Annotated in this window: 356 protein-coding genes, 1 tRNA gene, 3 pseudogenes and 1 riboswitch; of the genes and pseudogenes, 222 read left to right on the top strand and 138 right to left on the bottom strand. The window is 70.8% G+C overall.

What is annotated here, in order from left to right; translation table 11 throughout:
- Positions 1-192: 192 nt before the first annotated feature.
- The 3 genes from HFP15_RS08355 to HFP15_RS08345 all read right to left on the bottom strand — a co-directional run bounded on the left by HFP15_RS08355 (position 193) and on the right by HFP15_RS08345 (position 1,957).
- Positions 193-789 carry a CBS domain-containing protein gene (locus HFP15_RS08355; protein WP_168513177.1) on the bottom strand — a complete coding sequence of 199 codons (597 nt, stop codon included), beginning with the start codon at positions 787-789 and terminating at the stop codon, positions 193-195.
- A gap of 19 nt (positions 790-808) precedes the next feature.
- Entirely contained in the window at positions 809-1,438 is a 630-nt protein-coding gene (locus HFP15_RS08350) for a response regulator (RefSeq protein WP_168513175.1), read from the bottom strand.
- A gap of 249 nt (positions 1,439-1,687) precedes the next feature.
- Complete coding sequence (locus HFP15_RS08345; RefSeq protein ID WP_168513173.1) at positions 1,688-1,957, bottom strand: hypothetical protein; 270 nt, start codon at positions 1,955-1,957, stop codon at positions 1,688-1,690.
- A gap of 356 nt (positions 1,958-2,313) precedes the next feature.
- Here HFP15_RS08345 and HFP15_RS08340 point away from each other — a divergent pair, with 356 nt between their 5' ends.
- Both HFP15_RS08340 and HFP15_RS08335 read left to right on the top strand, forming a co-directional pair.
- Entirely contained in the window at positions 2,314-3,084 is a 771-nt protein-coding gene (locus HFP15_RS08340; RefSeq protein ID WP_168513171.1) for a GAF and ANTAR domain-containing protein, read from the top strand.
- Between the two features lie 73 nt (positions 3,085-3,157).
- Positions 3,158-4,768, top strand: a complete 1,611-nt coding sequence (locus tag HFP15_RS08335) for a PAS domain-containing protein (RefSeq protein WP_168513169.1) — start codon at positions 3,158-3,160, stop codon at positions 4,766-4,768.
- On the opposite strand, the gene cydD is transcribed toward HFP15_RS08335, so the two are convergent.
- From cydD to HFP15_RS08320, 3 genes are read right to left on the bottom strand one after another with little or no spacing between them, the layout of a single operon-like run.
- Entirely contained in the window at positions 4,731-8,051 is a 3,321-nt protein-coding gene (cydD, locus tag HFP15_RS08330) for a thiol reductant ABC exporter subunit CydD (protein ID WP_168513167.1), read from the bottom strand. The two genes, HFP15_RS08335 and cydD, sit on opposite strands and share 38 nt — an antisense overlap.
- Positions 8,048-9,061, bottom strand: a complete 1,014-nt coding sequence (cydB, locus tag HFP15_RS08325) for a cytochrome d ubiquinol oxidase subunit II (protein WP_168513165.1) — start codon at positions 9,059-9,061, stop codon at positions 8,048-8,050. The genes cydD and cydB overlap by 4 nt, the downstream gene beginning before the upstream one ends.
- Positions 9,062-9,071: 10 nt before the next feature.
- Positions 9,072-10,469 carry a cytochrome ubiquinol oxidase subunit I gene (locus HFP15_RS08320; RefSeq protein WP_168513162.1) on the bottom strand — a complete coding sequence of 466 codons (1,398 nt, stop codon included), beginning with the start codon at positions 10,467-10,469 and terminating at the stop codon, positions 9,072-9,074.
- Between the two features lie 190 nt (positions 10,470-10,659).
- Between HFP15_RS08320 and HFP15_RS08315 the strand changes: the two genes are divergently transcribed.
- Together HFP15_RS08315 and HFP15_RS08310 are read left to right on the top strand one after the other, a co-directional pair.
- Positions 10,660-11,481, top strand: a complete 822-nt coding sequence (locus HFP15_RS08315; RefSeq protein WP_168513160.1) for an SDR family oxidoreductase — start codon at positions 10,660-10,662, stop codon at positions 11,479-11,481.
- Between the two features lie 66 nt (positions 11,482-11,547).
- Positions 11,548-14,100, top strand: coding sequence for a cation-translocating P-type ATPase (locus HFP15_RS08310; RefSeq protein WP_168513158.1), 2,553 nt, complete (start codon positions 11,548-11,550; stop codon positions 14,098-14,100).
- Between the two features lie 19 nt (positions 14,101-14,119).
- Here the strand turns inward: HFP15_RS08310 and HFP15_RS08305 are convergent, their stop codons facing one another.
- Positions 14,120-14,860: a CPBP family intramembrane glutamic endopeptidase gene (locus HFP15_RS08305; RefSeq protein ID WP_168513156.1), complete on the bottom strand. Its 741-nt coding sequence runs from the start codon at positions 14,858-14,860 to the stop codon at positions 14,120-14,122.
- A 37-nt stretch (positions 14,861-14,897) separates the two neighbouring features.
- Between HFP15_RS08305 and HFP15_RS08300 the strand changes: the two genes are divergently transcribed.
- Entirely contained in the window at positions 14,898-16,019 is a 1,122-nt protein-coding gene (locus HFP15_RS08300) for an acyltransferase family protein (RefSeq protein WP_168513154.1), read from the top strand.
- Positions 16,020-16,091: 72 nt separating this feature from the next.
- Positions 16,092-17,621 carry a multicopper oxidase family protein gene (locus HFP15_RS08295; RefSeq protein ID WP_246271497.1) on the top strand — a complete coding sequence of 510 codons (1,530 nt, stop codon included), beginning with the start codon at positions 16,092-16,094 and terminating at the stop codon, positions 17,619-17,621.
- On the opposite strand, the gene HFP15_RS08290 is transcribed toward HFP15_RS08295, so the two are convergent.
- The 5 genes from HFP15_RS08290 to HFP15_RS08270 all read right to left on the bottom strand — a co-directional run bounded on the left by HFP15_RS08290 (position 17,609) and on the right by HFP15_RS08270 (position 24,105).
- Complete coding sequence (locus HFP15_RS08290) at positions 17,609-19,951, bottom strand: heavy metal translocating P-type ATPase (RefSeq protein WP_168513152.1); 2,343 nt, start codon at positions 19,949-19,951, stop codon at positions 17,609-17,611. The genes HFP15_RS08295 and HFP15_RS08290 overlap by 13 nt on opposite strands.
- Before the next feature lie 129 nt (positions 19,952-20,080).
- Entirely contained in the window at positions 20,081-21,025 is a 945-nt protein-coding gene (locus HFP15_RS08285) for a M56 family metallopeptidase (RefSeq protein ID WP_168513150.1), read from the bottom strand.
- Complete coding sequence (locus tag HFP15_RS08280; RefSeq protein WP_168513148.1) at positions 21,022-21,384, bottom strand: BlaI/MecI/CopY family transcriptional regulator; 363 nt, start codon at positions 21,382-21,384, stop codon at positions 21,022-21,024. The genes HFP15_RS08285 and HFP15_RS08280 overlap by 4 nt, the downstream gene beginning before the upstream one ends.
- A gap of 100 nt (positions 21,385-21,484) precedes the next feature.
- On the bottom strand, positions 21,485-22,750 hold the full coding sequence (locus HFP15_RS08275; protein ID WP_168513146.1) for an MFS transporter: 1,266 nt from the start codon (positions 22,748-22,750) through the stop codon (positions 21,485-21,487).
- Positions 22,747-24,105, bottom strand: a complete 1,359-nt coding sequence (locus tag HFP15_RS08270; protein ID WP_168513143.1) for an MBL fold metallo-hydrolase — start codon at positions 24,103-24,105, stop codon at positions 22,747-22,749. The genes HFP15_RS08275 and HFP15_RS08270 overlap by 4 nt, the downstream gene beginning before the upstream one ends.
- A 58-nt stretch (positions 24,106-24,163) precedes the next feature.
- Here HFP15_RS08270 and HFP15_RS08265 point away from each other — a divergent pair, with 58 nt between their 5' ends.
- Positions 24,164-24,817, top strand: a complete 654-nt coding sequence (locus HFP15_RS08265; protein WP_168513141.1) for an ArsR/SmtB family transcription factor — start codon at positions 24,164-24,166, stop codon at positions 24,815-24,817.
- 28 nt (positions 24,818-24,845) lie between these two features.
- Here the strand turns inward: HFP15_RS08265 and HFP15_RS08260 are convergent, their stop codons facing one another.
- Together HFP15_RS08260 and HFP15_RS08255 are read right to left on the bottom strand one after the other, a co-directional pair.
- Entirely contained in the window at positions 24,846-25,169 is a 324-nt protein-coding gene (locus HFP15_RS08260) for a J domain-containing protein (RefSeq protein WP_168513139.1), read from the bottom strand.
- A 161-nt stretch (positions 25,170-25,330) separates the two neighbouring features.
- Positions 25,331-25,762, bottom strand: coding sequence for an Hsp20/alpha crystallin family protein (locus tag HFP15_RS08255; protein WP_168513277.1), 432 nt, complete (start codon positions 25,760-25,762; stop codon positions 25,331-25,333).
- Between the two features lie 471 nt (positions 25,763-26,233).
- Here HFP15_RS08255 and HFP15_RS08250 point away from each other — a divergent pair, with 471 nt between their 5' ends.
- Together HFP15_RS08250 and HFP15_RS08245 are read left to right on the top strand one after the other, a co-directional pair.
- On the top strand, positions 26,234-26,587 hold the full coding sequence (locus HFP15_RS08250; protein ID WP_312871513.1) for a helix-turn-helix domain-containing protein: 354 nt from the start codon (positions 26,234-26,236) through the stop codon (positions 26,585-26,587).
- Between the two features lie 50 nt (positions 26,588-26,637).
- Positions 26,638-27,621: an isopenicillin N synthase family dioxygenase gene (locus tag HFP15_RS08245; protein ID WP_168513137.1), complete on the top strand. Its 984-nt coding sequence runs from the start codon at positions 26,638-26,640 to the stop codon at positions 27,619-27,621.
- Between the two features lie 38 nt (positions 27,622-27,659).
- Here the strand turns inward: HFP15_RS08245 and HFP15_RS08240 are convergent, their stop codons facing one another.
- The gene (locus tag HFP15_RS08240) at positions 27,660-28,697 is read right to left on the bottom strand and encodes a YncE family protein (RefSeq protein WP_168513135.1); all 1,038 of its coding nucleotides are present in this window, start codon (positions 28,695-28,697) and stop codon (positions 27,660-27,662) included.
- A 123-nt stretch (positions 28,698-28,820) separates the two neighbouring features.
- Here HFP15_RS08240 and phoU point away from each other — a divergent pair, with 123 nt between their 5' ends.
- Positions 28,821-29,474 (top strand): phosphate signaling complex protein PhoU, encoded by a 654-nt coding sequence (gene phoU, locus HFP15_RS08235; RefSeq protein WP_168513133.1) that lies wholly within the window; start codon positions 28,821-28,823, stop codon positions 29,472-29,474.
- 64 nt (positions 29,475-29,538) lie between these two features.
- On the opposite strand, the gene HFP15_RS08230 is transcribed toward phoU, so the two are convergent.
- Entirely contained in the window at positions 29,539-29,985 is a 447-nt protein-coding gene (locus tag HFP15_RS08230; RefSeq protein WP_168513130.1) for a MarR family winged helix-turn-helix transcriptional regulator, read from the bottom strand.
- Between the two features lie 89 nt (positions 29,986-30,074).
- Here HFP15_RS08230 and HFP15_RS08225 point away from each other — a divergent pair, with 89 nt between their 5' ends.
- The gene (locus tag HFP15_RS08225; protein ID WP_376768862.1) at positions 30,075-30,722 is read left to right on the top strand and encodes an NADPH-dependent F420 reductase; all 648 of its coding nucleotides are present in this window, start codon (positions 30,075-30,077) and stop codon (positions 30,720-30,722) included.
- On the top strand, positions 30,683-31,876 hold the full coding sequence (locus tag HFP15_RS08220) for a luciferase domain-containing protein (RefSeq protein WP_312871512.1): 1,194 nt from the start codon (positions 30,683-30,685) through the stop codon (positions 31,874-31,876). The genes HFP15_RS08225 and HFP15_RS08220 overlap by 40 nt, the downstream gene beginning before the upstream one ends.
- Before the next feature lie 25 nt (positions 31,877-31,901).
- Here the strand turns inward: HFP15_RS08220 and HFP15_RS08215 are convergent, their stop codons facing one another.
- Both HFP15_RS08215 and HFP15_RS08210 read right to left on the bottom strand, forming a co-directional pair.
- Complete coding sequence (locus HFP15_RS08215; RefSeq protein ID WP_168513126.1) at positions 31,902-32,078, bottom strand: hypothetical protein; 177 nt, start codon at positions 32,076-32,078, stop codon at positions 31,902-31,904.
- On the bottom strand, positions 32,075-32,668 hold the full coding sequence (locus HFP15_RS08210) for a M15 family metallopeptidase (protein WP_168513124.1): 594 nt from the start codon (positions 32,666-32,668) through the stop codon (positions 32,075-32,077). The genes HFP15_RS08215 and HFP15_RS08210 overlap by 4 nt, the downstream gene beginning before the upstream one ends.
- Positions 32,669-32,756: 88 nt before the next feature.
- Here HFP15_RS08210 and vanR-Sc point away from each other — a divergent pair, with 88 nt between their 5' ends.
- Both vanR-Sc and HFP15_RS08200 read left to right on the top strand, forming a co-directional pair.
- Entirely contained in the window at positions 32,757-33,428 is a 672-nt protein-coding gene (gene vanR-Sc / locus HFP15_RS08205) for a VanSc-type vancomycin resistance response regulator transcription factor VanR (protein ID WP_168513122.1), read from the top strand.
- Between the two features lie 11 nt (positions 33,429-33,439).
- Positions 33,440-34,528, top strand: coding sequence for a sensor histidine kinase (locus HFP15_RS08200; RefSeq protein ID WP_168513120.1), 1,089 nt, complete (start codon positions 33,440-33,442; stop codon positions 34,526-34,528).
- A 23-nt stretch (positions 34,529-34,551) separates the two neighbouring features.
- Here HFP15_RS08200 and HFP15_RS08195 read toward each other — a convergent pair whose 3' ends face one another.
- From HFP15_RS08195 to HFP15_RS08175, 5 genes are all read right to left on the bottom strand, one after another.
- Entirely contained in the window at positions 34,552-36,102 is a 1,551-nt protein-coding gene (locus HFP15_RS08195) for a N,N-dimethylformamidase beta subunit family domain-containing protein (protein WP_168513118.1), read from the bottom strand.
- Positions 36,103-36,183: 81 nt separating this feature from the next.
- Complete coding sequence (locus tag HFP15_RS08190; protein ID WP_168513115.1) at positions 36,184-38,523, bottom strand: hypothetical protein; 2,340 nt, start codon at positions 38,521-38,523, stop codon at positions 36,184-36,186.
- Between the two features lie 13 nt (positions 38,524-38,536).
- Complete coding sequence (locus tag HFP15_RS08185) at positions 38,537-40,501, bottom strand: hypothetical protein (RefSeq protein ID WP_168513113.1); 1,965 nt, start codon at positions 40,499-40,501, stop codon at positions 38,537-38,539.
- Complete coding sequence (locus HFP15_RS08180; protein WP_168513111.1) at positions 40,501-40,701, bottom strand: hypothetical protein; 201 nt, start codon at positions 40,699-40,701, stop codon at positions 40,501-40,503. The genes HFP15_RS08185 and HFP15_RS08180 overlap by 1 nt, the downstream gene beginning before the upstream one ends.
- A 78-nt stretch (positions 40,702-40,779) precedes the next feature.
- Positions 40,780-43,395 (bottom strand): helix-turn-helix transcriptional regulator, encoded by a 2,616-nt coding sequence (locus HFP15_RS08175; RefSeq protein ID WP_168513109.1) that lies wholly within the window; start codon positions 43,393-43,395, stop codon positions 40,780-40,782.
- Positions 43,396-43,491: 96 nt separating this feature from the next.
- Between HFP15_RS08175 and HFP15_RS42615 the strand changes: the two genes are divergently transcribed.
- From HFP15_RS42615 to HFP15_RS08115, 13 genes are all read left to right on the top strand, one after another.
- Positions 43,492-44,040: a DMT family transporter gene (locus HFP15_RS42615; RefSeq protein ID WP_246271496.1), complete on the top strand. Its 549-nt coding sequence runs from the start codon at positions 43,492-43,494 to the stop codon at positions 44,038-44,040.
- Entirely contained in the window at positions 44,031-44,327 is a 297-nt protein-coding gene (locus tag HFP15_RS42610; RefSeq protein WP_246271495.1) for a DMT family protein, read from the top strand. The genes HFP15_RS42615 and HFP15_RS42610 overlap by 10 nt, the downstream gene beginning before the upstream one ends.
- Positions 44,328-44,499: 172 nt before the next feature.
- Positions 44,500-45,279: an IclR family transcriptional regulator gene (locus tag HFP15_RS08165; protein WP_168513107.1), complete on the top strand. Its 780-nt coding sequence runs from the start codon at positions 44,500-44,502 to the stop codon at positions 45,277-45,279.
- Positions 45,276-46,172 (top strand): isocitrate lyase/PEP mutase family protein, encoded by an 897-nt coding sequence (locus tag HFP15_RS08160; RefSeq protein ID WP_210716838.1) that lies wholly within the window; start codon positions 45,276-45,278, stop codon positions 46,170-46,172. The genes HFP15_RS08165 and HFP15_RS08160 overlap by 4 nt, the downstream gene beginning before the upstream one ends.
- Positions 46,165-47,424 carry a 3-isopropylmalate dehydratase large subunit gene (locus HFP15_RS08155; RefSeq protein ID WP_168513105.1) on the top strand — a complete coding sequence of 420 codons (1,260 nt, stop codon included), beginning with the start codon at positions 46,165-46,167 and terminating at the stop codon, positions 47,422-47,424. The genes HFP15_RS08160 and HFP15_RS08155 overlap by 8 nt, the downstream gene beginning before the upstream one ends.
- Positions 47,421-47,936, top strand: a complete 516-nt coding sequence (locus tag HFP15_RS08150) for a LeuD/DmdB family oxidoreductase small subunit (protein WP_168513103.1) — start codon at positions 47,421-47,423, stop codon at positions 47,934-47,936. The genes HFP15_RS08155 and HFP15_RS08150 overlap by 4 nt, the downstream gene beginning before the upstream one ends.
- A 2-nt stretch (positions 47,937-47,938) precedes the next feature.
- Positions 47,939-49,102, top strand: coding sequence for a 2-methylaconitate cis-trans isomerase PrpF family protein (locus HFP15_RS08145; RefSeq protein ID WP_312871511.1), 1,164 nt, complete (start codon positions 47,939-47,941; stop codon positions 49,100-49,102).
- 40 nt (positions 49,103-49,142) lie between these two features.
- On the top strand, positions 49,143-50,504 hold the full coding sequence (locus HFP15_RS08140) for an MFS transporter (protein ID WP_246271494.1): 1,362 nt from the start codon (positions 49,143-49,145) through the stop codon (positions 50,502-50,504).
- A gap of 8 nt (positions 50,505-50,512) precedes the next feature.
- Positions 50,513-51,871, top strand: coding sequence for an MmgE/PrpD family protein (locus tag HFP15_RS08135; protein WP_168513101.1), 1,359 nt, complete (start codon positions 50,513-50,515; stop codon positions 51,869-51,871).
- A gap of 84 nt (positions 51,872-51,955) precedes the next feature.
- Positions 51,956-53,101, top strand: coding sequence for a cation:proton antiporter (locus HFP15_RS08130; RefSeq protein ID WP_168513099.1), 1,146 nt, complete (start codon positions 51,956-51,958; stop codon positions 53,099-53,101).
- 19 nt (positions 53,102-53,120) lie between these two features.
- On the top strand, positions 53,121-53,498 hold the full coding sequence (locus tag HFP15_RS08125) for a hypothetical protein (RefSeq protein WP_168513097.1): 378 nt from the start codon (positions 53,121-53,123) through the stop codon (positions 53,496-53,498).
- A gap of 112 nt (positions 53,499-53,610) precedes the next feature.
- Positions 53,611-54,417, top strand: coding sequence for a tyrosinase family protein (locus tag HFP15_RS08120; protein WP_168513095.1), 807 nt, complete (start codon positions 53,611-53,613; stop codon positions 54,415-54,417).
- On the top strand, positions 54,417-54,875 hold the full coding sequence (locus tag HFP15_RS08115; protein ID WP_168513092.1) for a hypothetical protein: 459 nt from the start codon (positions 54,417-54,419) through the stop codon (positions 54,873-54,875). The genes HFP15_RS08120 and HFP15_RS08115 overlap by 1 nt, the downstream gene beginning before the upstream one ends.
- Before the next feature lie 74 nt (positions 54,876-54,949).
- Here the strand turns inward: HFP15_RS08115 and HFP15_RS08110 are convergent, their stop codons facing one another.
- The 11 genes from HFP15_RS08110 to HFP15_RS08060 form a co-directional block, all read right to left on the bottom strand.
- On the bottom strand, positions 54,950-55,552 hold the full coding sequence (locus HFP15_RS08110) for a hypothetical protein (RefSeq protein ID WP_168513090.1): 603 nt from the start codon (positions 55,550-55,552) through the stop codon (positions 54,950-54,952).
- A gap of 161 nt (positions 55,553-55,713) precedes the next feature.
- The gene (locus HFP15_RS08105) at positions 55,714-55,989 is read right to left on the bottom strand and encodes a gas vesicle protein K (RefSeq protein WP_168513088.1); all 276 of its coding nucleotides are present in this window, start codon (positions 55,987-55,989) and stop codon (positions 55,714-55,716) included.
- On the bottom strand, positions 55,982-56,176 hold the full coding sequence (locus HFP15_RS08100) for a gas vesicle protein (RefSeq protein ID WP_168513086.1): 195 nt from the start codon (positions 56,174-56,176) through the stop codon (positions 55,982-55,984). The genes HFP15_RS08105 and HFP15_RS08100 overlap by 8 nt, the downstream gene beginning before the upstream one ends.
- A complete protein-coding gene (locus HFP15_RS08095) occupies positions 56,173-56,934 on the bottom strand; it encodes a GvpL/GvpF family gas vesicle protein (RefSeq protein ID WP_168513084.1) in 762 nt (253 codons plus the stop codon). Before HFP15_RS08095 ends, HFP15_RS08100 begins: the two co-directional genes overlap by 4 nt.
- Complete coding sequence (locus tag HFP15_RS08090; protein ID WP_168513082.1) at positions 56,927-57,268, bottom strand: gas vesicle protein; 342 nt, start codon at positions 57,266-57,268, stop codon at positions 56,927-56,929. Before HFP15_RS08090 ends, HFP15_RS08095 begins: the two co-directional genes overlap by 8 nt.
- A complete protein-coding gene (locus HFP15_RS08085; protein ID WP_168513080.1) occupies positions 57,268-57,600 on the bottom strand; it encodes a gas vesicle protein GvpO in 333 nt (110 codons plus the stop codon). Before HFP15_RS08085 ends, HFP15_RS08090 begins: the two co-directional genes overlap by 1 nt.
- A 9-nt stretch (positions 57,601-57,609) precedes the next feature.
- A complete protein-coding gene (locus tag HFP15_RS08080; RefSeq protein WP_168513078.1) occupies positions 57,610-57,855 on the bottom strand; it encodes a gas vesicle protein GvpG in 246 nt (81 codons plus the stop codon).
- A gap of 3 nt (positions 57,856-57,858) precedes the next feature.
- Positions 57,859-58,623: a GvpL/GvpF family gas vesicle protein gene (locus HFP15_RS08075; protein ID WP_168513076.1), complete on the bottom strand. Its 765-nt coding sequence runs from the start codon at positions 58,621-58,623 to the stop codon at positions 57,859-57,861.
- A gap of 1 nt (position 58,624) precedes the next feature.
- The gene (gvpJ, locus tag HFP15_RS08070; protein WP_168513074.1) at positions 58,625-59,002 is read right to left on the bottom strand and encodes a gas vesicle protein GvpJ; all 378 of its coding nucleotides are present in this window, start codon (positions 59,000-59,002) and stop codon (positions 58,625-58,627) included.
- An 11-nt stretch (positions 59,003-59,013) separates the two neighbouring features.
- Positions 59,014-59,949, bottom strand: coding sequence for an SRPBCC family protein (locus tag HFP15_RS08065; RefSeq protein ID WP_168513072.1), 936 nt, complete (start codon positions 59,947-59,949; stop codon positions 59,014-59,016).
- Positions 59,950-59,954: 5 nt separating this feature from the next.
- A complete protein-coding gene (locus HFP15_RS08060) occupies positions 59,955-60,578 on the bottom strand; it encodes a hypothetical protein (RefSeq protein WP_246271493.1) in 624 nt (207 codons plus the stop codon).
- Between the two features lie 430 nt (positions 60,579-61,008).
- Between HFP15_RS08060 and HFP15_RS08055 the strand changes: the two genes are divergently transcribed.
- The 5 genes from HFP15_RS08055 to HFP15_RS08035 all read left to right on the top strand — a co-directional run bounded on the left by HFP15_RS08055 (position 61,009) and on the right by HFP15_RS08035 (position 64,737).
- Positions 61,009-61,203, top strand: coding sequence for a MerR family transcriptional regulator (locus tag HFP15_RS08055; protein WP_168513068.1), 195 nt, complete (start codon positions 61,009-61,011; stop codon positions 61,201-61,203).
- An 88-nt stretch (positions 61,204-61,291) separates the two neighbouring features.
- Positions 61,292-62,692 (top strand): fatty acid desaturase, encoded by a 1,401-nt coding sequence (locus HFP15_RS08050; protein ID WP_168513066.1) that lies wholly within the window; start codon positions 61,292-61,294, stop codon positions 62,690-62,692.
- Positions 62,692-62,883, top strand: coding sequence for a ferredoxin (locus tag HFP15_RS08045; RefSeq protein ID WP_168513064.1), 192 nt, complete (start codon positions 62,692-62,694; stop codon positions 62,881-62,883). Before HFP15_RS08050 ends, HFP15_RS08045 begins: the two co-directional genes overlap by 1 nt.
- Positions 62,884-62,885: 2 nt before the next feature.
- Complete coding sequence (locus HFP15_RS08040) at positions 62,886-64,100, top strand: NAD(P)/FAD-dependent oxidoreductase (protein WP_168513062.1); 1,215 nt, start codon at positions 62,886-62,888, stop codon at positions 64,098-64,100.
- Between the two features lies 1 nt (position 64,101).
- Positions 64,102-64,737, top strand: a complete 636-nt coding sequence (locus HFP15_RS08035) for a TetR/AcrR family transcriptional regulator (protein WP_168513060.1) — start codon at positions 64,102-64,104, stop codon at positions 64,735-64,737.
- 40 nt (positions 64,738-64,777) lie between these two features.
- Here HFP15_RS08035 and HFP15_RS08030 read toward each other — a convergent pair whose 3' ends face one another.
- Positions 64,778-66,238, bottom strand: a complete 1,461-nt coding sequence (locus HFP15_RS08030) for an NAD-dependent succinate-semialdehyde dehydrogenase (protein ID WP_168513058.1) — start codon at positions 66,236-66,238, stop codon at positions 64,778-64,780.
- A gap of 83 nt (positions 66,239-66,321) precedes the next feature.
- Between HFP15_RS08030 and HFP15_RS08025 the strand changes: the two genes are divergently transcribed.
- The gene (locus HFP15_RS08025; protein ID WP_168513056.1) at positions 66,322-67,221 is read left to right on the top strand and encodes a LysR family transcriptional regulator; all 900 of its coding nucleotides are present in this window, start codon (positions 66,322-66,324) and stop codon (positions 67,219-67,221) included.
- 8 nt (positions 67,222-67,229) lie between these two features.
- On the opposite strand, the gene HFP15_RS08020 is transcribed toward HFP15_RS08025, so the two are convergent.
- The 5 genes from HFP15_RS08020 to HFP15_RS08000 form a co-directional block, all read right to left on the bottom strand.
- Positions 67,230-67,643 (bottom strand): CBS domain-containing protein, encoded by a 414-nt coding sequence (locus HFP15_RS08020; RefSeq protein ID WP_168513054.1) that lies wholly within the window; start codon positions 67,641-67,643, stop codon positions 67,230-67,232.
- Complete coding sequence (narI, locus tag HFP15_RS08015; RefSeq protein ID WP_168513052.1) at positions 67,636-68,382, bottom strand: respiratory nitrate reductase subunit gamma; 747 nt, start codon at positions 68,380-68,382, stop codon at positions 67,636-67,638. Before narI ends, HFP15_RS08020 begins: the two co-directional genes overlap by 8 nt.
- Positions 68,379-69,071, bottom strand: coding sequence for a nitrate reductase molybdenum cofactor assembly chaperone (narJ, locus tag HFP15_RS08010; protein WP_168513050.1), 693 nt, complete (start codon positions 69,069-69,071; stop codon positions 68,379-68,381). The genes narI and narJ overlap by 4 nt, the downstream gene beginning before the upstream one ends.
- Positions 69,068-70,687 (bottom strand): nitrate reductase subunit beta, encoded by a 1,620-nt coding sequence (gene narH / locus HFP15_RS08005; RefSeq protein WP_168513048.1) that lies wholly within the window; start codon positions 70,685-70,687, stop codon positions 69,068-69,070. The genes narJ and narH overlap by 4 nt, the downstream gene beginning before the upstream one ends.
- A 132-nt stretch (positions 70,688-70,819) precedes the next feature.
- On the bottom strand, positions 70,820-74,506 hold the full coding sequence (locus tag HFP15_RS08000) for a nitrate reductase subunit alpha (RefSeq protein ID WP_168513266.1): 3,687 nt from the start codon (positions 74,504-74,506) through the stop codon (positions 70,820-70,822).
- 282 nt (positions 74,507-74,788) lie between these two features.
- On the opposite strand from HFP15_RS08000, the gene HFP15_RS07995 reads away from it, so the two are divergent.
- Together HFP15_RS07995 and HFP15_RS07990 are read left to right on the top strand one after the other, a co-directional pair.
- Complete coding sequence (locus HFP15_RS07995; protein WP_210716836.1) at positions 74,789-75,994, top strand: MFS transporter; 1,206 nt, start codon at positions 74,789-74,791, stop codon at positions 75,992-75,994.
- A 70-nt stretch (positions 75,995-76,064) separates the two neighbouring features.
- Complete coding sequence (locus HFP15_RS07990; RefSeq protein WP_168513046.1) at positions 76,065-76,865, top strand: methyltransferase domain-containing protein; 801 nt, start codon at positions 76,065-76,067, stop codon at positions 76,863-76,865.
- A 5-nt stretch (positions 76,866-76,870) separates the two neighbouring features.
- Here the strand turns inward: HFP15_RS07990 and HFP15_RS07985 are convergent, their stop codons facing one another.
- Both HFP15_RS07985 and HFP15_RS07980 read right to left on the bottom strand, forming a co-directional pair.
- Positions 76,871-77,386, bottom strand: coding sequence for a gamma carbonic anhydrase family protein (locus HFP15_RS07985; RefSeq protein ID WP_168513044.1), 516 nt, complete (start codon positions 77,384-77,386; stop codon positions 76,871-76,873).
- Positions 77,387-77,472: 86 nt separating this feature from the next.
- Positions 77,473-78,354 carry a Rossmann-fold NAD(P)-binding domain-containing protein gene (locus HFP15_RS07980; RefSeq protein WP_168513042.1) on the bottom strand — a complete coding sequence of 294 codons (882 nt, stop codon included), beginning with the start codon at positions 78,352-78,354 and terminating at the stop codon, positions 77,473-77,475.
- 194 nt (positions 78,355-78,548) lie between these two features.
- Between HFP15_RS07980 and HFP15_RS07975 the strand changes: the two genes are divergently transcribed.
- The 10 genes from HFP15_RS07975 (at position 78,549) to HFP15_RS07930 (ending at position 90,472) form a co-directional block, all read left to right on the top strand.
- A complete protein-coding gene (locus tag HFP15_RS07975; RefSeq protein ID WP_312871510.1) occupies positions 78,549-79,373 on the top strand; it encodes an IclR family transcriptional regulator in 825 nt (274 codons plus the stop codon).
- A 509-nt stretch (positions 79,374-79,882) separates the two neighbouring features.
- Complete coding sequence (locus HFP15_RS07970) at positions 79,883-81,415, top strand: sugar transferase (RefSeq protein ID WP_168513040.1); 1,533 nt, start codon at positions 79,883-79,885, stop codon at positions 81,413-81,415.
- A gap of 247 nt (positions 81,416-81,662) precedes the next feature.
- Complete coding sequence (locus HFP15_RS07965; protein ID WP_168513038.1) at positions 81,663-82,502, top strand: glycosyltransferase family protein; 840 nt, start codon at positions 81,663-81,665, stop codon at positions 82,500-82,502.
- On the top strand, positions 82,499-83,524 hold the full coding sequence (locus HFP15_RS07960; protein WP_168513036.1) for an NAD-dependent epimerase/dehydratase family protein: 1,026 nt from the start codon (positions 82,499-82,501) through the stop codon (positions 83,522-83,524). Before HFP15_RS07965 ends, HFP15_RS07960 begins: the two co-directional genes overlap by 4 nt.
- 71 nt (positions 83,525-83,595) lie before the next feature.
- Positions 83,596-84,477 (top strand): glycosyltransferase family 2 protein, encoded by an 882-nt coding sequence (locus HFP15_RS07955; RefSeq protein ID WP_312871509.1) that lies wholly within the window; start codon positions 83,596-83,598, stop codon positions 84,475-84,477.
- On the top strand, positions 84,474-86,618 hold the full coding sequence (locus HFP15_RS07950) for a glycosyltransferase (RefSeq protein WP_168513034.1): 2,145 nt from the start codon (positions 84,474-84,476) through the stop codon (positions 86,616-86,618). Before HFP15_RS07955 ends, HFP15_RS07950 begins: the two co-directional genes overlap by 4 nt.
- Before the next feature lie 30 nt (positions 86,619-86,648).
- Positions 86,649-87,014 (top strand): hypothetical protein, encoded by a 366-nt coding sequence (locus HFP15_RS07945; RefSeq protein ID WP_168513032.1) that lies wholly within the window; start codon positions 86,649-86,651, stop codon positions 87,012-87,014.
- A complete protein-coding gene (locus HFP15_RS07940; RefSeq protein WP_312871508.1) occupies positions 87,011-88,255 on the top strand; it encodes a lipopolysaccharide biosynthesis protein in 1,245 nt (414 codons plus the stop codon). The genes HFP15_RS07945 and HFP15_RS07940 overlap by 4 nt, the downstream gene beginning before the upstream one ends.
- On the top strand, positions 88,252-90,234 hold the full coding sequence (locus HFP15_RS07935) for a hypothetical protein (RefSeq protein WP_246271492.1): 1,983 nt from the start codon (positions 88,252-88,254) through the stop codon (positions 90,232-90,234). The genes HFP15_RS07940 and HFP15_RS07935 overlap by 4 nt, the downstream gene beginning before the upstream one ends.
- A 4-nt stretch (positions 90,235-90,238) precedes the next feature.
- Positions 90,239-90,472: a hypothetical protein gene (locus HFP15_RS07930; protein WP_168513030.1), complete on the top strand. Its 234-nt coding sequence runs from the start codon at positions 90,239-90,241 to the stop codon at positions 90,470-90,472.
- Here HFP15_RS07930 and HFP15_RS07925 read toward each other — a convergent pair whose 3' ends face one another.
- The gene (locus HFP15_RS07925; protein WP_168513028.1) at positions 90,473-91,627 is read right to left on the bottom strand and encodes a GH39 family glycosyl hydrolase; all 1,155 of its coding nucleotides are present in this window, start codon (positions 91,625-91,627) and stop codon (positions 90,473-90,475) included.
- A gap of 41 nt (positions 91,628-91,668) precedes the next feature.
- Here HFP15_RS07925 and HFP15_RS07920 point away from each other — a divergent pair, with 41 nt between their 5' ends.
- From HFP15_RS07920 to HFP15_RS07900, 5 genes are all read left to right on the top strand, one after another.
- Entirely contained in the window at positions 91,669-92,547 is an 879-nt protein-coding gene (locus HFP15_RS07920) for a glycosyltransferase family 2 protein (protein WP_168513026.1), read from the top strand.
- A 10-nt stretch (positions 92,548-92,557) separates the two neighbouring features.
- A complete protein-coding gene (locus HFP15_RS07915; protein ID WP_168513024.1) occupies positions 92,558-93,370 on the top strand; it encodes a glycoside hydrolase family 16 protein in 813 nt (270 codons plus the stop codon).
- Between the two features lie 87 nt (positions 93,371-93,457).
- A complete protein-coding gene (locus HFP15_RS07910; RefSeq protein WP_168513022.1) occupies positions 93,458-94,072 on the top strand; it encodes a malonic semialdehyde reductase in 615 nt (204 codons plus the stop codon).
- 73 nt (positions 94,073-94,145) lie between these two features.
- Entirely contained in the window at positions 94,146-96,206 is a 2,061-nt protein-coding gene (gene thrS / locus HFP15_RS07905; protein ID WP_168513020.1) for a threonine--tRNA ligase, read from the top strand.
- Positions 96,203-96,745 (top strand): HIT family protein, encoded by a 543-nt coding sequence (locus tag HFP15_RS07900; protein ID WP_168513018.1) that lies wholly within the window; start codon positions 96,203-96,205, stop codon positions 96,743-96,745. The genes thrS and HFP15_RS07900 overlap by 4 nt, the downstream gene beginning before the upstream one ends.
- Positions 96,746-96,799: 54 nt before the next feature.
- On the opposite strand, the gene HFP15_RS07895 is transcribed toward HFP15_RS07900, so the two are convergent.
- Complete coding sequence (locus HFP15_RS07895) at positions 96,800-97,348, bottom strand: YceI family protein (protein ID WP_168513016.1); 549 nt, start codon at positions 97,346-97,348, stop codon at positions 96,800-96,802.
- A gap of 97 nt (positions 97,349-97,445) precedes the next feature.
- Here HFP15_RS07895 and HFP15_RS07890 point away from each other — a divergent pair, with 97 nt between their 5' ends.
- The 6 genes from HFP15_RS07890 (at position 97,446) to HFP15_RS07865 (ending at position 101,746) form a co-directional block, all read left to right on the top strand.
- The gene (locus HFP15_RS07890) at positions 97,446-97,955 is read left to right on the top strand and encodes a MarR family winged helix-turn-helix transcriptional regulator (protein WP_168513014.1); all 510 of its coding nucleotides are present in this window, start codon (positions 97,446-97,448) and stop codon (positions 97,953-97,955) included.
- Positions 97,956-98,093: 138 nt separating this feature from the next.
- A complete protein-coding gene (gene pgsA, locus HFP15_RS07885) occupies positions 98,094-98,711 on the top strand; it encodes a phosphatidylinositol phosphate synthase (protein ID WP_168513012.1) in 618 nt (205 codons plus the stop codon).
- A complete protein-coding gene (locus HFP15_RS07880) occupies positions 98,708-99,634 on the top strand; it encodes a phosphatidylinositol mannoside acyltransferase (RefSeq protein ID WP_168513010.1) in 927 nt (308 codons plus the stop codon). The genes pgsA and HFP15_RS07880 overlap by 4 nt, the downstream gene beginning before the upstream one ends.
- Positions 99,631-100,770, top strand: a complete 1,140-nt coding sequence (locus tag HFP15_RS07875; protein WP_168513008.1) for a glycosyltransferase family 4 protein — start codon at positions 99,631-99,633, stop codon at positions 100,768-100,770. Before HFP15_RS07880 ends, HFP15_RS07875 begins: the two co-directional genes overlap by 4 nt.
- Complete coding sequence (locus tag HFP15_RS07870) at positions 100,767-101,261, top strand: LemA family protein (RefSeq protein ID WP_168513006.1); 495 nt, start codon at positions 100,767-100,769, stop codon at positions 101,259-101,261. Before HFP15_RS07875 ends, HFP15_RS07870 begins: the two co-directional genes overlap by 4 nt.
- 17 nt (positions 101,262-101,278) lie before the next feature.
- On the top strand, positions 101,279-101,746 hold the full coding sequence (locus HFP15_RS07865) for an XdhC family protein (RefSeq protein WP_168513004.1): 468 nt from the start codon (positions 101,279-101,281) through the stop codon (positions 101,744-101,746).
- 27 nt (positions 101,747-101,773) lie between these two features.
- Here the strand turns inward: HFP15_RS07865 and HFP15_RS07860 are convergent, their stop codons facing one another.
- On the bottom strand, positions 101,774-103,894 hold the full coding sequence (locus HFP15_RS07860; protein ID WP_168513003.1) for an elongation factor G-like protein EF-G2: 2,121 nt from the start codon (positions 103,892-103,894) through the stop codon (positions 101,774-101,776).
- Positions 103,895-104,107: 213 nt separating this feature from the next.
- Between HFP15_RS07860 and pdxS the strand changes: the two genes are divergently transcribed.
- Positions 104,108-105,022, top strand: a complete 915-nt coding sequence (pdxS, locus tag HFP15_RS07855) for a pyridoxal 5'-phosphate synthase lyase subunit PdxS (RefSeq protein WP_168513001.1) — start codon at positions 104,108-104,110, stop codon at positions 105,020-105,022.
- A gap of 1 nt (position 105,023) precedes the next feature.
- Here pdxS and HFP15_RS07850 read toward each other — a convergent pair whose 3' ends face one another.
- Together HFP15_RS07850 and HFP15_RS07845 are read right to left on the bottom strand one after the other, a co-directional pair.
- Positions 105,024-105,431, bottom strand: a complete 408-nt coding sequence (locus HFP15_RS07850; RefSeq protein WP_168512999.1) for a type II toxin-antitoxin system VapC family toxin — start codon at positions 105,429-105,431, stop codon at positions 105,024-105,026.
- On the bottom strand, positions 105,424-105,624 hold the full coding sequence (locus tag HFP15_RS07845) for a hypothetical protein (RefSeq protein WP_168512997.1): 201 nt from the start codon (positions 105,622-105,624) through the stop codon (positions 105,424-105,426). Before HFP15_RS07845 ends, HFP15_RS07850 begins: the two co-directional genes overlap by 8 nt.
- A gap of 81 nt (positions 105,625-105,705) precedes the next feature.
- Between HFP15_RS07845 and pdxT the strand changes: the two genes are divergently transcribed.
- From pdxT to HFP15_RS07785, 12 genes are all read left to right on the top strand, one after another.
- On the top strand, positions 105,706-106,326 hold the full coding sequence (gene pdxT / locus HFP15_RS07840; protein ID WP_168512995.1) for a pyridoxal 5'-phosphate synthase glutaminase subunit PdxT: 621 nt from the start codon (positions 105,706-105,708) through the stop codon (positions 106,324-106,326).
- A 10-nt stretch (positions 106,327-106,336) separates the two neighbouring features.
- The gene (locus HFP15_RS07835) at positions 106,337-107,083 is read left to right on the top strand and encodes a YebC/PmpR family DNA-binding transcriptional regulator (RefSeq protein WP_168512993.1); all 747 of its coding nucleotides are present in this window, start codon (positions 106,337-106,339) and stop codon (positions 107,081-107,083) included.
- Positions 107,084-107,272: 189 nt separating this feature from the next.
- Entirely contained in the window at positions 107,273-107,806 is a 534-nt protein-coding gene (locus tag HFP15_RS07830) for a DUF4262 domain-containing protein (RefSeq protein ID WP_168512991.1), read from the top strand.
- A gap of 91 nt (positions 107,807-107,897) precedes the next feature.
- A complete protein-coding gene (ruvC, locus tag HFP15_RS07825; RefSeq protein ID WP_168513256.1) occupies positions 107,898-108,476 on the top strand; it encodes a crossover junction endodeoxyribonuclease RuvC in 579 nt (192 codons plus the stop codon).
- Positions 108,473-109,069, top strand: coding sequence for a Holliday junction branch migration protein RuvA (gene ruvA / locus HFP15_RS07820; RefSeq protein ID WP_168512989.1), 597 nt, complete (start codon positions 108,473-108,475; stop codon positions 109,067-109,069). Before ruvC ends, ruvA begins: the two co-directional genes overlap by 4 nt.
- Before the next feature lie 9 nt (positions 109,070-109,078).
- Positions 109,079-110,149, top strand: a complete 1,071-nt coding sequence (gene ruvB, locus HFP15_RS07815; protein ID WP_168512987.1) for a Holliday junction branch migration DNA helicase RuvB — start codon at positions 109,079-109,081, stop codon at positions 110,147-110,149.
- A 95-nt stretch (positions 110,150-110,244) separates the two neighbouring features.
- Positions 110,245-110,640: a preprotein translocase subunit YajC gene (yajC, locus tag HFP15_RS07810; RefSeq protein ID WP_168512985.1), complete on the top strand. Its 396-nt coding sequence runs from the start codon at positions 110,245-110,247 to the stop codon at positions 110,638-110,640.
- Positions 110,641-110,825: 185 nt separating this feature from the next.
- A complete protein-coding gene (secD, locus tag HFP15_RS07805) occupies positions 110,826-112,400 on the top strand; it encodes a protein translocase subunit SecD (protein WP_168512983.1) in 1,575 nt (524 codons plus the stop codon).
- Position 112,401: 1 nt separating this feature from the next.
- The gene (gene secF / locus HFP15_RS07800) at positions 112,402-113,625 is read left to right on the top strand and encodes a protein translocase subunit SecF (RefSeq protein WP_168512981.1); all 1,224 of its coding nucleotides are present in this window, start codon (positions 112,402-112,404) and stop codon (positions 113,623-113,625) included.
- Positions 113,626-113,628: 3 nt separating this feature from the next.
- Positions 113,629-114,147 carry an adenine phosphoribosyltransferase gene (locus tag HFP15_RS07795; protein ID WP_168512979.1) on the top strand — a complete coding sequence of 173 codons (519 nt, stop codon included), beginning with the start codon at positions 113,629-113,631 and terminating at the stop codon, positions 114,145-114,147.
- Between the two features lie 85 nt (positions 114,148-114,232).
- Positions 114,233-116,548 (top strand): RelA/SpoT family protein, encoded by a 2,316-nt coding sequence (locus HFP15_RS07790; RefSeq protein ID WP_168512977.1) that lies wholly within the window; start codon positions 114,233-114,235, stop codon positions 116,546-116,548.
- 22 nt (positions 116,549-116,570) lie between these two features.
- Complete coding sequence (locus HFP15_RS07785) at positions 116,571-117,350, top strand: enoyl-CoA hydratase/isomerase family protein (protein WP_168512975.1); 780 nt, start codon at positions 116,571-116,573, stop codon at positions 117,348-117,350.
- A gap of 19 nt (positions 117,351-117,369) precedes the next feature.
- Here the strand turns inward: HFP15_RS07785 and HFP15_RS07780 are convergent, their stop codons facing one another.
- On the bottom strand, positions 117,370-118,230 hold the full coding sequence (locus tag HFP15_RS07780; protein WP_168513254.1) for a peptidylprolyl isomerase: 861 nt from the start codon (positions 118,228-118,230) through the stop codon (positions 117,370-117,372).
- A 122-nt stretch (positions 118,231-118,352) separates the two neighbouring features.
- On the opposite strand from HFP15_RS07780, the gene HFP15_RS07775 reads away from it, so the two are divergent.
- The gene (locus HFP15_RS07775) at positions 118,353-118,940 is read left to right on the top strand and encodes an MBL fold metallo-hydrolase (RefSeq protein WP_168513252.1); all 588 of its coding nucleotides are present in this window, start codon (positions 118,353-118,355) and stop codon (positions 118,938-118,940) included.
- Positions 118,937-119,593 carry a hypothetical protein gene (locus tag HFP15_RS07770; protein WP_168512973.1) on the top strand — a complete coding sequence of 219 codons (657 nt, stop codon included), beginning with the start codon at positions 118,937-118,939 and terminating at the stop codon, positions 119,591-119,593. Before HFP15_RS07775 ends, HFP15_RS07770 begins: the two co-directional genes overlap by 4 nt.
- Here HFP15_RS07770 and HFP15_RS07765 read toward each other — a convergent pair.
- Positions 119,550-119,843 (bottom strand): hypothetical protein, encoded by a 294-nt coding sequence (locus tag HFP15_RS07765; RefSeq protein WP_168512971.1) that lies wholly within the window; start codon positions 119,841-119,843, stop codon positions 119,550-119,552. The genes HFP15_RS07770 and HFP15_RS07765 overlap by 44 nt on opposite strands.
- A gap of 86 nt (positions 119,844-119,929) precedes the next feature.
- Positions 119,930-121,432, bottom strand: a complete 1,503-nt coding sequence (locus tag HFP15_RS07760; RefSeq protein ID WP_376768860.1) for a YibE/F family protein — start codon at positions 121,430-121,432, stop codon at positions 119,930-119,932.
- 134 nt (positions 121,433-121,566) lie between these two features.
- On the opposite strand from HFP15_RS07760, the gene HFP15_RS07755 reads away from it, so the two are divergent.
- Both HFP15_RS07755 and HFP15_RS07750 read left to right on the top strand, forming a co-directional pair.
- Complete coding sequence (locus tag HFP15_RS07755; RefSeq protein WP_168512969.1) at positions 121,567-121,971, top strand: SsgA family sporulation/cell division regulator; 405 nt, start codon at positions 121,567-121,569, stop codon at positions 121,969-121,971.
- 77 nt (positions 121,972-122,048) lie between these two features.
- Positions 122,049-123,215: a phosphodiester glycosidase family protein gene (locus tag HFP15_RS07750; RefSeq protein WP_168512967.1), complete on the top strand. Its 1,167-nt coding sequence runs from the start codon at positions 122,049-122,051 to the stop codon at positions 123,213-123,215.
- A 99-nt stretch (positions 123,216-123,314) separates the two neighbouring features.
- On the opposite strand, the gene HFP15_RS07745 is transcribed toward HFP15_RS07750, so the two are convergent.
- Positions 123,315-125,408, bottom strand: coding sequence for a transglycosylase domain-containing protein (locus HFP15_RS07745; RefSeq protein ID WP_168512965.1), 2,094 nt, complete (start codon positions 125,406-125,408; stop codon positions 123,315-123,317).
- Between the two features lie 67 nt (positions 125,409-125,475).
- On the opposite strand from HFP15_RS07745, the gene sthA reads away from it, so the two are divergent.
- Positions 125,476-126,936, top strand: coding sequence for a Si-specific NAD(P)(+) transhydrogenase (gene sthA, locus HFP15_RS07740; RefSeq protein ID WP_168512963.1), 1,461 nt, complete (start codon positions 125,476-125,478; stop codon positions 126,934-126,936).
- Here sthA and HFP15_RS07735 read toward each other — a convergent pair.
- The 5 genes from HFP15_RS07735 to HFP15_RS07715 are packed head-to-tail and all read right to left on the bottom strand — an operon-like array spanning position 126,923 to position 130,622.
- The gene (locus HFP15_RS07735; RefSeq protein WP_168512961.1) at positions 126,923-127,069 is read right to left on the bottom strand and encodes a hypothetical protein; all 147 of its coding nucleotides are present in this window, start codon (positions 127,067-127,069) and stop codon (positions 126,923-126,925) included. The genes sthA and HFP15_RS07735 overlap by 14 nt on opposite strands.
- Positions 127,066-128,115 carry a DNA polymerase III subunit beta family protein gene (locus tag HFP15_RS07730; protein WP_168512959.1) on the bottom strand — a complete coding sequence of 350 codons (1,050 nt, stop codon included), beginning with the start codon at positions 128,113-128,115 and terminating at the stop codon, positions 127,066-127,068. Before HFP15_RS07730 ends, HFP15_RS07735 begins: the two co-directional genes overlap by 4 nt.
- Positions 128,116-128,132: 17 nt before the next feature.
- A complete protein-coding gene (locus HFP15_RS07725) occupies positions 128,133-128,852 on the bottom strand; it encodes a WbqC family protein (RefSeq protein ID WP_168512957.1) in 720 nt (239 codons plus the stop codon).
- A gap of 13 nt (positions 128,853-128,865) precedes the next feature.
- A complete protein-coding gene (locus HFP15_RS07720) occupies positions 128,866-129,519 on the bottom strand; it encodes a YdcF family protein (protein ID WP_168512955.1) in 654 nt (217 codons plus the stop codon).
- Between the two features lie 11 nt (positions 129,520-129,530).
- Positions 129,531-130,622 carry a helix-turn-helix domain-containing protein gene (locus HFP15_RS07715; RefSeq protein WP_168512953.1) on the bottom strand — a complete coding sequence of 364 codons (1,092 nt, stop codon included), beginning with the start codon at positions 130,620-130,622 and terminating at the stop codon, positions 129,531-129,533.
- A gap of 402 nt (positions 130,623-131,024) precedes the next feature.
- Between HFP15_RS07715 and HFP15_RS07710 the strand changes: the two genes are divergently transcribed.
- The 4 genes from HFP15_RS07710 to HFP15_RS07695 all read left to right on the top strand — a co-directional run bounded on the left by HFP15_RS07710 (position 131,025) and on the right by HFP15_RS07695 (position 134,573).
- Positions 131,025-131,951, top strand: a complete 927-nt coding sequence (locus HFP15_RS07710; protein WP_168512951.1) for a dihydrodipicolinate synthase family protein — start codon at positions 131,025-131,027, stop codon at positions 131,949-131,951.
- Between the two features lie 170 nt (positions 131,952-132,121).
- Positions 132,122-132,757 carry a TetR/AcrR family transcriptional regulator gene (locus HFP15_RS07705; protein WP_312871506.1) on the top strand — a complete coding sequence of 212 codons (636 nt, stop codon included), beginning with the start codon at positions 132,122-132,124 and terminating at the stop codon, positions 132,755-132,757.
- On the top strand, positions 132,754-133,599 hold the full coding sequence (gene mmuM / locus HFP15_RS07700; protein ID WP_168512947.1) for a homocysteine S-methyltransferase: 846 nt from the start codon (positions 132,754-132,756) through the stop codon (positions 133,597-133,599). Before HFP15_RS07705 ends, mmuM begins: the two co-directional genes overlap by 4 nt.
- 167 nt (positions 133,600-133,766) lie before the next feature.
- Positions 133,767-134,573 (top strand): SAM-dependent methyltransferase, encoded by an 807-nt coding sequence (locus HFP15_RS07695; RefSeq protein ID WP_312871505.1) that lies wholly within the window; start codon positions 133,767-133,769, stop codon positions 134,571-134,573.
- On the opposite strand, the gene HFP15_RS07690 is transcribed toward HFP15_RS07695, so the two are convergent.
- The 3 genes from HFP15_RS07690 to HFP15_RS07680 all read right to left on the bottom strand — a co-directional run bounded on the left by HFP15_RS07690 (position 134,570) and on the right by HFP15_RS07680 (position 138,272).
- Positions 134,570-135,385, bottom strand: coding sequence for a UbiA family prenyltransferase (locus tag HFP15_RS07690; protein ID WP_168512945.1), 816 nt, complete (start codon positions 135,383-135,385; stop codon positions 134,570-134,572). The two genes, HFP15_RS07695 and HFP15_RS07690, sit on opposite strands and share 4 nt — an antisense overlap.
- 89 nt (positions 135,386-135,474) lie before the next feature.
- Entirely contained in the window at positions 135,475-136,713 is a 1,239-nt protein-coding gene (locus tag HFP15_RS07685) for a cytochrome P450 (protein WP_168512943.1), read from the bottom strand.
- Positions 136,713-138,272: a prenyltransferase/squalene oxidase repeat-containing protein gene (locus HFP15_RS07680; RefSeq protein WP_168512941.1), complete on the bottom strand. Its 1,560-nt coding sequence runs from the start codon at positions 138,270-138,272 to the stop codon at positions 136,713-136,715. The genes HFP15_RS07685 and HFP15_RS07680 overlap by 1 nt, the downstream gene beginning before the upstream one ends.
- 231 nt (positions 138,273-138,503) lie before the next feature.
- On the opposite strand from HFP15_RS07680, the gene HFP15_RS07675 reads away from it, so the two are divergent.
- Both HFP15_RS07675 and HFP15_RS07670 read left to right on the top strand, forming a co-directional pair.
- A complete protein-coding gene (locus HFP15_RS07675) occupies positions 138,504-139,409 on the top strand; it encodes a proteasome assembly chaperone family protein (protein ID WP_168512939.1) in 906 nt (301 codons plus the stop codon).
- Positions 139,410-139,522: 113 nt separating this feature from the next.
- Positions 139,523-139,633 (top strand): annotated as a pseudogene (locus HFP15_RS07670) (zinc-binding dehydrogenase); the annotation flags it as partial.
- On the opposite strand, the gene HFP15_RS07665 reads toward HFP15_RS07670, so the two are convergent.
- Positions 139,630-140,718, bottom strand: coding sequence for a glycoside hydrolase family 3 N-terminal domain-containing protein (locus HFP15_RS07665; protein ID WP_168512937.1), 1,089 nt, complete (start codon positions 140,716-140,718; stop codon positions 139,630-139,632). The pseudogene HFP15_RS07670 and the gene HFP15_RS07665 sit on opposite strands and share 4 nt — an antisense overlap.
- Before the next feature lie 45 nt (positions 140,719-140,763).
- Positions 140,764-142,104 carry a carboxylesterase/lipase family protein gene (locus HFP15_RS43425; protein WP_168512935.1) on the bottom strand — a complete coding sequence of 447 codons (1,341 nt, stop codon included), beginning with the start codon at positions 142,102-142,104 and terminating at the stop codon, positions 140,764-140,766.
- 93 nt (positions 142,105-142,197) lie between these two features.
- On the opposite strand from HFP15_RS43425, the gene hmgA reads away from it, so the two are divergent.
- A complete protein-coding gene (gene hmgA, locus HFP15_RS07655) occupies positions 142,198-143,517 on the top strand; it encodes a homogentisate 1,2-dioxygenase (RefSeq protein WP_168512933.1) in 1,320 nt (439 codons plus the stop codon).
- 6 nt (positions 143,518-143,523) lie between these two features.
- Here the strand turns inward: hmgA and HFP15_RS07650 are convergent, their stop codons facing one another.
- A complete protein-coding gene (locus tag HFP15_RS07650) occupies positions 143,524-144,153 on the bottom strand; it encodes a hypothetical protein (RefSeq protein WP_168512931.1) in 630 nt (209 codons plus the stop codon).
- 326 nt (positions 144,154-144,479) lie between these two features.
- Between HFP15_RS07650 and HFP15_RS07645 the strand changes: the two genes are divergently transcribed.
- Positions 144,480-144,965, top strand: coding sequence for a sigma factor-like helix-turn-helix DNA-binding protein (locus tag HFP15_RS07645; RefSeq protein ID WP_168512929.1), 486 nt, complete (start codon positions 144,480-144,482; stop codon positions 144,963-144,965).
- Here HFP15_RS07645 and HFP15_RS07640 read toward each other — a convergent pair.
- Together HFP15_RS07640 and HFP15_RS07635 are read right to left on the bottom strand one after the other, a co-directional pair.
- Positions 144,962-145,723, bottom strand: coding sequence for an SDR family NAD(P)-dependent oxidoreductase (locus HFP15_RS07640; protein ID WP_168512927.1), 762 nt, complete (start codon positions 145,721-145,723; stop codon positions 144,962-144,964). The two genes, HFP15_RS07645 and HFP15_RS07640, sit on opposite strands and share 4 nt — an antisense overlap.
- A gap of 12 nt (positions 145,724-145,735) precedes the next feature.
- Positions 145,736-146,734 (bottom strand): acetamidase/formamidase family protein, encoded by a 999-nt coding sequence (locus HFP15_RS07635; RefSeq protein ID WP_168512925.1) that lies wholly within the window; start codon positions 146,732-146,734, stop codon positions 145,736-145,738.
- Positions 146,735-146,786: 52 nt separating this feature from the next.
- Between HFP15_RS07635 and HFP15_RS07630 the strand changes: the two genes are divergently transcribed.
- From HFP15_RS07630 to HFP15_RS07555, 16 genes are all read left to right on the top strand, one after another.
- Positions 146,787-147,515 (top strand): IclR family transcriptional regulator, encoded by a 729-nt coding sequence (locus HFP15_RS07630; protein WP_376768859.1) that lies wholly within the window; start codon positions 146,787-146,789, stop codon positions 147,513-147,515.
- A 71-nt stretch (positions 147,516-147,586) separates the two neighbouring features.
- The gene (locus tag HFP15_RS07625) at positions 147,587-148,504 is read left to right on the top strand and encodes a PDR/VanB family oxidoreductase (protein WP_446680240.1); all 918 of its coding nucleotides are present in this window, start codon (positions 147,587-147,589) and stop codon (positions 148,502-148,504) included.
- A gap of 11 nt (positions 148,505-148,515) precedes the next feature.
- Complete coding sequence (locus HFP15_RS07620) at positions 148,516-149,685, top strand: cytochrome P450 (RefSeq protein ID WP_168512923.1); 1,170 nt, start codon at positions 148,516-148,518, stop codon at positions 149,683-149,685.
- Between the two features lie 47 nt (positions 149,686-149,732).
- A complete protein-coding gene (locus HFP15_RS07615) occupies positions 149,733-150,458 on the top strand; it encodes a (Fe-S)-binding protein (protein ID WP_168512921.1) in 726 nt (241 codons plus the stop codon).
- Positions 150,440-151,867, top strand: a complete 1,428-nt coding sequence (locus HFP15_RS07610; protein WP_168512920.1) for a LutB/LldF family L-lactate oxidation iron-sulfur protein — start codon at positions 150,440-150,442, stop codon at positions 151,865-151,867. Before HFP15_RS07615 ends, HFP15_RS07610 begins: the two co-directional genes overlap by 19 nt.
- Positions 151,860-152,474: a LutC/YkgG family protein gene (locus HFP15_RS07605; RefSeq protein WP_168512918.1), complete on the top strand. Its 615-nt coding sequence runs from the start codon at positions 151,860-151,862 to the stop codon at positions 152,472-152,474. The genes HFP15_RS07610 and HFP15_RS07605 overlap by 8 nt, the downstream gene beginning before the upstream one ends.
- A 142-nt stretch (positions 152,475-152,616) precedes the next feature.
- Positions 152,617-153,969 carry a GlnX family signal transduction membrane protein gene (locus HFP15_RS07600; protein ID WP_168512916.1) on the top strand — a complete coding sequence of 451 codons (1,353 nt, stop codon included), beginning with the start codon at positions 152,617-152,619 and terminating at the stop codon, positions 153,967-153,969.
- Positions 153,966-154,940, top strand: a complete 975-nt coding sequence (locus tag HFP15_RS07595; protein ID WP_168512914.1) for a glutamate ABC transporter substrate-binding protein — start codon at positions 153,966-153,968, stop codon at positions 154,938-154,940. Before HFP15_RS07600 ends, HFP15_RS07595 begins: the two co-directional genes overlap by 4 nt.
- Positions 154,877-156,133, top strand: a complete 1,257-nt coding sequence (locus HFP15_RS07590; RefSeq protein ID WP_168512912.1) for a hypothetical protein — start codon at positions 154,877-154,879, stop codon at positions 156,131-156,133. Before HFP15_RS07595 ends, HFP15_RS07590 begins: the two co-directional genes overlap by 64 nt.
- On the top strand, positions 156,130-158,334 hold the full coding sequence (locus HFP15_RS43815; RefSeq protein WP_168512910.1) for a serine/threonine-protein kinase: 2,205 nt from the start codon (positions 156,130-156,132) through the stop codon (positions 158,332-158,334). The genes HFP15_RS07590 and HFP15_RS43815 overlap by 4 nt, the downstream gene beginning before the upstream one ends.
- Complete coding sequence (locus HFP15_RS07580) at positions 158,334-159,320, top strand: PP2C family protein-serine/threonine phosphatase (protein WP_168512908.1); 987 nt, start codon at positions 158,334-158,336, stop codon at positions 159,318-159,320. Before HFP15_RS43815 ends, HFP15_RS07580 begins: the two co-directional genes overlap by 1 nt.
- A 2-nt stretch (positions 159,321-159,322) precedes the next feature.
- Positions 159,323-160,612, top strand: a complete 1,290-nt coding sequence (locus tag HFP15_RS07575; protein WP_246271488.1) for a vWA domain-containing protein — start codon at positions 159,323-159,325, stop codon at positions 160,610-160,612.
- Positions 160,612-161,274, top strand: a complete 663-nt coding sequence (locus HFP15_RS07570) for an FHA domain-containing protein (protein WP_168512904.1) — start codon at positions 160,612-160,614, stop codon at positions 161,272-161,274. Before HFP15_RS07575 ends, HFP15_RS07570 begins: the two co-directional genes overlap by 1 nt.
- A 233-nt stretch (positions 161,275-161,507) precedes the next feature.
- Complete coding sequence (locus HFP15_RS07565) at positions 161,508-162,728, top strand: quaternary amine ABC transporter ATP-binding protein (RefSeq protein ID WP_168512902.1); 1,221 nt, start codon at positions 161,508-161,510, stop codon at positions 162,726-162,728.
- The gene (locus HFP15_RS07560) at positions 162,721-163,614 is read left to right on the top strand and encodes an ABC transporter permease (RefSeq protein ID WP_168512900.1); all 894 of its coding nucleotides are present in this window, start codon (positions 162,721-162,723) and stop codon (positions 163,612-163,614) included. The genes HFP15_RS07565 and HFP15_RS07560 overlap by 8 nt, the downstream gene beginning before the upstream one ends.
- Before the next feature lie 41 nt (positions 163,615-163,655).
- Entirely contained in the window at positions 163,656-164,561 is a 906-nt protein-coding gene (locus HFP15_RS07555) for a glycine betaine ABC transporter substrate-binding protein (RefSeq protein WP_168512898.1), read from the top strand.
- A gap of 58 nt (positions 164,562-164,619) precedes the next feature.
- Here the strand turns inward: HFP15_RS07555 and HFP15_RS07550 are convergent, their stop codons facing one another.
- Positions 164,620-165,525, bottom strand: coding sequence for a LysR family transcriptional regulator (locus HFP15_RS07550; protein ID WP_312871504.1), 906 nt, complete (start codon positions 165,523-165,525; stop codon positions 164,620-164,622).
- A 79-nt stretch (positions 165,526-165,604) separates the two neighbouring features.
- Between HFP15_RS07550 and HFP15_RS07545 the strand changes: the two genes are divergently transcribed.
- The 3 genes from HFP15_RS07545 to HFP15_RS07535 all read left to right on the top strand — a co-directional run bounded on the left by HFP15_RS07545 (position 165,605) and on the right by HFP15_RS07535 (position 168,508).
- Positions 165,605-166,798, top strand: a complete 1,194-nt coding sequence (locus HFP15_RS07545; protein WP_210716833.1) for an MFS transporter — start codon at positions 165,605-165,607, stop codon at positions 166,796-166,798.
- Positions 166,799-166,868: 70 nt separating this feature from the next.
- Positions 166,869-168,173 carry an ammonium transporter gene (locus HFP15_RS07540; protein ID WP_168512896.1) on the top strand — a complete coding sequence of 435 codons (1,305 nt, stop codon included), beginning with the start codon at positions 166,869-166,871 and terminating at the stop codon, positions 168,171-168,173.
- Positions 168,170-168,508, top strand: a complete 339-nt coding sequence (locus tag HFP15_RS07535; RefSeq protein WP_168512894.1) for a P-II family nitrogen regulator — start codon at positions 168,170-168,172, stop codon at positions 168,506-168,508. Before HFP15_RS07540 ends, HFP15_RS07535 begins: the two co-directional genes overlap by 4 nt.
- Before the next feature lie 10 nt (positions 168,509-168,518).
- Here the strand turns inward: HFP15_RS07535 and HFP15_RS07530 are convergent, their stop codons facing one another.
- Positions 168,519-169,463 (bottom strand): LysR family transcriptional regulator, encoded by a 945-nt coding sequence (locus tag HFP15_RS07530; protein ID WP_168512892.1) that lies wholly within the window; start codon positions 169,461-169,463, stop codon positions 168,519-168,521.
- A gap of 80 nt (positions 169,464-169,543) precedes the next feature.
- On the opposite strand from HFP15_RS07530, the gene HFP15_RS07525 reads away from it, so the two are divergent.
- The 3 genes from HFP15_RS07525 to HFP15_RS07515 all read left to right on the top strand — a co-directional run bounded on the left by HFP15_RS07525 (position 169,544) and on the right by HFP15_RS07515 (position 173,504).
- Positions 169,544-170,548, top strand: coding sequence for a PrpF domain-containing protein (locus HFP15_RS07525; protein WP_168512890.1), 1,005 nt, complete (start codon positions 169,544-169,546; stop codon positions 170,546-170,548).
- 15 nt (positions 170,549-170,563) lie between these two features.
- A complete protein-coding gene (gene tcuA / locus HFP15_RS07520) occupies positions 170,564-172,045 on the top strand; it encodes an FAD-dependent tricarballylate dehydrogenase TcuA (RefSeq protein ID WP_168512888.1) in 1,482 nt (493 codons plus the stop codon).
- 91 nt (positions 172,046-172,136) lie between these two features.
- Positions 172,137-173,504, top strand: coding sequence for an MFS transporter (locus HFP15_RS07515; protein ID WP_168512886.1), 1,368 nt, complete (start codon positions 172,137-172,139; stop codon positions 173,502-173,504).
- Here the strand turns inward: HFP15_RS07515 and HFP15_RS07510 are convergent.
- Complete coding sequence (locus HFP15_RS07510) at positions 173,493-174,248, bottom strand: IclR family transcriptional regulator (RefSeq protein WP_312871503.1); 756 nt, start codon at positions 174,246-174,248, stop codon at positions 173,493-173,495. The genes HFP15_RS07515 and HFP15_RS07510 overlap by 12 nt on opposite strands.
- A complete protein-coding gene (locus HFP15_RS07505; RefSeq protein ID WP_246271487.1) occupies positions 174,245-175,618 on the bottom strand; it encodes an APC family permease in 1,374 nt (457 codons plus the stop codon). Before HFP15_RS07505 ends, HFP15_RS07510 begins: the two co-directional genes overlap by 4 nt.
- 267 nt (positions 175,619-175,885) lie before the next feature.
- Between HFP15_RS07505 and HFP15_RS07500 the strand changes: the two genes are divergently transcribed.
- Together HFP15_RS07500 and HFP15_RS07495 are read left to right on the top strand one after the other, a co-directional pair.
- Positions 175,886-177,301, top strand: coding sequence for an APC family permease (locus HFP15_RS07500; RefSeq protein ID WP_168512882.1), 1,416 nt, complete (start codon positions 175,886-175,888; stop codon positions 177,299-177,301).
- Positions 177,302-177,317: 16 nt separating this feature from the next.
- On the top strand, positions 177,318-179,228 hold the full coding sequence (locus tag HFP15_RS07495) for a primary-amine oxidase (protein ID WP_168512880.1): 1,911 nt from the start codon (positions 177,318-177,320) through the stop codon (positions 179,226-179,228).
- A 39-nt stretch (positions 179,229-179,267) separates the two neighbouring features.
- On the opposite strand, the gene HFP15_RS07490 is transcribed toward HFP15_RS07495, so the two are convergent.
- Positions 179,268-179,867, bottom strand: coding sequence for a TetR/AcrR family transcriptional regulator (locus tag HFP15_RS07490; RefSeq protein ID WP_168512878.1), 600 nt, complete (start codon positions 179,865-179,867; stop codon positions 179,268-179,270).
- 87 nt (positions 179,868-179,954) lie between these two features.
- On the opposite strand from HFP15_RS07490, the gene HFP15_RS07485 reads away from it, so the two are divergent.
- A complete protein-coding gene (locus tag HFP15_RS07485) occupies positions 179,955-181,643 on the top strand; it encodes an AMP-dependent synthetase/ligase (RefSeq protein ID WP_168512876.1) in 1,689 nt (562 codons plus the stop codon).
- A gap of 67 nt (positions 181,644-181,710) precedes the next feature.
- On the opposite strand, the gene HFP15_RS07480 is transcribed toward HFP15_RS07485, so the two are convergent.
- Positions 181,711-182,607, bottom strand: a complete 897-nt coding sequence (locus tag HFP15_RS07480; protein WP_168512874.1) for an oxygenase MpaB family protein — start codon at positions 182,605-182,607, stop codon at positions 181,711-181,713.
- 182 nt (positions 182,608-182,789) lie between these two features.
- Here HFP15_RS07480 and HFP15_RS07475 point away from each other — a divergent pair, with 182 nt between their 5' ends.
- The 10 genes from HFP15_RS07475 to HFP15_RS07430 all read left to right on the top strand — a co-directional run bounded on the left by HFP15_RS07475 (position 182,790) and on the right by HFP15_RS07430 (position 192,629).
- Positions 182,790-183,953 (top strand): TetR/AcrR family transcriptional regulator, encoded by a 1,164-nt coding sequence (locus HFP15_RS07475; protein ID WP_168512872.1) that lies wholly within the window; start codon positions 182,790-182,792, stop codon positions 183,951-183,953.
- 62 nt (positions 183,954-184,015) lie between these two features.
- The gene (locus HFP15_RS07470) at positions 184,016-184,834 is read left to right on the top strand and encodes an MlaE family ABC transporter permease (protein ID WP_210716832.1); all 819 of its coding nucleotides are present in this window, start codon (positions 184,016-184,018) and stop codon (positions 184,832-184,834) included.
- Positions 184,831-185,670: an MlaE family ABC transporter permease gene (locus tag HFP15_RS07465; protein ID WP_168512870.1), complete on the top strand. Its 840-nt coding sequence runs from the start codon at positions 184,831-184,833 to the stop codon at positions 185,668-185,670. The genes HFP15_RS07470 and HFP15_RS07465 overlap by 4 nt, the downstream gene beginning before the upstream one ends.
- Entirely contained in the window at positions 185,667-186,821 is a 1,155-nt protein-coding gene (locus HFP15_RS07460; RefSeq protein ID WP_168512868.1) for an MCE family protein, read from the top strand. Before HFP15_RS07465 ends, HFP15_RS07460 begins: the two co-directional genes overlap by 4 nt.
- Positions 186,818-187,819 (top strand): MCE family protein, encoded by a 1,002-nt coding sequence (locus HFP15_RS07455; protein WP_168512866.1) that lies wholly within the window; start codon positions 186,818-186,820, stop codon positions 187,817-187,819. The genes HFP15_RS07460 and HFP15_RS07455 overlap by 4 nt, the downstream gene beginning before the upstream one ends.
- Positions 187,816-188,805, top strand: a complete 990-nt coding sequence (locus HFP15_RS07450; protein ID WP_210716831.1) for an MCE family protein — start codon at positions 187,816-187,818, stop codon at positions 188,803-188,805. The genes HFP15_RS07455 and HFP15_RS07450 overlap by 4 nt, the downstream gene beginning before the upstream one ends.
- A complete protein-coding gene (locus HFP15_RS07445; protein WP_168512862.1) occupies positions 188,802-189,860 on the top strand; it encodes an MCE family protein in 1,059 nt (352 codons plus the stop codon). The genes HFP15_RS07450 and HFP15_RS07445 overlap by 4 nt, the downstream gene beginning before the upstream one ends.
- Positions 189,857-190,882 (top strand): MCE family protein, encoded by a 1,026-nt coding sequence (locus HFP15_RS07440; RefSeq protein WP_168512860.1) that lies wholly within the window; start codon positions 189,857-189,859, stop codon positions 190,880-190,882. The genes HFP15_RS07445 and HFP15_RS07440 overlap by 4 nt, the downstream gene beginning before the upstream one ends.
- Complete coding sequence (locus HFP15_RS07435; RefSeq protein WP_168512858.1) at positions 190,882-192,060, top strand: MCE family protein; 1,179 nt, start codon at positions 190,882-190,884, stop codon at positions 192,058-192,060. Before HFP15_RS07440 ends, HFP15_RS07435 begins: the two co-directional genes overlap by 1 nt.
- Positions 192,060-192,629 (top strand): Rv1363c family protein, encoded by a 570-nt coding sequence (locus HFP15_RS07430; protein ID WP_168512856.1) that lies wholly within the window; start codon positions 192,060-192,062, stop codon positions 192,627-192,629. The genes HFP15_RS07435 and HFP15_RS07430 overlap by 1 nt, the downstream gene beginning before the upstream one ends.
- 47 nt (positions 192,630-192,676) lie before the next feature.
- Here HFP15_RS07430 and HFP15_RS07425 read toward each other — a convergent pair whose 3' ends face one another.
- The 6 genes from HFP15_RS07425 to HFP15_RS07400 all read right to left on the bottom strand — a co-directional run bounded on the left by HFP15_RS07425 (position 192,677) and on the right by HFP15_RS07400 (position 199,808).
- A complete protein-coding gene (locus tag HFP15_RS07425) occupies positions 192,677-193,504 on the bottom strand; it encodes an oxygenase MpaB family protein (RefSeq protein WP_376768858.1) in 828 nt (275 codons plus the stop codon).
- Positions 193,501-194,973, bottom strand: a complete 1,473-nt coding sequence (locus tag HFP15_RS07420; protein WP_168512852.1) for a CoA transferase — start codon at positions 194,971-194,973, stop codon at positions 193,501-193,503. The genes HFP15_RS07425 and HFP15_RS07420 overlap by 4 nt, the downstream gene beginning before the upstream one ends.
- On the bottom strand, positions 194,960-196,732 hold the full coding sequence (locus tag HFP15_RS07415; protein WP_168512850.1) for an acyclic terpene utilization AtuA family protein: 1,773 nt from the start codon (positions 196,730-196,732) through the stop codon (positions 194,960-194,962). Before HFP15_RS07415 ends, HFP15_RS07420 begins: the two co-directional genes overlap by 14 nt.
- Before the next feature lie 10 nt (positions 196,733-196,742).
- On the bottom strand, positions 196,743-197,339 hold the full coding sequence (locus HFP15_RS07410; RefSeq protein WP_168512848.1) for a TetR/AcrR family transcriptional regulator: 597 nt from the start codon (positions 197,337-197,339) through the stop codon (positions 196,743-196,745).
- On the bottom strand, positions 197,339-198,067 hold the full coding sequence (locus HFP15_RS07405; RefSeq protein WP_168512846.1) for an SDR family NAD(P)-dependent oxidoreductase: 729 nt from the start codon (positions 198,065-198,067) through the stop codon (positions 197,339-197,341). The genes HFP15_RS07410 and HFP15_RS07405 overlap by 1 nt, the downstream gene beginning before the upstream one ends.
- Before the next feature lie 142 nt (positions 198,068-198,209).
- The gene (locus HFP15_RS07400) at positions 198,210-199,808 is read right to left on the bottom strand and encodes a long-chain-fatty-acid--CoA ligase (RefSeq protein ID WP_168512844.1); all 1,599 of its coding nucleotides are present in this window, start codon (positions 199,806-199,808) and stop codon (positions 198,210-198,212) included.
- Positions 199,809-199,963: 155 nt separating this feature from the next.
- On the opposite strand from HFP15_RS07400, the gene HFP15_RS07395 reads away from it, so the two are divergent.
- Genes HFP15_RS07395 through HFP15_RS07370 form a run of 6 tightly spaced genes read left to right on the top strand, consistent with a single transcriptional unit; the run spans position 199,964 to position 206,766 of the window.
- Positions 199,964-201,508, top strand: coding sequence for an acyl-CoA synthetase (locus HFP15_RS07395; RefSeq protein WP_168512842.1), 1,545 nt, complete (start codon positions 199,964-199,966; stop codon positions 201,506-201,508).
- Positions 201,505-202,710 (top strand): acyl-CoA dehydrogenase family protein, encoded by a 1,206-nt coding sequence (locus HFP15_RS07390; protein ID WP_312871502.1) that lies wholly within the window; start codon positions 201,505-201,507, stop codon positions 202,708-202,710. Before HFP15_RS07395 ends, HFP15_RS07390 begins: the two co-directional genes overlap by 4 nt.
- 13 nt (positions 202,711-202,723) lie before the next feature.
- Positions 202,724-203,776 carry an acyl-CoA dehydrogenase family protein gene (locus HFP15_RS07385; RefSeq protein WP_168512840.1) on the top strand — a complete coding sequence of 351 codons (1,053 nt, stop codon included), beginning with the start codon at positions 202,724-202,726 and terminating at the stop codon, positions 203,774-203,776.
- Positions 203,777-203,787: 11 nt separating this feature from the next.
- Positions 203,788-204,573, top strand: a complete 786-nt coding sequence (locus HFP15_RS42605) for an enoyl-CoA hydratase/isomerase family protein (protein ID WP_312871501.1) — start codon at positions 203,788-203,790, stop codon at positions 204,571-204,573.
- Positions 204,570-205,445: a crotonase/enoyl-CoA hydratase family protein gene (locus tag HFP15_RS07375; RefSeq protein WP_168512836.1), complete on the top strand. Its 876-nt coding sequence runs from the start codon at positions 204,570-204,572 to the stop codon at positions 205,443-205,445. The genes HFP15_RS42605 and HFP15_RS07375 overlap by 4 nt, the downstream gene beginning before the upstream one ends.
- Entirely contained in the window at positions 205,435-206,766 is a 1,332-nt protein-coding gene (locus HFP15_RS07370) for a phosphotransferase family protein (RefSeq protein ID WP_168512834.1), read from the top strand. The genes HFP15_RS07375 and HFP15_RS07370 overlap by 11 nt, the downstream gene beginning before the upstream one ends.
- A 31-nt stretch (positions 206,767-206,797) precedes the next feature.
- Here HFP15_RS07370 and HFP15_RS07365 read toward each other — a convergent pair whose 3' ends face one another.
- Positions 206,798-207,967 (bottom strand): MFS transporter, encoded by a 1,170-nt coding sequence (locus HFP15_RS07365; RefSeq protein ID WP_168512832.1) that lies wholly within the window; start codon positions 207,965-207,967, stop codon positions 206,798-206,800.
- 10 nt (positions 207,968-207,977) lie between these two features.
- The gene (locus HFP15_RS07360) at positions 207,978-208,520 is read right to left on the bottom strand and encodes a Chromate resistance protein ChrB (RefSeq protein WP_168512830.1); all 543 of its coding nucleotides are present in this window, start codon (positions 208,518-208,520) and stop codon (positions 207,978-207,980) included.
- Between the two features lie 116 nt (positions 208,521-208,636).
- On the opposite strand from HFP15_RS07360, the gene HFP15_RS07355 reads away from it, so the two are divergent.
- On the top strand, positions 208,637-208,885 hold the full coding sequence (locus HFP15_RS07355) for an SHOCT domain-containing protein (protein ID WP_168512828.1): 249 nt from the start codon (positions 208,637-208,639) through the stop codon (positions 208,883-208,885).
- On the opposite strand, the gene HFP15_RS07350 is transcribed toward HFP15_RS07355, so the two are convergent.
- Positions 208,875-209,219 (bottom strand): ArsR/SmtB family transcription factor, encoded by a 345-nt coding sequence (locus tag HFP15_RS07350; protein ID WP_168512827.1) that lies wholly within the window; start codon positions 209,217-209,219, stop codon positions 208,875-208,877. The genes HFP15_RS07355 and HFP15_RS07350 overlap by 11 nt on opposite strands.
- Before the next feature lie 41 nt (positions 209,220-209,260).
- Here HFP15_RS07350 and HFP15_RS07345 point away from each other — a divergent pair, with 41 nt between their 5' ends.
- Positions 209,261-210,286, top strand: coding sequence for a cation diffusion facilitator family transporter (locus HFP15_RS07345; protein ID WP_168512824.1), 1,026 nt, complete (start codon positions 209,261-209,263; stop codon positions 210,284-210,286).
- On the opposite strand, the gene HFP15_RS07340 is transcribed toward HFP15_RS07345, so the two are convergent.
- Positions 210,283-211,020, bottom strand: a complete 738-nt coding sequence (locus tag HFP15_RS07340) for an IclR family transcriptional regulator (protein ID WP_168512822.1) — start codon at positions 211,018-211,020, stop codon at positions 210,283-210,285. The genes HFP15_RS07345 and HFP15_RS07340 overlap by 4 nt on opposite strands.
- A 48-nt stretch (positions 211,021-211,068) precedes the next feature.
- Here HFP15_RS07340 and HFP15_RS07335 point away from each other — a divergent pair, with 48 nt between their 5' ends.
- The 5 genes from HFP15_RS07335 to HFP15_RS07315 all read left to right on the top strand — a co-directional run bounded on the left by HFP15_RS07335 (position 211,069) and on the right by HFP15_RS07315 (position 215,228).
- Positions 211,069-212,181 carry a cupin domain-containing protein gene (locus HFP15_RS07335; protein ID WP_168512821.1) on the top strand — a complete coding sequence of 371 codons (1,113 nt, stop codon included), beginning with the start codon at positions 211,069-211,071 and terminating at the stop codon, positions 212,179-212,181.
- On the top strand, positions 212,178-212,999 hold the full coding sequence (locus HFP15_RS07330) for a fumarylacetoacetate hydrolase family protein (protein WP_168512819.1): 822 nt from the start codon (positions 212,178-212,180) through the stop codon (positions 212,997-212,999). Before HFP15_RS07335 ends, HFP15_RS07330 begins: the two co-directional genes overlap by 4 nt.
- 288 nt (positions 213,000-213,287) lie before the next feature.
- Complete coding sequence (locus tag HFP15_RS07325; protein WP_168512817.1) at positions 213,288-213,440, top strand: hypothetical protein; 153 nt, start codon at positions 213,288-213,290, stop codon at positions 213,438-213,440.
- 59 nt (positions 213,441-213,499) lie between these two features.
- On the top strand, positions 213,500-214,069 hold the full coding sequence (locus HFP15_RS07320; RefSeq protein ID WP_168512814.1) for a TetR/AcrR family transcriptional regulator: 570 nt from the start codon (positions 213,500-213,502) through the stop codon (positions 214,067-214,069).
- A gap of 13 nt (positions 214,070-214,082) precedes the next feature.
- Positions 214,083-215,228 carry an SGNH/GDSL hydrolase family protein gene (locus HFP15_RS07315; RefSeq protein ID WP_168512812.1) on the top strand — a complete coding sequence of 382 codons (1,146 nt, stop codon included), beginning with the start codon at positions 214,083-214,085 and terminating at the stop codon, positions 215,226-215,228.
- A 38-nt stretch (positions 215,229-215,266) separates the two neighbouring features.
- Here HFP15_RS07315 and HFP15_RS07310 read toward each other — a convergent pair whose 3' ends face one another.
- The 7 genes from HFP15_RS07310 to uxaC all read right to left on the bottom strand — a co-directional run bounded on the left by HFP15_RS07310 (position 215,267) and on the right by uxaC (position 221,224).
- Positions 215,267-215,461, bottom strand: coding sequence for a ferredoxin (locus HFP15_RS07310; RefSeq protein ID WP_168512810.1), 195 nt, complete (start codon positions 215,459-215,461; stop codon positions 215,267-215,269).
- Positions 215,462-215,472: 11 nt separating this feature from the next.
- Positions 215,473-216,687, bottom strand: a complete 1,215-nt coding sequence (locus HFP15_RS07305) for a cytochrome P450 (protein WP_168512808.1) — start codon at positions 216,685-216,687, stop codon at positions 215,473-215,475.
- A gap of 20 nt (positions 216,688-216,707) precedes the next feature.
- Positions 216,708-216,914, bottom strand: coding sequence for a ferredoxin (locus tag HFP15_RS07300; protein ID WP_168512806.1), 207 nt, complete (start codon positions 216,912-216,914; stop codon positions 216,708-216,710).
- Between the two features lie 16 nt (positions 216,915-216,930).
- Entirely contained in the window at positions 216,931-217,068 is a 138-nt protein-coding gene (locus HFP15_RS07295; protein ID WP_168512804.1) for a TetR family transcriptional regulator, read from the bottom strand.
- Positions 217,062-218,282: a cytochrome P450 gene (locus tag HFP15_RS07290; protein ID WP_168512802.1), complete on the bottom strand. Its 1,221-nt coding sequence runs from the start codon at positions 218,280-218,282 to the stop codon at positions 217,062-217,064. Before HFP15_RS07290 ends, HFP15_RS07295 begins: the two co-directional genes overlap by 7 nt.
- Before the next feature lie 240 nt (positions 218,283-218,522).
- The gene (locus tag HFP15_RS07285; RefSeq protein ID WP_168512800.1) at positions 218,523-219,815 is read right to left on the bottom strand and encodes a mannitol dehydrogenase family protein; all 1,293 of its coding nucleotides are present in this window, start codon (positions 219,813-219,815) and stop codon (positions 218,523-218,525) included.
- Positions 219,812-221,224, bottom strand: a complete 1,413-nt coding sequence (gene uxaC / locus HFP15_RS07280; protein ID WP_168512798.1) for a glucuronate isomerase — start codon at positions 221,222-221,224, stop codon at positions 219,812-219,814. The genes HFP15_RS07285 and uxaC overlap by 4 nt, the downstream gene beginning before the upstream one ends.
- Before the next feature lie 99 nt (positions 221,225-221,323).
- On the opposite strand from uxaC, the gene HFP15_RS42600 reads away from it, so the two are divergent.
- Positions 221,324-222,577 (top strand): lactate racemase domain-containing protein, encoded by a 1,254-nt coding sequence (locus HFP15_RS42600; protein WP_246271486.1) that lies wholly within the window; start codon positions 221,324-221,326, stop codon positions 222,575-222,577.
- A gap of 35 nt (positions 222,578-222,612) precedes the next feature.
- Here HFP15_RS42600 and HFP15_RS07270 read toward each other — a convergent pair.
- A pseudogene (locus HFP15_RS07270) lies at positions 222,613-223,536 on the bottom strand (LacI family DNA-binding transcriptional regulator); the annotation flags it as partial.
- A gap of 99 nt (positions 223,537-223,635) precedes the next feature.
- On the opposite strand from HFP15_RS07270, the gene larE reads away from it, so the two are divergent.
- Together larE and larB are read left to right on the top strand one after the other, a co-directional pair.
- Positions 223,636-224,481, top strand: a complete 846-nt coding sequence (larE, locus tag HFP15_RS07265) for an ATP-dependent sacrificial sulfur transferase LarE (protein WP_168512794.1) — start codon at positions 223,636-223,638, stop codon at positions 224,479-224,481.
- Entirely contained in the window at positions 224,474-225,142 is a 669-nt protein-coding gene (gene larB / locus HFP15_RS07260; RefSeq protein ID WP_168512792.1) for a nickel pincer cofactor biosynthesis protein LarB, read from the top strand. Before larE ends, larB begins: the two co-directional genes overlap by 8 nt.
- A 193-nt stretch (positions 225,143-225,335) precedes the next feature.
- Here the strand turns inward: larB and larC are convergent, their stop codons facing one another.
- Together larC and HFP15_RS07250 are read right to left on the bottom strand one after the other, a co-directional pair.
- Positions 225,336-226,520, bottom strand: coding sequence for a nickel pincer cofactor biosynthesis protein LarC (larC, locus tag HFP15_RS07255; RefSeq protein WP_168512790.1), 1,185 nt, complete (start codon positions 226,518-226,520; stop codon positions 225,336-225,338).
- 27 nt (positions 226,521-226,547) lie between these two features.
- On the bottom strand, positions 226,548-227,213 hold the full coding sequence (locus HFP15_RS07250) for a TetR/AcrR family transcriptional regulator (RefSeq protein ID WP_210716830.1): 666 nt from the start codon (positions 227,211-227,213) through the stop codon (positions 226,548-226,550).
- Positions 227,214-227,440: 227 nt separating this feature from the next.
- On the opposite strand from HFP15_RS07250, the gene HFP15_RS07245 reads away from it, so the two are divergent.
- Positions 227,441-229,633 carry an MFS transporter gene (locus HFP15_RS07245; RefSeq protein ID WP_168512786.1) on the top strand — a complete coding sequence of 731 codons (2,193 nt, stop codon included), beginning with the start codon at positions 227,441-227,443 and terminating at the stop codon, positions 229,631-229,633.
- On the opposite strand, the gene HFP15_RS07240 is transcribed toward HFP15_RS07245, so the two are convergent.
- Together HFP15_RS07240 and HFP15_RS07235 are read right to left on the bottom strand one after the other, a co-directional pair.
- Entirely contained in the window at positions 229,634-229,864 is a 231-nt protein-coding gene (locus HFP15_RS07240) for a PspA/IM30 family protein (protein ID WP_168512784.1), read from the bottom strand.
- A 37-nt stretch (positions 229,865-229,901) separates the two neighbouring features.
- A complete protein-coding gene (locus tag HFP15_RS07235; protein WP_168512782.1) occupies positions 229,902-230,753 on the bottom strand; it encodes an SGNH/GDSL hydrolase family protein in 852 nt (283 codons plus the stop codon).
- Positions 230,754-230,905: 152 nt separating this feature from the next.
- Between HFP15_RS07235 and HFP15_RS07230 the strand changes: the two genes are divergently transcribed.
- Positions 230,906-232,663, top strand: a complete 1,758-nt coding sequence (locus HFP15_RS07230) for a hypothetical protein (RefSeq protein ID WP_168512780.1) — start codon at positions 230,906-230,908, stop codon at positions 232,661-232,663.
- On the opposite strand, the gene HFP15_RS07225 is transcribed toward HFP15_RS07230, so the two are convergent.
- The gene (locus tag HFP15_RS07225) at positions 232,586-233,509 is read right to left on the bottom strand and encodes a LysR family transcriptional regulator (protein WP_168512778.1); all 924 of its coding nucleotides are present in this window, start codon (positions 233,507-233,509) and stop codon (positions 232,586-232,588) included. The genes HFP15_RS07230 and HFP15_RS07225 overlap by 78 nt on opposite strands.
- A gap of 199 nt (positions 233,510-233,708) precedes the next feature.
- Between HFP15_RS07225 and HFP15_RS07220 the strand changes: the two genes are divergently transcribed.
- The 3 genes from HFP15_RS07220 (at position 233,709) to HFP15_RS07210 (ending at position 237,028) form a co-directional block, all read left to right on the top strand.
- A complete protein-coding gene (locus HFP15_RS07220) occupies positions 233,709-234,944 on the top strand; it encodes a Glu/Leu/Phe/Val dehydrogenase dimerization domain-containing protein (RefSeq protein WP_312871500.1) in 1,236 nt (411 codons plus the stop codon).
- Between the two features lie 144 nt (positions 234,945-235,088).
- The gene (locus HFP15_RS07215; RefSeq protein ID WP_168512776.1) at positions 235,089-235,844 is read left to right on the top strand and encodes a polysaccharide deacetylase family protein; all 756 of its coding nucleotides are present in this window, start codon (positions 235,089-235,091) and stop codon (positions 235,842-235,844) included.
- An 11-nt stretch (positions 235,845-235,855) separates the two neighbouring features.
- Entirely contained in the window at positions 235,856-237,028 is a 1,173-nt protein-coding gene (locus HFP15_RS07210; RefSeq protein ID WP_312871499.1) for a YVTN family beta-propeller repeat protein, read from the top strand.
- On the opposite strand, the gene HFP15_RS07205 is transcribed toward HFP15_RS07210, so the two are convergent.
- Entirely contained in the window at positions 237,018-237,467 is a 450-nt protein-coding gene (locus tag HFP15_RS07205; RefSeq protein ID WP_168512774.1) for a DUF1707 SHOCT-like domain-containing protein, read from the bottom strand. The two genes, HFP15_RS07210 and HFP15_RS07205, sit on opposite strands and share 11 nt — an antisense overlap.
- 76 nt (positions 237,468-237,543) lie before the next feature.
- The gene (locus HFP15_RS07200) at positions 237,544-239,157 is read right to left on the bottom strand and encodes an alkaline phosphatase family protein (RefSeq protein WP_376768857.1); all 1,614 of its coding nucleotides are present in this window, start codon (positions 239,155-239,157) and stop codon (positions 237,544-237,546) included.
- A 248-nt stretch (positions 239,158-239,405) separates the two neighbouring features.
- Between HFP15_RS07200 and HFP15_RS07195 the strand changes: the two genes are divergently transcribed.
- Positions 239,406-239,546 (top strand): hypothetical protein, encoded by a 141-nt coding sequence (locus tag HFP15_RS07195; RefSeq protein ID WP_168512769.1) that lies wholly within the window; start codon positions 239,406-239,408, stop codon positions 239,544-239,546.
- 5 nt (positions 239,547-239,551) lie between these two features.
- On the opposite strand, the gene HFP15_RS07190 is transcribed toward HFP15_RS07195, so the two are convergent.
- Positions 239,552-240,364, bottom strand: a complete 813-nt coding sequence (locus HFP15_RS07190; RefSeq protein WP_168512767.1) for a polysaccharide deacetylase family protein — start codon at positions 240,362-240,364, stop codon at positions 239,552-239,554.
- Between the two features lie 133 nt (positions 240,365-240,497).
- On the opposite strand from HFP15_RS07190, the gene HFP15_RS07185 reads away from it, so the two are divergent.
- Positions 240,498-241,928 (top strand): FtsW/RodA/SpoVE family cell cycle protein, encoded by a 1,431-nt coding sequence (locus tag HFP15_RS07185; protein WP_312871498.1) that lies wholly within the window; start codon positions 240,498-240,500, stop codon positions 241,926-241,928.
- Here HFP15_RS07185 and HFP15_RS07180 read toward each other — a convergent pair.
- Positions 241,921-242,751 (bottom strand): hypothetical protein, encoded by an 831-nt coding sequence (locus tag HFP15_RS07180; protein WP_210716828.1) that lies wholly within the window; start codon positions 242,749-242,751, stop codon positions 241,921-241,923. The genes HFP15_RS07185 and HFP15_RS07180 overlap by 8 nt on opposite strands.
- Positions 242,752-242,815: 64 nt before the next feature.
- On the opposite strand from HFP15_RS07180, the gene HFP15_RS07175 reads away from it, so the two are divergent.
- On the top strand, positions 242,816-243,688 hold the full coding sequence (locus HFP15_RS07175) for a LysR family transcriptional regulator (RefSeq protein ID WP_168512763.1): 873 nt from the start codon (positions 242,816-242,818) through the stop codon (positions 243,686-243,688).
- Here the strand turns inward: HFP15_RS07175 and gntH are convergent.
- Together gntH and HFP15_RS07165 are read right to left on the bottom strand one after the other, a co-directional pair.
- On the bottom strand, positions 243,674-244,855 hold the full coding sequence (gene gntH, locus HFP15_RS07170; protein ID WP_210716827.1) for a guanitoxin biosynthesis MBL fold metallo-hydrolase GntH: 1,182 nt from the start codon (positions 244,853-244,855) through the stop codon (positions 243,674-243,676). The genes HFP15_RS07175 and gntH overlap by 15 nt on opposite strands.
- A gap of 514 nt (positions 244,856-245,369) precedes the next feature.
- Positions 245,370-246,065: a gamma carbonic anhydrase family protein gene (locus tag HFP15_RS07165; RefSeq protein ID WP_168512761.1), complete on the bottom strand. Its 696-nt coding sequence runs from the start codon at positions 246,063-246,065 to the stop codon at positions 245,370-245,372.
- Between the two features lie 391 nt (positions 246,066-246,456).
- Here HFP15_RS07165 and HFP15_RS07160 point away from each other — a divergent pair.
- Positions 246,457-246,810: pseudogene (locus HFP15_RS07160) on the top strand (tyrosine-type recombinase/integrase); the annotation flags it as partial.
- A 158-nt stretch (positions 246,811-246,968) separates the two neighbouring features.
- Here the strand turns inward: HFP15_RS07160 and HFP15_RS07155 are convergent.
- A tRNA-Leu gene (locus HFP15_RS07155) sits at positions 246,969-247,042 on the bottom strand.
- 195 nt (positions 247,043-247,237) lie between these two features.
- Here HFP15_RS07155 and HFP15_RS07150 point away from each other — a divergent pair.
- The 6 genes from HFP15_RS07150 to HFP15_RS07125 all read left to right on the top strand — a co-directional run bounded on the left by HFP15_RS07150 (position 247,238) and on the right by HFP15_RS07125 (position 253,139).
- Positions 247,238-247,858, top strand: coding sequence for an ANTAR domain-containing response regulator (locus HFP15_RS07150; RefSeq protein ID WP_168512757.1), 621 nt, complete (start codon positions 247,238-247,240; stop codon positions 247,856-247,858).
- Positions 247,859-248,104: 246 nt separating this feature from the next.
- Positions 248,105-249,301 (top strand): branched-chain amino acid ABC transporter substrate-binding protein, encoded by a 1,197-nt coding sequence (locus tag HFP15_RS07145; protein WP_312871497.1) that lies wholly within the window; start codon positions 248,105-248,107, stop codon positions 249,299-249,301.
- A gap of 86 nt (positions 249,302-249,387) precedes the next feature.
- Entirely contained in the window at positions 249,388-250,386 is a 999-nt protein-coding gene (locus HFP15_RS07140) for a branched-chain amino acid ABC transporter permease (protein WP_168512755.1), read from the top strand.
- Positions 250,383-251,528, top strand: coding sequence for a branched-chain amino acid ABC transporter permease (locus tag HFP15_RS07135; RefSeq protein WP_168512753.1), 1,146 nt, complete (start codon positions 250,383-250,385; stop codon positions 251,526-251,528). The genes HFP15_RS07140 and HFP15_RS07135 overlap by 4 nt, the downstream gene beginning before the upstream one ends.
- Positions 251,525-252,439, top strand: a complete 915-nt coding sequence (locus HFP15_RS07130; protein WP_168512751.1) for an ABC transporter ATP-binding protein — start codon at positions 251,525-251,527, stop codon at positions 252,437-252,439. The genes HFP15_RS07135 and HFP15_RS07130 overlap by 4 nt, the downstream gene beginning before the upstream one ends.
- Positions 252,426-253,139: an ABC transporter ATP-binding protein gene (locus tag HFP15_RS07125; protein WP_168512749.1), complete on the top strand. Its 714-nt coding sequence runs from the start codon at positions 252,426-252,428 to the stop codon at positions 253,137-253,139. Before HFP15_RS07130 ends, HFP15_RS07125 begins: the two co-directional genes overlap by 14 nt.
- Before the next feature lie 40 nt (positions 253,140-253,179).
- Here HFP15_RS07125 and HFP15_RS07120 read toward each other — a convergent pair whose 3' ends face one another.
- Positions 253,180-253,617, bottom strand: a complete 438-nt coding sequence (locus tag HFP15_RS07120) for a hotdog fold thioesterase (RefSeq protein WP_168512747.1) — start codon at positions 253,615-253,617, stop codon at positions 253,180-253,182.
- Positions 253,618-253,679: 62 nt separating this feature from the next.
- Between HFP15_RS07120 and polA the strand changes: the two genes are divergently transcribed.
- The 4 genes from polA to HFP15_RS07100 all read left to right on the top strand — a co-directional run bounded on the left by polA (position 253,680) and on the right by HFP15_RS07100 (position 257,997).
- On the top strand, positions 253,680-256,412 hold the full coding sequence (gene polA / locus HFP15_RS07115) for a DNA polymerase I (protein ID WP_168512745.1): 2,733 nt from the start codon (positions 253,680-253,682) through the stop codon (positions 256,410-256,412).
- A gap of 3 nt (positions 256,413-256,415) precedes the next feature.
- Complete coding sequence (locus HFP15_RS07110; protein WP_168512743.1) at positions 256,416-256,799, top strand: helix-turn-helix domain-containing protein; 384 nt, start codon at positions 256,416-256,418, stop codon at positions 256,797-256,799.
- Between the two features lie 56 nt (positions 256,800-256,855).
- Positions 256,856-257,287: a VOC family protein gene (locus HFP15_RS07105; protein ID WP_168512741.1), complete on the top strand. Its 432-nt coding sequence runs from the start codon at positions 256,856-256,858 to the stop codon at positions 257,285-257,287.
- 104 nt (positions 257,288-257,391) lie between these two features.
- Positions 257,392-257,997, top strand: coding sequence for a Rossmann-fold NAD(P)-binding domain-containing protein (locus tag HFP15_RS07100; protein WP_246271485.1), 606 nt, complete (start codon positions 257,392-257,394; stop codon positions 257,995-257,997).
- Between the two features lie 9 nt (positions 257,998-258,006).
- On the opposite strand, the gene HFP15_RS07095 is transcribed toward HFP15_RS07100, so the two are convergent.
- The 5 genes from HFP15_RS07095 to HFP15_RS07075 all read right to left on the bottom strand — a co-directional run bounded on the left by HFP15_RS07095 (position 258,007) and on the right by HFP15_RS07075 (position 262,918).
- Positions 258,007-258,576 (bottom strand): TetR/AcrR family transcriptional regulator, encoded by a 570-nt coding sequence (locus tag HFP15_RS07095; protein ID WP_168512739.1) that lies wholly within the window; start codon positions 258,574-258,576, stop codon positions 258,007-258,009.
- Entirely contained in the window at positions 258,573-260,453 is a 1,881-nt protein-coding gene (locus tag HFP15_RS07090; RefSeq protein WP_168512737.1) for a YhgE/Pip family protein, read from the bottom strand. The genes HFP15_RS07095 and HFP15_RS07090 overlap by 4 nt, the downstream gene beginning before the upstream one ends.
- Positions 260,450-261,067 (bottom strand): ABC transporter ATP-binding protein, encoded by a 618-nt coding sequence (locus HFP15_RS07085; RefSeq protein ID WP_168512735.1) that lies wholly within the window; start codon positions 261,065-261,067, stop codon positions 260,450-260,452. The genes HFP15_RS07090 and HFP15_RS07085 overlap by 4 nt, the downstream gene beginning before the upstream one ends.
- 85 nt (positions 261,068-261,152) lie before the next feature.
- On the bottom strand, positions 261,153-262,079 hold the full coding sequence (locus HFP15_RS07080) for a GNAT family N-acetyltransferase (RefSeq protein WP_376768856.1): 927 nt from the start codon (positions 262,077-262,079) through the stop codon (positions 261,153-261,155).
- Positions 262,079-262,918, bottom strand: coding sequence for a class I SAM-dependent methyltransferase (locus tag HFP15_RS07075; RefSeq protein ID WP_168512731.1), 840 nt, complete (start codon positions 262,916-262,918; stop codon positions 262,079-262,081). The genes HFP15_RS07080 and HFP15_RS07075 overlap by 1 nt, the downstream gene beginning before the upstream one ends.
- A 272-nt stretch (positions 262,919-263,190) precedes the next feature.
- Here HFP15_RS07075 and rpsA point away from each other — a divergent pair, with 272 nt between their 5' ends.
- Entirely contained in the window at positions 263,191-264,690 is a 1,500-nt protein-coding gene (gene rpsA, locus HFP15_RS07070) for a 30S ribosomal protein S1 (protein ID WP_168512729.1), read from the top strand.
- A 98-nt stretch (positions 264,691-264,788) separates the two neighbouring features.
- On the opposite strand, the gene HFP15_RS07065 is transcribed toward rpsA, so the two are convergent.
- On the bottom strand, positions 264,789-265,415 hold the full coding sequence (locus tag HFP15_RS07065) for a TetR/AcrR family transcriptional regulator (RefSeq protein WP_168512727.1): 627 nt from the start codon (positions 265,413-265,415) through the stop codon (positions 264,789-264,791).
- Positions 265,416-265,563: 148 nt separating this feature from the next.
- Between HFP15_RS07065 and folP the strand changes: the two genes are divergently transcribed.
- Positions 265,564-266,376 carry a dihydropteroate synthase gene (gene folP / locus HFP15_RS07060; protein WP_168513219.1) on the top strand — a complete coding sequence of 271 codons (813 nt, stop codon included), beginning with the start codon at positions 265,564-265,566 and terminating at the stop codon, positions 266,374-266,376.
- Between the two features lie 3 nt (positions 266,377-266,379).
- On the opposite strand, the gene HFP15_RS07055 is transcribed toward folP, so the two are convergent.
- On the bottom strand, positions 266,380-266,898 hold the full coding sequence (locus tag HFP15_RS07055) for a hypothetical protein (RefSeq protein ID WP_168512725.1): 519 nt from the start codon (positions 266,896-266,898) through the stop codon (positions 266,380-266,382).
- Positions 266,899-266,952: 54 nt separating this feature from the next.
- The gene (locus HFP15_RS07050) at positions 266,953-267,702 is read right to left on the bottom strand and encodes an IclR family transcriptional regulator (protein WP_168512723.1); all 750 of its coding nucleotides are present in this window, start codon (positions 267,700-267,702) and stop codon (positions 266,953-266,955) included.
- A gap of 39 nt (positions 267,703-267,741) precedes the next feature.
- Between HFP15_RS07050 and HFP15_RS07045 the strand changes: the two genes are divergently transcribed.
- Both HFP15_RS07045 and dmpG read left to right on the top strand, forming a co-directional pair.
- Positions 267,742-268,674 (top strand): acetaldehyde dehydrogenase (acetylating), encoded by a 933-nt coding sequence (locus HFP15_RS07045; RefSeq protein WP_168512721.1) that lies wholly within the window; start codon positions 267,742-267,744, stop codon positions 268,672-268,674.
- Positions 268,674-269,708, top strand: a complete 1,035-nt coding sequence (dmpG, locus tag HFP15_RS07040; RefSeq protein ID WP_168512719.1) for a 4-hydroxy-2-oxovalerate aldolase — start codon at positions 268,674-268,676, stop codon at positions 269,706-269,708. The genes HFP15_RS07045 and dmpG overlap by 1 nt, the downstream gene beginning before the upstream one ends.
- On the opposite strand, the gene HFP15_RS07035 is transcribed toward dmpG, so the two are convergent.
- Positions 269,705-270,292: a TetR/AcrR family transcriptional regulator gene (locus HFP15_RS07035; RefSeq protein WP_168512717.1), complete on the bottom strand. Its 588-nt coding sequence runs from the start codon at positions 270,290-270,292 to the stop codon at positions 269,705-269,707. The two genes, dmpG and HFP15_RS07035, sit on opposite strands and share 4 nt — an antisense overlap.
- A gap of 50 nt (positions 270,293-270,342) precedes the next feature.
- On the opposite strand from HFP15_RS07035, the gene HFP15_RS07030 reads away from it, so the two are divergent.
- The 6 genes from HFP15_RS07030 (at position 270,343) to cobA (ending at position 278,586) form a co-directional block, all read left to right on the top strand.
- Complete coding sequence (locus HFP15_RS07030) at positions 270,343-271,257, top strand: oxygenase MpaB family protein (RefSeq protein ID WP_168512715.1); 915 nt, start codon at positions 270,343-270,345, stop codon at positions 271,255-271,257.
- Entirely contained in the window at positions 271,254-272,279 is a 1,026-nt protein-coding gene (locus HFP15_RS07025; RefSeq protein WP_168512713.1) for an LLM class F420-dependent oxidoreductase, read from the top strand. Before HFP15_RS07030 ends, HFP15_RS07025 begins: the two co-directional genes overlap by 4 nt.
- 62 nt (positions 272,280-272,341) lie before the next feature.
- A complete protein-coding gene (locus HFP15_RS07020) occupies positions 272,342-274,381 on the top strand; it encodes a neutral/alkaline ceramidase (RefSeq protein ID WP_210716826.1) in 2,040 nt (679 codons plus the stop codon).
- Positions 274,382-274,476: 95 nt separating this feature from the next.
- Entirely contained in the window at positions 274,477-275,772 is a 1,296-nt protein-coding gene (locus HFP15_RS07015; RefSeq protein ID WP_168512711.1) for an MFS transporter, read from the top strand.
- Positions 275,769-277,175, top strand: coding sequence for a pyridoxal phosphate-dependent decarboxylase family protein (locus HFP15_RS07010; protein ID WP_168512709.1), 1,407 nt, complete (start codon positions 275,769-275,771; stop codon positions 277,173-277,175). The genes HFP15_RS07015 and HFP15_RS07010 overlap by 4 nt, the downstream gene beginning before the upstream one ends.
- 187 nt (positions 277,176-277,362) lie before the next feature.
- Positions 277,363-278,586: a uroporphyrinogen-III C-methyltransferase gene (cobA, locus tag HFP15_RS07005; protein ID WP_168512707.1), complete on the top strand. Its 1,224-nt coding sequence runs from the start codon at positions 277,363-277,365 to the stop codon at positions 278,584-278,586.
- Here cobA and HFP15_RS07000 read toward each other — a convergent pair.
- The gene (locus HFP15_RS07000; protein WP_168512705.1) at positions 278,574-279,392 is read right to left on the bottom strand and encodes an alpha/beta fold hydrolase; all 819 of its coding nucleotides are present in this window, start codon (positions 279,390-279,392) and stop codon (positions 278,574-278,576) included. The genes cobA and HFP15_RS07000 overlap by 13 nt on opposite strands.
- A gap of 109 nt (positions 279,393-279,501) precedes the next feature.
- On the opposite strand from HFP15_RS07000, the gene HFP15_RS06995 reads away from it, so the two are divergent.
- Positions 279,502-280,341 carry a crotonase/enoyl-CoA hydratase family protein gene (locus tag HFP15_RS06995; RefSeq protein ID WP_376768855.1) on the top strand — a complete coding sequence of 280 codons (840 nt, stop codon included), beginning with the start codon at positions 279,502-279,504 and terminating at the stop codon, positions 280,339-280,341.
- A gap of 1 nt (position 280,342) precedes the next feature.
- Positions 280,343-282,031, top strand: a complete 1,689-nt coding sequence (locus tag HFP15_RS06990) for an AMP-binding protein (protein ID WP_168512701.1) — start codon at positions 280,343-280,345, stop codon at positions 282,029-282,031.
- 49 nt (positions 282,032-282,080) lie between these two features.
- Here HFP15_RS06990 and HFP15_RS06985 read toward each other — a convergent pair whose 3' ends face one another.
- Together HFP15_RS06985 and HFP15_RS42595 are read right to left on the bottom strand one after the other, a co-directional pair.
- Positions 282,081-282,458, bottom strand: coding sequence for a hypothetical protein (locus tag HFP15_RS06985; protein WP_168512699.1), 378 nt, complete (start codon positions 282,456-282,458; stop codon positions 282,081-282,083).
- 26 nt (positions 282,459-282,484) lie between these two features.
- Positions 282,485-282,985 (bottom strand): hypothetical protein, encoded by a 501-nt coding sequence (locus HFP15_RS42595; RefSeq protein WP_246271484.1) that lies wholly within the window; start codon positions 282,983-282,985, stop codon positions 282,485-282,487.
- 205 nt (positions 282,986-283,190) lie between these two features.
- On the opposite strand from HFP15_RS42595, the gene HFP15_RS06975 reads away from it, so the two are divergent.
- The 6 genes from HFP15_RS06975 (at position 283,191) to HFP15_RS06950 (ending at position 286,559) form a co-directional block, all read left to right on the top strand.
- Complete coding sequence (locus HFP15_RS06975; protein ID WP_168512568.1) at positions 283,191-283,424, top strand: hypothetical protein; 234 nt, start codon at positions 283,191-283,193, stop codon at positions 283,422-283,424.
- Positions 283,425-283,491: 67 nt separating this feature from the next.
- Positions 283,492-284,115 carry a cardiolipin synthase ClsA gene (clsA, locus tag HFP15_RS06970; RefSeq protein ID WP_312871496.1) on the top strand — a complete coding sequence of 208 codons (624 nt, stop codon included), beginning with the start codon at positions 283,492-283,494 and terminating at the stop codon, positions 284,113-284,115.
- Between the two features lie 47 nt (positions 284,116-284,162).
- Positions 284,163-284,543 (top strand): glycine cleavage system protein GcvH, encoded by a 381-nt coding sequence (gene gcvH, locus HFP15_RS06965; protein WP_168512697.1) that lies wholly within the window; start codon positions 284,163-284,165, stop codon positions 284,541-284,543.
- A gap of 106 nt (positions 284,544-284,649) precedes the next feature.
- Entirely contained in the window at positions 284,650-285,114 is a 465-nt protein-coding gene (garA, locus tag HFP15_RS06960; RefSeq protein WP_168512695.1) for a glycogen accumulation regulator GarA, read from the top strand.
- Entirely contained in the window at positions 285,111-285,848 is a 738-nt protein-coding gene (ftsR, locus tag HFP15_RS06955; protein ID WP_168512693.1) for a transcriptional regulator FtsR, read from the top strand. The genes garA and ftsR overlap by 4 nt, the downstream gene beginning before the upstream one ends.
- A 237-nt stretch (positions 285,849-286,085) precedes the next feature.
- Positions 286,086-286,559 (top strand): bifunctional nuclease family protein, encoded by a 474-nt coding sequence (locus HFP15_RS06950; protein WP_168512691.1) that lies wholly within the window; start codon positions 286,086-286,088, stop codon positions 286,557-286,559.
- Positions 286,560-286,711: 152 nt separating this feature from the next.
- On the opposite strand, the gene HFP15_RS06945 is transcribed toward HFP15_RS06950, so the two are convergent.
- Complete coding sequence (locus tag HFP15_RS06945; protein WP_168512689.1) at positions 286,712-287,326, bottom strand: TetR/AcrR family transcriptional regulator; 615 nt, start codon at positions 287,324-287,326, stop codon at positions 286,712-286,714.
- Between the two features lie 149 nt (positions 287,327-287,475).
- On the opposite strand from HFP15_RS06945, the gene HFP15_RS06940 reads away from it, so the two are divergent.
- Positions 287,476-288,042 (top strand): MerR family transcriptional regulator, encoded by a 567-nt coding sequence (locus tag HFP15_RS06940; protein WP_168512687.1) that lies wholly within the window; start codon positions 287,476-287,478, stop codon positions 288,040-288,042.
- Between the two features lie 34 nt (positions 288,043-288,076).
- A riboswitch (glycine riboswitch) is annotated at positions 288,077-288,175 on the top strand.
- 160 nt (positions 288,176-288,335) lie between these two features.
- Here HFP15_RS06940 and HFP15_RS06935 read toward each other — a convergent pair.
- Positions 288,336-288,698, bottom strand: coding sequence for a nuclear transport factor 2 family protein (locus tag HFP15_RS06935; RefSeq protein ID WP_168512685.1), 363 nt, complete (start codon positions 288,696-288,698; stop codon positions 288,336-288,338).
- Positions 288,699-288,804: 106 nt separating this feature from the next.
- On the opposite strand from HFP15_RS06935, the gene HFP15_RS06930 reads away from it, so the two are divergent.
- Together HFP15_RS06930 and HFP15_RS06925 are read left to right on the top strand one after the other, a co-directional pair.
- The gene (locus HFP15_RS06930; protein WP_168512683.1) at positions 288,805-289,623 is read left to right on the top strand and encodes a helix-turn-helix domain-containing protein; all 819 of its coding nucleotides are present in this window, start codon (positions 288,805-288,807) and stop codon (positions 289,621-289,623) included.
- A 12-nt stretch (positions 289,624-289,635) separates the two neighbouring features.
- On the top strand, positions 289,636-290,460 hold the full coding sequence (locus HFP15_RS06925; RefSeq protein WP_168512681.1) for an aldo/keto reductase: 825 nt from the start codon (positions 289,636-289,638) through the stop codon (positions 290,458-290,460).
- Between the two features lie 4 nt (positions 290,461-290,464).
- On the opposite strand, the gene HFP15_RS06920 is transcribed toward HFP15_RS06925, so the two are convergent.
- From HFP15_RS06920 to HFP15_RS06905, 4 genes are all read right to left on the bottom strand, one after another.
- A complete protein-coding gene (locus HFP15_RS06920) occupies positions 290,465-291,814 on the bottom strand; it encodes a hypothetical protein (protein ID WP_376768854.1) in 1,350 nt (449 codons plus the stop codon).
- A gap of 229 nt (positions 291,815-292,043) precedes the next feature.
- Entirely contained in the window at positions 292,044-292,946 is a 903-nt protein-coding gene (locus HFP15_RS06915) for a 3-methyladenine DNA glycosylase (protein ID WP_376768853.1), read from the bottom strand.
- Positions 292,933-293,976: a hemolysin family protein gene (locus tag HFP15_RS06910; RefSeq protein WP_168512679.1), complete on the bottom strand. Its 1,044-nt coding sequence runs from the start codon at positions 293,974-293,976 to the stop codon at positions 292,933-292,935. Before HFP15_RS06910 ends, HFP15_RS06915 begins: the two co-directional genes overlap by 14 nt.
- Positions 293,973-295,313: a hemolysin family protein gene (locus HFP15_RS06905; RefSeq protein WP_168512677.1), complete on the bottom strand. Its 1,341-nt coding sequence runs from the start codon at positions 295,311-295,313 to the stop codon at positions 293,973-293,975. Before HFP15_RS06905 ends, HFP15_RS06910 begins: the two co-directional genes overlap by 4 nt.
- Positions 295,314-295,527: 214 nt before the next feature.
- On the opposite strand from HFP15_RS06905, the gene HFP15_RS06900 reads away from it, so the two are divergent.
- Positions 295,528-296,097 (top strand): TetR/AcrR family transcriptional regulator, encoded by a 570-nt coding sequence (locus HFP15_RS06900; RefSeq protein WP_168512675.1) that lies wholly within the window; start codon positions 295,528-295,530, stop codon positions 296,095-296,097.
- A 9-nt stretch (positions 296,098-296,106) separates the two neighbouring features.
- On the opposite strand, the gene HFP15_RS06895 is transcribed toward HFP15_RS06900, so the two are convergent.
- Together HFP15_RS06895 and HFP15_RS06890 are read right to left on the bottom strand one after the other, a co-directional pair.
- Complete coding sequence (locus HFP15_RS06895; protein WP_168512673.1) at positions 296,107-296,682, bottom strand: TIGR03086 family metal-binding protein; 576 nt, start codon at positions 296,680-296,682, stop codon at positions 296,107-296,109.
- Complete coding sequence (locus HFP15_RS06890) at positions 296,679-297,272, bottom strand: TetR/AcrR family transcriptional regulator (RefSeq protein ID WP_168512671.1); 594 nt, start codon at positions 297,270-297,272, stop codon at positions 296,679-296,681. The genes HFP15_RS06895 and HFP15_RS06890 overlap by 4 nt, the downstream gene beginning before the upstream one ends.
- Positions 297,273-297,408: 136 nt before the next feature.
- Here HFP15_RS06890 and HFP15_RS06885 point away from each other — a divergent pair, with 136 nt between their 5' ends.
- From HFP15_RS06885 to HFP15_RS06845, 9 genes are all read left to right on the top strand, one after another.
- Positions 297,409-298,671: a glutamate-cysteine ligase family protein gene (locus tag HFP15_RS06885; RefSeq protein ID WP_168512669.1), complete on the top strand. Its 1,263-nt coding sequence runs from the start codon at positions 297,409-297,411 to the stop codon at positions 298,669-298,671.
- 44 nt (positions 298,672-298,715) lie between these two features.
- Positions 298,716-300,020, top strand: a complete 1,305-nt coding sequence (gene egtB, locus HFP15_RS06880; RefSeq protein WP_168513207.1) for an ergothioneine biosynthesis protein EgtB — start codon at positions 298,716-298,718, stop codon at positions 300,018-300,020.
- On the top strand, positions 300,013-300,774 hold the full coding sequence (gene egtC, locus HFP15_RS06875; RefSeq protein ID WP_168512667.1) for an ergothioneine biosynthesis protein EgtC: 762 nt from the start codon (positions 300,013-300,015) through the stop codon (positions 300,772-300,774). The genes egtB and egtC overlap by 8 nt, the downstream gene beginning before the upstream one ends.
- On the top strand, positions 300,771-301,745 hold the full coding sequence (egtD, locus tag HFP15_RS06870) for an L-histidine N(alpha)-methyltransferase (protein ID WP_168512665.1): 975 nt from the start codon (positions 300,771-300,773) through the stop codon (positions 301,743-301,745). Before egtC ends, egtD begins: the two co-directional genes overlap by 4 nt.
- A 71-nt stretch (positions 301,746-301,816) precedes the next feature.
- Positions 301,817-302,236, top strand: a complete 420-nt coding sequence (locus HFP15_RS06865; RefSeq protein WP_168513205.1) for a nitroreductase family deazaflavin-dependent oxidoreductase — start codon at positions 301,817-301,819, stop codon at positions 302,234-302,236.
- Between the two features lie 168 nt (positions 302,237-302,404).
- Entirely contained in the window at positions 302,405-303,571 is a 1,167-nt protein-coding gene (locus HFP15_RS06860; RefSeq protein WP_312871495.1) for an EfeM/EfeO family lipoprotein, read from the top strand.
- The gene (efeB, locus tag HFP15_RS06855; RefSeq protein ID WP_168512663.1) at positions 303,568-304,779 is read left to right on the top strand and encodes an iron uptake transporter deferrochelatase/peroxidase subunit; all 1,212 of its coding nucleotides are present in this window, start codon (positions 303,568-303,570) and stop codon (positions 304,777-304,779) included. Before HFP15_RS06860 ends, efeB begins: the two co-directional genes overlap by 4 nt.
- 35 nt (positions 304,780-304,814) lie before the next feature.
- Complete coding sequence (locus tag HFP15_RS06850) at positions 304,815-306,437, top strand: phospholipase C (RefSeq protein WP_168512661.1); 1,623 nt, start codon at positions 304,815-304,817, stop codon at positions 306,435-306,437.
- Positions 306,438-306,513: 76 nt separating this feature from the next.
- Positions 306,514-306,723 (top strand): hypothetical protein, encoded by a 210-nt coding sequence (locus HFP15_RS06845; protein WP_168512660.1) that lies wholly within the window; start codon positions 306,514-306,516, stop codon positions 306,721-306,723.
- Between the two features lie 284 nt (positions 306,724-307,007).
- On the opposite strand, the gene acnA is transcribed toward HFP15_RS06845, so the two are convergent.
- On the bottom strand, positions 307,008-309,830 hold the full coding sequence (gene acnA, locus HFP15_RS06840; protein ID WP_210716823.1) for an aconitate hydratase AcnA: 2,823 nt from the start codon (positions 309,828-309,830) through the stop codon (positions 307,008-307,010).
- Between the two features lie 356 nt (positions 309,831-310,186).
- Here acnA and HFP15_RS06835 point away from each other — a divergent pair, with 356 nt between their 5' ends.
- From HFP15_RS06835 to HFP15_RS06815, 5 genes are all read left to right on the top strand, one after another.
- Complete coding sequence (locus HFP15_RS06835) at positions 310,187-311,515, top strand: NlpC/P60 family protein (RefSeq protein ID WP_168513201.1); 1,329 nt, start codon at positions 310,187-310,189, stop codon at positions 311,513-311,515.
- Positions 311,516-311,600: 85 nt separating this feature from the next.
- Entirely contained in the window at positions 311,601-312,173 is a 573-nt protein-coding gene (gene mobA, locus HFP15_RS06830) for a molybdenum cofactor guanylyltransferase (protein ID WP_168512656.1), read from the top strand.
- A 55-nt stretch (positions 312,174-312,228) separates the two neighbouring features.
- A complete protein-coding gene (locus HFP15_RS06825) occupies positions 312,229-313,296 on the top strand; it encodes an AAA family ATPase (protein WP_168512654.1) in 1,068 nt (355 codons plus the stop codon).
- Complete coding sequence (locus HFP15_RS06820; RefSeq protein WP_168512652.1) at positions 313,296-314,234, top strand: DUF58 domain-containing protein; 939 nt, start codon at positions 313,296-313,298, stop codon at positions 314,232-314,234. Before HFP15_RS06825 ends, HFP15_RS06820 begins: the two co-directional genes overlap by 1 nt.
- Positions 314,231-315,214, top strand: a complete 984-nt coding sequence (locus HFP15_RS06815; protein WP_168512650.1) for a VWA domain-containing protein — start codon at positions 314,231-314,233, stop codon at positions 315,212-315,214. Before HFP15_RS06820 ends, HFP15_RS06815 begins: the two co-directional genes overlap by 4 nt.
- Here HFP15_RS06815 and HFP15_RS06810 read toward each other — a convergent pair.
- Positions 315,211-315,675, bottom strand: a complete 465-nt coding sequence (locus HFP15_RS06810; protein ID WP_168512647.1) for a tRNA (cytidine(34)-2'-O)-methyltransferase — start codon at positions 315,673-315,675, stop codon at positions 315,211-315,213. The genes HFP15_RS06815 and HFP15_RS06810 overlap by 4 nt on opposite strands.
- 112 nt (positions 315,676-315,787) lie before the next feature.
- Here HFP15_RS06810 and HFP15_RS06805 point away from each other — a divergent pair, with 112 nt between their 5' ends.
- Positions 315,788-317,383, top strand: coding sequence for an alkaline phosphatase D family protein (locus HFP15_RS06805; protein WP_168512645.1), 1,596 nt, complete (start codon positions 315,788-315,790; stop codon positions 317,381-317,383).
- Here the strand turns inward: HFP15_RS06805 and HFP15_RS06800 are convergent.
- On the bottom strand, positions 317,380-317,787 hold the full coding sequence (locus HFP15_RS06800) for an acyl-CoA thioesterase (RefSeq protein WP_168512643.1): 408 nt from the start codon (positions 317,785-317,787) through the stop codon (positions 317,380-317,382). The two genes, HFP15_RS06805 and HFP15_RS06800, sit on opposite strands and share 4 nt — an antisense overlap.
- Positions 317,788-317,900: 113 nt before the next feature.
- On the opposite strand from HFP15_RS06800, the gene HFP15_RS06795 reads away from it, so the two are divergent.
- The 3 genes from HFP15_RS06795 to HFP15_RS06785 all read left to right on the top strand — a co-directional run bounded on the left by HFP15_RS06795 (position 317,901) and on the right by HFP15_RS06785 (position 320,569).
- Positions 317,901-318,605 (top strand): beta-ketoacyl-ACP reductase, encoded by a 705-nt coding sequence (locus HFP15_RS06795; protein ID WP_168512641.1) that lies wholly within the window; start codon positions 317,901-317,903, stop codon positions 318,603-318,605.
- A 35-nt stretch (positions 318,606-318,640) separates the two neighbouring features.
- Entirely contained in the window at positions 318,641-319,408 is a 768-nt protein-coding gene (fabI, locus tag HFP15_RS06790; RefSeq protein ID WP_168512639.1) for an enoyl-ACP reductase FabI, read from the top strand.
- A gap of 105 nt (positions 319,409-319,513) precedes the next feature.
- Positions 319,514-320,569 (top strand): ferrochelatase, encoded by a 1,056-nt coding sequence (locus tag HFP15_RS06785; protein ID WP_168512637.1) that lies wholly within the window; start codon positions 319,514-319,516, stop codon positions 320,567-320,569.
- Here the strand turns inward: HFP15_RS06785 and HFP15_RS06780 are convergent.
- A complete protein-coding gene (locus HFP15_RS06780) occupies positions 320,541-321,338 on the bottom strand; it encodes an Rv1486c family protein (protein WP_168513199.1) in 798 nt (265 codons plus the stop codon). The genes HFP15_RS06785 and HFP15_RS06780 overlap by 29 nt on opposite strands.
- Before the next feature lie 99 nt (positions 321,339-321,437).
- On the opposite strand from HFP15_RS06780, the gene HFP15_RS06775 reads away from it, so the two are divergent.
- Both HFP15_RS06775 and HFP15_RS06770 read left to right on the top strand, forming a co-directional pair.
- Positions 321,438-322,832, top strand: coding sequence for a sigma 54-interacting transcriptional regulator (locus HFP15_RS06775; protein WP_168512635.1), 1,395 nt, complete (start codon positions 321,438-321,440; stop codon positions 322,830-322,832).
- Positions 322,829-324,784 carry a vWA domain-containing protein gene (locus HFP15_RS06770; RefSeq protein ID WP_168512633.1) on the top strand — a complete coding sequence of 652 codons (1,956 nt, stop codon included), beginning with the start codon at positions 322,829-322,831 and terminating at the stop codon, positions 324,782-324,784. The genes HFP15_RS06775 and HFP15_RS06770 overlap by 4 nt, the downstream gene beginning before the upstream one ends.
- A gap of 14 nt (positions 324,785-324,798) precedes the next feature.
- Here the strand turns inward: HFP15_RS06770 and HFP15_RS06765 are convergent, their stop codons facing one another.
- Complete coding sequence (locus HFP15_RS06765) at positions 324,799-325,239, bottom strand: DUF4190 domain-containing protein (RefSeq protein ID WP_168512631.1); 441 nt, start codon at positions 325,237-325,239, stop codon at positions 324,799-324,801.
- A gap of 299 nt (positions 325,240-325,538) precedes the next feature.
- Between HFP15_RS06765 and HFP15_RS06760 the strand changes: the two genes are divergently transcribed.
- The 3 genes from HFP15_RS06760 to HFP15_RS06750 all read left to right on the top strand — a co-directional run bounded on the left by HFP15_RS06760 (position 325,539) and on the right by HFP15_RS06750 (position 328,464).
- The gene (locus HFP15_RS06760; protein WP_312871494.1) at positions 325,539-326,255 is read left to right on the top strand and encodes a GH25 family lysozyme; all 717 of its coding nucleotides are present in this window, start codon (positions 325,539-325,541) and stop codon (positions 326,253-326,255) included.
- A gap of 57 nt (positions 326,256-326,312) precedes the next feature.
- Entirely contained in the window at positions 326,313-327,551 is a 1,239-nt protein-coding gene (gene mshC, locus HFP15_RS06755) for a cysteine--1-D-myo-inosityl 2-amino-2-deoxy-alpha-D-glucopyranoside ligase (RefSeq protein WP_168512629.1), read from the top strand.
- 88 nt (positions 327,552-327,639) lie between these two features.
- Positions 327,640-328,464: a metallophosphoesterase family protein gene (locus HFP15_RS06750; protein WP_168512627.1), complete on the top strand. Its 825-nt coding sequence runs from the start codon at positions 327,640-327,642 to the stop codon at positions 328,462-328,464.
- Here the strand turns inward: HFP15_RS06750 and HFP15_RS06745 are convergent.
- Positions 328,447-329,568 carry an MFS transporter gene (locus tag HFP15_RS06745; RefSeq protein WP_312871493.1) on the bottom strand — a complete coding sequence of 374 codons (1,122 nt, stop codon included), beginning with the start codon at positions 329,566-329,568 and terminating at the stop codon, positions 328,447-328,449. The genes HFP15_RS06750 and HFP15_RS06745 overlap by 18 nt on opposite strands.
- 28 nt (positions 329,569-329,596) lie before the next feature.
- On the bottom strand, positions 329,597-330,499 hold the full coding sequence (locus tag HFP15_RS06740) for a PAC2 family protein (RefSeq protein WP_168512625.1): 903 nt from the start codon (positions 330,497-330,499) through the stop codon (positions 329,597-329,599).
- Positions 330,500-330,550: 51 nt separating this feature from the next.
- Here HFP15_RS06740 and metH point away from each other — a divergent pair, with 51 nt between their 5' ends.
- Positions 330,551-334,087, top strand: coding sequence for a methionine synthase (gene metH, locus HFP15_RS06735; RefSeq protein WP_168512623.1), 3,537 nt, complete (start codon positions 330,551-330,553; stop codon positions 334,085-334,087).
- Positions 334,088-334,100: 13 nt separating this feature from the next.
- Complete coding sequence (locus HFP15_RS06730; RefSeq protein ID WP_281355509.1) at positions 334,101-334,787, top strand: HAD family hydrolase; 687 nt, start codon at positions 334,101-334,103, stop codon at positions 334,785-334,787.
- A gap of 16 nt (positions 334,788-334,803) precedes the next feature.
- On the opposite strand, the gene HFP15_RS06725 is transcribed toward HFP15_RS06730, so the two are convergent.
- Entirely contained in the window at positions 334,804-335,649 is an 846-nt protein-coding gene (locus HFP15_RS06725) for a class I SAM-dependent DNA methyltransferase (RefSeq protein WP_246271482.1), read from the bottom strand.
- Positions 335,650-335,778: 129 nt separating this feature from the next.
- Here HFP15_RS06725 and HFP15_RS06720 point away from each other — a divergent pair, with 129 nt between their 5' ends.
- The 3 genes from HFP15_RS06720 to HFP15_RS06710 are packed head-to-tail and all read left to right on the top strand — an operon-like array spanning position 335,779 to position 337,855.
- Positions 335,779-336,042: a phosphoribosyl-ATP diphosphatase gene (locus HFP15_RS06720; RefSeq protein WP_168512621.1), complete on the top strand. Its 264-nt coding sequence runs from the start codon at positions 335,779-335,781 to the stop codon at positions 336,040-336,042.
- 18 nt (positions 336,043-336,060) lie between these two features.
- On the top strand, positions 336,061-336,903 hold the full coding sequence (hisG, locus tag HFP15_RS06715; protein ID WP_168512619.1) for an ATP phosphoribosyltransferase: 843 nt from the start codon (positions 336,061-336,063) through the stop codon (positions 336,901-336,903).
- Positions 336,904-336,919: 16 nt separating this feature from the next.
- The gene (locus HFP15_RS06710) at positions 336,920-337,855 is read left to right on the top strand and encodes an AEC family transporter (protein ID WP_168512617.1); all 936 of its coding nucleotides are present in this window, start codon (positions 336,920-336,922) and stop codon (positions 337,853-337,855) included.
- On the opposite strand, the gene HFP15_RS06705 is transcribed toward HFP15_RS06710, so the two are convergent.
- The 3 genes from HFP15_RS06705 to HFP15_RS06695 form a co-directional block, all read right to left on the bottom strand.
- On the bottom strand, positions 337,852-338,781 hold the full coding sequence (locus HFP15_RS06705; RefSeq protein WP_168512615.1) for a ParA family protein: 930 nt from the start codon (positions 338,779-338,781) through the stop codon (positions 337,852-337,854). The genes HFP15_RS06710 and HFP15_RS06705 overlap by 4 nt on opposite strands.
- Positions 338,782-338,851: 70 nt before the next feature.
- The gene (locus HFP15_RS06700) at positions 338,852-339,673 is read right to left on the bottom strand and encodes a thioesterase family protein (protein ID WP_168513189.1); all 822 of its coding nucleotides are present in this window, start codon (positions 339,671-339,673) and stop codon (positions 338,852-338,854) included.
- A 29-nt stretch (positions 339,674-339,702) separates the two neighbouring features.
- Positions 339,703-340,590, bottom strand: coding sequence for a RecB family exonuclease (locus HFP15_RS06695; protein ID WP_168512613.1), 888 nt, complete (start codon positions 340,588-340,590; stop codon positions 339,703-339,705).
- A gap of 115 nt (positions 340,591-340,705) precedes the next feature.
- Between HFP15_RS06695 and HFP15_RS06690 the strand changes: the two genes are divergently transcribed.
- Positions 340,706-341,863 (top strand): site-2 protease family protein, encoded by a 1,158-nt coding sequence (locus tag HFP15_RS06690; protein ID WP_168512611.1) that lies wholly within the window; start codon positions 340,706-340,708, stop codon positions 341,861-341,863.
- A gap of 63 nt (positions 341,864-341,926) precedes the next feature.
- Positions 341,927-342,751: a tRNA (adenine-N1)-methyltransferase gene (locus HFP15_RS06685; protein ID WP_168512609.1), complete on the top strand. Its 825-nt coding sequence runs from the start codon at positions 341,927-341,929 to the stop codon at positions 342,749-342,751.
- Between the two features lie 26 nt (positions 342,752-342,777).
- On the opposite strand, the gene HFP15_RS06680 is transcribed toward HFP15_RS06685, so the two are convergent.
- Positions 342,778-343,428, bottom strand: a complete 651-nt coding sequence (locus tag HFP15_RS06680; protein WP_168512607.1) for an Rv0361 family membrane protein — start codon at positions 343,426-343,428, stop codon at positions 342,778-342,780.
- A gap of 418 nt (positions 343,429-343,846) precedes the next feature.
- On the opposite strand from HFP15_RS06680, the gene arc reads away from it, so the two are divergent.
- The 4 genes from arc to HFP15_RS06660 all read left to right on the top strand — a co-directional run bounded on the left by arc (position 343,847) and on the right by HFP15_RS06660 (position 347,779).
- Positions 343,847-345,658: a proteasome ATPase gene (gene arc, locus HFP15_RS06675; protein ID WP_168512605.1), complete on the top strand. Its 1,812-nt coding sequence runs from the start codon at positions 343,847-343,849 to the stop codon at positions 345,656-345,658.
- A 99-nt stretch (positions 345,659-345,757) separates the two neighbouring features.
- Complete coding sequence (locus HFP15_RS06670) at positions 345,758-346,102, top strand: hypothetical protein (RefSeq protein ID WP_168512603.1); 345 nt, start codon at positions 345,758-345,760, stop codon at positions 346,100-346,102.
- A gap of 169 nt (positions 346,103-346,271) precedes the next feature.
- Entirely contained in the window at positions 346,272-347,102 is an 831-nt protein-coding gene (locus HFP15_RS06665) for an aldo/keto reductase (protein WP_246271481.1), read from the top strand.
- Positions 347,103-347,155: 53 nt separating this feature from the next.
- Complete coding sequence (locus HFP15_RS06660; RefSeq protein WP_312871492.1) at positions 347,156-347,779, top strand: hypothetical protein; 624 nt, start codon at positions 347,156-347,158, stop codon at positions 347,777-347,779.
- An 18-nt stretch (positions 347,780-347,797) separates the two neighbouring features.
- On the opposite strand, the gene HFP15_RS06655 is transcribed toward HFP15_RS06660, so the two are convergent.
- Entirely contained in the window at positions 347,798-348,313 is a 516-nt protein-coding gene (locus tag HFP15_RS06655) for an NUDIX hydrolase (protein WP_168512601.1), read from the bottom strand.
- An 88-nt stretch (positions 348,314-348,401) separates the two neighbouring features.
- Here HFP15_RS06655 and dop point away from each other — a divergent pair, with 88 nt between their 5' ends.
- The 5 genes from dop (at position 348,402) to pafA (ending at position 353,422) form a co-directional block, all read left to right on the top strand.
- Positions 348,402-349,904 carry a depupylase/deamidase Dop gene (gene dop / locus HFP15_RS06650; RefSeq protein WP_168512599.1) on the top strand — a complete coding sequence of 501 codons (1,503 nt, stop codon included), beginning with the start codon at positions 348,402-348,404 and terminating at the stop codon, positions 349,902-349,904.
- Between the two features lie 74 nt (positions 349,905-349,978).
- Positions 349,979-350,173, top strand: coding sequence for a ubiquitin-like protein Pup (locus HFP15_RS06645; protein ID WP_168512596.1), 195 nt, complete (start codon positions 349,979-349,981; stop codon positions 350,171-350,173).
- Between the two features lie 80 nt (positions 350,174-350,253).
- Positions 350,254-351,111: a proteasome subunit beta gene (gene prcB, locus HFP15_RS06640; protein ID WP_168512594.1), complete on the top strand. Its 858-nt coding sequence runs from the start codon at positions 350,254-350,256 to the stop codon at positions 351,109-351,111.
- Between the two features lie 50 nt (positions 351,112-351,161).
- Positions 351,162-351,905 carry a proteasome subunit alpha gene (prcA, locus tag HFP15_RS06635; RefSeq protein ID WP_168512592.1) on the top strand — a complete coding sequence of 248 codons (744 nt, stop codon included), beginning with the start codon at positions 351,162-351,164 and terminating at the stop codon, positions 351,903-351,905.
- Positions 351,906-352,063: 158 nt separating this feature from the next.
- Positions 352,064-353,422 (top strand): Pup--protein ligase, encoded by a 1,359-nt coding sequence (gene pafA, locus HFP15_RS06630; RefSeq protein WP_168512590.1) that lies wholly within the window; start codon positions 352,064-352,066, stop codon positions 353,420-353,422.
- A 51-nt stretch (positions 353,423-353,473) separates the two neighbouring features.
- On the opposite strand, the gene HFP15_RS06625 is transcribed toward pafA, so the two are convergent.
- Positions 353,474-355,576, bottom strand: a complete 2,103-nt coding sequence (locus HFP15_RS06625; protein ID WP_168512588.1) for an MMPL family transporter — start codon at positions 355,574-355,576, stop codon at positions 353,474-353,476.
- Positions 355,577-355,671: 95 nt separating this feature from the next.
- Between HFP15_RS06625 and HFP15_RS06620 the strand changes: the two genes are divergently transcribed.
- Positions 355,672-356,379 carry a TetR/AcrR family transcriptional regulator gene (locus HFP15_RS06620; RefSeq protein WP_312871491.1) on the top strand — a complete coding sequence of 236 codons (708 nt, stop codon included), beginning with the start codon at positions 355,672-355,674 and terminating at the stop codon, positions 356,377-356,379.
- On the opposite strand, the gene HFP15_RS06615 is transcribed toward HFP15_RS06620, so the two are convergent.
- Positions 356,345-357,055, bottom strand: a complete 711-nt coding sequence (locus HFP15_RS06615) for an SDR family oxidoreductase (RefSeq protein ID WP_168512584.1) — start codon at positions 357,053-357,055, stop codon at positions 356,345-356,347. The two genes, HFP15_RS06620 and HFP15_RS06615, sit on opposite strands and share 35 nt — an antisense overlap.
- A 72-nt stretch (positions 357,056-357,127) precedes the next feature.
- Here HFP15_RS06615 and HFP15_RS06610 point away from each other — a divergent pair, with 72 nt between their 5' ends.
- The 5 genes from HFP15_RS06610 to tatC are packed head-to-tail and all read left to right on the top strand — an operon-like array spanning position 357,128 to position 360,632.
- Entirely contained in the window at positions 357,128-358,108 is a 981-nt protein-coding gene (locus HFP15_RS06610) for a helix-turn-helix transcriptional regulator (RefSeq protein WP_168512582.1), read from the top strand.
- Between the two features lie 14 nt (positions 358,109-358,122).
- Positions 358,123-359,082, top strand: coding sequence for a helix-turn-helix transcriptional regulator (locus HFP15_RS06605; protein ID WP_168513183.1), 960 nt, complete (start codon positions 358,123-358,125; stop codon positions 359,080-359,082).
- Between the two features lie 9 nt (positions 359,083-359,091).
- A complete protein-coding gene (locus HFP15_RS06600) occupies positions 359,092-359,304 on the top strand; it encodes a bacteriophage holin (RefSeq protein WP_168512580.1) in 213 nt (70 codons plus the stop codon).
- 30 nt (positions 359,305-359,334) lie between these two features.
- Positions 359,335-359,643 carry a Sec-independent protein translocase subunit TatA gene (tatA, locus tag HFP15_RS06595; protein WP_168512578.1) on the top strand — a complete coding sequence of 103 codons (309 nt, stop codon included), beginning with the start codon at positions 359,335-359,337 and terminating at the stop codon, positions 359,641-359,643.
- Between the two features lie 20 nt (positions 359,644-359,663).
- Positions 359,664-360,632, top strand: coding sequence for a twin-arginine translocase subunit TatC (gene tatC / locus HFP15_RS06590; RefSeq protein WP_312871490.1), 969 nt, complete (start codon positions 359,664-359,666; stop codon positions 360,630-360,632).
- Between the two features lie 198 nt (positions 360,633-360,830).
- Here the strand turns inward: tatC and HFP15_RS06585 are convergent, their stop codons facing one another.
- A complete protein-coding gene (locus HFP15_RS06585; RefSeq protein WP_168512576.1) occupies positions 360,831-361,190 on the bottom strand; it encodes a nuclear transport factor 2 family protein in 360 nt (119 codons plus the stop codon).
- Between the two features lie 111 nt (positions 361,191-361,301).
- On the opposite strand from HFP15_RS06585, the gene HFP15_RS06580 reads away from it, so the two are divergent.
- Positions 361,302-362,315 carry an RNA polymerase subunit sigma-70 gene (locus HFP15_RS06580; RefSeq protein WP_312871489.1) on the top strand — a complete coding sequence of 338 codons (1,014 nt, stop codon included), beginning with the start codon at positions 361,302-361,304 and terminating at the stop codon, positions 362,313-362,315.
- A 163-nt stretch (positions 362,316-362,478) separates the two neighbouring features.
- Here HFP15_RS06580 and HFP15_RS06575 read toward each other — a convergent pair whose 3' ends face one another.
- A complete protein-coding gene (locus HFP15_RS06575) occupies positions 362,479-363,249 on the bottom strand; it encodes an IclR family transcriptional regulator (protein WP_168512574.1) in 771 nt (256 codons plus the stop codon).
- 286 nt (positions 363,250-363,535) lie between these two features.
- On the opposite strand from HFP15_RS06575, the gene HFP15_RS06570 reads away from it, so the two are divergent.
- The gene (locus HFP15_RS06570) at positions 363,536-364,537 is read left to right on the top strand and encodes an ABC transporter substrate-binding protein (protein ID WP_168512572.1); all 1,002 of its coding nucleotides are present in this window, start codon (positions 363,536-363,538) and stop codon (positions 364,535-364,537) included.
- 10 nt (positions 364,538-364,547) lie between these two features.
- Positions 364,548-364,870, top strand: a 323-nt coding sequence (locus HFP15_RS06565) for a hypothetical protein (RefSeq protein WP_168512570.1), incomplete at its 3' end; no start/stop codon positions are given.

Raw genomic sequence — 364,870 nt, 5'->3', positions numbered from 1 at the left:
TTCCAGCAGCTGGTCCAGTTGGTCGCGGGACTCGGCCAGCTGCCCGACGCGGTCCTGGACCTCGTGCAGGAGCTCGTTCAGCCGCAACTGCGACAGCGTCTCCCGCATCGGCGGCGTCGGGCGCTCGGACCCCACCCCCACAGCCATACCTCCATGTCGTTGTCGATCAATCGTCCGTTGTGGACTCGTAGGTCAGTGTGCGGACGCCGTTTCCTCGACGCGGACGCCGGTGACGCCGGGCAGGGAACTGGCGATGACGGTGGCGATGTGGCGTTCGGTCTCGTTCGCGCCTTCGCTGGTGAGAGTGGCGACGCCGTCGGTGACGGTGACCTGCCACGGTTGCCTGCCGGCGGCGGCGAGGTGGTGGCGGACGTCGCGGGCGATGATGTCGTCGTCGCGGCCGATGGTACGCAGCAGGTCGCGGCGGCTGACGATGCCGGTGACCTCGTCTCCGTCGAGGACGGGGATGGCGCGCAGGTGCTTGTCGAGCATCAGCCTGCTCAAGGTGGCCACGTGCGTGCCGGGCTGTGCGGTGATCACCTTCGTGGTCATCACGTCCCCCACGAGCGTGCCCGGCAGCGGCGGGCTGGGCGTGCCGCTCCGCGGATCGGGCGGAGTGCGGTGGCCGAGCAGGTCGGCTTCGGTGACCAGCCCGGCCAGGCAGCCTTCGCCGTCGACGACGGGCAGTGCGGTGAAGCCGTGACTGGTGAGGACGTGGGTGGCCTGCCGGAGGTAGGTGTCGGCCGTGACGGTGACGACCGGGCTGGTCATGATGTCTTTGGCTCTCACCGGTGAGCCTCCTCGGTGGTCAGTCGCGCAACTGGGTGGCGAGGACGGCGGCCTGGGTGCGGCGTTGCAGGCCGAGTTTGTGCAGGGTGCGGGAGACGTAGTTCTTCACCGTCTTCTCGGCGAGGTACATGCGCTGGGCGATCTGCCGGTTGGTCAGGCCCTCGCCGATCAACTCGAGCAGCTGCCGCTCCTGTGCGGTGAGATGCGCGAGCGGGCCCTGGGGTTCGGCGGCCTTGCGCAGGCGCTGCATGAGGGCCGCGGCGGCGCGGTTGCCGAGCAGGGAGTGGCCGGAGCCGACCGCATGGACGGCGCGGGCCAGTTCCATGCCCTGCACGTCCTTGACCACGTAGCCGCCGGCACCGGCCAGGATCGCGTCGAGCATGGCTTGTTCGTCGGTGAACGAGGTCAGGATCAGGCAGTTCAGCGTGGGCGTTCGCGAGCGCAGGTCCCGGCACAGCTCGATCCCGTTGCCGTCGGGAAGGCGCAGGTCCAGCACGGCGATGTCGGGCCGCAGTGCGGGGATGCGAGCCAGGGCCTGGGCGGCCGTGGACGCTTCGCCGATCACGGTCAGCTCCGGGTCGCCGTCGAGCAGATCGGCGACGCCCCGGCGCACGACCTCGTGATCGTCAACCAGGAAGACACGGATCATGGCCGGTGAATACCCGTCGGGACGCTGGCTCACACGCCGGATGCCGATCGGTCGGAGAGAGCAGCAATGGGCCCGTCCGAGGGCGGAACTTCCCCGTCTTGCGACGTTAGGTCAATCCAGGTCCGAAGAACCTCGACACTATGATCCAGCACCCCGGACGGGCGGCCGGGCGCCCCGGCGGCATCGAGTATCGCGGGTATCCGCCGCAGGCGTCAGGAGGCGAAAGTCCCTTGTTCAGCTGGCGTTCACCTAGGGAGTGCGGCGATGCCGGCCGTGCCATTCGCTGCTGTTCCTCGTTTTCGGTCGTTGGCCGCTATGGTGCCGGTTCGGCTCGTCCTGTGGCGGAGCGTCTTTGATGATGTTTTTGTCGGCAACGAGAATCGCTTCGCCCGGGGTGGCCGCGTCCTCGATCGGAATCCAGTTGCTGCCATCCACGTCTTGGATGCTCCCGTCGGTGACGGTCCCGATTCTCAGGTGAATGACGCCGGCGGGCCCGCTGGTGCGGTCGATGTAGATCACTCGGCGTCCCGGTGTTATCGCCGGAATCTCGCTCAACTGCGCTCCCCGTGCTCCGATGTCGGTAGGCCGCCGGGGTCCAGAGCGGAGATACGAAAGTCCCTGCCAGGCAAGGAATCCACAACGTACGCGGCATCCGCCTCGATGACCATAGCCCGTTGGAGTGGCGAGGTACGCGACATTTCGGTTGATAGTCGTTCCGGCCGGGAGCGAGGGCTGATCGGGGCGCGCTGCTGTGATAGGTTCAAAGGCCCCGCGGGACTTCGCGACGGTGTCGCGGTGGAGAATTTTTTTCCGGCTCGAGCAGTGGCGTCGGAAATTGTTCATTCATGGCTGTTCAACTCGTGGGGAGGAATGCCATGGAAACAATGGACGCGGGCGCCCAGAAGGTCGCGGACGCGGTCTTCGACCTGGTGTCGAGCGTTGTCCCCGGACGGTCGGGGCGCGAGTTCGTCGGGTTCCTGGACCGGATCGGTGACGCGCATCTGCGAGTCTTCGGCAGTCTGACGACAGCGGTGGTCGGGCTGCTCGATATCGCCGGTGCGGGCGTCATCCTCGGCGACGCCGAGTCGCCGGTCCTGCGGAGCTTCGGTGGCACGCCTGCCGAACTCGGTGTGCTCGACGAGATACAGATCCGGTGGCGTCAGGGGCCGGCGATCGACTGCCTGGCCAGGGGTGAAACCGTCCAGGCGCCGGACTTGGACACGGTGCGGCGGCGCTGGCCGGCGCTCGCGGAACCGGCCGCGCAGGTGGGTATCACGGCCTTGGCGGCGCTGCCGATGCGGGCGCACGACGGCCTGATCGGCAGCATGACGCTGGTGCGTACCCGGCCTGGTTCGCTGGATCCGGTCGGTGAGAACGTCGTGCAGGTTCTGGCCGACGCGGCCGCCATCGCGGCGCTGCGCGACTACAGCCTCGAGCAGGCTGACACGCGTGTCCATCAGTTGCAGACCGCGTTGGACAGTCGCGTCCGTATCGAACAGGCCAAAGGCGTGCTCGCCGCGCGGCTGGACATCACGCCGGACGAGGCGTTCGTGTTGCTGCGTAACACCGCGCGCAGCAGTAACCGCAAACTCACCGACGTATCCGATGATGTCCTCTCCGGGCGCACGAGCGTGAAACAGCGGTAACGGCGCTTATTTCTACGCCGGGATGCCGGAAGTCGGCGTCCCGGAAAGCGCGGTGGGCGGGCAAAATGGTGCGATGGTGTCCGTGGATTACGAGTCGGTTTTTCGCGCCGGTCCGTCGCCGATGGCCGTGTTGTCACCAGATCTGGTGATACTGGCGGTGAACGAGGCGTACGAGCGGGTGTCCGGGCGGACCGATGCGGAGCTGGCGGGCAGGTCGATTCTCGAGGCGTTCCCCGACAATCCCGAAGATCCGCAGGGCGCGCGGGCGTTGCGGGCGTCGCTGGAGCGGGTACTGGCGACGCGGCAGCGGCATGTGATGGCGTTGCAGCGGTATGACGTGGCCGTGCCGGACCAGCCGGGCATGATCGAGCAGCGGTACTGGAGCCCGGTGAACAGCCCCGTGCTCGACGAATCCGGCGCCGTGCGGCTGATCCTGCACCGGGTCGAAGAGGTCACCGATGTCCTGCGGGAGGTCCGCGAGGGCGGCGATGCGGCCGGCGATGCGGCCGGCGCCCGGGCGGAGGTGTATGCGCGGAGCCTGGAACTGCAGGAGGCCAACCAGCGTCTCGCCGCCGCGGCGGACGTGACGACGAGGCTGCTGGCCGACGCCCCGGCGGAGGAGGTGCTCGAACTGATCGCGGCGCGGGCGCGGGAGATCGCCGGTGCGGATCAGGTGGTGGTGCTGGTGCCCAGCGCCGAGCGGGAGCAGCTCGTCGTGGCCACCGCCAGCGGCGCCAGGGCCGAGGCGTTCCGCCAGCTGCGGTTGCCGATGTCGGGGCCCGAGCCGCAGCCGTTGAGCGTGCGGGTGTACCACCGGGGGCAATCGCTGATCACCGAGGACGCGAGCGAGGTCGCGCGGGCGGCCGGGCTGCCCGCCGACCTCGAGGTGGGCGCCGCGGCGCTGGTGCCGCTGGGGCAGGGGGAGCAGGTGCGGGGCGTGCTCGCCGCGATCAACCGTCCCGGCAGCGAGGTCCTGACCAGTGCGGTCGTGCGCGCGCTGGAGCCGTTCGCGGCGCAGGCCGCGCTGGCACTGGAACTGGCCGAACGGCGTCATGACGCGGCGCGGCTGCTGGTGCTCGAGGACCGCGAGCGCATCGCCAAGACACTGCACGAATCCGTGGTCGGCAGGCTCTTCCAGATGGGCATGGACCTGACCGCGATGCTGAAGATCGTGCAGAACGAGATGGTCGCGCGGCGGGTACGCCAGATCGTCACGGACATGGACGAGGCCGCGCGGCAGCTGCAGGCCGCGGTGTTCGGCATGCGGGCCCGTGCCGAGGGCGAGCGAAGCGTCCGGGAGCGGATCCAGGACCTCATCGGCACCGCCGCCGACACGATGGATCTGACCACGGTGTCGCAGCTGGACTCCGGGCTCGACGCGGTGCTCGAGCCGGAGGCCGCCGATCACCTGCTGGCCGTGCTGCGGGAGGCGTTGTCCAACGTGGCCCGCCACTCCGGCGCCACCCAGGTCACGGTCATGGTCGACGTCGAACGCGAACCCCGGCGCCTGGTCGCCACCGTCGAGGACGACGGCGACGGCACGCCGGCGGACGCGCGGGGCGGCGGCCTGGACACCATGATCGAACGTGCCCGCGCGCTGGGCGGCTCGCTCGAGATCGGCGGCGCACCGCGCGGCGGAACGCTGGTCACCTGGCAGATACCACTGCCTGGTCCGGACAACTAGCCGACCGGCCGAGCCGCACGACCGGCAGTGCCGGGAACTCGTCCGGCCGGTGCGTCACCACCACGGCGGGCCGTTCGGCGGTGAGCGCGGCGATCTCGCCGGCCAGCCGCGTCGCGGTCCGGCCGTCGAGGTGCGCGGTGGGCTCGTCGAGCAGCAGGAACGGGCGGTCGGCGAGGATCGCCCGTGCCACCCCGAGACGCTGACGCTCGCCGCCCGAGACCTGCGTGCCGTGTGCGCCGAGAGCCGTGTCGAGCCCGCCGGGCAGGCTCGTGAACCAGTCGCCGAGGCTCGCCCTGTGCAGGCACCGCACGAGGTCCGCGTCGCTGGTGCCCGGCCGGGCCAGCACCAGGTTCTCGCGAAGCGTGCTGTCGAACAGGTGCGTGCCGGCGCCGCACCAGGCGATCTGCTCGCGCACCGCGTCGCCGCCGAACGCGCGGGTATCGGTGCCGTCGAGCCGGACGTGCCCGGCCGACGGGGCGAGGTAGCGCATCATCGCGGCCAGCGTCGTGCTCTTGCCCGAGCCGGAGGGCCCGGCGAGCACCACGCCGCGGTCGGCGACGGTGAGGTTCACGCCGGTCACGGCGTCGGTGGTCGTGCCGGGCCAGCGCACGGCGAGGTCTTCGGCGGCCAGCACGGCGGGTTCGGCGATCGGCAGCGGGTTGTCCGCGTCCGGGCTCGGCGTGATCGTCGCGGCGAGGTCCGCGAGGCGGGCCGCGCTGTGCCGGGCGCTCAGCAGCCGTTGCGCCGCTTCCGGCAGGGCGGCCACGAGTTCGGTGGCGGCCAGCGGAGTGAGCGCGAGCACCGCGAGTTCCGGGCCGGGCAGGCGGCCCGCGCGGAGTGCGGCGACACCGGCGAGCAGGCAGCCGAGCATGGTCGCGCCGATCGAGAACGTGCCCAGCCCGGTGCCCAGACCACGGGCGGCGGCCGACCGGCGCAGGGCGCGGGTCAGCCGCGCGGAGGTCGCACGTAGCGCCTCGTGACGCCGCTGATGCGCGCCGAACGCGATCAGGTCGGGGGAGGCTTCGAGGATCTCGACCGTGCCGGAGGTGACGTCGGCCCGCAGGGTCGTGGTGTCGCGTTCGGCCTTGCGCGCGAGCAACGCCGACAGCGCGGGCGCGACCACACCGGCGCACACCAGCCCGGCGAGCAGGATCAGCCCGGCCGCCGGCAGCAGCAGCCCGATGGCCGCCGCGGTGCCGAGCGCGACGATCGCGGCCGACGCACCGGGCACGATCACCCGCACCAGCATGTCCTGCCGGCTGTCCACATCGGACACCATGCGGTTGAGCAGGTCCCCGCGCCGGATCCGCGCGGTGACGGCGGGACCGATCCGCACGAGCGTGGCCCACACCTTCACCCGCGCTTCGGACACGGAGCGGAGCGCGATGTCGTGGGAGAGCAGCCTTTCCGCGTACCGCAGCACGCCCTTGGCGATACCGAACGCGCGCACCGCGACGATCGCGACGGTCAGTGTCAGGATCGGCGGATGCAGGGCGGCGGTGGAAATCAGCCACGCCGACGTCGCGGTGAGCGCCACGGCGCTGCCCAGCGCCCCCACGCCCGCCGCGATCGCCAGCCACAGCCGCCACCGCCCCGGCTGCCGCTCCGTGACGGACCCCCGCGTGGCGTTGCCGACCGCGAGGGGCTCGCTCACCGCGGGCGCGGCCGCGTGGTGCGGAAGCTCGTAAACGGTGTCGCACAGGGAAAGGACCGCGGTCCGGTGGGTGACGATGACCGCGGTGCGGTCGTCCAGGATCTCTGGAAGGCGGTCCAGGATGGCGGCCTCGGTGCCGGCGTCGACACCTTCGGTCGGCTCGTCGAGCAGGAGCAGCGGCCGGTCCAGCAGCAGGGCACGCGCGAGCGCGACACGCCGCTGCTGCCCGGTGGACAGCCCCGCGCCGAGTTCGCCGACCTCCGCGTCGAGGGGGACGTCGAGTGCGGCGGCCTCGGCCGCGTGCGCGACCTCGCCGGTGGTGGCGTCCGGCCGGCCGAGGCGGATGTTGTCGGCGACGGTGCCCGCCAGCAGCCTCGGCCGCTGCGGCACCCACGCCACGCGCTGTTGCCAGGCGGTCCGGTCCAGCTCCGCCAGATCCACGCCGTCGGCGTACACGCGACCCTCGTCCGGCGAGTACCAGCCCAGCAGCAGGTCGAGCAGCGTGGACTTGCCGGCACCGCTGGCTCCGGTGATCCCGACGACCTCACCCGGCTCGATACGCAGGTTCACCCGGTCCAGCACCGGAGCGGAACGGCCCCGCACGGTCACGCCACACAGCCGCAGCGGCACCCGGGACGGATCGGGTGCGGGCGCGCGGGACGGGCCTTCGCCGGGGGAGCCGTCGAGCAGTTCGAAGATCTCCTCCGCGGCGGCGACGCCTTCCGCGCTGTCGTGGAAGCGCGCCCCGACCGCGCGCAGCGGCAGGTACACCTCCGGCGCGAGGATCAGCACCACGAGCGCGGTGTGCAGGTCGAGGTTCCCCTCCACCAGCCGCAGGCCGATCGACACCGCGATCAGCGCGACCGACAGGGTCGCCAGCAGTTCCAGCGCCAGCGCGGACAGAAACGCCACCCGCAGCGTGCGCATCGTCTGCGTCCGGTAGCGCTCGGTGACCTCACGCAGGCTCCGCAGCTGCGCCTTGGCCCGGCCGAACGCGGTGAGCACCGCGAGCCCGGCGACGAGGTCGAGGAAATGGTTGCCCAGCACGGCCAGCGTGCGCCATTGCCTGCCCACCTCGCGCTGCGTGTACAGCCCGATGAGGATCATGAAGATCGGGATGAGCGGCACCGTGATCCCGACGATCACCGCCGCCACCCAGTCGGCCAGCAGGATCCGCGCGCCGACGACCGCGGGCACGACGGCGGCGATGAGCAGGGTCGGCAAATACCGCGCGAAGTAGCCGTCGAGCCGGTCCACCCCGCGGGTGGCCAGGTTCGCCAGTTCGGCGGGGGAGCGGCCGGCCTCGCGCGCCGGGCCGGTGCGCAGCACGCGGTCGATCACGGCGGTCCGCAGTTGTGCCAGCACGTCGGCGGAGGCCCGGTGGGCCAGCGTCTCCGACAGCCACGACAGCACGGAGCGCCCGGCCACGACCAGCGCGAGCAGGCCCGCCGTGACGGCGAGCGCGCCGAGTCCGTCGCCGTCGAGGAACGCGTGCGAGAGCGCGGACGCGAGCAGGTCGGCCTGCGCCAGCACCAGCAGCGCCGTGAGCACCCCCAGTGCCGCGCAGCCGATGATGAACGGCCGCGCGGCACGGGCGTACCGCAGCAGGCGCGGATCGAGGGGTTTCACGAGGGCAGCCCCTGCGTGGCGGGGATCGAGTCGCGGGTGATCCGCTTGCGGAACACCCAGTACGTCCAGGCCTGGTAGCCGAGCACGATCGGGGTGAACACCACCGCGACCCACGTCATGATCTTGAGCGTGTACGGCGTCGAGGACGCGTTCGTCGTCGTCAGGCTGTTCGCCGCGTCGGTCGTCGAGGGCAGCACGTCCGGGTACAGGGAACCGAACAACGCCACCGTGGTCGCCACGATCGCGGTCGCCGTCAGCAGGAACGCCCAGCCTTCGCGGCCGCGTGCGGTGGCCGCGACCGCGGCGACCAGCGCGACGGCCGCCACGCCCACGGCGATCCACGTCCAGCCCTTGCCGTGCGCGAGCTGCGTCCACAGCAGGAACGCCGCGCCGCAGGCGATCGCGAATCCGCCGACCGACCAGGCCGCCGCGCGCGCCCGGCGTCGCAGATCGCCGGTCGTCTTCAGGCTGAGGAACACCGCCCCGTGCATGGCGAACACACTGAGCGTGGTGAGCCCGCCGAGCAGGGCATAGGGGTTGAGCAGGGTGAGGAACGAGCCGGTGTAGTGGTGCCGTGCGTCGAGGGGAACGCCGCGCACGATGTTGCCGAACGCGACGCCCCACAGCAGCGCGGGCACGAACGACCCGGCCACGATCGCGGTGTCCCAGCCGCGCCGCCAGCGCGCGCTGTCGATCTTGCCACGGAACTCGAACGCGACCCCGCGCACGATCAGCGCCACCAGGATCACCAGCAGGGCGAGGTAGAACCCGGAGAACAGGTTCGCATACCACAGGGGGAACGCGGCGAAGGTCGCGCCGCCGGCGACGAGGAGCCAGACCTCGTTGCCGTCCCACACCGGGCCGATCGTGTTGATCATCACCCGCCGGTCGGTGTTGTCGCGGCCCAGCACCGGAAGCAGCATGCCGACCCCGAAGTCGAATCCCTCGAGGACGAAGTAGCCGGTCCAGAGCACCGCGATGAGCAGGAACCAGATGTCGGTCAAAGGCATTGCAGCGCTCCTAGTAGACGAAGACCGGCGGCGTGGAAGCGTCCACTTCGGACTCCTCGGGCGGGGTGGGCTCGGGCGGCCCGGCCTTGGCGTAGCGGACCATCAGGATCCCGTCGACCACCGCGAGCACGCCGTAGAGCACGGTGAACACGATCAGCGACGTCAGCACCGTGCCGGCCCCGACCGTGGGCGAGACACCGTTGGCGGTCTTGAGCACGCCGAACACGGCCCAGGGCTGGCGGCCCATCTCGGTGAAGATCCAGCCCAGCGAGTTGGCCAGGAACGGCAGCGCGAGTGAGGCGACGGCGGCGTGGTAGAACCAGCGTGAGCGCGGGATCCGGCCCCTGCGGAACAGCCACAACCCGACCAGTGACAGCAGGCCCATCAGGAACCCGAAACCGATCATCAGGCGGAACGTCCAGTAGGTGACGGCCACGTCGGGCGTGTAGTCACCGGGGCCGTGGGCCGCCGTCTCCGCGGCCTGCACGTCGTTGATGCCTTCGACGGTGCCGTCGAAGGAGCCGGTCGCCATGAACGAGAGCACCTTCGGCACCCGGATGCTGAACACCTCGTGTGAGCCGTCCAGCGAGCCGATCGTGAACAGCGAGAACGACGCGGGGGAGACGGTGTCGTAGAGCGCCTCGGCGGCGGCCATCTTCATCGGCTGCTGCTGCGTCATCAGCCGGGCCTGCAGGTCACCGGTGACGGCGACGCCCAGACCGGCGATCAGCACGGTCACCAGCGCAAGCCGCATCGACGGCCGGTACACCTCGGGCGAGCGGCGGCGCTTGAGCTGCCACGCGCTGATCGCGACGACGAAGATGCCCGCGGTGAGGAAGCACGCCGTGATGGTGTGCGCGAACGCGCCGACGGCGGTCGAGTTCGTCAGCACGGCGCCGAAGTCCTTCAGTTCCGCGCGACCGGTGGCCGGGTTGACGGCGTAGCCGACCGGGTGCTGCATCCACGAGTTCGCGGCGAGGATGAAGTACGCCGAGAGCATCGTGCCGATCGCGGCGAGCCAGATGGTGGCCAGGTGCAGCTTCTTCGGCAGCCGGTTCCAGCCGAAGATCCACAGTCCGAGGAAGGTGGATTCCAGGAAGAACGCCAGCAGTCCTTCGATGGCCAGCGGCGCGCCGAAGATGTCGCCGACGAACGTGCTGTAGTCGCTCCAGTTCATGCCGAACTGGAACTCCTGCACGATCCCGGTCACCACGCCCATGGCGAAGTTGATCAGGAACAGCTTTCCCCAGAACTTCGTCATCCGCAGGTAGGCGTCGTTGCCCGTGCGTACCCACGCCGTCTGCATTCCGGCCACGAGCAGGGACAGCCCGATCGTCAGTGGCACGAAGATGAAGTGGTAGACGGTGGTGATCCCGAACTGCCACCGCGCCAGATCCAACGGGCTCATGTGCCCCTCCTGTGCTTTTTTCGAAAGGATCGAGCACAGGGTCGCGAAGGGCCGGCGTCGCGGTGAGGGTCCTTGGTCATCGAACTCGGGGGACCGCGGTCACCACGATCGGGGAAGTACTGCCGCGTCGAACCGGGCCTGACCAGCGGTTTGCTGGATGCCGTCGTGACGGAGCAGAGGAGGACTTCGCGTGCGCAAGGACGTCGTAGTGATCATCGGTGTGGGCGGGATGGGGCTGGCCATCGCGCGCCGGATGGGCAGTGGGCGGGCGGTCCTGCTGGCCGACTTCAACGAGGAGACCCTCACCGGGGCGGCCGGCGCGCTGCTTGCCGAAGGACACGACGTGACGGCGCAACAGGTCGACGTCTCGGCCGCCGAATCCGTCGCGGCGCTGGCCAAGACCGCGGACGGACTCGGCCGCGTCACGGCTCTGGCCCACACCGCCGGCCTGTCCCCGGTGCAGGCGCCCGCCGAGGCGATTCTGCGGGTCGATCTGCTCGGTGCCGCGCTCGTCCTCGACGCGTTCACGCCCGTCGTGGCGCCCGGCGGCGCGGCCGTCGTGATCGCCAGCATGGCGGGCCACCTCGCGGCGGCGCTGCCGCCGGAGCAGGAGCGGGCGCTGGCGAGCACCCCGGCCGCGGAGTTGCTGGCGCTGCCATTCCTCGGCCCCGACGTCGTGCGGGACCCGGGCACGGCCTACGGCGTCGCGAAGCGCGCGAACACCGTGCGGGTCCAGATGGCCGCCGCGACCTGGGGCGAGCGGGGCGCGCGCGTCAACTCGATCAGCCCGGGGATCGTCTCGACCCCCATGGGAGCGCAGGAGCTCGCGGGGCAGTCCGGCGGCTACATCCGCGCCATGACGGAGAAATCCGGCGTGCGTCGGCTGGGTACCCCGGACGACATCGCCGCCGCGGCGCAGTTCCTGCTCAGCGACCAGGCCACCTTCATCACCGGTGCCGATCTGCTGGTGGACGGCGGCGTCGTGGCGGCGGTCCGGTCGGGTCAGCTGTGAACCTGCCACCGCGGACGGTCCGTGGCGGGAGTCGGGCCCCGTGATCGCCGGGAAGGGAGCGTCGAGGTGAGCCCGCGAACCGCCGCCGCGGAGGCTGCCGGCCTGACCGCAGCCGAAGCGGCGGCGCGGTTGCGTGCCGATGGACCGAACACCCTGCCCGCGCCGCGCCGCGAGAATCCGATACTCCTGCTGGCGCGGCAGATGGTGCATTTCTTCGCGATCATGCTGTGGGCGGCGGCCGGTCTCGCGCTGATCGCGGGGCTGCCGCCGCTGGCGATCGCGATCGCGGTCGTCGTCCTGCTCAACGGCGCCTTCTCCTTCGCACAGGAGTACCGGGCCGACCGCGCCGCGGAACGGTTGCGGGACCTGCTGCCGGTGCGGGCGATCGTCCGCCGCGACGGTCACCCACTGGAGGTCGCCGCCGCCGATCTGGTCGTGGGCGACGTGCTCCTGCTGGAGGCGGGGGACCGGGTGTGCGCCGACGCGGAGTTGAGGGCAGGCGGGCGCCTCGCGGTGGACGAGTCGATGCTGACGGGGGAGAGCGAACCTGTCCGGCCCGAGGCGGGCGCCACGATCTACGGGGGAACGTATGTGGTGGAAGGGCACGCCACGGCCGTCGTCACGGCCACGGGCGCGCGTTCCCGCCTGGCCGGTATCGCCGCCGTCACGGCCGCGGCGAAGCGGCCGCGCAGCCCGCTGACGATTCAGCTGAACCGGGTCGTCAAGCTGGTGGCCGTGATCGCGGTCGCGGTCGGCGTCGCGTTCTTCCTGATCTCGCTGGCGCTGAGCGGCGCGGGCGGGCAGAGCGCGCTGTTCGCGATCGGTGTGACGGTGGCGCTCGTGCCCGAAGGGTTGCTGCCGACGGTCACGTTGTCGCTGGCGCGGGCCGCGCAGCGGATGGCCGGGCGTAAGGCGCTGGTCCGCCACCTGGAATCGGTGGAGACGCTGGGCGCCACCACGTTCATCTGCACGGACAAGACCGGAACGCTGACCCGCAACGAGATGTCCGTCGTCGAGGTCTGGACGCCGCACGGGCTGGTGAGCGTGCGGGGCCAGGGATACGACCCCGGCGGGGAACTGGCCGGGGATCCCACGGCGGTGCGCGCGGTCGCCGAACTCGCCGACAGCGCGGCACGCTGCTCGCCGGATTCCCGTGCGGTGCACAAGAACGGGCGCTGGCAACCGGTCGGCGACCCGATGGAGGTCGCGCTGCACGTGCTGGCCGCGCGCGCCGGCGTGGCGAAGCCACCGGCGCCCGTGGTGCGTCACCCCTTCGACCCGCACCGCCGGCGCTCCTCGGTGGGCGACGCCGACGGTCTGCACGTGACCGGCGCGCCGGACAGCGTGCTGTCGCGGTGCACGACGGTGCCGCCCGAAGCCGCGTCGATCGTCGAATCGATGAGCGGGCGTGGCCTGCGCGTGCTCGCCGTGGCGCACCGGGCCTCCTCCACCACGGACGACCCGGACGAGGCCGAGCGTGACCTCGCGCTGCTGGGCCTGGTCGGGCTCGAGGACCCGCCGCGGCCCGACGTCACCGAGGCGATCGCGTCCTGCCGCACCGCGGGAATCCGCCTCGCCATGGTGACGGGCGACCATCCCGGCACGGCCGCCGCGATCGCCGCCGAGGTGGGCCTGCTCGGCCAGGACCGGGTGGTGGTGGCCGGCAAGGACCTGCCCGCCGACGACCGGGAACTGGGCGAACTGCTCGACCGCGACGGGGTCGTCGTGGCGCGCGTCGCCCCGGAGGAGAAACTGCGCATCGCGCGGGTACTGCAAGAACGCGGGCACGTGGTGGCGATGACCGGCGACGGCGTGAACGACGGGCCCGCGCTGCGCACCGCCGACATCGGCGTCGCGATGGGCGCGTCCGGTACGGACGTGGCCCGCGAGGCGGCGGATCTGGTGCTGCTGGACGACCATTTCGGCACGATCGTCGGTGCCGTCGAACTCGGCCGCGCCACGTTCGCCAACATCCGGCGGTTCCTGACCTACCACCTCACCGACAACGTCGCCGAGCTCGCGCCCTTCGTGGTGTGGGCGCTGTTCGGCGGCTGGCTGCCGCTGGCGATCGGGGTACTGCAGGTGCTGGCGCTGGACATCGGCACGGACCTGCTGCCCGCGCTCGCGCTCGGCGCCGAACCGCCCAACCCGCGCACGATGCGGGGTCCGGCGCGCACCGGCGGGCTGCTCGACGGGCGGGTGCTGCGCCGCGCGTTCGGCGTGCTCGGCCCCGCCGAAGCGGGGGTCGCGATGGGCGCGTTCGTCGTGGTGCTGTTCGCCGGCGGCTGGACCTGGGGCGCCACGCCCGGCGCCGCCCTGCTCGCGACCGCGTCGGGGACCACGTTCAGCGCGATCGTGCTGGGCCAGCTGGCCAACGCGTTCGCCTGCCGCAGCGAGTCGCGGTGGATCGGGCGCGTCGGTTTCCGGGGCAACTCGCTGCTTCTGTACGCGATCGGGTTCGAGATCGCGATGCTCGCGGCGTTCCTCATGGTGCCGCCGTTGCCGGGGCTGCTCGGCGGATCGGTGCCGTCGTGGCTGGGCTGGCTTCTCGCGCTGGCGGCGATACCCGCGGTATGGGCGGCGGACAGTGCGCAGAAGGCCTGGCGGGCGCGGCGATGACGCCCGGGGCCCGGCGCGGTCAGTGCGCCATCAAGGCCGCGGCCAGCAGCAGACCGCCGGAGTTGGTGGCCAGGTGCACCAGCATCGACGCGAGCAGACCGTGGCCGGTGTGGCGCCACCAGTACAGGAACACGCCCGCGCCGGCCGCAGCCAGCATCGCCAGCACCGACACGACCGCCAGCGGAAGGCCGCCGAAGGTCGCGTGCACGGCCGCGTTCTGCGTCAGGGCGAGCGAGGGCAGCAGGTGCCACAGCCCGAACAGCGCCGACGCGCCGAGCACGGGGCCCCAGCGCCAGCGTTCGCCCGCGCCCAGCAGCGCGGGCAGCACACCGCGGAACGCGACCTCCTCCAGCAGGACCGTGCCGAACGGGATGCGCACCAGCGCGAGCCACATCAGCTGGCCGAATCCGGGGGAGCCGATCCGGCCGTCGTGGAAGAGCACGCGCAGCGGCGGGATCGCCATCGCGAGACCGAATCCCAGCATCACCACTGCGAAACCCGCGAGCCCGAACAGCAGTGCGCGGCGGGAGTGCCTGCGGCTCAGGCCGATATCGGACCAGCGCAGGCCGGCCAGCCGCGCGAGCAGGACGAGCGCGGTGGCGGCGGCCGCGCCGGAGACGGGGTAGGCCCAGCCGGGCAGCACCCGGTTGGTCAGCACGGTAGCCGTGGCCAGTAGCAGCACGGCGGCGAGAACAGCGAGGGCACGTCGCCGGAAGTTGGTGACTTCCGGCCGTGGCAGGGCGGTGGTGGTGACAGACATCGTGATTCCATTGTGCCTCAGGAAAAGAGCAACGAGCATGAGTACGACCCCGCGAGAGCCTTACGTGGATTACCTGCGTGCGGTCAGCCTGGTGGTCGTCGTGTTGTGGCACTGGGCGTTCACGATCCTGCGCTGGACCCCGGACGGGCCGCAGCCCACCAACCCGCTCGGATTCTTCAGCGGTCTGTGGATCTTCACCTGGCTGTTGCAGGTGCTGCCGTTGTTCTTCTATGTCGGCGGCTACGTGCATCTCGTGTCCTGGCAACATGCGCTCGCGCGCGGAGACCGGATGCGGCATTACGTCTGGAAGCACGTCAAGCAACTGCTGGTGCCCGCCTCCGCGCTGATTCTCACGTGGGCGGTGCTGGGGATCGTGCTCGGGACGGTGTTCGATCTGCACTGGATCCGCGGCGCGGTGATGCTCATCATCAGTCCACTGTGGTTCATCGCGGTCTATCTTGGACTGCTGGTGCTGCTGCCGGTGATGTTGTGGCTGCACGAGCGTTTCGACATCATCGTGCTCGTTTTCTTCGGCGGTATCGCGATGCTCGTGGACATAGCGCGGCTGCGATACGGCTACCAGTGGGCCGGCTGGATCAACATGGCGGCGGTGTGGGGCCTGGCCTATCAGGCCGGGTTCTTCTACCGGCGCATCGTCGAGGCACCCCGGCGGGTGGACCTCGCGTTGATGTGGGCGGGGCTGTTCGCGTTGATGGGGCTGGTGTTCTCCGACCTCTATCCCGGATCGATGGTGGGGGTTCCGGGGCAGCGGCTGTCCAACATGGCACCGCCGACGTTCGTCATCGTCGCGCTGCTGACCTTCCAGATCGGCTTCGCCGAGGCCACCCGCCCCGTGGTCGAGCGCCTGCTGTCGCGGCCGCGCTGGGCACATGTGCTCGGTGTGTTCAATCGGTTCGCGCTGCCGCTGTTTCTGTTCCACACCACGGGGATGGCGCTGGCGCGTGGCGTCGTGTACGCCGTCTACGGCGGGGTGATCTCCGATGACCGCGCGCCCGACTGGGTCTGGTGGGCGGAACGACCGCTGGCCGTGCTCGGCCCACTGCTGTTCACCATCCCGGTGATACTGATCTTCGGGCGGCACTGGATACGGCCACCCGCGCCGCCGGACCTGGCCGGCCGGTCCCGTCACGAGTCGTGACCGCCTCCCGCTCTCGATCTCGGCATGTACTATCCAGCGTAGTAGGTGTGGTCTTCGAGGAGAGGGCGGACGTTGACAATCCCTGCGAACACGCCGCACAGCCTGACGCGGCGGCGATTCCTCGCGCTGGGCGCCGGCGCCGCCGCGGCGGCCGGTCTGGCCGCGTGTTCGACCGGCACGAGCCCGGCCACCAGGATCGGGCCGGCCTCGCCGGCGGTCGCCGGCGCGGAACGGGCCCGCCGGGCCACGGGCGCGCCGGTCCGGCAGGTGTCGCTCAACGCGACGGTGGGCGAGGTCGACCTGGGTGGCACCACGGTCCGCACCTGGACGTTCGACGGCCGGCTGCCGGGCAAGGAGATCCGCCTCAAGCGCGGGGAGGTACTGCAGGCCCGGCTGAGCAACGGGTTGCCGCAGCCCACATCCGTGCACTGGCATGGGATCGCGCTGCGCAACGACATGGACGGGGTGCCCGACCTCACCCAGGCCGCGGTCGCCCCCGGCGGGCAGTTCGGCTACGAGTTCACCGTGCCCGACGCCGGCACGTACTTCTTCCACCCGCACGTCGGCGTCCAGCTGGACCGCGGCCTGTACGCGCCGCTGATCGTCGAGGACCCCGCCGACGGCGCGGACTACGACACCGAACTGGTGGTGGTGCTCGACGACTGGATCGACGGCACCGGAACCGATCCCGACGCGGTGCTGGCCGGTCTGCGGGCCAACGGCATGAGCATGGGCGGCATGGGATCCATGCCCGGCATGGGCGCCGGGGCGATGCAGGGGATGGGCGGCACGCTGCTGGGCGGCGACGCGGGTGACGTCACCTATCCGCACCTGCTGGCCAACGGCCGGGTCGCGGCAGCTCCCACGACCTTCGCCACGCGTGCGGGCCAGCGGGTCCGGGTGCGGCTGATCAACGCCGCCGCGGACACCGCGTTCCGGGTCGGAATCCCCGGTGTGCCGATGCGCGTCACGCACACCGACGGTTTTCCCGTCTCACCTCGCCAGGCGGAGGCCGTGTTGCTGGGCATGGGGGAGCGCATCGACGCGGTGATCACCGTGCCGGACGCCGCGGTGCCGTTGCTGGCCGCGGCCGAGGGCAAGGACGGCTATGCGCAGGTCCTGGTGCAGCCCGGCGACCGGCGAGCCGGGGTGGCCAACGACGCCGCGCTGGCGACCCTGAAGACCCGTCCTGTGCTCACCGTCACCGATTTCGCCGCCGCGGACGCGGTCTCGCTGCCGGAGAAGAACCCGGACGTCATGCACGATCTCGCGCTCGCCGGGCCTTCCGGCAAGTACGTCTGGACGATCAACGGCAAGACCTACGACCCGAAGGAAGGCCTGCCGGTGCACCAAGGGCAGCGGGTGCGCCTGCGGTTCGTCAACATGTCCATGATGTATCACCCGATGCACCTGCACGGCCACACCTTCCAGGTGCGCGGCGCCGGTGGCCGCGGCCCCCGCAAGGACACCACGATCGTGCTTCCCGGCCAGACGGTCGAGGTCGACTTCGACGCCGGCAATCCCGGCCAGTGGCTGGCGCACTGCCACAACGCCTACCACGGCGAGGCCGGGATGATGACCATCGTGTCCTATGTGGAATAGGTTCCGAGCGCCCTGGGGCTGACGGGCTCGGGCCGCGGTGCCGGGACCGGCGCGGCGGGCAGCCGGAGCCGTTTGAGGGCCAGCGCGTTGACCGCGACGATCAGGCTGGAGCCGGACATCGACAGTGCGGCGATCTCGGGACGCAGCATGAGCCCGAAGGCGGGCTCGAAGACACCCGCGGCGATGGGCAGGGCGATGGCGTTGTAGCCGACGGCCCAGCCGAGGTTCTGCCGCATTTTGCGCAGGGTCCCGCGCCCGATGCGCAGTGCGGTGGGCACGTCGAGGGGGTCGGAGCGCATGAGCACGACGTCGGCGGTCTCGATGGCGACGTCGGTGCCGGCGCCGATGGCGATACCGAGGTCGGCTTGGGCCAGCGCGGGCGCGTCGTTGACGCCGTCGCCGACCATCGCGACCTTGCGGCCGCTTCGCTGGAGTCCGGCGATCTTGGCGGCCTTGTCGCCGGGCAGGACCTCGGCGATGACCGTGTCGATGCCCAGCCGGTGCGCGATGCGCTCGGCGGTGGCCTGGTTGTCGCCGGTGAGCATGACGACCTCGACACCGAGCTCGTGCAGCGCGGCGACGGCCGCGGCCGAGCTGTCGCGGGGCGCGTCGGCGATCCCGATGACTCCGGCGGCGAAGCCGTCCACCGCGGCCAGCACCGCAGTGCGGCCCGTCGCGGCGAGTTCGTCCCGCCGGGTGGCCAGCGACCCGAGGGGGATGCCTTGCCGTTCCAGCAGACGCCGGTTGCCGACCACGACCCGGTGACCGTCGATCTCGGCGATCGCGCCATGCCCGGGCACGTTCTCGAACCGCGAGGCCCGGGCACCGTTGGCGCCGCGGGATTCGGCGTGCCGCACGATCGCCTCGGCCAGCGGGTGCTCGGACTCTCGTTCCACTCCCGCGACCAGCCGCAGCAGCGCGTCCTCGTCGCGGCCCTCGGTGAGGACGTCCGTGACCTCGGGTTCGCCCTTGGTCAGCGTCCCGGTCTTGTCCATGACGGCGACTTCGATACGGGCGGAGGTCTCCAGCGCCATGGCGTTCTTGACCAGCACGCCACGCTTGGCACCGAGCCCGGTACCGACCATGATCGCCGTCGGCGTGGCCAGCCCGAGCGCGTCGGGACAGGTGATCACGACGACGGTGATGGCGAACAGGATCGCCGTGGCGAACGGGCTGCCGGTGGCCAGCCACACCGCCAGCGTCGCGGCGCCGCCGAGGAGGGCGACGAGTACGAGCCAGAACGCGGCGCGGTCGGCCAGCCGCTGGCCGGGTGCCTTGGAGTTCTGCGCCTCCTGCACGAGTTTCACGATCTGTGCCAGTGCTGTGTCGGACCCGACCTTGGTGGCGCGGACGCGGAGTGTGCCGTTGGCGTTGATGGTCGCGCCGATCACGTCGGCGCCGGGAGCCTTGTGCACCGGCAGGCTTTCGCCGGTGACCATCGACTCGTCGACCTCGCTCTCGCCGTCCTCGACCACCCCGTCGACGGCGATCTTGGTGCCCGGCCGCACCAGCAGCAGGTCACCTTCGGCGACCTGGGAGGTGGGGATCTCGACCTCCTCGCCGCCGCGCAGCACGACGGCCTTCGGCGGGGCGAGGTCGAGCAGGGCGCGGATCGCGTCGTTGGCGCCGCCGCGGGCGCGCATCTCGAACCAGTGCCCGAGCAGGACGAACGCGGCCAGCACCGTCGCGGCTTCGTAGAACACCTCGCCACCGCCGGTCAGCGTGATCACCAGCGAGTACAGCCAGCCGGCCCCCACCGCGACCGCGACCAGCACCATCATGTCCAGGGTGCGGGCACGCAGGGCGCGGACGGCGCCGCGGAAGAAGATCCAGCACGAGTAGAAGATCACCGGCAGGCTCAGCAGCAGCGACCACACGTCCGCCCGCCGGCCGAACGGCACCGGAAGGTGCAGCCCGAACACGTCGGTGCCGATCGGTGACCACAGCAGGATCGGGATCGAGAACACCAGCGCCACCAGGAACCGGTTGCGCATGTCGGCGACCATGGCCGCCATCGGCATGCCCACGTCCCCGCCGCCGCCCGTCCCCTCGTGCGGCGAGGGCTCCCGCGGCTCGGCCAGCGGATCGCAGATGTGGTGCGGCACGGACTGCCCGGCGCAGTGGTAGCCGCAGTCGATCACCCACTGCCGCAACTGGGACACCGACGTGCGCGACGGGTCGAAGACCACCGTGGCCGTCTGGGCGACCGGGTTCGTCTCGATTTCCACGACTCCCGCCTGCCGGCGCAGCCGCGCGTCGACCACGTTCTGCTCCGACATCCGCAGCAATCCGCTGACGTCGAGGACGACGGTGGTGCGCTCGTCGTGCATCGGTTCCGCCTCCCGGAGTGATGCCCGGGGCTCAGCGTCGATCGGCGCGGGAACGAGGCATAGAGGCGCTCGGCCCCCGCGGCGTGGGCTTAGGTCACCGAGCCGGGACGCGGGGACCGACGCCGGGCTTCAGGGGCAGGCGGCGACCGCGAGGGCGATGACGACGGTGCCCGCGACGGCGAAGGGGACGAGCGCCGCGGCTATCCCGGCCGCGCCGCACGAGGCGACCCGGCGCGCACGGCCCGGGGGGCGGGTGCCGCGATTGAGCCGGGCGAGCCGCAACGGAACCGCGTCGCGGGCCATCGCCAGCGCCCTGCCGGGCGCGCCGCGGCCGGACACGCACAGCAGCGCCGCACGCACGGCGGCCGGGCCGTGCGCGCGTGTGGCCGCGACGTCGGCGGCGATCTCCACGAGTTCCCGCAATGCCGCGGGTGCCTGCTGAAACAGGGGAACCACCGGGAACGCCGTGCGCAACGCGTCGGCGAGAGCGAGCAGCTGGTGATGCCGTCCCCGCAGATGCGCGCGCTCGTGCGCCAGAACGGCGGCCACGCCGTCGCCCGCGAGGTGACGGCGCAGCCCTTCGGTCGCCACGATCACGCCACCCCGGCCACCGAGGCTGAATGCCAGCGGCCGCTCGTGCGCCAGCCACACCGTCGCGGGGGACCCCTCGTCGAAGCGCCCGGCCAGCCGCAGCGCGGCCAGATGCTCCCGGCGTGCCCTGGCGCGCCGCCGGATTCCCCGGAAGCCGACGACGGCCAGCCGGACGGTGAGCGCGGCGAGCACGATCACGCCGACCACGCCGCCGAATTCTTCGCTCGCGGGGGAGGAGCCGTGCTGGATCGAGCGCCAGCAGTGATGAATCGCCACCAGCAAGGCGCCCGCATCGCCGTGACTGGGCACGAGCAGCAACACGACACCGGTCACGACGGCCAGCACGACGCCGAGTATGGACAGCAACCAGGCCACGATCAGGACCGCCGGGTCGTGCCGTCGCAGGTCGGCGGCCCACAGCCGTCGCGGAACGGTCCAGCCGGCCGCGACCGCGCCGACGAGCAGGGCGAACGCGAAGATCATCGCCGGCGTGGCTTCCGGCGCAGGCCCTTGCGCAGGGCCTCGGACTCCTGCTCGGAGGTGGACCGGGCGAAGTGCAGCAGCACGGCCTCGGGGTTCGCCGAGGAATCGAGGATGTCCCGCAGCGCGCGGGCGGCGGCCTCCTCGTGAGCGACCGCGGGCCGGTAGAGGAAGGCCCTGCCGCTGAGCTCGCGCTCGGCCCAGCCCTTGCGGTGCAGGTTGTCCAGCACCGTCATCACGGTCGTGTAGGCCAGCTGCCGGGGGGTGCTGAGGCGTTCCAGCACCTCACGGACCTTCACCGGTTCCGCCGAGTCCCACAGCACACCCATCACCGCGGATTCGAGGTCACCGAGACCGAACATCCCACCTCCCCGTCACCGCGAAGACTCGCTTGCCGAGGGCAGGATATCGCTCCGCTTTCCGCGGCGGCCGCTCGTTCAGGTGTTCGCGCAGGGGATCCGGCTAGTGCCGCTTCGGGTGGGTCTCGTACATGCGGATGGCGACGACGATCCCGGACGCGGCGGTGAGCACGGCGACGACCCAGACCGCGGCACGCACACCCCACAGGTCGGCGACGACGCCCGCGAGCACGGCACCGACCGCGAAGCCGCCGTCGCGCCAGAGCCGGTAGACCCCGACCGCGCGGGCCCGCCAGACCGGGTGCGCGACGTCGCCGATGACCGCGAGCAGCGTCGGGTAGACCAGCGCGGTGCCCGCGCCGAGCAGCACCGCGGCCACCACCCACGCACCGAACGAGCCGGCGAGGGCGACCAGGGCGAGCGCTGCGGCCTGCACGAGCATGCCTGCGGTGATGAGGTGCTTGCGGCCCCACCGGTCGGACAGCGGCCCGGTGATCAACTGGCCCAGCCCCCAGACCGCGGGATAGACCGCGGCAAGGATGCCGATGCGCGACACCGACAGTCCGGCGGTGGCGAACAGGATCGGGAACAGTCCCCAGGCCAGGCCGTCGTTGAGGTTGTTGACCATGCCCGCCTGGCTGGCCGCGGACAGCGCGGGTTCGCGCAGGCTCGTGTGGCCGAAGACCTGCCGGTTGGTCAGCTCGGCGTGCAGGTGGTCGTGCCTGCCGTCGGGGCGGGCGGTGTGCCGGGTCGCTTCGAGCCGGGCGTGGGCGTGGGTTTCGCGCACGGCGAGCCCGGTCAGCCCGAGCCCCATCGCCACGTAGGCCGCCCCGAGCAGGAACGGTGCCGGCCGCAGCCCGAAATGCGCGGCCAGGTAGCCGGTGGCCATCGCGGTCACGGCCACGGCGATGTACCCCGCGGCTTCGTTGAGGCCCATCGCCAGGCCGCGGCGGGCGGGTCCGGCGAGGTCGATCTTCATGATCACGGTGGTCGACCAGGTCAGGCCCTGGTTGACGCCGAGCAGCACGTTGGCGGCCACGACCCAGCCCCACGAGGGGGCCCAGATCAGCATCAGCGGGATCGGGATCGCGACGAGCCAGCCGGCGAGCAGGACGGGTTTGCGGCCGAAGCGGTCCGACCAGCTTCCGGCGAAGTAGTTGGTGGCGGCCTTGGTGACCCCGAAGGCCAGCACGTAGGTCAACAGGAACGTGTAACCGGTCAGGTGGAAGGTCCGCTCGGCCAGCAGCGGCAGCACGGTGCGTTCCTGACCGAGCACGCCGCCGACCAGTCCGTTGACCGCGACGAGCAGGCTGAACTGCGCGAGGTTGGCGCGGATGCCCAGCCTCGGCGCGGTGGCGGTGCGCGTCATGCCCCGGTCTCCACTCGTCCGCCGGTCGTTCTCGCCCAGTCGCCTGGCCCGCCGGTCAGCACGGCGAGGTCGCGGTGCCCGGCTTGTTCGAGCAGGCTCGCCGCCCCCATCGCGCGTTCCCCGTGGCCGCACATCACGACCAGCGGTTCACCCGGCACCTCGCCGGCGCGCCCGGGCAGGTCGCCGAGTTCGACATGCAGGGCTCCGGGCAGGTGCCCGGCGGCGAACTCGGCGCGCTGCCGGATGTCCAGCACCGCGCCCGCCACCTCGCCGGGGTCGACCAGCCGGGTGCTGGTGGTGGAATGCCCGGCCGCGCGCCAGGCGTCGATGCCGCCGGTGAGTTCGCCGGCGAGGTTGCCGTAGCCGATCTTGGTGGCCTGCCAGGCGATCTCGGCCGGATCCTGTCCGGGGTCGCGCACGATGATCAACGGCCGGTCGGGCGGGGCGAGCCAGCCGAGCCAGGACGCGAACACCGGCCGCAGCGGGATGGACAACGCTCCCGGCACGTGCGCGGCGGCGAAGTCCGCGACGGGCCGGGCGTCCACCAGCTGGGCCCCGTCGGCCAGCATCGCCCGCACCGTCGCGACGTCCAGCGCGGCCAGCGACGGGTCGCGCTCCAGCAGTGCCGGCCCGCGGCGGTTGAGCTCGCCCAGCCGCCGGAAGTAGGGCGGGTAGCTGCCCAGCGAGCCGAGCAGCGCGGCGACGAACTCGTCTTCGTCTTCCTTCTGCAGCAACGGATTCGTGGCCTTCTCCCGGCCGATGGTGCTGACGCGCTCGGCGCCGGGCGGTGCCGAGCAGAACGAGCCCGCGCCGTGCGTGGGCCACACGGCGACGTCGTCCGGCAGCCGCGTGAGCCGCCGGAGCGAGGCGTACTGGGCGCGGGTCAGTGCCTCGGTCTGCTCGGGTGCGGCGAGGTCGGTGCGCGCGGCCGAGCCCACCAGCAGCGAACCGCCCGTGAACACCCCGGCCGGCCGGTCACCGTCCAGCAGCAGGAACGACAGATGCTCATGGGTATGGCCCGGCGTGCTCAACGCCCGCAGCCGCAGTCCGCCGAGATCGACCTCGTCGCCGTCGCGCAGACCACTGTGCGAGAACTCGCGGTGCCCTGCGGCCGAGGCCAGCACCCGCGTGCCCTCGGTCGCCGACAGCTGCCGCGCTCCGGACAGGAAGTCGGCGTGCAGATGCGTGTCGGCGGCGAAGGCGAGCGCCAGCCCCCGGCGTCGTGCGGCATCGCAGGCCGCGCGCAGGTCGAGGCTCACGTCGACCACCATCGCCCGGCCGTCGCCGAGATCGACCAGATAGGCGGAGTTGCCCAGTCCTTCGTCGACGAGCGGCACCACATCGATCGTGCTCACCCCGCCACCTCCTTGACTCTCGTTTGTTCTACAGTATTCCACAGAAGATTGGAGAAGCATGGGTGACCGGGACGCGAAAAATGTGTTGTTCGACCTGTTCGCTCAGGTCGGCAAGGCGATGGGCAGCGGAAAGCGCCTGGAGCTGCTCGACCTGCTGGCCCAGGGGGAACGCACGGTCGACGGGCTGGCCCGGGCCGCCGACCTCGGGGTGACCACCGCGTCGGCGCATCTGCAGACCCTCAAGCGGGCCCATCTCGTGGCCACCCGGCGCGAGGGCACCAAGATCTACTACCGGCTCGCCGGTGACGACGTCGCCGCCCTGTACGCGGCGATGCGCACCGTCGCCGGTGCGCACCTCGCGCAAGTGCGGGACGCCCGCGCCGCCTATCTCGGCCCGGACACCGACCAGGTCACCCGGGAGGAGCTGCTGGAACGGGTGGGCTGCGGGCAGGCCACCGTGATCGACGTGCGGCCGAAGGAGGAGTACGACGCCGGGCACATTCCCGGCGCGCTGTCGATCCCGGTCGAGGAACTCGCGGACCGGCTGGCCGAGCTTCCGCTCGACCAGGAGGTCGTCGCCTACTGCCGCGGCGCGTACTGCGTGCTCGCCCACGACGCGGTTCGCCTGCTCACCGCCCACGGACGCCCGGCTCGGCGGCTGGCCGACGGGATGCTCGAATGGCGCCTGGCCGACCTGCCGGTCGCCGGCTGAACGCGAGCCGGGGGCAGCGCCTGCGATCTCAGGTGCGCTCACCGTGGCCGAAGTGCCGGCGGACGGGGCCGGCCCGTAGCCCGGGCGGCGGCGGTGACTCGGCGCGGCGGACGCGCACGGGGACGGGCTCGCCGGAGCATGTGCGCGGCTCGGGCCCGCTCTTCCGTCGCGAGGCGCGGCCGCGAAGCCGGCGATAGGCGGCGATGACGGCGGCGAGCCGGTCCCGGTCGGGATGGGCGGTGTCGGGGTGGCAGTCGCGCACGGCACGCCGGTACGCGGCGGTGATCTCGGCGGGGCCGGCGTCGGCGTCCAGACCGAGCACGGCGAAGGGATCGGGCCAGGCGGAGTTCATCGCGGCCGCCGACTCTCGCGGGGCGCGGCGCCGGCGCGGATCTCACGGGCCGTGGCGTCGTGGCATCGAATGCTGCGCATAGGTCCCTCCGAAAACGAGGGCAGGTTCGCTCTCGGCCCCGCCGGAGACGGGGCCGGAGCCCGCGCGGCCGGGCCGCGGTGTCAGGCGTTGATCTGCTTGGCCTCGCTGCCGCCGGTGATGGCGATCTTGCGGGGTTTGGCCTGTTCGGCGATCGGAATGCGCAGGCTCAGCACGCCCGCGTCATAGTGGGCTTCGATGTGTTCGGTGTCGAGGGTTTCGCCGAGGAACAACTGCCGGGAGAACATCCCGCGTGGCCGTTCGGACACCTGGACTTCGGCGTCGTCGTCGTAGCTGGGGTGGCGTTCGGCCTTGACGGTGAGCACATTGCGCTCCACGTCGAGCTCGATCGAGTCGGCGGCGACACCGGGCAGGTCGAACTCGACCACGTAGTCGTCGCCCGAGCGGTAGGCGTCCATCGGCATCACCGCGGGCCGGGTCACGGTGCCGCTGGCGCCGAAGAACTGCTGAGCCAGCCGGTCCAGATCCCGGAACGGGTCGGTCCGCATCAACATGGCCATGCACTCCTTCCTTGATCGAAAAGTCTGTTGTGGACGGTCCGGCCCCGCCATGGCCGGCGGCGAGGCCGGACCCGTTGCAGAAAGGGAAATCACCAACATGCGCGAGGTGTGAGTCGTTGGCCACGATCCACGCCGGGCCACCGGCACGTCCGGGGCGCCGGCGCACGGGCATCACCTGCCTTCCGCTGGATTCGCGCTACGGTCCGGCACACGGGCGTCGGAGGTGAGCGCTGCCGACGGTGCGATCGGCATGCACCAGCCCAGCGAATCCGCTGGTCACCGCCTCTTCGCGGAGAGCGTCCGGCATCCTCGACCACTTCCCGGCAACGTCATCTCTGTCGACACCAGGTCCTGTACCGCTTCACCTATTTCTATAGCGCGCACTGTAGATTGTGTCAAGTAGGAAGCGTAGGTAACCTGGAGCGGGTAATCGAGATGTCCGCGTGACGGCGAGGGGAGGTGGATGTGGCTGATCTGGACCGCCTCGACGATCAGGACTATCCGGCGTTCACCACGGGGCAGGCCGCGAAGATGCTCGGGGTGCAGGAAGCGTTCTTGCGCAGTCTCGACAACGCCGGCCTCGTGCGCCCGGAGCGCTCCGAAGGCGGGCACCGCCGCTACTCGCGCCGCCAGCTGACGCTCGTGGTGCGGCTGCGGGAACAACTCGACGACGGCCACACCCTCGCCGCCGCCGGCCGCATCATCGGGCTGGAGGACCAGCTCGCCGCCGCCGAAGACCGGTTGGCCGCGGCGGAAACCCAGATCGCCGACCTGCGAACCGAACTCGGCCGCCGCGACCGCGACGACGCGGCCACGTAACCACCGGACGGACCATTGCCCGCGCCGGGATGTGCGCTTACCTTCCCTGCATGATAAGGGAAATACCGCGCGTCGATCTCGCGGACGCGATGGCGCCGGCGGCCCGGCGGCGCGAGTTCAGCGAGACCGTCGAGCGGGGCCTGCGCGAGATCGGTTTCGTGTTCGTACGGACGCCGGGCCTCGCGCGGATGCTGCCCGCCGCGTACGCGGCCTACGCCGAGGTGTTCGCCCGCCCGGCGGAGGAGCTCGAACAGTACCGGCGGCCCGAAATCCACCACATGCGCGGCTACACACCGCTGGGCGTGGAAACGGCCGCGGCGTGCCGCCGTTCCGGGGCGGACGGCGAGCCGCAGCCCGATCAGCGCTCGTGCTGGCTCATCGGCCCCGAATCGATCACCGACACGACGCTCAGAAAGCGCTTTCCCGCCTTCTACGCCGACAATGTGTGGCCGGAGCGGGCACCGGATTTCCAGGCGGGCGCGGTCGCCTTGTTCGACGCCCTCAACGCTGTCGGACTCGCGGTTTTGCGCGCGCTGGAACCGGAACTCGGGTATGCCGACGGCTTCTTCGACGACCTCACCCGCGATGCCAGTACCGCACTGCGGCCGCTGTGCTACCCGCCGGTCACCGCCGAACAGATCGGCCGGGTCGTGTGGGGCTGCCGGCACACCGACGGCAACCTCGTGTCGGTCCTGCCGCCGTCCACGGGCAAGGGGCTCCACGTCAAGCTCCGGGGCGGCGGCTGGATCGACGGCACCGCGCCGGAGGGACATACGATCGTGCAGGTCGGCGACATGCTGCAGTACCTGACCGGCGGCCACCTGCGCTCGGCCGTCCACCGCATCGACGCGCCCGGCGGCCCGACGGGGCGCAGCCGCTATTCCAGCCCGCTGTTCATCTATCCCCGGGCCGAGGTGGATCTGCGGCCGGACGAGCGCTGGCGGGCCAATGAACGGAAGTACCGGTCGATCACCGCGGCGGAGTTCTTCGAAGCCCGGCTGCGGACACTCGGGCTGGGCGCGGCCGCGGCCTGACGACCTCGTCGTGACGACCACAGTGGACGGTCGGCCGGTCAGGGAAGCGGTTGTTGTTCCAGGAGCGCGGGATGGCCGTTCGCGCCCGCGGGCACGGGGTAGAAGCTGTGGTGGGTGGCCGGGTCGACCGCGACGACGTGCGCCCCGCCGGCCAGGTGACCGGAGCCGGTCACGGTCAGCCGGCGGTCGCGGAGGTCGAGCACGGTGACGGTGCCGCTTTCGGCGGCCACGTAGAGCCGGTGCGCGTTCTGGTCGTAGGCCAGCACGTCGGGCTCGTCGCCGACCGGGTCGGTGCCGGGGACCTGCCAGGTGGTCAGGTCGACGGTGTGCAGGGTCGCGTTGCCGTCGCAGGCCACGAACGCCAGCCGGTCGCCGTCGTCCAGCGCCAGGCCGTGGTCGTGATCGCAGCCGGGCACGGCGATCCGCCGCTGCACGGCCAGGCTGTCCGGGTCGATGACGGCGAGGTCGCCGCGTCCTTGCACGGCGACCAGCATCCGGTCGCCGACGGGGTCGTAGGCGACGTTGCCGGCCTCGCCGCCCAGCGGCACGGTGCCGCGCACGGCGGCCGTGGCGGCGTCGATGACGGTCTCCGAGCCGCCGGTTTCGTTGGTCGTCCAGATCGCGTTGCGCCGCGGGTCGTAGGCCAGTCCGTCGGGATAGTCGCCGGTCGGCGCCTGCGCGACGACCGCGCCGGTGTCCTCGTCGAGCGCGACCATCCGGTTCTCGCCGGTCGCGGTCGCGAAGACCCGGTGCAGCGCGGGCACCACGAGCACCCCGTGGACCTGCGGCAGGCCGGGGATCGTGCGCAGCACGCGGTGGGTGCGCACGTCGGCCTCGATGACCTCGCCCGCGCCCAGATGCGCCACGAACAGCAGGCCGCGGCTGGCGTCCAGGCCGGCGTAGTCGAACCGCGAGGAATCGCCCGGCAGCGGCAGCTCGCCGGCGCTCCGCAGCGGTAGCGGCGCCGACGAGGGCTGCCCGCCGCCGCGCAGCACCACCACGAGCACGGCGACCAGCGCGACGACCACGGCCCCGGCCGCCACCAGCAGCCAGCGAGACCGTACGGCCAGCCTCATCGCACTCTGCCTCCCGTCGAAAGGGTCACCGGCTCCGGAGCGGTCCACGCTACAGGCGCGGCGGCGTAAATCGCCTCCCCGCCTGCGTTCGCGCCCGGACGGGCGGCTGTTTACGGTGGAGAGATGCGTACGGCGTTTCACGACCGGCTCGACAAGCTGACCTGCCAGCTCGCGGCGATGTGCGGGATGGTCGCGGTGGCGATGGAGAAGGCCACCCGTGCCCTTCTCGAGGCCGATCTGGGGTTGGCGGAAGAGGTCATCAAGGCCGACACCGAGATCGACGCGCTGCGGCTGCACAGCGAGGAGGCGGCCTACGCGCTGCTGGCACTGCAGGCGCCGGTCGCCGGTGATCTGCGGTCGATCGTGACGCACATCCACGTCAGCGAGAAGGTGGAACGGATGGGTGATCTGGCCCGTCACGTCGCCGAACAGGCGCGCCGGCGTTACCCCGAGCCGGCGATCCCCGCGCAGACACGGGACCGCTTCGCCGAGATGGGCCGGCTGGCGGTCGTGGCCGCCCGGCAGGTTCAGCAGCTGATCGCGACACCCGGCCGGACCGGCTACGCCGAGCTGAACGAGGCCGACGACCTCATCGACGCCCTCGAGCAGAACCTGCTCGCCTCCCTGAGCAGGCAGGACTGGCAGCACGGGGTCCGGGCCGGCATCGACGTCGCGCTGCTGGCCCGCTTCTACGAACGCTTCGCCGATCAGGCCGTCTCGGTCGCCCGGCGCCTGGACTACGCGGCCACCGGCACCCTGCCCGGCGCGCACGGCTGAGCGGCCCGCAGCGGTAAACCGGCTGGGGTGACCGAAGAGCCTGCGCGACGCGGAAGCCCGGGCGTCAAGGGGTGGCGGCCTCCCGGAGGCGGTCCAGCAGGCCGTCCAATGTGGAGAGTTCCGTTTTGGAGAACGGCCCGAACACCTCGCGCAGATTGCGGGCGTGCACCTTCGCGGCACGATCCAGCACCTCGCGGCCCGCGTCGGTGATCGTGGGGAACAGGACGCGGCGGTCGGTGGGGCACGGGCGTCGCTCCACGTAGCCCGCCTCCTGCATCCGGTCGACCAGGCGCGTGACGCCTCCGGTGGTCAGTGCCACCTCGTCGGCGAGCGCGCTCATCGTCAGCTGGCCGCCCTCGGAACGGGCGAGCCGGATCAGCACCTCGAACCAGACGTGCGAGAGCCCGGTTTCCTCCTGGATGGCCGGCCCGAGCCGCCGCTCCAGCCTGCTGTACGCCTCCACCAGCCTGCCGAACGTCGTGATCAGCGGGTCGTCGATCGGGAACGCCATGCTCCACATCCTACCGCAATAGCTGACTAGTCAGATGTTGCATTGGCAGAGAGTTGCCGGTTACCGTGTCAGTGTCTGAGTAGTCAGATATTGAGGAGGCAGAAATCATGAGGATCGCGATCAGCGGCGCCGGCAACGTCGGTTCGGCCTTGAGCAGGGCCGCGACCGGCGCCGGGCACACCGTGACCGTGGCGGCGACCAGCCAGGCGAAGGCCGCCGACGTGGCCGCCGAGACCGGGGCGCGGGCCGCCGAGAACAACGTCGACGCCGTTACGGGCGCCGACGTCGTGGTGCTGGCCGTACCCGGCGACGTGGTCGCCGCGGTCGCCAAGGAGCTGGCCCCGGCGGTGCGGGGCAAGGTCGTCGTCGACGCCACCAACCCGCTGAACGCGTCGTTCACCGACCTGGACATCGAGGAGACGGCCGCCGTGCAGACCCTGCGGCGGCTCCTGCCGGACAGCGCGGTGGTGAAGGCGTTCAACACGGTCTTCGCCGGGCGGCTCGGCTCGCCCCAGGAGGACGGCGCCCGGCTGGACGGCTTCTACGCCGGGGACGACGCCGACGCCAAGAAGGTCGTCGCGGATCTGCTGGCCTCGCTGGGTTTCCGGCCGATCGACGCGGGTGGCCTGCGCATGGCGCGGGCACTGGAGGAGATGGCGTTTCTCAACATCTCCCTCAACGCGGCCAACGAGTGGCCGTGGCAGTCCGGCTGGGCGCTGCTCGGGCCGGCCGCGTGATGGGCGGGTTCGGAGCTCCGGTGGTGATCACGCGGGGCGACGCGGACGGGCCGCTGGTCGTGTTGCTGCACGGCCGCGGCTCCCGCGAGACCGAGATCATCGGGCTGGCCGACACACTGCCCGCCGGACTCGCCTACGCGGCGGTGCGCGCGCCGATCGCCGAGCACGGCGGGTTCGCCTGGTTCGCCAACCGCGGGATCGGCCGCCCGGTCGCGGAATCCCTGCGGGCCACCATGGACTGGTTCCGCGCGTGGCTCGACGAGATCGCGCCGCCGGGGCGTCCGGTGCTGCTGGCCGGGTTCAGCGGGGGAGCGGCGTTCGCCGGCGGGCTCCTGCTGGACGACCCCGGCCGGTTCGCGGGCGCCGCGATCCTCTACGGCACGCTTCCGTTCGACGCGGGTGTTCCGGTCGAACAGGCCCGGCTGGCCGGTGTCCCGGTGTTCGTCGCGCAGGGCGAGTACGACCAGGTCATCCCGCGTGAACTGCTGGACCGGACGTGGCGGTACCTGACCACCGAATCGGGCGCGCCGGCCTTCGCCCGGCGGGATCCCGTCGGTCACGGCATCGCCCACGAGGCACTGGGAACCCTGGCGGGCTGGCTCGCCGAGCGTGCGGGTTTCCTGGCGAGGCAACGAGAATCCGTGCCGGCGCCGTCGGCCTGGCGGGATCTTCCGGACGGTCTTCCGGAGCGAGCCGGGTCGCGGCCGGAGGTCAGCACGACCATTCCGCAGCAGCAGCTCACCGGCAACGCTCCGGCCGAACTGCAGGAAAAGCTGTTCGCCCGGCTCGCCGGATTGTCCGATGTGTACAGCACGCAATCGGCGATTTCGGTGCCCGGCGCACGAGGATTCATGCTGGCCGGTGCCCACGCCGGTCCCGCGGAGGCGTTCCTGGTCCCGCAGGCAGGGGAATTCGCTCATCTGCACCCGTCCGCCGACGGTTCGCTGCACGTCGCGCTGCCCGTGCCGCTGGCCGCGGACGCGATCCGGCAAGGCTGGGCCGTGGCACATCCGCTCGCCGGAATCCGGCTCACGCCGGGCATGGTGCTGGTGTACGGCCCCCGCGACGAAGCCGAACTCGACGTCGTCTCGGCGATCGTCGCCACCAGTCACGCGTGGGCCACCGGCCGGGAGTCGTACCGACCGCTACGGTGAACTGTGTGGCAGCCGATCACGCGGCTCAGCCCGGCACCGTCGCCGCGACTTCCGAGCAGCCGAGCGCGTCGAACGTAGCCAGCGCAACCTTCCGATCCGGCCCGCCCCGGTGTCCACACCGGACGGATTGAGCCAGGCCAGAGTCCGCCGGCGGCAGCAGGACGACGGATCCGGGCCGGGAAACGCCGAGCGTGCCGGTCATCGCTTCATCCTCGGATCGTGCGTGGGGTCGCGGTACATGGGCGGGCAGCCGTGTTCGACGGCTTCGGGGCGCAGTTCGTAGTGCCAGGGTTCGTTGCGGTAGATCTGGCACAGCCCGTACCTGGCGCCGTGCTCGGAGAGCCACGCCGCGGCTTCCGGCGGCCCGACGTCGATCGCGTGCCCGCTCACGTGGGCGGATCGGTCGGCGGCGGCCACCCATCTGGCGGCCTTCTTCTGCGAGCCGTACTTCAAGACCGCCTCGTGGCGCAGCTGTTCCTGGTAACGGGGGGAGCGCCAGCCGCTGTTGACGAAGAACTTCACCCCGGCTTCGGCGGCATCGGCCGCGGCCTGGCGAAGGGCGCCGCGCAGGGCGGGGTCGAGGTTGGCCACGGCCGGAACGTCGTCGTCGAACACCGTCACCCCGTCGGGCACGACACCGTCTTCCGCACCGAGGGCACGCAGGGCGGCCGAGGACGCCCGTAGCTGGTCGAGGCGCACACCGATCAGCGCCGAGCTGACGACTTCGAGGACACCGATGATGCTCGATCGGATACGGCGGGCCGCCGTTCGTGCTGGTTCGCTGTAGGTCATGGCCTCAGTCAAGGCAGCGGGGCGTTGCCGGCGCGTATCCGGTTTTCGATATGCCGACGATATGCTCCGGTCTCGTAGCATCGGTGCCATGCGTGTGTTGATCGTCGAGGACGAGCCCTACCTGGCGGAAGCAGTCCGTGACGGGCTGCGCCTGGAAGCGATCGCCGCCGACATCGCCGGTGACGGCGACACCGCGCTGGAACTGCTGAGCATCAACACCTACGACATCGCCGTGCTCGACCGCGACATCCCGGGCCCCTCGGGCGACGAGATCGCGAAACGCATCGTCGCCTCGGGCAGCGGTATGCCCATTCTCATGCTCACCGCCGCCGACCGGCTCGACGACAAGGCCTCCGGGTTCGAACTCGGCGCCGACGACTACCTCACGAAGCCCTTCGAACTCCGGGAGCTCGTGCTGCGCCTGCGGGCGCTGGACCGCAGGCGCGCCCACAGCAGGCCACCCGTGCGCGAGATCGCGGGCCTGCGCGTGGACCCGTTCCGCCGCGAGGTCTACCGCGACGACCGCTACATCGCGCTGACCCGCAAGCAGTTCGCCGTCCTGGAAGTCCTGGTCGCCGCCGAAGGCGGGGTGGTCAGCGCCGAAGAACTGCTGGAGCGGGCGTGGGACGAGAACGCCGACCCGTTCACCAACGCCGTGCGCATCACGGTCTCGGCGCTGCGCAAACGCCTTGGCGAACCCTGGATCATCGCCACCGTGCCCGGCGTCGGTTACCGCATCGACGCGGCAACCGACGCGTGAGGGAGCAGACCGTGGACCGGCCACCCGGGTTGAGCGTTCGCCTCAAACTCACCCTCAGCTATGCCGCGGTCGTCATGCTCACCGGTGCGTTGCTGTTCGCGGTCGTGTGGGTGTTCCTGCTGCGTTATGTGCCCGACCGCGCCGTCATGACCCCCGGCCCGTTCGTTCCCAACCGGTCCGACCTGCTGCGCGCGTTCGCGCCGCGGGCCGCCGAAGCCATGGCGTTCCTGCTGGTGTTCGGCTTCGTGGGTGGATGGCTTCTCGCCGGCCGCATGCTCGCCCCGCTGACGCGCGTCACCGACGCCACCCGGATGGCCGCGAACGGCTCCCTTTCGCACCGGATCCAGCTGCCGGGCCCCAAGGACGAGTTCCGCGAACTCGCCGACGCCTTCGACACCATGCTCGCGCGGCTGGAAGCACACGTCGCCGAACAGCAGCGGTTCGCGGCCAACGCCTCCCACGAGCTGCGCACCCCGCTGGCGATCACGCAGACACTGCTCGACGTGGCGCGCAACGACCAGACCCGCGACACCGGCGAACTCGTCGAGCGCCTGCGGGTCGTCAACAGCCGGGCGATCGAGCTGACCGAGGCGCTGCTCCTGCTCAGCCGCGCCGACCGGCGGTCGTTCACGCGGGAGCACGTGGACTTGTCCCTCATCGCGGAAGAGGTCGTCGAAACGCTGCTGCCCCTGGCGGAAAAGCGCGGTCTCACCATCGGCGCGTCCGGCGAGGTGGCGCCGACGATCGGCTCACACGCGCTGCTGGCGCAGATGACGACGAACCTGGTGCACAACGGGATCGTCCACAACGTGGGCGAACACGGCGTGGTGTGGGTGACGACCGGCGTCGATCCCGAGGCCGCGGTGCTCATCGTCGAAAACAGCGGGGAAATGCTTGGCCCGCAACTGGTTTCCACGCTCGTCGAGCCGTTTCAGCGCGGCACCGAACGTATCCGCGGCCATCACGCGGGCGTCGGACTCGGCCTGGCCATCGTCAAGAGCATCGCCCAGGCACACGACGGGACGCTCACCCTCACCCCGCGTCCCGCCGGCGGCCTGCGCGTCACGGTGCGGCTACCGAAAGGACCCGCACGAGCGTGATCCTGACCGCGGCGGTGTGCGGGTCAGCGGGCCGCCGAGTCGTCCGGCGGAATCGTCGGGGCGGGGTTCGGTGTCGCGCCCGGGACGCCGAGTGCCGCGAGGTTGTCCCGCGCGGGATGTTGCCTGCCCGCGGGGCCGTCCGCGTAGGCCCGCAGCAGCCGCAGGGTGATGGCGGTGATCGCCTGATGGGCGGTCTGGTCGTCGTGGTCGGCCGCGCAGGTGGTGCCGAGCGCGCAGATCCAGTACTGCGTCCCGGCCGCGAACACGGCGGCACCGCTGGGCGTGGTGTAGTAGCTGGTGTCGGCGAAGTCCGGGTGCCCGCCGCAGGTCAGCGGTGAGTGGAAGAGCACTTCGATGGGCCGCGGCGTCGGCACCGACAGATCGACGCGTTCGTACTCGTTGCCCACCAGGCCGGGCAGGGTCTGTCCATTGCGGACGATCCCGCTGAGCAGCCAGTTGGTGTCCTCGGCCGTGCGCAGGTCCGCGTGAACCGGATTGCAGTGGTAGAAATCGCCGAGCAGCACGCTTTCCGGCCGCCGAAACGGTGGCGACCGCCATTCCGGTGTCGCTTCCAGCGGGTCGCTCACGTGGGCCGGGTCCTGGTCGAAGGACTTGTAGTCGACCTCCAGCCGGTCCGGGCCCAGCGGCGTGGGCTGGAAGCGGATGTGCCGGTAGATCTCGTTGCCGCCGAGGAAGGCGAGGTTGACGCCCTGGTCCCGGGCCGCGGTGGCGTGCTGGCGCATGGCGGTGGACCAGTACTCGTCGTGGCCGAGCGTCACCACGGCGGCGGCGCCGTCGGTCAGGTGCGGGTCGGCGTGCAGGTCGGCGTCGGTCGCGTAGCCCAGCGGCAGCCCCGACCGCTCGGCGAAGGTCAGGAAGGGCAGTTCGAAGAACAGGAAATCGCCCGCCCCCTGCATGTCCTTGGCCTGGTAGGGGCGATCGAACGACACCGCGCGCGACCGTTCCGCCTTACGTCCCGACGGTGAGTCGTAGAGGCTGTAGCCGCCCCAGCTGTTGTACGCCTGCCACGTCGTGACCGCGTTGACGACGATGATCTTGCCCCGGTTGTCGGGGGAGCGCACGGTCAGCGGCACGAACTGCTGGGCACCGTTGTCGCCGTCCAGCCGGAACAGGTAGTCGCCGGGGCGCCAGCCCGCCGTCGGCACGTCGAGCGATGGCTGCCACGGCGCGACCACGGTGCTGGTGGGCGGTTGCACCACGGCCGCGGCCTGGCGGTGACCCGGCTGCGGCGCGGACTGCCACACCTGGTCGGCGTCGGAGCCGCGGTAGCCGCCCATCCGGTACGCGGTCACGGTGTAGTGCGCCGCCGTGGTGCTCACGAACAGGCGCACCTGCTCGCCGGGCAGCGCCGAAACGTGGTCGGCGTAGCCCTCGATGGCGTGGTCCGGCCCGGGGTGCGCCAGGCCCCAGCCCGGCGTTCCCTCCGGCACCGGCGCGGCCGCCGACCCCGGTGCGATGGCCGGCGGGGGAGCGGCCGGCGCGCCCGGGACGGTCGTGCAGCCTGCGGACAGCAGCAGGACCGCACCGAGCACGACAGCAGATCTTCGACGCATGCGCGCAGTCTCGCCCACCGCCCGCCCGGAGTCCACGATCGCCGGGGTACGTCACCGATATCCGTGAGCCCGGGGCCGGGTTCAGGAACGGACTTCGATCAGCGGGAACGCCGGCCAGCCAGTCGCCGCGACCGGCTGGTCGTCGTAGGTGAACTGGCCCACGGCGGTGCACCCCGGGTGGCACGACACGTCGGCGGGCTCGGTCAGCCGGGCGCCCGCCGGTTCGGCAAGCGGGTCGAGTGACCACGCCGCCCCGTCCCAGTGCTCGCCGATGGGGTGGACACCGCTGTCGGCGCCGGTTCCGCCGTAGGAGAACCCCACGGCCTCGCAGTCGGAGCCCGAGGAGCACGAGACTCCGGACAGATTCTCCAAGGCGTCGTAGAGGCCGGGCGGGTTCGGGATCGCGACGGTGGTCCAGGCGTGCCCGTCCCAGTGCTCGGCCAGTGCGGGGTTCGGGTAAGGACGGTCGAACGTGCTGAAGCTGCCCACGGCCCAGCAGTCGGCCGCCGCGGGACACGAAACGCTGCTGAACCCGGCCGAAAGCGACGAGGGGGACGCCGCGGGTGGCGCCGCCGGATCGATCACCCAGGCTGCTCCGTCCCAATGCTCGGCCAGTGCGTAGCTGCGGGTGCCGAATCCGGTCTGGGCGGCCGCGAGGTAGGAGCCGACGGCGACGCAGGAATCGAGGGCAGGGCAGGAGACCCGCCGGAGCACGTCATCGGAGCTGGCGGGCGCGTTGGGCGTTGCTTGAATGCTCCAGGCACCACCGTCCCAGCGCTCGGCCAGGGTGGTGGTTCCGTCGCCGCCCGTCTTCGAACCGACGGCCGTGCACGACGAACTCGACTGGCACGACACGCCCGTGAAGGCCGCCAGGAGCGAACCAGCCGGATCGGCGGGGAACTCCGGAATCCAGTGCTGCCCGTCCCACCGCTGCGCCAGCGGGACCCGCATGCCGTGGCCGGTGTCGTACGACCCCACCGCCAGGCACATGTCCATGCCCGGACAGGAAACCCCGTCGAGAACCACGCCGGAGCCACCCGGCGGTGGCGGCACGGGCTCCAGCCGCCAGCCGCTGCCGTCGAACCATTCGCTCAGCGCGTCCTGCTCACCGGCCGAGGCCGAGTAGGGCCCGGGCGCACGCTCGGCCGACCGGGTGGTGCCGACGGCCATGCAGGCCGTCGCGGCAGGGCAGGACACGCCGTGCAGCTCCGCCACCTGGCTGCCGGACCGGTCCGGGGTGAGGGTCGTGCGCCAGGCCTGGCCGTCCCACTGATCGGCAAGCGTGACCGGTACGCCCGTGGTGCGGGCGGTGGAACCGGCCGCGATGCAGCCGCCCGCGCTCGGGCAGCTGACGCCGGTCAATGCCGCGTTCGCGGTGCTGTCCGGGGACGGGGTGGGTTGCACGGTCCAGGACGTCCCGTCCCACCCCTCGGCGAGCGTGCGATGGCTGTGGTCGGCCGGACCGTAGGAACCGACGGCGACGCAGGTGGAGGCCGCCGGACAGGCGATGCCGGACAACGTGCTGCCGTAGAAGGCGTCCGTGGGGTTCGCGGCACGCAGGTCGGTCCAGCCCGTCCCGTCCCAGCGTTCGGCCAGCGCGGTGGCTCCCGCGACGCCGGAGCGCTTGCTCGCCGAGTTGCCGACGGCCAGACACGAGGTCGCGGCCGCGCAGGTGATGGCGGCGAGCCCGCTCATGTCGGCCCCCGGTGGCGCGGCGGCGAGGTCCACCGTCCAGCTCGTGCCGTCCCAGTGCTCGGCGAACGCGGCGCTCGCCGCGGTGCCGACCGCCGTGCAGGCGGTGGGCGTGGCGCAGGAGACACCCGTGAGCCCGGCGGTGGCGGCCCCGGGCGGCGCGGCGGGAGTGGCGGCCGACCAGGTGGTCCCGTCCCAGTTTTCGGCCAGTGGCCGGACGGTTCCGTCCGTGGCGGTGGCGCTGCCGACCGCGGTACACGATGTGGGGCCGCCGCAGGACACCGAGACCAGCGAGTCGCTCTCGCCCGGCAGGTCGGGCACCTGCTGCACCGACCACCCCTGCCCGTCCCATTCCTCGGCGAGCGCGCGCCGGGCACCCCCGCTGCCGGCGTAATCGCCGACGGCCAGGCACCGGCCGGACGACAGGCAGGTGACGCCGGCGAGTTCGACGCTGGGCGCCCCGGCGGGGCGCACCGGGTCGGCGACGGTCCACCGGTTGCCGTCCCAGGTCATCGCCAGGGCGCGCACCGTCGAATCGGTCGCGGCCCATTCGCCGACGGCCAGGCAGACCCCGGCTTGCCCGCAGGACACCGCCGCCAGCGTGCCCTGGTCCGTCGCCGGAACCGGCGCCGGCGCGCTCGACCATCCGGCCGCCCCCTCGGCGGCCGCTGATCCCGGCCACGCCAGCGCCAGCACGATGGCCATCGCCAAGCTTGTCCGCTTCGTCATCGCTTCCTCCCCGTCATGCCGCTGGTGCCAGCGGATCGACGAACGGGAACGCACGGCCCCGCGCGTTCTGGTCCGCTCGCGGCGCCTCGGGTTCGACCGGGACACCGGCGCGCGCCGCCGCCTCCAGCACCGTCCGGTACGCGCTGTTCGCTTTGCTCACCGACGAGCCGTAGTTCATCGCCTGGTAGTCCTCGAGCGCCGCGGTCGCGGTGTCGTCCGCGGCCGTGACCAGATCGGCGACCTCACTCGCTCGCGGCCCGGCGTCGATGCGGGCGAGCACCGCGTTGGCCTCGTTGACGAACGCGGCGGTGAGGGTGCGGTCGAGCGTGTCGTGGTCGAACTGGCCGAAATCCTTGTCCAGTGCCAGATAACTCATCGGCGAGGCCACCTCGTCCCCGGCGAAGGCGAAGTAGAAAGGCCCGGTCGGGCTGAAGTCCACACCGGACTGCGCGTCGTAGCCGTCGTGCGGATGCGGCAACCCGAGATGGTGGCCCGTCTCGTGTTCCAGCCCGTAACTGGCGCCCACACCGCGTTCGGGATCGTCGCGCACCGCGGGCCAGTTCGCGTCGAACACGTAGGTCTGCCGCCCGCTCCGCCAGTCGTCGTCGGCGAAGCCGGCCAGAATCCCGCCCGCCGGGGTGACCGGGGCGAGGCTGTCGGGAACGTCGTAGAACAGGACCGGTAGGTGGTATCCGGGCTGCCCGGTCAGGAGCTGATTGGTGTGGTCGAGGTAGAAGAAGTACAGGTCTTCGAACGCCGTGCCGTACGGCGAGCGGTTGCCGTAACAGGACTGGCCCGCGCCGGAGGGATCGCGCACCGAGCTGAGGAAGCATTGGTAGGCGGCGCCGCCGGGCCCGGAAAACGGCTGCGGGACGGTGCCGATCGTCATCGTGTTGTAGGGCTCCAGCGTGGCTAGCCGGTCGCGGACCCAGTCCGGTCGCATCAGCGACGCCGGGGCGGGGGCCGGATCTGCCCGGAAGGTGTTGACGTCGACGGCGATCGTGGACGGCAGCGCGGGTGGCGACAGGGCGGGGTCGTAGAGCGGGGAGGCCGCGAACAGTTCGTCCGTGGCGACATAGCGGGTGAGTTTCGCGAGGTCGTCGGTGAGGGAGCTGAACGGCCGGTAACCGCGGGTGCTGCCGTACTCCCACACCGGCGGGATCCGGTAGTCGGGCACCCCGTCGCCGTTGAGATCGGCGTCGTCGACGTTCCAGCTGCCGGTCTTGTTCTCCGGTCCGGCGGAGAGGTCGGAGAACCAGATCCGGCGCACCGCTCCGGTACCCTCTTCCGGATCGGTCGCGGCGGTGCCGCCCCAGCCGGTGAGCTTGAACCGGTCGCCGAGCAGGCCCGCGTCGACTCCCGTGTCGGGGTCGGTTTCCGCGGCGTCGGTGTAGACGTGGAACCGGAAGTCGGGTCGTCCGTACCAGTCGAGCAAGAACACGGTGTCCCGGCTGGGATCGATGCCCAGCATCGATTCGGCGTGGTCGCCCAGCCAGCGCTCGGCCGAGGCGGCGTCGATCCACGCGTTGCCGGTGATCGTCGCCGAGCGGGACCGCTGGGCGTTGTACTGGCGCTCGTACTGGGTGAGCGGGTGCGCGATCGCGATCGAGGACAGGTAGGCGAAGAGCTGGTCGTCGAAGGCCTGCGGCGCGAACACCGGATGGTAGGCAAGCGTGAAGTCGACGTGGGTCGGCTGGACGATGCCGTAGTTGGCCTCGGCCGCACGCACGACGGACCGGGAGGCCGAGGGCAGCTGGCCGGCGAACCTGGTGAGGTCGACCTGTCCCGCCGCGCTGCCCGCGGGGAAGCCGACGAAGACGACGTTGATGTCCAGCTTCTGCTGGAACTCACGGACGGCACCCGGTTGCAGGGTGTGCAGGACGGGATCGGCGTGCGCGGCGGGCGCGGCGACCGCCGCGGTCGCGAACAGGATGGCCGTCGCGAGCAGGCGTGGCAGCCGGCGCCGGTGCGCGCGCATCACAGCCCGTCCTGCTCTTCGTGCGCCGCGGCTTCGGCCCGGCGCAGCTTCGCCGCCGCGACTTCCAGCAGGGGCCCGACGGCTTCGGTGTCGATGCCGAGGCATTCGGCGACCAGTTCGGTGTCGGCCCCGAGAGCCCGCAGCCGCAGCGCGAGCGCGTGCGCGCGGGGCAGCTGGTCGAACATCGCGGACTCGGTCACGCCGCTGACGCTAGGAACACTGGGCCCGAGGCCCCTCAGTACCGGGCTACTGAATTTCCGGCCGCCGCGTGCCGGTGGTCACCGAAGTCCCAGCACGGTGGTGAGTTCGCCGCGGCCGCGCACCCCGAGCTTGCCGTAGGCGGCATAGAGGTGGCTTTCCACGGTGCGGACCGAAAGGTTGAGCCTTTCGGCGATGCGCACGTTGCTCAGTCCGCGCGCCGCGAACGTGGCGACCTCGCGTTCGCGGCGGGTCAGCTGCGCGAGCGAGAGCGGTTCGGTGCCGGTCTCGGACCGCAGTTCGGTGCCGGCGAGGTAGCCGGAACGGGCCGCGGCCGCCGTGGCGGCACGGGCAGGCAGGCCCTGAGCCGCCCACCCGGCCGCGGCGGCGGCCGCGCATCCGGCCGCCGCGACACGCAGGCCGAGGCCGGCGAGACTGCGGGCCGCGGCTTCGAGCGCGCCCGGGTCCCCGCGTCTGAGGCCCCGGGCGTAGGCGGCGATCGCCGCCGGGCCGGGTCCCTCGGCCGCCGCCGCGAGCGCCTCGGCCTGTTCACACACCTCGCGCGCACCCGTTGTCATGGCGTCGAGCAGGGCGAACAGCGCGAACGCCGGCTGGCCGCGGTCCTGCTGGAGTGTGGCCGCCTCGACGAGCCCGGTGATGCCGCGGGTCGTGTCTCCGGTCGCGATCGACACCTGCGCGCGGGCACGCCGGGCATCGCCGTCGAAGGCGGCCAGACCCGTTGACCGGCACGCGGCCGCCTCCGCGGCCTCGGCCGTGGCGACGTCGAGCTGTCCCAGCGCGGCGTGTGCTTCGGCGGCCAGCGACAGGGCCCACGGCAGGCAGGCATTGGGGTCGGTGTGCCGCAGCACGACGGCGGCGTCGGCGAGATGCGCCGCCGCTGTCGCGGGCCTGCCCTGCCTGAGCAGCGCCATGCCGAGTTTCACGCGCGCGTAGGCGAGATCGCCTTCGCCGAGTAGCGGCACCGATTCGGGCGCGAGCCGTTCCGCGAGCAACGCGGCGGCCTCGTCGACCCGGCCGGACATGATCAGCGCGTTGGTCTGCATCTGCCACACCAGCCCGCTCGCGCGCGGCGCCGCGGACGCGAGCCGGTCCGCGACCCCGGCGAGATCCAGGCACAGGGCCAGTACTTCCTCCGCGTGGCCCGCCATCACCAGCGCCGCCCCCGCACCGGGCAGCGCGCGGATCCGCACGGTGTCCGGCACGTCCTTGGCCAGCAGCGGAGCGCCGATCACCGCTGCCTCGGGAAACCGCCCCGCGTAGGTCAGCAGCAGCGTGAGCTCGCCGCGAGCGGCCTGCTGCCCCGTGCGGTCGTCCCCGGGCTCCGCTTCGGCCTGTTCGAGGATCGCCCGCGCCCGGGGCAGCCCGCTGGTGTGGAAGGCGGCCCATGCGCGCTCGCGCGCCAGTGTCTGGCGTGCGCCCGCGTCAGGCTCGGTGCCCGGCAGCGGGTCGAGCACGGCCAGCGCCTCGCGGAACCGGCCGAGGTCACCGAGTGCGCCGCCCAGCACAAGGGCGGCCTCGAACGACGGTCCGGCGGTCAGCGAGGCGCGGGCGAGCCGTTCGGCCAGTTGCGGATCGAACGCGTTCCTGGCCTGTGTCGCCGCTTCCGCGAGCAGCGGCGCGTCCATCTCCGCGCCGGAGTCGAGTTGCCACACCGCCATCCGGAGCACGTCGTTCCGGCCGCGGGTGCCGACGTCGCGCAGGGCACCCGCCAGCTCACCACGCAACTTCCGCCGCAGCAGCGCGGGCATTCCCGCGCGTATCACTTCGGCGAAAAGCGGGTGCGCCAGCCGGATGTCGGCTCGCGGCGGCACCTCCTCGACACTGATCAGCCCTGCCCGCTCTGCTTCGACGAGGTCGGCGTCCGGTACGAGCCGGCCGAGGACCTCCAGTCCCAGTGGTTCGCCGACCGCGAGCACTTCCGCCAGGCGCCGGCGCGGGCCCTGCAGCCTGCCGATCCGGTCGGCAACGAGTTCGGTGAGCCGTGGGCCGAGCCCGCCGCCCGGCTGCCACACCCATCTTTCCGCGATCCGCCGCAGGCGGCCGGCCTCCCTGGCATCGGCCAGCAGTTCGCGCAGGAACAGCACGTTGCCCGCGGTCTGCGACCACAACGCGTGCAACGTCGCGGGATGCACCTCGCCGCCCAGCGCGGCCGCGGCCAGGGTGCCGGCGTCGGTGGCTCCCAGCGGGTGCAGTTCCAGCCGGGGGATCAGCCCGTCCTTGTACAGAGCCACGACCGGCGACGGTGGTTGTTCACCGGTGCGGACGGTCAGCAGTACCGCCGCGGCTGCGGAGCTGGCGGCGTGGTGGACGAACCCCGCGGACAGCTCGTCGAGCAGGTGCGCGTCGTCGACGACGAGGAGGCTGGGGCGTCCCGCGGCTTTGGCGGTCAGGAGTTCGGTGAGCCGGGACAGCAACCCGGTGCGGCCCTCGCGCACCGGGTCGCCGTCCATCAGCCCGAGCGCGGCCACGCCACCGAGTGGCAGCGCGCCGGAAGCCGCTGTGAGCGAGGCCCAGCTGACGTGCCAGCCCGGCAGTTCGGACACCACGGCGCGGGCCAGCCTCGTCTTGCCGATGCCCGCCGCGCCGCCGAGCACGGCACCGCCGCGCTCCCGCACCGCGGTCAGCAGGTACCCGAGTTCCTCGGTCCGGCCGATGAGGGGCAACTCGTCCATCATGGACGAATCATCGCCGATCGGTCCGGCCGGGAGAAGTTCCGCCGGAGGGGGAGCGAACCGCGTTTGCCGGGCCTGCCGCGGGGAAGTCCGACGCACGTGCGCTCTCCTCATCTGGCCGGGGTCGGGGACTTCACCACCGGTACCGCACTCGCGCTGACGGCGGCGGTGCTGTTCGCCGTCGGGTCGGTCCTGCAGCACCAGGCCCTCTCGGGCGGTTCGAACCGGGGCGTCGAGCTGCGCGCGCTGGTGCGGCGACCGGTCTGGCTCGCCGGGCAGGCCACGACGGCGTCGGGGAGTCTGCTGCAGGTGGCGGCGCCGGCCCTGGCGCCGGTGTCGATCGTGCAGCCGCTGCTCGCGGGTGCGCTGGTCATCGCGCTGGGCATCCGCGCCGTGCGGTCGCGGTGTCTGCCCGGCGCCGGTGAAGTGCTCGGCGCGATATGCACCGTGGGCGGGCTGACCGTGTTCCTCGCCGCCGCGCGGCACGAACACGCGGTGGTGCGGTGGGCGCGATGGTCTGCGGGGTGTGCGGCGGTATCGCGGCGGGCTGCGCGGCCGCGCTCATCTCGGCGGCGTTCAAACAGGCGGGACGCGCAGGCCACGGGGGCTTCTGGTTGCTCGTGGTCGCGGCTGCCGCCGTGGCCGTGACCGCGCAGATCGGCAGCCAGCAGGCGTACTCGCGTGGCGCGCTGGCCTGGTCGCTGCCGGCACTGACCGTGGTCGATCCGCTGGCCGCGATCCCCGCCGCGCGTCTGCTGCTCGGGGAGCGGCTCGAGCCGGGACACGCCGCCGTGTGGGCTCCGGCGGCGTTGATCGCCGTCGTGGGCGTCGTGCTGCTGGCTCGCACCGGATCGGGCTGCCGCCGCCCTGTGTTCACGCGACCCCCGCAAACGCGGGCGGCGACTGTCCACAAACAACACTCGGCGAACGGCTAGCGACCTCGCCGGCGGGGCATGTGCCGGTGTTGTCGCTGCGTACCGTGGCGCCCGTCCGGTAGCCGTGTGATCGACACTCCGCGTCCGCATTGACGGATCGTATCGCCCTGGGGCATAGTCGAGTCACAATGTGGCAATGAAAGCCACGATGCGGCAAAGGGAGATCGGTTCGATGACGGCACCAGATCAGCAGCCGGCCGACGGTGGGTCCGTCCAGGTCCTACGGAAGTCGGCCGCGATCCTCGACTGCTTCTCTGCGACGAACCCCCGGCTGCGGGCCGCGGAGATCGCGGCGGCCACCGGGATGCCGACCTCGACTGTCGCGCGGATCCTGCGGACGCTGGTCACGGAAAACCTGCTGCAGCGCCAAGGCGCGGTGTACAGCATTGGGCTGCGGGTGACGTCGTGGTCCGCGGCGGCCAACGCGGGGTCGGACCTGATCGCGACCGCGGGCCCGCTCATCGCGTTGTTGCGGGACCGGTGTGGCGAGAGCTGCGGGATCTACGTGCGCCAGGGCGCGAGCCGGGTTTCCGTGCTGCAGCAGGAATCCACGAAGTCGATCATCTACCGTGGCTACGTCGGGCAGGTCATGCCGCTGCACGCGGGCGCCGCGGGCAAGGTGTTCATGGCCTACGAGCCGGAGGCCCTGCAGGCCGCGCTCGACGAGGGGCTCACCGGCTTCACCGAGCACACCGTCATCGACCCGCACGTGCTCGACAAGCAGCTGGAAGTGGTGCGGGAGAACGGCTGGGCGTTCTCCGAAGAGGAGCGCGAACCGGGGCTGAACTCGCTGGCCGCGCCGGTCTACGGCCCGGGTAACGCGGTGATCGCGTCGGTGGCCGTCGGTGGTCCCTCGTTCCGTGTCACCAGGTCGGCCTCGGAGGCGATGGCTGAGCTGGTCACCGAATGCGCGGCGGCCATCTCGCGGGGACTGCTGGGCAGCGGCGAATGACCATGACGAAAGGGGAATCCGTGGTGAACGACGTGCGCGCCCGGCTGCGGGATCTGCTGGACGAACGGTCCGCGGTGCCCGCGCCCGGGGTGTTCGACGGACTGTCCGCTTCACTGACCGCGCGTGCCGGCTTCCGGGCGGCGTACCTGTCGGGCGCGGCGGTCGCGGCCGTCACGGGCCTGCCGGACATCGGGCTGGCGACCCAGACCGAAATGGTGCGACAACTCGACCTCGTCACCCGGGTGCTGGACGTGCCGGTGATCGCCGACGCGGACACCGGGTTCGGCGACGTCACACACACCTACCGGACCGTGCGGCTGTACGAGCGGGCGGGCGCGGCCGCGATCCAGCTGGAGGATCAGGAGTTTCCCAAGCGCTGCGGGCACCTGGACGAGAAACGAGTGGTGCCCGCCGAAGAGTTCGCCCGCAAGATCGAGGCGGCCGTCGCGGCGCGCCGCGATCCCGGCACCGTGCTGGTCGCCAGGACGGACTGCCGGGCCACCCACGGTTTCGACGAGGCCCTGCGCCGGGTCAACCTCTACGCCGAGGCGGGCGCGGACGTGGTGTTCCTCGAAGCCCCGCAAACCCTCGACGAGGTGCGCCGGATTCCCGCCGCCGTCAACGCACCCGCGCTGTTCAACCTCGTGCCGCGTGGGAAGACCCCGCACGCCGAACTCGCCGAACTGGCCGGACTGGGGTACGCCGTCGTGATCCTGCCGGGCGTGAACCTGGGCAGCGCCAGCGCCGCCATGCGGGAGGCGCTGGCTCGCGTGGCGCGCGGCGACGCCCGCACCGACGGCCAGGATTCGCCGCGCACCCAGTTCGAGGCGGTCGGTCTCGGGCTCTGGGAGAACGTGCGCGCCCGGTTCGACAAGGTGGCCGACCATGCCTGACACGCTCATCCAGAAGGTGCTGCGCCGGGCCTCGCAAGGCCCGGTCGAGATCGGCGACTTCGCGGTCTGCGAGGTCGACCTGACCGCGCTGATCGACATCCAGTTCCGGCACGATCGTATCGGTGACGTGGTTGCCGTGCCCGACCCCGACCGCATCGCGATCGTGTTCGACCACGCGGTGCCCGCCCCCTCCGTGGCAGACGCGGAATGTGGCACGAAGGCACGGGCTTTCGCCGCCGAACACGGGATCAGCAAGATGTTCGACGTCGGCCGCCACGGCATCGTGCACCAGGTGCTGGCCGAAAGCGGGCTCGCGCGGCCCGGAATGGTGATCGCCTGCACCGATTCGCACACCTGCGCGGCGGGTGCCGTGGGCGCCGCCGCTCGTGGGCTCGGCCCGGCGGAGGTGCTGCAGATCGTGTGCACCGGGCGGACCTGGTACCAGGTACCGCCTACGCTGCGTTACGTACTGACCGGGCGGAAACACCCGTGGGTCAACGGAAAGGACATCTTCCTGCACATCGCCGGAACCTACGGCGACGCCACCGGGCACGCGGTGGAGTTCGGCGGGCCCGGCCTCGCCGGAGTGGCGATGGCCGACCGCCGCACCATCGCCACACAGGGCGCGGAGATTGGCGCGGACTTCACGATCTTCCCCGCAGACCGGCAGTGCCTGGAACACGTCGCCGCTGCCGCGCCCGGTGCCGAGCTCACCGCCGTGCTGCCGGACGAGGGCGCGACCTACGCTGCCGTCCGCGAGGTGGACCTCGGTGTCGTGGCGCCCATGGTCGCGCTGCCGGGCACGGTGATCGACAACGCCGGGCCGGTCGGCGATGTCGCGGGAACCCGGATCGACCAGGCCTTCATCGGCTCGTGTGCCAACGGTCAGCTCGCCGATCTCGAGGTCGCGGCCCGGGTGCTCAAAGGCCGCCAGGTGGCGCCGTCGACGAGGCTGATCGTCACGCCGGCGAGTCAGGCGGTGTACCTCGAAGCCTCCCGCCGCGGCTACCTCGCCGACCTCGTGGAAGCGGGTGCGACGGTCACGAACCCGACCTGCGGCGCGTGTTTCGGCTACCACATGGGCACGCTGGCCGCGGGCGAGGTGTGCCTCACCGCGAGCACCCGCAACTTCCGCGGCCGTATGGGCAGCCCGGACGCCTCGGTTTACATGGCCTCGCCCGCCACCGTCGCGGCGTCGGCGATCCGCGGCGCGATCAGTGACGTGCGGGAACTCGAAGGAACGGGCGCATGACGGGGCGACTGCGGATCACGGGCCGCGCGTGGGTGCTCGGCGACGGTGTCAACACCGACGAGATGTATCCGGGTTTCGCGATGCGGCTGCCGGTCGCCGAGGCCGCGCGGCACATGTTCCGCGCCACCCGCCCCGGCTGGACCGAGTTGGTGCGGCCCGGCGACATCGTGGTCGGCGGCCGCAACTTCGGGCTCGGCTCCAGCAGGCCGGTGCCGTTGCTGTTCGCCGAACTCGGCGTCGCCGCGTTGGTCGCCGAGCAGTTCAACAGCCTGTTCTTCCGCAACTGCGTCAACTACGGCCTGCCCGCGGCCACCCTTGCCGGAGCCACGAACCTGATCTCCGAAGGTGATCTCCTCGATATCGACTTCGAGGCAGGCCGGCTCACCGCGTGCGGTGAAACCCGTCCGATCGCTCCGCTGCCCGGCTTTCTGCTCGAGGTGCTCAGGGCGGGCGGGCTCGTCCCACAACTCGAAACGGCGGGCCTGCTTCGCCGGATGTCCACAAAGGAGTAGCCGTGTCGGCACAGGAAACGATCCGCTGTGTCCTGATGCGCGGCGGCACGAGCAAGGGCCTTTACTTTCACGAGCGGGACCTGCCCGTGCCCGGGCGGAAGCGCGACGCGCTGATCAAGCGGCTCATGGGCACACCCGACGTGCTGCAGATCGACGGGCTCGGCGGCTCGCGCCCGATCACGTCGAAGGTCGCGATCGTGGCCCCGTCGGCCCGTGCGGACGCCGATGTGGACTACACGTTCGCCCAGGTCGAGGTCGACCGCGACGGGGTGGGGTACACCGGCAACTGCGGCAACATCTCCTCCGGTGTCGGTCCGTTCGCGATCGATGAAGGACTCGTGCCCGCCGTCGAGGGCACCACCCGCGTGCGGATCCACAACACCAACACCGGCAAGCTGCTCGTGGCCGATGTCCCGGTGGCGGACGGCAAGGCCATTGTGGACGGTGATTTCGTGTTGCCGGGTGTGCCGGGATCCGGGGCGGAGATCGTACTCGACTGGAGCGACACGATCGGCGCGAGAACCGGGAAGCTGCTGCCGACGGGAAATTCGGTTGACACGATTACGTTGGAGGACGGCAGGAGTGCGGAGGTCACCGTCTGCGACGCCGGGAACCCGACCGTCTGGGTGCGCGCCGCCGAGCTGTCCCGGACCGGCAGCGAGCTGAGCGAGGAGATCAACGGTGACACGGAACTGATCGCGACCGTCCGCGAGATCCGGGGCAAGGCCGCGGTGCTGGCCGGGCTGTGCACCGATTGGCGCGAGGTGGACCAGGACTCGCCCGGCGTACCGCTGGCCGGGCTCGTCGCGCCGCCCGAGGGCTACCACACGCTCAACGGCGCGCAGGTGGCCGAGACGGACATGGACCTCCGGGTCCGGCTGCTGTTTCTCAACCGTCTCCACGAGAGTATCGCCGGGACAGGATCGATCGGGCTCGCCGCGGCATCGCGCGTCCCCGGTTCCGTCGTGGCCTCGATCGCGCGCAACCGCCAGGAGGACACCCTCCTGATCGGGCATCCCTCCGGCGTCACGCCCGCCCGGGTGCGTGCCGTCCCGGCGAGCGAGCCGCCGTTTGTCCAGTTCGAACTGCTCGGGTTCAGCCGCACCGCCCGCCGCCTGATGGACGCGACCGCGTACTACCCGCACGACACGCTGGCTGGATTCTAGCGAAATTCTCCTTAACACCAAACGAAAAACGGGAGAGAGCATGGCAACGTCGCCGATGCTGGACGATTCCGCGCGCACGATTTCCGAAGTGGCCGCCAGGCTGGATCGCCTGCCGGTGGGGCCTTGGCACCGCCGGGTGGTCGCGCTGATGGGGATCGGCACGTACTTCAACTTCTTCGAAGTCGGGCTCGGCAGTCTGCTGGTCACCCTGGTACCCGCGGTCTGGGTGACCGCGACCCTCGCCAAGGCGCTGGTGATCGGCTCGGCCTTCGCCGGTGAGCTGCTGGGCGCCCTGTTCCTCGCGCCACTGTCGGACCGGTTCGGCCGGCGGAAGATGTTCCAGGTCAACCTGCTCGCCTATTCCGGACTGTCGGTGCTGTGCATCTTCGCGCCGGGGCTCGCGGTGTTCGTCGCGCTGCGGGTCCTGGTGGGCATCGGACTGGGCGCCGAGCTGGTACTGGTGGACACCTACCTGTCCGAACTGGTGCCCGCGCGCCGCCGGGGGCGGCTGCTCGGTGTGGCCTACTTCATCGGCTGGCTCGCGTTGCCCACTTCGGCGCTGCTGGCCGCGTTCCTGCCACACACGCTGCTCGGAATGCAGAGCTGGCGCTGGCTGCTGCTGTTCAGTGCGCTGGGAGCGCTGGTGGTGTGGTTCACCCGTCGCCGGATCACCGAGTCGCCGCGCTGGCTGGCCGCCCGCGGCAGCCGTGCCGAGGCGCTCGCCGCGGTGGCGAACATCGAAGCGACCGTTCCGGGAGATCTCCCGTCCATTGTGGAACACAAGATGGTGCCCACAGGCGAGGCGAGCCGCCCACGGCTGCTTCGGCGGCCCCTGCTCGGCCGGACGGTGCTGGCCTGTGTGATCTGGGCCTGCCAGACGATCGGCGTGCTCGGATTCTCCAGCATCGCCCCGCTCGTGCTGGTCCACAAGGGATTCAGCGTAGTGCATTCTCTCGCCTTCACGGCCGTGGGCGCATGCGGGTACCCTTTCGGCGCGGCGCTGACCGTCTGGATCATCGAACGCTTCCAGCGCAAATCCGTGCTCGTGGTCTCGTCGGTGCTGGTCGCGGTGAGCGGGGCGGTGTTCGGGCTGGCGAGCACGGGATGGCTGATCATGGTCGCGGGCCTGGCCTTGAACGTGTCCAACGTGGTGATGGGCAACGTCAGCCACTCCTACACACCGGAGCTGTTCCCGACCGCGGCGCGCACCACCGCGGCGGGGCGTACGTATTCCCTGTCCCGCCTGGTTTCCGCGGTGTTCCCGTTCGTCACCTTGCCGGTGCTCTATGCCGTCGGCGCCGGGCCCCTGTTCACCGTGTGCGCTGCGCTCATCCTGGTGATGAGCGTGTCCGTCGCCGTCTTCGGCCCGCGCACCAACTCCCGGCAACTCGACACGATCTAGGAGGATCCGTGACCACCGCCGTACTGGCGAAGTTCGCCGCGAACCTGACCCTCGAGGAACTGCCCGGCGAAGCAGGGAATCGGCTGCGGGACCTGTTCCTCGACTACATCGGAATCTCGGCGTTCGCTTCACTGCGCGCGGAAAGCACACCGGCGGTCCGTGCGGCGGTCACGGGGCTCGACGCCGCGGGTGGGCAGGGCACGGCGATCGGGGAGGCGCGTACCTACAGCTGGCCGTACGCGGCGCTGCTGAATGGCTGCTACGCGCATTCCCTGGATTTCGACGACACCAACCATCTCCAGTTCGGGCATCCGGGTGCCCCGGTCATCGCGGCGGCGCTCGCCGAGGCCGAGCGAACCGGCGCGGACGGCCGTGCCTTTCTCGAGGCGCTCGCCGCCGGATACGAGGTGAGCTGCCGGGTGGGGGCCGCGGTCGGACCGACCAGCTACGACCGCGGGTTCCACCTCACCGCCACGTCCGGGATCTTCGGGGCCGTCGCGGCCGTCGGCAGGCTCCGTCGTTTCGACGCGGGCACGATGGAGGACGCGTTCGGGCTGGCACTGAGCAAAGCGTCCGGGACCATGCAGTACCTGGCGAACGGTTCGTGGAACAAGCGGCTGCACCCTGGTTTCGCCGCGCATGACGCGCTGGTCTGCGCGGCATTAGCCGAATCGGGCGTGAGCGGGGCGGCGGCCGCGCTGGAAGGCCGGTACGGGCTGCTGACCGGATACAGCGACGATCCCCGTCCCGGCGCGCTCGCCGATGGGCTGGGCGAGAGCTGGCTGCTGCTCGAAACCGCCATCAAGCCGTATCCGTCGTGCCGCTTCACTCACGGGGCGATCGACGCGACGCTCGCGCTGCGGGCCGCGGTGCCCGCCGCCGACCGGGCGCGGGCGCGGCTCGAAGTGGCCCTGCCCGCCACGGCGATGAAGATCGTCGGCGAGCCGGTCCCGGCGAAACTCGAACCGCGGAGCTCGGTGGACGCCCAGTTCAGCGTGTACTTCCAGGTCGCGCTCGCGTGGCTCGACGGGCGAGTGGACTGGACGAGCTACGACCGCATCGGCGATCCCGACGTGGCGGCGATGCTGGCCCGGATCACCACCAAGGAGGACGGCCTGACCACGAACGGTTCGCGCGTCACGATCGAGGCCGGAGGCCGCCGCTGGACCGAAACCGTCGAGGTGCCGCTGGGCGAACCGGGCAACTGGGTCGGCGACGATGCGCTGCGCGGGAAGTTCCTCGCCCTCGCCGAACCGGTCTACGGCCCGGGCCACGCCCGCACGATCGCCGAGCGGGTGGCGAACCTCTCGCCGCGGACACCCATGGTGCCGTTGATCTCGTCGCTGCGCGGCGACCCCGCGCGATGAGCGGACGCCGCCGGCCCTCGCGCCTTGGCGGTTCCGGCGGGGCGCGGTCACAATACGGGTTGATCCCGTGGAGGGGGCGCGCCGATGGACCTGTTCGCGTTGGCGGTGGCGTTGCTGGCCGGTCTCGCCGGCCCGCTGCTGGCCGCGCCGCGGCGGCTGCGCGTGCCGATCGTCGTCGGCGAGATTCTGCTCGGCGTGCTCGTCGGGCGGACCGGGTTCGGCTGGGTGCATTCGGACAATCCGGTTCTGTCCTTTGTGGCCACCGCCGGGTTCGCCCTGGTGATGCTGGTCGCCGGCAGCCACGTTCCGTTGCGCCACGCGGCATTGCGGGTGGCGGCCGGGCGCGGGGCGCTGCTCGCCGTCGTGGTCGGCGTGCTTGCCGTGCCGGTGGGGCTCGGGGTCGCCGCGCTGGTGGGCACCGGGCACGGCCTGCTGTACGTGGTGCTGCTCGCATCCAGTTCGGCGGCCCTGGTCATGCCGGTGCTCGACGAGAAGCACCTGGACACCCCGCCCGCGATCGCGCTGATCGTGCAGGTGGCCATCGCCGACACGGTGTCGATCGTCGCCCTGCCGCTGGCCGAGGACCCCGCGCGCGCCGGGCGCGCGGCGCTGGGGGCGCTCGCCGTCATCGCGGCCGGCGGGGCGTGGTTCTTCGTGCTGCGCGAACTGCATGCACGAGGACTCGTCGACCGGGCGCACGACCTGAGCAAAACCCGGCATTTCGGCCTCGAGCTGCGGATCGCGCTGATCGTGCTGTTCGCCATCGCCGGACTGGCCCAGCTGGTCGGGGTGTCGGTGATGCTCGCGGGTTTCGTCGCCGGGCTCGCGCTGGCCGCCGTCGGCGAGCCCCGCAGGCTGGCCCGCCAGCTGTTCGCGGTGACCGACGGGTTCCTGGGCCCGGTGTTCTACGTGTGGCTGGGTGCCTCGCTGGACCTGCGCGCGGTGGGCGAGCACCCGGTCATGATCGCGCTGGCGGGGCTGCTGGCCGCGGGCACGGTCGCCGTGCACGCCGCCACCCGCGTGCTCGGCCAGCCGGTGCCGCTGGCCGTGCTCGCGGGCGCGCAGCTCGGCGTGCCCGTCGCGGCGGTCACCATCGGCAGCGGCGAGCATCTGCTGGCACCGGGGGAGGGCGGCGCCATTCTGGCCGCCGCGCTGATCAGCATCGGGGTGACCGCGCTGGCCGCCGCGGCGACGAGGAGACCGGAGCCCGAGGACCGGAGTAGCACGTGAACGAGACCGCGGAGGCGCGATGAAGGAGCACTGGAAGGACGAGCCGGACCAGCACGACTACCCGGCCGCCTACGACTACCTCACCCTGATCACCGGCGAGACGACCGCCGCCCGCCTCGTCGACGAGCTGAAACAGGCCGCGCTGACCCACCGCAAGGCCAAGGACATCCTGCGTGCGAGTCGTCTGGAGCTGCTCGGTCCGGACAACGTGCACGTCGCCAAGGATCTGCGCAAGGTCGGCGACGGCAAGGCGCTGTCGCCGGTGCTGCTCGTCCGCGGACACGGCCATCCCGGCCTCGAAACGGGCGAGGACCTCCTCATCGCCGACGGCTATCACCGCGTCTGCGCGTCCCACCACCTCGACGAGAACACCGACATCCCCTGCAAGCTCATCTGAGCGACGGCGATCTTCACCCGGTTGTCGGCATTTTCGCCGCGCCGGTAACGAGATCCGGCCTGCGTCGACTTCCGGTGCGGCGACGATGCCCCGAACGCTGCCGGGAGGCGTGATGGCGGATCAGATCGTGGTGCGACCGGATGTGGAGCACGCCGATATCGCGGCCCTGCGCGACGCCTACGGCAAGATGCAGGCGCTGAGCGGGACGGACAACCGCAGCTGGATCTTCTGGGCGGACCGGCACGGGTTTCCCAGCTACTACTGCTGGCATCACGCGCAGGAAGGCCCGGGGCCCACCCAGTTCACCTACGATCTGTTCCTGCCGTGGCACCGTGCCTATCTGTCCTATTGGGAACACGTGGCCAGGGACCAGCACGACGGTGCGATCCCGCCCTGGTGGGACTGGACTTCCGAGCTGTCCCACCAGCAGGGCCTGCCCGCGGCCTACACCCAGGAACAGGTCGACGGCGGGCCGAATCCGTTGTTCAGCGGGCCGATGCCGGACATGCCCGACAACCCGGCGCGGCAGACCAGCCGCGATCCGGGGCCGCCGCGGCGGCTGCCGTCGGCAGGCAAGGTCGAGCAGGTGCTGGGCCTGACCCAGTACGAGGATTTCTCCAGCCAGCTGCAGGACATTCACGACGGCGTGCACGGCTGGGTCGGCGGCGACATGGGGGTGATCCCGACGTCGGCGTTCGACCCGGTTTTCTGGGCGCACCACTGCATGATCGACCGGATCTGGTACTTGTGGCAGCTGCGGCACGGTGTCACCAACATCCCGCCCCGCTACCTGAGCATGACGCTGGAACCCTTCGGCAAGACGGTGCAGCAGGTACTGGACGTCCACGAACTCGGGTACGAATACGCCGTCGCGAGCGTCAGCGCGCCCGGTCCGGCGTCGGCGAACGGTGGTGCGTGATGACTGTGTCCGCGATCTTCACCTCGGCTCCGCTGTCACTGAGTGAGCTCGATCCCTCCTTCTCCCGAGCGGACATCGAGTTCCACGGCATCGACCATTCCGGCGCGTCCTACGAGGGGCGGGTGTTTCTCAACAATCCGGCGGCGGGGGAGGACACCCCGGAGACGAGTGAGAACGGGTACGCCGGGTCGTTCCACATTTTCGGGCACGGCGGGTGTTTCGGCGACGAGGGGCATTGCCTGATCACGCCGCGGCGCACCTACGACCCGCGTCCGCCGCATCATCTGACGGCGGCGAAGAAGACGGTCATCGCCACCGAGGCGATCGCGCGGCTGCGCGACGCGGGCATCGCCCAGGTCACGGTCACGGTCGTGCCGGTCATCGCGGCGGTCACCAACCGGTGCGGCACCGAGGACGTGCTGGGGTTCGACCGGGTGGCGCTCACGACCTACCGGTGACTTCCCGGCGGGCCGCGACCCGACCCTCCGGCAGGGACGGCCTCGTACGAAAGCCGTCCCTTGTGGACGGTTCGTCAGATCTGGTCGAGTACCCAGCCGTCCACTTGGGCGAGTTTGTCCTTCGGCACGATCGCGGGCGCGCTGAAGATCACGTTGCGGGTCAGGCCGTGTGAGCGCTTGGCCGCGGCGATCACCGCGTAGCCGTCGGGCAGCTGGTAGAACACCGATGCCTCGCCCAGTCCCGGCACCGTGCTGGTCGGGACCTTGGCGCCCTGTGCGATCGCGTTGATCGCGTCGGCGGGGGTGAAGCTCTTCACGGTGTATTCGGCGACGTTCAACGCGAACGCGGTCTTGGCCGCATTACCGTAATGGCAGGCGAAGGTGCTGGCGACGTCGGTCGTCTTCCGCGGGACTTCGGTCGCGGTGACCTGGGTGTTGTTCGTGCCGCCCAGAAGCTGCTTGAGCGCGTCGATGGTCAGCAGCGGGCACGCGGCGGCCAGCTTCGCGACGGGCGCCGGTTTGTCCAGGGTGGTGGCGACCGGTGTGGACGGCGGCGGCAAGGTCGCGGCCGTCGGACTCGGACCGGTGTGCGGCTCGGCGGCGTTGCCGGTGCTGGAACAACCGGCGAACAGCAAGGCGGCACCCGACAGGGCGAAGGCCCCGATGACTCTCGACATGACAGTCAAGATAATCGACGGCTGTTCCGGCCGATCTCGTGTGCCGGTGCTGAGAAGGCCCAGCCCGGCCCAGCACGGTCTGGGCCGGACTGTGCCGGGCAGGGGTCAGCGCATCAGCTTGCGCCCTCAGCCATATGCGAGACCCCGGGCTTTCCCAACCGTCAGTCGCGGGGAAGGAGTGAGCCGAGTGGACCGAGGTCCAGATTGAGATCTTCCGGCTGCACGTCGAAATGCTCACACAGTTCGGCCATGCGCTCCTCGAGCCGCATCAGGGTCTGGCCGACGGCTTCGATCTGCTCGTCGGTGAGGTCGCCGTGGTCCACTCTGCGCAGTGCCTGCCGTTCCATGAGCTGCCGCAACAGTTCCACCACCGTGAGCACGAGGCTGACCAGGCTGCGTTCGGCGGTTTCCGGGTCGGCGTTGATGCGGTCAGTCATCGCGCGGCTGCAAAGCGCTGATCGAGGACAGCAAGGTACGCAACGAAATGCGCACGAGATCGACGTCGGCTATGGAGAGCGTCAGCTCGCCGCTGACGACGACGCCGCCGGCGAGCACCCGGTCCAGCAAGTCGATGAGCGCGACCGGCCGCTCCATGGCCGGCGAGGCCGGTACGGGCTGGGTCATTGGTCCTCCAAGGCGGCGAAGGAGTAGGGCGGCCAGGGGCCGGTCAGCTGGATATGGATCGCGTCGTTGCTCTCCTCACACGCGGTGACCGCTTCGGTGAACACCTGCTTGAGCTTGTCGTCGACGAGGTACGCGAGATTGCGGACCATCCGTGCGTGCTCACCCGCGAGCGCCCGGTTCTGCAGTGGATGCGCGCGGGTAGCCGCGGCGAGCGTTGCTAGTCCTAAGTGGACCCGGTCCGCCTGTTCGGCCATGTGCTGCTCGTGCTCTTCCCGCCAGGCCAGCGCGGCGCGCCGGCGGGCCAGATACGCCGTCCCGGCCCCGCGCCGGGACGAGCCCGCCTCGGCGGGGTCCGGTTCGGGCCGCGGGACGGCGAACATCTTGACGCCCCATTCGGTCCGCCCCGTGACGCGCCGGAGCGCCCGGTGGAAGTCGGCCGCGCGCTGCTCCAGCATCGCCCGTACCCGGTCGTCGTCGCGGTACACCGTGGCCAGCCGGATCGGCACGACCGGCCCGTCGGCCGCCACGGTGGCGATCACGGCGTCGTGCGCCCTGGCCACCCCGGAGAGCCAGTCCAGGTCTTCGAGGTTGCGGTACAACGCGTCTTCTCCGAAGCCGTCCAGCGGTACGTCCCCGACCACGGCGACCAGCCCGGCCGCTTCGACCAGCCGCGGCATCTCGCCGGAAACTCCGTGCGGAGGCGTGGACACGGGGCGGCCGGTCACCGTGTAGAGCCAGATTCCGCGATCCTCACTCACCCTGGCCGTCCTCCCGCCCGGCTTCGAGTTCGGCGACGCGCTCACGCAGCCGTTCGTTGTCCGCGCGCAGCTGCTTGCTGTCGCCGGTCAGCCACGGATCGCTTTCCCACCAATTGATCCCGACCTCCCGCGCCGTCTCCAGCGAGGCGATCACGAGCCGCAGCTTGATCGTCAGCAGCTCGATGTCGAGCAGGTTGACCTGGATGTCGCCGGCGATCACCAAGCCCTTGTCCAGCACCCGTTCGAGAATGTCGCCGAGGTTGGCGGGCTGGTGGTTGCCGCTCGCGCCGAGACCGGTCTGGGAGACCGCGCTGACGGGTTGCTCGGCGACCATCAGCTCGCTCCGTTCCCGGTGCCGGCCCGCCCGCGCGGGTACCTGTTCGTGCGGCGGTAGGCGAGCAGGCCGCCGTCGAAGTCCAGTTCGACCTCGTACAGCGCGAGCAGATCCGACGATGACGGGATCCGCCGCTCTTCGAGCACCTCGACCTCGACCAGCCAGCCGTCCTCGACGGGTTCCACCGACACGACGCCGACAGGTGTGCTCGTGATCAGCTCGCCGACGTGGCCGAGCGCCTTCGCCGCGATCTCTCGGGCGGAGAGGGTCTCGTCCTCGGCGGAACGCCTGCGCCCAGGCCGGTCGGTGTCGTCACGGGAATTCGCGGCCACCACCGGACATCACCCTTCCTTCTCCTGCTCGTTCGTCACGTTCAGCCGGTCCAGCACCTGCTGCTGGGCCTCGGCCTCCTGCTCCGGGGAGATCTCGCCCGCGGCCCTCGCTTGCTCGGCCGCCTCCAGTTCGCGCCGCACCGACGCGGGGCTGGCCGTTTCCTCGTCCACGCGGCGGCGCAGCAGCTCGCCCAGGGCGATCACGCCACGCACCGGTGCCAGCGGCAGGCCGAAGATCGTCGACAGCACTCCCATCGCCTACTCCCCGGGCTGCTCGGTGAGCACGAAGTCGTAGGCCGCGAGCGGGCCCAGCAGGCGGACGGTGGCCCGGCCCTCCCACTCCTTGGCCAGCTTTCCGACGGCGCCCTCGAGATCGTCGTGTTTCGCGGTCTCGGCCAGGCACGCGAGGTGCACCGCGTCTTCCTCGTGTGTCGGCTGGCGGGGCGCGATCTGGACCTCGAGCGGCGCGAGCGCGTCGGCCACGCGCTGGGTATCGGCCTCCCGCTTGGCGGCGATGGCGTTGTTGATCTGCTCGCCCAGCGCCATCCGTTCGTTGCGGGTGGCGTCCTCGGGCTTGCCGCGGATCGTCTCTCGCAGCTGGGCCAGCGATTCGTTCTCGTCGAGGATCTCCCGGAGCACGGTTTCCTCGACGTAGCGGGCCTTGACGACGTACTCGGCTCTGCCCTCCAACTCGTTCAACGCGGCGGTGAAGTCGTCCTGGTGTGCACGCAGCAATTCCTCCTCGACGGCTTCCTCGGTGGTGACGACCGCGCCGAAACGCAGTGGCAGCACCGGGGTTTCCGCGGCGGCCGCGTCGAGCAGTGCCGCGTGCGCGGTGAGATCCTCGGGCCTGCCCAGTGGCTGGTCGCGGGGAATCTCGCTCACCAGTGCGGCGATTCCGTCGCAGCGCACGGTCCGCACCTGGGCCGGTGGGTCGCCGATACCCTGGGCGTCCGGATCGGTCTCGACGTCGGCGGGCACGATTCCGTATATGTAGACGGCGGTTTCGGTCTCGGTGGCCATCTCAGCGGCTGCCTTTCCGTTCGTGCTCGTTCTCGCCGAGGATGTCGCGCAGCTTGTCGCCCGCGGCCTCGAGCGCACCGGCGGTCTTCGACTTGGCGCCGCCCCGGTTCACGTCCTCGAGCAAATCGGGCAGTCCCTTCTGCTCGGTGTCCGAGATGTCGAGCCGGTTCACCGCCTCGGCGAACCGGAGGTAGGTGTCGACGCTGGCCACGACCACGCGGGCGTCAATGGTCAGCAGCTCGATCCCGACGAGCGAGACGCGGACGTAGGCGTCGATCACGAGTCCCTTGTCGAGGATCGTGTCGATCACGTCCGCGAGGCTGCTCGAACTCGGACCGAGTCCGCCTCCGCCGCCGGACGGCTGCACGGCTGTCGTCATCGCGTGTTTCCTCACTCTCTGCCAGCGGTGGCATGGTCATCGGAAGGCTCGGGTTCTTCCTCGTTCTCGTTGTCGTTCTCGCTGTCGACGACCTCGCCGTCGCGGATCTCGCCACGCCAGCCTTCGAGGTCGTCGGGGTGCAGCAGCACGTCGGTCATGACGTGGCGGCGGAAATGCTTGAGTTCCAAGCGGACGCGGCGGCCCTGCGCGCGCCAGATGTTGCCGGTGCGCTCGAACAGCCCCTGCGGGTGGTACTCGAGCACGAGCACGACCCTGGTCAGGTCGGGCGTCAGTTCGTGGAAGGTGACCGCGCCGTTGACGTGCCCCTTCTCGCCCTCGGAACGCCACACGATCCGCTCGCCGGGAACCTGGTCGAGGATGGTCGACTCCCAGGACCGGTGCGACCAGAACACCTGCGCTTTCCATTCGAGTTTCTCGTCGCTGACCTGCTCGACGTTCTCGACCTTCTTCATGAAGCGCGGGAAGTCGGTGAAGCGCGTCCACTGGTCGTAGACGAGGTCGACGGGGGCGCCGATGTCGATTTCCTCGACGATGTTGGTGACCTTGATCTTGTCGCCCTTGCCACCTCCACCGCCGCCGGGCAGTGCGTTCTTGACCTTGTCCATGACGCCGGACAGGCCGCCCTTGAGGGCGCCCATGGCGGCCTTGCCCTTCACGCTGGGCTTGCCGCCGGTGAACGCTTCGAGCAGGCCGGCGCCGTTACCGCCGGCGTAGTCGTTCAGGCGGCCCGACGCCGAGCTGATCCGCTTCGCGAGTGAATCGGTGGCCCGCGCTCCGACGGTCTGCGCCAGGTTCTGCAGTGCGCCGGTCAGTTCACCGCCGACGGCCCCGGTCGCCTTCGACGCGGTCCCGGTGACGCCTTCGGTGACGGCCGACGTGGCCTCGGATGCCTTGCCGGTGGTCTTCTTCAGCTGGTCGGTGACCATGGTGTTCACCTCCCGGCGCGGCGCACCGGCGCGCGGCGGGACGTGCTACGCGTCCGCCGGCCGGACTCCGCGCTCTCGGACGAACCGGACTCACGCCGGCTCGTGGCTCGCCTGCGGACCGGACGTTCGGACTCTTCCTCGTCGCCACTGGACCGGCCGGTCGCGCGCCGGCGGGCCGGACGCCGCGTTTCGCCGTCTTCGGCCGAGCCGGTGTCCTCGTCCTCGGTCGATCCGGTGTCCTCTTCGGCCGAGCCGGCGTCTTCGTCCTCGGCCGACTCGGCATCTTCGGTCTGGGCCGATTCGGTGTCCTCGTCGTGGGCAGGCTTGGCCTCTTCGCCCTCGCGGTCCTGTTCGGTCTCGTCTTCGCCGTGGTGCTCGGCGCCGCCGGAGGATTGCTTGCCGTCCTTGCTCTCCTGCAGGCGGTCGCTGAGGGAGTTGATCCTGCTGCTCGCCGCCGTCACGGCCGCCGCCTTCGCGGCACCCAGCAGCTCGTCGCGTGCGATGTCGGTGAGCTTGCCCAGCTCCGCCGACGCACCGAGCTGCTTCAAACCGTTGCGCAGCAACGCCTGTGGTGAGGTGCCCGCCCGCCCGGTCGCCCCCGCCGCCGCGATCATCAGTGCGAGCCTCATCTTTTTCGTACGCCCCAGTAGGTAACCGGCACCGACTCCCAGTGCCAGTCTTGCTCCTGTCTTCATTCCTGTCCTCCTGATGCGGCGATCGACGGGTTCGGCCCACACGAGCTACCCGCGTTGCAAATAGTGAAAACGTCACGAGTGCAGAAAACAAAATTCAAGATTGCCGTGCAAGGTCAAGATCTATTAACGCTTCGGACGGCTCGTGAACGCGGAAATCCCGCTCAACCGCAAGGGAATCTCGTTGCCTACTCGCGAGTTGGAACACCGGTCGGGTACGCGGGGAATGCGAACGGAAACGGAAAGAAATCACGCGTCGCGCCCTTGCTCCACTTAGCCTAACCCTTCGGGGTGCATTCGGCGACATTCGTCGCAAGCGTCGCCACGGCGGCATTAACGCGAGCATTTGTATGTAATTGTTGATGTTGTGAGCGAAAACGAGGAACTCGTGCCGACCGGTACCGCCGCGCAGCGGATCGGGGTCCACCGGGGCACCCTCGTGCGCTGGTGGCAGCGAGGGCTCGTCGCGCCCGCGTTGATCACCCCGGGCGGGCAGGCGCGCTGGGACGTCGACAACCTCAAACGACAGCTCCGCGACCTGCGAGAGGAGGGGTCCGGGTAGGGGCAGCCCGCAACTTTACAAAGCACCACCTGTTGTCAAACGCGTTCGACATCACCTATGGTTTTGTAAACCAGTCATGGAGGGTGAGATGAGCGACGAGAAGGCAACGGTGCCTGCCGGCTCGACCGAGCACTGGACGGACCGCAAGCGCTACCTGTGGTTGATCGGCCTGGTCGTGCCGTCGCTGGCGTTCCTCGCGATCGGGCTGCACGCGGCGACCGGCTGGGGCGTGTGGTTCTGGATCGGGCCGATCGTGATCCTGGTGATCGTGCCCCTGATCGACCTGGTCGCGGGTCTGGACCGGAGCAACCCGCCGGACGATGTGATCGAACAGCTCGAGAACGACCGCTACTACCGCTGGGTGACCTACCTGTTCCTGCCCATCCAGTACGTCGGGTTCGCGGCCGCGTTCTGGCTGATCGCCCGGGGCGAGCTCGCGGTCGTGGACAAGATCGGCCTCGCGGTCTCGATCGGCTGCATCGGCGGCATCGGCATCAACACCGCCCACGAACTCGGGCACAAGAAGGAGAGCCACGAGCGGTGGCTGTCCAAGATCGCGCTGGCCCAAAGCTTCTACGGCCACTTCTACATCGAGCACAACCGCGGGCATCACGTGCGCGTGGCGACTCCGGAGGATCCGGCCAGCAGCCGTGTCGGCGAAAGCTTCTACCGGTTCTGGCCGCGCACGGTGTTCGGTTCGCTGAAATCGGCGTGGCGGCTGGAGCGCAAGCGGTACGCGCGGCGTGACCGGCATCCGTTCCGGCCCGGCAACGACGTGCTCAACGCGTGGCTGATGTCGGCCGTGCTGTGGGCGGCGATGATCGCGTGGCTCGGCGTCGGCATCCTGCCCTACCTGCTGATCCAGGCGGTGATCGGGTTCTCCCTGCTGGAAGTCGTGAACTACATGGAGCACTACGGGATGCTGCGGCAGCGGGTCGGCCCGCCCGAGCGGCGCCGCTACGAGCGCGTCGATCCCAGCCACAGCTGGAATTCCAACAACATCGCCACGAACGTGCTGCTCTACCACCTGCAGCGGCACAGCGACCACCACGCCAACCCGACCCGCCGCTACCAGACGCTGCGCGACTTCGCCGAATCGCCCGTGCTGCCCACCGGATACGCCGGAATGATCGTGCTCGCACTGGTCCCGCCGATCTGGCGCCGGGTGATGGACCCGCGCGTGCTCGCCCACTTCGACGGCGACCTCAGCCGGGCCAACATCCAGCCCGGCAAACGCGCGAAGGTCCTGGCGCGCTACGGGGTCACCGGCTGCACGGAGGTCGCCGCCGCCGCCGACACGCGTGGCGATGCGACCGACGGCGGAATGTGCCCCGGCTGTGGCTACGTCTACGACGAGAAGACCGGCGACCCGCGCGAGGGATTCCCGGCGGGCACACCGTGGTCGGCCATCCCCGATTCCTGGTGCTGCCCGGACTGCGGGGTCCGGGAGAAGATCGATTTCGTCGCACCGGGGCGGGTGAGCGCGTGATGCGGATCGAAGCCGACCGGGCCAAATGCGACGGCCTGGGCATGTGCGAGGCGATGGCGCCGGACTTCTTCGAGGTCGGCGACGACGGCACCGTGGTGGTGCTCGAACAACACCCGGGCGAGCAGCACCGGCAGGACATCACCGCCGCCGTCGACGCCTGCCCGGTGCTGGCGCTGAAGCTGAAGGACTGACGATGACCCTCGTGATCGCCGGAGCTTCGCTGGCCGGCCTGCGCGCCGTGGAATCCGCCCGCGCCACCGGCTACACCGGACGGATCGTGCTGATCGGCGCCGAGGAACACCTGCCCTACGACCGGCCTCCGCTGTCGAAGGCGTTCCTCGCCACGGACGGCCCCGGCAGTGTGGCGCCGTTCCGGACGGAGGCGGAGCTGCGCGACGACCTCGGCGCGGAGCTGATGCTGGGCGCCCCCGCGGACGGCCTCGACACCGCCGCTCGCGAGGTCTCGGTCGCCGGTACGGGGGTGCGCTACGACGCGCTCGTGATCGCGACCGGCGCGACGGCCCGGCCTTTCCCGGGGGCCGAGGGCATTGCCGGGGTGCACACGCTGCGCACCGCGGAAGACGCCTCCACCATCCGTGCCGCACTCGACCGCGGTGCGCGCACGGCGGTGATCGGGGCCGGGTTCATCGGCTCGGAGGTCGCCAGTGCGGCCCGCAAGCGCGGCCTGCCGGTGACGATCGTCGAAGCACTCGACGTGCCGCTCAGCCGCTCGGTCGGGCCCGAGGCCGGTGCGGTGTGCGCGGACCTGCACCGGGCTGCGGGCACCGGACTGCGACTGTCCACTGTGGTCAGTGGGCTGGAGACCGCCGGTGGTGCCGTGACCGGGGTCCGGCTGTCCACCGGGGAGGTGCTGCCCGCCGATCTGGTGGTCGCCGGTATCGGTGTCACGCCTGCGACGGGCTGGCTCGAGGGCAGCGGAGTTCCGCTGCACGAGCGCGACCGCGGGGTGCTCTGCGACGAAACCCTCGCGACCGGTGTTCCCGGTGTGTACGCCGCCGGCGACGTGGCCCACGTGCCGAATCCGCTGTTCGACGGCGAGCTGATGCGCCTGGAGCACTGGACGAACGCCGCCGAGCAGGGCGCCGCCGCGGCCCGGCACGCGCTCGACCCGGCGGCGGCGCGCCCCCTGGCTGCCGTGCCCTACTTCTGGTCGGACACCTACGACCACCGCATCCAGTTCGTCGGTACCCCGCACGCGGACGAGGTACTGGCCGCGGTGCCCGCGGACGCCGGGTTCACCGCGCTGTACCGGCGCGGCGACCGCGTCGTCGGCGCGCTCACCGTCGACCGGCCCCGCGAGATCATGAAATACCGGCGGCGTATCGCGGCCGGGGCGCCGTGGGCGGAGGCGGTCGCGTTCGCGGGCACCACCTGGGCGGCCGCCTAGGATGGCCGCCATGGGTGGGATTCTCTCGGCCGCGCCGGCCGCGGGCGGCCAGCACCGGCAGCCGATCATCCTCGCGGCGATCGAGCTGACGGCGACGATCGGCTGGTCGGCGGTCACGATGAGCAGGCTCGCCGAGCACGTCGGGGTGAGCAGGCAGACGGTCTACAACGAGGTCGGTTCCAAGGCCGCGCTCGCCGAAGCGATGATCACCCACGAGCTCGACCGGTTCCTCGGCGTCGTGCGGGAGGCGTTCGACCGGCATCCCGGCGATCTCGTCGAGGCGATCAACGACGCGGCCCGTGATGTCCTCGAACTGGCCGAGGACAACGTCCTGCTCCGCGCGATCGCCTCGGCGACGCACGGCGCCGACACCGAGCTGCTTCCGCTGCTGACCACCCGGGCGGGCACGCTCATCACCGAAGCCACGGAGATGGTCGGCCGGCGCGTGGCCACCTACCGGCCGACGCTGAGCGCCGAGCACATCCACGTGATGATCGACGTGGTCGTGCGGACCGTGCTCAGCCACATCATGCAGCCCTCGGGCACCCCGGCCCGCACCGCCGACGGCCTCGCCTGGCTGGCCGCCCGCGTCCTCGACGAACGGCCACGCAAACCCCTGCGCTACGACGAAGACTGACGGATGCCGGCTGCCACCGGGTTCCGTGGGTGGAAACGGCTCAGCGCCAGTCGATGCTCAGCGTCTGGGGCTCGGTGAACTCGTGGAGGCCTTCGTGGCCGCCCTCGCGGCCGAGGCCGCTCTGCTTGACGCCGCCGAAGGGGGCCGACGGGTCCGAGACGAGTCCGCGGTTGATGCCGACCATCCCGGCTTCGATCGCCTCGCCGAGCCGCATCGCGTCCTGGAGATCGCCCGCGAAGACGTAGGCCGCGAGCCCCGCCTCGGCGTCGTTGACGGCGGCCAGCAACTCGTCGCGCTCGCGCCAGGTGACGATGGGTGCCACGGGGCCGAAGATCTCCTCCCGCACGATGTCCGCGTCGGCGGGCACGTCGGTGAGCACGGTGGGCGCGAGGAAATATCCCGTCGTCTCCGCGGGCACCTGGGCGCGGGCGGCGATGCGGGCACCGCGGGCCAGCGCGTCGTCGATCAGGGCCGTGACCTTCTCCACCGCGGCCGGGCTGATCAACGGCCCGATGCCGTTGCCCGGATCCGCGGACGGGCCGACACGCAGCGCCTCCACCTCTTTACCGAAGCGCGCGGCGAACTCCCCGGCCACGTCGGCGTGCACGTAGAACCGGTTGGCGGCCACGCACACCTGCCCGCCGCCGCGGAACTTCGCGACCATCGCACCGGCGACGGCGGCATCGAGATCGGCGTCGGCGGTCACGACGAACGGCGCGTTGCCGCCCAGTTCCATGGACGCGTTGACGACGCGGTCCGCGGCCTGGTGCAGCAGGAGCTTGCCCACCCTGGTCGAACCGGTGAAGGAGATCTTGCGGACGCGCCGGTCCTCCAGCCACGCGCTCACCACGCCGGCGGCGTCGGTCGAGGGGACCACGTTGACCACACCGGCGGGCAGCCCGGCCTCGGTCAGCAGCCGGGTGATCGCGAACGCGGTCAGCGGGGTCTCGGCGGCGGGCTTGAACACGACGGTGCATCCGGCCGCCAGCGCCGGGCCGAGCTTGCGCGTGGCCATCGCGGCCGGGAAGTTCCACGGCGTGACCAGCGCGGCGATCCCGACCGGCCGGTAGGTCACCACGGTTCGGCTGCCACCGGTCGGCGCCGGGCCGTAGCGGCCTTCGACCCGCACGGCTTCCTCGGCGTACCAACGAAAGAACTCCGCCGCGTAGTCCACTTCGGACAGGGCGTCCGCTTGCGACTTGCCGTTCTCGGCGACGATCAGCGCGGCCAGCCGGTCGCGGTCGCGCACCATCAGCTCGCGCGTGCGGCGCAGGATGTCCGACCGGGTCCGCGGCGGGGTGCCCGCCCACGAGGCCGCGGCGGAGGAGGCCGCGCCGACCGCGGCGACGGCGTCCGCGGGCCCGCCGTTGGCGACGCTCGCGATCACCCGGCCGTCCGCGGGATCGTCCACAGTGAACTCTCCGGCGGACGCGGCGCGCCACCGGCCGTCGAGGAAGAGGCCGTGGGCGGGGTCGAGGGCGCTGATGAGGGACGCGGTCATGCGCTCATCGTCGGGTGAGCCATCCATGCCGTCCAGTGCCTGTTTCCTTGGCGACCTAGAACGTAGAGGCATAATCGCAGTTCATGGAGCTTCGGACGTTGCGGTACTTCGTCGCCATCGCCGACGCGGGCTCGGTCAGCGCGGCCGCGCAGAGCGTGCACGTGACCCAGCCTGCCCTGTCACGGCAGGTCCGCCAGCTCGAACAGGAGCTGCGGGTGGCGTTGTTCGACCGGCGGGCGGGACGGCTCGAGCTGACCGCGGCCGGGCGCCAGTTCCTGCCCGTCGTGCGCGATCTGCTGCGGCGCGCCGAGTCCGCGCGCTCGGCCGCCGAGGCCTTCGCGGCCGGGCGCCTCGTCCAGCTCACCATCGCCTGCACGTCCACGACGCTCACCGACGTGATCGCGCCGTTCCTGGCCACCTTCGGGCCGCAGGACCCGCTGCCCACGGTGCGCGAGGTGAGCGGACCGGACGCCGCACTGGACCTGCTGCACCAGGGCACCGACATGGCGATCATGACGCGGACCCCGCCCGCGGCCTGGCAGACCCGGGCGGTCGCGGTCGTCCCGTTGTTCGCCTACGTGCCCGCCGGCCACCCGTGGGCCGGGCGCGAGTCCGTGGGGCTCGGCGAGCTGGCCGCGCAGCCGCTGCTGGTGCTCGACCCGTCGTTTCGCCCGCGGCAGCTGCTGCAGGAGGCGCTGGCGGCCGGGGCACTCGGCATGGGGGAGCACGTCGAATGCGGCAACCCGCAGGTGGCGCAGGCGCTGGCCGCCGCGGGCCGCGGCATCGCCGTCGTCTCCGACGATCCGCGGTTCGGGCTGCACGCGCTCAAGATCGACACCCCGTCCGGGGGGCTGCGCATGAACCTGCACGCGGCCTGGGACCCCGGCCACCACGCGGGTCCCGCGCTGGCGGCGATCGCCGGGCGGGTGCGGGACTTCTGCGCCCGCCGCTACGGCGACGACGTGCTGCCGCCCGGGAACTGATCAGCGGCTCACCGCGCGCGTTCCGCGGCCCGCGCGGCGACATCGGAGTCGGCGCAGAACCCGGTGAACCGGCGTTTGAGGCACAGCAGCCCGATCAGCGCGCCGTCGGTGTCGACGACGGCGAGCCGTCGCTGCCCTCGGCTGAGCAGCAACCGGCGCGCGTCCTCGGCGGGCACGTCCGCCCCGATCGTGCGCCCCGTCATGCGGGAGTGGAGCAGCGCGGGGTCCGTGCCCGCGATGCCCGCGGCCAGATCGTCCCGCACGAGGGTGCCCAGCAGGCGCCCGGACTCGGTGAGCAGGAGCATGTGCACGTGGTCGTCGGCGAAGCAGGCGCGTGCCTGTTTGACGGAGGTGCCGGCCGGCAGTGTCTTGGGCCGGCGCACCACGACCTCACCGACGGTCTTGCCGAGCAGGTCAGACAAGGCTCTGCCCGTCCGCGGCGCGCCGGTCGCGGACGACCGCCGGTGCCGGGACCGGAACCGGCGGCGCACCCCGGCGAGCGCGGTAGACCACGTAAGGGCGCCACAGGTAGGCCAGCGGCGCCGACCACACGTGCACCAGGCGCGTGAACGGCCACAGCGCCAGGAACAGGAACCCGCCGATCGCGTGCAACTGGTAGACCAGCGGCGCCCCGGCCATCAGCTGGGTGCGCGGGGAGAACCAGAAGACGCTGCGGAACCACACCGCGATCGTCTCGCGATAGTCGTAGCCGTGGCCGAGCAGGTTGATGCCGACCGTGGCGGTCATGCCGAGCACCACCATCGCGGCGAGCGCCGCGTAGAGCACCTTGTCCATCGTCGTGGTGGTCCGGCGCACGCGCCCGTTGACGAACCGGCGGGCGATCAGCAGGACCAGCCCGGCGACCAGCATCGCGCCGGTCAGGGTGCCACCCCACACCGCGACCCCGTGATACAGCCCCTCGGGAATGCCCAGGGCCTCGGTCAGCGTGACCGGCACCAGCAGACCCATCGCGTGCCCGGCGATCACGCCGAACGCGCCCAGGTGGAACAGGGGCGAGCCCAGCCGCAGGATCCGGCTCTCCAGCAGCTGGCTGGTGTGCGTGGTCCAGCCGAACTGGTCGTGCCGCCACCGCCAGATGTGGCCGAGCACGAACACCGCGAGGCAGGCGTAGGGGATGACGATCCAGACGAACGTGGTCACGGGGCACTCTCCAGGGAAGGGCAGGACTCGGTGCCGAGGTCCGGGCCGAAGCCGATCGCGTCGACGTCGGCACCGTAGGGCGACAGGCCGACCGACTCCACGGGCGGGCCGTCCACGGCGAGCGCGCGGATCGCGTCCCGGTCGGTCTCGGTCAGGGGCGGCAGTGCGGCGACGATCGCGTCGAGCACGTGCCGGTAGGGCGATCCGGCTTCGCGCAGGGCTGCGCGCAGCAACTCCAGGCCGCGGCGGTGCTGGCGAAGCGGCGCCTCGCCGTCGCCGGGGCCCGCCACGGCGGCGAACTCCAGTACCACCGGCAGCAGATCGGGCAGCTCGCCCGCACTCAGGCGCAAGCCGTGTGCCCGGTAGCGCTGTTTGAGGGTGAGCAGGGCGATGCCGCGCTTGCGGGTGTCGCCGTGCAGGTAGTAGGTCAGATACAGCCCGCAGCGGCGGCGCAGGTCGAACGTGCGCACGTAGTGGGTCTCGACCTCGAGCGGATCGGTGGTGCAGAACCAGTCGAGGAACGCGCCGAGCTGCTCGCGTATCCCGATCTCGCCGATCGCGGCGACCGCGGCCCGCAGTTCCGCCGCGGCACCGAGCAGCCGGTCGCCGGGGTAGGTCAGCAGCAGCGAGGCGAGGTCGAACAACCGCGCCCGGTCGGCCTCCTCGACCGCCGAATACCCGCGGCTCATGACTGCCCGCCGACCGGATCGATGGTCAGGCCCAGCCTGCCGTCGCCGCGGCGCGTGAACAGGCGCCGGCGGCCGGGACGGACCTGCGCCTCGCCGGCCACGAGGTGGAACCGCTCACTGGCCGCCTCGGTCATCCCCGGACCGCCGGAGCAGTCCAGCGAACAGTCCGAAGTGGACGCCGCCTGCGCCTCCAGTGCGGCGGCGTCCTTGCTGTAGGCGGCGGGGATGACGTAGCGCTCGTCGTACTTGGCGATGGCCAGCAGCCGGTACATCTGCTCGATCCGCTCGCCCGGCATGCCCACGGCCTCGCAGAGTTCCTCGGCGACGGTGCCGTCGAGGGTGCGGGCCCGCATGTAGGAGCGCATCGCGGCGAGCTTCATCAGCACCCCGGCCACCGCGTCGGCGTCGCCCGCGGTGAACAGTTCGGCCAGGTACTCCACCGGGATCCGCAGATCGCGGATGGTGTGGAAGACGTCGTCGGCGTCGGTGTCGTCACGGCCGGCGGCGTTGGTGGCGTCCAGCACCGGCGACAGCGGCGGGACGTACCAGACCATCGGCAGGGTGCGGTATTCCGGGTGCAGTGGCAGCGCGATCCGGTACTCGCTGATCAGCTTCCACACCGGGGAAGCCTGCGCGGCCAGCACCCATTCCTCCGGCAGACCCGCCTCGCCCGCGAGGCGCACCGTCTCCGGGTCGTGCGGGTCCAGGAACACATTGCGTTGCGCCGCAAGCAGTTCCCGCTCGTCCTCGATCGAGGCCGCGGCCAGCACCGCGTCCTCGTCGTAGAACACCAGGCCCAGGTAGCGCAGCCTGCCGACGCAGGTCTCCGAGCAGATGGTGGGCTGGCCCGCCTCGATCCGCGGGAAGCAGAACGTGCACTTCTCCGCCTTGCCGGTGGCGTGGTTGACGTAGACCTTTTTGTACGGACAGGCACTGACGCACATGCGCCAGCCGCGGCAACGGTTCTGGTCGACCAGCACGATGCCGTCCTCCTCGCGTTTGTACATCGCGCCCGAGGGGCAGGCCGACACACAGGCGGGGTTGAGGCAGTGCTCGCAAATCCGCGGGAGGTGGAACATGAACGTCTTCTCGAACTCGAACTTCACCCGCGCGGCCGCTTCGGGATCCATCGCGGTGATGTTGGGGTCGGTGCCCGCGCGCTCGTGGGCGCCGCCGAGGCCGTCTTCCCAGTTGGCGCCCCACTCCAGGCTCATCGGCTCGCCGGTCAGTGCCGAACGTGGCTGCTTCACCGGCGTGTCGGTCAGCCCGGCGGGCGCGTCGGCGAGCATGTCCTTGTCGAACGTCGCGGGCTCGTAGTAGTCCTCGAGCGCGGGCAGGTCGGGGTTGGCGAAGATCCGGGACAGCCGCTTGAGGCGGCCGCCCGAGCGCAGCACGAGGCGTCCCTTGGCGTCGAGCCGCCAGCCGCCTTTCCAGCGTTCCTGGTCCTCGTAGTGTTTCGGATAGCCGATGCCGGGTTTGGTCTCGACGTTGTTGAACCAGACGTATTCGGTGCCTTCACGGTTGGTCCAGGTTTGCTTGCACGTCACCGAGCAGGTGTGGCAGCCGATGCATTTGTCGAGGTTCATCACCATCGCGACTTGGGCGCGGATGCGCATTTCAGTACCGCCTCTCCGGAATTTCAAGTGCTGGTCGCATTGGTGGCGACACTCGCGATGCCAGGGTGTCTGTGGTCGGCCGCCGCCACGGCCCCCTGAGGTCGCGTTGCCGAGTGGACGACTTTTCGGCCATCAGTAGCTCACTTCTTGATGCCGCCGCCGGATCACGGTGATCTCGTCGCGCTGGCTGCCGATGGGGCCGTAGTAGTTGAAGGCGTAGGTCAGCTGGGCGTGCCCGCCCGCGAGGTGCGTCGGCTTGATCAGCAGGCGGGTCATCGAGTTGTGGTAACCGCCGCGCTTTCCCTTGCCCTGGCCCCCGGTTTCGGTCTTCGGGACGTTCACGGTGCGCTCGGGGGAGTGGTACTGGAACACCGTGCCCTCGGGCATCCGGTGACTCACCACGGCCCGCGCGACGACGACGCCGTTACGGTTGACCGCCTCGATCCAGTCGTTGTCCGCGACGCCGATCTTGGCCGCGTCCTCGACGCTCATCCAGATCACCGGCCCGCCCCGCGACAGCGCGAGCATGAGCTCGTTGTCGTGGTACATCGAGTGAATCGACCACTTCGCGTGCGGCGTGAGGAACCGCACGGTCACCCCGCCGTCGGCGAGTTCGCCGGGCTTTCCGAAGTGCCGGGCCATGTTCAGCGGCGGCCGGTAGCCCGGCAGGTGCTCGCCCAGTTCGGCGACCCAGTCGTGCTCGACGAAGAAGTGCTGCCTGCCGGTGAGGGTGTGCCACGGCTTGAGCCGCTCGACGTTGATGGTGAACGGCGAGTACCGGCGGCCGCCCTTCTCCGAACCGGACCACTCCGGACTCGTGATCACCGGCTGCGGCGCCTGCTGTGTCGCCGCATAGGTGACATGGTCGGTTTCGTGGCCCTCGACCAGGTCGGTGAAGACCTGCCCGGTGCGCTTTTCCAGTTGCTGGAAGCCTTCGTGCGCCACGCGGCCGCTGGTCGTGCCGGAGAGTGCGAGGATCGCCTCGCACATCCTGTCCGCTGTGGACAGTGAGGGCCGCCCGGCGAACGGCCCCTCGGTCACGGTTCCGTTGCGCCGGCGCAGGTAGTCCAGCTCGGTGGTGACGTCCACGGTCAGCCCCTTGGTCGTGGTGCCCAGGGTGTCCAGCAGCGGGCCGACGGCCCGCATCTTGGCGCCGATGAGGGTGTAGTCGCGTTCGACCTCCACCAGCTTCGGCATCGTCACGCCGGGCACCGGTTCGCACTCACCGGCCTTCCAGTCGCGCACCCGGCCCGACGGCGTCGCCAGCTCGTCGGGGGTGTCGTGCTGCAACGGCGCGGCCAGCACGTCACGCCGCGTGCCCAGGTGATCGGCCGCGAGCTCGCTGACCTTGTCCGCGATCGCGAGGAAGGCGTCGTAGTCGGTGTGCGCGTCGGTGGGCGGGGCGACCGCCGGGGAGAACGCGTGCACGAACGGATGCATGTCGGTGGTGGAGATGTCGTGCTTTTCGTACCAGGTGGCGGCGGGCAGCACGAGGTCGGAATGCAGGCCGGTGTTGGTCATCCGGAAGTCGATCGTGGTGAGCAGGTCGAGCTTGCCGGTGGGCGCCTCGTCCCGCCACACCACGTCGCGGGGCCGCTCGCCGGGTTCGCATTCCCCGGCCGAGGCCAGGGATTCCACGCCGAGCAGGTGCTTGGAGAAGAACTCGTTGCCCTTGCCCGAAGACCCGAGCAGGTTGGCCCGCCACAGCGTCAGGCACCGCGGGAAGTTCGCCGGATCGTCCGGATCGTCGGCCACCGCCTTGAGCCGGCCCGCGCGCAACTCGGCGACGATGTGCTCGGCCGTGCTCACACCCGCGGCCGCGGCCTCGTCGGTGAGGTCGAGCGGGTTGCGGTTGAACGCCGGGTGGCCGGGCGACCAGCCCATCCGCTGGGCGGCGGCGACGGTGTCGGCGAAGGTCAGGCCGGCCAGCCGTCCCCGGCCCAGCGGGGAGGCCAGCTCGTCGGCGGGCACCTTCTCGTAGCGCCACTGATCGGTGTGCAGGTACCAGAACGGCGTGGCCGCCTGATGCCGCATGGGGCGCTGCCAGTCGAAGGCGAAGCTCAGGTGCTGCTGCCCGGTCAGCGGCCGCGCCTTCTCCTGGCCGACGTAGTGCGCCCACCCGCCGCCGTTGACGCCCTGGCAGCCGGTGAGCGTGACCAGTGCGATCAGCGCGCGGTAGGTCATGTCGGAGTGGAACCACTGGTTGGCACCGGCACCCAGCGCGATGAGCGACCGGCCGCGGCTGCGTTCGGCGTTGCGGGCCAGCTCGCGCCCGATCTTCGTCGCGACCGCGGCGGGCACGCCGGTGATCCGCTCCTGCCACGCCGGGGTGTGCGGGGCGGTCGCGTCGTCGTATCCGGTGGGCCACCGGCCGGGCAGGTCGCCGCGGCGCACCCCGTACTGGGCCATGAGCAGGTCGAACACCCCGGTCACGAGGTGCTCGCCGACGCGCACCACCGGCACGCCGCGGCGCATGGTGGCGCCGCCCTCGGTCTCGCCGATGTCGAACCGGGCGAGGTCGATCTCGACCTGACCGGTGGCGTGGCCGAGCACGCCGAGCGCGGGCACCACGCCGTCGAGGTCGAGGTTCCACCGGCCCTCGCCCTCGGCGCCGTACCGGAACCCGAGGGATCCGTTGGGCGCCAGCGGTTTGCCGGACGCGTCGTCGAGCAGGACGGTTTTGTGCTCCGCGCCCGCGGTCTTCTCGCCGAGGTCGGCGGCGGTGAGGAAGCGGTCGGCGGTGTAGACGCCCGGCTCGCGTTCGCGCAGTGTCACCAGGAACGGCAGGTCCGTGTAGGAGCGCACGTAGTCGGTGAAGTAGGGCACCTGACGGTCGCGGAAGAACTCGGTGAGCACGACGTGGCCCATGGCCATCGCCAGCGCCCCGTCCGTACCGGGGTGCGGGGCCAGCCAGTCGTCGGCGAACTTCACGTTGTCGGCGTAGTCGGGGCTGACCGCGACGACCTTGGTGCCGCGGTAGCGGGCCTCGGCGAGGAAGTGCGCGTCCGGGGTGCGCGTGACCGGGATGTTGGAGCCCCACATGACCAGGTAGGTGGCGTTCCACCAGTCACCGGCCTCCGGAACGTCGGTCTGGTCGCCCCACACCTGTGGCGAGGCCACCGGAAGGTCGGCGTACCAGTCGTAGAAGGACAGCAGCGTGCCGCCCAGCAGCGCGTGATAGCGGGTGCCGGCGGCGAAGGAGGCCATCGACATCGCCGGGATGGGCGAGAATCCGGTCACGCGGTCGGGGCCGAAGGTCTTGGTGGTGTAGACGTGTGCGGCGGCGACCATGGTGGTCGCCTCGTCCCAGGTGGCGCGCACGAACCCGCCGCGGCCACGCTGTCCTTTGTAGACTTCGCCTTTGCGCGGGTCCTCGACGATGTCGGCCCACGCGGCGACGGGATCTCCGAACCGCTTCAGTCCCGCCCGGAACATCGTCAGCAGCGAGCCGCGCACGTAGGGATGCCGCACCCGCGACGGCGAGTACTCGTACCACGAGAACGACGCGCCCCGCGGGCATCCGCGCGGCTCGTAGTCCGGGCTGTCCGGCCCGGTGGTCGGGTAGTCGGTCGCCTGATGTTCCCAGGTGATCAGGTCGTCCTTGACGAAGACGTTCCACGAGCACGAACCGGTGCAGTTCACGCCGTGCGTCGAGCGCACCACGCGGTCGTAGCTCCAGCGGTCGCGGTAGAAGGACTCCCACGAACCGGAGCCGATCTGGTGCAGCGTGCGTCCGTGGTCGCCGACCGTCTCCTTGGTCAGGAAGCGGCGGACGCCCAGCAGCGGGCCGTGGCCGGGAACGTGGTCGTTCGCGGGCATCCCGGAATCTGTGGAAGTGGACAAGATGACGTGACTCCTTCAGGCGCTTGCGGCGAGGCCACACATCGGACTCGCTTCAGCTTCTCCGGCCGCGCCGGAGAAGATCACCAGGCGAACGTCACGGCTCGTGGTGACCTTGGTCCCCGGGCCGGGGGACCGCATGATCGACAGAAGTCCTTTGTGGAGGTGCCGTTGCTCCCTGTCGGCGGCGAGCGCCCGCGGCGGAGCCTCGAGCGTGCAACCAGCCGCTGGCCGAGCGGCGGACGGATACTGGGAGTACTGATGGCTGAGGTGGCGGGGACGAGACAACGCGCGGTGATGTTGTCGCTCGCGACAGTGGGGTTCGCACTGAACTTCTGGGCGTGGGCGTTGCTGAGCCCGTTGGGCCCGATGCTGCAGGAGGGGCTGCGGCTGAGCGCGTTGTCGCAGGCCCTGGTCGTGGCGGTGCCGGTGGTGGTGGGCTCGCTGGGCCGCATCCCGGTCGGCGCGCTGACCGACCGCTACGGGGGCCGCGTGATGTTCCCGGTGGTGTCGGTGGTGACGATCCTGCCGGTGCTCTTCCTCGGGCTGGTGGGACATTCCTCGCTGGTGTCGCTGCTGGTCGGCGGGTTCGTGCTGGGCATGGGCGGTACCGCGTTCGCGGTGGGGGTGCCGTTCGTGTCGGCCTGGTTCCCGCCGCGGCGGCGTGGCCTGGCGATCGGCATTTTCGGTGCCGGGATGGGCGGCACCGCGATCAGCGCCCTGACCACCGTGAATCTGGTGAAGGCGTGGGCGTTCGCGGCACCGTTCGTGGTGACCGCGGTGGCGCTGGCGGTGTATGCGATCGTCGCGGCGGTGGTGTTGCGCGACGCGCCGGGACGGGCGACGCCGCGTGAGTCGCTGGGACGGCGGCTGGTGGCGGTGGCGCGGCTGCCGATCACGTGGCAGGCCTCGGCCCTCTACGCGGTGGCCTTCGGCGGGTACGTGGCGTTTTCGGTGTATCTGCCGGCGTATCTGAAGACGGCGTACGGGCTGGCGCAGGCCGACGCGGCCAACCGGATGGCGGGTTTCGTGGTGCTGGCGGTGCTGATGCGCCCGGTCGGCGGCTGGCTGTCGGACCGGATCGGCCCGGTCCGGGTGCTGACGTCGGTGCTGGGCGTGGTCGGTGTCGCGGCGGCGTTGCAGGCGGCGAAGCTGCCCCTGATGCCGTGGGCGACGCTGGCGTTCCTGGCCATGGCCGCCGCGCTCGGGGCTGGCAGTGGCGCGGTGTTCGCCCTGGTGGGGATGCTGGCGCCGGCGGAGCAGGTCGGGTCGGTCACCGGTGTCGTCGGTGCCGCGGGCGGGCTCGGCGGATTCGTGCCGCCGTTGCTGATGGGTGCGCTGTACGGCGCGTTCGGCTCGTACGCCCTCGGGCTGGCAGCGCTGGCCCTGGTCGCGCTCGCGGCGCTGCTGTTCACCGTCACCCGCGTCCGCAGCAAGGCTCCGCGGCCGCGCCTCGAAATCGCGTGACACCGCGCGGCGCCGGTCATGATCGTCGGCGCAGGAACGGCGTTAGGGTGAGACGCGAAGGGAGAACACGGTGACCCCCAAGGACGTCTACACCCACGGGCACGGCGAGGTCGTCGTGCGCAGTCACGCGGCGCGCACCGCCGCCGGCTCCGCGGCCTATCTCCTGCCGCTGCTGCGGCCCGGCATGGACCTGCTCGACGTGGGGTGCGGGCCCGGCAGCATCACCGTCGACCTCGCCGAGGCGGTCGCGCCCGGCCGGGTGCGCGGCATCGAGATCACCGCCGGCCCGCTCGCGGATGCCCGCCGCGCCGCCGCCGAGCGTGGGGTGACGGTGGACTTCGCCGTCGACGACGCCTACCGGCTCTCCGATCCCGGCGACAGCTACGACGTCACCCACGCCCACCAGGTGCTGCAGCATCTTTCCGACCCGGTGGCCGCGCTGCGCGAGATGCGGCGCGTCACCAGGCCGGGCGGGCTGGTGGCGGTCCGCGACGCCGACTACGCCGCCTTCACGTGGTGGCCTGCCGACGAGCGGCTCGACGCCTGGCTCGCGCTCTACCGCGCCGTGGCCCACGGCAACGACGCCGAGCCCGACGCGGGGCGGCGCCTGCTGGCGTGGGCGCACGAGGCGGGCTTCACCGACGTCACGCCCTCGGCGTCGGTCTGGTGCTATGCCAGACCCGAGGACCGGACGCGCTGGGGCGGGATGTGGGCCGAGCGCATCCACTCCTCGGTCGGGCAGATGGCGCTGGAGCGGGGCCTGGCCACCGCGGCCGATCTGGCGTCGATTTCGCAGGCGTGGCGGGACTGGGCGGCGCATCCCGACGGCTGGCTGATGATCCCGCACGGCGAGCTCATCGCCCGCGTCTGAGGACCTCAGTCCCCCGACGCGCGGGCGTGGGTCTTGGCCAGGTCCCGGTAGGCGGCCGCGTTGGCGCGGGTCGCGGCCCGCTCGTCGTCGCTGAGCGGGCGGCGGACCTTGGCGGGCAGGCCCGCGACGAGCGAACCGGGCGGGACCTGCGTGCCTTCGAGCACGACCGCACCGGCCGCGATGAGGCTTCCCGCGCCGATCCTCGCCCCGTTGAGGACGACGGCGCCCATACCGATGAGGCAGTCGTCCTCGATGGTGCAGCCGTGCAGCACCGCGCGGTGACCGACGCTGACACCCGCGCCGATGCTCACCGGGAAACCGGGGTCGGCGTGCACGATCGTGCCGTCCTGGATGTTGGTGCCCTCGCCGATGGTGATGCCGTCCATGTCGGCACGGAGCACGGCGGTGTACCAGACGCCGACCTCGGCGGCGAGGGTCACCGCCCCGGCGACCACCGCGCCGGGCGCGATCCAGGCCGCCTCGTGCACGGAGGGCCGCTTGCCGTCGATGGGGATTGTCATGGTGTCCTCTCCAGCGTCCACTGTGGCCGCAGCGAGGATGCCATGATCGCCGCCGTCCGGGCCAGCACGCTGGCGAGGCCGCCGCGCTAGCGGGGCGGACGGTGCGCCGCGGTCAGTTCCTCGAGTGTCTCCCACAGTTCGCGTTCCCGCTCCGGGGCGTAGGACTCCGCCGACGAACGAGCCACCCTGCCCCGGTCCACATAGGACCCCGTCGGTGCCGCGATCCGGCCCAGCACGACCTCGGCGAGGTGCCGGCCCGCGGCCCGGCGGGTGGTGGCGAACGGGGTGAGGGTCATCGCGGGCAGGATGCGGCGCATCGCGAACCGGCTCACCGGGCCGGCGTCGCGGGCCAGGGCGGTGCCGGGCACGAACGCGGGGTTGTAGGCGATCGCGTCGAGTCCGGAGGGCAGCCGCCGCGCGTACTCGTGCACGAGGTGGATCGTGGCGAGTTTGCTCGTGGAGTAGGCGGTCCGCCCGGCGGCCGCGGTGTGCGGCCGCGGGAAGGCACCGGGGCGGGCGAGCACGGCCGGTGCCCGCCACGCCGGAGCGGGCACCATGCCCAGGTTGTGCCGCAGGTCGCCGAAATGCGTGTCGCTGGTCGTGATGACGATCCGGCCCGGCGTGGTGAACCGGTCCTGGAGCAGCCGGACCAGCAGGTGGTTGGCGAGCACGTTGACGGCGAAGGTGGCCTCGAACCCGTCCGGCCCCTCGGTCATCGCGTTCGTGAGCTGCACACCCGCGTTGCCGGCGAACGCGCGCAGCGGCGGCAGGACACCTCGCTCCAGCCGGTCGCGGATGCCGGCGGCGACGGAGCGGATGCGCTCCAGCGAGCCGAGGTCGGCGTGGAAACCGGACGAACCGCGGGAGATCTCCACCAGGTGCACGTCCGGCTCCCGGCGCAGGATGTCCGCGGCCACCCGGCCGATGCCCCGGCTCGCGCCCGTCATCACGATGGTGTGCTTGCGCATGCGCACCACTGTGCCCGCCCCGGTGCGCCGCCGGGTAGTGCCGTGTGGAGATCACCGCCCGCCGGAAAGCTCGACCTGCTGCGGGTCACCGGCGGCCGCGCCCGGTAACGCACCCGCGCGGTGGTACTGCCGCGCGGCCCCCGAAGGCGCTACCATCTGAAACACTCACTCTGTCTAATGAAACGAGGTGAGTTGTGTCGCCCGACCGCAACCCCGAGCCCGACGACGCGGCTTCGCCCGAGGACCGCGATTACTCGCTGCGTGCGGTGGACCGGGTGTGCGCGATTCTGGACCTGCTGCAGCAATCGGTGGACGGCATCAGCCTGAACACGGTAGTCGAGGCGACCGGGATGCCCAAATCCTCGGCCTACCGGTACCTGTGGACGCTCGAACAGCACCGCTATGTCGAGCGCGACGAGGAGACCGGGCTGTGCAGGCTGGGCCTGGGCTTCCTCGGTATGCAGTCGCGGCACCTGGAACTGCTGCGCGAATGCGCGCGGCCGTGGCTGGAGAAGCTGCGCGACGACTTCGGTGAGACCGCGAACCTCGGCGTGCTCGACAGCGACCGCATCATCTACGTCGACATCGTGGAGAGCCGCCGCGGGGTCCGGCTGTCGGCGTCGCGGGGTGATCGCGATCCGCTGCATTCCACGGCGCTGGGCAAGGCGATCGCGGCGCACCTGGCCGAAGACCGTATCCGCGACGTGCTCGCCCGGTCCGGCATGCCACGCCGGTGCACCAACACGATCACCTCCATCGACGACTACCTGACGGAGCTGGCCTCGGTGCGTGGTCTCGGCTACGCGGTGGACAACCTGGAGAACGAGGCCGACGGCCGGTGCGTGGCAGTTCCGTTGCTCGGCGCCAGCATCCCGGCCGCGATCAGCCTGTCCGCGCCCGCGGCACGCTTTCCGGCCAAGGATGTCGGCAAGGCGGCCAAGGCGCTGCTCGAGGTCGCGGCGCGGATCGTGAACCGCCCGCGCGCGCACACCGACAACGGCGGGAACGACATCGTCTGAATTGCCGGTCCCGCAGGGACAAGGGGGAACCCCGGCGCGCGCAGAGGGCGGATCCGCGCCGGGGTTCCGGACAGCCGGCCGCGGTAGTCAATGGCTAAAGAGATACACACCGCCGACGGTCATGGCAGGCCGCGTATCGCGTTGCCGCCACGTCCATCGTCCCGTTCGGCGCCGGGCCGGGCAATGCTCCGTTCGGGCGAAAATCGAAACATGAGTTTCATTATTGGCGAAACGGTGGTGCGGTGACGAATTTACCGGCTACATAGCGTAGCTGTTTGATGTTCGGCAACGAGAAATCTCGTCACCCGCGCGAGATCTCCCCGTAGTCAACCTGTGCCTGCCGTCGGTCGGAATTCCTGGGAAGTCCGCTGTAACACCGGGGTGAATCCCACCGATTCCACGGCAGGTGCCACACGCCGGGGAGTGGGTCACGCAAACGGTAGTCAATTACTTTGAGTGACGATGCGGCGTGGTCGAGGGCGGTCTCTCACCCGGACGCGGGAGGTCGGATGGAAGAGCCGGTGCGGAAGCAGTTCCCGGATGGCGACGCGCTGCTGGGCATCGATCTGCGCCGCGTGCCGGGGCAGCCACAACGGCCGCTGCACGCGGTCGGGCCGGACGGCACCACGCCGCCCCGTGCCTCCTCCACCGCGTGGGAAGGCCGGTACCGGGCCTGGGTGATCGGCGCCGACGTGTTCGCCGTCCTGCTGGTGATCGGCGCCGCGGCGCTGCTGATCCTGCGCGTCACCGGGCGGCCGTACTTCCTGCACGCCTCGGGCACCGCGCTCGCCGTGCTGTGCGCGCTGCCGTTCAACCGCGCGTGGAGCCAGGAGGTGCTCGGCGAGGGCGCCGAGGAATTCCGCAGGCTGGGCAGGGGGCTCGCGCACGCCGCGGTGGTCGTCGCGCTGGCGGGCCTGGTGTTCGGCGCGCTCGACGTCCAGCCGTGGGTGTTCGGCGCGGTGCCGCTGATCGGGCTGATCGCGCTCCCGCAGCGGTACGCGCTGCGCCAGGTGCTGCACCGCTTCCGCAACAACAACGGCACCTGCATGCTGCCCGTCATGGCCGCCGGCGCCCCCGGCACGGTGCGGGAACTGATCGAACGCACCCGCGCAGACGCGCACGTCGGCTGGCGGGTGGAAGCGGTGTGCACGGCCGAAGGCCAGGGTGAGGCCGGTACCGGCGCGGTCGGCGGCATCGCGGTGGCGGGACGGCTGGAGGAAGTGGCCGACCAGGTGCGCCGCGGCGGCTACCGGGTGGTCGCGGTGACCGCCGATCCGTACTGGACGCCGCGGCGGTTGCAGCAGCTGGCGTGGGATCTGGAGGGCACCGGCGCGGAACTCGTGGTCGCCCCGGTGCTGATGGAGATCGCCGGGCCGCGGCTGAACGTCTCCGGCGTGCTGGGTATGCCGCTGCTGCGGGTCAGTGCGCCGGCGTTCACCGGCGGCAGGCGCATCCTCAAGGAGATCTTCGACCGCACGTGCGCGGCGCTGGGCCTGCTGCTGATCTCGCCGGTGCTGCTGACCATCGCGCTGGCGGTCAAGCTCGGCGACCGCGGGCCGGTGTTCTACCGGCAGCGGCGCGTCGGCCGGGACGGCCGGTCGTTCATGATGATCAAGTTCCGGACCATGGTCGTGAACGCCGACCGGGTCCGCGGCGAGCTGCTCGGCGCGAACGAGGGCGCGGGACCGCTGTTCAAGATGCGGCGTGATCCCCGGGTCACCAAGGTCGGCATGATCCTGCGCCGGTACTCCCTCGACGAGCTGCCGCAGCTGTTCAACGTGCTCGGCGGCACGATGTCGCTGGTCGGCCCCCGGCCGCCGCTGCCGGAGGAGACCGAGGCCTACGAGCCCGCGGTCCGCCGCAGGCTGCTGGTCAAGCCGGGCATCACCGGGTTGTGGCAGGTCAGCGGCCGCAGCGACCTGACGTGGGAGGAGTCGGTGCGGCTGGATCTGCGCTACGTCGAGGACTGGTCGCTCGCCCTGGACATGGTCATCCTGTGGAAGACCGCGCGTGCCGTCGTCGGCGGCCGCGGCGCCTACTGAGCGGTCTTGACATCCGCCGGATCGGGTGGATCCGGTGGTGACCGGGCGACACCCGGTCTGGCGTAAATCACACAAAGCGACTGTTTGCACCCAATCGGGTCCGTGAACTCACCCGTCTGCGCGTAACGCGAGCGGGTGATCATCCTATAGTCACGGTGATGTCGTGCACGCGCCGCGAGCCGGACCCGCTGCCACGACGTCTTGCCCGATCGGACGAGCGAGGAGTGGCCGCGGCGGTGAGCGCATCGTGAAGGTAGTGCTGTTCTGCGGCGGCCACGGGATGCGCATGAGCCATCCGCGGCCCGGCCTCCCCGGTGAAGGCGCCGCCGCGCCGCGGGTACACCACGAGCCCGCCGACGACGTGCCCAAGCCCATGCAGCTGGTGGGGCAGCGGCCGCTGCTGTGGCACGTGATGCGCTACTACGCCCACTTCGGCCACACCGACTTCGTACTGTGCCTCGGTGACGGCGCGCGACACATCACGGACTTCTTCCTGACCTACACCGAGACCGCGTCCAACGACTTCGTGCTGCGCGGCGGGCAGGTCGAACTGCTGTCCACCGACATCAGCGACTGGTCGGTGACCTTCGTGCACACCGGCGCCGCGTCCTCGATCGGTGAGCGGCTGCGCCGGGTGCGTGAGCACGTCGAGGGCGAGGAGATCTTCCTCGCCAACTACGCCGACGTGCTCACCGACGCGCCGCTGGACGACATGATCGCCAACTTCGCGGCCGCCGACGCCGGCGCGTCGATGATGGTCGTCCCGCCGCAGTCCACATTCCACTGCGTCGAGCTGGACGGCACCTGGGTGCGCACGATCAGCTCGGTCAGCAGCCTGCCGGTGTGGGAGAACGCCGGATTCTTCGTGCTGCGGCAGGAGATCTTCGACCACATCCCCGAGGGCGGCGATCTCGTTGAGGACGCGTGCGGCACGCTCGCCGGGAAGGGGCGGCTGATCGCCTACCCCTACCGCGGCTTCTGGCAGGCCGCCGACACGTTCAAGGAGCGCGCCGCGCTCGACGCCGCGTACGACAGCGGCAGCAGGCCATGGATGGTGTGGGAGAAATCGGTGGGGGCAGGCGTATGAAGGTGTTGCTGACCGGGCACCAGGGCTATCTCGGCTCGGTGATGGCGCCGGTACTGCGGGCCGCCGGGCACGAGGTGCACGGGCTGGACTCCGGCCTGTTCGCCGCCTGCGTGCTGGGCCCCGCGCCGGATGATCCGCCCGGCGATCCCGCCGATCTGCGCGACCTCACCGCCGCCCGGCTGGCCGGGATGGACGCGGTGATCCACCTCGCGGCGCTGTCCAACGATCCGCTCGGTTCGCTGCGCCCCGAGCTGACCTACGAGATCAACCACACCGCGTCGGTGCATCTGGCCAAACTCGCCAAGGACGCCGGGGTGCGGCGTTTCCTTTACGCCTCAACGTGTTCGGTCTACGGCGCGGCCGGCGACGAACTGGTCACCGAGGACGCCCCGCTGCGCCCGGTCACGCCTTACGCCGAGTCCAAGGTGCGCGTCGAGGACGATCTGCACGAGCTCGCCGGAGACGGGTTCAGCCCGGTGTACCTGCGCAACGCCACGGCCTTCGGCTTCTCGCCGCGGCCGCGCGCCGACATCGTGCTCAACAACCTCGTCGGCCACGCCGTGCTCACCGGCGAGGTGCGGGTGCTCTCCGACGGCACCCCGTGGCGGCCGCTGGTGCACGCGCTCGACATCGCGGGCGCGTTCGAGGCGGCGCTGCGGGCACCGGAGCAGGCCGTGCACGACACGGCACTCAACGTGGGCACCGAGGTCAACAACCTCACGGTGCGCCAGATCGCGGAGGCCGTCGTCGCCGCCGTGCCCGGATCCCGCCTGGTGATCACCGGTGAGAGCGGGCCGGATCCCCGCTCCTACCGCGTCGACTTCTCCCGCCTGCGCGCCGCGCTGCCGGACTTCCGCGTGTCGTGGACCGTCGAGGACGGCGCCCGTGAGCTGGCCGCGGCCTACCCGGCCCACGGCCTGACGAAAACCGCGTTCGAGCAGCGGTTCACCCGCCTGGCCTGGCTGCGCGCCCAGCAGCACGAAGGCCGGTTGAACACCGATCTACGGATCACCGGAACCTGACGCTCACTCGCACGTCACACGAATATCTCCCCCCCACCCCGATACCCGCCGCCCGTGAGGAAACCCAGCGCGTGACGATCACCGACTCCCCGCGTCCCGTCACCGACGCCCCCGATTTCGACGACCTGGCCGAGCTGATCTCGGCCGCCGCCCGCCGCCACCCGCGCCGCAGGCTCGAACCCGACGTGACCATCGTGGTCCCGGCGAAGAACGAGGCGGACAACCTGCGCGAAGTGCTGCCCGAACTGCCACCCGTGCACGAGGTGCTGGTCGTGGACGGGCATTCCGACGACGACACCGTCGCCGTGGCGCGCGCGATCCATCCCGGTGTACGCGTCGTGCAGCAGACCCGGCGCGGCAAGGGCAACGCGCTCGCGTGCGGGTTCGCCGCCGCCACCGGCGACGTGATCGTCATGTTCGACGCCGACGGCTCCGCCGATCCGGCCGAGATCCCGCGGTTCGTCGACGCGCTCGTCGGCGGCGCCGACTTCGCCAAGGGCACCCGGTTCGCGCCGGGCGGTGGCAGCCACGACATCACCGCGCTGCGCGCGGCGGGTAACTCCGGGCTCAACCGGCTGAGCAACACCCTGTTCAGCGGCGCCTTCACCGACCTGTGCTACGGCTACAACGCGTTCTGGCGCGATCTGGTGCCGCGCCTGGCGCTGCCGCCGGTGTTCGCCCGCCGCGGCGAGAACATGGTGTGGGGCGACGGTTTCGAGATCGAGACCGTCATCAACTGCCGGGTCGCCGCGCTCGGCCTGTGGATCACCGAGGTCCCCAGCGTGGAGCGGAAACGGCTCTACGGGGAGACCAACCTGCGGACCTTCTCCGACGGCGGCCGTGTGCTGCGCACCCTCGTCGCGGAGTGGCAGCGGGTCGGCAAGCAGCGCCGCACGCACCGCTTCGAGGCCGTGCGCACGCCGCTGACGGCACCGGGGGAGGTCACCACATGAGGTGTTCCGTGGTGATCTGCGCCTACACCGAGCAGCGGTGGGACGATCTGGTCGCCGCGATCGGGGCGCTGCGTGCGCAGACCGTGCCGCCGGACGAGATCCTGCTCGTGATCGACCACAACCCCGAGCTCGCCGACCGGGCCGCCGAGGCGTTCCCCGGCGTCACGGTGGTGGAGAACGCGGGGCGGCGCGGGCTGTCCGGGGCGCGCAACACCGCGATCGACCTGGCGAAGGGCGACGTGCTCGCCTTCCTCGACGACGACGCCGTGCCCGAACACGACTGGCTCGAACAGCTGCTGGCGGGCTACCACGATCCGGGCGTGCTCGCGGTCGGCGGTTCGGCCCGTCCCGTCTGGCCCGAGGGCGTGCGCTCGCCGCTGCTGCCCGCGCGCGGTGCGGGAACCGGTGAACTGGACTGGGTCGTCGGCTGCACCTACACCGGGCAGCCGGAGTCCGAGACCCCGGTGCGCAACGTGATGGGCTGCAACATGTCCTTCCGGCGTGAGGCCTTCCATCACGCCGGGCTGTTCACCGAGGATCTCGGCCGGGTCGGGCGCACCCCGCTGGGCTGCGAGGAGACCGAGCTGTGCATCCGGCTCGGGCAGGCCTCCCCGGGGTCGGTGATCCTGTTCCGGCCCTCGGCGGTCGTGCGGCACCGGGTCACGCCGGACCGGCTGACGTGGCGTTACCTGCGCCGTCGAGGCTGGGGTGAGGGACTGTCGAAGGCGCTGGTGTCGCGCTCGGTGGGCGCCGACGCGGCGTTGTCGACCGAACGGGACTACCTGCGCAAGGTGATTCCCTCGGCCGCGCTGCGCGAGCTTTCCCGGCTGCTGCGCGGAAAACGCGCCGGCGGCACCGGACTGGCCGCGCTGTGCGTCGTCGTGGTCGCCACCGCACTGGGATACCTGCGCGGCAAGCTGGCCGGCCCACGGCTGCGGATCCGCTCGGCGACCCCGAAGCTCGTGCACGGGCCGATCCACGTCGCCACCGTCGACGTGCGCAACCTGCCGCTGGAGCTCGCGGTGCCACCGCGCACCGTCGGCCGCTACCGCGCCGCGCAGGTACTCGTCCGCGACGGCGACCGCACGCTGGACGTGGTGCTGCTGCCGGTGCGGCGCGGCGTGGTGCGGCTCGACATGATCACCGCGGGGGCCCCGGCGCCGCGGCGGGAGTTCGACCGGCCGCTGATCAGCGTCGTGGTGCCCACCGCGCACCGCAAGGCGCAGGCTCTGCGCAGCGTGCGGGCGGCGCTGGAGGCCGGGTACCCGCGCCTGGAGATCGTGGTCGTCGACAACTTCCCACCCGGGCCGGACGGAGACGAGTGGCTGCGCGACGAGGCCGGCAAGCTCGGCGCGCGCTACGTCGTGGAGCCTCGCACGGGCGTCAGCATCGCGCGCAACACCGGCGCCGCGGCCACCGGCGGTGAGTTCATCGCCTTCCTCGACGAGAACATCAGCGTCGAACCGGGCTGGTTCGACGCCGTGGCCGAGGAACTCGTCACCGATCCCGGGGTCGGCTGCGTCACCGCGCTCGTGCTGCCGGCGAGTCTGGAGACCGACGCCGAGGTGCTCTACGAACGGCTCAAGGGCTACAGCCACACGGTCCGCCGCCAGCGGCTGGACCGCGAGACCGCGCGCGAAGACCCGCTGTACCCGCTTTCGCTGGCCCGGTACGGGCCCGGCAGCTGCACCACGTGGCGGCGCACCACCTTCGAGCGGCTCGGCGGGTTCGAACCGCTGCTGGGCGCGGGCAGCCCGGCGATGGCGGGGGAGGACCTCGACCTGTTCGTCCGGCTGGCCCGCATGGACGGCACCGTGGTGTACACGCCGCACGCCGTCGCCCGGCACACCCACCGCGCCGACTGGCTGGCACTGCGCGAGCAGATGCGCGGCTACGGCGTCGGGCTGTCGGCGATGCTGCTGCTGTCGGTGCTGCGACGGCCGTCCACAGTGTTCTCGATCCTGCGCAGGCTGCCGCGCGGCCTCGTCCGGCTCGCCGCCCGCACCCCGGAGCTGCCGCTGTCCGACCGCGCCGCGCGCTCGCGCCTGCGTCAGCTGCGCCGCGACGAGCGGGCCGGGATGCTCAGCGGTCCGGCGGCGCTGGCCGTGGCGCGCAGAAGGTACGGGTCCGGGCATCGGTAACCAGCGAGGCGACGCGAGAAGGGAACGGCGGTGATCCAGCAACTCCGGATCCGGCGGATCACCGCGTACTGCCTGCTCGGCGTGTGCGCGCTCACCGTCGTGCTGATCATGTTCGACCTGGCCACGCCGCTGCGCGCGCTCGTGGTGCTGGTGCTCTACACGACCGCGCCGGGCTGGGCGCTGATCTCCTACGTCAACGTGCGGCACGTGTCGGTGACCTGGATCAGCGCGGTCGCGCTGTCGATCTCGATCGGCATCGTGCTGGCGCAGATGATGGTGCTGACCCACGCCTGGCATCCCGAATCCGCCGTCGTCGGCACCGCGATCGCGACCGGCGCGCTGCTGGCGCACCACGTCGTGCGGAGCAGGCCGCCCAGTGGGGCAGGTGCCCGGTGACCGACACCTCGAGCCGCGCGGCACGGGACGGCGCGGACCGCGGGATGTTCGCCGACGGCCTCGCGCTGTCGGCGAGCGCGGCGATCAGCGCGGTCGCGGGAATGGTGGGCTGGATACTGGCCGCCCGGCTGCTGCCGGCCGGTGACGTCGGGCACGCGTCGGCCTTCGTGTCCGGGATGCTGCTCGTCGCGGGGATCGCCGAACTGGGACTGGGACCCGCCGTGCTGCGCTGGCTTCCGCGCGCGGGCAGGCTGCTGCCACGGCTGCTGCACCGGGCCTACCTGGTCGTGCTGCTGGGCGGGCTCGCCGGCGGCCTCGTGTTCGTGCTCGTGCCCTCCGGCCGGGACGTCGCGGCCAAGATCCCTGGCGGGACATGGCTTTTCGTGGCCGCCGCCGTCGCGTGGACGGTGTTCCAGTTCCAGGACTCCGTGCTCACCGGCATCGGCAGGGCGCGCTGGGTGCCGCTGGAGAACGGGCTGTTCGCGGTGGCGCGGCTGATCGTGCTCGTCGTACTGGCGCCACTGGCGGGCAGGCTGGCGGTGCTGCTGTCGTGGATCGTGCCGACGCTGCTGGCCGTCGCCGTGGTGACGGTGATCGTGCTGCGCCGCGTGCGCCCGGTCGACGAACCGGGGGAGCTGCCGGGCCGGCGCGAGATCGTGCGACTGCTCGCGCCCACCTATCCGGGCACGGTCTGCGTCGTCGTGCTGTACAACCTGACCCCGCTGATCATCCTGCACCGGTTCGGGGCGGAGGCCAACGCGGTCTTCTACGTCGTGTGGACCGCGATCAACGCTCTCGATCTCGCCGCCTCGGTGTTCGTCAACCCGCTGGTCGTGCGCATGTCCGCCGAACCAGGGCACGCCCGCTCGCTCGTCGCGGGCACCGGGCGCAAGCTGGTCCTGGTGTTCGTGCCGCTGCTCGCGGTGGGCGGGCTGCTGGCCGGGGTGATCCTGATGATCTTCGGCCCGGAGTACACCCAGGGCGCGGACCTGCTGCGGATCCTGCTCGTCGCGCAGCTGCCCCGGCTCGCGGTGCTGCTGGCCATCGCCGTGCACCTCGGGCAGGGCCGCGGCACGGGCGTGGCCGCGCTGCACGGCGTCACCGCGGCGCTCGCGGTCGTGCTGGCCCTGGTGATGCCCTCCGAGCTGGCGTTCGGGGTCGGCTTGCTGGTCGCGGAGTTCGTGCTCGCCGTCGTGGTGCTGGCCGACCTGCGCACCCGGCTGCGCGGAGCGCCGGCATGAATGCACCGACGCGGTTCCTCGGCCCGTTCGGCTCGAACCGGCCGGTGCGGCGCTATCCGGGCGCCAACCGCCCGGTCAACTACACCCCGGCGGGCACCCCCACCCGCTACATCCCCGTCGCGGGCAGCCTGCCGCCGCCGGAGGCGAAGCCGCCGCGCCGGGCGGTGGACTCGCGGCCGCCGGCCGGTGCGGGCAAGCCCGCGCTGCTGGCCGACCCGTTCTTCGGGCCGGGCCTGGCCGGTGCCGCGGTCATCCTGTGGGTGCTCGGGCTGCACCCGGTGCCGCCCTCGGCGATGGGCGGGCTCGGGCTGTTCGGCGCACTGTCCCCGCTGACGCTGCTGGCCTACCCGGTGCTGATCGCGGCCGTGGTGCTGGAACTGCTGCGCTACCAGCCGCGCAGCTGGGTGCTCACGCTGTACACGCTGGCCGGGGTGGTGTTCGTCTACGGGCTGCAGCCCGCGGTGGAACCGGAGGCCCGGCTGCCCACGGCCTGGTTGCACGCCGGTTTCGCCGAATACATCGCGAACAACGGCGACGTGCTGCGCGGCTACGACGCCCGCTTCTCGTGGGCGGGATTCTTCTCCTTCATCGCCATGCTCACCCGCGCCGCCGGGATGCCGAACGCGGTGCCGCTGCTGAACTGGGCGCCGACCGTGCTGGCCGGGCTGATGGTGCTCGGCGTGCGCGCACTGGCGGTGTCGGCGCTGGGCAACCGCCGCGCGTCCTGGATCGCGCCGTGGCTCTTCCTGGCGGGCAACTGGACCGAACAGGACTACTTCTCCCCGCAGGCCACGGCGATGGTGCTGATGCTCGCCGCGATCACGCTGACGTTCCGGCATCTCGTGCGGCCCCGGCTGACCGAACCGGTGAAGGCGCGGATGCGGGTGCGGCTGGCGCCCAGGTCCAGTCCCAAGGCGCGCCTGGTCGCGCAGGGTTCGGTCGTGCTGATCGGGCTCGGGCTCGCGCCGACCCACCAGCTCACCCCGTACGTGCTGGGCGCGCTGCTGATCCTGCTGCTGCTGTTCGGCAGGCTGTGGCCGGCGTGGCTGCCCTTCGTGGTGCTCGGCGCGGCCGTGGTGTGGTTCTCGCTGGGCGCCTCGGACTTCTGGATCGGGCAGCTGATCCCGCTGATCCTCAGCCCGCTCGGCGACGTCGGCGGATCCGTCGGGCAGGGCCTGTTCGACCGGATCTCGGGCAGCCCCGGGCACCTGATCGTGCTGCTGGTCCGGATCGCGGCCAGCGGGTTCGTCGCGGCCGTCGCGGCGATGGGCATCGTGTTCATGCGCCGCGACAAGCTCCGCTCGTGGCTGCTGCCCGCGTTGTGCGCCGCGCCGTTCGGGCTCACGCTCGCGCAGTCCTACGGCGGCGAGGTGTTCATGCGCTGCTTCCTGTTCGCGCTGCCGTTCATGGCGCTCGCGGGCGGGATCGCGCTGGAACGCGCGGTCACGAGCGCGCGGCGGCTGCGGTGGCGCAACCGCCCGTGGCGCACGGTCGGGGCGGGGGCGATCCCGCTCGTCGTGCTGACCGCGCTCACGACCATGACCGTGCTGGCGCGCGGCGGCAACGACGCCTACACCAGCGTCAGCCGCGGCGACGTCGCCGCCGCGACCTGGGCGGTCCAGCAGGCTCGTCCGCAGCAGCGGGTGGACGCGCTCGTCAACGCCGTGCCGCTGTCGTTCACCAGGGTCGGCGAGGTGCAGCAGTCGCAGGCCGACGTCTACTGCGCCGATCTCCGCGATGTCCGCGCCGCCGTCGAGTGCCTGCAGGAGAAGGGCCCCGACTATCTTGTGGTGACCGAGCCGCAGTTCGCGTACCTGTCGATCCTGCAAGGGACCCCGCCGGGCTACCGTGACGCACTGCTGCGAGGCCTGCAGGCCTCGTTGTACCGGGTCGTGTACGACCAGGACGGCTCGATGGTGCTCGGCCGGGCGAGCGCCGCCCAGCGCAATGTCCAGCCCGTGGACGAAGGGACCGGATGACACCGTGAACGCGGCCGACGTGCTGACGCTGGTCACCGCGCTGTTCGGGGTCGCGTTGCTGGCCGTGCTGATCGTGCGGACGGTGTTCAAGGAACTCGCGGTGGGACGCCGCTCGACCGATTCGGCGACCGCGCGCACGCGCCGCATCCGGCAGCTCGACCTGATCGCCGTCGGGCTCGCCGTGCTCACCGTCGCCGGCGCGATCTGGCGGATCGTAGCCGGGCTGAGCTCCGGCTGATCAGCCGAAGGTGATCGCGAACGGGGCCAGCGAAGCGCCTGGGCGCACGCTCGCGGACGCGGACAGGTTGACCGTCAGGGTCGCGTCGCCGCCCACGAAGCGCAGGAGGTCGCCGGGCACGTCCCGTTCGATCCGCACCGAGCCGGTCCGCAGCCGCGCCGCGAGCCAGGTCCACGCCCGCGTGAGGCTGGTCGGCCCGACCGGGCCCGCGGACGGATCGGACCACAACGCGGCGTAGGGCAGATCGGCGCTGGCCTGTGGTTGCCACAGCAGCATCGCCGACGCACCCGCCTCGGCGGCCCGCGCGACCGCGTCGAGTGTCGCCGCGGCACGCGCCTGATCGGTTTCCTCGACGGGGTGCGGGTAGAACTCCGACCACCAGACGGGAAGCCCGGTCTGCGCACGCACCCAGCTCGTCACGTCCGCGTAGAGCGACGAGGAGTCCCCGGGGCCGGTGGAGGCGTCGACGGCGGCGAAGTCCGCGCCGTGCTTGTGCTCGTTCCAGTACCGGAAGAACTCCAGCACCCGCGGGTCGATCCGGCCGGAGCCGACGGTGTCGAACACGACGTAGGGCCCGCCGATGCGGGCATCCGGCCGGACCCGCTTCACCGCGTCGTAGACCTGGTTGTAGAAATCGGTGAACCCCGCGGAGTCCCACGTGTTCGCCTCGGCGTCCCAGAAGCCCTTGAGCTCGTTCCACACCTGGAAGTAGCGCACCTGCGGATAGCGCTTGGCGGCCTCGGCGGCGAGCGCGGCGAAGTCGCCGTAGTGCTCCGGCGCTGGGGCCTCCTCCAGGCGGTTCCAGTCGGTGGTGCCCGGGCTGCCGCCCTTCATCCAGTCCGGCGCGCAGCACAACGTCAGCACGGGAACGCCGCCGGTGCGCGAAATCAGGTCCATCCGGGTGTCCACAGTGGACCAGTCGAACACGCCGGGGGAGGGTTCGGGGTTGAGTGCGCCCCAGCCCATGATGTGCTGGTTCTGCAGCATCGGCGCGGTGGCGAGCACGCGTTCGCCCGCGGCGCGCTGCTCGGGGGAGAGGTCGGGATCGAGGCTGTACTGGGCGTGTGTGACGCCCAGCAGCAGGTGCGCACCGGCCGGTTCACGTCCGTCAGAAGGCAACCACAACCCGATCACTGTCAGTAATACCGCTACCATCGCGACGCTCCGCACGCCGGGATGAGAAGGGGGGCGTTGCGGTGAGGCCCGAAGTCGCGGTGTGTGTCCCGGCATACCAGGCCGAACTATACCTAGCCGGAACCCTGCGCAGTGTGCTCGCGCAGAGCTTCCGCGATTTCGAACTGGTCGTGGTCGACAACGCCTCGACCGACCGGACCGCCGAGATCCTGCGCGAGTTCGACCATCCCCGGCTGCGCGTGGTGCGCAACGACCGCGTGCTGCCGCTGGCCGAGAACTGGAACAAGGCCGTCGCCGCGACGAGGGCGCCGCTGGTCAAGCTGGTGTGCGCGGACGATCTGCTGCATCCGCGGTGCCTGGAGAAGCAGTACGCGGTGCTGGCGGGCGATCCCGGGATCGCGCTCGTGTGCAGCCGCCGCACGATGATCAACGAGGAATCCCGGCCGCTGAGCCGCAATCGTGGCTTGCGCGGGCTGACCGGCAGGCATGCCAGCCAGGACGTGGTCCGCAAGATCGTCCGGCACGGCGGGAACCCGCTCGGTGAACCCGGCGGCGCACTGTTCCGGCGCGCGGATTTCGACGCCGTCGGGGGGTTCGACTCGCGATGGCGGTTCCCGATGGATCTCGACCTGTGGGTCCGGCTGCTGCAGCGCGGGGACTTCTACGGGCTCGCCGACTCGCTGGCCGCGTTCCGGATCTCGCGTGGCTCGATCTCGGCGGCGCTGGAGGACACCGGTTTCGTCGAGCAGCGCTCGCTGACCGGCGAGATGGCGGCCGCGCCACACTGGCGGGTGCGGCGGCGGGACCGGCTGGTCGGGGCGGCGAAGGCGCCGGGCGCGCGACTGCGGCGGCAGGCGCTCTTCCTGGCCGCCAGGGCGCAGGGCAGGCGCGCCGGAGCGGAAACGAACGGGTGCGAAAACTCACCCTATAGGGGGATGTAGGTTGGCCGCCGTGAAGCGTCGGGTCATTCTCCTCAGCCTGTGTGCCGTGCTGGTCGCGCTCGCCGTGGTCGCGGTGCGGCTGACCGCCGACCGGTTCAGCGGCGGCACGGAGGACCCGCCCGGCCAGGCGGCCGCCGGTGCTTCCCCCGCGCCGCCGGTGACGTCCGGGTCCACCGAGGCCGCCGTCCGCTACGGCTGGAAGAAGATCGGCGGCGAGGAGTTCGACGGCGCGAGCGTGGACACCGCGAAGTGGGACGTCTACAACGGCGACAACTCGGTCAACGAGTCCTGGAGCAAGAAGCAGTGCGCCGTCGCCGACGGCGTGCTGACCCTGACCGGCCAGGCCAACAACGCGGGTACCACGTGCGGGATCGCGTGGAAGGACGACCAGACCTTCGGCCGGTGGGAGGTGCGGGCGCGCATGCCCAAGCCGGCCGACCGCGCGTTCGCCCCGACGTTTCTGCTCTGGGGTGCCGACGACGCGAACTTCCCCGACGCCGGCGAGATCGACTTCAGCGAGACGTGGAACGCGGAGCGGACCTTCACCGACAGCTGGCTGCACGGCCCCGGCAACACCAAGGGACCGCACTTCCAGAGCGCGCCGGTCGATCTGACACAGTGGCACAACTTCGGGGTGGACTGGCAGGCGGACAAGATCACGCTGTACCTGGACGGCCAGGTGTGGGGTGTCTACGACGATCCGAAGTTCATCCCGAAGACGCCCATGCACCTGGTGCTCCAGCTGACCTTCGTCCGGAACCATCCCGGCGAGCTGGTGCAGACCACGGCGCAGGTGGACTGGGCGCGCATTTACGCGCCGTGATGATCGCCACACACTCCGCGGGAAATGGTCAAGCGCTCAACTACGTTAGCCGTGGATGAATGCCGTTCCGAGAATAGGGAGTAGCCCATGACCGCGAGCACCCTCGCCGACGCGTTGCACGTTCCCCAGGATGTCCAGGACCTGCTGTTCCGTGAGGCTCGCACGGCGAACTCGTTCAGCGACGAGCCGGTGTCCGACGAACAGCTCCAGGCGATCTACGACCTGGTGAAATGGGCGCCGACCTCGATGAACACGCAGCCGCTTCGCGCGCTGGTGGTACGCACCCCGGAGGGCAAGCAGCGCCTGCTGCCGCACATGGCCGAGGGCAACCGCGCCAAGACCGAGAGTGCCCCGGTGACCGTCGTGCTCGCCGCCGACGTCGACTTCCACGAGAACCTGCCCAAGACCTTCCCGCACAAGCCGGACGCCAAGGACCTCTTCGCCGGCGACGAGGGTTCGCGTGAGGGCTTCGCGCGGCTCAACTCGCTGCTGCAGGTCGGCTACTTCATCGTCGGCGTGCGCGCGGCGGGTCTGGCCGCGGGCCCGATGACCGGTTTCGACGCCGCGGGCGTGGATAAGGAGTTCTTCTCCGGTACCAACTGGAAGTCGCTCGTCGTCGTCAACGTCGGCAAGCCGGGGGACAACCCGTGGTTCGACCGCCTGCCGCGGCTGGACTACGACGAGGTCGTCGAGACGGTCTGAAGTCCCTGCGGAAAGCCGGTGGACCACGGCCGATAGCATCGGTGGGTAACCACTTCGTTCGAAGGAGCCCATCGTGAACCAGCCGTCGTCCGTCGTCGCCGCACCCGCTCCGAGCGTGGTGGTGCCGGCCGGGACTACGGCCGGCGCCGCCGTACGCGAGGCGGGACTGCCCACGAAGGGCGTGGACGCGATCGTCGTCGTCCGTGACGCCGAGGGCCGCCTGCGCGACCTGGCGTGGGCGCCGGAGGTCAACACCCAGGTCGAGGCCGTCGCCGCGAACACCGAGGACGGGCGCAGCGTCATCCGCCACTCGGCCGCGCACGTGCTCGCCCAGGCCGTGCAGCAGCAGTTCCCCGAGGCCAAACTCGGCATCGGCCCGCCGGTCAAGGACGGTTTCTACTACGACTTCCAGGTCGAGAAGCCGTTCACCCCGGAGGATCTGCAGGCGCTGGAAAAGCGCATGAAGCAGATCGTCAAGGGCGCGCAGCAGTTCTCCCGGCGCCGCTTCGACTCGCCCGAGCAGGCCCGCGAGGAACTGGCGGGCGAGCCGTTCAAACTGGAGCTCATCGACCTCAAGTCCGAAGTGGACACCTCCGAGGTGATGGAGGTCGGCGGCGGTGAGCTGACCATCTACGACAACCTCGACCCGCGCACCAAGGAGCGCGTGTGGAGCGATCTGTGCCGCGGCCCGCACCTGCCGACCACGAAGTTCATCCCGGCGTTCAAGCTCACCCGCGTCGCGGCGGCGTACTGGCGCGGCAACGAGAAGAACCCGCAGCTGCAGCGGATCTACGGCACCGCATGGGAGTCCCAGGAGGCGCAGGAGCACTACCTGGAGATGCTGGCCGAGGCCGAGCGGCGTGATCACCGCAAGCTCGGCGCGGAGCTGGACCTGTTCAGCTTCCCCGACGAGGTCGGCTCCGGGCTGCCGGTGTTCCATCCCAAGGGCGGCATCATCCGCCAGGAGATGGAGAACTACTCGCGGCAGCGGCACGTCGAGGCCGGTTATGACTTCGTCTACTCGCCGCACATCACCAAGGGCACGCTGTTCGAGGTCTCCGGTCACCTCGGCTGGTACCGCGACGGCATGTACCCGGCGATGCACCTCGACGCCGAGTACGACGAGGACGGCAAGGTCCGCAAACCGGGCCAGGACTACTACCTCAAGCCGATGAACTGCCCGTTCCACGACCTGATCTTCGCCTCGCGCGGCCGTTCCTACCGGGATCTGCCGATGCGGCTGTTCGAGTTCGGCACGGTCTACCGGTACGAGAAGTCCGGTGTGGTGCACGGCCTGACCCGCGCCCGCGGCTTCACCCAGGACGACGCGCACATCTTCTGCACCCAGGAGCAGGTGGTCGACGAGCTGAAGTCGCTGCTGGACTTCGTGCTGAACCTGCTGCGCGACTACGGCCTCAACGACTTCTACCTCGAACTGTCCACTCGCAACGAGGAGAAGTACGTCGGCTCGGATGAGGTGTGGGCCGACGCCACCGAGGTGCTGCGGCAGACCGCCGAGGCGTCCGGGCTTGACCTGGTGCCCGACCCCGGTGGCGCGGCGTTCTACGGGCCGAAGATCTCGGTGCAGGCCAAGGACGCGCTGGGCCGGTCGTGGCAGATGTCCACCATTCAGCTGGACTTCAACCTGCCGGAGCTGTTCAAGCTCGAATACGCCGCGGCGGATGGCACCCGCAAGCGGCCGGTGATGATCCACCGCGCGCTGTTCGGGTCGATCGAGCGGTTCTTCGGCGTGCTCACCGAGCACTACGCGGGCGCGTTCCCGGCGTGGCTCGCGCCCGTGCAGGTCGTGGGAATCCCGATCGCCGACGAGCACGTCGAGCACCTGCGTGGCGTGGAGAAAGCATTGCGCGCCAAGGGAATTCGCGTCGAGGTGGACACCAGCGACGACCGGATGCAGAAGAAGATCCGCACCCACACCACGCAGAAGGTGCCGTTCATGGTGCTGGCAGGCGGCAAGGACGTGGAGGCGGGCGCGGTGTCGTTCCGCTTCCGCGACGGCAGCCAGATCAACGGGGTGCCGGTGAGCGACGCGGTCGAGGTCATCGCCGGCTGGGTCGCCCGCCGCGAGAACACCTCGCCCTCCGCCGACAGCGTCGGGGCGGTCCTCGGGTGAAGCCGGAAGTCGTCGCCCAGGACGGTGTCGGCGTCCCGGACGCGTTGCAGCGTCTGTGGACGCCGCACCGGCTGGCCTACGTGCAGGGGCAGGGGCAGGCCGAGGGGGACGAGCCGGAGGGCTGCCCGTTCTGCCGCCTCACCGGCATGGCCGACGAGGACGCGCTGATCATCGCCCGCGGTGAGCAGGTGTGGGCGGTGCTGAACCTGTATCCGTACAACCCCGGGCACCTGATGGTCCTGCCGTACCGGCACGTCGCGGACTACACGGAACTGACGCCGGACGAAGTCAGGGAACTGGCGGAGTTCACGCAGCGCGCGATGACGGTGGTCCGGTCCGTGTCGGGGGCGCACGGGTTCAACATCGGCATGAACCAGGGCGTGATCGCGGGCGCCGGGATCGCCGCGCACCTGCACCAGCACGTGGTGCCGAGGTGGGGCGGCGACGCGAACTTCATGCCGGTGATCGGCCACACGAAGGTCCTGCCGCAGCTCCTGGGCGAAACGCGGGAGTTGCTGGCGAGCGCCTGGGGCGCCTGAGCCGTGCCCGCCGTGAGGGACCCCCTCGGAGGAGGTCCCTCACGGCAACGGGCTTCAGGCCTGCAGGCCGGCCTCGATGTCGAGCTCGATCTTGATCTTGTCGCTGACCACGGCGCCCGGGACGCCGCTGCCGACACCGAAGTCGGTGCGGCTGATCTCGGTGCTCGCCGAGATGCCGAGGACCTTGCTGCCCTCGGCCATGCCGTTGCCGAACCCGCCCAGCTCGGCGGCCAGGGTCACGGGCTTGGTGACGCCACGCAGGGTCAGCTCACCGTCGATGAAGTACTCGCCGTCCTCCTCGCGCACCGCGGTGGAGGTGAAGGTCATGGCCGGGAAGTTCTCGACGTCGAGGAAGTCGCCGCCCCGCACGTGCGCGTCGCGGTCGGCGTTGTTGGTGTCGATGCTCGCGGTGTGAATGGTCGCGGTGACCGTCGAGTCGGCGAACTTCTCCGCCGTCACGATGGTGGTCTCGACCTGGTCGAAGCGGCCGCGAACCTTCGAGACGCCCAGGTGGCGGACGGTGAAGGTCACGTCGGAGTGGGTGCCGTCGATGACCCAGGTGCCTGCGATGTAACCGGGGATCTCGGTGGTGGGCGCGCTCATGAAGCCTCTCCTTTGTTTAGCAACGCTATGGGTTGAGCTCTCAATCAGACTGTACCGAAGCTTAGTTGAAGGCTCAACCAGGGGTAAGATGTTTCGTATGTCGGGAACCCGGTGGCTCAGCGACGACGAACAGCGCGTGTGGCGCGAGTTCTCCGCAGCGATTGACATGGTGCGCGGACACGTCGAGGGCCAGCTCCAGCGTGACGCGGCGATGCCGCACACCTACTACGAGGTGCTGGTCAGGCTGTCCGAGGCGCCCGGCCGCACCCTGCGCATGAGCGAACTCGCCGACCGCAGCCGGTCCTCGCGCAGCAGGCTCTCACACGCCGTCGCGCGCCTGGAGGCCAACGGGTGGGTGCGCCGCGAGCACTGCGCGACCGACAAGCGCGGCGCGAACGCCACGCTCACGCCGGAGGGATTCGCCGCGCTCGAGGCCGCCGCGCCGGGGCACGTCGAGGCGGTGCGGGAGGCGCTGTTCGACGCGCTGACGCCGGAACAAGTGTGCCAGCTCGGCGAGATCAGCACCGCGATCCGCGAACGGCTCACCCCGCGCTGTGCGGCCGCGCTGGCCGAGCTGGAGGCCGGGGAGGCCGCGCAGGCGCGTTGATCGGCCCGTTTCCGCGCGCCGCCCCGCCGGAGGACGGGCAGGGGTCGATAGGCTGCGCTGGCACACATCTCCGACCAGCAGCCAGGTGACGTAGCCAGCGATGAGTATGCCTGCCGATTCTTACCAGCGGCCGATCTGATGTTGAACATCTTCGCGCGCGCGTCCGTCTCGCGCGCCCTTGATCCACTGGGCCACGCGCTCCTGCGGGCCGGGGTCACGCCCAACGTGATCACGGTGCTCGGCACGACGGGCGCCATCGTGTGCGCACTGGCGTTCTTCCCGGCCGGGCTGCTGCTGTGGGGCACCTTCACGGTGTGGGGTTTCGCCATGCTCGACCTGCTGGACGGCGCCATCGCCAGGGCCCGGGGGCACGGCACACCGTTCGGAGCGGCGCTGGACGCCACGTGCGACCGGCTGGTCGACGGCGCGTTGTTCTGCGGCATCGCGTGGTGGTGCTTCGTGCACGAGCACAACCTGCGGGCGGCCGCGGCGACGCTGGTCTGCCTCGTGCTGGGCCAGGTCATCTCCTACGTCAAGGCACGCGCCGAGGCGTCCGGGCTCTCCGCCGACGGCGGGCTCATCGAACGCGCGGAGCGGCTGATCATCGCGCTCGTCGGCACTGGGCTGCAGGGATTCGGCCTGCCGTACGCCGTCGAGGCCTCGCAGTGGCTGCTCGCCGTGCTGTCGGCGGTGACGCTCGGACAGCGGATGGTCGCGGTCGCCGCGTCCGCGCGGGCCAGGGAGGCGCATTCGTGAGCCGGCTGTCCCAGCGCGCGAGCGACGTCGGCTATGCCGCCGGCTGGCGCCTGGTGCGGCGGCTGCCCGCGTCGTTCGCCGGCGCGGTGTTCGGGCTGGGCGCGGACTTCGCCGTCCGCCGGAACGGGGCCGGGGTGCGGCAGCTGCGCCGCAATCTGCGACGGGTCGTGCCGCAGGCGGGCCCCGAGGAACTCGACGAGCTCGTGCGCGGCGCGATGCGCTCCTACGCCCGGTACTGGCACGAGTCGTTCCGGCTGCCGGGTATGGATCATGCGGCCGTGCAGCGGAAGGCGGACGACGGGCTGACCGGCGTCGAGAACCTCGAGGCCGCGCTCGCCGAAGGCAACGGTGCGGTCGTCGCGCTGCCGCATTCGGGCAACTGGGACGTCGCCGGGCTGTGGCTGGTCGGCTTCACCGGATCGTTCACCACGGTGGTCGAGCGGCTGAAGCCCGAATCGGTGTACCGGCGTTTCGTCGAGTACCGCGAATCGCTGGGATTCGAGATCGTGCCCGCCGACGGTGCCTCCGCCTACCGGGTGCTGCTGCAGCGGCTGCGGGAGAACAAGATCGTCTGCCTGGTCGCCGACCGTGACATCACCGGCTCGGGCGTTCCGGTGACGTTCTTCGGGGAGGGCACGAGAATGGCCGCGGGGCCGGCACGGCTCGCCGCCACCACGGGTGCCGCGCTGCTGCCGCTCGGGCTGTGGTTCACCGGGGACGGCTGGGGCATCCGCATCCATCCCCGCATCCGGGTCACCCAGCGCTCCGAGGTGCCCGCGGCCACCCAGGCGATGGCCGACATCTTCGCCGGGGACATCGCCGCGCATCCCACCGACTGGCACATGCTGCAGAAGCTGTGGACCACCGACTTCGGTGACGCCGAGGACGCCGGTGCCGAATCCGAGGAGGCGGCGGCCGGGTGAAGATCGGCATCGTCTGCCCCTACTCCTTCGATGTGCCCGGCGGGGTGCAGGGACACGTGGTGGACCTGGCCAAGGCGCTGCTGGCCCGGGGACACGAGGTGTCCGTGCTCGCACCCGCCGACGAGGACGCCGACCTGCCGGACTTCGTGCATCCGGCGGGCAAGGCGCTGGGCATCCCGTACAACGGCTCCGTCGCGCGCCTGCAGTTCGGCCCGGTGTCCTACGCGCGGGTGCGCCGCTGGCTCCGGGAGGGCAACTTCGACGTCCTGCACCTGCACGAACCGGCCGCGCCGAGCCTGTCGCTGCTCGCGCTGAAGGTCGCCGACGGGCCGATCGTCGCGACGTTTCACACCTCCACCCCGCGCTCCCGCACCCTCGCGGCGTTCCAGCCGGTGCTGCGGCCGCTGCTGGAGAAGATCACCGCGCGGATCGCGGTGTCGGCGCTCGCGCGGCGCGTGCAGGTCGAGCACGCCGGGGGCGACGCGGTGGAGATCCCCAACGGGGTCGACGCCGAGTTCTTCGCCCGGGCCCGGCCGCTGGAGGGATACCCGAGGGCGGGCGGCACGCTCGGCTTCATCGGCCGGTTCACCGAACCGCGCAAGGGCATGGACGTGCTGCTCGAAGCGGCGCGCGTGCTGCTGCCCGAGTTCCTGGACCTGGAGCTGCTCGTCGTGGGCCGCGGCGAGCCCGAGGAACTGCGGCGGATGGCCGGTCCTGGGCTGTGGCCGCACATCAGGCTGTTCGGCCAGGCCGACGACGAGCTCAAGGCGCGGGTCCTGCGCAGCGTGGACGTGTACTGCGCGCCCAACACCGGCGGCGAGAGTTTCGGCATGATCCTCACCGAGGCGATGGCGGCGGGTACCGCGGTCGCGGCCAGCGACCTCGACTCGTTCCGGCGGGTCCTCGACGACGGCACCTGCGGGCAGCTCACCGCGACCGGTGATCCGGGCTCGCTCGCCGAGGGGCTGCGCGAGCTGCTGCGCGACCCGGCCCGCCGCTCGTCGCTGGCCGCGGCGGCGGGGGAGCGTGTGGCGATGTACGACTGGCCGGTCGTGGTCACGCAGGTGCTGCGCGTGTACGAGATCGCCATCGCCGCGGACCCGCGGCGGGTGGGCACGGAGGAAGCGACGCGATGACGTGGTTCGTCGTTCTCATCGCGGTGCTGGCCGCGGTCATCGTGCTGGGCGGGCTGTTCCTCATCGCGACGGCGAACCGGCTCGACCGGCTGCACGTCCGTCTCGACGCGGGCTGGGCCGCGCTCGACGCCGCGCTGGCCAGGCGGGCCGTCGTGGCACGGGCCGTGGCCGCGGCGGCGCTGGACGGCGTCGGGGCGGCCGCGATCCGGCAGGCCGCGGACGTGGCCGAGGCCGCGCCGCGCGCGGAACGCGAGACCGCGGAGAACGAGCTGACCAAGGTGCTGGGCGCGGTCGCGCGGGCACAACTGCCGCCACGGCTCACCGACGAGCTGTCCGACGCCGAGCACCGGGTGATGATCGCGCGGCGCGTGCACAACGACGCGGTGCGCGACACGCTGACCTTGCGCCGCCGCCGCAAGGTGCGCTACTTCAAGCTCGCGGGCACCGCGCCCCAGCCGGAGTACTTCGAAATCGTCGATCCGGTGCCGTGAGTGGCAGACTCTGAGCCATGTCAGATCCCTGCGCCGTCGCCCACGGCGATGCCCCTGCCGAGACCGCCGAGCGCACGCTCGTGGCCGTCTTCGCCTCGCCGGTGGCCGACCACCTGCTCACGATCGGCGCCGGCCTCGGCTACCGTACGGCCCTCTACGATCCTGCCGAGCACGCCGAGTTGCCCGCGCTCGACGACAACACCGACGTCGTCGTCACCGACCACCACCGCGACGAGCTGGGGCCGGTACTGGCCGACGTGCTCGCGGGGCCGGTGCGCTGGGTCGGCGTGATGGGCAACCCGCGCCACCCCGGCCCGCACGTCGAGGCGCTGAAGCAGCTCGGCGTCGCGGCCGAGGACATCGACCGCGTGCACCGGCCGGTGGGGCTGAACATCGGCTCGCGGACCCCGCCCGAGATCGCGATCGCGACCCTGGCCGGGCTGATCGCCGACCGCAGCGGACGGCCGGGCGGTTTCGAGTTCTAGTGCCGCCCGTACGGCCGGCGATCCCGGTCAGCTGGCGGTTTTCACTCCTTCCGGCAGCGGATCGAAGCGCGCGTGGTGGCGGGTGAAGGTCGCCGTGCCCGAGGTGAGCGCGCGCAGTTCGTTGGCGTAGCGCAGCAGTTCCGTCGCGGGCACCTCGGCGCGGACCATGGTGCGCCCGCCCGCCGCGGATTCGGTGCCCAGCACGCGCCCGCGCCGCGAGGACAGGTCGCCGAGCACGTTGCCGAGGTGCTCGTCCGGCAGCAGCACCGACACCGCGTCGAGTGGTTCCAGCAGCAGAACGCGCCCGTTCGCCGCGGCGTCCTTGAGCGCGAGCGCCCCCGCGGTCTGGAACGCGGCGTCGGAGGAATCCACGCTGTGTGCCTTGCCGTCGACGAGCGTGACCTGCACGTCGATCATCGGATACCCCGACACGAGGCCCCTTTCCAGCTGGGCCCGCACGCCCTTCTCGACGCTCGGGATGAACTGGTTCGGGATCGCCCCGCCGACGATGCGGTCGACGAACACGAAACCCGCGCCCCGCTCCAGCGGCCGCACCTCGATGTCGCACACCGCGTACTGGCCATGGCCGCCCGACTGCTTCACGTGCCGCCCGTGGCCCTTCGCCGCTCCGGCGAACGTTTCGCGCAGCGGCACCTTCACCGGTTCGGTGTCCACTTCGGCCCCGCCCGCACGCAGCCGCGAGAGCACCACGTCGGCGTGTGCCTCGCCCATGCACCACAGCACCAGCTGGGCCGTTTCGGCGTTGCGTTCCAGCCGCAGCGTCGGATCGCCCGCCACGAGCCGGGACAGGTTGCGCGCCAGCGTGTCCTCGTCGCTGCGGTTGTGCGCGACGATCGCCACCGGCAGCAGTGGTTCGGGCATCGACCACGGTTCCATCAGCAGCGGATGGTCGGGCGAGGACACGGTGTCGCCGGTCTCCGCCGAACCGACCTTGGTCAGCGCGCACAGGTCGCCGGCCACGCAGTAGGGCACCTCGCGCAGGTTCGCGCCGAGGGGTGAGTACACGTGGGCGACGCGCTCGTCGGCGTCGTGGTCCTCGTGCCCGCGTTCGGCCAGCCCGTGCCCGGACACGTGCACCGGCCGCTCCGGCCGCAGCGTCCCGGAGAACACGCGCACCAGTGACACGCGGCCGACGTAGGAGTCCACGGCGGTCCGCACGACCTCGGCGGCCAGCGGGCCGTCGGGATCCGCGCTGATCGACTCGGACGCGCCGCCGTCGAGCGTGCTGACTTCGGGCAGCGTGTGTTCCACCGGCGACGGGAACGCCCTGGCGATGCCGTCCAGCACCTCGGCCAGCCCCACCCCGGAGGTCGCGCACACGGGGATCACCGGGTGGAACGAGCCGCGTGCGACGGCGGTCTCCAGATCGGCGATCAGGGTGGCCTCGGCGATCTCCTCGCCGCCGAGGTAGCGGTCCATGAGGGTCTCGTCCTCGCTCTCGGCGATGATGCCCTCGATCAGCTCGTTGCGTGCCTCGGTCATCCGCTCCAGATCGCCCGGATCGGGATCGGCCTGCTTCGGCGGGTAGCCCTCGGAGTAGTCGTACAGGCGCTGGGTGATCAGCCCGACCAGCCCTGCGCGATCGCCGCCCGCGGGCAGGTACAGCGGCAGGACGCCGGCGCCGAACGCCTCGCGGCAGGCGTCGATCTCACCCATCACGTCCGCGCGATGGTGGTCGGTGCGTGCGATGACCACCGCGCGCGGCATGCCCACCGCGGCGCATTCGGACCACAGCGCGCTCGTCGCGGCGTCGACGCCCTCGGCGGCGCACACCACGAACAGGGCCGCGTCCGCCGCGCGCAGGCCCGCCCGCAGTTCGCCGACGAAGTCGGCGTAGCCGGGCGTGTCGATCAGGTTGATCTTGATGTCGCCGTGCATGACGGGCGCGACCGAAAGGCCCACCGAACGCTGCTGGCGGACCGCCGCCGGGTCGTGATCGCAGACCGTGGTGCCCTCCACGACGGAACCGGCCCTGCTGACGGTGCCGGACACCGCGAGCAGGGCCTCGGTGAGGGTGGTCTTCCCGGATCCCGACGGGCCGACCAATACCACGTTGCGCACCTTGCGGGGATCGGCTACAGCGACCGCGGCCCCGGAATCCCCGTTTTTCGTTTGCTTGTCGGCCATGGCCAGGCCTCCCGGGACGTCGTTGGCTGTTTGGGAGTGTGCCTTCGATCACACACCCGTTGGCCATGCCCCGGCAACCCCGTGTCCACCGGCTGCCTGAGCCGGCGGCCGAAGTGGCCTTCCGAGATTGGGGCTTACTGGCCTGGGGAAGCGGTCCACCCGGGCCTAGACTGGAGACCGGCAAGTTCATCCCGGCCGTGAAAGGCGTCTCCCGTGTCCGAAGTTCAGTCCACTGGTTCCCCCCTGCCCGAGCGCGGCACCGCACGCGTCAAGCGCGGTATGGCGGAAATGCTCAAGGGCGGCGTGATCATGGACGTGGTCACGCCGGAGCAGGCGAAGATCGCCGAGGACGCCGGCGCCGTCGCCGTCATGGCGCTGGAGCGCGTGCCCGCCGACATCCGCGCGCAGGGCGGGGTCGCGCGCATGAGCGACCCGGACCTCATCGACGGCATCATCAACACCGTCTCCATCCCGGTCATGGCCAAGGCCCGCATCGGGCACTTCGTCGAGGCGCGGGTGCTGCAGTCGCTCGGTGTCGACTACGTCGACGAGTCCGAGGTGCTCACCCCGGCCGACTACGCCAACCACATCGACAAGTGGGCCTTCACCGTGCCGTTCGTGTGCGGGGCGACGAATCTCGGCGAGGCGCTGCGGCGCATCAACGAGGGTGCGGCGATGATCCGCTCCAAGGGTGAGGCCGGCACCGGCGACGTGTCCAACGCGACCACGCACATGCGCAAGATCCGCGCCGAGATCCGGCGGCTGACCTCGCTGCCCGAGGACGAGCTGTACGTGGCGGCCAAGGAGCTGCAGGCGCCCTACGAGCTGGTGCGCGAGGTGGCGGAGAAGGGCAAGCTGCCGGTCGTGCTGTTCACCGCCGGTGGGATCGCGACCCCGGCCGACGCGGCGATGATGATGCAGCTCGGCGCGGAGGGCGTGTTCGTCGGCTCGGGCATCTTCAAGTCGGGCGACCCGGCCAAGCGTGCCGAGGCGATCGTCAAGGCCACCACCTTCCACGACGACCCGGACGTGATCGCGAAGGTCAGCCGCGGCCTCGGCGAGGCGATGGTCGGCATCAACGTCGACGACGTGCCCGAGCCGCACCGGCTCGCCGAACGCGGCTGGTGAGTCAGGACGCGGGGTAGAGCTCGATCTCGGCCTCGTGGCCGTCGCAGCCGGCCAGCGCGGCGTCGGCGGTGACGAGCGGGACACGCAGGTGCTCGGCCAGCGCGACGTAGGCTGCGTCGTAGGCCGTGACCGAGTCCCGCAGTTGCCAGATCCTGGTGACGAGCGGCCGGTGCGGGGCGCGGTCGACGGGCAGCACGCGCAGCTGTTCGGCGACGCGGCGCGCGAGCGGCGCGGTCAGCGTGCCGGCACGCAGCTGCCCGCGCAGCGTGCCGAGGACCTCGAGGTCGAGGATCTCCGGGGCCGCCGGGTACCCGGTCAGCACCCGGCGGCGCAGCGCCGGATCGGGGTGCCGGCCGGCGAGCAGCGCGATCGCGGCGGAGGCGTCCAGCACGAACCGGGAGCTAGTCATCGCCGGTGCCGTCCCGGCCCGCGCGCACCGAGGCGACGATCAGCCCGGTGGTCAGGCGGCTGCCGTCGCGATGGCGATCGAGGTCGTCGAGGATCTCGGCCATCGTGGGGCCGCCGGCGAACTCCGCGTGCCGGCGTGCCAGGTAGGCCTCGAGCCCGAACGGCTCGTCCCGCAGCGAAACGATGTTGGTCATGGTCAGGAAGCTAGCGCCACCCACCGACAAAACGGCCGCATCGGCGAATCCGCAGCTTAGAGTGTTTGTCAAGGAGGTCCGGTGAGCAGGAAGCCAACGATCGGCGTGCTCGCACTCCAGGGTGATGTGGCCGAACATGTGGCCGCGCTGGAGCACGCGGGCGCGGCGGCCAGACCCGTCCGCAGGCAGGCCGAGCTGGCCGAGTCCGACGGGCTGGTGCTGCCCGGCGGCGAGTCCACCACGATGTCCCGGCTGCTGGAGACGTTCGAATTGCTCGAACCGCTGCGGCGGCGCATCGCCGGCGGGATGCCCGTCTACGGCTCCTGCGCCGGGATGATCCTGCTGGCCAGGCAGGTGCTCGACGGCAGGCCCGATCAGCAGCAGCTGGACGGGCTGGACGTGGTGGTGCGCCGCAACGCCTTCGGGCGGCAGGTGGATTCCTTCGAGGGCGACCTCGATTTCACCGGCCTCGACGGCGGCCCGCTACACGCCGTGTTCATCAGGGCCCCCTGGGTGGAGAAGGCCGGCGACGGGGTGGAGATACTGGCCAGAGTGCCGGACACGTCCGACGCCGGTGAGGCTGCCGCTAGGATCGTCGCGGTCCGGCAAGGAGCGGTGCTCGCCACCGCCTTCCATCCGGAGCTCACTGGCGACGAGCGGGTGCACCGGCTCTTCGTGAAGATGGTGCACGAAACGATGTGATGGAGGAGAGATGAGCGGCCACTCCAAGTGGGCGACCACTAAGCACAAGAAGGCCGCCCTCGACGCCAAGCGTGGCAAGCTGTTCGCGAGACTGATCAAGAACATCGAGGTCGCCGCGCGGACCGGCGGGGGCGACCCGGACGGCAACCCGACGCTGTACGACGCCATCCAGAAGGCGAAGAAGAACTCGGTCCCGCAGGACAACATCGAGCGCGCGCGCAAGCGTGGCGCCGGCGAGGAGGCCGGCGGCGCCGACTGGCAGAACATCACCTACGAGGGGTACGGCCCCAACGGTGTCGCGGTGCTCATCGAGTGCCTGACCGACAACCGCAACCGTGCCGCCTCCGAGGTGCGCACCGCGCTCACCCGCAACGGCGGCTCGCTCGCCGACCCGGGTTCGGTGGCGTACCTGTTCAACCGCAAGGGCGTGGTGATCATGCCCAAGAACGAACTGTCCGAGGACGACGTTCTGCTGGCGGTGCTGGACGCGGGCGCCGAGGAGGTCAACGATCTCGGGGAGAGCTTCGAGATCGTGTCCGAGGCGACCGATCTGGTGGACGTCCGCAAGGCGTTGCAGGAGGCGGGCTACGACTACGAGTCCGCGGACGCCAGCTTCCTGCCCTCGGTCAACGTGCCGCTGGACGCCGACGGCGCGAAGAAGGTCTTCAAGCTGATCGACGCGCTCGAGGACTGCGACGACGTGCAGAACGTGTATGCCAACTTCGACGTCCCGGACGAGGTGCTGGCCGAGGTCTGAGGAAGAACGTCTACGCACTGCGTTCAATTCCACGTCCCGGACGAGGTGCTGGCCGAGGTCTGAGGAAGAACGACGAGGTGCTCGCCGAGGTCTGAGGAAGACCCCGGAAACGGAAAGTCCCGGTGTGCCAAGGCATACCGGGACTTTTTGCGTGCCCGGTACTGTACGTGCGCGATCGCGTACGGCAGAATGCCCGCCGTGACGATCGAGACCGACGCGGAGACCCTCGCACCCGAAGATCACGAACTGCTCGAGTGGATCGTCGCCGAGGCGGAGCGGCGCGGCAACGCGGTCATCTCGGTTCCCGCCGACGACAAGGGTTCCGGCTTCTGCTTCACGGCCTGTGTGTGGGCGGCGCACCAGGTGCCGGAAGCCGTCGTGATCGGTCTTCCCGAACGCATGGCGCAGATCCTGCTGGACGCCTATGTGGACCGCGCGGCCACCGGCGGCCCGTTCGAGGTCGGCAAGATCTACGACGATTTCTTCGAGGGCGTGCCGGTCACCTTCGAGCACGTGCATCCCAGCCACTACGCCGAATACTTCGGCAGCGCGTTCGTCGTCTACCCCGACGGTGACTTCCCCGCGCTGCAGATCATCGTCGCCACGCCGGAGGGCAAATGGCCGTGGGACGCCGACGCGCCCGAGGGTTTCGCGCAATGGCAGCCGGTGCTGACCGAGAGCGGCCGTCCCGAGTGCTGGACACCCGGCATCGACGGTCCATAGTGGACATTCGTGCCGTCCGGCGCGTCCTGCCGGGCGGGCAGGGGTGCTACCGGTAGCCTCCGAACTGGTGTTCGGGTTGGGAGGCGATCAGGTGCGAGTGCTCGGTGTCGACCCCGGGCTGACGCGGTGCGGGCTCGGTGTGGTGGACGGCGGAAAGGGCCGTGCGGTCAGCTGCGTGGCGGTGGACGTCGTGCGTACCCCCGTGGACGCCTCGCTGGCCACCCGCCTGCTGCGCGTGTCCGAGGCCGTGGAGGAATGGCTCGACCGCTACCGGCCCGAGGCGGTGGCCGTGGAGCGGGTGTTCAGCCAGCACAACGTCCGCACCGTGATGGGCACCGCGCAGGCCGGGGGAGTGGTCGCGCTGTCGGCCGCGCGCCGCGGCCTTCCGGTCGTGTTCCACACGCCGAGCGAGGTCAAGGCCGCCGTGACGGGCTCGGGCCGCGCCGACAAGGCCCAGGTGACCGGTATGGTGACGCGGCTGCTGGGGCTCGCCGAGGCGCCGAGCCCCGCCGACGCCGCCGACGCGCTCGCGCTGGCGATCTGCCATCTGTGGCGCGAGCCGATGCGGGCGCGGCTGGCCGAGGCGGAGGCGCGCGCGGCGGAGCTGGCGAAGGCGCACAAGGCGCGGCTGGCCGCGGCGGCGAAGAAAGCGAAGGGAGCGGCGCGATGATCTCGTCGGTACGGGGGCAGGTGCTCTCGATCGGGCTCGACCACGTGGTCGTCGAGGTCGGCGGCGTCGGGCTCGCGGTGCAGGCCACGCCGGCCACACTGGCGATGCTGCGCCGCGGCGAGCAGACCATGCTGCACACCGCGCTGGTGGTGCGCGAGGATTCGCTGACCCTGTTCGGGTTCGCCGAGGCCGACGCTCGGGAGCTGTTCGGCCTGCTGCAGACGGTGTCCGGGATCGGGCCGAGGCTCGCGCTGGCGGCCCTGGCCGTACTCGACCCGGACAAGCTGCGCACCGCGCTGTCCGAAGGCAACATCACCGTGCTCACCCAGGTGCCCGGCATCGGCCGCAAGGGCGCCGAGCGGCTCACCCTCGAACTGCGGGACAAGGTCACCGCCGCCGCGCCGGGCCCGGACGCCGCGCCCGCCACCGCGGGATCGGCCGTGCGCGGCGAGGTGGTCGAGGCGCTGACCGGGCTCGGTTTCCCCGCCAAGCAGGCCGAACAGGCGGTCGAGAAGGTGCTGGCGGCAGGCGAGCAGTCGGACACCTCGTCCGTGCTGCGGGCCGCGCTGACCACCCTCGGGCGCAAGCGTTAAGGCGCGAGCATGCACGATGAGAGCGTGACCGACTTCGACGCCGATCAGCACGACGAGACGCTCTCGGCGCTGCCACAGACGGGCGAGCGTGAGGTCGAGACGACGCTGCGGCCGCGCAAGCTCGCCGAGTTCGTCGGCCAGCCGCGGGTGCGTGAGCAGCTGGAACTGGTGCTGGAGAGCGCGCGCCGGCGCGGGGTTCCGCCTGATCACGTGCTGCTGTCCGGCCCACCGGGGCTCGGCAAGACGAGCCTCGCCATGATCATCGCCGAGGAGCTGGACGCCTCGATCCGCATCACCTCGGGTCCCGCGCTCGAACGGGCCGGCGACCTCGCCGCGATGCTGTCCAACCTCGCCGAGGGCGATGTCCTGTTCATCGACGAGATCCACCGGATCGCCCGCCCCGCCGAGGAGATGCTGTACCTGGCGATGGAGGACTTCCGGGTCGACGTCGTCGTCGGCAAGGGGCCCGGCGCCACCAGCATCCCGCTGGAGATCGCGCCGTTCACGCTGGTCGGGGCCACCACCCGGTCCGGTGCGCTGACCGGGCCGCTGCGCGACCGCTTCGGCTTCACCGGCCAGATGGAGTTCTACGGCGACGACGAGCTGGACCTGGTGGTCACGCGCGCGGCGACGATCCTCGGCATCGCGATCGACCCCGAGGGCAGCGCGGAGATCGCGCGGCGCTCGCGCGGCACACCCCGGATCGCGAACCGGCTGCTGCGCCGCGTCCGGGACTACGCCGAGGTGCGCGCGGACGGCCGGATCACGCTGGAGGTGACGCGCGCGGCGCTCGAGGTCTACGACGTGGACGAGCTGGGCCTGGACCGGCTCGACCGCGCGGTGCTTTCGGCGCTGGTCAACTCCTTCGGCGGGGGACCGGTCGGGGTGTCCACGCTCGCGGTGGCTGTCGGTGAGGAGCCGACTACGGTGGAGGAGGTGTGCGAGCCGTACCTGGTGAGGGCAGGTATGCTCGCGCGGACTCCACGAGGACGAGTGGCCACCGCGACCGCGTGGGAGCATCTGGGCCTGCGACCGCCCGCGGATTACGGCCGTTCGGAGCAATCGAGTCTGTTCGATTGAAGCCGGGTGCTGAGCTTTGCGGTAGCACCTGGCACACTCGATAGAGTACATCCGGACAAATAGGCGCGCGCGCCGCGTGTGCCGAATGGAGAATCATGAATCAGCTTTTCCTGCCGTTGCTCCTCATGCTGGTCGTGGCGATCCCGCTGATCATGGGGACACGCAAGCAGAAGCGTGCCGCGCAGGAGCAGCAGAAGCTGCTGGGCAGCCTCACCGAGGGTGACCGCGTGATGACCACCTCGGGCCTGTACGGCACCGTGGCCGACGCGAGCGGCGACACCACGATCGACATCGAGATCGCGCCCGGCTTGGTGACCACCTGGCTGCGGCAGGCGGTGCGCGAGAAGGTCGCGCCGCAGGTGGACGACCTCGAGGCCGAGGAGACCGAGGACGAGGCGGTCACCACGGCCGAGCCGGTGGTGGACAAGGCCGAGGACGAGGCCTCCGGGCCGCAGGTCGCACCGCCGCTCGAGCACAAGCCGAGCAAGTAAGCCCCGTAACCTATTTGCCCTGCACAGGGGCGGAAAACGGGCTCTGAGGCCGGTTGCCTAGGCTGCACCCCGGCGTCACCGATCTGACGCCGGGGGCAACGCTGCGTTCACGGGCAGGGGAGTAAGGTCCGGGATCTGTCAGCGGGGCACCAGTCCAAGACCCATTCCCGAGGAGAACGACCACAGTGGCACCACCCGCCGGGCGGATCCGTCCAGGCCGCTATCTCGGCTTTTTCGTACTGATCGTGGTCGTGCTCTACGCGCTGGTGTTCTTCACCGGCGGCGGGAAGCCGACGCCGAAACTGGGCATCGACCTGCAGGGCGGCACCCGGGTCACGCTGACCGCGCGCACCCCGGACGGATCGGCGCCGTCGAAGGACTCGCTCAACCAGGCGCGCCAGATCATCGAGCGCCGCGTCAACGGCATCGGCGTGAGTGGCACCGAGGTCATCCTCGACGGCAACAACATCGTGATCACGGTGCCCGGCGCGCAGGGCGACCAGGCCAAGAAGCTGGGGCAGACCGCCAAGCTGGGCATCCGCAAGGTGCTCGACGCGCAGCAGGCGACCGCGCCGCCGGCCGCGCCGCCGCCGGGAACCGCCGCCGAGCAGTCGGCGCAGGCGATCCAGCAGGCCAAGGCGACCCGGCAGGATCCGGCGCTGGTGACCGGCAGCGGGGACGGCCTCGCCCCGGCGGCCACCGCGCAGCAGGCGCTGTCGGCGTTCACCTGCTCCACCCAGGATCCGTTGCAGGGCAACGACGATCCGAACCTTCCGTTGCTGGCGTGCAGCCAGGACGGGGCGCAGAAGTACCTGCTCGGCCCCGTGTTCCTGCAGGGCACCGAGATCGACAACGCGGTGTCCTCGCCGCCCGCGCAGGGCAAGGCGGGCTGGACCGTGGACCTGACGTTCAAGTCCGGCGGCCGGTCGACCTGGGCCGACTTCACCACCAAGAACATCAACCAGCAGGCCGCCTTCGTGCTCGACACGCAGGTGGTGTCCGCGCCGACCGTGCAGAACGCGATCGTCGACGGCAACACCCAGATCAGCGGCCAGTTCACCCAGCAGCAGACCAAGGATCTCGCCGACATCCTTAAATACGGCTCGCTGCCGCTGTCGTTCACGTCCTCCGACGCCACCACGGTGTCCGCCACGCTGGGTCTGGCCTCCCTGGAGGCCGGACTGATCGCCGGCGGTGTCGGACTGGCGCTGGTGTTCGTCTACTGCCTGTTCTACTACCGCCTGCTCGGCGCGCTCACCATCGTGTCGCTCGCGCTGTCCGGCGTCGTCGTCTACGGGGTGCTGGTGCTGCTGGGGCGGTGGATCGGGTTCACCCTCGACCTCGCCGGTGTCGCCGGGTTCATCATCTCGATCGGTGTCACCGCGGACTCGTTCGTCGTGTTCTTCGAACGGCTGAAGGACGAGATACGCGAGGGCAGAACGTTCCGGTCCGCGGTGCCGCGCGGCTGGGTACGGGCGCGGCGCACGATCCTCGCCTCCGACGCGGTCATGTTCCTGGCCTCCGCGGTGCTCTACGCGATCGCGGTCGGCGACGTCCAGGGCTTCGCGTTCACCCTCGGTATGTCCACCGTGCTCGACCTGGTCGTGGTGTTCCTGGTGACGCATCCGCTGGTGGTGCTCGCGACGCGGTCGAAGTCCCTGTCCAACCCGAAGCTCACCGGCCTCGGCGGCGTGCAGACGCTCGCCACGCAGCGCCGGGCCAGCCGTAAAGCCGCCGCCGCGGCCGCGAAGGAGGCGTGAGGTGGCCAGCACTGAGCAGAGCACGCCTGCCGCGAAGAAGAAGGAAAGCGTCTTCCACCGGCTCTACGTGGGCACGGGCGCGTTCGACATCGTCGGCAAGCGCAAGCGGTGGTACGTCTTCTTCGGCGCACTGGTGCTGGTGTGCCTGTTGTCGATCGGGATCCGCGGCTTCAACCTCGGCATCGAGTTCGAGGGCGGCACGCTGATCCAGTTGCCCGCCAAGGGCACGCACGGCGTGATCACCGTCGACGAGGCGAAGCGCTCGTTCTCCGATGCGCTGAACCAGCAGCCCTCCTCGGCGCAGTCGGTCGGCGTCGGTGCCGCGGCCACGATCCAGCTGCGGTCGGAGACGCTGACCGCGGACCAGGTCGGCAAGGTCAAGCAGTCGCTGTTCACCGAGTTGCAGCCGGTCGGCTCGAACGGCCAGGCCAGCGAGCAGGTCATCAGCGACAGCGCGGTGAGCGCGTCGTGGGGTGGCGAGATCTCCCGGCAGGCGCTGATCGCCCTCGCGGTGTTCATGGTGCTGGTGACGGTGTTCCTGTCGATCTACTTCGAACGCTGGATGGCGGTCTCGGCACTCGTCGCGCTGGTACACGACATCGTGGTCACCGCGGGCATCTACTCGCTCGTGGGCTTCGAGGTCACTCCGGCGACGGTGATCGGCCTGCTCACCATTCTCGGGTTCTCCCTGTACGACACCGTGGTGGTGTTCGACAAGGTCAAGGAGAACACGCGCGGGCTGCTCGGGCTGACCAGGCGGACCTACGCCGAAGCCGCGAACCTCGCGCTGAACCAGACGCTGATGCGCTCGATCAACACCGCGATCATCGCGTTGCTGCCGGTGCTGGGCCTGCTGGTCGTCGGCTACATCCTGCTCGGCGCGGGCACCCTGCAGGATCTCGCGCTCGTGCAGCTCACCGGCATGCTCGCTGGCGTGCTGTCCTCGCTGGGCCTGGCCACGCCGCTGCTGGTCGACTTCAAGATGCGCAACCCGAAGTACAAGGAGCAGGCCGCCCGGGTGATGGCCCGGCGTGCCCGCCGCGCGAGCGAGCAGGAGAAGGCCGAGGCCGAGGAGCACTTCGACGCGAGCGACGACGAGGAGCTGGAAGCCGAGCTGCGCAAGGAAAAGGCGTACGCGGCGGCGGCCAGTGTCCCGGCGCGCACCCCGAAGTCGGCGCCGCGCTCGCCACGGCGCGGAAGGCCCTCGGGCAAGCGGAAGCGCTGAGGCGTGAATCTGGACGAGGCGCTCGGCCTGATCGCCGAGATCCCGGACTTTCCGGAACCGGGCGTGCTGTTCCGTGACCTGTCGCCGTTGTTCGCGCACGGTCCCGGCTTCGCGGCCGTGACCGACGCGCTGGCCGGGACGGTCGAGCCCGACGTGGAGCTGCTGGCGGCGGTCGAGGCGCGGGGGTTCATGCTCGCCGCCGCCGTCGGCTACGCGCGCGGGCTGGGCGTGGTGCTGGTGCGCAAACCCGGCAAACTGCCCTCGGTGGCCGGGCGGGTGGACTACGCGCTGGAGTACGGCACGGCCACGCTCGAACTGCCGGAGAACGTCGTGCGCACCGGCGCGCGGGTCGCGGTCGTGGACGACGTGCTGGCCACCGGCGGCACCGTCAACGCGGCGTGCACGCTGCTGGAGAACGCCGGGGGTGTGGTCTCCGGCGTGTCCGTGGTGCTGGAGCTGGCCGCGCTGGACGGCCGGGCCGCGCTCGGCGGGCGGAAGGTGTCCTCCCTGCAGGTGGTGTGAAGCACAGCCGGTACACCGCCTGTCGGCCTACGCGCGTTACGCTTGATGTTCCAGGTACGGCACGCGCGATGAGCAGGAGGTGGGGGTGAGCCAGGAGCTGGATTCAGCGGCGCCCCACGACAACGCGTTGACGCATCAAGGCGTCACCAGGGCGCCCTCGGCCACCCGCCGCGTGCGTGCCCGGCTGGCGCGGCGCATCACGGCGCAGCGTGCCGCCTCGGTCAAGCAGGTGCTCGAACCGCTGGCCGCGATCCACCGCGAGCTGCACCCCGGTGCCGACCTGAGCCTGTTGCAGCGCGCCTACGACGTGGCCGAGGAGCTGCACCGCGACCAGCGGCGCAAGTCCGGCGACCCCTACATCACCCACCCGCTCGCGGTCGCCACCATCCTGGCCGAGCTGGGCATGGACACCGTGACGCTGGTGGCGGCGCTGCTGCACGACACGGTGGAGGACACCGGCTACTCGCTGGAGCAGCTGGCGGAGGACTTCGGGGACAAGGTCGCCCAGCTCGTCGACGGCGTGACCAAGCTGGACAAGGTCAAGCTGGGCACCGCGGCCGAGGCCGAGACCATCCGCAAGATGGTCATCGCGATGGCCCGCGATCCGCGCGTGCTGGTCATCAAGCTCGCCGACCGGCTGCACAACATGCGCACCATGCGGTTCCTGCCGCCGGAGAAGCAGGCCCGCAAGGCGAAGGAGACGCTGGAGGTCCTCGCGCCGCTCGCGCACCGGCTCGGCATGGCCACGGTGAAATGGGAGCTGGAGGACCTCGCGTTCGCGATCCTGCAGCCCAAGAAGTACGACGAGATCGTGCGCCTGGTCGCCGACCGCGCCCCCTCGCGTGACATCTACCTGCGCAAGGTGATCGACGAGCTGACCACGAGCCTGGGCAACTCACGGATCACCGCGAAGGTCGAGGGCAGGCCCAAGCACTACTACTCGATCCACCAGAAGATGATCGTGCGCGGCCGCGATCTCGACGACATCCACGACCTGGTGGGCGTGCGCATCCTGGTCGAGGACGTGCGCGACTGCTACGCGGCCATGGGCGTCGTGCACGCGCTGTGGCAGCCGATGCCCGGCCGGTTCAAGGACTACATCGCCCAGCCCCGCTTCGGCGTGTACCAGTCGCTGCACACCACCGTGATCGGGCCGGACGGCAAGCCGCTCGAGGTGCAGATCCGCACCTACGAGATGCACCACACCGCCGAGTACGGCATCGCGGCGCACTGGCGCTACAAGGAGACCAAGGGCACCCACAAGGGCACCGCCGTCGACGTCGACGAGATGGCGTGGATGCGGCAGCTGCTCGACTGGCAGCGTGAGGCCGCCGACCCCGGCGAGTTCCTCGATTCGCTGCGCTACGAGCTCGCGGCCCGCGAGATCTTCGTGTTCACGCCCAAGGGTGACGTGGTCACCCTGCCGGTCGGCGGTACACCGGTCGACTTCGCCTACGCCGTGCACACCGAGGTCGGGCACCGCTGCATCGGTGCGCGCGTCAACGGCAGGCTGGTCGCGCTGGAGCGCAAGCTCGAGAACGGCGACGTGGTCGAGATCTTCACGTCCAAGGCGGAGAACGCCGGACCGAGCCGCGACTGGCTGCAGTTCGCGCGCTCGCCCAAGGCCCGCGCGAAGATCCGGCAGTGGTTCGCCAAGGAACGCCGCGACGAGGCGATCGAGGCGGGCAAGGACGCGATCACCAAGGAGATCCGCAAGGTCGGCCTTCCCATGCAGCGGCTGGTGTCCGCCGAGTCCATGGGCGCGCTGGCCGCCGAGCTGCGGCACCCGGACATCAGCTCGCTGTACGCGGCCGTCGGCGAGGGCCACACCAGCGCGAAGCACGTCGTGCAGCGGCTGGTCGCGCTGATCGGCGGCGTCGAGGAGGCCGAGGAGGAGCTGGCCGCACGGTCCACGCCGTCCACCGTGACGCGGCGGCGCGGCGCGGGCGACGTCGGCGTGATCGTCAAGGGCGCGAGCGACGTGTGGGCCAAGCTGGCGCGCTGCTGCACCCCGGTGCCGGGCGACGAGATCCTCGGTTTCGTCACGCGCGGCGGTGGCGTGAGCGTGCACCGCACCGACTGCACCAACGCCGAAGACCTGCGCAAGCAGCCGGAGCGGCTGGTCGAGGTCGAGTGGGCGCCGTCGGAGAACTCGGTGTTCCTGGTGTCCATCCAGGTCGAGGCCCTGGACCGGCACCGGCTGCTCTCGGACGTGACGAAGGTGCTGGCCGACGAGAAGGTCAACATCCTGTCCGCGTCGGTGACCACGTCGCGGGACCGGGTCGCGGTCAGCCGGTTCGCCTTCGAGATGGGCGACCCCAAGCACCTCGGCCACGTGCTCAAGGTCGTCCGCGGCGTCGAGGGCGTCTACGACGTGTACCGAGTCACGTCTGCCTCGTAGCCGCGGCGGCTAGGGTCGTCCCATGGTCGATGGGCTGGAGTTCACGCGGGACGGCGAGATCGGGCTGCTGACGTTCGCGCGGCCGGAGAAGAAGAACGCGATCACGCACGGCATGTGGTCGGCGATCCCGGACGTCGTGACCGAGGTGGAGGCCGATCCCGCGCTCAAGGTCCTCGTGCTCACCGGTGCGGGCACGGACTTCTCGGCGGGTGCGGACATCAGCGAGTTCGGCCGGCTGCGGTCCTCGGCCGAAGGCGCCGCCGCCTACGACAAGGTCGTCGAGAACGCCGTGCGTGCCCTGTCCGGGATGCGCAAGCCCAGCATCGCCAAGATCCGCGGCAACTGCATCGGCGGCGGCTGCCAGATCTCGGTCGCGTGCGACTTCCGCTTCGCCGAGCACGGCGCGCGGTTCGGCATCACTCCGGCGAAGCTCGGCATCGTCTACGGGTTTCTGTCCACCCGGCAGCTCGTCTCGCTCATCGGTCCCGCGCACGCCCGGTACTTCCTGCTCTCGGGCCTGCTGATCGACTCCACCCGCGCGCGCGAGATCGGTCTGCTCAACGACGCGTTCGAACCGGGAACGTTCGAGCAGGAGGTCACCGCGTTCGCCGAGACCCTGTGCGCCCGCTCGCAGGCCTCGGTGCGCGGGATGAACCGCGTGATCGAGAAGATCGTGGCGGGCCAGCAGGACAGCGACGCGGAGTTCGACGCGATCTGGTCCGACGCCCTGCACGGCGACGACTACGCCGAAGGTGTGGCCGCCTTCCTGGCGCGCCGCACGCCGAAGTTCACCTACCGCTGAGGCCCGCCACGGCCTGCGGTCAGGAGATCGTGGCGCCGGTGAACTTGACCGGGGTCTTCGGCGCGCCGGTGCCGTCCTGGGCCTGGCTCTGCGCCGCCGACGCCGGGTCCACGCCGTCGCGGGCCACCTTGTCCAGCACCTGCAGGCCGGCGTCGGAGATGGAGCCGAACACGGTGTAGTCCGGGCTGAGCTGGGCGTCGCCGTAGACCATGAAGAACTGGCTGCCGCCGCTGTTGGGCTGGGACGTCTTGGCCATCGCCAGGATGCCGCGGCCGTAGGTCAGCTGCGGGAAGTTCTCGTCCGGAATGGTGTAGCCGGGGCCGCCCATGCCCGAGCCCGTCGGGTCGCCGCACTGCAGCATCTGCAGGCCCTCGGTGCCCAGCCGGTGGCACGAGGTGTCGGTGTAGAAGTTCTGGTTGATCAGGTTCAGGAAGCTGTTCACGGTGCACGGCGCGAGCGCGCGGTCCAGGGTCAGCGGCATGTCGCCCACCGAGGAGTGCAGGGTGACGTTGACGGTGCCGGTGGAGGGCACGTTCTTGCCGTTGGGCGCCTTGGCCGCCTTGCCGGCCTGCTGCGTCGTGGAGGCGGGGTAGTCGCACGTCGTGGGATTGGGCAGCGGCGTCGGGCGCGCGGCCTCAGTGACCCGCTGGGTGGGGATCTGAACCTGGCTGGTCGGCGCGGTGCTGGGCGGCGCGGCGTTGTTCGACGATCCGCCGTCGAAGGTCGTGAAGAAGACCACCAGGCCGGCGACGACCACGACCGCGCCCACGGTCACGCCAACGCCGACGATCTTGCGCCGTCGCGCCCGCTCGGCACGGCGAACGAGCTGCCGTTCGAGTTTGCGCTTCGCCGCCTCACGACGCTGCTGGTTGGTCGCCACCTGCACTCCAGAATCCACTCGACGTCACCGTTCGGGTGGCGGCAGTCTATGGGCACAGCCTGTGAGAACCCTGTAGAGGTCCGGTTAGGGTGGGCGCGCCGGATCAACGGGAGGTGAGTTTGGTGCTCGTCGTCGGGTTCGCGGCAGGCCCGTTGCGGACCAACTGCTACCTTCTGGCCACCGGCACCGACACCCGGTGCGTGGTCGTCGATCCCGGCCAGGATGCTCGCGAAGGAGTGCGGAAAGCGTTGCGGGAGCACGGTTTGACGCCTGAGGGGGTGCTCGCCACCCACGGCCACGCCGATCACGTCGCCTCCGCGGCGGAACTGGCGGCCGAGCACGGGGTGGCCGTCTGGATCCATCCCGGCGACCGCGAGCTGCTGGACGCGTCCGCGCGTGATCTCGCCGACGGCGACACGCTGGAGCTGGCAGGTCTGGACATCGCGGTGGACCACACTCCGGGACACACGCCGGGGTCGGTGATCTTCCGGCTCCGCACCGCCGAGGGCGGGCGGATCGCGCTCACCGGTGACACGCTGTTCGCCGGTTCGATCGGCCGCGGCGACCAGCGCGTGCTCGCGGAGTCGTTACGGGGCAAGCTGCTGACGCTGCCCGACGACACCGTGGTGCTGCCGGGACACGGCCAGGCGAGCACGATCGGCCGCGAGCGGGCGGGCAATCCACTGCTGGCCGGGATGAGCGCGCGGTGAGCGAACCGAATCCGGCGCGCGAGCCCGAGCGGCTGCCGCTGCATCAGGAGAACGCGGCCCTGCGCCGCCGTCGTCTCGTGTCCGGGCTGATCGGTGCCGTGCTGTTCGCGGCGGCATTCGGCGGGATCGCGGGGCTGATCGGCGGCCGGATCGCGGGGCTGGTGGTCGCGGCCGTGGTGGCGCTCCCGCTGTTCTACGTCGTGCTCTACAACGTCCGGCGCAGGCTGTGGCTGGAGGGCGACAAGGTGCTGGTGCGCACGTGGCGCACCCGGCCGGTCAGCATCACCGGGGCCGACCGGATCGACCTGCTCGTCACCGACCTGCGCGGCATGCGCACGGTGAGCCTGCTGCTGGGCACCGGGCAACACCGGCGCCGGCGGGTCAAGATCGACCTCGCCGTCTACGCCGGTACCGGCGGGCGCGAACTGGGTGTGCTGGCGCTGCGGCGGCTGGCCAACGCGCTGATGAACAACATCGAGGCCAACGGCATGGTGTTCTCGGAACTGCTGGTGGCGCAGCTGAAGTCCGAGGCGCGGGGCGATGGCGCACCCGACCGCCCGCTCTACCGGCTCGCGTCGGCGGCGCCCTCGGGCAAGCTCGCGCAGCGGTTCACGATGGACGCGGTGAGCCGCTTCGTCGCTCATCTCGACTAGCCACCCGGCCGTTGTCCGCGGGCCGGGAGGCCACGACGCGGCGTTCGATCTCGGCCAGCTGCCCGCGGATCTGCTCGAGCTGGTAGATCACCTCGGGCAGCTCCTGCGCGGCGAAGGTCGCCAGCCGCTCGATCTGCTTGACCGCGTCACGCATCTCGGCGAGCACCACGGTCAGCCGGGGCACGCCGCGCACCGCGTTCGTCGTGGTGCGAGCGGCGCGGGACAGGCGTCGTGCAAGTCCGCAGTCCATCGCAGGCCCCTCTCTGCTCGCTGCGGGCCTTCCTACCCCACCTTCCGGGTGATCACCACACCGGGTTCGCGGCCTGTGACCGCTGTTTACTGCTGTGACGCCTGAGGTTTCTGCTGGCCGGCGATGAGTGCGGCGAGCACGGTCGTGACGGGTACCGCCGCGACGATGCCGACGCTGCCCGCCAGCGTCCGCACGATCTCCTGCGCGATGTCCTGCGAGCCGAGGATCGCGCCGAGCCCGACCCCGGAGATCGAGGAGTACAGCATCACCGGCAGCGCCGCGCCGGCGTAGGCCATGACGAGCGTGTTGACCGCCGAACCCACGTGGTCGCGCCCGATCCGCAGGCCCGCGCTGTAGAGCTCCCGCCAGTTCAGCGCCGGGTTGGCGCGGCGCAGCTCCCACACGGCGCTGGTCTGGGTGACGGTGACGTCGTCGAGCACGCCGAGCGCGCCGATCACGATCCCCGCCAGCAGCAGCCCGCGTGCGTCGATGCCGTGCCCGAGCGAGCCGATGAGCGTCGAGGTGCTGTCGTCCAGGCCGGTGAGCGACGCGGCCGCGGAGAAGATCACCGACAGCACGCCGATCAGCGCGAGACTGACGATCGTGCCCAGTACCGCGACCGAGGTCCGCGCGGACAGGCCGTGCGTGAGGTAGAGCGCGATGAACATGATGATGCCCGCGCCCACGATCGCGACCAGCAGCGGGTTCTGCCCGCCGAGGATCGCGGGCAGCACGAACAGCACGAGCACGACGAAGCTGAGTACCAGCGCGCCGAGCGCGGCGAGGCCCTGCCAGCGGCCGAGCACGACGACGGCGATCGCGAACAGCCCCGCGAGCACGGCCAGCGGCAGGCCGCGCTGGAAGTCGACGAGCTGGTAGGAGCTGGGATCGTGGGCGTCGCCGCCGTTGTAGCTGAGCACGACGTCGTCCCTGGCGGCGAACCTGGGTGTGCTGGGCTCGATGGGGACGATGAGCTGGACGGCCGAGCCGGCGGCCGGCCCGTCGGTGAGCGCGACGTTCACGGTCAGGCACGGTTTCTCGGTGGTGCCGGGCTGGTCACCCACGTGTACCTGGCCGGGCGCGAGGCACGGGCCGCTGATCGCGGTGGTGATGGTGCCGTGCACCGGGGTGCCGGACTGGTAGGTGCTGGTGGGTTTCGCGGTGCCCCACGGGTAGAGCACGAAGGCGGCGACCACGGTGGCGAGCGCGAGCGGGGCGAGCAGCCAGATCAGCAGCAGCCGGACGCGCCGTGACGCCGGTGCCGCCGGCCCGTGCGCGTGTCCATGGCCGTGACCGGCGTCGGCATCGCGGCGGTGGGTCTTCGCCACGCCGCCCGGCCGCGCGGTCGCCGGTTCGTGCCGCGGCACCGTCCCGGCTTTGGCCGGTTCGCGGTCCGACCGGGCCTTGGCCGGTGCCTCTCGTCGCGCGCGAGCGGGCCGTGCGGCGCCCGCTTCGCGCCGTACCGGCTGCTGCGCGCCCGGCTCGCCGGCGAACCAGTCGTAGCCCGTGGCGTCGCCTGGGGAGCCGGAAGCGGGCGGGATCCGGCGGATCGGGCCGGTGTCGGCTTCGGCGAGGTCGTCGTGTGGCACCGGGTCATCGTGCACAGTCGCGCCGGTCGCGGCGCGCCCGGGTCGAGGTGTGCGATTTTCTTCCCGGAACCGGCGTAACGCGGGGCCATCCCGGACGTCTGGTCTGTGACAGCCTCGCAAACAGGAGGATCGCCATGGCCCCCGGCGTCGTGGAGCACCACCAGTTCGTGACCCTCAACGGGTGCGGCACGCCCGTGTTCTCCCGTTGGTCCTATGTGGCCGGCGATCCCTTCGCGGTGTCGCTGTCCTTTCGCGCCGAGCAGGGCGTCTGGATCGAGTGGGTGTTCGCGCGGGATCTGCTGCTGCTCGGGTTGACCGAGCCCGCGGGACGCGGCGATGTGCGGGTGCGTCCCGATCTGTCCCTCGAACAGGACGTGTTCGTGCTCGAACTGGAGTCGCCCGACGGCTACGCGGTGGTCGAGATGCGGCGTGAGGACGTGGAGTCCTTCCTCGACGCGACCGATCAGCTCGTGCCGGTGGGCGCCGAAAGCGAACTGGTCGACGTCGACGGGGTCATCGCGGCGATCATCGGGGTGTGAGTTCACCGGGAGGCGGATCCCCGTTCACCCCGGCATGATCAGCTTTGCGCGGAGCAGAGCCGATCGAAGGGGCCGCGATGAGGATCTTCCGTCGTTGCGCCGCGCTGGCCGCGGCATTGACCCTGCTGGTGGCGCCCGTGGCCGCGGCGAGCACCGGCCCGGCCGTGAGCTACCGGTCCTACACCGTCCAGACGGCGCACGGCCCCGCCGTCGTCCACCTCGTGACCGTCGATCTGCGGCGCGCGGACCTGGGGCTGCTGCACCCGCAGGACATCGCCGAGCGCGCGACCGTGTCCGCGATGACCACCGCCCAGCACGCGGTGGCCGGGGTCAACGGCGACTTCTTCAACATCAGCGACGCCCATCCCGGGATCACGCCCACCGGTTCCTCGGTGGGGCCGGAGATCGCCGACGGGCACGACCTCAAGTTCGCGGTGCCCGACGGGCAGCGCTTCGGCCCCGGCATGCCGCCCGGGGCGAGCACCAAGATCGTGTTCGGCATGGGGGAGGACCGCCGGGCGCGCGTGTCCAGCCTGGAGCTGACCGGTGCCATCCGTTCCGCCAAGGGCGTTTTCGACGTCGAGGGGCTCAACCAGTACGCGCTGCCGGTAGACGGGATCGGCGTCTACACCCACGACTGGGGCGAGGTCTCGCGGGCGCGGGCGGCGTGTGGCACCGACACCGACCGCGAGGCCGCGTGCACGACCGCGACCGAGGAGGTCGTGGTGCGCGACGGCGTGGTGACCACGGAGTCGGGAACGCCGGGCGCGGGCGAAATCCCGCCGGGCACCGTGGTGCTGGTCGGCCGGGAGAAGGGTGCCGGCGAACTGAAGGCACTCGACCCCGGCGACCACGTCAGCGTGGGCAGCAGGCTGCGAGAAGCGAAGGTGCCGCCGTTCGAGTTCGCCGTCGGCGGCTTCCCGATCCTGGCCGGTGGGCAGCCACTGTCCGGTTTGGACGCCACCACGGTCGCGCCGCGCACCGCCGCCGGTGCGAGCGCGGACGGCCGCACGGCCTACCTGCTCACGGTGGACGGCCGGACCACGGCCAGCACCGGGATGAGCGTGGCCGAGGTGGCCGCGCAGCTGCGCTCGCTGGGCGCGGCGTCCGGGGTGAACCTCGACGGCGGCGGCTCGAGCGCGCTCGCGTTCGCCGATCCCGGCCAGATGCCGACCGTGCGCAACTCCCCGTCCGACGGCATCGAACGCGCGGTCGCCAACGGGGTCGGGGCGTTCAGCCGCTGACGGAGCAGGCGCTTCCGCCGCACGTCCCGGTACCGCCGGAGCACGGCCGGGAAGCCCGCGCGAGCACGGGTTCGGCAGCACTCGGGTGCCGATCTCGGCTCAGCCCCGCGCGTCGAGGTAGGCCGGGTCGGGCGCCGGGAGCGGGATGTCCGGCCGGTTGCCGAGGATCGTGGTGAAGGCGCGGAAGTACGGCGGTGCCGCGACCGTGCCACCGAACGCGCCGTTACCACAGTTGCCGAGGTGCACCGGGGTGCCGGGGCAGATCTCCTGCGGGGTCCGGCCGTCGGCGAACACCAGCGAGGACACGGCGTAGTCGTCGACGCCGCCGACGAAGGCGACCGATTCGCTCTCCTGCGTCGTACCGGTCTTGCCGATGTCGGCGTGGTGCCAGCCCGCGGCCTTGGCCGCGGTCGCCGAGGTACCGGACACGGTGTCCTGGCTCAGGCCCGCCTCCAGCGTGTTCGCGATCGCGGGGGAGACGGCCTGCTCGCACGCCTGCTGCTTGACCGGCACCGGCGCCCCGTACCGGTCGGTGACCGACAGGATCGGGTTGGGCGGGCACCACGTCCCGCCGCTCATCAGCGTCGCGGACACGTTGGCCATCTCCAGCGGGCTGACCGGGCTGTCGCCGAGGGTGAAGGAGAGCTTGTCCTGGAAGTACTGCGACTGTGGCTGGCTGTACTGCGTGTTGCTCGACGACGGGTCGGGCGTGGCCCCGGCGTCGTTGGTGTTCAGCGAGTACCGCAGGCCCAGCCGCCGCGCCATGTCGAGCACCGCGGGCATCCCGACCCTCGACTCCAGTCCCACGAAGGCCACGTTCGGCGACAGCGCCAGCCCGTCCCGCAGCGAGATCGGGTTGCTGTAGTGCCCGTCGTTGCGCACCGGGTAACAGCTGGTGTACTGGTTCGCGTTGGGCGGGGTGAAGCAGTCGCCGTCCGGGTTGGGCAGCGGGGTGTTCAGCCCGGCCTTGCCGGTCTCCATCGCCGCCGCCGAGGTGAAGATCTTGAACGACGAGCCCGCCCCGAACACGTCGGAGGCGTTGGCGACCATGTCGGTGGACGTCTCACCCTTGGCCGGATCGGTGCCGTAGTTGCGGTTGGCGACCATCGCGAGCACCTCGTGCGTCGTGGACCCGGGGCGCACCACCGCGAAGGTGTTGGCGACACCGTCCTGTGTGGTCGGTACGTTCGCGTCCACGGCGTCCTTGACGGCCTGGCTCACGCCAGGGTCCATCGTCGTTTTGACGGTGTAGCCGCCGGTGGCGAGCTGGTCCTGGGTGAATCCGGCCGCCTCCAGGTAGCTTTCGGCGTACTGGCACAAGAAACCGGCGTCGGGCGCGGCGCCCATGCAGGTGCTCGACGGAAGGTCCGGACCGCCCTCGACGACGCCGAGCGGCGCCGCCTTGGCCGTCTCGGCGTCGGACGCGTCCAGCATCCGGTTGGTCACCATCGCGTCGATCACGACGTTGCGCCGCTGAAGGGCCTGATCGGGGTGCGTGTAGGGGTTGTAGAGGTTCGGGTTGTTCACCATGCCCGCCAGCAACGCGGACTGCTGCACGTCCAGCTTGTCCGGTGTGGTGTGGAAGTAGGCCTGCGCGGCGGCGCCGATGCCGTAGATGTTGCCGGAGAATTCGACCACGTTGAGGTATCCGGTCAGAATGTCCTCTTTGGACTCGGTCTGGCCGAGCTGTACCGCGATCTTGGCCTCACGCAGTTTCCGCGCGATGGTGTCGGCGCTGTCGGCGTACTGGGCCGCCTTGTTGTTCCGGTCCACCACGTTGATGAGGTAGTTCTTCACGTACTGCTGGGTGATCGTCGAGCCGCCCTGGGTGCTGCCGCCCGAGCTGTCGTGCAGCGCCGCGCGCACCATGCCCTTGACGTCGACGCCACCCTCGGAGAAGAACCGGTGGTCCTCGATCGAGACGATCGCGGCCTTGGCGGCGTTGGAGATCCGGTCGTAGGTCGCCGGTACCCGGTACTGGTCGTACAGCGTCGCGATCGGGTTGCCGTCGCGGTCGGTGACGGTGGTCACCAGCGGCTGATCGCTGTTGGCCAGCGTCGCGGAGATCCCGTCGACGGCGTCGCTCACCTGGTTGGACAGCAGCCCGGCGCCGAGCGCGACGGGCGCGGCGACACCCGCGGCCAGCACTCCGGCGACGGCACAATAAGTCAGAAGTCTCGGCACCCCACGCACTCACACCAAGATAGTGATCACCAGGTGAGACCAGTGTTGCGAGTTTCCCAAGCGCGGGTAAAGGACGATGGCTTGTCTTGCGCGCCGGGGTGGTGGTGAGCAGGCTTGGCGGGTGACCGAATACGACTACGACCTGATCGTCATCGGGTCCGGGCCCGGCGGGCAGAAGGCGGCCATCGCCGCCGCGAAGCTGGGCAAGCGCGTCGCGGTCGTCGACCGGCAGGACATGGTCGGCGGCGTGTGCGTCAACACCGGCACCATCCCGTCGAAGACGCTGAGGGAGGCCGTGCTCTACCTGACCGGGATGAACCAGCGCGATCTCTACGGGGCGAGCTACCGGGTCAAGCAGGAGATCACGATCGCGGACCTGATGGCCCGCACCCGGCACGTGGTGGGTCGCGAGGTGCAGGTGGTGCGGGCGCAGTTGCTGCGCAACCACGTGGACCTGCTCCCCGGCACGGGCCGGTTCGTCGATCCGCACACGGTCGCGGTCGCCGGCGCGCACCGGGGCGATCGCGCGCTGCTCAGCGGCGCCCACGTCGTGATCGCCACCGGCACCCGCCCCGCGCGCCCCGGTCACGTCGACTTCGACGCCGAACGGGTGCTCGACTCCGACGAGATCCTGCGCCTGGAGGAGATCCCGTCCTCGCTCGTCGTGGTCGGCGCCGGGGTGATCGGCATCGAGTACGCGTCGATGTTCGCCGCGCTCGGCAGCCGCGTCACGGTCGTCGAGCAGCGCGAGCGGATGCTCGAGTTCTGCGATCCGGAGATCGTCGAGTCGCTGAAGTTCCATCTGCGCGATCTGGCGGTGACCTTCCGGTTCGGGGAGAAGGTCGCCAACGTCGCGGTGTCCGACGACGCCACGGTCACGACCCTGGTCAGCGGCAAGCGGATCCCGGCCGACGCGGTGATGTACTCGGCCGGGCGGCAGGGCATGACCGACGAGCTGGATCTGCCCGCGGCGGGGCTGGTGGCGGACAACCGGGGCAGGCTCACCGTCGACGAGCACTACCGCACCGAGGTGCCGCACATTTACGCGGTCGGCGACGTGATCGGCTTCCCGGCGCTGGCGGCCACGTCGATGGACCAGGGCAGGCTCGCGGCCTACCACGCGTTCGGCGAACCGGCCCACGAACTCGGCGCGTTGCAGCCGATCGGCATCTACACGATCCCCGAGATCTCCTACTGCGGCGCGACCGAGGCCGAGCTGACCTCCTCGGCGGTGCCCTACGAGGTCGGCACGGCGCGCTACCGCGAGCTGGCGCGGGGCCAGATCGCGGGCGACTCCTACGGGATGCTGAAGCTGCTGGTGTCCACAACGGACCGGAAACTGCTCGGCGTGCACGTGTTCGGCACCGGCGCGACCGACCTCGTCCACATCGGACAGGCCGTGATGGGATGTGGTGGCACCGTGGACTATCTGGTGGACGCGGTGTTCAACTACCCGACGCTGTCCGAGGCGTACAAGGTCGCGGCGCTGGACGCGACCAACAAGATCCGTGCGCTGGAGCGGTTCACCACGGGCTGATCACGACGCGGTGGCGCGGCGGATCATGGTGCCGTAACCATAGGCCGCGCAGGGTTTCGCGCGCGCCCGCCGTGTCACCGGTGTGGCCGAGCGCGACCGCGCCGGTGATGGCTGTCATCGTCAGGTCGGTCATCGGGAGGATCCTTCCGGTGCGACGGGCATGGCCACGGTGGTGAGGTCGCCGTCGTCGGCGGAGCGCACGACGACCGGCTGGTCCGGCGCGGCGAGATCGAGCATCACGTCCGGGCCCAGCGCGGTGCTGATCGCGGGGTAGAGGACGGTGACGTCGAACTCGATGCCGATCGCGGGTCCGGTCACCGCGGCGGCGACCGGTTCGCCGGACACGAGCAGTTGCGCGCCCGTCTCCAGCCGGGCCCGGTGCCCGGGAAGCGCTTCCAGCCGCCGCAGCAACGCGTTGCGGGACAGCACGACGCGGGTGCGCATCGCGGGCAGGGACGCCAGCATCCGGCGGTAGTCGGGGAACGGCTCGCTCAGCGTCCGGCATTCGCGCGTGTCCTCGTCCCCGTCGAGGCGCAGCGTTCCCGGCGCCAGGCTCAGCCGGAGCCGGTGCCTGCGGCGGGCCCATGGCAGCGCCAGCCGGAGGTCGTCCGCGTCGACGGTGGCCGCCCAGTCCTGCTCGGGTGCCCGGCCGGGCACGAGCGTGCGGGTGGACAACCAGTAGCGGTCGGTCGCGGTGAGCACGATGGCCTCCGCCGAGACCTCGATGCGGACACCGTTGAGCACGGGCAGCTCGGGCTGGTCCGGGGTGGCCGCGGTGAGGATCTGGTCGATCGCGGCGGTGAACACCGCACCCCCGAGGCACACCGACGGCCGCGCGGGAACGGCCGGCAGCGAGGCCTTGAGCGTGGCGGCCGTCTCCCGTGCCCGGCGCGCGTGGTCCGCGAGCGCGGCGACGTGCCCGTCGATGATGCGGCTCGCGTCCTCCCCGCCGGAGGCCAGCACGGTCGCGATGTCCCCGAGCGGCAGCCCGATCTCGCGCAGCCGGCGGATCGCCCGCGCCTGCTCGGCCTGGGCGGGCGCGTAGTAGCGGTAGCCGGAGCTCTCGTCGACGCCGGCCGGGGGCAGCAGCCCGGAGTCGTCGTAGAACCGCAGCGCGCTCGCGGTCAGCCCGGTGGCGCGGGCGAACGCGCCGATGGTCAGTAGTCCGGAGTTGGTCACGCGCCCATGGTGGGGCTTCAGCCGACTCGAAGGTCAAGCCCGGTCAGCTCGTCCCGGATCGCTTCGGGACCCAGTGCGGCGAACGCCCACAGTGCGCTCAGCGTGCGCATCCCGTCCTTGCGCGCGAGTTCGGGCGGCGGCGGATATGCCACGGTGAGGCCGCGCGCCGCGAACGGAGCCTCGTCGAGGTAGCGCGCCCCGCCCTGCCCGCACAGGTAGGTGTGCGCGCCGACGGCACGCGTGAGGTCGGCCAGCCGGGGCGAGCGCTGCGAGCTGGCGGTCAGGCTGCTGCTGCGGACCACCTCGCCGCGCCAGCCGAGCCGGGCCAGCATCGCGCGGGTGGACACCTCGGCCACGTTCACCAGCAGCCCGGTCAGCTCCAGTTCGGCCAGCACCTCCTCGAGGATTTCGGCCGCGGCGGGCCAGTGCGGGCCCCGGCCGTAGTACTGGCGCACGAGCAGCGCCACGCGGCGCGCGGCGTCCGGGTCGGCCACGCGCAGTTCGTTGATCAGGCTCGCCCGGCCGCGCGGGCGGTGCACCGGAACGGTCAGCCAGCGCTGGGCTGCCGGATCGTTCAGCGTCGCCAGCCGCGCGCGGTGCTGGTAGTCGCGCGCGTTGAACTGGACGTCGTCGAGCACCACCCACACGTCGGCGCGGAAGATCTTCGCGAGCGTCGAGGTGCGGGGAAAGAAATTCGGTTGATGGACGGCACAGGATCTCGGGTAGGTCTCGGCCACGGCCGGTATTCGATCACAGCATGCGACTGGAGAATCCGGCGGCCACGAGTCGTTGATACGCCGCGTACACGGATGGGGGAATTTCCTGCGTGATAGCGAATCCCTGACCGGGATACTCGATGATTCGTTGAAGATCGCCGATCATCATGTCGATCAGCTCGGTGCCGTGGTCCCGGGTTTTCGCGTACTCGGACAGCGTCATCGGCACCGACGAGCATATCGGTTCCACCTCGGGCCACGTTTTCCGGGTGGTGGCGAACGCGCGCCGCTCCATGTACGGCATGGAAACGAGCAGCACCCTCCGCACCGGAATTCCCGTTCGCTCCAGCAGTTCACGCGAAAGAATGATGTTTTCACCCGTATTAGTGGCGCGGGGTTCGACGAGGATCGCGTTGTCCGGCACGCCGAGTTCCAGCGCCCGCTCGCGGTAGTGCACGCCCTCGCCGCGGGGAAAGGTCACGAAGGTCTCGCGGCTGTTGGCACCGCTGAACACCACGACGGGGAACAGTCCCCGGCGGTAGAGCGCGGCGGCGTGCGCGGCGACACCGAGGTCGTTGCAGCCGAGCGCGATGGCCGCGTCGCACTGCCGGAGACGATGGCCCAGCCGGTGATAACGCCAGATGATTTCGGCGTCGGCCCACGTGCGGTCGATCAGTTCTTTCCGCATTTCTCGTGTTTTCACGCCTGCCGCACGAACCCGGCGCGGATTCCCTCGATACTGCGCAGCTGGTGGAAGAGGCGGTATTCGGTGGACACCTTCGCGCAATGGTCCAGAATCGTCATTCCGGTCTCCGCCGTCGCCCGGTCGGAGAGCAGGATATGCGCGTGTGCGGTACTCAACCGCACTTTCTGCAAGGGCGTGTCGTTGACCCGGTTGCTCAATGCGACCTCGATCGCCTGGTTGGCCGCGGTCAGATTTCCCGAACCGCGGTACGCGAGCGCGAGTTTCTGGTGCGCGATCGACCAGTCCGCCGGTTCGTCCATCGTCTCGAAATCGTGAATCGCGGGCACGATGTGGCGGGTCGCGGATTCGTTGAGGCCGCGTTTGCTCAACGCCGTGCCGACCCACAGCCGGGCCTGGGCGCGATCGTGGCTGCTGAGCCGCTCGTCGGTGGTGAGCGATTCGTACTGCCGGGCGGCGGACTCCAGCCGCCCCGCCATCTCGTCGAGGACGACGAGCTTGAGTTCCAGCTGGGCGACGCGGCGTGGCGTGCCGAGTTCGGTGAACACGCGCAGCGCCTTGCGATAGTTGTGCTGCGCCGACATCGGGCCGTGGGTCACGCCCTGGTCCTGCTGGACCTCGCCGAGCAGGCGCAGCGAGCGGGCGTAGAGGTACATGCCGCGGGTGTCGTTGCTGTTGGGCTGGAAGCGGCCGAGCCAGCGGTCGAGCAGCGTGCGGGCGAGCGGGAACTCCTGGCGGCCGAGACAGGCCAGCGTCCGGTCGAGGTCGTCGGCCCAGGACTCGTAGTCGTGGCTCGTCTGCGCGACCGCTGGGGTCCCGGCACCGGCCTGGCGCACCAGTACCTCGAACCGGCGCCGCGCCTCGGGCTCGGCGCGGGCGAGCGCGGTGTCGAGGATCGCCTGCGTGTCGGGGCGCGGAACGGTCGCCGCGCCGCCGGACTCCCATTTCGCCACGGTGCGGACGGCGACGCCGAGGTAGCCTGCGAAGCCGCGGACCGACAGGCGCAGCGCGTGCCGGAGCAAGCGCGCCTCCCGCCCGCTCCAGTGGTGGGCGGTGGCGGCGACCTGGTTGACGTCGGCGGGAGCCACCCGATGAGGTTAACGCGACCGGTGCCCGGAAAGTACACCGTAAGTGCAACGACAGTTCGTTTCCGTCACCATTTCCATCGTTCAGCCTAGAGACAGGCACTCGTCGCCGGGCTTGACTCCTTTGTCCCGGGCCGATTCCCCGGCTTCGGGTGCCGCTCCACGTCTTTCCTGCCCGGCGCGAGGACGATCGCGCCCCCGGCACCCGCGCACCGAGCCCTTGACCGGGCGGCCGTCGCGGTTCTACAGTCCCGGCCAAGAGGTAGGACGTCCGATGTCCTGGCGCCGGTGGCGGCGAGGTGTGGAGGTGCTATGGCTTCGCCCTCGTTCTCGGTGTCCATTGTGGATGAGTCGACGTGTGTCAAAGCCCTGCCGTGAAAGCAATATCGATCGAATCGGAGCCCCATGACGACGAAGTTCGCCGGCATCATCCCGCCCTTGTGCACGCCCTTCCACGCGGACTTCACCGTCGACACTTCTTCGCTGCGGCGGCACATCGGCATGCAGCTGGACGCCGGGGTGCACGGGCTGTTCGCGCTCGGCTCCAGCAGCGAGGTCGCGTTCCTGCCCGACGCGCAGCGACGCGCCGTACTGGAAACCACGGTGGCCACCGCCGCCGGGCGGGTGCCGGTGCTGGCCGGCTGCATCGACATGACCACGTTGCGGGTGGCCGAGCACGTGCGCACCGCCGAGGCGCTGGGCGCGGACGCGGTGGTGGTGACCGCACCCTTCTACACCCGCACCCACGTCGCGGAGGTCGAACGGCATTTCCGCCTGCTGCACGAGATGACCGCGCTGCCGGTGTTCGCCTACGACATCCCGGTCGCGGTGCACACCAAACTGGACCCCGCGATGGTGCTGCGGCTGGCCGAGGACGGCGTGCTCGCCGGGCTCAAGGACTCCAGCGGCGACGAGGCGGGCTTCCGCCGGATCGTGCTCGCCAAACGGGAACGGGGACTGGATTCGTTCGCCGTGTTCACCGGATCCGAACTCGTCGTGGACGCGGCACTGGCGATGGGGGCGGACGGCGCCGTGCCGGGTCTGGGCAACGTCGACCCGGCCGGATACGTGGCGCTCTACGAGTACGCGCTGGCCGGGAACTTCGAGGCCGCACGGCGCGAGCAGGAGCGCCTGTTCCAGCTCTACGACATCACCACGGCGGCGCCGCCCGAGCGGATGGGCCGCGGTTCTGCCGGGCTCGGGGCGTTCAAGGCCGCGATGAAGATGCGCGGGTTCATCGACGACGCCGTCCTGGCGCCGCCGCAACTGCCGCTGGACGCCGGGGAACTCGGCCTCATCGAGCGGAAGCTGGCCGAGGCGGGCCTGATCTGACCTCCGGCGGACCTGGTCCACAAAGGACGTGCCCTGACGAGCGCCGTTGGCCTGGTCGCAACCGGCGACCTGATCGCCGCCACTCCCGGCGCGGGCCCTCCCATGATCGTCTAATGTGGACTTTTCCGGTTCCGTCGGCGAATCGCCCCGTCCGGGCTTACCATGGAGCGGTGACCGGCACCACCGCGACGGCACCACCGCGTAACGCTTTCCGAGAGCAACAGTGGCGCGAGGCGCACGAACGCTACCTCGACTGCGCGCGCCAGGTTTTCGGCAGCCTCGGCTACCACGCGGCGACGGTGGCCGACATCGTCGCCGCGGCCAACGGCAGCCGCGCCACCTTCTACGCCCATTTCCGCGACAAGGCCGACATCGCGGCCGCGTTGTTCGAGCGGGTACTGCCCGCGGGTGCCGCGATGTACGGGCGCATCACCGAGTTCCCCGAGCTCAACCGGGAGCACGTGCGCAGGTGGCTGGACGAGCACGTGCTGCCGTTCTGGGCCACCTACGGCGTGGAGATCGATCTGGTCAACCACGCCATGGCCGCGGATCCCGGCGTGGCGGCGCGGCACTACCAGTGGGGCATGGAAGCCGTGCGGCAGTTGCGGCCCTACCTCGCGCGCTGGACCGGCGAGCACGAGCAGGCGGGGCTGACCCGGGCACTGCTGCTGGTGCTGCAACTGGAACGGCTGTGCTACCACTGGCTCGTGCGCGGGGTCGAGCACGAACGCGGGATGGTGCTGGACATCCTGGCGGATCTGTGGGTGCGCGAACTCGCGGTACTGCGGGAAGGCCCGCGCGGGTGATCGTGCTCGACGGCGGGCTCGCCACCGAACTGGAGGCACGCGGGCACGACCTGTCCGACGAGCTGTGGTCCGCGCGGTTGCTCGCCGACGCTCCGGACGCGATCGTCGCGGCGCACGAGGCGTTCTTCCGCGCCGGAGCCCGGATCGCGACCACGGCGAGCTACCAGGCCAGCTTCGCCGGGTTCGCCGCGCGTGGTCTCGACCGCGCCGAGACCGCCGCGCTGTTGCGGAAAAGCGTTGCGCTGGCACGAGAGGCCGCCACGCGGGCGGGCGGATCGCGCTGGGTGGCCGCGTCGGTCGGGCCCTACGGCGCGACACTCGCCGACGGCTCCGAGTACCGGGGACGGTATGGGCTCAGCGTCGCCGAACTGACCGCGTTCCACCGTCCCCGCGCCGAAATCCTGGCGAGCGCGGAACCGGACCTGCTCGCGCTGGAGACGGTACCGGACGTGGACGAGGCGGTCGCGATGCTCGCCGCGATCGACGGGCTAGGGGTGCGGGCGTGGCTGTCCTACACGGTCGCCGGTGAGCGCACGCGCGCCGGGCAGCCGCTCGACGAGGCGTTCGCGGTCGCGCGGGGCAACGACCAGGTGATCGCGGTCGGCGTCAACTGCTGCGATCCCGCGGACGCCGCGCCCGCGGCCGCGCTCGCCCGTGAAGTCAGCGGCAAACCCGCGATCGCCTATCCCAACGGCGGGCAGGAATGGGACGCCGCGGGGCGCCGCTGGAGGGGGCACTCCCGGTTCGATCCCGACACGCTGGGCGACGTGAATTACGCCGGCGGCTGCTGCCAGGTTCGCCCGGCGGACATAGCGGCACTGGCCGCTACTTACTCTCTGTAATCGTGGTCCCGCTCTCTGGTTAACTCGGATAGCTCGATCAGTCGGAAAAAGAACATCGATGTAACCACCGCGCCATACCGCGCCCAATCGCAGTAGAATCGCGGACCTGCGTGGCTGAAGATCGGTCACCGGACAGTGGGACACCGGTAAGAGGAGGCGTACCTCTGGTGGCATCGCCTATCGAAGCACCTGGTCACGAGAGCATGACCTACCCGAGCATCGCCCGGGTCAACGACTTCTGGCTCGAGGGTTTCAACCACAACGCCTCCGACCAGGAGTACGCCGAGCACATCGAGCTCTGCGCCCCGCACATCCCGTACCTGGTGCGCGCCTCGCGGCAGCTGACCGGCCGGATGGTGCGATACCTGGTGGACCAGGGCGTGCGCCAGTTCATCGATCTCGGCTCGGGCATCCCCACCCGGCGCCACGTGCACGAGGTCGCGCAGGAGCGCGACGCGGAGTGCACCGTCGTCTACGTCGACTTCGACCCGAGCGTGGTGGCCGACGCCAGGGACGTGCTCGCGGGCAACGACCGCGTGGCCTACCTGGCCGCCGATATCCGCGACCCGGAGTCGATTTTCGGCGCGCCCGAGCGGGCCCGGCTCATCGACCTGAGCAAGCCGGTCGGCCTGCTGGCCATCGAGACTCTGCTCTACGTCTCCGATTCCGACAACCCGGCGGCGCTGATCCGGTCCTTCGTCGACCGGCTCGCGCCGGGCAGCTACCTCGGCATGACCCACTGCTCGGAGAACGCGGAGCTACGCTCGGGGCTGGAGATCTTCAGCCGGATGTTCGGTGAGCCGCCGGATGTGGCGCTGCGCGGCCGCGAGGAGTTCGAAGGTTTCTTCGCCGGGCTGGACATCGTCGAGCCCGGCGTCGTCCCGGTGACCCTGTGGAACCCGCTCACCGAGGAGGACGTGGGCCGCAATGCCCACCTCGCGCACATGTTCGCCGGCATGGGCCGCAAATCCTAGAACATCAGCGCGACCGCCGCGATCAGCACCTCGCCCAGGGCGACCACGGGCATGGTGCGCTTGAGCATGCTCCGGGCAGTCGGCGGGTTCCCGGCCGCTGTCGCGGGTAGCTGCGCCGCCGCGATGCCGAGGAACACCACGTGCGCGGCCAGGCCCAGCGCGGCCCCGGCTGGCCCGTAGCGCCGCCCGAGTCCCCAGCCCAGCAGCATCAGCCCCGTCACCAGCAGGGCGCAGGCGGCGAGGTGGGTGCGGACCAGGCCGTAGCGCACGGTCGGGGTCGCGATGCCGCTCGCGGTGTCGGCCGCCTGGTCGGGCAGCGCCCACCACACGGTTCGTGCCACCGACAGCACGGCGACGCCGGCGGCGATGAGCCACACGTCCGCGGTGATGTGGGGCGCGACGGCCGTGTAGCCCACGAGGCACGGCAGCCCGACCGAGGCGACGCCGAACGCGACCGAACCCGCGAATCCCCGGCGCTTGAGCCGCACCGGCTCGACGTTGTAGAGCAACTGCGCCACCACGATCAGCGCGGCCCAGGACAGCGGCTGCCACCGGCCCCAGCCCAGCCCGGTCGCGAGCAGGGCCAGGGCGGCCAGGATCAGTTCGGCGCCGGCCCAGTCGAGCGCGCGGGACCGGCCGAACCGGCCCGCCGCGCCCGCCAGGTACCGCTTGTCCGCATGCTGGGAATCCGTCGCGTGGTCGACGGCCACATTCAAGGCCAGCGGTGCGACGATCAGCAACAGATTCGCCGCGATCGCGAGAATGGCGGGAGCGGTGAGTAACCGTGCCGCACCATTGCCGGCGAAAAGCACTCCCCAAATGGCGTAGCAGGCGTAATTGATCGGCAATGGGAATTGCAGGCGGTGAATGACGACGAAATCGTGCCACACCGGGCGTGTGGCTAATCCCGGCATTTCAGTATCCGGATCCGCAGTCTGGGTGAGGGCGCCATCGCGTGCCCGCGCAACTGGGGGACCCCGGCACGTGGATCGACGCACACCAGCTCCCGGCGGCGCAGCATCGCCGCGACGATCATGCGTACCTCGGCCTGGCCGAGCTGGCTGCCCAGGCAGTGCCGGATCCCGCCACCGAAGGGAAAGTAGCGCTGCGGGGGAACCCGGCCGCCGAGGAACCGGCCCGCGTCGAAACGGTACGGCTCGGCGAAAGAGTCCGCGCGGTGGTGCGCCAGGTAGATGCTCGGCGTCACCACGGTGCCCGCCGCGACGGTGCCGCCGTCGAACGGGCAATCCCTTGTCAGGACACGGTTTCCGGCCGCGGGCACCGGTGGCGTGATGCGCAGGGTCTCCTGCACGACGGCCTGCAGCACCGGAACCTCGTCCGCGGCGAACCCGTCCGAGGAGGACACCTCCGCCACCACCCGCTCCCGCAGGGAATCGTCGCGGCTGAGCCAGAACAGCGCCCACGCTGCCGTCGACGCCGTGGTCTCGTGCCCGGCGAAGAGCAGCGACACGATCTGGTCGCGCAGTTCGCCGTCGTCGATCCCGGCGAACGGGCTGTCCGCGCCGAGCAGCTGCCCGGCCAGCGTGGCCGGGTTCGCTCGCGCAGCCGTACGGGCCGCGGCCGTGAGCGCGTGCTCCAGTGTGGCGCCCGGCAGCGGCAGATTTCCCTTGACATAACGGTAAGCGAGGGTGCGGTACCGTGAGCCGAGCGCGCGGTCCATCCACGCCGCGAACGGTTCGAGCACCCCCTCGTCGGCTTCGCCGAAAACGATGCGTGCCATGATGCGCAACGCGATCCGCCGCGTCCAGTCCGCGATCGGCGGTTCGGCACCCGTGGGCAGCGCGTCGATCGCCTCGTGCACCGTCGCCGCGATCATTTCGCGGTACCCGGCCAGCCGGCGGCCGCGCAGCGGCGTGCCGAGCACCCGGCGGTAGCTCGCGTGCCGCTCACCTTCCTGCCACAACAGGGATTTCGGGCCCATCAGCGGGCGGAACGATCTGCTGCCCGGATGTCCGAGGCGCTGGTCCGCGCGGAAGACCGCCTCGATCGCGTCCGGATGCCACACCAGCAGCCTGCGCCCGGGATGCGGCCGCAGCTCCAGCGCCCCGGCGGGAAGCTGCGCGCGGGAGTCCAGAAAGGGCAGCGTGCGCAGCGCGAACCGGAGCTCCGTGCGGTTCATCAGGCCGTCCGTCGGGCCCGCGTCGGGCGCGACCGCGCGACCAGCGCCGCCACGCGGGGCTGGGTGCCCGCCAGGTGCAGCGCGGCGATCGTCTCGGCCCGCACGATGCGCGCCGGGGTGTAGAGATCCTTGTCGTGCCACAGTGGTGGATGCACGTCGTTCCCGGCGTCCAGCAGGTACGCGCAGCCGCGTGCCGCCGCCTCCTCGGCCGCGGGGTCCCCGGCGCGAAGCAGGATCTGGACCGCGTACGCGGTTTCCTCGACGGTGCCCTGCCAGCGGCCCCACGACCCGTCGTCGCGCTGGGTGGCGAGCACCCAGCGGACCGCCTTCCGGGCCGCCGCGGTGCTTTCCGGGCAGCGCGTCAGCGCGGTGAAGCAGCACACGGTCGCGTAGTACGGCGAGGCGTGCCACTTGTCCGACCAGCTGCCGTCGTCGTGCTGCCGTGCGGAAAGCCAGTGCGACAGCTCGCGCATCGTCCGCGCCTCACGGGGCCCGGTCGCGGGCTGGGCCGCGAACGCCTGCAGCACATGGGCGTTCGTGGTGACCGACGGTGTGCGTTCGTCGGGATAGGTGCTGAAATGATCGCCGGTGTGGTATTCCCACAGTGGATCGAGTGGCTGGGGCACGCCGAGATTGGCCAGCGCGTGCAGCGCGGTCGCCGTGTCGTCGGCGTCGGTGGGCAGCCCCGCGCCTCCCGGGACGCCGGAGGCGGTGAACGCGGCACGCAAGCCGCGCACGACGCCGGGCGGGACGGTCACCGCAAGCCCGGCATCGGTGAAGGTGGCCAGCACCCAGGCGCGTTCGAATACGTCCAGTGGCGCGGCGACCGGCACCGGACCGCCGTGCCTGGCCTGCAGCCGGTGCAGAAAGCGCATCCCGGCGTGGGCGTTGCCGTTGGTGGCGTGGGTGCCGAACCACGCGGCGGTGGAGGCCGGCGAGCACCCGGCGCCGAACTCGGTGGGAGTGACGAACGTCGCGCCGCGCGCCGACGGGCCGAGCATTTCCAGTGAATGACCCAGCTTCTCGGGCAGCGGGTGCCCGGCCGTGGCCGCTTCCCGTAGCGCGGCCAGCAGGTCCGGATAACAGCCCGGCGGGCATGATAGCCGCTGCCCGTCCGGCCAGAACCGCAGCCCTGGCAACGGTTTCGTCTCGAGCGCGGCCAGCCGTGCGTTGATCTCCCCGGTCAGCCACGGCACGAGCAGTTCGACCGCGACCGTGTCCGGCAGCGCGCCCTCCTTGTCCGGGCCCGATTTCGCGAACAACGCGCGCAGGCCGCGCTGCGCGGCGACGGCCACGTGCGGCGCGCGCGTGCGAGCCAGTTCGGCCAGCAGTGCCTCGGTCGCGCTGAGCGTGGGCAGCAGCCCGTACCCGCCTGGACCGCCCCAGTCTCCGGTCGCGCTCTGCTGGTCCAGCAGGAAGCGAATTCGGCCGTCGTGACCGGCGAGCGCGGGGGCCACCGTGACCAGTCGCGCGGATTCGTAGACCGAGGGCGAGAAATCGCCGCAGGGATCGGCGGCCATCTCTGTTGTCAGCCGCTGTGCGAGGTTCGTCAAATTCATTCTTCCCGCCCACCGATAATGTGCGCGAAGGCACCGCCACGAAACCGCGGCCGCCGTTAAGGGAGATACCCAAAGTAGCATTACGCGCGAGTGATCAGAGGGGGTTTCCTTCTTCCGGCCCAGCGTTTTGGTGCGGACGGATGCGCGGAACCGCTCCGGTGGTCGCGGGATGGATCCGTCGACCCGTTACGTTCATCCTTACAGGCAGTACTCGCTAACCCAGGAGGCAGAGTGTTCGACCCGGAGGAACTCTATGAAGTGGACTCCGAGCTTCCCGAGCTCGGTGGAGCGGTGCTGCTGCATCAGCTCGACGGGTTCATGGACGCCGGCACGGCCGGCAAGGCGGTCACCGAGCACCTGACGACGCGCCTGGACAACCGGATCGTCGCCCGGTTCGACATCGACCGGCTCATCGACTATCGCGCCCGCAGGCCCACGATGACCTTCGCCGCCGACCACTGGGAGAGCTTCGAGGCGCCGGAGCTGGCGGTGCGGCTGTTCCACGACGAGGGCGGCATCCCGTTCCTGCTGCTCTCGGGCCCGGAGCCGGACCACGAGTGGGAGCGCTACGCCACGGCGGTCCGCGCGCTCGTGGAGCGGTGGGGCGTGCGGATGGTGGTGTCGTTCCACGGCATCCCGATGGGCGCGCCGCACACCCGGCCGCTGGGGGTGACCGCGCATTCGACGCGGACCGAGCTGATCGGGGACTACACGCCGGTGCTGAACCGGCTCCAGGTGCCGGGCAGCGCCTCGGCACTGACCGAGTTGCGGCTGGGCGAGTCGGGGCACGACGCGCTCGGGTTCGCCGCGCACGTGCCGCACTACCTCGCGCAGTCGCGGTACCCGGCGGCCGGGCTGACGCTGCTCGGCTCGATCACGCGCGTGGCGGGGCTGTCGGTGCCCGACGAGGGACTGGTCGAGGCGGCGCGTGCGACCGACGCCGAGATCGAGCGGCAGGTGTCGGAGTCGGCGGAGATCGCCGACGTGGTGCGCGCGCTGGAGCAGCAGTACGACACGTTCGTCGAGGCGATGGACAAGAAGAACCTGCTGGCCGACGAGTCGCACATGCCCACCGCGGAGGAACTCGGCGCCGAGTTCGAGCGCTTCCTCGCCGAACAGCAGGGCCACAACGACTAGGGCACGGGAAGCGGTAACCGGACGGCGGCCCTCTTCACGAGCCGCACGCGGGACCGGGGGAGATCCCGTCGCGGTGCGGGCGTCGGGGCTGTCCGCGGGTGAGGTCCTGATCCGGCCGGTTGCGGATCCCGGTGGCGGCGGCGTTCCCGCTCGCCGAGGCCGCGTCCGCGCACGCACTGAGCGAAACCCGCCACGCGCGGGGGAAGATCGTGCTGGTGAACTAGCCCAGGCTCTGCCGCAGCGCGGTGACGCGGTCGGCGGCCGCCGTGAAGTCCGCCGAGTCGAGCCGGCCGGATTGGAGCGCGCCCGCGAGTGCGTTGCCCGCGTCGTCGCCCTGGGCAGGGTCCTGGGCGGAGCACAGGACGAGGTCCATTCCGGCCGCGGCGGCTCGCACGGCGCGCTCGCCGGTCGTGCCCGAAATGCCCTTCGCTTCGAGCGCGTCGGTCACGGTCACGCCGCTGAACCCCAGGCGGCCACGCAGTTCCCGCCGCACGACGGTGGCGGACAGCCCCGCCGGGCTCGCCGCGTCCAGCGCCGGGTAGGTCGCCCACGACACCATCACGAGCTTGACGCCGCCGGAGATGGCGGTGGTGTAGGGCGCTTCGTCCACATCGCGCAACGTCGACAGCGGCACGTCCAGCGTCACCGGCTGGTCGTCGGTGTTCTGGCCGGCCGCCCCGGCGCCGAGACCGGGGAAGTGCTTGGCCGTCGCGGCCACGCCGGTCTGCTGCTGTGCACCGATGAACGCCGGGCCCAGCCGCGAGACCACCGCCGGATCGTCGCTGTAGGACCGGCCGTACTGGTCCATCAGGTCGCCCGGTTTCCGGTACACGTCGAGCACCGGCGCGAGATTGACGTTCATGCCGACGCCGGCGAGGTTCCGGCCCGCGCCCGTCCCGGTGCTTTTCGCGGTGGCGACCGGATCGGCCGACTCGCCGGCCTGCTTCGCCGACAGGGCGGGCTCGCCGGGCAGCCGCCGGACCTTTCCGCCTTCCTGGTCGGTCATCAGCAACAGCGGCGCCTTCACCGGGCTGTCCGCGTTGGCGTCCTTGAGCTGCTGGATCACCCCGGCGAGCTGAGCGGTGCCGGAAACGTTGTCCTTGAAGAAGATCACCCCGGCGGCCTCGCCGGCCCGGATCCGGTCGAACAGGCTTTGCGGTGGGGTGGGCCCGGAATAGGAGTAGATGACGCGCTCACCGGCGAGTTGCCTCGGCGTCAGTGTGGCCTCGCCGGACGCGGCGGCGACCGTCAGCGCCCCGGCCACGGCCACCGTGGCGGCGATCGTCGTCCAGCGCGTCAGCTTTCTCATCTGTGACAACTTCCGGGCGGCGGCAATGGAGCGCGTGCCACCCTACTAGCGGGCGGCGGCCGGGGAAACCACCAGGTCCGGACCAATCCTGAGCAGGCTATCCGGCTGCCACGGGCGGCTGAACGCGGGCGTTCCGGTGCGGGCGAAGGAGATCCACGCGCGCCGCAGCTCGCGCCCGAGCCGGTCCCTCGCGTCCCATGCCGACGTGCCCAGCATCGGTGCGCCCGACCAGGCCTGCTCGTCGCCGAACAGGAACGGCAGTTCGATGCAGTGACAGGCGCCGAAGTCCGTGCCCTCGGCCGCCCAGTCGAACCGGTAGGTGAACACGCGCGCCCCGGCCGCGCCGAGCGCGCCGGCGAAGCGCATCGCGGGCGCGCCGAACACGTACCGCGTGATCCCGCTCTTGGCCGCCTCGAGCCCGCGGCGGATCACCGGTGTCCGTTCCAGCGGCGCGATGCCCGGTTTGCCGTTGAGGAACGCGTTCATCTCCGAACGCGTGGTGCCGATGACGACGTCCACCCCGGCGCGGGCCGCCCGCGGCAGCCATTCGCGGGCCGGTGGCAGCGGTGCGGTGCCACCGGTCGGGCAGAACGGCGGCGCGGAGTACAGCCCGCCGGGGCCGGCGGCGCGCACGATCGCCGCCTGCTGTGCCGCGAGAATCCGCTCGACCGGCGCCGTACGGGGATCCTCGCCCAGCGCGGACGTGAAGTAGCGCGCGATCCGTGTCGCCGTGGCGGGCGAGGCGAGGCCGAGGCCCAGTGGTGCGCTCTGCAGGATCGCGCGCCGGAATAGCCCGCGTGCCTCGGGCAGCGCCATCAGGCACGCGATCGAATGCGCGCCCGCCGACTGCCCGAAGACCGTCACCTGGTCCGGATCGCCGCCGAACGCGGCGACGTTCTCGTGCACCCAGCGCAGCCCCGCGAGCTGGTCGAGCAGCCCGAGGTTGCCGGGGGAGATCCCGTCCAGACGCAGGTAGCCGAGCGCGCCGAGGCGGTAGTTGATCGTCACGACCACGACGTCGCCTTCGGCGGCGAGCCGGCGCGCGTCGTAGATGTCCATCGATCCGGCGCCGGTGGTGTAGGCGCCGCCGTGAATCCACACCATGACCGGCCGCCTGCCCTCGGTGCCGGGGGTCACCACGGACAGGTTCAGGCAGTCCTCGTCCTGCACCAGGTCACGCTTCAGCTCGCCCATCACCGCGCCCACCCTGGGCGGCGGCTGCGGTGCGGCGGGGCCGTGCCGGGTCGCGTCGCGCACCCCGGTCCAGGGCTCGGCAGGCCCGGGCGGGCCGAAGCGTGGGGCGCGGGCGAACGGTACGCCCCGGAACGCGGTCAGGCCGCCGTCGAGGGACTCGCCCTTCAGCTCCCCGCTGCCGATTCTCACCACGGCGCCAACTCTAGGCGATCACGGGAGCAGAAGGTTGACGCCGCAGGGCCGCCGGACCACGCTGGCGGGCGGACAGGGAGGTGGGGTGCCCCGATGACCACGATCGAGTCCGAGGTGCGGGACGGCGCGAAACTGGACTATTCCGCGGGTTTCGGCAACGAACACCACAGCGAGGCGGTGCCGGGTGCGCTGCCGGTGGGGCGGAATTCGCCGCAGCGCGCACCGCTGGGGCTCTACGCCGAACAGCACAGCGCGACGGCGTTCACCGAGCCACGGGCGCACAACCGGCGCAGCTGGGTGTACCGCATCCGGCCCTCGGCCGCGCACCCGGAATTCCGGCCGTTTCGCGACGGGAACCTGCGCAGCGCACCGGTCGACGACGGGGTGGCGGATCCGAACCGGTTGCGCTGGAGCGCCCCGCCGCTGCCGGATGTCCCGGTGGACTTCGTCGACGGTCTGTTCACGGTGGGCGCCACCGGGAACGTGCTGCAGCGCAGCGGGATCGGCATCCACTGGTACCTCGCGACGAAGTCGATGACCGACCGGTACTTCGCGGACGCGGACGGAGAGTTGCTGCTCGTCCCGCAACTGGGTGGCCTGCTGCTGCACACGGAGTACGGGCGGCTGCGTGTGCGGCCGGGGGAGATCGCGGTGATCGGCCGTGGCGTGCGGTTCCGGGTCGATCTGCTCGACGGCGGCGCGCGCGGGTACGTCTGCGAGAACTACGGCCAGGCCTTCACGTTGCCGGAACTGGGCCCGATCGGCGCCAACGGACTGGCCGGCCCCCGCGATTTCCTGTACCCCGTCGCGGCTTTCGAGGACCGGGACGCGACCGTGCAGGTGGTGCAGAAGTTCGGCGGGCGGCTGTGGGCGGCCGACTACGACCATTCGCCGCTGGACGTCGTGGCGTGGCACGGCAGCCACGCCGCCTACAAGTACGACACCGCGCGCTTCGCCGTGATGGGCACGGTCAGCTTCGATCATCCCGACCCGTCGATCCACACCGTGCTGACCTCGCCGACCGACACGCCGGGACAGGCCAACGCGGACTTCGTCATCTTCGCGCCGCGCTGGCTCGTCGGCGAGGACACCTTCCGCCCGCCCTGGTACCACCGCAACGTGATGAGCGAGTTCATGGGGCTGGTCACGGGTGTCTACGACGCGAAGGCGGAGGGGTTCGAACCCGGCGGCGCGAGCCTGCACAACATGTGGTCGGCGCACGGGCCGGACGCCGAGACGTTCGAGAAGGCCAGCGCACAGGAACTCGTCCCGCAGAAGATCGACGACACGCTGGCGTTCATGTTCGAGACGCGGTGGCCCGTGGTGACCACCGCGCTCGCCCGCGAGGCGCCCTTCCGGCAGCGGAACTACGACTCGGTGTGGAGCGGGTTGCGGCGCCGGATGACCTGCTGAGCCGGGCTACACGTGCTGCAGGATCCGGTCCAGCGCGCCGAGCCTGCGCTGCGCACCGGCGAGGCTGTAGAGCACGTGCGGATCGGCCTTGTCGAGCAGTCCGGTGATCCCGTCCTCGGCGAGTTCGGGCCTGCCGCCGAGCTGCGGGTAGGCGGCCAGGTCGAGCAGCGTCTGCTCGACGGTGGTCACCCAGCCCGAGCCCAGCGCCCCGCTGTAGCGCTCGATCTTGAGCCGGCGCGGGTCCCGGCGGACGAACGACACGGTCGCGACCCGGTCGGTGAAGCGCAGGCTCGGCCGGTTGCGAGTGGTGGCCACGACGCCGACGCCGGGTGACTCCTCGAGCCCGCCGTGCGCGTGCGCGGCCGAAAGTCCCATCAGCGCGACCGATCGGGGGCCGTCGTCGGCCGCGGCGATGCCCCACGACGCCGCTTCCAGATCCGGTATCCAGCCGCGGCCGATGTGCTCGCTGCGCAGAACGGCGTAGTAGCCCGGGGCCAGCCGGTGGAGTACGCCGTTAGCGGCGAGCCGCGCGTAACCGCGATGCGCGGGCTCGTGGTCGTGCTCGTCCACGTTCACGACCCGGACGGCTCGCCTTAGCAGCGCCGGAAGAAGATCGTACGTGACTTCTTGTGTCATGCTCATCACCCTCGGTAGAGGTTACTGAGCGTCCAAAGCTGGTCACAAGTCACCAAAAGGTGGAAAGACGACCGCTATGTCCACTGTGGAGGGAGCAGGGCGCGAACAGTTGGATGTGACATACAACTGCCGGGGGTCATGGCAAGTAGGGGCTTTAGGCCCTAACCGGAACGTGATTCGGAAGCGACCCTCAGAAGAGGACGCCTCGGGGAGGACAGCATGGAACGGACTGTGCACGAACGCGGCGTGCTGTGCGGGGCGGAAGCGGTCTCGACGAAGCCGACGCCTGGCGAGTGACCGTGAGCAGCCCAGCGACAGGCGAATCCATGACGGCGTCGGCACCGGAACCGGAAACCGAGCTCGACCGGCTCGCGCACGGGGCGGCGAGCGGCGACGCCACCATGATCGCCGGGCTGCTCGCCCTGCTCGGGCCGCTGCTCGTGCGGTACTGCCGCGCCCGGCTCGGTCGGCGCGCCGCGTCCTACGAGCAGGCCGACGACGTCGCGCAAGAGGTGAGCTACGCCGTGCTCGCCGCCGTGCCCGGCTACCGCGAAGGGCCGTTCCTGCGGATCGTGCACGAGATCGCGACGAAGATCGTCGACGAGCTGCCGCCGCCGGAGCCGGCCGGATCCGAGCTGAGCGGCCTGCTGCCGAACCTGCCCTCGCTGGACCGCGACATCGTGGTGCTGCGCGTGGCGACCGGGCTGTCCGCGTCGGACACCGCCGCGGTGCTCGGGCTGAGCGACGCGGAGGTGCGGGTCGCGCAGCATCGCGCGCTCAGCCGGCTGCGGTCTCTCCTGTCACCGGCTTAGAACTGCACGCCGCGGGTCAGCGCGCCGTCGACGACCAGGTTGGTGCCGCTGATGAAGGACGCGCGTGGGCTGGCCAGCATCGTGACGGCGTAGGCGACTTCCTCCGGACGGGCCATACGCCCGGTCGGGTTGAGGGCGAGCGCCGTCGAGAACAGCTCGGGATTGCCGGTCTCCACCCGGTTCCAGATCCCGCCGGGGAAGTACACGTTGCCCGGTGACACGCTGTTCGCGCGGATGCCCTTGTCCGCCAGCTGATAGGCGAGCCCCTGCGTGTAGTGGATCAGCGCGGCCTTCATCGTTCCGTAGGCGGGCGCGGCGAAGTCGATCTCGCGCCCGGACACGCTGGACACCACGACGATCGAGGCCGCCTCGCTCTCCTCGAGGAAGGGCATCGCGGAGTCGACCGTGCGCACCGTGTGCATCAGGTCGACGTCGAACCCGGCCCGCCAGTCGTCCTCGCCCGGCCCGATCGCCAGCGCGCTGACGTTGGGCACGACGATGTCCAGCCCGTCCAGCTCGTTCGCGGCGTCGGTGACCCACGCCGCCAGCGACGGCCCGTCGGCGACATCCAGCGCGCCGCCGACCACCGTCGCCCCGGAGCCGGTCAGCTCCGCGACCGCCTTCTCGACCTCGGGTTCGGTGCGTGCGCAGAACGCGACCGCCGCCCCCTCCGCGGCGAGCGCTTCCACCACACAGCGCCCGATTCCCTTGGTGCCACCGGTGACCAGTGCCCGCAGCCCGCTCAACTGCAGATCCATCTCTCCGCCTCCTTAGAGTTTCGCGGCCTGATCGCGGAGGTAGCCGTGCATGCCCTGGTACGCCTGTGCCCGGGGCAGCAGGCGTTTGGGCACCTTCGTGACCGCGCTGTAGTTGGCGTCGACCACGTTCGCCAGCGGCGCCTGGCTGATCTGGGTGAGCAGCTGGTAGGCGTCGAGCCGGTCGAGGCCGTACAGCTCGTGCAGCCAGTCGATCATCCCGACCTGGCTGGCGCGCCACGCGTCCTCCAGCGGCCGCGCCGAACCGACCACGACGTAGTGCGAGTCCTGCTCGATGCGGGGCCACACCGGCGCGTGCCCCTTGATGAGCTCGACGACGAGGGTCACGTTCATCGCGCCCTCGACGGCCGTCCCGCACGCCTCGCCCTCGCCCTGCCGGTAGTGCCCGTCGCCGACGGAGAACAGGGCGCCCTCGACGTTGACGCCGAGGAAACACGTCGCGCCCGCGCGCATTTCGGGTGTGTCCATGTTGCCACCGAACATGTCCGGCACGAGCGAGGTGCGTACCTCGCGGCCGGCGGGTGCGACCCCGACGGTGCCGAGCATGGGCTCGACGGGCAGATCGAGCCGCAGTTCGCCGCGCAGCGCCTCGAACACGACCACCTCGCGGTCGCGGTCGAGCTGGTAGATCCAGGTCAGCTCGGGCAGCGGATCGTGCAGCAGTGCCGTGCGGTCGGTGGCGGTGAGGCCGCCGAAGAGCGGGATCGTCGCCGACGCCGCCCAGTCCCGCGCCGGGTCCAGCTCGGCGAAATGCAGCGCCAGCGTGTCACCCGGTTCGGCGCCCTCGACGTAGAAGGGGCCGGTCTGCGGGTTCACCTCGCGCATGTCGAGCTTCTCGCTGGGCCGGTCGTGCGGGCTGGTCAGCCGTCCGCCGAACGCGTCCTCGGTCCACAGCCGCAGTGCCGTTCCCGGGGCCACCCGCAGGACGGGCTCGACCCCGCCGAAGGTCCACGCGTACTGGTCACGGTCCGGGGTGAACTCAACAACCTCCACCCCTGAGGATCCTTCTCCCGCCGCCGGGCCCGGGCAAGGGGAGGATGTCCTCGTGGGCGAGTCGATGGTGCACAGGATCGCCAGGGTGCTGGAGGTGTTCGGCACCGACGAGCGGGTGGTGAGCGTGTCGGAGGTGGCGCGGCGCGCGGATCTGCACGTCGCGACGGCGTCGCGGCTGATCGAGCAGCTCGTGTCGGTCGGCTGGCTGCAGCGCGACGAGGACCGGAAGGTACGCGTCGGCGTGCGGTTGTGGGAGGTCGCGTCGCGGGCTTCGCCGACCCTGCCGCTGCGGGAGGCGGCGATGCCGTTCATGGAGGACCTGCACGCCGTCGTCCGGCACCACACGCAACTCGGTGTCCTCGAAGGCGAAGAGGTGCTGTTCCTGGAACGTCTCTCGGCGCGCGACGCGGTGATCAACCTGACCAGGATCGCGGGCAGGCTGCCGCTGCACGCCTCCTCGTCGGGTCAGGTGCTGCTGGCGCACGCGCCCGCCGAGTTGCAGGAGCGGGTGCTGCGCGGGCAACGGCGCTCCTACACCCGGCACACGATGACCGACGCCAAGGTGCTGCGCGCGCGGCTGGCCGACATCCGCAAGGAGGGCTACACCATCTGTCCCGGCTACATCGACGAACGCGCCACCGGGATCGCGGTGCCGGTGCGCCACGGCGGGGACGTGATCGCCGCGCTGGGGGTGGTGGTGCCCAACGACTCGTCCGCGCGCACGGTGATCCCCGCGCTGCGGGCGGCGGCGCTGGGCATCTCACGCGCGGTCTCTCACTGAACGAGAATCACCTGGTCGGTCTGCTCACACGTCGCTCATCCTCGGAAGCGATCGCAACCGAGGAGCCATCGATGACGATGACGATCGACCTCCGGGTCGTGGACAAACGCACGGCCGCCGAGGGTGTCGTGACCCTGACACTGGCGCATCCGCGTGGCGCGCGGCTGCCGGACTGGACCCCGGGGTCGCATGTGGACCTGGTGTTGCCCGGCGGGCTGGTGCGGCAGTATTCGCTGTGCGGGGACCGCTGGGACGCCTACACCTATCGCATCGGCGTCCTGCGCGAGCGCGAGAGCAGGGGCGGTTCGGCCTACATCCACGATCAACTGGCCGTGGGGGATCTGGTGTCGATCGGCGGGCCACGCAACAACTTCCGGCTCGTCCCATCGCGAGCGTACCTGTTCGTCGCGGGCGGGATCGGGATCACGCCGCTGCTGCCGATGGTGCACCAGGCGGAGCTGCTCGGTGCTTCCTGGCGCCTGCTCTACGGCGGCCGCACCCGCGCTTCGATGTCCTTTGTGGACGAGCTGGAACGCTACGGCGACCGGGTCGTCGTGCGCCCGCAGGACGAGTACGGCCTGCTCGATCTCGACACCCACCTCACCGGGGACGCCACGGTCTACTGCTGTGGCCCGGAACCGTTGCTGGCGGCGGTGGAACGCCGCTGTGCCGCGCGCACGGAACGGTTCGTGCCCAAGGACTTCGGCGCACCCGTGCGGCGCGAGCCCTTCGAGGTGGAGCTGGCCCGCAGCAGGCGGCGGCTCATGGTCCGGCCGGAGGAGTCGGTGCTGGAGGCGGTGGGCCGGGCCGGGGTGAGCGTGCTGTCCTCCTGCCGGCAGGGCACCTGCGGCACCTGCGAAACCACCGTGCTCGCGGGCGATCCCGACCACCGCGACTCGATTCTCGACGACGCCGAACGGGCCGCCGGTGACTGCATGTTCCTCTGCGTCTCGCGTGCCCGCTCCGACCGTCTCGTCCTCGACCTGTGAAGGAAAGCGTCATGCTCGACCCGTTCGCCCACGACGTCCTCGAAGATCCCGCCGAACTGCACGAAACGCTGCGTGAGGCGGGCCCGGTGGTGTACCTGGACCGCTACGACGTCTACGCGATGGCCCGCTACGAACACGTGTACGCCGCGCTGACCAACTGGCAGGAGTTCTGCTCCGGTGCCGGGGTGGGGCTGAGCAACTTCCGGTACGAGAAGCCATGGCGCCCGCCGAGCCTGCTGCTGGAAGCCGATCCGCCCCGGCACGACGCGCCGCGGGCGGTGCTCTCGGCGATCCTCGGTCCGCGTGCCCTGCGCAGGCTGCGGGAGGAGTGGTTCGCCGACGCCGAGAAGCTCGTCGACGAAGTGCTCGGCGCGCGGGAGTTCGACGCCGTGACCGCGCTCGCGCAGGCGTTCCCGCTGCGGGTCTTCCCCGACACGGTCGGGATTTCCCGTGAGGGCCGGGAGAACCTGCTGCCCTACGGGGACCACGCCTTCAATGCCTTCGGCCCCGCCAACGATCTTGTCGAGAAAGGACTGCCGGGGATCGGCGAGATCTCGGCGTGGGTCAACGCGCAGTGCGGCCGGGACGCGCTCGCGCCCGGCGGGTTCGGCGCCCGGATCTGGGCGGCGGCCGACCGCGGCGAGATTACGCACGAGCAGGCGCCGCTGGTGGTGCGGTCGCTGCTGACCGCCGGGGTGGACACGACCGTGCACGGCCTCGCGGCGGTGCTGTACGCGATGGCGACGAATCCCGTTGAATGGCAACGGCTTCGCGAGCGGCCGGAGGTGCTGGCCAGGGTCGCCTTCGACGAGGCGGTGCGCTGGGAGTCGCCCGTGCAGACGTTCTTCCGGACCGCCATGGCGGACATGACGATCGGCGATGTCACGATCCCGGACGGCAAGAAGATCCTGATGTTCCTCGGTGCGGCGAACCGTGATCCGCGTCGCTGGGCGGATCCGGACGCCTTCGACCTCGCCCGTGACCCGTCCGGCCACGTCGGTTTCGGCATGGGCATTCACCAGTGCGCGGGCCAGCACGTGGCGCGGCTGGAGGCGGCGGCGCTGCTCACCGCGCTGGCCCGGCGGGTCGAGCGGATCGAGCTCGCCGGCCCGCCGCGACGGCATCACAACAACACGTTGCGCGCGTGGGCGTCGATGCCGGTGTCGGTCTCACTCGCCTGAGCGGCCGGGAGTCCGCGCCGTGAAACGTTCCGACTAGTGTTGCATCTATGACAGTCAGGGTTGCCTTGTTCGCGACGTGTCTCGGGGACACCTTGTTCCCGGACACGTGCAAGGCGGTGGTCCGCCTGCTCGAACGGCTCGGCTGCGAGGTCGAGTTCCCGATGTCGCAGACCTGCTGCGGGCAGATGCACTTCAACACCGGCTACCGGGACGAGGCGGCCGGCCTCGCCCGCGGCCTCGGGGAGGCGTTCGCGGGCTACGACGCCGTGGTCGCGCCCTCCGGTTCGTGCGCGGCGATGGTGCGCGACATCTACCCGAAGCTGCTGGAGTCGGACCTGCCGCCACGCATGTACGAGCTGTCGGAGTTCCTCGTCGACGTGCTCGGGGTGACCGACGTCGGCGCCTACTTCCCGCACCGGGTCACCTACCACCCGACCTGCCACTCGCTGCGCATGCTCGGCGTGGGGGAGCGGCCGCTGGCGCTGCTGCGTGCGGTGAAGGGCCTCGACCTCGTGGAGCTGCCGGGGGCGACGGAATGCTGCGGCTTCGGGGGCACGTTCGCGATCAAGAACGCCGAGACCTCCACCGCGATGCTCGGCGACAAGATGCGCTGCGTGCTCGACACGGGCGCGGAGGTGCTGACCGCCGGGGACAACTCGTGCCTGATGCACATCGGCGGCGGGCTGTCGCGGCTGCGCACCGGCGTGCGTACGGTGCACCTGGCGGAGATCCTGGCCTCGACCGAGGAGGAACCGTGGCTCGCAACCCCGTGACGTGGCTGGGCGTCCCGCCCTTCCCCAAGGCCGCGCACACGGCGCTCGCCGATTCCCAGCTGCGCCGCAACATGCGGCACGCGACCCACACCATCCGCGACAAGCGGGCGCGCGTGGTGTCGGAACTGCCCGACTGGGAGGGCCTGCGCCGCGCGGGCGAGGCGATCAAGAACGACGTGCTGGCCAACCTCGACTTCTATCTGGAGCGGCTGGAGGAGGCGGTGACCGCGCGCGGCGGCGTGGTGCATTGGGCCCGCGATGCCGCCGAGGCCAACGAGATCGTGCTGCGGCTGACGCGGGAGGCGGGCACCGGCGAGGTCGTCAAGGTCAAGTCCATGGCCACCGCCGAGATCGGGCTCAACGAGGCGCTCGAGGCCGGTGGCGTGCGGGCCATCGAGACCGACCTGGCCGAGCTGATCGTGCAGCTCGGGCACGACCGTCCCTCGCACATCCTGGTGCCCGCGATTCACCGCAACCGCGCGGAGATCCGCGAGATCTTCCGCCGCGAGATGCCCGGCGCCCCGGCGGATCTGCCCGCCGAGCCGCGTGCGCTGGCCGAGGCCGCGCGCAGGCATCTGCGGCACAAGTTCCTCACCGCGAAGGTCGCGATCTCGGGCGCGAACTTCGCCGTTGCCGACACCGGTTCGATCATGGTGGTGGAGTCCGAGGGCAACGGGCGCATGTGCCTGACCCTGCCGAGGACGCTGATCACCGTGATGGGACTGGAAAAGCTCGTGCCGACGTGGCAGGACCTGGAGGTGTTCCTGCAGTTGCTGCCGCGTTCGTCGACCGCGGAGCGGATGAACCCCTACACGTCGGTGTGGACCGGCGTGACACCCGGCGACGGGCCGCAGGAGTTTCACCTGGTGCTGCTGGACAACGGCCGCACCGAGGCGCTCGCGGACACGGTCGGCAGGCAGGCGCTGCGGTGCATCCGGTGCTCGGCCTGCCTGAACGTGTGCCCGGTGTACGAGCGCACCGGCGGGCAGGCCTACGGCTCGGTGTACCCGGGCCCGATCGGCGCGATCCTTACGCCGCAGCTGGTCGCCGACGCGCACGACAAGCAGGCGGCGTCGTTGCCGTACGCGTCGTCGTTGTGCGGGGCCTGTTTCGAGGCGTGCCCGGTGCGCATCGACATCCCCGAGGTGCTGACCCATCTGCGCGCGAAGGCCGTCGAGGCGAAGCCGAAACGCGGCGAGGCCGCGGCGATGGCGCTGCTGTCCCGGGTCTTTGCGGACCCGCGCAAGTACGAGGCCGCGCAGAAGGCGGGCGCCCTGGCGGGGCGGCTCGTGCCGGGTGGCAAGGCGAGCACGCTGCCGTGGCCGGGTTCGCTGTGGACGTCCTCGCGTGACGTGCCGATGCCGCCGCGCGAAAGTTTCCGGACGTGGTGGAGGAACAACCGTGGCTGACGCACGCGCGGAAATCCTGGGCCGGGTGCGCGCCGCGCTGCGCGACCGGCCGGTGGCGGCGCCGGTGCCGCGCGACTACGACCGCACGCGCGACTATCCGGACGTGCTGGACCTGGCGGCCGAGCGCATCGCCGACTACCGCGCCGAGGTGACGCGGGTGCCGGTGGCGGACCTGCCGCGCGCCATCGCCGCCGCGCTGGCGAAACGCTCGGCGAGCACGATGATCGCGCCGCCCGGGCTGCCGCGCGAGTGGCAGGTGGGCGATGTGCGGTGGCTGACCGACGAACCGCCGCTGACGGTGGACGAGCTCGACTCGGTGGACGGTGTGCTCACCGGATGCGCCGTGACGATCGCCGAGACCGGCACCCTCGTGCTCGACGGCGGTGCGGCGCAGGGGCGTCGCGCGCTGACGCTCGTGCCGGACTACCACCTGTGCGTCGTGCGGGCGGGCCAGATCGTGGCGACCGTGCCGGAAGCGGTGGCCCGGCTGGAATCGACGCGCCCGCTGACGTTCGTGTCGGGCCCCTCGGCGACCAGCGACATCGAGCTGGACCGGGTGGAAGGCGTGCACGGCCCCCGGACCCTGGACGTCCTGATCGCCGGGTAACTCCCGCACGGCACATCTCCGTCTCGGAGGTTGACCCGAACCGGGCAATCTCATCACGTTCAGGCACCAGTGTTGCTGCAATCCGGGCTCAACCCGTTAACGCGATCGGGTCAGGACACGATCCTCAACCGGCAAAGGAGTGATGAGCGGGGGAGGGCCGGGCGAGCGTGCGAAATCCGAGGACGGGGGGACGGCGATGACCGCGATCCTCGCGCGCAGGCCCGTCCGCGAGGCGACCGAACTCGCGCGGACCACACCCGGCGTGCTGACCGGCTTCCTGCTCGCGCTCGTCGCCGTCGCGCTCCTGTCGGGCATGTTCACCGGCCTGGGCCTGTTGAGCCGCGCCAACGCCCTCGACGCGCTCGCCACCCGGAGCGGCCCGCTCACCGCCGCGTCCGAAGAGATCTACCGCTCCCTTTCCGACGCCGACGCGACCGCCAACGGCGCCTTCCTGTCCGGCGGCCTGGAACCCGCCGCGACGCGCCAGCGCTACGAGGCCGATATCGCGCAGGCCGGCAACACGCTCGCGATCGCCGTCGCCGCACGGGAACCCGCCGATGTCACCGCGCCCGGCAGCCCGCTGGAAACGCTGTCGACGCGGCTTCCGGTCTACACCGGCCTCGTCGAGACCGCCCGCGCCGACAACCGGCAGGGCCTGCCGCTGGGCGCCGCGTACCAGCGCGAGGCGTCCAACCTGATGCGCACCCAGCTGCTGCCCGCGGCACAGGCGCTGTACCAGGGCCAGAGCGACCAGCTCACCGCCGACCAGGACGCCGCGGGGTCGGTGCCGTGGCTGCAGATCGCGTTCGCGCTCGTGGTCGTCGCGCTGCTCGTGGCCGCCCAGGTCTACCTGCGCCGCCACACCAACCGCGTGTTCAACGCGGGCCTGCTGATCGCGACGGCCGCGGCCGTGGTGTCGCTGCTCTGGGTGCTGGTGGCCACCCTCGCCGCGAGCGGCGACGTCCGCGACAGCCGTGACGCCGGGTCCGCGCAGGCCGCCACGCTCGCCAAGGCGCGCATCGCGACGCTGAACGCGCGCGCCGACGAGACGCTCACCCTCGTCGCGCGCGGCGCGGGCTCGGCCTACCAGGACGACTACGTCAAGCTCAGCGGATCGCTGCGCACGTTGCTGGACAGCGCGCGCACCGCGGCCACCGACAGCGCGGTCGCGCGCGACGTCGCGGCCGCCGCCACGGACACCGACGCCTGGGGCAAGGCGCACACCGCTATCCGCAGCGCCGACGACTCCGGTGACTACACCACCGCCGTCCGGCTCGCGATCGAACCCGTCCCCGACGGCGCCGTTCCCGCGTTCGACCAGCTCGATGCGGCGCTGGGCAGCGCGACCGGGCGCACCCGCGCCACGTTCGACCAGAAGGTGACCGACGCGAGCGGCGCGCTCGCCGGCACGGTGGCCTCGGTGACCGTGCTCGCCGTCATCGGGGCGGCGGCGTCGGCCGCGGGAATCTGGCGCAGGCTGAAGGACTACCGATGAGAACCCGCCTCGCCCTCGCACTCGCCACCGCAGCGCTCACGCTCGCCGGCTGCGCGACCGTGTCCACCACCGCGATCCCCACGGTGCCCGCCCAGGTCCCCATGCCCGGCGGTGCCGCGCGGGCGACCGCGTCCAGCACACCCGCCGCACCGGACTGCGGCGACGTGCAGGCCAGCCTGCGCCCGCCGAACCCGCTGCCCGCGCCGGGCCAGATGCCCGCCGGTTCGACGATGGCGCGCATCCTGCAGCGCGGCAAGCTCATCGTCGGTGTCGACCAGAACACCCTCAACATGGGCTTCCGCGATCCGTTCACCGCGCAGATCCAGGGTTTCGACGTCGACATGGCGCGCACGGTCGCGCAGGCGATCTTCGGCACCCCGGACGCGATCCAGCTGCACGCGCTGACCTCGGACCAGCGCATCCCCGCGTTGCAGAATGGAGACGTGGACATCGTCGTGCGCACGATGACGATCACCTGCGATCGCCTGCAGCAGGTGAACTTCTCCACGGTCTACTACGACGCGCAGCAGCGGATACTGGTGAAGAAGAACTCGGGCATCACCGGCGCGGAGCAGCTCGGCGGCAAGAAAGCGTGTGCCACCAAGGGTTCCACGTCGCTGAACACGCTGCTCGCGCTGCCCTCGCAGCCCACCACGTTCGGCGTCGCCGACTGGACCGACTGCCTGGTGATGCTGCAGCAGGGACAGGTCGACGCGGTCTCCACCGACGACGTGATCCTCGCCGGGATGGCCGCGCAGGACCGCTACACCGAGGTGGTCGGCGCGTCGCTGGGCGATCAGCCGTACGGGATGGCGATTCCCAAGCAGAACGAGGATTTCGTGCGGTTCGTCAACGGCGTGCTGGAACGCGTGCGAACCAACGGCACGTGGACCGCGTCCTATCAGCGATGGCTCGGTGGTCTGCTCCCCGGATCCACTCCCGCGCCGCCGGCGCCCCGCTACCGGGACTGATCGGCGTGCTGGAGCTGGAACAGGCCGACCGCGCGCTGGCGGAGCTGGGCGAGGACAGCGACCGGATGGCCGACGCACTGGTCGCGATGGACAGCCATCCCGGAAACCAGCTGCTGGCGGGCGCCACGCTGACCGGCGTGACGCTGCGCCGCTGGAGCGAGGCGAGCGCGGCGATGAGCGTGCTGTGGCAGCAGTTCAGCATGCATCGCGCGCTCGTGGACCAGGCGCGGCAGGTGCGGGAACGCAAATCCCGGCCCGGTCCCGCGGAGCTGGCCGAACTGACCGAACTGCTCACCGGTCCCGTCGTGGAGCTCAACGCCGAACAGGTGCCCATCGAGCGCCGCGGCCTGACCGGGCCCGCCGTCGTGGTCGAGCGGGTGACGCTGAGCGAGCTGGTCGGCACGATGAAAACGGCGTACGCGAAGGTCACCGAGGTGCTCGCGGCGGCGGAAAAAGCCTGGGACCGCACGATCGAACGGCTCGAGCCGCTCGACGCGGACCTGCGCGCGGCCAGGGCGCTCGCGGAGTCGCTCGGCGTGGACGAGCCCGCGCTGGCCCGCTTCGCCACGGAACTGGCGGAGCTGCGCGCCGGGGCGCTGTCCGATCCGCTGGGCAGCGAACCGGATCCGGCGCCGGTGCGCGCTTCGCTGGCCAAGACGCGCGCCGGGCTGGACGACCTGGCCGCCGCGCGGGATTCCTTCGCCGAGCGCAAGGAGGGAATCGAGGCGAGCGTGGCCGAGACCGCCGACATCGACGCGCGTGCGAGCGCCGTGTTCGCCACCGTGCGCGAGAAGATCGCGAATCCCGGCCTGCCCGTCGTCGAAGAGCAGGCCGCCGTCCTGCGGAACCGGGTCGCGCAACTGCCGGCGCTGTGGCGGGCGCAGGACTGGAAAGCGCTTTCAGCGAACCTGGAGTCGCTGGAACGCGACGCCGGGCGGGCACTGGCCGAGGCCCGCACCCGGCTCGAACTCGGCACCGGACTGCTTGATCGCCGGCTCGAACTGCGCGGCAGGCTGGAGGCCTACCGCGCCAAGGCCCGGCAACTCGGTTACGTCGAGGACCTGGATCTGGGCACACTGCACCAGCGGGCGCACGATCTGCTGTACACCAGCCCGTGCGACCTGCGCGCCGCGACCGTCGCGGTCAACCGCTACCAGCAGGCGCTGGCCGACCGGAGAGGGGAGCAGCCGTGAGCACCTGTCCGCGAAGCGGATGCGGCGGCGAGATCGACGAGGACGGCTTCTGCGACACCTGTGGTCTCGAATCGCCGAACGCGGTCACCGGCGCGACGGCCGCCTCGCGCGGCACGGCACGCTCCGGGTCGACCAGCATGTCGTGGAGCACGCCGACCTCGGCGTCCTCGGCGTCCTCGGCGCGCAGCGGCCGCGGGTCCACCCGCACGAGCAGCCGCAGCGCGCTGGGCCGCGGCGTCATCGAGGTGCCGCCGGTGCCCAAGCGCGATCCGCGCGAGGCGGTGCTGGCCGATCCCCGCGTGCCCGAGGACAAACGCTTCTGCAGCGCGTGTGGCGCGAAGGTCGGCCGGGGCCGCGACGGCAAACCCGGCCGGGTGGAAGGGTTCTGCCCGCAGTGCGGCCACGGCTTCTCCTTCGCCCCGAAGCTCAGCCCCGGCGAGCTCGTGCACGAGCAGTACGAGGTGCTCGGCTGCATCGCGCACGGCGGGCTCGGCTGGATCTACCTCGCCGCCGACCACGCCGTCGCCGACCGGTGGGTGGTGCTCAAGGGCCTGCTCGACTCCGGCGACGCCGATGCGATGGCCGCCGCCGTGGCGGAAAAGCGTTTTCTCGCTCAGGTCGAGCATCCCGGCATCGTGTGGATCTACAACTTCGTGGAGCACCGCGGCACCGGCTACATCGTGATGGAGTACGTCGGGGGCACTTCGCTCAAGGACATGATCAGGCAGCGGCGTGAGCAGGGCGACCCGAAGGCGTGCCTCCCGCTGGCGCAGGCCATCGCCTACACGCTGGAGATCCTGCCCGCGCTCGGCTACCTGCATTCCAACGGCCTGGTGTACTGCGATTTCAAGCCCGACAACGCGATCCAGGTCGAGGACCAGCTCAAGCTGATCGACCTCGGCGCGGTGCGGCACCTGACGGACACCACGAGCGCCATCTACGGCACGCCCGGCTACCAGGCGCCCGAGATCGGCAAGGAACTGCCCTCGCCGGTGTCGGACATCTACACCGTCGGCCGGTCGCTGGCGGTGATGACGTTCCCGTTCGACTTCCACGCCACCTACCGCGACAGCCTGCCCACGCCCGACGAGGTTCCGCTGCTGGCCGAGCACGAGTCGTTCTACCGCGTGCTGCGCCGCGCCACGCACCGCGATCCCGCCCAGCGGTTCGGTTCCGCCGAGGAGATGCGCGACCAGCTGGAGGGCGTGTTGCGCGAGGTGGCGGCCACCGAGGACGGGCAGGCCCGCCCCGGCACCTCGTCGGAGTTCACGCCGGAGCGGCGCACCTTCGGCGTGCGGGGTGCCCCGGCACCGGCCGATCTCGTGCCGTGCCTGCCGGTGCCGAGGGTGGACCTCAGCGACGCCGGGGCGGCCTTCCTCGCGGGACTCACCGAAACCGATCATCCCCGGCTGGTCGAGGAGCTGTCGAACGCGACGGTGCGCGGCGCCGAGATCCAGTACCGGCTGGCGCGGGCGCATGTCGAGGCCGGTGACGTGGCCGCGGCGCGCAAGGTGCTCAACGGGATCAAGACACAGCCCGGCGAGTGGCGCGTCGAGTGGTACCGCGGGCTCGCGGCGCTGGCGGAGAACAAGCCGCATCCGGCGCGGCAGGCCTTCGAGACGGTCTACGACCTGCTGCCCGGTGAGCTCGCGCCGAAGCTCGCGATCGCGTTCTGCGCGGAGGCGGCAGGCGATCCCGGCGACGCCGACCGTTACTACCGCATCGTCTGGCGCACCGACCGGTCCTTCATCAGCGCCGCCTTCGGTCTCGCCCGCGTGCTGCTGGCGCGTGGTGAGCGGGCGGAAGCGGTGGACGTGCTGGAATCGGTGCCGGACGCCTCCACGCACTACGTGACCGCGCAACTGGAGGCGATCCGCGCCCGCACCGCCCGCACCCGTGCCGGCGGACTGTCCGAAAAGGACCTCGTGCTCGCCGGGGAACGGTTGTCCGGCCTGGAACTCGACGACGCCCGCCGCGCCCGCGCGGCGCGGGACCTGCTGGAGTCGGCGTTCGCGTGGGTGTGCGACGGGCCGGGCGCAACCGATGGCGGCACTGTGCTGGGCTGCGGGCTCACCGAGCCGGACATGCGGCGCGGGCTGGAAACCTCGTATCTGAAACTGGCCAAGCAGGCGGCGACGCGCAAGGAACGGATCGCGCTGGTGGACCACGCGAACCGCGTCCGGCCGAGGACCTGGTTCTGATGGGCGTCGTCGTCTGTCCCGCGTGCGGTGCCGCGGTCGAGCCGGCGCACCGGTTCTGTGAGAACTGCGGGGAAAACCTGTACCTGCGGCGCACTCCCGAAGGCGGCCCGCTCGGCGCCGCCGGGCCGGACTGCCCCAGCTGCGGCGGGGTGGTGGCCGATGACGGGTTCTGCGAGGACTGCGGCCGCGCCCGCCCGTCGGGGCGCGACCGGATGGAGTTCGACCTCGGTCTCGTCGCCGGGGTGAGCGACCGCGGCCGCGTGCGGGCCCGCAACGAGGACTCGATGGCGTTCGCGACCGTGGGCCCCAAGGACGCACCGGGCGCGGTCGTGGTGACCCTCGCCGACGGGGTCGGTTCGACGCGCCGGGCGGACGAGGCCTCGCAGGCGGCGGTGGACGCGGCGCTCGAGCGCATCGCGGACTGCCTGCACGCGGGCAAGGACGCGCGGGAGTCCACAGTGGATGGTTTCGCAGCGGCGGCGGACGTGGTGGCGACGCTGGGCGAACCCCGCTCGAGCGAGCTCGCGCCGTCCTGCACGCTGGTGTCCGTGATCGCGACGCCGGGCGAGATCACGGTCGGCTGGATCGGCGACAGCCGCGCCTATTGGCTCGACGGTGCGCGATCCCGGAAGATCACCGTCGACGACACCTTGTACGCGCAGCTGCGGGAGGCCGGCTGGCCGGAACAGGAGGCCTCGGCCAACCCGAACGCGCACGCGCTCGCCCGGTGGGTGGGCGCCGATGCCGACCGGGAGGCGCCCGGCATCGCGGTGCTGTCCTCGCCGGGGCCGGGCCTGCTGCTGGTGTGCAGCGACGGCCTGTGGAACTACGTGCCCGCCGCCGTGGACCTGGCAGGGCTGGTCGCCGCCGAACCGCCGCTGGCGGTCGCGGCGAAGCTGACCGCCGTGGCGCTGGAGGCCGGCGGCGGGGACAACATCACCGTCGTCGTGCTGCCCTATCCGTTCGACGTGACCGAAAGCGAATGACGATGAGCGACTTCCAGATCGAGGTCTACCAGAACGAGTACCTGCCCCAGGGTGCGGCCGAGGTCAACGCGATCGTCACGGTCACCTCCAGCGGAAGCGGCGCGCAGGTCCCGGCCAGCACCCCGGCCGCAGAGGTGATCATCGTCGACTGCTCGGGTTCGATGGACCATCCGCGCACCAAGATGGCCGCCGCCAAGCGCGCGACCGCCGCCGCGATCGACACGCTGCGCGACGGCGTCGCGTTCGCGGTCATCGCGGGCACGGACATCGCCACGCTCGTCTACCCCGGCAAGCTCGGCATGGCCGAGGTGAGCCCGCGCACCCGGGCCGAGGCGAAGGCGGCCGTGGAGCGGTTGTACGCGGACCGGGGCACGGCCATGGGGGAGTGGCTGCTGCTGGCCGCACAGGTGTTCCAGACCCGGCAGAATCCGTTGCGGCACGCCATTCTGCTCACCGACGGAAAGAACGTGCACGAGCGGGCGAGCAAGCTCGACCAGATCCTCGGTGAGGTCGCCGGCGAGTTCGTGTGCGACTGCCGTGGCGTGGGCACCGACTGGGAGGTCCGCGAACTGCGCAAGATCTCCGAGACGCTGCTCGGCTCGGTCGACATCGTCGCCGAGCCCGAGGACCTGGAACAGGACTTCCGCGCGATGACCACCGCCTCGATGGGCAAGGAGGTCGCCGACGTCGCGCTGCGCGTGTGGACCCCGCAGGGTGCGCGGGTCAAGTTCGTCAAGCAGGTCGAGCCCGCCCTCGCCGACCTCACCGGGCGGCGCGAGGAGTCCGGGCCGCGCAGCGGCGACTACCCGACCGGGTCGTGGGGCGCCGAAAGCCGCGACTACCACGTGTGCGTGCAGGTGTCGCCGGCCAACATCGGCGACAAGATGCTCGCCGCGCGGGTGAGCCTGGTGACCCGCGGCGGGGATGTGCTCGGCAAGGGACAGGTGCTGGCGATCTGGACCGACGACACGGCACTGTCGACCAAGATCAGTCCCGAGGTCGCGCACTACACCGGGCAGGCGGAACTGGCCTCGGCGATCGAGGAGGGCATCGAGGCACAGCGCACGGGCGATGTCGAGACGGCGACGGCCAAACTCGGCCGCGCCGTCGCGCTCGCGCATTCCTCCGGCCACGAGGACACCGCGAAACTGCTCGCGAAGGTGGTCGACGTCGTCGATCCAGCCCGCGGCACGGTGCGGCTGAAGCGGGATGTCAGCGCGGTGGACGCGATGACGCTGGAAAGCCGGTCCCAGGTCACCAAGCGGGTCGGCAAGAGCGGCGGGCAGAGCTGATGCCGGTATGCGTCAACGGCCACGACTCCGCCGACGACGAGTACTGCGACGTCTGCGGCCTCGCCTTCGCCGCACCCGAGGCACCGGCCGCGCCGGTACCGGAGCCCGCTCCGGAACCGGCCCCCGCGGCGCACCCCTGCCCCGCGTGCGGGGCACCCGTGGAGGGCCGGTTCTGCGAAAGCTGCGGCCACGACTCGCTCGCCGCGCCACCGGAGCCCGCACCGCAGTCCGCCGCCGGGGACCGGAAGGAAGCGACCGGGACATTCGCGGTGCTGGTCACCGCCGATCGTGCCTACTACGACACCGTGCGCGCCGAAGGCGGTTCCGGCGCGGACCCGGTGGAGTTTCCGCCGTTCTGCCCGGAACGGCGGTTTCCGTTGCGCGGCAAGCAGATGAGCATCGGCCGCCGCAGCGTGAGCCGCGGCATCCTGCCCGACATCGACCTGACCGGGCCGCCCGAGGACGCCGGTGTCTCGCGCATGCACGCGCTGCTCGTCGCGGACGACACCGGTACATGGTCCATTGTGGACATGGACTCGGCGAACGGCACGTATCTCGGCAACTCGCGCGCGCCGCTCAAGCCCAACACGCCGCATCCGCTCGCCGACGGCGACACGGTGCACCTGGGTGCTTGGACGACCCTCACCCTGATCCGGGAGTGACACACCCGCCACTGAACGCTGTTCGGTCGCGGCCACAGCCCGATGGAGAATAACAAACAGGTCACGTGTGCATGACATTCCACGACTGTGGCCTATGCCATGAGGTTTCCTGACACGGCGTTTCGCCGGTTACCTTCCGGTCCACTGTTGTGTCTGAGAGTTATTTGCATAAGGTGCTTGGGCAAGGTGCAGGTGATCTTGGACCGAATGTTGTCGAAAAGAACGAGAAGCCATTGCCGACTGTCCGAGCTGAGAAGTTGTACAAGGTCTTCGGCCGGCGCGCGCGGGACGCGGTACGCCGGTTCGAGCAGGGAGCGCAACGCTCCGAACTGGGCGTCGCCGGTGTGACACCGGCCGTGATCAACGCCTCCTTCGAGGTCGAGCCGGGGGAGTTGTTCGTGGTCATGGGACTTTCCGGTTCGGGAAAGTCCACTTTGATCAGGATGCTCAACGGCCTGCTGCCGCCGACGTCGGGAAAGGTCTACGTCGACGACGTGGACATCACCTCGATGTCCGGCAAGCAGATCAGGCGGATGCGCCAGCGCACCATGAGCATGGTGTTCCAGCATTTCGCGCTGTTTCCGCACCGTACGGTCCTGGAGAACGCGGCGTACGCGCTGGAGATCAAGGGCGAAGCGAAGGAAAGCAGGCTCGCCACCGCACGCGAGTCGCTGGCGATGGTGGGGCTGTCCGGCTGGGAGGACCACACGCCGGACCAGCTTTCCGGCGGTATGCGGCAGCGGGTCGGTCTCGCCAGGGCACTGGCCGCCGACACCGACGTGCTGCTGATGGATGAGGCGTTCAGCGCGCTCGATCCGCTGATCCGCCGCGAGATGCAGGACCAGCTGTTGTCGTTGCAGGCGCAGCTGGGCAAGACGATCATCTTCATCACCCACGACCTCAACGAGGCGATGCGCCTCGGCGACCGGATCGCGGTGATGCGCGAAGGGGAGATCGTGCAGATCGGCACCGCGGAGAAGGTGCTGACCGAGCCCGCCAACGACTACGTGGCCCAGTTCGTGCAGGACGTCGACCGCAGCAGGGTGCTGACCGCGCGGTCGGTCATGGTGCGGCCGCTGAGCACCGTCGGGTCCGGCTCCGGTCCCCGCGCCGCGCTGCGCACGATGCAGGAACAGCAGTACTCGGCGCTGTTCGTCGTCGAGCGCGACGGGCGGCTGGCCGGCGTCATCACCGACGACGCCGCCGCGGACGCCGCGCGCCGTGGCGTGGACACCATCCGCGAGGTCATGGCCGACGGGGTCGCCTCCGTCGGGCCGGACACGGCGCTGAGTGAACTGTTCGCCCCCGCCGCGGAAAGCGCGCTGCCGCTGGCGGTGGTGGCCGAGGACGGCAAGCTGCTCGGCGTCGTGCCGCGCGCGACGCTGCTGGGTGCGCTCGGCGAGGCCGCGGCCGAAAGCAACGGCTCGGCAGGGGAGGTGACCGTCGATGCGTGAGGTGCTTCTCGCCGATGGCTGGCAGGTGCCGCGGATTCCGCTCGGCGACTGGTTCGCCACCGCGGTCGACTGGCTCAACAACAACGTGGGCCCGCTGTTCGATGCGATCGACAAGATCATCAACGGCGCGGTCAACGGGCTGACCACGGCGCTGCAATGGCCGCCGTCGTGGGTGATGTTCATCCTGTTCGCGCTGCTGGCCTGGGCGTTGCGCAGCTGGAAGTTCGGCGTGGTGAGCCTGATCGGCTTCGCGGTCGCCGACGGCCTTCGCGTGTTCGACGACGCGATGCTGACGCTGGCGCAGGTTCTGGTGGCCGGCGTGATCGCGACGGTGATCGCGGTGCCGCTGGGCATCCTGGCCGCGCGCAGCAACGCGGCCAGCAGGGTGATCAAGCCCGTCATGGACTTCATGCAGACGCTGCCCGCGTTCGTCTACCTGATCCCGGCGATCTTCTTCTTCTCGATCGGCGTGGTCCCCGGTGTCGTCGCGACGGTGGTGTTCTCGCTGCCGCCCGGGGTCCGGCTGACCGAGCTCGGAATCCGCCAGGTGGACAAGGAAATGGTCGAGGCGGGTGAGTCTTTCGGTGCCGCGCCGAGGAAAATTCTCACCGGTATCCAGATTCCGCTGGCGCTGCCGTCCATCATGGCCGGTATCAACCAGATCATCATGCTGTCGCTGTCCATGGTGGTGATCGCCGGCATGGTCGGCGGGCCCGGCCTCGGCGGCAAGGTGTTCGAGTCGGTGACGAGGCTTCAGCTCGGCGCCGGCTTCGAATACGGCGTCGGCGTGGTGATCCTGGCGATCTACCTGGACCGGATCACCTCCTCGTTCAGCGGCCGGCGGACCCGGCGCCGCACCAGCCGCCGTGCCACGGCGAGCGTCTGACGCGGTGCCCGCGAGTTTCTCAAGGAAGGAGACAGGGATACATGTCTAGCGGAAGGTTGCGGCGGCTCGGGTCGCTCATCGCCGCGGTGCTGGCGGTGGCTCTCGTCGCCAGTGCCTGTGGCGGGCGGAACAACAGTGCCGACACCGGGCAGAGCAACAAGACTCTGAAGATCGGCTACATCGCCTGGGACGAGGACATCGCACTGTCCAATCTGGTCAAGGGCGTGCTCGAGGACAAGGGCTACAAGGTCGAGCTGCAGCAGCTGGACGCGGCGCCGTTGTACGCCGGCCTGGCCAAGGGCGACATCGACCTCTTCCTCGACTCCTGGCTGCCCTCGACCCACGAGGACTACTGGAACCAGTACAAGAACAAGCTGGAGGACCTCGGCGTCTGGTACAACAACGCGACGCTGAACCTCGCGGTGCCCAATTCCGTGAGCCAGGTCAACTCCATCGAGGACCTCAAGACCAACGCCTCGCTGTTCGGCGGCAAGATCACCGGGATCGACCCGGGTGCCGGTGAGACCCGGATCATCCAGAACAACGTGATGCCGCAGTACGACCTCGCCGGTTCGATGCAACTGCAGAACTCCTCCAGCACGGCGATGCTGGCCGCGCTGGACAGCGCGATCAAGGGCAACCAGCCCATCGTGGTCGCGCTGTGGCACCCGCACTGGGCGTACTCGCGCTACCCGCTCAAGGACCTCGCCGACCCGAAGGGCGCCATGGGCAAGGGTGAGCAGCTGCACTCGCTGGGACGGCAGAACTTCGCGAAGGACTTCCCGAACCTGGCGAACTCGCTGAAGAACCTGAAGCTCACCGACGAGCAGCTCGGCTCGCTCGAGGACGCGGTGCAGAAGGCCGGCAACGGCAACGAGGCGACCGCGGCCAAGCAGTGGGCCGCTCAGAACAAGCAGCTGGTCGACTCCATCTTCACCGGGGTCTGACCGAGCTCCGCACCGGACCGATGGGGACGCGCCACCCGGGGCGCGTCCCCATCGGTTTTTACGTTCCCGCCGTGGTCACGGGGCCGCGGCAGCGCCGGATTTCCTCGAGCAGCGCGGCGGCGGCCGGCGACAGGGACCTCGTCGCCGAGGTGGCCACCGACAGCCGCCAGCGCAGCGCCGGCGAGGCCACCGTCAGCGCGGTCACCCCGGACACCGACCGCGTCATCGATTCCGGCACGAACGCGACGCCGAGACCCTGGCCTACCAGCCCCGTCAGCGTCGCGTAGTCCGACACCTCCAGCGGCACCGCCCTGCTCAGCCCCGCCTGCTCGAAGGCGCGGTCCACGACCCCGCGCGAACCCCAGCCCGGTGGGAAGTCCACAAAGGACTCGTCGGCGAGCGCGGCCAGATCGATCTCGCCGGCGCGGGTGAGGGCGTGCTCGTCCGGGCACAGCAGCCGTAGTTGCTCCTCGGCCAGCAGATCTGCGGACAGCCCGGGTGGGCAGCGGCCGGGGAACGCCACGAACGCCAGGTCCAGGCTGCCGTCGAGCAGCGAGCCGACGTGCCCGCCCGACCCGCCGGGGGAGTACTGCACGCGGACGCGCACGTGCGGATGGGCCCGGCGGAACCGGCCCAGCACCCGCGGGATGTCGATGCCCGAGGTGGTCAGCAGGATGCCGAGCGTGACCGAGCCGTGCAGCTCGCCCCGCACGGTGCGGGCCGCGTCGTGCGCCGCCCGCGCGGCCGCGAGCGCGGCGCGGGCGTGCGGCAGCATCGCGGTCCCGGCGGCGGTGAGCCGGACATGCCTGCTGTCCCGTTCGAACAGCGGCGTGCCCACCTCGCGTTCGAGTGCGCGGATGGCGGTGGACACGCCGGACTGCACGACGCGCAGGCGCCGCGACGCCTTCGTGAAGCTGAGTTCCTCCGCGACCGCGACGAGGTACTCCAGTTGACGCAGGTCCACACCTGCTATCTACCAGACAGATAGCAAGATGCACAAACAATCATTGGACGAGATGATCCGGCGCACCGAGACTGGGAACATGAGCACGATGGTCACGACGTCACGCAGGCACGGCCTGGGGTTCTGGCTGGTCGCGTACGCGTTCGCGGTGACGATGGCCTTCTCGGCCGCGCCCGCCCCGCTGTACGTGCTGTACCAGCAGAAGGACGGCTTCGGTCCCTTCACCGTCACGCTGGTCTTCGCGGCCTACGCGGTCGGGGTGGTGGTGAGCCTGTTCCTGGCCGGGCACGTGTCGGACTGGGCGGGCCGGCGCCGGGTACTGATCGCCGCGGTGCTGGTCAATGTGCTCGCGGCGGTGATGTTCCTGGCCTGGACCGCGGTGCCCGCTCTGCTCGTCGCGCGCTTCGTGTCCGGGATCAGCGTCGGCATGCTGACCGCGACCGCCACCGCGCACCTCGCGGAACTGCACGACGTGGCCCGCCCCCGCGCGCCCAGGACGCGGGCCGACGTGGTCGCGACCGCCGCGAACCTCGGCGGCATCGGGCTCGGCCCGCTGATCGCCGGGTTCCTCGCCGAGTACGTCGCCGATCCCCTGCACGTGCCCTACCTGGTGTTCCAGGCGCTGATGCTGCTCGGGGCGCTCGCGGTCGCGCTGGTGCCGGAAACGGTCGAACCGGTCGCCCGCCCTTACCGCCCGCAGCGGGTGTCGGTGCCGGGGGAGGCGCGTGGCCGGTTCTTCGCCGCCGGTGCCGCCGCGCTCGCCGGATTCGCCGTGTTCGGCATGTTCACCTCGCTCGCGCCCGGTTTCGTCGCCAACACCCTGCATCAGCGGTCGCACGCGCTGGCCGGGCTCGTGTCGTTCGCGGTGTTCGGTTCGGCCGCTCTCGCCCAGATCCTGCTGGCCCGCGCCGCGCCGCGGCGTCAGGCCGGCTTCGGCCTCGGCCTGCTGGTGACCGGGATCGTGCTGGTGATCGTCGCGGTCTGGGTGCCCAGCCTCGCCCTGTTCGTCGCGGGCGGGATCCTCGCGGGCGGCGGCGCGGGCGCGACGTTCAAGGGCTGCGTGAGTGTCGTGCTCTCGATCGCGCCGCCGGACGGGCGCGGCGAGGCGCTGGCCGGGCTGTTCCTGGCCGCCTACATCGGACTGACCGTGCCGGTGCTCGCGCTCGGCCTTGCCGCGCAGCTGATTCCGGTCGCGCTGGCGATGCTGGTCTTCGGTGCCGCGCTTGTCCTGATTCTGGGGCTTTTCACCAAACCCTTGTTGGCCTCTGTCTAACAACGACGACCCGGGTCACCGAGCCGCCCAGGTGTTCAGGCAACATGCCTGTAACACGAGGAGGTAGCTGGTGATCAACACCGGGGATACGGCATGGCTGCTCGGCTCGGCCGCGCTGGTGATGCTGATGACGCCGGGGCTCGCCCTGTTCTACGGCGGCATGGTTCGTTCCCGCAGCGTGCTGAACGTGATGATGCTGACCTTCGGCTGCCTGGCCGTGGTCGGCGTCATCTGGCTGCTCTACGGCTACTCGCTGGCGTTCGGCAACGACGGGTTCGCCGGGTTGATCGGGAACTTCCACTACGCCGGGCTGCACGGCCTCGGCGAGGCGACCGTCGGGCCCGACGGCCACAAGGTGCCGCTGCTGGCCTTCGCCGCGTTCCAGCTGATGTTCGCCGTGATCACCGTCGCACTGCTGGCCGGCGCGGTCGCCGAACGCGCCCGGTTCTGGCCGTGGCTGGTGTTCGTGGTGCTGTGGGTGACGCTGGTCTACCTCCCGCTCGCGCACTGGGTGTTCGCGTTCGACGACTTCGCCGGGCCGGGCACGGCAGGCGGCTGGCTGGTCAACAAGCTGCACGCGCTGGACTTCGCGGGCGGCACCGCGGTCGAGGTCAACTCGGGCGCGGCGGCGGTGGCGCTGGCGATCGTGATCGGCAGGCGGCACGGCTGGCCGAAGCAGGCGGTGCGCCCGCACAACCTGCCGTTCGTGATGTTCGGCGCGGGCCTGCTGTGGTTCGGCTGGTTCGGGTTCAACGCCGGTTCCGCGCTGGGCGCCTCCGGTGTGGCCGCGACCTCGTTCGTCAACACCACGGTCGCCGCCGCGACCGCGGTCGTCGGCTGGCTGGTGGTCGAGCAGATCCGCGACGGCAGGCCCACCACGCTGGGCGCCGCGTCCGGCGCCGTGGCCGGGCTGGTCGGGATCACGCCGGGCTGTGGTTACGTGGAGCCGATCGGCGCGGCGGCCATCGGGCTCGTCGCCGGTGTGGTGTGTTCCCTGGCGATCGCGCTGAAGTACCGGTTCGGCCTGGACGACTCGCTGGACGTGCTCGCCGTGCACGGCATCGGGGGCTTCGCCGGGATGCTGCTGATCGGCCTGTTCGCCAGCACCGGGGCCAACAGCGCGGGCGCGAACGGCCTGTTCTACGGGGGCGGCCTCGACCAGCTGTGGCGGCAGGCCGTGGCCACCTTCGCCGCACTGGGATACTCGTTGGTGGTCACACTCGTGATCGCCTGGGTCGTGCACCGCACGCTCGGCCTGCGCGCCACCCGCGAGGCCGAACTCGACGGGATCGATGAGGCGGAGCACGCGGAAAGCGCTTACGATCTGGCGGTTCAACCGAGCCGCCGCAGCCTGATGGAAGGAGGACGGCCGTGAAGCTGCTGACCGCGGTCGTGCGCCCGTTCGTCCTCGACGACATCCGGGACGCGATGGAACAGCTGGCCGTGCTGGGCATGACGGTCACCGAGGCCAAGGGGTACGGCCGTCAGAAGGGGCACCGTGAGGTGTACCGCGGCGCGGAGTACACCGTGGACTTCGTGCCCAAGCTGCGGGTCGAGGTGCTGCTCGACGAGTCCATTGTGGACAAGGCCATCGAGGCGGTGCAGAACGCGTGCCGCACCGGCCGCATCGGCGACGGCAAGATCTGGGTCACCCCGGTGGAAACCGTCGTCCGCGTCCGCACCGGCGAACGCGGCCCCGACGCGATCTGATGACGGCGGGCTAGACGTACTGCCGGACGGCCTGATCCAGCGGCGCGGGCATCGACAGCAGCTTCGCGGCCGTCGAGGTGAACAGCGCCTGCAACGCCTGCGCGGCGGGGGTCGGGCGCTGGCCGCGGGGGCTGGCGAGCAGGATGCGGCGGGCGGGGGCCTTCGGGCCGAGCGCGACCGTCGTGACGTCCTCTCGCAGGCCGGGCAGCGCGAGCCGCGGCGCGAGCGCGATGCCCAGCCCGACGGCGGCCATCGCCTGCGCCTCCTGGTAGTCGTGGGCGCGGTAGGCGATCGCGGGCTCGAAGCCCGCCTCGCGGCAGCTGCGCGTCAGCACCTCGGCCACCGGGTGGTCGGCGCGCACGATCCACTGTTCGCCCGCCAGTTCGGCGAAACGCGTGGACTCACGCCCGGCGAGCCGGTGCGAAGCCCCCACGATCAGCGTCGTGGGATCGTCCAGCACGTGCGTGATGTCCAGGTTGTCGCCGGGCAGCCGCTGCCATTCGTAGTCCCACAACAGGGAAAGCTCGACCTCGCGGCTGTCCAGCATGTCGAGCAGGCCCGCGTGACGTGAGCTGCGCACCACCAGTTCCACGGCCGGGTACCGCCGCCGGAACTCGCGGACCACGAGAGGCAGGAACGAGGCCGCGACGGTCGGGAACGTGCCCAGCCGCAGCGAGCCCGCGCGCAGGCCGGCCAGTTCGTCCAGATCGCTGCGCGCCGCGCGGAGCTCGCGGTCGATGCGCTCGGCGTGCGTGAGCAGCCCGCGTCCCGCCTCGGTGAGCGTGATCCCGCGCGCGTGCCGTTCCAGCAGCGGTTGTCCCGCCTCCGCTTCCAGTCTGCTGACCTGCTGCGACACCGCCGACGGCGTGTAGTTCAGCGCGGTCGCGGCGCCGGTGATCGAACCATGGCGCGCGACCTCGGCCAGCAGCAGCATCCGGCGTACGTCGAAGGTCATCGAGAGCCTTAACTTCTGCTAAAGGGGTATCAACTTTTCCGAGATTGTACTCAACGCTCGGCAGGCGCATCGTCGGATGCATGCGATACCTGAGAGGCACCTGGATGCGTGGTGGCACCAGCAAATGCTGGCTGTTCGACGCCGCGGATCTCGCGGGCGGCGATCCGGACGCGGTACTGGCCGCGGCGTTCGGCGCCGGGGACCCGCGGCAACTGGACGGCGTCGGCGGAGCCACCTCGACCACGTCCAAGGCGGCGCTCGTGCAGCGCTCGGCCACGCCCGGCATCGACGTCGAGTACCGCTTCGCGCAGGTCGGCATCGGCGCGCGGCGGGTCGAGTGGGGCAGCAACTGCGGCAACTGCGCGACCGCGATCGGTCTGTACTCCCTGCTCACCGGGCTGGTCCCGGCCCGGCCGGGGCACACGACGGTGCGGATGCGCAACATCAACACGGGCACGCTGCTCGCCGCGACCGTCGCGACGCCGGGCGGTGCGGTGCCCGAGTCCGGCGCGGCGGTGGTGCCCGGCGCGAGCGACGGCGGGGTCCCGGTGGAGCTGGCGTTCCTCGACCCGCAGGGCAGCACGACGGGGCGGCTGCTGCCCACCGGCCGTGCCGTGGACCACCTTCCGGTGCCCGCGACGCTCGTGGACGCCGGGGCGCCCGCCGCCCTCGTCGACGCGGACGAGCTCTCCGTGGACGAGCTGATCGCGTTGCGCCGGAAGGCAGCCGTCCTGATGGGACTGTCCGAACAGGACGACGCGATCCCGAAGACCGGCATGGTGTGCCCACCTCGGGACGACAGTCACGACCTGCGGATCCGGATGCTGTCGATGCTCGCTCCGCACCCGTCGGTCGGGCTGACCTCGGCGGTCGCGATCGCCGCGGCCGCGGGCGTCGAGGGCAGCGTGGTGCACCAGGCCCTCGGTGGCGAGGTGCCGCGGGTGCTGCGGCTCGGGACCCCGGCGGGTGTCGTCGCCGTCCGTGCCGAGTGGGAGGACGGGGTGCTGCGGGCCGTCCGGCTCGACCGCGCGGCGCGGCGGATCGCGGTCGCTGAGATTTCGGTGCCGTTGGCGCTGGCTTCGTGAAGAGGAAAGGAAGAAATGAGCGAGTCTTGGGATGTCGTGGTCGTCGGCGGCGGGAACGCCGGGTTCTGCGCCGCGCAGTCGGCACGCGAGCAGGGTGCCCGCGTGCTGATGCTGGAGAAGGCGCCGAGGGAATGGGCCGGTGGCAACAGCTACTTCACCGCCGGGGCCATGCGCATCGTCCACAACGGACTTGACGACGTCGCGGAGCTCGTGGAGCCGTTCGATACCGGCTGCACCGACCTCGACCCCTACACCGCCGAGGATTTCCTCGGCGATCTGCGGCGGGTGACCGGCGACCGGTGCGATCCGGAGCTGGCCGGCATCCTGGTGAACCGATCGCGCGAGACGATGAGCTGGCTGCGTTCGCTGGGGCTGCGGTTCGAGCTGATGTTCCACCGCCAGGCCTACGAGGTCGACGGCCGGTTCCGGTTCTGGGGCGGGCTCGCGGTCGGCGTCCTCGGCGGCGGCAAGGGCATGATCGCCGGTCATCTGGCCGCCGCGCAGGAGCGCGGCATCACGGTCCGCTTCGGCGCGCATGTCACGGATCTGCTGACCACGCACGGGAAAGTGCACGGTGTGCTGCTGTCCGGCGGGGAGCGGATCGAGGCGCGCAGCGTCGTGCTCACCAGCGGCGGTTTCGAGGCGAACCCCGCGATGCGCTCGGCCTACCTCGGGCCGGGCTGGGATCTGGCGCTCGTGCGCGGTACCCCGTTCAACACCGGTGAGGGCATCACGATGGCGCTCGCCGCGGGTGCGCAGCCCTACGGCCACTTCAGCGGCTGCCATTCCGTCGCGTGGGACGCCGGCGCGCGCACGACCGGCGACCGCGATCTGACCAACCAGCTCACCCGAGGTGGCTATCCGTTCGGCATCGTCGTCAACACCGACGGAGAGCGGTTCGTGGACGAGGGAGCGGACTTCCGCAACTACACCTACGCCAAGTACGGTGCGGAAATCCTGAAACAGCCGGGCAGCCGCGCGGTCCAGGTGTTCGACGCGAAGGCCGCGCCGTTGCTGCGCTCGGAGGAGTACGCCGCGCCGGGGGTGACGAAGGTCGAGTCGGACACCGTGGAGGGGCTGGCGAAGGAACTCGCCATCGACGAGGCGCGGCTGGCGCGCACCGTCGGGGAGTTCAACGCGGCGGTGACGGGGCAGCGGTTCAACCCGGCGGTCAAGGACGGCAAGCACACCGAGGGGATCAGCCCCGCGAAGTCGAACTGGGCCCAGCCGCTGGACACTCCGCCCTACTCCGCATTCCCGGTGACCTGCGGCATCACGTTCACCTTCGGCGGGCTGCGCATCGACGACCAGTGCGCGGTGCTGGACACCGCGGGCCGCCGGATCCCCGGCCTGTTCGCCGCGGGCGAGCTGGTCGGCGGGCTGTTCTACTTCAACTATCCGGGAGGTTCCGGTTTGACCGCCGGCGCCGTGTTCGGCCGCCGGGCCGGGCGCGCCGCCGTCGGCGGTCCCTTAGAAGGGCGGAGCCGCTTGCTGTGAGGACGGCGGCTCGCACCGCCACCGGCACCGGCACCGCAGAGCAGGCTGACCCACCAATTTTTCTTCCGACCCGTCAAGGAGGACGGTTCTGATGACCTCAGCACAACTGGCCGCACGGCTGGACCGGATGCCGGTCGGGCGGTTCCACCGGCGCGTGCTCTACGCGCTCGCGGTGGCGTTCGTCTTCGAGTTCGGCGATCTCAACACCTTCGCCTACGCCGCGCCCGCGCTCAAACAGCATCTGCACCTCTCCGTGGACGACGTGGCGTTCGTGACGTCGGCGTCGTTCCTCGGCATGTTCCTCGGGGCGGTGGTCGGCGGGCGGTTCGCCGACTGGGTCGGCCGCCGTCGGGCGCTTCTGTTGTCGGTCACCGTGTTCTCGGTGTTCTCGCTGCTCAACGCGGTCGTCGCGACGGTGCCGCTGCTCTCGGCGGCGCGGCTGCTGACCGGGGTCGGGCTGTCGGCGATGACGGTGGCCGCGACGACGTATCTGTCGGAGACCATGCCCGCCGCGCACCGCGGCCGCATGCAGGCCGGGGTGATGGCGATCGGGCTGCTCGGCATCCCGATCATGTCGTTCACCGCGCGCGGCGTCATCCCGCTGGGTACCGAGGCGTGGCGGCTGGTGTTCGTGTTCGGCGCGCTCGGGCTGATCGCGCTGCCGTTCATCGCGCGGCTGCCGGAAAGCCCGCGATGGCTGTTGCGCCACGGACGCGACGCCGAACCCGTTGTGGCGCGTATCGAGGGCGAGGCCGGCGGTCCGCTGCCCGAGCCCTCCCCGGTGCCCGAGACGGAACCGGCCAAGGTGCGCTACCGCGAATTGCTGACCGGAAAGCTCGGCCGCCGCACCCTCATGCTCGCGGTGGCGTGGGTGTTCCAGACGCTCGGCTTCTACGGCTTCGTCTCGTGGGTGCCGACCCTGCTGGCCGAACACGGCTTCAGCCTCGTGCACAGCCTGACCTTCTCCGCGCTCACGACGCTGGGCGCGGTGCCGGGCGCGCTGCTGGCGTGGGTGATCTCGGACCGGTTCGGCCGTAAGGCACCGATCGTGATCGTGTCCACCGCGGTCGCGGTGTGCGGGATCGCCTACGGGCTGACGTTCAACGCCGTGGCGATCGTGGCGTTCGGTTTCTGCGTGAACGCGCTGATCCAGACCTTCGCCGCGCTGCTGTACGCCTACACCCCGGAGCTGTACCCGACCGAGCTGCGCAACTCGGGCAACGGCCTGGTCTACGGCCTGGGCAGGCTGAGCAACATCGCCGGGCCGCTGATCGTGGCGTCGATCTTCGGCGCGTTCGGGTACCAGCCGGTGTTCGTCTACATCGGAGCGTGCTGGCTCGTGGTGGCCGTGACCATCGGGCTGTTCGGTCCGCGTACCGGCATGCGCAACCTGGAAGGCATCGCCGGGGACGCCGGAGCGCCCGAGCCGGACCCGCGCGTGCGCAGTTCAGCCGAGTAACGGGCCGAGTTGCGTGGCGTGTTCCCGCACCAGCGCCACGAGGTCGGTGTTCGCCCCGGCGACGCGCTCCGGCGGCCCGGACACGGCGAGCGCGGCGATCAGGCTGCCGTCGGTGACATCGCGGATCGGCACGGCGAGGCAGCCGCGGTCGGCGTGCAGTTCGCCGCACTGCCTCGCCAGGTTCAGGCGCGTCACGTCGGCGAGTTCGATGTCCAGCCGGTCGCCGTCGATGATCGTGTGCGTGGTGAACTGGCGCAGTCCGCGCACCGACGCACGCCAGTCCGGCAGGTCGGCCAGCAGCAGCTTGCCGAACGCCGACGCGTGCGGGTACCGCACGAGCAGCGCCTCGTCGCTCGGCGGATGGTCGGGGTCGGTGTCGGTGAGGCTGAGCCGCCCGGTCCGGTAGGAGGCCAGGTGCACGCCCCACCGCACCCGCTGCCGCAGGTGCTCGACGACGGCACGTGCGGCGGCGGGTGGCCGCGTCACGACCGGCACGGCGAGTCGCTGGGCGCGGCGGCCGAGCGCGAACCCGCGCAGATCCGGCAGCCGCACCAGATAGCCCTCGGCGACGAGCAGGTTCAGCAGCCGGTACGTCGTCGCCGGGGGAAGGCGCAGCGCCGCGGAGATCTCTTTCGCGGTCACGCCGGGCCCGGCCGCGACGACCTCCTCCAGCACGGCCAGCGCGTTGCGGACCGCCTTCGGCTGCCTGCCGGACAGCGCGGCGGACTCGATCGGCGGGCTCACGACCGCCCGTCCAGCACGTCCGCCTCGGTGGTCTCGTCGTAGATGCCGACGGCGGGCAGCCGGTGCGGGCGGGCCCACGCGAACCAGCACGCCCCGCACACCGCCAGCGCGGCGAACACCACCGGATACCAACCGTCCACAGCGGACACCGTGAACGTGACGAGCGCGGCGAGCAGTGCGACGGAGGTGACCGCCGCGGCCGCCACCGCGCCGCGGGTCAGTTCGCCGATCCGGTGCAGGAAAACCGGTGCCGCGACACACACCAGCAGGTACGCGATCAGGTACCCGAACACGGCGATGTTGAGCAGTGCCACGAACATCTGCTGGGGTACCGCGCCCACGGCCAGCAGCAGGACCGGCACCGCGACGATCACCGGCACCGTGATCGCGATCGCGACGTGCGGGGTGTGGAACCGCCGGTGGGTCAGGCCGAACCGCGCGGGCAGCACGCCCTCGCGGCCCATCGACAGCAGCACCCGGACCAGCGCGCTCGTGGTCGCCAGCACGCACGCGAAGAACGATCCGGCGATCCCGACGTCGAGCAGGTAGGACAGCCACGGCACCTGTTGCAGCGCGGCCAGCGTCATCACGGGTTCCACCTGCCCGGCCAGCGCGCCGCGCAACCCGACCACCTGCGTGTAGGCGGCGACGAGGTACAGCACGCCGCACAGGGCGGCGGTCACCTGCACGGCGCGTGGCACGGACTGGAACGGCCGCCGGGCCTCCACGCCGAACGAGGCGCCCGCCTCGAAGCCGATGAACGCGCCCAGCGCGGGCAGCATCCCGGCGACCGTGCCGGAGAGCCCGTGATCCATCCCGAACGCCGCCAGGCTGGGACCGGTGCGGCCCAGCAGCAGGCCGAACACCACCAGCATCATCGTGATCGAGAGGGCTTCGGTGACGAGCACGACCTGCGCCGAGAGCCGCACCCCGCGCAGCACCAGCACCGCGGCGGCCCCGCCGAGCACGACCACCACGGCCGCCACGACACCCCAGCCGGTCGAGACGCCGGCGCGGTCGAGCAGATCCCGCAGATAGAGCCCGGATCCGGCGAGCGCGGCCATCGCCAGCAACGCGTACCCGATCACCAGCGCCCAGCCGCCGGCGAACCCGCCGACCGGGCCGAGGCCCTTGGCGGTGAGGCTGTAGAGCGAGCCCGCGGCGGCCATCCGGCGGGTGAACTGCGCGATGCACAGGCCGATCAGCAACGCGAGTACCGTCGCCGCCAGGAAGGACCACAGCACGCCGGTTCCGGCGTTGGCGGCGGCGACCGCGGGCGCGGCCGCCATCGCCGCCGAGGGCGCCGCGGCGGAGATCGACTGCGCGAGCACCTGCAACGGGCCGAGGTTGCGCCGGTCGAGTCCACTCATCGGGGACTCGGCACGAAGCCCGTGAAGCAACATCGGCCTCCTCCTCAGTGGACGTAACCAGGGACTGTAACCCCGCGATCGCGGGGTGAGGGATGCCAGCGCGGGTCAAATGAGAATTTCTCCTGCCGCGTTCCCGGGTTCCGGGAACCGGTGCCGCGGAAGTTCCCGAGCGCGGAGACGAGGGTTTGACCGGCGGCTGACGGGTCGGCAACGTTGCTGCCCAACGCTGCAGCGGTCATCGAAGCCCGCAACCCCACGGAGGTCCTCATGGACACGTCCGCGCCGCGCACCCTGTCCGGTTCACTGGGCGTCGGCTCCATCGTCTTCATGGTCGTGGCTGCCGCCGCGCCGCTCACCGTCGTCGCGGGCAGCGTCCCGCTGGGGGTCGCGCTCGGCGACGGCCCCGCGTTTCCCGCCACGTTCGTCATCTGCTGCGCGGTCCTGCTGCTGTTCGCGGTCGGGTTCTGCGCGATGAGCAGGCACGTGCCCGACGCGGGCGCGTTCTACGCCTACATCCAGCGCGGCCTCGGCCGCCGGACCGGCCTGGGGGCGGCCTTCCTGGCACTGGTCACCTACACCGCGGTGCAGCTGGCCGTGTTCGGCTACCTCGGCGCGACCCTGGACGCGCTCGTGCAGCACTACGGCGGCCCCGCGTTGCCATGGTGGCTCTACGCACTCGTGGTGCTGACCGTGGTGGGCGTGCTCGGCTACCGGCACATCGAGCTCAGCAGCAAGGTGCTCGGCGTGCTGCTGCTGTGCGAGGTCGGCATCGTGCTGATCTTCGACGCGGTGGTGACGGCGCGGGGCGGCGGCGGGACCGGGCTGTCCACGGCGCTGTTGCGGCCCTCGCAGGTCACGTCGGGATCGCTGGGCATCGGCATCATGTTCGCGATCGCGAGCTTCATCGGATTCGAGGCCACGGCCATCTTCCGCGACGAGGCCCGCGATCCGAACCGCACGATTCCCCGCGCGACCTACACCGCGCTGCTGCTGATCGCCGGTTTCTACACGCTGTCGAGCTGGGCGGTCGTCTCGGCGTGGGGCGACGCCGGTGCGGTCGCGCAGGCGGGTGCGGATCCGGGCGGCATGCTGATCACGACGATCGGCAACTACCTCGGCACCGCCGGCGCCGACATCGCGCAGGTGCTGCTCGTGACGAGCCTGTTCGCCGCGGCCCTGTCGTTCCACAACGTCATCGCGCGGTACGGGTTCTCGCTCGGCAACTCCGGCGCGCTGCCCGCCGCGTGCGGGCGCAGCCATCCCCGGCACGGTTCGCCGCACGTCTCGTCGGTCCTGCAGGTCTGCTCGGCGCTGGTGCTGCTCGTCGTCTTCGCCGCGGCCGGCATGGACCCGGTCACGCAGGTGTTCTCGTGGATGGCGGGCACCGCGACGCTGGGCGTGCTCGCGCTGATGACGCTGACCTGTCTGGCGGTACTGGTGTTCTTCCGCCGCGCCACGGTGGATCGCCGGGTGTGGCACACGCTGCTCGCGCCGGCGCTGGGCCTGGCCGGGCTCGGCACCTGCCTGACCCTGACCGTGCTGAACTTCCCCACCCTCATCGGCGGTTCGTTCGGGCTCGCGGCCGTGATCGGCGCGGTCCTGGTGGGCTCGTTCCTCGCCGGTGTCGTCCTGTCCACCGTCCTGCGGCCCGCCGTGGTGCCCGCGCCGGCCGCCGCCGTCTGAACGAAGGAGATTCGCAATGACCATCGCACCCGCAGTGACCGCGACCCATCCGCTCGACCCGATGAGCACCGCCGAGGTGGCGCAGGTGCGCCGCGTGCTCGACGCGGCGGGCCTGCTCGGCGACACGGTCCGGTTCACCTTCCTCGCGCCGGAGGAACCGGACAAGGCCGAGGTGCTGGCGTTCACGCCGGGGTCCGGAGTGGACCGCCGGTTCCGGGTGATCCTGCTCGATCTGGCGACCGGCTCGTCCCGTGACGTCGTGGTGTCGGCCACCCGTTCCGCTGTGGACATCTGTGCCGAGATCGATCCCGCGGTGTCCGGGCAGCCGCCCATCATCGACACCGAGTTCGAGCTGATCGAGGACATTCTCAACGCGCACGAGGAATGGTGCGCCGCGCTCGGCCGGCGCGGTATCGACCCGGCGACGGTGCGCGCGGTCCCGCTGTCGGCGGGCGCGTACGACCATCCCGAGGAGGCCGGGCGCCGGGTCGTGCGCGCGCTGGGCTTCCAGCAGCTGCACGAGAAGGACCACCCGTGGGCGCATCCGGTGGACGGGCTGGTGGCCTATGTGGACCTCACCGCGCGGAGCGTGACGAAGGTGATCGACCACCGCGAGTTCGCGGTGCCGCGGGACCCGGGCAACTTCGACGATCCGGCGCAGACCGGGCCGTACCGGACCTCGCTGAAGCCGATCGAGATCACCCAGCCCGAGGGCCCGAGCTTCACCGTCGACGGGTACCGGGTGCGCTGGGAGAACTGGGATCTGCGGCTCGGTTTCAACGAGCGTGAGGGGCTGACGCTGCACCAGATCTCGTTCCACGACCGGCCGGTCATGTACCGGGCGTCGGTCGCGGAGATGGTCGTGCCCTACGCCGATCCCTCGCCCGTGCGGTTCTGGCAGAACTACTTCGACTGCGGCGAGTACATGTTCGCGCGGTACACCAACTCGCTCGAACTGGGCTGTGACTGCCTCGGCGAGATCCGCTACTTCGACGCCACGGTGGCCGACGACCTCGGCGCGCCGCGGGTGATCCGCAACGCGATCTGCATGCACGAAGAGGACTTCGGCGTGCTGTGGAAGCACAGCGACATGTTCGCCGGTTCGCACGAGACGCGGCGGCAGCGGCGGCTGGTGATCTCGTTCTTCACCACGATCGGCAACTACGACTACGGGTTCTACTGGTATCTCTACCTCGACGGGACGATCGAGCTGGAGGCCAAGGCCACCGGCATCACGTTCACCTCCGCCTACCCGCCGGAGGGACACGCCTACGCCACCGAGGTCGCGCCCGGGCTCGGGGCGCCCTATCACCAGCACCTGTTCTGCGCGCGGCTGGACATGTCGGTCGACGGCCAGTGCAACGCCGTCGACGAGGTGGAGGCGCTGCGGGTCCCGGTGGGCCCGGACAACCCGTACGGCAACGCCTTCCGCGAGTCGCGCACCCGGCTGTCCACCACGTCCACCGCGGCGCGGGTGGCCGACAACGGCAGGGCCCGCGTGTGGCAGATCGTGAACCCCCGCAGCACGAACCGCTTCGGCCACCCCGTCGCGTACGCGCTCCATCCGGAGGGGCAGCCGACACTGCTGGCGGACGAGTCGTCCTCCATCCACGCGCGGGCCACGTTCGCGACGAAACATCTGTGGGTGACGCCCTACGACGCGGCGCAGCGCTACCCGGCGGGTGACCTGGTCAACCAGCACCCCGGTGGTGCCGGCCTTCCCGAATGGACCGCAGCGGATTCCACTGTGGACGGCACGGACATCGTCGTGTGGCACACCTTCGGGCTCACGCACTTCCCGCGCCCGGAGGACTGGCCCGTGATGCCCGTGGACTACGCCGGGTTCAAGCTCAAGCCGGTCGGTTTCTTCGACCGCAACCCCACCCTGGACGTGCCGCCCACCACGGGCAAGCACTGCCACGGCTGAGCCGCACCGGCCCGGCGTCCCTGCGGCGCCGGGCCGGTGTCATACCCGCGCGGCGAGGGCTTGGAAATGCTCGCCGAAGATACGCCGCGCGCGGCGGCGCATCTGGGTGCGCCCGGTCTCGTCGGAGCCGGCCAGCAGGCCGATCCCCGCGACGAGCGTGCCGAGCACGCTGATCTCGTGGCGCACGTCCAGGTCCGGCCGCAGTTCGCCGTCCTCGACCGCCTCTTTCAGGTACTGTCCCAGCTGGGTGGCCCACTCGCGGTAGCCCTCGAGGAAACCGCCTTCGCGCACCGGTCCCGGATCGTGCGACCAGAACGCCAGCCACACCTGCCAGCAGCGGAACAGTGTCTCGTCCAGCGGCAGCAGCGCGAACACGGCCTGCTCGGCCGCCGCGAGGCCGCGCTTGCGGCCCACCGCGCCCACCACGCGCGCGGACGCGACCGCGCCGTTGTGCCGCAGCACGGCTTCCATCAGCGCGGCCTTGTCCTCGAAGTAGTGCGTCACCGAGCCGGTGGTCACGCCTGCCTCCGCGGCCACGCCGCGCAGCGTCGTCGCGTTCGGACCCTGCTGGGCGACGAGCCGCCACGCGGCATCGACGAGCTGGTCCCTCGACTGTGGATCCCGTACCCGGCGCGGCATGGCGGCCTCTCTTGATCATAACTCTTGTTACGTAACGCATGATACGTAACACTGGTTATGTCGCAAACCGTTCGCGAAGGAGCGACGATGAACCTTGCCGAAGAATGCGCAGCGGAGGCCGCCGCGCTGACCGTTCCTGGCCTGCTCAGGCGCAACGCGGAGGACTATCCGGACAGCCCGGCGCTGACCGCGGGCACGCGGACGCTCACCTGGTCGGCGCTGCGCACCGGTGCCGCCGAGATCGCCCGCGGGCTCGAGTCGCTCGGCCTGGCGGCGGGGGAGCGGATGCTGATCATGATGACGAGCCGGTTCGAGCACTGGCTCGCCGACCTGGGCGCGACGCATCTGCGCGCGATTCCGTGCACCGCCTACCACACGCTCAGCCCGGAGCAGATCGCCTACGTGGCGCGGCATTCCGGGGCCACGGTGGTCGTGCTCGAAGGCGCCGACGAGGTCGGCCGCTGGCAGCAGGCCCTGGCCGGGCCCAGCTCGATCCGGCATATCGTGGTCGTCGACGATGTCCGGCTGCCCGAGGACGAGCGCTTCGTGTCCTGGGCAGACGTGCGGGCCGAGGGCGCACGACGGCACGCGGCCGAACCCGAGGTTCTCGAGAAGCTGACCGAGGCGATCGACCCGCACGAGCCGGTCGGGATGATGTACACCTCCGGCACCACCGGGGATCCGAAAGCGGTGGTGCTCAGCCACTACAACGTGCTGTACGAGGCCGTCGCGCTGGCGAAACTGGTGCCGATGCCGCCGCACGCCCCCGCGATCGCCTACCTGCCGCTGGCGCACATCGCCGAACGTGAACTGGCCATCTACCGGGCCCTGCACCAGGCCGCGCACGTGCACATCTGCGCCGACACCAGCGAGCTCGTGTCCACTTTGGCCACCGTGCGCCCGCCGTCGTTCTTCGGCGTGCCGCGCGTGTGGGAGAAGCTCGCCAACGGCCTTGGGGCGTTCCTCGCCACCGGCGCGGACAAGGACACGGTGCTCGCGCAGCTGGGCCTGGACCGGCTGACCTGGCCCGGCAGCGGTTCGGCGCCGTTGCCCGGCCCGGTGCGCGAGTTCCTCGGTGACGCGGGGCTCGAGGTGCTGGAAGTGTGGGGGATGAGCGAGACCACCGGGTGCGCGACCGCGAACATCCCCGGCAGATCGAAGCCGGGTACCGTGGGCGTTCCGCTGCCCGGTGTCGAAGTCCGCATCGCCGAGGACGGCGAGATCTTCGTACGCGGGCCGATCGTGTTCCTGGGTTACCTGCGCCCCGACGGCGGGATCGACCGGGCGACCGACGACGAGGGCTGGCTCGCCACCGGCGACATCGGCACGATCGACGAGGACGGTTTCCTCACGATCACCGACCGGAAGAAGGAACTGATCATCACTTCGAGCGGCAAGAACGTGGCGCCGACGAAGATCGAAGGCCTGTTGCGGGCGCACCCGCTGGTCGGGCACGCCGTCGTGATCGGCGAGGGCAAGCCGCACCTGACCGCGCTGATCGCCCTGGACGAGGAGGCCGCCCCCGCGTGGGCTTCGGCGCGGGACATCTCGGGGAGTTTCGCTGACCTGGCAGGACATCCGGCGGTGCGTGCGGAGCTGGACGAGCTGACCGGGCAGGTCAACGGGCAGCTGGCCCGCGCCGAGCAGATCAAAGCCTACGTCGTGTTGCCGCAACCGTGGACGGCGGAGAGTGGCGAGCTGACACCGACGCTGAAGATCCGCCGCCGCGTCGTGCACGATCGCTATGCGGGGGACATCTCGTCGCTGTACGCCTGAGGATGCGCGGGTGCCGTGAGGGAGGAGCCCCTCACGGCACCGTTCGGCCTCGGAACCGGCATCGCTGTCAGCGGCGGGTGGGGGTGCGGCGCAGCAGGGTCGGGTCCATCCCGGCCGGGGGCTCGGGGGCGCCGAGATCCTCCGGTCGCTGGCCGACGGGGTAGGTGCGGCGGCTGCGCATGACGCCCGGCTTGAGCAGCTGCGACTTCCGCCGGGCCGGCAGTGGGCGTTCGGCGACCGCGCGCGCTCGCAGGGCGGCGCGGACCGCCGGGCCCAGCCAGGACGGCGCCACGGCGAACCCGAAGGCCTCCAGCATCGGCGGCTCCAGCAGGCTGCGCGCGACCGCGGACACCGCCGGCCGCAGCGGCTTCGGGTACCACGAGCAGAACAGGTCCAATGTGTAGGTCCCGATGCGGTGATTGTCCTCGGAGTACCGGAAGTTCGCCCGCTCGTACTCGTCCTTGAACTTCGCGAACGCGTCGAAGCTAGCGGGGATGTCCTTGATGCCCATGAGGCGGCCGACCTCGTGGAAATAGTTGTACGCGGCCTGCCGTTCGTGCTCGTGCAACGGCCGCCAGCCGAAGGCGTCGATCCAGGTGATCGGGTCGTAGACGAACGTCGACAGCACGTAGAGCATGTCGTCGTTGCTGATCCGGTACCGGCCGTGCATCCGGTTGACGACGCCGATCGCCGCGCGCCCGCGTTCCGAGGCCGGGCCGTGCTCGGCGATCTCGGCCATCAGCAGTGCCGTGTCGTCGTACCGGCGCTGCGGCCGGAGCTCGAACTCGCGCGTGACGGCGAGCAGCCGGGAAATACTGGGCACGCAGTAGGTGCGGAACAGCGCGAACTCCAGCGCCCGCTGGTAGTCCCACGGGAACTCGTAACCGATGGAGATCCGGTAGATCTCGTGTGCGTCGTGCACGGGATCCAGTCGCTGTATCCGGCGTAGCCAGTATCCGGTCATCGAAGACCTCCTTCAGCCTTGGGCATCTTGTCGAGTACGACTTCCGGCCGCCCGCCACGCCCCGTGAGCCATCGGCGGCTCCTCCTCGTCACGCACACGTCCGGATCGTATCCGTGGCACGGCTGCGCGCCAAGCCGGAATTGTGGCGAACGGTGGTTAACTTCTGTGGGTAGACTGCGCCCATGCGGCAAGCCGAGGGAACGCGCCCCCGCAACCGGGCGGAGCAGATCGTGCTCGCCGCGGCCGAGTTGTTCTGCGCGCGGGGCTACCACAACGTCGGCATCGACGACATCGCCGACGCCGTCGGCATCACGGGCCCGGCCATCTACCGGCACTTCCGCACCAAGCGCGACCTGCTCGCCGACGCCGTGCAGCGCATGTGCGCCGAAATGGTGGACACCGTGGACCGTGGCGTGAACGTGCCGGGCGAACCGTTCGAACGACTCGCGGCGACGTTCGCGGCGCTGCTCGAGCTGACCCTCAAGCGCCGCGCCGTCGCCCGGCTCTACCAGTGGGAAGGCCGCCACCTCACCGACGACGAGCGCGCCGGCGCCGGTGAGCGGCTGTCCGCGGCGCTGCGCAGGCTGCGCGATCTGCTGCGCGAGGCGCGCCCGGAGCTGAGCAAGGACGAGGCGCACCTGCTGGTGCGAGCGGGGCTGAGCGTGATGGCCAGCCCGTCGACCCACCACGCGCGGCTCGCGCCCACCAGGACGCGTGCCACGCTGCTGGGCGCATGCCGCGCGATTCTGCAGGCCAGGGACCTGCCCGCGGCCGGGACCAGAATCGGCACCGAGCCGGCCTCGGACGTGCTGCCCCGCCGCGAGCGCCTGATCAGCGAGGCCGTCCGGCTGTTCCATCGCGACGGCTACCACGACGTCAGCATGGGCGACATCGGCGCGGCCGCGGGGATCAACGCCTCCAGTGTGTACAAGCATTTTCCCAGCAAGGCCGACCTGCTCGCGGCCGCGTGTCACCGCGCCGCCGCCCGGCTCGAGGTCGCCACGGCCGACGCGCTGGCCGGCGCCGGCACCGCCGCCGAGGCGCTGGAGGCGCTGATCGCCGCCTACGTCGGACTGTCCTTCGCGCAGGCCGACCTGGTGTCGGTCTATCTGTCCCAGGACGTCAACCTGCCGCAGGCCGACCGCCACGCCTTGCACGTCGCGCAGCGGCGGCACGTCGACATCTGGGTCGAGCTCACGAGTGAGACCGCCCCGGGGCCGGCCGCGCAGCACCGCTACCGCGTGCACGCCGCGCTCAACGTCATCGCCGACCTCGCCCGGTGGCGGCCGGACATGGTCGGTGTCGAACCGACCGCGTATCTCGCGGCAACCCTGCTCGTTGGCTAGACCAGTTGGCGATTCGTCGTTAACATAGCCGCTTCCATGACCAGCGTTGGCAGGAGATGCGCATGGCTTCGAGGGCCGGTGACGGCCGTGTTCGCGGGCCGCTCGGGCAGGCGATGTTCGAGGCCGGGGACCTGCTCGCGTTTTCCTGGTACACGATCCGCGCGCTGGTCGTGGCCGTGGTCAGGCGTGAGATCTCGCTGCGGGAGTCGATCTCGCAGCTGTGGTTCATGGCATCGGTGACCACGCTGCCGTCGGTGCTGGTGATGATCCCGTTCGGCGTCGCGGTCGCGCTCAACGTCGGTTCGCTCGCCGCCCAGATCGGCGCGGAAGCCTACGGCGGCGCGATCGTGGCGTTCCTGATCATCGGGCAGGCCGCGCCTTTGGTGTGCGCGCTGATGATCGCGGGCGTCGGCGGTTCGGCGATCACCGCGGATCTGGGCTCGCGCAAGATCCGCGAGGAGATCGACGCGCTGGAGGTGATGGGCGTGTCGACCGTGTCGCGGCTGGTGGTGCCGAGGGTGCTCGCCGCGATCCTGATCACCGTGCTGCTCGGCGCGCTGGTGATGGTGGTGGGCATCGGGGCGAGCCTGATCTTCCACGTCTACGTGCTCGACGGCAGCCCGGGCAGTTTCCTCGGCACGCTGACCCAGTTCGCGTCGGTGACCGACTTCGTGTCGGCGGAGTTCAAGGCGGCGGTGTTCGGTCTGGTGTCGGCGATCGTGGCCAGCTACAAGGGGCTGACGGTGCGCGCGGGGCCGCAGGGGGTGGGCAACGCCGTCAACGAGGCGGTGGTGCTGGCGTTCATTCTGGTGTTCATCGCCAACGCGGTGATCAGCCAGCTCTTCCCGTTGTTCGTGCCGGCCAAGGGGGAGTACCGATGACCGTGCACCTCGTGCGCACCGTGGGGCGCGGCGGCTTCGGCCAGCTGGTGCGGATCGGTCAGCAGTTCGCGTTCTACGTCGGCGCGGTGTTCGCCGTGCCCCGCACGCTCAAGCGGTACTGGCGTCAGGTGATGCGGCTGACCGCGGAGATCAGTTTCGGTTCGGGGGCGATCCTCGCCGGTGGCGGCACGGTCGGCGTGATCTTCGCGATGTCGTTCGTGGCCGGCACACAGGTCGGCATCGAGGGCTTCCGCGGGCTGGACCTCGTCGGCCTCTCCCCGCTGGCGGGGGTGATGTCCGCGGTGGCGAACACACGGGAGCTGGCGCCGATCGTGGCCAGCATCGCGCTCGCCACGAAAGTGGGCACCGGGTTCACCGCGCAACTGGGCGCCATGCGGATCTCCGACGAGGTCGACGCACTGGAGTCGATGAGCGTGCCGCCGGTGTCGTTCCTGGTGACCACCAGGATGCTCGCCGCGTTCATCGCCGTGGTGCCGCTGTATCTGGTCGGGCTGTTCGCGTCCTATGTGGCCACCGGGATCACCGTGGTCAACCTCAACGGGCAGTCCTCGGGTACTTACGACTACTACTTCTCGCTGTTCCTGCCGCCCCAGGACGTGCTGTATTCCTTGCTCAAGGCGGTGTTCTTCGCCGGCATCGTCACGCTCGTGCACTGCTACCACGGTTTCTTCGCCAGTGGTGGCCCCGAAGGCGTCGGCCGCGCGGCGGGGCGGGCGCTGCGCACCAGCATCGTGCTGATCATGACCGCGGACGTCGTGCTGACGATCCTGCTGTGGGGCCTGCACCAGACGCTTCCGGGGATGGCGCCGCAATGACGAAGGAGCTACGGCTGGCCGCACTCGGCCTGATCGGGGTGGTCGTCCTGGTGGGCGCGACGGTCTGCGCGATCGCCTACCGTTCCGGCGCCTTCCACGGCGAGCCGGAGCTGACGCTCGTCGTGCCCGCGTCGGCGGGCCCGCTGCGCGCGCAGTCGCAGGTGCAGTATCGCGGCGTGATCGTCGGCACCGTCGCCGACGTCGAACCCGGGAAGGACAGTTCGACGGTCACCCTGGACGTGCCCTCGCCGCAGATGCTGCCCGCGGCGGCGAAGGCGCGGATCCTGCCGCGCACGCTGTTCGGCGACCAGTACGTCGACATCGTGGCCGACGATCCGACGCCGGGCCTGCGTGCGGGAACCACGATCCCGCATGACGAGAGCGCCCCCACGGCCCAGCTCTACGCGGCGGTGACCAAGCTCTACGACCTGCTGGGCAGCCTGCATCCGGCCGAGCTCTCCGCCGCGCTCGGCGCGGTCGCCGACGCGTTCCGGGGCAAGGGCGCCGAGCTGGGCGCCCTGATCGACCGGGCTCATCAGGTGGTGACCGGCGCCGGTCCGCTGGCCGAGGCCGTGCTGGGCGATCTGTCCACTGTGTCCACGTTGAGCGACGAACTCGCCCGCAGCGCACCGGACCTGTTCCGCACACTCGACAACGCGGTATCCCTTTCGGACACCCTGGTGGCCAAGAAGGACGATCTGCACCGGCTGCTGCTCGCGGGTACGGAGGCCAGCGACGTCGTGGGATCGACGTTGGTGGACAACGCGGACCGGGTGATCACGCTGGTGCACGACGCCGGGTCGGTCATGGACACCGTCAGCGCGCATCCCGGTGTGCTGCCCGCGACCGTGCGCGACCTCGGCGACCTGCTGGCCGCCGTGACCCGCGCGTTCTCGCACGGACCGTGGGTGGCGATCAAGGCCCCGCTGACGCTGGACGATCCCTACCCCTACACCGCGAAAGACTGCCCGCGTTACGGCGATCTGGCGGGACCGAACTGCGGCGGCACGCCACCGGGCGGCACCGTCGGCTCCGTCGGCAGCCCCGGAGAGAAGCAGCGGATCGAGCAGCTGACCGGGCCGCAGCCGGATGTGCTCGATGTCCTGCTCGCGCCACTGCTGCGCGGCACGACGGTGGTGACGGGGAAGTGATCAAGACCTCGATCGGGCTGGTCGTGTTCCTGGTGGCGGCGGTGTTCTGCGGTGTCGTCGTGGTGAACACGCTGACGAAACCGTTCGACGGCAACCATTACGAGGCGGTGTTCACCGACGCGACCGGGCTGGTGTCCGGTGCCGATGTGCTGATCGGCGGGGTGCGTGCGGGCCGGGTCGGCGACGTCCGGATCGACCACGGTCAGGCGGTGGTGGGTTTCGACGTCGACCCCGGCCAGCACATTCCGGCGGACGTGCGGCTGGCGATCCGCTATGCCGACCTGCTCGGCGGGCGCGTGGTGACGATCCTGCCCGGCCCGAGCGGCCCGCAGGGCCTGCCCGCGCTCGTGCCCGGCACCCGCGTGCCCGTCGGGCGGACGCAGCCGGCAGTGGATCTGACCACGCTGCTGGGCGGTTTCCGGCCGCTGTTCGACGCGATCGATCCCGCCCAGGTCAACCAGCTCACCGGCGAGATCATCGCGTTGTTCCAGGGCGAGGGCGGCACCGTGCAGAGCCTGCTCACGCACACGATCTCGGTCACCCAGGAGCTCGTCTCGCGCCGCGCGGTGCTCTCCAGCGTGCTGACCAACCTCAACTCGCTGGTCGATTTCAGCCTCACGCACCGCACGGATTTCCAGCAGCTTCTGGGCTCGCTGAACACGCTGGTCACGGGTCTGGCGCAGGACCGGGGTCAGATCGCCGACGCGATCGACGCGGGCACCACGCTCGCCGGAACCCTGTCCGGCGCGGTGGACAAGATCCGCCCGGAGCTGCGGCCCCTGCTCGACTCGCTGACCGGCGCGGCGACCACGTTCACCCACAACTCGGCCGCGTTCACCGACGCGGTGGGACGGGCGCCCGCCTTGCTGGACAACCTCGACCGTGCGCTGGACTACGGCGGGTGGGTCAACATCTACGTCTGCAACCTCAACCTCGACACCGGGCCGCTCGGTGAGATCGACCTCTCCGGCGGGCCGCATTCGCAGGTGTGCCGATGAACTGGGGCGGAAGCAATCCCGTGCGCACCGGGCTGATCGCGGCGGCGGTCGCGGTCGCGCTGCTGGCGGCGGCGCTGTTCGTGCCGGGCCTGATCTTCCAGGCCAAGACCGATGACTTCCACGCCGTGGTCGCGAACGCGAGCGGGCTGAAACAGGACGATCCGGTGTATGTGGCCGGTGTTCCGGCCGGGCGCGTCACCGGGGTGCGGCTCGCGGGGGACCGGGTCGAGGTGAGCTTCCGGCTGGATTCCGCGGTTCCGCTCGGGACCGCGACCCGCGCCTCGGTGAAGCTGATGACCGTGCTGGGGCGCCGGTATCTGAGCGTCGAACCCGGCGGGCCCGGACAGATGCACGCCGGTGACACTATCCCGCTCGAGCGGACCTCGGTGCCGTACCTGCTCGACGATCTGGGCAGGCAGGCGCAGCAAACGACGCAGCAGCTGAACCTGGACCAGCTGCGGCAGATGATGCAGACCCTGATCGACGTGGCGCCGAAGGATCCCGGGCAGCTTTCGCAGGCGCTCGACGGCGTCAGCGCGGTCACCGGCGTGCTCGCCGAGAACGACCAGGAGATCTCGCGGCTGCTCACCGGGGCGCAGCAGGTGACGGGCACGCTGGTCGCGCAGAAGGACACCCTGGTGTCGTTGCTGGGCAACGCGGATCTGGTGCTGCGCACGCTGATCGACCGCCGCACCGCCCTGTCCCAGCTGATCTCGGATCTCAACGAGCTGACCGGCACCGCCGATGCGCTGCTGCGTGACGACGGGCCGCAGGTCGAGGGACTGCTGGCGCAGTTGCACGGGCTGACGGGCACGTTGTCGGCGAGTGAGCAGAACCTGGGTGCCGCGATCGACAAGCTCGCCCCCACCGCCCGTTACCTGGCCAACGCGACCGGGAACGGCAACTGGGCCGACGTGGCCGGCCCGGCCGGGCCGCTGCCGGACAACCTGTTGTGTGTCGCCGGCCTGGCGAGGGGGTGCAAATGAGGTACCGGATCGCCGCGGCGGTGGTGGTCGTGCTGCTGCTCGCCGCCGGGGGCCTGTGGTATTTCCGCGGCACGCCGGCGCTGCACGTGACGGCCGAGTTCACCCAGGCCGACGGCGTGTTTCCCGGCAACAAGGTGACGATCCTAGGCGTTCCGGTCGGCACGGTGACCACGGTGACGCCCGAGGGCGGCACGGTGCGGGTGGACATGACGCTGCCCGCCGACACCCAGCTTCCCTCCACTGTGGAGGCCTGGATCGTCAATCCGTCGGTGATCAGCGAGAAGTACGTCGAGCTGAGCGCCTACCGCGGCGGGAACACCGCGGGCGACGCACCGACGATCCCGGTGCAGCGGACGCATGCGCCGTTGAGCTGGGACCAGCTGTCGGCCTCGCTGGACACGGTGCTCACCGCGCTGGGACCCACGGCGGGACAGGCGCTGCACACGGGTGCGGCCCTGCTCGACGGCAACGGGCAGCGGGTGCGGGACGCGGTGCGGGACATCGCCCAGGCCTCCAGCCTGCTCGGCGGGCACACCGGCGACATCACCGCCCTGCTGGACTCGCTCGACACGCTCGTGCGGATCGTCACGGACAACAAGTCAACGGTGGACAACGTCACGCGTGAGGTGGGACAGGCCGCGGACATGTTCGACCAGCAGCGCGACGCGATCGGTTCGGCGCTGTCGCAACTGTCCGATGTGCTCACCCGGGTGGCCGGCCTGGTGCACCGGCAGGGGCAGCCGCTGATGACCGATCTGGACCGGCTCACCCAGCTCACCAACACGATCCTGGTACACCAGCGGTCGCTGACCGAGGTGCTGGACACCGCGCCGCTGGCGTTCGGCAACTTCGGCCGTGCGCTCACGCCCGATCACCGGCTGCGGATCCGGCTGGACGTCTCCACCAACCTCTCGCAGTTCCCCGCCGCGCAGCAGCTGTGCGAGAAGTTCCCGATCCCGCTGTGCAGCGGGCCCGGTGTGGTGAACCCGATCCCGTTCCCGCCCGACGTGACCTCCGCCCTCGGGCTCGGCTCGGTGCTGGGAGGCGGGCGATGAGGCGGCGGATCGGGGTGGCCGCGCTCGCGTTCGCGCTGTGCGGCTGCAGCTTCCAGGACCTGCCGGTCGGGCGCGCCCCCGAGGGCGACTCCTACCACCTCACCGTCGTGTTCGACGACGCCTCCAACCTGCCCATCGGCGGCAAGGTGCACCTCGGGCAGGCCGTCGTCGGGCGGGTGAGCGCGTTGCAGGCCAAGGACTTCCAGGCCCGGGTCACGATCGCGGTGCGCCAGGACGTCAAGCTGCCGAGGGGGACGCACGCCGAACTGCAGGTGACCTCCGCGCTGGGTGAGGAGTTCATCGCACTGACCACGCCGCCAGGGCAGGGACAGGACTATCTCGGCGACGGCGGCACCATCCCGGTCACCGACACCTCGCGTGGCCCTTCCGTGGAGGACCTGCTCGCCGCCGTGGGCACCACCCTCAACGGCGCCGGACTGGAACAGGCCCGCACGGTCGTCGCCGAGGCCAACACCGCGCTCGGCGGGCGCACCGGCGAGATCCGGGACCTGTTCGGCCGGCTCGACCGCCTGCTGGCCGGGGTCGACGCGCACCGCGGGGAGATCACCCACACCCTCGACTCGCTCGACACGCTGGCCAAAACCGCCACCAGCGAACGCGCGACGATCGAGGCGGGACTGACCAGGATCACCCCGGCACTGCAGGTGCTCATCGGCGAACGCGGCGACTTCGAGACCCTGCTCGGCCGCGTCACCACCCTGAGCACCGTGACCCAGGACGTGCTGGGCAAGACCGAAGACGAGGTGCTCGGTCTCGTGCACGACATGCGGCCGCTGCTCGACCAGGTGGCCGGGATGGACCGTCAGCTCGGCGACACGCTCGCGAAACTCGCGCCGTTCCAGGACAAGATCGCCAAGGCGGTGCCCGGCGACTACCTCAACCTGGTCGGCACGCTCGACATCCCGAACACGCTGCTGCCGGTGCTGACCGGCCAGCCGCCACCACCGGCCGGGCAGCCGCCCCAGACCTTGACCGACTTCCTGGCGAGGGGGACACGCTGATGCGCGGCCTCTCCCGCTCCACCATCGTGCAGCTCGTGTTGTTCGCCGTCGTCGCCGTCGCCTGCACCGCCTACGTCGGGCTGCGGGTCTTCGCCGCGAACCCCATCGGCGGCAGCTACCACGTCACCGTGCGCATGCCCGAAACCGGCGGGATCACGCCGACGTCCGCGGTGACCTACCGCGGCGTGTCGGTCGGGACGGTGTCGGCCACCCGGATCGTGCCCGAGGGTGTCGCGGTCGAGCTGAGCCTGCGCCAGGGCGTGCGGATCCCGGCATCCAGCCGCGCCGTGGTCAGCATGCAAACCCCGATGGCCCTGTTCAACCTCGACCTGCGGCCCGCCGACGACCGCGGGCCCTACCTTCACGACGGCAGCGTCATCGCCAGCGAGAACACGAGCCGTCCCTTGCCGCTGGAAACGCTGCTGCAGCACTTCTCCGACCTCGCGAGCACCATCGACACGCGCGACGTGGCGACCGTGGCCAACGAGGTGGCCACCGCGCTGTCCGGCAGCACCGGGGATCTGCAGGCGATCCTGAACAGCGCCGGGCCCCTGCTGGACGCGCTGGAACGCAACCAGCCCACGCTGCTGAACCTGGTCGCCGGCACCAAGGTGTTCTCCACTATGGACATTCCGCGCGTGACGTCGGACCTGCGGCAGCTGACCGACACCCTGCGCGGGCAGACCCCGGCCGTGACCTCGGTGCTGGAGCAGGCGCCGCCATTGGCCGGCACCGTGCTGCCGATGCTGCGCCAGGCACAGCCCGCGGTCGCCACCATGCTCGCCAATCTCGTGAGCACCAGCCAGGTACTCGTCAGCCGCGATGCCGCACTCAACGAACTGCTGGTGACGGTGCCGGACACGCTGCAGGGCCTGGCGGGCATCGAGAAGGACGGGGTCGCGAACTTCTACCTCGTCGCCAGCCAGGGGCCCGCGTGCTACTACGCGACCCAGCGGCGCCCGGCCACCGACACCGGGCCGCGGCAGGCGCAGACGTCGTGGAACTGTCCCGGGAACGTGCCCGATCTCGAACAACGCGGCGCCGCCAACGCGCCCCGCCCCGCCGGCACCGCGGCCGTCGGCGGCGATGAGGGCACCACCGGTGACCCGAGCGTGCTGGGGCCCCGGTCCTGGTACTCGCTGCTCCTGCAAGGCACACAAGGAAAGGGGACCCCCTGATGACCAGTGTCGAAACCAAACCCTCACCGGTCCCGCGCGACACCGGCGAGTCCGGCGAGGAACCGGAAGCGACCCCGCCACCCCGGCGGCGGCGCACGGTGCTGCGCCGGATCCTGGCCGCGGTGGTCGTGTTCTGCGTGCTCGCGGCCGGTGGCGTGTTCGCCTGGCTCCGGATCTCGCAGGCGTCCACAATGGATGAGGCACGCACTTCCGCGCTGGACGCGGGCAAACGCTACGCGATCGCCATCGCGACCTACGACTACCGCAACCCGACCGCCAACCTGGACGAGGTCGTGTCGCATTCGACGGATAAGTTCGCCGCCGACTACCGCAACGCCTCACAGTCGCTCACGGAGCTGATCAAGCAGTACCAGGCGACCTCGCAGGGCACGGTGCTCGACGCCGCGGTCACCGCCTCCGACGAGACGCATGCCGTCGTGCTCGCGTTCGTCGACCAGACCATCACCAACACCAGCCTCAAGGACCCGCGCGTCGACCGCAGCCGGATGCGCCTGCACCTGGTCAAGTCCGGCGACGACTGGCGCCTGGACGAGATCAACCTGCTGTGAGAGCCCGGGATCGGTGCGCGGGAAGCTCCTGAAGCGGGCGCCACTACTCACCCGGCGGCGACGCGGCCCCGGTACCAGACGTTGAGCGCCGCCAGCCCCCGCACGTGGGCCGATCGCAGGGTGGGCGGCACGAGCGTGCCCGCGACCCGAACGACCGCGCGGAACCGGTCGAAGCTGCGCTGGCGCCGGTCCGTCCACTGCAGACCGACACGCTCGCGCAGGACAGGTGGCAGCGTGGCGGCGATGAGGAACATCTGCAGCCGCCCCTGGGCGCCGGCCAGCCGGTTCCAAATGGCATCCGGCAGCCAGGCGACCGGTTTGGGTACCGCCGCGATCGTGTCGAACAGCGTGCCGATCGTGCCGTTGTGTGCGAAACCGGCGATCGTCTCGTCGTAGTAGGTGCGAAACGACGCCCAGTCCGGCGGCATATGGTGGTCCTTGATGCCCAGCATCCACCCTACTTCGCGCATCTGCGCGTAGTACACCTCGAGGTCGCCGGGCGCGATCTCGCGGCCGTAGAACCGTTGCGCGTCGACGGCGAGCTGCACCAGCGTCGCGTGCACCCAGGCGTAGGCGTGCGGGTCCAGCGCCGAGTAGGGGCGCCCGTCCTCGCGCGTTCCACGGAACTGGCGGTGCACCTCGCGCAGCCGGTCGGCCTCGTACTGGGCCGCCTCGGGACCGCCGTAGACGTAGATCGACAGCGACGCCGCGGTGCGCATGAGCCGCGTCCACGGATCCTCGGTGTAGTTCGAGTGATCACGCACCCCGGCCGCGACCACCGGATGCGCCACCTGCAGCACCAGCACCTGCCCGGCGAGCAGGCCGCCGCGGAAGTCGCCGAAGTACCTCCACGCCGGGCTGCCCTTGGTGATCACCGCCATTCCGCTTTCGACGAACCGCGCGGCACCAGCGTGAACGGGTAGCGGCCCGGCGTGCGCGACATGTGGACCTGATCGGTGACGCCCTGGTACTCGCCCAGCGGGGTCGAAGCCGTGAAGGTTTCCGGATCGAGATAAGCGTGTTCCTCGCCGGTGCCGGCGATTTCGGTGGCGTAGGTCTTGTCGAACACGCCCATGCTGAGAATCCACAGCGCCGCGCGTGTCAGCGACACGTGCACCCGGTAGCTGCCGCCCTCGCGCGCCCGGCGGGCCAGCGCCTCCACGACCCCGGCGGCCATCAGCCAGGACACGATGTAGTCGTTGACCACCAGGATCGGCGGCAGGGCAGGCCGGATGCCGTCGCCCTCCAGGTGCATCATCCCGGCGAGGCTGCCCGCCGACTGATCGAAGCCGACGCGGCCGGCCCACGGGCCGGTGCGCCCGTTGAGCGACGCGGTGGCGTGCACGATGCCCGGCCGCAGCTCCGCGGCGTCCTGTTCGGACAGTCCGATCTTCGCCAGATAACCGGGACGGCGGTTGGCGTAGAAGACGTCCGCACCCGCGAGCAGGTCCCGGATCCGCTGCCCGTGCGCATACGGGTCGACCGTGGCCGAGCGCACGCCCACGTTCGCCGTGATGTAGGTGACGTCGTGCTCGATCTCGTTGGGGCGCCACAGGTTCAGCACGTCCGCGCCGTGCAGGGCGAGCGCGCGGCCCACCCCGGCGCCCGCGATGACATGGCCCATGCCCAGCGCCCGCACGCCGGAGAGCGGATCAGGCGCGCCCTCGGGTAGCGGTTCCGGTTCGGACTCGCCGATCTTGGTGATCTCGATCAACGGCATGTCCGCGAGCACCTCGCGGTAGTGCGCCTCGGCGAGCAGTTCCTCCGCGGTGCGCAGCATCGGCAGCACCGCACCGGCCTCGACCGCGGCGTTCTCCAGATCCAGCCCGCGCCAGCGGCTGATCGCGGTGGCCACGGCCTCGGCGTCCTCGGGCACGCCGAGCAGTTTCTGCGCGGCCATCTTGATTTTCGGGTACGGGTTGAGCGGCATCATCCAGCGGTCGTCGGCGGTGCGGTAGAACCGGAAACCGAGTGCCTGGCTGGGATTGGCCGGTGAGCCGCCGGGATAGCCGTTGAGCAGTTCCCAGGTGCGGTCGTAGAACGGGCACAGGCGATGCGGCGCGGACCGCAGGTCGACGGCGATGTCCTGGCCCTCGCCGCCGCGCAGTCGCCAGAGCTTGGCGATCGCGGCGGACTTCGCGGCGAGCGCGATGGCGGAGGCACCGCCGAGGCGCAGGGTGCTGGGCACCACCGGATCGGCGCCGCGGAAGGTGATCTCACCGCCCGTGTCGGCCGGGCTCATCCCGATGCCGGCAAGCACGTCGGCCAGTTCCGCGCCGGGCTCGAACTCGTCGGTGGTGGCGGGGTTGGCGACCGCCTTCGCGACTCGGTCAGTCAGCGACATCGGTCAGCAGCTCCTCGGGGATCGGCAGGTGCTTGGCGCGCAGGTACTCGCCGACGGCCTTGCCGACCTGGTCGACCCGCAGGTTCGACGAACCGCCCGTGCCGAGCAGGCCGCGCAGCACGAAATGCACCGCGCGCAGGTGCGGGAACTCGTGCCGCACGATGTCGAGGTCCTTGACCTCCGGCAGCAGCCTGCGAAGCTCCATTGTGGACAGCGTGTCCCGCAGCCACGGCCACGCGCGCTCGTCCGGCGTCCAGACCCCGACGTTGGAGTTGCCGCCCTTGTCGCCACTGCGGGCGTAGGCGACCGCGCCCAGCGGTGCGCGGCGAGTCCGCCGCACGGCACCGGTTTCCGCGGGCTCGGGATGCACCGGTTGTGGTTGGATGCCGGTCTGCTCCGGCGCGGAGACCTCGATGGTCTTGCCGCCGGGCAGCACGACGCGGTGGTCCACGACGGACAGGGGCAGCAGCGCGGGCCAGTAGTCGATGCGCGGCCGCGGCGAGCCCGCCATGCTGGCGCCGCCGTCGTGGTAGAAGCCCGGGATGCTTTGCAGGTACAGGCTGAGCAGGCGCCCGGACAGATTGAGCTCGACCAGTGCCGCCCGGTCCTTCGCGGTCGCCATGACGCGCAGCGCGACGGTGGCGTCCCACTGGGTTTCGGGATCGGTCGTGGCACTGCCGATCCTGGTGACATCGAGCGCGACGCCCCCGGGCAGGTCCTGGGAGATCTGCGCGCGGATCAGGTCGATCTTCGCGTCCACCTCGGGCGCGGTGACGAAGACCGTGTTCACGATCGAGTAGCCGAGCTGGCCGAACACCGCGACCTTCGTGGTCGGTGGCGGCGGCGAGCCGGTCACCGCCGAGAGCCCGACGCGGTCGCGGCCCTCCTGGTTCAGGCGCACCGTGTCCAGGTGCACGGTGACGTCGGGGTTGAGGTAGCGCGGTCCCTGGATCTCGTACACCAGCTGTGCGGTGACGGTGTCGACGGTGACCTCGCCGCCGTCGCGGGCGTGCTTAGTGATCACGCTGCTGCCGTCGGCGGCGATCTCGGCGATCGGGAAACCGGGCTTGAGCATGTTCGCGATCCGGGTGAACCCGGCGAAGTTGCCGCCGACGGCCTGCGAACCGCATTCGATGATGTGCCCGGCGGCGACGGCCCCGGCGAGGGCGTCCCAGTCGGTGCGCGACCAGCCGTGCCACCAGGCGGCGGGGCCCGCGGTCAGCGAAGCGTCGGTGACGCGCCCGCACACCACGATGTCGGCGCCCTCGGCCAGGGCCGCCGCGATGCCCCAGCCGCCGAGATAAGCGTTGGCCGCCAACGGTTCCACGCCCCAGGACGACAGGGGCCGCCCGGTGTCGAGGTTCTCCAGCGCGTGCCCGTCACGCTCGTAGGTCGCGAGCCGGGAGATGACGTTGTCGCCCTCGATGTGGGCGACGGTGACGCGCACACCTTCCGCTTCGGCGAGTTCCCGGACGGCCTCGGCGAGTCCTTCGGGATGGAAACCGCCGGCGTTGGTGACGACCTTGACGCCGCGTTCGGCGAGCGCGCGGAGGTTGGGGCGCAGCTGGTCGAGGAAGTACTCGACATAGCCCAGCTTCGGGTTCTGGCGGTGACGGCCGGCCAGCGCGGCGAGCGTGATCTCGGCCAGGTAGTCGCCGACGAGCACGTCGACCGGGTCACCGGCGACCGCCTCGTCGATGGCCGTGAACCGGTCACCGAGATAGCCGGAGAAGTTGGCGATGCGGACCGGGCGGTTCATGGATACCCCTTCAGGCGAGTCCCACGGTCTTCGAGGCGATGTCGACGTAGCGTTCGGCGAGTTTCTCCGGGCGCAGCGGCCCGCTGTCGTGGTACCACGTGGCGATGGCCTGGCACATGCCCAGCAGCGCGCGGCTGGTCTCGGCGGGGTCGGTGACGGTGAAGGTCCCGGTGCGCACGCCGTCGTTGATGATGCCGGTCAGCAGGTTCTCGATCTTCTTGCGGGTGACCGCGTAGTGCTTGCGGTTCGCGGGCTGCAGGTAGCGCAGCTCGGAATCCAGCGACGCGAGCCGCACGCGGTGGGTCATGTGCAGCACGATCGCCTCGATCACGTTGGCGAAGCGGGTTTCCGGTGCGTCCCCGCCTTCCTCGGCGGCGGTGAAGGCGCGCCAGGCCACGTCGTTGGTGGCCGTTTCCAGAAGCGTGACGAGGATGGCTTCCTTGTTCTCGTAGTAGTAGTACAGCGCCGGCACGGTGACCCCGACGCGGCGCGCGATGTCGCGGACCGCGGTGCCGTGAAAGCCTTGCTCGTAGAAGGCGTCGAGCGCGTGGGTCAGAATGGGGGACAGGTCGAGTGGCTCGTAGCGGCGCCAGTCGTGCTTGGCCATCAGGCCCGCCAGAGCTGGTCGCCGGCGCGGGCGAGCACGATGTTGGGCACCACGGCGTTCGCGGACAGGCGCGAGACGGCCTGGACGAGCGTGGCCACGTCCTGGGCCTTGAGCATCGTGCTGATCTCGTCGCGTTTCCAGGCCGCCATGTCGGTGTCGACGTAACCGGGGGACAGAGCTGTGGCCGTGACGCCGTGGCCGGACTCTTCGAGGTTGAGCGTCTCGCACAGGGAGATGAGCGCGGCCTTGGTGGCGCCGTACACGCCGAGCTTCGGCTCCGCGGCGACGCCGGTGATCGACGCGAGCGCCACGACCTTCGCGCCACGCTCGGGGTTGGCGGCGGCGCTCTTGCGCAGCAGCGGCAGTGCGTGCTGGATCAGGATGAACTGGGCACGCAGGTTGACGTTGAACATCAGGTCGTACTGCTTGAGCGGCTGCTCGGCGATCGGGTCGTTGAAGCCGACACCCGCGTTGAGCACCAGCAGATCGAGCCCGTCGAACCGCCGCGCGTGCTCGTCGGCGAGCCGCCGCACGTCGTCCTCACTCGCGAGGTTCGCGGCGACGGCCTGCACTTCGGTACGCTCGCGGAGTTCGCCGGCGGCCTGCTCGAGCCCCTCGGGCCTGCGCGCGGAGAGTGTCAGGCAGTATCCGTCCGCGGCGAGGGCCTGTGCGATGGCCAGGCCGATACCGCGCGAGGCCCCGGTCACCACTGCGGAAAGCGCCGTCATCGGGCCCCTTACTGATCGATCGCTAAGTACGGTCGACTGTAGGAACGGCAGGCGGGTAAGTCAACTCGGGCGCGGCGTGGCGACGCGGGCGCGGCTGCCCGCGCCGGCGCGCCTGCCCGCGCCGGCGCGCCTCGTGCCCCGGTCAGGCGCTGGTGATGTCCAGCTTCCCGGCCTTCTGGCTCGCCCTGAGTTCGGTCTTGAGGATCTTGCCGCTCGGGTTCCTCGGGAGTGCGGGCACGACCGCCAGGTGCCTCGGGCGCTTGTACCTGGCCAGGCGGTCGGTGCACCATTCGCTGAGTTCGGCGGCGGTGGGCGCCTCGTCGCCCGTGCGAGGGCTGATCACGGCCAGCGGTGTCTCGCCCCATTTCTCGTCGGGAATGCCGATCAGCGCCACCTCGCCGATCTTCGGGTGTGCGGCCAGGACGTTCTCCACCTCGGCGCAGTAGATGTTCTCGCCACCGGAGATGATCATGTCCTTCTTGCGGTCCACGACGAAGTAGTACCCGTCCTCGTCCTCGCGCACCAGGTCGCCCGAGTGGAACCAGCCGCCGCGGAAGGCTTCCGCCGTCTCCTTCGGCTTGTTCCAGTATTCCTTCATCACCATCGGGCTCCGGTAGACGATCTCGCCGACCTCCCCGCGGGGCACGTCGTTCATGTCGTCGTCCACGACGCGCACCTCGACGTTGAGCATCGGGGTGCCGACCGAGCCGATCTTGCGGATCGAGTCCTCGCCGCGCAGCAGCGTCGTGACCGGGCTGCATTCGGTCTGCCCGAACGCGGTGCTCACCTCGGCCTGCGGGAACGTGTCGATCATCCGCCGCAGGAGCGTGGTGGACGCCGGGGCCGCGCCCCACGAGATCCGGCCGAGGCACGACAGATTGCGCTCGGCCACACCAGGGGTGTCGACGATCGCCTGCCACTGCGCCGGAACGAGGAACACGTCGCTGATCCGCTCGCGCTCCATCAGCTCGACCGTCGCCGCCGGGTCGAACTGCCCGCTGGGCAGCAACACGGTGCGCCCGCCCAGCAGCAGGGTCGGCAGCATGCCCGACAGGCCGGCGATGTGGAACAACGGCGCCGCCGCGAGCCACACCTTGTCACCGGGTTGCACGCCGAGGTGGGCCATGTTGCTGAAGGCGTGCATCAGCAGGTTGTGGTGGGTCAGCACCGCGCCCTTCGGTTTCCCGGTCGTGCCGGAGGTGTACATGATGAACGCGGCGTCGTACTCGTTCACCGTCTCCTCGTCGAACTCCGGCGAAGAGGCCGCCAGCACCTCCTCGTACGCCTCCGCGCCCGCCTCGGCTTCGCCGCCGTACACCAGGCACGTCGTCAGCTCCGGCACCTGGGCCCGCGCCTTCGCGAAGGTCTGCGCGAGCGGCGCGTGCACGACGGCGGCGGCCGCCCCGCTGTCGCTGAGCAGGTAGGCGATCTCGTCGGCGACCAGGCGGAAATTGACGGGCACGCAGATCGCGCCCAGCCGGGTGGACGCGAGGAACGTCTCGATGACCTCGAGCGTGTTGAGCCCGAGCGCCACCACGCGGTCCCCGTAGCGGACGCCCCGCTCGCGCAGCGCGTTGGCCAGGCGGCTCACCCGCTGGTCGAGTTCCCGGTAGGACAGATCGCGCTCGCCGAATGTGTAGGCGATCTGGTCCGGTTTCGTGCGCGCGTGCCGCGCGAGCTGATCGCCCATCGTCATGCCGCGGCCGATCAGCCGCGGGATCGGTGCTTCGGTGTTCGACATCGGCTACCTCGGCGAGGGTGGTGGGGGCATGTGATCGGCACCATACTGGCCGTTGAGGTGCTCACCGGTCAACGCTGACTGTTTGGGCATTGACTGAGCTGATCCGCTCGGCCAGGCTCGGAGGCGACAGCGCGCCGGTTCGAGGAGGAGCCGTTATGTACCCAGGTGTCCATGCCGCGACCCAGCCCGACAAGCCGGCGGCCATCATGGCCGCGACCGGCGAGCGCCTGACCTACGGCGAGCTGGAGGATCGCTCGGTCCGCCTCGCGAACGCCCTGCGGGAGGCGGGGCTGCGCAAGGGCGACACCATCGCGTTGCTGACGGACAACACGTTCCGCGCGTACGAGGTGTACTGGGCCGCGGCGCGGTCCGGGCTCTACATCTGCGCGGTCAACCGCCACCTGTCGGCGCCCGAGGTCGCCTACATCGTCAACGATTCCGGGGCCAAGGCGCTGATCGTGTCGGCCGCGCTCGCCGAGCTCGCCGGCGAAATCCTGCCGCTCACCGGCACCGGCCTGCGGCTGGCCTACAACGGCGCCGTCGAGGGCTACGGCGACTACGACGCCGCGCTCGCCGCGGCCTCCGCCGAGGTGCCCGCCGACCAGCCACGCGGGGCCGACCTGCTGTACTCCTCCGGCACCACGGGACGTCCGAAAGGCATCCGCGTCGAACTTCCCGACCGCCAGGTCGACGAGCCCGGCGACACGCTGATCCCGATCCTGCAAGGGCTTTACGGCTTCAACTCCGACACCGTGTACCTCTCGCCCGCCCCGGTCTACCACGCCGCCCCGCTGCGCTTCGCCGTGTCCGTGCAGGCGATCGGCGGCACGGTGATCATGATGGAGCGCTTCGATCCCGAGGAGGCGCTGCGCGCGATCGAGCGCTACCGGGTCACCGCGAGCCAGTGGGTGCCGACGATGTTCGTGCGCATGCTCAAGCTGCCCGAGGACGTGCGCACCCGCTACGACCTGTCCAGCCACCGCGTGGCCGTGCACGCCGCCGCGCCGTGCCCGGTCGACGTCAAGCACGCGATGATCGACTGGTGGGGGCCGATCCTGTACGAGTACTACTCCTCGACCGAGGGCATCGGCATGACCCTCATCGATTCCGCGCACTGGCTGAAGAAGCCGGGCTCGGTGGGCCCGTCGGTGCTGGGCGTGCTGCACGTGTGCGACGACGAGGGCCGCGAACTGCCGACCGGTGAGATCGGGACCGTCTACTTCGAACGCGGCGAGGACGAGGAACAGTTCACCTACCTCAACGATCCGGAGAAGACCGCCGAGACACGCCATCCGGATCACCCGTTCTGGTGTACCAACGGCGATGTCGGCTACATCGACTCCGATGGGTTCCTGTTCCTCACCGACCGCAAGGCCTTCATGATCATCTCCGGCGGGGTCAACATCTACCCCCAGGAGGTCGAGGACGCGCTCGCGCTGCATCCGGCGGTGTTCGACGTCGCCGTGATCGGCGTACCGGACCCGGAGATGGGCGAGTCCGTGCTCGCCGTGGTGCAGCCCGCGCCCGGCGCCGAGCCGGGACCGGAACTGGCCGCACAGCTGCTGGAGTACGTGCGCGGCCGGATCGCGCACTACAAGGCGCCCAAGGCCGTGGAATTCGTGGACGAACTGCCCCGGACCCCGACCGGGAAGCTGGTCAAACGCAAGCTCAAGGAACGCTTCGCCACGCCCGTGCCGTGAACGAGAGGACGCACATGGACAAGTTCCGGGAAAAGGTGCGCGACTGGCTCGCCACCAACGTGCCGGAATCGGCCGACACCCTGGAGACCGCCGAACAGGTCGCGCTCGCCAAGCGGTTCCAGGCCGCGCTCTACGATGCGGGGCTGGCGGGCATCACCTGGCCGAAGGAGTACGGCGGGCAGGGCCTGACCGCGGCCGAACAGCAGATCTTCAACGACGAGTCGGCCGACCACGACCTGCCGACCTCGCTGTTCATGATCAGCATGGGCATGTGCGGCCCGACGCTGGTCGATCTCGGTACGCACGAACAGAAGTCGCGGTATGTGCGGCCGTTGCTGCGGGGTGAAGAGGTGTGGTGCCAGCTGTTCTCCGAACCCGGCGCGGGATCGGACGTGGCGAGCCTGCAGACCCGCGCGGTGCGCGACGGGGGAGAGTGGGTCGTCAACGGCCAGAAGGTCTGGACCTCCGGCGCGCAGCACGCCGACTTCGGTGCGCTGCTGGCCCGCACCAACCCGGATCTGCCCAAGCACAAGGGCCTCACGATGTTCATCGTGGACATGCACGCGCCCGGCGTGACCGTGCGGCCGCTCAAGGACATGACCGGCCGCGCGCCGTTCAACGAGGTCTACTTCGACAACGTGCGGCTGCCCGCGGACTCGGTGCTGGGCGAGGTGGACGCGGGCTGGTTCGCCGCGGTCACGATGCTCGGCCACGAACGCGTGTCCATCGGCGGCTCGGTGCGGCGCCGCTACGATCCGCTCGGCTATCACAACCTGGCCGACCTCGCCAAGCGCACCGGCCGCTCGCAGGACCCGGCGGTGCGCGCGGAACTCGCCGCGCTGTACGCGGCCGAGCGGGCGCTGTCGCTGTTCAACACCCGGCTGCGGCAGGAGTCCGACGCGGGCACCCCGCCGGGCGCGCGCGGCTCGGTGGCCAAGCTCGCGGGCGCGGAACTGTTGTGGCGCGCTGTGTCGGTGGCCGGGCTGATCGCTCCGCAGGAGACGATCGCGTGGGAGGACGACGAGGGCGGTGAGCTGGCCGCGGCGATCAACGCGACCCCGGCCTCCAGCATCGCGGGCGGCACGAACCAGGTGCAGCGCAACATCATCGGTGAGCGGATCCTCGGCCTGCCCAAGGAGCCGCAGGTCGACCGTGACGTCCCGTTCCGTGAGCTGCGTGTCGGCACGCAGCGGCAGGCTTGAGAGGAGCGCGTCGATGCGCCTGGTACCCGGCACCGAAGCCGAGCAGCTTCGTTCCTCGGTGCGCAAGATGCTCGCCGATCACTGCGCCCCGGCGCGGGTCCGCGAGGTGATGGACAGCCCCGAGGGGCACGATATCCCTTTGTGGCGAAGGATTTCCGGCGAGCTGGGGCTGGCCGGTCTGGTGGTCCCGGAGCGCCACGGCGGCTCGGGTGCGGGCCATTTCGAGCGCGCGATCGTGCTGGAGGAACTGGGCCGCGCACTGGCACCGGTGCCCTACCTCGCCTCCGCCGTGCTGGCGGTGGACGCAGTGCTCGCCCTCGACGACGACAAGCTCACCGCGGATCTGTTGCCCCGCCTGGCATCCGGCGAGCTGATCGGCACGGTCGCGGCGGGCTGGAGCGACAGCCCGGAGGTGCTGAGCGGGTCGGCGCGCAACGTCGTGTCGGGTGATTTGGCCGACGTCGTGCTGGTGTACGCGAACACGCCGGACGGCCACGCGTGGTTCCGCACCTCCGGCGCCGGGCGCAAGGCCATGCACACCCTCGATCCGACGCGCCGCCTGGCCCGCCTGGACTTCGACGGCACCTCGGCCGAGCGCGTCGAATGCGCCGATCCCGAAGCGGTGTGGGAGAAGGTGCGCGACCTCGCGGCGGTCGCGCTGGCCGCCGAAAGCGTCGGCGGGATGTCGAAGGTTCTGGAGACGACCGTCGAGTACGCGAAGGTGCGGGTGCAGTTCGGCCGCCCCATCGGCTCCTACCAGGCGGTCAAACACGGCTGCGCGGACATGTACAGCGCCTACGAGCAGGCGGTGTCGCTGGCGCGCTACGCCGCGTGGACCGCCGACGCCGCCCCGGACGAGCTGCCGCTGGCGGCCGCGACGGCGCAGGAGTTCATCGGCCCGGCCTACTTCAAGGCGGCGGCGGACAGTGTTCAGCTGCACGGCGGGATCGGCTACACCTGGGAGCACGACGCGCACCTGTACTACAAGCGCGCCAAGACCAGCGAGCTGCTTCTCGGCGATCCGGCCGCGCGGCGGGCCAGGCTGGCGGACCGGCTCGCGATCTGATGGAGTCTACTGTGGACGAACCCAGCGTGCTGGTGTCCCGGCAGGGCGCGGTGTCCACCGTCACCCTGAACCGGCCGCACCGCAAGAACGCGATCGATGTGGCGATGTGGGCCGTGCTGCGTGACGCCTTCCGCGCGGTCGCCGACGATTCCGGCACCAGGGTCGTGGTCGTCACCGGCGCCGGCGGCGACTTCTGCGCGGGCGCCGACCTCGGCGAGGACCGCGGCGGGGCGCACCCGCTGGAACGGATGCGCCTGGTCAACTCGGTCGCGCTGGCGCTGCACGAGCTGCCCAAGCCGAGTATCGCCAAGGTCGAGGGCGTGGCCGTCGGCGCGGGCTGGAATCTCGCGCTGGGCTGCGATCTCGTCGCGTGCTCGACCGGCGCCCGGTTCAGCCAGATCTTCGCCCGGCGCGGGCTCTCGCCCGACTTCGGCGGATCGTGGCTGCTGCCCAGGCTCGTCGGGTTGCAGCAGGCGAAGCGCCTGGCGCTGCTCGCCGATTTCGTCGGCCCGGAGCAGGCGCTCGAACTGGGCCTGGTCACGTGGGTGCGGGAGCCGGGCGAGCTGGACGAATTCGTCGCCGGCATCGCCAAGCAGCTCGCCGACGGGCCGCCGGTCGCGCTCGCGCAGACCAAGGCGTTGCTCACCGAGGGCGCCACCGCCGCGTTCCCGGACGCGCTGCGCAACGAGGCGCGGGCCCAGACGGTCAACTTCGCCACGGAGGACACCGCGGCGGCGTTCGAGGCGTTCCTGAGCAAGACGACGGCCGAGTACACCGGGCGGTGGGCGGTCCGGTGAGCTATACGGAAATCAGCTACGAGGTGGCCGACGGGATCGCCACGATCACCCTCAACCGGCCGCAACGGCTCAACGCCTTCACCACCACCATGGCGCGCGAACTGATCGCCGCGTTCGACGAGGTGGACGCCGACGACGACGTGCGCGTCGTGGTCATGACCGGTGCGGGCCGCGGGTTCTGCGCGGGAGCCGATCTCGGCGGGGGAGCGGACACGTTCAACGCCGGGCGCCGCCCGGAACTCGAGGGCGCCGAGACGATCGACGGCGTGCCCCGCGATGGCGGCGGCACGGTGTCCCTGCGCATCGCGGCCTGCACGAAGCCGGTGATCGGGGCGTACAACGGTCCCGCGGTCGGCGTCGGCGTCACGATGACCCTGCCGATGGACATCCGGATCGCGGCGGAGTCGGCGAAGTTCGGTTTCGTGTTCGCGCGCCGAGGGATCGTGCCGGAGGCGGCCTCGACGTGGTTCCTGCCGCGCGTGGTCGGGATCTCGCAGGCGATGGAGTGGGTCGCGACCGGGCGGGTGTTCGGGCCGGAGGAGGCGCGCGCGGGCGGGCTCGTCTCGCGGGTGGTGCCCGACGCGGAGTTGCTGCCCACCGCTTACGGCATCGCACGGGAAATCGCGGAGAACACCTCCGCGGTGTCGGTCGCGGTGGCGCGGCAGATGCTGTGGGGCATGCTCGGCTCGGCCACGCCGTGGGCCGCGCACCGGTACGACTCGCAGGCGATGTTCGAGGTGGGGCGGGGCGCGGACGCGGCCGAGGGGGTGGCGGCGTTCCTGGAGAAGCGCGCCGCGGTCTTCCCCGGCAGGGTGAGCAAGGACTTCCCGCCGTCCGTGCCGCGCTGGCCGGTCCGTCCCGATGACTACTGAGCTCGCGGGACAGCTCGCCCGCAGGCTCGGTGCGCGGGAGATCCGCGGGCTTCGGCAGCTCAGCGGCGGGGCGAGCCGCGAGACCTGGGAGTTCGAGGCGAGCCTTGCCGCGGGCCCGCGGCAGCTGGTACTACGGCGGGATCCGCCCGGCGCGGCCCGGCCGGAGGCGATGGCGCGGGAGGCCGAGGTCCTGCGCGCCGCGGCCGAGGAAGGCGTTCCGGTACCGCCGCTGATCGATCACGACACGAGCGACGCGCTCGGCGCGCCGTTCGTGCTGACGTCCTTTGTGGGCGGTGAGACGATCCCCCGCAGGCTGCTGCGCGCGGTTCCCGAGGGACTGGCCGCCGAGCTGGGCCGCGTGCTCGCCCGGATCCACCGCATCCCGCCGGCGAAGGTGCCCTCGCTGGAACGCCACGACCCGCTGGCGACCCTCGTGGCGACCTACGACTCCCTCGGCGAACCCCTGCCGCCGGTGGAGATCGGGCTGCACTGGCTGCACGCGCACCGGCCGCCGCCCGTGCCCGACACCGTGGTGCACGGGGATTTCCGCAACGGCAACCTGATCGTGCGGCCGGCCGGGCTCGCCGCCGTGCTGGACTGGGAACGGGTGCACCGCGGGGATCCCCGCGAGGATCTCGGCTGGCTGTGCGTGAAAGCCTGGCGCTTCGGTTCGGCGCTGCCGGTGGGCGGCTTCGGCACGCTGGACGAGCTGCTCGACGGGTACGCCGAGGTGGCGGGCGAGCGCCCCGACCCCGAGGCCGTGCGGTGGTGGCAGGTGTTCGGCACGGTGTGGTGGGCCGTGGGCTGCCGCGTGCAGGCGCAGCGGCACCTGGCCGGGGAGACGCGCTCGGTCGAGCTGGCCGCGGTCGGGCGCCGCGTGTGCGAGCAGGAGCACGATCTGCTGCTGGCGCTGGGAATGCCGGCCGGGAAGGTGCCCGAGGAGATCGCCGAGCCCTCCGAGTTGCACGGCCACCCGTCGGCGGGGCAACTTCTCGAGGCGGCCGGTGAGTTCCTGCGCGGCGACGTGCTGCCCGCCACCTCGGGCCGCACCGCGTTCCACACCCGGGTCGCGGCCAACGTGCTGGACACGGTGTGGCGGGAGCTGCGGCTGGGACCCGCACAGGAGCGGCGGCACCGTGCCCGCCTGGCGGCGCTGGGTTTCGCGAGCCAGGCGGAGTTCGCCTCCGCCCTGCGGGACGGCCGAGCCGATCCGGACGATCCGGCGACCCTGGCGGCCGTGCGGGAATCGGTCACCGAGCGGCTGCTCGTGGCGAACCCGGCCTATCTCGATCAGCCGTCAGGATCGTTGTTCCCGGCGTGAAGGGGCGCCCCCCGCGAGGCGCGTGTGCTGGTCAGGCGCGCGACGGAGGACGATCCGGCCGCGCGGGACGCCGGCCCGTGACGGCGAGCGCGGCGGCGGCCAGCACCGCCGCCAGCGCGCCGAACCCGGCACCGAGGACGGCCGCGGACGCGATCGCGCCGACGAGCAGCGGGCCACCGGCGTCGCCGAGTTCCCGGCCCACCTCCGCCGCGCCCATGGTCTGCCCGAGGCGTTCCGGCGGCGCCGACGCCGACAGTTGCGCGAACGCGAGCGGGGTGGCCACACCGGTGCCGACGCCGATCGCGACGGCGGCGACGAGTATCGCGGCGAGGCCGGGCAGGACCGTCGCGAGCGCCATGCCCGCGGCCGCCAGCAGCAAGCCGCCCGCCATGCCGGTGCGCTCCGGCAGCCGTTCCGCGTCCCGCGCGCGCCCCGCGAACGGCTGCACGAGCGCGGCGCACGCGGCCAGCAGCGACACCGCCGCACCGGTGGCCAGCGGCCCGAGACCGGCGTTCGCGCCGACCACCGGCAGGAAGCCCACGCCCACCGCCAGCGCGGCGGTGGTGCCCGCGAGCACGGCGACCGGGCGCAGGAAACCGGCCTGTGTCAGGCGCCGCGCGAGATCCAGCACGGTCTGCCGGGCACGCGGCAGCGGCGGCACCGACGGGACGGCCAGCGCCGCCCAGGCCACCACCAGCAGCGCGAGCACCGCCAGCGTGGTGAACAGCAGCGAGTAGCCACCGAGCGTGATCAGCGCGCCGCCGAGCACGGGACCCAGCGTGTAACCGAGCCCCTTCCACGCGCCGTAGCCGCCGAAGGCCCGGCCGTGACGCCGCTGCGGCGAGACTCGTGCGACGAGCGCGCCCGCGGCGGGGGAGAAGGCGGCGGCCGCCGCGCCCTGCCCGAGCCGGACCACGCCGACCAGCGCCGGATCGCCCGCGAGCACGAACGCTCCCGACGCCGCCGCGAAGGCCACCAGACCGCCGAAGAGCACCGGCCGGGGACCGATCCGGTCGGCGAGCGCGCCGAAGACCGGCTTCAGCACGACCTCGGCGCCGTCGTAGAGCGCGAGCAGGATGCCCAGTGTCAGCAGCGAGGCGTGCTCACCTTCGGTGTAGCCGCCGAGACTGGCCGCGATGCTGTGCGCGCCGAACGCGGTGACGAAGCCGGCGGCGTACAGCGGCCCCAGCGGACGGTCCATTGTGGATACCTCACATCTGGTGCAGGGCTTGGAAAACACGGTCGGTGTACTCGGCGAGCCGGGTGGCGCAGTGCTCGAGCTGCCGGTCCGCCTCGGCCGCGGCGGGCGCGCCGAAGAGGTCGCGTGCTTTGAGGTCGCGGTGCCAGCGCCGCAGCCGTTCGAGGCTGTGCTCCTCTTCTTCGAGCTCGGCCATGGTGAACTTGCCGTTGCCGATTTCCTTGTCGATCTCGGCGTCGAACTTGGCGCAGTCGGCGAGGAACTCGGCCCACTCCTCGGTGCGCTCGGCGGTGAACATGGCCTCCAGCCGCGCGGCGTCCTCGTCGGTACGGCCCGCCGCCTCCAGCGCGATCACCTCGCCGTCACCGCGGCGCGCGAGTTCGGTGGTGCGGGCGACCCCGTCGGCGAAGGCGGGGACGTCCGGTACGGCCCACGTGCCCTGCCCGAGCGAGAGCGCGCCCGCGCGGCGCAGCTCGCGCCACACCGCCACCCGGTGCCGTGAGGGCTCGGCCGGTATCCGCACCACGAGCACGAGCCAGCCCGTCCGCTTCGTCACATCGAGGAATGTAGCACGTGTTACACGGGACCTTGGGCGTCCGGGACGGTGACGTTCGGCCGTCGCCCCGCTCGGCAGGCGCGGCGCATCGTGGGAGACACGGAAAGGAGCCGGCGATGATGTACTGGTACGGCAACGGCATGAACGGCTGGGGCTACGCGCTGATGAGCATCAGCGGGATCGTGTTCTGGGTGCTGCTCATCTTCGGCGGGATCGCGCTGTTCCGCTACTTCAACCGTGAGCGCGCCTCGACCCGGCAGTCGCCGGAGGACCTGCTCGCGGAGCGGTTCGCGCGCGGCGAGATCGACGAGCAGGAATACCAGCGGGGGCTCGACCTGCTGCGGCACCGCTCGCTCAAGGACTGAGCACCTGCTCGTGCTGGTGGTGCGGGATGCCGCGCACCGCGTGATCGGCGTAGTCGAGCGCCTCGCCGACCAGTTTGGACAGGTGGTCGCTGGTGATGCGGTACAGCATCCGCCTGCCCTCGCGCCGCGCCCGCACCAGCCCCGCCAGCCGCAGCCGGCCCAGATGCTGTGACACCGACGACCGTGAGGCGGCGACCTGCGCGGTCAGGGTGTTCACGTCCTGTTCGGTGGTCAGCAGGCGCAGCAGGTGCAGCCGGGTCGGATCGGCGAGATGGGCGAGCACCCCGGCCGCCACGGTGAGCTGGCCATCGGAGACGTTCTCATGCGCGCGCATCCTTGCATATTGACCCTGAGCAGGGCATTCTGGCAAGCACTATGGCGCATTCACACGGACATGGACACGGGCACGGACACGGGCACCGGCGGACGTTGTGGTCGCGGGTGCGGCACGTGCTCACCCCGCACGGGCACGACAGCGCCGACCGCGTCGACTCCGCGCTGGAGGCGAGCCGGGCCGGCGTCCGCACGCTGGTGTGGTCCTTCGTGGCGCTGTTCGCGACCGCGCTGATCCAGCTCGCGCTCGTGGCGGTAACCGGATCGGTCGCGCTGCTGGGCGACACGGTGCACAACTTCGCCGACGCGCTGACCGCGGTCCCGCTCGGCATCGCGTTCGTGCTGGGCAGGCGGGTGGCCACGCGACGCTACACCTACGGCCTCGGCCGCGCCGAGGATCTGGCGGGCGTCGTGGTCGTGCTGATCATCGCCGCGTCCGCCGCCTTCGCCGGTTACGAGGCGGTGCTGCGGCTGATCGAACCGCGGCCGGTGGAGCACCTGTGGGTGCTGGCGGTCGCGGGCCTGTGCGGATTCGCGGGCAACGAGCTGGTCGCCCGCTGGCGGATCAAGGTCGGGCGGCGCATCGGCTCGGCCGCGCTGGTCGCCGACGGGCTGCACGCCCGCACCGACGGGTTCACCTCGCTCGCGGTGGTGCTGGGCGCGGCCGGGGTCGCGCTCGGCCTGCCGCTCGCGGACCCGGTCATCGGGCTGGTGATCACGGTGCTGATCGTGTTCGTGCTGCGGGACGCGGCGCGGGAGGTGTTCCGGCGGCTGCTCGACGCGGTCGATCCGGCGATGGTGGAGCTCGCGGAGCGGGTGGCCGCGGCGGCGCCTGGGGTACGCGGTGCCGGTGCGGTCCGGATGCGGTGGATCGGGCACAGCCTGCGGGCCGAGCTGTCGGTCGCGCTCGATCCCGCGCTCACGGTCGAGCAGGCACATCGCATCGCGCACGACGTCGAGCATCGCCTGCTGCACGAGATGCCCCGGCTGGCCGCGGCCGTGGTGCACACCGAACCCGCCGCCCGCGCCGAGGCCGCGCACGAGCTGGTGGCGCACCACTCGGGTTAACCGGCGACGAGCTCGATCTCGATCCCGCCGACCGCCTCGGACACGGCGCTGACCAGGGCGGACAGCTTCTCACGGGCGAACCGCGCCGTGGGCAGGGCGCTGGAGACGGCCGCCACGGGCGTGCCCGACGCGTCCCGCACCGCGACGCCCACCGCGGTCAGCCCCGTTTCCGTGCGCTGGTCGTTGATCGCGAACCCACGCTTGCGCACGAGCCGCAGTTCCCGGTGCAGCCGCGGCAGGTCGAGGTCCGCGTCCGCGTAGAGCGCGTCCACCGCGGCCGGGGTGAGCGCGGCCAGCATCGCCTTCCCGCCCGAGGACAGATGCGCGGGCAGCGACCGCCCGACCCGGTCGCCGACCCGCAGGACCTGGTCGCACTCGACCGTCGTCACGAACCGCACTTCGATGCCGGCGAGCACCATCAGGTTCGCCGTCTCCCTCGTGGTGTCCACCAGCTTGCGCAGGTGCGGCCCGGAAGCCCGCCGCAGCAACGGCACCGGCGCCTCCGATGCCGCCGCGGGCCGCAGTACCTTGCCGGGGCCGTAGCGGCGGTCCGGGCCCTGTTCGGCGAAGTCCCGGTACACCAGCATCGACAGCAGCCGGTGAGCCGTGGACGCCGACACGCCGAGCCGGTCCGCCGCGTCGGTCACCCGCAGCGTGCCCTCCTGCTGCAGCAGTGCGGCCAGCTGCAGGGCGTGGTCCACCGAGGCGATCGAGTACTGCGGCTTATTCCTCATAGCAGAAAACTCTATCCCTGTGCGCAGAACTTCACCCACGCTGGAAGCATGACCACCGCCAGCGAGTCGCCGGTGACGATCACCGCGAGCGACGCCGAGAACCAGCCGGAGCGCACGCCGGAGCTGGAAGCGCTCTACCGCGGCTTCGAGTCGGAGCTGCTGATTCCACTGTGGACGGAGATCGGCGATCTCATGCCGCCCGCGCCACGGTCCAAGGCGAGCGCCCATCTGTGGCGCTGGAACACGCTGCTGCCGATGGCCGAGCGGGCCGGCGAGCTGGTGCCGGTCGGCCGGGGCGGCGAGCGCCGCGCCATCGCGCTCGCCAATCCGGGCCTGGCCGGCAGGCCGTTCGCCACGCCGACGCTGTGGGCCGCGATCCAGTACCTCAATCCCGGCGAGGACGCGCCCGTGCACCGGCACACCCAGAACGCGTTCCGGTTCGTCGTCGAGGGCGAGGGCGTGTGGACCGTCGTCAACGGCGACCCGGTCGCGATGCGGCGCGGGGATTTCCTGCCGCAGGCGGGGTGGAACTGGCACGGCCACCACAACAACACCGACCGGCCGATGGCCTGGATCGACGGGCTCGACATCCCGTTCCAGTACTTCGGCGAGAGCACGTTCTTCGAGTTCGGGCCGGACGAGGTGGAGACCCGCGAGGCGCCGGAGAAGTCCCGCTCGGAACGCCTGTGGGCGCATCCGGGCCTGCGGCCGCTCACACACCTCACGCCCGCGCCCGCGACGCCGCTGCTGGCCTACCGCTGGGAGTACACCGACCGCGCGCTCAGCGACCAGCTCGCGCTCGAGGCCGAGGGGTATCCCGCCACCGCCGGACCGGGACACGCCGCCGTGCGCTACACGAACCCGACCACCGGCGGCGATGTCATGCCGACCATCCGCACCGAGTTCCACCGCCTCGCGCGCGACACCGAAACCGCCGCGGTCCGCGAGGTCGGCTCGTCGGTGTACCAGGTCTTCGAGGGTTCCGGGCAGGTGAGCGTCGGCGACGTGAGCTGGACGGTGGAGCGCGGCGACCTGTTCGTGGTGCCCTCGTGGCAGCCGCTGCACCTGTCCACCGAGCACGGGCTCGACCTGTTCCGCTTCTCCGACACCCCGATCTTCGAACGACTCGACCAGCACCGCGTCCAGGAGGACCCGAAGTGAAACTCGCGACCATCCGCACTCCCGAGGGCACCCGCGCCGCGCGGCTGACCGACGACGGCTATGCCGAGCTGGACTTCCCCGACGTCGGCGCGCTGCTGGCCGCAGGCGACCCGGCAACGGCGGCCGGGGGAGCGGTGCATCCGCTGCGCGGGACCGCGCTCGCGCCGGTCGTGCCGCACCCGGGCAAGGTGCTGTGCGTCGGTCTCAACTACCGCAACCACATTCTGGAGATGGGCCGTGACCTGCCCGAGTATCCGACGCTGTTCGCGAAGTTCGCCGACGCGCTGATCGGCCCGCGGGACGACATCGCGCTCGCCCCCGAATCCTCCGCCGTGGACTGGGAGGCCGAACTGACCGTCGTGGTGGGCAAGACCGTGCGCCGTGCGAGCGAGCAGGAGGCAGAGCAGGCCATCGCGGGCTTCACCGTGATGAACGACGTGACGATGCGCGACTGGCAGTTCCGCACCAAGGAATGGTTGCAGGGCAAGACGTTCGAGGGCACCACACCGCTCGGGCCGGTGCTCGTCACGCCCGATGAACTGCCGGGCGGGCTGCGGCCCTCGCTGTCGATGACCTGTGCGGTCAACGGTGAGATCGTGCAGAAGGCGGACACCTCCGATCTGGTGTTCGGCCCCGTAGACCTGGTCCGCTACGCGTCCACGATCATCACGCTGCGCCCCGGCGACATCATCGCCACCGGCACGCCCGGCGGTGTCGGCCACGCGCGCAAACCTCCCCGGTACCTCGCCGAGGGCGACACGGTCGTCACCGAGATCGCCGGCATCGGCCGGCTGGAGAACACGGCGAAGGCGGGCTGAGGTCATCGGCGCCGGCGTGCTGCCCAACCGGCTGGTCTTCCGTGACGCCGTCGACGGAACCGAGCTGACGCATCGGGATCTGCGGGACGAGTTCGCGCAGCGCTATCGCGCGCCGTCCGTGGTGATCCACCGCAGCGATCTGCTCGACATCCCCGCGCGGGCGCGTTCCCGGTGGAGCAGCTGGGCCGGGAACTGGATCCGGACGCGAAGAACGACGTCGTCGTCTACCTCGGGCCGGGCTGCCATCTCGTGCAGTAGGCCTTGCGGCGCGGGGAGATCTTCAACACCGTGGCCGCGCGGACCGCGCGCAGGCAGACCACCGCCCGGATGTGGGGCGACATCTGGTACGTGGACGGCGTGGCGCGGGTACTGCGCAACGAGCTGTTCCGGCAGCGCGACCTCGCCGACGACAAGTACCTGGACTGGCTTTACGACGTGTGACCCTCCCGCTTTGCTAAATCTTTTAGGAAGATGCTTAAATGGTTTAGCAAGGAGGGGTGATGGCACGGGTGGGGCTGACCGCCGAGCGCCTGACGGTGGCCGGAGCGGAGCTGGCCGACGAGGCCGGTTTCGACCAGGTCACCGTTTCGGCGCTGGCCCGGCGTTTCGGCGTCCAGGTCGCGAGTCTGTACTCGCACGTGAAGAGCTCGCAGGACCTCAAGACGCGGATCGCGCTGCTGGCGCTGGCCGAACTCGCCGACCGTGGTGCGGCCGCGCTGGCCGGCCGGGCGGGCAAGGACGCGCTGACCGCGTTCGCGAACGTCTACCGCGATTACGCCAGGCAGCATCCGGGCCGCTACGCCGCGGCCCAGCTCCGGCTCGACCCGGAGACGGCGGCCGCCAGTGCGGGGCCGCGGCACGCGGAGATGACGCGGGCGATCCTGCGTGGCTACGAGCTGAGCGAGCCGGAGCAGACGCATGCCGTCCGGCTGCTCGGCAGCGTCTTCCACGGGTACGTGAGCCTGGAGCTGGGCGGCGGCTTCAGCCACAGCGCACCCGGCCCCGAGGTGAGCTGGCCGCGGATCGTCGACGCCCTCGACGCCCTCCTGCGGAACTGGCCCACCACCTGAAGGCGGAAGTCCTGTGCACCCGACCCCGATCACCGCGGACCTGCTGCGCGGCGCGCTCGATCTGGAAGACACCGCGCGCGGCCTGCTGCCGCACCGCCTGCCCGCGCGGGCCCGTGCCCAGTGCACCGACGGTCAGCTTCTGACGGCGGAGTCCGAGCCGTCCGGGGTGCGTCTCGCGCTGCGCACCCGGGCCACCGTCATCGAACTCGACGCGCGGCGCACCAGGCGGGTCTACGCCGGCTTGCCGCCCCGCCCGGGCGGCGTCTACGACCTGCTCGTCGACGGCGAGCTCACCGCGCGGGCCACGGCCTCCGGTGGGGACACGACGATCATCGACCCGGCCACCGGCGCGGTCGAGCACGTCCCCGGCCCGGTGGGCACCATGCGGTTCGCCGGGCTGCCGGAGCGGCTCAAGGACGTCGAGATCTGGTTGCCGCACAACGAGATCAGCGAACTGGTGGCGTTGCGCGCCGACGCGCCGGCCGGCCCGGTGCCCGACTCCGGCCGCCGGGTCTGGCTGCACCACGGCAGTTCCATCAGCCAGGGCTCCAACGCCGCGAGCCCGGCCACCAGCTGGCCCGCGCTCGCCGCGTCGCTCGGCGGGGTGGAGCTGATCAACCTGGGGTTCGGCGGCAGCGCCCTGCTCGATCCGTTCACCGCGCGCGCCATGCGGGACACACCCGCGGGCCTGATCAGCGTGAAGATCGGCATCAACCTGGTCAACGCGGACGCGATGCGGCTGCGGGTCTTCGGTCCCGCCGTGCACGGTTTCCTGGACACCATCCGCGACGGGCATCCGGACACGCCGCTGCTGGTCCTCTCACCGATCCACTGCCCGATCCACGAGGACACGCCCGGCCCGGGTGCCTTCGACCCCGACGCGCTGGCCCGTGGACAGATGAAGTTCCATGCCACGGGTGACCCGGCGGAGCGGGCGAGCGGCAAGCTCACGCTCGCCGTGATCCGGGAGGTGCTCGCCGGCATCGTGGCCGGCCGGTGCGACCCGAACATGTCCTATCTGGACGGACGGGCACTCCACGGCGAGGGCGATGCGCCGTTGCCGGACGGGCTGCATCCCGACGGGGCGACGCACCGGCGGATGGGGGAGCGCTTCGCCGAGCTGGCGTTCGCCACGGACGGGCCGTTCGCCGCGAGCTAGTCCGGTGCCGCCCGCGCCGGCGGCACCGGACGCTGCGCTCAGTCCTCGACGGTGATCGCCAGCGCCGGGCACACCTGGGCGGCGTGCCTCACGTCCTGCGCCAGCGCCGCGGATGGCTCGGGGTCGAGCAGCACGACGACGCCGTCCTCGTCGCGCTGGTCGAAGACCTCGCCCGCGGCGACGACGCACTGTCCAGACGCGACACACTTGTCCTGGTCGATGAGCACCTTCATCGTCGATCCCTTCACCAGGTCACCGGCAGCTCGTAGACGCCGTAGACCGAACCGTCGTGTTTGAACGCGACCTCGCCGAGGTCGGTGGCCAGCGCGAGGGTGGGCACGCGCTTGTAGAGCGTGCCGGAGACGACCTGGAGTTCCATGCGCGCCAGCGGCTGGCCGAGGCACTGGTGCACGCCGAACCCGAACGCCACGTGCTTGCGCGCGTCCCGTTCGATGTCGAGCCGGTCGGGCTCGGCGAAGACCTCCGGATCGCGGTTGCCGATGTCGTTCGGGAAGATCACGCCTTCGCCCGCGCGGATGACGTGCCCGGCGATCGCGATGTCGGCGAGTGCGACCCGGCGGCGCCCGTTGTGCGTGATGTGCAGATACCGCAACAGTTCCTCGACCGCCGAGGAGATCAGTCCCGGGTCCTCGGTCTCCCGCAGGAGCTTGAGCTGCGCCGGATGTTCGAGCAGCGCCAGTGTGCCGAGCGCGATCATGTTCGCGGTGGTCTCGTGCCCGGCGATGAGCAGCAGCACGCCCGTCTGCGCGGCCTCGGCGCGGGTGAGCTCACCGGCCTTGACCCGCTCGGCGAGCCCGGACAACAAGTCCTCGGCGGGCTCGGCGAGCTTCGCTCCGACCAGCTCGTCCAGATAGGACACCAGGTTGTTCATCGCGGCGTCGCGTTCCTCGGGCGTCGCGGTGCGCCGGATGATGACCTTGCTGTTGTCCTGAAACAAATCGTGGTCGGAGTAGGGCACGCCGAGCAACTGGCAGATCACCAGCGACGGCACGGGCAACGCGAACGCCTCCACCAGGTCTGCCGGTTTCGGCCCGGCCAGCATCTCGTCGATGAGCTCGTCCACGATCTTCTGCACGCCCGGCCGCATCCGCTCGATGCGCTTGATGGTGAACGGCGCGGTCACCATGCGCCGCAGGCGGGCGTGCTCGGGATCGTCCATCAGGATGAAGCTGATCTTCGAGCGCTCGCCCGTGACCTGAGTCTGCGCGGGATAGCCCGGTTTGGAGATGTCGGCGCTGATGCGCGGATCGGCCAGCAGCGTGCGCTGGTCGGCGTAGCGCGTCACCAGCCACGGTGTGCTGCCGTCCCACAGCCGGACCCGGGTGAGCGGCCCTTCCTCCTGTGTGGCCCGCAGGCCCGGCGGCGGATCGAACGGGCAGCCCGGTGCCCGCGCCATCGGGTATTCCGGTAGGGCGGCGGGGTCGAGTGTGCTGGTCATGCGGTCTCCCTTCGTGGTGGTCAGCGGCGGTTCACTTCGGTCAGCGAGATCGCTTCGGCCGGGCACACGTGAGCGGCCTCGCGCACCGCCGGGTGCAGGTCCCCGTCGGGTTCGGCGTCGAGCAGGACGACGATGCCGTCGTCCTCGCGCTGGTCGAACACCTCGGGCGCGAGCAGCACGCATTGCCCGGCGCCGCAGCATGTGGCCTCGTCCACGGTCACCTTCATCGCCTCGTCCTCCTTGTCATCTCGTGACCGGCGCCGGATACAGCCCGGTGAGCACGTCGATCAGGGAGGTGCCGGCGGCCTCCCAGGTGGCCCGGCGCGTGGCGGCCTCCCGCGTCGCGTTCGCGCGCGCCGCCTTGTCCTCGGTCGTCACCATCGGACCGGGACTTCACGCAGCCCGCCGACCGGCAGGCCCTCGACCCGGCGCAGCTCCGCCACGTCGACGGCCAGCTCCAGGCTGGGCAGCCGGTCCAACAGGACGGTGAGCACGGCCTGCAGTTCGGTGCGGGCCAGCGCCTGGCCGAGGCAGGAGTGCGCGCCCGAACCGAAGGCCAGGTGCGTATTGGGGCTGCGGCCGAGGTCCATGTCCGCGGCGTTGGCGAACACCGCGACGTCCCGGTTGGCGGCCGCCATGCTGCACATCACCGTGGTGCCCGCCGCCAGACTGTGCTCGCCGATCTCGGTGTCCTCGCTGATGTAGCGCGGCAGGCCGATGCCGGGGTTCGCATCGAACCGCAGCGCCTCCTCGACGGCGGTGCGCACCAGCGACCGGTCCGCGAGCAGCCGCTTCCAGCGACGCCGGTCGGACAGCAGCATCGCGACCATCTCGCCGATCATGGTGGCGGTGGTCTCGTGCCCGGCGACGAGCAGTGCCTTGCCGGTGGCCACGAGCGTCGCGTCGGACAGGCGCTCGCCATCGGAGTCGGTCGCCGTGATCAGCTCGCTGAGCAGGTCGTCCCCCGGCGCCGACCGCTTCGCCTCGATGTGGCTCCCGAGGTAGGCGGCGAACGCCGCCTGGGCCTGGCTGATCTCGTCATCGCCGTAGCGGGTCAGGTTCAGCATCGTGTCCGACCAGTAGGCGAAGCGGTCGCGGTCGCTGTCGGGCACCCCGAGCAGCGTGCAGATCACCCACACCGGAAGCGGGAACCCGAGGCCCGCCTTGAGGTCGGCGGGCGGCCCGCTCTTGACCATGTCGTCGAGGAGCCGGTGCGCGATCTCCTCGATGCCCGGCCGCAGCGCCGCCATCCGCTTGGCGGTGAACCATCGGCCGACCATGCGCCGCCACTTGAGGTGCCCCTGCCCGGACTGGGGGAGCGCGTCGGTCGTGTCGCTGCTGAACACGCCGCCGGACTCGCTGTCGGCGATGCGGGCGGCGCCTTTGGCCGTGAGCCGGCGGGAAAACCGCGGGTCGGAGAGCGCCTGCTTGACGTCGGCGTAGCGGGTGAGCAGGGAAGCCTCGTCGCCGCTGGGCAGCGTGACGCGCGCGACCGGGCACCGGTCCCGCAGCCGGGCCCACTCCGGCGGCGGCTCCAAAGCGGCGGGACTGGGGATCGGGTAGTCCAGCACCTCTTCGGGCTCACCTGCACCCACGACGGCCTCCTTCGCAAGACGTGCACCGGTTGGGAAATAGCCAACCGGACAAGGCACCTTAAGTCAAGCGATTGATTTAAGGAGGGGCCGGTCGGGCGAACGAGAGCGTGCGGGAGTGATCCGGGGCGATGCCTGGTGGGGCGGTGGCGAGGCCCGGTGAGTGGTGGCAAGACCTGGCGGGGCGGTGGCGGAGGCCCGGCGAGACCTGGTGGGGCCAGGCAGTGGCGTGCGGGCCGGAGCTCAGCCGCGCAACCGGTTCGCCTCGGCGGCGACGGCGGCGCGCAGTTCCTCGTCCCCGGCCAGATCCAGCAGGGCCAGCGCGTCGCGTTCGTCGCGCACTCCCGCGGCGCCGGGATCGGAGACGGGCACGCCGGCTCCGGTGAGATGGCAGACCCAGCCCGCCAGCAAGCGCACCGCGCCTCGCGGCAACCGTCCAGCGTCGCGTTCTTCCCGCAGCACCGGAAGGATCCGCGCGGGCAGCTTCTGGGATCCGTCCATGGCGATCTGGGCGAGCTGGTGGCGCACACCGGGATTGGCGAAGCGCGTCAGCAGCGCGCGGCAGTAGGCGTCCAGGTCCGCGGCCGGAAGATCCAGATGTGGCACGGCCTCCTGCCACCACTCGGCGAGCCAGCTGCGGCAGACCTCGTCGGCGACGGCCTCGCCGACGGTACGGTGCCCGCGCAGGGCGGCGGTGTAGGCGAGCAGCGAGTGGGCGCCGTTGAGCAGCCAGAGTTTCCTTCGCTCGTAGGGCATCACGTCGTCGGTGAAGGTCGCGCTCCATTGTGGACGGCCGCCGGGGAACTCGCCGCTGAGCACCCATTCCGAGAACGGTTCGGTGACGACCGGCGCCTCGTCGCGGTATCCGGTCGCCGCCTCGGCGGTAGCGAGATCGGCGCCGGTCGTCGCGGGCGTGATGCGGTCGACCATCGTCGTGACGAACGAGGCCACCTCCGCACAGCCCGGCGCCACGAGATCGGCGCACTCCGCGGTGAGCCGCGCGAGCACCTCGCCGTTGCCGGGCAGGTTGTCGCACGGCACGACCGCGATCGGCCCGGCGCCGGCGTCGCGTCGCGCGGCCAGTCCCGCCACCAGCCGCGCCACCGCCGTCCTGACGGGAGCACCCCGGCGGAGCGCGGTCAGATCCGCGGCGACCGCGGGGTCGGTGGTGTCGAGCCCGCCGTCGCGGTCGCGCGTGTAGCCCGCCTCGGTCACGGTCAACGTGACGACGCGCGTGTCCGGTGAAGCGAGGTAGCGCAGCCAGGCGTCGTGCTTGCCCGCGCCGTGCGCCCGGCTGATCGACGAGACGACCTCGAACTCGTCCTTCGCCTCGCGCGTGATCAGGGTGTACACACCGTCCTGTGCGGACAGTGTGTCGGCGAGTTTCGCGCTACGGCCGGTGAACGCGGCGATGCCCCAGTCCTGCGCGTCCGGCGCGTGCGCGGTGTACCAGGCCTGGTGCGCACGGAAGAAGTTGCCGAGTCCAAGGTGGACGATACGGACCGGCGCGGCGGCGGTGGTGCGGGACAGCCTCACAGGCGGAACACCCGCATCGGCTGCGCGCCCACCAGGTCCCGCGCGGTCTCGATCGCCTCGTCCTCGTCCAGGCGGTGCTCGGCGACCAGTTCGGCCAGCACCCGCGCGTCGAGCCGCCGGGCCATGTCGTGTCGTGCGGGGATCGAGCAGAACGCGCGCGTGTCGTCGACGAACCCGGCGAGCTTGCCGTAGCCGGCCGTTTCGGTGACCGCGCCGCGGAACCGGCGGATCGCGTCGGGCGCGTCGAGGAACCACCACGGCGCGCCGATGAACACCGCCGGGTAGAACCCCGCGAGCGGCGCGATCTCGCGGGAGTAGGTGGTCTCGTCCACGGTGAACAGGACGAGGGTGAGGTTCGGATGCGTGCCGAACCGCTCCAGCAACGGGCGGAGCGCGTCGGTGAACTCCATACGCAGCGGGATGTCGTGCCCGGTGTCGGGACCGTACGCCGCCGAGGTCGGCGTGTGGTGGCCGCGCCGGATGCCGGGATGCAGCGTCATCACCAGGCCGTCCTCGGTGGACATCCGGGCCATCTCCAGCAGCATGTGCCGCCGGAACGCGGTCGCCTCGGCCTCGGTCGCCGTCCCGGCACGGGCGGCGGCGTAGACGCGTGCCGCCTGCGCCGGGTCGAGCGGATCGGTGCGCACGTCGGGGTGGCTGTGGTCGGCGGACACCGCGCCGTGCTCGTGGAAATACCGGCGCCGCTCCTCCAGCGCGCGAACATAGCCCGCGTAGTCACCCGTGTCGATGCCGGTGACCTCGCCGAGCCGGTCGACCGCCGCGCGCCAGCCCGCCCGGCCCGGCTCGAGGTAGCGATCCGGGCGGAAGGTCGGCACGACGCGGCCCTGCCACGACGGATCGCCGGCCAGCCGCCGGTGGGCCGCCAGGTCGTCGCAGGGATCGTCGGTGGTGGCGAGCACGTCGATCCCGAACCGCCGGAACAGCGCGCGAGGCCGGAACTCCGGGCGGCGCAGGCAGCCGGCGATCGTGTCGTAGATCGCGTCCGCGTTCGCCGCGTCCGGCTGCTCGGTCACGCCGAAGATCTCCGCCAGCTCGGACTCAAGCCAGTACCGCACCGGTGTCCCGCGGAAGAGCGCCCAGCGCTCGCACAGGATCCGCCACACCCCACGGGAGTCCTCTTCGGACAGTGCAGCGCGGCCGACACCCAGCTTGTCCAGCGGCACACCGCCCGCGTGCAGGAGCCGCGTGACGTAGTGGTCGGGAGTGATGAACAGCGTCGCGGGGTCGGTGAACGGCTCGTCGTCGGCGAGCGTGGCGACGTCGACATGCCCGTGTGGCGAGATGATCGGCGCCTCGCGGATCTCCTGGTAGATGCGGCGGGCGAGCTCACGGACACCCGGATCGGCCGGGAACAACCGGTCGGGATGCGGCGCCAGTGTACGAGCCATGCCGCCCATCTCACCCGGCCCGGGCAAAGGTGACAATCGGTTGCCACGAGTTGCCGCCGCGGGTTGCGCCCGGGCCGTGCGGGCGAGCAGGGTGGGCTCATGCCCGACGCGACCACGATCTCCGGCACCCCGCTGACCGACGAGCAGGTGCGGGAGTTCCTCGCCGGGCAGCTGGCCGAGCTCGACCTCGACGGCCGCAGCGTGTGCCTCGTCGTGCCCGACGCCACCCGCAGCTGCCCGCTGCCGATGCTGATGGGCGCGCTGCACGCGGAGCTGTCCGGCCGGGTGAGCCGGATGACGGCGGTGGTCGCGCTCGGCACGCACGCGGCGATGAGCGAGGACCGGCTCGCCTCGTGGATCGGCGCCCATCCCGGGCTCGAGGTGCGCAACCACGAATGGTGGAACCCGGCCACGTTCTTCACCGCGGGCCACATCTCCGCCGAGACGATCGCCGAGCTCTCCGGCGGGCTGCTGCACGAGGGCGTGGACGTGCGGATCAACCGTGCGGTGGTCGAGCACGACGTGACGATCATCGTCGGCCCGGTGTTCCCGCACGAGGTCGTCGGGTTCTCCGGCGGTAACAAGTACCTGTTCCCGGGCCTGTCCGGGCCCGAGGTCATCGACGTCTCCCACTGGCTCGGCGCGCTGATCACCAGCCGCGACATCATCGGCACCTCCGGCATCACCGCGGTGCGGGCGCTGATCGACGAGGCCGCCTCGCTCGTGCCGGGGCAACGGCACGCGCTGTGCGTCGTGGTCGGCTCGGGCACCGGGGACCTGCACAGCGCCTCGTTCGGCAGCCCCGGCGGCGCCTGGCGTGCCGCCGCGGAGGTCTCGTCGCGGGTGCACATCCGCTACCTCGACGAGCCGGTACGCCGGGTGCTGTCGATCATGCCCGCGAAGTACGAGGACATGTGGACCGCGGCGAAGGGTTTCTACAAGGTCGAACCGGTCACCGCCGACGGCGGCCAGGTGGTGCTCTACGCGCCGCACATCACCTCGATCTCGCGGATGCACCCGGAAATCGAGCGGATCGGCTACCACACGCGGGACTATTTCGTGCGGCAGTGGGACAGGTTCAAGCACCTGCACTGGGGCGTGCTCGCGCATTCGACCCACCTGCGTGGCGCGGGCACCTACGACGCGGAATCGGGCGAGCACTGCCGGGTCACCGTCACGCTGGCCACCGGCATCCCGGAAGACCGCGTGCGCGCGGCCAATCTGGACTACCTCGATCCGTCCGAAGTGGACCCCGAGGCCTGGCGCGCCGATCCCGCTACCCTCGTCGTGCCCGACGCCGGGGAGGTCCTCTTCCGGCTGCGGAAACCCGTCGACTCCCGCACCACGAGCTGAGCCGCCAGCGACACGACGGCCCGCGAGCGCATCTTCTCGCCCCGGATCTGCCGGTGCAGTTCCCGGAACGCCTCGGTGCCCATGGCGCGCAAGGGAGTGGCGACGGTGGTCAGCGGAGGCGTGCACCAGTCCGCGCCGAACACGTTGTCGAAACCGACCACGCTCACCTGCTCCGGTACGCGGCAGCCGCCCTCGGCGAGACCGCGCATGAGCCCGATGGCGAGCAGGTCGTTGTAGGCCAGCACCGCCGTCGGCCCCTGCCGCAGGACCTCGCGCGCGGCCGCGACTCCGCCGGCCATCGTGGGCACGCACGGGCCGATGCGGTTGACCTTGAGCCCGAGCTTCGGGCCGGAATCGAGCACCGAACGCCACCGCTTGCCATCCGCCCACGACGCGGCCGGACCGGCGAGGTAGGTCACCGTGCGATGGCCCCGGTCCCACAGGTGGTCCAGCGCGGCGGCGACCCCGGCGGCGGTGTCGGGCACGACGCAACGGGAACCGGGCACGATCCGGTTGAGCACGACCACTGGGCGCCGCTCGGCGACGGCGCGGATGGCGCGGTCCGACATCCGCGACCCCGCCAGCACGACACCTTCCACAGTGGACAGCGCCCGCTCCAGTGCCGTGCGCTCCAGCTCCTCGGACTCCTGCGCGTCGGCGAGCAGCATCGTGTAGCCCGCGTCGGCCGCGGCCGCCTCGACGCCCCGGATGATGCCGAAGTAGACCGGATTGGTCACATCGGACACGACGAGTGCGACCGTCGCGGTGCGCCCGTTCTGCAGGGCACGGGCGATCGGGTTGACGCGGTAGCCGAGTTCGGCGGCCACGGCGTGCACGCGGGCCGCCGTCGCGGCGCTGACCCGGCCCGGCCGGGAGAACGCGCGGGAGACCGTGGACGGCGCGACGCCCGCCGCCTTCGCGACGTCGTAGATCGTGGGCGGCCGCGTCGTTTCGCTCATCGGGACCGATCCTAGGCGAGCGGCAACCGATTGCCATCAATCGGCGGCAACTCGTGACAATCGCTTGCCAAAACGCGGCCGTGCCGGTGTCATCGAGGCATGACCGAAGCGTTGCCCGCGGAACTCGCGGCGGCCGAAGAACGGGTCGCGGCGCTGCTGCGCGGCCGGGCACCGCTGGGTGTCGCGTTCTCCGGCGGCGTGGACTCGTCGGTGCTGCTCGCGCTCGCTGTCCGCACGCTGGGCGCGGACGGTGTGCGTGCGATCGTCGCGGTCTCGCCGAGCCTGCCCGAGCGGGAACGGCTCGACGCGCGGGAGATCGCCGCGCTCGTCGGGGCGCCGGTGGTGGAACTGCCGACGCGGGAAGGCGAGCGTGCCGCGTACCGCGCGAACGGGCCGGACCGCTGCTACCACTGCAAACACGAGCTGTTCGACCGGATCTGGAGTGAACTGCCGGCACGGGAGGGACTCGCGGCGCTGGCCTACGGCGAGAACGCCGACGACATCCGCCGGGCCGACCGACCCGGCGGGCGCGCGGCGCGCGAGTTCGGGGTGCTGCGCCCGCTCGCCGACGCCGGGATCGGCAAGGCGACGGTGCGGGCGCTGGCCCGCGCGCTGGGCCTGCCCAACGCCGACAAGCCCGCCGCGCCGTGCCTGGCCTCCCGCATCCCGCACTTCTCCGAGGTGACCCCGGCGAAGCTGGCGCAGGTGGAAAAGGCCGAGAACGCCCTGCGGGAACTGGGTTTCCGCGATCTGCGGGTGCGTCACCACGGCGACGTGGCGCGTGTCGAACTGCTCGCCGAAGACCTCGTGCGCGCGGCGGCCGCGCCCCTTCGCGACCGGGTCCGCTCGGCCGTGCTGGACGCGGGTTTCCGCTTCGTGGCGGTGGATCTGGGCGGCCTGCAATCCGGTGCGCTCACCCTGCCGCTGGTGGACGTCCGTGGCTGACTGGAGCCCGCCGGAGGTCTTCGCGCGGCTGGACCACGATCGCGCCGGCCGGCGCGGCTATCCCGAGGCGATCTACTGCGCGGGCAAGACCGTCGAGCAGACCGCCGCACTCGCCGCCGCCGTGCGCGACCGCCGCGAGGTCACCCTGTTCACCCGCGCCGGCGAGGACCACGCCGAGGCCGTCAGCCGCGAGCTGCCCGGCGCGCGCTATCACGCCGACGCGCGTCTGGTGGCCTGGCCGGGGGAGCCGCCCGAGCCCGCCGGGGGCCGGGTGGTGGTGCTGTGCGCGGGAACCTCGGATCTGCCGGTCGCGCGCGAAGCCTGCCTCACCGCGCGCTATCTCGGGCGGGACTGCGCACTCGTCGCCGACGTCGGGGTGGCGGGCCTGCACCGGGTGCTCGGCCACCTGGACCTGCTGCGGGCCGCGCGGGTGGTGGTCGTCGTCGCGGGGATGGACGGCGCGCTGCCCAGTGTGGTCGCGGGCCTGATCAGCGCGCCGGTGATCGCGGTGCCGACCTCGGTCGGTTACGGCGCCGCGTTCGGCGGGATCGCGCCGCTGCTGACGATGCTGAACTCGTGCGCGCCAGGCGTGTCGGTGGTCAACATCGACAACGGCTACGGCGCGGGGCACATCGCCGCCCAGATCGCGGCGCCCGCCTAATCCCAATGCCGGGAAGTTAGGCGTTGGGGTTGTAGGTCAACCCTGTGCGGCGGGCAACGGAGTCCCTGCAACTTCGCCGTCGCTGACCTGATCGACGCCGAGATCACCGCGAATCAGGCAATCACGGTCACCATCTCAACCGACTTGACAACCGACCAAGACCCTTAACTTCCCGGCGCCCGCCTAATCCCGCCTAATCCCGCAGGGGAGCGCCCGCCGCGAGCCCGCGTGCCGTGGCGGCGGCGTTCGCCTCGTGAAGGACGGCGTTGAGGGGACGCCCGGTGGCGCGGGACAGCGCCGCCGCGTCCTCGAACTCGGGCGTGGCCTGCACGATCCGGCCGTCGCGGTGGGCCACCTTGATCCGCACCACGCCGCCGTCGAGCGCGACGTCGAACCAGCGGCGGTCGAGCGCGGTCTTCCGCACCGCGAACCGCCGCAGGCCGAAGGTGCTGGTCTCGGCGACGACGACGTCGGCCACGGTGTCGGCCAGCCCGGCGGGAACGAGCGCGTGCAGGGTGTGCGCGGGGCGGCCCTTCTTCATCAGGATCGGGGTGAGCCACGCGTCCGAGGCGCCCGCCGCGAGCAGCTTGTCGAGCACGCCCGGCCAGACCCTCGGATCAAGATCGTCCACATTGGTCTCCAGCACGAACGCCTCGCCGGTGTCCTCGGGCGCCGCGATGAGGACCCGCACCACGTTGGCGCGCCCGGGAAAGTCCTTGCTGCCCGCGCCGGTGCCCGCCACGCGAAGCCGCATCTCCGGCAGCGGACCGCTGTCGGTGGCGAGCGCAGTCACGAGCGCGACACCGGTCGGCGTGGCCAGTTCGCCTTCCCCGCCGGCGTGGATCCGCCAGCCCCGGGTCATCTCCACCACGGCGGGCACCGGGACCGCCAGCGTGCCGTGCGCGGCCCGCACGGTGCCGGACCCGACGGCGATCGCGCTCACCGTCAGCCGGTCCACGCCCAGCTCGTGCAGCGCCGCACAGGTGCCGACCACGTCGGCGATCGCGTCCAGCGCGCCCACCTCGTGGAAATGCACCTCCTCGGCGGTGGTGCCGTGCACGCGGGCCTCCGCCTCGGCGAGCCGCCCGAACACGCGCAGCGCGTCGTCGGCCACCGGCCCGGGAAGTGCCGCTTCGGTGAGCATCCGCCGGATCGCGGCCCAGTGCCGGTGCGGCGGACTGTCCACAAGTGAGACCGGGTCGACCTTGCGGGCCCGCGTCCCGGCGCGTGTCACCTCGGACTCGGTGAGCAGGATCGACCCGGGCACCACGGCGTCGACCGCCGCCTGCAGCACGGGCAGCGGCGCGCCCGCGTCCACGAGCGCGCCGAGCATCATGTCGCCCGCGATCCCGGCCGAGGCGTCAATCCAGGCCTGCATGATCCCCCCTCGCTGTCGGCGGGAAGCCTACTGCGCGGAAGCCGGGCCCCCGGTCACGGGCGCGAGCCACAGCCCGGTCAGCGCGTCGATCAGCCCTGTCGCCGCGTCGTGCCACGTCGCGCGCGGGGTGGGGGTGTCCTCGGCGAGTGCACGCTCGCGTTCGGCGACCATGTGCACCATCAGCTGGCGCGCCATGTCGCCGCGTTCGGCCCGGACTTCCGGCGGCAGATTCGGCAGGCTGCGCTGGAAACCCTCGATCGTGCGCATGAGCGCGGGCTGCCCGAGCGACTCCTCGGCCATGACCTGCCGGAGCACCGGATCGGTCATCACCTGCGCGGCGAAGCGGCCGAACCAGGTGGGGCTGCCGAGCGCGGCCAGATGCTCGGTCTGCGGGCGGATCAGGCACGCCACCCAGTCGCGCACGTCGGTCGACTCGCCGGTCCGCGCGACCATCCGCGCCCGCAGCCGCTCGACCCGTTCGGTGTGCTTGCGGATGATCGCCCGCACCAGATCGGCCTTGGTGCCGAAGTGATAGCCCACGGCCGCGTTGTTGCCCTGGCCCGCGGCCTCGCTGACCTGCCGGTTGGACACCGCGAACACGCCGTACTCGGCGAACAGCCGCTCGGCGGCGGTGAGGATCGCCTCCCGGGTGGCCGTGACCCGTTCCGTCCGTACCGTCGTCTTGTCGGTCATGGTCACCATCGCACCGTACTGCGCGGGGTGAGAACAATCCGTCCGGCGCCGGGCGCGCCGCGAAAACTCGCGGGCCGGGAAGACGTGAGCCCGTGCTGATCCACGCTGACCTCCGGGGCTGTCCGATTTGTCCTCACCCCAACGGTAACCCCCGCCTAGACGTAAGTCAACTGACTGACTTAAGCTAACGCCCGGGAATCCACAATGGCGCCGAAACGAGGTCCAGCATGCACAAACCAGCCGAACGAGCCGGAGCGGCCGCGCCAGGCGCGGTCGTCGGCGTTCTGGCCTTCTCCGGGATCGTCGTGGCGCTCATGCAGACGCTGGTCATCCCGCTGGTGCCCGAACTGCCGAAGCTGCTGCACGCCTCGTCCTCGGACACCGCGTGGGCGATCACCGCGACCCTGCTCGCGGGCGCGGTGTCCACGCCGGTCCTCGGGCGGCTCGGCGACATGTACGGCAAGCGGCGGATGCTGCTGCTGTGCCTGGTGCTGCTGATCGCCGGTTCGGCCACGGCCGGGCTGAGCGACAGCCTGACGCCGATCGTCATCGGCCGCGCCCTGCAGGGGCTGGCCTCGCCGGTGATCCCGCTGGGCATCAGCATCATGCGAGACGTGCTGCCGCCGGAGCGGCTCGGTGGCGCGACGGCGCTGATGAGCGCATCGCTCGGTGTCGGCGGCGCGCTGGGCCTGCCCGCCGCCGCGCTGCTGGCCGAGAACTTGGACTGGCACATGCTGTTCTGGGTCTCGGCCGCGCTCGGTGTCGCGGCGCTCGTGCTGACCATCACGCTCGTCCCCGGTTCACCCAAGGCCGCCGCCGCGCGGTTCGACTTCGCCGGTGCCGCCGGGCTGTCCGCCGCGCTGGTCGCCCTGCTGCTCGCGATCTCCAAGGGTGCGAGCTGGGGCTGGGGCAGCGGGCTGACGCTGGGCCTGTTCGGTGGCGCGATCGTCGTGCTGCTGCTGTGGGGCTGGTACGAACTGCGCACGAAGCAGCCACTCGTCGACCTGCGCACCACCGCGCGCAGGCAGGTGCTGCTGACCAACATCGCGTCCGCGGTGTTCGGCTTCGCGATGTTCGCCATGTCACTGGTGCTGCCGCAGTTGCTGCAACTGCCCGCGGCCACCGGTTACGGGCTCGGTCAGACGATGCTCGTCGCGGGCCTGGTCATGGCGCCCTCCGGGCTGGTGATGATGATCGTGTCGCCGGTGTCGGCGCGCGTGTCGCGGGCCTACGGGCCCAAGGTGACGCTGATGATCGGCGCGCTGATCGTCGGGATCGCCTACGCGCTGGGCATCGTGCTGATGGGCGCGGTCTGGCAGGTCGTGATCATCTCCTGCCTGATCGGTGTCGGCATCGGGCTGTCCTACGGGTCGCTGCCGGCGTTGATCATGGGCGCGGTGCCGGTCACCGAGACCGCCGCGGCCAACAGCCTCAACATGCTCATGCGCTCCATCGGCACCTCGGTCTCCAGTGCTGTGGCCGGTGTCGTCCTGGCCCAGATGACGGTCTCGCTCGGGCCGGCGACGGTGCCCGCGCAGAGCGGGTTCCGCGTGGTGCTGGCGATCGCCTCCGGTGCGGCGATCCTGGCCTTCATCGTCGCGGGGTTCCTGCCCAAGCAGCGCCGGGCTTCCGCGGCCGCACCCGCGGCCGCCACCGTCCCGGAGCCCGCACCGGAGCCGGTCCGCGCGGGCGAGATCGCGGGTTGGCTGCGCTCGGCCGGAGGCGGAAGCGTGCCCGGCGCCGTGGTGACGGTGACCGGTCCCGACGGGCACCAGATCGAGCGCGTGCACGCCGACGAGACCGGCGGTTACCGCGTCGCGGGACTGGGGTCGGGGACCTACACGGTGATCGTGACCGCCACCGGGTTCCAGCCGGATGCCGCGACGGTGTCGATCAACGGCGTCGGTGCCGTGCACGACGTCGCGCTCACCGGCCGCGGCCTGCTGACCGGCGCGGTCGAGGCCGGGGCGACGGTCACGGCCACCACCCGCGAGGGAGAGGTCATCGGCACGACGGTGGCGGGGGAGGACGGCACGTTCCGGCTCGCGGGCCTGCCCGCCGGCCAGATCACGGTCGTCGCGACGCTGCCGGGGCGCGAGCCCGCGGCGGCCACGGTTCTGGTCGGTGACGAGCCCGCGAGCATCGAGCTGTCGCTGCGCCTGGCCGGGCGGTTGAGCGGAACGGTGACCGATCCGGACGGCCGGGGCCTGCCGCACGCGACGGTGACCCTCACCGATGCCGGCGGCGTCGCGGTCGCCAGCACGACCACGGGCGCGTCCGGCGAGTACACAGTGGACGGTCTGCTGCCCGGCGCGTATACGCTCACCACCGCGCACTACCAGCCCGTGGTGCGGGAAGTCGCGCTGACCGGTGCCGATCAGTTCACTGTGGACTTCGACCTGCAGCGCCAGCCCGGGTAGTCAGCCGTCACGCAGGGAGCGGCGGATCTCTTCGAGCCTGCTCTTGGCGGCCTTGTCGCGTTCGGCGAGTTTCTTCTCCAGCGCGGCCGCCTCGGGTGTCTCACCGGCGAGTTCGGTGGATCCGAGCGCCGTCGCGTACCGGCCCTCGATGCGGTCGCGGACGTAGTCGAAGCTAGGTACCCCGGTGTCGTTGTAGTCGCCTTCGGGCGCGGGCGTGATGTCGTCGGGCATGGACGTCCCCTCTCCTCGTGCTGGCACCATTGTGCGCTCAGCGCAGGTGCAACGTCTCGATGGCCTGCGCCGCCATGTTCGCCTCGCCGAGCGCGTTCGGGTGCACGATCACGGGGTTGGTGCCCTGCAGCACCGGTTCGATCCAGCGCACACCCAGTGGCTGGCACGCGTCGTGACCTTCGGAGACCGTGTTCATGTCGACGTAGGCCGCGCCGGTCGCCGCGGCCGCCCGCCGGACGGCGTCGTTGAGCGTGGCCTGCAGCGAACGAAGGTAGGGCACGTCGCCGGACGCGACGGGCATCTTGTCGAAGCAGCCACCTGTGGCGGGCAGGATCCACGGGTAGCCCAGGATCCCGACCTGGGCCTTCGGTGCCTTGGCCCGCACCGCGGCCAGCGCCCCGACCAGCGCCGGATACGTCTTGGTGCGCACCGTGTCCTCGAAGCTGGAGCCGTACCGGTCGGCGCACGGGCTGCCCTGCCCGCCGGTGGACAGCCCCGCGGCGCCGCACGCCACGATCGCGGTGATGAACACGTTGCTGTCGTTGCCGCCGATCGTCATCGTCACGAGATCGGTGCGGGCGCCCACCGCGTCCAGCTGCGGGGCGACGCCGGGGTACTGGGAGGTTGTGAAGTCCTTCGTCTGCGCGCCGCCGCACGTCACGTCGGTGAGGGCCGCGCCGGTCCGCGCGGCGATGACGTGCGGGTAGTTGAGGGTGGAGCGGGCGCACAACGGCGACGCGGACGGGTCCGGTGGCAGCACGCCGGAAGCGGCGCTGTAGGAGTCGCCGAGCGCGACGTATTTCGGCGAATCCGTGGCCTGCGCGGCGGGAATTCCCACGGCGAGGCCGAATACGACGGTGGCGGCGAACGCGGCGAAACGGCGAGCCATGGCTTTCCCCCGTGCGGCGATGAACGGACCTACTGGCGAGTAGGGATTCTGTCCAGGAACAGAACCGGTGTCAACTGATGCCGTTGCCGGCAAAGCCGGGGCCCTAGGACTCTGGGGGCATCCCGTGCGCGTGCCGAAGACTTCGGCACGTGATGACGTGGCCGTTGGCGGTGTTCGTGCCGGCCACGGCGGTGCTGCTGCTCGCACTGGCCGTGGTCGGCCGGAACTTCACGCGCCGCACCCTGCGCGCGGTCGCGGCGATCGTGCTGCTGGCGGGCGCGCTCGTGTGGTACTTCCGGCTGCTCGCGCCGCCGCCCGCGTGGCCGGTGTTCGCCGCGGCGCTGGTGCTGGGCTACTACGTCAGCGAGACCTTCGCCGCGCACCGGGAACCACCGGGAGTCGACGTCGCGGTTCCGCTCGACCGCGACAACGACCAGACCAAGGACCTGCTCACCGAACTCGGCTTCCGGCTGCCCGCGGTGTCGCTGCACCGGCCCGCCGCGGTGCCCGGCGGCACCAGCGGCGATCAGGTGGCCACGATCGTGCAGGCCAGCGAGGTGCGTGGCGGCGCGCTCGCGGCGGCCCTGATCCGGCTCGCCGGCATGCTGATCCCGTTGCCACGCCGCTATGTGGTGCGGGTGCGTGCCGAACGCTGCGACTACGCCAGCGCCACGAGCACGACCGCCAATCCGTGGTTGTGGATGACCGTCGACGTCCGCGATCAACGCGGCAACGCCAGCATCGCCGTGACCACCTTCGACCGGACCAGGCTCAGCGACGCCGCCGAGCACGCGGCCGCGTTCGTCGCCGCCACGGTGCTGCACGGGGACCCGGCCACCCCACGGTGGCTGCTGCCGGTGCGGGAACGCGCCGAGGACCTGGCGAAATACCTGCTCGGGCCACCGGAACCCGCCGTGGGCGCCGCCTATGCCGCGATCCTCCCCGATCGCGCCGACCGGATGGCGCGACTGTCCATTGTGGCCAGAGATGGCGCCGCCGCCGGGATCGTGCGGTACGAGCTGGCGATGCTGGAAGATCTGTGCGGGCACCCGCTCGCCGCGCTGCGGCTGCACGCCCGCACGGTCGCCGAGAACCCGCGGTTCCGCCGCGGTCAGTACCGGCTGGGCATGTCACTGGTGATGGCCGCGGGAGAGGCGGTGCGGTGGCGCTGGCTGCCCGAGCACCGGACCGGCGAGCACGACGACATCGTGGTGTACCTGCGCCGCGCGGGCATGACGATCGCCCTGCCGGAGTCCGCCGGGCAGGTGGACGATTTCCGGCGCGCCCTGCTCGATCTGGGACAGGCACAGCTGCGGGAGTACCGGCGGGCGCTGCGGTTCGGCGACCTGGCCCGCACCAGCCTGCGGCGGCGCTCCGAACGCGGGTCGGCGCTGCCGTATCTGAAATCGGCGGCGATGCGACGGCAGACGATCGCCGTCGCCGACTCGGCGCTGCTGCTGTGCCGGGCGCGGCGCGATCAGCTCGACGACCGGCTGGACGGCTCGGTGGCACTGGAACAGGCGCGGCGTGAGGCGGAGCTGTTGCTGGCACCGGCCGGGCCGGGCCGGCAGTGGCAGTACGCGTACAACCTCGCGTGCATCCTGGCGATGCGACCCGGGGACCTGCGGCTGGTGCTGGGCCTGCTGCGGCTGGCCGCCGACTCGCCGTCCAATCCGCGCGCGTCGGAATGGATCGGCCGCGATCCCGACCTGCAGGCATTGCACGGCGACGAACGATTCCTGGCGTTCCTGCGCGACCAGGTCCGCCGCGACTTCCCGGGCGGAGACGGCCCGTGCCCGGCCGAGGGCGACTGGTTCACCCGGGGCGTCACCTCAGGGGAGTGGGGAGGCGGCACCCAGCCCCTGCTCCGCGGCGGCGGCGCGCACGGCGTCGATCACCAGATGCAGTGAGGGCCGGGTGGCGCTGCTGGTGCGGTAGGCGATCGACACGGTGCGCATCACCGGTTCGGTCAGCGGGACCACCTCCACGCCGTCCGGGCGCAGCGACAGGCCGAGGTCGGACACCAGCGTCACGCCGAGCCCGGCGGCCACCATCGCCAGCGCCGTCGCCTGCTCGCCGACCTCGTGGCTGATCTTCGGCTCGAATCCGCTGCGCTGGCAGGCCAGGCGCACCGCGCGGCCGAAGTGCGAGCGCGGCCCGGCCAGGATCCAGCGCTGGTCGGCCAGATCGGCCAGCGACACCGGAGCGCCCGGCAGCGCGCCGGTGGGCACCGCCGCGTGCAGCCGTTCGACCGCGATCACGACCTTCGTCAGCGCCGGGTCCCACGGCATCGGATAGTCGGAATACTCGATGACGAAAGAGAAATCGAGCGCGCCGTCGCGCACCGCGCCCGCGGTGTCCTCCGGGGCGAGCTCCCGGGTGCGCACCTCGACGCCGGGATGGTCGGTCGCCAGCGTGGTCAGCGCGCGCGGCAGCAGGCCGGACGCCACCGACGCCCACACCCCGGCGGTGAGCCGGGCGACGACGCCGCCCTTGGTGTTCTCCAGCGCGTTCGCGGCCCGCTCGACCGACCGCAGGATCTCCTCGGCGTGCTCGGTGAGCACCTCGCCGGCCTCGGTGAGCTGGACCCGGCGGCCGAGCCGTTCGAACAGCTTCGAGCCGACGTCTCGTTCCAGCTGCGCCAGTTGTTGAGACACGGCCGAGGCGGTGTAGTTCAGCGCGGCGGCGGCCGCGGTGACCGTGCCACGCCGGTGCAACTCGCGCAGCATCCGCAACCGGTGCAACGAAAGCTCCATGGTCTCCAGCGTATGGGCATCCGCGCGGATCGTGCAGGAATCCTTAACGGTGCGCCGCGAGATCTTTAACTGGACGTCCGCGCAGGTCAGCAGCAAGCTGGACGTACAGGCACATCGCGAACTTCCACCTCAGGGCCTTCGGCGCCGGCGCTTCGCCATGCCCTGGAAACGACGTCAGCCAGAAGGGGAGGCACACCAGGTGACCACGATGCAGGAGCCGATCGAGCAGATGGGCCACGGCGACGCGCGTGCGGCGCTGGCCGAGGTCGTGCCGGCCGTTGCCCGCGAGCCGGAGCCGCTGCTCCGCCTGACCTGGACCGACCCGGTCACCGGCGCCCGCGGCTACCTCGTGGTGCACACGCTCGTGTCCGGGCTGGCCACGGGCGGCACCCGGATGCGCGCGGGCTGCACGATGACCGAGGTCGAGGACCTGGCGCGCGGTATGGCGGCGAAGACGGCGACGTTCGACCTTCCGGTCGGCGGCGCCAAGGGCGGCATCGACTTCGACCCGAAGGACCCGGCCGCGACCGGCGTGCTGGAGCGCTTCTGCGAGGCGATGCGCCCGTGGCTGGACGCGCACTGGGTGACCGCGGAAGACCTTGGCGTGCCACAGCATTTGATCGACGAGGTGTTCGCGCGGCTGGGGCTGCGGCAGTCCTACCACGCCGCGATCCGGCGGGCCCCGGATCCGGACCGGACGCTGCGCCGCGTCCGCGCGGGCCTGGACGCGCCCGCGGGCGGCGGGCTGCTCGGCGACGTGATCGGCGGATACGGCGTCGCGCAGGCATGCCTCGCGACGGCGGGGGTGTGGGGCTGGCGCCCGGCCGAGACCACCGTGGCGATCCAGGGGGTCGGCACGATGGGTGGCGGCGCCGCCTGGTACCTGCACGAGGCGGGAATGCGCGTGGTGGCGGTCGCCGACGCGGCCGGAACGCTGTACCACCCGGACGGCCTGGACATCCCCGCGCTGCTGGACACCCGCGACGCCTACGGCGAGATCGACCGCGAGAAGGTGCCCGCCGACGTGCGCCGGCTGCCGCGTTCGGAGATCACCGGCATCACCGCGGACATCCTCGTGCCCGCGGCCATCTCCTACGCCATCACGCCGGACAACAGCACCGACGTGGCGGCGAAGGTGGTCGTGGAGGCGGCGAACGCGGCCACCACCCCGGCGGCCGAGGCGATGCTGGCCGCCCGCGGCATCCCGGTGATCCCGGATTTCGTCGCCAACGCCGGTGCCGTCGCGTGGGCCTGGTGGCTGCTGCTCGGCGAGGTCGGTGCGGACCCGGAGGACTCGTTCCGCAGGCTGCGCACCGAAATGATCGCGAAGATGGTGCGGCTGCTGGGCGAGTGGGACGCCGGCCGGGTGCCGCCGAGGGAAACCGCCCACCGGCTCGGGGCGGCGCGCACCGACCGCGAGGTGCGCATCCCCTAGCTCCACTGTGGACTCGCCGGCGGCGCGCGCCCGCAGCGGGGGAGCGGCGCAGCGCGCGCCGGGGGGCAGTGGCACGATCTGATACCGCGAGCGGCTCGACGGGAACCGATGGGATCCCGGCCGCGGACGGCGATGGAGTGGATCGTGCGACGGGAAATCGGGCGGCGGGGAATACTCGGCATCGGACTCGGCATGGCGGTGGCGGGCTGCGGAACCACGCCGCCGCCCGCCGCGCCCAGTGCGCCACCGAGCAGCCCCCCGGCCACCACGCCGCCCACGACCACGCCGCCCGCGCCCGCCGGGCCGGCCCGCCAGCTCATCCGCTCGGAATCGGGCCGCCCGGAAATCGCGCTCACCTTCCACGGCGCCGGTGAGCTGTCGCTCACGCGGCGGGTGCTGGACCTGCTCGCCCAGCACGGGGCGCAGGCCACCGTGCTCGCGGTGGGTACGTGGCTGGCGTCCTCGCCCGACGGCATCCGGATGGTCCGCGACGGCGGTCACGAGATCGGTAACCACACGTGGAGCCACGGCGATCTCGCGCACATGGAACCGAACCCGATGCTCACCGAGATCGAGCGCTGCCGCGACGAGCTGGCCAGGCTCACCGGCGGGCCCGGCACGTTCTTCCGCCAATCCCAGGGCCAGTACGCGACCGCCACCGAACTCGCCGAGGCGGGTAAGGCGGGCTACGGCCGCGTGCTGTCCTACGACGTCGACTCGCTGGACTGGACGGATCCGGCACCGGACCGGATCCGGCGCGCGGTGGCGGCCGCGCGCGCGGGCAGCGTCGTGAGCATGCACCTCGGGCACGCCGCCACCGTGGCGGCGCTGCCCGGCGTGCTCTCCGACCTCGCCGGCCGCGGGCTCACCCCGGTCACGGCCGGCAGGCTGTTCGCGTGAAGGAGTACTCGGTGAGACGTCGTGCTCTGCTCTCGCTGTCGCTGGCGGGCCTGCTCCTCGCCGGATGCACGTCCGCGCCCGCCCCGGTCACGCCGTCTCCGACGCCCGCGGCGCCGTCGACCCAGGCCTCCGCGGCGGCCGCCGAGGGCCTGCCCGGAATGCCCCCGGTGCCCGACCCGCACAACATCGACGCCGACGCGGGCGCGAACCTGCTGTCGGAGGCCGCCAGGGCCGCGCGGCCCCTGATCTACGTGCCGCACGCCCGCTCCGGCGACGTCTGGGTGATCGACCCCGCCACGTTCGCGGTGATCGGGAAGTACCCGGCGGGCAAGGAAATCCAGCACGTCGTACCGGCCTACGACATGAACACGCTCTACGCCACCGACGACAAGGGCGATCACCTGCTGCCCTTCGACCCGCGCACCGGCCTGCCCGGCAAGCCGATCCCGGTCACCGATCCGTACAACATGTACTTCACGCCTGACGGTGCCTACGCGATCTCCGTCGCCGAGGCCCGGCGCGAACTGGTCTGGTACGACCCGCACACCTGGGCTCAGCGCGACGTGACGCCGGTGCCCGCCTGTGCCGGCATCGACCACGCGGACTTCTCCGCCGACGGCCGCACCGTCGTGTTCACCTGTGAGTTCGCCGGCGAGATCGCCGTGGTCGACGTCGCGACCCATAAGGTGCTGCGCACCGTCGCGATGCCGCAGCGGCACACCCACATGGGGCCGCAGGACATCAAGCTCGCCCCGGACGGCTCGGTGTACTACATCGCCGACTCCGACGCGAACGGCCTGTGGGTGCTCGACGGCGCGGCCACGAAGGTGCTGCGGTTCATCCCGACCGGGATGGGCGCGCACGGCCTCTACCTCTCCCGCGACGCGCGGCAGCTGTACGTCACCAACCGCCACGAGGGCACCATCAGCGTCCTCGACGCCTACACCGGCGCCCCGGTCACCACGTGGCGGCTGCCCGGCGGCGGCAGCCCGGACATGGGCAACGTGACCGCGGACGGCAGCCAGCTGTGGCTGTCCGGCCGCTACGACCGGGCCGTCTACGTGGTGTCCACAAAGGACGGCTCACTGATCAGGAAGATCCCGGTCGGCAACGAACCGCACGGCCTGTGCGTGTGGCCCCAGCCCGGCCGCTACTCGATCGGGCACACCGGCATCACCCGCTGAACGGGCCCCGCGGGCGGCCGAAGGCGTGATGCTCGTACCCGCCGGCGACACCGTGCAGGAACAGCAACACGGCCGAGGCCAGCATGCCGAGCACGATCAGCGTGGCGGCCAGTGCGGCGAGCCGCTGGCCGCGGCTGAACTTCGTGCCCTCGCGGCCCAGCAGGCCCGCGATGTCGGCGCGGGCCTGCTGGGCCGCGAGAGCCAGCACCACGGGCCAGCCCGTGCGTGCCGGCGCGGCAGGCAGGTCGGCGGTGAGGTCGTCGAGTTCGTGGCGATACCGGGCCGCGTAGGTGCTGGTGAGCCGTTCTTCCACTTCTTCGAGCGTCAGCCGCCCCTCGGCCGCCGCGTTCTGCAGCGATGTGGCGGTCTGCTCCCGTTCGGTGTCCGAGCAGCGCACCGCGCCCGCCGTGGCCTGGCGCGGGGTGGTTCCGGTGGTCATGACCTCCTTGGTACGCCGCGGGGCGTGTGAATCAGGTCAGCCGAGGGTTAGCGGACGGTAAGAAGCCCTGGATGGCTCAGGGCAGCACCGCCGTGTGCTCGAGCTGGACCGCGCGCAGTGCGGTGGGGTCCAGGCCGAGCGCCGCGAGGATCGTCGGCGCGATCTGGGTGGTCTCCACGGACGTGGTGACCGTGCCGTGGTGGACGCCGGGACCGTCGACGACGATCGGCACCGCGCGGTCGTCGGCCGCGGCGCCGCCGTGCTCGGCGATCTTCTTCTGCCCGCCGGTGTAGACGATGCCGTACTGGGCCACGCCCATGATGTCGGGCACCCGGGAGTCCCCGGGCGCGACCCGGAAGTAGCGTGCCGCGTCCGGCCCGGCGTACACCGTCGTCAGTCCGGAATGGACGAACGGCTTGGGGGCGCCGTTGATGTCGTTGCCGGTGCCGGACCGGGCGAGCAGATAGGTCTTCGCGAACTCGGTCGCGGCGGGCGAGCGGTCGGTCAGCCACAGCAGCATCGCGTCGTCGTCGACCGCGTGCGCCACGAGGTCGCCCGAGCCGGGATGCGCGGCGCGCCAGGCGGAGTTGAGCCCGTCCAGCAACGGACCGTCGTCGATGCGGGTCAGGGCCGAGGGCCGGGTGGGGGACTGGCCGTGCTTGGCGGAAAGGACGATCGTCGTGTCGTCCGCGAGATGCCGTGTGCGCAGTTCCGCGGTCATCGCGCCGACCTGCTGGTCGAGCCAGCCCAGGGTGTCGGTCAGCAGCGGTCCCGGTGTGCCGTCGGCGAGGTAGCCGCCCTGTTTCCCGTCCGAGGCGGGAAGTTTCTGGGCTGTGGACACGGACTGGAAGTTCATGCCGAACACCGCCGGGGTCCCGGCCTGCCGGGTGCCGCTGTGGTCGAGGCCGTCGATCTCGTTGAGCACGGCCTTGACCTTGTACCCGTCGTAGGTGCGGGTGGAGGCGTTGTCGGTGCTCCAGTCACCGCCGGCGGGCGCGTTGCTGTTGATCTCCGGGGTGAACAGGTCGTCGATGCCGGTGCCGGACGGGCCGTTGAGGATGTCGTAGGCGGGGTGCTTGTCCGACCACGCGGTGCGCAGTCCGGCCGCGTGCGCGACCTCGAAGACCGTGTTGACCTTGAGGTCCTGGTAGGGATACACCGGCTTGCAGGTCTTCGGATCCACCGGCAGCGCCGCCGGGTTGAGCAGGCTCCGTGGCATGCCGGTCATGCCGAGCACCCCGGCGGGCAGCCCGGGCAGGCCCTGTCCGGCGTCGATGGCGGTCTTGTCGCGGTCGAGGTCCTCGGTGTAGTCGACCTCGGCACCGGGCTTGGCCCCGGCGCAGGTGGTGGTCCCGGCGGGCAGCAGCGCGGTGTCGTAGGTGTCGTCGTAGTACACGCCCGTCGTGGCCGGGTTCCCGCCGGTCACCTGCGCGACCATGCCCGGGAACGAGTCCGAGGGCACCGGCGTGCTCGCGTGGTCGTAGTCGGTGCCCTGGCGCACCAGTGACGCCAGCGCGGATTGGGGATGTTTCGCCACATACCAGTCGAGATCGGCCTGGTGCAGGCCGTCCACGCTGAGCAGCAGGACATGCGCGCTTTTCGGCTGTGCTTGCGCGGCGGGCGCCAGCGCCGCCGTGCAGCCGAGCAGTCCGGCTCCGGCAGCGGCCGCCCGTATCCATCGTTTCCGCACCCAAGGCCTCCTCATGTCGCGGGAATCCGGGGAAACCGTGCGCCGCAGGGGTGACGACCTCGGCCTCGACGGGAGAAGCGGCGGTTACGCGGGCATTAATAGTCGCCTTTTCCGGGTGAGGAATTCCTGTTCATCCCGAATGTGCCGTGCGCCGGCTTCCGGCGATCCGGCCGCGGGTGCGAACTCAGCGTCCTCTCAAGGTCGCTTGCCTACGGTCTGGCCAGACAACGTCGTGGGAGGCCGATGCCATGAGTGCGGTCTGGGTTCTGGTCGCAATGCTGTCGTGCGGCGTCGTCGCGGGGCTGTGCTGGGGTCCCCGGCTTGTCGAGTTGTGGGGCAGAGTCGGCGCCGAACCGGTCGAGAGCCGCGAGCACGACGCCGAGCCCTAGCGTGGTCAGCGCGCGGTGTCCGGGAACATCTCCTTGAGCGTCACCGGAGTGAGACCGCGCTGCTTGATGAGGTCGGCGATCTGGTCGAACAACCCGAGAATCGTGGGATGGTTGGCGTGGCCGAGCACGATCGCCCCCGGCCGCAGGTATTTGCGCGCCTGTGACATCAGGTAGTCGGGGGTGAGGAGCTTGGAGTCGCCGTAGGATCCGTTCCACATCACCGTGTTCCGGTATCCCAGTTCCCCGGCGACGCCGTCGATGTGCGTGTTGTGGAATCCGAACGGCGGCCGGTAGTACGGCGTCGTGCGGGTGCCGAAGGTGGCGTTGACCCAGTCGTCGTTGCGGTTGAGTTCCGCGCGGATCTGCGCGTCGGTCATCGGGCGCAGGTCGTGATGGCTGAAGGTGTGGTTGATGATCTGTATCTGCCCCGCCTCGATCAGCGGCTTGACGGTCGCGGCGTGCGGGGCCCACGCGTGCGCGTAGAGGCCGTTCGGGCTGAACGTCAGGTGAATGCCGGTCCGCTGGGCGAAGGCGACGTAGCCCGCGACGACCTCGTTGCTGTAGCCGTCGTCCACCGTCAGCACGATCTTGTTGCCGGTGGCCGGGCCCTTGCTCAACACCTTGGTCGGCCCTGCCGGCGCGGTCTCGGAGGGGACGTCGGGGTCGGTCCCGCCCGGCGGCCCGGGCTGCGCGCTGCCCGTCGTGGGAGTCCCGGTCACGGCGGTGTCACCCGAGCACGCGGTGAGGACGCTGGCCGCGCCCAGAGCCAGCAGTCCGAAGAAGGCCCGGCGCTCGACCGGGCTGCGGGGTTCACGCATAGCGGTGACGGTACCCAGTCGTGGTGTGGCGGCGGTGCGGTCGCGGCACCGGTGCTCTCAGCGTGCGCTCAGCATGGCGCGCGGAAGGTATGTACGCCGGGCCGGCGGGTTTCAGGCGGACAGAAAGACCATTGTGGACATATCCGGGACGGCGCGCCACCGGCGCACGGTTGAGCTGCGGTTACTGGCTTTCGCCCTGCTGCTCGTGCTGGCCGCGATGGTGCTCGTGGATCTCAGCCAGCCTTCGCTGCCGGTGTGGCACGGCTGGACTCTCGCCCTCGTGTTCGCGTCGCTGTGTGGCGCTGCCCACGTCGCCATCCGCCGCTGGGCGCCACTGGCGGATCCGGTGCTGCTGCCGGGGGTGGCGGTGCTCAACGGGCTCGGGCTGACGATGATCCATCGCCTCGATTTCGCCTACGCCCTCGCGGCGCAGCAGGAGGGCTCGCCCGCGCCCGCACCGGACGCGCCGCGGCAGCTGCTGTGGACGGCGGTGTCGGTGGCGCTGTTCGCCGCGGTGGTGGCCCTTGTGCACGACCATCGCAAGCTCTCGCGCTACACCTACCTGGCCGGGCTGCTCGGGCTTGTGCTGCTGGTGCTTCCCGGGTTGCTGCCGGCAAGCCTGTCGGAGGTGAACGGGGCCAAGCTGTGGCTGCGGCTGGGGCCGTTGTCGATCCAGCCGGTGGAGCTGTCGAAGATCCTCGTCATCGTGTTCGCCGCCGGATTCCTTGTCGCGAAACGGCACCTGTTCACCAGCGCGGGCAAACAGGTGCTGGGCATGGAGCTGCCCCGTGCCCGCGATCTGGGCCCGCTGCTGGTGATGTGGCTGGCCTCGGTGTGCGTGGTGACCTTCGAGAAGGAACTCGGCGCGGCGCTGCTGTTCTTCGGCGTGGCCCTGGCGATGATCTACATCGCGACCGAGCGCGTGTCGTGGGTGCTGGCCGGGTTGTGCCTGTTCGTGGTCGGCTGCGTCGCCGCGTACACGATGTTCACCCATATCCAGCAGCGGGTTTCCACCTGGCTGGATCCGGTGGGCACCTACGACCAGCCCGGCGGCGGATACCAGGTGTCGCAGTCGTTGTTCGGGCTCGGCACCGGCGGGCTGACCGGAACGGGGCTCGGCCAGGGCAGGCCCGACCTCGTGCCGTTCGCGGGTACCGACTTCATCAGCGGCGCGTTCGGCGAGGAACTCGGGTTCACCGGGCTCGCCGCGATCGTGGTGCTGTACCTGCTGCTCACCACCCGCGGCCTGCGGGCGGCGCTGGCGGCGCGCGACAACTTCGGCAAGCTGCTCGCCGGCGGGCTGTCGTTTTCCCTGGCGCTGCAGGTGTTCGTGGTCGTCGGCGGGGTCACCGCCCTCATCCCGCTGGCGGGCATGACACTGCCGTGGCTGTCCTACGGCGGTTCGTCGCTGCTGACCAACTATCTCGCGCTGGCGCTGCTGCTCCGCGTCTCCGACGCGGGCGCCGCGGTGGACCACCGCACGCGCGCAGCCGCACCGGCGCCGCTCGCGGAGGCGGCCACCGTCCTGGTGGGCAGGCTCCCGCAGGGCCCGGACGTCACTTGAACAGGCTGACCGCGCGGGAGATGACGACCGCCAAGGTCACCAGCGAGATCGCGGACTGGCTGAGCATCAGCATCTTCGCCCAGCGCGACATCGGCATGACGTCGGTGGGGCTGAACGCGGTGGCGTTGGTGAAGGACAGGTAGAAATAGTCCAGGAAGTGCGGTTCCCAGTCGGGATGCCCGTCGGGGTCTTCCATCTGCGGGAAGCGGAAGTCCGGTCGCACCCGGTCGCCGCGGGAGCGGGAAACCGGTCCGCCGCGGTCCCATTCCCAGTACCACAACGCGAACGCGATGACGTTGGTCAGCCAGATCGCGCCACCGCTGCCCAGCAGGGGCGCGGGTTCCTCACCGGCGCGGGCGGTGAGCAGGTCCAGCACCAGCAGTGCCGCGGACCAGCCGTTGGCGAGGCTGATCAACGCGATCAGGGCGGTGGACAGCGGCCGCAGCCACGGATGCCTGCGCGAGATGCGGACCGGGTTGAGGCCGATGAGCACGGCCACCAGGCCGAGTTCGAGCGCGGGCAGCAGCCAGTGCGGCCGGAACGCCAGCCGGTCGGGCAGCACGAGCTGCAGCGTCACGGCCAGCGCGATGGCCGCCGTCACCGCCCAGCGCTGTTCGCCCTTGGTCACCCGCAGCCAGGCCGGCACCCGCTCGGCGGTGCCGCTCACGGCGTGTGAGACCGGGTGCCCGCCCTGGCAGAGCAGTTCCTCCAGGTGAAGCAGTTCGGCGCGCACCGCGCGCAACCGGTCCAGGTGAGCCGGCTCCGCGCCTGACTCACGCTGCGTGTCGTGCTCGGCCGTCATCTCGTCCTCTCCCGCGGGCATCGCGAATGTCCATCTCGATCGCTGTGAGGACGCTGAGAGCAGGCCGCGCCGCTATCGTTTCGTGGTGGACCTCCGCACGCTGCGTTACTTCATCGCCGTCGCCGAGGAGCGCCACGTCGGCCGGGCGGCGAAGCGGCTGCACATGACGCAGCCGCCGCTGAGCCGGGCGATCCGGCAACTCGAGGACGAACTGGGCGCCGCGCTGTTCGAACGCACCCCGAAGGGCGTGACCCTGACCGCGGCCGGAACGGTGCTGTACGAGGAAGCGGGCGCGCTGCTCGCGCATGCCGACCGGATCCGCGGCCGGGTGGCCGCCGCGGCGGGATCGGCCGTCCTCGCGGTGGGAACGCTCGCCGACGCGGCCGAGCAGGTGGGTGCCCGGTTGGTGCCGCTGTTCCGGGCGCGTCATCCACACGTCGCCGTCAGCATTCACGAATCGGATCTGAGCGACCCGGCAGCCGGCCTTCGCTCGGGCCGCGTCGACGTGGCGCTGACGCGGACCCCGTTCGACACCACCGGCATCGGCACGCACGTGCTGCGCTCGGTGCCGGTCGGCGTCGTGCTGCGCGAGGACGATCCGCTGGCGGGCCGGGCTTCGGTGTCGCAGGCCGAGCTGTCCGGCCGCCGGTGGGTGCGGCTACCCGCCGGCACGGATCCACTGTGGACCGCGTACTGGACCGGCGGCGCCGCGGAGGACAGCGCCCCGGTCGTGCGCACGATCCAGGAGTGCCTGCAAGCGGCGCTGTGGGACAGGACGCTGGCGCTGGCCCCGGTGGACCAGCCGCTGCCCGCCGGCCTCGTCGCGATCCCGTTCCGCGACCGGAAACCGAGCGAACTCGTCGTGGCATGGCCGAAATCCGGGTGGAGCCCGCTCGTCCGCGGCTTCGTGCAGGTGGCCAGGACCTCCTGGATGCCGCGGCTTTCAACGCCGCGGTGACCTCGCGCCCACCGTCCTGGAGAACGTTGCCTCATCGGGGATGAGCGCTTCCGCCCACCAGCTCGGCGGGGCCGGCCGCTGGTCGTATGTCGGCTCGAACGTCGGTTCGCCCGGAATGGCCATCGCCTGCGGGACCGCCTCTGCCTGGCGAGCGACGACGGCTTCCTTCGTGATGTTGAATACCGTGAGGTCCTGGGTCTGAACCACGGGTCCGTCGAAAGCGGTGCCCACCTGCTCCAGGATCGGCGCGACCACCGGCGGTACCAGGAACGTGTGCCACAGGCCGGCCATTCTGGGCTTGGCGAGCGAGAACACCTTCCCGGCGGTCTTGGGCACCGTGTGCGTCGCGGTGATGGTCTCGAAGCGCTCGATCCGATCGCCGGTGAGCGCCGCGAGCAGGTCCGCGGAGGGGAAACACTCGTGGATCAGGAGGTCGGTGCCCTCCGCGGCCCGCACGAGTGGCCAGCACGGGTGCGTGTCACCGGAGAACACCATGCTCAGGCCCGCGAAGTCGACCCGATAGCCAACGGCGCCGTGGAGGTTGTGGATGACCGGGAACGCGGTGATCGTCACGCCGTTCGCCTCGTAGACGACGGAGGTGATCGACGCGTCGAACTCCGTCCCGCGCATTTCGGCGGCCTCGTTGGAGGTGTAGCCACGCGTCGACTCGGTGTCCCAGGCACAGGCCGCGGCGATGGCGTCGATCGCGACCTTCGACCCGTACCTGGGTTCGGAACCGTTGCCGCCCCACACATGCAGCGGTCCCTGACGCCCCGCCTTGCGGAAGCTGCCGAACAGGGTGATGAGGTCGGCCGTGTGGTCGGCGTGCAGGTGGCTGAGGAACACCTTGTCCAACGAGTTGATCGGAAGTCCCAGACACATGAAGTTCGCCAGGCATCCGCTGCCCACGTCGAAAATGAACATGTCGCGTTCGGGGTTGCCGACCTCGACGAGAACGCTGCCCGAGGCCTGGGCGCGGGTCGGCGGCGGGTTACCGCTGCCGAGCACCGTCACCCGTATCTCGCCGGCCCGCATCGGCTCCCTGCTCGGGACGTAGATGTCGGGGTAGGGCTGGGCTGGTGTCCCCGCCACGGGCGTCGTGGTCATCGCCGTGGTGCCACCCATGTAGGTCAAGGCGGGCAGCGCCGCGGAGATGTCGTTACCCACCACAACGCTCCCCTCGCACCCGTCGGTCGAGCCGTCCACGGAAACAACGAACGACCGGCCCTTTCTCCGGCCAGCATCGCCCCGAGCCAGCGTCGCCACCCTCCCCCGGAACGGGTGATATGAGTCGGGGACAGACCCGTCTGGGCGCTAGATGGGACGCGCGGACGGACCTGATTACGCGGCGCTGCGTCCCGAAGAGGCGGCCTTGCCGAGCAAGGAGGATCTGGCATTGCCTACCGAAGGGGGGAGGTGCGCGCTGTGCCGTCGCCGCGGCAACTGACCGCGATGCACAAGGAGCATTTGGATCGGTTCGGTACCGCTGCGGACGGTCGGCTTTTCCGGAGCCGCACGGGGGCGATTTGGCCGAATCGACGGTGTCGCGCGTATGGGATCGGGCGCGGGCGAAGGCCCTGACCGAAGCGGAAAACAAATCGGGGCTCGCAATGACCGCTGGTGCTCCGGTGACGGTGTGTGCGCCGATTCGTAACACCTGGCCGGCTCCCGCTCGCGCTCCTCACCCCGGCCCAGGGGTGACCTGCTCCCGTGGCCAGGCGATCCGTTCCAGAGCCACCTCGTTGTCGTAACGGTGCAGCGCGAGCGAACGAGCGTACCGTTCGGCGATCCGTGATGTCACCGACTCCCCGCGCTCGCCAGCGACACCGAAGACTGTGCCCGCGAAGTCCAACGGGCCCATCACCGCGGCGATGCGTTCCCTCTCCGCGGGCGGGATCAGTTCAACCGGGTCGCCACCGGCGAACCAGCCCATCGGCACCGTCATCCCTGGCGGTACCACCGCGTTCACATACACCAGCGCGCCGAACTCGACGACCGCCCCGATGCCGAGGCGTGCACCGTTGAAGATCATTGCTCCGGTCGCGATCCGAGCCTCGCCGTCGATCACGCACCCGCTGAGGTGTGCATTGGGGCCGACGAGGACATGATCGCCGAGACGCACGGGGTGCCGCCGAGATCCCCGCAGCACCGCGTGCTCCATGATCACGCAATTCGTGCCGACCTCGACCGGGCCTCCCTCCGCCGTGAGTACGGCGCCGAAGAGCACTCGGCTGTGGGAACCTACGGTCACGTCGCCGCACAACACCGCGTTCGGTGCGATGTAGGCGGACTCGTCGACCCGCGGATGCCCGTGCTCATGCTCGATGAACACCGCACCGCGGCCGGGAGGATGCAGATAGTCCTCGCGAAACGTCATTCCCGGCCTCCGATCAAGTCCGAAGGTCCGGTCCGGCGCGGTCACGCCGGACCGCTCTACGACCAGAACGTACGCCTCACTCGTGTGGAGGTTCAAACCGTCAGCATGTGAGCGGCTGGGATTCCATGGAACTTCCGGTCCGGCTCTCGATGCTCATTGAACGGCGGACCGTCCATTGTCACGGAGAGAACATCGCGAGCACGCTACGGTTTGTGACACGTCGTGCCCGGTATGACGTGTTAGATCACCGGTTGGCGACCACTCGCCTCCGATAGCTGGCCGTGTACCTGGCCCTGCGCACGGGGCTGCGACCAGAGCGTCGCCGACGGCCGCCCAGAAGGCTCGTGCCTCGGGAGTCGCGACGGTGGTTGTCGACCAGGTGTAGCGCGGTGCGCGGGTCACCGGCGCGGCCTGGACGGACAGCGGGGCGCGACGCGATAGACGGCAGCTCAAACAGCGCGGCCGCGGTGAGGTTCGCACGGTGCCGTGCCCGCCGCCACTCACGGTGCTGCTGCACGATCACCTCGTCAAGTTCGGCACAGCGGGCGACGGCCGGCTGTTTCGGAACCTGACCGGGGGAGACCTTGCCGAATCCTGGCTGGCTGCCTGCGTCCCCTCCACACAGTGCGCCGAGTGGGCCGGTCACTCCGTGGCGGTGCTCCATCAGATCTACGCGAAGGTGATCGCCGGCCTGGAGTCGGCGGCTTACGCACGGATCGAGCGGGCCCTCGGCGTGGACCCGTAGCCCCTCGAACTTGGGGACGAATAGGGGGCGCGTGGGGAGAAATAGGGGACGAACGGCCGGGTTTGACCGGGCGGTGCCGGAGCCCGCCGGGTGACACAAGATCGGCCCCTCACCGTGTTCTCGCAGGTGAGGGGCCGATTCGAGGAGGTCAGAGAGAGTGCCCCCGGTGAGATTCGAACTCACACTGGACGGGTTTTGAATCCGTTGCCTCTGCCAGTTGGGCTACGGGGGCCGGCTGCGCGAGACTTTACGCGCACGCACCCCGCGCCGAGGAGCGGGGGTAGCCCTGCGTGACCGTCGCGTACACGCTACCGGCCCTTTACACCACGTGGTGAACACCATCTCACGCTCTGGATCGTTCCCGGTAGGCTCGGGTGAGCGGCACCGCCGCGATTTCCCATTCCGTCGAGCACGCAGGAGGACCCCGGTGACCGAAGGGGCTACCGAGGCCAACGGTGTCGCCACCGAGCCACAGCGTCGGGTGCTCGTCGCCGAAGACGAAGCACTGATCCGGCTTGACCTCGTCGAGATGTTGCGCGAAGAGGGATACCAGGTGGTGGGCGAGGCAGGCGACGGCGAAGAAGCCATCAAGCTGGCTGCCGAGCTCAAGCCCGACCTGGTGATCCTCGACGTCAAGATGCCCAAGCTGGACGGCATCGAGGCGGCGTCGAAGATCACTGGCGACCGGATCGCACCCGTTGTGATCCTCACCGCGTTCAGCCAGCGCGAACTGGTCGAACGCGCCCGCGACGCGGGCACCATGGCCTATCTCGTCAAGCCGTTCGCCAAGCGCGACCTGGTTCCGGCCATCGAACTGGCGATCAGCCGGTTCTCGGAGCTGCAGGCGCTGGAAGCCGAGGTGGCCGGCCTGACCGACCGCCTCGAGACCCGCAAGGTCATCGACCGGGCCAAGGGCCTGCTGATGACCAACCAGGGTCTCACCGAGCCGGACGCGTTCCGCTGGATCCAGCGTACGGCGATGGACCGGCGCACGACGATGAAGGCCGTGGCGCAGGCCGTCGTGGACAGCATCGGCCAGCGCGCATGAGGTAACCCGCTCGGATGAGCGGGGTCTACGTTCTGTTAACACCCGGTTGTTGCATTCGGACAATCGGGTGTTAACCGTTCGTGAAACACGGTGACCAGCGTCACGATGTGGATACGAACCGTCGCGCGTGACTATCCGTTCTGCTCACAGCCCGTTAAGTTGCTCGCCTACACAAACTCAGTGGTGGGCGGAGCGCTCGCCACTCCGTCATGGGAGGTACGGGTGTCGGCAGTGCGTGTTGCGCGCGTGATCACAGCGGTGGCGATCGCGTCGCTGGTGATCGGTGGGTGCGCCGCTAAGAACAACTCATCCTCGTCGGGCGGGACCACCAACGCGGCGGATTTGCCAGTCGTCTCACAGGTGCCGGTACCGGCCGACGCCGTCCTGCCCGCGGGTGACGGCAAGGCGAGCTGCAGCGGCGCGACCATCGCCTACGCCGGCGCGGAGACCGGTGCGAACGCCCAGCTCGGGCTGAACATCGTCAACGGCGTTCAGCTGGCGGTCAACCAGCACAACCAGGCCAATCCCAACTGCCAGGTCACGCTGAAGAAGTTCGACACCGAAGGTGACCCGACCAAGGCCACCGGCATCGTCACGCAGGTGACCAACGAGGCCGACATCCTCGGCGTCGTCGGCCTTCCGTTCTCCGGGGAGTCCAAAGCGACCGGCGGCATCTTCCAGACCGCGGGACTGGTGCACATCACCCCGTCGGCGACCAACCCGACTCTGACGCAGAACGGCTGGACCACCTTCTTCCGTGCGCTGGGCAACGACGCAGTGCAGGGCCCGGCCGCGGCCAAGTTCATCACCAACCAGCTGCACGCGAACAAGGTGTGCGTGGTCCAGGACGACTCGGACTACGGCATCGGGCTGGCCAACGCGATCAATGGCGTGCTCGGCGACAAGGCATCGGGGTGCCAGGACAAGGTGACCACCGGCCAGCGTGACTTCTCGGCCACCGTCACCAAGATCAACAACGCCAAGCCGGACGCGGTGTTCTACTCCGGCTACTACGCCGAGGGTGCCCCGCTGGACCAGCAGCTGCTCAATGCCGGCTTCAAGGGCACGTTCGTCGGCCCGGACGGCGTGAAGGACGACAAGTTCATCCAGCAGGCCGGCTCCGCGTCGAGCAACGCCGTGTTCACCTGCCCGTGCGTGCCGGGTGAGCTGGTGCCGCAGTTCGCGCAGGCCTACCAGGCCCTGGCGGGGTCGGCACCGGGCACCTACTCGCTGGAAGGCTATGACTCGGCGACGATCATGCTGCGGGCCATCGACTCCGGCATCAAGGATCGCGCGTCGATGGTGAACTACGTCAAGAACTACAACGCCGACGGTCTGTCCAAGCGCTTCCAGTGGGACGGCACCGGCGAGCTGAAGACGTCCACGGTGTACGGCTACAAGGTGCAGAACGGCAAGATCGTCTACATCGGCACCATTTCCTGATCCCGAGCGGGACCAGCCGACCGATGACCGGGCACGCCGCCACAAGCGGCGTGCCCGGTCCTGACAACGAATGCAGGACGTAAGGCGTGCATCAACTCGCTTTTCTCGCGGACAGCTCGTGGATCACCTTCGACGTCGACAGTTTCCGCCAGCAGTTCTGGGACAACACCTTCAACGGGCTGACCTTCGGCGCGATCTACGCGCTGATCGCCATCGGCTACACGCTGGTCTACGGCGTGCTGCAGCTCATCAACTTCGCTCACTCCGAGGTGTTCATCACCGGTGCCTACGCGCTGGTGTTCACCTTGACGGGACTGGGTTTCAGCGGTTCCCCGCCGGGTCTGGGTGCCGGAGCGCTGGTCGCCGACCTCGTCGTGGCCATGATCGCCGCGATGGCGGCGTCCGGCGTGGTCGCGGTGGTGCTGGAGCGGGTGGCGTATCGCCCGCTGCGCCGGCGGGGCGCGCCTCGGCTGGCCTTCCTGATCACGGCGATCGGGATGTCGTTCACCATCCAGTACCTGTTCTTCATCTGGCGCGGCGCGAGCGCCGAGCCCGCGGTGATCATGTTCGTCCCGTCGCCGGTGTTCGAGATATTCGGCGCCACGATCAGTGACCAGCAGCTGGTCATCTTCATCGCCGCGATCGTGCTGATGGTCCTTACCGACATGTTCGTCAACCGGACCCGCTTCGGTCGTGGAATGCGAGCGGTGGCGCAGGATCCCGACACCGCGACGCTGATGGGCGTCAACAAGGAACGCGTCATCATGCTGACGTTCCTCGTCGGCGGGCTGCTCGCGGGCGCCGCGGCCTTGTTCTACGTGATGCGGGTGCCCTCGGGCGTGGTGTTCAACGGCGGGTTCGTGCTCGGCATCAAGGCATTCGCCGCGGCCGTGCTCGGCGGTATCGGCAACATCCGCGGCGCCGTGCTCGGCGGGTTGATCATCGGGCTGGTCGGCAACTACGGTCAGACCCTGCTGGGCAACGCGCAGTGGTCCGACGTGATCGCGTTCGTGGTGCTGGTTGTCGTGCTGATGTTCCGGCCCACCGGGATACTGGGCGAGTCTCTTGGAAAGGCCAGGGCATGACGGCGTCTCAAGCCACGCGACCGCGCCCAGCCGGCCGCACCCGCGGAATCGGCGAGTGGTGGAGCAATCTCGCCCGCCCCCAGCAATGGGCGGTGCTGGTCCCGGTGGTCGTGCTGATCTACTTCCTGCCGGTGCTCAACCCGCCGCTGCTGACGACCGAGCCCTACACCAACTTCCCGATCGCGATGGTGCACGCCGCCGAACTCGCGATGGTCGCGATCGGGCTGAACGTGGTGGTCGGACAGGCCGGGCTGCTCGACCTCGGCTATGTCGGGTTCTTCGCGATCGGTGCCTACGTCGCCGCGCTGTTCACCAGCAAGGACTCGATGCTGCACAAACTGCCCTACCTGGCGACGCTGCCGCTGGCGATGGCGGTCACCATGATCGCCGGAGTGATTCTCGGATTGCCCACGCTGCGCCTGCGCGGCGACTACCTGGCGATCGTCACGCTCGGTTTCGGCGAGATCGTCCGGCTGCTGGCCACGATCGTGCCGGGGCTCAAGGGCCAGGTCGGTTTCCAGGGCGTCGGGCACCCACCGGGCACAGAGGCCGACGGCAGCCCCATTTTCGCCGCGAACAACGGCACGCCGTGGTACTGGCTGGTGGTCACGTTGATCATCGTCCTGCTGCTGTTCGTCGGGAACCTGGAACGCAGCCGCGTCGGCCGGGCCTGGGTGGCGATCCGGGAGGACGAGGACGCCGCGGAACTGATGGGCGTACCCACGTTCAAGTTCAAACTCTGGGCATTCGCGATCGGCGCGGCGATCGGCGGTCTGTCGGGGGCGCTGGTGGCCGGGCAGACCGGATTCATGAACAACCAGAACTTCTCGGTCGCGTTCTCGGTGCTGTATCTCGCCGCGGTGATCCTCGGTGGGTCGGGCAACAAGGTCGGCGTGCTGGTCGGCGCCTTCATCGTGTCCTACATTCCCGACCGGTTCACCAACTTGAGCGACCGCAAGTACCTGATCTTCGGCCTGTTCCTGGTGGTGCTGATGATCTTCCGTCCGCAGGGCCTGCTCGGTGCCCGGCAGCGGTTGCTGGCGCGCGGGCGCAAGGCCTACCAGCGGCTCATCGGCAAGGGCGAGCAGATCAGCAGCGAGAGTTCGGTGGCCTCGACCGCGGAGGAGGGGAGGCCCGTATGACGAGCGAACCGCAGAACGTGCCCGAAGGCGGCATCGTCGCCGAGGTGGCGCAGATGTCGGAGGAAGAGCGGGCCGAGCACTTCGCCCAGGTCGAAGAGGCGGTCGCGGCGGATCGCGACGTGGCCGTCGAGGTGGGCGAGACCCTGCTGGAGGTGCGCGAGCTCACCGTGCGTTTCGGCGGGCTGACCGCGCTGGACACCGTGTCCTTCGGCATCCGGCGCGGCGAGATCCTCGGCCTGATCGGGCCGAACGGCGCCGGCAAGACCACCTGCTTCAACGCGATGACCGGCGTGTACCGGCCCACCTCCGGCCGGGTGCTGCTGGAGGACAAGCCGCTGCGACGCATCTCGAAGCACCGCATCACCCGGCTCGGCATCGCGCGCACCTTCCAGAACATCCGTCTCTTCGGCGAGATGACGGCGCTGGAGAATGTCGTGGTCGGCACCGATGCGCGGCACAAGACGAGCGTCGTCGGGTCACTGCTGCGGCTGCCGCGGCACCAGCGCGAGGAGAAGTCGGGCATCGAGCGCGCGATGGCGTTGCTGGAGTTCGTCGGTATCGCCGACCGGGCCGCGGACAAGGCGAAGAACCTGCCCTACGGCTACCAGCGCCGGCTGGAGATCGCGCGGGCGATGGCCACCGAGCCGAAGCTGCTGTGTCTCGACGAGCCGGCAGCCGGCTTCAACCCGGCGGAGAAGGAACAGTTGATGGAGCTGATCCGCAAGATCCGCTCCGACGGCTACACGGTCCTGCTCATCGAGCACGACATGAAACTGGTGATGGGCGTGACCGACCGGATCGTGGTCCTGGAATTCGGCAAGAAGATCGCCGAGGGACTGCCGGCCGACATCCGCGCGAATCCCGCGGTGATCGCGGCCTATCTGGGGGTGCCGGACGATGACGTTGCTTGAGCTGTCCACTGTGTCCGTCCACTATGGGCGGATCCAGGCGGTGTCGGACCTCTCGATCACCGTCAACGAGGGTGAGGTCGTCGCGCTCATCGGCGCCAACGGCGCGGGCAAGTCCACCACGATGCGGGCCGTCTCGGGCATCCGGCCGCTGTCGGCGGGCAAGATCACGTTCGCGGGCGAGGACATCAGCAAGCTGCGTGCGGATCTGCGCGTGGTCCGCGGTATCTCGCAGGTGCCCGAAGGCCGCGGGGTGTTTCCCGGCATGACGGTCGCCGAGAACCTGGACATGGGTGCCTACGCGCGCAAGGACCGCAGGAACCTGCAGCCCGACCTCGACCGCGTGTACGAGCTGTTCCCGCGGCTGCGGGAGCGGCGCGGCCAGGCCGGTGGCACGCTGTCGGGCGGCGAGCAGCAGATGCTCGCGATCGGCCGGGCACTCATGGCCAAGCCGAAGCTGCTGCTGCTCGACGAGCCGTCGATGGGCCTGGCGCCCCAGTTCATCGCGCAGATCTTCCGGATCATCACCGAGATCAACCAGCAGGGCACCACGGTGCTGCTGGTGGAGCAGAACGCGCAGCAGGCGCTGTCCAGGGCCGACCGCGCCTACGTGCTCGAAACCGGCCGGATCACCCGGTCGGGCCCCGGGCCGGAACTGCTGGCCGACGACTCCATCAAGGAGGCCTACCTCGGCGTGGCGTGAGTGCGGTGAGGGACTCGCACGCGGGGTCCCTCACCCGGCGTCACGCTTTCGGGCGGTCCCGGACGATGCAGCTCAGCCGCGAGGTGCAGGTGCGGCGTCCCCGCTCATCGGTCAGCACGATCTCCACGGTGATGGTGCCGCGCCCGACGTGCACCGGCACGGCGGTACCGGTCACGATGCCCTCGCGCACGCCGCGATGGTGCGTGCAGGACAGCTCGAACCCCAGCGTGATCTTGTCCGGCCCCGCGTTGAGCGCGGCGACCGTCGAGCCCAGCGCCTCGGCCAGCACCGCGTTGGCGCCGCCGTGCAGCAGGCCGTAGGGCTGGCGGTTGCCGTCGACGGGCATGGTGCCGACCACCCGTTCGGCGCTCACGTCGGTCAAAACGAGCCCGACCTTGTCGTTGAGCTGCTGGTCAGCGACGGCAGGATCGATGCCCGCGTACCGGGCGAGCGAGTCCTCTGACAGGTTTTCGGTCACGCAAAGCTCCTATTTCGATACGACAGGCAAGGCTGTCACACCCTCACCCTAGACTCGCTCCCGTGACCCCCAGCGAGAACCAATCAGTAGCGAACGCCACAGCCACGGCCATCGAGGAGCGGCCCAAGCTGTTGCTGATCGACGGCCACTCGATGGCCTACCGCGCCTTCTTCGCCATCCCGGCGGACAACTTCCGGACCTCGACCGGGCAGGTCACCAACGCGGTCTTCGGCTTCACCTCGATGCTGATCAACCTGCTGCGCGACGAGCAGCCCACGCACCTCGCCGTGGCGTTCGACGTGTCGCGCAAGACCTTCCGCTCGGAGACCTTCGCCGAGTACAAGGCCACCCGCTCCAGCACGCCGGACGAGTTCAAGGGGCAGGTCAACCTCGTTCAGGAAGTGCTGGGCGTGCTGGGCATCCCGGTGCTGTCGAAGGAGAACTACGAGGCCGACGACATCATCGCCACGCTCACCACGCAGGCCACGGGGCAGGGCTTCGAGGTGCTGATCTGTACCGGCGACCGGGACGCGCTGCAGCTGGTCAGCGACGCGGTGACGGTGCTCTACCCGCGCAAGGGCGTCTCGGAACTGACGCGCTTCGACCCGGCCGCGGTCTCGGACAAGTACGGGCTCAGCCCCGCCCAGTACCCGGACTTCGCGGCGCTGCGCGGCGACCCCTCCGACAACCTGCCCGGCATCCCGGGGGTGGGGGAGAAGACCGCCACCAAGTGGATCCAGCAGTTCGGCTCGCTGAACGACCTGATCGACCGGGTGGACGAGGTCAAGGGCAAGGTCGGTGACGCGCTGCGGGCGCACCTGCAGTCGGTGATGCTCAACCGCCAGCTCACCGAGCTGGTGCGGGACGTTCCGCTGGAGGCGGTGCCCGGCGATCTGGCGCTGCGCCCGTGGGACCGCGACGCCGTGCACCGGCTGTTCGACGAGCTGGAGTTCCGGGTGCTGCGGGACCGGCTGTTCGCCACGCTGTCCAGCGCGGAGCCGGAGGCCGACGAGGGCTTCGAGGTCACCGGTGGCGCGGTGCCGACCGGTGGGGTGGCGGCCTGGCTGGCCGAGCACGCCGAGGCGGGCAAGGTGCTGGGCCTTTCCTTCCGCACCACCGGTTCCTCGGTGGCCTCCGACGCGCAGTCGGTCGCGCTGGCCACTGCCGACGGCCAGGGTGCCTACCTCGATCTGTCCACTATGGACGCCGAGGACGAGAAGGCGTTCGGTGCGTGGCTGGCCGACCCGAAGATGCCCAAGGCGGGGCATTCGCTGAAGGTGGCGTTGCACGCGATGCTCGCGCGCGGCTGGACGGTCGCCGGGCTGCACATGGACACCGCGCTGGCCGCCTACCTCGTGCGACCGGGCCAGCGCTCGTTCGAACTGGACGATCTGGTGCTGCGCTACCTGCGCCGGCAGCTGCGCGCCGACGGTGACGAGGGCGACGGGCAGCTGTCCCTGCTCGACGCCGGCGACGGCGATCGGAAGCTGGCCGAGGCCGAGCTGGTGCGTGCGCGGGCGGTGGCCGAACTGGCCGTCGCGCTCGGCGAGGAGATCGGCAAGATCGGCGGCACGCGGCTGCTCGAGGAGATCGAGCTGCCGCTGCTGGAGGTCATCACGGAGCTGGAGGCCGCCGGTGTCGCGGTGGACATCGAGCAGCTCACCGCGCTGGAGGCGCACTACGCGAGCCGGGTGCGGCAGGCCGAGCAGTCCGCGTTCGACGTGATCGGCAAGCAGATCAACCTCGGCTCGCCCAAGCAGCTGCAGGTCGTGCTGTTCGACGAGCTGCAGATGCCCAAGACCAAGCGCACCAAGACCGGGTACACCACGGACGCGGACGCGCTACAGACGTTGTTCGAGAAGACCGAGCATCCGTTCCTGGCGCACCTGCTGGAGCACCGCGACGCCACCCGGCTGCGGGTCACCGTCGAGGGCCTGATCAAGTCCATCGCCGGCGACGGGCGCATCCACACCACGTTGCACCAGACCATCGCCGCCACCGGCCGGCTGTCCTCTGTGGACCCGAACCTGCAGAACATCCCGATCCGCACCGAGGAGGGGCGGCGCATCCGGGACGCGTTCGTCGTCGGCCCCGGATACGCGGAGCTGATGACCGCGGACTACAGCCAGATCGAGATGCGGATCATGGCGCACCTGTCCGAGGACGCGGCGCTGATCGAGGCGTTCCAGTCGGGTTTCGACTTCCACGCCGCCACCGCGGCGAAGGTGTTCGCGTGCGAGCCCTCCGAGGTCACCGGCGCGCAGCGGGCGAAGATCAAGGCGATGAACTACGGCCTGGCCTACGGGCTGTCGGCGTACGGGCTGTCCAACCAGCTGCGCATCTCCACCGAGGAGGCGCGCGGGCTGATGGACGACTACTTCGAGCGGTTCGGCGGGGTGCGCGACTACCTGCAGAACATCGTGGCCGCGGCCGCCAAGATCGGCTACACCGAGACGATCTTCGGCCGCCGCCGCTACCTGCCGGACCTCACCAGCGACAACCGGCAGCGCCGCGAGATGGCCGAGCGGATGGCGCTCAACGCGCCGATCCAGGGCAGCGCCGCGGACATCATCAAGGTCGCGATGCTGGGCGTGCAGCGGGCGCTGAAGCGGGAGACGCTGCGCAGCAGGCTGCTGCTGCAGGTGCACGACGAACTCGTGCTGGAGGTCGCCGACGGCGAGCACGAGACCGTGGAAGCCCTGGTACGCAAGGAAATGGGTGCCGCCTACGAGCTGGCCGTGCCGCTGGAGGTCTCGGTGGGCTTCGGCCGCTCCTGGAACGAGGCGGCGCACTAGCCCATGCAGGCGGTGGCGCATCTGCGGCGCGCCAGGGACTGGATGGACGCGCACTACGCGGAGCCGCTCGACGTCGAGCGGCTGGCCGCCGTCGCGGGCTGGTCGCGATACCACTTCATCCGCTCCTTCGCCGCCGCGTACGGGGAAACGCCGATGGCGTACCTGACGCGGCGGCGGATCGAGCGCGCGCAGGACCTGCTGCGCGCCGCGAACCTCACGGTCACGGAGGTGTGCCTGGCCGTGGGGTTCACCAGCCTGGGCACGTTCAGCCGCCGCTTCCGCGAGCTGGTGGGCGTCTCGCCGAGCGAGTACCGCGCGAAGCATCCGCCACCGCCGATTCCCGGCTGCTACCTGATGATGTGGACCAGACCCAGCAATTTCGGATAAGCCGCACGCGCGCTCGCCCGGTTAGCGTGGTCGCACACCGAACAGGGGAGCAGCCGATGATCAAGAGACTGTCGCACGCCACCGTCTACGTGCTGGACCAGGACTCCGCGAAGGACTTCTACACCGGAAAGCTCGGCTTCGAGGTCCGCCAGGACATGCGGGTCGGGGACTTCCGGTGGCTCACCGTGGGCCCGCCGGATCAGCCCGATCTGCAGTTCGTCCTGATGCCGCTCGGCGGGCCGAACCACGACCCCGAGACCGAGAAGCAGCTGCGGGAGCTGATCGCGAAGGGCACCTTCGGCATCGGGGTGCTGGCGACCGACGACTGCCGCAAGACCTACGAGGAGATGTCCGGCCGCGGCGTGACGTTCCTGAGCGAGCCCGCCGAGCGTCCCTACGGCGTGGAGGCGATGTTCCGGGACGACTCGGGCAACTGGTTCAGCCTCACCCAGCCCTACGCGCTGGATCTGAGCAAGGACTGGGGTTAGGAAACTGTCTCACCGTGTTTCGCGGTGTTGAAGACCTTGTTTCCGCCGTAAAAAGGCCCGATCGGCGTCCTGCCACGGGCCTGACCCGGCGGTAGCGTGGCCCCATGACGGGCAGGCGGGCACTCATTCTTGCTGGTACGGGGTTGCTTGCCGGGGTCGCGGAGGACCTTGTCCGCGGTGGCTGGCACGTGGTGCTGCCGAGCCGCAGGTACCACCCGATCGCGGTGCCGGAGCAGAAGCAGGGGCTCGCCGCGCTGCGGGCGCTGCGCCCCCGCGGGCATCTGCCCACCACAGGCAACGGCCAGGCCCGGCCGGGCCGGGCGATCTGGGTCGAGGCCGGCTGGGACCGGCCGCGCGAACTGGCCGCCAAGGCCGAGGCCGCGCTGGAGGGCCCGGCCGATCTGCTCGTCGCGTGGGTGCACGAGCAGTACCGGCGGGCCGTGATGGGTGCCGTCGAGCGGTTGCTGATGCCGCGCGCCCCGGTGGTCGAGGTGCGCGGCGTCGGCGGTCCGCCCGTCGAACCGGAGCCGCTGCTCGCGGCGCATCCGACGCAGCTGGTCATGGTGGGCTCGGTGTCCGACCTCGGCGGGAACCGGCCGCTGGCGCACGCCGAGATCACCGAGGGCGTGCTGGAGGCGGTGCACCGCGCGATCGAGGGACGCGCGCCGTCGCTGCACCAGGTCGGGCAGTCACGCCCCCTCGTGCGCTGAGCTCGGTGTTCAGCGTGTCAGGCCACGCAGCAGCACCATGATCGACTCGCGGACGTCCGCGCGACTGCGCTGTGGCTGGAACGCCTGCCAGTCCAGCGCGACGACGAGCAAGGTGCCGAACAGCCCGGCCGCGGCGGTGGAGATCTCGACGTCGTCGGGCAGCCGTCCGGCGTCGGCGACCCGCCGCAACTGCTCGCGCACGATCGAGAGGATCTCCTCGCGCAGCAGCGACAGGGTGTCCTGCCACTGACCCGGCGTGCGCCACATCTCGCTGACCAGGATCTGCGAGAAGCCCCGGTGCCCGGCGATGAACTCCAGCCCGGTGTCCACAAGGGACTCCAGGCCCTCGACTGGTTCGCGGTCGTCGCGTGCGGCCCGCAGCCGGTCGGCGAGCTGACCGACGCCGTAGCGCAGCAGCGCGTCGATCAGCCCGTCCTTGCTGCCGAAGTTGTAGTACACCGTGCCCTTGGCGACCCCGGCCGCCGCCGCGATCTCGTCCACGGTCAGCCCGGCGAGGCCACGGCTGGTGGCCAGTTCCAGGGTCGCCTCGAACAGGCGCTGTTTGGTCGATTCGCTCACAGGCTCAGCTCCGGCTGGAGTTTCGACATCGTCCACACCCGCTGCTTGCGGGCCGCCAGCGCGGATACCAGGACCGAGCCGGCGAGATACGCGCACAGCACGCCGACGTCGAGCAGGCTGCGCAACGACGCGCCCGTGTAGAGCAGGTGCCGCAGCCCGTCGACGACATACCCCATCGGTAGCACGAGGTGCAGCGGGTAGAGCGCGTCGGGCAGGGTCTGCCACGGGAACGTGCCGCCCGCGCTCACCAGCTGCAGCACCAGCAGCACCAGGCCGAGGAACTTCCCGACGGCGCCGAACATCGCGTTGAGCGCGTGCACGATCGCGGTGAACGTCAGGGATGCGAGCACGGTGAACCCGATCGCCGCGAGCGGCTGCGCGACGTGGATGCCGACCAGCCACGTCACCGCGCCGAAGAGCACCAGCACCTGCGCGACGCCGAGCAGGGCCGCGGCGAACCAGCCGCCGAGCGCGACCCGGATAGGCCGGACCCCGGCGGCCATCGCCCGCGTGGACAGCGGGCGCAGCAGCAGGAACAGCACGAACGCGCCGATCCAGGTGGCGAGCGCGATGAAGAACGGGGCGAGCCCGGCGCCGTAGGTGCCGGCGGAGGCGATGCCCGCGTTGTCCACGGTCACCGGGTCGGCGATCGTGTTGGCGGTCGCGGTGCGGGTCGGATCGTTGGGGTTCGGGATCTGCCGGAGCCCGGCGTCGAGGCCGTCGCGCAGTTGTGTCGCGCCGGCGGACAGGTCGGTGGTGCCCGACAGCGCGGTCTTTTCCCCGTCGGTGAGTTTCGCCGCACCCGAGGACACGGCGTCGGCGCCGTCGGAGGCCTGCGCGATGCCGGTGGTCAGTGCGGGTGCGGAGGCGGCCAGCGTGGCCGCTCCCGCGGCGACCTGCCGTGCGCCGTCGGCGAGCTGGTCGAGCTGCGCCGAGGTGCTCTGGATCTTGCTGTTGGCCTGGTCGACGGGGGAGCGCAGCTCGCCGAGCACGCCGAGTACCTGCTGCACCTGCGCGTCGCTCAGCCCCGCCGCGCGCAGGCGCTGCGCCAGCTGGCCGTTGAGGTTGTCGAGGCTGTTCTGCAGGTCGGTGGAACCGTTCGCCAGCAACCGGCCGGCGGCGGCGACCTGCGCGTCACCGGCCGAGACCTGGGCGGCGCCATCGGCGAGCTTCTTGGTGTCCGACGGCAGGTTCGCGGTGCTGGTCTTGAGCGTGCTCAGCCCGCCCGCGAGCTGGCCGCTGCCGGTCGCGAGCTGGGCCGCGCCGTCGGCGAGTTGCCGCTGCCCGGTGAGCAGCCGTCCCGCTCCGTCGGCGAGCTCGGTCGCGCCGTCGGAGGCTTCGGCGACCTTGTCGTAGATGGTGGCGAAGCCGATGAGGAAGCGGTTGGCCGCCTCGGCGCCGACCTTGGCGGCGATCGTGCCGCGGATCTGCTCGGCGACCTGGTTGGCGATCGTGTGTGACAGGTAGTTGTTGGCGTCGTTGGTGGTCAGCCGGATGGTGGCCTGCTCCGGCGTGAAGGTGCCGCTGGAGAGCAGCGCGGCGGAGAAGTTCGCCGGGATCGTGATGACGAACGAGTAGGTGCCGTTCTCGACGCCCTTCTGCGCGTCGGCCGCGGAGGCCTCGTGCCAGTCGAAGGTGCCGGACTTGACGACCTCGCCGGTGACCTCGCGGCCCACGTTGCGCTCGCCGGATCCGGTGTCGGCGTTGACGATCGCGGCCGGCAGCTTGCTCAGCCTGCCGTAGGGGTCGTAGTTGGCGTAGAGGTAGAACGACGCGTACAGCAACGGCACCAGCACGAGCGCGGCGACCGCGAGCTTGGGCAGTGTGCCCGCGGTGAGCCTGCGCAGCTCGCCCGCGGCGATCCGGAAGCTGGTCACGGGAGGACTCCGATCCGTACCGGGGGTTCGGGCAGTGCTTCCAGCGGCGTCGTCGCGGCGAGCACGACGACGGCCAGCCCGGCGTCGGCGTGCTCGCGGGCGAGCTTCGCCCAGGATGCGACGTCGCTGGTGTGCCGGTCGGGAGTGTCGAGCACCAGCATCCGCACGCCGCGCCGGGCGGCCGCGAGCGTGGTGAGCAGCCGGGTGCGGGTCGCCGGTTCGAGGTTCTCGAAGCGTGTCCCGGCGAACGCGGCGGCCTCGTGCTCGGCCAGCCAGCGCGTCACGGCGTCCTTGCCCGCGGGATTTCCGCCCAGCGCCAGCTCCTCTCCGGCCACGACGCGCAGCGGTAGCGCGCCGTCGGGCTCGCTGACGCCCGGCGCGTCCACGACGGCGGTGACCCCGCGCAATGTCGCGAGGTCGGTGGTCCCGTCGACGGTCACGACGCCGGTGCTCGGGCGCAGCCGCCCGGTCAGCGCGAGACCGAACGCGGTGACCCCGGCGCCCGGTTCGCCGTGCACGAAACACAGCTCGCCGCCGGCGACGGTCAGCGACGTCGGCGGCAGCACGGTGCCGTGCGGCCCTGTCACCGAGACCCGGTCCGCGTGTAGCTCCACCTGGACATCTCCTTTGTACTGACTGGTCAGTACAAACGCTACGTCGCGCCGGTACGGCCGGCAACTCAGGTACCCGATGGTGTGGTCAGCGCAACGCCGAGGCCGGCTGAACCTCCCAGAAGGTCCATAGTGGACGATAGCCCTGCCGGGGCCAGAACACCGAGGAAAGCGGGTTCGGCGGGTTGTAGTAGAGGTAGGTGCCGGTCGCGCCGTGCACATGGAAGTCCCGGTGCACCGCCGCCATCAGCGCCTGCCCGATCCCGCGGCCGCGCGAGCCCGGCCGCGTGGCCACGCTGTTGACATAACCCCAGCGGCCCGGCGGCAGCAGTTCGGCCGCCCAGCTGCCGGGCACGGAGTCGATCCAGCCGCAGTCGGCCAGCGCGACCGCGACCCCGTCGCTTTCGGCGAGCCAGATCGGTGCCCCGGCGCCGAGATTGCGCTTGAGCTGCGGCGCCACGAGCTCCTTCGCGTTGTCGCGGCCGTGGTAGGCGACCATCGCCGAGTAGGCGAACGTCTCGCCGGTCAGCTCCAGCGCCTCCTCGAAATCCTCCGGCCGGGCGCGCCGGATCGTCAGCCCGCGCCGCGCTCCCGGCGGCGGCGGGGGAGGGGCCGTGCGCACGGCCAGCACCGAGATCGGCACCATCCCGTGCGAGAGGAACGCACGGATCGCGGGCGCGTCCCGGCTCGGCCAGGTGACCGCGCACGCCGAGTCCGGACCGGGACTCTCGCCGTCCATGCGATGCCGCCACGCGCGCAGCAGCGCGTCCATGCCCTCGGTGCCGGTCTGTCCGGGGAACGGGAAGAGCTGCCACACCCGCTCCGCCGACCACAGCAGGTCCATCGCGCCGGGTTCGTGATGCCGGATCTGCACGACGGCCGTGACGCGCTCGCCCGCCGGGGTGGCGGCGGTGAGCGTCTCCCCGTCGGGCAGTGCCACCGGTGCGGGCACGAGTGGATCGGCGGCGGCGAACCGGGCCTTCTGCGTGGCCAGTGGTCCGTCGTCGGCGATCATCATTTCTCCCGGTGCGTCACGAAGATCGCGGTGCCAGGGAAGAGCTTGCCACGCAACGGGCTCCACTGCCCCCACACCCGCGTGTGCCCCTCGGGCCACTCCGGTTCGATCAGGTCGTCGAGCACCAGCCCGGTGGCGGCGAAGGCGCGGACGTAGTCGCCGAGCGTGCGGTGGTACTCGACGTAGGTGGCCTCGCCCGAGGCGTCGATCTCGACGTAGGGCGTGCGATCGAAGTAGGGCTGGATCGCGGTGAGGCCGTTCGGGCCGGGATCGTCGGAAAAGATCCACCGCATCGGATGAGTCACCGCGAAGATCCAGGCCCCGCCCGGGCGCAGCACCCGGCGCACCTCGCCGAACACCGTCTCCAGCGAGCTGACGAACGGGATCGCGCCGAACGCCGAGCAGGCCGCGTCCACGCTGCCTGCCGCCAGCGGAAGATCCTCGGCACTGGCCTGGATCAGCGGAATATCGACGCCGGTACGCGCGTTGGCATTCGACGCATGTCTCAGCATCCCACCCGAGAGATCCAGTCCGACCGGGTACGCGCCCGCACTGGCCAGCCAGCGCGAGCACGCCGCCTGGCCGCAGCCGATCTCGGCGATCCGCGCCCCGCGCACGTCGCCGAGCAGGCCGATCTCGGATTCCCGCAGGCCCTCGGGGCACCAGACGAACTCGGCGTCGCCGAGGAAGTCGCCGTGAGTGGCCTGGTAGTCGTCGGCGTCGGCGTCCCACCAGGCGAGGTTCGCCCTGGTCGCCTCCCGCTTGCCGACCGGGCGGTGGGCCACGCCGACGGTGCCGAGTCGTTCCTCGGCGCGAAGGTGCCTGTCCTGCGCGGTCATGGCCGTATTGTTTCCCACGGCGATGCCGGGTTTGGCATGGGCGACCCTGTTTGTGCCGGGTACCGGCGGCCGCGTACGATACCGTTAGCGCAGTGGGTTCGCGCTACCTTCCGCTCGGTGGAGATCGCGCCGGGTTCCGGGTCGCGCACTGTCGGCGGTGAGGCTCGCGGCCGTTCTTGGAACGATTGCAGTGGTTTGCCGTCGTGAGTCCCGCCGCGCATGAGCACAGTGCACACCTACTAATTCCAAGCCGTACCGGAGCAACCCACCTAATGACCACCGACACCACCACCGTCCCGACGGCCAGCGCTCAGGCCCAGCAGGTCGCAGTCAACGACATCGGGTCGGAGGAAGACTTCCTCGCCGCGATCGACAAGACGATCAAGTACTTCAACGACGGCGATATCGTTGAAGGCACCATCGTCAAGGTCGATCGCGATGAGGTGCTGCTCGACATCGGGTACAAGACCGAGGGTGTCATCCCCTCGCGCGAGCTCTCCATCAAGCACGATGTCGATCCCGGCGAGGTTGTCAGCGTCGGTGACGAGGTCGAGGCCCTCGTTCTCCAGAAGGAGGACAAGGAGGGCCGGCTGATCCTGTCCAAGAAGCGCGCCCAGTACGAGCGCGCCTGGGGCACGATCGAGGAGCTCAAGGAGAAGGACGAGCCCGTCAAGGGCACCGTCATCGAGGTCGTCAAGGGCGGCCTGATCCTCGACATCGGCCTGCGCGGCTTCCTGCCCGCCTCCCTCGTCGAGATGCGCCGCGTGCGCGACCTGCAGCCCTACGTGGGCCGCGAGCTCGAGGCCAAGATCATCGAGCTGGACAAGAACCGCAACAACGTGGTCCTGTCCCGCCGGGCCTACCTGGAGCAGACCCAGTCCGAGGTGCGCAGCGAGTTCCTCAACGCGCTCGCCAAGGGCCAGGTCCGCAAGGGTGTCGTCTCCTCGATCGTTAACTTCGGTGCGTTCGTGGACCTCGGCGGCGTCGACGGCCTGGTGCACGTCTCGGAGCTGTCCTGGAAGCACATCGACCACCCGTCCGAGGTCGTCGAGGTCGGCCAGGAGGTCACCGTCGAGGTGCTCGACGTGGACATGGACCGCGAGCGCGTGTCCCTGTCGCTGAAGGCCACCCAGGAAGACCCGTGGCGCCAGTTCGCCCGCACCCACGCCATCGGCCAGATCGTGCCGGGCAAGGTCACCAAGCTCGTCCCGTTCGGCGCGTTCGTCCGCGTCGAGGAGGGCATCGAGGGCCTGGTGCACATCTCGGAGCTGGCCGAGCGCCACGTCGAGATCCCGGAGCAGGTCGTCCAGGTCGGCGGCGAGGTCATGGTCAAGGTCATCGACATCGACCTGGAGCGCCGTCGCATCTCGCTGTCGCTGAAGCAGGCGAACGAGGGTGTCACGACGGACACCGAGTTCGACCCGACCCAGTACGGCATGGCTGCCGAGTACGACGAGCAGGGCAACTACATCTACCCCGAGGGCTTCGACCCCGACACGCAGGAGTGGCAGGAAGGCTACGACAAGCAGCGTGAGGAGTGGGAGCGCCAGTACGCCGAGGCGCACGCCCGCTACGAGGCCCACATGCGGCAGGTGGCCAAGGCCGCCGAGGCCGACGCCGCGGCCGCGGCCGACGCCGCGACCGGCATCGAGGGTGGCGAGCAGAGCTACAGCTCGGCGCCGTCCGACGCCGGCCAGAAGAGCAGCGGCGGCACCCTCGCCAGCGACGAGCAGCTCGCGGCTCTGCGCGAGAAGCTCTCCGGCGGTGCGTGATCCGCTCAGCCTGAGCTGACACGAAGCGGCCCCCGGTTCCTCTGGAGCCGGGGGCCGCTTTCCGTCCGGAGCCGGCCCGCTCGGTGAGCTTGCGAAACCTAGGAACCCACGCCGACCAGAATCGCCGTGATGCCTTCGTGGTAGATGCGGTCGTAGGAGCAGTCGTCCGGCTTGAGGAACCAGCCCGGCGGCGGGGTACGCGCGCGGTGCGTCAGCTCCATGCTGACCAGGCCGTGCATCGTGGACCACACGAGATATCCCGTGGTATCGGCATCCGCGTCGGCGGGCACACCCTGCGCGACCCGGTCGGCGAGCAGGTCGTAGCTGCTGCGGCGGGCGAGCTTGCGCAGGTCGGGATCCGGGTCGTAGCCGGGCACGGCCCGCTCGAACATGAACGCGTAGCGAGCCGGGCTCTCCAGCGCGAAACCGCGGTAGGTGTGGGCGTAGGCGAGCACATCGGTGACGACGTTGCCCGACGTGTGCGGCAGCCGGGACAGTTCGTCATGCAGGAGTTCGAACGTGCGCTCGTACAACGCGTCGAGCACGCCCGTCCGGCCGCCGAAGCGGGTGTACACGCCGATGGTCGAGGTGCCCGCCGCCCCGGCCAGGCCGCGCACCGTCAAGCCCGCGACACCCTGATCCACCAGTACGTTCAGGGCAGCTTGGAGGAAGCGTTCCCTGCTGTGCGTGTCGGCAGGGCCGGTGTGGCCGTGTCGGGTAGCCATCCGCGGACCCCCTTCGGAAACTCCTGACGAGGAACTTAGGCTATAACGGCCGTTATGGCGTGCGCGGCGCGACAGGCATGATGGACTTGTGACAGTTGTGCAGCTCGAGTTCCGTGGACGGCGGGTGGTCCGGGACCGGGCCCTCGTGATGGCCATCGTCAACCGCACCCCCGATTCGTTCTACGACCGCGGTGCCACCTTCGAGGACGACAAGGCCCTGGCCACGGTCGATCGTGTCGTCGCCGACGGGGCGGACATCGTCGACATCGGCGGCGTGAAGGCCGGGCCGGGCAACGACGTCGACGTGGCCGAGGAAATCCGCCGCGTGGTGCCGTTCGTCGAGGAGATCCGCCGGCGTCATCCCGCACTGGTGATCAGCGTGGACACGTGGCGGCACGAGGTCGGGCGGCTGGCCTGCGAGGCCGGTGCCGACCTCCTCAACGACACATGGGCGGGCGCGGACTCCAAGCTCGCGGAGGTGGCCGCCGAGTTCGGTGCCGGATACGTGTGCTCGCACACCGGTGGCGCGATCCCGCGCACCCGGCCTTTTCGGGTGCGCTACGAGGAATTGGTACGCGAAGTAATCGACGAAGTCACGCGGCGTGCCGAAGAACTGGTGGCGCTCGGTGTGCCCCAGGGCGGGATCTTGATCGATCCGACGCACGACTTCGGCAAGAACACCTGGCAGAGCCTGTCTTTGCTGCGGCATGCCCGTGAGCTGACGGCCACCGGGTGGCCGGTGCTGATGGCTCTGTCCAATAAGGACTTCATCGGGGAGACGCTCGGCGCCGCGCTGGAGGAGCGGCTGGACGGAACCCTGGCGGCGACGGCACTCGCGGCGCGGGACGGGGCACAGGCGTTCCGGGTGCACGAGGTGCGCCAGACCCGGCGGGTGCTGGAAATGGTCTCGGCGATCGAGGGCAGCAGGCCGCCCGCCGGGGCGATCAGGGGACTGGCCTGATCCTCAGCCGCGGCGGTCGGCGCGATTGAGCCCTTGCAGAACCCGTTGCAGTATCTGGGAATCGGCGTCGACCCGCGGTTGCTCGGACGTCTGCTCCACCTGGCGGGCCGGCACCCGCGCCACGGACCGGTTGCCGCGCTGCGGCAGCGGGACTGCCGTCGCGGACATCCCGGTCGGTAGCGGCAGCTCGGACCAGACGTTGCGGCTGCCGCCGGGCAGCGTCACGGCGTTGATCTGCGCCCCGGCCAGCTCCGGCGGTTCCCCGGGGCGGTCGTCGTCGAGTTCGATCACCAGCGCGTCGCCGTGCAGGCGCAGCCGGATGGTGAGGAACCGGGGCGAGGACTTGCTCGCGCCCGCGATGGAGGAGCTGACCAGATGCCGCGTGATCCGCGTGGCCTCGCCGACCAGTGGGCGCAGCGACCATTCCGCCAGAGTGAAGCGCACGAACATCTCGGCGCAGTTCACGGCGCTGGGTGCCGCCACCAGTCTGAGGTCGTCGACCTGGGTGGTCTGGCCGATCACGGGAATCCTCCGTTTCGCCTTGCGCAGGCCGCGCCAATGATGCGGGCACTGGTGTTAAGGGAGCGTGCGGGACAGGGTAAGGGCAGTGGTCCGAACCGCCGGAGCCACCCGCTCCGCCCGTACCCGGTTGCACCAGCCGGAGATCGAAATCGCCGCGCGGGCACGTCCCGAATGATCGAACAGCGGGCTGGCGACACAGAGGACACCCGCCCCTGATTCCTCTCTCTCGTAGGCGATCCCTTCGTCGTGGATCTTGGTCAGCTGCCTGCGCAGCAGGCCCGGCGCGGTCAGTGTGCGCGGCCCGACCCTGCGCAGTCCCGCAGAGATTACCGTCTCGAGCACCTCACCGGGAGAGTGCGCGAGCATCGCTTTGCCCACCGCCGTTGCGTGGGCGGGAAAGCGCCCGCCGATACGCGAAGGCAGGTCGGGCGCGTCGGGCCCGCGCATGATGTCGAGGTAGACCACCTCGGTGCCCTCGAGTACCGCGAGGTGCACCGTGTTGCGGGTGGCTTCGCGCAGGTCGGCGAGGTACGGGCGGGCCGCGTCGACCAGGCCGCGCTGGCGGATGGCCAGCTGCCCGATCTCGAACAGCTTGAAGCCCAGCCGCACCGCGCCCTCGTCGCGCTCGAGCAGTCCCTGCTCGGCCAGGTGCCCGATGAGCCGGTGCGCCGAGGATTTCGGCATCCCGGTACGGCGCGCCAGCTCGGACACCCCGAGCACGTCGTCGCCGGGGCGGAAGGCGGTGAGGATCGCGGCGAGCCGGCTGGCGGTCAGCCCGGCCTCGTCCCGCTGAGCGGCACACATGGGTTGAGTGTGCCCTACGGCGCGGCGCACCGTAAGGGCATGCAGAAAGCGACCGCAGCGATAGTCGGGCCCGGGAACATCGGCACGGACCTGCTCGCGAAGCTCCGCCGCAGTGAGTTCGTCGACGTGCGCTACATGATCGGCGTCGATCCGGCCTCCGACGGCCTCAAGCGCGCCGCCGAGCTGGGCCTGGAGACCTCCGCCGAAGGGGTGGACTGGCTGCTCGCCCGCGACGAGCGCCCGGACCTGGTGTTCGAGGCGACGTCGGCGAAGGCGCACCTGGCCAACGCGCCGCGCTACGCCGAGGCCGGGATCCAGGCCATCGACCTCACCCCGGCCGCCATCGGCCCGTTCACCTGCCCGGCGGTGAACCTGCCGGACCAGCTCGACGCCCCGAACGTCAACATGATCACCTGCGGCGGGCAGGCCACGATCCCGATCGTGCACGCGGTCTCGCGCGTGACCCCCGTGCCCTACGCCGAAATCGTCGCGTCCGTCTCGTCCCGTTCGGCCGGTCCCGGCACGCGTGCGAACATCGACGAGTTCACCGAGACCACGGCGCACGCGATCGAAGTGGTCGGCGGTGCGGCCAAGGGCAAGGCGATCATCATCATCAACCCGGTGGAACCGCCGATGATCATGCGCGACACCGTGTTCTGCGCGATCGATCCCGGCGCCGACCGCGACGCGATCACCGATTCGATCGAGCGCATGATCGCCGACGTGCAGGTGTACGTGCCCGGTTACACGCTCAAGGCGGCGCCGCAGTTCGACGACCCGCGCCCCGGGTGGAACGGCCAGGCCCGCGTCGCGGTGTTCCTCGAAGTGGCGGGCAACGGCGACTATCTGCCCGCCTACGCGGGAAACCTGGACATCATGACCGCCGCCGCGGCCCGCGTCGGCGAACTCCTCGGCGAGCGGATCGCGAAAGCCCGGGTGCGGGTGTCCCGCAAGAACGGAGTGGCTGTCTGATGTGGGATAACGACAATGACCGGGAAGTCCGGATCGTCGACACGAGCCTGCGCGACGGCAGCCACGCCATGGCGCACCAGTTCACCGAGGAGAACGTGCGTGACACGGTGCGGGCGCTGGACTCGGCCGGGGTGTCGCTGATCGAGGTGACCCACGGCGACGGGCTCGGTGGCTCCACGTTCAACTACGGATTCTCCCTTGTGGACGAACGCAAGCTGATCGCCGCCGCGGTCGACGAGGCGAAGCGGGCCAAGATCGCGGTGCTGTTGCTGCCGGGCCTGGGCACGGTCACCGACATGAAGGCCGCCGCCGATCTCGGCGCGGGCGCGGTGCGCATCGCGACCCACTGCACCGAGGCGGACGTGTCGATCCAGCACTTCACCGAGGCCCGCAAGCTCGGCCTGGAGACCGTGGGCTTTCTGATGCTGTCGCACATGTCCACCCCGGAGGCGCTGGCCAAGCAGGGGCGGATCATGGTCGACGCCGGCTGCCAGTGTGTGTACATTGTGGACTCCGCAGGCGCGCTGATACTCGAGGACGCGAGCGAGCGGGTCGAGGCGCTGGTCGCCGAGTTCGGCGGGCAGGCGCAGGTCGGCTACCACGGGCACCAGAACATGAGCTTCGGTGTGGCCAACTCGGTGCTGGCCTACCGGGCCGGCGCGCGGCAGATCGACGGTTCGCTGGTCGCCCTCGGCGCGGGCGCGGGCAACTCGCCGACCGAGGTGCTGGCCGCGGTGTTCGAGCGGCTCGGCGTGAAGACCGGCGTCGACAAGGACGTGCTGATGGACGCGGCCGAGAACGTCGTGAAGCCCTACATCACGCGGCTGCCGGTGATGGACCGGTCCTCGATCGTGCAGGGCTTCGCCGGGGTGTACTCGAGCTTCCTGCTGCACGCCGAGCGTGCGGCCGAGCGCTACGGCGTGCCGGCGCACGAGATCCTCTACCGGGTGGGGGAGAAGCGCTACGTCGGCGGCCAGGAGGACATGATCATCGACATCGCCCTGCAACTGGTGGCGGAGAAGGAAAAAGCCTAACCGGCGCGGGCGAGCAGGGCGACGCAATGCGAGATCAGCCGGTCACGGGAGACCTTGAGGCCACCCCCGAGGTAGCTGGTGAACAGGTTGGTCAGGGCGCCGACGAGTCCGACCGCGGTCAGTTCGCGGTCGGACTCGTCGAGCCGGTCCGGAAGCTGCTCGCGGACCAGCGCGGCGAACGCGGGCAGCAGTGCCACGCCGCGCGCGGACAGCGCCGGATCGGTGATCGGCGCGAGCAGCAGCACCCTGCCCTTGCGCGGATCGTCGACCATCAGCTCCACGAACGCCGTCACCGCGGCTTCGGCACGCGCGGCGGGATCGGCGCGGGTGTCGGGGACCGCGTCGATCAGCGCCTGGCGCGCCTCGCCCGCGACGTGTTCGTACACCGCGAGCACGAGTTCCTCGCGGTCGGCGAAGTTCTCGTAGAAGTAGCGCTCGGTGAGCTTGGCGTGCCGGCACACGGCGCGGACGCTCACCGCGGAGGAGCCTTCGGTGCCCAGTAGGTCCAGGCCGGCGGCCAGCAGCTTCTCGCGGCGGGCGGCCTTGCGGTCGTCCAGCGTGGTGCCGGCCCAGGTTCGGCTCATTCCGTCCTCTCAATTGACTACGGGTGTTGTCACATCGTACCGTGATCGTCATGGCAGTGCAGCCCCTTGGCGCGGATACGTTGACCTGGAAGTACTTCGGCGACTGGCGGACGCTGCTGATGGCGTTGTGGGCCGGCTCGCTGCAGAACATGCACCCGGAACTCGGGGCGGGCGTGGAGGAGCACTCGCGGTTCTTCGCCGAACGCTGGCAGCGCCTCTTCCGTTCGCTGTACCCGATCGGCGGCGTGGTCTACGACGGCCCGCGCGCGGCCGAGACGGCGCGGACGGTGCGCGGCTACCACGACACGATCAAGGGTGTCGACTCCCGCGGTCGCCGCTACCACGCGCTGAACCCGGACACCTTCTACTGGGCGCATTCGACGTTCTTCATGCTGACCGTGGTCGCGGCGGAGCGGATGTGCGGCGGGCTGTCCGAGGCGGACAAGCGGCGGCTGTTCGACGAGCACGTCCAGTGGTACGCGCTCTACGGCATGAGCATGCGCCCGGTGCCGGGTTCCTGGGAGGAGTTCCAGCGGTACTGGGACCACATGTGCGCCGAGGTGCTGGAGGACAACAAGGCCACCCGCGACGTGCTCGACCTGCACGACATCGCGAAGCCGCCGACGCTGTCGTGGCTGCCGGACCTGCTGTGGGCCCCGGCCCGCGTGGTCGTCGCGCGCGGCTTCGTGTGGTGGACCGTCGGGCTCTACCACCCGGCGGTACGCGCACGGCTCGGGTACACGTGGTCGGCGCGCGAAGACCGGCTGCACCGGCTGCTCGGCCGCGCGATCGGCCTGGCGTTCAAGCTCGTGCCGCACGACCGGCGCTACCATCCTCGCGCCCGCGCCGGCTGGCGCCGGGCCCGCGGCGAGCACGCGCCGCTGGTCGAGACCCCGGCCCGCAACCTCCCGCCGCTGTCCGAACGCGACAGTCCCACCCACTACGTGCCCCAGGAGGCTTCGTGAAGCTCGGTTTTCACATCGGTTACTGGTCCTCCGGCCCGCCGGAGGGTGCACTGGAGACGATCAAGACGGCCGAAGACCTCGGCTTCGACTCGCTGTGGACCGCCGAGGGCTACGGCTCCGATGCGCTGACCCCGCTCGCGTGGTGGGGTTCGGCCACGACGCGGATCAAGCTCGGTACCAACATCGTGCAGATGTCGGCGCGTACGCCGACGGCGGTCGGGATGAGCGCGATGACCCTGGATCATCTCTCCGGTGGGCGGTTCGTGCTCGGCCTGGGTGCGTCCGGGCCGCAGGTGGTGGAGGGCTGGTACGGGCAGCCGTACCCGCGGCCGCTGGCGCGCACGCGTGAGTACATCGACATCGTGCGGCAGGTGGTCGCACGCAAGGAGCCGGTGACCTGCGACGGTGACTTCTTCCAGTTGCCGTTACAGGGCGGCACCGGGCTGGGTAAGGCGCTCAAGCCGACCGTGCACCCGCTGCGCGAGGAGATCCCGATCTACCTCGCCGCGGAGGGGCCGAAGAACGTGGCGCTCTCGGCCGAGATCTGTGACGGATGGCTGCCGTTGTTCTTCTCGCCCAAGAGCGACGGGTTCTACCGCGCCGCCCTGGAAGAGGGCTTCGCGCGACCCGGCGCCCGGCGGTCCTTTTCGGACTTCGAAGTGGCCGCGTCGGTGCCGGTGATCGTGCACGACGACGTCGAAGCAGCGGCGGACCTCATCCGGCCCTCGCTCGCGCTCTACATCGGCGGGATGGGGGCGAAATCGGTCAATTTCCACCACGACGTGTTCGCGCGCATGGGCTATGCCGACGTCGCCGACAAGGTGCAGGACCTCTATCTGGCCGGGCACAAGAAGGAGGCGACGGCCGCGATCCCCACCAGCCTGATCGAAGACACCTCGCTGATCGGGCCCGCGGCCAAGATCCGCGAGGAGCTGGCGGCGTGGGAGGAGACGGTCGTCAGCACGATCCTGCTGCGCGGGAACGCGGCGACGCTGCGCTCGGTGGCCGACGCGTTGTCCTGAACTCACCAGTAGCCTCCGCGGCGCCTTTGCCGTAGGGTCCCCGGTTAACGTGAATGAGCTTCATGTTGACGGGAGGCGTCGTGGAGGTCAGCAGGCGGACGGTACTGGCGGGAGCGGCCGTGGCGCCGCTCGCCGCGGGCGTGCCCGGCCCGGCGGAAGCCGTTGCGGCGCAAGGTGAGGGGTACCTCGTCGGCGTCGGCATCGCTGACGTGACCGGCCCCGCGGCCGAATGCGGCATGATGGGCTACTCGATGCCACAGCAGCAGACCGCGGGCATTCACCTGCGCACCCGCGCCCGCGCGTACATCGTGGTGGACGGCGCGGGCACCCGGATCTGCTACGTCAACGCCGACCTCGGCGCGCTGTTCCAGTCCGTCCACCAGGGCGTGATGGCGAAGCTCGCCGCGGCCCACGGCGATCTCTATACCGAACGCAACGTGCTGCTCAACGCGACGCACACGCACGCCGGCTGCGGCGGTTCCTCCTGGTACGTCGCGTACAACCTCTCCATCCTCGGTTTCCAGCGGCAGACCTACGACGCGCAGGTGGACGGGATCTTCGAGGCGATCCAGCGCGCGCACGCCGATCTTCAGCCAGGGGAGATCACCCTCGGCCGCAGCGAGCTGACGGACGCGAGCGTCAACCGTTCCCGGGTCGCCTTCGAGCTCAACCCGCAGCCGGACAAGGACCATTTCCCCCTCTCGATCGATCCCGCGGTCACCGTGCTGCGGTTCTCGCGGTCGGGACAGGACATCGGCGCGATCTGCTGGTTCGCCACGCACGGCACCTCGATGACCAACGGCAACAAGCTGATCAGCGGCGACAACAAGGGATACGCGGCCTACGCATGGGAGCACGACCACGCCGGTGTGCGCTACCTCGACGGCCCGCCGGGGTTCGTGGCGTGTTTCCCGCAGACCAACTCCGGCGACATGTCCCCGAACCTCAACCTCAAGCCCGGCTCCGGACCGACCGACGACGAGTTCGAGAACACCAGGATCATCGGTCAGCGCCAGTTCGACGCCGCGAAACGTGCCTTCGACGCGGCCGCGGAGCCCATCGGCGGGGCCCTCGGCTCCCGATTGTCCTATGTGGACATGTCTGGAGTGACCGTCGACGGGAAGTACACCCCGGACGGCCGCACGCACCGGACCGCGCCGGCCGCGATCGGGGTGTCGATGCTGGCGGGCAGTACCGAGGACGGTCCCGGCCTGCCGCTGCCGGAGGGGGTGCGCAACCCGTTCATCGAGGCGCTCGGGGGAGCGGACGCGCCGATCCCGCGGGCGTTGGCCGGCGAGCAGGCGCCCAAGCTCGTCGCGGTGCCGTTCGGGCTGATGAAGCCCTATCCGTGGGCGCCGGAAATGCTTCCGCTGCAGATCGTCCGGCTCGGCCAGCTCTACCTCGTCGGCGGGCCCGCCGAGTACACGATCGTCGCCGGGCTGCGCATCCGGCGCACCGTCGCCGCCGAACTCGGCGTGCCGCTGGAGAACGTGCTGATGCAGGGCTACGCCAACGCCTACAGCCAGTACGTCACCACACCCGAGGAGTACGACAGTCAGCAGTACGAGGGTGCCTCGACGCTGTTCGGCCGCTACACCCTGCCCGCGTACCAGCAGGAGTTCGCGAAGCTCGCGTCCGCGATGCGCACGGGCGCCGCGGTGCCGCACGGGCCGGCGCCGCGCGACCTGTCCGGCGACCAGCTCAACTTCCAGCCCGGCGTGGTGCTCGACAGTGCGCCGCCGCTGAAGAAGTTCGGCGACGTGCTGACCGAACCGAAGCGCGCCTACCGGCGCGGCGAGCAGGTCGTGGCCGAGTTCGTGACCGGGCACCCCAAGAACGACCTGCACCGCAACGGGACGTTCCTGGAGATCCAGCGGCTCGTCGGCGGCGCCTGGACGCGGCACGCCGACGACGGCGACTGGGCCACGAAATACCGCTGGACCCGCACCTTTCTCGCCCAGTCCAAGGCGACGATCACGTGGGACATCCCGGACGGCACCCCGTTCGGCAGCTACCGCATCGTCCACAGTGGCGACTCGAAGGCGCCGGGCGGCACGATCACGCCGTTCCGCGGGACCTCGCGGGCGTTCGTGGTGTCGTGACCGACGGGGCCCGCTGGTTCGGTGGCCCCGGTCACTGGCCTGCCGAAGCGCGGTGACACGATTCGTCCCGGTTACCGTGTCGCACAAGGAGGGCCATGGCCACGCTCCCGGCTTCGACGAGGTTCGGCTACTCGCTCGGCTCGTTCACCACGGGCGCGTTCGGCACGGTGCCCGGCCTGTTGCTGTTGCCCTACCTGACCGACACGATGGCGGTGCCGGGCGCGGTCGCCGGTGTGATCGTGCTCGTGCCCAAGGCGTGGGACGTGGTGTTCAACCCGATCGCCGGGCGGCTGTCGGACGCGAGCCTGGCCCGGCACGGCAGTCGCCGCCGGTTCCTGCTCTTCGGCGGGATCGGTGTCGCGATCCTGTTCGCCGTGATCTTCGCGCATCCGGGGTTCGGCAACACCGCGGCCGACGCGACGTATGTGGTTCTCGCGTTCCTGCTCGCCGCCACGGCTTACGCCTTCTTCCAGGTGCCCTACAACGCACTGCCCGCGGAGCTGACCGACTCCTACCACGAGCGCACGAAACTGACCAGCTGGCGGATAGGGCTGCTCGCCGTCGCGATCCTGATCTCCGGCGGCGGGGCGCCCGCGATCACCGAGGCGATCGGCGGGGTTTCCGGTTACCGCGCCATGGGCATCGCGATCGGGCTGGTGATGATCGTCGGCACGATCGGCGTCCTGCTGGGCACGAGGACGGCGCCGGTCGGGTCGCTGCGGCCGAACGCCGTCAGTTTCGGTGAGCTGATCGCCACGATGCGCGCGTGGCGGCCGTTCCGCTGGCTGCTGGGCGTGTACTTCGTGCAGGCACTCGGCCTCGGCACGCTGCTGGCCGGGGTGAACTACGCGGCGCGGCACGTGTTCGGCGACGCGAGCCTGCAGACCGCGCTGTTCGTCGGGTTCGTCGGCCCGGCGCTGATCACGATGCCGCTGTGGCCGCGGCTCGGGGCGCGGTGGGGCAAGCTGTGGGGCTTCCGCTTCGCGTGCATCGCCTTCGGGATCGGCGCGCTGGGGCTGTGCCTGGCGCTGCTGCTCCCGGTCGGGGTGTCGTTCGTGTTCGTGGCGCTGGCCGGTGTCGGCTACGCGGGTATCCAGGTGTTCCCGCTGGCGATCCTGCCCGATTTGATCAGCGCCGAAGAGGAGCGCACCGGCCAGACCCGGGCCGGGATCGCCGCCGGGGTGTGGACGGCCTCGGAGACGCTCGGGCTGGCGCTGGGCCCGGGCCTGTTCGGGCTGCTGCTGACGATCGGCTCCTACGTGCCTTCCTCCGACGGCCTCGCGCCGCAGCCGGACAGCGCGGTGACCGCGATCCTGCTCGGTTTCTCGCTCGTGCCCGGAATCCTCGTGGTGCTCGGCATTCCGTTGCTGCGGCGTTCGGTGCTGGGATGAGCGACATCCTCGGCGAACTGCGGGCGCTGCGGGCCGGGGACCTGCCCACGCACGGCGGGCACACCCTGGCCTACGTCTACGACAGCGGGCTCGACGGGCTGGACGAACTCGCCGCCGCGGCGTACGCGCTCGCGTCCTCGGCGAACGGGCTGGACCCGACGGCGTTTCCGAGCCTGCTGCGGATGGAGAACGATCTCGTGGCGGCCGCCGCCCGGCTGCTGGGCGGGGGAGTGGGCTCGGTGACCTCGGGCGGTACGGAGTCGTGCCTGCTGGCGGTGCTGGCCGCGCGCGAAGCCCGGCCGGACATCGCCGAGCCGTCGATCGTGCTGCCCTCGACCGCGCACGCGGCCTTTCACAAGGCGGCGCACCTGTTCCGGGTGCGGGCGGTCGCGGTGCCGGTGGACCCGGTGACCTTCCGCGCCGACCCGGGCGCGATGGCCGCGGCGATCGACGATTCGACCGTGCTCGTCGTGGCCAGTGCGCCGTCCTACGCCCATGGCGTGATCGACCCGATCGCGCCCGTCGCCGCGGCCGCGGCCCGGCGCGGGGTGCGGATGCACGTGGACGCGTGTATCGGCGGCTGGGTGCTGCCGTACTTCCGGCGGCTCGGGCGGCCGGTGCCGGAGTTCGGTTTCGGTGTCGAGGGCGTCACCAGCATCTCGGTCGACCTGCACAAGTACGCGTACTGCCCGAAGGGCGTGTCGGTGCTGCTGCATGCCGACGCCGGCCTGCGGCGCGGACACTACTTCGCGAGCGCACGCTGGCCCGGCTACACGATGCTGAACACGACGATCCAGTCCACGCGCTCGGGCGGGCCGCCGGCCGCGGCGTGGGCGGTGCTGCGGCACATCGGGGACGAGGGCTACCTGCGGCTCGCGGAGCACACCCTGGACGCCGTGCGCCGGCTGCGTGAGGGGATCGCGCGGATCAACGGCTTGCGCGTGCTGGGCGAGCCGGAATCGACGCTGCTCGCCGTCGCCGCAACCGATGACGGGTTCGACCTGTTCACCGTCGCCGACGAGATGCGTGAGCGGGGCTGGTACGTGCAGCCGCAGTTCGCGTTCGAAACCTCGCCGATGAACCTGCACCTGACCGTGACGGCCGCGAACCGGGGGAGCGAGGCACAGTTCCTGGCCGATCTCGCCACCTCGGTCGATGCCGCACGCGAACGCGGCCCCGTCGAGGTCGATCCGGACGTCGCGGCATTCGTCGCCACACTCGACCCGGACACCCTTACCAGCGAACAATTCGCGGGCCTGCTGGCCGCTGCGGGCCTGTCCGGTGGCGGCGCGCTTCCGGCGAGGATGGCCGAGATCAACACCCTGCTGGCACAAGCCCGCCCCGCACTGCGCGAACGCCTGTTGCTGGAGTTCCTGGGCGGGCTCTACCAGCCAACCAGTTGACCGTCCTGCGCCTCGTCGGGTCGCGTCTCCTCGCGCAAGCTGCGCTCCACCAGCCGGCACCGGCTACACCTAGGCTGAGGCCGGCCGGCCCCTCGCGGGCGGCGGGCCGGCCGCGGCAATACGGAGTTGCTCACACTCCTGTGGCCCAGGTACACATCGGTGGGCACGAACAGTCATGCTTAACGGCATGCCCGAAGACCACCACTACCTCGTCGGTCTCGACCTCCGTGGCCGCCGCGTCGTCCTGGTCGGGGGTGGCACCGTCGCGCAACGGCGCCTCCCGCGCCTGATCAGCACCGGTGCCGCCGTCGAGTTGATCTCCCCGCACACCACGCCCGCCGTCAGCGCCATGGTCGATGCCGGGGAGCTGGTCTGGCATCAGCGCCGCTACACCGAGGGTGACCTCGACGGCGCCTGGTACGCGCTGGCCTGTACGGACGATCCCGAGGTCAACGCCGAGATCTGCGCCGAGGCCGAGCGCCGCCGCGTGTTCTGCGTGCGGGCCGACGCCGGCATCGAGGGCACCGCCGTCACCGCCGCGGTCGGCCGGCACGAGGGGCTGGTCGTCGGGGTGCTCTCCGGCGGGGACCCGCTGCGCTCCGCGGCGGTCCGGGACAACCTCATCGAGGCGCTGCACACCGGCCTCGTCGCCGACGGCGCGCCCACCGCCGAGATCGGCGAGCTGCCCGGCGTCGCGCTGGTCGGCGGCGGCCCCGGCGACCCCGAGCTGATCACCGTCAAGGGCCGCAGGCTGCTGGCCCGCGCCGACGTCGTCGTGGTGGACCGGCTCGCGCCGCGCGAGCTGCTGGACGAGCTGCCCGCCGAGGTCGAGATCGTGGACGCGGCGAAGATCCCGTACGGCCGGGCCGCGAGCCAGGACGTGATCAACTCGGCGCTGGTCGAGAACGCCAAGGCGGGCAAGTTCGTGGTCCGGCTCAAGGGGGGCGACCCGTATCTGTTCGGCCGCGGGTTCGAGGAGGTGCTCGCCTGCGCCGAGGCCGGCGTGCCCGTCACGATGGTTCCCGGCATCACCAGCGCCTTCGCCGTCCCCGCGGTCGCCGACGTGCCGGTCACCCATCGCGGCGTCGCGCACGAGGTCGTGGTCGTCTCCGGGCACGTGCCGCCCGGGCACAAGGCCTCCCTTGTGGACTGGCACGCGCTCGGGAAGCTGAAGGGCACGATCGTGCTGATGATGGGTGTGGAGCGGCTCGGTCAGTTCGCCGACGCGCTGCTGGCCGCCGGGCGGCCCGCGGACACCCCGGTCGCGATCGTCGAGGACGGCACCATGCCCACCCAGCGCGTGCTGCGCTCCACTTTGGACAAGGTGGCCGCCGACGCGAAGGAAGCCGGGGTGCGCCCGCCCGCGGTGACGGTGTTCGGCCCGGTCGCCGGAATCGCTCAGTCCGGGTAACGGCGCCGCACGAAGTCCAGGATCGCCTCGGTCAGCCGCCGCGGATCGATCCGGAGCTCCACGGGGCTGCGTGCCTCGATGAACTCGGCCTCCGGCAGATCGGCGGCCAGCGTGTCGGCGTCGCCGAACGGGTGGATCGGGTCCCGCTGGTGACCGATCACGAGTGCGGGCACCTTGAGCTGCTTGCGCACGGCCTTCGGCGGCGCGATGCGCCCGAAGAAGCAGCCGTGCAGCAGCGCGGCCATCGACGCCGGGCGCTGCTCGAGCGTGTCGGTGATGACGTCGACCCACTGGCTGCCGTGCGGCACCAGGCCCGCCGTGTGCGCCACGCCCTGCACGGTGAAGGGCAGGAACCGGGCGGCGAACAGCAGCGGCGCGAACGTCAGCAGCCCGGCCACGATCGCGTTGTCCAGCACCGGCATCTCCACGATCATGCCGTGCATGCGCTCGGGTGCCGCCGCGGCGACCTCCAGCGCCACGTTCGCGCCCAGCGACGTCCCGCCGATGACCGCGCGTTCGATGCCCAGGTGATCGAGCAACGCCACGACCTGCACCGCGAACGCGGGGATCGAGTAGCGCCACGACTCGGTGGGCCGGTCGGACTCGCCGTGCCCGAGCAGATCGAGCGTGACGACCCGGAACCCTTCGGCGGCGATCTTCCGGGCCAGCGGAGCATGCATGCGGCGGGTGAACATGATGCCGTGGGTGAGCACCACGGCCTTGTCACCCGTGCCGTACTCGGTGTAGGCCAGCCGGTGCCCCTCGAAGGTGAAGGATCCAGCCAGCTCGAGAACTCGCGTGGCCATGTCTCTAGCAAACCACGTTCGTCATCAGGACCGCACGAAGCGGGAGTGACGCGGGAACTCCGCGGAGGAGGACCGGTCGGGTGCGGCACCCCCGCACGCGATTGTCAAGATGGCAGGCATGACTGATACCACCGGCCTCGTGGCCCTCAAAGTCGAACGCACGGGGCGGATCGCCGAGGTGACGCTGCTCGGCCCGTCCAAGGGCAACGCGATGGGCCCTGACTTCTGGCGTGAGCTGCCGCTGGTGTTCGCAGAGCTGGACGCCGACCCGGAAGTCCGAGCGATCGTGCTCACCGGCAGCGGGGGCAATTTCTCCTACGGCCTCGACCTGCCCGCCATGATGGGCGACTGGGCGCCGTTGCTCGCCGCGGACGCGCTGGCCGGCCCGCGCACCACGTTCATGAAGGAGATCCGCAGGCTGCAGGACAGCGTGAACGCGGTCGCCAACTGCCGCACGCCCGTCGTCGCCGCCGTCTCCGGCTGGTGCATCGGCGGCGGGGTCGACGTGATCGCCGCCGCCGACGTGCGGGTGGCCAGCGCGGACGCCAAGTTCAGCGTCCGCGAGGCCAAGGTCGCGATCGTGGCCGACCTCGGCAGCCTGCAACGGCTGGCCGGGATCATCGGCGAAGGTCACCTGCGGGAGCTGGCGCTGACCGGCAAGGACATCGACGCCGCCCGCGCGGAGAAGATCGGCCTGGTCAACGACGTGCACGCCGACCAGGAGGCGGCGCTGGCCGCGGCCCGCGAACTGGCCGGGGAAATGGCCGCCAACCCGCCGCTGGTGCTGCAGGGCATCAAGGACGTGCTCTCCCTCAACACCGACCGTCAGGTCGCCGACGGGTTACGGTACGTCTCGACGTGGAACGCCGCGTTCCTGCCCAGCAAGGACCTGACCGAAGCGGTGCAGGCCTTCATGGAACGCAGGAAGCCGGACTTCAAGGGAGAATAAGGTGAGCGACGCCTTCCGCCAGGCAAGGGACTACCTGCTGGCACACCGCGAGGACTACGACACCGCGTACCAGGGTTTCGCCTGGCCGGAGCTGACCGAGTTCAACTGGGCGCTCGACTGGTTCGACGTGATCGCCGCCGATCCGGCCAACGCCGAACGCTACGCGCTGTGGATCGTCGAGGAGGACGGCTCCGAGGGGCGCTGGACCTTCCCGGAGATGGCGCGGCGGTCGAACCAGGTGGCGAACTGGCTGCGCGGGCACGGCGTGCGGCGCGGCGACCGGCTGATCCTCATGCTGGGCAACCAGGTCGAACTGTGGGAGACGATCCTGGCCGCCATCAAGCTCGGCGCCGTGATCATCCCGGCGTCGACCCTGCTGGGCGCCGAGGACCTGCGCGACCGGGTCGACCGGGGTGCGGCGAAGCACGTCGTGGTGCGGTCGGTGGACGCGCCCAAGTTCGCCGATGTGCCCGGCGACTACACGCGCGTCGCGGTGGGCGAGCCCACGCCGGGCTGGCTGTCCTTCTCGGACGCCTACACCGCGCCGGCGGAGTTCGCGGCCGAGGGCACGACCTCGGCCACCGACCCGCTGCTGCTCTACTTCACCTCGGGTACCACCGCCAAGCCCAAACTCGTGCAGCACACGCACGTTTCGTACCCGGTGGGGCATCTGTCCACAATGTACTGGATCGGGCTCGAACCGGGCGATGTCCACTTGAACATCTCCTCGCCGGGCTGGGCCAAACACGCGTGGAGCAACGTGTTCGCGCCGTGGAACGCCGAGGCGACGGTGTTCCTGTACAACTACACCAGGTTCGACGCGGTCGCACTGATGTCGCAAATGGACCGGTGCGGCATCACGAGCTTCTGCGCGCCGCCGACGGTGTGGCGGATGCTGATCCAGGCGGACCTCTCGGCGCTGAAGACGCCGCCGCGCAAGGTGGTCGGCGCGGGCGAGCCGCTCAACCCCGAGGTGATCGACCAGGTGCGCAAGGCCTGGGGTGTGACCATCCGCGACGGGTTCGGGCAGACCGAGAGCAGCGTGCAGATCGCGAACACGCCCGGCCAGGAGGTCAAGTCCGGCTCGATGGGACGGCCGCTGCCCGGCTTCACCGTCGCGCTGGTCGACCCGGTCACCGGGGAGCGCGCTACCGAGGGCGAGATCTGTCTCGACATGGCGCACCGGCCGGTGGGGCTGATGGTCGGCTACGCCGACGACGACGAGCGCACCGGCCGCGCGTTCGCCGGCGGCTTCTACCACACCGGTGACGTCGGCTCGATCGACGAGGACGGCTACATCACCTACGTCGGGCGCACCGATGACGTGTTCAAGGCCTCGGACTACCGCATCTCGCCGTTCGAGCTGGAAAGCGTGCTGCTGGAGCACGACGCGGTCGCCGAAGCGGCCGTGGTGCCCGCGCCGGACCCGATCCGGCTCGCGGTGCCCAAGGCCTACGTCGTGCTGGCCTCCGGGCACGAGCCCGACGCGGCGACGGCGGAGAGCATCCTGGCGTTCTGCCGCGAGCACCTGGCTCCGTACAAGCGAATCCGCAGGCTCCAGTTCGCCGACCTGCCGAAGACGATCTCGGGCAAGATCCGGCGCGTCGAACTGCGCGGCAAGGAGGAGGGCTCCGGCGACCGCCCGGCGGGCGAGTTCCGCGAGGAGGACTTCCCCGGCCTGAAGTCCTGACCGCATGCCGTGCGGGCCCCCGCGACGTCGCGGAGGTCCCGCACGGCCGTCAGGCCGAGGTCGTGTCGATCTCGCGGTCGTCCTCAGTGGAGCAGGTGGCGTTCAGCGCGACGCCCGGGTCGCTGCCGCACGTCCACTCCTCGAGCGCGACCGGGCCCGCGCCATCGGGCCTGGCCGCGTCGCTGGGGGAGAGCCGGGCGAAGTACCGGGTGACCACCGCGGTCGCCTGGGCGCAGTCCACGTTTCCCCGGCGCACCACCACGTTCGCGCGTGCGCCGGCGGCCGCGGGGACGGTGCCACACGGCACCTCCCGCGCCGCCTCGGTCTGGTCCTGGGCCACGGCCGGCGTCGACGCGGTGGTGAGGTCCGTGCCGCACGCGGCCAGCGCGAACGCGCAGGCCGCCAGGGGGATGACCAGTGTTCTCATTCAGTTTTCCTTGCGGGGAGAGGGTTTTATTCGGCGGCGGCCTCGGCGAAGACGGTCTGCTCGCCGCGGCTGCAGCTCGTACCGCCGCCTCCGGAGGGCGGGCCGGACACGCACAGCCAGCCGTCCACCGACGCGCTCACCGGCTGGCTGGAACCGGGAGGCTGCTTTCCGGTGATCTGCTGCTGGAACTTGGCCACCAGGCTTTTCGCGTCGGCGCAGGAGATGCCCATCGCCGAGCTGTCCAGCACGCGCAGCGTCAGTCCGCTCGCGGCGGGAACCGTGCCGCAGTCGCCGCCGGTCGGCGCGGCCTCGCTCGTCGTCGCAGGCACCTTCGTGGTGTGTGGCGCCGGAGTCGGCGAGGGTGACGGCGTCACCGACGACGAAGGCGAAGGCGAAGGCTCGGCGGAGGACGACGACGAGGCGGCGGGGGAGGGTGACGGGGCCGCGGCGGTCCGGCCGTCCGCGCATCCCGCCGCGACCGCGAGCGCCGCGAGGCCCGCTCCGCCGAGCAACAACGCCGTGCGCATCGCCTTGCCTCCCTCGCGTGGTCCGGCAGGCAGGTTACCCCCGGGTGGCCCCCGCCGCCCGGCGACACGCCAGAGGTCCACAATGGACGAACACGCACGGTGGGTTTTCCGCACGGCAGGGTGAATTCCGGTGGTTCTGCTAACGGATCGCGCGGTGCGGACGACAAGACCGGTGCAGGCACCAGACCGACCAGGCCAGAGAGTGATGAGCACCGATACCGACGGCTATACCGCGTCACAGTCACCGTCCCCGGACACCCGTACCGCCGAACCGCCCGCCATCCCGTGCACCGTGGTGTGGAGCCAAGGCCGCCCCTACGTGCTGGAAGCCGGCCGCGGCAAGCCGCGCTGGATGGGCACCGACTACCGTGGCCGCCCGCTCGCACTCACCAGCGCCGACCTCCGCCGCCGTGGCTGGAGCTACCGCCGCGCGGGCTGAGCCCCGCCCCTGTCCGAACCCGCAGGTCGTGCCGCGTCACGGCGCCGGCCGGGCATAGGGTGAACACGTGATCGAGCCCAGCCCGCGAGGGGTGACCGAAGCGGAACCTCCCTCCCTGCTCCGGCAGGCGCTGACCGTGCCGAACATCCTGTCGCTGCTGCGGCTGGCGGGCGTGCCGCTGTTCCTGTGGCTGCTGCTGGGGCCGAGGGCGGACGGGTGGGCGCTCGCGGTGCTGGTCTTCAGCGCGCTCACCGACTGGCTCGACGGCAAGCTGGCCCGCTGGCTCGACCAGATGAGCAAGCTGGGCCAGTTGCTCGACCCGGCCGCCGACCGGCTCTACATCGTCGCCACGCTGGCGGCGTTCCTGATCCGCGGCATCGTGCCGTGGTGGGTGGTCGCCCCGCTCGTGCTGCGCGAGCTGATCGTGGGTGTGTGCATCCTCGTGCTGCGCCGCGCCGGGTTCGCCCCGCCCGAGGTGACCTACATCGGCAAGGGCGCGACCTTCGTCCTGATGTACGCGTTCCCGTTCCTGCTGCTCACACAGGGCGGCTCGGCCGTGGCCGCGTTCGCCCGCCCGGTCGCCTACGCGTTCATGACCTGGGGTGGCGTGCTGTACCTGTGGTCGGGGGCGCTGTATGTCATGCAGACGATCTGGGCGGTCCGGGGTGCCGCGCGGGGCCCACGGATGTAAGACTCTCGCCGACATGTCGTGGGGACTGGGACGAAAGGGGACCGGAGTTGTCCGCTCCAGAAGAGCTGCGCTACACCGAAGAACACGAGTGGGTCACGACCGGCTCGGACTCGGTGCGGGTGGGGATCACCGAGTACGCGCAGGACCAGCTCGGGGACGTGGTGTTCGTCGAGCTGCCCGAGGTGGGCAAGCAGCTCTCCTCCGGTGACGTCTTCGGCGAGGTCGAGTCGACCAAGAGCGTGTCGGAGCTGTTCGCACCGGTCGACGGGGAGGTCGTGGCGGTCAACGACGCCGTCGCCGAGTCGCCCGAGCTGATCAACAGCGACCCCTACGGCGAGGGCTGGCTCATCGAGATCAAGATCGACGACGCGGCCGCCGTGGAGGCGCTGCTCGACGCCGAGGCCTACCAGTCGCTCACGGCCGGATAACGGCGGCCGTTGGGGGGAGCCCCAGGGGCTCGAACCGATCAGGCACGGTACGTTGGCAGCACATGTTCCAGGCTAGGCACACACTTCAGTGGTGAGGAGAGCTCAGGTGAGCACGAACGACGGGCCCGGCGTTCCCCCGGAGCGGTCTCCGGAACGGACCTCGATCTTCCGGGCCGACTTCCTGGCGGAGTCGGAGGGCCAGGAGCCGGCAGAGCGGGAGCCCTCGGTCGCCGGCGTCGACGCGCTGCCGGCCGGATCCGCGCTGCTGGTCGTCAAGCGTGGCCCGAACGCGGGTTCCCGGTTCCTGCTCGACCGGGACACCACCAGCGCGGGCCGGCACCCGGACAGCGACATCTTCCTCGACGACGTCACGGTGTCCCGGCGCCACGCGGAGTTCCGGCGTGAGGGCGGCGAGTTCGTGGTGATCGACGTGGGCAGCCTCAACGGCACCTACGTCAACCGCGAGCCGGTGGACCAGGCCGTGCTCGCCGGTGGCGACGAGGTGCAGATCGGCAAGTTCCGCCTGGTCTTCCTGACCGGCCCAGGACACGGGGGCCAGGGGGCACAGTGACGGCTGCCGGGCGGCCACAGCGCGATGGGTTGAGCATCGGGGCCGTGCTGGCGCAACTGCGCGGCGAGTTCCCCGATGTGACCATCTCCAAGATCAGGTTCCTCGAGTCCGAGGGCCTGGTGCGGCCCGGCCGGACGCCGTCCGGCTACCGGCAGTTCTCGGCCGCGGACGTCGAGCGCCTGCGTTTCGTGCTGGCCGCCCAGCGGGATCACTACCTGCCCCTGAAGGTGATCAAGGAGCAACTGGACGCCGCCGACCGCGGCGACGGGCACCAGACGGGCACGACGCGCCTGCCGCGCAAGCTCGTCTCGCTGTCGGCGGGCGACGGCCTGCCGGGCGCGGAGGACTTCGCGCAGGGCAGGGAAGTGCGGCTCACCAAGGAAGAGCTGCTCGATCAGGCGGGAATCGACTCCGGGAGCCTCGCCGAGCTCGAACAGTACGGGCTGATCCGGTCCGGCGCGGCCGGCTTCTACGACCCGGACGCGGTTCTGGTGGCGCGAACCGTCAAGGCGATGACGGAGTTCGGCATCGAGCCCAGGCACCTGCGGGCGTTCCGCGCGTCGGCGGATCGCGAGGTCGGACTGCTGGAGCAGATCGTGACGCCGGTGTTCCGGCAGCGTGACAGCGACGCGCAGGCCCGCGCCGACGAGATGGTGCGTGAACTGGCGGCGCTGTCGGTCACGTTGCATACGTTGCTGGTCAAGGCGGGCATCCGCGGTGTGACCGGCGGTTGAACACGGTGAAGATCCGCCCCGTTCCCGGGGCGGGTACCTAATGACACAGTTTCATGACTCTTCCAAACGGCTGCGATGCCGTACCGTTGGTGATGGGTTGCCGACATCGAAGGTGCGGACCGAGCACAGTCGAAGAAGCGAGCACAGCGTGCGGATGACGGGTAGCGTCGACAGTGTCGATGCGAGATCCTCGAAACAGCGCTGCGGCCCGCGCACAGGTGAGGGAGGCGAAGTCCGATGAGCGAGATGCGCGTCGTCGGCGTGCGGGTCGAGCTGCCCGCGAATCAGCCGATCTTGTTGCTGCGGGAGACGGAGGGTGAGCGTTACCTCCCGATCTGGATCGGATCCGTCGAGGCCACCGCGATCGCACTGGAGCAACAGGGTGTGCGGCCGGCCCGGCCGCTCACGCACGACCTGCTCAAGGAAGTGATCGGCGCGCTGGGTCGCGAACTCGAACAGGTCGTGATCACCGATCTGCGCGAGGGCACGTTCTTCGCGGAGCTGGTGTTCGACGGCAACGTCCGGGTCTCCGCGCGGCCGAGCGACTCGGTGGCGCTGGCGCTGCGCGTCGGGGTGCCGATCCACGCGGTGGAGTCCGTGCTCGAGGAAGCCGGGCTGATCATCCCGGACGAGCAGGAGGACGAGGTCGAGAAGTTCCGCGAGTTCCTCGACTCCGTGTCCCCGGAAGACTTCCGCGGAGCGGACACGTAACGCGCGCTCATCCGCGGACGTGTGCCCGCGGAAAGCGCGGGCCTGGCGCGCGTTACCGGTGTCTTTTGGGGGTCGAACCCCAAACCCCCGCCGGGGGCGAGCCCCCTGGACCCCCGCTGTGGTTGCGTCGGCAAGTGATCTTCCCGCTTCCCTCACGGCCGCGTCGCCTTGGTGAACAGGTCGGCCAGTTCGCGGGCATAGGCCTCCAGGTCGAGTGCCGGGTCCGCGGCCAGCGCAGCCTCCGCGCCGTCCAGGGCGTGCGCGACCGTCCTCGCCATCACCGCCGGGTCGAACACCCCGAACGCTCCTTCGGCCTGACCCTGGCGTAGCTGACGTTCCAGGCGCCCGTAGCGCAGATCGGTCATCAGCGCCTCCGTGACCGCGTCGTGCTCGCCGTGGCGCCGCACCTCCTCCAGCGCACGCACCGCCTCCGGATGTTGCTTCAGGAAGGCCACATCCGCTTCGATATAGGCCCGCAGTAGCACCGCGCGGTCGGTGCTGTCCGCGGCGCGCGCCGCCGTGAACTGGTCCTTGACGTAGACGATGGTGCCGAGCACGGCCTTCATCAGATCGGCCCTGGTCCCGAAGTGATACGTGATGATCCGCGTGCTGCTCAGCGCCGCCCGCTCACGGAGCCGCTCGAACGACGTGCGCGCGTAGCCCAGCTCGGCGAGCGCGTCGATGGTCGCGGTGAGGATCTGCGCGCGGCGCGCGGCCTCGGTGACGCTCTGCCCGGTGTCGGCCTGCATCTCAGCTGTTACTTGCATGAGTAATAAATTACATGGCCGTGTAAATCACGACAAGCCTCAAGAACTGCTTGAGGCCGCCGCGCGTCGCGTTGACCAGCGGGGCCGCCGCGCTTACCGTCGAAGGCGGTAAATCGCTAAGGTGTGATTCGGCCAACTGGGAGGCTTGCGTGGTCGACGAAAGGCCGATCAAGGCGGTCGACGGGGAACAGGGTGAGTTGTTCCCCGACTCGTCCCTGCCTGATGAACTGGTCGGTTACCGGGGGCCCGCGGCCTGCCAGATCGCCGGGATCACCTACCGTCAGCTCGACTACTGGGCGCGCACGAAGCTCGTCGCGCCGAGCATCCGCACCGCGCACGGCTCGGGTTCCCAGCGGCTGTACTCGTTCAAGGACATCCTCGCGCTCAAGATCGTGAAGCGCCTGCTGGACACCGGGGTGTCGCTGCAGAACATCCGCGTCGCCATCGAGCACCTCCGGGAACGCGGCGTCGCCGATCTGGCCAAGGTCACACTGGTCTCCGACGGCACCACGGTCTACGAATGCACCTCACCCGAGGAGATCGTCGATCTGCTGCAGGGTGGGCAGGGCGTGTTCGGCATCGCGGTCAAGGTCCCGATGCAGGAGATCAGCGGCACCATTCACGAGTTCCCGGCCGAGCGCGCCGATGGCGGGGAGATCGAGGCCGTCGTCCCGGACGAGCTGAGCCAGCGGCGCAATGCCCGCCGCATCGGCTGATCGTACCGCCGGGTAAGCTGATCAACGCAGTCGCCGAAGCCGCACGGGAGAGTCCGAACCCCCACCCGGGTCCGGCGCCGAAGGAGCAAGTCCTCCCCGGAACCTCTCAGGCACCACGGACCGTGCGGAAGAGACGCCTCTGGAAAGTGGGTCCAGGCCACAACCCGGTGACCCCGCCGACGGTGCAAACCCGTACCAACCACGGGTGAACCTCTCAGGCACCCGCGAGCGGGTATGGACAGAGTGGGGAGGACCCGGACACGCGAACCGTGTCCGGGCCACCTTTTTCTTGCTCAGCCGGGCATCTTGTCCAGGAACCCGAGCACGCGCTTGATCTTGCCGTCCTCGATCTGGATCACGTCGAAGCCGATCGCGAGCGGTTCGGGCGCGCCGTCCGGGCCGAGGTGCCACTGGAATCGCGCGATGTCGTGGTGCCCGTCGACCGTGCCGGGCAGGCTGAACCGCAGGCCCGCGAACTGCTGCTGAGCGGCGGCGATGAACCCGTCGATCCCGGCGGCACCGGTCACCGCGCCCAGCGGGTCGGTGTAGGTCGCGTCCGCGGTGAACAGTTCCTCGATACGGGCCAGGCGCTTGGCCGCCTCCGTCTCGTTCCACGCTTCGACGTAGCGCTGCGCGATTCCGGTGAAGTCAGTCATCTCGTTGCCTCCTAGGTGTTTCGTTCCGACGCCGCAACAATCGCCCGGCGCGGCGCGGTGTGTCGATTACCTCGGAGGTAATGGCGCAGGTCAGTAGCCTTCAGTCATGAGCACAGTGGGACCGATGCTGCGGCAGTGGCGCGAACGACGGCGGATCAGTCAGCTCGACCTGGCGATCACGGCCGAGATCTCCACGCGGCACCTGAGTTTCGTCGAAACCGGCCGCGCGCGGCCCAGCCAGGACATGGTGCTGCGGCTGGCCGAACACCTCGATGTGCCGTTGCGGGAACAGAACCGGCTGCTGCTGGCGGCCGGCTACGCGCCGGCCTTCCGCGAGAGTGCGCTCGGCGAACCGGAACTCGCGGTGGTGCGGGACGCGGTGCGGCAGGTGCTCGCCGGGCACGAACCGTATCCGGCGCTCGTGGTGGACCGGTGCTGGAACCTGGTCGACGCGAACTCGGGCGTGGCGCTGCTGACCGAGGGCGCCGCGCCGGATCTACTGGAGCCGCCGGTGAACGTGCTGCGCTTGGCGCTGCGCCCGGACGGGGTCGCGGGGCGCGTGCTGAATCCGGGGGAGTGGCGCGCGGAGCTGCTGGGGCGGCTGCGGCGACAGGTCGAGACCACTGCCGATCCGGAACTGGCGGAGCTGCTGGCGGAGGTGCGCGACTACCCGAGTCCGCCGGCCGAGACCGGAAATGCCCATGGCAGCGGGATTTTCGTGCCGTTGCGGCTGCGGCACGGCGATACCGAACTGTCGTTCTTCTCCACCATCGCCACGTTCGGCGCGCCGCTGGACGTGACCGTGTCGGAACTGGCGATCGAATCGTTCTATCCGGCCGACGCGGTCACCGGTGAATATCTTCGGCGCCTGGCGAGCGCTGGTGGCAGGATCGGGGACGGAGCGACCACAACCGCAACGACGTAAGGAACGTCTTACATGACAACTGTTCCCGACCTTTCGCTCAACAACGGCGTGTCGATCCCGCAACTCGGCTTCGGCGTGTTCCAGGTCCCGCCGGAGGAGACCGCGAAGGCGGTGCGGACAGCGCTGGAAACCGGGTACCGCAGCATCGACACCGCGACCGCCTACGGGAACGAGGAAGGCGTCGGGGAGGCCGTCCGCGGTTCCGGGCTGCCGCGCGAGGAACTGTTCATCACCACCAAACTGGTGAACTCCGACCAGGGGTACGACTCGACGCTGCGGGCGTTCGACACCAGCATGGCGAACCTGGGGCTGGACTACCTCGACCTCTACCTGATCCACTGGCCGGTGCCCGCGCGCGACGCCTACGTCGAGACGTGGAAGGCGTTCGAGAAGCTCTACGCCGACGGCCGGATCCGCGCGATCGGCGTGTCGAACTTCCAGGTCGCGCACCTGCGCAGGCTGTTCGACGAGACCGAGATCGTGCCCGCGGTCAACCAGATCGAACTGCACCCGAACCTGGTGCAGGCCGAGCTGCGCGAGTTCCACGCCGCGCACGGCATCATCACCGAGGCCTGGAGCCCGCTGGCGAAGGGCACGCTGCTGTCCGACGACACGATCACCAGCCTGGCGTCGAAGTACGGCAAGACCCCGGCGCAGATCGTGCTGCGGTGGCACGTGCAGCTGGGCAACGTGGTGATCCCGAAGTCGGTCACGCCCTCGCGTGTTCGGGAGAACTTCGAGGTGTTCGACTTCGAACTGTCGCAGGACGACATGACCTCGATCGGCGAGCTGGACAACGGTACGCGCACCGGGCCCGACCCGGACACGTTCGGCTGAGCCGCTAGCCCTGAGCCAGGCCCGCCGCGGCGAAGTCGGCGCGCTGCGCGGGCTGGTGCAGGTAGTCACGGAACACCTGCGCCGCGCGGGCCTGGGTCTCGTCGAGGTTCTCGCTGGTGAGCCCGACGAAGGAGTACGTGGCCGACGGGCCGGTCGCGATCGTCTCGGCCGTCGACGCGATCATCCCCGGCTTCGCCGCCTGGAGCTGATCGATCGCGGCCCGGTTGTCGGAGATCCAGGCGGCGGGCAGCCCACCGATGGAGTCGAGGTTGTTGCGGCCGGTGAGCCCGTCCAGCGCCCGGTCGGAGGCCATCGAGTGCACCTCGACCGTGACACAGTGCGAGTGCACGACGGTCTTGGCCTGGTTCCAGCGGTTCGCGGCCGCCGTGACCGGTGCTTGGACCGCGGGGGCGACGAGGACCTTCATCGTCGCGTCGCCCTCGGCGCATCCCGCGGCCTGTGCCTCGGCGCGGCTGTTGAGCACGTTGTTGGCCCAGCCCCAGCCGAGCAGCCCGACGACGAGCACCAGGACCGCGACGCCGACGGCGATGGGCCACTTGGCGATCCGGCGGCGCCCGGCCGCTTTCCCGATGGCGCGGTGGTGTCCGGTCGCGGTCTGCCCGGAGCTGAACCGCGACCACAGCATGGTGGTTTCGCCCGTGCCGGTCTCACCGGCGTCGCCGGTATCGCGGAGGCGGCGGCCGGTGCCGGTGGTTTCGACGGGGTCGCGGACCCGTCGGTGGCTGCCGGTCGTCTCGCCGGCGCGGCGGGTGGTCCCGGTCGGCGGCTCGGCCCTGGTGCGATGGCTGCCGGTCGTTTCGGCGCGGCCCTCGGCAGGCGCGCGGAAGCCGGTGTTGCCGGCTCGGCTGCGGAACCCGCCCGTGGTCTCGGCGGCGGATCCGGCCTGGGTGCGGTGGCCACCGGTGCCCTCGGACGCCGGTTCGCGAACGGGACGGCCGCTTCCGGTGCCGTCCCCGGCCCGGCGCGTGCCGCCAGTGCGTTCCTGCGGGGTGTCCTGGATGAACCTGGTGGTGTCCGAGCGTTCCTGCGGTGTCTCGGTGAAGCGACCGCCGGCCGCGGGCTCGCGGAAGGCGGTGCGTCCTCCGTTGTCTGCCACGCGCCGCGGTGGGAGGCCGGTCCGCTGCTGCGAGACCTCGCCCGGGCGGGCGGGCTGACCGTTGCCACCGTTCGTGAAAGCCGTGAAACCGGAGTCGTTCTGGACGGGCGGGCGCTGCATCTGCCGCGGCGGCAGCGGCGCCGAGGCCGGGCGGGGAGCGTCGGCGGAAGGGCGCGGGGCCTGTCGCGGCGGCATGGCTTCCGGCGACGGGCGCGAAGTCGGCCTCGGAGGCATCACGCGGGAAGGGTGTGGCGGCCTCGCGGGACCGCTCATGGCCGGCCTGCGCGACTCGGTGGGTGTGTCAGGGCGGCGGGGAGCGGATTCCTCGTCGCGGGCATGACGCCCCATCGCTGTCCTCTCAACTCTTCGTGTGCGCGGTCAAAACGCGGTTCACCCTAACAGGTGTGCGTCGTTAGGAAAATGTGATCGTAGCCGACACGCCGGAACGCAGTGTTACCGCGTCGTTTCAGTTTCTGATCTTGAGCGTCAGCAGATAATGGCATTGCGAAATCAACCGGTCGCGCAGGGGAGCGGCCTGGCGTGCGAAGTCGGCCTGGGCGCGGGCGTAGTCCGCCCGTCCGGACGGGGTTTCGATGCGAACGGGCGAGTATCCGTACTCCGAAAGGTCGTACGGGCTGGCCCGCATATCCAGTTCGCGAATCCGCGCGGCGAGTTCGAAACAGTCGGCGACCAGTTCCGACGGGACGAACGGATCGAGTTTGTAACCGATCTTGTAAAGATCCATATTGGCGTGCAGGCAACCCGGCTGTTCGAGGTCCGGCTGCGCCGCCCTCGTCGGCCGCAGCGCGTTGCGTGGCCGGGCCGGGGCGGTGAAGAACCGGAACGCGTCGTAGTGCCCGCAGCGGATATCGAGTGACTCGACGACCGTGTCCGTCCTGTCCGGCCCCAGCCGTAGCGGCAGTTGGTTGTGCCGCACCTCATCCGGGCGCTGGCGGTACACCATGGCCCACTCGTGCAGTCCGAAGCAGTTCAGCCGGGGCTGCCGGGACGCGGTGTTTTCCAGCAGCCGCAACAGGTATCGCGTCGTGCCGGCGCGCTTCTCGGTGAACGCCGCGACGTCGAGCGTGACACCCTCGGTGGTCTCGTGGTACCCCGGCCGCTCCAGGAACCGGCGCGCCTGCGCACCCTCCAGCATCACCCCGGGCCCCGGCTGCCACCGCTGCAGATGCGCGGGGCGGTACGAGTAGTACTGGAACAGGAAATCGTGCACGGGATGCTTCTCGTGCCGTGCGCGACGCCGCTGGTACGGGACGGTCCAGTGGCGCATCCGCTCGGAGTGCGCGCGCTCGCGCGCCAGCCACTCGTCCTGTTCCAGTACCGGCACGGCCACCAAGTTACGCGGCGACATGCGTCCCGTCGCGCACGGTGCCGACGTACTCCTCGACCAGGTCCTCCAGCGCGACCACGCCGATCGCGTCGCCGTTCGCGTCGAGGGCGCGCGCCAGGTGCGTACCCTCCTTGCGCATCGCCGACAGCGCCTCGTCCAGCCGCGCCCGCACGTTCAGGTCCGTCAGCGCACGCGTCTTCGAGGACGCGATCGTGGTGGCCGGATCGTCGCCGATCTGGTCGAGCACGTCCTTCACGTGCAGGTAGCCGATGAGCTCGCCGGCTTCCGAGCACAGCGGGTACCGCGAGAACCCGGTGGAGGACACCGCGCGCTCGACGTCGCCGACGGTCGGCGTGGCCGGCAGCGTGGTGAGCTCACCCAGCGGCACCAGCACGTCGCCGACCGTCTTCGCCACCGAGGACAGCGTCTGGCTGAGCCGTTCGTGCTCGGACTGCTCCAGCAGGCCCTCGCGGCGGGACTCGGACAGCAGCTCGGCCAGCTCGGCGGAGGTGTACGCGGTCTCCAGCTCGTCCTTGGGCTGGACCTTCACCAGGCGCAGCAACGAGTTCGCCACGAAGTTCAGCAGCCAGATGAACGGGTTGGCGAGCTTGACCCAGCCGACGTGCACGGGCACCAGCCACAGCGCGAGCCGTTCCGGTTCGGCGATCGCGAGGTTCTTCGGCACCATCTCGCCGATCAGCACGTGCAGGACGGTGATGAGGGCCAGCGCGATCGCGAAGGAGATGGCGTGCGCGAGCACGTCCGGAATGTGCAGCAGGTGGAACACCGCGGCCAGCCGGTGCGCGATCGCCGGCTCGCCGAGGCGGCCCAGGATCAGTGAGCAGATCGTGATGCCCAGCTGCGCCCCCGCGAGCATGAGCGAGACGTGCTTGCTCGCGTTGATCACGATCCTGGCCCTGGTCTTGCCTTCTTCGAGCAGTGCCTCCAGGCGGTCGCGCCGCGACGAGATCAGGGTGAACTCCGCGCCGACGAAGAAAGCGTTGGCCAGCAACAGGAAAACGACGAGCAGGATCGCGAGCCAGTCGTTCATCGGGCCGCCTCCCCGGCGGGCTCGGCCTGCCGTTGCAGGCGCCGCACGCTCAGCTCCGCGATGCGGTGCCGGTCCATCGTCACGACCGTCAGCTGCCACCCGTCGACGTCCACGCGGTCACCGGGTCCGGGAATGCGGCCCAGGCGTTCGAGGATGAGCCCGGCGATGGTTTCGTAGTCGCCCTCGGGCATCCGGAACCCGGTCAGTTCGCTGATCTCGTCGGCGCGCAGCTGACCGGAGACCATCCAGGTGTCGGTGTCCAGCCTGCGCGACGCGGGAGCTTCGCCCTCGTCGTGCTCGTCGCGCACGTCGCCGATGATCTCCTCGACCACGTCCTCGAGTGTGACCAGCCCGGCGGTACCGCCGTACTCGTCGACGACCATCGCGATCTGGAACCGCGAATCGCGCAACCGGGACAACAGCGCGTCGCCGGGCAGCGACTCGGGCACGGTGGGCACCGGGCGCATCACCGACCCGACCTTGACGTTCGCGCGCTCACCCGAGGGCACCACGAACGCCTGCTTGACGTGCACCGCGCCCTGCACGTCGTCCAGGTCCTCGCGGGAGACGGGGAACCGGGACAGGCCGGTGCGGCGGGAGAGCTCGATCAGGTCGTTGATCGTGTCGTCCACGGTGAGCGATTCGATCTGCACGCGCGGGGTCATCAGCTCGTCGGCGGTGCGCCCGCCGAAGCGCAGCGACTTGTCCAGCAGCTCGGCGGTGGAGGTGTCGAGGGTGCCGCTTTCGGCGCTGGTGCGCACGATCGAGCCGAGTTCCTGCGGCGAACGCGCCGAGCGCAGCTCTTCCTGCGGCTCCACACCGAACTTGCGGACCACGAAGTTCGCGCTGTTGTTCATCAGCGTGATCAGCCAGCGGAACAGCGCCGAGAACCGCGAGTGGTAGCCCATGACCGCGCGCGCGGTGCGCAACGGCCGTGCGACGGCGAGGTTCTTCGGCACCATCTCGCCGAGCACCATCGACAGCGTCGTGGCCAGCAGCAGCGCGAGGATCACCGACGTGCCCTCGGCGACCGGCGCCGACAGCCCGGCCGCGACCAGCACCGGGCGGACCAGGTTGCCGATCAGCGGCTCGGCGAGATAACCGGTGACCAGCGTGGTCAGCGTGATGGCGACCTGCGCGCCGGAGAGCTGGAACGACAGGGTGGCGTGGGCCTTGCGGACCGTCCTCGAACGACGGTCACCGACCTGCCGGACGTTGGCCTCGACGGTGCTGCGTTCCAGCGCGGTGAGGGAGAATTCCGCCGCGACGGCGAGCCCCGTGCCGATCGTCAGCAGAAAGAACAGCAGCACCCCGAGAACCGAGAGCAGCACGTCCATCAGCTTTCACCACCGTGGGCGGGAAAGCCGGGATGATGAGCGGGTAAGCCGGGTTCGTCACCCGGCTCAGTACTGTCACCAGGTGACGGCGCGTCGCGCACGAAAGGTGTCACTCCTCGGAAATGTCGGGTGCGGTGCCATACATGGTACCGGGCGCTCGCGTGAGCAGTGATGAGAACACGGCTCAGATTGCTAGCAATGCTAGAATCAGCATATGTCGGTTCAGGAACGGCGGGAGCGGGAACGTGCCCAGCGGCATCAGCTGATCATCGACGCGGCGCGCCAGCTCGCCGAAGCGGAGGGCTGGGACGCGGTGACCACGCGGCGGCTCGCCGAGCGCATCGAGTACAGCCAGCCGGTGCTCTACAGCCACTTCAAGAGCAAGGACGCCATCGTCGAGGCCGTGGCGCTGGAGGGTTTCGCCGAACTCGCCGAACGGCTGCGCGAGGCACGCTCCGGCACCGACGACGCGCTGGTCGCCGTGCTGCGGGCCTACGCCGGCTTCGCCGCCGCCAACCCCGTGCTCTACGACGCGATGTTCGCGCGGGCCACCGACCTCCCGTTCGCGAAACCCGACTCGCCGGCACCGCTGCGCGAGGCCTTCGGGGAACTGCTCGCGGTGTTCACGGAACCGGCCGGTGACGGCGACGCGGCGACGCTGACCGAGGTGGGCTGGAGCGCGCTGCACGGGCTGATCACGCTCGAGCGCGCCGGGCGGCTGAGCGAGGGCAACCAGGAACTGCGGCTGGCCATGCTCGTCGACCGGCTGCGGGCGCGGCCGTGACGCGGTGGCTCAGTGGGCGAGTGCCGGATCGCGGCCGAGCAGGGCGACCAGGTGGTCGGCCGCCGGCGCGTCGTCGGGGACCGGGACCGGCGGGGCGAACATGCCGGTGCCCTGCCACGAGGGCACCTGGGGCCCGATCACCCGGAGCACGGTATCGGCCAGTTCGGCCGGGATCGGTTGTGGCGCACCGATTCCGACGGCCAGATCCCAGCCGTGCACGGCGAGGTCGGTGACCATCTGCCAGCCGTACTCCTCGGCGTCGGACTCGCCGAACGACAGGTGCACGCGGCGCTGCGTGGCCCCTGGTTCGGTCCACGCCTGGCGTGCCGACCGCGACGAGGTTTCCCAGGCCGCCACGGGATCCGCGCCGAGCACGTCGCCGTCGTAGCGGTCACCGACCTCGGCCAATGTCGCGCCGTGCAGCAGATGCGGCACCCACAGTTGCTCCGAGACGAGGTGGTTCAGCAGTTCCCGCACACTCCAGTCCGCGCAGGCGGTGGGCGCGTCCCACTGGTCGTCCTTCACCAGATGCACGCAGCGGTCGAACTCGCGCAGCGCGATGCCGTGCGCGTCGAGCAGGTTCATGACTCCAATGATGCCCGAACGCGGTGCCGCCGCACGCTTTCCTCGACCAGGTCCAGGACCGGCCCGAGATCGTCGGCGGGCAGCCCCATCGCCAGGTGGGAGACCAGCCCCTCCAGCACCAGTTCCAGATACGAGGTGAGCACGTCGACGTCGACGTCGTCGCGGAGGTTGCCCACCTCGCGCTGGCGCAGCAGCCGCTGCCGGGTCGCCAGGGTCAGCTGCTGCGAGCGTTCGGCCCAGCGCGCGCGAAACTCGGGATCGGTGCGCAGCCGCCGGGACACCTCCAGCCGCGTGCCCAGCCAGTCCGCCGGATGCTCGCTGTCCCCGGACAGCAGCTCGCGCATGACCTGCACCAGGCCCTGCGCGGCGACGACGTCGGCCATCCGTGCCGCGTCCTCCTCGGCCAGCGCCAGGAAGAGCGACTCCTTGTCACGGAAGTGGTGGAAGATCGCGCCACGGGAGAGCCCGGTGGCTTCCTCCAGCCGCCGGACCGTGGCACCCTCGTAGCCGTAGCGGGCGAAGCACACGCGTGAACCGTCGAGGATCTGGCGCCTTCGCGCATCGAGATGATCCTGGCTGACCCGTGGCATTCCCCGATCCTGTCACCACCGGTAGTTATTACGCAATCCGTACGTACGTACTGCTGAGGGCGGCGAAGCCTGAAATTGTCGTAGGGCCCGTGTAGCGTCCGAAACCAAGTGCTCCCACCGATTGGACAGGTGTGACATGACAGCTGTTCGCCACGTGCCGGGATGCACCGGAGTTGCGGGAGGGGTCGCCGAACTCTCGGCGAGAGTGATCTCCGACCGTGCCGCCGGTGAGGCCTATGTCGCGTCGGTGTGCTTCAAACACGGGCCACCCCGCCTGCTCGGGGTGGAACTCGAGTACACCGTGCACTACGCCGACGACCCGCGAAGACCGCTCGACCCGCAAGACCTCGCCCGCGCGCTGGGGGCCCACGCCCCGCGCACCCTCGACCCGGACAGTCCCGTCCAGCCATTGCCCGCAGGCTCACCGCTCACGGTGGAGCCCGGTGGCCAGGTGGAGATCTCCGCACTACCGCAGGCCTCGCTGCGGGAGTTGTCGGATGTGGTTTCCGCCGATCTTTCCCATCTGACCGATCTGCTCGCCCGAGCCGGGTTCGCCCTCGGTGAAACGGGCATCGATCCCTTCCGCCCGCCCGCGCGGGTGCTCGACACACCGCGTTACGCCACGATGGAACGCCGCTTCGCCCCGATGGGCACGGGCGGCGTGACGATGATGTGCAGCACCGCGGGGCTGCAGATCTGTGTCGACAGCGGGGAACGGGACGGGCTCGCCGCCCGGTGGGCCGCGGTGCACGCGCTCGGGCCCCCGTTGCTGGCCACGTTCGCCAATTCGCGGGTCCACGCCGGACACGACACGGGCACGCCGTCGGCGCGCTGGCTGGCGGTGATGGAAACCGAACGGGCGCGTACGTTCGCCACCACACCGTCGCCGGATCCGGCCGCCACGTGGGCGAGCCGGATCATGGACACCCCGTTGATGGCGGTGCGCCGGCCCGACGGGCCATGGGACGCGCCGGAAGGGTTCACCTTCGGCCAGTGGGTCAGCGACGGTCGCGCGGCCGGCCTGCCGGGCCCGCCCACCACCGAGGACCTCGACTACCACCTCACCACGATGTTCACCCCGGTGCGGCCGCACGGATACCTCGAGGTGCGCTACCTCGACGCGCAGCCGCGCGCCCGCTGGCTGCACCCGGTGGCGCTGCTCGCCGCGCTGCTGAACCGTCCGTCCACCGTGGACAAAATTCTGGAGATCTGCGAACCCGTCGAAGGGAAGTGGGAGCGCGCGGCCAGAGCCGGACTGGCCGATGCGTCGATTGCTTCAGCCGCAAGGAAAGTCGTCGATCTCGGATGCGCCGAGCTGGCCCATATGGGGCTGCCTGCCGGCACCGTCGCCGAGATCAGCGAGAGCGCGCAGGGGCTCGTGCGCGCGGGAGGGGAGTAGTTGTGTCCGAGACTTTGCACGAAGCGCCCAGCATTCTGCGCGAAATGCGCAAGGAGGATCTGCGGGACCACGCGGCGCGGGCGCTCACCCGTGCGCGCGAGCGCAGCACGGCGCTGACCGATGCCGTGGACGACGAGGATCTGGTGCGCCAGCATTCGAAGCTGATGTCGCCGCTGGTGTGGGATCTGGCGCATATCGGCAGCCAGGAGGAACTGTGGCTGGTGCGGGACGTCGGCGGCCGTGAGCCGTTGCGTCCCGACATCGACGACCTCTACGACGCCTTCCAGCATCCGCGTGCCGACCGGCCCGCGCTGCCGCTGCTCGGCCCGGCCGAGGCCCGCGCCTACGTCGGCGAGGTCCGCGCCAAGGCGTTCGAGGTGCTGGAACGCGCGCCGCTGGAGGGACGCAGGCTCACCGACGCGGCGTTCGCGTTCGGCATGATCACCCAGCACGAACAGCAGCACGACGAGACGATGCTGGCCACCCACCAGCTGCGCGAGGGTGAACCGGTGCTGCACGCGCCCGCGCCGCCTTCGCGCCGGGGCGGGCCACTGCCCGGCGAGGTGCACATCCCGGCCGGATCGTTCGTGATGGGCACCAGCGTCGAACCGTGGGCGCTGGACAACGAGCGCCCGGCCCACGAGGTCGCGGTGGACGCGTACTTCCTCGACACCACCCCGGTCACCAACGCCGCCTACATCGAGTTCCTGGAGGCCGGCGGCTACGACCAGCCACGGTGGTGGAGCGAGCAGGGCTGGGCCTACCGCACCGCGCACGACATCACCGCACCGCGGTTCTGGCGCCGCGAGCACGACGGCTGGCGGCGCACCCGGTTCGGGGTGGACGAGCCGGTGCCGCCGCGGCAGCCCGTCGTGCACGTGTCCTACTACGAGGCAGAGGCGTACGCCGCGTGGGCGGGCAAGCGGCTGCCCACCGAGGCGGAGTGGGAGAAGGCCGCCCGGTTCGATCCGGCCACCGGCGAGTCGCGCCGTTATCCCTGGGGCAACGACGAGCCCACGGCCGAGCACGCCAACCTCGGGCAGCGGCACCTGAGCCCGGCCGAAGCGGGCGCCTACCCGGCGGGCGTGTCCGCGCTCGGGGCGCACCAGCTGATCGGGGACGTCTGGGAGTGGACGAGCACCGACTTCCACGGCTACCCGGGATTCGTGGCGTTTCCCTACCGCGAGTACTCGGAGGTCTTCTTCGGCCCGGAGTACAAGGTGCTGCGCGGCGGTTCGTTCGGCACCGACGCGGCCGCCATCCGCGGCACGTTCCGCAACTGGGACTACCCGATCCGCAGGCAGATCTTCGCGGGCTTCCGCTGCGCCCGGGACGCGGGTCATGTGTAGGCACCTCGCCTATCTCGGCCCGGCCGTCTCGCCCGCGGAGCTGGTGTTCGACGCGCCGCATGCGCTGCTGCACCAGTCCTACGCCCCGAACGACATGCGCGGCGGCGGCACCGTCAACGCCGACGGTTTCGGGCTGGCCTGGTACGACGGCGAAGGCGCGCCGGTGCGCTACCGGCGGGCGAACCCGATCTGGTCCGACCACGACGTGCCCCGGCTCGCCCGTTCGGTGCGGTCCGGGGCGTTCGTGGCGGCCGTGCGCAACGGCACGGCCGGAATGCCGGTGATGGAGGCGGCCTGCGCCCCCTTCACCGACGGGCGCTGGCTGTTCAGCCACAACGGGCTGATCACCGCATGGCCGGACTCGATGGCGGCGCTCGCCGGGAAGCTGCCGGTCACCGACCTGCTGACGCTGGACGCGCCGACGGATTCGGCGCTGCTGTGGGCGTTGCTGCGGGAGCGGCTGCACGCCGGCGAGGACCCCGCGCGGGCGGTCGCCGATCTCGTCGCCGGGACCGAGCGCGCCGCGCCCGGTTCGCGGCTGAACTTCCTGCTGACCGACGGCGACGTCCTAGTGGCCACGGCCTGGACGCACGCGCTGTCGGTCCGCGAAACCGGCGGCGCCGTGGTGGTCGCCTCGGAACCCACCGACGGCGGACCGGGCTGGGCCCCGGTTCCGCACGGGCACGCCGTGATCGCGCGCCGCGGTGCGGTGGATCTCATGCCCATCGACGCTGAACGGAGTCAGGATTCATGAGCGAGCTCGAACTGGACGTGCACCGCGACCCGGACGGTATCGCCGAAGCGCTGCGCGTGGACGTGCGGTCGGGGTTGTCGGCCACGCAGAAGTGGCTGCCCGCCAAGTGGTTCTACGACGCGCGCGGCAGCGAGCTGTTCGAGGACATCACGCGCCTTCCCGAGTACTACCCGACGCGGGCCGAACGCGAGGTGCTCGAACGCCAGGCCGGCGAGATCGCGCGGGTCACCGGTGCTCGCACGCTCGTCGAGCTGGGTTCAGGGTCGAGCGAGAAGACGCGGCTGCTGCTGGACGGGATGCGCGAGCACGGGACGCTGCGCACGTTCGTTCCGCTGGACGTGTCCGAATCCGCGCTCGCCGAGGCCGTGGAGGCGATCCGCGGCGACTATCCGGGGCTGGACGTGCGGGGCGTGGTCGGCGACTTCACCGAGCACCTCGGCCTGCTGCCCGGTGACGCGCCGCGCCTGGTGGCCTTCCTCGGCGGCACGATCGGTAACTTCCTGCCCGCCGACCGGGGCAAGTTCCTGCGCTCGGTGCGGGACGTGCTGACCGAGGGGGAGTGGCTGCTGCTGGGCACGGACCTGGTCAAGAACCCGGACGTCCTGGTCCGCGCCTACGACGACGCCGCCGGGGTCACCGCGCAGTTCAACCTCAACGTGCTGCGGGTGGTGAACCGGACGCTGGGCGCGGACTTCGACCTGGACGATTTCGCGCACGAGTCGTACTGGGACGCGCGCAACGAGTGGATCGAGATGCGGCTGCGGGCGCGCCGGGATCTGACGGTGCGTATTCCCGGCGCGGGCATGGAGGTCTCCTTCGCCGAAGGCGAGTACATCCGCACCGAGATCTCGGCGAAGTTCCGGCCGAACGGGATCGCGGCCGAGCTGACCGAGAACGGGTTCGCCGTCGAACGGTGGTGGACCGACGAACAGAACCGGTTCGGGGTGTCCCTGGCCCGGACCGTCAGCTGACGAAGTGGTCAAATAGGGCGGTGAACCCGCTTTCCGCACTCGCCCGCGCACTGGGCACCAGACCGTGGCTGATGCGACTCGCGACCGCGATCATCTGGGTGGACAAGCGGCTGTACCGGGTTTTCCGCGGCAAGGTCAGCCTCGTGGCCATCGCGGGGCTGCCGTCTCTGCGGCTCACCACGGTGGGCCGCAAGAGCGGGCAGCCCCGCAGCACCAACCTGCTGTACTTCCCGTACGAGAACGGCTTCGTCCTCGTCGGCTCCAACTGGGGGCGCACCCGCGATCCCGGCTGGACCTACAACCTGCGCGACTGTCCCGACGCCGTGGTGGAGGTGCGGGGCCGGGCCATCCCGGTCACCGCGGCACCGGCGAAGGGTGAGCAGTACGACGACCTGTGGCGCCGGCTGCTCCGGTTCTGGCCGGGCTATGCGATGGAGCGGGCCGAGGCCGGCCGCGAGCTGCCGATCTTCGTGCTTACCCGTCGCGGCTAACCCGTTCCGGCCTGTTCGGTGGGAATATCCGATTTGGACGGTATCGGCGGAAATCGTGCGTGAACTCTCCCTGAACCTTGCGCCGTAAGGGCTGAAAACGGAGAGAAGTTCACCTCTGCCGCTTACGCTCCGCTCGCAGTCGTCATCATTTCGAGCGATAGGGGCAGGGTGTCGCGGCGGGTTGTGGGCGTGGTGCTCGCACTGGTGGTGATCGTGGCCGGGGCGGGCGTCGTGATCTGGCGGAGCACGTCGGCGGAGGCCGGCGGTGATCCGGTCATCTCCGTTTCGCGGTCCGCGTGCGGACAGGGCTGGACCGACCCGAGGCCGGGACCGCAGAGCTTCCAGGTGCACAACACCGGTTCGGTCACCGCCGAGGTCGAGCTCATCGATCCCGGCACCGGCACGGTTTTCGGCGAGGTCGACGGCCTCGGCGCCGGAACGACCCGGTCGATGCGGGTGACGCTCGGCAACGGTGCCTACGCCTTCCGGTGTGTCCCCGAGGAAACCGACCCGATCGTCGGTCCGACCGCGACGGTCGGCGGTGGCCAGGAGCGCTCCGGCCCGGCCGTCGTTCCGGTGACCCGCAACGATCTGCTCGCCGCGCTGCGCACCTATAAGGACTACGCCGGCACCGGACTGTCCACATTGTCCGGACAGACCGGAGCGCTGTCGGCGGCCGTGCGTTCGGGCGACCGGGGCGCGAGCGAGGCGGCGTGGCTCACCGCGCACCTGGCCTACGAACGGCTCGGCGCCGCCTACGACGCGTTCGGCGACTCCAACGGCGCGATCAACGGCACGGCCGACGGGCTGCCCGCGGGCGTCACCGACGAGGGTTTCACCGGCTTCCACCGGCTGGAACAAGGCCTGTGGCACGGGCAGGACATGGCCGCGCTTGCCGCCGTCGCGGACCGGCTCGACGCGGACGTGCGCAAGCTGCGTGACTCCTTCGCCGACCTGCAGATCGATCCGAACGACCTGGGCCTGCGCGCACACGAGATCATGGAGAACACCCTGCAGTTCGAACTCACCGGCCGCACCGACTACGGCAGCGGCACCAACCTGGCCACCGCACTGGCCAATCTCGACGGCACCCGCGAGGTGCTGACCGTACTGCGGCCGCTGCTCGTCCCGCGCTTCCCGGATCTATCCGAAGTGGACAATTGGATCGGCAGGACGGACGCCGCGCTGCGGACGGCCCAGCGGCCCGACGGCACGTGGACGCCCGTGGCCCAGCTGGCGCGGGCGCAGCGGGAGCGGATCAACGGCGCGGTGGGCGAACTGACCGAACTGCTCGCGCCGGTCGCCGCGATCACCGAACCGAGGCGGGTCTCGTGACCGGGCACGTCGGCCGCCGGTCGTTCCTGCGCGGCGCAGTGCTCGGCGCCGGTGTGACGGCCGTGGGCGCGGGTGCCGCGGCCGCCGCGACCTCCGAGCACGGCAGCGCCGTGGCCGCCGAAGAGCTGCCGTTCCACGGCGCGCATCAGGCCGGTATCGCCCGGCGGTCCGCGCGACAGTCCATTGTGGCCGCGTTCGATGTGATCGCGGCCGACCGCGCCGAGCTGACCGACCTGTTCCGTACGATCACCGACCGGGCCCGGTTCCTCACCGCCGGCGGCACACCCACCTCCGTGGGCATCACCGCGCCGCCCGCCGATTCGGGTGTGCTCGGTCCGTCCGTTCCGGCCGGGAACCTCACCGTCACGCTCGGCGCCGGGGCCACACTGTTCGACGACCGCTACGGCCTCGCGGACCGGAAACCGTTGCGGCTGACCGAGATGCGGACGTTCCCCAACGACACACTCGACCCGGCGCAATGCCACGGGGACCTGAGCCTCACCCTTGCCGCCGACGACACCGACACCGTGCTGCACGCCCTGCGCGACATCTCGCGCGCCACGCGTGGAGCGATGCAGCCGCGGTGGAAGATCAACGGGTTCAGTTCGCCGCCGCGGCCCGAGGGCACGCCCCGCAACCTGATGGGCTTCAAGGACGGCATCGCCAACCCGTCGGCGGACGAGTTCGACCGGCTCGTCTGGGTCTCCGGCGGCGGCGAGCCGTCCTGGACCACCGGCGGCAGCTACCAGGTGATCCGGCTGATCCGGATGCTGGTCGAGTTCTGGGACCGGGTGTCACTGTCGGAACAGGAGAACATGTTCGGCAGGCGCCGGGACAGCGGCGCGCCGCTGGACGGAGCGCGGGAGACCGACGTGCCGCAGTACGCGCAGGACCCGGTCGGCACGGTCATCCCGCTCACCAGCCACATCCGGCTGGCCAACCCCCGCACCGCCGCCACGGATTCCAGCCGCATCCTGCGCCGCGCGTGCAACTACGACCGTGGCGTGGACAGCAACGGCAACCTCGACATGGGCCTGGTCTTCACCTGCTACCAGCAGGACATCGCGCGCCAGTTCGAGGCCGTGCAGACCCGGCTGAACGACGAACCGCTGACCGACTACATCTCGCCGTTCGGCGGCGGCTACTTCTTCGCACTGCCCGGAGTCACCGGGCCCGATGACCACTTCGGCCGGGCGATGCTCGCCTGAGCCGGAGGGAGCTCCCACCAACGCAGGAGGACACAGTGGACAGAGCTTTCGGCAAGCGCCGCAAGCGGATTCTGCTCGGCGCCGGTGCGCTGCTGACCGCGGCCGGCGTCGGCGTCGCGGTGAGCACCGCCGTCGGCGGCGCCGAAGCGCAGCCGGTGAACGCGGTACGTGCGGACGGGCTGCACACCGCGACGCCGGTCAAGCACGTGGTGGTGATCTTCGGGGAGAACATCTCCTTCGATCACTACTTCGGCACCTACCCCAACGCCGCCAACACCGACGGCACACCGTTCACCGCGGCCAAGGGCACCCCGCACGTGGACGGGCTGACGCCGGCGCTGCTGAAGAACAACCCCAACGCCTACAACCCGAAGCGGCTGTCCCCGAGCCAGGCGCTGACCTGCGACCAGAACCACAATTACGGCGCGGAGCAGAAGGCGTTCGACGGCGGCAAGATGGACAAGTTCGTCGAGAACACCGAGACGGACAAGTGCACCGGGCAGCCGATCCTCTTCGGTGAGCCGGGCTTGGTGATGGACTACTACGACGGCAACACCGTCACGGGCATGTGGAACTACGCCCAGCACTACGCGATGAGCGACAACTCGTTCAACACCGTGTTCGGGCCTTCCACGCCCGGCGCGATCAACCTGATTTCCGGCCAGACCCACGGTATGCGGGCCGTGGACCCGAAGACGCACGAGCCGGTCAACGACTCCTACGTGGTGGCCTCGCCGGACGCCAAGGGTGTCGGCACCGTGATCAACGACCCGGACCCGGCCTACGACGACTGCTCGGACAAGAACCACACCGCGACCGACAACCTCGGCGCGATGCAGGGCCACAACATCGGTGACCTGCTCAACGACAAGGGCGTCACCTGGGGCTGGTTCCAGGGCGGCTTCCGGCCGACCGGCACCGCGAACGGCTACGCCGTGTGCGGGCAGAAGCACACCAACGTCGGCGGCAACTCCGTGGTGGACTACAGCCCGCACCACGAGCCGTTCCAGTACTACAAGTCCACGGCGAACGAAAAGCACCTGCCGCCGAGTTCGGTCGCCGCGATCGGGCAGACCGACCAGGCCAACCACCAGTACGACATCAGCGACTTCGACTCCGCGCTCAACGCCGGGAACATGCCTGCGGTGAGCTTCCTCAAGGCGCCCGAGTACGCCGACGGGCACGCGGGCTACTCGGATCCGCTGGACGAGCAGCAGTTCGTGGTGAACGAGATCAACAAGATCCAGCACTCGAAGGACTGGGACTCCACCGCGGTCGTGCTCGCCTACGACGACTCGGACGGCTGGTACGACCACGTCGCCTCGAAGATCGTCAACGGTTCGCAGGACGCGTCGCAGGACACCGCGATGTGCAGCTCGGCCAAGACCACGCTGGGCGGCTACGCCGACCGCTGCGGCTACGGCCCCCGCCTGCCGCTGATGGTGATCTCGCCGTTCGCGAAGACGAACTTCGTCGACCACACCCGCACCGACCAGACCTCGATCCTGCAGTTCGTCGAGGACAACTGGGCCACGGGCCGCGTCGGCGACGCGTCGTTCGACGCTCGTGCCGGGGGACTGTCGAACATGCTCGACTTCCACGGCCGTCCGGCGCCCGCCGTGCAACTCGACCCGAAGACCGGCGCCGTCGTGCGCTGATTTCCGGTCACAGCCGAGGGGCGCCGCTCGACGGCGTCCCTCGGTTTTTTCGGCCAGTTCTGGTTCAGTGGATCTTGTGAACCGTGTTCTGGGGGCGATCCGGTACTGGTACACGGGGGTGCTGTTGCGGCTCGACACCGAGTTCCTGATGGTCCCGGCGGGCCTGATCGCCGTGTGCGGGGTGGAGATCATCGGCCTGCCCATCGTCTCGCCGACCGCCACGCTGGCCATGGTCGCCGCCGTGCTGCTGATCAGAAGGGTCCGGCGGCGCAGGCATCGCGTATAACGACCTATACGGCGCGGATCGGTAGCGCGGCCGACCGAAACCGCCGACTCGCTCGCGCGGAAGCCCAGACTCAGTCGCGCGGAACCCTGGACTCGGCCGCAGGGAAGGCCGGACTCGCGAACACCGAAGCCTGGACTCGGCCGCAGGGAAGGCCGGACTCGCGAACACCGAACCCTGGACTCGGCCGCACGGAACCCTCGACTCGGGCGCGCGGAAGGCTGGACTCGCGGAGAAAAAAGCGCCGCGAACCCGGCCGGGTTCGCGGCGCTTTCCGGGCCTGAGGATCAGGCGCGCGTCATCTTGCGCAGCACGTACTGCAGGATGCCGCCGTTGCGGTAGTAGTCCGCCTCACCGGGGGTGTCGATGCGCACGACCGCGTCGAACTCCACCTTCGAGCCGTCCGCCTTCGTGGCGGTGACGTGCACCGTCCGCGGGGTCTCGCCCTTGTTCAGCGTGGTGATGCCCGAGATGTCGAAGGTCTCGGTGCCGTCCAGCTTCAGCGACGACGCCGACTCGCCCTCCGGGAACTGCAGCGGGATGACGCCCATGCCGATCAGGTTCGACCGGTGGATCCGCTCGAACGACTCGGCGATCACCGCGCGCACGCCCAGCAGGCGCGTGCCCTTGGCCGCCCAGTCACGCGAGGAACCCGAGCCGTACTCCTTGCCGCCCAGCACGACCAGCGGGACGCCCGCGGCCGCGTAGTTCTGCGCCGCGTCGTAGATGAAGGCCTGCGGGCCGCCCTCGACGGTGAAGTCACGGGTGTAGCCGCCCTGCACGTCGTCCAGCAGCTGGTTGCGCAGCCGGATGTTGGCGAACGTGCCGCGGATCATCACCTCGTGGTTGCCGCGGCGGGAACCATAGGAGTTGAAGTCCTTGCGGTCCACACCGTGCTCGGACAGGTACTTGCCGGCCGGGGTGTCGGCCTTGATGGCACCGGCGGGGGAGATGTGGTCGGTGGTGACCGAGTCGCCCAGCTTCGCCAGCACCCGCGCGCCCGAGATGTCCTCGACCGCAGCGGGCTCGGCCTGCATGCCCTCGAAGTAGGGAGGCTTGCGGACGTAGGTGGACTCCGCGTCCCACGAGAAGGTCTTGCCCTCCGGCGTGGGCAGCGACTTCCAGCGCTCGCCACCATCGAACACGTCGGCGTAGTCCTTGGAGAACATCTCCTGCGTGATCGCCGAGTCGATGGTCTGCTGGATCTCCTGCGCCGGCGGCCAGATGTCCTTGAGGAACACGTCGTTGCCGTCGGTGTCCTGGCCCAGCGGCTGCTCGTTGAAGTCGAAGTCCATCGTGCCCGCGAGCGCGTACGCGATGACCAGCGGCGGTGAGGCCAGGTAGTTCATCTTCACGTCGGGGTTGATCCGGCCCTCGAAGTTCCGGTTGCCCGACAGCACCGACACGACGGTGAGGTCGTTCTCCTGCACCGCGGCCGAGATCTCCTCGGGCAGCGGGCCGGAGTTACCGATGCAGGTGGTGCAGCCGTAGCCGACCAGGTGGTAGCCCAGCTTCTCCAGGTACGGCCACAGGCCGGCCTTCTCGTAGTAGTCGGTGACGACCTGAGAGCCCGGCGCCATCGAGGTCTTGACCCACGGCTTGACCGACAGGCCCTTCTCGACGGCGTTACGCGCGAGCAGCGCGGCACCCAGCATCACCGACGGGTTCGAGGTGTTGGTGCACGAGGTGATCGAGGCGATCACCACGGCGCCGTGGTCGAGCACGAACTCGCCGCGCTCCTGCGAGCGCACGGTGACCGGCTTGGTCGGGCGGCCCGAGGCACCGTTCGCGGCCGAGGGCAGCGCGACCGCGTCCTCTTCGGCGAACGACAGGGCGGGCGCGTCGCTGGCCGGGAAGCTCTCCTCGACCTTCTCGTCGACCTTGGTGTGCGGCGCCGGGTACTGCTCCTCGACGTAGTCGTGCACCGACTTGCGGAACGAGGACTTCGCGTCGGAGAGCTCGATGCGGTCCTGCGGGCGCTTCGGGCCGGCGATCGACGGGACCACCGTCGACAGGTCCAGCTCCAGGTACTCGGAGTACACCGGCTCGTGCGCCGGGTCGTGCCACAGGCCCTGCTCCTTGGCGTACGCCTCGACCAGCGCGAGCTGCTCGGCCGAGCGGCCGGTCAGCTTCAGGTAGCGCAGGGTCTCCTCGTCGATCGGGAAGATCGCCGCGGTGGAGCCGAACTCGGGGCTCATGTTGCCGATCGTGGCGCGGTTGGCCAGCGGCACCGCGCCGACGCTCTCGCCGTAGAACTCGACGAACTTGCCGACGACGCCGTGGCGGCGCAGCATCTCGGTGATCGTCAGCACGACGTCGGTGGCGGTCACGCCGGCCGGGATCTCACCGGTGAGCTTGAAGCCGACGACGCGCGGGATGAGCATCGACACCGGCTGGCCGAGCATCGCGGCCTCGGCCTCGATGCCGCCGACGCCCCAGCCCAGCACGCCGAGGCCGTTGACCATCGTGGTGTGCGAGTCGGTGCCCACGACGGTGTCCGGGTAGGCCTGGCCGTTGCGGGACATGATCGTGCGGGCCAGGTACTCGATGTTGACCTGGTGCACGATGCCGGTGCCCGGGGGGACGACCTTGAACTCGTCGAAGGCGCCCTGGCCCCAGCGCAGGAACTGGTAGCGCTCGCGGTTGCGCTCGTATTCGATCTCGACGTTGCGCTCGAAGGCGTCCGCGCGGCCGAACACGTCGATGATCACCGAGTGGTCGATGACCAGCTCGGCGGGGGCGAGCGGGTTGACCTTGTCGGGGTCGCCGCCCAGGTCGGTGACGGCCTCGCGCATGGTCGCCAGGTCCACCACGCACGGCACGCCGGTGAAGTCCTGCATCACGACGCGGGCGGGGGTGAACTGGATCTCGATCGAGGGGTCGGCACCGGCGTCCCAGTTGCCGAGCGCGCGGATGTGCTCGGCGGTGATGTTCGCGCCGTCCTCGGTGCGCAGCAGGTTCTCGAGCAGGATCTTCAGGCTGTAGGGCAGGCGCGCGGACCCTTGCACCTTGTCGAGGCGGAACACCTCGTAGGAGGCGTCACCCACCTTGAGGGTGTCGCGGGCGCCGAAGCTGTCCTTGCTGGCAGATGCGGTCACGTCTAACTCCATGGATTCGGACTCGGCCCCGCGGTCGCGGGGTGGGTCCCGGGTGTCAGTTCGGTTCTACCGAAGCGAGTCTTGCGCACGCTCGCGGCGTCCGCAGACGCGGGGACGGCGCAGGCTCCCTACGCGCCAAACAGTACGCTTGTCCTTTTTTGAGTTCAAGCGTGACACGCCTCCGGCGGGCTGTGACCTCGGCCCCGTCGGCTCGGCGCGAAATCGGGCCACCAGGGTCCCCCGATCGGGGAAATGTTCCGCACGTGATGCAAGTGTCACGTGATGCTTCTGGTACATGTGTGACGGACGAGTGGCTTGTGTCCGAATCGGAGGGCTGGAGGGGTGTGCTCGTGAGACGGCGCGAAGGGATGGCCCGCTGGGTGGCGGTCACGGCGCTGGCCGTCGCCGCCTCGATCGCGACCACCGGCGTCGCCTCGGCCGTGCCACCGCCGCCGCCCAACCCCAGCGACGGCGAGATCAGCGCGGGCCAGGCCGACGCCAACGCCAAGGCGGGCGAGGTCGGCCAGCTCGCCAACCAGCTCGCCGCCGCCGAATCACGGTTGTCGCAGCTCCAGGCCAACGTCGAGCTGAAGATGGAGCAGGCGAACAAGGCGCTGGTCGACCAGCAGACCGCCGAGGACGCCGCCACCCAGGCCCAGGCCGACGCCGACGCGGCGCGGCGGGAGTCCGACGCGGCCCAGCAGCAGATCGACGGCGCGCGCAAACAGCTCGACGGCTTCATCGCCGGCAGCTACCAGCAGGGCAGCACGATGGGGTCGATCTCGGCCTATCTGGGCTCCACCAGCCCCAAGGATCTGCTGGCCCGCGCGCAGCTGCTGTCCTCGGTCAGCGGCAGTCAGCTCAACGGCCTCGAGCTGATGGAGCAGGCTCAGGCCGACAAGTCGAACAAGGACAGCGCCGCCCGCGCCGCACTGAAGGTGGCCCAGGAGAAGCAGGCCGCCGCGCAGGAGGCCAAGCGCTCCGCGGACACCGCGCAGACCGCCGCGGTCCAGGCGCAGCAGGGCCAGGCGGCGCAGAACGCGCAGCTGGAAGCCGACAAGAACAAGGTCGAACAGGCGCTTTACGAGGCGCAGCAACGCGTCGCCGGGCTTCAGGGCCAGCGCCAGCGCTACGACGACTGGCTCGCGCAGAAGCAGCGCGAGGAAGAGGAGCAGGCGCGGCAGGCGGCGCTGGCCGCGGCCAAGAACAACGGCGGCGGCAGCGGCAAGACCGGTGGCGGCGCCTCGGCGCCACCGGTCACCGGCTCCAGCAGCGCCATCGTCGAGCGGATCATCGCGCGGGCCATGGCGCAGCTGGGCCTGCCGTATGCCTGGGGCGGTGGCAACGCGAGCGGGCCGACGCGCGGCATCCGCGACGGCGGTGTGGCCGACTCCTACGGTGACTACCGCAAGATCGGTTTCGACTGCTCCGGCCTGATGATCTACGCCTTCGCCGGGGTGGCGTCGCTGCCGCACTACAGCGGCTACCAGTACACGGCGGGCCGCCAGGTGCCGTTGTCGCAGATGCGGCGGGGCGACATGCTGTTCTGGGGCGACGCCAGCGAAGGCATTCACCACGTCGCGCTCTACCTCGGCAACGGCATGATGATCGAGGCGCCGGAGTCCGGCTTGACCGTCCGCGTCGCCGCCGTCCGCTACGGCGGCATCATGCCGTACGCGGCGCGCCTGGTCGGCTGAGCAGCCCGTCGTGGACTGATTTCCGGCTCCCCGGACAGTTGCGACCGCGGTCGGATCGGTACGGCCGGCAGAGTAACCTGGGCAAATGGGAGGCATCGCCGGGATCGTGCTCGCCGGCGGTGCCGCGCGCCGTCTGTCCGGTGTGGACAAACCCATGCTGGAGGTCGGCGGGAAGCCGTTGCTGCGCACCGCGATCGACGCACTCGCCGCCGCGGATCCGGTGATCGTGGTCGGCCCGCGGCGACCCGGTCTGCCGCGGGTGGTGTGGACCCGCGAGGACCCGCCGGGCGGGGGACCGGTCGCGGCGCTCGCCGCGGGCCTGGCGCTGGCCGACGCACCCGAGGTGGCCGTGCTCGCCGGGGACCTCGTGCGCGTAAGTCCGTCCACTGTGGACAAGCTGCGTGCCGCGCTGGGCGGGCACGACGGTGCGGTGCTGGTCGACGGTGAGGGGCACCGGCAATGGCTGATCGGCGTGTGGCGCACGGAAAACCTGCGGGCCGCGCTGCCCGCGGCCGCCGGTGGCGCGTCGCTGCGCGGGATGCTCGCCGGACTGGACATCGTCGGCGTGCCGGCGACCGCGGGAGAAGGCGAAGACCTCGACACGCCGGCGGACCTGGCCCGCTACACCCACAGCTCACAGCCCTCACACCGACCGTGATGTTGACTACCGCTACGGTCGCAGGAGCGGACGCGAACGTAGGAGGAGGGCAACCGTGACCGAGCCCGGTTACGCCGAGGGCACCAACGGGCAGCAGGGGACCACCCCGGCGCGGGACAGCCAGCTGCTCGAACGCACCGTGTTCGAGGTCAAGCGGGTGATCGTCGGGCAGGACCGGCTGGTCGAGCGGCTGCTGGTGGGGCTGCTGGCCAAGGGGCACCTGCTGCTGGAAGGCGTGCCGGGCGTGGCCAAGACGCTCGCGGTGGAAACCTTCGCGCGGGTGGTCGGCGGCACGTTCTCCCGCGTCCAGTTCACTCCCGACCTGGTCCCGGCCGACATCCTCGGCACCCGGATCTACCGGCAGGGCAGCGAGCGCTTCGACGTCGAGCTCGGCCCGGTCGTGGCGAACTTCGTCCTCGCCGACGAGATCAACCGCGCGCCGGCGAAGGTGCAGTCGGCGATGCTCGAGGTGATGGCCGAACGGCACGTCTCCATCGGCGGCAAGACCTTCGCGATGCCCGACCCGTTCCTGGTGCTCGCCACGCAGAACCCCATCGAGAACGAGGGCGTCTACCCGCTGCCGGAGGCGCAGCGCGACCGGTTCCTGTTCAAGATCGTCGTGGACTACCCGACGGCCGAGGAGGAACGGGAGATCATCTACCGGATGGGCGTGACCCCGCCGGAGCCGCACGAGGTGCTCAGCCCCGCGGAGCTGGTGCGGCTGCAGGGCGTGGCGTCGAAGGTGTTCGTGCACCACGCTCTCGTCGACTACGTGGTGCGGCTGGTGCTCACCACCCGCACCCCGGCCGAGCACGGGCTCACCGACGTCGCGGGCTGGGTCTCCTACGGTGCCTCGCCGCGCGCGAGCCTCGGCATCATCGCGGCCTCGCGGGCGCTGGCGCTGGTGCGCGGGCGTGACTACGTGCTTCCGCAGGACGTCGTGGACGTGGTGCCGGACGTGCTGCGGCACCGCCTCGTGCTCTCCTACGACGCGCTCGCCGACGCCGTTCCGCTGGATCACATCATCAACCGGGTCCTGCAGACCGTGCCGCTGCCCCAGGTCTCCGCGCGGCCACAGGCCGGGCCGGGCCAGCCGGTCCAGATGGGCGCGCCGGGGCGGTAGTGGTCAGCGAGGGAAACAGGCCGTCGTGGGCGCCGCCGATCCTGCGGGGCGACCGGCTCGAAGCGGGGCTGCGCACGCTGGAGCTGGAGGTGCGGCGCCGGCTGGACGGGCTGCTGCAGGGAAATCATCTCGGCCTGGTGCCGGGCCCCGGTTCCGAACCGGGGGAGGCGCGGCCCTATCAGCCCGGTGACGACGTGCGCCGGATGGACTGGGCCGTCACGGCCCGCACCACCGTGCCGCACATTCGCGAGACCGTCGCCGACCGTGAGCTGGAGACGTGGGTGGCCGCGGACCTGTCCGCGAGCCTGGACTTCGGCACCGCGTTGTCGGAGAAGCGGGATCTGGCGTTGTGCGCGGTCGCCGCGATCGCCTATCTCACCGGCGGGGGCGGCAACCGGCTCGGCGCGGTGATGTCCAACGGCGCCGATTCGGTGCGGATCCCGGCGCGCGGCGGGCGCGCCCACGCCAGGGGACTGCTGCGCAAGATCGCCGAGCTGCCGCGCGCCGCCGAGGGCACGCGCGGCGATCTGGCGGCGCTGATCGAACAGCTGCGCAGGCCGCCGCGGCGGCGTGGGCTCGCCGTCGTCGTCTCCGATTTCCTCGGCGGCTTCGAATGGCAGCGCCCGTTGCGTGCGCTGTCCGCGCGGCACGAACTGATGGCGGTCGAGGTGATCGACCCGCGGGACGTGGACCTGCCGGAGGTCGGCACGATCGTGCTGGCCGATCCGGAGACGGGGCGGCAGCGTGAGGTGCACGCCTCGGCGTTGCTGCGGCGCGAGTTCGCGGCCGCGGCGCAGGCGCACCGCGACCAGGTGGCCCGCGCGCTGCGGCAGGCCGGCGCGGCGCATCTGGTGCTGCGCACCGACTCTGACTGGATCGCCGACACGGTGCGGTTCGTCGTGGCCAGGAAACGCCGGTGGTCCGGGGGTGCGGCATGAGCCTGACCGGATTCACCACGCCGTGGTGGTTCCTGCTGCTGATCGTCGTCGCCGCCGTGGTGATCGGCTACCTGCTCGCGCAGCGGGCGCGGCGCAAGCGCACGATGCGGTTTTCGAACCTGGCGCTGCTGGAGAAGGTGGCGCCGAAAACGCAGGGCTGGCCACGGCACATCCCGGCCGCGCTGCTGATCGTGTCGCTGCTGCTGCTGACCGTCGGGCTCGCGGGCCCGACCGCCGAGCAGAAGGTGCCGCGCAACCGCGCGACCGTGATGCTGGTGATCGACGTGTCGCTGTCGATGGAGGCCACCGACGTCAAGCCGACCCGCATCAAGGCGGCGCAGGACGCGGCCACCCAGTTCGCGCAGGGGCTCACGCCCGGCATCAACCTCGGCCTGGTGTCCTTCGCGGGCACCGCGACCGTGCTCGTCGCGCCGACGACCGAACGGCAGAGCGTGGTCACCGCGATCGACAACCTCAAGCTGGCCCAGTCGACCGCCACCGGTGAGGGCATCTACGCGGCTTTGCAGGCGGTGCAAGGGTTTTCCGCGGTCGTCGGCGGCGCGGAGGGCCCGCCGCCCGCGCGCATCGTGCTGATGAGCGACGGCAAGCAGACCGTGCCCGAGGACCTCTACGCCCCGCGCGGCGCGTTCACCGCGGCGCAGGAGGCCAAGAAGGAACAGGTGCCGATCTCGACGATCTCCTTCGGCACCGACCACGGCACGGTCGAGATCGACGGGCGCGAGGTGCCGGTCGACGTGGACGACGGTTCGCTCCAGGAGGTCGCGCGCCTGTCCGGCGGCGAGTTCTACCAGGCGGGATCGGCCGAGCAGCTCAAGGCGGTCTACGCCGACCTCGGTGAGCAGATCGGGTACGAGATCAAGGACGCCGATGCCAGCCGCCCGTGGATCGTGCTCGGCACCCTGGCACTCATCGTCTGCGCCGGCAGTTCGCTGTTCATCGGCCAGCGCCTGCCGACCTAACCGCCGAACGTGAAGTCGTGCTGACGCCAGGCCTCGTAGAGCACGATGGAGGCGGTGTTGGCGAGGTTCAGTGAGCGGGAACCTGGGCGCATCGGCAGCTTCAGGCGGTCGGTGACCTGCGGGGCGTGCTGCACCTCGGGTGGGAGGCCGACCGACTCCGGGCCGAACAGCAGCACGTCGCCGGGCTGGTAGGCGATGTCGGTGTACCAGCGGGTCGCGCTCGCGCTGAAGGCGTAGACGTTCGCCGGCAGCAGTGCCTCCCACGCCGCGTCCAGATCCGGGTGCACCCGCACGTGCGCCAGGTCGTGGTAGTCCAGGCCCGCGCGTTTGACGTGCTTGTCCTCGAACGCGAAACCCAGCGGCTCGACCAGGTGCAGCTCCGCGCCGGTGTTGGCCGCCAGCCGGATCGCGTTACCGGTGTTGGGCGGAATTTCCGGGTGGAAGAAGAGCATCCGAAACATCCCGAAGATCGTTTTCCTTTCACCCGGAATTCGGCCGGAAGCGGCAAACCGGTCATTCCGCCGACTGACGATCAGCCGGTCCCCGCTCATCCCACCACAGGAGGACCTCCCCATGGTCGCGCCCCCGAACAGTGTCTCCCGCCGCCGTTTCCTCGGTTTCAGCTCCGCCGGTGCCGCCGCCGTGTTGCTGGGAACCGGGGCCTGGGACGCCGCGAGCGCCTACGCCGCCCCCGTCAAGGGCGGGAACCCCTTCACCCTCGGCGTCGCCTCCGGCGACCCGGCGCACGACGGCGTGGTGCTGTGGACGCGGCTCGCGCCGGACCCCTTCGCCGCGGACGGCGCCGGCGGAATGCCCGCGCGACCGGTGCGCGTCGAGTACGAGGTGGCCGCCGACGAGCGGTTCGGTGCGGTCGTCAGACGCGGCTCGGCGATCGCGACGCCGGAACTGGGCCACTCGGTGCACCCGGAGATCCAGGGCCTGGCACCGGACCGCGAGTACTTCTACCGTTTCCGCACCGGCGGCGAGATCTCGATGACGGGCCGCACCCGCACCGCGCCCGTGCCGTGGTCGAACCCGCGCGAGCTGAACTTCGCGTTCGCCTCCTGCCAGGCCTGGCAGGACGGCTACTACACCGCGTACGAGCACATGGCCGAGGAGGACCTCGACCTGGTCGTGCACCTCGGCGACTACCTCTACGAATCGGGCGTCGGCACGAACAAGCGCGGCGTCACCGTGGACCCGGAGTTCACCACCGAGACCTTCGATTTGGCCCGGTACCGCCTGCAGTACGCGCTGTACAAGGCCGAAGCCCCGCTGCAGGCCGCGCACGCCCGCTTCCCGTGGATCCACACGATCGACGACCACGAGGTGGAGAACAACTGGGCCGGCGACATCTCGCAGGCGGACAACGAACCCGACCAGGACCCGGCCGTGTTCCGGCAACGGCGCGCGCAGGCGTTCCAGGCCAACTACGAGCACCTGCCCTATCGGCACACGCAGCTGCCCTCCGGCCCGGACGTGCGCCTGTTCCGGCGGCTGCCCTACGGCACCCTGGCCGACTTCACGATCCTCGACACCCGCCAGTACCGCGACGACCAGCCCTGCGGTGACGGCGGTTCCGCGACGTGCACCGACCGGCTGGAGCCCGGCCGCACGATCCTGGGCAGCGCCCAGAAGAAGTGGCTGGTCGACGGGTTCGCCCAGTCCCGGGCACGGTGGCAGATCCTGGGCAACCAGGCGCCGATGGGGCAGACCGACCGGGATCCGGGCCCGGCCGTGGACGTGTTCCTCGACCCGTGGGACGGCTACGTCGCCGAGCGCAACGCGGTGCTGGCCGCGGCGCAGGACCGCGGGGTGCGCAACCTCGTCGTGATCACCGGCGACCGGCATCAGAACTACGCGTGGGACCTCAAACGCGACTACGCCGACCCGGACTCGCCCACGGTCGGCAGCGAGTTCGTCGGCACGTCGATCACCAGTGGCGCCGACGGCGCCGACATGACCGACGAGGGAGCGCGATTCCTCGCGGCCAATCCGCACATGAAGTTCTTCAACTCGCAGCGCGGCTACGTGCGGGTCAACGTCGACCGCGAACGGTGGCGCGGCGATTTCCGTGTGGTGCCGTATGTGACGAAGCCTGGCGCGCCGGTCAGCACCCGGGCCTCGTTCGTCGTGGAGGACCGGCAACCGGGCGTGCGGGAACGCTAAAGGCGGGCGGCCAGCTTCTCCCGGACGTCGTCCGGGGGAGCGGTCTTGGCCAGCGTTTCCCGGTCGACGAAGACGTAGCGGTTGGTGCCGGCGACGACGGTTTCGGCGCCGCGCGTGATGGTGAACGCCAGGATGAGCGACGTGGTGCCGAGGTGCTCGATCGACACCCCGACGACGAGTTCGTCCTCGAAGCGGCTCGCGGCGAGGTAGCGCACGTTCGACTCGGCGACCACCGTGTCGACGCCGCGGGCGAGAAGATTGTCGTAGGAGCCGAAGATCTCGGTGAAGAAATCGAACGACGCCATGTCGAAGTAGGCGAGGTAGTGCGCGTTGAACACGATGCCCTGCGGATCGCATTCGTGGAAGCGGACGCGAAGCGGCATCCGGACGATCGGGTCACCCATACCCGCACCTTAGGGCTACTGCGGGGTAGTGGGGTTGGGTGCGGCCGGTGCCCCGGCAAACGGATAACCTCAGCGCGAAACGAATGCGAAAGACGACGCGCGAGGAGTGCTACGTGGGACGGTCCGTTCTGGTCACCGGGGGCAACCGCGGCATAGGTCTGGCGATCGCCCGTGACCTGGCCGAGCAGGGACACAGCGTGGCCGTGACGCACCGCGGGTCCGGCGCGCCGGAGGGGTTGTTCGGCGTGCGGGCCGACGTCACCGACTCCGAGCAGATCGACGCGGCGTTCAAGCAGGTCGAGGAGCACCAGGGTCCGGTCGAGGTGCTGGTGTCCAACGCCGGCATGAACGACGACACGCTGCTCATGCGGATGAGCGAGGAGCAGTTCACCAAGGTCGTCGACGCGAACCTCACCGGCGCCTACCGTGTCGCCAAGCGGGCCTCCCGCGGGATGCTGCGCGCCAAGTTCGGGCGGTTCATCTTCATCTCGTCGGTGGTGGGCCTCTCGGGCGGGGCGGGGCAGGTCAACTACGCGGCCAGCAAGGCCGGGCTCGTCGGCCTGGCCCGGTCGCTGACGCGGGAACTGGGCTCGCGCAACATCACCGCGAACGTGGTCGCGCCCGGCTTCATCGTCACCGACATGACCGATGCGCTCACCGACGACCAGCGCGCCGCGGCGCTGGCGCAGATTCCCGCGGGCCGTTACGGCGAGGCGCCCGAGATCGCCGCGGCCGTGCGTTTCCTGGCGTCCGACGAGGCGGGCTACGTCAATGGTGCCGTGCTGCCGGTCGACGGTGGTCTCGGCATGGGCCACTAGTTTCCGACACACCCACCCCAGAAAGGACAAGGCTTTTGCCCGGACTGCTCGAAGGTAAGCGGCTGCTGATCACCGGCGTCATCACCGACGCCTCGATGGCCTTCCACGCCGCGAAGGTGGCGCAGGAGCAGGGCGCGAAGGTGGTGCTGACCGGCTTCGGCCGGATGTCACTGGTCGAGCGCATCGCCAAGCGGCTGCCCGAGCCCGCCCCGGTCATCGAACTGGACGTGCAGAACCAGGAGCACCTGGACACCCTCGCCGACCGCGTGCGTGAGCACGTCGACGGCCTGGACGGGGTGCTGCACGCGATCGCGTTCGCGCCGCAGACCTGCCTCGGCGCGCCGTTCCTGGACGCCCCGAAGGACGACGTGTCCGTCGCGGTCCAGGTCTCGGCATACTCGTTCAAATCGCTGGCGGTGGCCTGCCTGCCGCTGCTCTCCCGCGGCTCCTCGGTCGTGGGCCTGGACTTCGACGCGCGCGTCGCGTGGCCCGCCTACAACTGGATGGGTGTCGCGAAAGCCGCGCTGGAGTCGGTGAACCGCTACCTGGCGCGCGATCTCGGCCCGCACGGTATCCGGGTGAACCTGGTGGCGGCCGGGCCGGTGAAGACGATGGCGGCCAAGTCGATCCCGGGCTTCGGTGAGCTGGAAGGCGGCTGGGGCGACCGCGCACCGCTGGGCTGGGACGCCGAGGACGCCACGCCGGTCGCGAAGAGCATCTGCGCGGTGCTCTCGGACTGGCTGCCCGCCACGACGGGCTCCATGATCTGGGTCGACGGCGGGGTGCACGCGCTGGGCTTGTGAGTGCGGTAGCGCAAGCCGGGCGGACGCCTGTGGTCCGCCCGGCTTGTCTTTCGCGGAACCGGCCCGGCCGCGCGCAGGCGCGGCCCTGACGGCAAGATGGGCACCGTGAGTTACGACGCGCTGCTGTGGTTGTCCTTCGGCGGTCCCGAAGGACCGGACGAGGTCATGCCGTTCCTGGAGAACGTGACACGGGGGCGCGGCGTGCCACCCGAGCGGCTGGCCGAGGTCGCCGGGCACTACCAGCATTTCGGTGGCGTGTCGCCGATCAACCGGCTCAACCGCGAGGCCATCGCCGCGGTCGAGAAGGAACTGGCGGCGCAGGGCCTGGATCTGCCGGTGTACTTCGGCAACCGCAACTGGCAGCCGATGGCCGAGGACACGCTCGCGCGGATGGCCGCCGACGGCGTGCGGCGCGCGCTGGTGTTCCCGACCAGCGCCTACGGCGGCTACTCGGCGTGCCGCCAGTACGACGAGGACATCGAGCGGGCCCGCGCCGCGGTGGGGGACGACGCGCCGGAACTGGTGAAGCTGCGCCAGTTCTTCGACCACCCGCTCTTCGTCGGCGCCTTCGCCGACGCGCTGCGCGCCGCGCACGCGGGCCTGGAGAACGCGCGCACCGTGTTCACCGCGCACTCGATCCCGGAAAGCGCCGACAAGGCCGCCGGGCCGCCGGAGGAAGGCGGGCGGCGCTACTCCCGGCAGATCGGTGAAGCGGCACGGCTGGTCGCGGCGGAAGCCGGCGTCGGCGAGTACGACGTGGTGTGGCAGTCGCGCTCCGGCCCGCCGCGGATCCCGTGGCTGGAGCCGGACATCGTCGACCACATCGAGGCGCTGCACGCCGACGGGGTGAAGGCGGTCGTGGTGTGCCCGGTGGGTTTCGTGTCCGACCACCTCGAGGTCGTCTGGGACCTGGACAACGAGGCCGCCGAGCGGGCCGGGGAGCTGGGCATGGGTTTCGCGCGGGCGGCCACGCCCAACGGGGATCCGCGCTTCGCGGAACTGGTGGTCGAGCTGATCCGCGAGCACATCGCCGGTGCGCCCGCGCGGAAGCTGTCGGCGTTCCCGGCCGCGGGCTGCACCGTCAACGGCGCGCCCTGCGCCGTCGGCTGCTGTGAGCCCGCCAAACGGCCTGCTACTGGGGCCGGTCGGCCTGCTCGGTGAGCAGCCGCACCGCCTCGTTGACCGCGGCGTAGCGGGCGATCCGCACGGCGTTGCCCAGCGGGCGCAGCGCGTCGGCACGCAGCACCGCCGCGGACGAGGACAGCGCGCCGCCGGGCTCGTCGGAGTGCGCCAGTGCCAGGATCGCGCCGATCTCCTCGGCGCGCTGGAGCACGCGCAGCGACCGGCCCGGCGTGCCCGAGGGCCACTGCAGGTTCGGGCGCGCCCGCAGCCACGCGGACAGCTCGGCCCGCACGCCCGGCCGGTCCTTGGCGACGTCGAGCGCCTGCAGCGCACCGGCGGAGTCGCGAATCGCGTCGGTGAGGCCGTGTTCTGCGTCGGCGATGCCGACGTGCTCCTGTGCGGCCGCGACGTCCACTTTGTACACCGACCAGCGCACCAGGCCCTCGGCGATCGGGTCCGGCACGAGGCCGAAACCGAGGGCGGGCAGCAGCATCGCCTCGCCGGCCTTGAGCGCGGCCTCGGCGAACTGACCGCCGCCACCCAGGCCGCGCACGTCGCCAGGAACCGGCAGCACGAGCCGGGCGCCGCCCGCGTCCTTGGCGCGCAGCGCGGCCAGCAGCCGCACCGGCGAGGCGGGGAAGTCACCGGCGAGGGGAAGATCCAGACCCACGGCGGACTCGGCGTCGGCGGCCACCACCTCATGGGCCTCGCCCCAGGCGAGCAGGGCGTCGAGCACATCGTCCGAAGCCGCGGAACCGGCCAGCCAGGCCGAAGTCCACACGGTCAGGGTCGCACTGGGACAGCACACGGCGATCCAGAATACCGGCAGCCGTGAACGGTGTCCGGCGGCGTGGCTGGAGCTGCTCCACGTGGACGCCATGGTCGATCCGGGGTTAGCGTCGGAGAGGTGAACCCACCCGAGAACCTGCCCCGCACCGCGGGGGAGCTGCGCGCGGCAGGGTACCGGCCGCGCGGTATCAAGACCGAGATCCACGACAACCTGCTCGCCGCGCTTCGCGAGGGCCGGAACCCGTGGCCCGGCATCGTCGGGTTCTCGCGGACCGTGCTGCCCCAGTTCGAACGGGCCCTGCTGGCGGGCCACGACGTGGTGCTGCTCGGCGAACGTGGCCAGGGCAAGACCCGCCTGCTGCGCACGATCGCCGGGCTGCTCGACGAGTGGACGCCGGTCATCGAGGGCGCCGAGCTGGCCGAGCACCCGCTGGACCCGATCACCCCGGCCTCGATCCGCCGGGCCGCCGAACTGGGCGACGAGCTGCCCGTGACGTGGCTGCACCGCGACGAGCGCTACACCGAGAAGCTGGCCACCCCGGACACCAGCGTCGGTGACCTGATCGGCGACGTCGACCCGGTCAAGGTCGCGGAGGGGCGCAGCCTCGGCGACCCCGAAACCATCCACTTCGGACTGGTGCCCCGGGCTCACCGGGGCATCGTCGCGATCAACGAGCTGCCCGACCTGGCCGAACGCATTCAGGTCGCGCTGCTGAACGTGATGGAGGAGCGCGACATCCAGGTGCGCGGCTACACGCTGCGGCTGCCGCTGGACGTGCTCATGGTGGCCACCGCCAACCCCGAGGACTACACCAACCGCGGCCGCATCATCACCCCGCTCAAGGACCGCTTCGGCGCCGAGATCCGCACCCACTACCCGCTGGACGTGGCCGCCGAGGTCGACGTCGTGCGCCAGGAGGCGAACCTGGTCGCGGAGGTCGGTGAGCCGCTGCTGGAGGTGCTGGCCCGGTTCGTGCGCAACCTGCGCGAGTCCACCGTGATCGACCAGCGTTCCGGCGTTTCGGCCCGGTTCGCGGTCGCCGCCGCCGAGACCGTCGCCGCGGCGGCGCTGCGGCGTTCGGCGCTGACCGGGGAACAGCCCGCCGTGGCGCGCCCGGTCGATCTCGACGCGGTACCGGCCGTCCTGCGCGGCAAGGTCGAGTTCGAGCCCGGTGAGGAGGGCCGCGAGAACGAGCACCTCGTGCACCTGCTGCGGCGCGCGGTCGCCGAGACCGCACGGGACCGCTTCGGCGGGCTGAACCTGCGGCCGCTGGTCGAGGCCGTCGCCGACGGGCATCTCGTCGCGACCGGCGAGAAGGTGCCCGGCGCGGACCTGCTGGCGGCGCTGCCCGAACTGCCGGTGCTGCACGAGGTCGCCGCGCGGGCCGGCGTGTCCGCGGACGATCCGCCGGGCCGGATCGCCGCCGCGGTCGAACTGGCACTGGAGTCGCTCTACCTGGCGCGCCAGCTCGCGAAGGACTCCGACGACGCGACCACGGTGTACGGGCCGTGAGCGTGCCCGAGGGCTACTCGTACGGGCCCTACCACGAGGGGCCGGACCCGCTCGCCCCGCCGATCGACCTGCGGGACGCGCTGGACGAGATCGGGCAGGACGTCATGGGTGGGTCCTCGCCCCGCTCGGCGCTGGAGGAGATGCTGCGGCGCGGCACCCGGAACACGGCGGGACTGGACGAGCTGACCCGCCGCGTGTGGCAGCGCCGCTCGGAGATCCAGCGCCGCAACAACCTCGACGGCACGCTGCAAGAGGTGCAGCGGCTGCTGAACGAGGCGCTGGACGCCGAGCGGCGCGCGCTGTTCCCGGACCCCTCCGACGACGCGCGGCTGGCCGAGGCCGAGCTGGACGCCCTGCCGCCGGGCACCGCCGCTGCGGTGCGCGAGCTGACCGACTACCAGTGGCGCTCCGAGCAAGGGCGGCAGAACTACGAGCAGATCCGCGATCTGCTCGGCCGCGAGATGCTCGAATCGCGGTTCGAAGGCATGAAGCAGGCCCTGCAGGGCACCACGCTCGAGGACGTCGAGCGGGTCAACCAGATGCTCTCCGACCTCAACGCGCTGCTCGACGCGCACGCGCGTGGCCTGGACGACGTCGACGAGCGGTTCGCCGAGTTCATGCGGCGGCACGGGGAGTTCTTCCTGGAGAACCCGCAGAACGTGGACGAGCTGATCGACGCGCTGGCCGCCCGTGCCGCCGCGGCGCAGCGCATGATGAACTCGATGAGCGAGGAACAGCGCAACGAGCTGATGAGCCTCGCGCAGCAGGCGTTCGGCGATCCCCGCCTCGCCCAGCAACTGTCCAATTTGGATGCTCAGTTGCGGTCGCTGCGGCCGGGGGAGGACTGGACGTCCTCGGCGCGGTTCCGCGGCCAGGACCCGCTCGGGCTCGGCGAGGGTGCGCAGGCGATGCAGGATCTGGCCGAACTCGACGCGCTCGCCGAGCAGCTGGCGCAGTCCTATCCGGGCGCGCGCCTGGAGGACATCGACGTCGAGGCACTGGAACGGCAGCTCGGCAAGGATTCCGGCGTGGATGCCCGGCGGCTGGCCGAACTGGAGCGGGAACTGCGCCGGCAGGGTCTGTTCGAACGCGCGCCGGACGGGTCACTCCGGTTGTCTCCCAAGGCATTGCGGCGGCTCGGGCAGACCGCGCTCGCCGACGTGGTGCACGCGCTGCGCGGCAAGACCGGGCAGCGGGAGCAGGAGTCGGCCGGAGCGGCGGGCGAGCCGACCGGTGCCAGCAGGCCGTGGCGGTTCGGTGACATGCAGCCGTGGGACACCTCGCGCACGGTCCGCAACGCGGTGCTGCGCACGGCTTCCGTCGGCGGTGGCCGGGTCGCGCTCGACGTGTCCGATGTGGAGGTCGTGGAGACCGAGCACCGTTCCCGCGCCGCGGTCGCGCTGCTGGTGGACACGTCGTGGTCGATGGTGGCCGAAGGCCGCTGGCTGCCGATGAAGCGCACCGCGCTCGCGTTGCACCAGCTGATCACCACGCGGTTCCGCAACGACGCGCTGCAGCTGATCACGTTCGGCCGCTACGCGCAGACCGTCGAGCTGGAGGAGCTGGTCGGCCTGGACGGCGTGTGGGAGCAGGGCACCAACGCCCACCACGCGCTGCTGCTGGCGGGCAGGCACCTGCGCAGGCATCCCGACGCGCAGCCGGTCGTGCTGATGGTCACAGACGGGGAGCCGACGGCGCATCTGGAAGCCGACGGGGAGGCCTGGTTCGACTACCCGCCCGCGCCGGAGACGCTGTACAAGACGGTGTCCGAAGTGGACAGGCTGGCCAAGCTGGGCGCGTCGGTCACGGTGTTCCGGCTGGGCGACGATCCACGGCTGGAGGCGTTCGTGGACCTGCTCGCCCGTCGGTCGGGCGGCCGGGTGGTGGCCCCGGATCTGGACGGTCTCGGTGCCGCGGTGGTGGGTGATTACCTGCGCACGCGCCGCCGTTGACCGGGTTTACCCGGTCAACGGTGCGTGCCGTGCGCGAGCAGGCCGATCACGAGCAGTGCGAGCACGAGAGCGGCCGTCCCCACACCGATCCAGCCGAGCACGATCCCGGCGATGGCCATGCCGCCGCCGCTTTCGTTGCGCTCCTTGATCTGCTTCCGGGCGACGTAGCCGAAGATCAGGGCGAGGATGCTGCCGAGCCAGTAGATCCACAGGATGCCCAGCACCAGGGACGCGATGGCGAAGCCGTTGGTGGCCCGGGGCATGTAGTACGGCGGGTAGCCCGGCGGAGGCGGGTACATCTGCGGTTGCGGCGGCATCTGGCCGTAGCCGTAGGGCTGGGCCGGGGGAGCGGGGTAGCTGCCCTGCTGCGGCGGCTCCGGTGGCGCGAACGGGTCGCCGGAGCCCGGCGGCACCGGATCGTGCGGCGTCGGCTGCGGATCGGACGGCGTGGACATGGGCCTCCCCGGTAGTGCTTGCGAGCACAGGATGCCAGATGCGGTGGCGAGTCCTTGCGGTGCTGGCACGGCACGATCGGGTTGTACCGTCGAGGCCTGAGCACGACCGCATCCGGCCTCGCCGGCGCAGTCACGTTCCGGTGGCCGGGCATGGTGCCGGCGATCTCGTTCCTCGAGGCCCCGCTGGGTGTGACCGCGCTGTTCCGAGGGCGCGCACGTTCAACTTTTGATCACCCGACCGGTCGGTTCTCGCGCCGCCGGCAGGCCGGACGAGCGCAGTTGATCTAGCGTCTGCGTCCGTGCTGACCCGCATTCTCAAGCGCGCCGCTGCCGCCGCGGCGCTGGCCTGTGCCGCGACACTGCTGCCCGCGACGACGGCACACGCCGACCCGGCGCCACTGGCAGGCTTCGACATCAGTTCCTGGCAGGGCATGCCGGACTTCGCCGCGGCGAAGGCGGCCGGTGCGACGTTTGCGTTCGTCAAGGACACCGCGGGCGTGGGCTATCAGAACCCCAACTTCCTCGCGCAGTTCCGCGGCGCCAAGGCCGCGGGCCTGCTGCGCGGTGCCTACCACTACGCGCGGCCGGACAAGTCGACCGGCGCGCAGCAGGCCGCGTACTTCCACGACCACGACGGCAAGTGGTTCTCCGACGGTATGACGCTGCCGCCGACCCTGGACATGGAGGACACCGACAACGTCCCGCCCTGTTACGGCCTCGCGCCCGCGGACATGGTGGCCTGGATCAAGGACTTCAGCGCCGAGATGGCCCGGCGCAGCGGGCACACGCCGATCATCTACACCTCGACGAGGTGGTGGCGGGCGTGTACCGGCGACAGCCCCGCGTTCTCCCGTGACCACGTGCTGTGGCTCGCGCGCTACAACACGACCATGGGGGAGCTTCCCGGTGGCTGGCCCGCGGGATTCTGGCAGTCGGGCGTCACCGGTCCGCTGCCGGGCAACCAGGACTCCTTCTTCGGCGGAATCGCCCGGTTGCGCGCGCTGACCGCGGGCTGACCTGGATCGTCCCACCGGTCGGACGAGGTGGTGGAACCGGCACTTAGGGTGGAGGGTATGCAGACTTGGTCATCGGTCACCCTGCCCCGCGTGCCGGGAACGCCGCGCCCCCTGCGGCTGTACGACACGGCCGCCGGGCAGATCCGCCCCACCGCGCCCGGCGAGACGGCACGCATGTACGTCTGCGGCATCACGCCCTACGACGCGACGCACCTCGGGCACGCCGCGACCTACCTCGCGTTCGACCTGGTGAACCGGGTGTGGCGGGACAACGGGCGCGACGTGCACTACGTGCAGAACGTGACCGATATCGATGAGCCGCTGCTGGAGCGCGCCGAGCGCGACCAGGACGACTGGATCGTGCTCGGGCTGCGCGAGACGGCGTTGTTCCGTGAGGACATGGAGGCGCTGCGGGTGCTGCCCCCGCGCCAGTTCGTCGGCGCGGTGGAAAGCATCCCGGAGATCATCGAGGTGATCGGGAAGCTGCTGGCCGACGGCTCGGCCTACCGCGCCGAGGACGCCGAGTACCCCGACGTCTACTTCGATCACAACGCCACCGGCCGCTTCGGCTACGAGTCCCGCTACGACGCCCGGACGATGGCCAAGTTCTTCGCCGAGCGCGGCGGCGATCCGGACCGTCCCGGCAAGCGCGATCCGCTCGACGCGCTGCTGTGGCGCTGCGCGCGGCCCGGCGAGCCGTCATGGGAGTCCGAACTCGGGGCGGGCCGCCCCGGCTGGCACATCGAGTGCAGTGCGATCGCGGTCAACCGGCTCGGGATGGGCTTCGACGTGCAGGGCGGCGGGTCGGACCTGATCTTCCCGCACCACGAGTACAGCGCCGCGCACGCCGAGGCGCTCCTGGGTGAGCACCCGTTCGCCCGGCACTACGTGCATGCCGGGATGATCGGCCTTGACGGCGAGAAGATGTCGAAGTCGCGGGGAAACCTGGTGTTCGTCTCACGTCTGCGGGCCGACGGCGTGGACGCCGGCGCGATCCGGCTCGCGTTGTTCGCCGGGCACTACCGCGAGGACCGCACGTGGACCGCGGACCTGCTCGCCGACGCCGAGGCGCGGCTGGAGCGCTGGCGCTCGGCCGTCACGCTCGACGCCGCCCCGCCGGCGGCCGAGGTGATCGCGCGGCTGCGCGACCACCTGGCCGACGATCTGAACACGCCGAAGGCACTGGCCGCCGTCGACGGGTGGGTGGCCGAGGCCCTGCGTGGCGCCGGCACGGACTCCGCCGCCCCGGCGGAGGCGCGGACCGCGGTGGACGCCCTGCTCGGCATCGAGCTGTAGCGCGACGTCGCGAGCGCGAGTGTGCGCTGTCCGCAGCGGCCTTGACGTGCAGGCCGGGCCGCACCTGGCGTCGGGCTACGGTTGAGGCGTGCCGACCCTCTACGCGACGAGCGACCTGCACGTGACACACAAGGGCAACGGCCCGCTGCTGGACGAGGTGGTGCCCCGCTCACCCGACGACTGGCTGCTCGTGGCCGGAGACGTGGCCGAGCGCGTCGGGGCGATCGCCGACTCCCTGGCCACGCTGCGGGAGCGGTTCGCGAAGGTGGTGTGGGTGCCGGGCAACCACGAACTGTGGACCACCACCCGCGACGAGGTACAGCTGCGCGGCGAGGCCCGCTACCGGCATCTGGTCGACCGGTGCCGCGAACTGGACGTGCTCACCCCCGAGGACGAGTATCCGGTGTGGGAGCACGGGCCGAAACCGCTCACGATCGCGCCGATGTTCCTGCTCTACGACTACAGCTGGCGCACCCCGCAGGCCGAGGACGTCTCCCTGGAAGAGGCGCTCGACCAGGCCCGCGAGGCCGCCGTCGTGTGCACCGACGAGTTCTACCTGCACCCCGACCCGCACCCGAGCAGGCAGGACTGGTGCGCGCAGCGGCTCAAGCTGACCGAGGAGCGGCTCGCCGCGATCCCCGAGGACCACGGCACCGTCCTCATGTCGCACTGGCCGCTGCACCGGCATCCGACCGCGCCGCTGCACTGGCCGGAGTTCGCGATGTGGTGCGGCACCGAGCGCACCGCCGACTGGCATCTGCGCTACCGGGCCGAGGTCGCGGTGTTCGGGCACCTGCACATCCCGCGCACCACCTACGCCGACGGCGTCCGCTTCGAGGAGGTCTCGCTGGGCTACCCGCGCGAATGGCGCAAGCGTGCCCGCGGCCCGGTGCCGCTACGCGAGATCCTGTGAGCGGGGCCGCAGCACGGCGACCGGCGCGGTCAGCACCAGCACCGCCGCCGGGACGAGAAAGCCCAACGCGGGGTCGTGCCGGTAGAGCGAGGTGAACGCGGCGGGCGAGGCCGACATCCCGAGGAACCGCAGCGCGGTGACCACCGAGATCGCGCCACCGCGCCCGCCGGAGCCGCGCAGCACCAGCGAGTTGGTGCCCACCAGCACCAGCTGCCCGCACACGCCGCCGACCGCCCACGCGACGACCACCACCGGCAGCGGCCCGGACAGCCCGATCGTGCCGACCGCGACCGCGCCCAGCGCCAGGCCCGCGCAGACGGCCGCCTTCGCGCCGAACCGGTCCGCCAGCACCCCGACCAGCGGCGCCGTCAGGAACCCGGCGATGCCGAACCCGGTCAGCGCCAGGCCCCGCGCGGCCGGGCTGAGCGCGAACAGGTCGTCCAGCCGGAACGCGACCAGGAACGGCAGGCCCGCGAGGCACGCCCAGGCCAGGAAGATGATCAGCCCGCTCCACAGCACCGCGGGCCGCCACGCGTCCCGCAGCCTGGCCGGCTCACCTCCGGCCGCGCGCTCGTCCGGCGGCAGCGGGATGAGCGTGAGCACCGCGGCCACGGCCGCGATCCCGAGGAACGCCCACTGCCACGAGCGCTCCGCCGCCAGCCCGCCGACCAGCGGCGCCGAGGTCTGGCCGATCGACTGCATCGCGCCGTAGGTGCCCAGCGCGCGGCCGAGCCGGTGCGCCGGGGTGATCTGCGCGAGCTTGCTCAGCAGCAGCGGAGTGGTGAACGCGTTCGCCACACCCTGCAGGCCGCGGGCGGCCAGGAACAGCCAGAACCATGGCGCCAGCGCGGCCAGCAGCGCCACCAGTACGTAGCCCGCGTAGGCGGCGCGGATCGTGCGCACCTGGCCCCACCGTTCACCCAGCGTTCCGGAGAACAGCATGACCAGCGCGAACGGCAGCAGATACGCGGTGAGCGACGAGGCCGCCGTGTCCGCCGAAACGCCGTAGCTCCCGCTCAGCTCCGGCAGCATCGACGACACCACGCCGGCACCGAACGGCCCGAGCAGGCCGCCCACGTACAGCGCGGCACTTGGCGCCCGCACGTTTCGCGTCTTGATCCCGGACACGCCCTTACCGGGCGGTCGAGCCAGGACCCTCCTGGCCGGGGCGGCGCCGCCGCAGGTAGCGCTCGAACTCGGCGGCGATCTTGTCCCCGCTGGACTCGTCCACGGTCATCTCGACCTCGGCGTCGCCGCGTTCCTCCAGCGAGCGGACGTAGTCGCTGATCTCCTCGTCCTCCTCGGCCATCTCACTGACCGTGCGCTGCCACTCCTCGGCCTGCTCGGGCAGCGCGCCGAGCGGGACCTCCACGTCGAGCACGTCTTCCAGCTTGTGCAGCAGCGCGAGCGTGGCCTTGGGTGAGGGCGGGTGCGAGACGTAGTGCGGGACGGCGGCCCAGATCGAGATCGCCGGGATGCCCGCCTGCACGCAGAAGTCCTGCAGCACGCCGGTGATCCCGGTGGGGCCCTGGTAACGGCTGCGCTCGAGGCCGAAGCGGGTGGCGGCTTCGGCGTCGTAGGCGGTGCCGGTCACCGGCACGGGGCGCGTGTGCGGCGTGTCCGCCAGCAGCGCGCCGAGCGTCACGACGGTTTCGATGTCGAGCTGCTCGATGTGCTCCAGTATCTCGGCGCAGAACGCGCGCCACCGCATGTTCGGCTCCGGGCCCTGCACCAGCACCACGTCCCGGTCGTAACCGGGCGGGCGGCACACGGACAGACGCGTGGTCGGCCACTCGACACGCCGGGTGACCCCGTCCACCATCCGCACGGTGGGGCGGCTGACCTGGAAGTCGTAGTACTCGTCCGGGCTGACCTCGGCCAGCGGCTTGGCGTCCCAGCTCAACTGGAGGTGTTCCAGAGCCGTACTGGCCGCGTCGCCCGCGTCGTTCCAGCCCTCGAAAGCGACGACCATCACGGGCCGTGACGGTTCGGCGGGGTTCCGGGGCTTGTCGTTGGCGTCGGCTGGGTCACTCACCCGACCAGCCTACGACCCGCGGCAGCCATCCGAGACCGTAGCCTTGATGACATGCCGGATCACGTGTCGTCACCGCTGCTGGAAGCCCTCGCCGCGCGTGTGGTCGTGGCCGACGGCGCCATGGGCACCGCGTTGCAGGCGCACGATCTGTCCCTGGACGACTTCGCGGGCCTGGAGGGCTGCAACGAGATCCTCAACCTCACCCGCCCGGACGTGGTGCGCGGAATTCACCGCGGCTACCTGGAGGCCGGGGCGGACGCGGTGGAGACGAACACGTTCGGCGCGAACCTGCCGAACCTGGGCGAGTACGGCATCGCCGACCGGATCTTCGAGCTGGCCGAGGCGGGCGCCCGGCTGGCGCGGGAGACCGCCGACGAGTTCGGGCGGCGGTTCGTGCTCGGCTCGGTCGGTCCCGGCACCAAACTGCCGACGCTGGGCCACGCCCCGTACGCCGCGCTGCGCGACGCCTACGTCGAGGAGGTGCGCGGGCTGCTGGCCGGCGGCGTGGACGCGGTGATCGTGGAGACCACCCAGGACATCCTGCAGACCAAGGCCTCGATCGTCGCCGCGCACCGCGCGATGGCCGCGGAGGGGCGGCGGGTGCCGGTGATCGCGTCGATCACCGTCGAGACCACCGGAACCATGCTGCTGGGCACGGAGGTCGCCGCCGCGCTGGCCGCGCTGGAACCGCTGGGTATCGACGTCATCGGGCTCAACTGCGCCACCGGCCCGGCGGAGATGAGCGAGCATCTGCGCACCCTGTCCAAGACCGCGCGGGTGCCACTGTCGGTGATGCCCAACGCCGGCCTGCCCGAGCTGGGCCCGGACGGCGCGGTGTACCCGCTCTCGCCGGAAGGGCTCGCCGAGGCGCTGTCGGGCTTCGTGCGGGATTTCGGCGCCGGGCTGGTCGGCGGCTGCTGCGGCACCACCGGCGAGCACATCCGGCAACTCGCCGGGGCGGTGCGCGACCTGGAACGCCGCCCGCGTGAGCCGCGGCCGGAGCCCGGGGTGTCGTCGCTGTATCAGGCCGTGCCCTTCGCGCAGGACGCGTCGGTGCTGATGATCGGCGAGCGCACCAACGCCAACGGCTCGAAGAAGTTCCGCGACGCCATGCTGGAGGGCCGCTACTCCGACTGCGTGGAGATCGCGCGGGAGCAGACCCGCGACGGTGCCCACCTGCTCGACCTGTGCGTGGACTACGTCGGCCGCGACGGCACGGCGGACATGCGGGAGCTGGCCTCGCGCCTGGCGACCGCGTCCACCCTGCCGATCATGCTGGACTCCACCGAACCCGAGGTGATCCGCGCGGGACTGGAACACCTCGGCGGCCGGTGCGCGGTCAACTCGGTGAACTACGAGGACGGCGACGGCCCGGACTCCCGGTTCCAGAAGGTGATGCGCCTGGTCCGCGAGCACGGCGCGGCGGTGGTGGCGCTGTGTATCGACGAGGAGGGCCAGGCCCGCACCGCGGAGTGGAAGGTCCGGGTGGCCACCCGGCTGATCGAGGACCTCACCACGAACTGGGGGATGCGTGTCGAGGACATCATCGTCGACTGCCTGACCTTCCCGGTCTCGACCGGACAGGAGGAGACCCGGCGCGACGCACTGGAAACCATCGAAGCGATCCGCGAGCTGACCCGGCGCTACCCGGGCCTGCAGACCACGCTCGGCGTCTCGAACGTCTCCTTCGGGCTCAACGCCGCGGCACGCCAGGTGCTCAACTCGGTGTTCCTGCACGAATGTGTCGAGGCCGGGCTGAGCACGGCGATCGTGCACGCCTCGAAGATCCTGCCGATCGCCCGCATCCCCGACGAGCAGCGCGAGGCCGCGCTCGATCTGGTCTATGACCGGCGCCGCGAGGGCTACGACCCGCTGCAGCGGCTGATGGAGCTGTTCGAAGGCGTGTCCGCGGCGTCGAACCGCGCCTCCCGGGCCGAGGAACTCGCCGGGCTGCCGCTGTTCGAGCGGCTGGAACGGCGGATCGTCGACGGGGAGCGCAACGGCCTGGAGGCCGACCTCGACGCGGCCATGGAGCAGCGGCCTCCGCTGGAGATCATCAACGACACCCTGCTGTCGGGGATGAAGACGGTGGGTGAGCTGTTCGGGTCGGGGCAGATGCAGTTGCCGTTCGTCCTGCAGTCGGCCGAGGTCATGAAGGCCGCGGTGGCGCATCTGGAACCGCATATCGAAGAGCAGAGTGAAGGACGTCGCCAGCACAAGGGCCGGATCGTGCTGGCCACGGTCAAGGGCGATGTGCACGACATCGGCAAGAACCTGGTCGACATCATCCTGTCCAACAACGGCTACGAGGTGGTCAACCTCGGCATCAAGCAGCCGATCACCGCGATTCTCGAGACGGCGGAGGAACAGCGCGCGGACGCGATCGGGATGTCCGGGCTGCTGGTCAAGTCCACGGTGATCATGAAGGACAATCTGGAGGAGATGAACTCCCGCGGGGTCGCCGGCCGCTGGCCGGTCCTGCTCGGCGGCGCGGCGCTGACCCGCACCTACGTCGAGAACGACCTCGCCGGCATCTACCAGGGGCAGGTGCACTACGCGCGGGACGCGTTCGAGGGCCTGCGCCTGATGGACGACGTGATGGCCGTGCGCAGGGGAGCGGCCCCGGCCGTGGACCCGGAGGCCGAGGCGAAACGCGCCGAGCGCAAGGCCCGCCGGGAGCGGTCGCTGCGGATCGCCGAGGCCCGCAAGGCCCGGGAGGAACCCGTCGAGATACCCGCCCGCTCGGATGTGGCGACCGACGTGCCGGTGCCCGCGCCCCCGTTCTGGGGCACGCGGGTCGTGAAGGGCATCCCGGTCGCCGACTACTCCGCCTACCTCGACGAACGTGCCACGTTCCTGGGCCAGTGGGGGCTGCGCGGCGCCAAGGGCGGGCACGGCCCAAGTTACGAGGAACTGGTCGAGACCGAGGGCAGGCCGCGGCTGCGGTACTGGCTGGACCGGCTCGCCACCGAGGGCATCCTGCAGCACGCCGCGGTGGTCTACGGCTACTTCCCGTGCGCGGCCGAGGGCGATGACCTCGTCGTGCTCGACGAACCCCGTGTGGACGCGGGGGAGCGGTGCCGGTTCACCTTCCCCCGCCAGAAACGTGACCGGTTCCTGTGCCTGGCCGACTTCTTCCGGCCCCGTTCCTCGGGGGAGACCGACGTGCTGCCGCTGACCCTGGTCACCATGGGCCAGCCCATCGCGGAGTTCGCGAACGAGTTGTTCGCGTCCAACGCCTACCGCGACTACCTGGAGGTGCACGGTCTGGGCGTGCAGCTCACCGAGGCGCTGGCCGAGTACTGGCACCGCCGGGTGCGGCAGGAACTGCGGTTCGGTACCGGCGTCGCGGTCGCCGACGAGGACCCCGCCGCGATCGAGGAGTACTTCAAGCTCGGCTACCGCGGGGCCCGGTTCTCCCTCGGCTACGGCGCCTGCCCGGACCTGGAGGACCGCACCAAGATCGCCGGGCTGCTCGAACCGGAGCGGATCGGGGTGAAGCTGTCCGAGGAGTTCCAGTTGCACCCCGAACAGTCCACCGACGCGATCGTCGCCCACCACCCCGAAGCCAAGTATTTCAACACCTGAGAAGGAGGTCGCCTTGACCGAGCCGTCCGCGGATGGACTGGCCGCCGTGCTCTGGGACATGGACGGCACGCTGGTCGACTCGGAGAAGCTGTGGGACGTCGCGCTCTACGAGAGCGCCGAATGGCTCGGCGGCACGCTCACCGAGGAGCAGCGCCTCACCCTCGTGGGCTCGAACATGGACGCGACCGCCCGGTACCTGCTGGAGGTCACCGGGCACGAGCCCACCGCGGACGCCGTCGCCACGACGGGTGCCTGGATCCGCGACCGCACGGCGACCCTGTTCGCCGACGCCGTGCCGTGGCGGCCCGGTGCCCGCGAAGCGCTGGCCGCCGTGCGCTCCGCGGGCCTGCCCTCGGCGCTGGTGACCTCCACCGAACGCGCGCTGACCGAACTGGCGCTCAACACGATCGGGCGGGAGTTCTTCGACGTCACGGTGTGCGGCGACGAGGTGGACGGGCGCAACAAGCCGCATCCCGAGCCGTACCGGCGCGCGGCCCGGCTGCTGGGAGTCGAGCCGGCACGCTGCGTGGCCGTCGAGGACTCCCGGCCCGGCACCGAATCGGCCGTGGCGGCGGGCTGCCTGGTGCTCGTCGTGCCCAACGACGTCCCGGTCGCCCCCGGGCCGGGCCGGATTTTCCGCACGTCGCTCGTGGGCGTCGACGCGATCGCGCTGGCGGAAATCCACGCGGCCGGGCAATGAATTCCCGGAATTGTCGCTAGCGGACGAATTCCTCGGGAATGTCGCGGTGTTTCCGTCCGACGAGAGCAACGTAGTACAACGGTTCGCCATTGACATTCCGGCGATGCTGATAGCGCTCGGAGGTGAGCAGTTCCAGTACGTTTGCCTCGCGCAGCCTGCGGATCAGCGCGGCGAAACCGGAGGTGTCGTCTTCGGAAAGGAACCGGTCCTTGATGTTGAACGCGATCCAGCCGTTGTCGCTGATCAGGTTGAACGCGGCCCGGAACGCGGCGGGCGGGATGTCGGCGTAGCCGAGCGCGGCGACGCAGCACAGCGTGTTGAACCGCGCCGCGGTGAGTTCTGCCTTCAGTGCCGGGGAAAGCTCGGTCACGTCCGCGACGTGATAGCTGTCGTAGGTGCCCGGCCGGTCGCGCAGCGCCGCCTCCCGTGCCTCCGGGATGATGTCTACGCCGACCAGAAGATCGGGGCCCAGCCTGTGCAACTGCTCGCCCACCAGACCGTTGCCCGCGCCGAGATCGAGCACCCGCAGGCTTTGCGGCTCGAAGCCGCGCTCCTGGAGCTGCTCCTTGAGCAGCTTGCCGATGACATCCGGCGAGGAACATTGGAGAATATCGTGGAAGAGCTGCTCATACAGTCCGGGAATGCGGTAAATCCGGTCGTAATCGTGGAAGCGGATGTCCTGCCATTCTCCGCTCACGCGAACGGAGCAGTGCTCGGCGTCCTGATCGAGCCGGTCCGATGGCCTGGGGAGTCTGATCTCGATCTTCCCCGGCGTGTGGGAAGTTTCGCGAACGTTTCCGGCACGTGACTCCTGGTTGGCCATCTCACTTCTTTCCATTCTCATCAGTTCCGGGCGTGGCAATTTAAGGCAAGTGGAATTCGCTCCCGATGTCAACCTTTCCCCGCACGGGGGCGCACCGTGTGACCGGCACGCCACTGCGCACGGCCCGGATCGCTCCGCCCGGGAGGCGGATGGAAGGATCTACAGACCGTGAAGACCTTCGATGAGCTGTGGGCCGAACTGACCGAGCGCGCACGCACCCGCCCGGCCGGCTCGGGCACCGTCACCGCGCTCGACGCGGGCGTGCACGCGCAGGGCAAGAAGGTGCTCGAGGAGGCGGGCGAGGTCTGGATCGCGGCCGAGCACGAAAGCGACGAGCGGCTGGCCGAGGAGATCTCGCAGCTGCTGTACCGGGTGCAGGTGCTCATGCTGGGACGTGGTCTGACGGCCGAGGACGTCTACCGCTATCTGTGACGGATGAGGAGTAGGGGCATGCTGCGGGTTGCGGTGCCGAACAAGGGAGCGCTGGCGTTGCCGGCGTCGGAGATGCTCGGCGAGGCGGGCTACCGCCGGCGTCATGACCGTGACCTGACCGTTCTCGACCATGCCAACGAGGTCGAGTTCTTCTTCCTGCGGCCCAAGGACATCCCGATCTACGTCGGCAACGGCGAACTGGACCTCGGCATCACCGGCCGGGACCTCGCGATCGACTCCGGCGCGCAGGTGGAGGAGACCCTCGCGCTCGGCTTCGGCGCGTCCACGTTCCGCTACGCTGCGCCGGTCGGCCAGGAGTGGAAACCCGCCGACCTCGCGGGCAAGCGGGTGGCCACGTCGTTTCCGAACCTGGTCCGCGACGATCTGGCCACGCACGGCGTCACGGCCGAGGTGATCCGGCTCGACGGCGCGGTGGAGATCTCGGTGCAGCTGGGTGTCGCCGACGCCATCGCCGACGTGGTGGAGACCGGCCGGTCGCTGCGGCAGCACGGGCTGGTGGCCTTCGGTGACCCGATCTGCGTGTCCGAGGCGGTGCTCGTGCAGCGCGCCGGCGCACCGGCCTCGAAGCCGAAATCGCAGCTCACCGCCCGGCTGCAGGGCGTGGTGTTCGCGCAGCAGTACATGATGCTCGACTACGACTGCCCCCGCACGCTGCTCGACAAGGCGGTCGCGATCACGCCGGGGCTGGAGTCGCCCACGGTCGCCCCGCTGGCCGACGCGGACTGGGTGGCGGTGCGGGCGATGGTGCCGCGCAAGGAAGTCAACCGGATCATGGACGAGCTGGCGGAGGTCGGCGCCAAGGCGGTGCTGGCCTCGGACATCCGCTCCTGCCGGCTGTGACCGCGGCGGCGGCGCCGTGAGCGGTGTGCTGCCCGCCTTCGTGCCGATCTGGTCGCTGACCGGGCTCGGGTACCTGCTGAGCAGGTTCCGGCTGCTCGGGCCCGGCGCGGACCAGGTGCTCACGAAGCTGACGTTCAACGTCGCCATGCCCGCGGTGCTGTTCTCGACGCTGCTGAACACCCCGTTCTCGGCGCTGCTCAACAAGGGCGTGATCTCGTTCGCCGCGGGGACGCTTGCCGCGGCGGTGGCAGGGTTCACGATCTCGCGGTTCGTGTTCCGGCGGAAGCTGTCCGAATGGGCCGTGTCGGGGATGGCCTCGTGCTACGCCAACGCGGGCAACCTGGGGATCCCGGTCGCGGTGCAGGTGCTCGGTGATTCGACGTTCATCGTGGTGGTGCTGCTCGCGCAGACACTGTTCATGATGCCCTCGATGCTCGCGCTGCTGGAGACCGACGCCCGCGCCCCGGATACCGCCCGGTGGAAGACCCTCGCGCTGCTGCCGGTGCGGACCCCGGTGATCGCCGCCTCGATGCTGGGGGTGCTGGCGGGCACGACCGGACTGCGCCCGCCCGCACTGGTGATGCAGCCGGTGCACCTGCTCGCCGGCGCTGGCGTGGGGGTGGCGCTGCTGGCACTGGGCATGTCGCTCAACCCCAGCACGCCGATGGCGCCGGGCGGCGCCGGACGGCGGTGGGAACTGGCGTCGGTCGTGGGGCTCAAACTGTTCGCCCAGCCCGCGATCACGCTCGCCGCCGGGCTGCTGCTGGGCCTGCCGCGCCCGCTGCTGCTCGCGACCGTGGTGGCGGCGGCCCTGCCGATTGCGCAGAACGTGTTCATCGCGACCAGCCAGTACGAACTGGACTCCCGGTTCGTGCGCGACTGCGTGCTGGTCTCCACACTGGTCGCGATGGTGTCGCTGTCGCTGATCGTGTGGGTGGTCGGGCTGCTCTAACCGCGCGGCTTCTTCGGCAGCAGGTCGTAGAGCTTCTTGCGTGCGCCGTTGTCGTTGTCGTTGCGGGTCTGGGCGACCTCGGTGATGAAGTCCTCGAACACGAACTCGTCCGCGTCCGGTACGGGCGCGGGGGCCGGGTAGCGCGTGCGGTAGCCCTCCAGGATCTCGGCGATCTGCCGGAACGCCACCGCCTGCGTGGTCTCCGGCGCGTACGTGGTGACCGGGGTGCCGTGGGCGGCGGCCTCGTTCATCACGACGCCGAGCGGCACGTGCGACAGCAGCGGGTAGCCGAACTCCTGCAGCTCGGCCAGTGCCGCCTGCGCGTAGGTCGACATCGGCCGCCTGTACAGGCCCGGTACCACGCCGAAGTAGGGGATCGGCTCGCGCTGGACCGATTCCCGCACGTAGCCGAGCTGGTCGTTGAGCAGCCGCAGCGCCCGGATGCTGGTGCGGTCGGGCTGCACCGGGACCAGGATCCCATGGGTGGCCGCGAGCGCATTGTTGGTGAGCAGGTCCAGCGCGGGCGGGCAGTCGATGATCACGTGGTCGTAGTTGGCGAACTGGATCACCCGCGCCAGCTGCCAGCCCGGCACCCGGAAGTTGTCCAGCCTGCGGATCAGGTCGAACATCCCCGGCGACGTCGGGATCACGTCCAGCGTGCCGCCCGGGCCGACATTGCTGCGCGGATGCGTGACCACCAGGTCCTCGACGGGGCCCTTCCACGTCTTGGTCAGCGCCTTGGCCAGGCTGGGGGACTGCGGCGGGACCTCGGGCAGCCCGAGCATCTCCGTCGTCGCGTGGCCTTGCGGGTCGAGGTCGATCAGCAGGACCCGCAGGCCGCGCTCCGCGAGCGCGGCCGCCGAGCCCACGCTCAGCGCGGTCTTGCCGACGCCGCCCTTCTGGTTGACCACCGAGGTGATCTGCACTCAAGCGCTCCCAGGTGTTGGTCGTTCCGGGTCAGGTTAGTGGATCTCAGCGCGCACCTGGGGGACCTGGCTAGCGTGTCCGGACCATCAGTGCCTGTGCGCCGGTTCCCATCGGCCCCGCCAGGTCGCGGAGCGTACTCGTGGCCGTGCCGACCCCGTGCGGGCCGATCACCGTGGCCGCGTCGAGCCCGATCCAGTCGCTCACCGGCGGCCGGTGCACGTGCACCGTGAGCTCGCTGTTGATGAACCACCACTGGCCGGGATCGAGCGAGTTGGAGATGCCGTTGCCGGAGTCGGCGACGGTGAACAGCCGCTGCAGCGCGCTGGGCTCCTCGCCGTCGACGAGTGCCACCCGCTGCCGCGCCCACACCCCCGCGGCCCCCGGCTCGACGATGTCGCCGGAGACGGTGCGCCACTCCATCGCGGAGAGGTAGCCGCCGAACCAGCCCTCCGGCCAGCGCGACGGCGGGCACTCGTCCGGCTCGGGCCACGGCGGCGCGGCCGCGCTCGCGATCTCGTGGGTGTCGGTCGTGGTGATGCGCCACGCCGAGGCCCGCGCGACCGCGCGCGGCCCGGCGGCGAGTTCGGCGCTCAGCAACTCCACCGAGCGCCCCGGCCGCTCGACGCGTGAGCGCACGGTCAGCTCCGTCAGCGGCGCGGGCCCGAGGATCTCGATCGTGACCCTGGCCAGCACGTTCGGCCACGACGACGGCAGTGCCTCCAGCGCGCGGACCAGCAGCGCCGAGGGCGGGCCGAAATGCTGCGCCTCCGGCGACCACGGGCCCGAGGTGTGCTCGGTCGGCTGGAACCTGTCCTCACCCAGCGGCAGGTAGAACGCGGGCGGGAGCTCCCGCACCCCACCGGTTCTGCTGCGCGGAGATTCCCGCGTCATCTCCGCTGCGTGCGCGGTCTCGGCCATGGTCAGTCCGCCCTGTCCAACGGGGTCTCCTCGCCCGGGTCCGGTTCGGGCCAGCCGGGATAGTCCGGCGGTGTGCCGCCGAAGGACGGGCACAGCGACTGATGCGCGCACCAGTCGCACAGGCGGCTCGGGCTGGGCCGGAAGTCGCCGGTCCTGCCCGCCTTCAGGATGGCCTGCCAGATCGCTTCCAGCGTGCGTTCGAAGCGGCGCAGCTCGGGCTCGTCGGGCGTGTAGGCCAGCGACTGCCCGTCGGTCAGGTACATGAGCTTGAGCTGGCGGGGCACGATGCCGCGCAGCCGCCACAGCACCACCGCGTAGAACTTCATCTGGAACATGGCCTTGGCCTCGCCGATCTCCCTCGGCGCGGTGCCGGTCTTGTAGTCCACCACCCGAATCTCGCCGGTCGGCGCGACGTCGAGCCGGTCGACGTAGCCGCGCAGCCGCACCCCGGAGTCCAGCTCGATCTCGACGTGCAGCTCGCACGCCTCCGGATCGAGCCGGCGCGGGTCCTCCAGCGCGAAGTAGCTGTCCAGCAGCTTTTCCGCGCTGGACAGCCACTCCGCCACCTGGGCGTCGTCCTCGCCGGCGAACAGCTCGGCCCATTCCGGGCGTTCGCCGGTCAGCTCGGACCAGGCCGGTGCCAGCAGCTCCCTGGCGCGGCCGGGCAGGCGGTCGTGCTGGGGCAGCGCGAACAGCCGCTCCAGCACCGAGTGCACGAGCGTGCCCCGCAGCTGGGCCTTCGTGGGGACTTCGGGTAAGCGGTCCACCGCGCGGAAGCGGTAGAGCAGCGGGCACTGCTTGAAGTCACTCGCCCTCGACGGCGACAACGCCGGGCGCCGCGCCGCCGTGCGGGAGCCGGGCTGCGCCTCTTCCGTCGCGATCTGTGCCATGCCCCGCACTCTAAGGGAGCACTCCGACACTTCCGGGAACGCCACACGCCGTCATCGCCACCTGTACGGGTTGCCATGACGGAAGTCCTACATGGGTCGTTCTACGCTTTGGGGCATGTCCGCGACCAGCCATCACCCGCAGCAGAGCAGCCCACGGCGCGTGCTCACCACCGCCGACGGCGGGCTGCTGCTGTTCCGGGTGCGCGAGGTGCCGGTGCTGCTGGCGCCGTCGTGGTGGATCGGCTCGCTGGTCGTGATCGTGCTGTACGCGCCGATGGTGGACCGCCTGCTGCCGGGCGCGGGCCCGGCCACGTCCTGGACACTGGCGGCGGCGTTCGCCGTCCTGCTCGGCCTGTCCGTGCTGGCCCACGAACTCGGGCACACCGTCGTGGCGCTGCGGCTGGGCATCCCGGTGCGCAGGCTGCGGCTGTTCCTGCTCGGCGGTCTGTCCGAAGTGTCCAGAACTCCCAAGCAGCCGAGGCAGGAAGGCCTCGTCGCCGCGGCGGGACCGATCGTGTCGGTGCTGCTCGCGGCGTTCTGCGGGGTGCTGCTGCTCGCCGTGCCGGGCGATTCGGCCGCGTGGCTGCTCGTCGCCGAATGCGCGGTCGCGAACCTCGCGGTGGGCGTGTTCAACCTGCTGCCGGGCCTGCCGCTGGATGGCGGGCGGCTGCTGCGCGCGGGGGTGTGGGCGCTGACCGGCACCCGGGCGCGCGGCACGAAGGCCGCCGTGTTCGGTGGTGGTCTCGTCGCGGTCGCGCTGTTGCTGTGGGCGCTGATCGGCATGATCGACGGCAGCGCCGACCGCTGGCTGCGGCTCGGGGTCTGCCTGGTGACCGCCTGGTTCGTGGTGATGGGCGCCGGTGGCGAGCTGGCCGCCGAGAGCAACAGGACGTGGCCCGACGGGCTGTCGGTGACCGACCTCGTCCGCCCGGTGCTGCAACTGCCCGCGGAGAGCCCGGTGTCGGACGCGCTGGCCGCGTCCGCGGGCCGTGGCGTGGTGCTGGTGCGTGCCGACGGGGTCGCCGCGGGGCTGCTCGACGAGACCGACGCCGAGCGGCTGGCGGCGGAGTCGCCGCACGCTCCGGCGGAACTGGCCGCGGAACCGATCCGCGCCGACACCGTGTTGCTGGCCTCGGAACCGGGCGAGGACATCGCCGAACGGGTGCGCGAGACCGCGGCGTGGCAGTTCCTGGTCGTCGACGACGAGGGCAGGCCCGCGGGCGTGCTGCGGCGCGAGGATCTGCGCGCCGCGCTCAACCGGCGTCCCCGCTGAGTCCGCGCCGGGGCTGATCTGCGAGTATCGATCGCCGCGTAGGGCGACGATCGTGGAGGTTCAGTGCGGGTGAGCGGGCCGTTCCGCCCAGGGGACAGGGTGCGGTTGACCGATCCGAAGGGGCGGCACTACACGCTGGTGCTGGCCGAGGGGGAGGAGTACCACACGCACCGCGGCGCGCTGCGCCACGACGACCTCATCGGCGTTCCCGAGGGGTCGGTGATCACCTCCGCCGGCGGCACGTCGTATCTGGCGATGCGGCCGCTGCTGGCGGACTACGTGCTGTCGATGCCGCGCGGCGCACAGGTCATCTACCCCAAGGACGCGGCGCAGATCGTGATGTGGGGCGACATCTTCCCCGGCGCGCGGGTGCTCGAGGCCGGTGCCGGATCGGGCGCGCTGACCTGCTCGCTGCTGCGCGCGGTCGGGCCGCAGGGCAGCGTGACCTCCTACGAGGTGCGCGAGGACCATGCCGAGCACGCGGTGCGCAACGTCGAGCGGTTCTTCGAGGAGCGCCCCGCCAACTGGACCCTCAACGTCGCGAACCTGGCCACGCACACCGGTGAGGTGGACCGCGTCGTGCTGGACATGCTCGCGCCGTGGGAGGTGCTGCCCACCGTCCACGAGAACCTGGTGCCCGGCGGGGTGCTCGTGATCTACGTGGCGACGGTGACCCAGCTGTCCACCGTCACCGAGGCGCTGCGCGAGCAGAAGTGCTGGACCGAACCCGAGTCGTGGGAGACGCTGATGCGCCCGTGGCACGTCGTCGGCCTGGCGGTGCGGCCGGAACACCGGATGGTCGCGCACACGGCGTTCCTGCTGACCACGCGCAGGCTGGCCGACGGCGTCACGCCGCCGCGCCAGCAGCGCAGGCCGAGCCGGGGCTGAGCGCCCGGCCTGGCCGGCCGGTCAGGCTATTCCTCGACGCACCACTTGCCGTTCTGCTGCTTCATCAGGATGTCGTTGCTGCGCGTCTTCCCGTTGATCGTGACGGTGACCGGCACCTTCGCGGTGGTCCCGGTGATCTGCGGGTCGCCGGTGACGCTCGCCTTCTGGTCGGTGTTGGCGGCCCACTGCTTCTGCAGATCGTCGACTTCGGACTGCTTGGGCACGGTGCAGACGAGGGCGGCGTAGCCCTTGGCGTCGCGGTTGTTGACCGTCTCGACGGCGGCCTGTGCCAGCGACTTCGGATCGGCGGTCTTGTCCGCCACGCCGCCCGAACCGCCGGTGAGCAGCAGCAACGCGGTGACGCCACCACCGACGAGCACCACGACCGCGACGACGATGCCGATGATCAGGCCGGTCTTCTTTTTCTTGGGCGGCGCGGCGCCCTCACCGCCCGGGAACTGGGCGAACGCACCGGGCTGCTGACCCCAGGGGTCCGGTTGCCCGCCCTGGTAGCCGGGCTGCTGGGCCCACGGATCGGGCTGCTGCGCCCCCGGGTAGCCGGGCTGCGGCTGGGGGCCGCTGTGCGGGAACCCGCTGGGCGGCTGCTGGCCGAAGGACCCCTGTTGCGGGTAGGGGCCGGGCTGGCCCGGCTGCTGCCCGTAGGGCGGGTAGGTCATGAGTGGCTGCCCTCTCGTCGTGAAAGATCCGAATGCCTGGTTCGACGCATCGGCGGTGGTTCCGGTTCGCCTCGTGGGCGGAGATCTTGCCACGCCAACGGAAAGCTTCTTCTTGGACACGTTTTCCGCTGGTTTGAACACGTTCCGAAGGGGAAGCCTCACATGAACGTCCTGTAAAGCCTTGGTTGGGTGGTCGTGACATGGGTGAAGGGTGCACAGCCCGAGCGGCCGCACAGAGTGGTCAAGGCTCTACCGAGAGTAGTTTTCTCACCGGTCCACCTAGCACCGTGACGGGCGCTTGCGTTACGCGTTTGTTCATGCATCCGGTGCGACGCGCCGATCCTGTGATGCGGATAGGCCTTTTCATGTCGGTGATCGCCGGTACCGTGGATGAAAAGCACTCCGAGGAGGTGCCGACATGCAACACGACCTTCCCGGAGGTCGGCATGAAGAAGCCGACCCTTCAGAGACGACTGGAGCTGGAACGACGCCGGACGAACAAGCGCGGCAGATGCGTTTCCTCGAGGAGGAAGTAGCACTGCTGCGGAGGAAGCTGACCGAATCCCCACGCCAGAACCGGGTGCTGGAGCAACGCCTCGCCGAGGCTTCCGAACGGGTTGCCCAGCTCACGGAGCGGAACAGCAAACTGGTCGAGACCTTGCGCGAGGCCCGCGGGCAGCTGCTCGCCCTTCGCGAAGAGGTGGACCGGCTCGCCCAGCCGCCCAGCGGGTACGGCGTATTCGTGCAGGCGTACGAGGACAACACCGTGGACGTGTTCACGGCGGGCCGCAAAATGCGGGTCTCCGTGTCCCCGGCGGTGGAAATCGAAACCCTGCGCCGAGGCCAGGCGTTGCGCCTCAACGAAGCGCTCACGGTGGTCGAGGGCGGCGACTTCGAGCGTACCGGTGAGGTGTGCGCGCTCCGCGAGGTGCTCGCACCCGAGGTGGAGAGCGGGCCGTCGCGCGCTCTCGTCGTCGGGCACGCCGACGAGGAACGCGTGGTGTGGCTGTCCGACCCGCTGGCCGAGCAGCCGCTGAAGGCGGGTGACTCGCTGCTGGTCGACTCCAAGGCCGGCTACGCCTACGAACGGGTCCCGAAGGCCGAGGTCGAGGACCTCGTGCTGGAAGAGGTCCCGGACGTGCGGTACGAGGACATCGGTGGCCTCTTCCGGCAGATCGAGCAGATCCGCGACGCCGTGGAGCTGCCGTTCCTGCACGCCGACCTCTACCGCGAGTACGAGCTCCGGCCGCCGAAGGGCGTGCTGCTCTACGGTCCTCCCGGTTGCGGTAAGACGCTGATCGCGAAGGCCGTGGCCAACTCGCTGGCGAAGAAGGTCGCCGAGGCCAGGGGTGGTGAGGGCGCCGCCGCGGAGGCGAAGTCCTACTTCCTCAACATCAAGGGCCCCGAGCTGCTGAACAAGTTCGTCGGCGAGACCGAGCGCAGTATCCGGCTCATCTTCCAGCGGGCACGGGAAAAGGCCTCCGACGGCACCCCCGTGATCGTGTTCTTCGACGAGATGGAGTCGATCTTCCGTACGCGTGGCAGCGGCGTGTCCTCGGACGTGGAGACCACGATCGTGCCGCAGCTGCTGTCGGAGATCGACGGTGTCGAAGGGCTGGAGAACGTCATCGTCATCGGCGCCTCCAACCGCGAGGACATGATCGACCCGGCGATCCTGCGACCGGGCCGGCTGGACGTGAAGATCAAGATCGAGCGTCCGGACGCCGAGGGTGCCAAGGACATCTTCTCGAAGTACCTGACCTCGGGTCTGCCGATCCACGCCGACGACCTCGCCGAGTTCGGCGGAGACTCCCAGGCCACGATCGACGCGATGATCCAGCACACGGTCGAGCGGATGTACGAGGAGACCGACGAGAACCGGTTCCTCGAGGTCACCTACGCCAACGGGGACAAGGAGATCCTCTACTTCCGTGACTTCAACTCGGGTGCCATGATCCAGAACATCGTGGACCGGGCGAAGAAGTCGGCGATCAAGTCGGTGCTGGAGACCAAGCAGCCCGGCCTGCGCGTGCAGCACCTGCTGGACGCGATCGTCGACGAGTTCGCGGAGAACGAGGACCTGCCGAACACGACGAACCCGGACGACTGGGCCCGGATCTCCGGCAAGAAGGGGGAGCGGATCGTCTACATCCGGACCCTCGTCACCGGTAAGAACCAGGACTCCGGCCGGGTCATCGACACGGCGACCAATACCGGTCAGTACCTGTAACAGCGATTCCCAGCGGGGCCGCCGATCCAAGCCAGGGTCGGCGGCCCCGCCGCGTGTCGGGATGCCTGCGAGCTGTATAACGCCCTATACTCCACGGCTGTGAGCGAATCCGAAGACGCGCGCCCGCGTGCACCCATCACGGCCGGGGACGTGCTGTCCTGGCTGGAGGAGACCGCGGCCGCGGTCCGGGCGGGAACGGTGAGCGCCGACGATCTGATCGCCGTGCTGGGGGAGCTGCGGCGCGCCTCGGCGGCGTGCGCGGACGCCTCCGACTGGGCGCTGCTCGCCGCGCGTGAAGAGGGAGCGAGCCTGCGGCAGATCGCGCCGGTCTTCGGCAAGGGATACGTCCGGGCGCCCGCGGCGCGGCTGGAGAAGCTGCACCGGCAGGCGCTGAACTCCGCGCAGTGGCTGGAGATCCTCCGCCAGCGCGATTCAGGTGTATAACGTCCTACACGGCGCGGCAGGATAGGGTCTCCGCGTTCGGCAGCGGTGAGAACCGCGGAGAGAGGGGGAAACCCTGCGAATCGGAGTCGGCCTGGCCGCGCTCGGGCGGCCCGCCTACATCAATCTGGGCAGGGAGAAGGAACTGCCGGCGGACCGCGACGTCGAGTCCATGCGCCGGGCGACGTACGCGGTGCTGGACGCCGCGTATCGCGCCGGGGTCCGGTGGATCGACGTCGCGCGTTCCTACGGCCGGGCGGAGGAGTTCCTCGCGGGCTGGCTCGCCGAGCGCAGCCACCCAGATCTGACGGTGTCCAGCAAGTGGGGCTACACCTACGTGGGCGCGTGGCGGATGGACGCGGCCATGCACGAGGTCAAGGAGCATTCGGCGAGCAGTTTCTCCCGGCAGTGGTCGGAAAGCCGCGCACTGCTGGGCTCGTCGATCAATCTCTACCAGGTGCACTCGCTGACCATGGACAGCCCGCTGTTCACCGACGAGCCGTTGCTGCGCGCTCTGTCCGCGCTGACCGACGACGGGGTGCGCGTCGGATTCTCCACGTCGGGTCCACGGCAGAGCGCGGTGATCCGGCGCGCGTTCGACCTGGAGATCGCGGGGCGGCCGGTGTTCACGGCGGTGCAGTCGACGTGGAACCTGCTCGAACCGTCGGCGGGCCGGGCGCTGGCCGAGGCGCATGAGGCCGGAAACCTGGTGCTGGTGAAGGAAACCCTGGCCAACGGCCGGCTCGTGGCGGAGCCGTCGGCGGTGCTCGGCCGCATCGCCGAACGGCACGGCGTCGGTCCGGACGCGGTCGCGGTGGCGGCGGTGCTGGCGCGGCCGTGGGCGGACACGGTGCTCGTGGGTCCCTCGAGCACCGCGCAGCTGGCCGCGAACCTGGCCGCCACGAAGATCAGCCTGGCCGAGGGCGAGTTGCGTGCGCTGGCGACTTTGGCCCAGCCGCCGGGTGAGTACTGGGGTCGGCGATCCTCTCTGCATTGGCGGTAAGCGTTTCCGCTAGTGTCGGCGGCCACTGCCGGAACACGAAGGGGAGCCACAGGGTGCGTCACGGGCGGGAACTGGTCCTGGCCGCGGTTCTGCTGACCGGACTAGCCGGTTGCGCCGACCGTCCCAACGATCTGGAGACCTACTACGACCCGCCGGTCGGCTCGCCCGCGTCGACCACGCCGCCGGCCGCGGCGCCCGGCGTCACCGGTACCGGCGTGAACCCGGCGGCGAGCGCGCAGAACGCCGTCGCCGCCGAGGTCAGCGCCGCGGTGCTGACGAAGGACGATCTGGCGCGCGAAGGCGTGAAGCCCGCGAACACACCGGCGGAGAACGGCGACTGTTTCAACGCCGTGCCCTCGGGCGACCCGCGTGGCGCGAGCTGGACCTACTCGAGCGGCTCGTCGCTGATGCAGCAGGTGACGGGCTACCTCGACCGCCCGGCGAGCGACGTGCTCGGCGCGGTGCGCTGCGACGGGCAGAAGCTGGCCGTCGCGCTGCCGAGCCCCGCGGACGCCGCGCAAGGCTGGTGCCAGGGGACGACGTGCACGGTCCTGCTCGCGGGTGGGCACGTGCTCTCGGGCCTGCAGGTCACGGCGAGCAGCACCGCCCGCGCCGCGGACGCCGTGAAAAGCCTGGTCCCGCTGGCCGCGAAGAAGCTTCCGGCCACCAGCAGCTAGCCCGCCTGCCCATGAATCTCACCCGAACCGGCGAAACCACTTCTGGATACCGAGCCGCCCGTCCGGAATGAGCGGGCTGTCCGGATCGTCGGCCCACTCGCGCAGCTCGGCCAGCGGCATCCAGCGGCCGTCGACGATCTCCTCCGGCTGATGCCGGACCGGGCCGTCCCAGCGGGCCTCGAAGGCGAAGTTGTGGCAGCGGATCGGGGGCCGGTCGAACACGTGCGTGAACAGCGGGGTCAGCGGCGCGGACTCGATGCCCAGTTCCTCGCCGAGCTCGCGCGCGGCGCATTCGGCCGGTGTCTCCCCGGCCGCGACGACACCGCCCGCCCAGCAGTCGTACAGCCCGGGGAACACGTCCTTGTCCGGCGAGCGCCGGTGCAGGTAAGCGCTTTCACCGTCCACCGAGCGCACCAGCACGACCCCGGCGGCATGCCACAGACCCTGCGCACGCATCGTGGCCCGCGTGGCACTCGCCGTGACCGATCCGGCCGCGTCGTAGATGGCGACGAGTTCATCCGCGCTCGACTGCATAGGCGCAGACTAAGACGGCTGGGTGGTTTACCCGCTCGCAACCCGTGGGCCACTGAACGACGCCCGCGTCGACCCGTAGGCTTGGGACATGCGGCGGATCATGGGAACCGAGGTCGAGTACGGCATCGCGGTGCCGGGCGACGCGACGGCGAACCCGGTACTGACCTCGACACAGGTGGTGCTGGCCTACGCGGCGGCGGCCGACATTCCGCGGGCGCGCCGGGCGAGGTGGGACTACGAGGTGGAATCCCCGCTGCGTGACGCGCGCGGGTTCGACCTGGCAGGCCCCGGCGGGCCCGGGCACGACCCGGACGTCGAGGACCTCGGCGCGGCCAACGTCATCCTCACCAACGGGGCCCGGCTCTACGTCGACCACGCCCACCCCGAGTACTCCGCGCCCGAGGTCACCAACGCGCGCGACGCGGTGATCTGGGACAAGGCGGGGGAGCGGGTCATGGAGCAGGCCGCGCTCAAGGCGGCCACCGTGCCCGGCCAGCCACAGTTGCAGCTGTACAAGAACAACGTGGACGGCAAGGGCGCCAGCTACGGCACGCACGAGAACTACCTGATGTCGCGCGCGACCCCGTTCACGTCGGTGATCGGCGGGCTCACCCCGTTCTTCGTGTCGCGGCAGGTCATGACCGGCTCCGGCCGCGTCGGCCTGGGCGCGCAGGGCGAGGAGGCCGGTTTCCAGCTGTCCCAGCGCTCGGACTACATCGAGGTCGAGGTCGGGCTGGAGACCACGCTCAAGCGCGGCATCATCAACACCCGCGACGAACCGCACGCCGACGCGGACAAGTACCGGCGGCTGCACGTCATCATCGGCGACGCGAACCTCGCCGAGTACTCCACGTTCCTCAAGCTCGGCACCACCGCGCTGGTGCTGGACATGATCGAGGCCGGTCAGCGGTTCGACCACCTCAAGCTCGACGAGCCGGTCCGTGCCGTGCACCAGATCAGCCACGACCCGACGCTCAAGACCAAGGTCGGGGTGGCCGGCGGCAAGTCCTACACCGGGCTGGATCTGCAGTTCGCTTATCACGAACTGGCGTCCGCGCACATCGACCGCGAGGGCGGCGACGAACAGTCCAAGGAGGTGCTGCGCGTCTGGGGCGAGATCCTGGACGCGCTGGCCCGCGACCCCGCCGAATGCGCCGACCGGCTCGACTGGCCCGCGAAGCTGCGGCTGCTGGAGGGCTACCGCCAGCGCGACAACCTCGGCTGGGCGGCGCCCCGGCTGCACCTTGTCGACCTGCAGTACTCCGATGTCCGGCTGGACAAGGGCCTGTACAACCGGCTGGTGACGCGCGGTTCGATGAAGCGCCTGGTCAGCGAGGAGGAGGTCCAGGACGCGATCACGAACCCGCCGCTGGACACCAGGGCCTATTTCCGTGGCCGCACGCTGGAGAAGTACGCCACCTCCATCGCGGCCGCGTCGTGGGACTCGGTGATTTTCGACGTCGGCAAGGAATCCCTGGTGCGTATTCCCACGTTGGAGCCGTTGCGGGGCACGCAGGCCCACGTCGGCAAGCTGCTGGACGAGTCGGCGACGGCGGAGGAACTCGTCGAAGCGCTCACCGGCAGCGACTAACCGTATCCCGCGTGATACCCCCGATTGTCGTGGTCACTGGGTAGGCTAGAAGCAACAGCTCACCGGGAGGCGAGATGGCTCAGGAAAAGATCGAAAAGCACGGCGGCGGCGACTCCGACGAGGAAATCGAGGGCGGCGCGCCGGCAGGTCAGGAACGCCGGGAGAAGCTCGGCGAGGATGTCGACACGATCCTGGACGAGATCGACGACGTGCTGGAGGAAAACGCCGAGGACTTCGTGCGTGCCTACGTGCAAAAGGGTGGCGAGTAGCGCGCACCGCATGAGCCACTAGGCTTCAGCACCACCGTTCCAGCCCCACCCACCTGCGTTGATGGGAATCACGAGCACGCATGGAAAACACTTCGGGCATCTCGGGTTCTGCGCTGCCCGCGGCCTACTTCTCGAGCACGTCGTCCTCGTTCACCGAGTTCCTGAAGGCGCAGGCGCCTGACCTGCTCCCGTGGCACCGGCAGCAGGCGACCTTCACACGCGAGGTGGATGCCCCGCACGGCACCACGATCGTGGCCGTCACCTTCGCCGGTGGCGTCCTGATCGCCGGTGACCGGCGGGCCACCTCGGGCAACATGATCGCGTCCCGCGACATCGACAAGATCATGGTCGCCGACGAGTACTCGGCGGTCGGCATCGCCGGTACCGCGGGTATCGGCGTCGAGATGGCGAAGCTGTACTCGGTCGAACTGGCGCACTACGAGAAGATCGAGGGCGTGGCGCTGTCGCTGGACGGCAAGACGAACAAGCTGGCCAACATGGTCAAGGGCAACCTCGAGGCGGCGATGGCCGGGCTCGTGGCGCTGCCGCTGTTCGTCGGCTACGACACCGAGGCCGAGGACCCGAAGCGCGCCGGGCGGATCGTGTCGTTCGACGTGGCGGGCGGCCGCTACGAGGAAAACGCGGGCTACCACTCGATCGGGTCGGGCTCGGTGTTCGCGAAGACCTCGCTGAAGAAGTCCTACGATCCCGACGCCGACGAGGAAGCGGCGATCCGCGCGGCCGTCGAGGCGATCTACGACGCGGCCGACGAGGACACGGCGTCGGCGGGGCCGGACATGATCCGCCGGATCTTCCCGTCCATCGCGACGATCACCGCCGAGCGCGGTGCCGAGCGGCTGCCGGACGACCAGGCCGCGGCCGTCGCCGAAGCGGTCGTGCGCGACCGCGCCGAGCGGGCCGCACAGGGCCGCAGCTGAGAAGTTCTGCCACCAGATAAGTCTCACCGAGTACTTTTGGAGTCCACACCGTGACGATGCCGCTGTACGCCTCCCCCGAGCAGTTGATGCGCGAGCGCTCGGAACTCGCTCGCAAGGGCATCGCGCGCGGGCGCAGTGTGGTCGTGCTCAAGTACCGCAACGGGGTGCTGTTCGTCGCCGAGAACCCCTCGACCACGCTGCACAAGTTCTCCGAGATCTACGACCGGATCGGTTTCGCCGCGGTGGGCCGGTACAGCGAGTTCGAGAACCTGCGGGTGGCCGGTATCCGGCACGCCGACCTCAAGGGCTACCAGTACGACCGGCGGGACGTCAGCGCGCGAGCGCTGGCCAACGCCTACGCGGCCACCCTCGGCAGCATCTTCACCGAACAGCTCAAGCCGTACGAGGTGGAGATCTGCGTCGCCGAGGTGGGCGCCAGCTCCGCCGAGGACCAGCTGTTCCGCCTCACCTACGACGGCTCGATCTTCGACGAGCCGCAGTTCGTGGTGATGGGTGGCCAGACCGAGCCGATCGTGACCAAGCTCAAGGAGGGTTTCGAGGACGATTTCGACCTCGAGCACGCCCTGCCGATGGCCGTGCAGGCGCTGCGCTCGACGTCGCCGAACAACGGCGACTCCGAGCCGGTGAAACTCGAGGTCGCGGTGCTGGACCGGACGCGTCCCCGGCGTGCCTTCCGCCGGATCACCGGTACGGCGCTGGACGCATTGCTGCCCGCCGCCGAGGAGCCGGCCGCGACGGAGGAGTCCGCCGAGGGCAGCGACGGCAACAGCTAGTTCCCGGCTTCACGTCAGGGCCCGTCCTACCTGGACAGCGGAAAGTGCCAGGTGGGGCGGGCCTTTGCCGTGTCGTTCCCGAACCGGGACCAAGATCGCGGCGTGTCGCCGCCCGAACGGCGCACATGTCGGCGGCCAAAAGCGCCTAGCATTGAGTGATGCAGCGGCGGATTTTTGGCATCGAGACGGAGTTCGGCGTCACCTGCACGTTTCACGGGCAGCGCCGGCTTTCTCCCGATGAGGTGGCCAGGTACCTGTTCCGGCGGGTGGTGTCGTGGGGACGCTCGTCGAACGTGTTCCTGTCCAACGGGTCCAGGTTGTACCTGGACGTGGGCTCTCACCCCGAGTACGCGACCGCGGAGTGCGACGACCTGATCCAGTTGGTCACGCACGACAAGGCCGGCGAGCGGATTCTCGAGGATCTGCTGGTCGACGCCGAGCGGAGACTGGCCGACGAGGGCATCGGCGGCGACATCTTCCTGTTCAAGAACAACACCGACTCGGCGGGCAACTCCTATGGCTGCCACGAGAACTACCTCGTCACCCGCGCGGGTGAGTTCTCGCGGATCGCCGATGTGCTGCTGCCGTTCCTGGTGACCCGCCAGCTGATCTGCGGCGCGGGCAAGGTCCTGCAGACGCCGCGCGGCGCGGTGTACTGCCTGTCGCAGCGCGCCGAGCACATCTGGGAAGGTGTGTCGAGCGCCACAACTCGCTCGCGCCCGATCATCAACACGCGCGACGAGCCGCACGCGGACGCGGAGCGGTACCGGCGCCTGCACGTGATCGTCGGCGACTCGAACATGGCGGAGCCGACGACGCTGCTCAAGGTCGGCACCGCGAACCTGGTGCTGGAGATGATCGAGCAGGGCGTGCAGTTCCGGGACTTCACCCTGGACAACCCGATCCGCGCGATCCGGGAGATCAGCCACGACCTGACCGGCCGCCGTCCGGTGCGGCTCGCGGGCGGGCGCGAGGCCTCGGCACTGGACATCCAGCGCGAGTACTACGGGCGCGCCGTGCAGCACGTGAAGGCCAACGACTCGGGGCCGACGGCGCAGCGGGTGATCGAGCTGTGGGGCCGTGCGCTGGACGCGGTCGAGCAGCAGGACTTCAGCAAGATCGACACCGAGATCGACTGGGCGATCAAGCACCGGCTCGTGGAGCGGTACCGCTCGCGGCACAACCTGGACCTGTCCAGCCCGCGGGTGGCGCAGCTGGATCTGGCCTACCACGACATCCGGCGCGGGCGCGGTTTGTTCGATCTGTTGCAGCGCAAGGGTTTGATCAGGCGCATCACCGACGACGGCGATATCGAGGCCGCGAAGGACACCCCGCCGCAGACGACCAGGGCCAAGCTGCGTGGCGACTTCATCGCCGCGGCGCAGGCGGCGGGCCGGGACTTCACGGTCGACTGGGTGCACCTGAAGCTGAACGACCAGGCGCAGCGCACCGTGCTGTGCAAGGACCCGTTCCGCGCGGTGGACGAGCGGGTGGACCGGCTGATCAGCTCTTTGTAACCAGGCGAGACCCCCTCACGACGACAGTCGCGAGGGGGTCTTCGGCTGCCTTCAGACGGGCAGTTTCTCCGTGGTCTCCACCGCCGTTTCGCTGATTCCGTAGCGCGCGTGCAGGCGCCGCAGCGGCGCCGGCGACCACCAGGCGTACCGGCCCAGCGCGCGCATGCCGGCCGGGAGCAGAATGCCGCGCACGAGAGTGGCGTCCATCAGCACGGCGAGTCCGGTGCCGAGGCCGAACATCTGGATGAAGCTGACGCCGCTGGTGCCGAACGCGAACAGGCTGATCGCGAGCAGCACCGCGGCCGCCGACACGATGCGCCCGGAGTGCGACAGGCCGTCGATCACGGCCTCCCGCGGCGTCGCGCCGCGGTCGCGGGCCTCCTTGACGCGGCTGATCACGAACACCTCGTAGTCCATCGACAGCCCGAACGCGATGCAGAACAACAACATCAGCATGCTCGTGTCCAGCGGCAGCGGGGTGAAGCCCAGTGCGGAGGACAGGAAACCGTCCTGGAAGACCAGGGTCATCACGCCGAGCGTCGCGGACAGGCTGACCAGGTTGAACAGCAGGGCCCGCACCGGTTGCAGCACACTGCCGGTGAACAGGAACAGCAGGACGAACGTGGTCACGGCGATCATCCCGCCCGCCCAGGGCAGCCGGGCGGCGATGGTGTGCTTGCTGTCCACGAGTGTCGCGGCGTCGCCGCCGACCTTCACATCGGAGGGGCCGGGCAGCGCGCGGATCCGCAGGACGAGATTCTGCGCGTCGGCCGAGCGGGAATCGGCGGCCGTGACCACCGTCAGGCCTACCGCGTCCGGTGCGGCGGTGGTGGACACGCGCGTGACGCCGGGCAGTTCGGACAGGCGCTGTGCGTACGCGGTCATGTCGGGCCGTCCGGGCGCGACGATCTGGATCGCGCGGCTGTCGTTCTGCGGGAAGTGGGCCCGCAGTTCGTCGCCGACGACGCGGCTGGACGCGGTCGTGGGCAGCACACGTTCGTCCGGGGTGCCGAACGTGACGTTGAACAGCGGAACCGCGGCGAGCACCACCACGGCGAGTACCGGCAGCGCCGTCACGAGGGGCCGTCGCAGCACGGTGCGGGCGGTGCGGGCCCAGAACGGCGAGACCGTGGTGAGGCCGCGGCGCCACGGCCGGCGTCCGGCGTTGACGCGTGGGCCGAGGACCATCAGCAGTGCGGGCAGCACGACGACCGCGCTGATCATGGCGATCACGATGACGCCGATGCCCGCGTAGGCGAACGAGCGCAGGAAGTAGAGCGGGAACATCAGCAGCGCGGCCAGCGCGACGGCGACCGTGGCGGCGCTGAACGCGATCGTGCGGCCCGCCGTGGCGACCGTGCGGATCACCGCCTGCTTCGTGCCGGTGCCGGCGGCGAGTTCCTCGCGGAACCGGTTGACGGTCAGCAGCGCGTAGTCGATGCCGAGCCCGAGGCCGAGCGCGGTGGTCAGGTTGATGGCGAACACGGACACGTCGGTGAGCGACCCGAGGACCGACAGTTCCGCGAACGTGCCGAGCACCGCGATGCCGCCGACCACGAGGGGCAGCAGCGCGGCCACGAGGCTGCCGAACACGACGAACAGCAGGATCGCGATCAACGGCACCGCGATCGACTCCGCCAGCATGAGATCGGCGCTGACCTGGTGGTTGATGTCGGTGTTGACGACGGCGCGGCCGCCGGGGGAGACGGTGATGGGGCCCTGCCCGCCCTGGTAGCGGTCGATGAGGTTCTTGACCGCGTCCTGGCTGGTGGCGTGCGCGGCGATCAGCGCGGAGCGGCCGTCGTCGGCCTTGAGCGCGGGCAGGCCGGTCTGCCAGTAGGACGCGACCTGGGAGAGGTCGTGGTCGGAGGCGACGCGCGCGCTCAGCGCGGTCGCGGCGGCGCGGACGGCCGGATCGTCCACGGTGCCCTGGTCGGCCCTGACGAGCAACAGGAAGTCGGGTGAACCGCCGAAGTTCCGGTCGATGAGGGTTTGTGCCTGGCTGGATTCGGCGCCGGGGTCGGTGAATCCTTGCGACTGGAGTTTGCCGAAGGCGGTCATGCCGAGCGCGCCCGCGCCGATCATGAGCACGAGTGCGACGGTGAGGACCGCTCGCGCGTGGGTGGCGGCGAACCGCCCGATACGAACGAACATGAGATCCCCTGTCGAAGTTGGCGACTGTTAACTTGGTGGGTGTTAACTTGCCTCGCAATGTGTACGGGTGTCAACATCAACCTGTGGGTTCCTCAGTGTCCGTTCGATCCGGTTACCACCACGGCGACCTCCGCAACGCGCTCAGCCGCGCGGCCGCCGACCTGGCCAGGGAGGGCGGCCCGGGTGCGGTCACCGTGCGCGCCGCGGCTCGCGCGGTGGGCGTCACCCCGACCGCCGCGTACCGGCATTTCGCCGGGCACGAGGAGCTGCTCGACGCCGCCAAGGAGCAGGCGATGGCGCGCATGGCGGCGGTGATGGACGCGGAGCTGGCGCGCAGTCCGGACCAGGGCGATCCGGTGCGCAGGGGGCTGCGGCACCTGGCCGCGGTCGGGCTCGGTTACCTGAACTTCGCCGTCGCCGAGCCGGGCCTGTTCCGCACCTGCTTCGTCGGCGGTATGCCTGCCGGCTCCACGGTCCATCCCGTGTGGACCTCGGAGCCGTTCGTGCGGGCCATCGCGGTGCTGGACGAGCTCGCCGAGGCCGGTTACCTGCCCGCCGAGCGCAGGCCGATGGCCGAGCTGGCGATCTGGTCCTCGGTGCACGGTCTCGCGATGCTGCTCAACGAAGGGCCGATGCGCCATGCGGGCCCGGAGATCCAGCGGCAGGCCATCGAGCGCACGTTCGAGGTCATCGCGGTCGGGCTCGGCGGCAGTCCGCTGACCGGTGAGCTGCGTGCCGACCTGCTGGAGATGATCCGGCGGTCCGGCCTCAGCGCTCCGGATCCTGGCCCGTCGGCCGGATGACGATCTCGTTGACGTCCACCGACGGCGGCTGTCCGAGCGCATAGAGCACGGCGCGGGCGATGTCGTCCGGCGCCAGCTTCGGTTTGGCCCGCTGCTGCTCGGTGATCAGCTCGGTGTCCACGATTCCGGGCTGGATCACGGTGACGCGCACCCCGGTGCCGACGGCCTCGGCGCGGATCGAGCCCGCCATCGCGGTCACGGCCCATTTCGTCGCCGAGTACAGGCCCGCCGGCGCCGGCCGGATGTGGCGGCCGGCGACGGAGCCGGTCAGCAGCAGGTGGCCGCGCGTGCGGGCGAGTGCGGGCAGCACGGCGCGGGCCGTGATCGCGGCGCCGTAGACGTTGGTGAGCACCATGTCGCGCCACTGCGCGGGGTCGGTGCCGCCGTTGCCGAAGAACGACACGCCCAGCATCTGCCCCGCGTTCGCGAATGCCGCGTCGAGCCGTCCGAAATGGGCCTCGGCCCGGTGCGCGGCGGCGGAGATCCGGCTCCAGTCCGCCACGTCCGCGCCGAACGCCTTCGCGACGTCGCCGCCGAGTTCGTCCACCAGCGGCGCGAGCCGGGCCGGATCACGGCCGACGAGTGCGAGGCGGTAGCCCTCGGCGGCGGCGTGACGAGCCGTCGCGGCACCGAGTCCCCGCGATGCTCCGGTAATAAGTAGTACCCGATCGGTCATGGGTTCGAAATTTACGGCGTGTAATAGCGGGACCTGAGCACCGACGCGCGGGTCGCGAGCTAGGGTGGTCGGGTGTCCACCGCCCGCGCCGAGCGACTGGTCAACCTGGTGCTCGCACTTCTTTCGACCCGGCAGTATCTGACCGCTGACCGGATTCGCGGGATAGTGCCCGGCTACGCCGACGCGTCCAGCGACGACGCGTTCTCGCGCATGTTCGAGCGCGACAAAACGGAGCTGCGGGAGCTGGGTATTCCGCTGGAGATCGGCCGGAACTCGGTGTTCGACACGGCCGATGGCTACCGCATCGCGCGCCGCGACTACGAGCTGGGGGAGATCGAGCTGGCGCCGGACGAGGCCGCGGCCGTCGGGCTCGCGGTGCGGTTGTGGGACTCGCCGGAGCTGACGGGGCAGGCGCAGGGCGCGCTGGTGAAGCTGCGGGCCGCCGGGGTCGAGGTGGACCACAACGCGGCACCCGTCGTGGAGTCGCGGGTGCGCACCGAGCCCGCCTTCTCGCCGCTGCTGGCCGCCGTGCAGGCGCGCCGGCCCGTCCGTTTCGACTACCGCCGCGCGGGTTCCGCGGACCGGCTGACCCGCACCCTGGAGCCGTGGGGTGTGGTGTCCTGGCGCGCCCGCTGGTACGTCGTCGGTCACGACCGCGACCGTGGCGCGACGCGTTGTTTCCGGCTGTCGCGGATCAGTGGCGAGGTCCGGCCCGCGGGCCGCCCCGGCGAGGTCGAGCGGCCGGACAACGTGAACCTGCTGGAATTCGTGGCGGGCAGCAGCAAGTCGGAGAACTCGCCGGTCGCCACGGCGCGGCTGTGGCTGGCTGACGGCCGTGCCGCCGGTATCCGGCGCCGCGCACGGCTGACCGGACGGCTGACCGTGGACGGCGTCGAGGGTGACCTGGCCGAGATCGAGCTGTACTACCCGGAAAGTGCGGCGGACTGGATCGCCGGGCACGGTCCCGACGCGCTCGTGCTGGAGCCCGAGGTGCTCGCGAAATCGGTGGCCGAACGCCTCACCGCCGTGGCTCGGCAGGAGGCGAGGAAGTGAGTTCCACGGACCGGATGCCGCGGCTGCTGGCCCTCGTGCCGTATCTGCTCGCGCGGCCCGGCATCAGGATCGACGAGGCGGCCCGCGATTTCGACGTCACCCCCAAGCAGTTGCGGCGCGATCTGGAACTGCTGTGGATGTGCGGCCTGCCCGGCTACGGCCCCGGTGACCTGATCGACCTCTCCTTCGAGGGCGACACGGTCACGGTCACGTTCGACGCCGGCATGAACCGGCCGCTGCGGCTGACCGGTGGCGAGGCGACGGCGTTGCTGGTGGCGCTGCGCGCGCTGGCCGAGACACCCGGTCTCCTGGACACCGACGCGGTGCGGCGGGCCATCGCCAAGATCGAGTCCGCGGCCGGGCAGGCCCAGCCGTCCGGCGTGGTGGTCGGGCTGCCCGTCCGCGAGGGTGCGGCGACCGCACGCACCCGCAGCGTCGTGCAGCAGGCCCTGCAGGCCCGTCGCGCGCTGCACATTCGCTACTACACCGCGTCACGGGACGAGATCACCGAGCGCACCGTGGACCCGATGCGGCTGCTCATCGTGCAGGCGGTGGGCTATCTGGAGGCGTGGTGCCGGCGTGCCGAGGGCGTCCGGCTGTTCCGGCTGGACCGCATCGACGACGTCCGGGTGCTCGACGAACCGGCCGCACCGCCGCCCACAGCGCGTCCCACCGACATCACCGACGGGGTCTTCTCGCCGACCCCCGACCAGGAGGTCGCCGAGCTGGTACTCGATCCGGACGCGCGCTGGGTGGCCGAGTACTACCCGTGCGAGGACGAGACCGAGCTCGACGGCGGGCGGCTGCGGGTGCGGATGCGCTACAGCGACGAGTCGTGGATGACCAGGCTGGTACTCAGTCTCGGCGGGGACGCACGGGTGGAACGGCCCGCGCAGCTGGCGGACGCCGTTCGCCGGCGGGCTGCCGACGCACTGGCCAGGGCTCGTCACCTTCCGTCAACCTTGGGCCAGTAGGGTGACGCTGTGTCGTACCTGCCCAGCATCCTGCTCGCCGTCGTCGCGCTGCTGCTGCTCGCGGCGCTGGCGTTTCGTGTCGCCGGGGGCTTGCGCCGCTTCCGGTCGACCCTGAGCATGGTCATGACTAGTACGAACGACCGGACGGGTCTCCTGCGAGCCCGTGTGGCCGGTGTGCGGGTCGCGCTGGCTCAGCGTCGCCGCGTGCCGGAAAATCAGTAGCATTGGCATGAAACAGATAGGAGGCCACAAATGCTGAACGGGTTGCAGCCGTGGCATGTGATCATCGTCCTGGTGGCTTTGGTTCTGCTGTTCGGTGCCAAGCGGCTCCCTGAGGCCGCCCGGTCCGTGGGCAAGTCCATGAAGATCTTCCGCGCCGAGACCAAATCGATGCGGGACGACGAGGACGAGCCTGCGGAGGAGCCCGAGAAGCGTCAGCTTCCCTCGGCCACCGCGGAGCCGAAGGGCACTGAGGCGCAGGTGGCCGACCTGCAGCGGCAGCTGGACGAGCTGAAGAAGCAGCAGTCGGCCGCTGACCAGGCCCAGAAGCACGCCAGCTGACCGGACGGGACTCGGACACCGTGGCGGACCCCGCCCCCAGCCGCCGGGACCGGCGGCGTAAGCGCAGCCGTCGGCACAACCCCGACGGCACCATGACGCTGATCGAGCACATCTACGAGTTCCGCCGCCGCCTCGGCTGGGCGCTGATCGCCCTGGTGTGCGGCGGGATCTTCGGCTTCATCTGGTTCCAGACGAAGCTGGGGCCGGTGGAGTCGCTCGGGCAGTTGCTGAACGCGCCCTACTGCGGTATCCCGTCGCAGCGCCTGCTGCCGGGCACGATCGCGCCGGACGGCACCTGCAGGCTGCTGCAGACCACACCGTTCGAAGGCATCATGATCCAGCTGAAGGTCGGTGTCGCCGCGGGCGCGGTGCTGACCTCGCCGTTCTGGCTGTATCAGCTGTGGGCGTTCATCGCGCCCGGCCTCTACTCCAAGGAACGCAAGTACGCGCTGACGTTCGTCGGGTTCGCGAGCGTGCTGTTCGCCGCCGGCGCGGTGCTGGCCTACCTGCTGGTGCCGCACGCGTTCGCGGTGCTGATGAACTTCGGTGGCGAGTTCTTCACCACGGCGCTCACCGCGGACAAGTACATCTCGTTCGTACTGTCGCTGCTGGTGATCTTCGGCGTGAGCTTCGAGCTGCCGCTGCTCGTGGTCATGCTCAACCTCGCCGGCGTGGTCAAATACGCGCAGCTGAAGAAGTGGCGGCGGGGGATCATCTTCCTGTTGTTCGTCTTCGCGGCGTTCGCGACGCCGGGCTCGGACCCGTTCTCCATGATCGGCCTCGCCGGCGCGCTGACGGTCCTGTTCGAGGTCGCGATCCAGATCGCGCGCGTGCACGACAAGCGCAAGGAACGGCAGAGCCGCGAGTCGGAGTGGGCGAACCTCTCCGACGACGAGGCGGCCCCGTTCGACTACACCCCGAGCACGGCGCTCGAGGACGAGCCGACCACCCCGGTCACCAAGTCCACGAGCACCGACGACATCACCTGAAGACCTGGGATTTGAGGTAAGCCTCGCGTGGCGGAGGCGCAGTGCTCTGATGCACTGCGCCTCCGTTGCGATCCGTCTTCGGGTGAGCAAGTCGCGGGTTTCATCGTTCGGACGCAAGGGAGAGCGCGCGCCGGACGGGCACACCTGCCGGGCCGGCTCGACGCCTCGGCGGATTTCCTGCTGTGCGCTGCATCCACCTCATGGCGCGGTCCTCGCCGCGTCGAAGGGGGCCCGGTCGAAGATGATCCGGAGGTGGGTGATCTTCCCGTTCTGCACGGTGAGGCACTCGGCGGCGGGGGCGCTGGCGACCGGAAGTGTTTCGGTGTCATACATCAGCAGCGCGATCCGGTCGTCGCCGAAGGAGGCGATCAGGTCCGAGCGGGTGAGGATTCGCGTGAACGGGCCCATGAAGCCGCGGAAGGCCTCCGCGCCTTCGAGTCGCCCGGCCGGTGCCTCGCAGACGATGTCCTCGGCGACGTAGGTCATCGCCCGCTCGAAGTCGTGGCCGGTCCAGGCCCGGTGGTAGGCAAGGGCGATGTCCACTGCGGAGCCGGTCATGGCGATTCCCTTTCGTCGTGGTCCTGCTGTCTGTTCAGACACCGGGGACGCGCCGGAGGGAACGGTCTCGGCCGGAATTTCGTGTCGGTGGGTTGTGCCAGGATACGAATCGTGACCGTACTGGACCGTGCCCGAGCGGGGGACGAGCAGGCGTTTCGCGAGCTCACCGATCCGTTTCGCGGCGAGCTGCACCTGCACTGCTACCGCTTGCTCGGTTCGGTCGCCGATGCCGAGGACCTGACGCAGGAGACGCTGCTCGCCGCCTGGCGGGGTCTGGACGGCTTCCAGGGCCGGTCGTCACTGCGGTCGTGGCTGTATCGCATCGCGACCAACCGGTGCCTCAACGCGCTGCGCGACGCCGGCCGCCGCCGGCCCGCGGAGCCGGTTGCCCCGTTCGACCCGCCCGAGCCCACCGTCCGCGGCGAGGTGAGGTGGTTGCAGCCCTACCCGGACAGGCTGCTGGCGGAGATCGCGGACGAGGCACCCGGGCCCGAAGCCCGGTACCACACCAAGGAAGCGGTCGAGCTCGCCTTCGTCACCGGTCTGCAACTGATGCCGCCGCGGCAGGCCGCCACACTCGTGCTGCGGGACGTGCTCGGCTACCCGGTCGCGGAAGTCGCCGACATGCTGGGCACCACCGCGACCGCGGTCAAGGGGATGCTGCAACGTGCCCGTGCGGCACTGGAGGCGAACCGCCCGCGAACCGTGTCCCGCGGCCCCCGCGAGGAGCACGAGCTCACCCGGCGCTTCGCGGACGCCTTCACCGCCGGGGACGTCGACACCGTCGTCGCACTGCTCACCGACGACGCGTGGCTGGCCATGCCGCCGGCGCCACACGAGTACCACGGGCCCGCCGCGATCGCGGCCTTCCTCCACGCCAGCACCACCTGGCGCGGGCCACGCCCCCTGCGGCTGGTGCCCGTCCGAGCGAACACGCAGCCCGCGTTCGCCTGCTATCTCGCCGAAGCCGGGCAGCCGGCCGCCCACTGGGCCGGGATGCTCGTGCTCGGCCTCGAAGGTGACCGCATCCGCGCGATCACCCGCTTCCTCGACGAGAACCTGCCCCGGCACCTGGGGCTGCCCGCCACGACACCGGCGGCGCCTGGCGGTTCGCGCTCGACCTGACCGCAGCTGACCCTCTTCCAGCCCGGCGGCGGAAAGAGCCGCCCGGCTGCGCCACCGTCTACATCGGACACCGCGACCACCACGACAGGACCCGAGATCTGTGTTCGTTCAGCTTCGCCGTCAGCTCACAGCGGTGCACAGCGGTGCACGGCGGCGCTCGCTACTAGTGAACGGATGCGGCCACGAGGCGGAGGATTTCGTCTCGGCTGCGCTCCAGTCCGGCGAGGATGCGGGCTTCGATGTCCGGGTCGAGCCGCGCGACCGGGGCCGAGCAGCTGATCGCGTGTGGCGGTAGCGAGGGAATGCTGAGGGCGACGGCGAAACACCGTAGTCCCGCTGCCGTTTCCTCGTTGTCGATGGCATATCCGCGTTGCGCGGTCTCCGCCAGCTGCGCGGCCAGCTCCGCGGGTGAGCGGACGGACTTCGCCGTCGGCGTGGCGAATTCGTCGGGCAGGTGGGCGGTGCGCTCGGCAGCCGGGCAGGTCGCCAGCATCGCTTTTCCCAGCGCGGTGATCTGCGCGGGGAGGCGGCGACCCGGCTGGAACCGAACGCCGAGAGCGTGCGGGGAGAACCGCGATGCGAGGTAGAGGGTGTCGGTACCGTCGAGGGTCGCAAGGTGGACGGTCTCGCCGAGTTCGTCGCGCAAGCGCGCGAGTACGCCGACGGCCACCTCGACGAGATCGGTGTCGTCGAGGTGGATCGAGCCGAGGAGCCGCGCGACCGGTCCCAGTGTGTACGCACCATCCTGCTGTGCCGCCCATTGCGCCCGCACCATCGTGTTGAGCAGGGCGTGCAGGCTGCTCCGCGGGATCGCCAGCTCGCGCTGCAGTTGACCCAGGGGCACCGGCTGCCGCGCGCGCGCCAGAACCTCCAGGAGCTGCAGCACCCGCTCCGCAGACTTGACCTGGGTCGCGCCTTGCCGTGGCTCGCTCAACTCGGTCCCTCCAGATACCACAGATACCGCCACCAGCAGTGCCTGCCCGCTTGACACCCGACGAGAGCCACTATAGTGTTCGTCCACATACATGGATAAGTCCATATTTCTGGACAAGCCCTTCCCGAGGATCCGGTGACCCGCCGCACGCCGGTCACGATGTTCTCCAGCGTGAGTTGCGCCTCCCGGGCTTCGTGGCCTTGGGCAACCGGGAGTCGGCAGTCAACGAACCCCGCTCCGGTGGGGGTACTTCGCGCGCCGCCCCTGTCGCTAGCTAGGAGAACTCATGCACAGCCTCCTGCGAAGGTCCGTTCTCGGCGGCGTTCTCGTGTTCGCAGTCGTGCTGGCGACCGCATGTGGTGCCGGTGGCGGAGGCCCGTCAGGGCCCTCGTCGGGCGCTACCCGCCTCGGCTTTCAGGCCACCACGTGGGGCGCGCCCGCGATCGTCGCCGACCGTGCCGGCAGCTGGAAGGATGCCGGCGCCAACGTCACGACGCGGCCGCTCTCCTCGGGTGCCGAGGTGCGCGATGCGATCCTCGGCGGCTCGCTGGACGCGGGATCCCTCGGTGTGACTCCCTACATCGTCGGTGCCGCCAAGGGCCAGGTCGTCGCCGTGGCCGTGGCCGCCTACGCGGGTGACACCCTGGCCGTGGTCACCGGCAAGGACTCCGCCATCCACAGCGTGGCCGATCTTCGCGGCAAGAAGATCGCGTCCCAGCTGGGGTCCGACACCAACGAGACGTTCGTCGACCAGATCGCCCCGGCCGCGGGGCTGAGCAAGTCCGACTTCCAGTTGGTCAACATGAAGTTCCAGGACATGTACTCGGCGCTGCAGACCGGACAGGTCGACGCGTTCGCCGGAGTCGACCCGACCGTGACGCTCGCCGTGCAAAAGGGCACGGGCCGGATTCTCACGACCTACGCGAAGTACGACCCGACGCCGCTCTACCTGTGTTTCACCAAGAGCTACATCGATCGGAACCGCGATGAGGTGCAGAAGGTCGTCAACGGCTGGGTCGCGGGAGCGAAGGTGTTCAACTCGGATCCGCAACGGGCCCTCAACGAGGTCAAGGGCTTCTTCGACAGCAGGGGAAGCCCGATCGACACCGCCGTGCTGCAGCAGGCGCTGTCGAACCTGCATGTCACGCCCGACTTCGGACCGGACACCCAGGCCTACCTCAACCAGCAAGCCGACGCGCTGGTCAAGGCCAGGAACATCACGGCCAAGCCGGACTGGAGCAAGGCGATCGACACAAGCTTCCTGAAGAAGGCCGAGTCCGGGCAGTAGGTGACCACCGATGAGCCAGGCCGTATCGCGGAGCGAGCTTCCCGACTATCTCGCGCTACCCACCCCGAAACGCACGGGCCGCGTCCTGCACGCGTTGCGGCGCACGGTGCTGCCGTTCGTGCTCATCCTCGGGGGCTGGGAGCTCTTCGTCCACTTCTCCCAGGTCAATCCCGAATTGTTCCCGTCGGTCGAGACGACGGCGGCCAGGGTCTGTCAAACGAGCGGTGTAACTCGGGTTGAAGGGGAACTACTTGCGTCCGGCGGCCAGACGGCCGTCGAAGGCGATCTCGAACGCGTTCAGCGCGGGTTTCCACCGCATCGTCCAGCGTTTCC

It is taken from the genome of Amycolatopsis acididurans, from assembly GCF_012328925.1.
In the GTDB taxonomy this organism is placed as follows: Bacteria; Actinomycetota; Actinomycetes; order Mycobacteriales; family Pseudonocardiaceae; genus Amycolatopsis_E; species Amycolatopsis_E acididurans.
This window is presented reverse-complemented; position numbering and strand designations above follow the sequence as displayed.

Bases quoted from the DNA above. Each gene is read 5' to 3' on its own strand.
- HFP15_RS08105 (WP_168513088.1), bottom strand. From the start codon at position 55,989: ATGACTGACCGCATCAACGCCGACCCGGAAACCGCCGAACGCAGCCTG.
- HFP15_RS08230 (WP_168513130.1), bottom strand. From the start codon at position 29,985: ATGGCGTTCCCGATCGACGACCCGCTGATCACGACGTTCGGCAGGCTG.
- HFP15_RS07430 (WP_168512856.1), top strand. From the start codon at position 192,060: ATGACCAGTGTCGAAACCAAACCCTCACCGGTCCCGCGCGACACCGGC.
- HFP15_RS08065 (WP_168513072.1), bottom strand. From the start codon at position 59,949: ATGGTCACCGACCAGCTGAAGAAGACCACCGGCAAGGCATCCGAGGCC.
- narJ (WP_168513050.1), bottom strand. From the start codon at position 69,071: ATGAGCCGCGGGTATTCGGCGGTCGAGGAGGCCGACCGGGCGCGGTTG.
- HFP15_RS06585 (WP_168512576.1), bottom strand. From the start codon at position 361,190: ATGACCGGCTCCGCAGTGGACATCGCCCTTGCCTACCACCGGGCCTGG.
- HFP15_RS08120 (WP_168513095.1), top strand. From the start codon at position 53,611: ATGGCGGATCAGATCGTGGTGCGACCGGATGTGGAGCACGCCGATATC.
- cobA (WP_168512707.1), top strand. From the start codon at position 277,363: ATGCCCGAAGACCACCACTACCTCGTCGGTCTCGACCTCCGTGGCCGC.
- HFP15_RS07235 (WP_168512782.1), bottom strand. From the start codon at position 230,753: ATGGCTCGCCGTTTCGCCGCGTTCGCCGCCACCGTCGTATTCGGCCTC.
- HFP15_RS06680 (WP_168512607.1), bottom strand. From the start codon at position 343,428: ATGACCTACCCGCCCTACGGGCAGCAGCCGGGCCAGCCCGGCCCCTAC.
- HFP15_RS07385 (WP_168512840.1), top strand. From the start codon at position 202,724: ATGCGCCTGGTACCCGGCACCGAAGCCGAGCAGCTTCGTTCCTCGGTG.
- HFP15_RS08255 (WP_168513277.1), bottom strand. From the start codon at position 25,762: ATGTTGATGCGGACCGACCCGTTCCGGGATCTGGACCGGCTGGCTCAG.
- HFP15_RS07020 (WP_210716826.1), top strand. From the start codon at position 272,342: ATGTTGACGGGAGGCGTCGTGGAGGTCAGCAGGCGGACGGTACTGGCG.
- HFP15_RS06900 (WP_168512675.1), top strand. From the start codon at position 295,528: ATGTCGGTTCAGGAACGGCGGGAGCGGGAACGTGCCCAGCGGCATCAG.
- mshC (WP_168512629.1), top strand. From the start codon at position 326,313: ATGCAGACTTGGTCATCGGTCACCCTGCCCCGCGTGCCGGGAACGCCG.
- phoU (WP_168513133.1), top strand. From the start codon at position 28,821: ATGCGTACGGCGTTTCACGACCGGCTCGACAAGCTGACCTGCCAGCTC.
- dop (WP_168512599.1), top strand. From the start codon at position 348,402: ATGCGGCGGATCATGGGAACCGAGGTCGAGTACGGCATCGCGGTGCCG.
- HFP15_RS07295 (WP_168512804.1), bottom strand. From the start codon at position 217,068: ATGGTGACGACCGAGGACAAGGCGGCGCGCGCGAACGCGACGCGGGAG.
- HFP15_RS07405 (WP_168512846.1), bottom strand. From the start codon at position 198,067: ATGACGGCGCTTTCCGCAGTGGTGACCGGGGCCTCGCGCGGTATCGGC.
- HFP15_RS07225 (WP_168512778.1), bottom strand. From the start codon at position 233,509: ATGGAGCTTTCGTTGCACCGGTTGCGGATGCTGCGCGAGTTGCACCGG.
- HFP15_RS07045 (WP_168512721.1), top strand. From the start codon at position 267,742: ATGCAGAAAGCGACCGCAGCGATAGTCGGGCCCGGGAACATCGGCACG.
- HFP15_RS08115 (WP_168513092.1), top strand. From the start codon at position 54,417: ATGACTGTGTCCGCGATCTTCACCTCGGCTCCGCTGTCACTGAGTGAG.
- HFP15_RS07615 (WP_168512921.1), top strand. From the start codon at position 149,733: ATGACAGTCAGGGTTGCCTTGTTCGCGACGTGTCTCGGGGACACCTTG.
- HFP15_RS08165 (WP_168513107.1), top strand. From the start codon at position 44,500: ATGACGGCACCAGATCAGCAGCCGGCCGACGGTGGGTCCGTCCAGGTC.
- HFP15_RS07530 (WP_168512892.1), bottom strand. From the start codon at position 169,463: ATGACCTTCGACGTACGCCGGATGCTGCTGCTGGCCGAGGTCGCGCGC.
- HFP15_RS07395 (WP_168512842.1), top strand. From the start codon at position 199,964: ATGTACCCAGGTGTCCATGCCGCGACCCAGCCCGACAAGCCGGCGGCC.
- HFP15_RS08305 (WP_168513156.1), bottom strand. From the start codon at position 14,860: ATGTCTGTCACCACCACCGCCCTGCCACGGCCGGAAGTCACCAACTTC.
- HFP15_RS07505 (WP_246271487.1), bottom strand. From the start codon at position 175,618: ATGAGTGGACTCGACCGGCGCAACCTCGGCCCGTTGCAGGTGCTCGCG.
- HFP15_RS07345 (WP_168512824.1), top strand. From the start codon at position 209,261: ATGGCGCATTCACACGGACATGGACACGGGCACGGACACGGGCACCGG.
- HFP15_RS07350 (WP_168512827.1), bottom strand. From the start codon at position 209,219: ATGCGCGCGCATGAGAACGTCTCCGATGGCCAGCTCACCGTGGCGGCC.
- HFP15_RS07970 (WP_168513040.1), top strand. From the start codon at position 79,883: ATGGAAGAGCCGGTGCGGAAGCAGTTCCCGGATGGCGACGCGCTGCTG.
- HFP15_RS08320 (WP_168513162.1), bottom strand. From the start codon at position 10,469: ATGAGCCCGTTGGATCTGGCGCGGTGGCAGTTCGGGATCACCACCGTC.
- HFP15_RS06810 (WP_168512647.1), bottom strand. From the start codon at position 315,675: ATGTTTCGGATGCTCTTCTTCCACCCGGAAATTCCGCCCAACACCGGT.
- HFP15_RS08050 (WP_168513066.1), top strand. From the start codon at position 61,292: ATGAGCGACGAGAAGGCAACGGTGCCTGCCGGCTCGACCGAGCACTGG.
- tcuA (WP_168512888.1), top strand. From the start codon at position 170,564: ATGAGCGAGTCTTGGGATGTCGTGGTCGTCGGCGGCGGGAACGCCGGG.
- HFP15_RS06975 (WP_168512568.1), top strand. From the start codon at position 283,191: ATGAGCACCGATACCGACGGCTATACCGCGTCACAGTCACCGTCCCCG.
- HFP15_RS08060 (WP_246271493.1), bottom strand. From the start codon at position 60,578: ATGAGGCTCGCACTGATGATCGCGGCGGCGGGGGCGACCGGGCGGGCG.
- HFP15_RS07165 (WP_168512761.1), bottom strand. From the start codon at position 246,065: ATGACGTTTCGCGAGGACTATCTGCATCCTCCCGGCCGCGGTGCGGTG.
- HFP15_RS07865 (WP_168513004.1), top strand. From the start codon at position 101,279: ATGTCAGATCCCTGCGCCGTCGCCCACGGCGATGCCCCTGCCGAGACC.
- HFP15_RS07575 (WP_246271488.1), top strand. From the start codon at position 159,323: ATGAGCGACTTCCAGATCGAGGTCTACCAGAACGAGTACCTGCCCCAG.
- HFP15_RS07445 (WP_168512862.1), top strand. From the start codon at position 188,802: ATGAGGTACCGGATCGCCGCGGCGGTGGTGGTCGTGCTGCTGCTCGCC.
- HFP15_RS08245 (WP_168513137.1), top strand. From the start codon at position 26,638: ATGATAAGGGAAATACCGCGCGTCGATCTCGCGGACGCGATGGCGCCG.
- HFP15_RS06950 (WP_168512691.1), top strand. From the start codon at position 286,086: ATGAGCGAGATGCGCGTCGTCGGCGTGCGGGTCGAGCTGCCCGCGAAT.
- HFP15_RS07410 (WP_168512848.1), bottom strand. From the start codon at position 197,339: ATGGCCAAGCACGACTGGCGCCGCTACGAGCCACTCGACCTGTCCCCC.
- HFP15_RS06905 (WP_168512677.1), bottom strand. From the start codon at position 295,313: ATGGACGTGCTGCTCTCGGTTCTCGGGGTGCTGCTGTTCTTTCTGCTG.
- HFP15_RS08150 (WP_168513103.1), top strand. From the start codon at position 47,421: ATGACGGGGCGACTGCGGATCACGGGCCGCGCGTGGGTGCTCGGCGAC.
- HFP15_RS06665 (WP_246271481.1), top strand. From the start codon at position 346,272: ATGCGCCGGGCGACGTACGCGGTGCTGGACGCCGCGTATCGCGCCGGG.
- HFP15_RS08350 (WP_168513175.1), bottom strand. From the start codon at position 1,438: ATGATCCGTGTCTTCCTGGTTGACGATCACGAGGTCGTGCGCCGGGGC.
- HFP15_RS08185 (WP_168513113.1), bottom strand. From the start codon at position 40,501: ATGCGCGCGCACCGGCGCCGGCTGCCACGCCTGCTCGCGACGGCCATC.
- HFP15_RS06800 (WP_168512643.1), bottom strand. From the start codon at position 317,787: ATGGGTGACCCGATCGTCCGGATGCCGCTTCGCGTCCGCTTCCACGAA.
- HFP15_RS06815 (WP_168512650.1), top strand. From the start codon at position 314,231: ATGAGCCTGACCGGATTCACCACGCCGTGGTGGTTCCTGCTGCTGATC.
- HFP15_RS07135 (WP_168512753.1), top strand. From the start codon at position 250,383: ATGACGGCGTCTCAAGCCACGCGACCGCGCCCAGCCGGCCGCACCCGC.
- HFP15_RS06765 (WP_168512631.1), bottom strand. From the start codon at position 325,239: ATGTCCACGCCGTCCGATCCGCAGCCGACGCCGCACGATCCGGTGCCG.
- HFP15_RS07545 (WP_210716833.1), top strand. From the start codon at position 165,605: ATGAGCACGATGGTCACGACGTCACGCAGGCACGGCCTGGGGTTCTGG.
- HFP15_RS07680 (WP_168512941.1), bottom strand. From the start codon at position 138,272: ATGAATTTGACGAACCTCGCACAGCGGCTGACAACAGAGATGGCCGCC.
- gvpJ (WP_168513074.1), bottom strand. From the start codon at position 59,002: ATGACGACAGCCGTGCAGCCGTCCGGCGGCGGAGGCGGACTCGGTCCG.
- HFP15_RS08275 (WP_168513146.1), bottom strand. From the start codon at position 22,750: ATGACGCGCACCGCCACCGCGCCGAGGCTGGGCATCCGCGCCAACCTC.
- HFP15_RS07105 (WP_168512741.1), top strand. From the start codon at position 256,856: ATGATCAAGAGACTGTCGCACGCCACCGTCTACGTGCTGGACCAGGAC.
- HFP15_RS42600 (WP_246271486.1), top strand. From the start codon at position 221,324: ATGCCCGACGCGACCACGATCTCCGGCACCCCGCTGACCGACGAGCAG.
- HFP15_RS07890 (WP_168513014.1), top strand. From the start codon at position 97,446: ATGTCGGGAACCCGGTGGCTCAGCGACGACGAACAGCGCGTGTGGCGC.
- rpsA (WP_168512729.1), top strand. From the start codon at position 263,191: ATGACCACCGACACCACCACCGTCCCGACGGCCAGCGCTCAGGCCCAG.
- dmpG (WP_168512719.1), top strand. From the start codon at position 268,674: ATGTGGGATAACGACAATGACCGGGAAGTCCGGATCGTCGACACGAGC.
- HFP15_RS06645 (WP_168512596.1), top strand. From the start codon at position 349,979: ATGGCTCAGGAAAAGATCGAAAAGCACGGCGGCGGCGACTCCGACGAG.
- vanR-Sc (WP_168513122.1), top strand. From the start codon at position 32,757: ATGCGTGTGTTGATCGTCGAGGACGAGCCCTACCTGGCGGAAGCAGTC.
- HFP15_RS07600 (WP_168512916.1), top strand. From the start codon at position 152,617: ATGAGCGGGGGAGGGCCGGGCGAGCGTGCGAAATCCGAGGACGGGGGG.
- HFP15_RS08045 (WP_168513064.1), top strand. From the start codon at position 62,692: ATGCGGATCGAAGCCGACCGGGCCAAATGCGACGGCCTGGGCATGTGC.
- pafA (WP_168512590.1), top strand. From the start codon at position 352,064: ATGCAGCGGCGGATTTTTGGCATCGAGACGGAGTTCGGCGTCACCTGC.
- HFP15_RS08075 (WP_168513076.1), bottom strand. From the start codon at position 58,623: ATGGCCACCGAGACCGAAACCGCCGTCTACATATACGGAATCGTGCCC.
- HFP15_RS07685 (WP_168512943.1), bottom strand. From the start codon at position 136,713: ATGAACCGCACGGAGCTCCGGTTCGCGCTGCGCACGCTGCCCTTTCTG.
- HFP15_RS07860 (WP_168513003.1), bottom strand. From the start codon at position 103,894: ATGGCCGACAAGCAAACGAAAAACGGGGATTCCGGGGCCGCGGTCGCT.
- egtD (WP_168512665.1), top strand. From the start codon at position 300,771: ATGAGCGAGCTCGAACTGGACGTGCACCGCGACCCGGACGGTATCGCC.
- HFP15_RS07340 (WP_168512822.1), bottom strand. From the start codon at position 211,020: ATGAGGAATAAGCCGCAGTACTCGATCGCCTCGGTGGACCACGCCCTG.
- HFP15_RS06895 (WP_168512673.1), bottom strand. From the start codon at position 296,682: ATGAACCTGCTCGACGCGCACGGCATCGCGCTGCGCGAGTTCGACCGC.
- HFP15_RS08160 (WP_210716838.1), top strand. From the start codon at position 45,276: ATGACCATGACGAAAGGGGAATCCGTGGTGAACGACGTGCGCGCCCGG.
- prcB (WP_168512594.1), top strand. From the start codon at position 350,254: ATGGAAAACACTTCGGGCATCTCGGGTTCTGCGCTGCCCGCGGCCTAC.
- HFP15_RS06605 (WP_168513183.1), top strand. From the start codon at position 358,123: ATGCCGCGGCTGCTGGCCCTCGTGCCGTATCTGCTCGCGCGGCCCGGC.
- HFP15_RS07465 (WP_168512870.1), top strand. From the start codon at position 184,831: ATGACCGTGCACCTCGTGCGCACCGTGGGGCGCGGCGGCTTCGGCCAG.
- HFP15_RS07560 (WP_168512900.1), top strand. From the start codon at position 162,721: ATGCGTGAGGTGCTTCTCGCCGATGGCTGGCAGGTGCCGCGGATTCCG.
- HFP15_RS07485 (WP_168512876.1), top strand. From the start codon at position 179,955: ATGAACCTTGCCGAAGAATGCGCAGCGGAGGCCGCCGCGCTGACCGTT.
- HFP15_RS07985 (WP_168513044.1), bottom strand. From the start codon at position 77,386: ATGACAATCCCCATCGACGGCAAGCGGCCCTCCGTGCACGAGGCGGCC.
- HFP15_RS07335 (WP_168512821.1), top strand. From the start codon at position 211,069: ATGACCACCGCCAGCGAGTCGCCGGTGACGATCACCGCGAGCGACGCC.
- HFP15_RS07010 (WP_168512709.1), top strand. From the start codon at position 275,769: ATGAGCGACATCCTCGGCGAACTGCGGGCGCTGCGGGCCGGGGACCTG.
- HFP15_RS07050 (WP_168512723.1), bottom strand. From the start codon at position 267,702: ATGTGTGCCGCTCAGCGGGACGAGGCCGGGCTGACCGCCAGCCGGCTC.
- HFP15_RS08210 (WP_168513124.1), bottom strand. From the start codon at position 32,668: ATGACCTACAGCGAACCAGCACGAACGGCGGCCCGCCGTATCCGATCG.
- HFP15_RS06835 (WP_168513201.1), top strand. From the start codon at position 310,187: ATGGCCCGCTGGGTGGCGGTCACGGCGCTGGCCGTCGCCGCCTCGATC.
- HFP15_RS07440 (WP_168512860.1), top strand. From the start codon at position 189,857: ATGAGGCGGCGGATCGGGGTGGCCGCGCTCGCGTTCGCGCTGTGCGGC.
- HFP15_RS08035 (WP_168513060.1), top strand. From the start codon at position 64,102: ATGGCCGCCATGGGTGGGATTCTCTCGGCCGCGCCGGCCGCGGGCGGC.
- HFP15_RS06695 (WP_168512613.1), bottom strand. From the start codon at position 340,590: ATGGCACAGATCGCGACGGAAGAGGCGCAGCCCGGCTCCCGCACGGCG.
- HFP15_RS07240 (WP_168512784.1), bottom strand. From the start codon at position 229,864: ATGCCCGACGACATCACGCCCGCGCCCGAAGGCGACTACAACGACACC.
- mobA (WP_168512656.1), top strand. From the start codon at position 311,601: ATGGGAGGCATCGCCGGGATCGTGCTCGCCGGCGGTGCCGCGCGCCGT.
- HFP15_RS08000 (WP_168513266.1), bottom strand. From the start codon at position 74,506: ATGCCCGCGAACGACCACGTTCCCGGCCACGGCCCGCTGCTGGGCGTC.
- HFP15_RS07435 (WP_168512858.1), top strand. From the start codon at position 190,882: ATGCGCGGCCTCTCCCGCTCCACCATCGTGCAGCTCGTGTTGTTCGCC.
- HFP15_RS08025 (WP_168513056.1), top strand. From the start codon at position 66,322: ATGGAGCTTCGGACGTTGCGGTACTTCGTCGCCATCGCCGACGCGGGC.
- HFP15_RS07450 (WP_210716831.1), top strand. From the start codon at position 187,816: ATGAACTGGGGCGGAAGCAATCCCGTGCGCACCGGGCTGATCGCGGCG.
- HFP15_RS07250 (WP_210716830.1), bottom strand. From the start codon at position 227,213: ATGACCGACAAGACGACGGTACGGACGGAACGGGTCACGGCCACCCGG.
- HFP15_RS07765 (WP_168512971.1), bottom strand. From the start codon at position 119,843: ATGGACTGCGGACTTGCACGACGCCTGTCCCGCGCCGCTCGCACCACG.
- HFP15_RS07365 (WP_168512832.1), bottom strand. From the start codon at position 207,967: ATGGACCGTCCGCTGGGGCCGCTGTACGCCGCCGGCTTCGTCACCGCG.
- HFP15_RS07960 (WP_168513036.1), top strand. From the start codon at position 82,499: ATGAAGGTGTTGCTGACCGGGCACCAGGGCTATCTCGGCTCGGTGATG.
- HFP15_RS07245 (WP_168512786.1), top strand. From the start codon at position 227,441: ATGCACAAACCAGCCGAACGAGCCGGAGCGGCCGCGCCAGGCGCGGTC.
- HFP15_RS06925 (WP_168512681.1), top strand. From the start codon at position 289,636: ATGACAACTGTTCCCGACCTTTCGCTCAACAACGGCGTGTCGATCCCG.
- larC (WP_168512790.1), bottom strand. From the start codon at position 226,520: ATGCAGGCCTGGATTGACGCCTCGGCCGGGATCGCGGGCGACATGATG.
- HFP15_RS07230 (WP_168512780.1), top strand. From the start codon at position 230,906: ATGACGTGGCCGTTGGCGGTGTTCGTGCCGGCCACGGCGGTGCTGCTG.
- HFP15_RS07080 (WP_376768856.1), bottom strand. From the start codon at position 262,079: ATGATCGCCGACGACGGACCACTGGCCACGCAGAAGGCCCGGTTCGCC.
- HFP15_RS06995 (WP_376768855.1), top strand. From the start codon at position 279,502: ATGGCAGGCATGACTGATACCACCGGCCTCGTGGCCCTCAAAGTCGAA.
- HFP15_RS08190 (WP_168513115.1), bottom strand. From the start codon at position 38,523: ATGACGAAGCGGACAAGCTTGGCGATGGCCATCGTGCTGGCGCTGGCG.
- hmgA (WP_168512933.1), top strand. From the start codon at position 142,198: ATGACCACGATCGAGTCCGAGGTGCGGGACGGCGCGAAACTGGACTAT.
- HFP15_RS07205 (WP_168512774.1), bottom strand. From the start codon at position 237,467: ATGACCACCGGAACCACCCCGCGCCAGGCCACGGCGGGCGCGGTGCGC.
- HFP15_RS06935 (WP_168512685.1), bottom strand. From the start codon at position 288,698: ATGACTGACTTCACCGGAATCGCGCAGCGCTACGTCGAAGCGTGGAAC.
- HFP15_RS07720 (WP_168512955.1), bottom strand. From the start codon at position 129,519: ATGCGGAAAGAACTGATCGACCGCACGTGGGCCGACGCCGAAATCATC.
- HFP15_RS08285 (WP_168513150.1), bottom strand. From the start codon at position 21,025: ATGATCTTCGCGTTCGCCCTGCTCGTCGGCGCGGTCGCGGCCGGCTGG.
- HFP15_RS07495 (WP_168512880.1), top strand. From the start codon at position 177,318: ATGACCATCGCACCCGCAGTGACCGCGACCCATCCGCTCGACCCGATG.
- HFP15_RS08130 (WP_168513099.1), top strand. From the start codon at position 51,956: ATGGACCTGTTCGCGTTGGCGGTGGCGTTGCTGGCCGGTCTCGCCGGC.
- HFP15_RS07785 (WP_168512975.1), top strand. From the start codon at position 116,571: ATGGTCGATGGGCTGGAGTTCACGCGGGACGGCGAGATCGGGCTGCTG.
- HFP15_RS07075 (WP_168512731.1), bottom strand. From the start codon at position 262,918: ATGACCGCGCAGGACAGGCACCTTCGCGCCGAGGAACGACTCGGCACC.
- HFP15_RS07400 (WP_168512844.1), bottom strand. From the start codon at position 199,808: ATGTCGAACACCGAAGCACCGATCCCGCGGCTGATCGGCCGCGGCATG.
- HFP15_RS07925 (WP_168513028.1), bottom strand. From the start codon at position 91,627: ATGGTAGCGGTATTACTGACAGTGATCGGGTTGTGGTTGCCTTCTGAC.
- HFP15_RS07415 (WP_168512850.1), bottom strand. From the start codon at position 196,732: ATGAACCGCCCGGTCCGCATCGCCAACTTCTCCGGCTATCTCGGTGAC.
- hisG (WP_168512619.1), top strand. From the start codon at position 336,061: ATGCTGCGGGTTGCGGTGCCGAACAAGGGAGCGCTGGCGTTGCCGGCG.
- folP (WP_168513219.1), top strand. From the start codon at position 265,564: ATGGCCATCGTCAACCGCACCCCCGATTCGTTCTACGACCGCGGTGCC.
- HFP15_RS08125 (WP_168513097.1), top strand. From the start codon at position 53,121: ATGAAGGAGCACTGGAAGGACGAGCCGGACCAGCACGACTACCCGGCC.
- HFP15_RS07935 (WP_246271492.1), top strand. From the start codon at position 88,252: ATGAATGCACCGACGCGGTTCCTCGGCCCGTTCGGCTCGAACCGGCCG.
- HFP15_RS07355 (WP_168512828.1), top strand. From the start codon at position 208,637: ATGATGTACTGGTACGGCAACGGCATGAACGGCTGGGGCTACGCGCTG.
- HFP15_RS07420 (WP_168512852.1), bottom strand. From the start codon at position 194,973: ATGTCGCTGACTGACCGAGTCGCGAAGGCGGTCGCCAACCCCGCCACC.
- HFP15_RS06865 (WP_168513205.1), top strand. From the start codon at position 301,817: ATGCGACTCGCGACCGCGATCATCTGGGTGGACAAGCGGCTGTACCGG.
- ruvB (WP_168512987.1), top strand. From the start codon at position 109,079: ATGCACGATGAGAGCGTGACCGACTTCGACGCCGATCAGCACGACGAG.
- sthA (WP_168512963.1), top strand. From the start codon at position 125,476: ATGGCTTGTCTTGCGCGCCGGGGTGGTGGTGAGCAGGCTTGGCGGGTG.
- HFP15_RS07190 (WP_168512767.1), bottom strand. From the start codon at position 240,364: ATGCGTGAACCCCGCAGCCCGGTCGAGCGCCGGGCCTTCTTCGGACTG.
- HFP15_RS06885 (WP_168512669.1), top strand. From the start codon at position 297,409: ATGACAGCTGTTCGCCACGTGCCGGGATGCACCGGAGTTGCGGGAGGG.
- HFP15_RS07995 (WP_210716836.1), top strand. From the start codon at position 74,789: ATGGCTGAGGTGGCGGGGACGAGACAACGCGCGGTGATGTTGTCGCTC.
- HFP15_RS06945 (WP_168512689.1), bottom strand. From the start codon at position 287,326: ATGCAAGTAACAGCTGAGATGCAGGCCGACACCGGGCAGAGCGTCACC.
- arc (WP_168512605.1), top strand. From the start codon at position 343,847: ATGCAACACGACCTTCCCGGAGGTCGGCATGAAGAAGCCGACCCTTCA.
- HFP15_RS06655 (WP_168512601.1), bottom strand. From the start codon at position 348,313: ATGCAGTCGAGCGCGGATGAACTCGTCGCCATCTACGACGCGGCCGGA.
- HFP15_RS07130 (WP_168512751.1), top strand. From the start codon at position 251,525: ATGACGAGCGAACCGCAGAACGTGCCCGAAGGCGGCATCGTCGCCGAG.
- HFP15_RS08300 (WP_168513154.1), top strand. From the start codon at position 14,898: ATGAGTACGACCCCGCGAGAGCCTTACGTGGATTACCTGCGTGCGGTC.
- HFP15_RS06930 (WP_168512683.1), top strand. From the start codon at position 288,805: ATGAGCACAGTGGGACCGATGCTGCGGCAGTGGCGCGAACGACGGCGG.
- HFP15_RS06890 (WP_168512671.1), bottom strand. From the start codon at position 297,272: ATGCCACGGGTCAGCCAGGATCATCTCGATGCGCGAAGGCGCCAGATC.
- HFP15_RS08215 (WP_168513126.1), bottom strand. From the start codon at position 32,078: ATGACCGGCACGCTCGGCGTTTCCCGGCCCGGATCCGTCGTCCTGCTG.
- acnA (WP_210716823.1), bottom strand. From the start codon at position 309,830: ATGGAGTTAGACGTGACCGCATCTGCCAGCAAGGACAGCTTCGGCGCC.
- larE (WP_168512794.1), top strand. From the start codon at position 223,636: ATGACCGAAGCGTTGCCCGCGGAACTCGCGGCGGCCGAAGAACGGGTC.
- tatA (WP_168512578.1), top strand. From the start codon at position 359,335: ATGCTGAACGGGTTGCAGCCGTGGCATGTGATCATCGTCCTGGTGGCT.
- HFP15_RS07310 (WP_168512810.1), bottom strand. From the start codon at position 215,461: ATGAAGGTGCTCATCGACCAGGACAAGTGTGTCGCGTCTGGACAGTGC.
- ruvA (WP_168512989.1), top strand. From the start codon at position 108,473: ATGATCTCGTCGGTACGGGGGCAGGTGCTCTCGATCGGGCTCGACCAC.
- HFP15_RS06625 (WP_168512588.1), bottom strand. From the start codon at position 355,576: ATGTTCGTTCGTATCGGGCGGTTCGCCGCCACCCACGCGCGAGCGGTC.
- HFP15_RS08140 (WP_246271494.1), top strand. From the start codon at position 49,143: ATGGCAACGTCGCCGATGCTGGACGATTCCGCGCGCACGATTTCCGAA.
- HFP15_RS06910 (WP_168512679.1), bottom strand. From the start codon at position 293,976: ATGAACGACTGGCTCGCGATCCTGCTCGTCGTTTTCCTGTTGCTGGCC.
- HFP15_RS07980 (WP_168513042.1), bottom strand. From the start codon at position 78,354: ATGCGCAAGCACACCATCGTGATGACGGGCGCGAGCCGGGGCATCGGC.
- HFP15_RS08080 (WP_168513078.1), bottom strand. From the start codon at position 57,855: ATGGGAGTGCTGTCGACGATCTTCGGCCTGCCGCTGGCACCGGTGCGT.
- HFP15_RS07500 (WP_168512882.1), top strand. From the start codon at position 175,886: ATGGACACGTCCGCGCCGCGCACCCTGTCCGGTTCACTGGGCGTCGGC.
- HFP15_RS07645 (WP_168512929.1), top strand. From the start codon at position 144,480: ATGACGGCGTCGGCACCGGAACCGGAAACCGAGCTCGACCGGCTCGCG.
- HFP15_RS08240 (WP_168513135.1), bottom strand. From the start codon at position 28,697: ATGAGGCTGGCCGTACGGTCTCGCTGGCTGCTGGTGGCGGCCGGGGCC.
- HFP15_RS07305 (WP_168512808.1), bottom strand. From the start codon at position 216,687: ATGACCAGCACACTCGACCCCGCCGCCCTACCGGAATACCCGATGGCG.
- HFP15_RS07035 (WP_168512717.1), bottom strand. From the start codon at position 270,292: ATGAGCCGAACCTGGGCCGGCACCACGCTGGACGACCGCAAGGCCGCC.
- narH (WP_168513048.1), bottom strand. From the start codon at position 70,687: ATGCGCATCCGCGCCCAAGTCGCGATGGTGATGAACCTCGACAAATGC.
- HFP15_RS07595 (WP_168512914.1), top strand. From the start codon at position 153,966: ATGAGAACCCGCCTCGCCCTCGCACTCGCCACCGCAGCGCTCACGCTC.
- HFP15_RS07460 (WP_168512868.1), top strand. From the start codon at position 185,667: ATGACGAAGGAGCTACGGCTGGCCGCACTCGGCCTGATCGGGGTGGTC.
- HFP15_RS06985 (WP_168512699.1), bottom strand. From the start codon at position 282,458: ATGAGAACACTGGTCATCCCCCTGGCGGCCTGCGCGTTCGCGCTGGCC.
- HFP15_RS07525 (WP_168512890.1), top strand. From the start codon at position 169,544: ATGCGATACCTGAGAGGCACCTGGATGCGTGGTGGCACCAGCAAATGC.
- HFP15_RS07590 (WP_168512912.1), top strand. From the start codon at position 154,877: ATGGCTCGGTGGTCTGCTCCCCGGATCCACTCCCGCGCCGCCGGCGCC.
- HFP15_RS07015 (WP_168512711.1), top strand. From the start codon at position 274,477: ATGGCCACGCTCCCGGCTTCGACGAGGTTCGGCTACTCGCTCGGCTCG.
- HFP15_RS07480 (WP_168512874.1), bottom strand. From the start codon at position 182,607: ATGACCGGATACTGGCTACGCCGGATACAGCGACTGGATCCCGTGCAC.
- HFP15_RS08175 (WP_168513109.1), bottom strand. From the start codon at position 43,395: ATGATGGACGAGTTGCCCCTCATCGGCCGGACCGAGGAACTCGGGTAC.
- HFP15_RS07640 (WP_168512927.1), bottom strand. From the start codon at position 145,723: ATGGATCTGCAGTTGAGCGGGCTGCGGGCACTGGTCACCGGTGGCACC.
- HFP15_RS08290 (WP_168513152.1), bottom strand. From the start codon at position 19,951: ATGCACGACGAGCGCACCACCGTCGTCCTCGACGTCAGCGGATTGCTG.
- HFP15_RS07870 (WP_168513006.1), top strand. From the start codon at position 100,767: ATGACGTGGTTCGTCGTTCTCATCGCGGTGCTGGCCGCGGTCATCGTG.
- HFP15_RS08335 (WP_168513169.1), top strand. From the start codon at position 3,158: ATGGTGTCCGTGGATTACGAGTCGGTTTTTCGCGCCGGTCCGTCGCCG.
- HFP15_RS06700 (WP_168513189.1), bottom strand. From the start codon at position 339,673: ATGACGCGGGAATCTCCGCGCAGCAGAACCGGTGGGGTGCGGGAGCTC.
- cydB (WP_168513165.1), bottom strand. From the start codon at position 9,061: ATGCCTTTGACCGACATCTGGTTCCTGCTCATCGCGGTGCTCTGGACC.
- HFP15_RS06690 (WP_168512611.1), top strand. From the start codon at position 340,706: ATGTCCGCGACCAGCCATCACCCGCAGCAGAGCAGCCCACGGCGCGTG.
- HFP15_RS07320 (WP_168512814.1), top strand. From the start codon at position 213,500: ATGGCACGGGTGGGGCTGACCGCCGAGCGCCTGACGGTGGCCGGAGCG.
- HFP15_RS07850 (WP_168512999.1), bottom strand. From the start codon at position 105,431: ATGACTAGCTCCCGGTTCGTGCTGGACGCCTCCGCCGCGATCGCGCTG.
- HFP15_RS08155 (WP_168513105.1), top strand. From the start codon at position 46,165: ATGCCTGACACGCTCATCCAGAAGGTGCTGCGCCGGGCCTCGCAAGGC.
- HFP15_RS07910 (WP_168513022.1), top strand. From the start codon at position 93,458: ATGACCGCGAGCACCCTCGCCGACGCGTTGCACGTTCCCCAGGATGTC.
- HFP15_RS07570 (WP_168512904.1), top strand. From the start codon at position 160,612: ATGCCGGTATGCGTCAACGGCCACGACTCCGCCGACGACGAGTACTGC.
- HFP15_RS07125 (WP_168512749.1), top strand. From the start codon at position 252,426: ATGACGTTGCTTGAGCTGTCCACTGTGTCCGTCCACTATGGGCGGATC.
- HFP15_RS07195 (WP_168512769.1), top strand. From the start codon at position 239,406: ATGAGTGCGGTCTGGGTTCTGGTCGCAATGCTGTCGTGCGGCGTCGTC.
- HFP15_RS07895 (WP_168513016.1), bottom strand. From the start codon at position 97,348: ATGAGCGCGCCCACCACCGAGATCCCCGGTTACATCGCAGGCACCTGG.
- HFP15_RS08040 (WP_168513062.1), top strand. From the start codon at position 62,886: ATGACCCTCGTGATCGCCGGAGCTTCGCTGGCCGGCCTGCGCGCCGTG.
- HFP15_RS07845 (WP_168512997.1), bottom strand. From the start codon at position 105,624: ATGACCAACATCGTTTCGCTGCGGGACGAGCCGTTCGGGCTCGAGGCC.
- HFP15_RS07030 (WP_168512715.1), top strand. From the start codon at position 270,343: ATGGCAGTGCAGCCCCTTGGCGCGGATACGTTGACCTGGAAGTACTTC.
- HFP15_RS07735 (WP_168512961.1), bottom strand. From the start codon at position 127,069: ATGACCGACCTGACGATGACAGCCATCACCGGCGCGGTCGCGCTCGGC.
- HFP15_RS07180 (WP_210716828.1), bottom strand. From the start codon at position 242,751: ATGCCCGCGGGAGAGGACGAGATGACGGCCGAGCACGACACGCAGCGT.
- HFP15_RS07835 (WP_168512993.1), top strand. From the start codon at position 106,337: ATGAGCGGCCACTCCAAGTGGGCGACCACTAAGCACAAGAAGGCCGCC.
- HFP15_RS08260 (WP_168513139.1), bottom strand. From the start codon at position 25,169: ATGAACTCCGCCTGGCCCGATCCCTTCGCCGTGCTCGGTCTGGACGCC.
- HFP15_RS07755 (WP_168512969.1), top strand. From the start codon at position 121,567: ATGGCCCCCGGCGTCGTGGAGCACCACCAGTTCGTGACCCTCAACGGG.
- HFP15_RS07580 (WP_168512908.1), top strand. From the start codon at position 158,334: ATGGGCGTCGTCGTCTGTCCCGCGTGCGGTGCCGCGGTCGAGCCGGCG.
- HFP15_RS06805 (WP_168512645.1), top strand. From the start codon at position 315,788: ATGGTCGCGCCCCCGAACAGTGTCTCCCGCCGCCGTTTCCTCGGTTTC.
- HFP15_RS07750 (WP_168512967.1), top strand. From the start codon at position 122,049: ATGAGGATCTTCCGTCGTTGCGCCGCGCTGGCCGCGGCATTGACCCTG.
- HFP15_RS08030 (WP_168513058.1), bottom strand. From the start codon at position 66,238: ATGACCGCGTCCCTCATCAGCGCCCTCGACCCCGCCCACGGCCTCTTC.
- HFP15_RS08195 (WP_168513118.1), bottom strand. From the start codon at position 36,102: ATGCGTCGAAGATCTGCTGTCGTGCTCGGTGCGGTCCTGCTGCTGTCC.
- HFP15_RS07100 (WP_246271485.1), top strand. From the start codon at position 257,392: ATGACGGGCAGGCGGGCACTCATTCTTGCTGGTACGGGGTTGCTTGCC.
- HFP15_RS06570 (WP_168512572.1), top strand. From the start codon at position 363,536: ATGCACAGCCTCCTGCGAAGGTCCGTTCTCGGCGGCGTTCTCGTGTTC.
- HFP15_RS07490 (WP_168512878.1), bottom strand. From the start codon at position 179,867: ATGCCGCGCCGGGTACGGGATCCACAGTCGAGGGACCAGCTCGTCGAT.
- HFP15_RS07555 (WP_168512898.1), top strand. From the start codon at position 163,656: ATGTCTAGCGGAAGGTTGCGGCGGCTCGGGTCGCTCATCGCCGCGGTG.
- HFP15_RS06615 (WP_168512584.1), bottom strand. From the start codon at position 357,055: ATGACCGATCGGGTACTACTTATTACCGGAGCATCGCGGGGACTCGGT.
- HFP15_RS07625 (WP_446680240.1), top strand. From the start codon at position 147,587: ATGACGATGACGATCGACCTCCGGGTCGTGGACAAACGCACGGCCGCC.
- HFP15_RS07515 (WP_168512886.1), top strand. From the start codon at position 172,137: ATGACCTCAGCACAACTGGCCGCACGGCTGGACCGGATGCCGGTCGGG.
- uxaC (WP_168512798.1), bottom strand. From the start codon at position 221,224: ATGGCTCGTACACTGGCGCCGCATCCCGACCGGTTGTTCCCGGCCGAT.
- HFP15_RS08100 (WP_168513086.1), bottom strand. From the start codon at position 56,176: ATGACCCAGCCCGTACCGGCCTCGCCGGCCATGGAGCGGCCGGTCGCG.
- egtC (WP_168512667.1), top strand. From the start codon at position 300,013: ATGTGTAGGCACCTCGCCTATCTCGGCCCGGCCGTCTCGCCCGCGGAG.
- egtB (WP_168513207.1), top strand. From the start codon at position 298,716: ATGCGCAAGGAGGATCTGCGGGACCACGCGGCGCGGGCGCTCACCCGT.
- HFP15_RS07110 (WP_168512743.1), top strand. From the start codon at position 256,416: ATGCAGGCGGTGGCGCATCTGCGGCGCGCCAGGGACTGGATGGACGCG.
- HFP15_RS07475 (WP_168512872.1), top strand. From the start codon at position 182,790: ATGCGGCAAGCCGAGGGAACGCGCCCCCGCAACCGGGCGGAGCAGATC.
- HFP15_RS07065 (WP_168512727.1), bottom strand. From the start codon at position 265,415: ATGGCTACCCGACACGGCCACACCGGCCCTGCCGACACGCACAGCAGG.
- HFP15_RS06915 (WP_376768853.1), bottom strand. From the start codon at position 292,946: ATGTCGCCGCGTAACTTGGTGGCCGTGCCGGTACTGGAACAGGACGAG.
- HFP15_RS07650 (WP_168512931.1), bottom strand. From the start codon at position 144,153: ATGACACAAGAAGTCACGTACGATCTTCTTCCGGCGCTGCTAAGGCGA.
- HFP15_RS07620 (WP_168512923.1), top strand. From the start codon at position 148,516: ATGCTCGACCCGTTCGCCCACGACGTCCTCGAAGATCCCGCCGAACTG.
- HFP15_RS07370 (WP_168512834.1), top strand. From the start codon at position 205,435: ATGACTACTGAGCTCGCGGGACAGCTCGCCCGCAGGCTCGGTGCGCGG.
- HFP15_RS07470 (WP_210716832.1), top strand. From the start codon at position 184,016: ATGGCTTCGAGGGCCGGTGACGGCCGTGTTCGCGGGCCGCTCGGGCAG.
- HFP15_RS08090 (WP_168513082.1), bottom strand. From the start codon at position 57,268: ATGGTCGCCGAGCAACCCGTCAGCGCGGTCTCCCAGACCGGTCTCGGC.
- HFP15_RS07950 (WP_168513034.1), top strand. From the start codon at position 84,474: ATGAGGTGTTCCGTGGTGATCTGCGCCTACACCGAGCAGCGGTGGGAC.
- HFP15_RS08110 (WP_168513090.1), bottom strand. From the start codon at position 55,552: ATGTCGAGAGTCATCGGGGCCTTCGCCCTGTCGGGTGCCGCCTTGCTG.
- HFP15_RS07000 (WP_168512705.1), bottom strand. From the start codon at position 279,392: ATGGCCACGCGAGTTCTCGAGCTGGCTGGATCCTTCACCTTCGAGGGG.
- HFP15_RS07300 (WP_168512806.1), bottom strand. From the start codon at position 216,914: ATGAAGGTGACCGTGGACGAGGCCACATGCTGCGGCGCCGGGCAATGC.
- HFP15_RS42595 (WP_246271484.1), bottom strand. From the start codon at position 282,985: ATGCGCACGGCGTTGTTGCTCGGCGGAGCGGGCCTCGCGGCGCTCGCG.
- HFP15_RS07710 (WP_168512951.1), top strand. From the start codon at position 131,025: ATGACGACGAAGTTCGCCGGCATCATCCCGCCCTTGTGCACGCCCTTC.
- HFP15_RS08265 (WP_168513141.1), top strand. From the start codon at position 24,164: ATGGGTGACCGGGACGCGAAAAATGTGTTGTTCGACCTGTTCGCTCAG.
- HFP15_RS08280 (WP_168513148.1), bottom strand. From the start codon at position 21,384: ATGTTCGGTCTCGGTGACCTCGAATCCGCGGTGATGGGTGTGCTGTGG.
- yajC (WP_168512985.1), top strand. From the start codon at position 110,245: ATGAATCAGCTTTTCCTGCCGTTGCTCCTCATGCTGGTCGTGGCGATC.
- metH (WP_168512623.1), top strand. From the start codon at position 330,551: ATGCCGGATCACGTGTCGTCACCGCTGCTGGAAGCCCTCGCCGCGCGT.
- HFP15_RS08340 (WP_168513171.1), top strand. From the start codon at position 2,314: ATGGAAACAATGGACGCGGGCGCCCAGAAGGTCGCGGACGCGGTCTTC.
- HFP15_RS07665 (WP_168512937.1), bottom strand. From the start codon at position 140,718: ATGAGAAAGCTGACGCGCTGGACGACGATCGCCGCCACGGTGGCCGTG.
- pgsA (WP_168513012.1), top strand. From the start codon at position 98,094: ATGTTGAACATCTTCGCGCGCGCGTCCGTCTCGCGCGCCCTTGATCCA.
- HFP15_RS07830 (WP_168512991.1), top strand. From the start codon at position 107,273: ATGCCCGCCGTGACGATCGAGACCGACGCGGAGACCCTCGCACCCGAA.